Below are 461,373 nucleotides of genomic sequence, written 5' to 3'. Positions count from 1 at the left end.
AATGCAATGATTTTATTTAACCCCGTTTTAGATACTACAGGTAAAGGTTATGGATTAAATAAAGTAGGAGTAGACAAACAAACAGAAATTTCGCCCAACCATCATATACAAAAAGGAATTGTACCTACCCTAATATTTCATGGCACAGGAGATACAACCGTCCCATTTGAAAATGCACAACGATTTACCAATCTTATGCTTGAAGCTGGTAATGCCTGCGAATTAATTGCTTTTGAAGGCAGAAAACATGGCTTCTTTAACGGGTCTTTTTTTCGACCGAAAATTAAAAACACAACAGACTATGAGAAAACTATTGAAAAGAGTACAGCATTTCTCACCAAATTAGGTTACTTAAAAAAGGATGATTTTCAAAATCCTAATATCATCATAATCTACACTGATGACCAAGGCTATGGCGATGTTAGCGCACTAAACAAATCTTCAAAATTTAAAACACCCAACATAGACAGAATTGCTAATGAAGGTGTCACATTTACTGACGGGCACAGCAGCGACGCCGTTTGCACCCCATCTCGATATTCATTATTAACTGGACGTTATAGCTGGCGAACTTCACTAAAAAAGGGAGTACTAAATGCTGATGGCCCTTGTTTAATTGAAAAGGATAGAATGACAATAGCATCCTTACTTCAAAAAAATGGTTACAATACAGCAATGATTGGAAAATGGCACCTACAGATGGAATTTGAAGGATCCTTCAATAAAAATAGAGATTGGACTAAACCATTTAAAGATGGACCAATAGATAAAGGATTTGATTATTTCTTTGGGATTCCTGCATCAATGAATTACGGCGTTTTAACTTATCTTGAAAATGATCGCGTTCTAGACCCTCCCGTACTTTACACCAAAAAGAAAATGGATACAAATTTGAGGTCTTTCGGGGATAAAGTTAGACCTCATAGCTATCGAATGACACCTCCTTATGAAAATATGCCTAGAGGTAAAGGTGATTGGGTAGAGGCCGCTCCATCTTTTAACGATGAACTTGTTCTACAAACTCTTGCAGACAAAGCAGTAAGTTATATTAATCAAGCTGCTACTGATTCTAAAAAAGACAAACCGTTCTTTTTATATCTTCCATTAACTAGTCCACATTTACCGCATGCTACTCACCCAGATTTTCAAGGAAAAAGTAATTGTGGAAATTATGGGGATTTTATGGAGGAAACAGATTTTCGTGTCGGACAAATACTTGAAGCACTTGAAGCTAATGAGATTGAAAAAAACACTTTAGTTATATTTTCTTCCGATAATGGTGCAGAAACCAATTACACCTATCAAAAAGAAAAATACAATCACGATAGCAGCTTAAATTTTAAAGGTGGCAAACGTGATATTTATGAAGGTGGCCATAGAGTTCCTTTTTTGATGCGTTGGCCCGACGAAATAAAAGCTGGAAAAAAAATAAACAACCCTGTTTGTCAAACGGACTATCTGGCAACCATAGCAGATATTGTCAATGCAGACATTCCTGAGAATGCTGGCGAAGATAGTTTTAGTTTATACCCCTTGCTAAAAAATGACTCCCATAATAAATTTACAAGAGGTGCATTAATTCATCATTCAGTTACTGGTCACTTTGCAATTCGTAATGGAAAATGGAAGTTAAATATGTTCCGGGGTTCTGGTGGGTCATTAAAACCAACTTTTATAGAACCAGGTCCTAAAGAAGCCATTTATGAACTCTATAATATGGAAGATGACCCTTCAGAAACGAATAACCTCTATTTTGAGCATCCCGATATAGTAAAGGAACTTACCCAAGAATTAACTTCATTAATTACCAATGGTAGGTCGACACCAGGAAACCCTCAAAACTACATCAAAGACAATTGGCCACAACTTACTTGGATGGAATTGTCTGAATAATGAAACCAATATTTTATATTATGATGAACTCTATCTTCAAAAAAACTTTTTCAACACATATTCCCTTCCTTTTACTTATTCCCTTTTTCAGTTGTGTTGAAAAACAAAAAGATACTTCTGAGGTTAAGGAGATAGCAATTGAACCTCCGAACATCATCCTTTTAATGGCTGATGATCAAGGGTGGGGAGATATTGGTTACAATGACCACCCTTATTTAAAAACCCCCAATTTAGATGCCATGGCCGCAAACGGAGCTGTGTTTGAACGTTTTTATGCAGCATCTGCCGTTTGCTCACCAACACGCGGTAGCGTAATGACTGGTAGGCACCCTATGCGATACGGAATCTGCTATGCCAATTGTGGTCATATCAAAAAAGAAGAAGTGACTTTAGCGGAAATGGTTAAAGAAAAAGGATATACCACAGGACATTTTGGCAAATGGCATTTAGGAACTTTAACACGAGATACTTTAGATGCGAACAGAGGTGGTAACCCTAAATATGATAACGACTACGCACCACCCTGGGAACATGGTTTTGATGTAAGTTTCGTTACCGAATCTAAAGTACCCACTTACAATCCTATGATTACACCACCGTCTACATCTGGTGATGTGAATGGAAAACTTAAGGAAGGCAAACCTTTTAATACTTTTTATTGGACTGGTCCAAATAAAATCGAAACAGAAAATCTAGAAGGTGATGATTCAAGAGTAATAATGAATCGGGTAATTCCGTTTATTGAAGATGCCACAAAATCAAAAAAACCTTTTCTTTCCGTAGTTTGGTTTCACACCCCTCACCTACCCGTAATTGCTGGTGAAGATCATAAAAAAATTTACAGCGAATTTTCGGAAGATCAACAACACTATTACGGTGTTTTAACTGCTTTAGACGAACAAATAGGAAGATTAAGAACCGAACTTAGAAAATTGAGTATTGAAGACAATACTATTCTATTTTACACGAGTGATAATGGTCCTGAAGGTAAAGTTGTAACCGGCAGAACTCAAGGTATTACTAATGGATTGAAAGGAAGAAAACGAAGTTTATATGAAGGTGGAATTAGAGTTCCAGGAATTATCGAATGGCCAAATACTATAAAACCAAATACCAAAGTAAATACGCCTTGTTTTACCTCAGATTATTTTCCAACGATTGCAAATCTCTTAGAAATTGACATAGAAAAATACAACCGACCTTACGATGGATTAGATATTTTACCTTTTGCACTCCAAACAAAGAAAACAAGAACTAAACCCCTCGCATTTAGCATTGAAAATTATGCAGTTTTAATTGAAGATCGATATAAGATTCACCGTGATGACCCAAAAAGCCCATTTGAATTATACGATATTATTAATGACGCAGCAGAACAAAATAATCTGGCCATTCAAAATCCAGAAAAATTAAGTGAAATGATATCTGTTTGGAATATTTGGGAGCAATCGAGAGCAGCTAGTGCACAAGGAGATGATTATTAATTTGTCGTCAATATCCATACAAAAACAGCTCTTAATAACAGCTTAATATGAAATAGAAACAGCAGTAAATTAATACTATTGTTACTTGAAAGATTATCAACTTCACCTTTTTAAGCCTTTAAAATTAACATATTGATAAAATTGTCCATGTTTTTGAAGCAAATGTCCATTCCTGCAATTAAGAGTAAGATTATGTTTGATGAAACTTTTAATCAACATAACAAAAATGAAAAAACTCAAACTATTAATGGCACTTCTAGCTTTAGGAGTTACATCAGTTTCATTTGCACAAACACAAATTACAGGTGTTGTACTTGATGATGCTAATGTTCCCTTGCCAGGTGCTAGTGTAATTGAAAAAGGAACGACAAATGGTGTTGTATCCGATTTCGACGGAAACTTTACCATCTCAGTAACTGATGGCACAGCATTAGAAATATCATATATAGGGTATGAAACCAAAGAAATTCTTTTAGACGGATCTATAAATTATAGTATTCAACTCGGGGAATCTTCAACTAGTTTAGAAGAAGTTGTCGTTATCGGATATGGCGCTGTCAAGAAAAGCGACCTAACTGGTGCTGTTTCATCACTAAGCACAGAAACCCTAACTGAACAAAGAAAAACAGATCTTGGACAAGCACTACAAGGTAGAGTGGCAGGTGTAGATATTCGAGCACTCAGTTCAAAACCAGGAGCTCCGCTTTCAATTAAAATTAGAGGTAATACGGTAATCACTAACACCAATGCAGGGCGTGACGGTATTAGTAACGACCTTGTTGATGATTTATCAAAACCTTTATACGTAGTAGATGGTATTTTCTTTGAGGATATTAACGTATTAAATCCAGCAGATATTCAACAGATGGACATTCTTAAAGATGCTTCCGCCACTGCTATATATGGTTCAAGGGGTGCAAACGGAGTTGTGATTATTACAACTAAAAACGGAATAGAAGGAAAAACAGTTTTTAATTATGATTCTTCTTTTGGGTTACGTACCGCCACTAATATACCAGATTTATATAATGGCCCTGAATATGTAAATTTCGTGGACGATGTTTTACGAGCTAGAGCTTGGGCCGGCGTGGGATCTGTAGCAGATTACAATAATGTAGCGATTGACCGTTCAACTGAATTTCAAATTTCGAATGAAGAAGCGAGTAATGTAGCCGCAGGAAGATATACCGATTGGATGGACCTTTATAGAAAAACAGGAATTCAGACCAGTCACAATCTGGGCATGTCAGGAGGTCAAAATGGATTAGTTTATAATGCTTCTTTAGGATATCTTCATGATGAAGGTGTTATGGGTATTGAGGAATATGAGCGCTACAATATAAGCGCCTCGGTTTCAAAAAAGATTTCAGACCAAATGACCGTTGGCGTGAAAGCTTATTTAGCACTCTCTGAACGAGAAGAAGGCAGTAGAGAATTATTTAGAAGTACCTTACGATTGGCGCCAACTGTAAACCCTTTTGATGCTAATGGAGAAGCTATTTTGTTTCCAGATGATCAAGATCTTCGCTTTGTTCACCCTATTTATGATGCAAATGGTGCCTGGCAAAATAATAGTAGATCCTTAGATGTAATAGCCAATGTATTTTTAAACTACAAACCTGCCAAATGGATTAACTTTAAAACCCAATTTGCTCCTAACATTAATTCACAACGTTTTGGAGAATACAGAGGCCTTTTAACCAAGTCCTCACGTAATGACCCCAGTCGTATTCAATCTCACTATCAGACGGATTTAAACACTTCGTACACTTGGGATAATATATTAGATTTTGATTTTGATCTTAATGCGAATCATAATTTAAAAACTACTTTAATTACCTCACTTTATTACAACAATAAAGAAGGTAGTAATATTCAAGTAAGAAATTTTGACACAGATGCTTACTTATATTTTAATACTCAGGGTGGAGCTGATGTTCCTAGAGATTATGGAAGCTTTTACTCTAAACAATCACTAGCCTCTTTTGCTGGTCGCTTAAATTATTCTTTTAAAGACAAATACTTATTTACTTTTACTGGTAGATATGATGGCTCATCTAAATTATCTGAAGGCAATAAATGGAATTTCTTTCCATCGGCTGCTTTCGCATGGCGTGCTAGTGAAGAACAATTTTTACAGAATGCTGATTGGTTAAGCAACTTAAAATTACGACTAAGCTACGGTGAAGCTGGTAATGATAGCACTATAGATGCCTACAGTTCTCTTGCCTTTTTAGACCCGGCAAATTATATTTATGGCGATGCAACAAGTGTTGGCAAAGTTGTAGGTGGTTTGCCAAATGCAGACTTAACATGGGAGGTGTCTAAGGAGTATAATTTTGGATTAGATTTCTCTATACTCAATAATAGAATTGGTGTTGGCTTTGAGTATTATGACAAAACTACTGAAGGCAGTATTCTTGCCAGAACTTTATCCAGTATTACGGGGTATGACTCCGCTTTAGGTAATTTTGGATCCGTTAGAAACAGTGGTGTCGAATTAACTTTAAACACCGTAAATGTGAAAACCGATAATTTCACTTGGAAAAGCAACATAAACTTTACAAAAAACAATAATGAAATTTTAGAACTTGATGGAGATTTAACCGAAATACCATACGGAAATCATGGAGTGCTAAAGGTTGGAGAACCAGTTGATGCAATATGGAATTATGCTGTTTCCGGAATTTGGCAAATAGATGAGGCGGCAGAAGCTACTATCTATGGCTCTAGACCTGGCCAATACAAATTTACAGATCAAAATAATGATGGCATATTAGATCAAGATGACAAAGTAATACTCGGTCAGAACTCACCTGATTGGATTGCTGGTATGACAAATACATTCAATTATAAAAACTTAGAATTAAATGTACAAGTAAATACAAGACAAGGCTCTTATGGTCATTCCGAATTTCTACAGAATTTTGCTCCAGCTGGGGATCGTGCTACTTTCAACAGTTTAGATATAGATTATTGGACCCCTAACAATCCCACTGGAACTTATACTATTCCAGATTATGGTGGTACAGGATGGACATATGAAGATATGTCTTTTGTAAGAATCAGCAATATTGGTATGGCATATCAATTTCCCGACAATCTATTAGACAAATTGCGCCTAACAAATTTAAGAATGTCATTAGATGTTCAAAACCCATTTACTTTCACAGATTACTTAGGACCGGATCCAGAAACTGGGCTTCAGAATTCTTACAACATGGCATATGCTGTAAAAACAATCTTATTTGGTTTAAAATTAACCTATTAACTTAATAAAAATTAAAATGAAACTATTTAGAATTATTAAACACATTGGTTTCATACTAATAGGTATGACAACTTTTAATGCTTGCGATAGCTATATTGAGGAAGATATTTTTTCAGATATTACTAGTGAGAACTTCATTGATGAAAATACCGCAGATCAATTGATTGTTGGAATTTATTCCAAATTGCGTCCAGTGTATAAAGACTATAATTTAAAGTTTTTAGGTACTGATATGTTTACATCAAAATCCGAGCTTAATTCTTTTTCAACCACTAATGATTATTTCGGATTTGATTCTGGTGTAGGTGGTTCTGCTTGGACTAGAAATTATGATGTAGTTGCAAAAGCAAATACTGCGATTAATCGATTTGAAAATCAAATTGTTTGGAACGAATCCAAGCTTGGCGAAAAGGCCTATGGCATTGCACAGGCAAGAGCTTTACGCGGACTTGCATTTTTTAATATGGTTCAACAATATGGTGGAATGGTATTAGACCTAGAAGAACCGACATCCATTCGTTCCGACTACGCTAGAAGTTCTGAAGAAGAAACCTATTCACAAATTATAAGTGATTTAGAATCTGCTATCCCAGACTTGATAGATACACCAGAAACAGGTCGATTTTCCAAAAGAGCAGCACAACATGTGTTAGCAGAGGTTTATCTAACACGAGCTTACTCAACATTTGGGAGCCCCACTGATTTTGATACCGCTGCTACACTTGCAGAAAGTGCTATTGGATCTTATGATATTAGAAGCCAAACATTTGCAGATGTTTTTAGATATGATAACCAAGTTAATGATGAAATATTATTTTCGATCCAATGGGGATCTGGTGGTCTTTCAACAGACCAAGTTAATACGAAACATTCTCTTTTTATGAATCAAGTAGCCAACTATCCTGGTGTCAATAGAACAACGACACCATACGGTTTTAGTGATTTTAGCGCAATGCCAACCCCCTATTTTTATTCACTTTTTTCTGAAGATGACTCAAGAGAAGATGCAACAATACATAGAGCCATTCTTGCTGATGGTGATGAACCAACCGCTCCAGACCCAATAGTTGCAGGTGATACTGTTGTATATTATCCTAAAACAGCCCTGGACCCTACAGAATTAGCGGAAAGATTAAATCGTTATTGGGTATATCAACCAGACCAATACTTATTTGGACAACCGGATGACATTCCAGGAGTTAATTACCTGTATTCATTAAACCCTGAACGTACAAATTTTCCAATTTTTAAAAAATTTGATGATGAGATATTTAATGAAACTACCGATGGTGCAAGGGATACATTTGTATTTCGTGTAGCAGGTACGCATTTGCTTGCAGCAGAGGCCTACTTTGGCGCGGGGAACACCGCAGCAGCATTAACGCATCTTAATATTGTGAGGGAACGCGCTACTGGAATTGCCAATGAATACACAACAATTACTATTGACGATATACTGGATGAGCGTGCTATAGAACTAGCTGGTGAAGCTAATCGTTGGGCCGTATTAAAGCGCACAGGCAAACTAGAAGAGCGCATTAACTTATACAATCCTCATGTTATAAACCATGGAGCCTTTGACTCAGGTGTTCATCTTTTAAGACCAATTCCATTAAGTGAATTAGAGTTATCTGATGGATCACTTACTCAGAACCCAGGATATTAAAATATTAAAGCCATTACGTTGAGGAGTTAGTATGTTTCTAAAATGGGCAGATTTAACAGGTCTGTCCATTTTAATTTAACTAAATCGCAATTTTTTTTAGATATTATTGCTCAAATCAGCATAATGGACTCACATACACTTGAAGGGTTCAGAAATATATTAAATGATAACATCCAATAAGTCGTATAATATGGAATAAAACAATCTATAAATAGAATTTTATATAAACATTCTTACTTTGATTTTAACAACATAAATGATAAAAACGTTATAAAAATGTTGCCATAAGTTTTAGTTCAATCTTCCCTTTTACAAGAACAATCTAATACAGTATATTTATGGATACAAACTAAGAAATAAGGCCATTAGCTTAACTTCAAAATATAAAAAACTTAACAATGGAAATTAACTAATAAAACAGTTAGTCCATATTAAAATAGCTTAATAATTGTAATAATCAAATGAAATCAACCGCATCACTTTCTATTATACAAATAGCTTTGACTGTTCTGACGATAACCATTTTTAGCTCTTGCAAAAAAGACTTACAAAAAACACAAAAAGAAATTGCTGTGGTCAATGCTGTTGACAAGGTATACCCACATTTAGATTCTGAAAATTCTAGATGGTTCTTTTTTTCATCAGCTAGCCGACCCTTTGGAATGGTAAACCTTAGTCCTGATACTGAAGTAAATGGTGCTTGGGGAAGTGGATATCGCTACAAAGTTGATACTATTCAAGGTTTTAGTCATATTCATGCTTGGCAGTTATCAGGGCTTTCAGTACTACCTGTAACCATATCAGAAAAAAACAAAACTTCTATTTTCAAAGATTACAAATCTAAATTTAGTCATGAAACTGAAATTGCTGCTCCTGGTTATCACTATGTAGAATTAGATCGCTACAACATATCAGCAGAACTTACTAGCACCAAAAGAGTGGGATTACACAAATACAATTTTCCCAAAAATGAATCGGCCGCTATACTTTTCAATCTAAATGGAATGCTAGGTCCAAATGCAAATCTAGAAGGAGTCCTGAACAAAACAGGTAATAAAAATTTGACAGGTGAATTAACGATTGCAAAAACTCACCGAAGACCAAAACCTATAAAATTATTTTTTAGCATTGATTTAAACACTGAAATAACCGCAGTTGACAAAGATTTAGAAACAGGAAATTACTTAGTTTCTCTTGCCGATAAAAACGAATCAGTATTAATGAAAGTAAGCATTTCATATACCTCAATTGAAAATGCTACTAACAATAAGCAAACTGAACTACCCGATTGGGATTTTAACCAAATAGTTTCTGACTCAAAAAAGGAGTGGAATGCAATGTTAGGTAGAATTACAATTGAAGGTGGTGATGAAAAAGCACAAAGAAGATTCTACACCGATTTATGGCATGCTTTGCAAGGGCGAAGAGTAATCAGCGACGTAAATGGTGCATACCCAGATAATACAGCTGACAACTTCAGAATTGGCCAGTTACCACTTGACGCTGCAGGAAAACCAAAGTTTAATCATTACAATTCTGATTCATTTTGGGGCGCTCAATGGACTATAAACACACTATGGGGTTTAGTTTACCCTGAAATAATGGAAGAATTTGTGCATTCCCTTATGCAATATTATAAGGATGGGGGCTTAATTCCTCGTGGCCCTTCTGGCGGTAATTACACCTACGTGATGACAGGGTCTTCGTCTACTCCATTTATTGTAAGCGCCATACAAAAAGGAATTATTAAAGATAATTTAGAAGAAATATTCCAAGCATTGAAAAAGAACCATATGCCTGGAGGCATCATGGAAAAAGCTGGTTATGAACATAAAACTGCATTAGGTGGTGGATTAAAATATTATATAAAAGATGGTTATGTACCACACCCAATACCTGAAGGTAAATTCGGTGGCCACCAAGATGGTGCTAGTTTAACTATGGAATACGCCTATCAAGATTGGACATTAGCTCAATTAGCAAAAAAATTAGGGCATACTGAAGACAACAACTATTTCATTAATCGATCTAAAAATTATAAAAATGTATTTAACACCGATATCGGATGGATGCAACCCAAAGATGTAACAGGTAAATGGTCGTCAAACTTTAGCCCATATCAACACGAACATGGGTTTATAGAATCTAACGGCGCACAGTCTACATGGTTTGTTCCGCATGACATAGTAGGCTTGGCAAAATTAATGGGCGGTAAAGAAAAAGCAGTTGAAAAGTTAAATCATCAATTTGAAACTGCAGAAAAATTAGGATTTACGGCAGGCAACTCTCATTCACAAGAATTGCATCCAGAATACCGAGAAATTCCAATAAATTATGGAAATCAACCTTCAATGCAAACCGCATATATATTCAATCTACTAGACAGACCTGATTTAACTCAATATTGGTCTCGTAAGGTAATAAACAAAGCATACAGTGGCCTTGGGACTTCTACAGGTTATAATGGTGACGAAGATCAAGGTCTTATGGGAAGCTTGTCAGTTTTATTAAAAACCGGACTTTTTCAAATGAATGGTGGCACTGGAGAAAATCCAGCTTACGAAATAGGAAGTCCTATTTTTGATCAAATTACAATTCATTTAAACAAAGATTATTACCCAGGTAAGACAATACAAATAAATACCATCGATAACAGCGCTGAAAATGTATTTATTAGCGAAATCCAATGGAATAAAAATCCTTTACTAAACCCAAGTATTAGTCATAATCAACTCATTAATGGCGGAGTTCTAGAACTAAAAATGTCTCCTAAAAATTAAATAACAAAAGGGTGAAGACTTAATCTAACTTTAGAGGATTACCTTAATTTATATTTGGTGATAATCGTTTAAATTATTAATCTGTACATTGTGAAATGCTTACTATCTGCACTTATAAAAATTTTTTTCTAGGCATATTCCTGCTATTTATTAGCAATCAAATATATGCACAACAAATAAAATTTGAGCATTATAATGATAATGATGGACTTTCACACAATTCTGTACGTCACATAATACAAGATGAAAATGGCTTTTTATGGCTTGGCACCTTTTCTGGTCTTAACCGTTTTGATGGATTTGAATTTAAAAACTACACTACTCAATCTACCGACACCAACAATATACAAAATGATGATATAACTGCAATAGAGTTAGACACTATTGCAAATCTAATGTGGATTGGTACTCGTTATGGCCTTATTAGGCTAAATATGGAAACCAATAAGCAAAAGATCTTTTTACCAAACCCAAACAACCCAAATAGTTTACAAGATCACGAAATACGTTCAGTACATGTAGATCGCTTTAAACGCGTATGGGTAGGAACTAAAGACAAAGGTTTATTTCTTTATTACCCAGAATTAGACACATTTGAAAAAATCGCATTACCAAAATTCAGTTATGTTAAAGAAATTTTTGAGGATTCTAAAGGTCAAATATGGGTTGGTAGTTATAAAAAAGCTGGAATAGCTAGAATAACTTTAGATGAACAAGGCAATGTAAAGACTGTTAAAGAATTTGACTTAGAAATACCTAATTCAACTGAAATAAATCCTTACATAAATTTTATTTATGAGAACGATAGACATGCTTTATTTGTGGGTACAAGAGAAGGCTTGTATAAACTAAATACTGCAAATAAATCATTCGAAAACTTATACATTGAAGACGCACTAATGAGAGATAATATTGGCCCTCATATGACGTCAATTGCACAAGCTCCAGATGGTCAATATTGGCTTGGAACTTTAGGAGGCATACTAGTTACCGACGAATTGGAAAACATTGGTAAGCAAAAATTCAATCGATTCTATGCTGTTCTCTCCGATGATAATTCATTAATTGACAATCTAGTGTCTTCGCTGTATTTTGATACATCTGGAGTTTTATGGGTGGGTACCGAAGATGGGTTAGATAAGTATGATCCTTTTGAAAACCAGTTCAAAACCAATAACGAAATTTCAAAATTTATTCAAAATCAAATTCCTCGTGTTCTTGGTTTTTCTAAAACCAATGACAATAAAATAATAGTTGCAACAAGACACAATGGTCTTTTTATTTATGAAAATGAGCATTACACTCCTTTATATCAGAATCAACAAATAATTTCAAGTATTTACTCTTTTGATGGAAACACTTTTTATTGTGGCCTTTGGAATGGTACAATCATGGTTTATGATTATCTCAAAAACAATTCTATAATTTACGATGTAGGTTTTCAAAAATCACCAGTTTTAACTTTTGCAAAAATTGGAACAGATAAATTAATAATAGGTTCACATGGTGAAGGAGCTATTGTTGTAGACGCGAATAATTTTAAAACTATTGAGTTTGATGGCGCATCGGATATAGATAATGAAATAAACAAAATAGTTGTTGATTCAATAGGTAAGGTATGGTTTGCCACACAATCTGGTGTATTTCTGTATGACCCATTTTCTGAACAGACTAAATCTTATACGACAAATACTAAAAAACTTTCAGAGAGTAATATTGGATTATTGCATAACAATGTAAGCGACCTCTCTATAGATCAATCTGGAAAAGTATGGGCGGCAACAAGAAAAGGCTTAAGTTCCTATGATGGAAATATTGACGATTTTAAAATTACAGTGGTTCCTGATGAGTTAAAGGGTAAGTGGATAACTGATTTATTTGCCGACACTAAAGGAAATTTATGGTTAAACTTCAACAATAATAGAATTGCACGATATCATATATTATCAGAAAAATTAAAAACATACCATGCAAATAGTGGCAATAGATTAGACGTATTTAGCTTGAGTGGTTTTTATTATGCTGATGACGACAATATTTTCCTCGGTGGTAAAAACGGTATAATTTCATTTTCACCACAGACATTATTAGACAATAAATATTCCCCTTCACCAATTATAACAAGCGTAAGAATACAGAATAAAGAAATTGAAATTGGTAGTAATTTAAATGGCCAAGTTATTCTTGAAAGAGATATAAATACCAAACGACAAATTTCACTCAAAAATGCAAATAAAAATTTTGCTTTTACTTTTTCCAGTCCATCATATATCAACGAGCGCTCCAATAAGTATAGCTATATATTAGAAGGATTCGATGAATCTTGGAATACTGTTGATGCTAAACAACGTAATGTACAATACACTAATCTCTTTTTTGGGGATTACACCTTTAAATTAAAGGCAATGAATAGTAATGGAGTATGGAGCGACGTTTCAACTTACGAGATTAAAATACTACCACCTTTCTGGCTTACATATAAAGCATTGGCCCTATTCTTACTTGCTTTGGGAGTTTCTTTCTATTTTATTAGAAAACAATTAAAGATAAGATTTAAATTAAAGCAACAACTACTCACTGAGAAAGTTAAACGAGAACGTGATGAGAAGTTAAACAATGAGAAACTTCGTTTTTTTACTAATATTTCACATGAACTAAGAACTCCTTTAACATTAATCTTAGGCCCTACGAAACAACTTATCGAAGAAGGACTTGAGACCAACAACCTCCATCAAAATGCAAAATTTCAACTTATTGACAAGAATGCTAAACGCCTTTTAAACCTTGTAAATCAGGTTTTAGATTTCAGAAAAGCGCAGTCTGGAGAATTAAATTTAAAAGTCTCTAAAACCAATATTTTGGCGCGCACAAAGGTGACCTATGATTCATTTCAAGAATTAGCAGAAAATAATAAAATACAATTCAATTTTATTACCGAAAATGATGATTTAGAAGGCTATTTAGATCGAGATAAATTTGATAAAATATTATATAATTTAATTTCTAATGCATTTAAGTTTACACAAAAATATGGCAACGTAGACATCTTTCTTTCCAAAAAAACTTTAAAAAATAATGAGTTTTTAGTTATTGAGGTTAGTGATAATGGCATTGGTATACCATTAGCTAGTCAAGACAAAATATTTGCTCGATTTTATCAGACAACCGATAGCAAAGAAAATAATACTGGATCAGGCATAGGGTTATCCTTAGTTAAAGCTTTGATAGAATTACATAAAGGATCCATTAAAGTGCAAAGCGCAAAAAATGAGGGTAGTGTATTTACCGTAAAAATTCCAATAAGCAGAAGTGCTTATTCGGATAATGAGATTTTTGATATTGAGAAAAAACCACTAAAAAAAGAATCTCCACAACTTATTACAGCTAAAAAAATCATACAAAACACCCACTTAAAAGAGCGTATTTTAATTATAGAAGACAATCTGGAACTGCGTAACTATTTGGTTGATTACCTATCAGATTATTACAAGGTTTTTGAAGCAGAGAATGGCAAAAAAGCACTTCAAATTTGTAGTCAAATAAAACCTATTGTTTGCGTTGCGGATGTTATGATGCCCATTATGGATGGGTATGAATTTTGCAATTCACTAAAAAATGACGCATCAATAAGTCATATTCCCGTTATTTTATTAACTGCTCTTGCCGAAAGTGACGACAAGATTAAAGGATACAATTCAGGCGCAGACGCTTATCTTGTAAAACCTTTTGACCCGTCGCTATTAAAAACTAGAATAGATAATATTATTAAATCTAGATCAATACTTAAAAAAATGTTTTCTGCTGATATTGAAAGCAACATCAAAGTTTTAACACATTCTCCTATTGACGAGGAATTTATGGAGAGAATTAATCAGGTAATTGAACAAAACTTAAGTAATCATGAACTTAATTCTGGATTTTTATGTGAAAGACTCGGAATGAGTTCATCAAAATTATATAGAAAAATAAAAGAGCTAACCGACCTCTCTCCCAATGAATTTATTCGAACGATTCGACTTAAAAAATCAGCACAATTATTAAAAACCAAAAAGTATAACGTTTCTGAGGTGACCGATCAAGTTGGCTTTAATGATCCGCTCTATTTTAGTCGCTGTTTTAAAAAACAATTCGGATATCCACCTAGTCAATTAATAAAATAGCTCCCTATTTTTTCACTATCACTTCTAAAAAGAAAAAACCTTAACTTTCATCAAGGTTTTATAATTTAAATATTTAATATTTCGCTATTCTTTATAAATTAAATGACGTTCGGAGGTAGTTCCTACTTTTACAGATGCGATATAATAGCCTGACGGCAATGCACTTAAATCAATCTGACTATCTGCACTATTAACCTTCTTATAACCTACAATATTTCCATCCATTCCAAAAACATAGATAACCCCATTATTAATTCCGGAGAATGCAGCGACATCTAAATTTAAGAAATCAATCACTGGATTTGGATATAGTTTGAAAATGGTATTCTCAGTTGCTGTGTCTGCCAAATCAGTTTCTTCCGCTTCCTCTTCTTCTTCAACCGCTTCAATATCACCATCATGTGCCGCCCATATAATAGCTTCCTTCATCATAGCCCTAAAATCAACATCACTTTCATAATCTTTGGCATTATGACCTAAAGCAGTATAAAAAGATCGTCCTCCGTCATATTCTTTATACCATGTTACTGGTCGAGCGGCATCGTAACTATTTGCTCCTGTAGCTCGTACTTGTAATAAATCTATATTACCATTATACAAATAACCTCCATTAAGCTCCCAGTAATAATATTCATCATTTTTAACCCATTCAGTGCCTAAATGAGTAATAGCATCATGTTCGCCAACTACATCTAGTACACCATTAAAATTATTAGCAGTATGATAAGGTGAAACTTGAACAATAGCTCCAACTAAGTCATTATACCAAGACCAACTACCACTTCTATACGTATCGGTTGCAGAATGCACACCAACATAACCTCCTCCATTTTGAATGAAAGCTTCAAAAGAATTTTGCTCGTCTATAGTAAGAATATTATCACCCGTCGTATTCAACCAAATAACAACATCATAGTCTACCAAGTTTTCAGTTGTAAAAACATCACTTGTTTGTGAATCTGCAACTATCCAATCTTGTTCTTCTCCAAATTCATTAATCATATTAATACCAGCCTGTATTGACGAATGTCTAAACTCCCCCGTTTCGTGGTATATTAAAACTCTAACTTGTTGCTCATCCTCAACAACTTCTTCGGGCTCAATCGCTATATTAATTGTCTCTGTATCAAAGGCAATCAACAATTTATCCCCAAACACTTCTGCTGCTGACGATTTAGTATCTGATGGTAATATACAGCGTTGTGACCAAGTATCCGTAGCAACATCATATTCCGAGATTTGATCTACATTAAACTCTCCATTAATACCGCCTACGATAATGATTTTATTATTGTGAACTATAGTTCCGGATTGAAAATGCGAACGTGAAACCGGTAGATTATTTTTACGCAACCAACTATTCGTTTCAGGATTATATTCATCCAAATAACTGACGGTTATTGTATCATTTATTTGTCCTCCTAAGGCATAAATCTTACCTTCCTGACTAGTTATACTTAAATTACTTCTTGGGTCGGGTAGAGCTGCTGCAACTCGCCATCCAGATATGGTATCATTTAAATTAAAAACTAAATGTTCTCCTAATTTAGTAATATCATCTTCCATTAATCCTCCTACATAATGTATTTGACCATTACTAAATGTCGCTGCACCTGCAGAACGACCGCTAGGTAAAGATGGCCCAACAGACCACGTATCATCTATAGTATTGTATACCTGAACTTGATTCGTAATTGAAACTATAGAATCATTTTTCTTTCCCCCAATAAGCCAAATTTCATCATTTATAGTGACAGCACTAGTATTCAAAAGAACTGTTGGCATTGGTGCACCAATAGACCAAGTATCCAAAGCTGGATCATATATTTCAGTTGCAGCTTTACTTATAGTATCTGATAAAACGTTTGATAAGACATAAAGTTTATCATTTACTTTAACGCTTTGCGAATTTTTCTTTTCATAAATCGAATTTGCCAATTCATTCCATGCACATTCTTCTGTTTCAATATAACCAGCACCGAATATCTCTATTGCTGAAATTTTAGGTTGATTTACAGTTGCTCCAAAGTCAATATTTAATTCTCCATCAACAACAGATACATCAAAAGATTTAATTATTGCTGTCATCGAAGCAGTTTGAACATTCATATCAAAAGCTGTAATCACTTCTTGACCTTCGATAGATGCATTAAAAACACGTTTTCCAATTCCGCCAGCACCACCTGCTGTTGCTCCCCAATAAATCTCGGCAAAATGTAGTTTTATTTCATAATCTCCATTATTTACTGGTATCTTATAACCAAACGACTTTAGACTACTACTTGAAGTACGCTCCGTTTTATAAATTGAATCTTGCGTTGATTCAAGAATATCTAAAATATTAGTATTGGTATACGCTTTACCGTCTCCAACAAATAATGTATCGGCCAGAAATTGAATAGAATCATTCACCACCAACGCTTCTCCGCCACTGTTTATTCTTAATACAAAAGAAGGTGAAGGAGCAGGTGATTTTTGAATAACCTCAAAGTTTACTGTATGAGAAATCCCAGAAACACCCTCTCCATTATCTAGATTAAAAGCTGTTGCAGTTAATGTATTCGCTCCTAAGTCAGGTGTCCATGGACGATAATCTTCATCATCATTTGCGCCAATTGCATACAAGGGAAGATTTTCGGTATGATAATTTTCAATTTGCTGATAATCAAAAACTACACTTTCAGTCAAAGAATCTACCTCTGCTCTAATATTTAAATTACTTGTACCTATTTCATCTAAATAAAAAACAGAACCTTCAGTGATTTTGATGATATCTTCATCAGAATCAGCATTTACTAATACAAAAGAAAATACATCTGGCCCAATGGGTTGAATAACAGAATCATTTTGGATAGGAATTTGCGGCAATAATGGAGTTTCTTGTGCCGAAACACTCTGACACATACAAATTATGGCTAGGACCATTGCATACTTTAAAAGTACGTTTTTCATACTAAAATAATTAAGTTCAATTCTTTGGGTACCCCAAAATTAGAACGAAATATTTTAATATGGAAATAAAAATTTCATAAGACCCTTTAAATTAATAATTTAAATACTCCCACCTATAGTGTTTATAGTATCACAAGGCGTATTTAAAGTTGAAAAATAAATTTTTTAAATATTTTTCAAAAAAAAAGAAGATATGGGATGGAAGTCCTAAAAAAAAGATTGTTCAACCAAATTTCTGACGTTCCACCATAAAGGTGTTAAGTACTTTTGAAAAACCACTTGCCACGTCTACACTAACATATTTAATACGATATTGCGCACATTTTAATTTCAAAGCATCAAAATATGATTTAACTTCTTGCTCATAAGACTCTTTTACAGAATCAGCATACAAATCTATTTGCTCACCTGTTTCAACATCAACGAATCGCTTTGGTGTATTTTCAAAATTGAAATGCATTTCCTTTTCACTATCCAATAAATGAAATAATACCACTTCGTGTTTATTATACTTTAAATGCTGAAGCGCATTAAACATCTTTTCATTATCTACACTAGTTTGAAACATATCTGTAAATAAAAACACAAGGCTTCTTCGCTTTATATTTTCAGCTATCAAATGAAGGTTTTCATAAGTTTCTGTCTGTTTTGGAGGAGCTTTTTCTTTGCTGATATCGCTTAACTTAGCTAACAACATTTGATGGTGACGCTCGCTACCTTTCTCGGGAGCATAGAAATTGTACCTATCAGCATATACGCTTAAACCTACAGCATCTCGCTGTCTTTTAAGCACATTCATTAAAGATGCAATTGCCAATACACCAAAACCAATCTTATTTAAACTTTCTACGCCTAAATTTGCAACTTCAGGATAATACATGGATGCCGAATTATCTAAAATCATATGGCATCTTAGATTGGTTTCTTCTTCATAACGTTTTGTAAAAAGCTTATCTGTTTTAGCAAACAACTTCCAATCTATATGCTTAGTACTTTCACCTGGATTATAAATTTTATGCTCAGCAAATTCCGCCGAAAAGCCATGAAACGGACTCTTATGTATTCCACTAATAAAACCCTCAACTACTTGATTAGCTAAAAGCTCAAGGTTTTGAAATAATACTGCTTTATTTAATTCAGATTGCAGATTCATAACTCGAAGATACTAAAGACCTTTTAATTAAATAAAAAAGGTTCAACCATGACAAATCACGATTGAACCTTCTTGAATTAAATTCTGATTTAATTCTTACAATGCAGCATCTATTGCATCTGCATAAACTTGTTTAGGAGAAACACCAACTTGTCTAGTTACAATTTCACCATTTTTAAATACCAATACCGTAGGTATATTACGTACTCCGTATTTACCAGCAAATTCTTGATTTGCATCAACATCTACTTTACCAACAACAGCTTTTCCGTCGTATTCTGTACTTAATTCCTCTATTACCGGACCTACCATTCTACATGGTCCACACCATGCTGCCCAAAAGTCTACTACTACTGGTTTATCACTTTTCAACACTACTTCCTCAAAAGTAGCATCTGTTATTTCTAATGCCATTTGATTTAATTTTTTAATTACACAAAGTTAGTCAAATATTACGCTCAAAACTTACTAACGCTTTATTCCTTCTATCTATTGCTATATTGAGCAAATCTATTATTATAATATTCAATAATACCTTAACAAATTGCCAAACTTAGTTTAATTTATAATGAACATCAGCTTCCTCTAACGCGGTAAGCAACTCTGTACTAATATGAACCTTCTGCTTTCTACTTATTAAATTCACCTTAATCTCTTCGCTCATTTCATAAACAACAAAATTCAAAGCGTGATCTCCTTTATGCGTTGTCATCGTGTCTTTCAGGACTCGGATACGATCTTCTTGCAAATTATCAATATTGAGTTTTATCGTCAACTTCCTTGCATACGCATCCATAACATCCTGTAACAACATAAAACTATTAAACTGTATTCTCGGATCACCTTTTTTTCCGGTTTCCCTGTTAACCCACCCATCTTTCACATATACTTTTATATATGCGAATGAATTTATCATTAGAAAATGCCTAAACTTTAAATACTCCTCACCAAAAATTCGGAATTCAAAAGAATCAGTATAATCTTCTAATGTGAAAGCTGCCCATCCTTTTCCATTTTTCGAAATTCGATGTTGCACATCTGATATTACACCGGCAAACGATAGCTCTCTACTTACATAATCTGGTAAGTTGTGCACGCAAGAAACATTGGCATTACAAAAAGATTTAATTTCCTTCTTAAAGTCATCTAAAGGATGGCCAGATATATAAATACCTACTACTTCCTTTTCTCTACGGAGTTTTTCCATAGTAGCCCATTCTTCACAATGTGGAACTTCTGGCTCTGGAATTTGCACCTCACTAGCTTCACCAAATAAACTTACTTGTGATGAATTTGCATTCTCTTGAAATTTTGCACCATACTTAACAACTTTTTCTAAAAAAGTAATACCGTCGTTTTCAGTAAGAAAATATTGCGCTCTATTTACTCCAAAAGAATCAAAACCACCAGCAACAGCAAGATTTTCGAAAGCCTTTTTATTCGCAGCTCTCAGGTCTAATCGTTTGGTCATATCAAAAACAGACCTATACGGACCATCTTTTCTATTTTCAACGATTGTCTCCACTGCTGAACGGCCAACTCCTTTTATTGCACCCATACCAAAACGTACAGCACCTTCTTGGTTAACTGCAAATTTGTAATATGATTCATTCACATCTGGACCTAAAACAGTTAATCCCATGCGCTTACATTCTTCCATAAAGAAAGTAACCTGCTTAATGTCGTTCATATTATTCGACAGCACAGCAGCCATATATTCTGCAGGATAATGCGCTTTTAAATATGCAGTTTGATATGCAATATATGCATAGCAGGTTGAGTGACTTTTATTAAATGCGTAAGCGGCAAAAGCTTCCCAATCTTTCCAAATCTTCTCCAGTATGTCTCTAGGATGTCCGTTATTTTCACCACCATCTAAAAACTGAGGTTTTAATTTCTGTAGCAAGGCAAAAATCTTTTTACCCATCGCTTTTCGCAAAACATCAGCATCACCTTTCGAGAAGCCAGCTAATTTTTGCGAAAGCAACATCACTTGCTCTTGATAAACGGTAATACCATAGGTCTCTTTTAAGTATTCTTCCATATCTGGTAAGTCATACTTAATTTCGGCTATTCCGTTTTTACGCTGAATAAAGGTTGGAATATATTCCATTGGCCCTGGCCGGTACAAGGCATTCATGGCAATTAAATCATCAAAAACAGAAGGTTTTAAATCCTTCATATGTTTTTGCATCCCAGGCGATTCGTATTGAAATATACCTACTGTATCTCCTTTTTGGAAAAGTTCATAGGTTTTCTCATCATCTAAAGGAAAATCATCTGGCACCAAATCAATACCATGTTTTGCCTTTACAATCTTTACTGTATCCTTAATTAAAGTCAGGGTTTTTAATCCAAGGAAATCCATCTTCAACAATCCAGCACTTTCAACTACCGAGTTGTCAAACTGGGTCACATATAAATCTGAATCTTTCGCAGTCGCTACCGGAACAAAATTTGTAATATCATCAGGGGTAATAATTACACCACAAGCATGAATACCTGTATTTCGCACAGACCCCTCAAGCATTCGGGCCATGTTTACAGTTTGTGCTTCTAGGTCACTTCCTTCTGAAATATTTAATAATTCATTGACTTTTTCTAAATCATCGGAACGAAATTTCTTTTTTAAATCTGCTTCTGAAACACCAAATATTTTACCCAGTTTTGACATAGTGGGTATTAATTTGGCAATTCTATCAGCATCACCTAAAGGCAAATCAAGCACCCTAGCCGTATCTCTAATTGATGACTTTGCAGCCATCGTACCATACGTAATTATCTGAGCCACTTGATTGGCGCCGTATTTATTAATTACATAGTCCATTACACGACCCCTACCCTCATCATCAAAATCAATATCAATATCAGGCATGGATACACGATCCGGATTTAAAAATCGCTCAAAAAGTAAATCGTATTTTAATGGATCAATATTGGTAATTGTCAAACAATAGGCAACAACAGACCCAGCTGCCGACCCCCTACCAGGACCTACAGAAACATCCATCTTACGAGCTTCTCGAATAAAATCTTCTGTAATCAAGAAATAACCCGGATATCCTGAATTTCTTATCGTATCTAATTCAAAATCGATACGCTCCCTAATTTCAGGAGTTATTTCGGTGTATCGCTTTTTAGCACCTTCATAGGTTATATGACGCAGATAAGCATTTTCACCTCGGTTACCACCATCTGCATCTTCTGCAACTTTGAAATCATCTGGAATATCAAATTTGGGAAGTAACACATCACGTGCCAACTCAAAAGGCTCCACTTTATCAACTACTTCTTGAACATTTGAAATAGCTTCCGGCAAGTCTTTAAAAAGTGCCTTCATTTCATCAGAAGACTTGAAATAATATTCTTGATTTGGTAGACCATATCGATAACCTCTACCCCTACCTATTGGTGTGGCTTGCTTCTCTCCATCCTTTACACACAAAAGAATATCGTGTGCTTCTGCATCATCCTTGGCACAGTAATAAGTGTTATTAGTGGCCACCAATTTTACTTCATGTTTTTTCGCTAATGGAATCAAAACCTGATTTACACGATCTTCATCTTCTTGACCATGGCGCATTAACTCTACATAAAGGTCATCTCCAAATTCTTGTTTCCACCAAAGCAACGCTTCTTCAGCTTGGTTCTCACCAACATTTAAAATCTTCCCAGGAACCTCACCATACAAGTTTCCAGTAAGCACAATGATGTCATCTTTGTATTGTTGAACTATTTTGCGATCAATACGAGGAACGTAATAAAAACCATCTGTATAGGCAATAGATGACATTTTACATAGGTTTTGATAGCCATTTTTATTCTTTGCCATCAATACTATTTGATAGCCATAGTCTTTTACATTTTTATTCAAATGGTCATCACAGACAAAGAACTCGCAACCAATTATAGGCTTTAATGTTTTCCCATCTGCTGGTTCGCCATGTTCCGCTGCAATTTTATTCTTTTCTGCTACCGTTTTATTATGCGCTTTCACCTCTTTTACAAAATGAAAAGCCCCCATCATATTTGCATGATCCGTTAAAGCTACAGCAGGCATATCATTCTCAGCCGCTACTTTTACTAGACTCTTTATATTGATGGTACTTTGTAAAACAGAAAACTGTGAATGGTTATGTAAATGAGAAAAAGGCATCTCTGCCAAACTCTCAAGATTTTCTTCTATTTCTTCGGTTGAAACACTTACGGTAGCCTGTTCCCATAATGCATCTGCAATTTTCTTAGATGCCTTTTTTAAATTGATATGTTTTAAACCAATTAACTCAATTTCCTGAGGATTAGCCTCAGAGAAATTCTTAAAATAGTCTGGTTGAACATCTAACTGTTCTAATGAATATTGTTTTTTACGAATAAGCTCTAAAAAACAACGTGTAGTCGCCTCTACATCAGCAGTTGCATTATGCGCTTCTGAAAACGGTTCTCCAAAAAGAAATTCATGTAATTCGGTAAGCGTTGGTAACTTAAATTTACCTCCTCTACCACCAGGTATTTGACAAAGTTGTGCCGTATGTTCTGTACAGGTATCTAGTACTGGAAGTTCTTGTAAGGGATTCTCAACTCCTAATCGGTGATATTCAGCACCCATTATATTTAAATCAAAACCCACATTTTGTCCCACAACAAATTTAGTTTGAGCCATGGCTTCATTAAATTTTTCCAAAACCTCAGCTAAAGAGATACCCTCTTTTTGGGCTAGCGCAGTAGATATTCCATGAATTTGTTCCGCATCATATGGTATATTAAAACCTACTGGTTTTATCAAATAATCTTGACTATCAACCAAATTACCCATTTCATCATGTAACTGCCAAGCTATCTGAATACAGCGCGGCCAATTATCAGAGTCGGTAATTGGAGCATTCCAACGCTTTGGAAGTCCAGTTGTTTCAGTATCAAAAATTAGGTACATAAAGTATATTCTATCGATTAAGAAGCCACCGTATTTTCGAAAAAACACTGCGAAAAAAAGTGCCTATAAAAATAGGTAAAAGAGACAATTTTAAAAAAGGTATTTGTCAGGAGTTATTAACGTATAAAAAAGATTCGTTTTTCACTCTTTACAAATATTTGGTATCTTCAATTTTTAATAAAATCAAATTGATGAAAAACCTTTTCACCCTACTTTTAATTACCTGTTTTTATTCTAGTTTAAAAAGTCAAGAAACAACCCAAAAACAACCTAATTTCATAATTATCTTTACAGATGACATGGGATACGGAGATTTAGGTGTTTATGGCCACCCAACGATAAAAACCCCTAATCTCGACAGAATGGCTTTTGAGGGTCAAAAATGGACTAATTTTTACGTTGGCGCTAGTGTTTGCACTCCAAGTAGAGCAGCCATTCTAACTGGCAGGCTGCCTATCAGAAGTGGAATGACTAGCAAAAAACAACGTGTACTTTTCCCTGATTCAAAAAATGGATTACCAGCCAACGAAATCACTTTAGCTGAGCAATTGAAAAAAGTCGGCTATAATACAGCTGCAATTGGAAAATGGCATCTTGGCCATAAAGAACAATATCTACCCACCAATAACGGTTTTGACTATTATTTTGGAATTCCATATTCCAACGACATGGATTTATTGCCTGGAGATGAATTTAAAAATTACTGGAACCGATCTTATGACTCCATCGAACCTGCACATTTTAATGTTCCACTAATGCGAAACACAGAAGTAATAGAGCGCCCTGCAAATCAAAACACTATAATAAAACGCTATTCAGAAGAAACTATTAGCTACATAAAAGAAAACAAAAACAAGCCATTTTTTGTTTATTTAGCACACAACCTCCCCCATGTTCCTTTATTTGTTTCTAAAGAGTTTGAAGGCAAGAGCAAAAGAGGATTATATGGCGACGTGATAGAAGAAATTGATTATGGAGTTGGCGAAATACTAAAAACATTAAAAGAAGAAGGACTAGCGGAAAATACATATGTTGTTTTTACATCGGATAATGGTCCATGGCTACCATTTAAACTACATGGAGGTAGTGCAGGCTTATTAAGAGCAGGCAAAGGCTCTACTTGGGAAGGCGGTATGCGCGAACCAGCAATATTCTGGGCTCCTGGCAGAATTAGGCCTGCGGTCATTTCAGACATAGGATCTACAATGGACCTCTTTGCAACTTTTAGCAATCTAGCTGGCGCCAAATTACCTAAAGACCGTATTCTAGACAGTCATAATTTAGGTCCAGTTTTATTACAACAAAAAGATAGTCCTAGAAAAAGCATCATTTATTATCGTGGCAACGAGATTTATGCGGTACGCTTGGGCGACTATAAAGCTCATTATATAACACAAGGAGTTTATGGACAATTTGGCGAACGTGAAGAACACAACCCTCCTATATTGTATAATCTAAGTCATGACCCAGGCGAACAATTTGATGTTGCAAAAAATCACCCTGAAGTTTTAAAAGAGATTCAAAATTTAGCTGAAGCTCACATAGCCAATTTAGTAGCCGGAAAAGACCAATTAGCAGAACGAGAGTAGTTGTAACCTTATACTATTTTAAGAGAAATTGTCATTTACAAAAATCAATATTCCAATTAATTACTCGTATTTGCCATTCTTTATACTTAATAGTTGTCATTTTAAAGAAATGAATTATATTTGCAGCCCTTTAACGAGGAGAAAATATAAAACGAATTAATAATCAGGGTCGGGCACCCTACAATTTAATGTGATATGCCAGTAAAAATTAGACTTCAAAGACACGGTAAAAAAGGAAAACCATTTTATTGGATCGTAGCAGCAGATGCACGTTCTAAAAGAGATGGCAAATACCTTGAAAAATTAGGAACATACAATCCTAATACTAACCCTGCAACAATTGATCTTAGTATTGACGATTCTGTAAAGTGGTTGCAAAATGGTGCACAGCCAACAGATACTGCCAGAGCAATTTTATCATACAAAGGTGTTATGATGAAAAAACACCTATTAGGCGGTGTGTCAAAAGGAGCTTTTTCAGCTGAGCAAGCAGAAGAGAAATTCAATGCATGGTTAGAAGAAAAAGGGAAATTAGTTGGCGCTAAAGTTGATGGCTTAGAAAAAGCTAAAGATCAAGCGAAAGCAGAAGCTTTAAAGGCTGAAAAAGAGGTAAACGAAAAACGTGCCGCTGCTGCAGCTGAAGCAGAATTACCTGAAACTCCGGAAGGCGAAAGTGCTGAGGCAGAAGTTGAAGCAATCGCTGAAGTTACTGAAGAGCCAGCTGCAGAAGCTCCTGTATCTGAAGAAGCAGCTAAAGAAGAAGAATAAATTGCAAAACGATGCGCAAAGAAGATTGTTTCTATCTCGGCAAAATCGTTTCAAAATATAGTTTTAAGGGTGAGGTTCTTGTAAAACTGGATACCGACGAACCCGAAATTTACGAAAACATGGAATCAGTTTTTATTCGTCTTAAGACGGATAATCTGGTTCCATTTTTTATTAAAAGTTGTCGTCTTCATAAATCAGCATTACTTCGCATCGATTTTGAAGATATAAACGACGAACCTAGTGCAGACCGCATAATGGGATCAGAGCTATTTCTTCCATTAGCATTCTTACCCAAGCTTACTGGTGATAAATTCTACTTTCATGAAGTCGTTGATTTCACACTTATAGATTCCGTTCATGGAGACATTGGTACCATCACAGGAGTAAACGACAATACTTCGCAGGCATTATTTGTAGCAATGAAAGGTGACAAAGAATTGCTGATTCCAATAAGCGATGATATCGTCAATAAAGTTGATCGTACCAACAAAACAATTCACATTACAACTCCCGAAGGTTTAGTAGAATTATATCTTGGAGACACCATATAACTTCATCTCCTTCATCGACCAAGGATATTCTTCTTGTGTCTCGTCTTTCAATTCTGAAGTTTGAATTATTTTTAAATATTTAACCTTTACCGCGTTAAATGGAATAGCTATACTTGACTGATTACAAATACCTTTATCTACCGTGCTCCAATTATTACCATCTATAGAAACTTGCAACTCATACCCTCTTGGATAAGTTGGCAAAGGTGGTGGTGAACCTTCCCGCCAGCCTTGAGATATTCCTGGAGAAACAAATCTTAATTCCGAAACCACAACTGGCTCTGGTAATTCTATCTGAAACCACATGCCCTTTTCTTGATTTACACCAGTTGTCCATCCTTCAAAATTAAACGCACCGGCAGCTGAAGCAGATCCTCCAACTCGAGTTTGCTCTGCATGACTAGCAGAAATTTTCCAATTTTCACTAGGCACCATTAGCTGAGGTACAGAATTAATCAATTCTTCATAATGATAAAAACCGTCTTGATTATTTGTCTTCAATCGTATTTTAGCTACTTCCGCCTCGCTTACCACGGTAGCTTCATTTGAAAGATTCGTTCGAATATAAGAAGCTATTGAAGCAATCCAATCATCGGTTTGCTCTTTATTACCCACCATTATTCCAGCAGGATAGGTTTTCCCATTTAATGGACCTTCTAACCCATATAGCAGGGTTTTAACTACATATTCAGGATGCCCTTGCACACGTTTTGACCCAGCTAGTGGTGGTGCCATTATTAAGCCTTCACCAATTGGAGCGCCAAAACCATCTATACCATGACATTGCACACAAAGCTCATTGAATATGACCTGACCTTTGTTCAATTGATTCTTCTGTATATCAGTTACACTTGCTCTCGAATCGTCCCACCAATTTTTAACTTCTTCTGGATTCAAAATTTGACTTCCGATTGTCTGTACTCCCTTCGCTTTATTTAATTTAAGCACTGGTTTTATTGCAGCCTTTAGCCCTGAAACCTCTAATACATTACTTGTTAACATGGCCTGAATAGCAACGTCAACATTTTCATCGGCTATCAACTTCAAATAAATATCACCGAAAGACTTGTCGCCAGCCTTATATAAAGTTTCGCTAGCACGCATCGCCTGTATGCGCATCCGAGAATTAGAATCTTTCAGCAACCCAACTAACAATTCAGATTTTAATGAACCCAGACCTTCCAAACACCAAAGTGCATGAAAACGAGCTAAAAGATTATCACTCTCTTTAACTATTTTTTCCAATTCAAGCGCTACACTTTTATCTTTTGACAAAACAATAAGCTGTTGTGCTTTATCGCGCCACCAACCATTCTTATGTGCTAAATACTGAATAAGTTCAGCCGGTTTCTTATCTAACATATTTGGCTTCGTTTTATTACGACTAAAATCATCATGTGTAATTCTCCAAATACGACCAAGACCAATTACCTTATCCAATTGATATTGCTTAATTTTTGCTCTTAAATATGTGCCTTCTTGTGCCCAATTACCTTCTTGAATTATTCCGTGATACATGTCAGTGACATATAATGTTCCATCAGGTGCAGTTGTTAAATCCACAGGTCTAAAAAGTGGATCTGTAGATTTCAAAAATTCCGATTGCACATCTTGATATGCATTATGTAAAGTCGTAAGCCCTTCCTTTACCACTGGATCTACTTGACGTACAATACGAGCAACTGGCTCACCATAAAAAAGCTGCCCATACATTTCTTTTGGCAAGCGATCCCCGCGATAGATATCATTACCTGCAGCACCCGTCACCCTCATAGGACCTCCGGTTCTTTCACTAACGCGATCCATACCTTCTTGCAAATCGGCAACCTTTACCTGTGCTCCCCATGGCTCTTCAAAACCCACAGCATAGTTTTCTTCATATTTAAAATTTCCATAATGCACAGGGAATTGAAACTGAGAAGGCAAACCACTTGCTCCTCCTAAAAATGAAAGTTTCCCATCATCATCATGTGTAACCCCCCATTGAGCTCTATTGAAACCTGTATTTTCACGGACCATTCCGTTGTCTGTTTCTCTAATTCTAAAGGCGTTATAAGTACTATACAACCAATTGTCCATGTTATAATACATAAAGGCTTGTTGATGTTCAACATTACCCGATCGCCCATAATTATCAGTGAAAAATTCCTTTTTATCAGCCTTTCCATCACCTGAAGTATCGGTGTATTTGTATACAATATCAGCGTCAGATTCCATGGTTAAGACACAGTCTTTTCCGTAAGGCAATACGAAGCGCGGAAAGATAAGCCCATCAACAAATACGGTTCCAGTTTCATATACTCCATCATCATTCGTATCCTCCCAACGCGATATTCTACTAGTAGGTTCTAAGGTTTTATCCGAGTCAACTGTTAGCATGTAAGTTCGTAATTCCAAAACAAACATTTTACCATCACCGTCAAAGGCAATTGCCCCAGGTTGTTCAATCTGCGGCTCAGTTAGGATTGGTTCAATATGATATCCTTCTGGTAAAATAAATTTTTTAGCTTCTTCTTCCGCTCGCAAAGGAAGAATTGGTGCTTTTGGCTCTAAATCGATACCAGCCCAATCATCAGAAGTAACATCTACTTCCTCTGGTATTATTATTTTAGGGAACGAATCAGACATAGCGCCAATTACTTGATCAACAGGATGTGGTTGCTTTTCTTTTGAAACACAACTGCTAATCAATACAATAGCAATAAATAGATAGAAAATTTTGGAAGCGAATAAATTCTTTGACATTTTAGGATACATGTAAATGGAAGAAATAGTATTTAATCTTGTTTTATCAACGAATGAAAATAAGTATATTCAATGCAACTAACAAGCTTATACAATTGAAATGACAACCTTAAGTTTTATAAATAAATACACCTTTCTCCAATATAGTTTGGTAGTCCTACTCTTCTTTAATTCTTCATGTAAAGAGGCACAAAAAACAACTCCAGCAACATCGGAACCTCCAAATATTGTTATCATATTTACCGATGATCAAGGGTATCAAGATATCGGAGCTTTTGGCTCTCCAAATATTCTCACACCTAATGTGGACCAGATGGCTAAAGATGGTGTAAGGCTAACAAGTTATTATTCCGCACAACCCATTTGCTCTGCTTCTAGAGCTGGCATTTTAACTGGATGTTACCCAAACCGAATTGGAATTCACAATGCTCTTGGTCCTGGTAGCCCAGTTGGTATTAATTCAAATGAAACTACCATTGCAGAAATGCTAAAAGCGATAGGATATAAAACTGGAATTTTTGGAAAGTGGCATTTAGGTGATGATAAAAAATTCTTACCTACCAGACATGGGTTTGATGAATGGGTAGGAATTCCGTACTCAAATGATATGTGGCCACACCATCCTTGGCAAGGCACAGTTTTTAATTTCCCAGCACTTCCTTTATATCAAAATGAAACCGTAATCGATACTCTTGAAGACCAATCTCATCTTACTACATTACTTACTGAAAAAAGTATTGATTTTATTAATCGCAATAAAGACAATCCTTTCTTTTTATACGTGCCGCATCCACAGCCTCATGTACCTCTTTTTGTTTCTGACAAGTTTAAAGGAAAATCTGAACGCGGATTATATGGCGATGTAATAATGGAAATAGACTGGTCTGTAGGTCAAATTATTGAAACTTTGAAAAAGAATGGTCTTGAAGAAAACACCATGATTATTTTCACATCTGATAATGGCCCATGGCTAGCTTATGGCAATCATGCGGGAAGTGCATTGCCGTTTAGAGAAGGAAAAGGTACTGCATGGGAAGGGGCGCAAAGAGTACCATTTGCAATAAAATACCCTAACAAACTTTCCGCTAACAGCACTTTAAATACGCCTATCATGGCTATTGATATTTTACCGACCATTGCAGAAGTGACAGGAGCAAATCTACCCGATAAAACAATAGACGGTATGAGTGTTTGGAAAGTATTATCGGGTGAAAGTATTGACAGCCCACAAAAAGCCTATTTCTTTTATTACCGCGTGAATGAGTTAATGGGCGTGCGCTACGACAAATGGAAACTATATTTTCCACATAGATATAGAACAATGAACGGGCAAGAACCCGGCAAAGATGGACTACCTGGGGATTACAGAATGATTGATATGGAAGAAATTGAATTGTATGATGTCGTAAATGACGTTAGTGAAACGAAAAATATAGCGGCGGAAAACCCAGAAATAGTTGAAAAAATAAAACTTTTAGCAAACGGCATGCGTGCTAGATTAGGTGATTCTTTGTTAGAGTTAGAAGGCAGTGAAACAAGAGAACCAGGTAAATTAGACTCTGAATAACCAGAACGAAATAGGAAAATGATTAAAAGAAGAAAATTCATAAGCACTGCGTTGGGTGCGTCTGCCGCCCTAACTATTCCTCACACTACTTTTGGTGCCGCAAAAAAAACAGAACATAGAAACCTTTTACCCAAACAGCTTAAAAAGGGGGATACAATAGGCTTAATTGCACCCGGATATGCCATTTCTACAGAAATATTAGAAAATACCATAAAAACACTAAAACGCATGGGGTTCAAAACCTACCATACAAACCGTATTCTTGGTAATCATGGTTATTTTAGCAATTCTGACACAGCACGTGCTACCGATGTAAATGAAATGTTTAGCAACCCAAATATTGATGGAATTCTTTGCGCCAGAGGCGGCTATGGTTGCACTAGAATAATGCACCTACTAGATTATGAATCTATAAAACTGCATCCTAAAGTACTTATCGGATTCAGCGACATTACTGCCCTTATAAATGGCATTCACAAAGAAACAGGCTTAGTTTGTTTCCACGGACCTGTCGGCAGTACTCTAGATGACGCTTATAGTATTAATAAATTAGAAGATGTATTAGTAAAACCGAAAGACAGTTTTACAATAAAAAATGTAATTCTATTGGACAATAAATTGAAGAACAATAGCGTATATGAACGCTACACTATTACAGAAGGAATAGCTACAGGAAGATTATCAGGAGGAAGTTTAACATTAATAAATGCCCTTATTGGCACACCTCATGAAATTGACTTTACCGATTCTATCGTTTGCATTGAAGATGTAGAAGAAGCACCTTACCGAATTGACCGAATGCTTACGCAACTGATTCATGGTAAAACGTTTAAAAATGCTGCAGGAATTGTTCTAGGTGTTTTTGCAGGATGCGACAAACCGAAAACATCAAAATCTTTCACATTAAAAGAGGTATTAATGGATTGTATAAAACCATTAGGAATCCCAGCTGTATACGGAATGAGTTTTGGTCATATTGAAAACAATTTCACTTTCCCGATAGGTATTCAAGCAAAACTGAACACGCACAAAATGAGCCTTGAGCTTTTAGAAAAAGCAGTTCAATAAAACTATCGATTATTCTATTTTTACATTTAAACTCAAAAAACAGCATTTGAAACAGCCATTTAAATTCAAACAGTTTTCTGTAAATCAGGACCAATGCGCAATGAAAATTGGCACAGATGGGGTTTTATTAGGAGCATGGGCAACTCTAAGAAATGATTTAAACTCTATTTTAGATATTGGTTCTGGCACTGGGATACTAGCCCTAATGTTAGCACAGCGATGTGACGCAGAAACTATTGATGCCATTGAAATTGACGAAGGCGCTTATGAGCAATGTGTTGATAATTTTGAAGCTTCTGATTGGTCAGATCGTATGTTTTGTTACCATGCGGGTTTTGACGAACTACTTGAAGAAATAGAAGATAAATATGAATTAATAATATGCAACCCTCCTTTTTACGAACCTCCAACTTCAAATACTAAAGGAGATGTTACTCATGATTCATCAAGAAAAAAAGCGAGATTTTATGATGCTCTCCCCTTCGACGAACTTATAAATGGAGTATCCCTTTTATTAGAACCTCACGGTACCTTTGCAACTATTATTCCTTTCGATGAAGAAGAGAATTTTATTGCATTGGCAGCACTGCACAACTTATTTCCTAAGAGAGTTACTAGAGTAAGAGGAAATGAAAAATCTAAAATTAAAAGAAGCCTTTTAGAATTTACCTTTATAGCGCAAGAAAGTGAAAAAAGTGAATTAATTATAGAAATAGAAAGACATAAATACACATCAGCATATATTGATCTGACTAAAGATTTTTATTTAAAAATGTAACAATTTGTACAGCTAAAGTTGCGTTTCATAACTATATTTGATAAAAACACGCCGACATGAAACCGGATCTTTTTGAAGCACCAGACTATTATAATCTCGATGATTTACTCTCAGAAGAACATAAACTTGTTCGCGATGCTGCGCGACAATGGGTAAAGCGAGATGTCTCACCAATCATTGAAGAATATGCTCAAAAGGCAGAATTTCCTAAACAAATAATTAAAGGTTTAGCTGAAATTGGTGCTTTCGGACCATACATACCAACGGAATATGGCGGTGCTGGATTAGACCAAATTAGTTACGGAATTATCATGCAAGAAATAGAACGTGGCGATAGCGGTGTTCGTTCAACAGCATCAGTACAGTCTTCCTTAGTAATGTATCCGATTTTCAAATATGGCACTGAAGCTCAGCGAAAAAAGTATTTACCAAAATTAGCTTCAGGTGAATTTATGGGGTGTTTTGGGTTAACAGAACCTAATCACGGTTCGAACCCAAATGGAATGGAAACCAAATTCAAAGATATGGGTGACCATTATCTTTTGAACGGTGCTAAACTATGGATTTCAAATTCTCCTTTTGCAGACATTGCTGTAGTATGGGCAAAAAATGAAGATGGTAGAATTCACGGACTTATTGTTGAAAGAGGCATGGAAGGGTTTTCAACTCCTGAAACACATAACAAATGGTCGTTAAGAGCATCTGCAACAGGTGAATTAATTTTTGACAATGTAAAATTACCTAAAGAGAATCTTTTACCAGGCAAAAATGGCTTAGGTGCACCACTTGGATGTTTAGACTCGGCACGATATGGTATTTCATGGGGTGCAATAGGTGCTGCTATGGATTGCTATGATACAGCATTACGGTATGCTAAAGAACGTGTACAATTTGGAAAACCTATAGCTGCATTTCAATTGCAACAAAAGAAGTTAGCCGAGATGATTACCGAAATCACCAAAGCACAACTGTTAGCTTTTAGACTTGGACAACTAAAAAATGAAGGTAAAGCAACCACTGCTCAAATTTCAATGGCCAAAAGAAACAATGTGGACATGGCTATAAAGATTGCTAGAGAAGCAAGACAAATATTAGGCGGTATGGGAATTACTGGAGAATATTCGATAATGCGCCATATGATGAATCTAGAAAGCGTCATCACTTATGAAGGAACGCATGATATTCATTTATTAATAACAGGAGCTGATATTACTGGCTACCCTGCTTTTCAATAAGAGACATATAACTAATACTTTTCGTAAGTTAATAACAATTCATCATCAGCAATTTGCGGATCATCAACTGCAGTAAGTTCAAGTTTATCGCCATTTACAACGTAAGAAAATTGTTGGCCAGATTCAAGAATAATTACATTTCCTTCAACAGAATAATCACCAGAGCCATTGCTTAAAAATTTAGGTTCTGCAGAGTTTTCAATATTCAAGCTACTACCGACAAAAGTAATTTTATGCGAATTAAAGTCAACATCTTCCTCAAAATAACAGAAACATACAGCATCAGTTAAAATCCATTTTCCTTCCAATTCTGTATTAATTACACCAACATTTTCTTTTGTACAAGAAGACAATGTTAGGATTAATACTAAAATGGCGGTAATTCTCTTCATTCTGTCAAAGTGGATGGTTATAATAACAACGTAAAAAAGCATTTAGAAATTATGCGTGACACCAACTTTTTATCAATAATATGAGCTTAGAAATCAATTTTGCAGCTTTTCACAACAGAATAGTAGTGTTTCACATCATTTTTTTTATGCAATTAGATGCTGTTCGTATGTTTGACATGTAATTAAAAACGAATAAAATTTTTTCATTTTCATATAGTGTTCTCGTAAAAGAGCTCCGATCGTAAGACGGGGCTCTTTTTAGTTTACAGCCATTTTAATCTTGTATTGCAAGACTCTTTAACGATTTAAGCAAAAAGATCTAAAATCGGCTTTCCATGTCCATCTGGGGTCGTATAAAAAGGTCGACCCTCAATAGTATAATTTGTTTGCGAATCTATACCAAGCGCATGATAAACCGATTGATGTATTTGATCTATCACTACAGGGTTTTCAATTGAAGAACAAGGTCGCTCATCAGCTGTTTTACCATATACTAATCCTTTTTTTATTCCTCCACCCCACATTAAAACAGAACTACCATCTGTAAAATGACGGTGCATTCCATAGAATTTTTCATCTTCAATAACATCTGGTTGATTTACTTGATCTTTCACCTTTAATCCAGGTCGTCCCTCCATAATAGCATCACGACTAAATTCACTTGCCAGAATAATTAGTGTACGATCTAAATACCCTGACTCGTCTAAATCTTTAATTAATTGAGAAATTGGTCGGTCAATTAATTCTTTCATTTTAGCTGCTCTCAAATGTCCATTTTCATGTGTGTCCCAGCCTAAAAAAGGTTCATATTCTGTTGACACACTAATAAAACGACCCCCATTCATAGCTAATCGTTTTGCCAAAAGGCAACCCAAACCAAATCTACCAGTATTATAGGTATCATATGTTTCTTTTGATTCTTCTGAAAGATCAAAGACTTTTGCTTCAGGCGAATTCAATAGTCGATAAGACTGCTCCATGGAACGCATTAAAGATTCGCGCTGGTAATCACTACCATTTTCCATTACTTGACTATTATTAGCTAGTTCTTTATACAATTTATATCTCGCTTCAAACCTTTTCATTGACATCCCTTGAGGAGGACGTACACTGTCAAGTCCGGTTGATGGATCAGGAATTAAAAACGGGCCAAATTCAGTACCTAAGAATCCTGCTGAGTGAAAAGCTTTTAACTCCTCCGCCTCCCCAACAGTAAAACGTTGCCCCATTGCTATAAAAGGAGGAATTACATCATTCATTGGACCTAATTCTTTTGCTATCCATGCACCCAAATGTGGCGCCTGAACCGATTGTGGTGGCTCATAGCAAGTATGCCAATGGTACTGATGTCTCGTATGTAAAATATGACCTAAATCAGCAGATTTATATGATCGAATAATTGCCCCTTTATCCATAACACTTCCGATTCCTTCAAGACCCTCGGAAAAATCTAAGCCATCTACAATAGTAGGTGATTTTGGAAAAGTACTTAACACCCTTTTACTTTCTACTCCTTTTTCGTACGGAACATAAGCCTTAGGGTCAAAAGTTTCTGTGTGCGCCATGCCACCAGCCATCCATAATAAAATTACAGTATCGGCCTTCGAAGCTATAGCTTCAACGTTGCTACATGAGCTTAGAAAGCTGGCCGCAGGAATCGTTGTTGTTGCCGCACTAAGACTGGCAGCCGTCATTTTCTTAATAAACGCTCTTCGAGACTCGTTACTTTTAGAATTCATCTTAATAAATAAATTGAAATTCAGGTAAAATCAATACGGACCAAAATAAATCTTGCACCGTTTCTTTATCTACAGTATTGCCAAATGCATCAACTATTATTTTTTTCTCTTTTGATGTCGGCTTTCTGCCTAATAATTTTTGATATAGATTTTCCGTGATTTTCTCACTTTCATTACCCACTGTATTTAGCCAAGTAGCAGCCCCTTCATTCAAAACAGCATTAAAATATGCTCCATTAGTAAGCTCTAATGCTTGTAGTAGTGTCGCTTGCTCATCTCGTGTGGTGGCAACATTCTCTCTAGATGGTCTGCCCAGAGCCTTCATAAATGGATGTTGTTTCACCAAACTTGCTCTAGCCATTTGCTGCTCGTTTTCATCAAAACTAAATTCAACTAGTTTACCCCAGTTTGCTGAACCATAATTTTGAGTTTCTTTCCATTCTGAATCATCAAAATCTGTTTGTGTCCAATCACCTTCCGGAAGTACATCTGAGCTTTTCCAGTTTTTATCAGAATCGATATCTATTTCTTCTCCATTTGCTAAATAAAGCCTCAAACTAAACAAAACACCAGCAGGATTGGCTATTGTTCCTTCGTTATTCCCAATAATAGCAATTGTATTATTTCCACTAGTTAAATATTTTGAAACCTCAATTTTATCTACATCGCGCCAATTAGAACCATTCGCAACTTCATTACCATTAATTAGTAAGGTATACGAATGATCAACTGAGATTAAAACTTGTGCTTTTTCAATAGCGCTATTTGGCACTTTTATTTGTTGACGAAAATAGCGTTTACCAGGCTCTGGCAATACAGTTCTATCAAACTTCACCTCACGATGCCAAAATCTTTTGTACTTCATTATTTTTCCAGAAGGATCGTATTCTACTGTAGGATACATCGGTGCAATCGTTTGACTTACAGCATCTGAAAACTGCTCGGCGCTCAATCGCCGAACCACCGGACCATGAAAAACATAATCAGACTTTATCTCCTCTTGCTTAGAATAGGTTGCAGTGGATAATTGATACGTTTTAGAACTTAAAATTTGCCTCATCAAATGTTTTAAATCATGACCGGAATCTATAAAATCCGATGCCAACCAATCTAAGACATTTGTATCCCAAGGTTCATTATCCATTTCATCAACCGGCTCTACTATTCCTCTACCCATAAATTTTTGCCAAATACGATTGACAAGTGTTCGATACATTCGGCCATTTTCAGGCTTTACAATTACTTCTGAAAGCAGAGCCAAACGCTCCATTACAGTTTCAGCAGATACATCACCAAGTTCAGGGTATAAAAAACTCACCTTTGCCATTTTCCCAATAGGCTTGTCGCATCGATTGAGTTCTAAAACTGAATCTGCAAAAATTGCCGCGAAACCATACGATTGATCTAAAGTTAAGTTACTTACAAAACTATTATGACAAGAGGCACACTTAACGTTTACCCCAAGCAGTGACTGACCTATATTCTGTGCAGCTTGCATTTCGGTACGTTGACTAGCATTTACAACACCACGCCATTCGATGCCTTTTATAAAACCTTCAGACTCGGAGGTTGGATTAATTAGTTCTCGTACCATTTGATCATATGACTTATTCTGTTCTAAACTCTCGTACAACCAGTTTGTAATTTGCTTTCTTCCCCCTGTAATAAATCCTGGTCCACTATAATCATTTCGCAGCAAATCATTCCAGAAGGTCAACCAATGTTGCGTATAGTTTGTTGAATCATTTAGCAACTTATTAATAAGTATATCTCTTTTATTCGGGTTTTTATCTTCAATAAATTGGGATATATCGTTAGGATTCGGCAATAAACCCACCACATCTAAATAAGTACGACGAACAAATGCATGATCATTAACTGTTTCTGGCCATGAAACATCATTCTTTTTGAAATACACATCAATTAATTTATCCACCGGATGTTCTTCAGAACTACCTTTTGGCAAATCAGGCTTCGTAAGCGCCAAATCGGCTTCAGGAAAAACTTTAAGCGCTTGATCCGACCAATGTGCCCCATTTTTAATCCAAAGTTTAATTAAGGCAATCTCTTCAGACTTTAAAACCTTCCCTTTTTTAGGCATTACTTCATCATGGTCTGGTGAAAGAGAAATTCTTCTAAAAAGTTCACTTTCCTCTGGCTTGCCCTCCACAATTACCTCCCCAGATTCACCACCTTTATAAACCCCTTTTTTATTATCGAGTTCTAAATCTCCTTTGCGTTTATTTTCACTATGACATTGATAACAATTATGAGCGAAAATTGCTCTGACTCCTAGATTTATTTCGTCTTGTTGCGTGATGGAAAGTGAATCAACATCTTTAAACTTAGTCAACAATAAAGCTATTTTTTCATTATCATAGTCCAATTCTTTATCAGTAAAAACACTTGTTAAATAATCCTCACCATGGGTAAGGCTAGACCCCAAATGACTAGCTATAGTTAGCAATACCACTGCTATTACAAGACTTAATCGATATACCAAAAAGTTAGCTAATGTTCCCTTTATACTTTTATCTAATAAAAATGAAGAAAGTAATCCAAAAGCAGCTGTAGCAATTCCTAAATTCCGATGATTTACAACCAGTGAACCGCTATAATCATCTTGCGTACTTAGAAGCCATCCGAAAATTGCTGAAAGAATGGCAAAAGCAGCTCCCAAATAAACCATCCATTTAATACCTTCTCGCAATGAATGGCGCTTGCCTCCAATAGTGAGTAATTCTAAAAATAACGCAACAACCAAAAGACCTATCGGAAAATGGACAACCATTGGATGTAGTCGACCTAAAAATTGTAAAATCCAATGACCTTCTTCCATTCTTCTAAGTTAAGAATATTCTTGAAGTCATTGTGGTCCTGTTTCATTCAGAACAATATTATCTCAATTTGAAGAAAAGCTGCGTAATACTGTATTGTATTACACTTTTACACCTTTGCAATAGTCACTTTTATCGACTTACTAATGGGCGTCTTACTTCTATCAGCAAAATGATTATGAGGCACTAATATATTGGTTTCAGGAAAATAGGCTGCCAAATTACCCTTCGGAATGTTATAGGGAATGATTAGAAATTTATTTGCAGTTCTTAAAACCCCATCATAATTACTACTTATATCAACCACGTCGAACTTCTTCAAATTCAAAGCTGAAACATCTTCAGCATTCATAAAAAGCACTCTTCGTTCGTTATACACTCCTCGATATCTATCATTTAAGCCATAAATAGTAGTATTAAACTGGTCGTGAGAACGAATAGTCATTAACATAAATTGACCTTCTTTTAAACGATGCTCCGGCAATCTGTTAATTGTTATTTTGGCCTTTCCGTTCGGCAACTTGCTAAAATCTAAATCGCGCACATTATTTGGCAAATAATATCCAACACCCTTGGAGCGAGTCTCTGTACTTTCGAATCCCTTCACTACCTTATCAATGAAAGAACGCGTCAATTCATAATTCTCACCAAGCTCTTCCCAGTTAACTGAATGATTCCCTTGAAAATAAGCTTCTCCTAATTGTCCAATTATTTCTGGCTCACTCATTAAGTTATCTGAAGCGGGTTTCAATACGCCTTTCGATTGTGTTACACGACCCATACTATTTTCAACAGTAAAATGACGTTGCTTACCATTTTTTATATCTTTTTCAGAACGGCCGATAGTTGGTAGTATTAGAGCCGTTTTGCCCGTAACTAAATGAGAGCGATTTAACTTTGTACTTACCTGAACCGTTAATTCACAACTTTTTAATGCTTTCGCGGTATATGCGGTATCTGAGGCAGCCATTAAAAAATTGCCACCTAGACACATAAAAACTTTACCATAACCATCATGCATTGCTTTAATAGCGTCTACGGTGTCGTAGCCTTCTTCAGTTGGCGCTTTAAAACCGAGATGCTCTTCTATTCTTTTATTTAAACTTTCATCAACAAAATGCATAATTCCTACACTTCGATCACCTTGAACATTACTATGACCACGTACTGGACAAGTACCTGCGTTCGGCTTACCGATTGCTCCTTTAAGCAATAACAGGTTTATATATTCTCGTATGGTTTCTACTCCATTTTTATGCTGAGTTAAACCCATGGCCCAACAGACAACTATTTTAGTTTTGTTTGCTAATAATCGCACCAGCGCATCAACTTCATCAAGTTTTATTCCGCTTAATTCCACTAATTCATCATCCTTATACGACGAAATATCCTCAATTAAAATGTCATACCCTTCAGTATATTTATTAATGAAATCATGATCAAAAACAGATTGATTTTCAATATCTAATGCAGCCAACTTCTTTAAGACTAACTTAATTAATGGAATATCTTGATTGATATTAACTGCCAAATGTAAATCTGCAATTGATTCTGCTGAACCCAACCAACCTTTTACCTGCTGTGGATTTTTAAACTCCACTAAACCAGATTCTTCCAATGGATTAATACTTACAACTTTACCGCCATTCTTTTTACATTCTGCAAGAGCCGATAACATTCTAGGATGATTTGTTCCTGGATTTTGCCCTGCTACAATCACTACTTCAGCTTCGTATAAATCTTCCAGTTTTATTGAACCTTTACCAATACCCAAAGTTTCGCCTAATGCTACCCCACTAGACTCATGACACATATTTGAACAATCGGGCATATTATTGGTACCTATCGCCCGAGCGAACATTCCGTATAAAAAAGCAGCTTCATTACTCGATCTTCCTGAGGTATAAAAAATGGCTTCATTAGGCGAATTAAGTTTATGTAATTCACTAGAAATTAAACCGAACGCATCTTGCCAAGAAATGGACTCATAATTTATACTTCCGGGACGTAAAACTAAGGGCTCAACTAACCTTCCAAATTTATTCAGCTGATAATCTGTTAGTTGAGAGAGATCTTCTACTGAATATTTTTTAAAAAATTCTGCATCTATTTTTTTAGTGGTAGCTTCATCTGCCAAAGCTTTAGCTCCGTTTTCGCAATACTCTGCTACTTTAGAAGGCTCTTCAGGATCTGGCCATGCACAACTCGGACAATCGAAACCATCTTTCTGGTTCATTTCAAGCAACGCATTCATTGACCTTAAAACGCCCATTTCTTTGAAACCATGACGTAGCGCCTCTTTCACTCCAAGTACTCCAGCTGCCGTACGAACAGGATCTTCTAATTTAATTCCTGTGAATTCTTTTGACCCACTAATTGATACATTTCGCTTAAATTCTCGCATCCCATAAAGGTAATTATTTTGAAAAACCTTTGCCGCGTAAATCTAGTTTTTAACCTCAGCATTTTGTTTGCTAATTTTAGTACTTTTAGAACGAAACAAAATTTTAAAACCAACCCATGAATTTTAATACCAAACAACTCAATTCCTTTTCTACTTTACTAATTATTACGCTTTGCTCCGTTTTCACTATACAATCTTGTAAAGAAAAACCCAAAGAAAACAAAGAGCTAACAAATCCTGAACAAATAAAAGAGGTAGCATCTTTTAAAGCTATTTTCGACGGTGAAACTTTAAATGGCTGGAATGGAGACCCTACCTACTGGAGTGTTGTTGATGGTACCATTGTCGGCGAAATAACCCCAGAAACCTTATTGAAAACAAATACTTTTATTATTTATGAGAATGACCAGTTGGCTGATTTTGAACTAAAATTAGAGTTTAAAATATCCGAAGAAGGTAATAGCGGCATCAATTATCGCAGTGACCAATTAGACACTATACCCTTTGCTTTACGCGGGTATCAAGCAGATATCGATGGAAAGATTCGGTATACAGGTCAGAATTACGAAGAACGAAAACGTGCCACTTTAGCGTATAGAGGTGAAAAAGCAGAAATCATAGCGCAAGACAATCCTAATGAAAAAGGTTCCTTACGTGCAAATGTTAAAAATAATTGCTGGCAAAGTCGTACTGTTTTAGACCAATTAGGGGATTCGGACACTCTAAAAACTAAAATTAAAAGTGACGATTGGAATGAAGCTCATTTAGTAATTAAAGGCAACAAATTACAGCATTACATAAACGGTGTTTTAATGAGTGAGGTAATCGATAAGGATAGCATTAATAGTATGACTGTTGGCAAACTAGGCATGCAAGTACATGTTGGTCCACCAATGAAAGTTGAATACCGAAATATTATGTTGAAGGAATTGTAGAGCATTAAACGCACAGCACATTTAAATGAAAAATCTATTATTGCTAATAGTAGCAATATCAGTATATAGCTGCAAACACAAAACTGTCTCGATAAAGAAAGAAGTCCCTCAAGAACAAATGGAAAAAATCTTTAACGAGGTTAAAACCCCATTCAAATACGGGGTGATTATTGAACAGCCTGATGATAAAAAGATGGTTGACAGTCCGACTATCTTTCGAAAGAACGACATCTGGTATATGACTTATATTGTTTTTGATGGACAAGGATATGAAACCTGGTTATCAGAAAGTGATGACCTACTCCATTGGAAATCAAAAGGAAAAATATTATCGTTTACTGAGAATACTTGGGATGCCAACCAAAAAGCAGGCTACGTTTCACTTGTAAATATCGAATGGGGTGGTGACTATTCTGTAGAAAATTATAACGATAATTATTGGATGACCTATTTGGGCGGAAATACCGTTGGTTATGAAGCTGGAACATTAAAAATAGGCTTGGCGAATTCAACCTCACTAACAAAACCTAATGAATGGAATACAAATCACTCTCCGCTTTTAACTCCTGAAGATGAAGATGCGCGATGGTTTGAAAACAAAACCATTTACAAAAGCTTAGTTATTCGAGATAATGCCAAACATACTGGACACCCATTTGTTATGTATTATAATGCAAAAGGGATTAAAGACAACTTTGAAAGCATTGCTATGGCAGTTTCAGACGATATGCTTTCATGGAAACGATATGGCGAAAATCCTGTTATTACTAGGAGAAAAGGCATTTGTGGAGATGCCCAGATTGCGAAGATCGATGATATTTACGTTATGTTTTATTTTGGGGCCTTCTGGAAACCTGGAGCTTTCGAACGTTTTGCTTGTTCATACGATTTAATACATTGGACAGACTGGGAAGGTGAAGACCTAATAGCTCCTTCTGAAACATTTGATAAAAAATACGCGCATAAACCCTGGGTTATAAAATGGAATGGTGTTGTTTATCATTTTTACAATGCTGTTGGGGATAATGGTAGAGTAATAGCACTGGCAACTTCTGAGGATTTGAAGAAATAAAACTGCAACAATCAAACAATAACCCCACACTCTTAATTTAACTCAACCCTTCTCCTGAAAAACGCGAACACTCGTTTTCATTTCTGCGTAGCGTGGATCTTGTATATAATCTTGTTTTAGCATTTTAATCACCTCTATGCTTAGAAAACCAAATTCACTAACCACTTTACCATAAAAACGATAAATACCCCTACCGCTAAAATAATACTGCGCAGCAACTGGAGGAAAATGCACCGAATCGAACACTTTACCTTCTTGATCAATCATTGTGGCAAAATACATGCGTTTTCCATTATGGGTTTTTGTATTCTTAACGGTAACCAAATAACCATAAATATCGATATGATGCCCTAAAAATCGCTCTAAATCGGCAACACTTCTATTGTTTTTGGGCGGCTCTGCCAGCAGCTCAAACGGGCTACACAAACAAAACCCCAAAAGTTCTAATTGCGTAAATGCCATTTCTAAATCAGTGCTATGCAATTGTGGAATCTCAAAATTCTGATGCTTCGGTGGAAACAATTTTGGATGATCAATTTTCACATTTTTATTAAGAAACAGATGCGCTTTCCAAAGTAATTTATGCTTGTTTACCCCAGTAAACCGAAAAGCATCTATACGAATGAGAATACTTGCTTGATCAATGCTAATAAAAACACGGTCTAAAAAATCTTCTAAAGAACTAAAACTTCCGTTGGCTGTTCTATCTTTTATAATTCGCTCCGCAACTCGATTTTCCAGTTCATGTAAATAGCCAAAACCAAGATAAATAGCCTTTCCATAAATGGCATTCTTATTAAAACTCTTATTAACACAAGGTGGATGTACTGTTGCACCCATCATTCGAGCTTCATGCACATAGAATTCAGAACGATAAAAACCACCACCATTATTAAGCACTGCCACCATATATTCTAAGGGGTAATAGGCCCGCAAAAACAAGGTTTGATAACTTTCTACTGCATAAGAGGCTGAATGGCCCTTAGCAAAAGCATAACCAGCAAAACTAGCAATCTGTTCCCAAACCTCTGAAATAAGCTTTTCTTGGTACGCTTTCTTTCTACAGTTCTCAAAAAATTTCTCTTTTACCTTTTGAAATTCTTCACGCGAACGAAATTTACCACTCATACCCCGCCGCAAAACATCAGCTTCGCCTAAATCTAGATTAGCAAAATGATGGGCTACTTTAATAACATCTTCTTGGTAGACCATTACCCCATACGTATCTGGCATAATTTCTAACATAACGGGGTGGGCTCTTTCTTTATCTCGCCCCGGATTTCTATGACGAAGAATATACTCTCTCATCATGCCACTTTTTGCGACTCCAGGTCTAATTATTGAACTTGCTGCCACCAAACCGAGGTAGTTATCGACCTCTAATTTCTTTAAAAGCATGCGCATAGCAGGTGATTCTACATAAAAACAACCCATACACTGCGCACTCTTAATTAATGCGTTAACCGACCGATCAGTCTTAAACCTACGCACATCATGAATATCAAAAGTGTTAATTTTTTCAGGTTGATTATACCCAATAATATCAACGGCCTCGCGTATTTTCGAGAGTCCGCGTTGCCCAAGAATATCAAATTTATACAGCCCTACATCTTCAGAAATAACCATATCAAACTGAACAGTCGGAAAACCTTTAGGTGGCAAGTGAGTAGCAGCAAACCAATGCAAGGGTTTTTCACTAATTAAAATACCGCCTGCGTGAATACTGAGGTAATTTGGCATACCTATAATTAAACCACCATATTTTATAACCAAACGCGATACCTCATCGAGCTGTGAAGGATTATATTTTCCACCAGAAAGTATATCAATCTCACTTTTTGGCAGTCCGAATACCTTACCCAATTCACGAACAACCCCTCGTTCTTTAAACGTTACATAAGTACCCAAAAGGGCTACATTTTTAAAGCGATTAAAAATATATTGAGTAACCGTTGGCCGATCACGATGCGAAAAATCAATATCAAAATCTGGTGGATTGGCTCGATACAAATTCATAAAACGCTCAAAATACAGATCTAATTCCATTGGGTCTACATCGGTAATACGTAAGAGATATGCAACAATACTATTTGCACCACTACCCCTACCTACATAAAAAAAACCTTGTCTTCGAGCATAGCTGATAATATCCCAATTAATAAGAAAATAAGAAACAAAGCCCATGCTTTTAATAAGCTCTAGCTCTTTCGCTACACGCTTAAAAACATCTTCTCCCCCATCAGGATATCGATACGGCAAGCCTTCTTGACACAACCGCTCAATCATTTCTTCATCTTCTTGCCTAGTAGCCGTATACGTTTTAAGGTTCTGCGGCTTTCTCTTGCTAGAAAAATCGAAATGTATTGTACAAGAATTTAATAGTCGCTCTGTATTTTCTAGGATAAAGGGGAATTCCGAAAAAGCTGCTGCTAAGTTCGCTATCGGAAACATCTTCTCATTCTGATCAGCTTCCTCTCCTTGTTCTAGCTTGCTCAGCAATATATTATTATCAACAGAACGCAGTAATCTATGTGCGTTAAAATCAGCTTTATTACGAAATGTAACAGGCTGCTGTACCACCAATTTGTCTTTCAATTTTGCTAAGCGCGAAAAAGGAAGCTTTCGTAAATCGGCTATTGAAATACCGATATATTCATAGTCTGCAAATGTAATTTGCTCATTCTGTAGTACTTTCTCAAAAGGATATATGATATAAACATCTTCAAATTCCGGTGCAATTAACGGCAACTCTTTTGCTTCATGCAAATGTTTTGATAGAAAATTATTTAGATTTAAATACCCATTGTTATTTTTTGCTATCCCCACAAAACACTGATCCACTCCGTTTCTAAAATCGATGCCAAGTATAGGATTCACACTATACTCAGGCGCTTTGCGTACAAAATTTAAGGCAGCCGATGTGTTATTAATATCAGTCAATACCAATTGCGTTACATGATTCTCTTGTGCTAACCGCAAGAGTTCTATTTCGGAAAAGGTTCCGAAGCGAAGACTATAATATGTATGACAGTTTAGATACAAAGTGTTAAGTGTTAAGTGTTAAGTGTTAAAGAAAAAACACAAATTCGAATACAAACATCAAATTCAAACTCAAAAGACATCAACTGAATCGAGTTACAGTTGAGTAAAAGACCCCTTTGTGGGTTAGGGGCCTTACTGTTTTCGGTGTGCTAAAACGATTGGCGGTTGCCCATTAAACGGATTATTCATTCGCCCAATAGTACGCGCACCCATAGCTGCTGCTCGAATCACACTTTTATCACCATATTTTTTTCGAATATGATCCATAGCCTGATAAAGGTTTAGGGCTTCTTCAGTATCTTCAAATAGGTTTATTTGATAATTACCGCTTACCAAATGGGTAAACCGAACACCAATTAAGCGTACTAACAACCTTCTGTTATAAAGTGTTTTAAAGAGCTCTAGAATCTTCGGAATTAAAATATGATCAGCACTGGTATAAGGTATTCGTACTTGTTTTGAATAGGTATTAAAATCTGAATACCGGATTCTTACCGCAATGCAGGCCGTCAATTTTTCACCTCGCCGTAATTGATAGGCCAAATTTTCGGTCATTGCTATTAAAATACCTCTCAACTTCACCATATCAATAGTGTCTTTATCAAAAGTGCGCTCTGTCGAAATAGATTTTCGTTCCCAAAACGGAATTACTGGTGTGTGATCAATACCGTTGGCACGCTTCCAAATTACAGCACCATTTTTACCCAATACCCGCCGCATAACATCTATAGGCATTTCTTGTATTGTTCCTACTTTTCGTAAACCTAAGTTTCTGAGTGTTTGATAGGTTTTATCACCCACCATGGGTATTTTTTTGATAGATAAGGGCGCTAAAAATGTTTTTTCTAAGCCATAATCAATTTTCAGTTGGTTATTGGGTTTCGCTTCGCCTGTTGCTACCTTAGAAACTACCTTATTACCCGACAAACCAAAGGAAATCGGCAAACCTGTCTCTTTAATAATTTTCTTTCGCAACTCCGATGCATATTTATATGAACCGAAAAAACGATCCATTCCGGTGAGGTCTGCATAAAACTCATCGATACTTGATTTTTCAAAAATCGGCACATGTTCCTTAACAATTTCGGTAACAAGATTAGAATGTTTGCTATATGTACCTGCATTACCTTTAATCCGTATGGCCTCAGGACAGAGTTCTTTTGCCATTTTCATGGGCATGCCTGAGTGAATACCATACCCACGGGTTTCATAACTACAGGCAGCTACTACTCCACGGTCGCTAAGACCACCTACAAGAATAGGCTTATTCTTTAAACGACTATCTAAAAGTCGTTCAACAGACACAAAAAAAGTATCTAAATCGAGATGTAAAATAGTTTTATTCATGCGTTATAAAAGAGAACGCTAATATATGGATTATTTCCAATTTTTTGGATTATTTCCAATTTAATAACTAAAAAAACACCCTGCATAAAGCAAGGTGTTTTACAAATTCATTTTCAAAATCTACTTCTCGTAAAAGAGCACGCTAGTCAAAGGCAAAACCTGTTGATATTCTAAATATTAAGGCATACATGCCCACTATTATCAAAAAGAAGGTAAACCATGTTAAAACCTTCAAATAGTTCTTAATAACATAATTGCTAAAATTTCTGAAAGCCTGTAAATAAATTTCTTTAATAAGTAATGTTGTCTTCATAATCACTTCATTTAATCGTTAAACATTAGTTAGCGATACAAAGGTCATGCTACATTAAGGATTTAATTAGAATACTAGTTCAAATGGAGGTGATACTAGGCAAAATACATTCAATAGGGTGTTCAGCAAGATTACTTGCGCTTTAAAGAAGTATGTTGTTTTTAGTTGATATGACACAAGAATTTGAAAAAGAGCGTATTAAGATTTTTTCAACGAAAAACCCTACACCTATAGTAAGATGCAGGGTTCCGACCTAACCAACTCAAACATGAAACATTATTTTCTTACTGAACTTTAAAATCGAAAAACTCTGATTGCGAAGTATTACCCACATTATCTTTGGTTATTACCTGCCAATAATACGTTTGCCCCGAAACTATATTAACCGACATCGAACTCTGAGAGGTAGCTCCCATATTTGTTGAAGGCGTAGCTACCGTACCAAAAATAATTTCAAATTCAGCTATATCATTATCAACATCACTGCCTTGCCATTCAAGAGTTACAGCTGTTGCAGCAGCAATAGACTCTCCTCTTTTTGGATTGACGGCTGATGCCGGAAATGGCGTATAATTCGTTACCCCTTCACCTGCATTATAAAATTTCCAAATAGCACTTACCGGGGCAGCTTCTGAATCATTACTTTTAGTAACCACATACCATTCATATGGTGTATTACTTTTTAAAGTAATCTCGGCATCGTTTGTATTTGATTCCGTTTTTTGAGTATCTCCGTTTTCAAGGTTCTTTAGATTCACTTCATAACTGTCTGCGTTTTGCGAAGCTTCCCATTGAAAGGTTATCGCACTTTGTAAATCACTAACAACAGTACCTTCGGTACATTCAGAATTATTTTCCGGAAAAACTAAAGCTACACTACCTGGATCCCCTACTGGATCTACATCAGGCACATCATTCTTACTTCCAGGACACGCCGTTAAAACTACTAGTAACAGTAATGACATTATCAGTTTTACTACTCTCATTGTTTTATTATTTTAAATGTTTTTGTTTCTCCATTTATCAAAACCGACAAAACATAAACTCCTGTAGTTAAGTTATCAGCATTAAGTTTAATCTCACTTGTATTTGGTTCAATGTTCTTTTTGAGTACTGTTCTGCCATCGAAAGTGTTTAATTGTATTGGTAACGAATAGTCAAAAGTATTGCCAAGTGCCACCGAAATTTCTCCACTTTGCACAGGGTTAGGATACACGATAATCATATCATTTAAATCAAAATTCTCTTCATAAAAACCTTGGCAAATCTTATCTGTTTTAACAGTTAGCTTTGTTAAAGATGTTCTTAAAGGAATAGTTACTTCCGACTCACTGGTTACTATTACCTCATCATTCAATGAAATAGTATATTCAACGGCACCGGACAAATTCAAACGAACCGATTTTGCACTTAAATTCACCTTTGAACTTACCGACAGTGCTTCGGGCTGTGCTACAACAACATCAAAACAACTCAAATAACCTGTTTGACCATCTACAGTAATACACACATTATAGGTGCCTCCTTGTAAATCAGAAAAAGAAATAGCACTAGTAAATCCATTTGTTTTATTTACCCCATTTCCGGTTAATGTTGCCGTATAATTATGATTAACCGCTGTTTGAATATTAATAGTTCCATTATTGCTATTAACACAAGACTCTCCTTTGGCAGACACACTAAAATTAGTATTAGGTAATGAGAAAATTTCGCACCCGGTTACATCAACTGCTGTACCAAATGGTGTATTTGGGCATTGGTCATCTGCATTAAGCACGCCATCATTATCATCATCATTAGGATTGTCGGGAATACCACCACCAATACTTACGGTAAAGTTTTTTGTGGAACCATCTTCCGCAGTTACTATATAAGTAACGGGGTTCGTAAAATTGTTCGCAGATACACCACTTTGTTGATTAACACCCGAAACAGCAATTGAAGCGCTCGCGGAAATGGCAAAAGTAGCCACCAAGTTTTCTGGGTTAATGTTATTTGGAAGATTCACCGAAATTACATTCCCATTAATTGAAGCCACCGTTGGCGGTGCCGTGATATTAAATCGGAAATCAGTAATTTCTTTTTCACTACTTAAGGTACTTCTAGAACCCACGGTATACCAAATACCCCATTTGCCATCTGGAATTAATTCGGAAGCATTGCCAGACGGACTAATTCTATCTGCAGCCATATTGATGGCCAAAATATTTTCATCACTACCACTAAAGGTGTCAAATATGATTTTATCATCTGTTTTCGAATAATTAGGAAACCCTAATTTGTTATTTTCATAGACAGTTTTCACATCACCAGTCTCAATATTTGCCGAAATTACTTCGTAAACACCATTTAAAGTATCAAAATAATCGAAGGCTATAATATTACCTGAAGTTTTTGAAAATGATGGATTACCTATACTTACACCTTCGGGTAAATTGGTAAATATTTTTTGAATGCTACCATCGCCATATGTATTGGTCTGATTATCCCAAACTTTCATAGCACCAACATCCCAATATTCAATATCCTCACCCTCTCCGTTCCGTAAACTATTTAAAGCATCATATATAAGATACTGCCCCGAATAATCCCATTCTAATGCATCTGGATATAATACATCACCTGTTGTTACACCATCAGCGGAAGTTGGATTATACAATTCGAAAGACCTAGAATCACCACTTACTAAATCAGAAATAAATACAACATTTGACTCATCATTTATAACTGCAGCTAGTTTGGTTCCATCTTTAGAAAGTGAAACAGCAGCCCAAATTGGCTCACTTGAAATCACCGTTTCTTCTATGTTATTTAAGTCGAGGTTTATAGCATTTACGGTGTTGTCTTCTGTAACATAAATGGCTAAACTACCATCATCGGCCACACTGGGTTTTCTATAAATTCCGGTTGTAGTTAATGGAAAATATTCCGTCGCGGCGGTATCAGACACATATAAAGTATTTGGATTATCAGTATCGATATCTAGGCTAAGAATATATTCATCTCCATTAGCAACAGGTATATCTTTATCGGTATCACTGCCTTCTCCATCTGTTATACCCACCGTATCATAGGCATTTCTTACAGCAGTTACTTCAGGTGTATTGTCTCCATATAAATCAATTGCTGATTGAATTACTGCAAGTCGAAGATCTATAAATTGTGAGGACACCGTTAAATAATTATCTAAGACACGATAATAAATTTGTTCTGCCTTGTTCTTACTAATATCTGTTGCGACTAAATAGTAGGCTCTATTTACAATTCCACTATTTATATGTACTCCACCATTATCTTGGCTTCCCGAATAATATTCGGTCATATCCTTTGGTTGCCATCCTTCTTCATTAGAATTTACCCCGTTGTTTGGATTCTCCATATCGCGCATAGCCCCCGAAGTAAAATAATTAGTATTCACAATATCTTCACCCAATTTCCAATCGTCCCGATCAATCATTGCTCCAAAAATATCAGCAAAGGATTCATTAATAGCACCTGACTGATTTAAGTACTCTAAATTCGCAGTTGCTCTAATTACACCGTGTGTCATTTCATGCCCACCTACATCCAAAGCACCAGCTAATGGTTTAAAAGCATCTCTTCCATTACCGTAGTAAATAGATTTTCCATTCCAAAAAGCATTATCTAATCCTCCACCATCTTCGTCCCCTACGTTAATAAAAGATATAATTGTACCTCCTTCGCCATTTATTGAATTTCTATTGAATGTATTTTTATAATAGTTATAAGAAACCTCAGCATTATAATGCGCAGAAACTGCAGTTGGGTTATCCCAATTATTAGTAGCGGATGTTACATGATAAATATCATTTTCTTCATAAGGCGACTCGTTTCTATAATCTAAAGTTATTATTGCACCTACAGGGTTATCTGGCAATTCAGATTGTGCTTCATTAAACATAGACACCGAAGTATTAATCAAATAATTTTGACCATTTAAGCTATAGGATTCTATTTGTCTATTTACCCCATTCAAATCATTGCCTGTACCAATAGTTGGAGGCACTAAAGCGGCCGAATGTGAATGACCATCTTCCTTTAAACTATGATACAAAGTACAGGTATGATAATATTTATTAATTATTTGACCTGATTGAGCATCAATAAAGTATTCCCAGCGATCTTTTGGATTTGGGAACACAGTTAAGTGTCTTACCAAAATATTTTTTTCTTCAAAAGGATAAATCAGGAGCTCTTCTTCAAGATCAGAATTTGTTAATTGAGAAAGACCCATAACCAAATTCTTATTATTCATTTTAGTCCCCAAATCAATTTCAACTACTTGTAAAGCATCAGAAACAGATAATTTAGGCACCGTACTTTCTATAATAGGTGTTGGCTTATTTCTTCCGTTTAAAGCACTTACTTTTTTGCTTTCGTCAAAATGCAAAACCACTTCACTACCATAAACTTTCACCCCCTGAAATACTTGCTGCATTTTAATGTGGGTCTGGCCTAATTTATCGACTTTATTGGAAATTTCTTTAAACTCAGAAGTTGGGTCGTTAATTTGAAGCAAATGTTTAACATCTACTAAATAATCATTAGCACTATTTTCTATCGATTGTTTTGCGGTTAAAGTCGCAGTTTCTTTGGTTGCTGTACTTTTAATAAACAATGGCAATCCATTTTCAGATTTATTAAGCACGCGATGTTTATACTTATTACTTACTGAACCTACATTAAAAACTGAAGGCATTTGAAAATTTGTTCGACCAGTTTTTAAATTTTTTCCACTTTTGTTTTTTACTATATCAAGCGTTTTAAATTTTTTCACTGTACCAGCCTTAGCCGATACGCCGCTTTTATGCTTTTTAGCATCAAAGGTATCTTGCCCCAAGATTGAATTTGTGGCTAAAAAACAAATTATAAAAGTTAATATCTGTAGTGCTCTTATCATAACTTATAATTCAATTAGTTTCTTTAGTTGCCTATAAAAATTCGAATAATCATCGGAGATTTTGTGATCTTCAGATCCCCAAACAACCCTATACTTATTACCTAAGTTTACTTCTTCCAAAAAATAATAGCGATTACCTGGATGGTTAAAATCTAATTCAGAAATTGACAACTCTTTTAATTCTAAAAAAATAGCTTTAGCCTCCTTTTTAGTTATAGCATCTAATTCAACAACTTCTTTTGTTAGTGAATTTGTACGAAATAGCTGGCCATTTTCAATAAGCACATATGTATTTATTGCACCGGTCATTCCACCACCATTACCAAAAATCAGTTGTTTTTCTGGCAGTTCATCAAAAGTATATTGTTGCGATTTACACCCTAAAAAAGTGAACGAAAAAATACCGAATAATAAGAGTCTCAATTTCATCTTTATGTTTTATATGAATAGATTACCCACCAAATTGATAAGTCACTGTAAGTCTAACCACATTCAATTTACTAACCAAACCATTGGTTTGATCGCTAGATAGATTTGCGATTCCAATTGCACCAGAAAGATCTATGTTCAATGATTCAAATAGTTTTACACCAGCACCAATATTTAAGCCACCATCTAGAGTCTTATAAACATCCGAATCTTTATTACCAATATTTAACTTATTACCATTAGACTTTGCCGAAAGCATATAAGCAACATATCCGCCCCCGAGAGCATAAAGACGTGCTTCGCCTCCAAGGTCTACTACATAAATTTTTGCATTGAAAGGCATTTCAACAAATGACGTTTTTACTTTAGCATAGTTTGTAACATTAGTAGATTCTATGCTAAAAGTCTTTTGCGTAAACATTAATGCAGGTTCCAATGAAGCATTATCACCTAACTCAATTTCGTAACCAAAACCAGAATGAAAAGAGAAGCCTGCGTTGAATAATTGTTGCCCCGCATTTGTATCTCTATCCTTAAGAGTCCAGCTAGAAACTCCTAATCCTGCTTTTACACCAAATTGAGCATTTGCATTTAAACTTAATAATGTAATTACCATTACTAATAGTACTTTTACTTTCTTTTTCATAATTAAATGTTGTTTGTTATTTATTGATTAGAATTTGTCCTAATTTGATGTTAGCAAGGTATTTTGAAAAGCTTGTTTCTGAAATACCATCTTGATTGTATTTTTTTCTACTGGTTTTCCAGTATATTGATTACAGGGTGTTTATAGTAACCTATAGTTATAGTATATTGGCGCTAGATAAGTCAAAAACCAGAACCTTAATGCGCATAATTGTTTACACTTTTATTCTATTTATATCATTTGTTGGTTCGGCTCAAACCGGACGTGAACAGCGAATTGATAGTCTAGAAAATGCTCTTAAAGCTGTGTTACATGACACCACTCGAGTAAATATTCTGAGTGAATTAGCCAGAACTTATGGCGGTGTAGATTCTCTAAAGTGTTTTGAAAATGGTTTTAAGGCAATTGCTCTAAGTAAAAAGATTAATTATCTAAAAGGGATGGCTGATGCGAATATTAATGTAGCCGGCGGTTATCTTGATTATTTTGATGCTGAAAACGCCAAAAAATATTTTGCTATTGGCAATAATTTTGCAGACAAACTTATAGCTAAAGACTCATCGGCTAGTAATATGAAGATTTGGCTGCGAGGTATTTACAATTTAGGCGTGGCTTATGGTTATGAAGGCAATGTAGAAAAAGAAATCGAAACTATTGCCATGACTATTCCTATTGCTCAGAAAATGGGCGATAAAATGTTTGTAGCCAATGGCAATACCAGCCTAGCCATTAAGTATGGCAACATTTCACTTCTTAATAGAGCTTATGAAATGTTTACCATAAGCCAAAAACAATACGAAGAAGTAGGCACCCCTGAAGATATGTTATATCACAGCCTATCTTTCACTTCCTGTTTGGTAGAATTGGATTCTTTAGAACGCATGAAATCTGTGTTAGATATCGCTAAAGAGAATTTAGATAAGTTTCCAAATTCATTTTATCAAGGTCCTTATTACGGAGAACTTGGCTTGTATTATGGAAAAACAGGAAAATACAAGCAAGCATTAGCTGCCCTGGACAAGTCTTATGATTATTGTAAGGCTAATAAAACAAATTATTATATAAAATTACTCTATCAACGATATGCTGATATTTATCAAAAAATGGGTGACTTTAATAAAGCAAAAGAATACACCTTAAAGTATGTCAATTTTAGTGACACCGAACACACAAGTGAGGAGATAGTAGGTTCATATTATAGATTGGCCAATTTCGAAGCTGGACTAAACAATTACCAACCTGCTTACAATTACCTAAAAGAGTATGTACGCGCTAGAGACACAATTCGAGTAGAGAATTTAGATAATGCTATGCAGCAACTTGAAATTCAGTACAAAACTACTACAAAAGAAAAAGAAATTCTCGCACTAAAAAATGAAAAGAATGAAGCAGCACTAGCATTAGAAAAGCGTAAATCTCAAAGTTACCTATTAGGCGCAATTGCCAGCATACTTGCTCTACTATTGTTTATAGGATTTTACGGTTACAATTCTAAACTTAGAAAGGCTAGAAAAAAAGAAATACAACAAAAAGTAGAAGTTTCTAAACTGAAGCAAGAACAACAAAACAAAGTGTTCTCCGCAATGATTGAAGGGCAAGAAAAGGAAAGGAAGCGCCTCGCTATAGATTTACATGATGGTTTGGGTGGAAGATTATCTGGCATAAGCCTTAATCTATCCAAACTAAATAAAGATGAACCTAAAGAATATCCTAAGGTGCAACTACAAAAAGTAATGAAAGATTTAGATGATTCTTTAACCGAGTTACGTTCTATTGCCCGAAACATGATGCCAGAAACCTTAGTTAAATTTGGTCTTAAAGCAGCTCTAAAAGATTATTGTAGTAGCATGACGGGAAGTGACACTAAAGTAACATTGCAATTTTACGGTACTGAAAACAACATAAACCTAAACCAACAAGTTACTATGTATCGCGTAATACAAGAACTTATAAATAATGCAATAAAACACGCAAATGCTTCAGAGGTTTTGGTGCAATATATGCGCGATGGAAATAAAGTTGACATTACTGTAGAAGATAATGGTATGGGCTTCAATAAAGATAAACTTCTGGATAAAGAAGGTGGTATGGGAATAGATAATTTAAGAACCAGAGTAGCATATTTAAAAGGAGATTTAGAATTTCATTCTGAAGAAAATGAAGGAACCACAGTTAATGTTCAAATTACAGTAGATGCAGCATAACCCAATAAACATTGTTATAGTAGATGACCATCCAATGGTTATTGAGGGACTAAAAACCTTGTTAGGTGATGATGTTCGTGTAATTGTCAAAACTCACTTTATAAATGGAAACGATACCCTTGCATTTTTAAAGAACAATACTGTAGATGTCATTCTTTTAGATGTAAACCTACCAGACATTAACGGTGTAGAAATGGTAACTAAAATCCTAAATCTAAGAGCAAATATTGGAATTATTGGACTTAGTACTTACAGCGAGCCAAGTATTATTAATCAAATGATTAAAAACGGGGTGAAAGGATACTTACTTAAAAATGCTACAGCCGACGAGTTAGTAAATGCTATCGCTCAAGTTCACCAAGGCAATTTCTATTTTGGTAGCGAAGTACAAAAAATACTTGCGGATTCGGTAACACAAGAAAGTCGTGATTTACCAAAACTCACAAGAAGAGAAAAACATATCTTAAAACTTATTGCCGAAGGAAAAACAACGAATACAATCGCAGAAGAATTATTTATCAGTCCTCTTACTGTGGAAACTCATCGGCGTAATCTTATGCAAAAACTAGAAGTTTCAAATGCCGCATCGTTAATAAAGATTGCTGTTGAAAAAAAGTTGATTTAAAAATCAAACCGACTATTCTATATTTCTTTTTGTAAACATCCCTTGTTATCGGTATTTTTTTCTACTGGTTTTCCGGTATTTTTCAATCCTTTTTTCTCTTTTACAAAAATTAGCTTCAACTTACTTTAAGAATTGTTGTTTCATTCTTAACCTTAAATTCTTACTGACTACGCAAACATGCATTTAATCGACAATAGTGTTTTTTAATCGAACAAATCCTATCTAAAAAACAGTGCTAACAGCATTTAGCTTATTTTCAAATAAGGAAAAGCAAAAGCATTTTTTAAAGTAAAGATTAAGTACGATTTACAGCACTACTAAACCATTGCAAATTATTTTTTAAGATTACTTTTTATAATTGGGGAACATATGATAGCTATTACAGAAAGACCATTGGTTATAAAAATTATTTGTGCTCTTGGTTTTATTCAAATATTACTTGTTTTATTTTCAATATACACAATGCCAGACTATCTTATAAATAGCTGGTATCCCCCCTATAAATTAATCTCAGCAATAATAATATTATCTTGTATGTTAGCTTTTTGGCACATGATAAAATTGGCAATTTATTGTTATACTGCTTTTGCTATTTTAAACCAATTAATACTCCATCAATTTGGAAATGATTCAATTTATTTCATGATTATTCCTGCTATTATCTTACTTATAGGATGGATGCCTTTAAAAAAGGCACTTATTAGCAATTAACCTGATAATATAAATTTCTTTAAACACTAGTGTTCACAAAGCATAATACTATTATTATCAACATTAAAAACTTCAAGTTGCTACTTCTTCTTAGTTATATTGTTATTTTTAATAGGAAAACAACTATTAAAAATAACCATGACGATATCTGGAACCAAAATCTTTAATATCTTATTTCTCTCTATTGCCCTACTATTAACTTCATGTAAAGAAAAACAGGCAAAAAATCCTGAATTAGTTCATGAAAAAACAAATAATGAGTGGAAAGCTATTTTCAATGGTAAAGATTTAGCTGGGTGGACCATGAAAATAAATGGCTACCCGTTAGCTGAAAATTTTGGAAATACTTTTAGAGTAGTAGATGGTATCTTAAGTATTCGATATGATCAATATGGCCCTGAACTAAACGACCGATTTGGAGCATTATTTTATGATAAAAAACTTTCCAATTACCGATTGAAGGTGGAATATAGATTTGTTGGCGAAACTGCTTCTGGAGCTCCCGAATGGGGATATCGCGACAGCGGAATTCAAATACATACACAACCACCTAATACTGTAAAACTGGACCAACGTTTCCCTATATGCTTAGAATACAATCTTCATGGAGGCAACGGGAAAGATGACAGACCATTAGGTGCAATTTGCGGTATTGGTACTTTTGTAGAAATTGATGGCGTTAAAAAGACTTCCAATTGTACTGCTGCCAAAATAGCGCGTACGTTTCATGGTGACCAATGGGTGACCGCGGAAATCGACGTTAAAGATGGAAAAATGAAACATTTCGTCAATGGAGAAGAAATCATGAATTATTCTAATCCCACTTATAATGAAGAAAATGAATATGCTAAAGCTTTCATTATTGATGGTGACAATTCAGTAAATAGCGGGTACATTTCTTTTCAATCCAATAGCCATCCTATTGACTTCAGAAAAATAGAATTACTTGAGTATTAAAACTGATTTCCAAAATAAAATACACATCACAAACTACACAAAGACTATGAGTACAACTAAAATAGCAATCATAACAGGTGCAGGTTCCGGAATTGGCAGAGCCGTTTCGAAAGCACTCTATGATAATGGATGGACAGTAGTACTTACTGGAAGAAAAGAAAACAATTTAAACGAGACTGCTGCTTATTGCGGAATCGCGAGAACTTTTGTCGTTACCACTGATGTTACAAAAAAAGAAAGTGTTCAAAATCTTTTTAACCTAACAAAAGAAAAATTCGGTCGATTGGATTTACTTTTTAATAATGCAGGAATCAATATTGATTCGAATTCTCTTGAAGAAATACCAATAGAAGATTGGAATAAAATTTTAAACACCAATTTAACTGGATCATTTCTTTGTACCCAAGAAGCTTTTAAGTTGATGAAAAACCAAAACCCTAAAGGTGGACGAATCATAAATAACGGATCCATTTCAGCACATTTGCCTAGACCCAACTCAGCACCTTATACCGCAAGTAAACATGCAATAACTGGTTTGACTAAATCAACTTCTTTAGATGGGCGCAAATACAATATTGCTTGTGGTCAAATAGATATTGGCAATGCGGCAAGCGCATTGACTCAAACCATTGAAAAAGGAATAATTCAAGCTGATGGATCTAAGAAAATAGAACCAACAATTAGCATAGAAGACGTTGCACGAACTGTTGTTTATATGGCTAGCTTCCCCTTGAATGTGAATGTGCCATTTATAACTATAATGGCAAATCAAATGCCATACATGGGTAGGGGCTAAATATTAATTTCTACTTTTTTACCTGTTTTGGCTGCTTCAAAAATTGCATCAATTATTTTCATATCCTTTACACCCTCTTCGCCATCTACCGGTACAATTGGTTGTTTCCCATTAAATATGAGCTCTGCCATCCCGTCCATTTGCAAAGTTTGATGCGTAACATGTGGTTGTTCTAATTCACCCTTATTTGTGCGGCCTTTTATTGGTCCATAGCCCGTAGAAGGTTTCATCTCTAGCCAACCTTCTGAACCAGACATAAAGAAGCGATCTAAATTACCAATGTTATAAGAAGACAGACAGTTAGCAACTGCTCCACTAGCAAAACCCATCTGAAATTGAATGGTTTCATCTACACCCTCTTTAAATTTTACGGGGTCTGTCTTCGTTTCTTGAGCTGTTATCCAAACAGGATCTTCACCAAGAATGTATCTAGCGCCGTTAATTGAATAAATACCAATATCCATCATGGCACCACCGCCAGCTAGTTTTTTATTTAATCTCCATTGCGTAGGGTCACCTATAACAAAACCTGATTGTCCTTGAAAAAATTTAGGCTTACCAAATTCACCATTCATTCGCATTAGAATTAAAGCCATTGTTTTTGGCTCATAATGCATACGATATCCAATTAACAACTTAACGTTAGCTGCTTTACAAGCATCTACCATTTTCTGACCTTCCTCTGCATTAATTGCCATTGGTTTTTCGCAGATAACGTGTTTACCAGCCTTCGCCACTCGTATTGTTTGACCACAATGCAATCCGTTTGGTGTAATTATATAAACCGCATCAATGTCATCGTTATCTTTTATAGCATCAAAATTATCGTAGTTATAACAGTTCTTTTCCGGAATTGAATATTTCGATTGCCAGTCTTTAATTTTTGATGGCGTTCCACTTATAACACCTACCAATTTTGCCTTTTTGCAATCTACCATTGCTTTTGCAACTCTAGAACCATAACTACCTAAACCCATAATGGCGACCCTTAAAACAGGACCGTCATAAGGTTCTTCAGTAGCCGCTAAAAGACTAGACGAATTAAACAATAATGGAACTCCAATTGCAGAGACTGTTACCTTTTCAATAAAATTTCTTCTTGTACTCATGAGTTAAAAGATTTACTCTAAAAATAGTGTTTTAACTTTTAAGAAGCAATCATCTAAATTTAGGGTGTGCGTACGTTTTTATTATAAACAATTATCCCTAAGTACAAACAAAAAGCCTTTCTATTTCTAGAAAGGCTTTTAAGACTTTGAGATTCCCCTAAACCTCATACACAATACTCAACAGTAATTTTTTAATGATTAACTCATTTATTTGGAAAAAATATTTTAAAGATTGAACCTTCTCCCAATTTACTTTCAACCTCAATCTTACCTTTCATTAAGTCTACCTGATATTTTGTTAGATATAAGCCCATTCCTCTGGCCTCACCATTATTTCCTAAGGTTTTATAAAGTCCAAATAGTTTATTTTCATTTTTGCTTAGATCAATTCCCACACCATTATCCTCAATTGATAATATGGAATGTGTTTTATTCTTTTCTGCACTAATTACTACAACTGGAGTCTTTTCTGATTTTCGAAATTTAATAGCATTAGACAAACAGTTTAATATTATATTTTCTAAATAAGCTGACAAACCATTAACTTCAAAATCATCGCTAATTTCATTAATCACTTTTGCTTTTTCGTTTTTAATTAAACCAGTTAATCGTTGCTCCGCACGATAAATAAAATCGTTAACTACTAATGATTCTTTTTTAAGTTTCTTATTATTACTAATTGAAACAATCTCCCGTAAGCCTTTAATAGTTTCGGTGACGTTCTCATTTCCATCCTTTAGAATAGATAACAATTTTTTACGTTCAACTTCGCTATCTTCTTTCTCTAAAAAGTTTAATAATAATTTGTTATTTGTAGCATGCCCTTTTAAATTATGAGATATCATGTGGGTAAAATTCACCAACTTATCTATATTTTCATTCGCATCATTAACCTGCTTTACCAAATTTGCACTCCGCAAATTTGGAGCAGAAACATTAACAATTGAAGTAACTATCTTTTTGGTCTCATTAGGTCTTGAAATTAATTTGCCATTCAAATTAATACTGCGCTTTTCTCCATTTTTAGCTGTATAATTCAATCTTGTTAATTCAAACATATTGGTTACAGATAATTGTTTCAACATGTTACATTTGTCTGAAGAATTACTTAATAATTGAAAACTCTTATAAGACTTGCCTTTTAATTCATCTTTATTAAAACCAGTAACATTACAGAACTCATTGTTAACCTCAAGAAATTTTCCTGTAGCATAATCTGTAATCGCCATACCTATTGGGGATTCCTTAAAAAATTGTCGATATTCTAAGTTCGATTTAGCCACCTCATTCTCTTCACTTTTAATTACTGTGAACTTTGATGTAACATCTTGTACAGTACCTATAATACGGGCGCATTTTCCATCTTTAAATTTAGGACGACCTATAGTATTTACCCAAAGTGGTCGGCCATCCGAAGAAATCATTTCCAAATTCTCATCCCATGGAGCACCACTATTTATGGCCTCATGAATAGCAAGTTCCATTTTTTTCTTAGCTGAATCTTTTTTATAAAAATTGATTACATTATTTAAAGTTAGCTGCGCATTTTGTGGAATATCGAATATATCTACTACTATTGGTGATAAAATAACCTCCTCCTTTTCAACATTGTACTCCCAACTTCCTACTTTAGCTATACTCCCATTTTGTCTTAAAAGCTTATTGGTGTGATTTAGCTCTAATTGCAACTTCTTTGTCTCCGTTACATCTTTAATACTAACGACTACGCCTATATTATTTCCATAACCATCTTTCCATGGATTTAAATACCATATAAAACTACTTTCATTACTTGTTCCAATTTCTCCTTTATCTATAATCTGAATATCCTTTAAACCATCAAGGGCATATTCTAATTTTGTTTTCCAATTATCTGATAATCTAGGAAAAAGCTCAAAGATATTCTTACCTTTCACATCCTCATTTAAAAAAGAAAACTTTTCAAACCACTGTTTTGAAGCATCAATTAAACAGAAATTTGTATCAAGTAGAGCTATCGAAGAAGGTACTTGCTCTAACCAAGCTAAGTTTAAATTAGAAATGGGATTATTTTCAATCATTATGTAGGATTTATTAATTTTTATAGTAATTTTCCTACAATATATGATTATCAAGCCAAAATTGTACTCTTATGTTGGGAAAACAAGAATACTTGTTGTGAACTATTTTTATTTTGTTGTATGTATCTGATTTTTAATCGCTTATTTCAAAATATTTTTCAACAATAGCACTTATCTTTTCTTCTGACAATGGCTTTAGCCAAATACCATTTATTTGACTAATATTGGCCGCTTTTTCCTCATCTTTAGGACTTAATGAAGTTGTTAATAGTATAATAACGGTATTGCTTTTATCAGCTCTTTCTAATTCATTAAATTTATCTAGAAACTCCCAAGCACTCATTATCGGCATATTGATATCTATAAAAATCAATTCTGGAATTTTGTTTTCCGTTGAGTTTAAATATTCTAGAGTATCTATACCACTTTGAAAATCAACTACGTTCTTAGCACACTTTGCACCAGCAATGAACTTTTTATGAATAAAGTTTGTTGAATAATTATCATCTAATAACAAGATAGATTCAAGTTGTTTTGGCATGGAATTTTTCTATTATAAGTGAATCAGAAATTAATATTAAAATTGTTTAGCTATAAATCATTTCATCAGGGGAAGACTATACATATTTTGGACTACAAAATTACATTATATTTCTAATAAATGTAAGAATTTAATTATAAAAACCATTAATTGGTAAGAATAACACTTGTATAAGAAGTTGAAATATCATTCATCAAGAAGAATTTCGAGAATTTGAATTGCCGTTTCACTAATCTTTGTTCCTGGGCCAAAAATAGCTACTGCACCAGCATCGAATAAAAACTGGTAATCTTGCTTAGGAACCACTCCGCCTACAATTACCATAATATCGTCTCGCTTATATTTTTTAAGCTCCGCTATTACCCGAGGTACTAATGTTTTATGGCCAGCAGCTAATGATGAAACACCAAGAATATGAATATCATTTTCAACAGCTTGTTTAGCAGCTTCTTCTGGAGTTTGAAAAAGTGGACCAATATCTACATCAAATCCTAAATCTGCATAACCTGTTGCGACCACTTTTGCCCCGCGATCATGGCCATCTTGTCCCATTTTTGCAATCATTATTCTAGGTCGTCGACCGTCTTGCGCTGCGAAACGATCTGCCATTTCTTGCGCCTTTTTAAAACTACTATCGTCTTTTATTTCTTTTGAATACACCCCAGAAAATGAATTAATTACCGCTTTATGCCGACCAAAAACTGTCTCCAGTGCCATACTTATCTCCCCTAAGGTCGCTCTAGCTCTAGCAGCATTTACCGCTAAAGCTAACAAATTGTTTGCTTCTTTTTGTGACGAAACTACAGTTTTCTGCCCCTCATCCATTTTAAATTTAGCAGCCGAAGTTAGCTTTTCAAGAGCAGTTTGCACCACTGTTTCATTACGATTCTCTCGTGTTTTGGCTAATCGCTCTAATTGTTGTCTTCGCACTTCTTTATTATCAACTTCTAAAATCTGCAGTTCATCTTCTTCGTCAAGTTTATATTTATTAACCCCAACTATTATATCTTGACCACTATCTATTCGAGCTTGTTTCTTAGCAGCAGCTTCTTCAATTCGCATTTTTGGTATACCGGCCTCAATTGCCTTCGTCATTCCCCCTAAATCTTCAACCTCTTGTATTAAGTCCCATGCTTTTTCAACGAGTTGATTCGTTAAATATTCAACATAATAACTCCCTGCCCATGGGTCTACAGTTTTTGTTATTTGTGTTTCTTCTTGCAAATATAACTGCGTTTCTCTAGCAATTCGTGCCGAAAAATCTGTTGGTAAAGCAATAGCCTCATCTAAAGCATTGGTATGTAAACTCTGAGTTCCACCAAAAACAGCAGCTGCTGCTTCTATAGTTGTCCTGGCAACATTATTAAAAGGATCTTGCTCCGTTAAACTCCAACCACTTGTTTGGCAATGTGTTCTTAAGGCTAAAGATTTTTGATTCTTTGGGTTAAACTGCTTTACTATTTTAGCCCAGAGCATTCGGGCTGCTCTTAGTTTAGCAATTTCCATAAAATGATTCATTCCAATTCCCCAGAAAAATGATAAACGAGGCGCAAAATCATCAATATCTAATCCGGTTTTTAGTCCCGTTTTAACATACTCCAATCCATCAGCTAAAGTGTAAGCCAACTCAATATCTGCAGTAGCTCCAGCCTCATGCATATGGTATCCGGAAATACTTATGCTATTAAATTTCGGCATAAACTTACTGGTATATTCAAAAATATCGGCCACCAATTGCATAGAGGGTTTTGGCGGATAGATATACGTATTTCGCACCATAAACTCTTTAAGAATATCATTCTGAATGGTACCTTTTAGTTCATTTAAAGACACGCCTTGCTCTTCTGCAGCTACAATATAGAAAGCCATTATTGGCAAAACAGCACCATTCATGGTCATAGAAACAGACATTTCATTCAAAGGAATTTCATTGAAGAGCACCTTCATATCTTCAACAGAATCAATTGCCACTCCTGCTTTTCCGACATCACCAATTACGCGCTCATGATCACTATCATACCCACGATGTGTAGGTAAATCGAAAGCAACCGAAAGTCCTTTTTGACCACCTTTTAAATTTCTTCTGTAAAACGCATTACTTTCTTCTGCTGTAGAAAAACCCGCATATTGTCGTATCGTCCAAGGTCTTCTAACGTACATTGTAGAATAAGGTCCACGTAAATATGGAGGAATTCCAGCAACAAAATTTAAATGTTTGATAGCTGAAAGATCATTATTTGAATATTGTCCCTTTACACTAATACTCTCAGCTGTTTCAAAAACATTTTTACTACTATCTACTATAGTTTCAACTGCTTTTGATTTTATTGTTGATTTTTTAAGGACGATATGTTGCAACTTCTTTCTACTCATCGTCTAATCTTTTTTTCTCTAGTGCTTTCGCCAAACGACTCTCAACTATAGGTTGAATCTGCGTTTTACCAAAATCTTTAACTATAAAAGGATTAACATCAATTGCGTCCTTCATTTTATCTTTTGCAAATTGATATTTATTGACACCTATTAAAACTGCTTCATTATTATCAAAAACCTTCTGTTCTTTCAATGCGCTTTTTTCAATCTCAGTTTGTATAACACCTGATTTCAATTGAGTTAAAAAGCCCCCTGATTCTTCAATATTCTTAAATAACACTACTGCCTTTTCAGCAATTTCTTGAGTTAAAGATTCAATATAATAAGCACCCTCAGCAGCATTATCAACCTTATCGAAATAACTTTCATTTTTCAATATCAATAATTGATTTAATGCTATTCTATCTCCAAAATCATTGGGTTCGTGATACAGAACATCATATGGTAGATTGCATACTAAATCGGCTCCGCCTAAAACAGCCGACATACATTCGGTACTAGTGCGCAACATATTTACATTATAGTCATATAATGTTTTGTTTCGTTTTGATGGGATTGCCATTACGAAGCATTCTTCAGACAACTCGTATTCAGAAGCTAGGGTAGCCCATAACAATCGAAGTGCGCGAATTTTAGCTATCTCAAAAAAGTAGTTTGACCCAATGGATACTTTAAACAACACTTTTAAAGCATTACTATTATTTTGATTTAAATATTCATTGGCATGTGCCATAGCATAGGCCAACTGCTGAACTATTGTTGCGCCTGCATTTTGATATAAACTAGTATCTACCGTTATGGTATTTTTTTGGGAGTCTTCTAATAAACTTTTTAAAAACTTAAAATCAGCATTTTCATTTAAAAACCAATTCCCTGTTTTGGCAAGATTTCCAAGACTATCGAAATGAAATTGCACATTATTGGTATTCTGAATAAAATGCAATATCGATTGCCTATTTTTAGCAGTTACCTTTTGAAAATGAATGTGAATCTTAGTCGACTTTAAATCGATAGCGTTCAATAGAACTTTAAAATCAATATTTTCTGAAACTATATCGAACCAAATACTTTCCGCGCCATTTTTTATCGCATCTAGTGCTCTTAAATTAGCCTTGTTTGTAGTATCAACTTCAATAAATTGACCTACTTTCCAGCCATTTTTACTTTTTTGAATACTGTTAGCAACACTATTCTCTTTATGATAATAAGGTTGAACAGAAATACCTTCTTGAGAATGCCAAACAAGAGTTTTCTCATAATCTAACCCTTTCAGGTCGGACACAATTTTTTGTTTCCATTCTTCCGCGGAAATCTCTGAAAAATCATCAAACAAGGACAAATTCGACATCTTCGTTATTTTTATAAAAAACTATTTATAAAGGTATATTTCCATGTTTTTTCTTAGGCAAAGTGCTTACTTTATTTTCTAATAAAGTATACGCTTTAATCAATTTTCTACGCGTATTTTTTGGCAGAATTACCTCATCTATAAAGCCACGTTCAGCGGCACTATAAGGGTTTGCAAATTTATCAGCATATTCGGCTTCCTTTTCTGCAAGCTTAGCATCAGGATTATCTGCAGAACTAATTTCCTTTCGGAAGATTATCTCACTAGCTCCTTTTGCACCCATTACTGCAATCTCTGCACCCGGCCATGCATAATTTAAATCGGCACCTATATGTTTAGAATTCATAACGTCGTAAGCACCACCATAAGCTTTTCTAGTAATTACTGTCACTTTAGGCACAGTAGCTTCACTTAACGCATAAAGTAATTTAGCTCCGTTGGTAATTATGCCATTCCACTCTTGGTCAGTACCTGGCAAAAATCCTGGCACATCTACCAATACCAAAAGAGGAATATTAAAACAATCGCAAAATCTTGTAAATCGAGCTGCCTTTTTAGAACTATTAACATCTAAAACCCCCGCTAAACTCATAGGCTGATTAGCAACAACACCAATACTTTTACCACCGAGCCTTGCAAAACCTACAACAATATTATCGGCATAATCTTTATGAATTTCAAAGAAAGTATTTTCATCAATAATACCATTAATTACATGCCGCATATCATATGGTTGATTAGCATTTTCGGGTACTATATTTTCTAATTCTTCTCGAATCTCATTACCTAATTCATATGGAATATCTACAGGAATATCCTCGCAATTTTGAGGCATGTAGCTAACCATTTGCTTAATCTGATTAATACACGCAATATCATTTGCAGCGGTCATATGGGTTACCCCCGATTTTGTTGCATGCGTTTTAGCGCCACCTAATTCTTCAGAGGTTACTTCTTCATTAGTTACAGTTTTCACCACATTTGGTCCTGTTACAAACATGTAACTAGAATTTTCAACCATTAGCGTAAAATCTGTCATCGCAGGAGAATAAACTGCACCGCCAGCACAGGGCCCCATAATAGCAGAAATTTGAGGAATTACCCCCGATGCCATTACATTTCTATGAAAAATATCTGCATATCCGCCTAGCGAGCGAACACCTTCTTGAATTCGTGCTCCACCACTATCATTTAGTCCAATTACTGGAACGCCAATCTTCATTGCTAAATCCATAATCTTGCAAATCTTTTCTGCATGTGTTTCCGATAAGGCCCCACCGAAAACCGTAAAATCTTGGGCGTAAACACAAATTTTTCTACCATCAATAGTACCATAACCAGTTACTACACCATCGCCATAAAAAATTTGTTTTTCCATACCGAAATCTTTAGTACGGTGGGTTACTAATGCGCCCATTTCTTCAAAAGAATCTTCATCAACCAAAAAATGAATACGTTCTCTAGCAGTCAATTTTCTTTTAGCATGTTGCTTATCGATTCTTTCTTTTCCTCCTCCTATATGAGATTTTGCTATTTTATCTTTAAGTACCTGTTGTTTATCGCTCATTATAAAAATTCACACTTATTTGAATAACTATACCCTGTTTTTATGCCAATTAGAATCTTCAGAAACAGGTAATTTTAGATTTTTTTTATTTTCTAAATATAGCTTAAGACCAACCATTGCCGCAACTTTTTGCTCATCAGCTCTTTGTTCCTGCACTTTTTCCTTAGAATAATAATGCTTCACGAAGTGCGTATCAAAATTGCCTGATTTAAATGCATCGTGTTCACATACAAACTTTCCGAACGACAATGTAGTAGAAACCCCTTCTACTTTATACGCATCTATCGCATCAATCATTAACTGAATGGCTTCTTCTCTATTTTTGCCATAACTAATCAATTTAGAAAGCATAGGGTCGTAATAAATAGGAACTTCCATACCTTCTTCAAATCCATCATCTACACGAATTCCTTTCCCTTTTGGTTTTTTATAAGTCGATAAAACTCCAATACTTGGCATAAAATTTTCTAGTGGGTCTTCGGCATATACCCTTACTTCTAATGCATGACCAGAAATCTCTAAATCTTCTTGGGAAAATTCTATTTTTTCACCTCTGGCAACTTTAATTTGTTGTTCTACTAAATCGATACCAGTAATCATTTCTGTTACCGGATGTTCAACTTGTAGTCGAGTATTCATTTCAAGAAAATAAAAATTCTTGTTTTCATCAAGTAAAAACTCAACCGTCCCAACACCTAAATAATCACAAGCTTTAGCCACCTTAATAGCTGCATCGCCCATCGCTTTTCTAATTTCTGGTGTCAGCACAGCAGAAGGCGCCTCTTCTACTACTTTTTGATGTCTTCTTTGTACACTACATTCTCTTTCAAAAAGATACACAATGTTGCCATGCGAATCTGCTAGAATTTGGATTTCTATATGCCTTGGCGAACCAACATACTTCTCTATAAAGACTGACCCATCACCGAAAGCAGACTCAGCTTCACTAATAGCACGATTCATTTGTTCTGGCAATTCGGCTAGCGATTCTACCACCCGCATTCCTTTACCACCACCACCTGCAGCTGCTTTTATTAAAATCGGAAAGCCAATTTTTTGAGCAATACTATTCGCCAATGTCACATCGGTTACAGCTTCATCAATGCCAGGCACCATTGGTATATTATATGATTTAACTGCTTCCTTTGCTGCTAATTTATTACCCATCACCTCAATTGCATGTGCTTTGGGTCCGATAAAAATCATATCATTTTCAGCAACTTTTTTGGCAAATTCAGCATTCTCACTTAAAAATCCATAACCAGGATGAATACCATCTGCTGCTGTTTTCTTAGCTGCCTCAATTACTTTTTCTATAACTAAATATGATTCATTAGAAGCGGAATTACCTAAAAAGACAGCCTCATCTGCAAACTTCACATGCGGAGAATTGCGGTCAGCTTCTGAATATACTGCTACACTTTTTATACCCATTTTTCGAATAGTCTTCATAACTCGAAGCGCTATTTCACCCCTATTGGCAACTAATATTTTCTTCATTAAAAATTTATTTTGGAATAAAGTTCTCTAATCAGTTATTCCATCTCAATTATCATCTGACCTTTTTCTACAGCATCATCCCTTTTTACTTTCACAGACTTCACAATTCCTTCACCCTCAGAAAGTAGTACATTTTCCATTTTCATGGCCGAAAGTATAGCAAGTGGTGTTCCCTTCTCAACTGTTTGTCCTTCTGACACTAAAATATCAATCATTAAACCCGGCATAGGAGCGGTTATCTCATTAACCTTCTGTACGACTGCAGTTAACAAACCCATTTCCTTCACCATTTGATCCAGTGAATCAGCAATATCAATTTCATACTTATTGCCATTAAGGAATAATGTTAACTTTTTTTTCGAAAAATTAGCATGCTCTACACTTATTGAATACGATTGATTTCCGCTAATTACATGGAAAGCATTGGTGCCATTTTCAATTAAATCTAGATTTTCTATTTCGTCTGGAGATAATTTTATTTTGACATTATTTACTGAAACAGCATAAGCCATAGGCGATTTTGAATTGTGAGAATTAGTACAGACTAAAGGTATCAAAAATCTTAGTTTTCTTTGATATCAATAATTTTAGTCCTAAAATATATGAAGAGTAACGTCAAAAATCTTTCTTTTTAGATATAGCTACAAGTCTCCAAACAGGTAAAACCGTCCATAATACTAGCATCAACAATGAAACAATCAGTCCTTGATTAGTTCCAAAAAATTGCTTGAAAACAGCCCCTGTGTAACCTAACAAAGCAGATATATCTAACTTTAAAAGAATTAAGGTTCGAGATAAATCAATAGGATTAAACATTGTAGCTACCAAAGAAAAAGTATCTAAGGGGTATTCTTTAAAAATAATTAAAGACATTAAAAAGAGGCCATCATAAATTACAGCCATAAAAAGCCAAAGTAAAACCGCATAACCAAAACCCTTAATTTTATTTTCATTGGAAAGTGCAATATTAAAAGACAAGGCAGTAAAAATTAATGTTAAGAATGCCCCATTTACCAATAGCAAAGAAAAATCAAAAATAGCATCACTTTTAAAGATTCCATAGGCAACAAACGGAATACCTAAACCTAACACTAAGCTTAATGCCAATGAACCCGCTACACCCAAATATTGACCTAAAAAAATAGAAGAACGTTTAATAGGTTGTGCCAATAAAAGCTCTGTAAATTCTTTTGAGTTATAGAAATACATGACTCCAAAAATTGTTCCTATTAATGGCACCAAAACAATTATGATATTCATTAATGTAATCACTGCTTTCGACACATCATTGTTCAAAAACAGCAATACAAAACCTAAAATTAGGTAGAATAGAAAATATACGTAACTCCATCGACTACGAATAAGGTCGTAAAAACTATATTTTAATATTTTAAACATTGGTGGTGGTTGCTATGGCCGCAATGGCATGTTCTAAATCAGATTGGTGTGTCTTGGTTTTTAATTCTTCAATACTGCCCTTAAAGTATATTTTGCCTTCTAATAAGTAAACAATCTCGTCTGCTATCTCTGCTACAAACTGCATTATATGAGACGTAATTAAAATAGTTTTTCCTTTTGCTTTTTCTTGCTTTATCAAAGCTTTTAAATGAATTAATGAAGCAGGATCCAATCCTGTTGTTGGTTCATCTAGAACAAGCAATGGACTTTCGAACATAAAAGCTAAAACAATATTTACTTTTTGCTTGGTACCACCCGAAAGTGTCGACAGTTTTTTATCTAAAAATGATTCCAATCCAAAGCGTGAAATTAAAACCTCCTCATCACTGGGCATTTGACGTAAGTCTTTAATCATACGAATGAGTTCCTTCACTTTTAAGTTACCAGGAAAATTAGCAATCTGTGGAAGGTAATTGATTTCTTTACGGTATTTCCAGTTTTTCTTAATTGTAGTACCGCCTACATAAATAGTGCCTGAATTTGGCACAACCATACCTAAAACACTCTTAATTAGTGTTGTTTTACCTGAACCATTTGGACCTAACACTGCGAAAATACCACCTTTATCTATTTTTAGATTAAGGCCGGATAGCACTTCATTTTTGCCAAATTTTTTATATAAATTTTCTACTTGTATCATAATGCTTTCTTCATTAAAGGGTTAGCATCTAACAAATTGTCCGGGGTGAATACGGGAGATACTTTCTCTGAAAAATCTATAATATCCATGAATAAACTTCTTAATAACACAATTGTTTCTGGAGTTTTATTTACGATATAAGAGAATAATTTTACAGGGCGGTATGGTACATCTCCAATTCCATTTTTATCTAAATCATACCCTGTATACTCACTCCAATAGTTTTGATCAAAGACATTATCGTTAAGTTTACTATTATAGGAGATGTCAAAAGAATTATGTAAAAAATTATTTCTGCTAAAAGTATTGGCATAACAGGCTCCAAGAACTTTTATAGCCCATCCGTTTTTAATGAAATTATTTTTCTCATAAACAATTCTATTAGACCCTTCTATATTTACACCAATAGTATTTTCTTCAAAAGTGTTACCTGTAATTTCCGCATCATTAATTTCTTTTAAAAGCATGCCAAAAGCAGCTGTACCCCAATTCTTTCTGAACGTATTATTAACCATTTTTATCCGTTTAGAAAACATAACTGCAACTCCAGCACCATTATTTTCAAATAGATTATTGGTATAAATATCATCATTAGAAAACATGAAATGGAGGCCGTAGCGTAAATTATCAGTACTAGTATTATCTTTTATGGTGATATTATCAGAGAATTCTAAATAAATACCATCACGTACATGTTGTACAATATTTTTTTCAACAACTATATTTTTTGAATACCAAAGTTGAATACCGTTACCTGAGTTATACTCATCTATTGCATCACCGATTATTTTGTTATGATAGACTTTTCCATTGTTCGATTTTTCTAAATAAATTCCAAAAAACAACTTTTCTAAAACTATATTTTGAATAACAAAATTTTCACTTTTTACAACACGAATAGCCGCATAATCTGATGTGTAACTTGTGCCTACATTAATGATAAAAAGTCCGTCTATGGTAACATTATCAGAAACGATGCGAATAATTTCTCCTTTCTCTTCTCCATCTATAATTGGATAGTTCTCACCTATTATCGTTAATGGTTTATCAATAAGAATATTGTATTCTTTATAAGTTCCTTTTTTAACTAATAGTGTATCGAATTCAGCTGCTACCTTTACACCTTTAGAAATGGTTTTAACCTCACAATTTGCACATATTGTAATAGTATTTCCCCATAGCAAATTGCTAAAAAAGAGTAATACCAAAACATAGAACATTTGCGAGAATCTCATTATCTAACTATCAAAAATTTTGAATCAGTGGTTGCTTTTACCCAATGCTCTGTTCGTTTTGGAAAACTAAAACTTTGTTGTTTTGTTAAGTGATATGGCTCTCCATCAATATGAAAAACTATATCTCCTTCTAAAACAATCAACACTGCATCTGTTGGTGAACTGTGTTCTGGAAATACTGCATCTTTCTCCAAACTAATAGTCAAAATATCGTATTTAGAGGTTTCCACTAGAATTTCTACATGTAACTTCTCAAATTTTTGATCCGCTATTTTATTACTTACTTCATACATTTTAGATTGTTTTAGGCGTTCTTATTCTTCCTGTAATCCCTTTAATTTTAATTCGAAAAACAATGGGCATTTTGCGCTCTTGTAACCGACTCGAAAAATCACCAATAAACTTCGGTTTTTCTATTTCTAGACGTTCAATTGTATCTTGTACGCCCTGTGAAAAATTTCTTAGATATTTTTTAGCGCTACTCCCTTCTATCTCCTCAAAATCTCCATGAACCAAAACAGAATTCCATTCTTGAATTGAGGTAATATTTTCTACATGTAGCGATACTCGATCATGTTTTCGCATGGCATCAATTTTATGACCATTAGCCGTATAACTTAGTATACTATTTTCAGCCGCATCATATAAATAAGTTACAGTGGTTACAAAAGGTTCTCTACCAGAAATATACGCAAGATGTCCTAGATAATTATTGCTCAAAAAAAACTTACACTCTTCTATTTCTAAATCTTTAGTCATAACATTTTAAATACTTTCCGTTAGCACCTCAAATTCTAGTGCAATAAACTATTGGTTTTGACATCAAAAAATTAATTCGATTTACTTAAATTTTGATTGCAATTTTTCCCAATTAAATAACTCTCCACCATTTTCTGTTTGCGCTTTTTTTGCAACCTCTAAGTTGCCGAATGCTGTTAGATATTCGCCCATAGGACTTGGGATATTTTTACTTATTAAATAGGTGGCAGTGGTAGCATCTATTGTTTCTCCAGGCATATTATAATCGTTAACTAAAAACTGAGCAACTGTTGCTTTATCTATCTCTTTTAAATGATTAAGCATACACTCAGAAGCATCAAACGAATATGTTCTACCTTTTTTTGTCATAAACTGTGCTGCATGCTGTTTGTCCACAATAGTCATACTACAATAATGACATCCATCAGACCCATATGCAATTGTTTTAGGACTAGAAGTACATCCTAATAGTATAAAACAAACTAAAGTTCCAATGATTGAATAATTTTTCATTCTAGATTTATTTTAGATTATTCTTGAATCGGTCTAAAATTGCGATTTTTCCAACCTATGAAGAATGCCAAAACAGTTAGCATCATTCCAACAAACATGAGCCATGCTCCCATTGATGGCAATGAAGTAACTTGAAAATTTAGCATATCAGCTTTACCAAGAAGTGGTGGACTATAAGTCATGGGCGTTCCATCAGCGTTACTGAGTTTCATAATTGCATGTGGATCAAGATTGGTGCCGTAATCTACCATCCATGCATTAAAGTCGTACATGCCCAAAACACCAAGAATGCTCATTAAAACAAACCATCCTAAAAACCATTTATAGCTCACTTTTTTGAAGTAACCTAATAGGCCAATTAAAACTCCTAACGCAACCATACTACCGATAACAAGCGGAAAGGCACTAAACTCCCACATGTCCTCAGGTTTTGGTAAGGTACGCATACCAATATAGTGATTTAACCCATCAATATTTTTCAAATCGAACTCGTTAACATCGCGTATACCGTCTATATGAATGTTCATTCCTAATGGATCAGGATATTGCGGTGCTCCCAACATAATATTCCATAAAGGAAAAGAAAATAACCCCAATAAAAACAATGGGCCAATCATCATGATAATACTTGCCTTTTTCATTTTCTTATACTTTTATTGATTTTCAAATTTTAATTTGATTGGTTGCTTATTCAAAAATATTGATTAAAAAAAGCGGGCGGTTTTTTCAGACGCCACCCGCTTTTCTCCAACGAAATAATTGTTTTAAAATCTTATTATTCGCCTAATGTGAAGGTTAATGGCACATCTGAATTTGCTGGTGATACCCGAACATAACCCTGCATCTCTTGGTGCAGCGCTGAACAGAAATCTGTACAATAGAATGGCCACACTCCAGGTTGTTTTGGCTCCCAAATAGATGTTTTGGTCTGCCCTGGCATAATCAATAATTCTGAAGAATTCTGACCTATCATGGCAAAACCATGTGGCACATCAAAATCTTGTTCGTGATTAGTAATATGGAAGTATACCTTATCGCCGACTTTAACACCTTCAATATTATCTGGAGTAAAGTGACTACGAATCATAGACATATAAACATGTACCTCGTTACCTTCTCGAACAACTTTTGTACCATCTGGAGATGTCACTGCATATGGGTGTTTGTTTTCATCTAAGCGATAGATTTTTTTAGATTTAGGCGCTAGGATTGATGCCGGAATACCTGCAGCATAATGTGGCTCGCCATGTGTTGGAAAATCATAAATGAGTTCCATTTTTTCTCCTGAGATATCATACAACTGCGCAGAGTGTTCTAATTCTGGTCCGGTTGGCAAATAACGATCTTTCGTAATCTTGTTCATTGCAACTACATACTTACCAAAAGGCTTTCTAGAATTTCCTCCAGGTATCATTAAGTGACCAACAGAATAGAAAGTTGGTTTACGGTCTATTACCTCCCAAGTACCCAACTTCCACTTTACAACCTCAGAAGAAATAAAGAATGTTGTATACGCATTTCCTTTTCCATCAAATTCGGTATGTAATGGTCCTAAACCTCCACTTTTAACGGTACCAGCTAAAACATCTTCGAATTTTAAAATAGGAATACCATAAGCTTCACCGTCAAACTTTTCACCTTCAATGGCAGCAATCATTTTATCAAAAGAATGCACCGTTAAATCTGCAGATAATTTACCATTACCGATTATATATTGTCCAGTTGGATCTACATCACAACCATGAGGAGATTTTGGTGTTGGCAAGAAATAAACTGCCCCGGGAACTTTTAATGGATCTACAGTAAGCACTTCTTTTTTCATAGTAGATGTCGCTGTATGGGTAGATTCATCATAAACATTATGTGCATAATTAGCAGGCATCATTGTACCGCCTCCATTATTTACATATTCTTCTATTTTTTTCCAATTTACCGCAGCAATAAAATCTTTATCATTCTGCGAAGCGTTTACTTCTAAAAGCGAATTAGCCTCTTCAGTATTATAGGTAGTAAAAAAGAACCATCCGTGCGACTTATCGCGACCAGGATGTGAAAGGTCATAATTAAAACCAGGCATCATTAACTGGAATTTAATATCCATATGACCATGCTCTGGATCTACACTTATAAAAGAAAGTGCTCCTTTAAAATTACTTTTATACTCATTTATAGGCATATCGCGCTGTGGTACAGGCACCGAAAATCGGGTCCCTGCAACTACATACTCTGTATTCTCAGTTATAAAAGAAGAACTATGATTACCTGCACTGTTTGGTATCTCGATTATCTCTTCGGTTTCAAAAGTACTCAAGCTAATACGTGCAATTCTAGGCGTATTATTCCCATTAATAAAAATCCAACGTCCATCTAATTCTCCTTTCGATTGAGAAATATCTGGGTGGTGAGAATCATCCCATGGAACGAAACCAAAAGAAGTTTCTAACATCGGTTTGGTTTCTTCTGAATAGCCATAACCAGATGTTGGGAATTGAGAAAAAACAGGGATCTCCTTAAACATACGCCCAGAAGGCAAGCCATAAACTGTTAGGTTACCACTATATCCGCCAGACATAAAAGCGTAAAACTCATCTTGTTCGCCAGGCGCTACATAAACTTTTTCTGCATTACTAGAGCTTAAGGCTCCACTCGAGGAGCCATTACCGTTCTGGTTTCCACAACCTGAGAACAACAATACAGACCCAAAAAGGGCGATTAATTGATATTGATACTTTTTCATTCTTAATGTTTTAATTGATTATTTTATATTATTCTGACGGCGGTAAAATCACCTTGTCTACTACATGTACAATACCGTTACCGGCTGGAATACTTGCCAATATTTTAGCGCCTCCAACATATACATCTTCACCTTTAACTTCTACTATTGCATTCTGATCATTAGCCTGTCCTAACTTCTTAAATTTTTTCAAAAAATCTTTCGAGTAGTTACCTGCTGTCACATGGTGTTTTAGAATATTTGCCAACGCAGCTTTATTCTCTGGTTTTAATAAACCTTCTACGGTACCTGCTGGTAAAGCATCAAAAGCTTCATTTGTAGGAGCGAACACCATTAAAGGTCCTGCATTTACTAAAGCATTTTCAAGACTAGCAGCTTGCACGGCTGCAACCAGAGTGGTATGATCTGGCGATCCTATAGCTATTTGCAAAACATTAGGTGTTGATCCATCATCTTCTATAAAAGCTTGACCCTTCTTTTGCGCACCAGCTGTCTCGCTTGTTGCAGCGGGTGCATTTGTCGTTTCGTTTGTCTTAGTTTCATTCTTACAGCTATAAATCAATAATAGCATTAACAACGAACCAAATACTAATTTTAAATTGGTTGATTTCATATTAAGTTATTTATAAGGTTCTAAAATATTCTAGAATTGATCTAGTCTGTTCTACAGTTAAATTTTGGTTCGACATGGCAGCACCATTAAACTCAACTAACAAATCTTTTGCACAACGATCTTGCTCTGTCATCAATTTTGGATCAAGAATCATATTCATAATCCATTCAGGACTTCTTCTTTCCATGATTCCTTGAGGTGATGGGCCAATGAATCGTTTATCAATTTTGTGACAAGCTGTACAATTAGTTTTGTATAGTGCCTCACCTGCTGCTGCCATTTCTGTATTTATTTCGGCATCAAGTGTAATTTCTTTAATTTGCCCTACGCCCTTCTCGTCTAAAGTAACTCGCTGTGAGGCAGGTACTTGATTAGCTTCTGGCTCTGCTTCGGTCGATTTTTCTGTGGTTTTTGCTCGATCTACACTAAATCCATCTTTTTTCTTTTCTTCTTTACCGCCACAACTCATTAAAATTAGCGTAAGAATCAATAATGCACTTTTTATTACTGTTTTCATTGTATGGTTATTTACTAATTAATGCGACAAATTTACAGGTCAAATTCTGTACTAAATATGACAAAAGTCATAATTAAAGATAAAAATGTCTTCTTATCTTTAAATACAGTTTCTGAAACATTTGTATTTTTACAAAAATTGCTTTTTTTATGATTTCCACTTCTTCTAAATATGCCCTAACTGGCTTACTTTATCTCGCAGCAAATTCTTCTGAAAAACAAAAGGTACTAGCGAAAGAATTAAGTAAAAATACAGGTATACCACAGGCATATCTTTCTAAATTGATGCAAGAATTAGTACGTCATAATTTAATTTCTTCGGCACGAGGACCTAATGGTGGTTTTTACTCAACAAATGAAAATTGTGAAGCGCATCTTATAGAGGTTGTTAATGTAATTGATGGTGAATCACGTATGAATACTTGTATGTTAGGCTTACATGAATGCGATGCATCCCATCCTTGTCCGCTTCATAATTTAATGGATAGTGCAAAAAGCGAATTATTTAGAAAACTTGAAAAAACTAAGATTCAGGATTTGGTGGATGACATAAAGAAAGGTGATACTTTCTTATCCATTTAACAACTTTAAAACCGGCATGATATTTATCATTTAAAAAAGGTTTTGTTGCTCTTAGCTTTGATATAAAATAATATATGCTAAGCAGATATTTAGGTATTTTAACAATCTTGTTGTTACTAACAGAAAATCTTGGTACCAAAGCCAGATTTGGCTAATCGCTATTCTTTTATACTAATGGCGAGTTACTTTAAGGATTTTAAATGAACATTTACTGATAATTGAATAGATTGATTATGGATTTTATTGACTATTATAAAACATTAGGTCTCACAAAGACAGCCTCACAGAAAGATATAAAATCGGCCTATCGTAAAATGGCGCGTAAACACCACCCCGATTTAAATCCAAACAATACGGAAGCTGAAAAAAAATTCAAACAAATTAACGAAGCTAATGAAGTATTGAGCGACCCAGAAAAAAGGAAAAAATATGACCAATACGGCAAAGATTGGCAGCACGCGGAAGAATTTGAAAAAGCAAAAGCGCAACAGCAATCGAGACGTAGTTCTAACCAGCAATCTTATGCTGGTGGACAAGGAGGTGACTATTCAGACTTTTTTGAATCGATGTTCGGTGGATCTGGTTTTGGACAACAGGGTAGAGAGGTGAAATTTAGAGGTCAAGATTTTAACGCAGAACTTCGTTTAAATCTTACCGATGTTACGGCCCCACATAAACAAACCTTAACCGTAAATGGTAAAAATATTCGTATTACAATCCCTGCAGGCATTGAAGATGGCCAAACAATTAAGATAAAAGGACACGGTGGAAAAGGGTCGCAAGGCGCACCTAAGGGAGATTTATATATTACATTTTCAATACAGAATAACACCGCTTTTAAAAGAGAGGGCGCCAACTTATACAAAACAGTAAATATTCCGCTTACAAAAGCAGTTTTGGGTGGAGAAATTACTGTTGAAACGCTTACGGGAAAAGTAAAACTAAAGGTAAAGCCAGAAACCCAAAATGGAACGCAAGTAAAATTAAAAGGCAAAGGTTTTCCCGCATATAAAAAGGAAGGTCAGTTTGGAGATTTGTTTATCACCTATAGCATAAAAATTCCAACAAATTTAACAGATAATCAAAAAGAACTTTTTAAACAATTGGAGAAAACCAATTTAAATTAAAAGACATGGAAACAAGAGAATTTATACGAATTACTGAGTTTTGTAATAATTACGGAATAGAAGAATCTTTCGTTCTAGTCTTACAGGACTATGAGATTGTTTCAATAGAACTTATAGATAGTGAGCCATATATTCATGAACAAGATTTACCTCTTTTAGAAAAAATGTTACGTCTACATCAAGAACTAGAAATAAACCCAGAAGGATTACAAGCAATTCATCATTTACTAAATAGAATTAATGGACTTCAGGAAGAAGTTTATAGTCTTAAAAGAAAGTTGAATCGATTTGAACTTTAGTAAGGCTTTTATGAGTTTAACTAGCAATTAAATTATTATAATCTCTTCTGAGACAACCCATATATATCTTCTAATTCCTTTCCATTAATATCCTCCAATTGATATTTTATTTCAAGAGGTGTACCTATAGGAGCATTATAATAGATTATCCATGCATCCGCTTCTTTTGTTCCTATACATCCGTTAGAATAGGGCTTACCTAAAGTAACAGGATTGGTTGTTGGGTGAATCATCTGTCCGTTTCTAATTCCATTTACTTCAGTCTCTATCCAAGGAATTTGAGGCATGATCGTCGTTTTACCGTCATCTCGTTTCGTGTAGAAAAATTGCTTTCCATTTACAGGGTTATAAAAATCTGGGTTTCTAACATGCTTTACAATAATTCCTTTACCTAGCTTTGTTCTTAAATCAGTCTCACGATCACCCATTGCTAAATAACGTTTTCGGTCTTGTCCCACCCGAACAAGAAACGAATTTAATAAAACAGTATCTCTATATATTCGAAGTCTATACTCAGGAATATTTACTTCAATTCTCGTTCGTTCAAAGTCTCTTAAAATAGCACAAGTAGTTAAGGAATCTGGAACCTTTAAAACAGCTCCTTTATGCAAGACAACAAGTTTTTTTTGATCAAGAACAAAAGAATCTTTAGCCATCATTCGATAATAATCTGTGTTTGCTAAAGTATCTACTATCCAAGGATTATTGCGTACTAATATATGTTCTGAAATGGGATAATTTAAAACGGAATCACCTATTTTAACTAAAGCGTCCATAAAATTAAAGTAGTCTGAAACCTTTATATCATGCTCTATTTCAATTTGATTTGAAAAATTTTTTAGCAATGTAGAATCATATCTAATTTGCTGTCCGGTTAAAATCGAACTAAAAATTAAAGCTATTATAGTAAATTGAATTCGCATAATCTGCCTCTTGAACCTTATTGTACGCTAAACTTTTAAAATGGGTCGGTAAATATTGATTTATGATTCAAGAATATGAGGTAGTTTTTCACTGTCAATAATATACTCAGTAATTTTAAAGACTTCTTTTCGGTTTTTACGAAATGCCTTAACAAAATCTGCAATTTCACTCTCACAAAGTACATGTTCGTTTTGGAGCCTATCTAGAGTATTATCTGTTGACTTATCAATAAAACGACCGATTTCAATTTGATGGTTACTAACACTTTTTAGAAGAACTTCACATTTTTCTGCAAGCTCCTTTAGATTGGTTTCCATAATACGTACCATATCCATGTTTACTTCCGTTGTAATCCACATCAAATATTTCTGAATTAGATGATGTAAAAAACGTAAATCATCTCTGTAAAATTCTAAGTCCGTTTTCCAATGTCCACTTAAAACATATAGTTCATCCCATTTAATATTAGAATTTTGATCTAGCTCTGAATGAATTTTATTTTTCATGATGTGTTATTTAAATTTCAATCGAAATTAAATCACACACCCATCATAAACAATGACGATTATCATTAATAAGTACTTAGAGAAGTCTCAAAACTATTGTAAAATCTTGCCATCTTCCATTGTTATTAATCTATCCGTTCTTTGCGCAAAATCTTCGTCATGGGTTACAACTAATAGTGACAAACCTTCTTCCTCTTTAAGTCGCTTAAAAATACTAAATACATTTTCAGAATTATGACTATCTAAGTTACCAGTAGGCTCATCCCCCATTAAGATTGACGGATTATTTATAAGTGCTCGGGCAATGGCTACACGCTGTTTTTCTCCACCAGAAATACGAGATGCTTTTTGTTTCGCTAAATGCCCAATATTTAGCATTTTTAATTTTTCATTGGCATCATGTTCTATCTCTTCATGCGTTTTTTCCGCTAACTTTTTAGCAGGTAACATAACATTTTCAATCACAGAAAACTCGGAAAGTAAATAATGAAACTGAAATACAAAACCGATATTTTTATTCCGTATTGTAGACAGTTCTTGTTGTGTCTTACCTGTTATTAATGTATCATTCAAATACAATTCACCCGTATAGTCGGTGTCCATAGTTGAAAGAATATATAACAAGGTGGATTTACCTGAACCCGATTTACCCATAATTGAAACAAATTCACCTTTAGACACTTCTATTGAAATATCTTTTAGCACATGAAAATCTTTTGGCTTATGAAAATGTTTATCGATATGTTTTGTAGCTAAAATAGAATTCATAGCATATTTTAAGTTCCTCTAATTATTTTAACGGGATCAATATTTTTAGCCTTTTTCGAAGGTAGATACCCAGCAATAAACGTCGAAATTAATGCAAAAGTAATTCCAACAATATAGTAGCCAATTTCAAAACTCACAGGATAGGTGGTAATCGTTGGCATAGCATCCGTTTCAAATGGTGCATGATCAATTAAAACTGACAATCCAAAACCTAACAATAAACCTAGCACACCACCAACCATACCAATAATCATTGCCTGACTCATAAATATTAATTGAACATCGCGCCCAGAAAAGCCCGTAGCTTTTAGTATGGCAATATCTTTCATTTTCTCGTAAATAAGCATATTTAAAATATTATAGATTCCAAAACCAGCAACAATTAATAGCGTAATAGAAACCGCATAAGTAATTAGATTTCTTATACTGGTGCCCGTCTCAAATTGCGCATTCGCTTCATTAATATCGGTAGCCTGGAAAGCATATTGCTGTTCTAACATTTTAGTCATAGAAACAGCTTTATCTATATCGAAAAGCTTAACATTTATATCGGTGATATAACTGTTGGTCTCGCCAAGAATACGTTGTACTGTTTTGAGATTCGCAAAACTTTGAACATTGTCTATTTCTGCTATTCCGCTTTGATAAATACCAACTATTTTTAATGGAAACATGCTACCAGCAACTGTGCTTATCTGTACTCGATCACCAATTGATAACGACATTTTATTTGCCAAACCTGAGCCTAATAAAACTCCATTATCATTATTTCTTAAGGCCTCTGCAGAACCAGAAACAATATTATCACGAAAATTAGAAAGCCTTACTTCTTCCATAACATCGATTCCTATTAAGCTACCACCTATTTCAATAGAACCAGAAAGGTAAAATATTTGTGCACGAATTTGAGGGGTTGCACCTTTTACATTTTTATCTTTTTTAAGTTTAGCTAATATTGGCAAGGCGTTATGTATCTTGAGTTGACTCTGTTTCGGCCGCACAGAACGGACAACATTTAATGCATCTTCAAACTCATTAAACATAGTTATTGGCTGCTTTGCAGAAGGTTCTATCTCGTTATAGATATGAATATGCGGCGTTTGATTTAACATTAAATCATCTAACATTGTATTTAAGCCAGTCATAAAACTAACCATAGTTATATACGCTCCAATGCCAAATGTAACCCCTAAAGTTGCCGTTGCAGTAGATTTCAACTTCGTTAAAAGGTGTGTTTTTGCTATATTCAGAATTACTTTCCAGTTTATCATTCCTCTGGTTTTAGAATATAAGTATTGGCATCTAGACCTTCAGTAATTTCAATTTTTTCTAAATTTTGTAAACCTAATTTAACAGTTATAAGTCCGTCTTCTGTTCGCACCTTATTTCCATCAACCAAATACCCTTTGGAAATAACAATCGCCTCTTCTTTTTGGGCAATTATAATATTTCCTTCACCCGAAAGCCCTGGATAAAGTACTTCTGGTTGTTTATCAAATAATGCTTCCACTTTAAATGTTTGTGAACGACTGTCTTTTCTAGGATATATTTTACTTACTTCTGCCTCAAAAATCTGATCCTGATATGCATCTAAAGTAAGTACAACCTTTTGTCCTAGTTTTACTTTTACAATATCGACCTCATCTACCAACATTTCAATTAGAAAAACATCGGCACTACCAATTGAAGCTAGAGGCTCCATAGTATTCACCAACTCACCAGGATTTTTATTTAAGGCATATACCTTACCATTGATCTTACTGTTTACCGTAAAATCTGTTGTGGCTATCTCCGCAGTTCTATAATTATTATTAGCCTGACGCACTTTTGTTCTTAGCTCATTTTCTGTTCGCTGATATTCGCTTTTTAAAAGACTTAGGTTATTTTGCGAAAGCTCAAATGCCAATTGCTTATTATCCAATTCAACTTTTGAACCTATTTTTTGCTCCCAAAGTCGTAGCTGTCGATGATAGTTTATAGAGTCGTTTTTATATTTAAGTAGTGCCGATGCTATTTGATCTTTTAGTCCTTTTAATACTCCCGAGGTTTTATCATAATTTTCTATCGCTAATTGATACGCAAGTTTCGCATTTTCGGTATTTAAAGCAGGTGCCGTATTTATCACTTGTAAAATTGGATCACCTTTATCAACCTTTTCTCCTTCATCAACCAAATTCTCTTCTAAAATACCCGCAACTATTGCATATGCTTGATACAAGCTATCTGGCTGAATAGTAACCGAAGAATATACCGATTCTGTAATTTTTGTCTTCTGCGGCAATACTTTATCCGGTTTTGTACCACAAGAAAAAAGTAACATGAACAGCACTACGTACAAAAAAATTGAAGGGCTTTCTTTAACAACCATAATTAGATTATTTACAAGTATTAAAAATAATCAAGAGAAGCTTTATCAGCTATGACAATTATCATAAGTATTGATAAAAGTCAATCCTATCTTTACGGTATTAATGACTAAAACAGTAGTATTATGACAATAAATATTCAATATGTACATATGCCAACTAGCGAATCGTTGAGCAAAATAATCACTGAAAAGTTAGAAAAATTACACCATAAATTTAACTGGGTGATAAGAGCTGAAGTATTTTTAAAACTTGAAAGTGACTCTTCTACTAAAAATCAAATTTGTGAAATTGAACTTAGTGCTCCTGGTCCCCGATTATTTGCCACATCAAAAGAAAGTAATTTTGAAAAGGCTGTCGCCAAAACTGTAAAGGAATTAGAGCATCAATTAAAACGAAGAAAAGATTCATTTGTTAAACATTAATTGAGGTATTTAGCATTTTTGAAAATCAACTTGAAATTCTCTGAATTTCAAGTTGATTTTTTTTAGTTATCATCATCAAAAAGCAACTGTAACTTAGCTAAGAGTATAAGTTCAGATTTATTTTTTCCTGAAAAAGAATAAGCAATAGCATTGGCAGTCTCACAAATAAGTGATTTAATCTGTTCTGAAAAAATAGCTTTGTGCTGTTTGTAAAAGACTATAAAATTGGTGAAACATTCATTACTTGTTCTTTCATTTTCAGTAAACCAATCGAAAACAATCTCAATTTGAAATGCCGCATCAGTACCAAATTCATCTTCTAGATCATCTAACAACAACCATTTTTCGCGAATAAGAATCTTTAACTTCTCTTTTTCTTTGCTGTGTATGGTACCATCTGCCATTGCAATAGCATAAAATAGAGCACCTACTTTTTGATAAAATTCATTTCCAATACTATTGGTTTCCGATTTTTGCATGACTATTATTTTGACTTTACTAAAAATACATTCTGATTATTACTTATAAAATGATAAAAGTCAGTTATTAGGTTATCTTTATAGTCATGGAAGTATTTGAGAAAAACAGCAATATCTTTAAACTACTTTCAGAGTCTGTCTCTGAAGGTATTTTGGTTGTAAATGACAAGCAAATAATAGTTGCTGCAAATGGTTCTGCACATTTAATGTTTGGTTATGATGAAGATGAACTGGTTGGCAAACCTTTAGACATCTTAATTCCCAATAATTACCGCAAAGCACATTCAGGCCATTTTAAATCTTTTAAAAACGGTGCTGAAAAAAGACAGATGGGCCAAGGTCGTAATTTGTATGGATGCAAGAAGAACGGAGAAGAGTTTCCGGTAGAAGCTGGTCTTAATCCATTAAAGCTTTATGAAAACTCTTATATAATGGCTTTGGTAACAGATATTACCGAACGAAAAAAAGCCGAGGAAGAACTAAGACTTTGGTATCAAATTTTTAATGAATCACTTAATGAAATTTATGTGTTTGACGCCGCTACATTTAAGTTCATTAATGTTAATTATGGCGCACAAATAAATATTGGTTATACTTTAGATGAATTAAAAAAAATATCACCTGCGGATATTAAACCTGATTATGATGAAGCATCTTTTAAAACATTAATCACTACTCATTTTAATGGTGATAATATTAAGATGGAATTTGAAACAAGACACCAACGAAAAAACGGCACCATATACCCTGTAGAAGTACATCTACAGCAAGCCAATATTGGCAAACAAAATGTTTATGTAGCTATTATTCTTGATATTACTGAACGAAAATCATACACCGAAAATTTAGAAAAAACTGTTTCAGAACGCACAAAACAACTCGAAACAGCTCTTTCTGCAGAAAAAGAACTTAGCGAATTAAAAACTAAATTTTTGTCTTTGGTATCTCATGAATTTAAAACGCCTTTAAGTAGCATTCTAACATCTACAACACTTTTAACCAAATACACTAAAACAGAACAACAAACAAATAGAGACAAACATCTAAATACAATTAAAAACAAGGTTAAGTATTTAGACAATATCTTAAATGATTTTTTATCGGTAGAACGGCTTGAATCTGGTAAAGTAAAATATAATTTTAGCACTTTTCCATTAAGCAAGGTGGTTAATGAAGTTGTGTACGATTCGAATATGTTATTAAAAGAAGGGCAAAGAATTTTGTACCCTCAAGATATTGATGATATTATTTTAGAATTTGACGAAAAAATTTTAGAACTCGCCCTTTCTAACCTAGTGCACAATGCCATAAAATACTCCCCTGAGAATAAAACTATTGACATTCGCGTAAATAAGGAGAAAAAATATTGCTACATACTTATAATTGACGAAGGCATAGGTATTCCAGAAGCTGAACAGAAATTTATATTCGAGCGTTATTTTAGAGCTGGTAACGCCCTATTAAACCAAGGAACAGGTATCGGACTAAACATAGCAAAACGCCATTTAGAAGATTTAGGTGGAGATATTACCTTTACAAGCAATGAAAATGAGGGAACAGAATTCAAGATTAAAGTTCCTATGCAACCTTTAAAATCTGAATCATGAAAAAAGTACTTATAATAGAAGACGATCTTTCATTACGTGAAAATACTGCTGAAATTTTAGAGCTTTCTGGATATGAAGTTTGTATGGCACCTAATGGAAAAATTGGAGTCGATTTTGCAAGGAAAGATAGACCAGATATTATTGTCTGTGATATAATGATGCCAGAGTTAGATGGCTATGGTGTTCTTAAAGAACTTTCTTTGGATGAAACCACAAAACAAATTCCGTTTATATTCCTATCTGCGAAAACGGAACGTTCAGAGATTCGCAAAGGAATGGATTTAGGTGCTGATGATTACCTTACTAAACCATTTGAAGAAGTAGAACTGCTCAGTGCTTTAGAAAGCAGATTAGCCAAAGCAGAATTACTTTCAAGAATTACTTCAACTGAAAATTCAAGTCATTCGGATGAAAAAATGGGAAATTTAAATGAATTGAAAAATTTCTTTGACGATAATGGTAGTATTCAAAAATTCGAAAAAGGAGAGCATATTTTTAACGAAGGAGTACGATCAACAAATATTTATTTAATTATAAAAGGTGTAGTCAAATGCCATAAAATGGATGAAGATGGCAAAGAACTAATTACTGATTTATATAGAGCCGACGACTTTGTTGGTCTCACTTCATTAATAGATAATATACCTTATCAAGAAACAGCAACCGCTGTCGAAAAAACGGAAGTTGCCGGAATATCAAAACAGGAACTAAGAGATATTCTGCGAAAAAATCAAAATATTTCCATAGAATTAATGGATCTCTTATCGGAAAATATTACCGATATGAAAGAGCAATTGCTTCAAATGGCTTATAGTTCGGTCCGAAAGAAAACCGCACAGACTTTATTGCAATTTTCAGAAGTAATGAATAAAAAGCCGGAAGATCCTATTCGCATTTCAAGAAGCGACTTGGCAAGTGTTGCCGGAATTGCTACTGAAAGCTTAATTCGTACCCTATCTGGTTTTAAGAAGGAAGGATTGGTAGAAATTGAAGGTAGAAACATCTGCATTCTAGAACTTGATGCTTTGCGGCAGATAATTTAAGCTAATTATCGCTATACTGATATTTATCATTTTTTGTACTGTATGTGCAACATAAATTTGTTCATATAGTGATATAAACAATGAAGAATATATTAATTCCGACTGATTTTTCGGAGAACGCCTGGAATGCGTTAAAATATGCTCAGCAGCTCTTCGAACATACAGCATGTAATTTCTACCTATTACATGTTAGTGATTTCATAGATTCGCCGATGGGTGAAACCTCCTATGAGACAGATGAAAGTGTGCAAACCAAAGAGTTGGTACGAAATTCTAAACAAGAATTAAATCTTCTACATCGAAAAATAGAACAAAACGTTAGCAATAAAAATCACAAATACTTTAGTATTCACGAACATGGATTTTTCCTAGAGATTATAAAAAAACATATTACTGAAAGCAAAATAGACCTAATTATTATGGGTACTAAAGGTGCAACCGGAATGCGTAAACGTATTATTGGTAGCAATTCTGGTGATGTAATAACCAAAGTTAAATGTAACACCTTAATTATTCCAAAAGGTGTCGCATTTTCAGTACCACAAGAAGTAGCATTTCCTACAGACTACAACATTTTTTACTCCCACAACATATTAGAGGCAATGTCTGAAATGTTAGGCTTATGCCAAGGAAGTATTCGGGTAATGAACGTATCAAAAACAGATAGAGAACTTACTCAAGCACAAGAAAAAAACAAAGAATATCTTTCTGATTACCTAAATGAAACTTTTAAAAAAGATAACAGTTTTCATACCGTAACCAATAAAAGTGTTAATGCCGCCATACAATGCTTTGTAGAAAGTAGAGACATTGACATGATAATTATGGTAGCCAAAAATTTGAATTTTATTCAACAAATACTTTTCGATTCTTTAGCAGAAAAAATTAGCTTCCATACTTCGGTTCCATTCTTTGTTATTCACGAGTAGTAATCTATAGTTGTACTGCAGGTAACTGACCAATATCATTTTTTGCAATAACAATCACCGCTATATTTGAGTAAAATAGCAGCGATGAGAACGATATTGATTCCTACCGACTTTTCAGATAATGCATTACATGCAATTCAATATGCATTGAGCCTTTTTAAATGCGAACGCACGCGCTTTTACTTTCTTCATGCTTTTGCCGATGAATTATACGGTCAATTTAAATCTAATAATGATGAAGACATAGAAATTGAAAAAAAGAAAGTAAAAGAAGAAACTGAGAAGAAGCTTGATACATTAATACAGCAGATTACTGCGGTTCCACCAAATCCACGTCATAGTTTTGAGAGCATTTCTGTATGCGATTCTTTAGTTGATGCAGTTAACGACCAGGTTAATGAAATAAATATTGACATGGTTGTCATGGGCACGAAAGGAAAATCGAACGACAAGAAAATAATTTTTGGCAGTCATACGGTTCAACTATTTAAATATGTAAAATGCCCAGTTTTAGCGGTTCCAAATAATGCTGAATTCCATCAGCCAAAAAAAATATTATTCCCCACCAATTATATGTTACCCTATAAAAGAAGAGAACTTAAATTATTGAACTGCCTTAGTGGAGAGTTTAAATCTGAAATTCACTGCTTATATATTTCAGACTTTGATAATTTGAGTGCACGGCAAATAGACAACCAGCGCTTTTTAAGTGAAGGATTGCCAAATTCATATCTCTTTTTTGATCAAACATCAGTAAAAAATAAAACCGAAGCAATACAAGAATACATCAATCAAAAACAAATCGACTTTCTGGTAATGGTAAATTCTAGACATTCGTTTTTAGAAGATTTACTCTATCGCTCAACAGTAGATGAAATTGGGCTAACAACCAACATTCCATTTTTAGTGTTACAAAATTTACCTCGGTAATTAAAAAAGACACGATGAAAGAGATTCTCTTACCCACAGATTTTTCAGGCAATGCGCTAAATGCAATATTTACGGCTATAAAATTACAAAAAGATACTTCATGTAATTTTACCATACTGCATACTTACCAACCAGATAAGAGAAACATTTCAAGCCTACAAGATGATAATAGAACAGGAATGATTTATAGTGCATTACATAAAGATGCAATGAACAAATTAGAACAAATCCTTACAACTATTTCAAAAGTCACTCATAGTAAAGAACATTCTTTTGAAATAAAAGCTGCTTCTGGTGATTTAGCTAGTATTATAAATGAACTGGTGCCAAAAAAAGATATAGATATGATTGTTATGGGCACAAAGGGAGCTACAGGTGCCAAGCAAATATTCTTAGGAAGCAATACAGTAAGAGTGTTGAAAAAAATTCGAAATTGTCCAATCCTAGTAATCCCAGAATCTTTTAATTTTCAATCATTGTATAAGATTGTTTTTCCAACAGAATTCGCTCACTTTTTTTCTAAAAATCAGCTCAATCAATTATTAGAATTAGCCAAATTCTGGTCATCAGAATTATTGGTATTTCAAGTTGCGCAAGAATTTAGTCTTTCAGACGAGCAAAAGGCAAATAAAATTTTATTACAAAAACGATTTGAATCCTTAAAATACTCGTTTCATAAGATTGTAATTCATACCACTGTAGCAGAAGCTATAAATGAATTTGCCAATGAACAATTAGCAGATATGATTTGTTTAATACACTACAATCATACCTTCATGGAAAAATTAACACAAGAACCCGTAGTGTCCAAAGTAGGTTTTCAAACAGAAATTCCACTTTTGGTATTACCCGAATAAAATAATCTTAATATGACTAACATTTTAGTACCTACAGATTTCTCCGCCAATGCCTTTCATGCATTACGCTATGCGAACTTCTTGTTTAAAAATGAAGAATGCACTTTTTATATTTTAAACGCATATCAAACTGGCGCTTCGAACCTTGAAAGCTTAAGAAATAAGCAACGAAATACTAGATTGTTTAGAATTACTAAAGAAGCTACAGAAAGAGATTTGAATGAAGCTTTAAATGCTATAGAATCAGAAAACAAAAATCCCAAACACATTTTTAAAACTTTGGCAGTTGCTGATTCATTATTGAATGCAATTGGCAAGTCTGTTATAGAACTTCGTATTTCTTGCATATTTATGGGTACGCAAGGCGCTAGTGGATTAAAAAGTGTATTTATGGGCAGTAATACTGTTTCTATAATCAGTAAAATTGATTTTTGTCCAATAGTAGCAATTCCGTCTGGTTATGAATTTACAATTCCTAAAACTATTCTTTTTACAACCGGTTTCGAACATGTTTATGACAAGTATGAACTTAAGCCAATGTTAATGCTTGCAGAATTATGGAACTCTAAAATACAAGTATTACATTTAATTGATGAAACAAGAAAAATAGCACATCAAGAGACCGCTAAAAAAGTTTTAGGAAAGCGGCTTAAAGATGTAAATTATGAAATTTTAGAGATAGAAAAAACAGAAAATATATCCAGTGAAATAGCATCCCTAGTAGAACAAAATAATACTATCGGAATGGTTGCAATTATAGATTACTGGCATAGTTTTTTAGAAAAATTAACTCATGAGCCCGTAGTTAAAAACATTGCGTTTAAAACTAAAGTTCCGCTGCTTGTAATGCATTTACCAGAGTAATGCTAAAACTCATTACTTTTTAATTGAAGTTGGCATTAGGTTTTGCAAATTACTAATCGGAAAACCAAGACATTTTAATTCAGATTTAACCCTTTCTAATGCCGTCTTACTGGCATGTAAAAAAGTGATTGTACCGTTTTCTACATTCATATCTAAAATGACAATGTCTTTAATTCGTGGCAGGTTACGAGAAATAATATTCTTTCCTTCCGCAGATTTAAAATTTTTTAATGTTGCTAATGTTTTCATGAGTATAATTTTCATGAAAAATAATAACTCATCTACAGATATGAAATGATATTTATCAGTTCTGTATAGAAAAAACTTTCTGAATTTTGAAAAATAACAAATTGTTATTCCATGGACAAAAAATCTAAAAAACTGGTTTGTGCTATTGATATTGGCGGAACCTATACAAAAATAGGCTTAGTAGACACACAGGGCAATGTACTTGATAGTCGCAGATTTAATACCGATGCAAAGCAGTCCTACCCTAAATTCATTAAGAAACTTACTTCAGAGATACAATTACTTGTCACTCCTTATTCAACTAATAACACCATGCTTGCCGTCGGAATTGGCGCTCCTAACGCAAGCTACATAACTGGTGAAATGATAAATCCTCCAAATTTTAAATGGGGAGAAAGTATACCCATAAGCCAAGATGTGCAACTATTACTGCAACTACCTACTTACATAACTAATGACGCCAATGCTGCTGCTTTAGGAGAGCTCTATTATGGAGCGGGTAAATCCATGAAAAATTTTATCGTTCTAACATTAGGTACTGGTCTCGGAAGCGGTATAATTAACGAAGGAAAATTAATATATGGACAAAACGGAATGGCAGGCGAATTAGGACATGTAAATGTTTTTCCGGATGGAAGACAATGTAATTGTGGTTTGAAAGGTTGCCTCGAAACTTATGCCTCTGTGACAGGAATTAAACGTACCGTCTTTGAATTGTTATCGAACAATAATGCAGAATCTTTATTACGTAGCTATAGTTACGACCAACTTGATGGTAAAACAATTTCTGAAGCAGCACACCAAGGAGATATAATTGCCTTAAAAGCTTTTGAAGAGACTGCGAAAATCCTTGGACGTAAAATGGCAGATACCGTAGCTCATTTAGAACCGGAAGCCTTTATACTTTCTGGAGGACTTAGCCATGCAGGCCACTTGTTTCTACAACCATTGAAAAACTATATGGAAGCTGCTCTTTTCAAAACCTATAAAAATAAAGTGAAGATTATTTTATCAAAAGCTACAAGTTCTGACTCTATACTTGGACCAGCGGCTCTTGCATGGCAGCAGTTGAATCCAAATTGATATCACTCATAACACATCTCTTAAGAATTCTGTTTTATAGCTCCGATAATCTCCTGTTTTGGTAGTGCCCCAGACTTTCGCCATAATTGTTTTCCATTTTTAAACAATAGCATTGTTGGCACACCTCTTACTTGATATTTATTAGCTAAGGGTTGATTTTTATCGACGTCTATTTTAACAATGCGTACACCGTCACCCAATTCTTTTTTTACATCTTTTAGAATAGGCGCTAAAGTTTTACAAGGACCACACCAATCTGCAAAAAAGTCTACTAAAACAGGTGTTTCAGAAGCTATTACTTTTTCAAAATTTCCTTTCATGATATTTAAATTTAATACTGCAAATTACAAAATACTGGCATTGACAAACTGACGAATGTCATGGTTTACCACTATTCTTCATGTTAGATTTGAACATTGCAATTATAAAAATTGATATTATGTTACGTATACTCCTTCCAACAGATTTTTCAGACAATTCATACGGTGCTATAAAATATGCTTTGCAATTATTTGAAGATGTACCCTGTGTTTTTTCATTGCTGCATATTTATATGCCACCTATTTATCAAGCTCAATATTTAGCAGGCAGTTCAGGGCAACTTGGATTAGGAGATGTTATTCGAGAAACAGCAAACAATAATTTAGAAAAATTAGAGCAGCGCATAGCTAAAGAGTTTGACAATAGCAACCATACTTTTGAATCTTATGCTTGCCTAAACACACTTCCTAACCAGGTAGATGAAATGGTGGAAGAAAAAAATATAGACTTGATTGTAATGGGCACAAAAGGAGCAACTGGTGCTGAAGAAATACTTTTCGGTACGCACACTGTTCATATTATTAAAAAAGCAAAATGTCCTGTAATTGCAATACCTCCCAATTTTGAATATGAAACACCTAAAGAAATTTTGTTTCCAACCGATTACGAAATAGAATTTAAACCAGAACCACTAAAAATGCTATTAGAATTAGCTAAACAACACATGTCTAGTATTGAAGTAATACATGTCGCTAATGAAGATAATCTATCTAAAAAACAAGAGGAGAACAAAGAAAAATTAAATACAATTTTAAAACATACGGCTCATCTTTTTCATGAGCAACCACACCAAGAGGTTATTCATGCTATCAACAACTTTCAATTAAAGCACAAGATGAATTTATTGGTAATGGTTAAAAACAAACACACTTTTGTTGAACGACTTTTCATTGAACCTGTAATTAAAAAAATTGGGTTACATATCACTATTCCATTTATGGTAATTCCACATTTTAAATAATAATTATTATGCGCAATATTCTAGTTACAACAGATTTTTCGAACGATGCATATAATGCCCTCTTTTATGCTACCCAGCTCTATAAAAACCAAAAATGTACTTTTCATATTTTGCATGCTTATGACAAGCAATCACATTTTAAAGCGGAATATAAAGGGGTAAATACAACAAAAGAGCTAGACACTTTTTTAAAAAATAGAGTTGATGAATGTTTATTAGAAACTTATCATAGAATTATTACAGATACTCAAACAAACAACAACCACAAATTTTTAAAGACACCTATTAATGATTCGTTAGAAAGCGCTGTTAAATCTTATGTAAATAAAAACAGCATTGATTTAATTGTTATGGGTACCAAGGGAAGAACTAGTGCTATAAATATATTTATAGGGGGCAACACTATTCAAATGGTAAAAGCCAATATTAATTGCCCAATACTTAGCATACCTAAGCAAAAAGAATTTAAACCAATTTCAAATTTAGGCTACATTACTAGCTATAAGCATACTGTAGAGAATAATACATTATCTCCCTTAAAAGATTTAGCAATAGAAAATAATGCTACTCTAAATGTAATTCACGTTTGTGATGATGATAACATAAATACCGAACAAGAAAAAAATAAAACTTTTATAAATAACTTTTTTATAGATATCCCTACCTGTTATCATACTATTTCATGTGAAAAATCGAAAGCAAAAAGTGTAGCTGATTTTTCCAAAAAAAATGACATAGACCTAATAGCAATGTGTTATTACCAACATTATTTTTTAGACAAACTTTTTAGAGAACCCGTGGTTCTTGACCTTAGTATCTATAGCGAGATTCCTTTATTAATCTTACCGAACAATGCATGATAATTATCATTTCATGAATTAAGATTCTAGGCTACTTTTAGTACATAACCTAAATAATTATGTTATGGACAAAAGAATATTATTACCGACTGATTATTCTAAAAATGCGCTCAATGCCATACGATACGCTTTGGACTTATACAAAGATGTACGATGCGATTTTTATTTTCTAAATGCTTTTCATGCTAAAGGATATTCATTAGATGGATTATTAGTACCAGAACCAGGTGAACATTATTATGAAGCGGCAAAAGAAAATTCTGAGCAGGAAATGGCTCGCTTATTAGAGGTACTCCGATTTCACCCTGAAAATGACAAACATACATATCATACTGTTTGCACTTTCAACTCATTGCTTTTGGCTATAGAAAGTATTATAAAGGCAAAAGATATAGACATAGTTGTTATGGGCACTAAGGGCATTACAGATAACACTAATGCTATACTTGGAACTAATGCAATTGGAGTAATGGAAAAAATTACCCAATGTCCAGTTTTGGCCATCCCTACAGATTTTAGTTTTTCCCCTCCCAAAGAAATTGTATTCCCTACTGATTTTAAAACCCCTTTTAAAAGAAAAGAACTAGATTATATGTTCGAGATTGCTAAAATTCACAAATCTAGTGTTTGCGTTTTGCACATTGAGAAAACTGACTTTTTAAACAAAGACCAAGAAAGTAACAAAGAGCTAATTGATGACATGTTGCAAAACATAGACCATAGCTTTCATACGCTATCTAAAGTTGGCGTAAATCAAGGAGTCGAAGCATTTATTAAAAGCCGAAATAGCGATATGATAGCATTTTTGAATAGAAAACATAGATTCTTCAGTAGCATACTTTCAAACCCATTAATTAAAGAACTTGGATATTATAGCGAGATTCCTATCTTGGTTTTAAAAGACAACTCTTAATTGAGTTGGAACTTCTTTTAAATATTATTCAGGTTAATAATAACATTATTAAAACTCATTTATTATGAAAAATATAGGCATATGGATCGATAAAGAAAAAGCACATTTAGTAACTATTAATAAAGACAAAGAAAGTTTTAAAACAATACAATCTGAGCTCGACTTCTTCAACCCAAAAGGAGGTTCAGGTACTGCTCAAAAAGGAGGCCCACAAGATGTAGTTCAAGACAGTAAATATCTGGAGCGCGAAAAACAACAATTAAAAAAGTACTTTCACCGCATAGCCGAAAACATTTTAGACGCTGATAGTTTAGCCTTATTCGGTCCAGCAGGCACCAATGAAAAACTTAGAGAAGAACTGGAAATTTCTTTCCCTAGGGTTGCTGCTAAAATTAAAACAATTAAAAAAGTTGATAGCATGACGGACAATCAGGTTACAGCTTTGGTACGTGATTTTTATACTAGCTAAAACCAAATGCAAGAATTCTTTGATTTTTTTAAGCAGCCTATGGCAATGAAAATTGCAACACTTGTCATTTGGATTGCAATAATCTTAATCTTGATTGGTCTTGTTCGAAAATTCTTTAAACGCAGAATAGACGACACAACCATTCGCTACAAAGCCCAAAAAGCTGTTGAAATAATTGGCTATATTTTGATATTCTTAGTGGTAATATTCTCTTTTACCATTGATGACGTTACTGATTACACTATAATCATAGGTCTCTTTACGGCAGGTCTTACCTTTACCCTCCAAGAGTTAATTTTAAGTATAGCTGGTTCGTTTTACATTTTCCTTGTAAGAGTTTACAAACCTGGAGACCGTATAGAAATAAACGGAATTAAAGGTGATGTCATAGATATTGATAGCATTTATACAACCATTATGGAAATGGGCGAATGGGTAAATAGCGATAACTACTCTGGTAGAATTGTAAAAATAAGTAACGCCTTCGTTTTTAAAGGACCCATAAAAAATTACTCTATGGATTTTCCTTTTGTATGGGATGAACTTAACGTAGTAATTACCTATGATTCTAATATTGAACTTGCTAAAAAAATTGTCTACGACATCGCCAATGAACAACTATCTGAATACACAAAAGATTCTACCACAAAATGGAAAGAAATGGTAGAACGATATTATATCGAAAATGCAGCAATAGAACCTACCATTGCTCTTCGCTTAACCGACAATTGGATAGAACTAAATTTAAGATATATTACCGATTACAAAAAGAGACGAGCAACTAAGCACCAGCTTTTCGAAAGCATAGCTCAAGCTATAACCGATACAAATAAAGATGTGCATTTTGCCTCTACTACGCTACAATTACTTAAAATTCCTGAAGTTGAAATAAGCCTAAAAAATCAATCATCTTGAAAAAAGAAACAATTGACATATTAAAATCTTCTGGTGAAAAGGCTAAATTTTCTATAGAGAAACTTCGAGGTTCATTAAAACATAGTGGGGCAGATAATGTTTTAATTGATCAGATAGTTAATACCGTTAGAGATGAATTATATAAAGGTATTTCAACAAAAGAAATCTATAATCGTGCATTTGCACTTTTAAAAAAAAAGAAAAGTGTATTTGCCTCTAAATACAAATTAAAAAGAGCGATTTATGAATTAGGCCCAACAGGATTTCCTTTTGAAAAATTCATTGCAGCTATATTCAATTACTCGGGTTATACCACCGAAGTTGGTAAAATTATGTCTGGTATTTGTGTAACTCATGAAATTGATGTTTTCATAGAAAAAAATAATATAGTAAATATTATTGAATGCAAATTTCATGGGGAAGAAGGACTTAATTGCAATGTTAAAATACCCCTTTACATACATTCTCGCTATAGAGATGTAAAAGCACAATGGGATCGGGAAAATCATCATCAACAACTAGAAAGTGGCTGGGTAGCAACCAATACAAGGTTCACATCAGATGCCATTAAGTATGGTAAATGTGCAGGGTTATATTTATTAAGTTGGGATTACCCCGAAAACGATGGACTAAAAGAAAGAATTGATAGATTAGGGCTATATCCCGTTACGGTCTCCACATTAATGAGTGCTAAAGAAAAACATTATTTATTAGGTAAAGGTATTGTGCTTTGCAGACAATTATTAGAAGATAATTTTTATCTAAATCAAATGCATATTTCTGATGACCGAAAGAATAGAATACTAGAAGAAATAACCCAATTATGTAATCAATAATAGATGCAAAAAGTTAAAATAAATTTTTTAGGAGCTGCTGGTACTGTTACCGGATCCAAATTTTATTTGGAGACAGCAGAACTCAATATTATGGTTGATTGTGGCATGTTTCAAGGTATTAAAGAACTTCGAGAGAAGAATTGGCAACCCTTGCCTATAGACACATCTAAAATAGACCTAGTACTACTTACTCATGGTCATCTAGACCATACAGGTTATTTACCCAGATTAAAAAAAGAAGGGTTTCAAGGAAAAATAATTGGAACCTCTCCTACATTAGCAATTACCGAAATTATATTAAGAGACAGTGCAAAAATTCATGAAGAAGAAGCTGAAAAAGCAAATAAAGATGGTTTTTCTAAACACAGTCCAGCACAACCCTTCTATACGCTTAAAGATGTAGAAAAAACACTTGTTCATTTTGAATCACAAGAAGAAGAACAATGGGAACAAATTTCTGAAAATATTAAATTTAGATTCGTAGCCAATGGCCATATTATTGGGTCTTGTTTTATTGAGCTTGATATTTTTGGAAAACTTTTTGTTTTCTCAGGAGATATCGGCAGACAAAAAGATTACTTACTACCATCTCCAAAAAGTCCGAAATGGGCAGATTATCTATTTATAGAAAGCACTTACGGACATAAACTTCATCCTGAAGAAAATGTTGAGGGCATCCTAGTTAAATTAATTACAGATACTATCAACCAAAGAGGCAACCTAATTATACCTTCATTTGCGGTAGAGCGTCTTCAATCATTAATGTTCGTTTTATGGAAATTGTTCAAAAAAAATCAAATTCCAAATATTCCTATTTTTATTGATAGTCCCATGGGAAATAATGTACTATCTGTTTTTGAGAATTTTCCTAAATGGCACAAACTACCTATTGCAGAATACGAAGCTATGTGTAACCACATGACTATTATTAGTTCATATAGAGACACATGGAAAACTATTGACGACCCACGTCCTAAAATAGTTATCGCAGGAAGTGGAATGGTAACTGGCGGAAGAGTATTAACTTATTTGCAGCAGCTATTAGATGTTGCTACAACGAATGTATTACTCGTTGGCTATCAGGCGGAAGGAACACGAGGGCGATTACTTTTAGAAGGAACACATGAACTAAAAATCTATGGAAAATATTATCCTGTAAAATGCAAAATTCATCACTTTGAAAGCCTATCCGCACATGCAGATCAAAAAGAGCTAATAGATTGGATGAGTGGTATACAGAATGTACCTGAACAGGTTTTCTTAATACATGGAGAACCTACTTCCTTAAATGGTTTTCGTGTAAAAATTAAAGACACCTTTGGATGGAAAACTCATATTCCCAGTTTATCCGAAGAAATAGAAATAATGATTCCCTAAGTAAAATCTGATTTATATCATTTTATACACGCTAATAAATAGTTAATTTCATCTTGCTTATAAGATAAATCTTACTCGAATTTATATAAGCTTTTAAACCTTAAAATTTATGCGCTATGAAAGATGTTAATAAAATCGAGGATCGTGAAAAAAAAGCAGAACAGCTATACTTTAAATTACAAGATTGGAAATCTACTCTGAATTTTATTAATGATGAAATCATATTTATTGACCACCTACTAAATTCTTATGTTTTTGAACCTGACACTCCTAACCTTTTTCAAAGTTTAGCAGATTTTCAAAAACGTTTGAAAAAATCTAATGAAAACAAAATTCTACTACTTAAATCGATTCATAAACATGAGAATGCTTTAGGTGGAATGTTGGAATGTCTTGACACATCACGCGACCTTTTACTTTATCAAAATCAGGATAAATTAAAGGCTGAAATGGTTGACTATACAACCAAATACAGAAATCTAAAAGCTGAAATATTCAAATATGCTGGTGGTATTTTAAAAAAACGTAAACCTACTAATCATGAATAAAAAAATAGTTATCCTTATTCTAATATCGTCCTTATTTTACAATTGTAGTTCTACTCAATTGGTAAGTAATTGGAAAGACCCAGATACAGTTTTATTCCATGCGTACAAAGTTCTAATTGTGGGGATGACGGAAAACGAAGATGTTCGTGTAGATTTCGAGACCAAATTAAAGAAAGAGTTTGATAAACGTGATATTGAAGCTATGCGAAGCATAGATCTTTTCGATGTAAAGTTCACTTCTTCAAAACAGTCTGAAGAACAACTTACTGAGGTTGAAGAACAATTATTAGACAAAGACTTTGATGCCATACTTTTCACCAAGGTTATAGGTTCTGAGGACAAAAAAACTCTTCGTACAAAAATATCAAGGGCAGAAAATTATTTAAACAATTTTCATGATGATTATATGAGTCATCAAGACATTTACTACAAAGACGACTATTACGAAACCTTTTCAATATTTCATATAGAAACAGCTCTGTATTGTATTTGTGTAGGTAAGGAACGCCAAACTATTTGGAGAGCTGGAATTGATATTACAGACCCAAAAAACTTCAATAAATCGATTGGTGAATACATTAAACTTGTTGTGCTCGCTATGGAAGAGCAAAATTTAATTTTTCATGAAAATGATAATGAAGAAACTTCCAACAATCAAACAAACCTTAAATTCAAATCCTACTAATTTTGAGCTTTTAGAAATTAGATAGCTACTATTATTATAAAATTATTTAAGATGAAAATACTTGTCTATAGTGCTAAAAAATTTGAGATACCTTTTTTGGACAATGCAAATAATAATCGTCATAATATTACGTATACTGATGTTGCTTTAGATTCAGAAACAGCAATAAGTGCAGTAGGTTTTAAGGCTATTTCTATATTTTCAGGAGATGATGCAAACAACGTGGTTCTAGAAAAACTATGGGATGTAGGAGTTCGCTATATCGCTATTCGTTCTACGGGATTTAATAATATTCATATAAAACCTGCCTATCAAATTGGCTTTAAAGTTGCTAATACTCCTAACTATTCACCACATGCAATTGCTGAACATGCAACTGGACTTCTTTTAGCACTAAATCGAAAACTAATCTTAGCAAACCAACAAGTGCATCAGTACAATTTCTTACTTGAGAAATTAATGGGATTTAATTTACATGGCAAAACTGTAGGTATTATTGGCACTGGTAATATAGGTTCTATTATGGCCAAAATTATGAATGGTTTTGGTTGTAATATTTTAGCACATGATTTAATTCCGGATACCGACTTAATAGAATTGTGTAACGTAAAATACACTAGTCTAGAAACTCTTTGTAAAAAAGCAGATATAATTAGTTTACACATACCACTAACATTTGAAAACCATCAACTAATAAATAAAGAACGTTTATCATGGATGAAAAAAGAGGTTATTCTAATTAATACCTCAAGAGGGGCTATTGTGGAGCACAAGGCCTTGATTAATGCTTTGGATGAAGGAAAATTAGGCAGCTATGGGGCTGATGTATACGAAAAAGAAAAGGGCATATTTTTTAGAGATAATTCAAATAAAGGCATAAAAGATGAACAACTTATAAAACTATTATCTTTTCCGAATGTTCTTATTACACCTCACCAAGCATTTGTAACAAAAGAAGCTCTAAAATATATCGCTACAATAACAATACAAAACCTAAACGATTTTGAGGATGAAAAACCATGTATAAATGAAATTGGGTACGAAACTTTAATTTTATAACAACGGACTAAATACTCTTCCGAAACCTTCTTTTAGTTTATCTCCCAAAGGTCTATTTAAATGTTCTTCGTAAGAAAGCAGTTTACTTATATTACTTTCTTTTAGAAAATCGTCTTTCAATAATTTTGCGAATGTGTCATCATAAATAATAGCATTAACCTCATAATTCTGTTCAAAACTACGATCATCCAGGTTCGCCGTTCCTATTGTAGCAATTAAATCATCGCTAACTATTATCTTACTATGCAAAAATCCATCTGGAAAAAGATAAATTTTAATTCCAGATTTTAAAAGCGCTTCGAAATAAGAATGCACACACCAACCCACAATTTTATTATCCACTTTTTCTGAAATCATGAGTCTAACATCTACACCGCTTAAAGCGGCAGTTTGCAAAGCTTGAATTATTGCTGGACCAGGAATTATATACGGATTGGTTATAAACAGATATTCTTTTGATTGATTAATCATTGTAAAATAAGCTTGTTCTAAAACAGGAAAATCATCATCAGGACCACCCGATACAATCTGGACAATTTTATTTGAAATTTTAGGATTAGAAACTATTTCTACTTGAGGTAGGATTGCGATTGATTTTTGACATACCAAGTACCAATCGGATGCAAATACATCATCTAAATTTCTTGCTGCCGGACCCTCAATTCTTAAATGCATATCATGCCATTTACCCAAATCAGGGTCACCTTTTAAATATTTATCAGAAATATTGATGCCACCTGTAAAAGCAACTTTACCATCAACCACAATTATTTTTCGATGATTACGGTAATTTATAGACCTTATAAAACGGCCGAATTTAAAAGGAAGAAAAGGGTATACTTCAACTCCAATGGCCAATAGTTTTTTCACATATGCTTTAGTCAGTGAAAAACTACCTACACCATCATAAATCATTCTAACTTCAACTCCCTCTTTAATTTTATTTTGGAATAATTTTAATATCCTATCTGCAAGTTCACCATCTTCAAAAATATAATATTGCAAATGAATTTGATTTTCGGCACTGTTTAAAGCTTCAAAAATTGCATCAAAGGTTTTCATTCCGTTTTTCAGAAATTCAACTTGATTATCGTCTGTAACAGGAAAATTACAATTTTTGTAGATTAACTTCATCAACTTGCCATATTCACTATTTAGCACTTCTGAATGTACTAACGGAGTGTTGGAAGAGTTTAAAGAAAATCTCTTTCTTCGCTTAAGCAATTTATTTTTACGCCTATTTCGGCCTAATAAAATATAAAGCAATATACCACCTACGGGTATTGTAAATATGGTTAATAACCATGCTAAAGTCTTAGATGGTCTAACACCATGCAAGAGAATACTAAATACAATGATTAGGGCAACAAAAACATATAATGAAAGAAAAATTGTTGACCACACAGGAATATATTGAAAATTACTAAGTGTTTTAATATAGTAACTGTACCATAATAAAACTATTTTATGAGTTAAAAGTAATGGAAGAAGTACGCTTATTACATGATATTGGTCAGCTTCTAAAGTCTAATACTTGTTGAGTTAATAACCTTTTTAACAAAAAAATAGCTGTAAACCTAAGCCTTGTGGTATTATACTCGAGTTGGCCCCGAAGCTTCGGGGGAAACCACACTCAAATTATATCCCACAAAAAAACCTTCCTTAAAAAAGGAAGGTCTTGCTGTACTCGAGGTGGCCCCGAAGCTTCGGGGAAACCACACTCAAATTATATCCTACAAAAAAACCTTCCTTAAAAAAGGAAGGTCTTGCTGTACTCGAGTTGGCCCCGAAGCTTCGGGGGAAACCACACCCAAATTATATCCCACAAAAAAACCTTCCTTAAAAAAGGAAGGTCTTGCTGTACTCGAGGTGGGAATCGAACCCACACTCCAAAGGAACTGGATTTTGAATCCAGCGCGTCTACCAATTCCGCCACTCGAGCATGCTTGTCTTTAATAAGACATTTTAAAATCGGATTGCAAAACTATAAAATATTTTCATTAGCTCCCTAAAATAAGCAACAAATATCCTTTTGCAACACAAATAATTGTCTAAATTTGCAGCTCCTTAGAAAACAGGGACTTCCGAGTCTATTGTTTAACCCTTTGGAGTTTTAGATTTTAGTTATGTCATATCAAGTTCCGGAACCTAAAATATTCGCCTGTTCTAACAGTCGCGCATTAGCTGAAAAAATTGCCGAATCATACGGTATGAGCCTTGGCAATGTTGATATCTCAAGATATAGTGATGGTGAATTTCAACCTTCTTTTGAAGAGTCGGTTCGTGGAGCACGAATTTTCTTAATTGGCTCAACACATCCAAGTTCAGAAAACTTAATGGAAATGTTATTGATGTTAGATGCAGCAAAGCGTGCATCCGCAAGACATATAACTGCCGTTATGCCATATTTTGGATGGGCAAGACAAGACAGAAAAGACAAACCAAGAGTACCTATTGCGGCTAAGTTAATTGCAAAAATGCTTGAGACTGCTGGCGCTACTCGTATAATTACCATGGACCTTCATGCTGATCAAATTCAAGGTTTTTTCGAAAAACCTGTTGATCACCTATTTGGATCTACAATGTTTCTTCCTTATTTGAAAAAGTTAAATCTAGATAATTTAACTATTGCCTCACCAGATATGGGCGGTTCTAAAAGAGCATATGCCTATTCTAAAGCACTCGTAAGTGATGTAGTAATTTGCTACAAACAGCGCGCTAAGGCTAATGTAATTTCTCACATGGAGTTAATTGGCAATGTTGAAGGAAAAAATGTAGTTCTTGTTGATGACATGGTAGACACAGCTGGTACACTAACAAAAGCTGCCGATTTAATGATGGAGCGTGGTGCTATTAGCGTAAGAGCTATTACAACACACGGTCTATTATCAGGTAATGCAATAGAACGTATAGAAAATTCTCAATTAAAAGAATTAATAGTTACCGATTCAATTCCAGTAAAAAGAGATAGTGATAAAATAAAAGTGTTGAGTTGTGCCGATTTATTTGCAGATGTTATGCATAGAGTCCACAACAACACTTCTATTTCTTCAAAATTTTTAATGTAGTAAGTAAGTTTAATTTAATATATATAATGAAATCAATTACAATTAAAGGATCAGAAAGAGAAAGCGTGGGCAAAAAGGCAACGAAGGCCCTACGTAATGCTGGAAAGGTTCCTTGCGTAGTATACGGAGGGGAAAAACCATTACACTTTTCAGCGGATGAATTAGCATTCAGAGATTTAGTGTACACTCCTAACGCGCATACTGTAAAGGTTGACTTAGGTGAAGGCAAATTAAGAGCAATTATGCAAGATATTCAGTTTCACCCAGTTACTGATAAAATTATACATATTGACTTTTATCAATTATTTGATGACAAAGAAGTAACAATGAACATACCAGTTCAACTAGAAGGTAACTCTCCTGGTGTTCGCAACGGTGGTCGTTTACTTTTTAGAAAGAGAAAATTAGCTATAAAGGCTTTACCAGACAAATTACCAGATTTCTTTAATGTTGACCTTTCCAAATTAAAAATTGGAGACAACATTACTGTAGAATCATTATTAAATGATGATTTCACTATTCTACACCCAGACAACACAGTTGTTGTACAAGTTAAAACTGCTCGTGCGGCTGTCGCTGTTGACGAGGATGAAGAAGAAGGTGAAGGTGAAGAAGGAGCAACTGCTGAAGGAGCTGAAGCACCAGCTGCAGAAGGCGGAGAAAACTAGAAACTTCGTTTCTTAGTATTATAAACAAAAGCATCTGCCATTTGGTAGATGCTTTTGTATTTTTATCGCATTACAAAACGCTATGTTTTCTTTTATAAAATCATTATTTAGTACAAGAAATATCGCTTTAGAAGAAGACCCTATGAAAAAATATTTAATCGTGGGACTAGGAAATATTGGTGACGAATACACCGAAACACGCCATAATATTGGCTTTAAAATCTTAGACCAGCTTGCCAATTCTCAAGAATTCACCTTCGAAACTCAAAAACTTGGTACCATCGGCAAATTTAAAATTAAAGGCCGCACTGTTATTTGCTTGAAACCTTCAACTTACATGAATCTAAGTGGAAAAGCACTTAAATATTGGGCAGACAAAGAAAACATCCCCCAAGAAAACCTATTAGTAATTACCGATGACCTCAACCTTTCTTTTGGCACCTTAAGATTAAAAACAAAGGGAAGCGATGGCGGCCATAATGGACTAAAGGACATTCAGAATGTTTTACAATCAGCAAATTATAATAGATTACGTTTTGGTGTTGGTGCAAAATTTTCGAAAGGAAGACAAGTTGACTATGTTCTTGGCGAATGGAATGAAGAAGAAAGAAACAAACTAAAAGAACGTATAGAGCGTGCAAATGAAGCTATTAAATCATTTGTACTTGCAGGTGTGAAGAACACTATGAATGAATTTAATGGCACCTAGGACTAATATATTCTAAAATCAGATATACCTGAATCAGATGAATGTCCATCACTATCTTTGGTAACGATTTTCCAATAATAAACAGTATTCGCAGTTACACTTACCTTTTGTTCCGTAGTATTAGGATCCACAGTTGCTAAAATAGAAATAGGAGGTGTAACTGTATCAAAATAAATATCATACTCAACGATATCATTATCTAAATCAGACCCAGCCCAACTGAGTGTTACTTCATTATTAATATCTTTAAAAATTGACACACCTATCTCTGGAGTAATAATTTCAGCAGCAAAAGGTGGTCTTGAGGTTTCTGTACCCGCATTATAAAATTGCCAAGTGGCACTCGAAACTTTCTGAGTTACCTGTCCGTTTGATGAAAGTACTACCCAAGAATAAGACGAACCTTTTAACAACGGTAACCTAGCAGACAATGCAGGCGTACTTATTGTCTGTGTAGAGCTAACATCAATATTAGTAACACGTAATTCATAGGAATCAGTATTATTTGCTTTTTGCCATTTAAAATCTACCTCTCTAGTTGTTGCACTAATATCATTACCTACAGTACACTCCGAATTCTTATTTGGAAATACCAAGAGAGCTGCCTCTGGAGGATTAACAGGATCCTTCTTCTTACAACTAACAACAACAATAAGGGCCAATAGAATTAGCTTTAATATTCTCATAGCTTAATCAGTTTAGAAGTTCCACTGACATTTTCTCCTTCAAATCGCAAATAATATATCCCAGATGTTAAACCAATTAAGTCTACTTCAATTTCATCAGTTTCAAGCGTATAAATTGCTCTTTTAACAAACCTACCATCTGCTGTAAATATAGCAACATTCATATTTTTACTTGTCGCACCTAAATGAATCTTAGTATAATCAGCAGCTGGATTTGGATAGATTATAACTTCTGTAGAATTGAAGAAAATCTCTTCATGAATTCCTTGGCATACTAGCAAAGTGGACACTTTTAAAGTATTAACGCCTTTTTTAAGTTGTAATGACACTTCGGTTTGCTCTGTAGTTAATTGCGTGCCATTAAAGTCAATTATATAAGACGATGATCCCTGTAAATTTAGCACAATACTTTCGCCATCGACAGCTGCCTTAGATGAAACGCTCAATGCATCTGGTTCAGTTACTACCACCTCAAAGCATTGCTCAACATAAGCGGTTGCATCCTCTATAGCATTAACACATACAGTATATATACCCGCAGCCAAACCAGTAATTGTATAATTATCTGAAAAATTTTCCGTAGTATTTACACCTTTACCAATGGTTGTAACTTCATAATTTAATGTAGAATTTGCGGTGATACTAATTTGGCCATCATCATTTGATATACACGATTCACTTTGCGATATAACAGAAAAATTATCTTTTGGAAAAAGCAAAACAGCACAGCCTTTAGCGTCAACTGTAGCTCCTATTTCAGTGCCCAAACAAACATCATCACCATCATCAAATACCCCATCTTTATCAGCATCAGGTCTAAACTCACCTTCTATACAAATATCCAAAGAAAATGATTTTAAATCACCTCCATCAGAAGCAGCAGCATCACTTACCTGCAGTATCCATTCGCCGTAAATAGACTCCCCATTAAACGTACTCAAACTGCCTATTGGACGCACAATACCAGATATCGCAGGATTTGTACCGCAATTAAAATCGGCGCCGTCGTCATCAAAAGTAGCAGTGATATTATCTGATGCTCCACAAGTATTTGAAACAAGAAAAACTGTAGTACCAGCAGGAGATGTTAAACTCACCGATAAATCTGAAACAAAAGAATGATCAATATCTAAATTCACATTAATATCTGACAACGGTAAATCTTCGAAAAATGCAATTTTTGAAGTTATTGTTGGCGTTCCAACAGCCGATATCTCTAATGGTAAATCTATTGCCGATTTTGAATCACAATTAAATTCAATTGTTGTAAAACTAAAAGGCGCACTAAAATTTCCTTCACCACAAACGTTAATTGGTTTAACACGCCAATAATACGTTTCTTCATGCTCTATATTTAAAGGCAAATAGGTGCTTTCTTCTTGAATAACTGTTTCTACAATATTTGCAAAAAGTTCGTCCGTAGCTATCTCTACTTCATATAAACTGTATGTTGGATCAGCTACCCATTGCAATTCTGTATTTACAGAAGCGTCTTCCAAAGCATCTAAAGGAGCACTCAAAACTACATCGGTAAAAACATTATCATTTATATTTAAATCCAATGTTACTTTTTTAGAAATAGTAGCAGAAGTAGCTATTAAAACCAATTCATAATTATCTTCTATAACATTCTCAGTATTTGCAATAACCACATCAATAGTTGAATTTATTGTTGCTGTTGGCGGTGTAAAAGTCACAACTAAATTCTCTGGTGCAGCAAAAACACTAAAAGTAACTTCTTCACTAAACCCTAAATATGTTTCGTAATCAAATGAAGTTGTTACCGTATTCGGCTGACATACTTCATATTCCACTTCAGAAAAATGTAATACCATTTCTGAAGCCAAAATTTCAAAATTAGCCGCATTTACAGCTAAGAAAATATTATCATTAGCCTTAACCATTATTCTTGCAGTGGTTGTAGGGGTGCCTGGCACAACAAACTTATGCGATCCATTATTGGGAATATTTGTAGCCAAAGTAGTCGGATACGTCAATCCACCATCTAAAGACAACAAAACATCTACAGCTTGCGCATTTACAGGAGCTTTATCTGTATTAGCAACATCCCAAGTTACTTGCATTACAGAACCTGCAACATTTGACTCTGCCACAGCCTGAGAAGTAACTACAAATGGCCCAGCATTATTTACAACAGAAACATGCACTAGGTCAGCTTCAACTTGCCCACCTCCTATTGCATTATCTCGAACAGTTAGTGCAAAATTCATATCGCGCTCAATATCCGACACCGTTTCCCATGCAGAATTAATAGCAGGCATTGTTTGTGTTAAATTACCTGAAAGAATACGTGTAAGCTTTGGAAAATATCGAACAGAATCTACACTAGGTCGTTGCGACCTAAAATTTGCACCAGTCGGATTATTTGGCCCAAAAGAGGACTGGGTAATTATTCCATCATCAATTTGCTCCCATGTGTATGTCAAAATATCTCCCGTATCCACATCCGAAGCTGATCCAGAAAGCACAAATGCGGTAGATTTAGGTATTACAAAATTACCTGTAGGAACTATCGTTGGTGGATTATTTACCAAAGGCGTTTCTACCGCACAACTTATACCATCAATATAATCTGATATCTGTACAATACTATTGTAATGAAAATAATCATCACCACTAGAAGCAACATTATCAACTCCTGATATACCAGCATAGCCCATAATTGTAGTTCCACTACCGGGTTCGGTTTGCACTGGCGTATCTTCATCGTCAAAAGACCAAGTATGATTTGCACCTAATTGATGCCCCATCTCATGAGCCACATAATCTAAATCATACGAATCGCCAACTGGATTTGGATGCGAAGCAAAAGCACTTCCCTTTTGATTATCAATACATACTGTACCTACAAAACCAGCATTTCCATTTGCCGCATCTTTATGAAACAAATGGCCAATATCATAGTTTGCAGCACCGATTTCTGTATTAAATGTTGATTGTGCTTGTGCTGTTAAATTTGCCCCGTATGGGTCACTTGCAGCATCGGTATATATAACAGTATCTGTATCCGCTATTAACTCCAGTGTTATTGCCAAATCCGATTCAAAAATTTCATTTATTCGTGTAACCGTAGCATTAATAGCTGCCAAGGCGCTTGCTACCGTACCTCCATGATACTCTGTATATTCCCCAGTAGCCGAAACCGCTAATCTAAACTTTCTTAAAACTTGCCCATCAACAGGTTTGGCTGAACTAGCAATTCCACTTTTTAGAGCTGTAGTCTTAGTCGAACAAATGAAGTCCGAATCCTTTTTAGCATTCAAATCTCTAGCATAAACTACATAGTTATCGTCCGCAACCTTTTGCATATAGGAATTACTTGTACCATCTGCATGTACAATCATAGCTTGAATACCATCTTGGGAGACACTAAACCGAATTTTATCACCTTTTTTATTTATACTATAACCACTATACGATTTTATCGTTGGATATTTTGCAGATAGCTTAGCAGACATTACAGGTGTTTCAGCCACTTTAAAGCCCACCAAATCACCATCAACATCGGGAAAATAAATAATACTAGATTTCTTTTGAGCTACAGAAATTTCACTCAAGGCCTTAGAAAAGTCACTCACACCTAATGAAAAGCGCAATCCGTTTTCAATAGCAAGAAGCTCCATACGTTTTTCTGCTTTTGCCTTTTGCTTAGACGAGGCTGACCAATAGTTACTTTGGGCAGATCCGTAAAAGGACAGAAATAATATGGTAATTGAAAAAACTAAACGTAATTTTACAACCATAATGGGGGCTTAGCCAACTTCAAAGATAAAACTTTTATCCTTTTCCTATTGTGAACATAGTTCAAAACATCTTAAAGTACGATAAACAGGAGGACACAGCCATAACTATAGGCACTTTTGACGGAGTACATATAGGTCATAGGATGATTTTAGAACGCCTAATTTCACATACCAAAAACACTCCATTAAAATCAACTTTAATAACTTTTTTCCCGCATCCGAGAATTGTACTACAGAAAGATTCTGATATCAAACTTCTTACCACAATTGAAGAAAAGACAAAAATTCTTGAAAATTTAGGTCTAGACCAACTTATTATACATCCTTTTACAAAAGAGTTCTCTAGACTATCAGCAACAGAATTCGTACGAGATTTACTCGTAAATAAGCTAAGAGCAAAAAAAATAGTTATCGGTTATGATCATCGTTTTGGCAGAAATCGAAATGCAAATATTAACGACCTTATCACCTTTGGGAGTACTTTTGGATTTGCAGTAGACGAAATTCCAGCTCAAGAAATAGATGAAATTTCGGTAAGTTCAACAAAAATTAGACATGCTTTAGAAGAAGGCGACATTGAAACCGCGAATTCGTATTTAGGCTATCCGTACATGCTAACTGGGGTTGTTACAAAAGGAAAGGGTTTAGGTAGACAATTAAACTTCCCCACTGCCAATATTTTCATTGAAGAGTCTTACAAACTAATTCCCAAAAATGGAGTTTATGTTGTAAATGCTGAAATTAATGGCAGGCTTATTTCAGGCATGATGAATATAGGCCACAATCCAACTGTTAATGGTGCACAAAACACCACTGGTGGTATACGTGGAAATATCGAAGTGCACTTTTTCGATTATAACCAAGACCTTTATGACAAAACCATACAGGTAAATATTTTACATCGTATTAGAGATGAACGTAAATTCGACTCTGTAGAATCACTTAAAATTCAATTAGGGAAAGACCAGGAAACTTCTCTTTTATTTTTATCAAGCTAAGAGACTATTTAATATGGTCAACAAATTACTTTTTACTAAAATTGATAATAGTCCACTAATTATATTTAGAATTTTCTTTGGACTTTTGATTTCCTTAGAATCTTATGGTGCCATTATTACTGGCTGGGTAAGAAACACCTTAGTAGAACCAAAATTTACTTTCAACTTTATTGGGTTAGATTGGCTACAACCACTTCCAGGTTACGGAATGTATATTTATTTCTTTGCGATGGGCACCCTTGGCCTTTTCGTGATGATTGGTTACAAATATAGATTTAGCATTATTAGCTATACAATGCTGTGGGCCGGTGTATATTTTATGCAAAAAACATCATACAATAACCATTATTATCTATTGCTATTAATTTCGCTGATAATGTGTTTCTTCCCAGCGAACAGAAGCCATGCTATAGACGTTAAAAACAACGCAAGTTTAAAACGTGATTCGATGTATGGATATATAAAGTGGATTATCATTCTACAGCTTTTTATAGTTTATACATATGCAGCAGTCGCTAAATTATATGGTGATTGGATAGACTTTAGTTTTATTAAACTTTTAATGTCGGGCAAAGCTCACTATTATATTATTGGTGATTTACTGCAACAACCAATAATTCATAAAATAATAGGATTTATAGGCATCTTTTTCGACCTTTTAATTATTCCCGCTTTATTATTTAAACCTACTCGAAAGGTAGCTTTTGCAATTTCAATCTTCTTTCACCTTTTTAATTCTATAGTTTTCCAAATAGGCATATTCCCTTACTTATCACTAGCATTTACCGTATTCTTTTTCGAGCCTGAGACTATCAGGAAAATATTTTTTAAGAAAAAAACTCCGGTTTCATCAACGGAAATAGTAATTCCACCCTACAAAAACATCCTACTTATTTTAGGGGGTGTTTATTTTTGTATACAGTTAGTTCTTCCGATTCGACATCATTTTATAAAAGATGATGTTTTATGGACTGAAGAAGGACACCGCTTAAGCTGGCGTATGATGTTGCGTAGCAAGAGCGGACGCGTATCATTTAAGGTTGTGGAAAACAAGACCAACAAAGCTACTTTCATTAATTTAGATGAATACTTATCTAAAAAACAACAGCGAAGAATAGGAAGTAATCCCGATTTTATTTGGCAATTTGCACAGCGAATTAAGAAAGAATACGCCGAAAAAGGTGAAGATATTTCAATCTACGCAACATCTAAAGTAAGCGTAAACGGTAAGCCATTTCGAACATTTATAGATCCAAAAGTAGACTTAGCAAAGGCAGAATGGAATTATTTTTGGCATAATGAATGGATTCTTCCTTCCAATACAGAATAAATATTCTGATTAACTTAAATTTGCCCTTTAAAATATTACATACCAATGTTACAGTTACAAGTCATTCGCGATATTAAAGAGGAAATCATCAAAGCTTTAAATAAGCGTAAAATTGATGCAGATTCATTGTTGAACAGCGTATTGGAATTGGATGAAAAAAGACGTACCACTCAAACCAAATTAGACACTGTACTTGCAGAAAGCAATAAGCTTTCAAAAGAAATAGGCGGTTTATTTAAAAGTGGAAAAGCTGCTGAAGCCAATGTTTTAAAAGAAAAATCTGGAGCCTTAAAAGAAGAATCAAAACAATTGGGTGATGATTTAAACGCTACTGCTGAACAATTACAAAATTTACTATATCAAATTCCGAATGTACCACACGATTCAGTCCCTACTGGCACAACGGAAGATGACAATGAAGAGATATTCAAAGAAGGTGATATTCCCGTATTAGATACCAATGCTTTACCACATTGGGAACTCGCAAAAAAATACGATATCATCGATTTTGAACTGGGTGTTAAAATATCAGGCGCTGGTTTCCCTGTTTACAAAGGAAAAGGTGCACGATTACAACGTGCTTTAATATCTTATTTTTTAGACAAAAATACGGCCGCCGGTTACACCGAAATTCAGGTGCCACATTTGGTAAACGAAGCTTCGGGTTTTGGCACAGGGCAATTGCCAGATAAAGAAGGCCAAATGTACCATGTAACTGCAGACGATTTATACTTAATACCAACTGCAGAAGTTCCAGTAACTAACATATTTAGAGACGTAATTGTAAATAAAGATGAATTTCCTATTCGTTACACCGGCTACACACCTTGTTTTAGACGTGAAGCTGGTAGTTATGGCGCGCATGTTAGAGGATTAAATAGGTTACATCAATTTGACAAAGTGGAGATTGTACGCGTTGAACATCCTGAGAATTCATATGCCGCTTTAGACGGAATGGTTGAACATGTAAAAGATATTCTACGCGAATTAAACTTACCCTATCGTGTTTTAAGATTATGCAGTGGTGATTTAGGCTTTACAGCTGCTCTTACTTATGACTTTGAAGTTTTTTCTACAGCGCAAGACCGCTGGCTAGAAATTAGTTCTGTTTCTAATTTTGAAACATACCAGGCAAATAGACTAAAATTGCGTTTCAAAGACGAAAATGGAAAAAGTCAATTAGCACATACCCTTAACGGAAGCTCATTAGCATTACCACGTGTTTTGGCTGGTATTTTAGAAAACTGCCAAACAGCAGCGGGAATTAAAATTCCTAAAGTATTGGTGCCTTATTGTGGTTTTGACACTATTGATTAGTAAGTCTTTAACACCCACATAACCCATTCTACGTATCTTTACAAAAAACTTGCGCTTGAGATTTTTCATCTTTTTTTTCGTTTTTTGTTCACTTCAGAGCATTGTGGCCCAAGAAGATTTTCTTGCAAAACAATATTTTAATGATGGTGAATTTGAAAAAGCTGTTGTTTTTTACGAAAAACTTGTTAAGAAAAGTCCTCGAAGAACCGACTACGCTGATGGTCTAGTAAAATGCTATCAACAACTCGAACGTTACGAAGAAGCTGAGAATTTATTAGTCGAGCAACTGAAAGATAAAAACACCTACCCCACTTTTATCATTGAACTCGGTTACAATTACGCACTACAAAACAATAATTCCAAGGCAAACCAATACTATCAAAAAGCAATTGACAAAATCAATGAAAATCCCAATTTTGGGTACGGAATCGGACTTCGTTTTCAGAAATATGCACTATTAGACTACGCTGCCAAAGCTTTTATAAAAGCAATGGAATTGAATCCACAATTGGATTATAATTTTCAATTAGCTCGAATTTATGGCGAAGAAGGCGAAATTGAAAAAATGTACACTTCTTACCTAAAATTGATAAGTGAAGGCAAAGTTTCACAATCACGCGTACTAAGAAATATTGATGATTTTGTTAATGAAGATGCTGAAAACGAAAATAACATCTTACTTAAAAAGACATTATTAACCAATGCTCAGAAAAATCCTGATCCGCTTTGGAACGAATTATTAAGCTGGTTATTCGTTCGACAAAATCAATTTGGCAGTGCTTTCCGTCAAGAAAAAGCCATTTTCAAACGCACCGATGGCGCTACTATTGAACGCCTAAATATGTTAGCCTCCACATCTTTAGAAAGCCAAGACCAGGAAACCACTAAAGAAATTTATCAATTTATAATAGACAATGCATTTGATGAAGTCATTAAATTACATGCACAATTAGATTTAATCGCATTAGAATCTAATGATGCAGACGAAAAAGAATATGAACAAATTCAAAAAAAGTATGACCAGTTAATTACCCAATATGGTTATGAAAATCAGACTTTACAATTGCAAGTGGACTACGCCAACTTTTTGACTTTTAAAAAAAACACACCCGAACCGGCTATAGCTATTCTTAAAAAGAGCTTAGAGCTACCACTAAACACTCGTGGTTCTGCTTTTGTAAAAATGTCTTTAGCTGACATATTGGTGTATGATAAAAAATTCAATCAGGCCTTAATCTATTATTCGCAAATTCAAAAGCGTTTAAAAAATGATGTACTGGGGCAGAACGCTCGCTTTAAAGTTGCACAAACCAGCTTTTATAAGGGCGACTTTGACTGGGCCTTAACACAACTGAAAGTCTTACGAAGTTCAACTTCTCAATTAATTGCTAATGATGCTATGCAGTTAAGTTTGTTAATCTCAGATAATTCATTGGAAGATTCAACTCAAACTGCACTTAAAAAATACGCACGAGCAGACTTACTAGCCTACCAAAATAAGGACAAGGAAGCCATTTTAGTCTTAGATGATATTCTACAAAACCACAAGGGCGAAAAAATAGAAGATGAGGCTTTATTAAAACAAGGTAAACTCTTAGAAAAACAAAAAGATTACCAAGCAGCGATATTTAATTATACTAAAATAATAGAGTTTTATGCAAGTGGTATTTTAGCTGATGATGCCCATTTTAACCTAGGTGAACTATATCGCAACGAATTAAACGAACCCGCAAAGGCCATGGATGCCTATGAAAAAATAATTTTCAGCTATCAAGACAGTTACTTTTTTCCGCAAGCAAGAAGACACTTTAGAGAACTTAGAGGTGATAGTATAAATTAAATGCCTATTCCGGCGAAGTCTAAATCAATTTTTCAATTACTAGCTAACACAAAAACAACAATGTACATCTACAACGTAACAACTAACATAGACGAATCAGCGCATTCATCATGGTTAAAATGGATGCAAGAAACCCATATCCCTGCCGTGCTGGCAACGGGTAAATTTACTAGTGCAAAAATGAGTCGTGTTTTGATTGAAGAAGAAATGGGCGGCTTTACTTATTCTGTACAATATAGTGTAGATAATAAAGAGACTTTAGAAAAGTATTATGCTGAAGACGCTGCTTTATTAAGAAATGAAGTTGCAAAACTTTTTCCAAATAAATTTGTATCATTCAGAACTGAAATGCAAATAGTAAGCGAACATTAACAGACTGTTTCTAATGGCCAAACATCGAAAATCATTTAAAAAACCAAAACACGAAGGTCCTGTTCAGGCTAAAAAACATCTTGGACAACATTTCTTAAAAGATGAGGAAATTGCAGCTAAAATAGCTAACACGCTTACCTATAATAACTATAAGAATGTTATTGAAATTGGACCTGGAACTGGCGTATTAACAAAGTACATTTTACAAAACGAAGTAAATTTAGTTGCGATGGATCTTGACCGAGAATCGATAGCCTACCTAAATTCGAATTTTGAATTAGAAAATCCTTTGGATAAAAAAGGAAAGATTACAGTTCTAGAGGCTGACTTTTTAAAATACGACCTACTATCATTATTTAATGATGAACAATTTGCCATTACTGGCAACTTCCCATACAATATTTCTACGCAAATAGTTTTTAAAATGCTAGAAATAAAAGAATATGTTCCAGAGTTTACAGGAATGTTTCAAAAAGAAGTTGCTGCCCGTATTTGCTCAGCAAATGGCAGTAAAGCATTTGGCATTCTTTCGGTATATGCTCAAGCTTTTTATGATGCTGAATACCTATTTACAGTTCCACCAGATGTTTTCGACCCTCCCCCAAAAGTCGATTCTGGCGTTTTACGCTTAACGCGTAAAAAAGATTACAATCTTGCTGTTGATGAAAAATTGTTTCTGCGTGTGATAAAAACAGCTTTTAACCAACGTAGAAAAACATTACGAAATAGTTTAAAATCGTTCGCACTTTCAGATAATCTAAAAGAAGATATTATCTTTACGCTTCGACCAGAGCAATTAACAGTTGCCGATTTTGTTGGGCTAACAGAGAAAATCGCAAATGACACCGTTTAAACTCACAGAAGACCTTTTAGAAGAAATTCAGCAACTAATCAGGGACCAACAAGACTCTAGGTTAGAAACGCTGATGATAGACGTGCATTATGCCGATGTTGCGGAAATAGTCGACGAACTCAATACTGAGCAAGCTACTTACTTAATTAAACTTTTAGAAAGCGATAAAACTTCTGATGTTTTAACCGAACTTGATGAAGATGTACGTGAAGCTATATTAAACAACCTTTCTTCAAAAGAGATTGCTGAAGAACTTGATGAATTAGACACCGATGATGCTGCCGATATTATTGCGGAATTACCCGATGATATTGTTCAAGAAGTTATCTCTGAAATAGAAGATAGAGAACACGCTAAAGACATTGTCGACCTCTTGCGCTATGATGAAAATTCTGCTGGTGGACTTATGGCCAAAGAGCTTGTTAAAGTATATGAGCATTGGAATGTTACTACTTGCGTTACCGAAATGCGAGCGCAAGCGGAAAATGTAACCAGAGTACATTCAATATATGTCGTTGATAGTGAAGAAAAGCTAATGGGTCGACTTTCGCTAAAAGACCTTTTAACCACCTCTACAAGCTCGCACATTCGAGATGTCTATATTTCTAATGTTGACTATGTAAAAGTTAATGAAAAGCCCGAGGAAGTGGCAAAAATAATGTCAAAGTATGACCTTGAAGCTATTCCTGTTGTTGATGAAATAGGAAGACTAGTGGGCCGTATCACTATTGATGATATCGTAGATGTAATTAAAGAAGAAGCCGAAAAAGATTATCAAATGGCTGCTGGTATTTCTCAAGATGTAGAAGCAGATGATACTATTTGGGAACTAACTAGAGCAAGATTACCTTGGTTATTCCTAGGACTTGTTGGTGGTGTTGGTGCTGCCGTTATTATGGGTGGTTTTGAAGAAATGATAAGCAAACATGCAGTCCTATTTTTCTTTACGCCATTGATTGCGGCGATGGCCGGTAATGTTGGTGTACAATCAAGCGCTATTATTGTTCAAGGGCTTGCCAATGACGACTTAAAGGGTAGTATTAGCAATAGACTTATAAAAGAAATGCTACTCGCTCTTTTAAATGGCACAATACTAGCCGCTATATTATTACTATTTACTTGGGCTTATAAAGGTCATTTTTTAACAGCATTAGCGATTTCCATTTCACTTATAGTCGTAATTGTAGTAGCAGGATTTATTGGCACCTTTACGCCATTATTTTTACACAAACGCGGAATTGACCCTGCAATTGCTACTGGTCCGTTTATTACCACTAGCAATGATATCTTTGGAATTTTAATATACTTTAGCATCGCAAAGATATTATTGGGTATATAATTTATTGCCCGGTAATTCAACTCTTACTTTAAGACAATTCGATTGCCCGATATTGGCAATTCTTAATTACTACTTATGAAAGTATTACACGTAGATGTTAATCATCCCCTTATAATTGATCAATTCAACTCATTCGGATTTGAAAATGATGAAGACTATTCTTCTACAAAAGCAGAAATAGAAGCAAAAATTCACGAATATGACGGACTCATAATTCGAAGTAGATTTTCTATAGACAAATCTTTTCTCGATAAAGCCGTTAAACTAAAGTTTATAGGTAGACTAGGGGCTGGACTCGAAAATATCGACACTAATTACGCATCAACTTTAGGAATATATTTAGCCGCGGCACCTGAAGGTAACCGAAATGCAGTTAGTGAACATACCTTAGGAATGTTACTTTCATTATTCAATAATCTAAACAAAGCAGACAAAGAAGTACGTTCTGGTAGATGGGACCGCGAAGGCAATAGAGGAATAGAACTTGATGGCAAAACAGTTGGAATTATTGGATACGGAAACATGGGAAAAGCCTTTGCAAAAAAGCTTAGAGGTTTTGACATTGAAGTAATTTGCTACGACATTCTCGGTGGTGTTGAAGACGAAAACGCAAGACAAGTAGGTATTATGGAATTGCAACAAAAAACAGATGTGTTAAGTTTACATATTCCGCAAACAAAACTTACAATTGGTATGATCAATGCTGAGTTTATTGAAAAATTTCACAAACCAATTTGGTTACTAAACACCGCACGGGGTAAAAGTGTAATTTCTAATGATTTAGTAGACGGTTTAAAATCTGGTAAAATATTAGGTGCTGGGCTAGATGTACTGGAATATGAAAAGGCTTCTTTTGAAAACATGTTTACGGATCAAAAGCTTCCTGAAGCATTTGAATATTTAATTAAAGCCGATAATGTAATTCTCTCGCCACATGTAGCTGGCTGGACTAAAGAAAGCCTTGAGAAATTAGCGCAAACCATCGTGGATAAAATCAAAGAAGAATTTTGCTAAATTTGGTTTACCATGAAATATGCCGCTAATTCGCCCGAAGAATACATTAATTTGCTACCAGCAACCAGACAACCTGTAATTTCAAGAATTAGAGACATTATAAACAATACCATACCTAACGGATTTCAAGAACAAATGAGTTATGGCATGTTGGGTTGGATTGTACCACATTCAATTTATCCAGACGGCTACCATTGCGACCCCAAACTCCCGCTACCCTTTATAAATTTAGCCTCTCAGAAAAATTTTATTGCACTCTACCATTCTGGAATATATGCCAACGAAAAGTTATACGATTGGGTAGTATCCGAATACCCAAAACACTGTAAAAGAAAATTGGATATGGGAAAAAGTTGTATTCGATTTAAATCAATGGATGACGTACCATACAATCTTATTGAAGAACTATGTTCTAAAATAACTGTCGAAGAATGGATTTCTTTATACGACAAAAACATTAAAAAGAGATAAATTCTCTAAGATTACTAGCAAAATTTGATAGCATAAAACTTAAAACTATGACAAAAAGAGTTACGGGTTTAGGCGGTTTCTTTTTTAAAACAAAAGACCCAGATTCAATTAAACAATGGTATAAAGACCGATTGGGATTAAACACAGACCAATATGGTTGTACTTTTTGGTGGAAAGACAAAGAGGGTAACGATTGCTCAACACAATGGAGCCCTATGAAAGAAGACACAACTTATTTCGAACCTAGTAAGAAGCAATTCATGATGAATTTTAGGGTTGAAAACCTTGTAGAACTTCTAGCTATTCTAAAAGAAGAAGGTGTAACCATAGTCGGAGAAATTGAGGAATACGAATATGGAAAATTCGGCTGGATTTTAGACCCCGAAGGGAATAAATTAGAGCTTTGGGAGCCAAAAGATAAGGTCTTTCAATAATATACAAATAAATAGTACTTTTAGCATATACAGTAATTATACAACCAAAAACCAAATAGAATGTCAGAAGAGAACAAAGATTTAGGCGATATGGCCGATGATGCCATGGATAGTGCCAAAGAAGGTGCTGAAAACATTGGCAACAAAGCAGAAGATGCTTTAGATAGCGCAAAAGAAAAGGCAAGTGATATGGGCGAAAAAGCAAGTGAAAAGTTTGATGACGCTAAAGAAAAAGCAAGTGAATTTGCGGATGATGCAAAAGAAGCTGCAAGTGATTTTGCAGATGAAGCAAAGAAAACAGCTAATGAATTTACTGAGAATGCTAAAGAAGCATTCAATGAAATTGGTGGAGAAAACAAAAAACTATTAGCTGGAATTATAGCAATTGTATTGGGTTCTCTAGGTATACATAAGTTCATACTTGGTTACCAAAAAGAAGGTATAATAATGCTAGTTGTCACTTTACTAGTAGGTGGTATTACTTGTGGCATTGGCGCTTCTTTAATGGGTATTATTGGTTTGATAGAAGGTATTATCTATTTAACCAAGTCAGATGAAGAATTCTATCAGACGTATCAAGTCGGTAAAAAAACATGGTTTTAATTAACTAAAAAAAAGCCATGTCTGTTTGATTTGGCTTTTTTATTCTTTATTATTATCGTAATATAGCAATATTTAAATACTAAATGGGAATAACTAAATCACAAATGTTTTCTAGCAAACAAAATCAGCTTGCTACAATTTTTAAAGTTCTCGCCCACCCAGGAAGAATAGCAATATTACAATACATAAGCCGTCAAGAAGCATGTATCTGTAATGATATTGTAAATGAAATAGGATTAGCTCAACCTACAATTTCACAGCACTTAAAAGAGCTAAAAAGCATTGACCTAATTCATGGAGAAATTGAAGGAAAAAGAGTTTGTTATTGTATCAACTTAGCTAAATGGAAAGAAGTGCAAGAAGCAATGAATTCATTCTTTAATACCACTAAATTTAATTGCTGTTAAGATGACAAATAAGCAAAATATAATTGTAAGACCCATGACCGAGAATGATTGGGCCTCAGTTTCTAAAATATACGCTGATGGCATTGCAACTGGTATGGCAACTTTCGAAAAAATTGTTCCAACATATGACGCATGGAACTCAGCTCACCTAAGTAACTGTAGACTAATTGTTGAACAAGACAATTTGGTATTGGGTTGGGCTGCACTCTCCCCTGTTTCTAGCCGCTGTGTTTATGACGGAGTAGCCGAAGTAAGCGTATATATAGATAGTAATTCTCGAGGAAAGGGTGTAGGCAAACTATTAATGCACGCATTGATAACTGCGAGTGAGGCAGCAGGACTTTGGACAATACAATCCGGAATATTTCCTGAAAATATCGCCAGCTGCAAACTTCATGAAAAAACCGGATTCAGACATATCGGCAAACGTGAACGTGTAGGTAAGATTGATGGAAAATGGAAAGACAATCTTCTTTACGAAAGAAGAAGCAGTGTAATTGGTATAGACTGAGATAATTCAGTTATAAAATCTTTTTTAACCCTCATTCTGATAAGCCTCCATAAACTTACGCTCCAACTCAGCTTGAAATTCTTCCATTACCGGTTTAACAGTGCTTTCTGGTAAATCTGATATTTTAATATACATTAATCCATCTACGGCATTATTAAAAAGTGGGTCAACATTAAATGCAATTACTTTAGCATTTTGTTTGATATACTTTTTAATTAAAACTGGTAAGCGCAAACTACCTGGCTCAACCTCATCTATTAATCTATCAAACTTATTTAAGTCGGCCGCTGTTTCATCAAAGACGAAGTCTTTATCCGCATCAGTTAATTTAACCTTGAATTCCTTTTTAGGTCTAATGTATTGTGCTACATAAGGGTCCCAATAGTTAGATTTCATAAATTCAATCATCAAAGATTTTGAAAAATTTGAAAACTGATTACTAATACTTACTCCACCTATTAAATACTTATGCTCAGGATGCCTTAAAGTGGTATGAACAATACCTTTCCATAACAAAAACAAAGGCATTGGTTTTTGTTGATATTCTTTTACAATGTACGCTCTGCCCATTTCAATAGACTGCTCCATCATACCAAATAATTCGGGCTCGAAACGAAATAAAGCTTGCAAATAAAAACCATCAATCCCATATTTTTTGAAAATTTGAGAACCCAAACCCATTCGGTATGCTCCTACTAGTGCCTTTTCATTACCATCCCATAGAAAAAGATGGTGATAATACGCATCAAAATCATCTAAATCACTTGAATTATTTGTTCCCTCCCCAATTGCGCGAAAAGTAACTTCACGTTGTCGCCCAATCTCTTTTAAGGTAAAAGGCATTTCGTTTGCAGGCGCTAAAAAGACTTCATAATTCTTACTTTGCAACAAGCGCCTATCCTTCTCCCGAAGATTTTCAATCTCTTCTTCTATCACCTCTATTGGCACTGCTGTTGCTATCTTTTTTGGCAATTTAGGCAACTTTAACGAAGTGGGTATCTGATCAATTAAGCGCTCCTTTTCATAAGCATTTGAAAGTATATATGTTTTCTTGCGCAGTAACTCTGTAAAACCTTCTAGAGTTTCTTGTTCATTCTGACTTTTTACTGAAATAGGCTGGCCAATTCTAACCTTTATTGGTCTATTACGTTGTGAATATACCTCCGATGGAATTTTAGCAGTCCTAAAAATATCGTTCCATTTTGCCATTCGGTAAAAGAGCTTACTGTTTTTTGCATGAAAATATATTGGAACAACAGGCACTTCTGCTTTTCTAATTAATTTTAAGGCCGCCGCCTCCCAAGGCCTATCAACAATTAATTTTCCTTCTTTTTTCGTAGAAACTTCACCTGCAGGAAATATACCCAAAGGATGACCATCTTTTAGATGCTGTAAAGCTTTTTTAAAACCAGCCAAACTACTTCTTACATCTTTTCTATTCTCAAATGGGTTTACAGGAATAATATATGGTTCGATAGGTGCCATACGTTGCAGCAAAAAATTTGCCATAATTTTATAATCAGCACGCTGACCAAGAAGTAATCGGAATAATAAAATACCATCTATAGCACCTAACGGATGGTTGGATATAGTTATGTAAGCGCCTTTTTTCGGTAATCGACGAAAATCTTCATCGGGTATTTCAAAATCAATTTCGTAGTGTTTGAGAATAGCATCCGCATATTCCGCAGCCTCTAAATGCTTTATGGAATCATAAAACGAATTAATGCTTGAAATTCTTGTAACCTTCATAAGCAACCAGCTTATAAAAGTGCCAAAAAACCCGTATTTATCGAGATTAACAGCCTTGGCAACTTCTTTTGCGGTCACTAAACCCATATTTCTTGCAAGTTTTAGGTAATGGTAAATATAGGTAAATCAAAAGATTAGTACCTCACTTTAACAAGAACATAGTAGTAAAGAAATTCTATTTTACAACTAATTGAACAGTTTCCGTACCGCGCTGCTCTAACAATACTTGATGCCCGTTTTGAAGTGAATCTATGGCCTTATCAGTAAAATGACGAATTGTAAAGAGCGAAACACCCTCATAATGAACAACTTTAAACCTACCTTTTAACAATGGCAATAATTCATTCAAACGACCAAAGCGATTATCTACACAAACTGAAAAACTAATAGCAGAGTTCTGAATTAAATCTACTTTCATTTTATATTCATGAAACAATTTAAAAAGCTCACTAATACTATCTTCCACTATAAAGGAAAAATCTAATGAAGAAAGTTTCATTAACACCTGATCTTTTTTAACGATAAAACAAGGAACTTTTGGTTCAATTCCTATTCCTTTCCCAACTGTTGTTCCAGGGTTTTTAGGATTCATAAACGACTTTACATGTAATGGAATTTCTTTTTGCTGTAAAGGCTGTAATGTTTTAGGGTGAATTACAGAGGCACCGTAAAAAGCTAATTCGATTGCTTCTCGATATGATATCTTGTTTAACAACTGTGTTTCCTCAAAATAACGCGGATCAGCATTCAATACACCAGGAACATCTTTCCAAATAGTCACAGAATTTGCATTTAAACAATAGGCCAATATAGCAGCTGAGTAATCCGAACCTTCTCGTCCTAAGGTAGTTGTGAAATTATTATCATCACTACCCAAAAAGCCTTGAGTTATATTAAGTTTTTTCTGATCAATACCCTCAGAAACCAACTGTTGAGTTTTTTCCCAATTAACAGAAACGTCTCGGTAACTGCTATCTGTCTTAATAAAATCTCGTACATCAAGCCAATTATTCGCAATTCCTATTTCTTGTAAATAAGCACTAATAATAGTAGTAGAAATTAACTCTCCATAGCCTACAATTTGATCGTAAACAAAATTATATTTAGGAGATTTATTCCATGCTACGAATCCTAAAACCTCATCAAACAATCCTTTCACTTTATCAAAAATCAGATGTTTATCATTTTCAAAAAGTTCTATCAATATAGAATTGTGATAGTCAATAGAATCTTGAATTTTAGTTTTTATATGCTCTTTATCATTAAAATAAGCATTCACAATTGCCTCCATAGCATTTGTAGTCTTACCCATGGCTGATACTACCAGTAATGTATTTTCATGGCCTGTTTCTTTTAAGACACTAACCAAATTTCTTACTGCCTCAGCATTTTTAACTGATGCACCACCAAATTTAAAAACCCTCATTTATGATTTCTTTATTGTATTCGTTTATATTTTTTCTAAATAGCTCTCTATACCAGCCTCGTCTAGCTGAACAACATCCCAGTCGCGAAGAACTCTTGCTCCTTTTTTCTCGTAGAATTTAACCGCAGGTTCATTCCAATCAATTACCTCCCAATTAATACGCTTTACTCCTAATTGCTTTCCATATTTCACTACTTCGTTTAGTAATGCCGTACCTAAACCACTACCGCGCATTCTTTCGGCAACAATTAAATCTTCTAAATGTATTATGGGACCTTTCCATGTAGAATATCGCGGAAATGTTAATGCAATACCAACCACATCACCATCTTTTTCACCGACGAAACAATGAAATAGTTTTTCCTTTCCAAAACCATCTCTTACTAAATCATTAACAGTTACCTCTACTGCATCTTCTTCTTTTTCAAAAGTTGCTAATTCTTGTATTAACGACAAAATTTGCGAACAATCTTCTTGTCGTGCTGGTCGTATTTCGAAATCCTCCATTGTTATAAATAAAACACAAAGTTATAAATCTAAATATTCAAAATAAAATCATTATTAATGAGTTTAACAAAATAGGCGATATTTGTAAAAAACGAACAAATTGTAAGATATTATGGTCAAAAGAAACCAAACATTAGGTGAATTTATTATTGAAAACCAAGATTCTTTTCAATACTCTTCTGGTGAACTCTCAAAACTTATTAATGCAATACGGTTAGCTGCAAAAGTTGTGAATCATGAAGTTAATAAAGCCGGATTAGTAGACATCTTAGGAAAAGCTGGGGACACCAACATACAAGGTGAAGACCAACAAAAGCTAGATGTTTTTGCTAACGAGAAATTCATTAACACACTTACTAATCGTGAAATAGTTTGTGGTATTGCTTCTGAAGAAGAAGATGATTTTATTACAATAAATAGTAATGATGATAATCATCAAAATAAATACATTGTACTCATAGACCCCTTAGACGGTTCTTCGAATGTTGATGTAAATGTTTCTGTAGGTACGATATTCTCTATCTATAGAAGAATAACACCAGTGGGAACACCTGTAACTTTAGAAGACTTTTTGCAACCAGGTAGAGAACAAGTGGCAGCTGGATATATTGTTTACGGAACCTCAACTATGCTAGTATACACAACCGGAGATGGAGTAAATGGCTTCACATTAAATCCGGCAATTGGCACCTTCTATTTATCACATCCAAATATGCAATTTCCAGAAACAGGAAAGATATATTCCGTAAATGAAGGAAACTATACACACTTTCACCAAGGTGTTAAAGACTATATTAAATACTGCCAACAGGAAGAAGGCGATCGCCCATATACCTCAAGATATATTGGCTCTTTGGTATCAGATTTTCACAGAAACATGATTAAAGGTGGTATTTACATGTACCCAAAAAGCAGCATTACAGAAAGTGGAAAATTGCGACTATTATACGAATGTAACCCTATGGCCTTTCTTGCCGAACAAGCAAATGGCTTAGCAATTGGTGGTAAAAGTAGAATTATGGATATTGAACCAACGGAATTACACCAAAGAGTGCCTTTTTTCTGTGGAAGTAAAAAAATGGTTGAAAAACTACAAGAATTTTTAGATAAGTATCATTGATACACTTAACATCATTGTACAAAAAAAGGAGGCATATGCCTCCTTTTTGTATATATAATTCTCCGATATATTATCGGTTCATATTTTTTATTTCATCAATAAAATTATCCTCATCTACTCCAGCATTGACTAATTTCAATGCTTTATCTACTACATAAGAAACATTTATTGGATTAAAACCTAAACCAACACCCATACGCTCTAACATTGAAACTTGTTTTTCGCCTAGCTCGTGGTCTGCATAAACCATGCGGGTTAAGTCAAAAAGTCGTTCTAATCTGCGATCATAACTTGTAGGTGGATTAATTGGATGCGTTGCATAATCCTTCAAGATCTCAGAATAATCATCCTCTGAAATATCTAGTTTACGCGCTAATCGATTTAAGAACGCACGCTCATCTTCTGTAATAACGCCATCACTCATGGCTACTCGTACTATCGCTGCAAAATGATCTTGATTTCTTTTTCTAAAACCACTATCAAATAAATCTGAAATTGACATGTATTCTATTTTTATAGGAAGCAAATATAATTTTTTTGAAGGTCTTATTTTCTGTATCAGTAATTTATTTTTAGGGGGTATTTCGTAACTTACGATAGCTATGAACAAACCACTTTTAGAATTTACTGCTAAAGGGATTTACTGTAACGCTGCCAAAGTTTATCTCGACCCATGGAAACCAGTAGACAAAGCAATCATTTCTCATGGTCATGCAGACCATAGTCGGTGGGGTCATAAAGAATATATCACGCATCATCGTAACGTTCCTATAATTTCACATCGGCTTGGCGAAATCAATGTTTCAGGCCGGGAATGGGGAGAAACATTTCGCATTAATAACGTTAAATTCAGCCTGCATCCAGCAGGACATATTATTGGTTCTTCACAAATTCGAGTAGAACATAAAGGAGAGGTATGGGTTTTCACTGGAGATTACAAAGATGAAAATGATGGCATCTCTACTCCCTTTGAACCCATCAAATGCCATACTTTTATCACGGAATGCACCTTTGGATTACCCGCATTTAAATGGACACCACAAAAAAAAGTAATTGAAGATATTAACTTATGGTGGAATGAAAACAAAAGAGAAGGAAAGACCTCTGTTCTCTTTGGCTATTCTTTAGGAAAAGCACAACGACTTTTGAAATATTTAGATACTGATATTGGAAAAATATATACCCATGGTGCAATAGAAAATATGACGGAAGTATTGCGCCCATTAGTAGATTTCCCGAAAACAACTTTAATCACAAAAGAAACAAAGAAGGTGGAATTATTAGGCAATATTGTTTTAGCCCCACCTAGCGCTCACGGTAGCACTTGGATTCGTAAAATGGTGCCCTTTGTTACAGCATCTGCTAGTGGTTGGATGACTTTTCGCGGAGCCAGAAGAAGACGCGCTATAGACAAGGGGTTTGTACTTAGTGACCATTGTGATTGGCAAGGCCTATTAAATAGTATTAAAGCAACGGGAGCAGAAAAGATTATTTGCACACATGGTTATACAGATATTTTCTCACGCTATTTACGAGAACAAGGCTATGACGCTCGTACAGAGAATACGCAATACGAAGGAGAACCCTTGGAAGTAAATACAGCAAACAAAGAGGAAAGTGAAGTATGAAGAAATTCGCACAGCTTATAAGAACTCTGGACAGCACAAACAAAACTAACTTAAAAGTGCAGGCCTTAGCAGATTATTTTATTGCTGCGAGCAGTACAGATAAAGTTTGGACGATTGCAATTCTATCACATAGGCGACCACCGAGGCCTGTGAATACAACATTAATTCGTCAATGGGCATCCGAACTTGCCAATATTCCGCTCTGGCTATTTGAAGAAAGCTACCATATTGTAGGTGATCTTGCTGAAACAATTGCTTTGATAGTACCGTCGGCTAAATCATCTACAAAAAAAACTCTAACACAGTTTCTTGAAGAAATGATTTTGCTTAAGTCGAAAACAGATATAGAAAAACAAGGTTATCTTTTTGAAAACTGGAAAACCCTAAATTATTATGAGCGTTTTGTTTTTACAAAATTAATGACCGGTGGATTTCGAATTGGTGTCAGTCAGAAATTAATGACGAGGGCATTATCTAAAGCAACAAAAATTGATGAAGATATACTCGCTTATAAACTTATGGGCAATTGGGATCCAAATAAAATCTCATTTCAAGAACTAATTTTAGAGGAAAACGAAAGCGACTATTTATCTAAGCCCTACCCATTCTATTTGGCTTATGCCATAGAAAGCAATGTAACCGATTTAGGAACTATAAGCGAATGGTCAGCAGAACATAAATGGGATGGTATTCGCTCTCAAACCATAATTCGTAATAATGAACTTTTTGTATGGAGCCGTGGCGAAGAACTAGTGACAGACAAATATCCGGAGTTTAAAAATTTCATAGACAAAATTCCGAATGGGACAGTAATTGACGGAGAAATTCTTCCTTATCCAAATAATAAAATTGGAACATTCAACGACCTACAAACCCGAATCGGGAGAAAAAAAGTATCCAAAACATTACTAGAAAAAGTACCGGTAATTTTGAAAGCATATGACTTACTAGAATGGAAGGGCGAAGATATTCGCAGCAAATCCTTTATTGAACGTAGAAGTATTTTAGAAAAATTATTTACACAGGTAAGCAAACATAAGCTAACAAAGGATGACGACAGCACCATACCCCTGCAACTTTCAAAAACCATGCACTTTAATTCCTGGGAAGAAGCTGTGCTAGAACGAGAAAACGCAAGAAATGTTCAAAGTGAAGGATTAATGTTGAAACGGAAAGATTCACCCTATTTAGTTGGGCGAAAAAAAGGGGACTGGTGGAAATGGAAAGTAGACCCTTTAACTATTGATGCCGTATTAACCTATGCCATGCGCGGCCACGGACGTAGAAGCAATCTTTTTACGGATTACACTTTTGCCCTTTGGCGAGAAAATGAAAACGAAGAAAAAGAACTGGTAACTTTTGCCAAAGCATATTCTGGTTTAACAGATGCCGAATTTCGAAAAGTAGATTCTTGGATTAAAAAAAATACCCTAGAACGATTTGGACCAGTACGGTCGGTTATACCTCAACTTGTTTTTGAAATAGCTTTTGAGGGAATTGCACTTTCTAAACGTCATAAAAGTGGTGTAGCAACACGTTTTCCTAGAATTTTAAGATGGCGAAAAGACAAAAAAATTCATGAAGCCAATCACCTAAGCGACCTAAAAAAAATGATACCTTAACATGTAATTAATGAATAGGGATGAACTTTATCATATCGCCGAATTATGGTTTCAAAAACAGCATTGGAAGCCATTCAAATTCCAAAAGGATACTTGGAAAGCTTTTCTACAAGGTAAAAATGGTTTGCTAAATGCACCAACGGGTAGTGGAAAAACCTATGCCCTTTGGTTTCCTATAGTTTTAAATTATATCAAAAAAAACCCGCAGTACAAGACCGAACATCAAAAAGGATTAAAAGCAGTTTGGATTACTCCGCTTCGTGCACTTTCAGAAGAAATTAGGCAATCCGCGGAAAGAGTAACTGCAGATTTAGAAACGCAAATGACCGTAGGAATACGTACGGGTGACACTTCTACAAAGGCAAGAGCAGCTATGAAAAAGCAAATGCCTGATTTATTAATTACCACACCAGAAAGTTTACAGTTGCTTTTAGCATCCAAAGAATATTCCAAAATCTTTAAAGATTGTACCGCTATAGTTGTAGATGAGTGGCACGAATTGTTAGGAACAAAACGTGGGGTACAGATGGAACTTGCTCTTTCACGTTTAAAATCTGTTTCGAAGGAATTACGCATTTGGGGAATTTCTGCCACAATCGGAAATTTAGAACAAGCAAGAGAAGTACTACTAGGACCACAATCAGAAGCCTTGCAAAATTCAATTATGATAAAGGCTAATATCAAAAAGAAAATTACGGTTAAAAGCATTATCCCAAAAAAAATGGAAACTTTTCCATGGCGTGGTCATCTCGGTATTCGATTATTAGAAGACATAATTCCAATAATTGAAAATAGTAAGACCACATTACTATTTACCAACACAAGAAGTCAGTGTGAAATTTGGTTTCAAAAAATTTTAGAAAAACATCCGGAGTATGCAGGTGAAATTGCAATGCACCATGGCAGCATCAACAAAGAAACCCGTAATTGGGTTGAACAGGCCATTCGAAATGAGAGTTTAAAGGCTGTAGTTTGTACTTCAAGTTTAGACTTGGGTGTAGACTTCGCTCCGGTAGAAACTGTCGTTCAAATTGGAGGTCCCAAAGGTGTTGCTCGTTTTTTGCAACGTGCTGGTCGTAGTGGTCACCGACCAGGTAAAGAAAGTGTAATCTATTTTATGCCCACACACGCTATAGAATTAATTGAAGCTTCAGCACTTCAACAAGCGGTAAAACAAAATACAGTTGAAGACCGCATACCATATTTAAACAGTTATGACGTACTATTACAATACTTAACAACATTAGCAATTTCTGAAGGATTTTATCCTGATGAAATCTATGAAGAAATCCGACAAACTTTTTGTTATCAAGCCTTAAGTAAAGACAATTGGCAGTGGCTTTTAAATTTTCTGGTGATGGGAAGTCAAAGCCTGCAAGCTTATGATGAGTATAAAAAGATTAACGTTGAAGAAGATGGTAAGTTTACCGTAAATGACCGTGGAGTAGCTATGCGTCATCGATTTCAAATTGGCACTATCGTTGGCGATGTTAATTTAACTGTGCGGTATCAAAAAGGAGGTTATATAGGTTCTATTGAAGAATACTTTATCTCCAAACTTAACAGAGGTGATGTCTTTACATTTGCTGGAAGAAATTTAGAATTTATTCGAATAAATGGAATGCAAGTTCAGGTTCGTAATTCTAAGAAAAAAACGAATAGAATCTCTAGTTGGATGGGTAGTCGTATGACACTTTCTGCCCAGATGTCCGAATTACTAAGGCAAGAACTTTATTCGTCTTACAAAAAACCAAAAGACCAATCTCCTGAGATTAAATCATTAGCACATATTTTTGAACGACAACGCAGAGAAAGTATCGTACCCAAACCGAATGAATTTCTCATTGAAACTTTTAAAACAAGAGATGGATTTCACCACATCTTCTATCCTTTTGAAGGACGTTTTGTTCATGAAGCATTGGGTAGTCTATTAGGTTATAGGATTAGTTTACTCTCCCCTATAACTTTTTCCTTAGCTTTTAATGATTATGGTTTCGAACTTCTTTCAGATCAGGCTATAGACATACAACAAGTAATAGATAACAATTTATTTACTACCGATTTTCTCATGGATGATTTACAAAAGAGCCTAAATGCAACTGAAATGGCGCGAAGAAAATTTAGAGACATCGCAATTATTAGTGGAATGGTTTTTACTGGATACCCCAACAAAGCCATTAAAATGAAGCACTTGCAAAGTAATTCGCAATTATTGTTTGAAGTATTCCGCGATTATGAACCAGAAAACTTATTATTTCAACAAGCCTTTACTGAGACTTTCCAACATCAGTTGGAAGAGGGTCGTTTGCGATTTTCGATGGAACGAATAGCAACACAAGAAATCGTTTGGAAAGAATGTAAAAAAGCCACACCCTTCTCCTTTCCATTAATAACAGACCGCATGAGTCGCGAAAAATTATCAAGTGAAAAATGGGAAGATCGTATAAAACGAATGACCGCTATTTTGATGAAAAAGTAGATACCTTTGATTTTCATGAATACCGAATCCATAAAAATTAATGAACAGCTGTTTACCATGCACCCTCATGGGGGTTTATTTTGGCATGAAAAATCAATGCTATTAATTAGCGATGTGCATTTGGGTAAAATTTCACACTTTCGAAAATACGGTGCTGCCGTACCTCAAAAAGCAATTCAAAAAAACTTTGTTTTATTGAATGAGGTCATCTCTTTTTTCGAACCAAAAAACGTGATATTCATGGGTGATCTTTTTCATTCTTCACTGAATAAGGAATGGTTGCTTTTTAAAAATTGGATTAAAGGAATTAAATCTAAAGTTGTTTTGGTTATCGGAAATCACGATATAATCTCTCCTCTTAAATATGAAGAATTAGGAATTGAAGTCGTACCAGAATTACATTTAGACGGCTTTCTTTTAACACATCATCCTGAAGAAAGAGAAGGTTTATTTAATTTTTGTGGTCATATACATCCTGCTATTCGCCTTAGAGGTTTGGGTCGGCAATCGGTACGATTACGCTGCTTTTACAAAACAAAAGCACAATTATTACTTCCTGCATTTGGTGAATTTACTGGATCCCACACAAAGGCTCCAGAGTCTAATTGTCAAGTTTTTGCATTATTAGGAAACACAGTAATTCCCGTTCCAATTGAAACCTATGAAAAGAAAAAACGCAATTTGAAATAATTTGTCAGTCAAAAAAAGTACTGACCTTACTTTACTAATCCCTATTTTTAATAAAAATCCAATTATGCAAAAACGTCTATCACTTTTAAATCTCGTTTCTGTAATTCTAGTGATTGGCGTAAACTATGTTTCACAAGCCATTCGATTTAATGAGACTACCATTGGGGAAGTAAGCAATAAATATTTCAACCTTTTCACTCCAGAAGGTTATGCTTTTGCCATTTGGGGGTTAATATTTGCTGCCTTGATTGCCTATGGAATCTATCAAGTAAAATTATCCTACTTTAATAAGTCGAAGGCGAATTACATTTTGGAAACTGGATATTGGCTCATAATTGCTAATCTTTTGAATTGTGCTTGGGTGTTTGTTTTCGCCTATGAATATACCGGACTCTCAGTTTTAATAATGCTGGGAATATTATTTTCACTTATAAGAATAATTTTAAATACTAACATGGAAAAAGAGTCAGTTTCCCGCTCGATATATCTATTTGGCTGGCTCCCTATCGGAATATATAGTGGTTGGATAGCCGTAGCAACCATTGCTAATATTTCAGCCTTCCTAGCCAAACTAAATTGGGACGGTGCAGTTCTTTCTGAAACCGGATGGACAATTACAATGATTATTATTGCAACTCTTTTAAACCTCATAGTCTTGTACACTCGTAACTTGTATGAATTTGCAGCCGTTGGTATTTGGGCGTTATTTGCTATTTACATTCGTCATCAAAATGAATTTGAAAACATCGCAAATACAGCCTTAATAGGTTGTGTAATTATTTTTACAGCTATGCTTCTGTTTGCTTTTAACCGAAGAAAGAAGGTGTAATACAAATATTATAAGTGCACTCCTAAATTCAACATACACATTTTTATTTCATTTGATTGGATTAAACTTACATAACGAGTTATCTTTGCATTTCAAACATTGAAGGTTGACCCAAATTAGCATTCAACAACTGTTTTCAGAGTCTCCGAAATCTCGGAAACTCAAAGATTCTATTGCCCAATCTGAAACCAATACTCCCACAAGAATTCACACAAAAGGTCTTTCAGGTTCTGCATTATCTTTTGTTTTGGCTGATGCTTTTAAAAATACCGATAAGCCCTTTCTCTTATTATTTGATGATAAGGAAGAAGCAGCATATTTTCTTAACGACCTTGAACAGCTTATTGGCGCCAAAGATGTGCTTTTTTATCCGGGCAGCTACCGAAGACCTTATCAAATAGAAGAAACCGATAATGCCAATGTTTTGCTTAGAGCGGAAGTTCTTAATCGCATAAACTCTCGTAAAAAGCCAGCGATAATAGTAACCTACCCAGATGCACTTTTTGAAAAAGTAGTTACTCGTAGAGAATTAGAAAAAAATACGCTAAAAATAAAGCTCGACGATACACTTTCGCTAGATTTTCTGAATGAAGTGCTTTTCGAATATCAATTTAAAAGAGTTGATTTTGTTACTGAACCCGGCGAATCTTCCGTTCGTGGGGGAATTGTGGATGTTTTTTCATTTTCACATGACCAACCGTATCGAATTGAATTTTTTGGTGACGAAGTTGATAGCATACGAACTTTTGATGTTGAAACACAATTGTCAACTGAAAAAGTAAAGAAAATTAGCATTATTCCGAATGTGGCGAATAAATTAATGGAGGAAAAACGAGAAAGCTTCCTAAAATATATAGCATCAGACACAGTTATTTTCTTAAAGAATACGGAACTTCTTTACGCTCGCTTAGATGATTTTTTTAAAAAGGCTAAAGTTGCTTTCACTAAACTATCAGAAAATATTAAACATGCTGAGCCAGAAGAATTATTCCTAAATGCAGCTAGTTTTAAAGAACAAATAGCAAAATTCTTTTTACTAGAAGCAAAAACACAACAAGCATATTCTCAACAGCACACTATAGAATTCAGTACACAACCGCAGCCTTCGTTCAATAAAAAATTCGACTTACTTATTGAAAACTTAAACGAATACAAATCGCAGGGCTATACTAATTATATTTTCTGCTCCAGCGAACAACAAGCAAATCGTTTTCATGCCATATTTGAAGACAACAAAAAAAATGTACATTACGAAACTATAGTTCTACCATTATATCAGGGGTTTATTAATGATGATTTAAAAATAGTCTGTTATACTGATCATCAAATTTTTGAGCGCTACCACAAATTTCAACTTAAAAATGGCTACGCTAAAAAACAAGCAATCACTTTAAACGAGCTGAATAAATTAGAAGTTGGTGATTTTGTTACTCATATAGATCACGGTATAGGCAAATTTGGCGGCCTTCAAAAAATAGATGTTGAAGGCAAAAAACAGGAAGCTATTAAATTAATGTATGGCGATCGAGATACATTATATGTAAGTATTCATTCGCTACATAAAATTTCTAAATTTAACGGTAAAGATGGTGCGGTTCCTAAAATTTATAAATTAGGTTCTGCAGCTTGGAAAAAACTGAAGCAAAAAACAAAATCTCGCGTAAAGAAGATAGCTTTTGACTTAATAAAAGTATATGCTAAGCGTAGATTAGAAAAAGGTTTTCAATACGCACCGGACAGTTATCTTCAGAATGAATTAGAAGCATCATTTATATATGAAGACACTCCTGATCAGAGCACATCTACAGAAGATGTGAAAAGAGACATGGAAAGCGAACGGCCAATGGATCGCTTAATCTGTGGAGATGTGGGTTTTGGTAAAACTGAAATAGCAATTCGTGCCGCTTTTAAAGCCGTCGACAATGGCAAACAGGTAGCTGTTTTAGTACCTACAACAATATTAGCCTTTCAACATCATAAAACTTTTTCTGAACGTTTAATTGAAATGCCTGTTAAGGTAGATTATTTAAATCGTTTTAGGAGCACTAAAGAAAGACGCGAAACATTAGAGCAATTAGAAGCTGGAAAAGTAGATATTATCGTTGGCACCCACCAGTTGGTAAATAAAAACGTGAAGTTCAAAGACCTTGGACTATTAATAGTTGATGAGGAACAAAAATTTGGTGTTTCGGTTAAAGACAAACTAAAATCAATTAAAGAAAATGTTGATGTTTTAACCTTGACAGCCACTCCTATACCGCGAACGCTTCAATTTAGCCTAATGGCAGCGCGAGATTTGTCTGTAATAAATACTCCACCCGCTAACAGATACCCAATTGAAAGTAGAGTTGTACGTTTTCATGAAGAAGTGATTCGCGATGCTATTAGCTACGAAATTCAAAGAGGAGGCCAAGTGTTTTTCATTCATAATAGAATAGAAAATATTAAAGAAGTTGCAGGTATGATTCAGCGTCTAGTACCAGATGCTAAAGTGGGTATTGGCCATGGTCAAATGGATGGCAAAAAACTAGAAGCATTGATGCTCGGTTTTATGAATGGCGAATTTGATGTGCTAGTCTCTACAACTATCGTAGAAAGTGGATTAGATGTAACTAATGCGAATACTATTTTCATTAATAATGCTAATAATTTTGGCCTTAGTGATTTACACCAGATGCGCGGTCGTGTTGGTCGTAGCAACAAAAAGGCTTTTTGCTATTTTATTACACCGCCTTATGAAGTAATGACACCTCATGCTCGGAAAAGAATAGAAGCACTTGAACAATTTACTGCTTTAGGTAGTGGATTTAATATTGCCATGAAAGATTTAGAAATAAGAGGTGCTGGTGATCTTCTAGGCGGCGAGCAAAGTGGATTTATTAATGAAATTGGCTTTGAAACCTATCAAAAAATATTGGCAGAAGCCATTGACGAACTTAAAGAAAATGAATTCAAAGATTTGTATGAAGATGTCGAAGGACATAAAGATAAAGTCTTTGTAAAAGAAACTCAAATAGATTCTGATTTTCAATTACAGTTTCCTGATGACTATATAAACAACATAACCGAGCGTCTTAATTTATATACAGAACTTAATAAAATTAGTGACGAAAAAGGTCTTCGAAAATACGAAGCACAATTAATTGACCGATTTGGCGAACTACCTTCTGAAGCGGAAGATTTATTAAACTCGGTTCGAATAAAATGGATTGCAAATAGTATAGGTTTAGAAAAAGTTGTGCTCAAAAAAAACAAGTTAATAGGGTATTTTATTAGTGATCAACAATCTGACTTTTACCAGAGTACCACCTTTACAAAAGTGCTTCAATTTGTACAGTCAAATCCTAATAAATGTAAGATGAAAGAAAAGCAAACACGCAACGGACTTCGATTACTGTTGGTTTTCGAACGAATTAATACTATCGAAAAAGGTTTATCAGCTTTAGCTCCTTTCGATCAATCTCTTAACGATGATTTAATATCATAAAACGGATATATTTGCGTTATTCAATCATATTTATGTAACTTCGTGGCTTTCTAACCCCACAATTAGAAATATGAAAATCCCTAATCTAGGTTTTAGCCTAGTAGAAAAATTTGCAATAGTACAGGCCGTAGATGCAGTAATTGTAGCCGATGGCGAAATTCACAAAGGAGAAATCAGCGCCCTAAGTCAATTGATGAGGCGCATTGATTTTGAAACCAATTTCATTTTACAAGCTAGAAATATGAGTCTCGACCAAGGTCGTGCCATATTAAGCGAAATGTCTTTTCAGAAGAAAAAAGCAATCGCTAATATTTTAGAAGAAATTGCCATTTCTGATGGATTTATTCATGAAAAGGAATCAACGCTTATAGCTTCAATTATTGAGCACATTGGTCTTCGTAATGAGACGCGTGCTGCCAAATAAAAGGCATTTTCAACACAATTTACAACAGTAAAATTCACACTTTTTTATTGATGGCATAGTTTTGCTTACGAACGCAAAACCCTTTTTTTCCTTATATTAGTTTCAAAATCTTTTTTAAGACCAAACTAATTAAGAATACTAATGCCTAATCAAAAAATGAAACAAAAAAATTACATCTTATTAATAGCTGCTCTGCTATTTACCTTCTTACTAAAAGCCCAACCAAGTAAACAATTAGTAAATGTTATAGTAAGTCCCAATCATTCCGATTGGACTTATAATATTGGAGAACAAGCTGAATTTTCTATTAGCGTAACACGAAACAAAGTACCATTAAAAGGTATTAAAGTAAACTATAAAATTGAGCCAGATTCGGGCTATCGCGAAATTAAAACTTTAGAGGAAGGAAGTTTTACATTAGCTACCAACTCCAAGGTAAAGGCGCCTAAAATTAAACAACCAGGATTTCTTCGTTGCACAGCTAATGTTACGATTGATGGTAAAGAATATTCATCGTATACTACTATTGGCATAGCTCCAGATAAAATTAAACCTACAACCTCGCTTCCTACCGATTTTGAGAAATTTTGGAACAAAGGAAAAGAAGAATTAGCGGAGGTAGCTATGGAACCAGTACTTACACTAATGCCTGAACGTTGTACGGATAAGGTGGATGTATACCATGTAAAACTTAATAATGTTAAAGGAAAAATTTATGGCATACTAACTACACCGAAAAAAGCAGGAAAATATCCTGCTATTTTACATGTTCCGGGAGCTGGTATTCGACCGTATTACGGTGAAATAAATGAAGCCGCAGAAGGATTTGTTTCATTTACAATTGGTATTCACGGCATACCAGTAAACTTAGACAAAAGTGTATATGACGACCTACGAGCAGGTCCACTAAATAACTATCAGGTTTTTAATTTAGATGATAAGGACAACATGTACTATCGTCGTGTATATTTGGGCTGTATTCGTGCAGTTGACTTTATTGAAAGCTTAGAACAATTTAACGGGGAAGACATTGCTGTAACAGGTGGAAGTCAGGGTGGCGCCCTATCTATTGTTGTTGCCGGATTAGACCAACGAATTGACTATTTAGCAGCATTTTATCCCGCCCTTTCAGATATGACCGGATTTTTAGAAGGAAGAGCTGGCGGATGGCCTCAGATATTTGTTGACGACTTCACCAACAAAAAAGAAAAAATAGAAGTTTCCAAATATTATGATGTGGTAAATTTTGCGCGATTTGTAAAAGCAGACGGATGGTATAGCTGGGGTTATAATGACAACGTATGCTCACCAGCATCAACTTTTTCAGCATATAATGTTATTTCAGCTAAAAAGGAATTACACGTTTTTCAAGAAACACAACATTGGACATTTCCCGAACAACGAGAACAACGCAACAATTGGCTTTACAAAAAGCTTAAAGAATAAATACCTGAACTCAATAAACTAATTTTGGTTCAATTATTGCCTTATTTTAAATATGAAAAATACAATATTAGTACTATGCTTATTTATAAGCTTTTTAGTACAGTCGCAACACAGTATTTCTGGTACGTTTTCTCCTGCCGATGACTACTCTTGGATTATTGCTTATAGATTAACACCAGGCTCTCAAGCTTATGTTGCTGACACTAAAATTAAAAAAGGCGAATTCGCATTAGAAATGCCCAAAAGCGCACCCCCAGGCACATACCGATTGGTTTATGCAGTGCCGCAAAACGAGTTTTATATTGATGTTTTATATAGCGGAAAAGAAGACATTATTTTCAACTACAAAACCGATGAAGAAGTATCTTTTATTGCATCTAAAGAAAATATACTTTTCAGTACATATTTTAAAGAAATTGCGGACATAGAAAACAAAATAATTCAATATTTTTCCACTGATTTAAAAAATACTAGTGAGTATATTAAATTAAATAAATCTTTATTAGATACCCAAAAATCATATGAATCTAAGGCAGCTGGTTTATTGGTCAATAATTTTATAAAGGCTAATCATCCATATATCGCATCGGATTACCAAAACCCCGAGCAGTATGTAAAAGCAAAAAAGGATAACTATTTTAATCATCTAGATTTAACTAATAACACCCTTAAAAGTTCCGATTTCTTAAAGGACAAAATAGTGAACTACGTTTTTACAGCCCTTCCATTAAAATCTTTGTCTGATTCTGAAACAGAAATTGAAATTCAGTCAAATATCAATACGGTTGCCAATAAGATTAAAGAATTATCTGTAGATTATCAGTTTACCTTATTTAATTCTATTTGGGAATATGCTACTTTATTACAGCTCAACGACACTCCAAATTTCATTTTGAACAAATATTTAAAGTCAAAAGCTATATCTCAAGAAAATAAAAAAGTGTTATCTCAAATAGAAGCGGAAAACAGATTACGAATTGGAGCTATTGCTCCCGAAATTGAATGGAAAACCAAGGAAAAGGAAAAACAACTAAGCACATTAACAGGAGCTAGTAATTATATTCTAATTTTTTGGAGTAGCACCTGCTCTCATTGCTTACACGAGCTTCCAGCACTTCACAAAGAATTAAAAAATTTCCCCGAAGTACAAGTGATTGCAATAGGCCTTGAAGATGACGAAATAAGTTGGAAGTTAGAATCTGCAAAATTAGATGATTTTGAACATGCCATTGCACTAGGAAAATGGGATAGTACGTATGCTGAGTTATTTGATATTCATCAAACACCAACGTACTTCATTCTAGATCAAGAAAAGAAGATAGTTTTAAAACCAGAAAGTGATAAAGATGTAGTTGCCTTTTTAAAGCGCTAAAGTGTCTTTAGGTCTTTGATAGTTTTAAAAGCCACATCTACTTGATCATCATCAACTAAAATAGTAAACTCATTAGTTGTAGATATCACCTCATATAACACGATACCTTCCCATGCCAAACGTTGAAATATGAAGTAATAAATGCCCGGTACCGAAACATTTTCAGCAGGTAATTTTACGGTAATTGAAGAGAGATTTTCAGCTTTCTGTGTACATTTTTCAGCTCTAAACAACTCTTCTACTACATCATCTAAAATATTACTTACCACTATGTTTATTTCATTTACTCCCCTTGAAGAAGTGTAAAAAACATCATGATTAACATTTACTGCCTCCAATAATTTTGCCTGTTGATGCAAAACAGTATCAGATGCTAAAAATGTATAATCAGTTAATGAAGATCGAACCGTGATTTCTCCAATATTCTTTAAAACTTTGACAATCTTGTGTGTTGCTCTAAATTCAAGATCATCTGAGAGTCTTTTTAATGCCATTACAATAGCACCATTTCTAATATCCTTAGATAACTCCTCTTGAATTTCAGGCTTAATAATACGTGAAAGCGAAGTAAGGTTAATAATTCCTTGAGCTAACGCACTTTGAAGAAAAGGCTTTTTCTTGATGTATTCTTCAACTACTGATGAGATAGTTTTCATGGTATAAATTGGTTTGTGTGTAAAAATAACAAATTGTTACAAATAAAACAAAAGAAGATTATCTAAAAATGGTAAAAAGCACTTTCCAAATGCTCAATTTTGAATATTTGTTTATTCTTCAATATTGTTATCACATCAAATCGAGCATCCAAATCCAGATTATTATCAACAATATATTGATGTGCTCCTGCAACCAGAAGTTTTATTTTTTTTGGCGTTATCGTTTCAGCAATTGAAATTATCTGATCATTACTTCTAGCACGCACTTCTACAATAGCAAGAACTTCTTTTTTCTGCGCGATTATATCTATTTCAGATTTTAAATATCGATAGTTTTTACAATGAATTTTATAACCACTTTTCAGTAAATAATCTACTGCTATTTGCTCACCTTCTTTTCCGAATTCGTTATGCTTTCCCACTTTAATATTGAATTATTACATCAAAATAATGCATTTCATCGAAAATACATGCAGTTAAACGTCTTAAAAGACGAGAAGTGCGTAAATCTTTATGCACGTTATCGAAATTAAGAGAAATCGGGTACTATACCCACCTTAACTTCGTTATTTAGTTGCCCCCAAGCACATGAACGTCACCTATTAACGCCCTACTTAACTATGGAATATTTCATTAATTGTAATACTTCAGGCCTTAGCGCTTATGCCATTCCTTTGGATAAAAATAAAGCGGAACATCTTTATAGAAGGCTTGGATTTAGTGCATCTGTAGACACTATAAATGCCGCAATTGGCCAAACAGCAACAGCTTTAGTTGATAATTTAGTAAATCAAGCATCTAATGCTAACACCATTCCAGAACCGGCTTGGGCAAATTGGAATAACAGTAATTATCCGGAAGATGATCAAGCCAGAAACGCACTTAAAAACTCTCAAATAGACGAAATTAGTCTAGCGTACACCAAATCTCTTATCGACAATAATCTAGCCGATAGAATGAGTTTTTTCTGGAGCAATCATTTTGTTACTCAATTAAGCGTATACAACTGTAATGGCTTTTTATATCATTATGTAAATTGTCTACAGCGCAATGCTCTAGGCAATTTTAAAACTTTTGTTAGCGAGATTGGACTAACTAGTGCAATGCTTTATTATTTAGATGGAGTTTATAATAATGGCAATAATCCGAATGAGAATTATGGTCGTGAGTTATACGAACTTTTTACTTTAGGAGAAGGCAATAATTATACTGAGCAAGACATCATTGAAACTGCTAGGGCATTAACCGGTTATGTCGAACGAGGAGAACTAGGTTGCGAAACTGTAACTTTTGATCCTGAAAGATTTGATGCAGGTTCCAAAACTATTTTTGGTCAATCTGGTAATTGGGATTATGATGACGTAATAAACATTCTTTTTGAGCAAAGAGCTGATGAAATAGGTTGGTTTATTTGCAAAAAATTATATGAGTTTTTTGTACACCCCGATTCGCAAGATGAAGCAGGTAATGCAGAAACTATTATCCAAGGCATGTCAGCCACATTTATAGCGAACGATTTTGAAATTGCACCAGTATTAGCACAACTTTTTAAAAGCGAACACTTTTTTGATGACGATGCTGTTGGTGTAATAATCAAGAGTCCGTATGACATGTACTTAAACTTCATAAATGAAACTAACTTCACTTATGATGATGCTACCTTATCAAGCTTAAATAGTGCTTCTACACTACTTAGCCAAGAACTCTTCGATCCTTTTGATGTAGCAGGTTGGCAAAGAAACCGTTCTTGGATTAATACCAATTTCATGATAGGACGCTGGCTAACTTTTGAGATGTTTATTCAAAATTTTTGGCAGAATAATCAAGAACAATTTAGAACTTTTGGAATTGCAGCCACAGGTCCAAATGGCGCTACAACTAACGACCCCGATGAAGTAGCAAGAGCAATTATAGACAAAATCACTCCAAAAGGATTACTTACTGAAATCCCAGATTATAGTGCGGCTTTTGATGTGTTTAGAGAACCTTACGAAAGCGATATGGTCTACCAAAATGGATCATGGAGTATGATGTTGACCAATGCAGATTCTCAAGTATACCTCTTATTACTTCACTTAATTAGACAACCTGAATTCCAATTAAAATAAACCTACAATTATGTGCGATACCCACGATAAAACACCATATAAAGGTCTTCAACATGAAGGTCATGATTTAGAACATAAAACTTGGAGCAGACGTTCATTCTTACAAGCTTTAGGAATTGCTGGTTCTGGATCTATGATGCTAGGCAGCAATATGCTAACAGCCTCAGCTCCATCACCTCTTACGCAAGCAATTGCGCAAGCAGAAACTGATAAAATATTAATTCTTATTCGTCTTTCTGGTGGTAATGATGGTCTAAGCACTGTGCTACCCATAGAACAATACGATGCCTATGCAAATGCACGACCGAATATTTATATTCCAGAAAGTAAAATTTTGAAATTGACCGATGAATTTGGTGTGCCAACATACATGAAATCTTTAGAACCAATGTGGGGTGAAGGTTCATTTAAAGCAGTACATGGTGTTGGTTATGAAAGTCAAAGTCTTTCTCACTTTACTGGTTCCGATATTTTTGCAAATACAGATTTAACTTCTACCGGTTTTTCAGGTTTAAATACTGGTTGGATGGGACGACATTTTGAAAACATCTATCCAGATTATTTAATGAACCCTCCCGTTGCTCCAGCAGCAGTACAGATTGGAAATTTTGGAAGTTTAGTTTTTCAAGGTGAAGAAACAAATTACGCATTTGTTGCTTCTAACATAGATCAGTTAGAAGAAATTGCCGAAACAGGCTTACAGTACAATCTAGACCCAAGTCTTTTCGATGATTGTATGTACGGTGACCAACTTGAGTTTTTAAGAGGAGTTGCTAATGTAACTTATGAATACTCAGGTGCTATTCATGAAGCCTATGAAAGAGGTCAGAACCAAGTTGAATATCAAGATAATTATTTTGCACGTCAATTAGCTTTATTAGCGCGATTGATAAAAGGCAATTTAGGAACAAAAGTTTATATGATTACTCTAGGAGGATTTGACACGCACGGAAATCAACCTTTAGCTCATGAAAGATTAATGTCTTACTTATCAATAGCTATTGATAATTTTTATGACGATTTAGGTTTCACACAACAAGATGACAAAGTATTAAGTATGACTTTCTCAGAATTTGGAAGACGTATTTTCGAAAATGGTTCTAACGGTACTGATCATGGAAAAGCAGCACCTACCCTATTTTTTGGGTCAGGACTTAACGGAAGTGCATTTGTTGGAGAACATCCAACTTTAGACGATCCCGATGGCCGTGGCAACTTAGAATACACAATGGACTTTAGAGACCTCTATGCCACAGTAATGGCAGAATGGTTATGTATTCCCGTCCCATTAGTAGAAGAACATTTATTAGACCACCCTTATGCTCCTGTTAATTTAGGCTTTAATTGTAGTGGTGTTGATTTTCCTGAAATTGCATACAGCGATGGTGAACCAACCATTCCCATGGCTGAGGGCGAGAACGGTGAACCAGAAAATCCTACTCCTTATGATCCAAGTTTATTAGAAACCATTGTTCATAAACCATTTTACCCTACTAATAATGCACCGCATATTTATCTAGAAATGCCTTTTAGTGCACATGTAGATATTCAGCTGTACAATATTTTAGGTCAAAATATGGGAACAGTATTTAATGAGATGATGTTTGAAGGATCTAGAGAAATTAACATTAGAGAAAATATGGCTAAGCAATTAGCTACTGGAAAATACATATACAGAATTCAAGTACAAAACCATAAGATGAGTAAATCTGTTATGGTAGCCTAGCTTTTCGTCCCCACAACGTGCAAAGGCCTTCAATTTCTTTCTAAAAGTTACTTGGAGGCTTTGCTTATTTAAGCAACCATATATTTTCTTCAAATCATGAACAATAATTAATTTTTATTTTATTTCAGTTAAATCCAACAAATTGACTGAAGGCTCTCAACATTAAAAATCTTATTTTTGCAGGCTAATTCAATTATGATGTCTGAATTTTCTAGGTATACTATTACTGCTGCATTACCGTACACTAATGGCCCCATTCATATCGGTCATTTAGCTGGTGTTTATGTGCCAGCTGATATTTATGCGCGCTACTTAAGATTAACTGGTAAAGACGTGCTTTTTGTATGTGGTAGTGATGAACATGGCGCGGCAATACCCATGAAGGCAAAAAAAGAAGGTGTATCTCCACAAGAAATTATAGATAAGTATCATGGTATAATTAAGAATTCTTTTAATGAATTTGGAATTACATTCGATAACTACTCTAGAACTTCATTGCCCGTTCACCATAAAACGGCATCAGATTTTTTTCAGAAACTCTATGATCAAGGTGATTTTATAGAAGAAATTACCGCACAACTTTTCGATGAAGAAGCGCAACAATTTTTAGCAGATCGCTTTGTAGTAGGCACCTGTCCAAAATGTGGCCATGAGGAAGCTTATGGAGATCAATGTGAAAATTGTGGATCATCATTAAACGCAACAGATTTAATAAATCCGAAATCTACTATTTCGGGAACAGTACCCACTACTAAAGAAACAAAACACTGGTTTCTTCCTTTAAACCGATATGAAGATTTTCTTAGAAAATGGATTCTTGAAGGACACAAAAACGATTGGAAGCCAAATGTATATGGGCAATGTAAAAGTTGGATTGATGGTGGTTTAGAACCCAGAGCAGTAACCAGAGATTTAGATTGGGGAATACCAGTACCGGTTGAAGGTGGTGAGGGCAAAGTATTATATGTTTGGTTTGATGCTCCTATAGGTTACATTTCTTCTTCCAAAGAATGGGCCGAACGTGAAGGGAAAGATTGGGAGCCTTACTGGAAAGCAGACGACACCAAACTTGTTCATTTCATAGGAAAAGATAATATTGTTTTTCACTGCATAATATTCCCAGCCATTCTTAAAGCTCATGGCGATTTTATTCTACCTGAAAATGTACCTGCAAATGAATTTTTGAATCTTGAAGGCAATAAACTTTCTACTTCAAAAAATTGGGCGGTTTGGCTTCATGAATATTTGGTAGATTTCCCTGACATGCAAGATGTATTGCGATACACCTTAACAGCAAATGCTCCGGAGTCTAAGGATAACGATTTTACATGGAAAGATTTTCAAACTAGAAACAACAGCGAGCTAGTTGCGATTTTTGGCAACTTTATCAACCGAGTGGTAGTTTTAACTAATAAATACTATGATGGGCAAGTGCCTCTTGCAGGAGATTTTTCAGAAGTTGATTCTGAAACATTAGAGCAACTTCGTAAATATCCTGACATTATATCCAATTCTTTAGAACGCTATCGTTTTAGAGAAGCCAGTCAAGAATTAATGAATCTTGCACGTTTAGGCAATAAATATCTTGCTGATGAAGAACCTTGGAAGGTTATCAAGGTAGATGAAGAACGAACAAAAACCATCATGTTTGTTGCGCTTCAAATCGCAACCGCACTTTCAGTATTGAGTGAACCATTTTTACCGTTTACCTCAGAAAAACTTAAAAATATGTTGGCCGTCAGGTCGAGCGTACTCGAGACTTCTTGGACTGATGTTTCAACAAAAGAAACACTACTTCCGTCAGGTCATCAAATAAACAAAGGGGAATTGCTCTTTAGAAAAATTGAAGACAAAGAAATTCAAGCCCAATTAGATAAATTAGAAGCTACGAAAAAAGCTAACGAAAACGCAAACAAAGAACTCATGCCACAAAAAGACACCATTACTTTTGACGATTTTACAAAGCTAGACATGCGTGTTGGAACTATTGTGGAAGCTGAAAAAATGGCAAAAGCCAAAAAATTACTTGTACTAAAAGTTGACACAGGACTAGACACACGTACTATTGTTTCTGGTATTGCAGAAAGTTTTACTCCAGAAGAAATTGTTGGCAAAAAAGTAACGGTTTTAATCAACCTAGCTCCACGAGCATTACGCGGCGTAGAAAGTGAGGGTATGATTTTAATGACTGAAAATGCAGAGGGCAAATTAATTTTCGTTAACCCAGATGAAGATGGCGTTGGTAATGGGGAAGGAATTAATTAAGAAATTTCGTTAGAATTCCTATGAACCTCATCCCTTTTATCAGCAAACACACCCAACTCCCTGAAAAGGGTATAAAAAATACAGTCGAACTATTAGATCAAGACTGTACTTTACCATTTATTTCGCGTTATAGAAAAGAGGCTACTGGTGGTTTAGATGAAGTGCAGGTTGGTTCCATTATTCAATTTAAAGCGCAGTTTGAGGCACTTGAAAAACGAAAATCTGCGGTCTTAAAGGCTATTGAAGAACAAGAAGCGTTAACTGATGAACTTCGCCAAAAAATTAATAACTCAGACGATTTAGTCGATCTAGAAGACCTCTACCTTCCATTTAAAAAGAAACGAAAGACCAAAGCCGAGACTGCTCGAAAGAACGGATTAGAACCTTTGGCAAAAATTATCATGGCTCAGAATCATAATGAGATTGATTATGTTGCTTCTCAGTATTTAAATGATCAAGTTAAAAATGAAAACGAAGCATTCGAAGGGGCTCGCCATATAATTGCTGAATGGCTAAACGAACGTATTTCTATTCGGAATCAAATTCGGAATCAACTTGAACGGACTTCCATGCTTACCACTAAAGTAATCGGCACAAAAAAAGACGATGAGAAAGCCCAAAAATTTAGAGATTATTTTGATTGGAGCGAAGCTTTAAAACGTTGTCCTTCACATCGATTGTTAGCAATTTTACGAGCAGAAAACGAAGGTTTTATCCGAGTTAAAATTGAAATTGATGACAAATACATCCTTTCAAAAATTGCAGACCGTATTATTAAATCTAATAATTCTTGTACTGCACATGTTCAATTAGCACTGGAAGATTCATATAAAAGATTACTCTTTCCTTCCTTATCGAATGAAATATTAAAATTAGCGAAAGAGAAAGCAGATGATGAGGCTATTAGTGTTTTTTCAAAAAATTTAAAGCAACTTCTATTGGGCGCTCCGTTGGGAGAAAAGCGAATCTTAGCTATCGACCCTGGTTTTAGAACAGGCTGTAAAATTGTTTGTCTAAGCGCCCAAGGTGAATTAAAACACAACGAAACTATTTATCCGCATGCGCCACAAAACAAAGGCTCTGAAGCCATGAAGAAAATTAGTTCTTTGTGTGATGCCTATAAAATTGAAGCCATAGCTATAGGTAATGGTACCGCTTCAAGAGAAACAGAGCAATTGGTGAAGCGAATTCATTTTAAGAATTCACCTGAAGTTTTTGTAGTTAGCGAGGCAGGAGCTTCGATATATTCAGCTTCTAAAATTGCGCGTGACGAATTCCCTAATTATGATGTTACGGTAAGAGGTTCAGTTTCTATTGGAAGAAGACTTGCTGACCCGTTGGCTGAGCTCGTAAAAATAGATGCAAAATCAATTGGTGTAGGGCAATACCAACACGATGTAGATCAAAGTAAGTTGCAAACTTCTTTAGATGGCGTTGTTGAAAGTTGTGTTAATTCAGTCGGAGTAAATATCAACACCGCTAGTGTTCCTTTGTTAAGTTATGTATCAGGCATTGGCTCAAAACTAGCAGAAAATATAGTTGCGTATCGCAATGAAAATGGCGCATTCACGGATAGATCTACTATCAAAAAAGTCGCTCGATTAGGTGGTAAAGCTTTTGAACAAGGCGCAGGTTTTCTTCGGATAAAAGATGGAAAAAATCCGTTGGACGATTCTTCTGTACATCCAGAAAGTTACGGTGTTGTAAAACAAATGGCCAAAGACAAAGGAGTAGTAATTTCTGATTTAATCGGAAATAAAAGTCAGCTTGAAAAAATCGATATTAAAAAATACTGCACGGAAACCATTGGCCTACCTACCCTCAAAGACATCATTGATGAACTTGAAAAACCCGGACTCGACCGACGTGAAAAAGCTAAAGTTTTCACTTTTGACCAAAATGTACGCAGCATCTCAGATTTAAGAGACGGACAATTATTACCTGGTATTGTAAACAACATTACCAATTTTGGATGTTTTGTAGATATCGGCATAAAAGAAAGTGGGCTGATACATGTCTCAAATCTCTCTGATTCTTTTGTGAAAGATGTAAATGAACATGTACATCTCAATCAGCAAATAATTGTAAAAGTATTGTCGATTGATATTCCTAGAAAACGAATTCAACTGGCTTTGCATAAATCCTAAAAAAATATAATAGCTTAGCCTCTAGTTGAATTTTTCGTATTTTTCATACAATTGCAACATTATCATCATAATTTATGAAACATAAATTTCCACTACTATTAACAATTATAATGCTCTTTATTCTTAATTCTTGCAAGGAAATTAAGAAGGATAAACAAGAAATAATTGTAGAAAAAGATATCGAAGAAATAGATTCGAGAATCAAATTAATTTTTGATACTGATGCCAATAACGAATTAGACGACCAATTTGCAATTGCCTATATGCTATTGAACGGTGATACTTTTGATGTTAAGGGAATAACTGTTAATGCCACAAGAAACGACACTGATATTCAGGGTCATTATGACGAAGCAGAGCGCGTAATGCAACTGTGTAACTTAAAAGATTCGCTTCCGTTATTAAAAGGTGCCGAAGGTAATTTCAAAGATATTACAGCTAATTTTAACCCCGATAATTATGATGGTAAAGTTGGCGTGGATTTTATTTTAGAAGAAACAAAAAAAGAAGATGTAATTATTGTCGCTGTTGGAAAACTTACAAATATTGCATTGGCCATAAAGAAAGATTCAACTTTTGTTGACCGTACAAAAATTGTTTGGTTGGGCAGTAATTATCCGGAGCCTGGAGAATATAATCAGGACAATGACACCATTGCGATGAACTATGTTTTAAATAGTAAAATACCTTTTGAAATGGTAACAGTACGCTATGGAAAACCTTCCGGAACCGATGCAGTAGCCGTTAGCAAAAGTGAAGTTGATAAAAAAATGGCCGGTCTAGGACCAAAAGCGATTGCACCCATCACTGGAAGACATGGTGGCACCTTTGATAATTTTGGCGATTATGCCGCAAATCTCTTTGAACATATTTTTGAACATTTTGGAACAGACAAGGTCACCCCATCACGACCACTGTTTGATATGGTGGCGCTTTCGGTTTTAAAAAATGCTTCCTGGGGAGAAACTAAAAGCATTCCATGTCCAATTTTAATAGATAACCAATGGATTGAACGACCTAATAACAACCGAAAAATTACCATATGGGAAAATTTCGATCGCGATGCCGTTATTGCTGATTTTTACGAAACAATGAACAATCCGAAGTACGTTTCTGTAAAATAAATCTTTTACTATATTACTCTCATGAAATTTTATCATAGCATTTCTTATGAATAAACTGATAACTTTATTAATGGTGTTAGCATTTACAAACATCATTGCCCAAGATTCAATTACTAATAACGAAGAAAAACGTTGGCAACTTTTTAAATACGATGTTGGCAATATGTTTACGAGTGTAGGCCATTCTTATATTCAACCACTTAAATGGAAGGGAAAACAATGGGCTCAATTTGGAGGTGTATTAGCTGGCACCGGCGCACTTTATTTAGTGGATGATGAAACTTCAGAATTTATAAAATCTAACAGAGCAAGCGTACCGCCAATTATTAGGGAATATGGGGAATTTTATGGGAGTCCTGAAAACAATTACATGGTTACATCAGGCGTATACTTAGTAGGGTTAATTACTAAAAATGAGAAACTGAGAAGAACAGGGGTTCTACTTATTGCATCCGCAACTTCAACTGGATTATTACAACAAGTAATGAAATCTCTTGTGGGTAGAGCAAGGCCAGTAGCTGGCTTAGGCAAAGACACCTTTGCCCCATTCGAAAGGGACAGAAATTATCATTCATTTCCTTCTGGGCATGCACTTTTGGCTTTTACTAACGCCTATGCCATAGGCAAACAATTTAAAAGTCCATGGGCAAAAGCTGGCATTTACACTTTAGGTGCTATTCCTGGAATATCTCGACTTTGGGATAATCAGCACTGGGTAAGCGATGTGGTTTTTGCTTTTGCAATAAGTATTGCCACTGTAGAATGTATCGATCGTTATCTCGATAGAAAGTATGATCAAAAATATAATTCGCTATCTAAAAAGACGAGTTGGAATCTCAATTTTGGACCTGGAACGCTCGGTGTTTCAATGCAATTTTAAAAACTTCTCACATTTTTGAATTATCAATTTTCTTAAGAAACTTACAAGGATTTCCAACTGCAACTACATTTTCTGGTATATCATTTACCACAACACTTCCTGATCCAATTACCGAATTATCGCCAATAGTAACTCCAGGATTTATTATAACACCTCCACCAATCCAAACATTATCCCCAATATGAATTGGTTCCGCCGTCTCTATTCCAGAATTTCTTGCTGCGAATTCCAAAGGATGTGTAGAAGTTAATAATTTTACGCCTGGCGCCATCATTACATTTTTTCCAATATGTACAGGAGCCGCATCTAATATGACGCAACCAAAATTAGCATAAGCATTTTCTCCCCAATGAATATTATATCCGTAATCACAGAGAAATGGATTTTCTATATAAAATCGTCCACCAGTACTTCCTAAAAGTTCCTTAAAAACATGTCTTCGTTGTTTTTCCTTATCCATTGGAATTTCAGCAATTTTTCTGGTCAATTTACGAGCACGTAATCTTCCAGAAATCAACTCTTTATCTAATGGGTCATAAGGTAAACTCTGAATCATTTTTTCCTTTTCAGTCATAAATATTCCATTTTAACAAACCTATATTTGAAGAATTAACAATTTATGAATGCACCACTTTTTGTACAGCACTGTTAATATTACAAAAATTATAGTTCTCTGTTTTAACCAAGGTGAAAGTGAAAATCATCATTAATAAAAAATATTAAAACATGTTTCATCCAAAATATCTTCAAATTAGTTAATTTAAACCTCTTAAAACCAAGCTAATTATGAAAAAAATCCTCTTTTTATTTCTATTATTTTCTACAGCCAATTTTTATGCCCAACAAAAAACCACGCTTGAAGTTACTACACCTGCAGAAGCGAATATATCTCAGGAGCGTATTGATCGAATAGATGCAATGCTTAAAAGTGCTGTTATCCAAAATCAAGTACCTGGCGTTGTCGCATTAATAGCTAGAAATGGAAAAATAGTTTATCATAAAGCTTATGGCACTTCGAATGAAAAAGGAGACAAACTTGAAAAGAATACAATTTTTAGAATAGCTTCACAATCAAAAGCAATTACCTCCACAGCTGTGATGATGCTTTGGGAAGAAGGTAAATTTAAATTAGACGATCCCATTTCAAAATATATTCCTGAATTTGGTGAAGCTCAAATTCTAGACTCATTTAATGACGCAGACGGCAGCTATACTACCAAACCAGCGGAGAACCAAATAACAATCAGACATCTTCTAACGCACACTTCAGGATTGGGTTATGGTGTAATCGATGGTGACAAACGCTTTCAAGCTATCTACAAAAAAGCTGGAATTACAGACCTTTTTACAACTGAAAACATAACAATTGAAGAAAGCGTTAAAAAACTTGCAAAACTACCTTTACATCATGACCCAGGTACGGCTTATGTTTATAGCGAAGGATTAGATGTTTTAGGATATTTTATAGAAGTTATTTCAGGAATGCCTTTTGAAGAATTTCTGCGAACAAAAATCTTCGATCCTTTAGGAATGGATGACACATGGTTCTATTTACCAAAAGACAAACATGATAGATTGGTTAATATTCAATTTAAAAAAGATGGAAAGTGGAAAAATTTTCCAACAACTTTTTACAATCCTGATTACCCTAAAAAAGGAGCCAAAAGCTTTTTCTCTGGCGGCGCCGGACTCTCAAGTACCGCTAAAGATTATGCCACTTTTTTACAGATGTATTTAAATAAGGGAGAATTAAATGGGACTAGAATTTTAAGTAGAACTACCGTACAAAGTATTATGAGTAATCAATCTGGCGATTTATTTGGCGGCGATGCCAAAGATTATGGCTTGGCTTTTGGCCTAATTACAAAACGCGGACAAGATTTAGGCGGCTTGGGTAGCGAAGGCACTTTTGACTGGGGCGGCTATTTTAACACTCAATATTTTGCAGACCCCAAAGAAAATATAATTGGAATTTTAATGAAACAAATACGTGACACGCCAGGTGATGAAACAGGTTGGAAATTTCGTCAAATGATATTTACAACAATTGATGATTAAAAAATGTTGACCTTGTTCATGCGGTTTCATTAACTTTGAACAACACTTAATCATTAAAAAATTCATTATGAAAAATTTTGCAATAATAGCCTTTCTGGCGATATTCTCAACTTCTGCTATCGGCCAAAAATTAAAGGTCGAAGATGGTAATCTTAAAAATTTAAAAGACATTAAAGTCTACTCCATGGAATTCGATTATACGGATGTACAAATTCCGAAATTCGATAATGAAGAAGATTTTTTGAAAGACAAAATGGATAAGCGCGAAAAAAAGAAAGCTGGTGATGGTGAACGTTTTAAAAAATCATGGTTCGATGATCGCCCAAATAGATACCATCCTAAATTTATTGAATCTTTTAATAAACGTTTCGATGATTCTGTGGTAAAGGTCCAAGAAGAGGGAGCTGATTACACAATGCTAGTGCATACCACAAAATTATATCCTGGTTACAACGTGGGCATTGTTAGACACAATGCCGAGATTGATGCTACCATTACAATCTATGAAACAGGTAACCCTTCGAATGTATTATTTTCTGGTAGTTACAAAGACGCACAGGGTGCAGGTGCTATGGGTAATGACTATGATTCTGGATATCGCATCTCTGAATGTTATGCAAAATTAGCCAAGACTTTTGCTAAAGACATAAAGAAAAAAGCGTTGTAATATTGTTCAATTCTTTTTTAATAAATTTCTTTAAATCCCAATTTCCGAAATACTGGATTTTGGGGTTTTTCTATTTGGGTGTTTTTCAAAAATGAATTAGATTGCAACCCCACTAATTCTAAGTACCATGACCAAGCACATCTACTTTTTATTAGCGCTTATCATATCGTATTCAAGTTTCTCTCAAAAATTTGAAACGGATAAAGGAGCTCTAGAAAATCTTGCCGAAATCAATCAATACAAAATTGTTTTTGAATACCCCGAAAACTTAGAAATACATAAATACGGTTCTGAAGAAGATTATCTTAAAGCCCAAGTAGCAAAAAGAGAAAAAAAAGAATCTGGCTCAGGTGAAGAATTTCGAACTTTATGGTTCCAAAATAGAGCAAACAGATACGAACCTACTTTTATAACAGAGTTCAACAACTTTATGTTAGCCGATCGTCATGTAACTGTTTCAAAACATTACCGTGAGGCACAACATCTTATGATTGTTAAGGTTCATTTTATTCATCCTGGCAAAAACATAGTACTTTGGCATCAAAAAGCCGAATTAGAAGTAACCTTTGAAATCTACAATACTAGCGATTTAGACAACCCTATCTATGCTACTAAACCATTACAAATTCATGGCATAGCCGATGGTGACGAATTTGAAAAAGTAACTACAGCTTATGGTGAACTTGGAAGATGGTCAGCAAAATTCTTCTGTAGAAAAACTTAATATTAACTTCTACTATTCTCTTTTTCTAAATCCGTAATGTGTGCCACAGTTTTAACCAAACGCGCATGATTTTTTACAAACGGATTGCTTTTATCCCAAACATAGCCTGCTAAAACAGCGCAAATTTGACTTTTAATAACAGGGTTTTCAGACTCACTAAAGAATATTTTCTGAAGATTTCCAGTATACCATTCCTTTACATAAGTACCAAAAACATTAACGCCTTCTAAAATGTACTGAGTATAATCTACCTCCCAATCTACCGACTTACCTCTTAATTCCTTTGCGATTAATTGCGCACCTAAATGAGCAGATTCTGTTGCAAAAGTTACGCCCGACGAAAAAACAGGGTCTAAAAATTCAGCACTATTACCGGTTAACACATACCCTTTACCATAAAGTTGCTTTACCGACTTAGCTACATTTTTAATCATTCTAGGTTCAAATTCATAAGGCAAACCATCAAATCGATTTACATAATAATCAGAAAGCTTCATCATCTCACGAAGCCTTTCTTCCGTTGTACCCTCAAAAGATTCTAAATATTCAGTTGGCCCAACATAACCAATACTTGTAATTCCGTTAGAAAATGGAATTACCCATAACCAAGTAGACTGACTAACAATATCAAAAGTGATACGATTACCGTCCCAACCCTCAGGCCTGTTAACATCTTTTACATGGGTGAAAATTGATGAATGTTTACCTATATCCGAAGGTTTATCCAAATCGAGCAGCCTTGGCAAAACCCTGCCAAAACCACTTGAATCTATAATATATTTTGCGGTAACAATGGTTTCGTTGCCATCTAAATCTTTAATTGTTGTATGTGAAACATCATCAACAAACTCAACACCTATAACTTCTTTTTCAAAATCAATATCAACTCCTCTACTTTGCAGCTCGTCTGTTAATGCTTTATCAAATTCGGCTCTAGGCACCTGATATGTCCAATCCCAACCTTTCGTATGCTTCTTACTAAAATCAAATTCGCACACAATAGGTCCTTGCATAAAACGAGCTCCTTTTTTAATTTCAAAATTCTTTTTCTTAATACAATCAAGTAAACCTACTGCGTCAAAATGATCCATACAGCGCGGAATTAAACTTTCACCAATAACAAATCTTGGAAACCTATTTTTTTCTACTACTTTTATTGAAAATCCCTCATTATGCAGGTACGCTGCTGCAACAGCACCAGAAGGTCCTGCACCAATTATTAAAACGTCGATATTTTTAGACATGTTTATATTTAAAAGATAAGCTTCGTCAATCCGTCAATTATCTTAAATTTGTCGATTGATTTACTTTATTTTTCATGACTAAGGTATTGCATATACCTGATAGAATCAACCAATAGATGCCACAAATTAAAGGAAAGTTAGAAATAGCAGATTTTTACAGTATTATTTTTGATGAGGAAGAAATTTCCGTTGACGACCAAGTAATACAAACAGTACAAGAAAGTTTTGACTTCTTAAAGGAATTTTCAAAAAACAAAATCATCTACGGTGTCAATACAGGTTTCGGGCCAATGGCACAATACAAGATAAAAGATTCGCAGACCATTCAACTGCAATATAATCTTATTAGAAGTCATGCTTCTGGTTCTGGAAACCCCATTGCTCCAAAATATGTGAAAGCAGCAATGCTGGCAAGACTAAATACACTCAGCCTTGGAAACTCTGGTGTTCACCCATCCGTTATTGAAGTAATGACCTTGCTCATTAATAAAAACATTACACCACTTATTTACGAACATGGCGGAGTTGGCGCTAGTGGTGATTTAGTACAATTAGCGCATTTAGCATTAGTTTTAATTGGTGAAGGTGAAGTTTTCTACAAAGGCCTAAGAAGACCTACGAAAGAAGTTTTCGAAATAGAAGCAATTACACCTATAGAAGTGAAATTACGTGAAGGCCTTGGCTTAATAAACGGAACTTCTGTAATGACTGGAGTAGGTATTGTAAATGCAATCTACACTCGTCGATTACTTGAATGGGTAATAAGCTGTTCTTCTGCAATTAACGAAATTGTACAGGCGTATGACGACCACCTTTCTTCTGACTTGAACGAAACAAAAAGACATCATGGTCAGCGAGAAATAGCTCGTTCTATGCGTAGTCACTTAAAAGACAGTTCACTTACCAGAAAACGTGAACATCACTTATACACCGATACAAATGGTAACGTTTCTGTTTTTGAAGAAAAGGTTCAAGAATACTATTCGTTACGTTGTGTTCCACAGATTTTAGGCCCTGTTCTAGATACTTTAAACGCAGTAGAACATGTTTTAATTGAAGAAGTGAATTCTGCAAATGACAACCCTATTGTTAATGTTGCCAAAAAGAATGTATATCACGGAGGCAATTTTCATGGTGACTACATTTCTTTGGAAATGGACAAGCTAAAAATAGTTGTTGCTAAAATGAGTATGCTAGCCGAAAGACAACTTAACTACCTACTAAACTCAAAATTAAATGACATACTCCCTCCATTTGTAAACCTGGGAACTTTAGGTTTAAACTTTGGCATGCAAGGAGTCCAATTTACAGCAACTTCTACTACTGCTGAAAACCAAATGCTATCCAACCCAATGTATGTACATAGTATCCCTAATAATAATGACAATCAAGATATTGTTAGCATGGGTACAAATGCTGCGCTTATAACAAAAAAAGTTATTGAGAATGCATTTGAAGTTGTTGCTATTGAAATGATTACAGTCGTACAAGCAATTGAATATTTACAAGTACAAGATGTAGTGTCTACCAAGACAAAAAACATGTACGATGCTGTTCGAAAAATTGTACCTGCCTTTAAAGAAGACACAATTATGTACCCTTATGTTAACCAAGTGAAGGATTACATCACTAATCATAAGAACAACTAAAATAAAATATTATGAAAACGAAATTTATTTCCATTCTGTGTTTACTAATAAGTATTAGCATTTCTCGTGCACAAGAAATCTCTTTAGTCTTTGAGGACGGAAAGGTTGCTTACATAGACACTTCCGGTAAAACTGTTTTACAAACTGAATTCAAAAAAGCTGGCAGTTTTTCTAACGGACTAGCTGAAGCCTTAGAAGGCAAAAAATGGGGTTTTATAGATTTAACTGGTAAATGGGCTATTCAACCTGAATACGACAGAGTTAATGCTTTTAATTCAGGCCTAGCATTGGTTTTGAAAGATGACTCTTGGCAATACATTAATACTTCTGGTGAAGCACTTGAAGTTGAAGAAACAGAAAAATATTACGATTTTAAAGATGGTGTTGCGCTATTTAAAAAAGGTGAACAAGTAGGTTTATTAGGCACTGATGGAAAGTTTGTCTTAGAACCAAAATTTGAAACAATCAAAAAGTTTTGGGATGGTCATGCGAAATACAAAAAAGGAGAACTCTGGGGACTAATAAACACCAAAGGTGAAATTGTTGTACCTGCAGAATATGATGCTGTAGGAGCGTTTAGCGAAAATGGTATTTGGGCAAAAAAAGGTACAGAAATTGGCGTCTTGGCTGATGGCAATTATACTGCAATACCAGGAGCAACAAAAATTTGGGATTTTACTTCAGACTCAAAACTAACCTACGCTAAAAAAGGTGAACACATAGGGTTTGTAAACAACAAAGGCGAATGGGTTATCGAACCTAGTTTCGAAAAGGTAAGAGGTTTTTCAAACGGATTAGCACCTGTAATGCAAAACAAAAAATGGGGTTACATAAATGAGAAGGGTGAAATTGTAATTGACTGCCAATATAAAGATGCAGAGACTTTCTCTGCCGATGGTCTTGCACCTGTAAAGGAAAAATTATGGGGATTTGTCGACAAATCTGGAAAATTAGTTATTCCAATGGAATATGATATTTCAGCAGGTTTTTCTTTTCTACAAAAGAATGCCCTTAAAGGATTCAACAATGGTCTAGCTAGAGTGAAAACGAAAAAAGGTTGGGGTTTTATAAACACTAAGGGTGAACTACTAGGTGATAAGTGGTATAAAAATGCTGAAAATTTCGCACCGGCTAAATAGCCTTTTTAAGTATGAAAGAAAAGAAAGCAGAAAAAGATAAATACGCCTTAGTTACTGGTGGTTCACGTGGCATAGGTCGTGCCGTTTGTATTCAATTAGCAAAAGATTTAGACTACAAACTAATAATCAACTACAATAGCAACAAGGATGCAGCAGAAGAAACTTTAAAACTTGTTGAAGAAGCCGGTGGTACTGGAGTACTAATGCAATTTAATGTAGTAGATACTAATGCTGTAAAGACAACTCTTGAATCTTGGTTAGAAAACAACGAGAACGCCATTATTGAAGTACTTGTAAATAATGCAGGTATCACAAAAGATGGTCTTTTTATGTGGATGCCTAAAGAAGATTGGTCTAAAGTAATAGACACCAGTCTCAACGGTTTTTACAACGTTACCAATGCCCTAATACAAAAATTACTCGTCAACAAATATGGCCGTATTATTAATATGGTTTCTGTTTCAGGTCTTAAAGGAACTCCAGGTCAGACCAATTATTCCGCTGCTAAGGGTGCAGTAATAGGCGCTACAAAAGCTCTTGCACAAGAAGTTGCCAAAAGAAACGTTACTGTAAATGCGGTTGCACCAGGTTTTATTAAAAGTGATATGACCGCAGAACTTGACGAAAAAGAATTAAAAAAAATGATTCCTGCAAATAGATTTGGAACTGCCGAAGAAGTCGCTCATTTAGTATCTTTTCTAGCATCAAATAAATCTAGTTATATTACTGGTGAAGTAATAAATATAAATGGAGGTATTTATTCTTAATTACTTTTCTTTAATTTAGTTTCAGTTCCTCAATCCTTAAAAATAATGAAGAGAGTTGTTATAACAGGCATGGGCATTTATTCTTGCATCGGTCAAAATCTAGATGAAGTAAAAGATTCTTTATATGCCGGAAAATCGGGTATTGTTTTCGACCAAGAAAGAGCTGACTTCGGTTATAGATCACCACTTACTGGTATGGTTCCAGAACCAAATTTAAAGTCTCTTCTTTCTAGAAGACAAAGAATAAGCATGGGCCAAGAAGCGCAGTATGCGTTTATGGCTACTCATGAAGCTTTGGGAAATGCAAAAATTGACCAAGACTTTTTAGATTCAAACGAAGTCGGTATTCTATATGGTAATGATAGCACTGCTAAATCTACAGTAGAAGCGATTGACATTATTAAAGAAAAAGGCGATACTACGTTAGTTGGGTCAGGCTCGATTTTTAAGGGCATGAATTCTACAGTGACTATGAATCTCGCTACTATTTTTAAATTAAAAGGTGTGAATTTTACAATTAGTGCAGCTTGCGCCAGTGGGTCACATGCTATTGGCATGGCCTATCATTTAATTAAGAGTGGAATGCAAGATTGTATAATAGCTGGTGGTGCCCAAGAAATAAATCATTTTGCCATGGCTAGTTTTGATGGCTTAGGAGTTTTTGCTGTTAATACTGATAACCCTGAGAAAGCTTCAAGACCTTTTGATAGAGATAGAAACGGATTAATACCTAGTGGCGGTGGCGCTACTGTTATTTTAGAAAGCTACGAATCAGCAATTAAAAGAGGTGCTCCTATATTAGGAGAAGTTGTTGGATATGGTTTTTCTTCAAATGGCGAACATATTTCAACACCTAATGTGGAAGGCCCGTCTAGAGCAATGAAAAAAGCACTATTTGATGCGAATTTAGACGCTTCAAAAATTGACTATGTTAATGCCCACGCTACGTCTACTCCGGTAGGTGATGCAAATGAAGCCAAAGCTATCTTTGAAGTTTTTGGTAAAAGCAACCCTCCAGTGAGTTCAACAAAATCGATGACTGGCCATGAGTGCTGGATGGCAGGAGCTAGTGAAGTTATTTATTCTATGTTAATGATGCAGCATTCATTTGTTGCGCCAAATATCAATCTAGAAAATGTAGATGAAGATTCGGCCAAATTAAACCTCGTTCGTAAAACGGTAGAAAAAAAAATTGATGTATTTTTGTCCAATTCGTTTGGGTTTGGAGGGACAAACTCAGCGCTTATCATAAAAAAATGCTAGCCTAAAATGACCAAAGAAGTTATTGTTGAAAAGATTAACGACTTTCTTGTAGACGAATTTGAAGTTGATGAAGAAGAAATGGCACCTGAGGCAGATCTTAAAGACACCTTAGAATTAGACAGTTTAGACTTTGTTGACTTAGTAGTTGCAGTTGAAAGCAATTTTGGTGTGAAATTAGTAGGCGAAGATTTCGTCACTGTTAAAACACTACAAGACTTTTATGACTTGATTGAGCGAAAACTTGCTTAATTACCAATACCTCGTGTAAATGGCTAATGAATGGGAAGGAAAATCTAGAGGAAATCTTTTAGGGTATAAAATTTATATTTTCGTTCTTAAAACCTTTGGAGTTAATGGCGCATACGCCCTACTTCATTTCATTGTTTTATATTATTTTTTATTTTCATGGAGAGGCTCTAAAGCTATTTATCAATACTTTAGAAAAAGACTCGGGTATTCGTGGCTAAAGAGTATTGCAAGTATTTACAAAAATTACTACAAACTTGGACAAACACTTTCCGACCGTGTTACAGTTTCTACAGGCTTTAGAGATGTATTTAAATACACCCACGATGGTATCGAAAAAATAGACAACCTCTTGCAAAAAAAGCAAGGTGGTATTTTAATTAGTGGTCATGTTGGAAATTTTGAAATATCGCATTACTTTCTAGAAAACAGATACACCATAAACAAAATCAGCATGGTTACCACCGAAGCTGAACAAAAGAATATTCAAGAATATTTGGCTCAAATGAGCATGGACACTGCTTTAGAACTCATCTTAGTTAAAGACGATATGTCTCATATATTTGAAATACATGCAGCTTTAGATAAAGGTGGTTTAGTGGTGATAACTGGTGACCGTTTCTTACCAGGTACAAAATATCTAACTGAAAATTTTATGGGTGCCCCTGCAAAATTTCCTTTAGGACCTTTTCGTTTGGCCTCACGCTTAAATGTACCTGTTCTCTTCGTTTATGTAATGAAAGGAGAAAAAAGAAACTATCAACTTTATGCAAGACAGGCTGAAGCTAGAGGTAGAGATGCACAAGCACTTTTAAAAGAATATACCGAAAGCATGGAATGGGTACTTGAAAAATATCCAATTCAATGGTTTAATTATTACGATTTCTGGGAAGATTATAGCTAATTATGAAAAAAGAAGTACTAGTAATTTACTACACCCAATCGGGGCAATTGTTCGATATTTTAGAAAACATTACAGGATCTCTAAAAAACGATGACACCAATGTAACTTTCTACAAAATAGAGACTAATCCTGAATTTGAGTTCCCATGGAAACAACGAAATTTTTATGATGTATTTCCCGAATCCTTTTTACAAATTCCATGTGAAATACAACCACCTAAAGCAGAAATTTTAAATAAGAAATACGACTTAGTTATCTTTGGTTATCAGGTTTGGTTTTTAACGCCATCAATTCCAATAAATTCATTTTTAAAATCAGAATACGCCAAAACCCTATTGAAAAACACTCCTGTTATAACTGTTGTAGCCTGCAGAAATATGTGGTTACAAGCACAGGAAAAGGTAAAGCGACTATTAAAATCTGCCGAAGCCAATTTAGTTGGCCACATAGCTTTAGTAGACAGAAATATTAATCATATTAGCGTTATTACAATAGCCCATTGGATGTTCTCTGGTAAAAAAGATCGCTATTTAGGTATTTTTCCAAAGCCAGGAGTATCAGCCAAAGATATTGCCGCAGCGACAAGGTTTGGCCCACCAATAAAAGAAGCCTTAGATACCGGAAATTTATCTACTCTACAAGAAAAATTGGTTGCCTTAAAAGGTGCTTACATTAATCCTTTTTTAATTCAAACTGACGCACGCGGAAATGCAATTTTTTCAAAATGGGCGAATTATCTTATTAAAAAAGGAGATGTTAATCAGCCCGAACGCATTAAATGGACACGTATTTTTGAATTTTATTTGCAATTTGCTGTATGGGTAATTACACCTATAGTTTTTATTGTATTTTTGCTCACTTATTTACCCATGAGTGCCAAGAGAAATAGGGACAAAGCCTACTTTTCTTCGGTAGAATTAAAGGAAAATTAATGAAGGAAGTATACATAACGAGAATAGCCAAATTTCTACCCAACGAACCTGTTGGAAATGATGAAATGGAAGAAAAACTCGGAGCTATTGACGGTAAAACATCAAAAGCTAGACGTATTGTATTACGAAACAACCAAATTGCGACACGTTATTACGCTATTGATAAAAATGGCGATGTTACACACAATAATGCACAATTAACTAAAGAAGCGGTTGAGCTGTTATGTGATGATGATTTCAAAACTAAGGATATTGAATTACTGTCTTGTGGAACTTCTAGTCCAGATCAAATTCTACCATCACATGCTGCTATGGTTCATGGTTTTTTGAAAAATGGCAACATGGAAATAAATTCACCCTCTGGTGCTTGTTGTTCTGGTATGAATGCATTAAAATTCGGTTATCTTTCAGTAGCTACAGGGCAGAAAAATAACGCTGTTTGTACGGGCTCTGAACGTACTTCTTCTTGGATGCGTTCTGATGTTTTTGAAGATGAAGTAGACCATTTAAAAGAATTAGAAGAGAATCCGATTTTAGCATTTGAGAAGGAATTCTTAAGATGGATGCTTTCTGATGGATCAGGTGCCGTTCTTTTAGAAAGCGAACCTAAAGGTAACACACCATTAAAAATTGAATGGATGGAAGGCTATTCATACGCCTTTGAAATGGAAACTTGTATGTATGCTGGTGGTGATAAATTGGAAAATGGACATTTAAAGCCTTGGAGCGAATACCCTTCGAATCAATGGGGCAAAAAATCGCTATTTGCAATGAAGCAAGATGTAAAATTACTCTCTGGCAATATTCTTGTTAAAGGTGTTCATAGTCTTATTGACGCCATGAAAAAGAATAACATTACCACTAATGACATAGACTATTACTTACCACATATTTCTTCTAATTATTTTAAGGAGAAATTATATATAGAACTAAAAGAGCAAGGTGTTGAAATCCCTTGGGACAAATGGTTTTTAAATCTAGAAAGAGTTGGTAACATTGGCGCAGCATCAATTTATGTTATGATTGAAGATTTAATTGCATCAGGAAAACTAAAAAAAGGTCAAAAGATTTTATGTCACGTTCCAGAAAGCGCCCGTTTTTCATATACTTATGCATATTTAACCGTATGCTAAATGAATTTGATTAATACGCCATTAATAGACAAGGATTTTATAGGGAATTTAATCCCTCAAAAGAAACCTTTTGTCATGGTAGATTCATTACACTACTTTTCAGAAGAAAGAATTATTTCAGGTTTTACTATAGACTCTGAAAACTTATTTGCTAAAAACAATTACTTTCATGCGGCCGGCTTAATCGAAAATATGGCACAAACGATTGCATTACATAAGGGCTATACGTATTACCTAAATAAACGCCCTGCCCCTGTTGGTTATATTGGTGCTATTAAAAAAGTAGAAATCTTTAAACTCCCCGAGGTAAACAAAGAACTAACTACCACTGTAACTATCATGCATGAAATAATGGATGTTACATTAGTATCTGCAACCGTTGAATGTGAAGGAAAATTAATCGCACAAGCAGAAATAAAAACAGCATTAGCCAAATAAAATGGAACGACCACAAGGCAAAATAGATATCAAAAAATTTCTGCCCCATCGGCCGCCAATCCTTTTGGTTACTAACATGCCCTTTATTGATAAAGACTCTGTTACAACAGAATTCATTATTTCTGATGATTGCCTTTTTGTTAAGGATGGTTATTTTTCAGAAACAGGAATTATTGAAAATGCCGCTCAAACATCTTCTGCAATTGTTGGTCAGAGTTATTATGACACAGACGACTACGAAGGTGTTAGCAATAATTTAATAGGATATATTAGTGCGATAAAAAAGGCAACAATACATCAATTACCAAAAGTAGGCGAAATACTAACTAGTAAAGCGAAACTCGTTTCACGATATGATAGTGAAGACCTAAGTATATGCACCATTAGCTGCTCTTCTTTTAGAAATGATGATTTAATTGTAGATTGTACTTTGAATTTTTTGATTCATGAAGTCAAATGAAAAAAGACGAAGTACCACAAGACGAAAGCAATTTAGCATCTGCTAATATAAAAGACATGGTGTATGCTGTTGATGAAAACGGCGAATACACCACTGAACTCAGTACCGGCTGGACTCCAAAGACTATTGCGCTTGACAATGCTATTCAAATAATTGAAGAGCGAATTTCTGATGCAAAAAAGCGTGTTCTAGAAAACAAAACAAGTCCGATTGAATATTATATGGAAGTTCATAAAATGGATTTACAAATATTAGCTAGTTATGTTGGTTTTTGGAAATGGCGCGTAAAAAGACACTTTAAACCATCAGTTTTTAACAAACTGAATAAGAAAAAACTTCAGAAATACGCTGATGTTTTTGAAATTACTATAGACCAACTAAAAAATATAGATGCCTGACAATCTGAAAATCGAATTTTCACATAAACAAGCTGCTCATTGTGAAAACGGAGTGGTTTCCAACCTCATGCGACATAATGGTTTTGAAATTAGCGAACCAATGGTTTTTGGTATCGGATCCGGATTGTTATTTAGCTACTTACCCTTTATAAAGGTGAATTTCGCTCCGGTATTCACCTATCGGGTAATGCCAGGTCTCATTTTTAACCGTTTTGCAAAACGTGTTGGAATGAAAATTAAAAGAGAAAAATTTTCAAATCCTAAGACAGCTAAAGAACGTTTAGATATTAATCTAAAAAATAACAATCCTGTAGGTGTACAAGTTGGTGTTTATCAGCTCTCTTATTTTCCTGAGGAATATCGATTCCATTTTAATGCTCACAATATGGTTGTCTACGGAAAAGAAAATGGCAACTACCTCATTAGCGATCCTGTTATGGCTGATGTAACCACTTTAACAGAAAAAGAACTTGAAAAAGTGCGCTTTGCCAAAGGTGCTTTTGCCCCTAAGGGTCATATCTACTACCCAACAGAATTTCCTGAAAAATTAGAACTCGAATCTGCAATTATCAAAGGCATTAAGCAGACTTGTAAAGACATGACTGCGCCAGTACCCTTGGTTGGTGTTAAGGCCATTAGGTGGGTTGCGAAAAATATTCGAAAGTGGCCTAAGAAAATTGGACCTAAAAAAGCAAACCATTACTTAGGTCAAATTGTTCGTATGCAAGAAGAAATAGGAACTGGCGGAGGTGGATTTCGATATATCTACGGTGCTTTTCTACAAGAAGCTTCTAAAGTTTTAGACAATCCGGCACTTTTTGAACTGTCAAAAGAAATGACTCTAATTGGAGACCAATGGCGCGACTTTGCAGTTGATGCATCGCGTATTTACAAGAATAGAAGTGGGCAAGCTGATGGTTACAATAAAATAGCGAACCAACTAGAAGCCATTGCTAATAAAGAAGAAGCATTCTATAAAAAATTGAAGAAAGCGGTTTAAAAGATTTTCGAAAATTAAAAGCACTTAAGGCTATGATTCAAATCAACAACCTTTCTAAAAAATATAAAGGCTCCGATTTTTATTCGGTAAAAGATTTGAATCTCACTATTAACGAAGGTGAAATTTTTGGATTATTAGGGCCAAACGGGGCAGGTAAGACTACACTAATATCTATGTTGAGTTCTCTATTAAAACCAACCTCAGGTTCCTTTTTAATTGATAACCTAAACTATTCAGAAAATCAAAAAGAATTAAAGCAATGTATTGGTACAGTGCCACAAGAATACGCCCTTTACCCTTCATTAACAGCACAAGAAAATTTAATGTACTTCGGTAGTATGTACGGCATTAAAAAGGTTGTATTAAAAGAAGAAATTAAAATACATCTTGAAATTTTAGGCCTTTCTAAATTTTCGCATCAGAAAATAAAAACTTTCTCTGGCGGAATGAAAAGACGTATCAATCTAATTGCGGGCATTTTACACAAACCTAAAATATTATTTTTGGATGAACCCACGGTTGGCGTAGATGTTCAATCTAGAAACGCAATTATCAATCACCTTAAAGACTTAAACAAAAACGGAACCACAATAATCTACACTTCGCATCATATGAATGAAGCAGAAGAATTTTGTTCACGAGTCGCAATTATTGATCATGGGAGTATCGTAAGTAAAGGTGAACCAAAAAAATTGATAAGTGAACGAGAAGGTGCAGAGCATTTAGAAGATGTATTTCTATCAATAACCGGAAAAGCACTTAGAGATTATGCATAAACTTTTGGCCAGTGCTTATAAAGAATTATTGTTGCTTACTCGCGATCTTGGCGGTTTGGCTGTACTGTTCTTTATGCCGCTACTTTTAGTTATTGTTATTACTACCGTGCAAGACGGTACCTTTAAAACTATTAAACAGAATAAAATAGACATTATCTTGGTCGATAAAGATCTAGGTGAAGTTTCGCAAATTATTCTCGAAAACTTAGAAGCATCAGAACAATTTAATATTGCGCAACTGTCCAATGAAAATGAGGCTCAAAAACTAATTCAAAATGGCAAATATCAATTAGCGATAATCATCCCTGAAAACCTATCTTCAGATCTAAACTTAAAAATTGCTGAAAATGTAGCAGGTATTTTATCAAAATTCGGCATTGATCAGGGTGAACTTCCCAATGAAAAATCAAAATTAGCATCGAAAGAGGTTAAGCTATACTTCGACCCAGCAACACAATTTTCTTTTCGAAACTCTATTAAAAGTGGCATAAATCAAATGGTTTCAAAAATAGAGACTAAAACTATTTATAAGGCCTTTCAAGAAGAAATTTCAGACGATCCTTACGAAGAAATCTTTGACACTGAAAGCTTCATAAGCTTTAAAGAAATAATACCAAATTCTGGCAAAGAGGCTATGATCCCGAATTCTACACAACACAATATTCCTGCCTGGTCGCTTTTTGCTATATTTTTTATCATTCTTCCACTTTCGATAAATATGGTTAAAGAAAAAAACCAAGGTACTTTTGTTCGCTTACGTACCCATCCTTTATCTTACGCAACGGTCTTAGGTGGTAAAACAATAGTATTTCTGGCAGTCTCTCTAGTTCAATTTGCTTTAATGCTGTTGGTTGGTATTTTCCTATTCCCATTGATTGACTTACCACAACTTGATGTTTCTGGACGACTACCTTTACTTTTCGTTGTTGCTTTTTTTGCTGGATTGGCAGCTATTGGCCTAGGATTACTTTTAGGTACTATTGCAAAAAGCCAAGAACAAACAGCACCGTTTGGAGCAACATTCGTTGTAATATTAGCGGCTATTGGTGGTGTTTGGGTACCCGTATTTGCAATGCCTAAATTAATGCAAACACTATCGAATCTATCACCAATGAATTGGGGTCTAAATGCCTTTTATGACGTATTTTTGAGGAATGTAGGTTTCATAGAAATTTTGCCTGAAATAGGATTGTTAACGTTATTTTTTATCATAACTACCTTAATTGCTATAATTTATTACAAAAGAAAAAATGCCGTCTAAATTTAAGAAAGAGATTAGTTTTACAAGTGATGTTCGAGTTCGATTTACAGAATGTGACCCACTAGGCATTGTTTGGCATGGAAACTACATACAATACTTCGAAGATGGTAGGGAAGCTTTCGGTCGCCACCATGGTATTTCATATCTAGACCAGAAAACTCATAATTTTAGCACCCCAATAGTAAAATCTTCATGTGAACACAAACTCCCTTTGCGATATGGTGATGTGGCAAAAATTAAAACTACATACATTGATTCTGCTGCGGCCAAAATGATTTTTAAATATGAAATTATGAATCCGGAGGGCCAAGTAGTATGTATAGGGGAAACGATTCAAGTATTTGTTGAATTAGATGGAGATTTATCATTAATTATTCCTGATTTTTTTATGGAATGGAAACAAAAAGTCGGTCTATTAGATGAGTGAAGTATATCTTTCATATAACACCATTGTTTCTTCATATGGCTTTAACAGCCTATCTGCGGTATCCAATATAAGCCAAGAGATTTCGAGTCTAAAATTGATTGATGATAAAAACATATTGCCTAATCCCTTTTATTCTTCACAAATAAACAAAACAACATTAGAGGAAAAATTTCAAAAATTAAATCCGAAAGAAGAATACACCACTCTTGAAAAAATACTAATTACGTCTCTTGCAAATACTATTAAGGACTCAAAAGTTAAGTTAAACAGTCGTGTAGGGATAATTATATCTACCACTAAAGGGAATATTGATATTTTAGAAGCGCATAGCGAATTCACAGAAGAAAGAGCATACTTATCTGCATTAGGAAAAAAAATAGTAGACTTCTTCAATTTTAAAAACGAAGCTATTATACTATCCAATGCATGTGTCTCAGGAGTACTAGCAACAGCAATGGCTAAAAGATTTATTAAACAAGGCACATTCGACCATGTTTTTATTGCAGCTGGTGATTTATTAACGAAATTTATACTCACTGGTTTTCAGTCATTTCAAGCTTTAAGCACCGAACCTTGTAGACCCTATTGCAAAACAAGATCTGGAATAAATATTGGTGAAATTGGAGCCAGTATTTTGGTTACCAACGACAAAAACTATCTGAATGAAGAAGCTGTTAAAATAGTTGCAGAAGCATCATGTAATGACGCAAATCATATTTCAGGACCATCACGAACAGGAGAAGGATTATACCGAAGTGTAGTCTCCGCATTAGAACAAGCTAATTTATCAGTAGATAAAATCGATTATATCTCAGCACATGGCACAGCTACTAATTTCAATGATGAAATGGAAGCTATTGCATTTAATCGTGCTGGATTACAAGATACACCACTTAATAGCCTTAAAGGTTACTTTGGTCATACTTTAGGAGCATCCGGATTATTAGAAACCATAATAGGTATGCATTCGTTACAACAAAACATATTGTTTAGCTCTATAGGCTTCCAAGAATTGGGTGTATCAAAACCATTAAATATTATAAAGAAAACAAGGTCGCAAGAACTAAATACCTTTTTAAAGACAGCATCTGGTTTTGGTGGTTGCAATACGGCCGTTGTTTTTGAAAAAGTTAGCCAATAAGGCATTTTAATAATTGTAGTTATTAAATTTGCGCACTTAGATTGGAATAACCAAACAAGTATATGTCAAAAAAAACCATCAGGGCAGTAGATGCCTTGCAAGAAGCACAGAAAATTGCTTTCGCCCCTTTTATATTTCAAACTTCGGTTACACTAAGAAATTTAGGAGTTTTCGACTATATCTTTGATGCTAAACGCGCTGTGTCGCAAAGTGAAATTTGCGAAGCACTTTCTATTAGTGAATACGGATTAAGTGTACTACTAGAAATCGCCGAGAGTTCTGATATTGTAATTAAAGATGAAAATGATAAGTACGAATTATCTAAAATCGGTTACTTTTTAAATTATCATAAAATGACCGAAGTAAACATGAACTTTACTCAAGATGTTTGCTACCAAGGTCTTTTTCACTTAGAAGACACTATAAAAACAGGCAAGCCACAGGGATTAAAAGAATTAGGCAATTGGAGCACCATTTACGAAGGGCTTTCACAATTACCACCGAATGTACAAAAATCTTGGTTTGACTTTGATCATTTCTATTCCGATGAAATCTTCGTTGATGCCTTAAAAATTATTTTTAAAAGTTCTCCTAAGACAATTTTTGATATTGGGGGTAACACTGGAAAATTTGCCATACAATGTTGCGAATTTAACAATGATGTTCAAGTAAAAATATATGACCTGCCAGGACAACTGAAAAAAGCTTTAGCTAATGCCAAAGCAAAAGGCCACGGCAATAGAGTTTCTGGACAAGAAATTGATTGGCTTTCAGAAAACCCAACGGTTAAAGAAGGTGCAGACATCATATGGATGAGTCAATTCTTAGATTGTTTTTCTAAAGAAGAAATTCTAAAAATATTAAGTGCTAGTGTAGAAGCTATGAATGCTGATACTGAGCTAATAATTATTGAGACCTATACCGATCGTCAGAAATTTGATAATGCCAAATTTATCTTAGAGGCCACCTCCTTATATTTTACAGCCCTGGCTAACGGAAATAGCAAAATGTACAAAGCCACTGAACTAATCGACATAGCTAATAAAGCTGGCCTTACTATTAAAGAAGATATTAGTTTAGGAGAATTCCATACTATGTTTATTTGTAAAAAGAAATAATAACTGAATCAGAATCTTAACATACAAGCTTATTGCCACATCAGAAATGGTGAAGTGCTGTTAAATGGTGAATCCGTTTTCAAGCAAGAATCAGCCAATTTCAAAGAATTTATTAAAGCTGCCTACAAGAATTTTGAAATTGACCATTCTAAATTCTTTAAAATGGATAATCTAAGCAAATTAGCCTTTATTGCTTCTGAAATATTATTGAAAGACGAGACTGAAAAAAATATTGCCCTAGTTTTATCAAATCGATCATCAAGCATAGATACTGATCGCAAGCATCAAAACGCCATTGAAAATGGGTTTGCAAGTCCTGCTGTATTTGTGTATACATTGCCAAACATTTGTATGGGTGAGATAAGCATCCGCCATCAACTGTTTTCTGAAAATGCGTTTTTTGTTTTTAACAAATTCACGCCAAATTTACTTTTTGACTATAGCGAAAACCTCATTAAAGAAGAAAAAGCTAAAAAAGCACTATGTGGCTGGGTTGACTTTGATAATGGAAAATATGATGCATTCTTGTACATTGTTGCCAATAGCGGTACTTTTGTGCATTCGATTAGCGAAATAACCAGATTATATTAGACCCAATGAGCGCATTGAAATTAGAATTGAAAGAAAAAATAATAGAGCAATTAAACCTTGAAGACCTTTCTGTTGCAGAAATTTCAGACAGCGAACCACTTTTTGGCGAAGGTTTAGGTCTCGACTCTATTGATGCATTAGAGCTTATCGTTATGCTTGACAAAGATTACGGAATTAAATTAGCTGACCCAAAAGAAGGTCGCCAAATTTTTGAATCAATAGACACCATGGCTGCCTATATCGAAGCTAACAAAAGCTAAGCATATTCCCAATATTACAAATAAATCGTATTCAAAGTATCTCAACTTTTAAATTGGGATATTTGTATTTTTACATAGAACTCGTTTCATTTACCACAAGCAGACAATGAGTCAAGGAGTTGCCATCACGGGAATTGGTATTATTTCAGCTATTGGAAACAATGTAGCTGAAAATTATGCATCCCTGATTTCAGGCAAAATAGGTATTTCAAAAATTTCCCAGATTAACACCGTTCATAAGAACGATATTATGGTGGGTGAAATATCTACTCAAAATGACGAGCTCGAAAAATTATTAAACCTTGATTCTGATGCGTATTCGCGCACTCCGATGATAGGAATAATTGCAGCAAAAGAAGCAATTATAAATGCAGGGATTTTAGATATAAATGACTGTGCTACCGGATTAATTTCTGGGACTACTGTAGGTGGCATGGACAAAACAGAACAATATTTCTACGATTACTTTGAAAGAAATAATCATTGGAACCATATCACTGGACTTAGTGCTGGTGACTCAACCAAAAAGATTGCCGATTACTTAGGGCTAAAAGAGAGCTTTGTTACAACTATTAGCACCGCTTGTTCTTCTGCCGCCAATGCTATAATGTTGGGAGCAAAAATGATTAAATCTGGTCAATTAGACAGGGTTATCGTAGGCGGCACTGATGCAATGTCTAAGTTTACCATCAACGGTTTTAAAACCTTAATGATTCAATCGGACACTTACAATGCGCCCTTTGATAATAACAGAAAAGGTTTAAACTTAGGTGAAGCAGCAGGTTATTTGGTTTTAGAGTCTGATAAAATTATAGCCAGAGATAACAAAAAAATACTTGCTTATGTAAAAGGTTATGGTAATGCAAACGATGCCTACCACCAAACTGCATCCTCTGAACAAGGTGATGGCGCTGTTCTGGCAATGAAAAAGGCTTTGAAAGTTGCTGGACTTCAGCCCGAGGCAATAGACTATGTGAATGCGCATGGAACTGCTACACCCAATAACGACTTATCTGAAGGCAGGGCCTTACTTCGTATTTTTGGAGATGACGTACCCGAATTCAGTTCTACCAAAGCATTTACCGGGCACACCTTAGCTGCTGCTGGAGGAATTGAAGCTGTATTCTCGGTCTTAGCGCTTCAAAACAATATTATCTACCCTAACCTGAATTTTAAGACCCCAATGAATGAATTCGATTTGCAACCTGAATTAAGACTTAAACAAAAGGAATTGAAAACAGTACTTTCTAATTCTTTTGGATTTGGTGGCAATTGTTCGACCTTAATATTTTCAAAAGAAGCATGAAAAAATCGGTCTACATCAATAGTGTTGGTTCTGTTTCGGCTCAAAAAACATTAGACAATTCAATCTTTCTTGAAGATATTGTCAATTATGAATCTTCAATTTTAACTGTAATCGCACCGAATTACAAAGAATATATTCCACCAGCCGCCGCAAGAAGAATGGCAAAAGGAATAAAAATGAGTACTGCTAGTGCAAAAACCGCATTAAATGAAGCACAAATTGAAGAAAGTGCTGTAGATGCAATTATAGTTGGCACCGGATTGGGCTGTATTGGTGACTCAGAAAAATTTATAAAAGATATTATTGATAATGACGAGCAGTACTTAACCCCTACTCGTTTCATACAATCCTCGCACAATACCGTTGCAGGCCAGATTGCTTTAGGCATGGGCTGCAAAGGACACAATTTTACCTATGTGCATTCTACAATTTCATTTGAATCTTCACTATTAGATGCAAAAATGCAACTTGAAGCAGATGAAGCGCAACACATTTTAGTAGGCGGTGTAGATGAGTTAGTAGACCACCATGAAAACACGCACCGATTAATTGGCCATATAAAGAGTGCGCCTACAAACTCGAATGAATTATTAAAATCGAATACCTCAGGTGCCGTTTTTGCAGAGGGCGCTAACTTTTTTCTTCTTTCCAATGAAAAAAGAAATTCGGCTTATTCTGAACTTTTAGCACTTAAAACTTTCAATTCTATTGCTAAAGATCGAGTGGCACCTTTAGCTATTACATTTCTCACCGAAAACAATGTAGCAATTGAAAACGTTGACTTAATTATTATGGGCAACAATGGTGATATCGATTTTGATGATTTTTACAGTGAATTATCCGAGAATACTTTTAAGAGCACTCCGCAAGTTTATTACAAACATTTATGTGGTGAATTCGACACGGCGTCGGCATTTGGGTTTTGGTTGGGAAATAAAATTTTAAAAAATCAGACCGTCCCTAATGCTGTTCAATTGAATTCAATTGAACCTAAGAAATTAGAAATCGTTTTACTCTACAATCAATATAGAGGAGAAAATCAAAGCTTTGTATTATTAAAAAGATGCTAAAAAGAAAATACATCAATCCGTTTGTTATTTCGCTTTTAGTCGCTTTAATCTTATTAAATTTTGTGACAGCCATACCATGGTTTATTTACCCAGTTATTTTATTTCTATGGTTATTAATCACTCTTTTTGGTTCGTTTTTTATACGATGGAATTATCATTTAACATCATTAAGCGTTAATAAAAGCATTAAAGAAAATAAAGTATCATTAACCTTTGATGATGGACCCCATCCTGAATTCACACCTAAAGTCTTAGAATTATTAGAACAATATAATGCCAAGGCTACTTTCTTCTTAATTGGAAAATATGCTGAAAAACAACCAGAAATTGTTCGAGAAATTATAAAACGAGGCCATAGTATTGGTAACCACACCTATTCTCACACCAATGATTTTGGTTTTTTTCGTACCAATAAGGTAATGTCTGAACTAAATAAGACTTGTACTATCATTGAAAAAATTATAGGAAATAAAATGCTTTTATACCGACCGGCGTTTGGTGTCACCAACCCTAGCATACAAGAAGCGGTAGCAAACCTCAAAGTAAGTTCAATAGGCTGGTCTGTACGCTCATTAGACACCACTAATAGAAACGAAGAAGCAATCTTAAAGCGCATTACTGCAAAAGTATCTAAGGGCGACATTATTCTCTTACATGACACCTCTAACAAGACCATAGACGTGTTGGAACGGTTATTGTTATTTTTGCAGGTAAATAATCTTAAGTCGGTTCCTGTTGAGGAACTTTTGAATATCAAAGCTTATGAATAAATGGCTTTTACATACTAGCAAACCTTTTAGCGCGGTATTCTTATTTAGTTTTCTACTATTATTATTAACTGCTATAAACATTCATGCTCAAACTAAAATGAGCACAGCTGATGCATCTGCATTGCAAACTAATGTCAAATCTTTAGCTAAATCTACGAGAACCATAACTGCAGATTTTGTCCAACACAAACATCTCGACTTTTTATCCAATGATATTGAATCGAATGGAAAACTATCTTTTAAAAGTCCTGACATGGTTAAATGGGCTTATGTAAAACCGTTTCAATATTCAGTTTTATTTAAGGAAGACATGCTTTATATAAATAATGAAGGTGAAAAGAACAACATAAATATTGGCTCAAACAAATTATTTAAACAACTGAATAAGCTAATAAGCGCTAGTATTACAGGTGATATGTTCACCACTGAAGAATTTACAATTACATACTACGAAAACGAAAAAGGAAGTCTTGTTTATTTTTCTCCTAAGGATGAAAAATTTGCTAAGTACATTAAAGAATTTCACATCAGTTTTAATAACAAAGCAGAAGTTAGCGCGGTTAAAATGATAGAGCCATCAAACGACTATACCCTTATACAATTCTCGAACAGAATTACTAATGAAAATTTACCTGATGCGGTTTTTGCTCAGTAGTCTTGTTTTCCTCCTTATAAGCTGTGGATCTTATCCAAAACAGCAAAATTATATGGATTCAAACGAAGAGAATATTAAATTAAACAATCCATATTTCTCCGACCCAAACCAAGACTATATTTACAAGGCTGATATTAAAGTTTTTAAAAAATCATTTAGTGGAATCTTTATTGTAAAAAAAATAGCCAACCAACACCACCGAATTGTATTTACGACCGAAATGGGTAATAAATTATTTGATTTTGAATTTTTGAACAAAAATTTCAAAATCAATCATATTTTGCCCGAAATGGACAAAAAAGTACTAATAAACATACTAAAACACGATTTTTTTGCCTTAATTGAGCAAAATCCATATTCAGAAAAACAATATTTGGAAGGAGATTCAAGAATGATTCAATCTGAACTTTTAAAGAAAAAATATTATTATCTTTTTGAAAATGAACAATTAAACAAAATAGTTCGAACAAGTAGCGGAAAAGAAAAAGTTACATTCTTATATTCCGAAATAAATGATAACATTGCAGGCCGTATTAATATTCAACATTTGAATATTAAACTGAATATATTTTTGAAAAAATTATGAGCGTTCTAATTGAAAATTTATACGAAGTAAAATCATTTGAAAACGACAACAGCATTGTAATTGCAACGGTTTCATTGAATAAAAATCATGAAATTTTTGAAGGTCATTTTCCAGATAAATCAGTAATGCCTGGAGTTTGCATGATTCAAATGATAAAAGAACTTACAGAAAGAGCAACTGACAAAAAACTGTTTTTATCGAGTTGTTCAAATATTAAGTTTATGGCCATAATAAACCCTGAAGAAGACAAATTACTGAACTTAAACATTAGTTATTTTGAAGATAATGGAAATATTAAAATAAAAAACACTGCTTCATTCGAAGATACTCTGGCATTAAAATTGAGTGCTACATTTAAAATAATGTAGAACTAATGAAACTATTAGCCTATTTAATCTGTATTTTATCATTGTCGCTATTTTCCCTCAGTTTGGGTGATTTACGCAAAAACTATACTTTAGCTAATGACAGTAGTGAAATAACTCAGAAAATGTTCAATGCACTTTCTACTATTTCATCAGAAGACAAGCCAGTTCTAATAGCCTACAAAGGCGCATTTTCAACACTATTATCAAAACACAGTAAACTCGTTAAAGACAAAAAAATATATTTTAAAGAAGGAATCACTTCGCTTGAATTAGCTATAGAAAAAGAACCAAACAATATTGAAATTCGATGTCTACGTTTAGGGGTCCAAGAAAACTCTCCTAAATTTTTAAAATACAAATCTGCAATTCCTACTGACAAACAGTACATACTTGACCATTATGCTCTAGAAACTTCAAAAGAAATAAAAGATTTTGTAAAGGGCTACGTACAACAATCGAAGACTTTTAACGAAGCTGAAAAGCAATTGTTTTAGGCATGTGAATATGTATCTTTGCCTAATATTTCGGGGAAAGATTGAATATAACAACTACTACAAATATTGAAAATACACATGAGTACATGGTCCAGCTAAAATGCTGTGTTATTGTGCCTACCTATAATAATGCTAAAACACTAAAAAGAGTTTTAGACGGTGTGTTATTACAAACTTCAAATATTATCGTCATTAATGATGGTGCCACAGACAGTACCCTAGAATTATTAAAAGATTATTCTCAATTATCTAAAATCAACTTAAGTAAGAACAAAGGCAAAGGAAACGCACTAAGACTAGGTTTTAAAAAAGCACTTGAATTGGGATACGAATTCGCCATTACTATCGATTCTGACGGCCAGCATTATCCGGAAGATATCCCTATATTTTTGAACGAATTAACGGCTACTAAAGACAAAAAAATATTATTGATAGGTAGCAGAAATATGGAACACGCAAGTGTGCCTAAAAAAAGTAGCTTCGGCAATAAATTCTCAAACTTTTGGCTATGGGTAACTACAGGTACTACATTAACCGACACACAATCTGGGTTTCGTCTTTACCCAATTAAAGCCATGGAAAATATCAAACTTAGAACTAACAAGTTCGAGTTTGAAATTGAGGCTATGGTTAAATCTTCATGGCACGGCATTACATTAAAAAATGTACCTATTCGTGTACTTTACGATGAAAAAGAACGAGTTTCTCATTATCGCCCAACAGAAGATTTTTTACGCATTTTCGCACTAAATACGATTCTTGTACTCATAGCTTTAATCTATATAAAACCTCGAGATTTATATCATAAGTTTCGCAAAAAAGGCTTTAAACGCTTCTTTAATGAAGACTTTTTACACAGCAACGACACTCCTTTAAAAAAAGCTTTATCTATTGCATTGGGCACCTTCATAGGACTATCACCTTTATGGGGATTTCAAACTGTTTTAGTAATTACCCTTGCTGTTATTTTAAAATTAAATAAAGTGATTGCATTTGCATTTTCAAATGTTAGCATAGCTCCTTTAATTCCATTTGTAGTATTTCTAGGACTACAAACAGGCTCTTTAGTAACTGGACAAGAAGTAAATTTTGCATTGAGTGATTTTACAGAAAATTTTGGAGCTCTAAAACAAATTAAAACGTACATCATTGGCAGTATTGTTTTAGCAACTTTAGCTGCAGCACTTTTTGGATTTATAGGCTATTTTACATTACTTTTTTTTAAGCGAAAAAAAACTGCTGTAAGTAATGGGTAAATTCTTTTGTTTTGTTTATGAATTGATTCGCTCCAACAAATGGGCAAGCCTATTGTTGCTATTTACAATGGTTAGCACACTAACCTTCGTAGCTTCAAAAATTGAATTTGAAGAAGATATATCGAAACTAATTCCTGTAAATGAAGATTCTAGACAACTTCAAAAAGTATTAAAGTCAGTCAATTTCGCTGATAAAGTTATTGTGAACATACAACTTGAAAACAGCGGTAATGTAAATGACTTAACCGAATTTGCATCTCAATTTTTAGATAGTTTAAATAACACATCATCAGAGTATATAAAAGATATACAAGGTAAAGTTGATGATGAAGCTGTTCTAGATGCAATTGATTTCGTTTATGAAAATCTGCCTATATTTTTAGGCGAAAACGATTATTCAAATATTGCTAAAAAACTTTCACAAGACAGCATTGCTGCAATTACTAAGGAAAATTACAAAACCCTGATTTCACCTTCAGGCATTATCGCTAGAGAAACTATTTTAAAAGACCCGCTAGGATTATCTTTTATTGCACTAAAAAAATTACAACAGTTAAGTTTTGGAGATGATTTCAAAATAAAAAATGGATTCCTTCTAAGCAAAGACGAAAAAAACGTCTTACTTTTTATTAGTCCCACTTTTGAATCAAGCGACACTGCAAACAACGAACCATTTGTAGACGCACTGTACGACATTCAAAACCAGCTTAACGCTTCTTTTCAAGGAAAATCCAAATTAGAATATTTTGGAGGCGCATTAATAGCTGTTGCCAATGCGCGTCAAATAAAAAAAGACATTCAATTTACTGTAGGCATAGCACTTTCACTCCTGCTTTTGATATTAATCCTTTTTTACAAAAAGCTCACGCTGCCATTAATTTTATTCACTCCTACAATTGTCGGTGGACTATTAGCCATTGCTATTTTGTATTTAATACGTACTAAAGTTTCAGCCATTTCATTGGGTATAGGCTCTATTTTACTCGGGGTTACATTAGATTATGCGCTTCATATATTAACACATATTCGTAACGGAAATTCTAACAAACGTTTGTATGAAGAAGTTGCACCGGCTATTTTAATGAGTAGTCTAACAACTGCATCAGCTTTTATGTGTTTGCTTTTTTTAAAATCACAAGCCCTACAAGATCTAGGAATATTTGCTGCTATTAGTGTTTTAGGATCTTCATTTTTTGCCCTACTTTTTATACCTCAGGTTTATAAAACATCAAAAGGGAATAGTAGTGGAAAAACATTTTTAGACCGAATTGCTGCTATCAATTTCCACAAAAGCAAATGGGCGATTGCTATTGTTTTCTTGGCCATGACAATTAGTGCATTCACTTATTCTAAAGTACTTTTCAACAAAGATATTAGCCAACTGAATTACGAGCCTCAGGAAATAATTGATGCTCGCAAACGCCTAGATGCGCTCACTAATTTAGAATCCAAATCGATTTACATTGCTGCCTATGGTAATTCTCTTGAAGATGCGTTACATACAAACGATGGTATAAACAAAAAACTGGTCCAACTAAAAAAGACAAAACAAGTTATTGATTATAGCGGAATTGGCGAACTCGTATCATCAAAAGTAACGCAACAGAAAAAAATTGCACTTTGGAAAAACTTTTGGAGCACTGAAAAAAGAACTGCACTGCAACAAAACCTAATGAATATTGGAAACTCATTAGGTTTTAAACCGGAAACCTTCAATACATTTTATAGTTTATTACAAACTGATTTTAAAACATTGAATGTTGACGATTTTAAAGCTTTAAACACTATTCCAATACAAGATTATATAAGTACCGATGCAGACTTTACAACTGTAAATTCTTTGGTAAAATTAGATTCAGCTCAAATAAAATCGGTTTACAAAACATTTGAAAATTCTGCAAATACTGTCGTAATAGACAGACAGGGTATTAACGAAACCTTTTTAGGTAATTTAAAAAATGATTTCAATCGCCTTATCGGCTATTCCATTTTAGTGGTATTAATAATTCTAACTTTCTACTACCGTAGTTTCTCACTTACCCTAGTAACAGCATTACCAATATTCTTAACTTGGTTTGTTACTGTTGGTGTTATGGGGCTCTTTTCTATTCAGTTTAATATATTCAATATCATAATCTCCACCTTTATTTTTGGACTTGGTGTTGATTATAGCATTTTTATCACCAATGGATTATTGGCAGAGTTAAAAACTGGAGAACGCGTTTTACCAACACATCGCACTTCTATTATTCTTTCTGTAATTACAACCATATTGGGTGTAGGCGTATTAATTTTCGCGAAACACCCAGCGTTATATTCAATTTCAGCTGTTTCATTAATTGGTATATTTTCAGCTGTTGCAATTGCTTTTACCTTGCAACCTCTACTCTTTAAACTATTTATTGGTGGTCCTAAAAAAAGAGCCATTTCTTTACGAGTGCTTTTACATTCTATTTTATCTACCACCTACTATGCTTTAGGTGGAATGTTATTTTCATTCTTAAGTACCATTCTAGTAAAAATAGTGCCGATTAGTAAAAAATTAAAAATGAATTGGTACCACAAAGCCATGTCCAATCTTTTAAAGTCGGTGTTATACAGTAATCCTTTTGTAATGAAAAAAGTTATTAATGTAGCAGGTGAAACTTTTGAAAAACCAGCGATGATTATTGCTAACCATGCTTCTGCACTTGATTCGTTAACCATTGGAATGCTGCATCCAAAAATAATATTCTTGGTAAATGATTGGGTGTATAACTCCCCCGTATTCCGATTTGCAGCACGCTTGGCAGAATTTTACCCTGTTTCTGAAGGCATTGAAAAAAGTGTATCACATTTACAAAAGAAGATTGACCAAGGGTATTCGTTAATGGCTTTCCCTGAAGGCACTCGGTCTGAAACTAACAAGATTAGACGCTGGCACAAAGGTGCATTCTATCTCGCAGATCAATTAAAACTAGATATTGTACCTGTTCTTATTCATGGTAATTCTGAAGTTCAACCCAAAGGAAGTATAGTAATACGAGATGGTAGTATAAGTGTAAAAATCTTAAATAGAATACTTTATAAGGACAACTCCTTTGGCGAAAATGACCGCCAACGAACCAAACAAATAGGAAGTCATTTTAGAAATGAATTTCAAAAGTTTAGAGATGAAATTGAGGATGAATCGTACTTTCAAAAGGACCTATTGTCGGAATATCGCTATAAAGGAAATGACATCTATAAAGCAGTAAAAGAAGATTTTATAGCACATAAGATTAACTACAAAAAGATAATTGATTTCATTCCTAAAAAGACAACTATAGTGAATATTGCTGATGATTTCGGGCAATTGTCAATTTTACTTTCTATGGATTCTGCTGATCGCATATTAAACTGTTACCATTCATCAATGGCAATTCAAAAACTAGTTGAAAATTCTTTTACTAGTCAATCTAGAAATAGAATTACAATCTTTGACACCATAGAAAGTGTACTTTCTCAAAAATCTGAGACACTTATTTTAAACTCTGAGAAATGTGATTTAGATTTTATTCTATCTAAAATAAGTAATGAAATCGCTAACTTCATTTTATTAAATGAAACCAACGATTTTCAAGAAAAAACTATTTCAGAATTAGGGTTTAAACGCATCCATCAAGAAAAAGCACTAGCAATTTGGCAAAGATAAAATCACATTACGATATTGTAATCATCGGCAGTGGAATGGGTGGACTTGTAGCTGCTAATATAATGGCGCGCGAAGGTAAAACTGTTTGTGTCTTAGAAAAGAACAACCAATTTGGCGGCAACCTTCAAACATTTGTTAGAGACCGAACCATTTTTGATACCGGTGTGCATTATGTTGGTGGTTTGTCAAAAGGACAAAATCTTTATCGTTATTTTGATTACTTAGACATTCTTGATGGACTAGAACTAAAAAAACTTGATGAAGACGCCTATGACATTGTCACGTTCGATAATGACGAGAATGAATATCCCCATGGGCAAGGCTACGATAATTTTAAAAGACAGTTGGTAGAATATTTTCCTGAAGAAGAAAAATCTATTGAGGCATACTGTGATAAATTACAAGAGATTTGTCAAAAATTTCCACTCTACAATTTAGAAGCCGGCAAACCTTATGGCAATGACCCTGAACTTTTTGAGCAACCAGCTAAGGATTATATCGATTCAATAACTCAAAATGAAAAACTTAGAGCTGTTTTAGCTGGATCCAATTTACTTTATGCTGGTATAGCAGAAAAAACTCCAATATACGTTCATGCCCTCTCTATAAATTCATACATACAAAGCTCGTACCGGTGTGCTGATGGGGGTAGCCAGATTACAAAATTACTAGTTAAGCGATTTAAAGAAAATGGCGGTGAAGTATATAATCATCAAGAAGTAGTTGATATACATTGTACTGACAAGAAGATTACCTCAGTAGTCACAGCTAATGGTCAAATAATTACAGGCGATAAATACATTTCGAATATAGAGCCCAAGGTTACTCTTAAAATGATTGGAGCAGAACATTTTAGAAAATCATACAACTCACGAATTCAGAATTTAGAAAGTACAGTTTCAGCCTTTAGTATTCACATCGTACTTAAACCAAAATCTTTTAAATACATCAATAAAAATTATTACCATTTTAATGATTTTAGTAAAGTTTGGAAAGGTCATGAATACAATCAAGAAACCTGGCCAGAAACTTATATGGTCTCCATGGGGGTACGTAAAAATCAAGATGAGTGGGGTGATCAACTAACTGCTATCACATACATGCGGTATGATGAAGTAGAGCAATGGGAAAATACATTCAATACTGTAGCTCAAAAAAGTAATCGCGGGCAAGACTACGAAAATTTCAAAGACGGAAAAGCCGAAGCATTTTTAAAAACACTTGAAAAGAAGTTTCCAAATATTCGTGAGTGTATTCAATCTATTCACACTTCCACCCCACTCTCATATCGCGACTATATTGGAAGTACGCGAGGATCCATGTATGGATATGTAAAAGACGTCAAAGACCCTCTACTCTCATTTATTTCACCCAGAACAAAAATTGACAATCTTTATTTTACAGGTCAAAGTTTAAATATGCATGGAATTTTAGGAGTTACTATAAGTGGAGTAGTTACCTGTTCCGAAATTTTAGGAGGCGAATATCTAATTGACAAAATTATACAGCGCACTAAAAAATGAAAATAATAGCACACATAAATTTAATTTCTAAAAGTGCATTTCTTTGCGTTGGAATTATGCTGTTTTTTAATTCTTGTGGTGTGAAAAAATCATTACTCGAATCACCAGATGTATCATCTTACGTAACGGCAATTGCAAAACGCAAAAAACTTAACGATTCCACTTTTGTCATAGGAACTGATTTTTTAACTAAAAACAAGCAAAGCCAGTGGGAACTCTTAGTAAATGGAAATCCTTACGAGCTTGGTTTAAAAACAGGAATTCTCACTAAAGAACTCTTTAATTACCAAGAAGAAATATTTGTAAATAAAATTGATGAGTTAGTACCTTCGGAGGGAAAACAAAATTTTCTTCGCAAATTCTTAGCCTGGTTTAATCGAAAGATGTATCTAAATATAGATGAGAAATTCAAAGCGGAAATCTATGGTATTTCAAAAAGTGCAAAGCAAGATTTAGACTATATAGCAAAACCGTATCAACGTGTAATGTACTTTCATGGAGCACACGATATCGGTCATGCCTTACAAGATTTAGCGCTCGTTGGCTGCTCTTCTTTTGCCGCATGGGGAGAACACACAGATGATGGAAAAATGATTATTGGTCGTAATTTTGATTTTTATGTTGGCGATGAATTTTCAAAAAATAAAATTATCGCTTTTGTAAAACCCGATGATGGATATAATTTTATGTCGGTTACTTGGGGTGGATTTATTGGAGTGCTTTCTGGCATGAACGACCAAGGTTTAACAGTAACAATTAATGCTGGAAAATCAGATTTTCCATTAATTGCAAAAACACCAATATCTTTGGTAACGCGTGAAATATTGCAATACGCCTCTACAATAGAAGAGGCTATTGCTATTGCAAAAACTCGAGAAGTATTTGTTTCTGAGTCAATTTTTATTGGTAGTGCTAAAGACAAAAAAGCTGCTATTATTGAAGTATCACCGAAGAATTTTGGCGTATATGAAGTTGAAAACACAAATCAATTAATTTGTTCAAACCACTTTCAAAGTGCAGCTTACGCTAATGACAAAAATAATAAAGCGCATATTTTAGAAAGCCATTCACAGTATCGTTTCGAACGAATGGAAGAGCTATTGGATGAGCAACCAAAAATAACGCCTGAAATTGCTGTCGGCATATTACGAGATAAAAAAGGCTTGAGTGAAAAAGAGATTGGCTATGGCAACGAAAAAGCACTAAACCAATTATTAGCACATCATGGCATTGTTTTTAAACCAGAAGACCTAATGGTTTGGGTTTCTTCAAATCCCTATCAATTAGGTGAATTTGTTGCTTATGATTTAAAAGAAATATTTTCTAACAATCGTAAAAATGAAACAAATCCTTCCTTATCGAAATCAGAATTAAATATTGATCCAGATCCATTCTTATATTCTGAAGCTTACGCTAGTTATAAAAAATATCGTGAATTGTATTCTAAAGTAAAAAAAGCGATATCTACTGAATCACATTTAGACAAATCAATTTTACAAGAATTTGAAGCTAGTAATTATGAGTTTTGGGAAGTACATTATCTGATTGGTTTATACAATTACAACCAAGGATACGACACGCTTGCTTTAGAAGCATTTATAAAAGCTGCTACAAAAGAAATTACCACTGTACCCGATAAAGAAGAAGTGGAAGGCTATATTCGCAAACTAACGAGAAGATTGAATTGATGATGGAAATTCCAGAAATTGAAAAAGCATCAACAGCAGAAATAAAACGCTTTCAAGAAGAAAAGCTTAGAACGTTATTATTGTATTTAGATAAAAATTCTAAATACTATCAAAACCTATTCAGCACCCATAATATCAATATTTCTGATATTCAAACTTTAGATGATTTAGCTAAAATTCCAATTAGCACCAAAGAACATTTACAGGAATTTAATGATGATTTCTTTTGCGTACCCAAAAACGAAATTGTCGATTTCGTTACCACTTCAGGAACATTAGGAGAACCGGTAACAGTTGGTTTAACCGATAAAGATTTAGACCGGTTAGCATACAATGAAGCTATTTCTTTTGCATGTGCAGGTGTTGGTAGTGATGATATTTTGCAACTTACAACAACCATAGATCGCAGATTTATGGCAGGCTTAGCTTATTTTTTAGGTGCTAGAAAACTCAAAGCCGGTATTATTCGGGTTGGTGCAGGGATACCTGAATTACAGTGGGACACCATTAAAAAATTTAAACCTACCTATTTAATAGTTGTGCCCTCCTTTCTATTAAAATTGGTAGAATATGCCAAGAAAAACAACATCAATATAAATGCATCTGGCATTAAAGGTGCCATTTGTATTGGTGAAGCCTTACGAGAACAAGACTTTACTTTAAATACATTAGGTAAGAAAATTAAAGAAGCTTGGAATATTGAATTGTATTCAACATATGCCTCTACAGAAATGAGTACAGCCTTTACGGAATGCCATGAACAACAAGGCGGGCATCAACACCCAGAATTGATTATTTCAGAAATTCTAGATGATGCTGGCAACAAAGTACCAGATGGACAAGAAGGCGAATTGGTAATTACTACATTAGGCGTAGAAGCTATGCCCCTACTGCGCTTTAGAACTGGCGATATTGTAATTGCACATACGTCAAAATGTAATTGTGGTAGAAATACCACCCGATTAGGTCCATTAGTTGGCCGTAAAAAACAAATGATCAAGTATAAGGGTACTACCATTTATCCGCCAGCAATGGATAATCTTCTGAATGATTTTTCAGAAGTGGCTAGTCATGTTATAGAAATTTACAAGAACACTATTGGCACGGACGAAATCTTAATTAAGATTGCTGTTAAAACTCCTTCAGAGGAATTACTTGTGAAAATAAAAGATCGTTTTCGTTCCAAACTTCGTGTTTCGCCTAAAATAGAAGTTTGTGATTTTAAAGAAATTCAAAAATTAAGCATGGGGAAACTGGGTAGAAAGCCAGTTGGAGTTATTGACAAAAGAAATTAGTAAAACATCCTTTTGATGAACAAACCATTTATCACTGACAAAACTTTTAAGAATCTAGATTATTCTCAAATCGCTTTAGTAAAGGGTGAATACGAAAATTGCGTCTTCGAAGGGTGTAATTTTGAAGGTAGCTATTTGGACAATCAAAATTTTATGGAATGCGCGTTTATCGATTGCAATCTCAGTAATACCAACATAACCAACACAACTTTTAACGAAATAAGTTTTTCACATTGTAAAATGATGGGGCTCAAATTTGAACAATGCAATGATTTTTTAATGGCGTTTTCATTTTTAGATTGCAACTTAGATTTTTCATCTTTTTATGCACTCAGTTTAAACAGACAGCAATTTATTGATTGTAAAATGTGTCAAGTCGATTTTACAGAAGCTAAACTAATAGAAGCAAATTTTGATAATAGTAATTTAGAAGGTGCCATTTTTCAACAAACAAATATTGAAAAAGCGAATTTTAAATCAGCTTTAAATTTTAATATTGACCCAGAAATTAATCGCATTAAAAAAGCAGTTTTTCCTAAAGATGAATTAATAGGTCTACTACGCAAATATGATATTGTAGTTAAGTGAAAGGATTTACAATAACTATTTAAAAATAACGCAACCACCACTTATCTCTATTGTTGGTTTTATACGTGTTATACCAAGAACAGATAGGATAAAGACCGATAATTAAGGAAATCCAGATGATATATACTATACCTAAATTAAAACCGTACCCTCGTAAACCAGGCTGCATAGTAACCCATAAATCAATGTACATGTTAGATCCGTCAAACCCAGTTAAAACTGCAGCAATGAGCGCCAAAAAATGAATAACGTAAATATGAATAATGTAAAAGAACATAGGAACTTGACCGATAGTTACTAATTTATCAAAAAGCCAACCCCTCCATTTTTCTGCAAAAGCTAGCAGTATAATTGATGGACCAAGAGTTATTAATAAAAATAATAATGAAGGTGGATATTTGGTGAGATTAAAAAAAGACATTAAAGTATAACTCCATGTATCTTGTGTTTCCCATTCAAATGGATCTCCATAAAGGTTCATAATTCGAAGAATAAAAAAAGCAACAATAACACCTACACCAATTTGCAATAATATTTTAGATCTAACTTTACTATCAAAAGTTGTTTTATAAAATTCTCCAAAATAATAACCTAAAGGCATTACAAATACCCAAGGAATCACGGGATACGCTATAAAAATTCGAATATCTCCATAGGCTAATAATTTAAACTCGTGTATAAAAGCCCATACTCCAGAACTAAAATCACCAGTTGGCACAAAAGAATCGAAGGCATTATGCCCTATTATAACTAATGCAGAAACTATAAGTACAGTTCTTTTAGGAAGGTGAATTAACCCTGCAAGAACTATCATAGACAAACCAAGAATCCAAATAACTTGCAGTAGGATATAGGTTATATCAAATGTAAAAAGCCACCCAAATTTTATTAAGGTTAATTCCAATAGTATCAACCAAAAACCTCTCTTTAATAACCAACTAGATAATGATTTTAAACCCTTTCGCTGACCTACAAAAAAAGCTGAAGTACCTGCTATAAACACGAATACAGGTGCACAATAATGTGTTATAAATCGAGTAATGAATAATGCCGCATTTGTTTGCGTTAAATCGGTTGGGTCAAAAAGAAAAGCATCGAAATGAAAATAATCGCGAACATGATCCAAGGCCATGATTACCATTACCAAACCTCGTAACATATCGATTGATTGTATTCTGTTATTAGCGGTTTTAACCATCATACAAAAACAATAAAAAATTAAAAAAGGCTAAGTGCTAATACTTAAAAGCCTATAAAGATTAATTAAGGTAAGCGAAAAACCAAGGGAAATAATTATTTTCTTACGTACCGTTAGTTATTCTGTATAGGATGTAATTTTATAGCTATAAACGGTAGTTCTTATAAATTACTATGCGTTACATTTACTAGCCAAAAGGCCATTTACACTCTATAGTCAAGCATATTTTCTAGCGAACCCCTAAAGTTAAACAATCGAAAAAAATGAATAAATAATACTATTCAGAACTCTATGCAACTAAAATGGAATGTTTAATAATAGCATAAATTTACAAGTCATCGTATTTTTAATGCCGTTTATCGATTATTTTACAACTTTTCCACCTAAGCCTACAACATAAATAAGAATAATACTACAATTTTTTTAATCTTCGCTCCTACTTTATTATTCAATCTAATTTTTAATGGGGCATATGAATACCAACTCCAGATTTCCGAAAAACAGTTATTTCTTAAAAAAAATCTTTTTTATATTACTTTTCGGCTGTCTACAGTCGCTTTTGGCACAAGAATCACCGGGTGGTGTTTCTACCAATCTTGAGCTTTGGTTAAAAGCAGGCACCGGTTTCAACTATAACAGTTCAACCAATGCGGAATGGCTTGACCAATCAAATAACAACCTTGCCTTAAATGCCAATTTAGTACAAGGACCAGACCCCGATTCAGCTCCAAATTTAGCTGTAAATGCTCTTAACTTTAACCCAGGAATAGTATTTGACGGGATAGATAACGGTCTTGCAACTGTAGTAAACGCTGCCGATTTCGACTTTTCCGAAGTCACTATATTCTCTATACAACAAGTTATAGCAGATAATACTTCTACCACTAATACAGTATGGCACTATGGTGCAGATGGTGCTAATGATATGGCACACTTTGCCTTTCCACAAGGATACGGTATACATCTCTCTCTAGATGGACCGAATGAAATATCGGTTACCAATTCCGTATTGGATGATGATTTGCCTTATTTGTTTAGCGTTACATCCGATGCAAGTTCAACCGAACTCTATGTAAATGACAAAGTGGTTATAACGGATATTGGCATGACAACCCTGCCAGGGAATGGAGCTTTACTAATAGGACTAGATGCGGACAATGCCGAGGCTCAAGACGGTGACAACCACCTAGAAGGTATTATTGGCGAAGTATTAATGTACAATCGTAAATTATCTAACACTGAACAACAACAAGTACAATCTTATCTTGCTCTTAAGTACGGCCTAACATTAGATCAAACATTAGCAACCGACTATATAGCGTCCGATGGAATAACCAAAATTTGGACATCCGCTGACAACAATGGCTATGATAACGCCATTATTGGTATTGGTCGTGACGACGATTCCGGCTTAAACCAAAAAATTTCCAAATCTGTGAATTTAGGTTCAATATTAAATGTAGCCTTGGATGCTAATTTCACTGCAACTAATGATGATGCAGGGCGTACCACAACACACACCAACGATAAACAATTTTTAGTTGTCGCTCATAACGGCGGTGCTAAAACAAATCAGTTTACAGAATTAGAGGTCTCTAGCGGATTCAACACTCGTATCGCCCGCGAATGGAAAGTCGATAAGACAGCCAATTTCTCACAAAATATAAGTCTCAAATTTGATGGTTATGATGAAAGCTGGTCGATTATCGCCACTGCAGATGGAGATTTTTCAACAGGGGTAACCACTATTGGAGCATTAAATTCAAATGGTGAGTTTACGACTAACACTCCAATAGTTGATGCTACTACATTTACTTTGGCTAAATTTCAAAAAGCACCCGGAGGTGTTCTAAACAATTTGACTGTTTGGTTAAAAACAGATTCCGGACTCTCTAATACTACTGATGGATCCTCAGTTACTTCTTGGACCGATGCTTTTGGAAACCAATTTACCGATGATGGTGAGGGCGGCCCAAGTTACAGCTTGTCGCGGAGCATAAATTTTAATCCTTCCTTAGAATTTTCAACCGCTGCAACGGACGAGATGAACTCTGTTGCACAAATTATTCCCAGAGGCGCAGTAACGGCTTTTTCAGTGGGGGTAAAAGATAACTCGAATGTACTTACTCAACCTTTTATGGATTTTTCGGCAATACTTACCGTAGGTCAGCAACCGTCTTTTGGTATTGACGAAAACAATGTTGCACTATGGGATAGGAATGATGGTGGAGGGGCTACATATAGTGAAGCGGTTGAGTACGGAAGACCAATTATATTAGGTACAGCGTTCACACACAATGTTCCGAACTTGCAACTTTCGGTCAATAACAAAGAAGAAACTTTTGGTTCAACTATAACCATGAACGGGGCAAATTCCTATTTAGGCATTGGCAGTCCATTTGCTGATGATACAAGGGTTTTAGATGGATTGATAACTGAATCCATCGTGTATTCCAGTACTTTGAGCACGGTAGAAAAACAACGTGTAAACTCATATTTAGCACTTAAATATGGGATCTCTTTAGACCAAACATTAGCAACCGATTATGTAGCTTCGGATGCAAGCATTATTTGGGACGCCTCTGAGAATACAGGTTATGATAATGATATTTTTGGTATTGGTAGGGATGATGTTTCTGGTCTGGATCAAAAAGTTTCGAAATCTGTAGACGATGATACTATTCTTACTTTGGCCCTGGATGCTAATTTTACAGCGGCAAATACTGACGCGGCAAGAACAACAATACATACAACTGATAAACAATTTTTAATGGTGGCCAATGATGCTGGAGCCACAACAACGCAAACTACAGAAATTGATAATAACCAATTCAATACTCGAGTTATCAGAGAATGGAAAGTAGAGAAAACAGCAAATTTCAGTCAAAATATCAATTTAAAGTTTGCCGGGTTTGATGAGACCTGGTCCATAATAAAAGATAGTGATGGCGATTTCTCTTCAGGGGTAACATCTTTGGGGTCATTGAATGCCAATGGTGAAATAACAGGGATTTCTCTAGCTGATGGGGAATATTTAACTCTGGCAAAATTACAGACGGCACCCGGGGGTCAATTGGCCGACCTTACTATTTGGTTAAAAGCGGATGCAGGTGTTACAAATTCATCCGGGGTGAGTAGCTGGATTGACCAATCACCAAATGCTTTAACTGGAATTCAGTCCAGCGCGAATAATCGCCCAGCTTACATCGCTAATGATATTAATTTTCATCCCAGTATTGACTTCCAAGGAAATCCCTATGGGGCGTCAGACCCAGACTTTGACTATTTAAATTTTGGTTCACAAAACCTAAATCTAACCAATAAGATTTCAATCTACTATGTGGGGAATGTCGATCAGACGTCTCCTGATAATTATGTAATAGGGGAAGAAGACGGTTTTGGAAGTTGGCGATATGCCAATGGCTGGTTTCAATCCAATAAAAACAATGATATTATTAGCGGTTTTACCGATAACTTGAATCAAAACTATATTCATGGTTACATCCTTGACGACACTAGTGGAAATCATGTGAAAAATGGAGTTTCTTCTGGCAATACAGTTTATAATACTGGTAATATTAACACTGGTAACGACTTGTGGGTAGGGGCAACTGAAAACATGGGTCAATATTCATACGACGGTCAAATAGCAGAGATAATTGTTTTCAATGAGGCTCTTAATACCACAGAGCAAAAACTTGTTGAGTCCTATCTTGCTCTTAAACACGGAATAACCCTTGACCAAGCAGCACCCACCGATTATATAGCATCTGACGGCACCACCACTTTGTGGGAAGCATCTGAGAACATTGGGTACACAAGTGATATTTTTGGTATTGGCAGGGATGATGCTTCTGGTCTGGATCAAAAAGTTTCCAATTCCGTGAATTCAGGTGCTATATTGACCATAGCCTTGAATGCAAATTTCACTTCAGCTAACAATGATGCTGGGCGTACCACCACCCATACCAATGACAAACAATTTTTAATGGTGGCCAATAATGCTGGAGCCTCCACAACCCAAACAACAGAAATTGATAATAACGAATTCAATACTCGAGTTATCAGAGAATGGAAAGTGGATAAGACTACCAATTTCACCCAAAATGTAAACCTAAAATTTACAGGCTTTGATGATACTTGGAGTTTGGTAAGTGATGTAGATGGGGATTTTTCAGCGGATATAACAACTGTGGGAACATTAAATGCTGATGGAGAAATCGCTAATATAACCCTTGCAGATGGCGAATATTTTACCTTGGCGAAAACAGCTATTATTGCACCAACCATCACTAGTTTCACCCCCAATTTTGCTGGCAACGGTGCGGAGGTGACTATTACAGGCACAGGTTTTACAGGTACCACTTCGGTAGCTATTGGTGCAACTAATGCATCGAGTTTTACTGTAGTCTCGGATATCGAGATTACCGCAACTATTGGTATAGGTGCTTCTGGATCGATTACGGTAACCAACCCTGCGGGAAATGATAGTGAAGTAGGTTTTATTTATAAGGTAGCGCAATATGATTTTGAAAATGATGCTCTTGATTCGACCGATAATAATCACGATGGTACGGAAATAAATACGATAACCTATCAAACTGGGGCACAGGGCCAAGCTATTTGTTTTGATAACGGACCTGGCTATGTAAAACTACCGGATAATTTAATTAGAAGTCTTTCTGAATTCACCATTTCATTACGTTTTAAAACGACAAGTACCGGGGCTATTTTAGGCTATCAGAATCAACCAATCGGTTCCAACCCTACGAATTACATACCCATTATTTTAATAAAATCCGATGGTAAGTTACGTGGTACACTGTGGACTTCAGCCAGTAATTCGTTATCGGCAGAATCAACAAACCCTGTCAATGATAGTAACTGGCACCAAGTGGTTTTAACAGCCAGCAGTAACACTGTTTCCATATATTTGGATGGAGCCCTAGAGGCTAGCACTACGGGGCCAACAGTAAACCATTTAGATATGGCTTACAATCAGTTGGGCTATTCCCAGACAAACGGATATAATATTGGTACAACGGATTGGGAATTCTTTAATGGATGTATAGACAACTTTGTTATTATGGACAAAGCTTTGACCGCTCTTGAGATAGCAGCTGTTACAGCTATACCAGAACCTACCATAGATTCCTTTACCCCTACTGAAGGGGGTGAAGAAGATACTATTGTTATTACCGGGACTAATTTTGAAGGAGCAACACAAGTTACTTTTGGTGGTGAAGATGCAGCTTCCTATACAGTAGATTCCGCTACCCAAATAACCGCTATACTCGCATACGGAGCAACTGGGGCTATTGCTGTAACAACGGCAGGTGGCACCGCAACGGACACTGGATTTACGTTTACCTCAAAAACTAGTATTATAACTTCAGTTACTGAGTTGGATGAAATTATTTACTGTGGCGGAGAAGCATCTGCTTCTGTCAATTTTAATGTATCGGCAAGTAATGCGTACCAAGATTTGGTCATTACCGCACCTACTGGTTTTGAAATTTCTTCAACTAGTTCTAGCGCAGGGTTTGCTACAAGTGTTACGTTAGCACCTTCTACAAATACCATCGCAAATACAAAAATTTATATGCGTGTTGCCAGTGCGCAAAATGGCAGATTCTCAGGAAACATATCAGTAAACTCTGGTACTGTTGCGGAGTCTATTGCAGTAACAGCCAGCACCAATAATTCACTTCATTTTGATGGGGTAGATGATTATGTAAATCTTTCTGGGTTAAATATTCAAGATGGAACAACCGAATTTACTATAGAAGCATGGATACTACCCGATAATTCTAATTATGACGGTAACTGGCATGCTATATTTGGAAGGCAAGATGGCGCCGCCATCACACGAAATCCATCCTTCTATATTAAAGATGGTAAAATTCATATAGATGCTTATGCCGATTCTGATTTAACACGGTTCGCTGCTTTTGACGCTGAGGCTAGGGTATTACAGAATGTCTGGACCCATATTGCATTAGTAAAAGATGGTCTGACGTTTACGGTATTCATTAATGGTGAAGAGGCTTTTAATTATCCTGCACCAGCAGCAATAAATATAACCGGCCCCTATCAAATAGGATTTATCGACAATTATTTTGCAGGTAAAATAGATGAACTCCGTTTTTGGAATTTGGCTAGAACTACCACTGAGATTAATAATAATATTGATACTGCATTGATAGGTACAGAGGCGGGTTTAACGGGATACTATAATTTTAACGAAGGCATAGCAAATGGAACTAATACAGGGTTAACAACTTTAGCAGACAATAGTCCATTAGCAAATAATGGTACACTTCTTAATATGGCCTTAACAGCAAGTAATAGCAACTGGGTGCAAGGGTATTTTCCGCAAATTTCAGGAAACAATTCAGTCTCCATAGGAGCTCAGATTCAGCTCGCCCATCTTGAAAGTGGAGGTGTCTGGTCCAGTAATAATACGAGTATTGCAACCGTAAATCAATCTGGTCTTGTATTGGGTGTAGCAGAAGGATCGGTAGACATAAGTTACGCACTTTGTGGTCAGACAACCACTAGGTCAGTTACTGTTGAAAATATAGCCGCCTTTACGGTGAGCGAAACCATCTTGACAATGGCTGAGGATGGAGGAACAAGTACTTTTACCGTAATACTTGGCAGTCAGCCAACAACTGATGTCGTTTTTGATATTTCATCTGATGATGTGAATGAAGCAATCATAAGCTCAGCACAACTTACTTTCACAAACACTGATTGGAATACCGCTCAAACGATTACTGTGACCGGTGTAGATGACGCTGTTGTTGCTGATCACACTGCAACGGTAACCGTTAGTATCAACGATGCATCAAGTGATAATAATTTTGATTTGCTAGCCAATCAAACGCTTGCAATTACCTTAATAAATGATGATGCGAATTTTACAATAGATGAGATAACAAATACCAACTTAAATGAAAATGTAGCCTATACTGGTGTAACACCTAGCCTATCTGGAGATACACCAATAGGGGACATTACCTATACTTTAGGTGGAGCTGATGCTTCTGAATTCACAATAGACAGTACAACGGGTATAGTCTCAATGGTTGCAAGGAATTTTGAAGTTCCCGAGAATGTAAATTCCAATAATGTATACGAAGTGACTATTATCGCATCGGATGATGAAAGCAATACCGACAGCGAAGCATGGACTGTTACCGTGGCTGATGTTACGGAAATTGCCAATTTCACCATCGATGCGATAGCAGATGTGAATGTAAGTGAGAATTTAGCCTATACTGGCGTAGTACCAAACATATCTGGTGATACTCCTGTAGGGGACATTGTTTATTCCTTCACAGGCATCGATTCAGACGATTTTTCTATAGATACATCTACGGGTGTAGTATCCATGGTAGCAAAAGATTTTGAGAATCCAACTGACTCGAACACCAACAGTATTTATTTGGCAAGTATTGTTGCAACAGATTCCGACGGAAATACCGCAGCATTTTCTTGGGATGTAAGTGTGACCGATGTAACTGAAGCGGCAAGCTTCACTATTGATGTTATAGCCGATTTAGAAGTTAACGAAAATACCAATTATACGAGCGTGATTCCGAGTTTGTCCGGTGATGCACCTGTAGGAGAAATTACATATACTCTAGCAGGTATCGATTCAGACGATTTCTCCATTGATTCATCTACGGGAGTCGTATCTATGGTAGCAAAAGATTTTGAGATTCCAACGGACTCAAACACCAATAGTATTTATTTAGCAAGCATTGTTGCAACGGATGCTGATGGAAATACAGCTTTACTTTCTTGGGATGTTAGCATAATAGATGTTACAGAACAAGCAAGCTTTACTATTGAAACTATTGCAAATTCAACAATTGATGAAGAAACCCCATATACTGGGCCTATACCCGTAATAAATGGGGCTCCGATTGGTGAAGTTACTTACGATATTGGTGGAGCTGATGCTGCTATTTTTTCATTAGATACTACAACCGGACAAGTGTTTATGCCTTTACGCAGTTTCGAAAATCCAGATGATGTATATGAAGACAACATATATGAAGTGAACATTACAGCTTCGGATGAAGACGGCAACAGTGCTTCAGAAAATTGGACTATTACCTTACTGGATGTAATAGAAATAACTATTTTTTCTATTGATGAAATCGCCGATTCCAACGTCAATGAGAATTTAATCTATAACAGCGCAACGCCAAACATCACAGGAGACCCTATCGGCAACGTGACCTATTCATTGGGTGGTTTAGATGAAATGAACTTTACAATAAACACGTCGACTGGAGTTGTAACCATGGCAGCACGAGATTTTGAAATTCCTGAGGATAATAATAACGATAACACTTACGAAATTACTATCACAGCGACTGATGATGATGGCAATACGGACAGTGTTTCATGGACAGTTAGCATACAAGATTTTGATGAAAGTAATGCAGACACTGATGGAGATGGTATTCCAGATGGTGTGGATGATTTTCCTAATAACCCAAATGAAGATACAGATTCCGATGGTGACGGTGCGGGTAATAATGCTGATAATGATGACGATAACGATGGTACTCCAGATTCGGAAGATGACTTCCCATTAGACGTAAATGAAACTACAGATATTGATGGTGATGGAATAGGTAATAATGAGGACGAAGATGATGATGGTGATGGAACCCCCGATATCGAAGATGCGTTCCCCAACGATTCGAACGAAAGTGTCGATACTGATGGTGACGGTATAGGCGATAATGCAGATATGGATGATGACAATAATGGAATCGATGACGACGATGAAAGCAACACGGAAAAAACGGAACCATTGTTGATACCCGCAGAGGCCTACACTCCAAATGGCGATGGAGTTAATGACACCTGGGTTATACCAGGAATAGAAAATTATCCTAATTCAAAAGTAACTGTATTTAATCGATGGGGACACGAAGTTTTTGCGGCTATTGGATATCGCAATGACTGGCGAGGTAACTACGCCGCTAATTCCAAAATATTGCCAGCGGGGTCTTATCTCTACGTTATTAATCTCGGTAATGGTATAGCCCCTATCCGCGGATGGTTGTTCATCAATTATTAATACTTATACAATATAAATGAAAATCAATAACATAAAAACCATACTGTTCTTATTACTGATTATTTCAGTAAATAGCCTCTCTGCTCAACAAGACCCAAACTTTACGTTCTACCGATTTAATATGAACTTAATTAATCCTGCATTCGCGGGTGCAGAAGAAAATATAGAAATTGGTCTTAATGTTCGAAGCCAGTGGGCTGGAGTACAAGGTGCCCCAGAAACGCAAAGTGCTATATTTTCTACTCCAATTCGCAATAACGTAGGACTCGGTCTTTCCGTAATAAATGACAAAACTTTTATTGAAAATCAAACATCGGTTTCAATAGACTTCTCTTACAAGTTGAAGCTAAATGATGATTACAATCTATATTTTGGCCTAAAAGGAGGATTTACTTCTTATGATATAAACACAGATGGTCTTACAACTTATGGTATTCAACAAGATTTTTCTTTAATGAATATTGATGGTCGTTTTAATCCCAATTTCGGAGCTGGAATATATCTAAAGAATGAAAAATATTTTGTATCCCTTTCGATTCCAAAAATTTTAAATCCAGAGCGTTTGCAACAAAACGATGGACAGGCCAGATTAGGTATCGATAAAACTCATGTCTATTTAGCTGGTGGATATGATGTCTTTTTAAATAAAAATGTAGTATTAAAACCAACTGCAATGCTTAGATATGTTGAAGCATCTCCTATCTCATTAGACCTTACCACAGTAGTAGAGTTTCATGAAAGATTTGGTCTTGGAGCTGCCTACAGACTAAATGAGAGTATTAGTGGTATATTTTTATTTAAAACAGGTTGGATGGATATAGGTTATGCATATGAAATGGCGATTGAAAGTTCAGTAAGCAATATTGACAATGGCACTCATGAAATTTTCATGAAATTAATTTTATAGCTATATCTTTTAATTATTGTAAACCATATTTCATTACAACAATCACATTTAATTCTAAATTATATTTAGTAAAAAAAGGGAATAGACTTGTAAAAAGTCTATTCCCCTTTTTTTAATACAATATGGCTGAAATCTTAATTGAGATACTGTCTCGATTCTGCCCATCGAATTTTTTTGTTGTTTTTTAATTGGTTGTAGAAAGTAAACTTTCTAGATTCAATTGGTGATTGATTGATGAAAATTTTCATGATGTTATATTTAATGATTGATGTAAAATTAAATACCGTGATTAGCGGTTAAAGTTTCTATAAGAAGCCCATTGAGCTCTTCTACTATTACTAAAAGTTGAGAAATACTGTCCGCTTTTAGATTCTGTTGCTGTTTTTGTGATTGATGCTTTCATAATTTTTGTTTTTATATTGTTACTAGTTGTTTAATAATCGTGATTAGCGATTGAAATTTCTGTACTGTGCCCATTGTGCTCTTTTGCTATTTCCAAAAGATGAAAAGTACTGTCCTGTCTTTGATTCTGTTGCTGTTCTGATACTTGTTGCTTTCATAATTTCTAGTCTTTAATATTATTATAATTCGTTGTTTATAATTTGTTTATACTAGATAGACGAGGAATGTTTAGTTTTGTTACAGTACTATGCATAAAAAGGTACTATTTTATGTAATATTTAACATTACACGTACTGAAAAAATCAACAACACTAATTAAAGTTATTGATTATCAGATACTTATGCGCTTAAGGTCAAAAATTATGAAATAAAGAGTTTTATAAATACTCTTGTTGAATAATAATTATATTGTAGTAATAATGATGTAAAAAAAAGTTTAAGACAGCTATTAAGGCAATAATTCTACTGAACTATTCAATAATATTACTTTTTTGTAAAGTAAGCTAAACGACTCAAAGGAACATCAATCTTAATGCTGCACCCTCCTCTAAAAACTTTACCGTTCTCAGATAGCCATTTACCCTTTGGCAATATCACATTTCGTTTTCGCTGCCCTTTTTCAATTACTGGGGTAACTAAAATATTATCGCCAAGCATAAATTGGTCTTTAATAGTTTCGTACCCACTATTTGGATATACTAAACTCATAGGCTTTACTATTGGCTCACCCGTCTTTGAAGCTTCTTTGGCCAAATCTAAAAATAGATTACCCATTTTAGCATGTAATTCCGCTGCTTCTAAACATAGTTTATTATTTTCTTCGGACAATACCCTCCATGGTGCTACGGAAAATTGCATCATGGGCATTAATGCATGAACCTGAGCAGAACGCACTACCAACTCCTCATCTATAGTAGTAGAATTTTCAAATGATTGATATTCTCCTCCTCCAATCATATCAGGACATGTATAAGCATACCCCATAATACTTTGAGACATTAAATCTGGAATAAGTTTTCCTAGGTCATTCCAATTATGGTTTTTATCTCTTAATCGTTGAGCCAATGGCAAACCAGCCATTTTCCATGATGCGCGATATTCATTTAAAGGAAATTGTAATCCCAATTTTGCGAAATACGTAGTATGATCATTAGGGTTCGTCTCAGGCACAAAAGAAACTATATCACCCGTATAGAAATCAGCATCTCCAGCATCAAATTTAAAACCATCTACACCATATTCATCCATTAAATATTTTAGCCTTTTTTCAAACCAATCTTGAGATTTTGGATTACTTAAGTCTAAACAAGCACTTGCTCCATTCCACCAACGAATAATTGCTGCCTTATTTTTTGTGTTAGCCCAAAGTACTTCTTGCGTTTTATCCCCATCAAGTAATAACATACCTTCTTTAGCCAAATGTCTAAAATTCTCGGTATCAGCACTTACAAAAGGACACACCCATAACATCACCTTAAAGCCCATATCATGTAACTTATTCATCATCCCTTTCGGATCTTTAAATCTTCGTGAAGAAAACTCCCAAGTGCCATAACTTTCCTGCCAGTTATCATCAATCATTAATACCCCAGGAGGATATCCTTGATCGATTATTGATTGTGCGTAATTTAAAATATCAACTTCATTTTGGTTATAGGTAAGCTCTATCCAAGTATTGTACTGTGGTTTAGTAAATAATAACTCATCCGGGATTTTTCCATTAGGTGGAAAAAAATTCGTGACTGAATAATTATAAGCATCACGTAAATTTTTGCCAGCTGAACCAAATTCTATTTCGCCATCTTTTGTAGTTACTATTATTTGTCCACTTTTAAAAGAATACGTTATCGGAGACTCACTCCAAATGTATCTGCCTTTACTAGATAATAATAAGGGTTGTGCTTGATTTCCCCTATTATCGCCCCAAAGATTATGACTTACTACAGTACTTGCGTTATAAGGAGTATTATGACCAATAGCACTGAGCCCTCCCCACCAATATTCATCAGAAAGAATCTCCAACACTACTTTATCTTGCACTTGTGCATATGTATTAAACATTGCAGTTATGATAATGGTAATTAAATATACTTTTCGCATTATTTTTATTGAATTTTTAAAAATCAGAAGAGTCAATAATAGATTTAAAATTAAAAGTAAGCATAGAAAAAACGGCTTACAACCTAAAATTTTTTAATACACAATTGTCCTGAAAAAAGTGATGAAATAATCCTTTAATCCGTTTGCAAACGGATATTTTGTACCTTGTTCTTCACATTGAACAATACAATGAAATATATTTTTTCACTTTTATTCCTATTTAGCATCACTACAAATGCCCAAAACACACTTTCATTTAATGATGGGGATCAATCACCTGATGCCAATATTTCAGAAATTTCATGGATGGAAGGTCATTGGAAAGGTGAAGCTTTTGGGGGCAAAACAGAGGAAATATGGAGCCCTCCCATGGGGGGAACTATGATGTTTTCATTTAAATTAGTTGCTGATGGCGTAGTTCAATTTTATGAATTAGGGCATATTCGCCAAATTGAAGAGACATTAGTTTTTGAATTGAAACATTTTCATGGCGATTTAAAAGGATGGGAAGAAAAAGACGAAGTACAACAATTTAAATTAATTAAAGTAGCCAAAAATCGCCTTTACTTTGATGGTTTTACATTTGAAAAAATAAGCTCAAATGAAATTAATATCTATGGCCTTATTCATCAAGATAGTGGAGAAGTTGAAGAAATCGTCTTTAATTATAAAAAAGCTGAGTTTTGAAGAAAAAATGCCTAGAATGTGGCACAGAAATAACTGGCCGAGTAGACAAAAAGTATTGTTCTGATGGATGCCGAAATGCATACCATAACAAATTTAATTCGGATAGTAAAAACCTTATTCGCAACATAAACAATCGTTTAAGACGTAATTACAAGATACTTGACAGCTACGCTTTAAAAGACGGGAAAACTAGAACTTCAAAAAATAGTTTATTAGATAAGAATTTTGATTTTGATTTCTTCACAAATCTTTATACTACAAAAAAGGGAACAACGTATTATTTTGTATACAACCTAGGTTATCTACCGCTAGACAATGATTATTATATGATTGTAAAAAGAGAATAAAAAAATGCCCTCAAAAATGAGAGCATTTATAATTTAAAAATACTTTTTCCTTATTTATAATTATGACCTGTAAGTTTTAAAGCAGCAACTACTATATCTTTCCTAGAAATTTGCCCAACCAACAATCCGTCTTTCATAACAGGCAACCTTCTTCTATTGTGTTTTACAAAAACACCTGCAGCATCAAATATGCTCATCTCATGTGGAATAGTTTCCACATTTTTAGACATATATGTTTCAACACTCTTGTCTAAAATAGGCATATTAAAATACCTACTTTCAGAGATTTGCTTCATACAATCGGCTTCAGAAATGATACCTACTAAAAAACCATTATCATCAAGTACTGGTCCACCAGAAATATTATATTTGGTAAACAACTCCATTACTTCAAGAATCGATTGCTTAGGACTAAAAGTTACTAACTTCTTCGTCATATAATCTGTAACCAAAATAGGAGCATCAAACTCCTTTTTCGTTTCTTTTCGGGCTCCTCTAAAACTTTTTATTCCCATAGTTTTAATCTTTTTAGTAAATATAGGTCGGTTAGGGTTAATCTTAAATATACTCTTTACTGATGATTTTGCCAAAAAAATCGGTTGAAACAATTAAAACTTTAAGAATTTCATACTTTTATCGAATATCTCACAAATTAATGAAACCTTTTCAAAGCTTTTTATCATTATTATTAATATCGCTAGCAATTTACTGGTGTTTCAATGCTGAAATGCCTAAATACACCGAAGGAGCTCAAATAAATTTATCAGAATTTTCTACGGATAGAGCCTTAAAACATGTCGAATTTATTTCTAAAAAACCGCACAGTGTTGGTTCAGAAGCTCATAAAGAGGTACGAGAATATATTATTGATGAATTAGAAGACTTAGGACTAAAAACGCAAGTACAAGTTGGCTATACTGCTGGGGATTGGGCAAATTACAGTAAAGCTATTAACATTTTGGCTCGAATTAAAGGTTCAGAAAACGGCAAAGCATTGCTTCTTATGTCTCACTATGATAGTAATCCACATTCTTCTTTAGGGGCAAGTGATGCAGGAAGTGGAGTTGCTACAATATTGGAAGGTGTACGTGCTTTTTTAGCAAAAGGACAAACTCCAAAAAATGATATTATTATTCTAATTACCGATGCAGAAGAACTTGGTCTAAATGGTGCCGATTTATATGTGAATAATCACGAATGGGCTAAAGAAACTGGTTTAGTCTTAAATTTCGAAGCACGAGGAAGTGGCGGTGCTAGTTATATGCTTTTAGAGACTAACGAAGGTAATTCTAACCTAATTAATGAGTTTAGAAGGGCAAATCCTGATTTTCCCGTGGCTAATTCATTGATGTACAGCATCTATAAAATGCTTCCTAATGACACAGACCTTACAGTTTTTAGAGAAGATGGTGATATAGACGGATTTAATTTTGCTTTTATAGACGACCATTATGACTACCATACACTTCGTGATAATTACGAACGTTTAGATCGCAATACCTTAGCGCACCAAGGCTCCTATTTAATGCCACTACTCCAACACTTTTCTATGGCAGATTTAAATAGCTTGAAAAACTCAGACGATTTAGTGTATTTTAATGTTCCGATTTTTAAAATGGTAACCTATCCTTTTTCTTGGATATGGCCTATGTTTGCTTTAGCGGTGATTACTTTTATAGTATTACTTATATATGGTTTTAAAAATAAAAATCTAAAGTTAAAAGAGATAGCAATTGGTTTTATTCCAATACTTATAGTGTTAGCAATAACAGGTGTAATTGGCTTTTTCTCATGGTCTTTTCTTAAATGGCTATATCCCCAATACGAAGACATTTTGCATGGATTCACATATAATGGACAGCAATACATCTATGCTTTTATATTTTTATCCATTGCTATTTGCTTTTATGTATACCATCAATTTAAATCCATTGCCACTAAAAACCTTCTAGTTGCACCTTTGTTTATATGGTTAAGTATTTGTTGCGCATTGTCAATGTATCTTAAAGGTGGAGTATATTTCATTATACCTGTTTATGCAGCATTAGCGTCATTTATGGTTCTTATCAATCAAAAAAAACCAAACTCCTTTTTGTTGGTATTTCTCACCATTCCAGCTCTTTGGATTTTTACACCTTTTATCGCATTACTTCCTATTGGTCTCGGCCTTAAAATGATGGTTGGTACAACAATACTTACTGGCCTTACATTTACGCTGCTTTTACCGCTATTTGGTTTTTACAAAAAGAAAAACAGATTAGCTTTTTTCTGTGCTATCTTATTCATAATTTTTATGGTGAAAGCGCATTTAAATTCAGGTTTTTCAGCAGAGAATGCCAAACCAACCAGTTTGGCTTATGTACTTGACATAGAAACTAACAAAGCAAACTGGGTTACCTATGAAAAGGTTATAAGTGATTGGACAAGTAATTACATCAATAAAATTAATACCGCAGAAGATTTCTATTATGTGCCCAGTAGTAAATACAGTACAGGTTTTAGTTATATCTCTGAGGCTCCATTAAAAAACATAAAACCCCCATTAATAGAAACATCATTAGATACCATTATTGGCAAAGAGCGCATTCTCAACTTGTGTATTACGCATCAACGCAAAGTAAGCAGGTTAGAGGTATTCACAAACGAAACAATTTTAAACGATGTTAAAATTAATGGTATAACACTTAATGAGTCGCTACTTGGCAATAAAAAAACTGGTAGATTATTAACTCATTATATCAGCAATAATGAATATACCGAGTTACAAATAGCAATTCCTGCAAACGAAAAATTAACTTTGACTTTATATGAAGCTTCAAATGACTTATTAAAACATCCTGATTTTACAGTGCCACCTCGCCCAATTGACAACATTCCTATGCCATTCGTATTAAATGATGCCATTCTAACAATTAAAAAAATAACTTTTGAATAATAAAATTGCTATTATAGGCTGTGGTTGGCTCGGACTTCCATTAGCAGAAAAATTAATAAAAAACGGCTATAAGATAAATGGCAGTACTACCTCAGCTGAAAAACTAGAAAATTTAAAAAAAGTTGGTATTAATGCTTTCTTAATGACATTAACAGAAGAGAAGCTAGAAGGTAATTCCCAAGAGTTTTTAAAAGACGTATCAATAATCGTAGTAAATGTTCCTCCAAAATTAAGAGGTGAAAAGAAAGAAAACTACGTAAAAAAAATGCAATTACTACATAATGCTATTATTCAATCTTCTGTTCAAAAGGTGCTCTTTATAAGTAGTACATCCGTTTATGGCGATGCAGAAGGTGTCGTAACCGAAGAAACAAAACCACAACCGACCACAGAATCTGGAAGGCAAATGCTAAGTGCTGAAAACATTTTTAAAAATGACAATCAGATTCTAACTACAATATTACGTTTTGGAGGCCTAATTGGTGGTGACAGACACCCTGTAAACATGCTTTCAGGAAGGTCAGATTTATCGAATGGAAATCATGCTATCAACCTAATTCATAGAAATGACTGTATAAATATAATTGAAGCTATCATAGCGAAAAATTGGTGGAACGAACTCTTTAATGCCGTGCATCCTAATCATCCAACAAAAAGAGATTACTACCATGCTGAAGCCATTAAGAAAAATTTACAACCTCCTGATTATAAATCATATAATTCCAAAAAAGGCAAAATTGTGAGCTCAAATCGGCTAATTTCTGTTAAAAACTACAACTTTACCACCACTATATAGTATGTTTTCACAACACTGCGCTCATATTTCACAACAAAAGTGGGATTAAGACTGTTAATGTATTATGTATTACATCGATTAACCCCTAACTTTATTGGATAATCATAATACATATTGCCATGAGAAAATTAAGTTTAAGGACAAAGATTCTCAAAGAAATTGAAAATCTTGTCACAGGAAGCACCAAGGCTAGAGTTAGACGTAAGTACGAAAGTCTCCATGTTGCAATTTTAAAAAACCATTATAATGCGGCATCGGTTTCAATTGATTATCATCGAAACAGAGTAGAGATGGATATTGTTGTTGATGATAACGCTTATGATCCAAAAAAGATTAATACACAAATACCAATTTTGTACGCTAATCTATTGTTTGGTAACCTAAATGATTTTTTAACGTCTTGTATCGATAATGATTCTAAAAGTTTAGCAATCTACACTCGACTATTAAAGTCATTTAAAAATAAAGAAGCTAAATATACAATTGCTTAAAATTCAATAAATAACCAACTTAATTTGTAAAAAGGGATGTCAAAAAACGACATCCCTTTTTGATTGCTAATTTTAAAGGTTTTATAACAGATTTACCCAGATAATTTTAATAGTTTAGCGCACCAAAAATTAACAAAATGAAAAAATTATTAATTGCGCTTGTATTTCTAGTTGGTTTTGCAAGTTCAGCACAAACGAATTCTGAATTACAAAAGCACTACGAATCGTTTTATAAAGAAATGAGATTACAAGGTGATATGAATGGAGTAATAAATGCGCTTACGCATTTAAACATTTTATCTCCTTCACAAGCACGTAAAGACACTTTGGCCTATATCTATGCCAATGACAACCAACACTTACAGGCATTAAATACAATAGGTATAGACAAACAAGATGCTGACTCCGACCTTGCGGTACAAGTTAAGGCCATTTCTTTAAAAGCACTTGGCCAACCCAAAAGAGCATTAGAGCAATTTGAAGTTCTTTTTAAAAGAGTACCTAATGCGTATTTAGCATATGAAATGGCCGATTTAAAAATACAAACTGGTGATGGTGCTGGGGCATCCAAAAATATTGAATACGGCCTGTTAAACGTTAATGATGAACAGAAATACGCTTTTTATGAAAGACAACAACCGTATGAAGTTTCGTTAAAGGCAGCTTTTACCCATTTAAAGGCACTGGCTCAATTCAACCAAGATAAAAATATTGATACAGCTATTGCTACTATTGACGAAGCTTTAAAAATTGATCCTAATTTTAATCTGGCTAGTTTAAGTAAGCAAGCTCTGGAATCTAGAAAAAACGAATCTGAAGAGGCTCCAACAGAAGAGTAATTCTTCTTATTTAGAATTAACTAAAAAGCGTCAACCATGGTTGACGCTTTTTTATTTATAAAGAATAGACGTTTCAATTACTCTTTCCTTCAATTAGATCCATATCAATTTTACTGTTTAATATAACATTAAACTGATTTCTTAAAGCATTGAAGGCATCAATCATTTCAATCACAGCAGGATCAAAATCTAAACGATATTCTAAGCTACTCTTTGTTTTTAATATATAAGTTTTAAAGGCCACTTGTCTACTTTTAATATGAGGCTTATCAAATTCTAAAGGATAGGTAGATTCTGCCATTACTTTTTGCTTCTCAATTAAATCTTCAATAATAAGTGATAAATCTTCTGCATTATCAATGGTATAAATACTCTCAAAACTACTTTCAAGCGACTGATATTCCGACCATTTATTCAATATTTTAGCAGCATCTGGACTTACAACCAATTTTTTAGGCCAATCTTCAACATTAAATTGTACCATTTTCGTCTCATTCGGCAATTGCCCCTTCTTATCCTTTTTACAAGAAAGTAAAGAGATAAAAATTAATGAAAATACAAGTATTCTTCGCATAAAGCTAAGTTACAAATTTTAGAATGTGCAGAATATAGAATTCCTATTCGCGCTTTATAATTAAAATAGAAAGTAAATTAAAGGTTTACGCTATATCGTAAATTTCAATTTCCTTTCAATTGCCATAATCATTGCGTTGGCGATATCTTTTCCGGTTGCATTTTCAATTCCTTCTAAACCAGGCGATGAATTTACTTCTAACAAAAGCGGCCCTTTATGCGAACGAATAATATCTACTCCTGCAACGGCTAAATTTAAAACCTTAGCTGCTTTTAATGCTAATTTTTTCTCTTCAGATGTAATTTTAATGATTGAGGCCTTACCCCCCTGATGAATATTTGCTCTAAATTCACCTTTTTCAGCTTGTCGCTGCATAGAAGCTACCACTTTATTGTTAACCACAAAACATCGAATATCTTGACCATTTGCTTCTTTAATAAACTCTTGAACTAAGATGTTTGTATTAACACTCTTAAAAGCGTTAATAACACTCTCAGCAGCTTTATTAGTTTCTGCAAGCACTACTCCTTTACCTTGTGTACTCTCTAATAGCTTAATAATTAATGGAGCACCATTAACCATTTTTATAAGGTCTTTCGTATCCATTGGAGATTTTGCAAAACCAGTAATAGGAATATGGATATCATTCTTGGAAAACAATTGTGAAGCAAACAATTTGTCTCTTGATTGCGTAATAGCCTCCGCTGAATTCTGGCAATATGCTCCAAGATTATCAAATTGACGTATTAAAGCACAGCCATAGAAAGTTACCGAAGGTTTAATTCTTGGTATAACTGCATCAAACTCTGTTAGTATATTACCGCCGCGATAACGAATTTCTGGTGCTTGTGCATCTAATTTCATGTATGCCAATTCTACATTCAAGAATACAATTTCATGACCTCGAGCTTCGGCAGCCTCTATTATTCTTTTGTTACTGTACAAATTAGGATTACTTGCTAATAATGCAATTTTAAGTCCTGTTTTTTCTTTAAAATATGACTTATATTTTTTGTTTACCTCTTCGTCTGTAAAAGATTGAATTTGATAATTTAAAGCCGGATTTACAACAAATCGCTCATTAATAGCTTCTCTACCTAAAAGCATTCGAAACTCCATTGTATCGCGGTTAGCCAAGGTTAATTCAACATCAAATGTTTCACCTCCCATTGTTAATGGCGTTTGCACCACCAGTCTCTCTTCAGAAATCCCTGAAGAACTTTTCACCATTCTACGATCAACTAATCGCGCTTCACATTCAATAGCTATACTTCTATTTTCTTGTAACGGGCTTATCTCAAACTTCACCCACTCTTGTGCTTCTTTATTAAATACTTTTATGTTTGCTGCTTGAATTGACGAAGTTTTTGCACCAGAATCTACCCGAGCCTTAATTGCAGGTACGCCTAGGTTTTCAAAAACACACCACTCTTCTCCGCCAATTATCTTTAAATCTTTCACTATTTTTTGTTTTACTGTCTTCTTTTTTAGAGAATTCTATTTCTTTCTTAATTCGAAAATATCTTTTCTTCTATCTTTTAAATTCCTTACTGCTCCAAATTGATTTAATTCACGCAGCAAATCTATATCAACATCTGCAATTAATATCATCTCCGTATTTGGTGTTGCTTCTGCTTTAATACCATTAGTTGGAAACGAAAAGTCACATGGTGTAAACACCATACTTTGTGCAAATTGAATATCCATATTTTGCACATTCGGTAAATTCCCTACACTTCCTGCAATAGCGACATAACACTCATTTTCAATAGCTCGAGCTTGTGCACAATGTCGAACTCGAGAATAACCGTTTTGCGTATCGGTTAAAAAAGGTATAAAAAGTATATCCATACCTTCATCGGCCAATAAACGACTTAATTCTGGAAATTCAGAATCGTAACAAATTAAGATGCCTATTTTACCACAATCTGTATCAAAAGCCTTTAATTGAGTACCACCTTGCATTCCCCAAACCTTAGCTTCATCTGGTGTAACATGCAACTTTTCATAGCGCTCCATGCTTCCATCTCTACGACAAAGATAACCGACATTATACAATCTACCATCAATCATCTCTGGCATGCTTCCCGTAATAATATTGATGTTATATGAAATAGAGAATTCTGAAAATTTTTGAACGATATCTTGTGTATGTTTTGCCAATTCTCTTATTGCATCTGGCGTAGACAAATGGTTATCTTTTGCCATTAAGGGCGCATTAAAAAACTCGGGGAACAATGCAAAATCTGAACGATAACCCGATACGGCATCAATAAAATACTCTGCCTGCTGCAACAATTCTTCCAAATCTTTATACGGTCGCATTTGCCATTGTATAAGTCCTAATCGAATAATCGTTTTTTTTGTGGCCGCTTTTTTTGATGGTTTTTGATAATAAATATTATCCCACTCCATTAAAATAGCAAAATCATTAGAGGCAGCATCGCCCTCTAAATATCCTTTCATCACCTTCGCAGGATGAAAATCGTTGCTTATCTGAAAGTTGAGAACAGGATCCTGAATTTCTTTTCTTCGCACCTGTGCAATGTATTCTTTCGGTGTAAGTTCCTTTGCATATTTATGAAAATTTGGCATTCTTCCACCAAATACAATACTCTTAAGATTTCTTTTTTCACACAATTCTTTTCTATAATCGTACAACCTACGCCCTAAGCGCAAACCTCTAAATTGAGGTTTAATAAACACCTCTATACCGTATAATACATCACCACTATTATTATGTGTATTGAATGAATAATTACCCGTAATTTGTTCATATGTATGATTATCGTCGAAGTCGTCATAATCAACAATAATAGAAAGTGCAACTCCAGCCAATTGGCCATTTATCTTTATAACTACCTGACCATCGGGAAACTTTTTTATTAACGACTCTATGTGCTCCTCTTTCCAATATGCGCCAGGCATATTCGTATAGGCCGAAATCATAGCTGTTTTCAATTCTTGATAATCATCAAGATCTAAAAACTTTAATTCAATATTTTCTATTTCTTCTATTTTCATGACTAATGACATAAAAAATGGGATTTTCAATTAGAAAATCCCGTTTGTTTTAATAATATTATTTTTTGATTATTAATCGTTATCATCATTATCGACCATATCTTCAGGATCTGGCTCTACCACTGCCTCCGGATCATCATCTTCAAAATCATCGTAATCGCTTTCTTTATAATTTTCCATAGTATACTCGAGCTTCTCACTAATTTTTACTAAGTATTTAGTGTCTTCAGTTAGAACCTCAACCGCCTCTATTCGCTCACCATGTGCATTTCTAAATGAAATTATATCTCTATCGTCGTATCCATCAGGATATCTTTCAACGGTTAACCTCAATACTTCTGGCGTCAATTTTTTAAAATCGACAATTACTTTTCTAAGGTGTGCATGTTTGTCCATTATTCTAATAAATTACATTTTTAAAAGGTAAGCAAAAATCAAAGGTGCAACAATAGTAGCATCACTCTCAATTATAAATTTAGGGGTATTTATATCTAATTTTCCCCAAGTAATTTTCTCATTAGGTACAGCACCGGAATACGAACCGTAACTTGTTGTACTATCACTAATTTGACAAAAATAACTCCAGAAAGGAGTATCAGTTCGCTCCATATCTTGGTATAACATTGGCACCACACAAATTGGAAAATCACCAGCTATACCACCACCTATTTGAAAAAATCCAATACCATTCTTAGAATTATCGGTATACCAATCTGCTAAATAAGTCATGTATTCTATCCCAGATTTCATGGTACTTGCTTTCAACACCCCTTTTAACACATACGAAGCAAAAATATTACCCATTGTACTGTCTTCCCATCCTGGGCAAACAATTGGAAGGTTTTTCTTTGCTGCTGCATACATCCAAGAATCTTTTAAATCGATTTCATAGTGCTCTTCTAAAACTCCAGAAAGCAATAATTTATACATGTATTCATGTGGCAAATAACGTTCTCCTTTTGCTTCTGAATCCATCCATATTTTTACAATATGCTCTTGAATTCTTCGGAAAGCTTCTTCTTCAGGGATACAAGTATCAGTAACTCTGTTAAGTCCTTTCTCTAATAAATCCCATTCATCTTTTGGCGTTAAATCACGATAATTAGGAACTCGCTTGTAGTGCGAATGCGCCACCAAATTCATAATATCTTCTTCCAAATTCGCACCTGTACAAGACACAATTTGCACCTTATCTTGGCGTATCATCTCAGCAAAAATCTTACCCAATTCAGCTGTGGACATTGCACCTGCCAAAGAAACCAGCATTTTAGAACCTTGGTTCAATTGGTCTTCATAGCCTTTTGCAGCATCAACTAAAGCAGCCGAATTAAAATGCAAATAATATTTTTCTATAAAATTAGAAATTGGCCCTCTAGATGTCATCATCGTCAAATTTTGAATGGTTCGTATTTTGTTTGTATTCAATATCATAAGTATTGTCGTAACTATCATCTACAGCTTCTTCCGCAAACTTATAACTCAACATTTTGTAGTATAATTTAGCTGCTAAAAAATCTGACGCCTTACTCGTTTCATTAGGACACAATTCTACAATATCAAAACCAACAACATTTTTCTCTTTAAAAACTTCCTTCAAAAATTCTAATGTTTCGTACCACAATAACCCGCCCGGTTCAGGAGTACCTGTAGCAGGTAAAATCGATGGGTCTAATGCATCTAAATCGAATGTAATAAATACATTTTCCGTGCACATCTCTACAACCTTATCTAGCCAAAACTCATCGTTAACCATATCATGAGCGAAAAAAGTCTTTTCCTCATCCAACACAGTTTTTTCAATAGCATCCATAGACCGAATACCAACTTGTATTAGATTTGTGGTTTGACTAGCCTCAAATACCGCACATGCATGATTGTATTTTGTGCCTTCATATGTTTCTCTAAGATCTGCATGAGCATCTATATGCAATACAGTTAAATTATCGAAACACTCATTAAAAGCTCTAATTGAGCCAATAGAAACGGAATGTTCTCCCCCAAATAATGTTACAAATTTATTCCGTTTTATATAATCTTTTGTTGCGTTATGCACCGCATTAACCATAGCTTCTGGCGAAACATTTACCACAATAGGACTGGTTAAATGTACACCTTGCTTATAAACTTCAGTGTTCGTTTCAATATCATAAAGCTCCATGTTTTCTGAAGCTTCTAAAAATGCATTTGGACCTTTATCAGCTCCTTTACCCCAAGTACTCGTACCATCATAAGGCACTGGGATTAAAATTATTTTTGCAGTTTCTAACTGCGCGAATTCGTCAGCGATACCTGCGTAATTCTTTGTTGTTTTCATTTTTGTGAATTGTTATTTAAAATATTTGATTTGTAATTCGATACTGCATTTATCAAACAATATCGAGCAATGTATCTGTTATAGATTAGCTTTCTATTAAAACTGCTTTATCAAGCCCTTTTTCAACTGCTCCTAGATTTGTATCGTAGCCCAATATCTTCATTAAATCCTCAGATTTTTGCTGCGGACTAAACAATGTAGTTACTACGTTTCCAGTTGCATCTCTATCTATTAATATATGTTTTGGTTGCGGAATTAAACAATGCTGTAAACCACCAAATCCACCAATTGTTTCTTGATACGCTCCAGTATTGAAAAATCCAATATAAAGTGGTTTCTCACGTCTATACTTCGGCAAATAAATGGCGTTCATGTTTTGCTCGCTGTTATAATAATCATCACTATCACAAGTAAGACCTCCAAGAAGTACGCGCTCATATTCATCATTCCATCTATTAATAGGAAGCATGATAAAACGTTTATTAATTGCCCAAGTATCAGGTAATGTAGTAATGAAAGATGAATCAATCATATTCCACTTTTCACGATCATTCTGCTGCTTCTGATATAAAATCTCATAAATAGCTCCGCCACTTTCACCAACAGTAAAACTTCCGAACTCTGTAAAAATGTTTGGCACTGGCACATCTGCCTCGGCACATGTGATATTGATTTGATTTATGATTTCATCAATCATATATTGATAATCATACTCGAAAGCCAAGGAGTTTTTAATAGGAAATCCACCACCAATATTTAAACTATCTAATGATGGACATACCTTTTTCAATTTCACATATACCTTAAGACATTTCGCCAATTCATTCCAATAGTAAGCGTTATCTCTAATGCCAGTATTAATGAAAAAATGCAACATTTTAAGCGTTACTTTATCATTCCCCTGAATTTGATTTTCATAAAACGGCACAATGTTCTTATAGCCAATACCCAACCTAGAAGTATAAAACTCGAATTTTGGTTCCTCTTCAGAAGCAATTCTAATTCCAACTTGAAAATCATCATTTATAACATCTGAAAGCAAATCGATTTCTTCGTAATTATCGATTATGGGAATACAATTACGGTGGCCTCCATTAATTAGGCGACCTATATTTTCCACGTATTGTGCACGCTTAAAACCGTTGCATATTACAAAAGTGTTGTTCTTTATTTTTCCAGCTTCTTTAAGTTGCTCGATAATATTGATATCGAACGCAGAAGAAGTTTCAATATGAATATCATTTTTTAAAGCCTCGTGTAATACATGTTGAAAATGAGAACTCTTGGTACAATAGCAATATTTATAATCACCTTTATATTGGTGCTTTTCAATAGCATTTGAAAACCAATTTTTAGCTTTATTAATGTTTTCCGAAATTTTTGGTAAATAGGTAAATTTTAATGGGCTACCATACTGTGCAACCAATTCGTTTAATTCAATTCCGTGAAAACGTAAGTGCTCTCCCTCTAGTGTAAACTCTTCTTGAGGAAACTCATAGGTTTGATCGATTAGATCAATATATTTTGTGTTCATTACTGATACTTAATTAAAATAGAAAATTCGACAATTGTTATAGCAAGTATGTTTGCTAAGTATTAAAAAATTGCAATGAAATTCTATCTCAGATTAGTATCTGCTTTTGAGTAGTAGGAAGGAAAAAATAATCGTGCTGACTGCCGACTATTTCAAATACTACAGAAGTTAGCTTTAAAATTCGGCCACCCATCTTATGGGCTGTCATGAGGTTTGACTTCTTAATTCCCCATAACCCGAACATAGAAACATGGTTCATAATGTTCAGCTATCGCTAAAAAAGCAAATCGTTGTTGTTTCGATTTGACATGGCAAAACAAATCAAATTTTTCGAATAAGCAACACTTTTCAAAAAAAATACAATTTAAAAGTGTAAAAATCTTATCAAAATTCAGAATCAACTACTTAATAGTTTGTTTTTCAACACATTAAATACTTGTGATTACTTAAAAATAAATTCAATAAAACCTTTATTCCCTTATAAAAAGGCTCAATTTAAACCAATTTTGTATAAAAAAGCATTCCCTTTTACAACGTAAAACATCAAATTCTTCTAGAACAATTAACCCGAACAACAAAACTTACTAAACTAGTGCTCAACTATTAAATAGTAATACATATTTATAACCTATACTATGTTTAGTATTATAGCTATAATCAAATCTCTATATTTGAGTCTATCTATTAAAATAACAAGGACTATGTATTCTAAAGAATTTTTTAAATTGTTGCTTTTTACATGCTGCCTAGTATTTAGCATAAATGCTTTTGCTCAGATAAATTCGGGTGTATATATTTCGGACTTAGATAATGTTATACATGAAGTTAAAATTACTGATGAATATATGATTCATAGTATTTACGAAAAATCTCCAGCCCGATTTATTAAAACTGAAGGTGGTTTTTATATTATTGAAGGTTCTGAGTTAAAAGTTAAGCTCGAATTCAATTCAAATTTCGCAGGCGATAATATAAAAACTTTGAGAATTCCTTTTTCATCACAGAACAACCAATTGATATTGGGCACTAATCCTAGATTAATTTTGAATAAATCTAATACCCAGGCTCAAGAACTTGATGGGCAATGGTTATTTGCTACACGTGGCCCCGATACTGGACAAGAGCGTAGAGGTGCTAAAAGTGCCAGAAAAACATTGAAATTTCTTAAAGATGGTAGATTTCAATGGATTGCTTACAACACCGATACTTTTGAATTTCATGGTACAGGTGGTGGAACTTTCACCTCGAATAATGGCACCTATACAGAAAAAATCCAATATTTCTCAAAAGATAATTCTAGAGTTGGCGCCACTTTGAATTTTCAGTATGAATTGAAGAATAATGATTGGCATCATACTGGGAACAACAGTAAGGGAGAGCCAATGTATGAAATTTGGTCCAAGCGTTAATAAATCGTTACTTTTTGACCAAATAGTATAATATTTTGAGATTTGGGATGCACTTTTTATTCTTATATTTAAAGAGAAGATTAAACTCATTCTGACAAGTGCATTATAGTCCAATTAAATTCTTAGGAATACTTCTTATATCATTTCTCACCCTCTGCTCTTGTGGAGATAGCAAGGAATTTTCTGAGCCCTTACCCGATGTTGTCGACTTTAATTTTCATGTTCGTCCAATTTTAGTCCAAAATTGTTATTTATGTCATGGTCCAGATGTTACTAGTAGAAAAGCTGGTCTAAGACTAGATACTTATGAAGGAGCAATCGCTGCCTTAAAAGAAGGTGGACATGCAATTATACCTGGAAATGCATCAAACAGTGAATTAATAAAACGCATTTATAATGAGGAACAAGACATAGTAATGCCTCCTCCTGAATCAAATTATAAACTTACTGAACGAGAAAAAGCGTTATTAGAAAAGTGGATAAACCAAGGTGCTAAATGGAAAGACCATTGGGCGTTTATTAAACCTGAAATAAACAACAATAATTCTGAGACTAAAACAATAGACAATTTAATTGACCAGCAATTGCTACAAAAAGGGTTGCAAAAAATGCGGGAAGCCAATAGAAACTCGCTTATTAGAAGAGTCTCTTATCTTATTACAGGGCTACCTCCTTTACCAGATGATGTAGAAAAATATATTGCTGATAATTCATCAAATGCCTATGAAAAAATGGTTGATAGATATCTTGCATCATCTGCATACGGTGAGCGCTGGGCTAGACATTGGATGGATCTTGTTCGCTATGCCGAAACCAAAGGGCACGAGTTTGATTTTCAAATAACAGGTGCTTATAAATATCGGGATTACCTTATTCGGGCATTTAATGCTGATATTCCATACAATCAACTGTTAAAAGAACATTTGGCTGGTGATTTAATTGAGCAACGTATAGATACAGCAACTGGAATCTTAGAATCGCAATTGGGCACTTCGTTTTTTGCCATGGGCGAAGGCAAACACAGCCCTGTAGATATAAAACTAGAAGAAGCTACATATATAGACAACTTAATTGATGTAACAAGTAAGACGTTTCAAGGACTAACAGTTTCGTGTGCAAAATGTCATGATCACAAATTCGACCCTATTTCTGCTGCCGATTATTATGCTTTTTACGGTATTATGGAAAGTTCTCGATTAGGACCTATCGCAGATATTTCTAATGAAACAAAACAGACTGCTAAAGAAGTTGATGACCTCAAACGTTACATCAAAAACACAATCGGAGTCAAATGGTCTGAACTGCCTATTAAAGAATTAATTCCAAATAGCGCTTCAGAAATAACAACATCCATAAATCCTACAAACTACAAAAGTGTTGGAGACTTTAGAAACTCAAATTTTGATGGCTGGATGACAAAAGGACTCGCTTTTGGCAAACAAACCACACTTGGTGACCTATTACTAGATAAGACTTCAACTAGAGTAATAGCGCTTGACAATGGAAGAGCATCAAGCAAGTCTTTAGGTAAAGGAATTTTTGGAATTTTACAATCCCCAAATTTCGTACTAGATAAAAATTTTATTGGTGTTAAGGCACGAGGGAAAAACAGTAGTGTTCGTATTATTATTGACAATTTTCAAATGATACAAAATCCTATTTATGGGGAATTAGAACATAAGATTGATGATCAAAATTGGAAAGATTATGTTTTTGATATAAGTCCATGGAAGGGTCACAAGGCTTATATCGAAATTCTACCTGGTGGATATAATCGACATAGTTACAACCTGCCTGAAGATGCCTATATTGAAGCTGAATATACAGTTGTTTTCGATTCTATTTGGCCGTCAGAAATGGAACGTATTCATACTATCTCATCTGAACCAAATTTAGATTTCGCAAACCTTGATGTATCACCAGTCACTGTGAAAAAACTTAACACTGCAATAAATAATGGACGATTACCCACAAACTTTCCTGAAATAAAAGAAGTACAAGACAGCAGTCAAAATTTAATTAAAAAATTAAAGGGTAACGGTTTCTTTTATGGCATCACCGAAGGCAAAGCAATAAATAGTTCTATCTTCAATAGAGGTAATCACAATGATTTAATAGAAGGTGAAATACCACGTAGATTCTTGTCAGCCCTACCTTTAGGCGATACTCCTTTTCTTTCAAAAGGCAGCGGACGTTTGGAATTAGCCGAAGCTATGCTAAATACAGACAATCCTTTGACTTCGCGGGTGATAACCAATCGAATTTGGCACCATCTTTTTGGCAAAGGTATTGTTGAAACAGTAGATAATTTTGGTTTGCAGGGCAAGCTTCCAACTAACCCAGAGCTATTAGATTATCTAGCGGTTAATTTCCAGAAGAATGGTTGGTCGATTAAAAAATTAATTAGAGAAATTATTACTACCGATACTTTTAAAAGAAGCACAATTCGAAGTGAAGAACTGTCTAAAAAAGACCCGACCAACAACTATTTAGCTTCTTTTCCTGTTCGACGAATTGAGGCTGAAGCTATACGCGATGGCATTCTAGTAGCCACTGAAAATCTTGATTCAACTATGTATGGGCCGCCTGTGAAAACCTATTTAACCGAATTTATGCAAGGCCGAGGTAGACCCAACGAATCTGGGCCTTTAGACGGTGCCAGACGAAGAAGTATTTACCAAGAGGTTCGGCGTAACTTTCTAGACCCAATGATGGTAACATTTGACCGTCCTATTGCATTTAGCACATTTGGCAAACGAAACATAACAAACGTTCCTGCACAGTCTTTAACTTTAATGAACGACCCTTTTATTGCTGAACAAGCCGAACTAATGGCCAAAAAATTACTAGCTCAAAAAGAATTGAATTTTAACAAGAAAATTGAATGGATTTATAAACGAACATTTTCAAGAAAACCCAATGCAGAAGAGTTACAAAATGCACAGCAGTTTATAACTCAACTTGAAAAAATGAGACCGAATACAGAAAATGAAAAATCCAAAGAAATCGAAATTTGGAAAGATTTCTGTCATAGCATATTTAATCTAAAAGAATTTATATTTCTAATCTAATGGGCAAGTATAATAATTTTATGAAACGCCCCCTATCACGTCGTGAAATGCTCGGCATCTGCAAAGGTGGTTTTGGTGCACTTGCCTTCACGAGTCTATTTGGCGCCTTACCTTTTGGTTGTGACCGACCTAAGAACATAATAAATACACCAGACTTATATCTTGGACCGCACTATTTACCAAAAGCGAAAAATGTTATCTTTTTATATATGGATGGCGGTGTTTCACAAGTAGACTCATTTGACCCTAAACCACGATTAGCTAAGGAAAATGGCGAAGACCCAAGAAAAAAATTCAAAGTAGATGCCACCCAATTTGATAATGTCGGAAAGATATTAAAGAGTCCATGGGAGTTTAAACAACACGGTGAAAGCGGAATTCCAGTGAGTGAACTTTTTCCACATATAGCTACCTGTGTAGACGACCTTGCTCTTATACGCTCGATGACTTCCAATTTTCCAGAACACACGAATGCAAATTATTTTTTACATACTGGAAGTGGGATTCAAGGAAGGCCAAGTATGGGATCATGGATGACCTACGGCCTAGGAAGTGAAAATAAAAACATTCCTGGTTATGTTGTATTAGATGGTGGTTTAATTCCACCTGGCGGATTAGATAATTTTAAAAATGGATTTTTACCAGCCTCGTATCAAGCATCTGTACTACGAGCCGGTGCAGAACCAGTAGCGAATATTTCGCCTCAAGAAGCAGTTAAAAATCTTCAAGAGGAAAAATTAAGTTATATCAAAGAATTGGACAATAGTTTAATTGGCAAAATGGGCGAAGTTGACGCCGTTGAATCTGCTATTAAGAACTATGAGCTTGCTTATAAAATGCAATCTTCTATTCCTGAACTCACACAATTTTCATCGGAATCTGCAGCAACAAAAAAATTGTATGGTATGGATTCCGACGACCCTCATACTAGAGGCTATGCCGCACAATGTTTATTAGCTCGAAGATTAGTTGAACGTGGCGTTCGTTTTATTGAATTGACTTGCCCAAAAGTAGCTGCAGATCGATGGGATCAACATAATAATTTAAAAGATGGCCATGAACGAAATGCGCATGCTGTTGATCAACCTATTGCTGGATTGCTTAAAGATTTAAAATCGCTAGGGCTACTGGAAGAAACACTCGTCGTATGGACGGGAGAATTTGGACGCACTCCATTTGCACAAGGTTCAAATGGACGAGACCATAATCCTTCGGCATTTAGTATGTGGATGGCCGGTGCTGGAATAAAAGGTGGTACAATTTTCGGCAAAACTGATGATTATGGATATCGCGTTATTGAAAATGAAGTTACAATACACGACTTACATGCTACAATTATGCATTTGCTAGGTATCAATCATGAACAATTGACCTTTCGTTTTGGCGGACGCGATATGAGACTTACTGATGTTCACGGCCATGTTATGAAAGATATTTTAGCGTAGCAGCACTTTATTGAGAGTAAAAGTATTAGGATAAATAATTTAACCACTTAAAATGAAATTAGCAATTGTAATAATCCTAATAACTCCTTTGTTTTTAATTGGGCAAGGTACTTCAGAAGTAAAACATTCCTTCTTTATGGCGGGCCCGCAATTCACCGGAATTATTGGTGAATCTGGTGAAGTTTTATGGGATGCTGAAAAGCCTAAAGCTAGAGATGGCTATGTACTTAAAAATGGTAATATATTAATTTGTTGGGCAGATGTTGTTAAGGAGTTTGATAAAAATAAGAAAGTAGTTTTTAGTTACACGCGAATAAAAAAATCAATGGAATTGGGCACAGCAGTTCGCCTTCGCAACGGCAACACCATGATTACTGAATCGGGTGACAATCCTAGAATTATCGAAGTCAATAAAAAAGGAATGATCGTTAAAAGCACACCATTACAACCAGAAACTAACAATGTTCACATGCAAACACGTATGGCACGCAAATTAGATAATGGCAACTATCTTGTTCCTCATCTGCTGGCTTTTGCAGTAAAAGAATATAAACCTGATGGCACTATTGTTAATACTTTTAAAACAGATAAAATTGAGTTAGGTGGTAGAGCAGATGAAAATTGGCCTTTTACAGCAATTCGACTAAAAAATGGAAACACCGTAGTTACACTAACCCACGGAAATAAAATTGTAGAGCTGGATGAAAAAGGCAACGTAATATGGAAAGTCTCAAACGAAGATTTTGAAGAAAATCCGTTTGCTGACCCTTGTGGAGCTCAAAGATTATTAAACGGTAATACTGTAATCGCGAGTTATGGTGCTAAAGATGGAATTAAACTATTTGAAATAGATAACGACAAAAATCTAATATGGTCATACACTGATTACAAAGTACATCATTTTCAAATCTTAACTACTAATGGGAAGAAACTGAAAAACGACCCGTTAAAATAATAGTAATGGAATTGGAAATATTGATGATTAATGGCCTTCTTGAAAATCCACCGGATTTTCTAAAATTTTTAGGAAGGTTTCATCCTTTGGTAGTGCACCTTCCAATAGGGTTTTTACTACTAGCTATTACTGCACAATTCGCAACTCGATGGCCAAAATTTAACCCCATTAAACCGTTTATTATTTATATCTGGGGATTAGGTGCTATCGGTGCATTTGTCACAGTACTTTTTGGTTATTTTCTTTCACTTTCTGGAGATTATAATGCTGATACTTTATTCTGGCACAAATGGAGTGGAATTGGAGTTTTAATCTTGTCCCTTGCCATATTTTATCTTTTAAAATCCTCCATAAAAATTAATAATTTCACACAGTGGACTTTCTCGTTTCTTGTACTAATGTTGATTACATTCACTGGTCATAAAGGAGGAAATCTAACCCATGGTCAAACCTATCTTTTAGAATATGCCCCAAATACTGTTCGCAGTATTGCGGGACTTCAACCAAAAGCTATCCCAAGAAAAAAAGTTACTGTACTTGACTCTGCCGACATTTATTTGGACCTTATTCAACCGATGATGAACAGCAAATGCACTAGCTGCCATAACAGTGGAAAAAAGAAAGGTGACCTGCTATTAACTTCTTATCAGGATATGATGTTAGGAAGTGAAAACGGTGAAGTCATTATTCTTGGAGATTCTGAAGCAAGTGAATTATTTAGAAGAATTACTTTACCCGAAAATCATGATGATTTTATGCCCTCTGAAGGTAAAAGACCACTTACTGATGAGGAAGTTGAAATCATTGATTTTTGGATTACAACAGGAGCTCCAAAAAACGGATATCTAACTGAAATCGATACCGACAAAAAAATAGTTTCGTTAGCAACTAATTACTTCGGTTTGGACAAAAACAATGTGCTAAATAAAACTGTAAGCGCACCAAATGAAGCTATCGTGGATTCCTTACGAAATCGAGGGTTTATTATCAATCGCTTAATGAATAACAATAACTTTATAGATGCTAATTTCAGCCTAAGTGAACGAAACCTGGAGTCTGAAGATTTAGAATTACTTATTGAATTGAAAGAACAACTCATCTGGTTAAACCTTGCAAACACCAACGCTAATGATAACCATCTCGAAAAAATAAGCCATTTAGAAAATTTGGTGAAATTAAATCTTCGTGATAATGCTATTACTGATAAAGGACTAGAACAACTTTTTGCCCTTAAAAATTTAGAATCTATTAATTTATCCAAAACGCATGTGGCCGATGGAATACTAGAAATAAACTCAAAATTTCCGCACCTTAAAACAATATACCTTTGGCAATCTAATGTAAACGACTCTCTTGTAAAACGTCTTCAGAACGAAAATAAAAACCTTAACATTAATTACAAGAGAGCGCCAGGCCTCTAAAAAAGTTAATCAAACCAAACAGTTTCGAAATTGGCACGTAAGCTAGTGAGTATATCTGCATGCTCTAAACTTTCTGTAAAATGTTTTGTCTCATACGGATCAATATTTAAATCCAATAATTGTTCCTCAGTCTCCTCACCGAAATAACGAATAAATTTATATCCATCCTCATGTACAATCATTCTGCCTACTTCAGTTTCCACTCCTAGTGTTTTTCTCCAATTGATTTTATTTTCAATTAACGACTTTATACTCAAACCTCTCGGGTCTGATGTGCCTTTTAAGCCTGCATAATCAGTTATAGTTGGAAGCAAATCGAGTCCATTTGAAATCAAATGTTTATCATCAACCACTCCTGCAGGTATCTTTCCTTTCCACATCATTAAAAAAGGAACATTGGTAGACTCTTCATAAGGCGTAGATTTATGTTCCATTCGATGTGAACTATCCATATCGCCATGATCAGACGAAAAAATAATTAAGGTATTTTCTTCTTCTCCTGATTCTCTTACAGCTTCAAGAACTGTTTGAATTTGTTGATCCACAGTTTCGGTTAGTCGACAATATGCCCATCGGTGCATTCGCCAATTTTCATCCGTATACTCTTCTCTTGCTTTTTTTCTGAAATTACGTTGATTTAAAAGTGCTTGAATTGCTTTAGGCTCACCTTCTTGTGGCTCATAATTCGGTGGTAAAGGTGGCGCGTACGATTTATAAAATTCCGCATCTGATACTCCTTTTGGTTTTATTAGTGCTTTATCTAAAGTTGATACTTCTTGTACCCCAGTTGTAATGAGCCTTTTCTCATGGTCTGTTTCTGCAAAATCGCGAATTGCCATATAACAAATATCATGTGGGTTTATTAACGAAACTACCATAAAATAAGGGTTCTTTGGTTTGCTATTGATGAAGTTTGCCGCGTCTTTGGCAAGCTCTGATCTTTCATCTTCACTTATAATTGTAAAGCCATGGGCTTCTGGTAAAAGCGGTTTAGGAAGGTGTTGTTTTCCTCCAAATACTAAATCATAACCTGCTTTTTTTAACCATGAAGCAATCGTAGTATTTTTTACTTCGTCAGATATTTCAGAAACTCGAATAGCACCCCAATTTTCATAAACCCTATTTCCTTTATCATCTTTGAATGCTGCAGGAAAACGACCAGTCATCAAACTCATTCGCGAAGGTGTACAAACCGGATTAGTAACATATGCACGTGTAAAACGCACTCCATTTTTCGCAATGTAATCCATTGCAGGTGTCTGTAACCATTTATTTCCTGCACAACTCATCATCGAAGCATTTTGTTGATCTGTGAATATGTAAATAATATTTGGCTTTTTAGAGGTCTGTGCATGCGCAAAACCTCCTAATAGAATTCCAAAAAATAAGATTACTGCTTTTAATTTAATCATACCTCCTAATTTTAGTTCTATTAAATAATTAATGTGCTTGATACCATTAAACGAAAAGTAAAACAAAGTAGCCTCGGCAAGAATCGAACTTGCATCTAAAGTTTAGGAAACTTCTATTCTATCCATTGAACTACGGGGCCAAATAGTGCCTACTAAAATAAAATAATTCAAACAGTATTAAAGCCCAATAACACCATTTTAGCACTAGTTTATCAAATTTTAATTTACTTGTGATATTCTAGTTTCGACCCCTCAAGATACAAATACCTTTTAGTATCTTGTACTACTATAGTACAGAGATTTATTCAAACCATATATCATGCAAAAAAAAGAAAAAAAGCTATCGTCAAGTCCAGCGGATTCCAGAAGAAAATTTATCAAAAAAAGCTCAATGGCTTTTTTGGCAGGCAGTATCATGCCACAATTTAGCGCTAAAAGTTATAGTCAAATTATTGGTGCGAACGAACGGATTAATGCTTCAGTAATGGGAGTCAACAGTCGTGGAAATGCGCTAGCTCAAAACTTTGCTAGTCAAAACAATTGCGATGTTATTCATGTTTCGGATGTTGACAGTAGGGCCATTACAAATTGCCTAACTGGCCTTAAAGAACGACAAAACAATAAAGTAAAAACATTTACTGATTTTCGTAAATCGCTAGAAAGTAAAGATGTTGATGTATTGGTAATTGCTGCACCTGATCATTGGCACGCACCTGCATCGCTTTTAGCCATGCAAGCGGACAAACATGTATATGTTGAAAAACCATGTAGTCACAACCCAAAGGAAGGCGAAATTCTTGTTGAAGCAGCTATTAAATATAACAAAATAGTGCAGATGGGTAACCAACGAAGATCTTGGCCAAACGTAATTGGTGGAATAAACGCTATTAAAAACGGTGATATCGGGAACGTTTATTTCGGCAAAGGATGGTATACAAATAATAGAGCATCTATTGGTGTAGGCAAGGAAACAGCAGTGCCAGATTGGCTTAATTGGGAACTTTGGCAAGGTCCGGCTCCACGTAAGAATTTTAAAGACAATTTAGTTCATTATAATTGGCATTGGCATTGGCATTGGGGTACTGGTGAAGCATTAAACAATGGCACACATATGGTTGACCTACTACGATGGGGAATGGATGCTGAATATCCTACAAAGGTAAGTTCAAATGGAGGAAGATATCGCTATAATGATGATTGGGAAACACCAGACACGCAAGTAATTAATCTCGATTTCGATAAGGGCAAAACCATGTCTTGGGAAGGTAGAAGTTGCAATGGCAAACCAATAGAAGGCAGCTCTGTAGGTGTTGTGTTCTATGGAGAAAATGGCAGTATACTAATTCCTGGTGGCAATAGTTATACCCAATTCGACCTCAAAGGAAATATAGTAAAAGAAGTTAAACCAACGGAAATTATTGACCCTCGCAATAAAAGTAATCCAGCAGAAAAGCTAGATGCCTTACACATACAGAATATGTTTGAAGGTATTCGTAATGGCGGAAGTTTAAATGCAGATGTAGATTCTGGACATAAGAGTACGCTGTTAGTACAGCTAGGCAATATTGCACAACGTGTGGGACAAACATTAGACATTGACAATTCCAACGGCCACATAAAAAATAACGCTGATGCCCAAAAACTATGGAGTCGCCAGTATGAGAACGGATGGGAAATGAAATTATAAAATTAAACTATGCAGAACAGAAGATCATTTATAAATAAATTAAGCAAAGGCACAGCGCTTTCGGCCATCGCTTTATCCAGCCCCGTTTCACTTTTTTCTCAATTTAGTTCTAAGACCAAACCTTTTAGAATTGGTATTATAGGCGCAGAAAATTCACATACTGCTGGATTTGGAAAACTCTTCAACATTGACAAGGCTTTCCCTGGCATGGAAGTTAAATATGTTTGGGGCGAAACTGAAGAATTTGCCAAAATTGCCATGGAAAAAGGAAATATTCCTAAAATGGTAAAAGACCCAAACGACATGTTGGGAAAAATCGACGGACTAATTGTTGACCATAGGCATGGAAAATTCCATTTAGAACCTGCTATTCCTTTCATAAAAGCTGGTATCCCAACTTTTATTGACAAACCATTTTGCTATCGTGCAAAGGAAGGAAAAGCCTTTTTGGCACTGGCTAAAAAACATGGAACTCCTGTTACTTCTTTTAGCTCCATTGCACATAGCTACGAGACTTTTGACATAAAAGAACAACTAAAAGATTACAAAGAAATCAATCAGGTAGTGCGTTATGGCCCTGTAAAATTAGATTCAGAATATGGTGGTATCTTCTTTTATGGTGCTCATATTGTGCAACCTGTTTTATATCTTTTCGGTGACAGTGTGAAAAAAGTTCAAGTGCAGGTAAATGGACAAAATAGCAGTGCTAGTTTAGTCTTTGAAAATGGCATGTTGGTTACACTTGTATCTACAACTAAAAAATATGGTTGGTCAACCCACATTGAAACTGAGGAAGGAATTATTCAGTTACAAGCGAAGTCTCAAGACAAATCACCTGGCAAAAGCTATGTTGATATGGTAGAGATGTTCAAAACTGGAAAAGAACCTCGAAGTCATGAAAGTATTTTGTATTGTGTCACGGTCCTTGAAGCACTAGAAAGATCAGTCAATAGCGGACAATGGGAAAATGTAACTCCCCTCGACCAAATCTAAAAGCATTTAATAAAAGTATATTTATGTAGACGCTCGCCTTATTACCAGTTGTACAACCTCAAGATAATATTATCTAAATAGTTTGTATATCGATGATAGGGCGAATGTTCTTTCACTGGTGAATGTAGAAATTAGTATTGCTTAATACTAACAACTACACGTATTAAGATATAATATAAATGTAGTATTAGTTAAATAGACCCGGAAGCCATAGCGAAATTTCAGGAATTAACGTTACTAGTATTAATACAACAAAACTGACGATTAGAAATGGAAATCCTGATTTGGCGACTTCCCCAATAGATATTTTTCCAATGCTAGAAGCAACAAAAAGACAAACACCTACAGGTGGGGTTGTTAATCCTATAATTAGATTTAAAACAGCAATCACTGCAAAGTGAATAGGATCAACATCAACAGCCACTGCAACTTTCAATAAAATAGGAAACAGTATTAAAAGTGCTGCTATGGTCTCCATAAAAGTACCTACAACTATCAATAAGAGATTAATAAGCAAAAGCACAACATATTTATTGGTAGTAAAGCCTAAAATTTCACTGGATATGGTTTGCGGAATTTGCTCTGTAATTAGAATATACCCAAACAAATTAGCAAAACCCACCAACACCATTAAAGATGCTGATGTTTTCATGCTATCTAATATTACGACTTGAATATTTTTGAAGTTTAATTTTTTATAAACGAAAACACCAATAATTAATGCATATAAAACAGCAATAATAGAGGCTTCTGTTGGGGTGAAAATTCCTCCAATAATTCCATAAAGAATAATGAAAGTCATAAGTAACGACCAAAAAGTATCTACAAACCCACGAGCCACTTGACCTAAACTACTACGTTCGTGTTTTGGGTAATTCTTCTTTTTAGAAATAAAGTATGCTGTAAAAAGTAATCCTACACCTAAAAGCAATCCAGGTAAAGCACCTGCCAAAAATAATTTTCCTACTGATAAACCACTTAGCGTAGCCGCTATAATCATAGGCACACTTGGAGGTATAATTGGCCCAACAGTTGAAGATGCTGCCGTAACAGCGCAAGAAAAACCAGTATCATAACCTTCTTTCTTCATTGCGGGAATCATAATAGAACCCATACTTGCAGTATCAGAAATTGCAGTACCCGAAATGCCGGCAAAAAGCATAGACGCTCCAATATTCACTAAAGAAAGTCCACCCCTAATATGACCTAACAAATGATTACAAAATGAAATTATTTTTTCAGTTAGACCACCATGGTTCATTAAATTACCGGCCATAATAAATCCAGGGACACTTAACAATACAAAAACATCAATGCCTGAATACATTTTCATAGGCACAATGATTAAGGGTATTCCCTTTATTAATAAATAACTTAAACAGGCTAATCCCAAAGAAAAAGCAATTGGAAAACGAAGTACTAAACAGATGGCAAAAACAAGTACTAGTATCCAAATCATTTCTTCTATTTTGTAAAATTCTTGATAATCTTAACAACCAAATAATAACAAATTGAAACGGACATAATAAACATACTAAAAAATGCCACTCCCATATTAAAGCCCATGCTGGGTGATTTTTCGGCCAAACCTTGTAACACAAATTGCATTGAATATACTGCCATAATAAAGAATAGCACTAATGAAACTAAAGGTATTGCCGCCGACAAAAAACGCTGAAACTTTTTTGATAAACGACTATAAAACATATCTAAATGAACATAATAATCGCTCTTCATAGCCAAACCCGCAGCAAATGCCATTGCATAAATGAAAAATATTCGCGATGCTTCTTCGGTCCATGAAGGCGTGGCAATAGGTGTAAACCGACATACAATCTGTATAATCACCGTTATAATAAGACCCCAAGTGCTGATTAATGCCCCGTATTTTAAAACACGACCAACGTTTTTACGCAGCATCTTTTTCTGCTTTTAGTTGATGATAAATCTCTTGCATTTCTGGAGACAAGCTATCATATATTGCTTTTTCGCTTTTTTGTTGAAAAGCATCTTTATCTACCTCAATAAATTCCATCCCCTTAGCTTTCAATTCTTCTTGAACACTTTTTTCATTTTCTAAAAATAGTTTATGCTCATAAGCTTGCATATCTTTTCCAGCTTGCAAAAATATTTCTTGAAGATCAGGCGGTAATTTTTGAAATTGTTTTTCTCCAACTACTGGATACACCCAACTTAAAACATGCCCTGTTAGGTTAAGATATTTCTGAACCTCAGCAAACCCCGCATTATTTATCATTGCAAAAGGATTTTCTTGTGCCTCAATGGTTCCTTGTTGCAAAGAAGTGAAAACTTCAGAAAATGCCATTGGCGTGGGTTTAGCTCCCAGTGCTTTCCAAGTATCTACAAAAGAAGGCACATTAGGAACACGTATTATTAAGCCTTTCAAATCATCAGGATGCCTTATAGGCCTGTTAGAAGTTAAATGCCTTTCACCTCTTTGAAAATGTCCTAGTGCTCGCAGTCCAGATTTTTCAATCATTTCCCTCTCCATCAATTTCCCAATAGGACCTTTGATATAGCGTTCCATATCAATAGAATCTTGCATTAAAAAAGGCAGTTCACAAAAAGTAGCAACTTCAAACCAATTGGTAAGGGTAGATCCGGTAGTAGTCATATCAATTACCTCCGCTTGAATTAATCGAATGGCTTCAATTTCTTTTGCAAGTTGTTCCGATGGATAAACCTGTACTTTTATTCTACCTTTTGAACGTTCTTCAATAATTTCACTGAAATAATCGAAAGCTTTAAACCAAGTGTGATTTTCATTTACTAAAAGAGCTGTTCTTAATAGAAATTCAGGCTCAGCTTCTTTAGATTTACAACTCAACAATAAAAGCATAGTGAATATAAGCAGCAATGCTTTTGAGGTCCACTTCACTATTTGCTCTTTACTTTCCATTGAATTAATCTTGCACTTCTACTATCATGTCTATTTCTACAGGAATATTTCCAGGTAACGAACCCATTCCAACTGCCGCTCGAGCATGCTTACCTCTTTCCCCGAAAACTTCTACCATTAAATCAGAATATCCATTTATAACCTTAGGATGATCACCAAAATCTGGTGAAGCATTAACCATTCCTTTTACTTTAATTATTCTTTTTACTTTATTAAGATTTCCCAATTCACCTTTTAAAACCGAAAGTTGATTAATCCCAGTAATTCGTGCAGCCTCATACCCTTCTTCAATAGTTAAATCTACACCTACTTTACCCGTAATATCCTCACCGTTTGCTTTTTTTGGACCTTTCCCCGCTAAGAAAATAAGATTACCTGAACGTACGGCATTCACATAATTTGCCACTGGAGCAGAAGGTTCAGATAAAGAAATTCCTAACTCTTCTATTTTAGCTTCGGGATTATAATTTGAATCTACTATCTCCTTTTCTTCCGAAACAACATCTTCAATTTGTTTTTGCTCAACCACTTGATTACATGAAACGGACAATATCAAAATGAATACATGGCATATAGTTCTCATCATATGAATCTTTTTAAGATTAGGCGTTTTCAAGTATTTCTTTCACTCTGTTCGCAACAATTCTTTCCTGACCAGGCTTCATCATCCAAGTAGTAATTCCCACTTCGTTTTTGCTTCCTACTGTTTCTATTGACGGATGACCATCTCGTAATTTTTTGCGCATATCATCTTTTGAAATCTTTACGACATTTTCATCCCAACGAATTTTTAAACTTGGCACATGATTAGCATATGGCGGTACATGAATTTCTGTTTCTACCCCTTTTACAGATTTAGCACTATCACTTATCAGCTTTATTTGACTTTCCCAAAGCTCCCATTCCTTATCGTGATCTCTTCCTAAATATAACTCTAAAGCAACCAACATTCCTAATACCTCTTCTTTATTTACTTTCATTCCTCGGGCAATTGTAGTGCCTCTGGGTGGTGTATGCAATCTAGCGGCTTCTATATATTTTCTTTTACCTAATAATAACCCTGCACTTTGAGGTCCACGAATACCTTTTCCGCCAGAAAAAGCGACCAAATCAAAACCCATTTTAGTATACTTAAATAAATTTTCTACTGGTGGCACATCCGCAGCACAATCTATAAATGTTGGAATATTATGCTTCTTACCTAAAGCCACAAATTCTTCCCATTTAATATCACCTGCATCAGTATTGGCATTCAAATACCAGAGCATAGCGGTGTTTTTAGTAATCGCTTTCTCTAAATCTTTTGCAGTTTTTACTGAGACTATTTTAGCACCAGTATTAATAAGTGCATGAGTATAACCAATCGCATGTGCTTCTTGCACTATAACTTCATCTTTTATACCTGTGGTGTCCGGTAATTGGGCCACCTTTTTTGTGTCTGTACCGCACATAACACCTGCAAGACCAATGGTCATCGCACCAAAACATCCTGAAGAAACAGTAGCGTATTCACATTCCAAAAGCTCCGCAATTCTATCACCAACTTTATCATGCAATTCATCTAAATTAACATATTCTGTAGCTCCGTAATTAATTGCTTCTGTTACTTCTTTATGCATCAAAGAACCAGTCATGGATGTGTAAGTTCCAGCAGCATTTATGAATGTGCGTACACCTAATTCTTTAAAAAAATCTCGAGCCAGTGGTTCGGTAATCGGGCAAGCTAATTTTGATGATACTTTTCCACCTGCTGCTCCTAATATACTTGGACCTAACAAACCTCCAACTAATGGAAGTGCCGATAATGTTTTTAATGCTTTTCTTCTACTGCTCATAATTTCTACATTTATTTTATCATTAATCTACCGCTGCTATACAATCCATTTCTACCAAAGATTTTCCGGGTACACCACCATATGTTGCTACTGTAGTTCTTACCGGTGGGTTTTTTCCAAAACGACCACGAAAGACTTCATTCATACCCTTATAATCTCCAAGATCGGCGAGATATACATTAACCTTTAAAACTTTATCCATTGATGAGCCATTGCGCTCGAGTTCCTTTTGAAGTTCTTGCAATACGATTTCGGTATGTGCTTTTATTTCAAAAGGCTCAACATGTGCACCTTTACCTGCAATATATAAAGTATTGCCATGCTTAACCGCACCAGAAAAAAGCGGTATATCTTGATCAGTTACAATCTCACCAACAACCTCTTTCTTTGCTTGTTTATCTTTTTTAGTCATAGCACTTACCGAGCCGATTCCGAAAATTGTTGCTAGGCCCATTCCTATTTTTCTAAATGATGCTCTTCTTGTCGTCTTTTGTTCCATTTTTTATTTTATTTAGTTTTTATTTTCATTCAAAGCGTTACTACTACGACCTTGTCTTAATTTTTTTTATCTACTTGATTTTTATTTTTATCTGGGTCTTTATCCCTCCAATACAGCGCTAGAGATGATCCTGATATATTCATCCAAGGACCGAAAACTGCTGGTGCCAAACCTACTGTTGCCACTTTGCCCATTTCTAAGGCAATACCCGATGCCAAACCTCCATTTTGCATACCAACCTCCAAAGCAATTGTACGACAATCTCTTTCATCCATCTTAAAAAGACGACAACCCCAATAACCAAGGAAATAACCCGCTGCATTATGTACTATTGCTGCCACAATTAAGAACAATCCTATTGACAACAAACTATCTCTACCTGCTGCCGTAATTACCATTATTATTAATGCAATGCCCGCCATAGAAAGAATAGGCATGGCTTTATCAAGCCATGGTGTTTTTCCATGAAAAAAGTGATTGAATATTAGTCCACCTATAATTGGTAAAATGACCATTTTAACAATACTCCACATCATACCCCAAAAATCTATAGGCACAAATTCACCAGCAAAAAATTCCATGAGTGTAGGTGTCATTAGAGGCGCTAACATTGTAGCTACTGCAGTTAAGGTAACTGAAAGTGCAACGTTAGCCTTGGCCAAATATGCCATAACATTAGAAGCCAACCCACTAGGAGAGGACCCTATTAATACAACACCGGCCGCTATTTCTGCTGGAAAACCAAAAATACTAGCAATTGTAAATCCAAGAATAGGCATTATAGTAAATTGACAAACAAGCCCTACCAAAACGCCTTTTGGCATTTTTATAACTCCAACAAAATCATTAAAACTCATTGCTGTACCCATACCGAACATAATTATCTGCAGTAAAGGAACTATTAGTTTTTTCATTTGAAAATCACCAATCTGCACAAATGGTTGTGGGTAAAACATTGATAATGACACTGCACCAAATATTAAAATTGCAAAAGAAAAACCCTTGAATGACTCGTGCTGTTTTGCGGCTAAGGCTAGAAATAAAAAAAATAATATTAAAAATGGACCAGAAGATTCAACCATACCAAGAGATAGCATCACAATAAAAATAATGATGAATATAACTGATGCTCCTAAAAGAAATTTGCTGTTTTTCATTTCCAATTCTAAATTATCCCGACGAATTAATTTATCACTACATTCTTACTTATTTATCCCAAGGTACTGCTGCAAGACCATTTAAATCATATACTACTTTACCTTCTCTAATAGTCAGCTCACATTCCAACTTTTTGTCCCCATCCATTCGCTTTCCTTTGGTATCTATAAAACCAAAATCACCTTCTCTTACATTTAAAAGAGTAACATCTGCCACGGCTCCTTTTGAAAGATGCCCTAAATCTTCGCGCTTAATTGCCTTCGCAGAATTCCATGTAGTTGCGGCTATAATATCAGCAACAGGCATCTCCATATTTAAGAACTTCGACATAATATTTACAATGTCTTTCATACCACCATTCATACTACCGGTATGCAAATCGGTACTTATTGTATTAGGAATAAAACCTTGTTTCATTGCTGGCACAGCCTGCTCAAAAAGAAAACTACCTCCACCATGACCTACATCGAAAATGATTCCTCTTTTTTGTGCTGCCCATGCGAAATCTTCGACTTTTCCACTTTCATCAACAATAGGTATGCGACCTGCAACATGGGCATATACATGTGTGAAAATATCTCCAGGGCGAAGTTTTTCCATAAATAAAGTCTCGAGCGAAAGTTCTGGTTGACTTCCTCCAAAATCAATCATTACAGGTATATCTGCAAGTCTACCAGCTTCTGTTGCCCGTTCCGTAGGTGTCCAATCAAAACCAGAATAATGTGCTAGTTTCACTCCAACAATTTCATTAGGAAACTGTTTCGCCACTATTGCAGTTAGCTTAGCATCCATATCGGCTATATTCTGTTCTATAGCTCCACCTTTCATTCCAGAACCTATGATATTTAAAAAGGACAATACCCTTGTTTTGGATTGGTCGATAACGTTTTCTTTAAATTGTCTAAAATTACGCCAACCTGCTCCACCAACATCCACTAGTGTTGTTACTCCACTTCTAAAAGAAAAACCATCTGGTGGTAAGGCTGTAAAGCTATTGCTGAGATAGGCATTATGCTCTGTTCCATGAAAATTATGACTGTGAATATCAATAAGACCAGGAGCTACTATTAGTCCTTTTGCATCTATTACTTTACTCGCTTTCGATGTAGTTATTTTATTAGCTACCTGCGCTATTTTCCCATCTTTTATAGCAAGGTCCGACACTTTATCAATTCCGTTTTTTGCATCAACTAATCGACCGTTTTTAATTAAAATATCATATTCTTGTGCATTAAAAACCAAACTACTAAATAGAAACAGAAGTGTGGTTAATCTTGTAAGGCTTTGCATATTTTTCATAATCATTAAATTCAAATTTATTTTGTGGAAACTAATATCGGTTCTTTGTTATCACTTTCTTCAATCATTTTTCTTGTTTCAGAAACCTGTTCCTTAGTGATTTCTGAGGCTGTATTACCAAAATTTGACCTTATATAGGTTAAAATTTGAGCTATCTCTTGATCTTTTAAAAATGAATGTTGTGGCATTACTCCATTAAAAACTTCCCCATTGATTTCTAGACTTCCTTCCATACCTTTTAGCAAAACCTCAATTAGACGATTATTATCTCCGGTGACCCAATCTGTATTTACTAATGGCGGAAATCTTCCTGAAGCTCCCTTCCCGTTTGTTTGATGACATGCACTACAATATTGATAATATAATTTTTCTCCTCCAACAGCATCACTTTTCATTAAATTATCTTCAACTACATCGGGTGTACGAACATTAGAAGCAGCCTTTCGTTCTTCCATACCAATGAGCTGATTCTCATTAAATTCTTCTTTTTTATCATAGCTCACTTTCCAAATCTTACCCTTTACAGAATCAGAAATGTACAATGCACCATCTGGTCCAACTGCTAACCCCATTGGCCGATGTGCGGCATCCTTTGTATTAATAATGGGGTCAACCTCTGCAAAACCATCTGCAAAAACTTCGTATTCAGTACTGAGTTTCCCATCTTTAAAAGGCACAAAACCTACTATATAACCAGACTGCGGATATGGGGCTCTATTTGTTGATCCATGAAAAGCAATAAAAGCCCCATTTTTATATCGCTCTGGAAATTGGTCACCCTGATAAAATAATAAATCGTTTGGAGCCCAATGCCCAGGAAAACCAATTATTGGATCTTCAAAATCAGCACAACGCCCAACAATTTCTCCATCGCCCCCATATTCAGGAGCAAGAACCTTTTTACCTTTTACTTGATCATAATAACAATATGGCCAACCAAAATTAGAACCTTCTGTCACCTTCATAAACTCTTCAGATGGTAACAAAGCACTTTCTTGTGGCGTATAAACATTTGGCCACAATCGCAACAAATCATCACGACCATGCATTACTGCATACAACTCTTCATCTACGGGGTTCCAATTCATTGCCACTAAACTACGGACGCCTGAAGCATACTTGTAACCATCCTTTTGAGTTTGTCCTAATTTATTGGCATCAAATCTCCAAATACCCCCATGATCTTCTAATTGTGGGCATGGATCCATTCCTGGAGCGCCCGGGGTTCTCTTGGGACTTTGACATGCATTTGAAGGAGCTCCAAAAGGCACATATATATGGCCTTTATTATCAAATGCAATTGGCTTTCCAATATGTTCGTGCTTGCCATGCTCATGATCATCGGTTACAATTACTTCAACTTTTTCCTCTGGAAGTAAAGAACCGGGTATTAACTTTTGACGATATACAACAAGATCTGAACTATAGTATATGTAGCCATTATATATGCGCATAGCCGTCGCATAACTCCATCTAGATTTCTGACTAACACCAAACCTTTCTACTTTATCTGCTTTAATATCACCATCAGTATCTTTCAGAGCAATCGCAACTCCTTTCTCAGTAGAATTTCTAAGTTTAGCGTAGATAATTTGGTCATCAGTCACAGCCATATGACGCACCGTTTCTTCAATACTATCAATCACAACTGCTGAGCTAAAACCACCTGGCAATAGTAAATTGCCATCTATAGGTTCGTTTTTACATGCAGAAAAAATTAAAATCAGCAATGATAGTAAGACAAAGCCCTTTATTCTAAAAAGTAACTTCATAATGATATTGGTTTGGATGTTACTGAAATAACCCTATCAAGATAGAATACTTTAGCATTAAAACCAAAATCAATTCAAAAAAATGTGCACGTACACACTTTTATCCAAAAAAAATGAAGTCTTACGATATATTCAGGCGGAGCATCAAAGAAATATTACTCGAAAATAATCGAACCAAAAAATTCTGGTCGATGAAAATCAGGACGTTCTGTTGTAATAGAACTCCAACTCAAATAGTGCTCTTCTGCACTTTTGTCTCCACATTTATAAAAATTAGCATTGCTTTTTAAGCCTTTTAACTGAACACCTTTATTGTGCGTTAAACTTGTTGCAGGTATAACTATAGTCATTTCCCACGAATAATCACCAGAACGCTCTTCAAAAGGGGTTTCACCTAAAGTAGAACTAATCTGAATTTCCTTATTAATAATTTCAGGTTCAATAAAATCTCTCTTGCCTCTACCAGGACCATATGCTAAGTGAGTAACACCTACACAATTAAATTCGAAATTATAATAACTTCCATCGCCCAGAGGATCAAAGAAAAATTCTACACAACTATCTGTATGTACAGATCCATTTGTTTCTGTTATTACCGCACGAATACTCTTCTCTTTTACATAATATTTAAGCCAAATTTGGTTATTGCTATGAGCAATTCTAAATTTAACTTCAGGACTGTACTGGAATGCACCCCAATTAAGCACGTCTATTTCTTGTAATTCTGTATTCATCTCTAATAACTCAGACACTTTATTCAAATCTGTTACTTCCGAATACTCTATTTCTTTAACCTTTAACACCTTCTTTGATTTTGAATTTTGCGCCAGTACTGAACTAAATAAAGATACACACAGGACAACTAATATTTTTCTTTCCAATTTCATAAAAACAAGATACATATTTAAAATGAACCTAAAAACCTGCCCTAATAAATTCCATTTATTTCTTAAAATTTAAAAATGTAATATCTAGTAACGTTAACAAAACAATAAATTAAATATATTATAACAAATTATTAACATTACATTTGCAAATGCATGAAAACCAGCACCTTTCGCGGCTATGAAAAATTTGATGAAATCGGTTTATGAAAATAAAAAATACTTATTAATAAGTGTTTTAATTAGCGCCTTAACAATGCTTCCTCAATACGTATATTTTATATCATTTAATAGAACAATTTTCATTACCGCAGTATTTGTTCTTCTATTCTTATTTTCTGTTTTAAGTAAAGTTCTTTTTACAATATTTACCGTTTACCTCAATATTATTAACATGTTGGTTATTCATATGAACTCTACCTGGGGCCGGGTAACTATTTTAGAACCCGTAATTGAGTTAATATATTTTTCATCAAAAAGAGAATCTTTAGAATACCTACAGAAGTACATTTCATTTATAGATATATTCATCATTTTACATACAGCCGTTGTAGGCTTTATTTTATACAAATTCGTTAAATTTCATTCTCTTAAATTTAAACCACTCCGATTAACTTCTTTCATTCTTATCGTTTTAGTACTTGGAGGATTACATCAGGCAAAAGGGAATATTTTAAAATTAATGCCGCTTTCCTTTATCCATGATTATAACATGGTTGTTCGTAGGGGCACTGCTTTTAAGGATCGAAATGAATTTCTAAAGAAAAGAAAGTTTGAAAAAGCAAAAAACGAAATGATTTATGATAAGGTTGTTCTGATAATGGGAGAATCTGTAAACAAAAATTTCATGGGGCTTTATAACGACAAGTACAATACAACTCCATTTTTTTCAAATATTAAAAACGATATTTATAAATTTAATGCTATAGCTCCAGCAACGCAAACTCACCTTGCCATTCCCCTTACTTTAACAGAAACAACACACAAAGACTTTGATGCTTTTTTTAAATCAAAATCAATAATTAGTGATTTTAATGAAAATGATTATAAAACTTACTGGATTTCTAATCAAGAAGGCGCAGGAGGTAAGCACGAGTCTTCAACAACCACAATTGCTAGAGAATCTGATTTTGTAAGTTTTCAAAATTATGATGTAGCTCTTACAAACCCTGACGAAGTTTTGTTTGATGTTTTAGATGAAATTGAAATAAATAACAGCTCTAAGCAAATGTTTGTTTTTCATTTAATGGGATCACATGCCGATTATGATCAAAGATCTACCGATGAAATAAGCCTCCATAAAAATCCAAAAAATTTACTTGAAGAATATGAAAACACGATTTATTATTCCGATTATTTTATAGAAGAGCTTTTTAAAAAATTTAATAACACTAATAAGAATGTACTTATTATTTACACATCTGATCATGGTGAAACACTTGACGAAAATGACGGAGGTCATGGATTTTATGATTCACATAAAGAAAGTGTAGAAATTCCTTTAGTGTTTTACTCAAATGTAAAAAACGAGAGATTAGAAGATTTACAAAAGGAAAACAACAACAGCTTCTTTAACAATGAAAGTCTTTATAGTATAATTAAATATATAAGTTTAATTTCTGACGAAAAATCTATTTCAAAATCTCCATATTTTATATCTCAAAGTCTTGAAAATATAATTGACTATACAGAATTAGACTACTACTATGACCATGAATAAAAACTATTCTCCCTATTCTATGTCTACATCTTTATAAAAATTAGCACGCCAACTTTTCATTGATTCACAACATTCCAATTCTTTTAAAATGCTGAATCCTCAGGATTCTATGAATCATATTTTAACATCCTTTTTTAAATCATGTATTTGTTGCAAAATTCATATACATAAAAATGTTTTGTACATTTAAAGGAACATCAACGAAACTATTTTACATATACTATTCACTTCATAAATAGAAGTCGAAACCTACCGATTTAAAAATGAGCTTAATAAAAAAACTAGCAGTTCTTTTTAGTTTAATTATTTTATGGAAATGTGGAGTCGACAAGCCTGAAGAAGTACTTCTTGCTTATGATAAACTTCCTGAGGAAATCGATTTCAACTTTCACGTTCGTCCAATTCTTTCAGATCGCTGCTTTAATTGTCATGGTCCTGATGAAAATGCAAGAAAAGCAAATTTGAGGTTGGATACCGAGGATGCTATTTTCGAAAATATCCCTGGTAAAGAAACGTATCCAGTAGTTGCTGGGAAACCAGAAAAGAGTGAACTGATTACTAGAATTTTAAGTCAGGATTCTTATTTAATCATGCCTACTCCAGAATCCAATTTAAGTCTGACTGCAGAAGAAAAAGCAATATTAATAAAGTGGGTTGAACAGGGAGCAAAGTGGAAAACACATTGGGCCTATTCACCTCCAAAAAAATCTGAATTACCCGAAATAAAGAATAACACATGGCCCAAAAACGAAATCGACTATTTTGTTTTAAATAAGTTAGAATCAATTGGACTAAATCCATCAGAAGAAGCAAATAAAGAAACTTTAATACGTAGATTATCTTTTGATTTAAATGGATTACCACCTACTCCTGAAGAAATTAGCACTTTTCTAAATGACAATTCTAATAATGCTTATGAGAAACTTGTAGACCGTTTATTGGAATCTCCAAGGTATGGCGAGCGGTGGGCTTGGGAATGGCTAGACGTTGCTCGTTATGCTGACACTAATGGTTTTCAAGGTGATTTTACGCGGGATATGTGGCCCTGGCGCGATTGGGTGATTAAGGCCTTTAACTCGAATTTGTCTTACGACCAATTTACCATTAAACAAATAGCTGGCGATCTTTTACCCGATGCATCAAGAGAAGATATCATGGCAACCGCTTTTAACAGAAACCATCCTTATAATACAGAAGGTGGAACCATACCTGAAGAAACCAGAGTTGTTAATGTATTTGATCGGGTTGAAACTACTGGTACAACCTGGTTAGGATTGACAATGAATTGTGCTCGCTGCCATGATCATAAATATGACGCCATAACTCAGAAAGAATATTATCAACTGTATGATTATTTTAATCAGACCTCAGAAGAGGGTGGTAATTGGGGCGGACAAATTAGACCTGTACTAAATTTGAGTCCAAAGGAACGAAGAGACAAAATGGATGCAATAAAAGAATACGCAGATAAATTGGTAGAAAATGTTGACCATTATGAGGATGAAAAATTTCCAAGAGATGCGGGCTTACCAGTATCGGAATCGAAAGTTGCAAAAAGTTTAAATGGACTGGATCCAAGAATCTTATTAAAACCACCTAATAGAAGAGGTGCAGGGAATTTAAAAACCTTAGCAAACTACTTTGCTGATAAAGACAAAACATACGCGAGTCTTTTAAAAGATGCATACATAGAACAAGAAAAACACAACAAATTAGCAGCTGCCTCTACCATGGTAATGGTTATGGATGAGCGTGAAGAACCTCGAACTACATTCATTCTTAATAGAGGTGGTTATAATAATCCGCAATTAGAAGATACTATCGTCAGAAACGTACCTGCAGTACTGCCGCCTTTGCCAAATGAGATTGAAAACAATCGTTTAGCATTGGCCAAGTGGTTAGTTTCTAAAGAACAACCCTTAACCGCGCGTGTAACTGTGAATCGATATTGGCAACAGTTTTTTGGTAATGGAATTGTAAAAACAATAGAAGACTTTGGAGTACAAGGTGCTTTACCCAGTCACCCTAAACTACTAGATTGGCTCGCTGTTGATTTTCAAGAAAACAATTGGAATCTAAAACGGCTTTTGAAATATATTGTAATGAGTGCTACTTATAGACAATCTTCAAAGGTGTCTGAAGAGCTTTTGCAAAAAGACTCCGAAAATAAATATTTAGCGAGAGCAGCACGTATGCGGTTACCCTCTTGGATGCTACGTGACCAAGCTTTATACATCAGTGGTTTAATGGCAGATTCACTTGGCGGAAAGCCAGTAAAACCGTATCAACCTGAAGGAATATGGGCTGAAGCAACTTTCGGACTACGATCTTACGAGCAAGATAAGGGCAATGCACTTTATAGACGTTCATTATATACTTTTTGGCGAAGAATAGTTGGACCGACTTTTTTGTTTGATAATGCTTCAAGACAGCTTTGCTCCGTAAAATCATTTAATACAAATACTCCTTTGCATGCTTTAACAACATTAAATGATATCACCTATTCGGAAGCTGCACGAGTGTTTGCCGAGAACATACTCACTTATGATAATAATGATTCGGAGAGACTAAAATATGCCTTCAAAAAAACCACTGGACGTTCGATAAAACAAGAAGAATTTAAAATCTTAAACGATAGATTATCATCTCTAAAATATGACTACGCTAATAATAAAAACGAAGCATTAGCCCTAACCACAATAGGCGAATACAAAATCAATAAAAAAATAGATTTAGTAGACCATGCAGCATATACCGCAATTTGTTCTTTGCTCTTAAATCTAGATGAAACCATAAACCGACAGTGATGAAGAAAAAAATCTTGCATCCATTTGAAGAGTATCAAGCACAAATGACCCGTAGAAATTTCTTTGGAAAAATGGCTATGGGAGTTGGCGGAATGGCTTTGGGTTCAATGGTAAATCCGCTATCATTATCCGCAGCTACATTAAACACAGCATCGTTAGGTTCAAATATTGGAAGCCTACCCCATTTTACACCAAAGGCAAAAAGGGTTATTTATCTTTTTCAAAATGGAGCACCATCGCATGTTGATTTATTCGATTACAAACCCATGCTTAAAAAATGGCATGGAAAACAAATTCCAGATTCATTAACTGCTGGCAAACGCTTTTCTACTATGACAGGTGAACAAGCAGCAAGACCCATAATTGGAGAAATAAGCAATTTTGCACAACACGGAAATAGTGGTGCATGGGTTTCCGATTTTATGCCAGAAACTGCAAAGGTGGTCGATGACTTGTGTTTTATAAAATCGATGTATACTGAATCTGTTAATCACGCTCCAGCAATCACTTTTTTTCTTACCGGCTCTGAACAACCCGGGCGACCTAGCATGGGCTCATGGCTAACATATGGATTAGGAAGCACGGCAAAAGATCTTCCCGATTTTGTTGCAATGACCTCTAGAGATAAAGAAGCTAGTTGTGGTCAAATATTTTATGACTATTACTGGGGAAGTGGATTTTTGCCGACAAAATTTCAAGGTGTAAAATTTAGAGGCGGTGGTGATCCTGTTCTTTATTTAAAAAATCCCGAAGGTATGAGTCGTGAAATGCGCCGCAAAATATTGGACGACATGCAGGCCTTAAACGAGATAAATCATGCTGAATATGGCGATCCTGAAATACAGACCAGAATTGCACAATACGAAATGGCTTATAAAATGCAAATGAGTGTGCCAGAGCTAACTGATTTTTCTGATGAGCCACAACATATTTTAGACATGTACGGTCCAGATGTGCATCGAAAGGGCAGTTACGCCTATAATTGTTTAATGGCTCGCAGATTAGCAGAACGTGATGTACGTTTTATACAATGTATGCATGCTGGATGGGACCAACACACTAATTTAAACTATCAATTAATTACACAGTGCAATGACACCGACAGAGCTAGCGCTGCCTTAATTAAAGATTTAAAACAACGAGGAATGCTCGAAGACACCCTTGTAATTTGGGGTGGAGAGTTTGGTCGAACACCTTTTCTTCAAGGCAATATTAAGGATGTTCGAAATTGGGGAAGAGACCATCACCCATATGTATTTACACTTTGGATGGCCGGTGCAGGAGTAAAACCAGGATTCACTTATGGCGCCTCTGATGATTTTGGATTCAATCCGATTGAAACACCTGTTCATGTGCACGATTTTCAAGCTACTATAATGCACTTAATGGGTATAAACCATGAACATTTTACTTTTAAACATCAAGGCAGACGCTATCGACTGACTGATGTTCATGGCCATGTTGTTAAAGATATACTTAGTTAAACCACACTCTATAAAAATTAAGAATGTATATCTAATGATTTCGATTTAATCAAAATTAAAACTAAGCTAATAGGAATACATAAACTTATTATCCAAAGTATGGTTAGATAATTCTCGAACAGCGGTAAATTTTGCCATGCTACTATGCCTTTGTAAAATATTAATATTTCTGTAAACATAAAGGCAACAAGATATAAATTGAAGGCACGCTTTGAAATTATAATCAACTTATAATAATCGATTAAAAGAAAAATAGCAATAGTAACTACACCCAAAAAAGTAAGATGTAAATAGCCAATTGTAAAATCAAGTATTGCTGAAGCTAAACTTGCAAAATATGGTATTGATGATATTAATTGCAACAGCATTTTAAAAGCCAATAAGACCACAATTATTTGCAGTAATCTGAAATGAAAAGTGGAATTAAATATTTTTGAAGAACCATTACTTCCATTGAATATTTTAATCAACAAAACTAATCCTACCAATTGTAATACTGCAGCAATACCTCCTATTACGTATAAAGCCACAAAGGGTTTTGTAAATAAAGTAGACAAAAAAAAGGAAAACAAAATACCCAGATTAAAAACCAAAAAGAAGCGTTTAAAACCTCTGTTCGAAATATAAAACTGTTGCCGTTCTGCTATAAAAATAAATAAGCCCAAGAGTGCTAAAATCATCCATCCATTATATTGAAAATGGAGGTAAAAATATATGGCCAAACGATACCAAATAGACCCTGTACCTAAAGTATTCATTATAACTCCCAAAACCCATGGACCTAAGCTAGAAATCACCATATATAACAAGGCATTTTTTACACATATGTACGATTTGGTTTTCTTAATCAACGGAGAAGTATGTTTTAAGAAGAATCCATAAAACCAGTAGGAAGCGAATAAAAATAAGGTTGAAAAAATTATAGAAAACAATGCATAACCTGTAAAAGGAAATGTAAACAACATCCCAATTAAAGTAACCTGTGTAAACCAAAATATTCTTTTATACTTTTTATCCAACTCAGAACTTTGAATAAATAATAGATATATTATGGAAGTTAATGCCGTATAAACCCAACCTAATAAAGCAATATGTGAATGAGTATGCACAATGAATTTATAGGTTATTGGAATATCAAAAACGAGAAAAGACCGTAAGACTACACCTAATATTGCTGCTATTAAAAAATAGGAGAAGGCTGTTTTAATATGTGGTTTTAAACTCATCATAATATCATGGCAATTTAGCTAAATACTTGAATCTTTTGCGACAACTACAAAATGACAATTTTATCATTAAGCTGATAAAAATCATATTTTAACCATTATGGAAATTGCAATTTTGATAGCTTAAACTTTAGACAATTCAGCAAATTAAGATTTAAGTCTTTACAAAATTAGCTTCTTATGGCATACGCACATTCCTTTCACATTCCTGTAATGGGCATTGGTTTTACAATTGACTCTCCTTTAAAAGTCTCGCAATACGGAATTGACTCCGTTATTTCATTGGTTGATGATATCCTACTCGAGAAGCTTCGAAAAATGTACTGTAATAAATACAATCTTCCTTACAATGAGATTACCGATAAACTAGAGGACTTTAGAGCAAAACGAATAACTTCATATCTTGACACAATACAGAATCTAGCTCAAGAGAAATTTGAAGAATTTAAAAATACGACTACCGAAACTGTTTCAGATATTAAGGAATATTTTAATGCTTTGCCAGACTCATCTAATTTCAAACAAGAGTTTTATCAGCTTTCTAAGAGTCGCAATACCATAGATGAAATTAAAGACTGGGTTAAAGATCGCATGCCAATGGGAAGCATAGACGTTAATATAATGACGAAGGTTGATAAGGATAATTATGTTAAAAAAGAGAAACTCGCTACTGAATTTAACGATGCACATGCCGCTCTTAGAGGCTACGCAAATAGCAATTTACATTCTTCAGTAATTCTTTCTGCAGGAATGAACCCAAGACTCTATAGCTATTTAGAAAAATTCGATGATTTCTACCCCGATGCTAATGGATACATTAAAAAGAAAATAGTTTTAAAAGTAAGCGACTATCGTTCAGCAATTATTCAAGGCAAGTTTTTAGCAAAGAAAGGAATTTGGGTATCTGAATACAGAATAGAATCTGGCCTTAATTGCGGAGGACATGCTTTCGCCACAGACGGCTATTTAATGGGACCCATTTTACAGCAATTTAAGGATAATAAGCAAGAATTGATAGATACGGTATACGAGTTATATATTGGAGCACTTGAACAAAAAGAACGTGTTATTCCTGAAGATATAATGACATTAAAAATTTCTGCACAAGGTGGTGTAGGCACTAATGAAGAGCACGAATTTTTACTTAATGAATACGAAGTAGACTCTGTGGGTTGGGGCTCTGCCTTTCTTTTAGTTCCCGAAGCTACAACTGTAGATACAGAAACATTAAACAAACTTGCTACCGCGAAAGAAGATGACCTTTATTTAAGTAATATTTCTCCCCTTGGCATACCATTTCACAGCTTAAAAGGAAATACTAAAGATGAAGAAAAAACAGCCCGAATTCTAGATGGGAAACCTGGAAGTCCCTGTCCGAAAAAATTTGTTGCATTAAATAAAGATTTTAATGAAAAGGGACTTTGCACCGCTTCGCGACAATATCAAAATCAGAAATTAAAAGAGTTAGATAGTCAAGGTTTATCAAAATCGGAATACGATTATCATTATCATAAAATCACCGAAAAATCATGTACTTGTGTAGGCCTTGGCACTTCTGCCCTATTGGCTTATAATTTAGACACAAAAATAGAAGGTGAAGGCGTATCTATATGCCCTGGTCCGAATATGGCATATTTCTCAAAGATTACTCCACTATCAGATATGATAGACCATATCTATGGAAGAACAAATATAATTTCACGTGAAGATCGCCCAAACATGTTTATTAAAGAATTATATATCTATCTGGAATTTTATAAAGAACAAATTGCTGAAAACAAAATTTCACCTACCGAAAAGCGCAGAAAACAATTATTGACTTTTGGCAGCAATCTCAACAATGGCATTCTATATTACCAGAAATTGTTTAATAAACAAGAAGCTATGAAGAACACTTCTTACAATACAATTTTTGCGCAATTAGAAGAATGCGAATTTATTTTAAATGAATTAACCAATGATATTGAGATTATGGCCTACTAGGATAGTATTACTACTTTATAGCAACTATATAGCCAGTGATACTACTGGCTATTTTTTATGACAAAATAATTATCATAAAATCCAATCTCTTTTAGTAAGCTCAAAACAATCTTCTTATTCCAAAATTGTAAATTGACATAGTTTAAAATCGACACCGCATTTTATTTTAATTAAAGGTTTATGGCTAACAAACTATTTCTCATTCTGGCGATTATGTCAATTTCTTTTGGGTCCTCTCAAAAAATAGGTCCTAAACTAATTGTTAGAGGGGATGATATGGGTTATTCACATTCTGGCAATCTTGCTTTAATTCAAAGTTATAAAGAAGGAATAGAAACTGCCATTGAAGTTATAGTTCCATCGCCGTGGTTTCCTGAGGCCGTAGAAATGCTTCAAGAAAATCCAAATATAGATATTGGTATTCATTTAACTTTAACAAGTGAATGGGACAATATTAAATGGAGGCCAATTTCAGATTGTTCAAGTCTAAAAAATGAAGACGGATATTTTTACCCTATGGTTTTTACCAACCCAAATTATCCCAACGAATCTATTCATGAAAACGAATGGAGAATTGAAGATGTAGAAAAAGAATTTAGAGCACAAATTGAACTTGGACTAAAATATATTCCACGAATTAGTCATATTTCGGCACACATGGGTTGTTCACATTTGAGTGAAGCTGTTAATGCAATGACCAAAAAAATAGCTAAAGAATATGGTCTGTTGTATGACACGAGTGAATATAATATACAAAGACCAAAATACGATGCAACACCAAAAAATTATGAGGGTAGATTACAAAGTTTTCTAAACATGTTAGATACTTTAGAACCAAATAAAACGTATCTGTTTGTTGAGCACCCAGGAATAGACAATCAAGAATTGCAAGCAATATCACATATCGGTTATGAAGATGTAGCGCAACACAGACAAGATGTAACTTCAATTTTTACTAATCAAAAAGTAAAAGACAAGATATTAGAAAAAGGAATACAACTTATTAGTTATAAGGATATTATTAAATAGCGTAGTACTGATAAACAAAAAAGCTAGTCATATGACTACCTTTTTTGTTTATCATTTAAGTTTATTTCTATATCTAAATCTCTTTGAATAAATCCGTATAATGCTTTGATGGCAAAAATATACCTGCGCTTTCTTCGTAAAAAGATTTACCAGTTTCGTATACTCCATTTTTAGTTTGTGTCCATTCTGCTCCTGCTCTTGGGTGATAAGATTCCATTTTATCCCAATTATTATAGAATTGATGTCCGTTAGTTTCTAAAAGTCCGATATCCATATTAGGAAGTGGCGCTAAACGGGCAGCGATTGATTTATTCCAATCTACTAAAATTGGGTTCACAGTCAAATCTGCACTAAAGCAAGGTACTTTTCTTTCATGACAAGCCTGCACAATTTTCATCGTCATACTTAAGGTCTTAGCAATCGCTTTTACGACTATTGTACCATAACCTTGCTCCATTCGAATGATAGCATCCTCAACAGCATGTGCACTTTCATCTGCTGCAATAGTAACACCTAAATCTCCAACAAAAGATTCATCACTTATCGCCAACGGTTCTTCAATAACTGCAATCTGGTCGAAGGCACCAATCTTTTTAGCATGATCTAAAAAGCGCAGTAGCGTTTCCTTAGATTCATACCTTCCATTTGGATCAACATAATAAGGAATTTTACCATCTCTGGTATGCGGTGTTTCGTAATGTCCAATCGATTTATGTACGTTAGACAAGAATTCCATATCCTTGGCCAACATTTCTTTTTGAGTACCCTTGGCACCCATTTTCAATTTCATTATAAAATAACCTTCGTCAGCAGCAGTTTTTATTTTTTCAATATCCGTTCCTACTGGAAACGAAGGTATACTTGCCACTTTTTCATGCCTATGTGATAGTCCCGGGCGGTATTGCTCTGGTATCATCTCATCAAAAGTCTTCATATTATTTTCATGAGCGTATAACAGCCAAGCAGCATTATCTACAGCAACTAAGGAGTTAAGCGCAAAGGTTTTTCTGAGGTCGGACTCACCAGTTATTTTTTTACCATACGCATGTACTTCAGGTAAAATATCGTCGAGCAATTGTATAGGATCCGTAAATGAATTTCCTTTTATCAATTGTAACGCCCTTCCACTCATAGCAAACATTAAAGCATTCGCACCATTTTCCGAATTGGCACGAGCAACTCGACCATCAGACCAAAGCGGACTTTGAGTTCCTAGACCTACTTTTGAGACGCCAGTATCACTTTGCAAATAGGCAGCAGACTGCCAAAGCTGAGTTACCGCACCCCCACCAAAACGGTACGGAGTAAGTGAATTTCTATCGAAATTTGAACTCGTATTCTTGATATTTATTTTTGTTGCTATAGCGCGCTCTTTTGCTGATAATTCTAATGATAATGGCAAGCCCATAGCACCTAAAGCCGTAGCTGCTGATGTTTTATTTATAAAGTCTCTACGCTTCATGAATTTTTGTTTACTTATAATTATTGATACTTATTGTTTTCTTTATTCTGGAATGGCATTCAAAGTATACCAAGTTTCCGTTGTCCAAAGTTTGTGATTTTTGGCACTTTGAAGATCTTCGGGAATTCTTAAATATACAACATGTTCCTTTTTAAGTCCTGGAAGCTCCAAGTATAGTTTCGTTCGATTCTGAGACAGGCTGGTTTTTGCTATCGATAAACGCTCTAAATCTTTTTTAGGTCCACCGTATGCAGAAGTCGGTTTATACCACCATTGGGTTATAAAAAAAGCGGAAGGGTCTATTGTAACATCATTATGCAAAGGCTCAGTAAACTCAATCTCAAATCCGTTAGGTTTCGCACGGACAGCCAACATTTCAAATGTCGATTCCCCATTATACTTAATACTTTGTAAACCATATTTAGTTTCTTTCCAGGTCCATCCTCCTACCATTCCAACTTCCCCTATATAAAGAGCACCATCAGGCCCCCAACATAATCGGTTTACTCCTGCTGCCAAACCTTGAGTAAAACGAAATACCGCTCCTTGATACTCATTATTAACTTTTTCAAGAAAATCACGTTTTATACCACCATGGCAAACATCACCATGTAGCATTTGTCCTTTATAAGGACCATCTCGCATTAAAATTGGTTCTGATGGAGAATTAGCAATTTCGGTACCTGGCAACCAAAGCGTGGGAGGATTCATTTTTGGAACACCTTGTAATGTATCTAAAAGCCCCCATGCCATACCATTGTATTGCCCTTTTTTAACATGAATGAGTTTATTTCCAGGCAACCATTGCCCCTGATTGTCTGTCACGAAAAGTTCCCCATCGACACCTAAGCCAATGCCATTTGGTGTTCTTAAGCCATAATTAAGATGCTCATAGCTACCATCCATGCCTATTTTTATGGTTCTGCCACGATCGAGCTTTTGTTTTTCACTTTTTAATAGACGCATCGCCATTGAAAGTGAAACATAAAAATATCCTTCATCATACACTAAGCCGAAAGCGAATTCATGAAAATCTTCTGTAACTTGCCATGTATTACAAATAGCTTTGTACTCATCAATAATCTCATCCCCGTTATTATCAATTAACTGCGTAAGCTCGTGTTTTTGCAAAACGAAAATACTGCCATCTACAACTTCTATTCCAAGAGGTTCGTGTAAACCCGCAGCTATTCTTTTGTTTGTAATCTTTGTACTATCACCATTTTGAAATCCATCAAGAATGTACACCCCACCTTCGGTATCCCAAGTCGTATATAACAACCTACCATCTGGCAGAAAAGCCAAGCCACCTACTTTCGGCTTAATAGAATCATTATGTAAGGTGGTTAAATCATAACTTGGATGTATTGATTCAAGAGGCGCTCCATTACCCGGAGCAACTTTAGAAATTTTAGCATCTATTGTAAAATCTCTTACGAAAGGTTTAGAAGGCTCAGTTTCTTCATTCTTTAACTGAAGGATATATTCCAACATTTCTCCTATTTCTGCATCCTCAAACTGCGGATGTGGATTCATAACATTATCACCCCAAGCACCCGAACCACCCAATTGCACTTTTTTAGTTAGTTGCTGAAAAGTTTTCTTATTATTTGGATAGCGTTGTGCTATTTGGGAGAATGAAGGACCTACATCTGGCTCATCAATTTGATGACATGTGAAACAGTCGCTTTCATCGATCCATAGTCTACCAAGATGGTCGTATGATGATTTTAAATCTGGAGCAAACTGTTCTGGAAGAATATCGAAATAATCCGTTTTAATACTAATATCATTAGATGCTAAAGCAAACGATTCCTTTCCTTGTTCTAAAAAAATTGAAGTCCCTTCCGGTACATCTTGCGTTTTAAACCATCTTTCAAGTCCAGGTTTACCTTCAGGACCTTCTATATACTCAGGACGCTCCTTTATCAAAATAGTATCTCCCCCCGATAAGATTAGGGTATATTCAAGATAAATCTGATTGTCTTTAAACGAATATCCCCTATTACTAATTTTTGAATATTCCTTTGTATCATCTTGCAAAACAACCCACTTTTGTTGTAGTAAACTATCTGAAATATAAGTAGTACCCCACGAAGTAGGCTGAATATTTTTCTTGTCAGTATAGGGGGCACCTTCAATAGCAACACCGCCTTTCCACGCTTTATAGAGAATCGATTGTGCTAGGTCGTAGGCAACATATAATTGAGAATCTAATGCAATGGTCAACATTCTAGGATTCTTATCTAAAACAGAACGAAAAGCCCAAACATCTGTAGGCCTATGTTCATCTACCACCTCTGGGTTTTTGCAAGCAGATAACATACACAAGATAGTGACGGTTATGCAGAGAATTGTAACTCTTAATTTCATATGCACTCAAATAGATAGTATAAGATATTCAATAATATTTAAACTAATCCATTGCAAATACTTTTATCACTTAGTTTAGAGAATTCTTGAAATTTCACACAAGGCATTAACTTTCAAAAACATTATAATAAGGGCTTTTTAAAGAAATTAGATAGGAGATAAAACGCCGCTAATACCCTTAACAAACTAGTAGAAAACAAAAAAACCAGTCGTACGACTGGCTTTTTTTGCTCCTCCTCTAGGGCTCGAACCTAGGACCCTCTGATTAACAGTCAGATGCTCTAACCAACTGAGCTAAGGAGGAATTTAATCCACTAAATAATTATTTAGCGGCTGCAAATATATATGTTTTTTTTATTGTCCCCAATAAAAAAACATCCTATTTAAATAGATATTTATAAAGGTCGTTTCCATTCGCGTATAATAACAAAGCAATTAAGATGAAAAAGCCCGTCATTTGGGCATATTCAAGAAATTTATCACTTGGTTTTCTACCAGAGACCATCTCATATAATAAAAACATAACATGCCCACCATCTAATGCAGGAATGGGTAAAATGTTCATAAATGCCAAAATAATCGATATAAAAGCGGTTGTTCCCCAAAAAACTGGCCAATCCCATGTCTTTGGAAACATACCACCAATAGCAGCAAAACCACCTACTTCTTTATAAGCTCCAGTATCAGGATTAAAGATTTTCTTCATCCCTTTAATATAATCCGTCAAGGTTTTAACTCCTTTATTCCAACCCGCAGGTATAGACTCTAAAAGTGTATAGCGTTTTGTTTCAACTTCAAATGAACCAAGCGCAGCTAATTCTGCTATGCTGTTCCCAGCTAAAGCCACACCTAATTTTGCTTCAGTAGTTACATCAGCTAGCAATGTATCTACAGCACCATTTTCTCTTTGTACCGCAATATTTACTTGTTGCCCTTTATAATCTTCTAAAATAGTAGCCGCTTGGTCTAAATACGTTGCTGTTTTACCATTAATCGAAAGTACTTTATCATTCTTCTTAAAATCTACACCAATATTTGGCGAGTCTTCAGAAACTTCAGCTACTACAAAAGGTCTTCTAAAACTAATTAGATTCTTAGCATTATCTCTATTATCAGATAATGTTTCAATAAAATCTACCGGAATTGGTTGGTCGAAAGTTTTTCCATCACGTTTAATAGTCATTGTTTCGCCATATACAATCTCAGGCAATGTATATTGAAGCGATTCAATAGGAGTACCATCAACAGCTAAAATATTATCTCCTGTTTGAATTCCCAATTTATCTCCTAAGGTTTTATCGTTTACTAGTATTCCGTCTTTAAGGCTATCCGCAGGAATAAATTCTTCGCCATAAGCAAAAACAAGGCCTATGAAAATAACAACTGCCAACACAAAGTTCACCGTTACTCCGCCTAACATAATAATTAATCGTTGCCATGCTGGTTTAGAACGAAACTCCCATTCTTTGGGTTCTTCTTTCATTGCTTCGGTATCCATGCTTTCGTCAATCATTCCTGAAATCTTAACATACCCACCTAAAGGCAACCAACCAATACCATATTCGGTCTCTCCTATTTTCTTTTTAAATAGTGAAAATTTCACATCAAAGAACAAGTAGAATTTCTCAACTCTTGTTTTAAACAATTTAGCCGGAATGAAATGCCCCAATTCATGAAGAACTATTAAAATTGAAAGGCTAAGAAAAAACTGTAAAGTTTTGACAAGTATCGGACTCATCTCCATATATCAAATTTTGAAGGCACAAAAGTACTCTTTTAACATGGCTTAAAAAAAGAAACTGCTCTGGCACAGTCTTTTTTAGCAAAGATTTAGCAGCTACCATCATATTTTCACTTGAAAGCCTTAATCGTCTGGCGTATCTTTGTGAAAAAAATTATGCGCGATTTTTTTGCAAAATTTAAGCTTTTCGGTATTGTCTTTTTTTTTATTTCAGTGGTGATAATCTATCTGTTTTATAATGCTTTAAAACCTAAAGAAACCTTAACTATTTACCAACCCTCTATGGTAAATACTGAATTAGTTGACAGTACCATTCAAAATGTTCGAAAATATCATACCATTGCAGATTTCGAATTAACCAACCAGAACGGGAAAGTAATTACTCAAAATGATTACAACGATAAAATCTATATTGCTGATTTTTTCTTTACGACATGCCCTACAATTTGCCCTATAATGACTAACAATATGGTGCTTATACAGCAAAGAATTAAAAATGATTCAACCGTAAAACTACTCTCTCATACGGTTACGCCAGAAATAGACTCAGTTGCACAGCTTAAAAAATATGCCCTCGAAAAAGGAGTTGATGATAGTAAATGGAATTTAGTTACCGGTGATAAAAAACAAATTTATGATCTTGCTCGTAAATCTTATCTCGCGGTACAATCGGTTGGTGATGGCGGTCCTTTTGATATGATTCACACAGAAAATTTTATTCTGGTTGATAAAGAAAAAAGAATTCGAGGTTTTTATGATGGTACAAAATCTGAAGAAATCGACAAATTAATGGCCGATTTATCAGTTTTAAAAGCTTCATATTCAAAACAGAACGATTGATTGGCTTTGCAATAATAAATTGTATCTAATTATTAATCGCTTCGAAAAACGCCCTCTTATATTGCGAAATTAGATACTCCTATATTCCAATTTTTAGAATATTTTACGCTACTTTTGCTCTTACTTATAATCAATCTAAATAAAAATTGGTAACTACAATCGCAAACCTTAAAAAAGGACAAAAAGGAATCATTAAAGATTTCGATGTATCTGCATTACCAATTAAACTTCTAGAAATGGGTTGTTTACCTGGAAATGTTGTTGAACTTTTACACATTGCTCCTTTTAAAGATCCTATATATATTAATGTTAGCGGCTCTCATATTGCAATACGTAAATCTGTTGCAGCACAAATAGAGTTAACCATTGTAGATCCCAACACTAATGAGTAAGCAAATTAATGTAGCTCTTATAGGTAACCCTAATACGGGGAAGACTTCTGTCTTTAATGCGCTAACCGGATTAAAACAAAAAGTTGGTAATTACCCTGGTATTACGGTTGAGAAAAAAGAGGGTATTTGCAAGTTGCCAAGGGGCGTAAAAGCGCATATTCTAGATTTACCCGGCACTTACAGCTTAAACACCACATCATTAGATGAGAGCGTTGTTGTAGAGTTATTGTTAAACAAGAATGACAAAGATTATCCAGATGTTGCTATTGTTGTTAGTGATATTGAAAACTTAAAAAGAAATCTTCTACTTTTTACTCAAATACAAGATTTAAAAGTACCTACCATATTAGTTATTAATATGGCAGACCGCATGATTAAAAAGGGAATAACCCTTGACATACCGGCTCTTGAAGCAAAATTAAATACTAAAATCGCCTTAGTAAGTACACGAAAAGGAACGGGAATAGACAATATAAAAACCCTTATTGCAGATTATAAAAATCTACCAGTTACCTCAAATATTGACACCGTTCAAATTGCTCCAGAATATTTTGAACGATTAAAAAAAGTATTTCCAAATGAAGATATTTATAAACTTTGGTTGGTTATTACTCAAGATGTCAACTTTATGCCGATTACTAAAAAAAGGATAAACGAGGATGCCCTTTTTAGTACAAAATCTAAAGCTGAACTAAAAAAAATGCAGCATCGAGAAACGGTTCTGCGATATAAATTCATTAATGATTCACTTAAAGAAACCCTTAAAATAGACATTTCGGCTGCAAAAGGGCTTCGTGCTAGTCTCGATAAAATTTTAACGCATAAGATTTTTGGTTACCTTATTTTCTTTGTCATATTGCTCACTATTTTTCAGGCAATTTATGATTGGAGTAGCTACCCAATGGACTTTATTGATGAAAATTTTGCAAGCGCTAGCGAGTGGGTTAAGAATACATTGCCAGCGGGTGCTCTTACAGACCTATTGGCTGAAGGTGTTTTAGCTGGTATCGGTGGCGTTGTTATTTTTATACCTCAAATTGCTTTTTTATTCTTCTTTATAGCGATTTTAGAAGAGTCGGGGTATATGAGTCGTGTTGTATTCTTAATGGATCGTTTAATGCGTCCATTTGGCCTCAGTGGCAAAAGCGTTGTTCCCTTAATTTCAGGTACAGCTTGTGCTATTCCGGCGGTAATGGCTACCCGCAATATTGATAATTGGAAAGAACGATTAATTACAATACTGGTCGTACCTTTTACTACTTGTTCTGCGCGACTTCCTGTGTATTTAATAATTATTGCATTAGTTATTCCAGAAGGCAACCTACTTGGGCTTAGCTATCAAGCTTTAACTTTAATGCTTTTGTACCTTTTAGGATTCGGTATGGCCATTTTTTCTGCTATGGTACTCAATAAAATTCTTAAGATTAAAAGCGGTTCATTTTTTGTAATGGAAATGCCTAATTACAAACTACCATTACCTAAAAATGTGTTTTATACCGTTTGGGAAAAAACAAAAAGCTTCGTACTAGGAGCTGGTAAAATAATATTAGCAATCTCTATAGTTTTATGGTTTTTAGGATCAAATGGAAGTTCAGATAAATATACAAATGCTGAGACCATTGTTCAAGAACGTATCAATAAAGAAGGACTACCTCAGTTACACCAATCTAATATTGAAGCGCATTTATTAAGCTATAAAAGTGAAATTGAAACAAACATTACTCCACAAGCTTTGTCTGACTCACTTGAGCATCAGAAAAAAGTACTTTATAATAAAGCGATTGAACAAGAAATTTCAAGTTATAAATTGGAACACTCTTATATAGGTTACATGGGTAAAGCTATAGAGCCCATTGTAAAACCACTAGGGTATGATTGGAAAATAGGCATCGCCGTTATCACTTCTTTTGCAGCTAGAGAGGTTTTTGTTGGAACTTTAGCAACTATCTATAGTGTTGGTAGTGACGAAGAAGAAACTATTAAAAATCGTATGGCAGCAGAAATTAATCAAGACAATAACAAACCATTATTTAATTTAGCCTCGGGTATTTCACTCCTATTATTTTATGCTTTTGCAATGCAATGCATGAGTACTTTAGCTATTGTAAAACGAGAAACAAATACTTGGAAATGGCCAATAGCACAACTGGTATTCATGACCATTTTTGCTTATATTGTTGCTCTTATCGCATATCAAACGCTTAAATAAAAAAACAATGCAGATTATACAAACCGTTCTAGTCTATATCATTCTTGCGCTAGCAGTTGGCTATTTGTTTAAGAAATATTTTTTACCCAAAAGACTTTTCGCTTCTAAAAAGAACAGCTCTAAAAATTGTGGTGACGACGGTGATTGTGGCTGCCATTAGCACATTATTTATATTAGCCGAAAAGTTTGTTATTTTATTAACTTATCCCACAAATAAAAACTAATTTATCTTTTTCCAGTAACATTTCATAAGCTTAATCGTCTGGCTTAAAAACTAATCGACCTTATTCTTAGATAGTTAAATAAACAATAAAGTCATCCTAAGAAAATCTAAAATAGCAGGCTAGTTCAAAATGCTATTCTTTGTTTTGTTCTGAACCAATCTCTCATTTATGCGTATTATTACTTTCTTGTTATTAATTTTCTCCATCACTTTTCCAATTTCGAAAACTAAGGCGCAGACAATTAGTTCTAAAATAATTGATTCTGTTACTCAGAAACCTCTTCCTTATGTTACCGTGCAATGGAGCAATAAGAAAGGTGCAATAACTAACGAGGAAGGTAGATTTAGTATTTTATTAGAAGAGAACTCAAAAGAGTCCGATACTTTATTTATATCGTGCATGGGTTATGAGTCTATTGCTCGCCCATTAAACACTTTTGATAAGGCACTTATTTATATGTCACCAAGTGCAATTGAACTTAAAGAAGTTTTAGTTAGTAATAAAAATTATGCTGCAGATGAAATTATAGACCTCGTAAATGATAACATTGAAAAAAACTACAATTTTGATCTTACTAAAAAAAGATTATTCTACAGAAGGTCTTCTTTTCAGCGGATGCTAAAATCTGATTTCACACTGAAAAAATCTACAATAAAAGAACTCAATAGAAAATTTCTGGATAGCATTATTAATGGTATTCCTGAAAACAACAGCTATTACACCGAAATTTTAGGAGACCTCTATGGCGATTATGACGAAGAAAAACAAAAGCTTAATTTAATTAAAGCTTCCGAATTATACGACAAAAACATGGAACTCGATTTTGCTAAAGTTGAGGAAAAGTTTAATGAAATTCTTAAAAAGAATATTAAAACAGATTCCTATTTTAAGATAAAATCTGGACTTTTTGGTACTAAATTAGATAGTGATGAAATCTTTGAAGAAGAAGTAGATTCTACTGATGTGGCAGCTGTAAATGAGCAATTGGCTGAAACTAAAAAGTTTGAAGAAGAACGCAAAAAAAATTTTACTAATTATAGACGAAAAACTTTGGGTAAAATCTTTAACAACCTACCTATAACAGATGACACGGACCTTAACTTTTTACGAAAATCTGGGCGTTATGAATTTACGCTCCAGGAATTTACTTACCTAGGAGATGATGCTGTTTATGTTATTGATTTTATTCCGAAACGCTCTGAAGACTACAAAGGACGTTTGTATGTTAATGCTGATGACTTTGCCCTTATACGGGTAGACTATGATAATGTAAAATCTATAAAGACCTTTAAACTGTTAGGTTTATCTTCTGATGAGTATTTATCAAAAGGAAAAATCATCTTTTCGAAAGGGAATGACGGCAAGTACAGCTTGCGTTATTTAGAATCTGAAAACGGAATGAGAATGGCTGTTGATCGCCCACTAAAGATTATAGAATTAAATAAAGTTGTAAAAGGGAGAAATAAACAAAATGAACTTTCTGGAAATATTGATTTTGCTTTTAGAAATATCGATAAGAACGAAGTTGTAATTTTTGATACTGAAAATATTAGCGAATCTAGTTTTGAATCATTCAAAGAAAAGAAAGATATTCTGCCTACTTATTTACCATCGTATAATGCGGAATTCTGGAGTGGATATAATATTATTGAACCCAATCAAGCCATAAAAGAATTTACAGCTACGGCTGACAACTAAAGCACTTAACTCCCTTCACTAAGCATATTTAACCAAGGCTCTACTTAATTCTTTTATATCTACGGGCTTAGTTAGAACGTCTTTTAAACTGTATTCTTTACATTCTTTAAGCACAATATCTTTACTTAATGAAGCAATTGCAATTATTGACAGTGCATTATTAAAATTACATATCTCACGTGCTCCTTTAAAACAATCTGCTTCATTTTCATCTACATCAATTAAAACAAGATCGTAACTTTTTTCTGCAACCTTTTTTAATGCACTTTCTGAACTTACGGCGTCGCACGTATAATCTAAAGAGCCTATTATTTTATTAAAAGCAAATAAATTAACCTGATTATCATCAACATACAGAATACTCCGTCTTTTAGATTTAGCTAATTTGGAAACTAATTTTGCTTTATTGGAAGCAGCTAATTTTAAATCAAAAGACACCAAATTATGTTGTTTATCACCAGAGAATTTCAATTTAGAATTATATAATGCTAGTAATTGATTACTTAAGATTAGCCCTAATTTTATACCCTTTGTAATATTATCTTCATCAATTACAAAATCACCTTTTTCTATATAATTTAATTTCTCACTAGCAATTAATTCAGCGTTGTCCCAAACACAAAAAGTGAGTAAAGATTCTACCTGTCCGATTGGACTCTCAATAACTTTTAATGCCACCCTAGAAACATGATCTTTCTCAATAGCATTTTTAAGCAGATTATTCAGAACTAGAGCCAATTTAGAGCGTTCAACATTATAAATAGAATTTTCCCCGCTGTAAATAATTGTAAGTTCTACACGGTTTGCAATTAATAATGAACGATAATTCATTTTTAATTCATCCAAAAGGTCCTTCAAGTTTACAGGACGATTATTTAAATCATTAGTATTATTAAAATAATTCAATTGAGAGTACTGTAAAGAATTATCTATTGAATGCCTTAAGTTTAACAAGGAATAATTAGCCAACACTAGTTCATCTTCTATTTCAAAATCGTTAAGTGGCACCGTTTCTATAAGCTGCTCTAGCATGTACAAAGGTGTACGTATTTCATTGCTTACTACAGCTAAGAACTGGTCGCGATTTAAATACAGATTTTTTAAATTTAAATTAGCTTCATCTAATGAAGCATTAACTTTTTTAACCGCTGAATTTGCACGTTTATAATACCCAACAAAAGCTAAGGCCAATAAGACTAAAAAACTTAATAAATATATAAGCCTCCCGTTGAATTCATCCTCCTTAATTCTATTTTCTGCTATTAATTGTAATTGTTCTGCCTTATTCTCACTCTCAAGGGCTTGTGTTAAGTAATTATTAGTATAATTCGAAGATTTACTTAAATAATCGATAGTTGCATAATAATACTCTTCTTCTTTTTTCTCGTAGTATGCTATTGAATCGTTTTGGCGCACCGGTAGATTTAAAAAATACTGCGCCTTATATTGATTAATTCTATAATAGTTTTCATAAACCCTGACACTTTTATAAAGAATATCTTCTAACTTTTTATCCTTATGCTTATTTAAAATACTGTTTGCTTCCTCTATTTCTTTATTGGTCTCAAACGAACCATAAGAGAGATAGAGCTCGAAAGTCATTAACAATCTTTCATCCATCATCCTTGTCCAATCATTTGGCACGAAATTAGAATCTAATAACCTGCTACTTTTTCTGGTTTCCAAGTATTTAAGTGCCGATTTCGATTCTTTCACTAGTGAATCGAACATTCCTTGTTTATAAAACGACATTACTTTTGTCTCGTAGGTATACAAGAGTGTATTGTACTTGTTTTCAACATTTATTGCTTCGGCTATTTTGATACTCTCGTTGCTCTTTCCAAAATTATTTGCCAGCATATATGCATGAGCGAGGTTTGAATAGCCTATCGCAAGGAGATTTGAATCTTTCAATTCCTTACTATGCTCAATAGATTTTAACTGATAAAACTCTGCTTTCTTATAATCATATAAATCTGTGTAGGCACCTGCTATTAAATCTTCTGCTAAGGCTAGATAATAGGTTTCATTATTCTGAATAGCTAATTTCTTAACCTGCTCTGCTAACTTTAAAGATTGGAAGTAATTTTGTGTATTAACTCTTTCCATAGCAATTGCCAATATAGAGTCTAATTCTTTGTTCAAAATAACGCTATTTTGAGCATGGACTGTTATTAAGCCTATAAACAGAAAGAAGAAGTATAATTTTCGGTATTTGTAGCGTTGCATCATAAATTAAAGATTAATAACCCAACTTGAATTTCAAATTCACTAAATATTTCAGAAATAAAATATATTTAGCGCCTTAAAAAGAAAAATGTGAAAACATTTTACCTACATAAAACAGGGGCACTTTTCTAATAAGAAGTAAGATACGTAAAAAAATACTTAAACAAAACAGAACAATACTACATATTTACCATGTTTTACAAGGTTTTATGTAGGATTTTACAACTATTATATAAAATTCTTAATAATACGATAAAGTAAAATCCCCCAGCCTATAACTAATAACAAGCCTCCGAGTGGCGTTATTGGACCAAGAAAACTCAATTTTTTTCCTTTGGCGGCACTAAGGCAAAGACCATAAATACTGAATGAAAACAAAAAAGTACCTATTATAAAACAGTAAATCATATTTCTTTCAAGTGCCGTTTCTAAATTTAAATTGAAACTTAGAATTAATAATAAAAGCGCATGATACATTTGATATTTCACACCGGTCTCGAAACTATTTAATTGTTCTTCAGTAAATGTTTTTTTTAACATATGTGCGCCGAAGGCACCAAATATTACTGCTAAAAATCCAAACAGTGCGCCAATAAATTGTGCCAATAAAACCATAAAATATAATTATATGAATAGTAAAAAGTACTAAAATACCTAAAATGTATTTTGAACTACATCATAGTTTGATTTTATAAAATTGAAAAACTACTTCGTCTATTCCAACCAATTAGTTGGTATTCAAAAACATTTATAATCTAACTTATTGATTTTGAGTTCTAAAAAGTAAAAAACCGACGAAATGGTCGGTTTAAATAAATATCAAAAGAAATTAGCTTAGCCCTTTTCATCATAAAAGAATTGTTCTTTTACAATCTTACCATCCTTTACTTCGTATACTGCTATTTCTGAAGAAGTAGAACGAATACCTGAAGGCTTGTGTGTAGTATCCATTTCGAATTTTACTGAAAACCAATTATCAGCTACTATTGGTTCGGAAACTGTTGTATTGTGAACTTCAAAATTCTCTTTCCACCATTCGCCTTTTTGTTGTATTCCTTCAAAACCTTCAACATGGCCTCCTTCACTTTTTCCATCATTTTCTATACTGACAATATTTTGACTGTAAAGCTCTTGATAAGGCTTTTCAAAATCACCTGCTTTACACCATGAAACTAATTTGTTTGCAATTTCTTTTGTTTCCATCTCTGTAATTTTTAATTGATTATTTCTATGAATAAAGTACAATTAATTAAACAACTGAACAAGCTAAGCATCTTATAGTCACGTTCATTGCTAAAACACAAATACTTGTTTCTGAAATACTTATATTACTCTAGCGAAATTCTGTCTTCTATTTTTGACTGAAACATTAAAAAAAGTTGATCTGTTTCAACAGAATCCTTGAGGTTGATAAAAAGTTGTGAAGAATCCTTTTTTACCAGACGAATCTTTCTGCTTTCAAAATTATCTATAAACACATGTGCTTTTCTATCCGTAAGAGAATCTTTAAATTCTTGATAAACCCCCTTTCCTTTATCAAAAGCGGAAAAACCATTTAAGCGTTCCATTGGCGGAATTCTAGGCACAAACTCAACACTATCCAGCTCAGCATAATTAAGTTTTTCGTAATAAATACCCGACAACACGCTAAAACTATTAGATTTAATAGTTGTCCAATTTTTATAATGTGCCATAAAAGCTAGAATACTAATGACGATTGTAATTACAATCAAAATATTCCAAAGCCAATTGTTTTTCTTCGTTCCCATCAATCTATAAAGTTATCGAACTCAATTTTTAAACGCTCAAATTTTTAATTTGTTCTAAACAAAGTACAATTTAATACTAATTGAAAAATATTCTTTTTAACCAGATCCACTTCTTATAATATTTGTTACCTAAAAATTAATTTTTAGACAATTCTTGTAAGTTATGAGTATTACTTATGACTAGACTACAAAGTTCTGTAAACTAAAGAATTCATGATTTTTACTGCTCACATCACCGTTCACCATTATGCATGTTGTAATTTTACATAATACGAATAGGTTTTGACTTTAGTAGCGGTTGCACTCGTCATTAGTACTAAATTACTAGAATAGATTATTTAAAAATAAAATTATTCGAAAAGTTGAAATATTTTATGCTTATTTATTTCATGATTTTTGCGCTTAGCAGCTTTGCTCAGCAGCCTTATAATCGCACGCTTAAACTAATGGGAAGTCGATTCGATATTACCCTAATTGCAAAAGATTCTAGCACTGCAAGTGATCATATAGATTTGGCTACTACCGAGATAATTCGAATTGAAAAACTAATTTCTTCTTGGGATAATAATTCGCAAACATCAGAAATTAATAGAAATGCAGGTATTAAACCCGTCAGTGTAGATATTGAGCTATATCAATTAATCGAAAGGTCTATTGGAATATCTAAACTAACTGATGGCGCCTTTGACATTACATACGCGTCAATGGACAACATTTGGAAATTTGATGGTACCATGACAGAAATGCCAAATGCAGCAAAAATAAAGGCTTCAGTTTCAAAAGTAGGTTATGAAAATATTCTTTTAAACAATAAAAACCATTCGGTATTTTTAAAAAATACTGGCATGAAAATAGGCTTCGGAGCAATAGGTAAAGGCTATGCGGCAGACAAGGCTAAAAGCTTACTCATTAATAAAGGAGTGGCATCAGGTATTATTAACGCATCTGGAGATATGAATACCTGGGGTACGCAACCTAATGGTGAACCATGGAAAGTTGCCATTACAAACCCACTTAATAAAGAAAAAGCTTTTGGTTTACTTCCAATAACAAATGGTGCAGTAGTTACTTCAGGTAATTATGAGAAATATGTTACGTTTAATAATATAAGACACTCACATATTATAGATCCCCGAACCGGATACCCCTCGAGTGGCATCTTAAGTGTGACCGTTTTTGCACCCAAAGCAGAACTAGCAGATGCGCTTGCGACTTCAGTTTTTGTAATGGGAAAAGAAACAGGAATAAATAGAATCAATCAATTACCACAAGTAGAATGCATCATTATAGATGATGAAGGAAATATTTCGAAATCTGAACATATTACAATAGATAAATTATGATTAAAAGATTCCTTTTACTAATCATTGCAATGGGCTTTATTAGCAGTTGTGTAGTAGTTAAAGAATATGAAAAGGTTGCTATTAACGACCCTGATATGATCCTAGCTGATAAACCTTGTGACAGAAATGTAACTACCATGCATTCGTATCGCGAGGCGGCAGTTGGGGCAAATGGAGGCAAAACTGGAGGAGGCTGCGGCTGCAACTAAAATGACTTTTTTATTAATGAACAGATATAAGAACTTTTTAGCGGTCACAATTTTTTTAATCACGCTATCTGCTATTGCGCAGCAATCACAAAATGAAACCAAAGTTTATAAAAAACGTGTATTAGAATCTACAGAAGTAGATTTTCTAACTAGTTATTATGCTCAAGATGGGAAAAATGCTGCAGTAAGTGGTGGTATTGGCTCAGAAGAATTAACCGATGTTACAGGAACTTTTGTAGTGTCAATTCCTTTAAATGATGACGATATATTAACTATTGATGCTGGTATTTCTGCATACACTTCTGCATCTTCTAGTAATGTGAATCCTTTTGATGGCGGACAACCAGCAGACCCTTTTGTTGCTAACTCTGGAGCATCGCAAGGAGATAAGTGGCTAAATCTAAATGGATCTTACAGTCATAATTCAGATGACAGAAATAACATTTGGTCTGCAAAAATATCTTTGGCTTCAGAATATGATTATTTCTCCTTAGGCTTTGGAGGAACCTATACCAAACTTTTCAATGAAAAGAACACTGAATTAAGTATTAATGCTAATGTATATCTTGACACATGGAATGCAATTTACCCCAGCGAACTAAGACCATTCGGTATAAATGGTATCGGTTCTTTTAGAGCAAGTGAAATTACAGGTAATACCAATTACAATCCCAATTTTTCCGAATTAGATAGCGAAGGTCGTAACTCCTATTCCTTAGGCCTAGGCTTTTCACAGATTTTACATGAAAAACTACAGGGTTCATTGGCTATAGATTTTGTGCAACAACAGGGTTTACTTTCCACACCTTTTCAAAGAGTCTATTTTAGTGATGTTGCAGATTCTTTTATTGAAAACTTTCAACTTGCAGATGATATAGAAAGATTGCCTGATTCCCGTTTTAAAGTAGCACTTGGTGGTCGATTAAATTGGTATCTTAATGAGATAATTACCATTCGAACTTTTTATCGTTATTATTTTGATGATTGGGGAATTAAATCACATACAGCGAGTATAGAACTGCCTATAAAAATTACAGATAAGTTTACTTTATATCCCTCCTACAGATTCTATAACCAAAGCGATGCTGATTATTTTTATGCCTTTAATACTGCATTATCAACCCATGAATTCTATACTTCAGATTATGACCTTTCGAAGTATTCAGCAAACCAGTTTGGATTCGGTGTTTCTTACACCGATATTTTCACAAAAATGCACCTCTGGAAATACGGACTAAAAAGTATTGATTTGAAATTTTATAAATATGATAGAGATAGTACATTTAACTCAAGTATTATCACCGCAGGATTTAAATTTGTAATGGATTAATTGTTAATTCTAAATAAAACTACCTAAAGATTAATGCCCTATATAAGGATTTGACTGCTTTTTGTTTTTCTCCAAAATTTATTCAAACAACTTCTTGTATTATCACTGCTATCCTAGACCTACATCTAAGGTCATCATTACAATAAAACCACCTATAAAGCCCATTACTGCAATATCTGAATGTTTGTCTTGCTGCGTTTCTGGTATCACCTCCTCTACCACTACAAAAATCATAGCGCCTGCTGCAAAAGCTAATGCATAGGGTAATATTGGTTGAAAAGTTAAGACTGCCCATGCGCCAATGACGGCCGCAATCGGTTCTACTAAAGCTGAAGCTTGACCATATTGAAAACTTTTCCATCTACTTAAACCTTGTCTTCTTAAAGGCATGGCCACAGCAAAACCTTCTGGGAAATTTTGAAGTCCAATTCCAATTGCCAATGCCACAGCACCACCAATTGAAGCTCCTTCAAAACCAGCTGCTACACCGCCGAATAAAACACCTACCGCTAAACCCTCAGGAATATTATGCAATGTTATTGCTAAAGTTAATAAGGTTGTTTTATGCCATGGAGTTTTCATGCCTTCCGCATCAGATTCTTTAAAATTCAAATGCAAATGAGGTAATACTTTATCTAATCCGAATAGGAAAAGTGCCCCTAGAAAAAAGCCCACTGCAGCCGGAACTACTTTTACAAAACCCTCCCCCGGACTCATCTCAATACCAGGAGCTAACAGACTCCAAAAACTTGCAGCTACCATTACACCACCAGTGAAACCAAGCATGCCATCCATAACTGCTCGATTCGGATTTTTAAATAAAAATACGAGTGCAGCACCCGAAGCTGTTAACCCCCAAGTGAAAAGGGTAGCATAAAATGCCGCCAATATCGGATTTATTGATTCGAAATATTCTATTATCTCTTGCATAACTATTCTGTTATTTTTAAATATAAGTTACCAGCTATCTGGTTTGAAATATGTACTACTCTATCACCAATCTTAATATTATATGAGCCATCGAACTCCTCCCTATCCAACACAATAATAGTATCTCCCAATGCTATTTTATTTTTATCTAAGAATTTAAGAAAAGGTGGCGAAGAGTCTTTTACTCCTACACAAACGCCAATTGAACCTATTGGCAAATCGTTTAACAACTTTTTTATTGCCTTTTTAAACTCCCCATTTTTTGAAGGGATTGGATCACCATGTGGATCAACCTGAGGAAATCCTAAGTGCTTATCTAATTGATCAATAAGTTTTTCACTTTTAATGTGTTCTAACTGTTCTGCCACTTCATGAACCTCATCCCAAGAAAAATCTAGTCTTTCTACTAAAAAAACTTCCCAAAGCCGATGCTTACGAATCAACGAAAGTGCTATTCTTTGACCATATTCACTAAGACTAACCCCTTTATATGGTTTATAATTTGCGACTCCTTTCTCAGAAAGTTTCTTGACCATATCTGTTACGGAAGAAGGTTTAGTATCCACCATTTCTGCTAAGGCATTTGTAGATACCATAGTATTCTCCCCTTTTCCTAAATGATAAATAGCCTTTATATAATCTTCCTCTGAAAGTGTCATTTATTTAATCTTTGTATTTCGCGCTAAATAATAACTTGACTGACTATGTTTTAGCAATTAATTTTTAATAATGCAAAAATACATTTTTATATGTAAAAACATATTTTTAGTTTTGTCTAAATTTATTTTTATACAATTCGAAATACAATACACCTTATGAAGCAAAAAATTACATTTACTATTACATGTATATTTTGTTTACTAACATTGGTCACTTATTCTCAAAATGCTGATATAAAAGGAGTTATATCTGATGAGGATTCAACAATTCCATTTGCAAATATTTACTTAGAAAACACCGAGTATGGAACTTCTTCTGACGAAGAAGGAAAATTTGAGTTGAAAAATATTCCTATTGGTGAATACACTATTAAAGCCAAATATTTAGGATACCTGAATTATTCAAAGAAAATCAGCTTAAAAGACAATAAAAACCTATCAGTAAACATAAAACTAACTCCTTCTTCTGAGCAATTAGGAGAAACTGTTGTTACTGGAACTCTAAAAGCTGTTAGACGCTCTGAGAGTCCAGTACCTGTTGAAGTTTATAGTCCAACATTTTTGAAAAAAAACCCTACCGCTAGTATTTTCGAAGCGCTTCAAAATGTAAACGGTGTACGACCCCAAATTAATTGTAATGTTTGTAATACCGGCGATATTCACATAAATGGCTTAGAAGGGCCGTATACTTTAGTTCTCATTGATGGAATGCCAATTGTAAGTGGATTAAGTACTGTTTACGGACTTTCTGGCATCCCTAATTCATTAATCGAACAAATAGAAATTGTTAAAGGACCAGCATCAAGCTTGTACGGGAGCGAAGCAGTTGGCGGCCTAATAAACATTATCACTAAAAATGCGTTAAGCGCACCTAGGTTTGCTGCAGATGCTTTTATGACCGATTGGGGCGAATATAATTTGGATATTGGCGCAAAAATTGACGTCAGCAAAAAAACCAGCTTGCTATTAGGTGTTAACTACTTCAATTTTGATGAGACCATTGATAATAATGGTGATAATTTTACAGATTTAACTTTACAAGACCGAATCTCAATTTTTCAAAAATGGAATTTTCAAAGAGACAATAATCGCATATTTTCTCTGGCTGGAAGATTTTTTTATGAAGATAGATGGGGCGGAGAATTACAATGGACACCCTATTTTAGAGGTGGTAATGAAATTTATGGTGAAAGCATTTATACCAGAAGATGGGAGATTTTAGGTAAATATCAGTTACCAACTAAAGAGAAACTCATGTTGTCTTTCTCTTATAATGACCATGCTCAAAATTCAGTTTACGGTGATGTTGCATACCTGGCAGACCAGCGAATCGGGTTTACTCAGTTAACATGGGACAAGAAAATTGGCGACCACGATTTATTGACAGGTACCGCTTTGCGATACAATTACTATAATGATAATACCACTGCAACAGCGGTAGCAGATGAAATAGTACTGCCCAGTCTTTTTATTCAAGACGAAATTGATTTTTCTAAGCAGCATTCACTTTTACTCGGAATGCGATATGATTATGACAAGAGACATGGCAATATCTGGACACCAAGAGCGGCCTATCGATTTAAAATAAATGACAACGATATTCTAAGAATTAATGCTGGAACTGGTTTTCGTGTCGTTAATTTGTTCACAGAAGAGCATGCTGCACTTACAGGCGCTCGTGATGTAATTGTCACAGAAGCTTTGGAACCTGAGCAATCTTTTAATATCAATTTAAATTACCTTAAAAAAATCTATTCAAGCAATGGTATTTATGCTAATATCGATGCCTCTTTATTTTATACAAATTTTAGCAACGCCATATTACCAGATTACGATACGAACCCCAATCAAATAATATACGACAACTTAGATGGCACTTCTGTTTCACAAGGATTTAGCTTAAATGTTGATGTAAATTTCCCATCCGGTCTAAAACTTTTACTTGGTGGAACTTTACAAGATGTAAGTCAAACTGAAAATGGAATTACTAGTCGCCAAATACTAACCGAATCTTACACAGGTACTTGGAATATTGGATACGATTTTAGAAAAATCGACTTAAGTATTGATTATACCGGAAATATATATGGGCCTATGCGATTGCCCACACTAGGTGAAAACGACCCAAGAAAAGATTATTCTCCAACGTGGAGCATACAAAACATTCAATTTACATATAAAGGCATTAAAAATTTTGAACTATATGGCGGCGTAAAAAATCTCTTAGATTGGACTCCTAACAAAGGCAATCCATTTATCATTGCGCGGGCTCATGATCCTTTTGATAAAGATGTAACTTTCGACACTAATGGAGATGTGGTAGCTACTGCAAATAACCCAAATTCCTTAACTTTTGACCCCTCATATGTTTATGGACCAAATCAAGGAATCCGAACTTTTTTCGGGCTACGCTATAGCCTAAATTAAACTTTACGCCGCATTAAATTTTCACCAAATTCTTTGAGAAGTTCTTTCTTCTCTTCTGATATAGGTAAGTTAGCAAGAACATCAAAAGCCTTTTGAGTATAACTTTCTATTTCTTTCTGAATTGCTGGTACCGCACCTGTTTCAATAAAGATATTCTTCGTTAATTCAATTTTGTCCTTTGAACTTTCTGCTTGTAATGAAAACAAATCATGAAGTTCTTTTTGTTCTTTGGAAGTACCCAACTCTAAGGACTTTAAATACAAAAAGGTTTTTTTATTCTCTATAATATCACCGCCAACTTGTTTGCCAAAAGTTTTCGGATCACCAAAAGCGTCTAAATAATCATCCTGTAACTGAAAAGCAATACCAAGATTTCGCCCAAATTCATAAATACTTTCTTGCGATTTTTGAGAAGCATGTGCTATTATTCCTCCCATTTTTAAAGCCGCAGCAACCAGAACTGCGGTTTTATATTCAATCATTCTTAGATATTCTGGAATAGTAACATCATCTCGCGTCTCAAAATCAATATCATATTGCTGTCCTTCACATACTTCTAATGCAGTTTTACTAAACAACTGAGCTAATTGTCTAAAGATCTCGCCTTCGTAATTCTCAAATAATTGATATGCATTAATAAGCATGGCGTCTCCAGAAAGGATTCCTGTATTAATATCCCACTTTTCATGAACCGTAGTTTTACCACGACGGAGTGGAGCGTCATCCATAATATCATCATGAACTAATGAAAAATTATGAAATACCTCTATCGCCAAAGCCGCATCTAATGCTTTACTATAATCTGTATCGAAAATCTCTGCAGACATAAGTGTTAATACTGGTCGCAGTCGTTTTCCTCCTAAACTTAAAATATAAGTTATTGGTTCATACAGGTTAACAGGCTCCTTAGTCTTTACCTTCTTCTCTAAATAATTTACGAATACCGTACGATAAGAATCAATGGATTGCATGCAGAAATTTTGGTTAAAAATACATTCATTTTAATAAAGAACAGTCCTAAAGACGTAACCATAACAGATTTTTAAAAAAAATACCATTAAAAATGCAATAGCTTTGGAAAGTTTCGTCTTTACTATTGAAGCCACAGCAAACTGCTTTTGAATGCCAACTAATTCAGAAAATCAAAAAAACCTAAAATCATTCTTCGATGATGAATATCATGCGCTCAAATTGTATGCTAAATCTCGAATTGATGATACGGCCGACCGTGATGCTGGGGATATAGTACAAGATGTGGCTCTAAAGCTTTTTTCACGCGCAGATAGTTTATCTCCTATTGATAATATAGCTGGGTTTGTTTACAACTCTATTCGCAATAAGGTTATTGATATAATGCGAAAGAAAAAAAATGTAATAAGTCTTGAACAAGATATGGAAAATCGTCTTTTAGAATTTTCAGTGTTACTCTATAAAAATTCCGCAAACGATTATTCAGAAGCAATGTTTATTGAGTTAAAAAGAGCAATAGGAAATCTAAAACCAGTTTATAGAAATATAATCATAGCGATAGATTTTGAAGGATATACGTATAACGAATTATCAAGCAAAATGAATATTCCGCTAGGTACTCTAATGTCGCGACGACATAGGGCATTATCAATATTATTAAAAGAATTAGGGCCTAAAAAACAAAATATAAATTAAAACGTACAATTATGGAAGAGTATATAGAACATCGAGTTAAAGGAAAAGCAGAGAAATTTTTTCGTGGATTTTTCAAAGTGATATTTATGATTATCGCCGCAATCGCCTTCTTATTATTGTTTGGCTATGGTTTTATGCTATTATGGAACTGGCTAATGCCTGATGTATTCGGATTACCGATTTTATCATATTGGAAGGCAGTTGGAATTTTAGTAATGGCAAAACTATTATTCGGAAACTTTGAAGGCAAAGGCCATAATAAGAGTAAATCAAAATCACATAAATTATCTAAACGCACAAAATGGGACAATTGTAAAAGTGATTTCTCTAAATGGGAGTTTTACGATGCCTTCTGGAAAGAAGAGGGAGAAAATTCATTTAACAACTATGTCAAGCGAAATCAAGAAGAAAAACAATGATAATTGTCATAAGACGATGTTAAAAAAACGTAAAACTTTGGAAACTTTTATTGTTTTTAAAGTTTCCTAACGTATTTTTGCAAACTCTTATGAAGGAAAAAATTTTAAATAAAGCTACTGACATGTTTTTGAACCTCGGGTTCAAAAGTGTTACCATGGATGACCTTGCCAATGAAATGGGTATCTCTAAAAAGACTATCTATTCTCATTTTGCAAATAAAACCAATTTAATTACTGAAAGTACTTCTTGTCTTTTTTGTAACATTTCTCAGGGTATTGACGACATATGTTCGACAAATAAAAATCCTATAGAAGAACTTTACGAAATAAAGAAATTCGTAATGATGCATTTAAAAAATGAGAAATCATCCCCGCAATATCAATTACAAAAATATTATCCAAAAATACACGAATCATTAAAACTTAGACAATATGATGTAATGAAAGAATGTGTTGTTCTGAATATCAAAAAAGGTATTGAACAGCATATCTATCGTGAAAATTTAAATATTGAATTTGTAGCAAAAATATATTTTACTGGTGTTATTGGCATTAAAGATCAAAAGATGTTTCCAACGGATAAGTTTCCAATAACAGAATTAATGGACGACTATTTAGAATATCATTTAAGAGGTATTGTCACTCCCAAAGGCAGAAAAATTTTAAACACAATCATCAATTCAAATCAAGAATAATGAGAAATCATTTAATACTTTTAGCAACCTTTTTAGCTGTAACTATTGGTTATTCCCAAGATGTAACAGAAACATCAAATTTCACTTTAGAAGAAGCCATAGCTTTTGCCTTAGAGAATAATTATAGTGCCATAAATGCCAATAGAGATATTGAAGACGCACAAAAACAAAAATGGGAAACTATTGCTTCTGGTTTACCACAAATTAACGCAGGAGTAAGTTATCAAAATCAGCTAAAGCAACCTGTAACTGTTATACCTGCTGAATTTTTTGGAGGCGAAACAGGTACATACGCCGAAGTAATTTTTTCGCAACCACAAAGCGCTACTGCAACAGCCACTTTAACACAACAAATTTTTGACGGTTCTTACATCGTTGGTGTGCAAGCAACAAAAGCATTTTTAAGCTATAGTCAAAACAATAAAGAAAAAACGGATCAAGATGTACGCAAAGCAGTAACTGAAGCCTACGGCAATGTTCTTCTTGCGACAGAAAGCGTTACTATTTTTGAAAAAAATAAAGAAGCCTTAGAGAAAAACCTTTACGAAACCGAAAAGCTTTATGAAAATGGATTGGGTGAAGAAGAAAGTGTTGAACAATTACAGATAACATTATCATCTGTTGACAATCAGCTAAAAAATGCCATACGTTTAAAAAGTATAACCTTACAAATGCTCAATGTTGTAATGGGAATTGCCATTGATGCTCCAACTAAATTATCTGAAAATTTAGACGATTTAGCTCAAAAACAAATCGTGCCAGAGCTAACAGAGGAAGATTTTAATATTGAGAACAATGTGGATTATAAAATGGCACTCAATCTAAATGAACAACGTTTTTACGAGCTTAAACTTGCTAAAAGTAGAGCGCTACCTACACTTAATGCTTTCGTAAATTATGGAACTGCTGCCTATGCCGATAATTTTGACTTTTTTAAAAGTGAACAACAATGGTTCAATTCTTCAATATTAGGGCTCGATTTAAACATTCCTATATTTAGTTCTTTTAAAAGATCAGCTAGCACCGCCAGAGCTAAAATAGCATTAGAGAAAGCAAAAACTCAACTTTCAGAGGCGGAAGAACAAATTAGATTGCAATTAGAAAACTCTAAAAGCGAATATATTTTAGCTATTGAAGAATACGATACAGCTAAAAACAATCTTGATTTGGCAGAGCGTATTGAAAACAAAAATCAAATAAAATACACCGAAGGTTTAGCTAGTAGTTTTGAATTACGCCAGGCTCAAATTCAATTATATGATGCTCAACAAGGTTATCTGCAATCAATGGTAGAAGTCATCAACAAGAAAACAAACCTAGAAACTATTATCAACAACTAATGCTTTTTTCAAAAAAACATCAATCTATAAACAACCATAAAATGAGAAACATAATATTTTTTCTTATCATCACAACCCTGTTGGCCGCCTGCGGAGGCAATCAAACAACATCTATTGATGATGTTCTTGCAAACGGAAACTTAGAAGCCTTAAGAGCTAAGAAATCCGAATTTTCAGCGGAACATCAACAACTGGAAGACCAAATAAAATTGTTGGATTCTGTTATTGCAACAAAATCTGGACAAGAGAAATTACCACTTGTAACCACAATTAAAATTACAGCACAAGATTTCAAGCACTTTCTTGAACTACAAGGAAATGTAAAAACAAAACAAAACGTCTTAATATACCCAGAGATGTCCGGTACATTACAACGCGTTTATGTTAAGGATGGTCAACGAGTTCGCAAAGGACAAGTACTAGCAACGATAGACGATGGCGGTATGAGCAGTCAATTATCACAATTAAAGACACAAACAGAATTAGCTAAAACAACCTTTGAAAGACAAAAGAGTTTGTGGGATCAAAAAATCGGATCCGAAATACAATACTTACAGGCTAAAGCACAATATGAAGCTAATGAAAGCGCCGTTAAACAAGCCGAAAGTCAATTAGGCAAATCAACGATTCGCGCCCCATTTTCAGGAATTATTGACGATGTAATTAAAGACCAAGGAACAGTTGTTGCTCCTGGCCCTGGATCGGAAGTCTTTAGAATAGTAAATTTATCTGACATGTTTATTGAAGCTGATGTACCCGAAACCTACTTAGGTGGAATTACTACGGGTAAAGAGGCCTTGGTATATTTTCCAGTATTAGGTGATACCATTCAAACAAAAGTGCGACAAACCGGAAATTTCATTAACCCAAGTAATCGTGCTTTTACAGTAGAAATTCCAGTGCCAAATAAAAAAGGAAATATTAAACCCAATCTAACTGCTAAAGTTAGCATAAACGATTACTCTAAGGATAATGCGATTATAATACCACAAAGTATTATTTCTGAAAACGCAGAAGGCGAGCAATACGTTTACGTAGCTACGCAACCAGATGCGGATAACAAAAGCAATGTTACGAGAAAGATTATCGTTACCGGCAAAACCCAAGGAAGTTTGGTTGAAGTGCTGTCTGGAGTTATAGATGGAGATCAACTGGTAAAAGAAGGTGCGCGAAGTGTTAAAGATGGTCAGAATGTTGAAATATTAAAAACCGGCACGAATGGACAGTAAACAGCAAAAAAATGCCGATAAGGAATTTGGCTTATCGTCTTGGGCGATAGACAACCCTTCGGTTGTATATGTAATGATTGCTATATTTCTTTGGTTGGGCTTTCAATCGTATCAAGCAATGCCACGTGAAGATTTTCCTGAAATAATTGAAACCAAGGTTTATGTAAGTACTCCTTACCCAGGAAACACGGCCGAAGATGTAGAAAGACTTATTACCGACCCTTTAGAAGACAAACTAAAGAACATTAGTAATGTTGTGAAAATAACTTCTACCTCACAAGAAGATTATTCAATTATTACCATCGAGTTTGATGAAAAACTAACTATTGATCAAGCCAAACAAAAGGTAAAGGATGAAGTAGATAGTGAAAAGGCAAGTGAGGATTGGCCTACTTTTAACAATGCCAAATTAGAACCTAAAGTTTTTGATTTAAACCTTTCTGAATCGTTCCCAATAATGAACGTGAATTTTACAGGAGATTATCCTGTAGAGAAACTGAAAGAGTTTGCAGAGTATATGCAAGATGAAATTGAAGACCTTCAAGAAATTAAGGAAGTTGGTATTCGCGGAGCTCAAGACAAGGAGGTAGAAATTGCTGTAGATGTATATAAAATGATGGCTGCGAAAGTAAGTTTTCAAGATATTATTGGTGCAGTTTCTAATGGCAATACCACAATGTCGGCCGGTAATCTTAAATCGGGTGATCAACGTAGAACTATTCGAATATTAGGGGAAATTGAAGACCCTAAAGAACTGGACAATTTTGTTGTTAAATCTGAAAATGGTGCGGTATACTTAAAAGATCTGGCCACGGTAACATTTACTGAAAAAGAAAAAACAACATTTGCTCGTGAATACGGGGAAAGTGTTGTTATGCTTGACATAAAAAAGCGTTCTGGTAGTAATATGATTGAAGCCACTACAAAAATTAGAGAACTTGTAAAACAGGCGCAAGAAAATTACTTTCCAAAAGATTTAAATATTACAATTGCTAATGATTCTTCGGGCAGAACCTTGAATCAAGTTGATGACCTAGTAAACAATATCATTTTTGGTATTATTCTAGTGGTAACTGTTTTAATGTTCTTCTTAGGATTTAGAAATGCGCTCTTCGTTGGCTTTGCCATTCCCATGTCTATGTTTATGTCATTTATGGTGCTTTCCTTATTAGGATATACGCTTAACACAATGATTCTTTTTGGAATGATAATGGGGCTTGGTATGCTTGTAGATAACGGCATTGTTGTTGTTGAAAATGTATACCGATTAATGAGTGAAGGCATGTCACGTACCGAAGCTGCTAAAAAAGGTATTGGAGAAATTGCTTTCCCAATTATTATTTCAACTTTAACAACTGTTGCTGCTTTTGTACCCCTAGGTTTATGGCCTGGTATTTTTGGCCAGTTCATGAAATATTTCCCAATTACATTATCGGTAGTATTAGGGTCATCACTTTTTGTTGCCATTTTTATGAACTCGATGTTAGTATCCCAGTTTATGGATATCAACGAAAAAGATTTAACTAAAAAACAACTTATACGCATCAGCATAATCTTAGGTGGTTTTGGTTTGTTTATATTCTTAGTTGGTGGTACCATGAGAGGTTTAGGCACGGTTATGCTAGTTACCGCTTCTCAATTTTGGGTATACAAATATGCCATTAAAAAATGGGCTACCAGATTCCAAAACAGAACTATGGTTCGTTTTGAAAATTGGTACGAAAGAAGAATTAAACACGCTTTAAGAGGCGGAAACGTCTATTGGTATTTCGGAATTACATTTATGATGCTAATTGCCGTATTTATGCTTTTTGGAATGTCTCTTGGAAGTGGCAGAACAAAAGTGGAGTTCTTTCCCGACAATAAGCCAAATGAAATATATGCCTATATAGAATATCCACAAGGTACTTCTATTGAAAAAACCAATGAACTTACGAAAGCTATAGAAAAAAGAGTATATGGTGTAGCTAACAATTCGAAATACACTGATGGTGACCACAATTATTTAGTAGAATCTGCTGTATCTCAAGTTGGTGAAGGCGCTGGAAACCCACAGACTGATGGAGGTTCTACGGCAGAAATGCCACACCGGGGAAAAGTAACCGTGTCTATGCGAGAATATAAATATCGTAATGGCAGAGATACAGAACAATTGCGAGGTGAAATACAAGAAGCACTTACAGGAATATACCCTGGAGTAGGTATTTCTGTTGAAAAAGAAGCTAATGGTCCCCCAGCTGGGTACCCAATTAATATTGAATTGCAAGGTAAAGATTATACCGAACTTATTAGTGCTGCTGAAGATATTCGAAACTTTATCAATACTAAAAACATTGCTGGTATTGAAGAATTGAAGATTGATGTAAATAAAGGCAAACCTTCAATGCAAGTTGTTGTAGACCGAGAAAAAGCAGGTGAACTTGGAGTTTCTGTTGGTCAAGTAGGACAACAATTAAGACGTTCTTTATTTGGAGAAAAGGCTGGCATATACAAAGTAGATGGCGAAGATTATGACATTAATGTTCGTTTTGATGAGAATATTAGATATGATAAAAGTGCGCTCTTTAATCAAAATATAATTTTTAGAGATCCAGCATCTGGCCAGATTAAAGAGGTGCCTGTTTCCGCGGTTGCATCACAGAAAAACTCATCTGGTTTTAGTGCTATCAAACATAAAAATAAAAAGAGGGTCGTGACCGTTTATTCCCAATTGAAACCTGGATTTAGCGATGCCGGTGCCATAGTTGCCGAAATACAGAAAGAAATGGAAGATTATAAGAACCTTCCTTCCGATGTTAAACTTGATTTTACAGGCCAAATTGAAGAGCAAAACAAACAGATGGTTTTCTTGGTAGGTGCCTTTTTTGGTGGCTTGGCATTAATCATGCTCATATTAATCTTTCAATTTGGAGGTATTTCCAAACCATTAATTATAATGATTGCTATTTTCTTGAGCTTTATTGGTGTTTTTGGCGGTCTAATGATTACCGGTTGGTCTTTCGTAATTATGATGACCATGATGGGTATTATATCTCTTGCTGGTATTGTGGTGAACAACGGTGTTGTGCTCCTAGATTATACCCAAATTCTAATTGACCGTAAAAAGATGAATTTAAATTTAACCGATGACGATTTACTATCTAAAAGTCAGGTTACGGAGATTATTATTAAAAGTGGAAAGGCAAGATTGCGACCAGTTATTTTAACTGCTATTACTACAGTTTTAGGATTGATTCCGCTAGCTATTGGATTGAATATTGATTTCTTTTCATTGTTCTCAGAATTTGACCCGAAAATATATATGGGTGGAGACAACGTAATTTTCTGGGGACCACTTGCATGGACAGTGATTTTCGGATTAATCGTGGCTACATTCTTAACATTAATCATTGTACCAGTATTATTCAATATTATATATCGAATAAAGATTTGGTTAAAAAGTAAAAGAAAAGTGTCTGCAGAAAAATCAGAAGTTATTGAGCAAGTAGCTTAATTAAAAATAAATACTAGAGTATTAAGCCTTGAATTAATTTTCAGGGCTTTTTTTGATTTGCTAATTATTTGTTGTCGCAATAATCTTTTTAGGTGCTATTAAATTAAAGACAATGGAACTTAAAATAAGACCTATTAAAAATCCGGCACAAAGTATAACAATACGTTCACCAAAATCTCTGTAGTCTTCGAAATAATCTCGCACAAAATAGACAAGTACAGTAATTACAAATACCATAAGCCAATAACCCAAAATATTCTTAACAGCTGTTTTATTTACTATTTTAACCATTGGCATTTGCAACACAAAGCGCCAGATAGCAAATGCACCTAGTAAACTAAAACCATATTGTAAGATACTATAAACAGGTATTTGATAGATCTCTTCATTAAAAAATGCCATTCTAGTAACAAAAAAACCATCAAAATGCGTGAATGAATCCCAGAATAAATGACTAATATTTCCAACTAATATTGAAAGAGCAACTTTAAAAAAGTTAGCTTTTAAATAAGAAATCCAATCAAAGTCAATAAAACTTTCAAACCTTTTTCTAAAAAACAAAGGCAGGTTCAATATCATTTGATTGCGAACAACTAGATGATATATTGTAATAAACAGTAGTGCAATCGGAATATTTAACCAAAACATACCCCAAACCGAATGCCCATGAGGTCCGTTCGCCTCAAATCTTAGAAAAAATTCAAAATCTGGCACCATACTTCCCATAATTAACCCTGAAACAGAAAAAATATGTTTCTTTAAAAGAGGAAGTATTATGGCGGGATGCGAAGCTGTAAAAGGCATAAATAAATTCTAGTATTAGCTACAAAGATGTACTTAAAACTATTTTTAATTGCTAATATTCGTTGAAAATCTTACTAGCTCAACGATTAATCTCAAATTATATTTTAAGAATTCTCTTACTTCTAACAATAGTAATAAATTAAATACTTTCGATTTTACCTTTTCTACCCAATAATAATTGAAATACCTTTTAACAGTAGCGTATATCGGCAATTATTAAGTCAAATCAATAGTACAGTAATAAATACTTCTTAAATTTGCGTCTTTAAATTTATCTAATGTACAGAAGTCATACTTGCGGCGAATTACGAGATTCACATATAAACAATGAAGTAACTTTATCTGGTTGGGTTCACAAAACCAGAGATAAAGGTTTTGTAACATGGGTAGATTTACGAGATCGCTATGGTATTACACAATTGGTTTTTGATGAAGACCGAACTTCAAGTACCCTTATAGCACAAGCTCGTGAATTAGGTCGTGAATTTGTAGTACAAGTAAAAGGAAAAGTAATTGAAAGAGCTTCAAAAAATCCAAATTTACCTACTGGAAATATAGAAGTTCTCGTTGAAGAACTTATTGTTTTAAACGAATCTAAAACACCTCCATTTACAATAGAAAACGAAACTGATGGCGGAGAAGACCTTCGCATGAAATATCGTTATTTAGATATTCGAAGAAATCCTGTAAAGAACAACCTCATCTTTCGTAGTAAGGTTTCAATGGCTGTTAGAAAATATCTTTCAGACGAAGGGTTTATAGAAGTTGAAACTCCGTATTTAATAAAATCTACTCCTGAAGGAGCACGTGACTTTGTAGTACCAAGTCGCATGAATGAAGGTCAGTTTTACGCCTTACCACAATCGCCACAGACTTTTAAACAATTATTAATGGTTGGTGGCTTAGATAAGTATTTTCAGATAGTTAAATGCTTTAGAGATGAAGATTTACGTGCCGACAGACAACCTGAGTTTACGCAAATAGATTGTGAAATGGCTTATGTTGAGCAGGAAGATATTTTGAATGCTTTTGAAGGTTTGACAAAATATTTACTGAAAGATGTTAAAGGTGCTGAGATAGATTCTTTCCCAAGAATGACCTTTGATCATGCTATGAAAAAATATGGCAACGATAAACCGGATATTCGTTTCGGAATGGAATTTGGCGAGTTAAATAAAGTTGCACAACACAAAGATTTTAACGTATTCAATTCTGCAGAATTAGTAGTAGGTATAGCCGTACCTGGCGGAAATAGTTATACAAGAAAAGAAATTGATAAATTAACTGACTGGGTTAAACGACCACAAGTTGGCGCTTTGGGCATGGTCTACTGTCGTTGTAATGAGGATGGAACTTTTAAATCTTCAGTAGATAAATTTTATGACCAGGAAGATTTGGCAAAATGGGCTAAAGTAACTGGTGCTAATGCAGGAGACTTGATCTGCGTACTTTCTGGAGATACAACTAAAGTAAGAGCACAATTAAGTGCCTTACGAATGGAACTAGCTGAAAGACTTGGTTTACGAAACCCTGAAGTTTTTGCACCTTTATGGGTTATTGATTTTCCATTATTAGAACTTGATGAAGAAACGGGACATTATCACGCAATGCACCACCCTTTTACTTCTCCAAAACCAGGACAATTAGAATTACTAGATACCGACCCTGCTGCTGTGCGCGCAAATGCCTATGATTTAGTTCTCAACGGAAACGAAATTGGCGGTGGATCTATCCGAATTCACGATAAAGAGACACAAGCCACGATGTTTAAGCATCTTGGTTTCACTCCTGAAGAAGCAAAAGCACAATTCGGATTTCTTATGGATGCCTTTCAATATGGTGCACCACCACATGGTGGAATCGCTTTTGGCTTAGATAGATTAGTTGCTATTTTAGGAGGTCAAGAAACTATTCGTGATTTCATCGCCTTCCCTAAAAACAATAGCGGTCGCGATGTAATGATAGATGCCCCGGCAACTATTGATGATGCGCAATTGAAAGAATTGAATTTAAAAGTGGAGTTATAGACATTTGGCATAAGGCATTCCATTTCAGCTACAATTGAAAAAGCTAAAATCTTGGCAATATTTTATTTAGTAATAATTCTTCATGAGAATTAGATACCTTTGGCACGTATAAATGGCCTACACCAATGCCTACCAAAATAAATTCACTGATTAAACGTGCCCTAAAATGGCGGTACAAAAACATATCACATAAGTCTTTTGTGTATATTATGAGTGTTGTTGTAGGCTTGTTTGCTGGTTTAGCTTCTGTAACACTAAAAAACGTCACTTATTTTATAGAATCCTTTCTTTCTAAGGGGATTCTAATTTCCAATAGCCTCTATTTTATTCTACCCATTATCGGACTATTTTTGGTTTTCTTATACGTCAAATTTGTACATAAAGAAAAACTACAGAGTGCCATATCATCAATACTATTTTCGCTGTCCAAAAAGAAGGGTGTTATAGCACCCAAACAAATTTACACACAGCTTTTAGCGGCACCTTTAACTGTTGGTTTTGGAGGATCTGTAGGTCTACTAGGCCCTGCTGTCGCTTCCGGGGCAGCCATAAGTTCTAATTTAGGAAGAGCATTTAGAATCAATGCAAAAACAAGATCCTTATTAATAGCCTGTGCCTCAACTGGTGCAATTTCATCAATTTTTCAATCTCCTATCGCGGCTATTATTTTTGCCGTTGAAGTCTTTAGTTTAGATCTCACCATGCTTTCTGTATTACCCCTTTTATTGGCTTCTATATCAGGAGTACTTACATCATACTTCTTTATGGGTAATGAAGTACTCTTCAAATTTTCATTAATTCAAAGTTTTGAAATAAAAGACACTCTTTTTTACATTCTTTTAGGTGCTGGTACTGCTGTTGCTTCAATATATTTTACGCGAATGTATTTTGGGATTATTAAACTGTTCGAACCATTAAAAAGTCCGAAATACAAATTATTGGTAGGAGGCCTTGCTATAGGAATCATGCTTTATTTCATTCCACCACTGTATGGGGAAGGCTTTGGTTTTATAAATGAATTATTAGATGGAAATCACTCCGCCGCTCTAGGCAAAACTCCCTTTGACAAGTATATTGATAATATTTGGGTAGTAATTGCGCTTTTAATCGGTATTACAATATTTAAGGCCGTCGCAATGACAACTACGTTAGCCGCCGGAGGTGTTGGAGGTATTTTTATTCCGACATTGGTAATGGGAAGTGCACTAGGAAACGTAATGGCCAAGGTTATAAATAATTCTGGACTTGGCTTCGCGGTTTCTGAAAGTAATTTTACCCTTATCGGAATGGCTGGCCTAATAGCTGGAGTACTACACGCTCCGCTAACTTCAATTTTCTTAATTGCCGAAATTACTGGGGGATACGAGCTTTTTGTACCCTTAATGATTACCGCATCAATTTCGTACTTAGGTAAAAAGCAAGTATTAGAACACACTATCTACACACGTGAATTAGCTGAACAAGGGGCATTACTAACACATGACAAAGATGAAAATGTGCTTAATGTTATGCAACTCGACGATGTAATCGAACAAAATTTTAAAGTAGTCACGCCCAACATGTTGCTGGAGGAAATGTTACACAAGTCTGTTTCGAAATCAACCAGAAACATTTTTCCTGTAGTCGACGAATATAAAAGACTTGTTGGTATCGTCTTACTTGATGATATTCGGGAATTTATGTTCGACCTTACATTATACAAAACCACAATAGTTGCTGCTTTTATGCATGATCCACCAGCTGTAATTATTTATGAAAAGCACTCTATGCACACTGTAATGCAATTATTTCAGGATAGTGGTGCTTGGAATCTTCCTGTAATAAAGGAAGGAGCTTATTATGGATTTATTTCAAAATCAAAATTGCTTACAGCTTATAGAAAAGAACTTCTTAATTTTACGAGCTAAATTTGATAGCGCGTAAATAATTAAAATTGTAATAATCTTAATACAATGAGGTATTTTATTCTCTTGCTTGTAGTTGTTTCCTTTGGGTTAATCGGATATGGATTTTCGTTAGATTCCTCTCTACAAGACCTAGCTAATAAATATATCGGGTCAGGAACGCTTCTTATCTTCTTGGTTGCTATGCCTCTATTTTTATACAAAGAAAGCAAAAACAAAAACTTTAAAGATTACATGCTAACTGATGAAAGCGTTAGACGCATGCAAGGCAAAGAACCTAAAAAACCAAAAGACTCTTAGTTTCTATTTCTTTTTTTAATAAAAAACTCTTTCAGCAAAGCTGATGCTTCTTGTTCTAGAATTCCACCTTTAATTTCTGTTTTAGGATGCAATTTAGCTCCAATAGCTTCACAACCACGTTCTACATCTTTAGCTCCGAAAACAATTTTAGAAATCTGACTCCAATACAATGCGCCAGCACACATTTGACATGGCTCTAAGGTTACATATAGCGTGCAATCATTAAGATATTTTCCACCTAAAAAATTAGCTGCAGCTGTAATTGCTTGCATTTCTGCATGCGCTGTAACATCATTTAATTGTTCAGTTAAATTATGTGCTCTAGCAATTATTCTATCTTTTACTACAATCACTGCTCCAACAGGCACTTCGCCTTTTTCAAAAGCAGCTTCTGCCTCTTGCAAGGCCTTTTTCATAAAATACGTGTCGTCGTAAGGTAAAATCATAGGTGCTAAAATACAATTCTACTTCATATCTATTAGTGTATGATAAAAAAGAATAAATGTAAAAACCCCACTTTTTATGCAGGGTTTTTTATATAAAATTATTTAAAATGAAGAATTGACTTTGGTTTTCTAATTAAATACAATTTTTTTATACAACGGAATTTTTAATCCCACATATACATCTGCATTTTTACTATTATCAGAGATTAAATTAGTGAAGACAGAGCCTGATCCCAATGTTAATGGACCCATTCTTAAACCAAGACCCCATGCTAAATCTCCATATTGACGCAATCCTATTGGTGAATAAACACTCAACCATTTAGACTCCCATCTTGGTGCCAAGGTTACGGTATTAATAATATTATTAGAAATACCATTACCAGTCTTTCGCATAGAAAGAGAAGTATGCATTCCAACATACCACTTATGACCAACATAGTAATCTGCCATAATTTGCATTGCCGTAGGCAGTTGTATTTTTTGATCACCAGTTGTAGTAGTACCAGTATAATTGTCTTCTAAAACTTCATCTAAATCTTTAGTTTCAAATTCTAGTGCATTTACATTTCCATTAGCATCATATTCTGTGCGTTCCGTATTTTTATAATTTATACTGCCAACATCAGTAATGGCAAGTGCTACTTTAAATTTGTATTGTTGCGGAATTGTACCTTGTACACTTTCATCAATCATTCTTTTTCTATATTCATAGACCAAGCCTAAATCTAATCCAAAACCACTCTGAAGGTCGCTAAATTCTGGAGAATCACTTTCGAAGCCAGGAGTGTTACCATATGCAATAGAGCCCTGAGTTGATAAGAAATTGGTAGTACCATTAAAATTTCCATTTAACTCTGGAGAATCGACAAAAAGACCACCAGCACCCATTAAATATTTAAGAGTTACACCGCCCTTTATAAATTGATCTTTTGTTTTTAAAATCTCGCGACCATAAGTCAAACCTATTTCTGAATACACATGAATTGTTGAACTTAGATTATTTGAGTCGAAATTAAAATCATTGCCTATTTCAAAACCATCTGATATTCGTTCATACAAGTTACCGTCTATATTGTTTAAGTTAAAAAGACCTCTTACTCTAGTAGTTAAAGCAAGACTTTGCTTATCTCCTACATTAAGCATAAAGGATGGACCTAACACATCTACATTACCGAAAAAATGATTATTTGCTAACGGATATCGTTCAGCATCGGAATCGAAATCGAATTCACCATAAGAAATTAAATCAGATATAGACATTCCTATAAAATCACTTCCAACAAAACCGCTGGCAGATGCTATATTTATATCACTACTAAAAGGCGAATCAAAAACATTAGCTGGATTAACAATTACCCCATGAACACCGGCATAATTATCCATAACATTACCTATATAACTTTGAGCACTTAATCCTGAATGATAAAATGAACTCACTAGGGTTAAACCAAACAGGTAAAAAGCATTTTTAAATTTTACTCGAATCATAGTCACAAATTAATTAGCACTAAACTTTATTTTGTTAGGCTATTTAACGTGTAAATAGTATTAAAATTATATTTTCAAAGTAAGAATTTACCTACTTTATAAGTGTGGTTTAAATAAAAAACCTCTGTTTAAAAAAGAGTCTTTCTTAAATACGATAATTGAAATTAGAATATTTGATTTTGATTACAATAGTTGATTATTTCGGAAGAAGAATTAAATTGTAATTTCGAAAGTATGTTCTTTCGATGGGTTGCTGTGGTATGAATACTAATATTTAATCTAGAAGATATTTCTTTGGTGGAAAGTCCTTTTGCCAATAAACGCACTACATCGAATTCACGATTAGTTAAACAATCTATTAAAAGTGTCTCAGAATAATTTTTATAATACAGTGTTTCATACTCATTATTGACGTTTAATTTTTTACATACCCCAACCATAGGTTGCTTCTTATAGTTTCCAGTTAAAGTATTCTGTGAATAACCTAATATTGGTTTACCTTGCTCGTCAAAGAATAAGGGCGTCTGATGTACTTGAATATTCTCATATTTACCGTCGGCACTTTTAAGTCTATAATTCCAGTAATACACACAATTAATTCGATCCGCACGCTCAACATGATTCATAGTATGTTGCATGAGATCATTTAATATATTCATCCAACTGGGAATATCTTCAGGATGAATCTTAGAAAAATGAAATGCCATCCCTTGCTCCATAGCATCCTGTTTATTGTACCCCAAAAGCTTTTCATAATTCTCACAAACAAATTCAAAAGACTGATTTACAGTATCCTGAACCATAATAAAAGACTGCAGTCTAGGAAGATATTGATCTAATTCTTCCAACTTCTCAATGTGCTTTTTTAAAACTGCTTTTTCTACTTTATGTTCCGTACTAAAAATATCTGAATAAAAATCTAAATTCATAACTCTTACAAATAAAGTCGACTAAGCTATGCCCAGCCGCGAGGTATTAATATATCTACAGGTTGCAATTACATAAGTATTCTCTATACTACTAAGGCAGGAAGTTAGATTTGAGGGATAAATCATTGATGCAAAATAAATATTTATACATTGCTATTATATACCCTCTACAGGGTATATTTAAAGTATCCCATTTTTCTTACAAAATAAAATCAGCTCCTTAACATGACTTATTCCTGCTTTTTTAAAAATTTTCTTACGGTGTGTTGCTACCGTGTGTTTACTTATAAATAATTTTTCAGCAATTTGCTTAGTTGTATTTTCATCATTTATAAGTGCTATTATCTCTTTTTCGCGATTGGTAAAATAATCTTGATACACAGAATAAACTATATCCTTAAAAGCCAGAAGATCTAATTTGTTCGCTTCAAAACTCCACTCAACACAATCATTACTATCCATAAATGAAATATCAGTTAATAATGAAAAATTACTGACCATTTTACCTTCGCTATTCAATTCAAAAGAGGAAGATTCTCGCAATACTTTTATATAAGTTCCATCCTTCTTTCGCAACCTAAAAGTGAGGAACAAATGAGCCGGACCATCGCTTAAATCTACAGCAACAGCGTGCCTAATTACCTCTTGTACGATATTCATAACTAAATCACGATCGTCTGGATGTATATATTGAATTAAATCTTCAGTTTTAAATTCATCTAAACCATATCCCGTTAGATTTTTAAGCCCCTTTTCAAAAACATTTCCACCATCATACCAGCATGCCACATATAAACACTGTTTACTGTTAAGTGGAAAATTATTTAAATGCTCGTATGACTTCCTATCGCATTCATTTTTAGAAACAATACTTTTGATTTCTTTTCTAAAAATTCGCATTTCTGCTCTATAATCTTGTTTCATTACAAATTTTTATAATGCTTTATAGGATTTGAATATTTTATGTGTTCGGATTGGGGTATAATTAATGAGGTAAACCTTATAATTTATTTAAAATTGACTTTATATAAATCAACTCCAATTAAGGCATTATTCTTGATAAGAAATTGTAGTAAATATCAAATTTTGTGAAAGGAATTCACCGTTTATATTTCGGCAAAGATGATTGTGTCGAGGGAATATCATAATAATAGTATTGGTTTGGTCTTTCAATTTAACAAAAAGTGCTCAAAATCAAAAACATATGCAGACTTATGAGTTGAAATACATAATTAACAAGTTATTTAACAGTGCAATTGATAATACCCATTAAATTTGTACTTCTTAAATGGCTTTACTCACACAAATAAACTCCCCTAAAGACCTTCGTAAATTAGAAATTAACGAGCTAGCTGAACTTGCCCAAGAACTTCGTGAGTTTATTATCGATATTGTTGCGACTAAAGAAGGACATTTAGGTGCAAGTTTAGGCGTAGTAGAATTAACAATAGCCCTACACTATGTTTATAATACCCCAATTGATAATCTTATATGGGATGTTGGACATCAAGCATATGGGCACAAATTATTAACAGGCAGAAAAGAAATTTTTGACACCAATCGCCAATTAAACGGCATTAGTGGATTTCCAAAACGTAGCGAAAGTGAATATGACAGCTTCGGAACAGGTCATAGCTCAACTTCAATTTCCGCCATACTAGGTATGGCTATTGCCTCAAAACTACAAGGTGACACGAATCGAAATCATATTGCTGTTATTGGTGACGCCTCTATTGCCAGTGGAATGGCATTCGAAGGTTTAAACCATGCAGGCGTTACAAAGGCCAATATTCTTGTTATTTTAAATGATAACGCAATCGGTATCGACCCAAGTGTTGGAGCTTTAAAAAAATATCTCACCAATGTAAAAAAGGGCATTGCCAAAGATGAAAACATTTTTGAATGTTTAAATTTTAATTATTCTGGACCTATTGATGGTCATGACTTGAATGCCCTACTAAAAGAATTTGATCGACTTAAATCTATTCCTGGCCCTAAACTTTTACACGTTATTACCACTAAAGGAAAAGGTTTAAAAAAGGCTGAAGAAAATCAGGTTACATACCACGCCCCAGGAAAATTCAATAAAAAGACTGGTGAATTAGCACCTAAATCCACTGAAAATCTCCCTCCAAAATATCAAGATGTGTTCGGACATACTTTAGTCGAACTTGCCGAAAAAAATAAAAAAATTATTGGTATAACTCCTGCTATGCCTACCGGAAGCTCTATGAAGTACATGATGCAAGCGATACCCAATCGAGCATTTGATGTTGGCATTGCGGAACAGCATGCAGTTACTTTAGCGGCTGGAATGGCCACAGAAGGACTTATTCCTTTTTGTAATATTTATTCAACATTCTTACAACGTGCTTATGATCAAGTTATACACGATGTTGCCATACAAAACCTTCCGGTTATATTTTGTTTAGATAGAGCAGGATTTGTTGGTGAAGATGGTGCCACCCACCACGGAATTTATGACATTGCATACTTGCGCTGTATACCCAACCTTATTATTTTTACGCCAATTAATGAAGAAGAGCTACGAAATATGATGTATACAGCTCAAAGAGGTTTAAAAAATCCAATTGCTATTCGGTATCCTAGAGGTAGCGGAACAATGCAAGAATGGAAAACTCCTTTTAAATCAATAACCATTGGCGAATCTATAGAATTAAAAAAAGGTTCAGACATTGCTATCCTAACATTTGGCCCTATTGGCAATAACATAACTAAAATAATTTCTGAATTAGCAAATAACCAAACCATTGGCCACTACGATATGCGTTTTGCTAAACCCTTAGACACATCTTTGCTTAAAAAGGTATTTAATGATTACAGGTATATAATAACAGTTGAAGATGGCTGCAAAATTGGTGGTTTTGGCACGGCAATTCTTGAATTTGCAAATAGTAATGATTATAAAAATACATTGAAAATCTTCGGAATAGAAGATATATTCTTTGAACATGGCACTACCAAAGAGTTGTATAATCTTGCCAAAATAGACAATACAACGATTAAAATATATCTACAAAATTTAATAGAGACACTATAATATGATTAACAAAATTGCACTCCTTTTAGTATTATTATTTGGAATTTCAAACCTTTTCGCACAAGACGAAATACCAACTGAGGAACTACCCAAAGAAGAAAAAACAGATTCATTACAAACTGCTCCATATGTAATGGACACTACACTAATTGACACTATAGTTATTAGAAGAATGCAATCTAGGATTAAACAAAGAACGGAAAGCGTAAACCTTCAGAACACTACTATTTCATTCAAAAAAACAAAACCCCTAAAAGAAGGCTATAAAAAGTTTGAAGTGCCCACATTTTGGCAAAGCGTTAATCTTTTAGGTCTTAACTTTAGTCAGGCTGCATTTGTAAATTGGAATGCTGGTGGTAACAATTCTATTTCAGCGCAAACAAATGCCCGTTTTGAACGCAATTACAAATTCAGGTATTTGCAATGGGAAAATATTTTAGAAACTAGATATGGTATAAACCTACAAGAAGGTCAGAAAATAAGAAAAACTGATGATGCAATTCGAGTTAGTTCTACTGTTGGTTATCGTCGCGACACTATTAGCAATTGGTACTATTCAATGAAGGCAAATTTCAACACTCAATATACCGATGGTTATAAATATCCAGACCGAGAAACCCCTATCTCTAGAGTCATGAGTCCTGGTTATTTTTTCTTAGGTGCCGGAACTTCCTATATTTCTGAAGATAGAAAATTTAACTTTTATGGTTCGCCACTTACTGTGAAGTCAACTTTTGTGTTTGATCAAGATTTGGCGGATAAAGGTTCTTTTGGTGTAGAAAAGGCAGTACTCGATACCGATGGAAATATCATAGAAAAAGGAAAAAACATATTTCTAGAGGTTGGTTTGCTAATTACAAATAATTGGGAAACCCAACTTATGGATAACATTGGCGTCAAACACAGGTTGAATTTATATACCGACTACTTACAAAGCTTTGGCAATGTAGATGTTGATTGGGAGTTAAACTTTACCTTAAAAGTTAATAAATATATTGTAACCAATTTAGGCACACATGTTATTTATGATGATGATATTCTGTTTGACCCTATTAAGAATGATGCTGGTATTGTTATAGATGAAGGAAGACCTAAACTACAGTTTAAACAATTGCTAGGCGTTGGAGTTGCTTATAATTTTTAAATTATAATAAAATGTAATTCACGTTAGATTTCTAAACCAGATATTTTTCTGTGAATGTGCACAGCGGCACTATCCGACAAACTAGCCACGTAACAGCAACAATTTAAAAGAATATTATATTTAGAAGCTTCTTTATCATGATACAATTTTGGGAACGTTTGTAACATTAACTTATCATAATTAGAAGCCTTATTTTCTTGCTCTCGAATAAGTGCGCCTGTATATACATCTAGTATGTCAGAGATTATTTTATACCCTGCAATCTCTTTTTCCAATACTTCTAAAGATTGATAAACCTTTTCAACACTTAAAGAAATTATATCACTTATTTGTGCTTCATATTTGCTCTTATCTAATAATGACACATCAAAATCACCTTTTAAAATAGACTGTTCATTGTTAATGAAAATATTCACAGCATCGTTTATCAAAGTACTTATTGCCAATGCTCTTAAATAACTTAAACGATCAGCTTTAAATTTAAGCGAGTGATATTTTTTAGTATTTATATTGTCTTTTACTAATTTAATTAAATACTCCAAGGCATATTCCTCTGAAATTAAACCCAAATTAATTCCATCTTCAAAATCAATTATGGTATAACAAATATCATCTGCCGCTTCAACTAAATAAGTTAATGGATGTCTTGCAAATGAAATATCTGCACCATTTCTAGTTTGCAACAAACCAAGCTCATTAGCAACGTTTTCAAAACCTTCCTTTTCTGACTGAAAAAAACCAAACTTCTTATCAGAAATATGTTTTGTAGGTTTCTTTGGTAACGACTCTTTTGGGTATTTCATAAATGCCCCTAATGTTGCATAACTTAAACGTAATCCACCAGCGACACCTTCTCGTGATTCGGTTAGTAGTTTAAATCCATTGGCGTTCCCTTCAAAATCAATTAAATCTTGATATTCTTTTTCAGAAATATCTGATTGATATTTTTGGCCATTCCAATTTTTAAAATATTCGCCAATTGCTTGTTCCCCACTGTGTCCAAAAGGAGGATTACCAATATCATGAGCCAACGCCGCAGCTGCTACTATAGCTCCAAAATCGTTAAACTGATAACCATGCGCTTCGCGTAAATGCGGATGTTTTTCTAGTATCTTTTTCCCAGCTATTCTTCCTAAACTCCTACCTACAACCGAAACTTCAAGACTATGTGTTAGTCGGGTATGAACAAAATCTGTCTTTGAAAGTGGAATAACTTGTGTCTTATCTTGAAGACTGCGAAAGGCCGAAGAAAAAATAATTCGATCATAATCTACCTCAAAACCCAACCGAGTTTCATCTTGTTCTTTACGTAATCTTTTATGGCTGTCACCATAACGCTTTAATGAGAGTAGTTCTTCCCAATTCATATTACATCGAAATTTAAAATCTTCTTTTTCAACATTAACAGCGAAATATCAGCCGAATTTTTCCCTATTTCGTCATTAAAGATTGCAAGATACAGATTTTAGTAATCGCCCGTCATTACTGCGCATGCCATAATACTATTAATATTAAATTAACATAGTAACGTTTAGTTAACACTTTTACAATACATGTTTAACATGGCAGTAACGTCACTTTTACAACTCTCTAGTTTATTTGCAACGTAAAATAAAAAAGAGCGGTTGCTCAAAACAAACACTAGGTAACAAAAACACGAGAAAAAAATGAAAAAGTTATTTCTATCATTATTAGCCACTACCGCATTAATTGTATCATCATGTAGTGATGATGATGAGCCTGCTATTTTGGAAGCTCAGGCGACATGTAACGATGGTATTCAAAATCAGGGTGAAACTGGTATCGATTGTGGCGGCCCTAACTGCCAAGCTTGTGAAACTGATCCAGGAACAACAGCTACTTGTAGTGATGGTATTCAGAATCAAGATGAAACTGGTATCGATATTGGAGGCACATGTGCAGAGATAATAACTATTTCAGGAGAAATTGCTGCAGACACAACTTGGGAAGCTACTAACATATATTTATTAGCAGGTAAGGTTGTTATAGGTAAAGGTGTTACTTTAACTATTGAACCAGGTACTATCATAAAAGGAAAGCCAGGTTCTGGATCTTTAGCTTCTGCTTTAATTGTACAAAGAGAAGCAAAATTAATGGCCGAAGGAACTGCTGACAAACCTATCATCTTTACTGCTGAAGAAGACAACATTGCTGTTGGATCAACTGCTGGTACTAACTTGGACGAAAACCAAAGAGGAAAATGGGGTGGTCTTGTAGTATTGGGTAGAGCTGCTGGTTCATTTAAAAATGACGTAACAGAAGTTCAAATCGAAGGAATACCTGCAGACGATACTTTCGGACTATACGGCCCAGGTGACGCACCAAATGATGCCGACAATTCAGGTGTACTACAATACATATCTATTCGACATGGTGGTGCCTTAATAGGTGAAGGCAACGAAATAAACGGTCTTACCTTAGGCTCTGTTGGTTCAGGAACTGTTATTGAAAACATTGAAATAGTTGGTAATGTTGATGATGGAATTGAATTTTTCGGAGGAACTGTAAATGCTAGTAACCTTTTTGTATGGGCGCAAGGTGATGATGCCATCGATGTTGATCAAGGTTATTCAGGAATTATCGACAACGCCGTTGTAGTTGCTGGTGATGTTTCTGATCATGCATTTGAAATTGACGGTCCAGAAGGCTCAGCTAATGGTTCATTCACTTTAAAAAATGTAACTATTATAGGTAGCGCAACTGCTCCTAATGGAGAGTATGCGGATTATAGAAGTAACGCAATGGGCGCTACAGAAAACATCTACGCATATGGTTTTCAAGATGGTAAGGATATAGAATTAGATGCGAATGATGTAGCACAAAACTACTTGGACGGTCTACTTACTTTCAGCGCTTGGGAAGTTACAGGTTTTGATAATGCAATTTTTGTAGAGAAAGTTGCTAAAGATGATAATGATGTTGAAATCGAATCAACAATAATTTTAGACCCAACATTTACTGAAAGAGCAGCGGATTGGACTACAGAAGTAGCACAAGATGCAAATACTGTTGGAGCAACTCTTTCTGATTTCAGTTGGACATATTCAAACACAAAAGCAGGATTAGGATTCTAATTCACAATATTAAATTTCGCCAATATGCTCGCCTTATCCAAGGCGGGCATTTGGTATATAAAGAGCTAACTCATATTTAGATGAAAATTAATTTAAAATTACTAGTACTCGCCTTCTTAATTATTCAATCGACATTCTCACAAGAAGGAGAGGTCACCGGAAAAATAATTGATGCAGACTTTCTGGATCCAGTGGCATTCGCAAACGTTTTGGTTAAAGGTACCACTACAGGAACAACTACAGATTTCGATGGAATTTACACACTGTCTTTAGAGCCTGGCACCTACACTCTCGAATTTTCTTTTTTAGGATATAAAAGCGTAGAAATAACAGAAGTAGTAATTAAAGAAGGAGAAGTTGCTACTGTAAATCTAACTATGGAAGTTCTTGCAGAAGGTCTCGATGAGGTTGTAGTAACGGTAAGCGTAAAAAAGAATACAGAAACTGCGGTTTTAGCTATTCAAAAAAAAGCGGTTAATGTGTTGGATGGCTTGTCTGCCGAGACATTTAAAAAATCAGGTTCGAGTAACGTAGCTAGTGCAATTAAAGCAGTACCTGGAGTTTCTGTACAAGGTGGCAAATATGTTTACGTTCGTGGCCTTGGAGACCGTTATACTAAATCAATTTTGAATGGTGTAGATATTCCTGGGCTAGATCCCGACAGAAACACTATTCAATTAGATATATTCCCAACCAATATAATCGACAATGTATTAGTTCTAAAATCAGCATCTGCTGATTTACCTGCAGATTTTACTGGAGGGATGGTCAATATTGTAACAAAAGACTACCCCACTAAAAAAGAACATAGTTTTTCTGTTAGCGGAACATATAACCCTGACATGCACTTTAATAGTAATTATTTGGATTACGATGGCAGTAAAACAGATTTTCTCGGTTTCGATAGTGGTCGTAGAGATGTCCCTATTAATAGAAATCAAGATATACCAAGTACATCTACTTATGATTCTAGACTCACAACGATTACAAATAGTTTTAGTCCAACATTAGCTGCTATGAAAAGTAGTAATGGCATGGACTATAGTATTGGGTTAACCACAGGAAATCAATATATAGTCGGAAAAGAAGAAATTAATCGCATCGGATTTTTAGCTTCTGTATCTTATAAAAATACCACTTCATATTACGAAGGGGCTCAAAATAATTTTTATAGAAGAAATTCTGATTCCTCTGTAAATGAATTAGAAACATTTAGAACGCAAAGTGGAAATATTGGATCTAATAATGTATTGGTAAGTGGTCTCTTAGGCACTTCGTATAAGACTGAACGTTCTAAGTACAAATTAAATCTCTTGCATTTACAAAACGGAGAATCTACAGCTGGGATATTTAGCCAAACATTAAATTTCACTGACTTTATCAACTTTTCTAAAGACAACTTAGAGTATACACAACGCTCTATTACAAATGCACTCTTATCTGGTACACATACTAATGAAGATGCTTCATGGACTACTGAATGGACACTTTCTCCTACGCTTTCAAGAATAGAAGATAAAGATATTCGTACGACATCTTTCCAAGTTGAAGATGGTATTTCATCTATTCCTCAGAACAATCAACCAAAAAGAATTTGGAGAGATTTAGAAGAAGTAAACGGTGTTGCTAAAATAGATTTGACTAAAAAATATGAGATAAATGAGAAAGATGCTAAACTAAAATTTGGCGCTTATGGATCCTATAAGGCAAGAGATTTCAACATTCTTAACTTCGAAATTGAGAGCAATGCCTCTACCTTGCTATATGATGGCAACCCTGATAACATTCTAAAGGATGAAAATCTTTGGACTACAGCAAATCCTAGTGGCTCTTTTATTGATCCAGACATTTCTATTAGCGAACCAGCAAATACATACGAAGCTGTACAGCAAAATATAGCTGCTTATGCTTCTAATGAATTTAAATTAGGGACTAAGTTAAGAACTGTACTTGGACTAAGAATGGAAAAGTTTGAATCGAGATATACAGGACAGGATAACCGTGATATTAACGACCCACAGAAAGTTATTTTTGATGACGAAACAATAATCGACGAATTTGATTTCTTTCCTACTGCCAACTTAATTTATGAATTAACAGAGCAAGTGAACCTTAGAGGCTCTTACGCTAGAACTACAGCAAGACCTTCATTTAAAGAGGCTTCAATTGCCAAGATTTTCGACCCACTATCAAACAATACTTTTATTGGTAATATTGACCTGTTACCTACCTATGTAAATAATTTTGATGTGCGTGCTGAATGGTTTGGACAAAATGCAGAAATGATAGCACTAAGCGGATTTTTCAAAAAATTTAAAGATCCAATTGAACTTACGTATTTCGAATCTTCAACAGATAATTTCCAACCACAGAATTTAGGCGATGCCGATGTTATTGGTGTTGAAATTGAAATACGCAAAAATTTAGGATTTGTATCTTCTATTCTTGATAACTTTAGCATGAATTTAAACACCTCGTTTATTAAGTCAACACAAGTATATAGTGAACAAGAACGCAACCTTAGAACTTTAGGCCTAAGAGATGGTGAAACATTAGATAATGATCGTCAACTACAAGGACAATCACCATTTTTAATTAATGCAGGAATTAATTATGAAGGCGAAGAAAACAATTTACAGATGGGATTATCTTATAATGTTCAAGGTAAAACGCTGCAAGTTGTAGGTAATGGTTTTGTACCAGATGTTTACACAATGCCTTATAACAATTTAAACTTCAATCTCTCTAAAAGCTTTGGAGAAAACAACAACCAAAGCGTAAGCCTGAAAGCAACTAACCTATTAGGAGATGATGTTTTAAGCGAATATGAGTCTTTTGGAGCATCAAATAAAATATTCTCTTTGAGAAGTCCGGGTACAGCTTTCTCTATAGGGTATAATATAAAATTCTAATATAGAAACTCTACATGGTTTATAGCGTCTTTACTTCTAAAGTAAGGACGCTATTTTTTTTTATAAATGGAAACCACATCTTAACAATTTTACAACTTACTATTAACCTACTCCTAACTTTAACTTTACAATCAAGAACTTTCTTTGTAGTGGATAATTTTTATCATATGAAAAACATACTAGCACTTGTAGTTCTTCTTTTTTCTACAAGTTTATTTGCACAACAAGGTTCTATTAGAGGGACTATTTTAGATCAAGAAATGAATAATGAACCGTTGCTATTTGCAAACATCTCCTTAAAAGGTGACAAAACAAACAAGCAAACAAATCTCTTCGGGAATTTTGAATTAAATGATGTAAATCCTGGTGAATATATTGTTCAAATTAGTTTTGCGGGTTACACTACTAAAGAAGTTACCGTAAGTGTTAAAGCGAATGAAACTATTGAACTACAAGAAACATTATCTGCGATAACATTTGATTTTGACGAAACTTCGTTAAACTCAAAAGCAAGTAATGAAGAAAAAATTGCAGTGAATACAACTAACACTGCCGGAAAATAAGTTGCCATAAAAATAATGGCATAAAAAAACCGTCAGCCTTGGGCTGACGGTTTTTTTATGCTTGCAATCTATAATCAATTCTTAGTTACACGCACAGAACTTTCTTTATTTACAACACTCGCAATTGCGTTATTACTAAATTCAACTTCTTTCAACGAACCGTCATTCCAAAAATTCCATTTCCCTGTTTTTATACCATTAACGTATGCTCCCTCTGAAACTTTCTCTCCTTCTTCATTATAACTAATCCAATCACCGTGTAATTTTTTATCCAAATTGAAGGTGCCTTGTTGACTTATTTTACCATTATCATGATAATACGTTGCTTCAATTAAATTAGTTTCTTCATTCAATTTCATCTCTTTCTCTTCTTGAGCAAAAGCTGAACTTGATACTAATAATATCGCTAGCGTTAAAAATATATTTTTCATTACAATCTGTTTTATATTCACATGTAGGTTTAAAGATACGTGTTAGATAACATTTAAACAACTTTTTCGTAACATTAAATTTACATTAGAAACGTTTTTATTTGATTTTTAGTGTGTTACAATTATCAAGATGAAATAGCATATTACATTTCATCGACACTATATGAAATTCTCAAATCTAAAAATTATCCCATACAAGGCTTACTATCATATATTTACAAAAACCACAACCTACTTCAAAATAGATTTCAAACTATAAACTTCTTTATTAGAATTGGAATAAATAATTCATTATTCAACTTAATCCATTATTCCATAATATTTAAATAACATTAAATTAACTTTGAGAAAAACTCAATTGAGTCAATTCGAATAAATACCTCCAATGAAACTCAAGTATATTTTTTTAGGACTACTATTGTCTTGTCTACTTAATTCCTATTCTCAAGAATCCAATTCCCCTGCTTTTGGCAACGGATTATTTAACCTTGTGGGAAAGGACAGTACTTGGACCATGAAAATTGGAACACGAATGCAATTTTTAACTGTAGGTACCTGGGATAAAAATGCAAATGGGGAGATTACGAATCCTGAACAAAATTTTTCAATTCGTAGGGCTCGACTAAAATTTGACGGATTCGCCTATTCACCTAAATTAAAATACAAAATAGAGTTAGGGCTTTCAAATAGAGATATTTCTGGAGCTTCAGAATTTACCAGCAATTCTCCAAGATATATTCTAGACGGCGTACTAATGTGGAATTTCTATGGGAATTTCGAATTTTGGATGGGACAAACAAAACTCCCAGGCAACATTGAAAGAGTAATTTCTTCAGGTAATTTACAACAAGTTGATCGTTCTTTATTAAATAGCACATTTACATTAGACAGAGATCAAGGTATTCAAATAAGACATCATTTTAATCTATCAGAAAAATTCTTAATTAGAGAAAAATTAGCTATTTCTCAAGGAGAAGGCAGAAACATTACAAGTGGCAATCTTGGCGGTTTACAACATACAGCGCGCATCGAGCTATTCCCTTTTGGGGACTTTAAAGCCTATGTTTCTAGTGATTTAAAGCGAAACAAGAGTCCCAAACTAATGCTTGCAGCAACTTTTGACCACAATAAAGACGCGGTAAAAACACGTAGCAATCAAGGTAATTATATGAATAATGATATCGGCTTTTTTGAAACAGATATCAATACAATTTTCATAGATGCTATGTTTAAATACCAAGGATACTCTTTTATGGGGGAATTTGCCCATCGAAGCGCTGCCGACCCCATCGCAAAAAATTCAGATGGCACATTAACTGGAGATGTTGTACAAGTTGGAAATGGACTAAACTTGCAAACTGGTTATCTGTTTTCTAATAATTGGGAAGTTTCAGGTAGATTTACAAATATTGATTTAGATGAAACTATTACTGGAATAAGTGAACAAAATCAGTATACATTAGGACTTTCTAAGTATATTGTTGGTCATAAATTAAAAGTACAGACCGATTTCAGCTATTTATCAGATGCTATAAGCAACGATGAATTGATGTGGAGATTACAAGTTGATATTCACTTTTAAAATATAACCTTTAGATAACATTGTAACAAGATCAGTTATAGATATTTGCCAACTATTTTTTGAGTTCACTTATGGATAATTTTTACTTATTAATGATCGTTGCTCTTGTAGCACTTGCAATTGCAGATTTGGTAGTTGGTGTTAGTAACGATGCAGTAAACTTCTTAAATTCTGCAATCGGCTCAAAAGCTATATCCTTTAAGACAATTATGATTGTTGCAAGTTTGGGTATTGGTTTCGGCGCCATATTCTCTAGCGGTATGATGGAAGTTGCACGTAAGGGTATTTTTAACCCGGGTGAATTCTATTTTGATGAAATCATGTTCATTTTTATGGCAGTAATGATAACAGATATCTTACTACTAGATTTCTTCAACACATTGGGAATGCCCACTTCTACTACGGTTTCAATCGTTTTTGAACTTTTAGGTGCTGCCGTAGCAATGGCACTTATAAAAATTGGTGCTGATAGCGGTAATTTTTCAGATGTTGTAAACTATATTAATACCAATAAGGCCACCGAAATAATAATCGGAATACTCCTGTCAGTGGTAGTCGCGTTTTCCATAGGCGCGCTAGTGCAATGGCTTTCGAGGCTATTATTATCATTTAACTATGGAAAAAAACCAAAATGGGTTGGCGCTCTTTTTGGTGGTGCTGCTCTAGCTGCGATTACCTACTTCATTTTAATGAAAGGAATTAAAGGAACTGCATTTGCTAATGAAAACCTTGATTTACTAGATGGTCGTACAATAAAAGACTTTTTAGAATCGCGCTGGTTTACTATTTCAGCCGCGAGTTTTGTATTTTGGTCAGTGCTCTCTTATGTATTAGTTGAATTTTTTAAAACCAATATTTACAAACTTATTATTGGAGTTGGCACCTTCGCACTTGCATTAGCATTTGCTGGAAACGATTTGGTAAACTTTATCGGAGTACCAATTGCTGCATGGCAATCGTACGAAGCATGGTTAATTTCAGGTGTAGACCCGTCCGAATTTAGCATGGAAATACTTGCTTCAAAAGTTCCTACTCCTACTTTAATGCTGCTCTTTGCTGGAATTATAATGGTGGCAACTTTATGGTTTTCAAATAAAGCTAAAGGTGTAGTAAAAACATCTATTGATTTATCAAGCCAAAGTGAAACCAAAGAGCGTTTTCAACCTAATTTTCTTTCAAGAGGATTGGTACGTGCTGCAATCGCAATCTCAAAATATACCGCCACTGTTGTTCCAAATACATGGAGAGCTTCGATAGATAAACAATTTGAAAAGCCAGTAATTACATTATCTAAAGATAGAGTTCACGAATTACCGGCTTTCGACTTGGTACGTGCCGCTGTAAACTTAATGGTAGCTGGAATTTTAATATCAATTGCCACCTCTTACAAATTACCGCTTTCAACAACTTATGTAACGTTTATGGTAGCTATGGGTTCTTCACTTGCCGATAGAGCGTGGGGAGCTGAGAGTGCTGTATATCGTGTTGCTGGAGTACTAAATGTTATTGGCGGTTGGTTTATGACCGCAATAATTGCCTTTATAGCATCAGGTGCAATTCTTTCTCTTATTAGTTTTGGCAAAGGTGCTGCTATCGCTATTTTATTGTTTGTAGCTATACTTCTATTGGCCAGAAACTATATTAATTACAATAAGAAATCAAAAGAAATAAAAGAAGAAGATCAATTACAACGTGCAGAAAGTAGTTCTATTCAAGGCGTAATTGAAGAAAGTGCCACTAATATTTCAACCGTTATTAAACGTACAAATAAAATATATACCAATTCTATTAATGGGCTTGCAACACAAGATTTAAACTTACTTAAAAAGAATAAAAAGCAAGGCGCTAAACTCTCTGATGAAATAGATGGCCTTCGCGATCATATTTTCTACTTTATTAAAAATTTAGATGAAGCTAGTGTTGGAGCAAGTAACTTCTATATTAACGCTTTAGCGCATTTAACAGATATTTCTCAATCTTTAGAATATATAGGTAAAGTTAGCCACAAACACGTTTACAATAATCATAAGAAATTAAAATACAATCAAATTAAAGAGTTAAAAGAAATTGATCAAAAACTAGATGAGATTTTTACAAAAACTCAGAAAGCATTTGATGCACATTCTTTTGAGCAAATTGGCGTTATTTTAGGAGGCAAACAAGAATTGTTTGACCTTGTTTCTCAAAAAATAGCTAAACAAATTGCACGTACAAGAACTGAAGAATCTAGCCCGAAAAACACTACGCTATATTTTTCTATTCTTTTAGAAACTAAAGATCTTTTAACGGCTACTACGAATCTTCTTGAACAGTATTTTCAGGAACACGATAGCTCTATACCCCCTGCAAAACCAGTAATTCCAGAAGAATAGCATCTCTGTTAATTCAAAGAACTAATTAAAAGCCAAAAGGATAACAGTTTCAAATGTCTGTTTCCGAGATTGTCGTTTCATCGAAAAAATATCACCTTTTACAGAATTATGCGTTAACATAGCAAATCCAAATCGCTATGTTTCGCATCTTGCAACGTTCTTTTCTTATTACATCATTAGGTTTATTAGTCATTTTTAATTCTTGTAGTAAAGATGACGAAACAGCTATTCCTCCAGAAATTGAAACTGACAATGTTGCAAGAGCAGCAGCTAAAAAATTATATGAAGACCATTATGTAGCATCAAAAACTACGAGTGCCGACGCACAATGGAACGGAGATTCTTCCGAATGCAATGCAGGTTCAATATCAGAAAATATAATGTCGAAAATATTCCAACGCGTACATTATTTTAGATTAGCCGTAGGTTTAAACAACACCTTAACAGAGAATTCTGCTCAGAGCACTAAAGCACAAGAAGCGGCATTAATGATGAGGAGTAACCAAGAGTTAGACCATTTTCCACCTTCTAGTTGGTCGTGTTTCACTGAAGATGGAAGTGAAGCTGCAGGAAAATCCAATCTAGCAATGTCTAAAAATGCCGAAGCAGTAGACCTATACATAAGTGAACCAGGAAACTCTAATGGCCCTGTAGGGCATAGAAGATGGTTGCTATGGCCTAGACTCAAATCAATGGGAGTAGGGAATACTGATAATTCAAATGTTATTTGGGTTGTAGGCAATTCTGGATCAGCACCTGCTGACCAACCTGATTATATTGCTTGGCCACCTGCAGAATATGTGCCAAACAACTTGGTTTACCCAAGATGGTCATTTTCAATTAAAGGTGCCGATTTTAGTCAGACTACCGTTTCTATGGTTGATGAAACAGGGAACTCAGTAACTATAAATATGGAAGATTTAAACACCGTATATGGAGACCCAACAATCGTTTGGGTGCCACAAGGAATTAAAACCAATAGTACAGAAGACACAGCCTACGTGGTTACTCTTACCAATGTAGAAATTAACGGTGAATTTGAAGATTTCGAATATTCCGTAATTCTATTCGACCCTAATAGTTAGTGCGCTGCTAATAACTTCGAACGATTTAATAATATTAAACAACTAATTCTTAAGTACTATTCTTTGGATTATTGTATATTTCAACGGGCATTTATTCGACGATGGAAATTATACCAAGTACAAAACAACAGTTTATTGCAGAGCACAAACTTGAAATAGGTAAATTCTTATTTTATACGAATATTGTTGTTGGTGAATTTAATGATGGCGTACATGTAACCAAAGAAAATGCCATTGAACCTATATATCTTTCCCAACAGATATACGGCGAATACAAACCTATTATATACATTTCTCACCGTCGGAACTCGTATTCTTCTGACACTATGGGCTACAAAGATGTTATTGAAATGTTCCCCAATTTTAAAGGCTTCGCTATTGTTTCGCAAAACAAATATCGTCGCATGCTTGTTAAGCTAGAAAAACTATTCATTTCAAAACCGATAGGAGTATTTGATAATATTGATAATGCCTTTTCATGGGCTGAAAATATTTTACAAAAAAGCTCTTAACATTTCCCTATAGCTACTTATTTCTATACCTTCAATTAGTCTTTTGAAAATTTACCAGCTATGAAGAATTTAAGCGTACACTCCAGTTTCTTTTTGTTGAGTTTAATCTACCTATTTTTTTCCCTCCCTTGTTTTGCACAGCAGTATGATATTTCTGATGATAAAAATATTTCTAACAATACTACACTAACAACGATTCCTTTTTATTCAGGGTTGAATGGATATCATGCTTTTAGAATACCAACTATAATCAAAACCAAAAACACATTAATAGCATTTGCAGAAGGACGTAAAAATTCAACTAGTGATTTCGGTGATATTGATATCGTATACAGAAGGTCAACTAATCAGGGCGAAACTTGGCAGCCAATAGAGGTGCTATACGATTTAGATACTATGGCTGTACAAAATCCTGTGCCCTTGTATGTTAGTCATGAAAATAAAGTGGTATTTCTTTTTAATTCTACTTCAATGAGCGAGCATGATATTTTAAATAAAGATTACGACCAAAAAGATGAACGCATGGCCCTAATAACAGCTACCATTGATGAAGGTAAAACATGGGCTCCAGTAAAGAATATTACTCGAAGTATAAAACGCAAAAATTGGCGCTGGCATGCTATTGGCCCCGTACACGGAATAGAATTAAAACATGGCAAGAATAAGGGAAGACTCATAACCCCAGTGGCAATTAGCATAGCCAAAGGAAACAAAGCCTTTTGCATGGCCCTGGTATATTCCGATGATACTGGAAACACATGGCAAATTGGTGCTGTAGATGAAAATATAAGTGATGCTGTACAAGCAAATGAAACTACAATTACTGAACTATCAGACGGAAGAATTTATGTAAATACTAGAGACCAAAACGGAGGCTCAAATGAAAAAAATCGTGGAGAAACTTTTAGTCTCGATGGTGGACTGACCTTTCAAAAGCCTATTGTTGAATCTAACAAATTTCCTAGTCCGATTGTACAGTCGGCATTATTGAGTTGGCAAGGGGATAAAGAACTTGTGCTCTTCTCAACCCCATCTTCTAAAAATAAACGCGAGAACCTTATCATTATGGCCAGTGATGATGAAACTAAGACTTGGTATACACTTTTTAAGGTGCATCAAGGTTTTTCTGCCTACTCAGATTTAGTGCAATTAGATAAAAATAATTTGGGCGTTATTTACGAAACCGATGATTATAAGAAAATACGGTTCAGTAGAATCCCTATGAAATAAATATTGGCTTAAATTTTTTTAAGACCTATAGAAATTCATCTCATCTAAATATTTCCATACTGCGTCTGGCAATAACGGTCTAATGTTTTTCCCTGCTTTATGATTTTTGCGAATAAAAGTCGATGAAATCTCCATTATTGGAGCATTCACTTTATGTATTTTGGTATGACCTTCAAAACGATGTTCTACTTTACCTTCCGAAATTCTTGGATAAACAAATAGCTCATGATTTTCCAAGATAACCTCATAATTTTTCCATTTATGCAGCCCCTTAAGATTGTCTTCCCCCATAATGAGGCAAAAATCATACGTATCACCAAATTTTTCAGTTAAATGTGCTAGCGTATGCACTGTATAATTTGGCTGTGGCAAACCAAATTCGATTTTTGAAGGCTTTAATCTAGGATAATCCTTTACCGCTTCTGAAACCATTTGATAACGATGGTTATCCTCTAAAAGTGATTGCTTAGTTTTAAAGGGGCTTTGAGGTGTTATTACAAACCAAACTTCATCAAGCTCAGAAAACTCCACCATATGATTGGCAATTACCAAATGACCAATATGTATAGGGTTGAAGGTTCCAAAATAAAGTCCAACCTTTTTCACCATTAGTCCTTTTTATCAGTAGTAGGTTCTTGAATAAAGTCTAACACTAATTGTTTGGCTTCTTCTAAAGCTACATCTAAATCGTAGTTCTTAATAATTTTATCAAATTGAGGGGCTGTCGCTAGCTCTACCGAAGCTTTGGCAATACGCATGTTAATTTTATCTTCGCTTTCAGTACTGCGTTTCTTTAAACGTATTTTAAGCTCATCAACACTTGGTGGCTTAACAAAAACAGCTAATGTTTGATCCGGAAACTTCTTTTTAATTCGCAACCCTCCAACAACATCTATATCAAAAATCACATTTTTACCCTCAGCCCAAAGTCGTTCTACTTCGGTTTTTAGAGTGCCATAAAAATTATCTCGATATACTTCTTCCCATTCTAAAAAATCATCATTTTTAATATGGTTTTTAAATTCTGAAATGGATATAAAATAATAATGTTCGCCGTTCTTTTCCTTTACCCTGCGAGCCCTAGATGTTGCAGAAACTGAAAACGCTAAATTAAGTTCTGGTTGACTTAATAAATGCCGCACAATAGTTGTTTTACCACTACCAGAAGGCGCCGAAAACACCAAAAGCTTTCCTCCTTTCATTAAAGTACGTTTAACATTTGTTCTTTAATTTTCTCTAACTCATCTTTCATTTGCACAACTACTTGTTGCAAAGGAGCGTAGTTTGCTTTTGAACCAATAGTATTGATTTCTCTTCCTATTTCCTGACTAATAAAACCGAGCTTTTTACCATTTGAATCAGCCGAATTTAAAGTAGTAGAAAAATATTCTAAGTGATTAGCCAATCGTACCTTTTCTTCCGTTATATCGTACTTTTCTAGATAATAAATCAATTCTTGCTCGAAACGATTAGCATCTACATCAGTTTTTAAATCCGCCATTGCTTTTTCTAATCGCTCTCGAATAGTATCAATACGATCAACATCAATCTTTATAACTTCTTGTAAAAGACTTTCAATAGTATTGATGCGATTTTCAAAATCAGTCTCTAGTACTTTTCCCTCTTCCGATCTAAATTTATTTATTTCTAAAAGAGCTTCTTTTAAAACTGTTTGAATTACCGCAAATTCATCTTCATCAAGATCTTCACGTTCGGTCTTCATCGAATCTGGTAATCGCAAAGCCATTTCTAATAAATGAATATCGTCACCATCTGCAATCGACTTCAACTGTTGCATATATTGCTTAACAACCTCTTCGTTTACGACTGCAGAAGTTTCTGTACCTGTCAACTCAACATATAAGCTAAAATCAATCTTTCCACGAACTAATGAACTTGCAATTACTTTACGCAACTCCAATTCTTTAGCGCGGTATGCTTGCGGCATCCGCGCATTTAAATCAAGATTTTTACTATTCAACGATTTAAGTTCAACGGTAATCTTTTTAGAAGGAAGTTGGGCAACATGTTTCCCAAAACCGGTCATTGATTGGATCATAGACAGTTATTAATTTTAAACAAAGATAGCCAAAATTAGCAGCTTGTTATTGATATTCATTGGCTTATCAAACAACAGTACTTTCTTAAATAAATACTAAAGTTCCTTTATTTTGATATTTTTAAAAGCCACAACATTACCATGATCTTGTAATCCAATCTTACCCGTTTTAGCTTTTGCAAAACCTTCCCAACCATCAAATTTTGACCCTTTAAGCAAAGCATCCAACTCTGCACCATGTACCGGAAATGTGGCAACTTCTACTCCATTTAAAACTGAAGTTCCTTTGTTAGTATCGTGATTTACAGTGATAACTGCTGTATTCCACTCACCAACTGGTTTTGCCGCTTTTTCTGATGGCGACACTAAATCATATAAGGCACCTGCTTGATGCGATGTGCCATTTTTTCCATCTGGATGTTTATCATCATCTAGGATTTGAATTTCTAAAGCTGAATGGTAAGGCTGACTAAACTTAGCATCTTCAACAATTCCCCAGAATATTCCTCCGTTACCTGCCTCAGAAATTTTCCAATCTATCGTCAACTCAAAACTTGTGAAGGCTTGTTTCGAAACTAGATTAAAACTTTGTTTTTTGCCATTTTCATCCAAACGCTCTTCATCCGTTGGTGGTATAAAAACCATTGCTCCATCCTCAATTTTCCAACTTGAAGGTACATCTCCACCCATATACGCTTGCCAAGCATCTAGAGAAGATCCATCAAACAATGTAATCCATTCAGACTCGAGTGCTTCGGTATTAACTGCTTCATGTGCTTCTTCAACTGCTTTCTCAGCTTTATCCTTACAAGCAATACTGGCAAAAACTGCGAATGCTACTACTACTAATTTTTTCATCAATTGTATTATTTATATTCCTAAAATCTTCTTTAACATCTCTTTGTCTACTGCTGAACCTGCAAAATCGTCGAAGGTTTTTTCAGTAGCCTCAATAATATGATCTTGAATAAATACAGCACCTTCTCGGGCACCTTGTTCAGGACTTTTTATACAACACTCCCATTCCATAACAGCCCAAACATCACAACCATATTGTGTTAGTTTAGAAAAAATAGTTTTAAAATCAATTTGTCCATCACCTAAAGAACGATACCTACCAGCACGATCGCCCCAATCATTATAACCGCCAAAAGCACCCTTCTTACCTGTTGGGTTAAACTCAGAATCTTTTACATGAAACGATTTAATAAACTCATGATAATGGTCTATATATTCAATATAATCTAACTGTTGCAATACGAAGTGACTAGGGTCATATAAAATGTTCACTCGTTTATGATTACCGGTTGCTTCTAAAAATCGCTCAAAAGTATCACCATCATGTAAATCTTCTCCAGGATGAATTTCATAACATACATCTACTCCCTCTTCATCAAAATGATTTAATATAGGCATCCATCTTTTTGCCAACTCCTCAAAACCCATTTCTACTAAGCCTGCAGGCCTTTGTGGCCAAGGGTGCCATGTATGCCAAAGCAAAGCACCGGAAAATGTAGCATGTGCATTAAGTCCAAGCCTTCTGCTTGCGGTTGCAGCCTTCTTTACTACGTCTACAGCCCATTCAGTTCTTGCCTTTGGATTATTTTTTACACTGTCTGGTGCAAAATTATCAAACATTAAATCATAGGCAGGATGTACTGCTACTAATTGTCCTTGCAAGTGCGTTGAAAGTTCAGTAATTTCTAAACCATAAGAATTAACCTTTCCTTTTAATTCATCACAATAAACCTGACTTTCTGCAGCTTTATCTAAATCTATTAAAAAATCAACCCATGTTGGAATTTGAATTCCTTTATAACCCAAATCTGATGCCCATTTACACATTCCATCCAAAGAATTGAACGGAGCTTTATCATCTACAAATTGCGCCAAAAATACGCCAGGACCTTTAATTGTCTTCATATTTAATTACTTCTATTATGTTAGTTGAATTTGGTTTTATTGTGTTCTTTTTAGGAATAAACCCTATATTTAGATTTGAAAAACCCCTAATCTTCTTTTTCTTTGAGAAGATATAAATATAGGAAAACCATCAGAATTAATATAATAAATTTATGAATCTAGAAGAGCAGTATGATGCCATAGTGGTTGGAACTGGAATTAGTGGCGGTTGGGCGGCCAAAGAACTTTGTGAAAAAGGACTTAAAACTCTAGTTTTAGAACGTGGTAGAATGGTAGAACACATTAAGGACTACCCAACTATGAATGACGACCCTTGGGATGATCCTCTAAAGACGCGGCTTTCTAAAGAAGATAAAAAAAATTATCACATTCAACATCGCTTAAACTGGGCACCCGACAATACGGATAAACACTTTTTCGTAAATGACCTTGAACACCCTTATGTACAAACCAAACGTTTTGATTGGATACGTGGTTATCATGTAGGAGGGCGCTCCATAACCTGGGGAAGACAAAGCTATAGATGGAGTGACATTGATTTTGAAGCAAATAAAAAAGAAGGTGTTAGCATCGACTGGCCAGTACGTTACAAAGACATTTCACCTTGGTATGATAAGGTAGAAGAATATATTGGTGTAAGTGGTCAAAAATTAGGATTGAAACAATTACCAGATGGTAAATTTCAACCACCGATGAAACTAAATTGCGTGGAAGAAGATTTTAAAGAATCTGTTTCAGAAAAATTCGAAGATGGTCGTTTAGTAACTATTGGTAGAACTGCTCATATTACTGATCCAGATGCCGAAATTGAAGGTAGAACACAATGTCAAAACAGAGATCGTTGTAGACGTGGATGCCCATTTGGAGGTTATTTCAGTAGTAACTCTTCAACTTTACCTGCTGCGGAAAGAACTGGAAACATGACATTGAGACCAAATTCAATTGTTCATGAAGTTATTTATGACGACAAAACTAAAATGGCCACTGGTGTCTGCGTAATTGACACTGAAACGCATGAAAAATTAGAGTTTAAAGCAAAAATTATTTTCTTATGCGCTTCTTCTATGGCATCCGTTGGCATTTTATTACAGTCAAAATCTGAACGCTTCCCTAATGGATTAGGCAACGATTCAGACGCCTTAGGCCGTGGTCTTATGGATCACCATTATAAATTAGGAGCTTATGCGAAAGTTGACGGCTATTTAGATAAATATTATAAAGGAAGACGCGCAAATGGCTTTTATATTCCGCGTTTCGCCAACTTAGACGAGAAAACTAAAAGAAAAGGTTATTTAAGAGGCTTTGGCTATCAAGGATCTGCGAGTAGAAATTCTTGGTCTGAATCTGTTGCTGAAATGGGTTATGGTAAGGATTTAAAAGAAGAGATATTAAAACCAGGCAAGTGGACTATTGGTGTAACAGGATTTGGAGAATTTTTACCACATGACGACAACAGAGTTACGCTAAGTAAAACTGAAAAAGATAAGTGGGGATTACCACAACTTGATTTCGATGTAGAATTTAAAGAAAATGAACATAACATGCGCAAAGACATGGTTACAGATATTGTAGAAATGTTTAAAGCAGCTGGTTTTAAAGACGTACAACCGTACGAAGAATCTTCATATCCTGGCTTAGGCATTCATGAAATGGGTGGTGCACGAATGGGTCATAGTCCTAAAACATCTATTGTTAACAAACACAATCAGGTTCATTTAGTTCCTAATGTTTACGTCACGGATGGAGCATTTATGACTTCCTCTAGTTGTGTAAATCCTTCATTAACTTATATGGCATTTACGGCTAGAGCAGCAGAACATGCAGCGCAACAATTAAAGGCTGGTAAATTCGCATAATTTGTAGAAAAAGGGCGTTTTGAAAAGCAAAATTGACAATATTAAACAAATACAATACGTTTAGATTTCATGGAAAACACATCAGCCAATAACATGTGGGGAGATTATCTAAAAAATCACCTTGAGGATGTCTTTCACGAAGCTCCTAAAACCATACACTTTTGCGATAACGAACACGATGCTAATCAATGTGCTCAATTAGTAAAAGATGGTATAAAAAAGGCTACTACAGACTCATTATTAGGGTTGCAAAATAGAAATGAAAGACTACCTAAAATAGGTGATTTTGCCGTAGTTACAAATTGGGCTGGTGAGGCACAGTGTATTATTGAAACCACTAAAGTGGTACTAAAACCTTTTTTTAGTATCGATGAAGAATATGCTCAAATTGAAGGTGAGGGTGATAAATCATTAGCCTATTGGAAAAAAACTCATTGGGATTATTACACTCGTGAGTTAGCACAATTTGAACGTGTACCTCGTGAAAGTATGATTGTTGTTTGTCAATATTTTACAAAAGTTTTTGAACGAAAAAAATAAACAATTGCTTAAAGAAGTAAAAAAGCCTGCTAATTAAATTAGCAGGCTTTTTTACTTACAAGAGTGATATAGTTATTTTATCAATTTCACCCAAGTATTATTATTCTTGTTAGATTCAACAGTAGCCTCAATAAAGTTCATACCACGAACACCGTCTTCCATTGTTGGAAATTCACCATCGTTATATTTTTTACCTCTAATTGCCTTTGCAGCCCCTAAATAGATATTGGCCATAGAATCGAAAATTCCTTCTGGGTGACCAGCAGGTAATTTCGTTCCATCTAATGACAATTTAGAGTTATACGCATGTCCTGGCTTATACACTTGCATAGGCTGTGTATCACTCTTAACATATAAGAAATTTGGATCTTCTTGTTCCCAATGCAATGAAGCTTTTTCACCGTATATTGAAATAGCCAATCCGTTTTCATCACCAGTAGCTACTTGACTACTTCGTATCACACCTTTTACATGATCATCCATACGAATTAATACGGTGCCATCTATGTCCATTTTATTATCCTTATATAAATAATTAAAATCACATAATATGGACTTTACTTTTAAGCCTGTCGTATATTCAACTAGATTAAAAGCATGAACACCTATATCACCCATACATGAACTAATGCCTGCTTTTTTAGGATCTAATCTCCAAACAGAAGAACGCTTTTTCTTGTCGTGAATTATTGTATTTATCCATCCTTGGTAATACTTAGCATCTACTTTATGTATTTTACCCAAAGCACCAGATTTTATCATTTCGCGCATTTGACGAACCATAGGGTACCCCGTATACGTATGTGTTAATGCAAAAACTTTTCCTGATTTAGCATGAGCCTTCTGAAGAATTTTAGCCTCTGCAAGCGAAGTTGTCATTGGCTTTTCACAGATTACACTAAATCCATTATCAAGCAATTTCTTGGCCATAGGAAAGTGCAAAAAATTTGGAGTTAGAATAGAACAAACTTGTATTCTCTCATCTTCCGGTAGTTTTAGCTCTTCTTCTACCAAGGTATCAAAATCTTCGTAAATTCTATTTAATGGAACATCAATTTCACGAGCAAATGCCTTATTAGCTTTAAAATCTGGATTAAAGCAAGCTCCAACTATTTCATAATTATCATTTATTTGAGAAGCCACTCTATGTAAAACTCCTATTAGAGAATCTCCGCCTCCTCCTAAAACTCCTAACCTTATTTTCTTTGGCATAGTACTAAAATATTAATGTTATATATTATATCTCTTAATCAATCGTAATTCAAAGCTACGTATTGTATTCAATTTCTTCGTTTTTAAAGAAAAACAAAAATATCACAAAAACCGCTCCTGCAAAAATCGCGGGGAAAATCCATATTTCTTTCCAGCTATGTACATTATCTGAGATTAAAAATTCATCAGAAATTATTCCTGCAACCCAATACCCAATAAGCATTCCGACCCCGTAAGTTGCTAACGTAATTAAACCTTGGGCTGCACTTTTAACTTTTTCTCCTGCTTTAGAATCTGTATAAATTTGACCAGACACAAAGAAAAAATCATAGCAAATACCATGTAAAGCAATCCCTATTATCAACATAAAAAACAAATCTCCAGCATTCCCAAAAGCAAATAAAAGATAACGTATACCCCAGGCAAACATTCCAAAAAGTATTGTTTTCTTAAACCCATATTGTTTAAAGAAAAAAGGCAGTAACAACATAAACATTACTTCTGAAACTTGCCCTAAAGTTGCCCATGTGGTAGAATTTTCAACTTTATATTCTGTTAAAAATAAACTTAGATTTTGATAATAAAATGCTAAAGGAATACATATTAATATAGAAGAAAGAAAGAAAATTAAAAAATTTCTATCGCGTAGTAATTTTAAAGCATCGAGACCTAGAATATCAGAAATACTTACTTTTCCATCACGTTTTGCGGTAGGGGGTGTTTTTGGCAAAGTAAAACTAAATAAGCCAAGTAAAGCTGATGCAATTGCTACCATTAGAAAAGTATTAGACAAGGCCCCTTGCCCAATATTCTCTATAGAATCCCACTGAAAACCAAAACTTATTACCCAACCCGCAATTATCCATCCTGCGGTACCAAATACACGAACAAATGGAAATTCTTTACTCGGATTATTTAGTTGCCTAAAAGAAATTGAATTAACCAAGGCCAAGGTTGGCATATACAAAATCATATACCCAAGCACATAGGGATAGAAATAATTAAACTCAACCGTTTGAGACATTTGATACATTAATACAGCGCCAGCAATATGGAGTATTCCAAGTATTTTTTCCGCATTAAAATAACGATCAGCTATTAATCCTACTATGAACGGTGCAATTATTGCGCCCCAAGATTGTGTTGAAAAAGCCATTCCGGTTTCAACTCCCGTTGCGTTCAGATTATTACTTAAATAAGATCCCAGGGTAACAAACCAACCTCCCCAAATAAAAAATTCTAGGAACATCATTACTGAAAGTTGTACCCTAATTCTGGGGTTCATATTTACTATTTATCGTTTATAAAAAACATAATCTAAAGGAACAGGCTCTTTATCATCTTGTCTTAACTTCATCATAATCTGCGCTCTATGATGAGTCGAATGATTAATTACATGGAATAAAACATCCTTTAGATTATTTGTAAAAAGACGCCCTTGAGAGTTTTCATAATCTATTCTTTTTTCGAAATTATCTGCATTCGATGTTATGTCAAATGAACATCTCTGATTTTCATAATGAATATCATCCCAATTAGATATAGCATGAATTTGCCATACATCAAACTCGGTTTGCTGTCCAATAATTCTCGAATTCCAGATGTGGTGTGCATTTAAAATATGCGAAAACAACTCAACAGTTTTTTCAGACACATTTGATTCATCTGTGCACAATTCAATAATTTTTTTATTACAATAAAAATTATAATCAAAAAGCTGATTAAAAAAGACTTTCATCTACTTATAAAATTTTAACTTCTGTAGTTCCGTATCAGGGGGAAATAAGCGATTTACACTTATATGAATTCTTCTACTTAAGTAAATTTAACAAAGTCAAAACTTCGTTACGTTATACAATTATTTCATTTAGTTCAATTCTTTTGCCACTTTCAACATTAAATCTCTTGTAGCTATAATACCAGCTTCTTCACCCAATTCTTTACCTTCATATTCAACACCTATATAACCCGTATAACCTGCATCTTTTACGATTTGAAGCATTTTCTTATAATCAATGTTCACCTCATTACCATTCGCATCAAAAACATTAGACTTTGCACTTACTGCCATTGCATGAGGCATTAATTCAGTTACTCCTTTATATATATCATACATCTCTGCACAATCCCAACTATCTTCTTTTCTAGTAATGCAAAAGTTGCCGAAATCTGGTAAACTTCCACAATTATCCATATTCACTTCTTCCATAACTGCCGCATGCATTGCTCCGTTTGAAGAAAGACCGCCATGGTTTTCTACTAAAATTTCAATATTCTTAGTTTTAGCATAGGTCGCAAGTTTAGTTAATCCATCAACCGAATTGGCATGCCATTTAATAGGGTCTGATTCTCCATTTAAATTTACGCGAATTGCATGGCAACCCATATCCGCCGCAGCATCTACCCATTTATAATGCCGTTCAACAGCTGCATCGCGTTCAGTTTTATCACTAACAGCAAGATCACCTTGTCTATCAATCATAATTAACACATTCTGCATACCATGCTTTTTGGCCTCTGCGTTAGATTTTTCAACAAATGCAGCCATAGCTTCAGGTGAATATTCATTATTTTCTAAATCTGCAGGATATAACTGACTTACATATTCCAATCCAGTAAAACCCCATTTTTTTGCTTTTTCTGCAAAAGTGTATGGATCCACCTTATCTTCTTTTATCATATTATGAATTGACCATTGTGCCAATGAAAGTTTAAAAAAAGGCGCTGTTGACTCTTTACTCACTTCTTCTAATGCGGGCGTATCTGCATCCTTCTTTTTCTCTTTGCATGCGAATGTAATTGTAGCTAAAAGCACAATAGCAACAACTGAATAAAATCTAAAAACGTTCTTTACTTTCATAATAATTATTAGTGTGAATTAAAATTTGTTGAAACATTAACTATATAAAAAAACCTTAAAAATATTCATTTAAACTTTTAGTATATTGACGAATATTCAAAAGACTTAAGGTTTAAATGTAGAAATTTAATTTAATATTTAATAAATTTAGACGATAAACAATTTATACATGAATAAATTCTATTATAACGAGGAACAAGATTCTTATGATGCTATAGTTGTAGGCTCAGGAATTAGTGGAGGATGGGCCGCCAAAGAACTCTGTGAAAACGGTTTAAAAACCCTAGTATTAGAGCGTGGTAGAATGGTAAAACATATCGACGACTACGAAACAGCAAATATGGACCCTTGGGATTTTCCAAACGCAGGTAAACCTACCCAGGAAGATATTGCGAAACAAGAGAAGCAAAATAGGACTGGCTACACTACCAATGGTGCTAGCAAAATGTGGTTCGTAAATGATTTAGAACACCCTTATAACGAAATAAGACGATTTGATTGGATGCGTGGCTATCATGTTGGTGGACGTTCATTACAATGGGGCCGTCAAAGTTATCGTTGGAGTGATTTGGATTTTGGCGCAAATAAAAATGATGGTGTAGCTGTAGATTGGCCAGTACGTTATAAAGATATTGCACCTTGGTATGCCAAAGTAGAAGATTACATTGGTGTTAGTGGTGAGGCATTAAACCTTCCGCAACTACCTGACAGTAATTTTTTACCACAAATGGAATTAAATTGTGTAGAAGAGCATTTTAAAGAGCAAGTAAAAGCAGGTTTTGAAGATAGACCTGTAACCATCGGTCGTGTTGCACACATTACGGGCACAAAGAATTTTGATGGAAGAACTAAATGTCAATATAGAAATCGATGTATTCGTGGTTGTCCTTTTGGAGGTTATTTTAGCAGCCTTTCATCTACTTTACCTGCCGCTGAAGCTACGGGCAATTTAACACTAAGACCCGATTCTATTGTTCATGAAATTATTTATGATGCCGACACCAAAAAAGCTGTTGGTGTTAAGGTAATTGATAGAATTACTAAAGAAACACATGAATTTAAGGCAAAAGTAATTTTCCTTTGCGCATCTGCAATTGCTTCCGCTTCTATTTTAATGCAATCTAAATCTGATCGTTTTCCTAATGGTATGGGTAATGACTCTGACCAATTAGGACGCAACATAATGGACCACCATTTAGGTGTAGGGGCTTCAGGAAAATTCGACGGTTTTGATGATAAATATTATAAAGGCAGAAGACCTAATGGTGTTTACATTCCACGTTTTAGAAATATTGGTGGTAAAACTAATAGAACCGACTACAAAAGAGGCTTCGGCTACCAAGGTGGTGCCAGCAGAGGCAACTGGGAAGATTTAGTTGCTGAATTAGCTTATGGAAAAGATTTAAAAAATGCTGTTGAAAAACCAGGAGGATGGAGAATGGGTATTGGCGGTTTTGGTGAAGTACTTCCGTACGAAGACAATAGAATGACATTGGATTACGACAAGAAAGATGCATGGGGATTACCTACTGTTACTTTTGATGCCGATTTACAAGAAAACGAATTTAACATGCGTAAAGACATGCAAAATTCTGCTGTTGAAATGTTAGAAAAAGCAGGGTTTAAAGATGTTGAAGGTCATGACGGACCTACCGGATTAGGGCTAGGAATTCATGAAATGGGTACCGCTCGAATGGGTCGCGACAAAAAGACTTCAGTATTAAACGGAAATAATCAATTACATGATGTTGCTAATGTTTATGTAACAGATGGAGCTTTTATGACGTCCGCTGCTTGTGTAAACCCATCATTAACTTATATGGCATTTACTGCCCGTGCTGCTAACCATGCGGTTGCGCAACTTAAAAAAGGAAATATATAATGGATAGAAGAAAAGCACTCAAGAATATGGGCGCGGCATTGGGTTACACCATTGCCACCCCTATATTATTAAGTATAGTACAAAGTTGTAAAGGCGAAAATGCTGTTACTTGGACTCCCGATTTTTTAACCGCTGATCAAGGTGCAGCTATAACAAAATTGGTAGACATCATATTACCTGCAACAGATACGCCATCTGCTTCAGAACTTCAAGTCCATATATTTATTGACAAGTTTGCAAATGAGGTAATGGACAAAGAAAAGCAAGACTTTTTAAAAATGTCTATGGATAAATTTCTAAGCAAAGCACTAAAAACTGCTAGCAAAGAAAAGGCTGGTGATTTAAGCACTGAAGAATTAGAGGTTACATTAGCAAGTACATTAAAAGTTTCTAAAGAACAACAAGATCAAAATTCTGAGGCTATAGCTGATTACAACAAAGCAATTGTCGCTTATGCAAAAGCAGAATTAAGTGATGATGCAGCAGCATATGCCTTTGCCAGTGAATTGCGAGGTATGACAATTTGGGGTTATAAGAGTTCGGAATATGTTGGAGAAAAAGTCCTAGCCTATTTACCAATACCAGGTGAATTTATAGGTTGTGGTGATCTAACAGAATTAACCGGCGGTAAAGCGTGGTCATTGTAAACAAAGATGAAAATGAAAAGAAGAAGTTTTATTCAAAAAACTGCGCTAACAACTGGTGCGCTTTCTATGACTGGCGTTCTATCACATGCTAACTTAGCAGAAACATCTGCAGCGCATAAATTCAATCTAAAATATGCACCTCATTTGGGCATGTTTAAAGGATTGGCTGGTGATGATCCAATTGATCAAATTAATTTCATGGCTGATCAAGGTTTTACGGCTTTTGAAGATAATGGAATGATGAAACGCGATATAGCTCTGCAAACCAAAATGGGTGAGACTTTAGCGAAACGCGGAATGACAATGGGTGTTTTTGTAATTGACAAAGGCGGTAATATGACAAATACACTGGCAGCCGGAAAACAAGAATATATTGATATCTTTTTAGATGGATGCAGAAAAGCTGTGGAAACTGCAAAACGTGTGAATGCAAAATGGATGACCGTTGTGCCTGGTGGTTTCGAAAGAAAACTACCAATTGGCGTACAAGATGGCAATGTAATTGAAGCACTAAAAAGAGGTGCTGAAATATTAGAGCCACATGGATTGGTGATGGTATTAGAACCACTTTCTGATTCTCCTGATTTATACTTACAAAATTCAGATCAGACGTACATGATTTGTAAAGGAGTAGATAGCCCTTCATGCAAAATTCTTTTTGACATTTATCATATGCAAAAGACCGAAGGTCATTTAATACATAACATGGGTCTAACTTGGGATGAAGTTGCCTACATTCAAATAGGAGACAATCCCGGAAGAAAGGAACCCACAACTGGTGAAATAAATTATAAAAATGTATTCAAATGGATTCATGAAAAAGGATTCGATGGAGTTTTAGGCATGGAACACGGCAACTCTAAAGAAGGTAAAACTGGAGAACAAGCTGTAATAGATGCTTATAAAAGTGAAGATGCTTTTATGTGACATTTAAAAGAGTAGTAAACAAAAAAGGGTTTCCGCATTGGAAACCCTTTTTTCATTTAAATACTACAAATACATTTAATTCGGTATTTCCGGAGTATTTAATCTAGCTATTGAGGCATTGATTTCTTCTTGTGACAATTCGTGTTTTACAATTTTACCATCGAAATAATCATCATAAGCTTTCATATCAAAATTACCATGCCCACATAAATTGAAAAGTATTGTTTTAGAAACACCTTCTTCTTTGCATTTTTTTGCTTCTGCAATTACGGTCGCGATACCATGTGTAGCTTCTGGCGCTGGTATAATTCCTTCTGTTTTTGCGAAAAGTACCCCAGCTTCAAAAACTTCTACATTATCATGAGCTACTGCTTCTATTAGATTATCCTTTAAAAGCTGACTAACAATAACCCCAGCTCCATGATAACGCAAACCACCTGCATGAATTGGCGCAGGTACAAAGTCATGACCTAAAGTATACATCGGTAGCAAAGGTGTCATTCCACCCGTGTCTCCAAAATCATATCGAAATACACCTCTTGTTAATTTAGGACAGGAAGTGGGCTCACTGGCAATACATCTTATGTTTTTTCCTTCTTCTAAGTTCAATCTTAAAAATGGAAATGCTAATCCTGCAAAATTTGAACCACCTCCAAAGGGCGCAACTACAATATCAGGCATATCGCCTGCTTTCTCCATTTGCTTAATTGCTTCTTGACCAATAATAGTCTGATGTAATTTTACATGGTTTAAAACACTTCCTAAAGCGTATTTGGTGTCTTCCCGTTGAGCGGCCATTTCCACAGCTTCTGAAATTGCAATCCCTAATGAACCTGGGCTGTCTGGATCTTCAGCTAATATCTTTCTACCTGCCTCAGTTAAATTTGTTGGTGATGCAAAAACATTTGCACCCCAAGCATTCATCATAGACTTTCTATACGGCTTATGATGGTAGGAAAGTTTAACCATATATACATCACATTCTATTCCGAAATGTTGACAAGCAAAACTTAATGCGCTACCCCACTGACCAGCACCCGTTTCAGTTGTAATTCGTTTAACGCCCTCCTGCTTACTATAGTAAGCTTGAGGAACAGCTGTATTTGGTTTATGAGATCCCGATGGACTCACGCCTTCATACTTGTAATATATCTTCGCTGGAGTATCTAAAGCCTTCTCTAACTCATAAGCTCTATATAGTGGAGTAGGTCTCCATAACGAATATAGATTTCGAACTTCATCAGGTATTGTTATCCACTTTTCTGTGCTAACTTCTTGTTCAATAAGAGCCATTGGAAATAGAGGAGCTAATGCTTCCGGGCCTATAGGCTCTAAAGTACCAGGATTTAATGGAGGCAAAGGCTTATTGGGCATGTCCGCAACAATATTGTACCAACTCTCAGGAATCTCACTTTCATCAAGGATAATCTTTCTTTTCTTCATTATTCTCTTTTTAATTTTAAATTAAAACAAAGGCTAACTCTGCTTTTTAGGTAGTTTACAGCAATAATTGTGCATTTTATCGACTACTAATTGTTCAAAAATACCTTTCATCGAATTTTTTAACCGTTTTCGACATACAACATACTATAAAAATAAGATAATTCTCAAATCGTCCGTTATCCTATCATAACCTATTTAAAACTTATGCTATGGTCCCTTATCTTTTAATTGCTGCTTACGTTTTATTACTTTTTGTTGGAAGACTATATTACCGCAAATTTTCAAATTCAAATTTGAAGAATAATGGTAATCTAAGCGAGGCATAATCCTACTAACATTCGTTAAAAAGTACCTTTTTTCCGATTTAGTGTAATTTTGATAAACTATTTGCGTTACTTATACGTATATAGTTTATCAAAATTTATCTAAACATGGACAATTATCTAATTATTTTAATGATTTACATCGCTGCATATATGTTTTCAGTAGCGTTGCGCCCGTATATTAAAAAATAATACACAAGCTTAATAATCATTTTACTTTTCCTCTTTTATTACACAATTTCTTTGTGTATTTTTTTATTTCTCCTTTTTTTAAGATATAATTCCTTCAAGCTGTAAAGAAAAGCAACTATTTCTCAAGCTTAGCATTCAAAATTCATCTTTTCTAAAACTAATAAATTTTTACAAGAAAAAACCCCTGTAAAAACAGAGGTTTTGTTATGTACATAAATTTTTACTTTCGTTTACCAAAGTAATCTCATTTAGATCTAGGACCCACACATTAAACAATCATCATCTGCCTGACCTGCTTTAGATTGTGCTATTAATGCTTTCATTTCTTCAGCACTCATTGGCTCTACATTTGGTTCTTCTTGTGATACTGGTGTTGTTTTAACGGCGAGTTCTTTTGCATTCTCGGCTACTGGAGTTGCAGCTTCAACTTCTGCTTCCGCTGCAACACTAACAGGTACTTCTTTTTTCTTGGTATTATCTAATGTAAACTTAATAGCATCTACGGCAGCTTTCGTTCTTAAGTAGTACATACCCGTTTTTAGTCCGCTTTTCCAAGCATAAAAATGCATTGAGGTTAACTTACCATAATTGGCATTTTCCATGAATAAGTTCAATGACTGACTCTGATCTATGAAATATCCTCGTTGGCGACTCATATCAATAATGTCCTTCATACTTAGCTCCCAAACCGTTTTATACAATTCTTTAATTTCTGTCGGAATTACATCAATATGCTGTACCGAACCATTGGCTCGCATTAATTCTTGTTTTAAACTTTCGTTCCAAAGACCAAGATTCACTAAGTCTTCTAATAAATGCTTGTTTACTACTATAAACTCGCCCGATAGTACTCTTCGCGTATAAATATTAGAAGTATACGGCTCAAAACATTCATTGTTACCTAATATCTGAGAGGTAGATGCTGTTGGCATTGGAGCTACTAAAAGTGAATTACGAACGCCATGTTTTTTAACTTGAGAACGTAACTTACCCCAATCCCATCTGCCGGATAAATCTTCATCTTTTATATTCCACAAATTATGTTGAAATAGACCTTGTGAAATTGGCGAACCCTTATATGTTGAATACGGACCTTCTTCTTTTGCCGCTTCCATGGAAGCTGTTACTGCAGCGTAATACAAAGTTTCAAAGATTTCTTGATTTAGTTCCTTAGCCTTATCACTAGTAAAAGGTAAACGCAACAATATAAATACATCTGCTAAGCCCTGCACCCCCAAACCAACAGGACGATGGCGCATATTCGAATTTTCTGCTTCTTTAACCGGATAGTAATTTCTATCGATTACACTATTCAAGTTTTTAGTTACTCGTTTGGTAACACGATGCAATTCTTTATGGTCGAATTCGCCATTTTTAACAAACATCGGCAGAGCTATGGATGCCAAATTACATACAGCAACTTCATCTGGTGAAGTATATTCTAATATTTCGGTACATAGATTTGAAGAACGAATTGTTCCTAAATTTTTCTGGTTACTCTTACGATTGGCAGCATCTTTATACAACATGTATGGCGTACCTGTTTCAATCTGAGATTCTAAAATCTTCTCCCAAAGCTCTCTTGCCTTTATTGTTTTTCTACCTTTATTTTCTGTTTCGTATCCGAGATATAACTTTTCAAACTCTTCGCTGTGATGAGTGAAAAGACCAGGACATTCATTGGGACACATAAGTGTCCATTCCGCATCAGCTTCTACCCTTTTCATAAAAAGATCTGGAATCCACATCGCATAAAATAAATCACGTGCCCGCATCTCTTCTTTACCATGATTCTTTTTTAAATCAAGGAAATCGAAGATATCTGCATGCCATGGTTCCACATAAATCGCGAAACTACCTTTACGTTTTCCACCTCCCTGATCAACATACCGAGCCGTATCATTAAATACACGTAACATGGGTACAACTCCGTTAGAAGTACCGTTGGTGCCTGCAATATAAGACCCAGTGGCACGCACATTATGAATAGAAAGACCTATGCCACCAGCACTTTGCGATATTTTTGCTGTTTGCTTAAGCGTATCATAAATACCTTCGATACTATCATCTTGCATTGCCAAAAGAAAACAAGAAGACATTTGTGGTTTTGGCGTACCCGAGTTAAATAAAGTTGGTGTGGCGTGTGTAAAATACTTTTTAGACATTAATTCGTAGGTCTCAATAGCAGCATCTAAATCATTTAAATGAATACCAACTGAAACACGCATAAGCATGTGTTGTGGTCGTTCTGCAATTTTACCGTTCAACTTTAAAAGGTACGATCGTTCTAAAGTTTTAAATCCGAAATAGTCATATCCAAAATCACGATTATAAATAATTGTTGAATCTAGCCGTTCTGCATTTTCAGATATTACCTTAAAAACCTCATCTGAAAGCAAAGGCGCCTTTTTACCTGTTCTTGGATTTACATATTTATACAAATCCTCCATGGTTTCAGAAAAGGATTTTTTTGTATTCTTATGTAAATTGGATACCGAAATACGAGCAGCCAATTTCGCAAAATCGGGATGTGTTGTAGTCATCGTTGCAGCAATTTCAGCAGCAAGATTATCCAACTCTGAAGTTGTAACCCCATCGTACAAACCTTCAATCACCCGCATTGAAACCTTAATAGGATCAACACGCTCATTAAGACCATAACACAGTTTTCGTACCCGTGCGGTAATCTTATCAAACATCATCGGCTCTCTTTTACCGTCTCTTTTTAGTACGAACATAGGGTCTCTTTTTTTTAGGTTACTAATTGGTTTTAAACTCGATTAAAAATCAGCATCGAAACTAATTTTCTGAGAATCAACATCTTTATCTGTATTCAACACGCCTGCCTTTTGATATTCAGAAACTCGTTTTTCAAAGAAATTTGTTTTTCCTTGTAAGGATATCATATCCATAAAATCAAAAGGGTTTGTGGCATTATATACCTTATCACATTCTAATTCAACCAATAATCTATCTGTCACAAATTCTAGATATTGCGTCATCAATTTAGAATTCATGCCAATTAGACTAGCAGGCAACGATTCTGTAATAAATTCTCTTTCAATATCTAAGGCATTGGTTAAAATTTGGGTGATACGTTCTTTAGGCACTTTATTAATCAAATGCTTGTTATGCAAGTGCACCGCATAATCGCAATGCATACCTTCGTCTCTAGAAATTAACTCATTTGAAAAAGTGAGCCCTGGCATAAGCCCTCTTTTTTTCAACCAAAATATAGAACAAAAAGCACCCGAAAAGAAAATACCTTCAACTGCCGCAAAAGCTATTAATCGTTCAGCAAAACTTGGTGAATCTATCCATTTTAAAGCCCAATCTGCCTTTTTCTTGATTGCCGGAAAATTTTCAATTGCTTTAAATAGAATATTTTTTTCCTTTTCATCTTTTACATACGTATCTATTAAAAGTGAATAGGTTTCTGAGTGTATGTTCTCCATCATGATTTGAAAACCATAGAAAAACTTAGCTTCTGAATACTGGACTTCACTCACAAAATTTTCAGCCAAATTTTCATTTACAATTCCGTCAGAAGCCGCAAAAAACGCCAATATATGTTTGATGAAATATTTTTCATCATCACTTAGTTTATTATTCCAATCATTTACATCTTCACTTAAATCTATTTCTTCAGCCGTCCAGAAACAAGCTTCACATTTTTTATACCATTCCCATAAATCGTGATGTTGAATTGGGAAGATTACAAATCGATCTTCATTTTTATCTAAAATAGGTTCTACTGCTGTTGACATATTTCTTTATTGTTTTTAACTACTATATTTTACACTACAACCATCTACTAAGCATATTAAAACACTCGCACATACTACTTGTTAGCCTTGTAATTTTTTCTCAAAATAATGAGAAAAAAGGCTGATTAAAGTAAAATCAAATTCAAACTTTAGTTAAGAAAGGGTGCTTGTTGAGCCGTTGTGTACACAAATATGGAGAATAAAGCAGCTGGATGAAAGACAGTTAACACAAAACAGTTACAAAGTTTTTAACACTGCTTGTTGAAATGTACGATGGTTTGTGATGTTTATTGACCTGATCAAAAGTTTAGCTTTAAAGTAAAAATCAGTCTAAAAAAACAAACCAAAAAGTATGTTTTAAATATACTTTTTGGTTTGAAGATTTGATGAATATTTATTACATTTTTAATGAGGCCCACTAGTTTTTATAAACAACAAACATAAACATGGCGTCAGTATTAACTCCTGTTATATCTTTTGTATTAACAAGTAAATCTGTTCCGAGAGCATTTATTCCTATAAATCCTACAGTACCCGTATTACGTGTTGCGATTGTAGTATAACCTATATTATAATTGTATATTTCCCCTGCAATTTTAATTCGATATCTCCCTGCTCCATTTTTAATTACTGTGAAATTTCCAGTACCAGAATAAATACTTCCATCATCATCTATATTTCCATAAGCAATGGGTACCATATTGGCATTGCCCGTAGAAGTTCTATTTAACTCACCCGAAATTTTGACATCTCCAACAACATCTAATTTAGTACTAGGATTTACGGTACCCACACCAACGTTTCCATTTGGGATTACTGTTACTTTAGGATTTGCATTGGTAACCAAATGTACCTTACCCGTGTTGTTACCTCCACCTGTTCCAAAATCCATATCCTTATTCCCATAGAAAACACCTGAATACCCAACATAGCCAGCAGGAGTATGATAACTCACCCAATTATCAACACCTGAAGTCTCTAATTTAAGCAGGTTAAAACTGGTACTATTAATGTGTAAATCTACATCGGGATTATCTATACCGATACCCACTTTCCCACTATCGAAATAAATATCACTACCATTTTCCGACCACAAAGAACTTCCGCCACCACCAGTTTCATCTGTACCTGCAACCCAATTACCTAACGCAGCATCCCACTTTGCAACTTGACCATCAACTGTACCCATTAAACCATCAACAATGCCGTCATCACCAACTAACAAACCATGTCGAGTAGTTCTATTAAAATAATCGCTTAGATCAACACTTCCGTCACCATCTTCAATAGAAAGTACATCCCCAGTCAATACCAAACCTTGATCATCCGTATCTACCAAACCGCCAGAAGCTAATTCCTCTATAGCTGCTTGTGTATTCAAAGCCGCTAGACCAGTACCTGTATTATCAAAAGGAACTTCGGATGCTTCTTGATTATCCGTTCCTCCCGGCGGGATAATTGTAGAAAGGTCGACACTAGCGCCATCTGTAATTTGTAGGGTCGTACCTAAAAGTGATAAATCTTGATCATCCGTATCCACCAACCCACCAGAAGCCAATTCTTCTATTGCTGCTTGCGTATCACTAGCAACTAGACCAGTACCTGTATTATCAAAAGGAACTTCGGATGCTTCTTGATTATCCGTTCCTCCCGGCGGGATAATTGTAGAAAGGTCGACACTAGCGCCATCTGTAATTTGTAAGGTAGTACCTGAAAGTGATAAATCTTGATCATCTGTATCTACTAACCCACCTGAAGCCAATTCTTCAATCGCAGCTTGCGTATCGCTTGCGGCAAGACCAGTACCTGTATTATCAAACGAAACTTCAGACGCATTCTGATCGTCCGTTCCTCCTGGTGGAACTATAGGAGCTAAATCAATTGTCGACCCATTACTTATTGTTAATTCTGTTCCTAAAAGTGAAATATCTTGAATCTCATTATTTGGGTCTGCATCTGCATCGGTACCTCCACTAGGTATTGTTACCGTTCCACCATCTGAAAGACTTAAAACGTTTGTCACAGCATCAAAACTTAAGGTTTGTATTTCATTAGTTGGGTCCGAATCTGCATCAACAGTTCCCCCTGTAAGTTTTCCATCGATATATGTTTTTATTGCTTTCTGAGTGGGCACCTTTTCATCGCTGTTACCAGCCAATGTAACATCTGTTGAAAATTCATTGATCGCTGCACCCTCTGACAATGAAAGATCTTTAGAAGCGTAAAGCGATCCGGTTACAAAAACATTGCCTCCATTTTTATTTTCGATATCATCTCCAATGGTATGCCATTTATTGTCGGCAGAACTTAACGCATATGGCACTGCCATCATCTCTGTTGTCCCAACCTCACTACCATTCATTGTTATTGTTGCTAAGGCTGCTCCTGCACCCCACGGCAAACTTTTAAAATCGCCATTTATTACTGCACCATTACCAATCTTAAGACTAAAAACACCATTTGCATCTGTGGTAATATCATGACTTTCTTCATACTCGATACTCGCATCTGAAGGTCCAACTTTTAACGTAACACCTATTGTCATAGTTTCACTAATCAATAATTGCTGATCTGCATTTCGCGCTACACCTTGGTAATTTATAAAATTCTTTTGCCCATCTTGAGCAAGCGCCATCGCACTTAAAAACAGTGTGATTACTAAAATGATTGGAGTGTAAATTTCTTTCATAATTTCTAAGTTTTGCCCCATAAAAAAACCACAGCAATGCAGCTTTTACAGGTGATGTTATCTTTTAATGACTTTAAATAGTTTTTCTTCTTTATCGTTCTCTATTGCCAAACGAAGCACATAAACCCCACTCGCCAAATGACTAACATCTATTTGATGCCCTAGATTCTCCGCCTCAACTTTTTCTTTGAGAGCCATAATGCCATTTACAGTAAATAGTGTTACACCATAAATTGGATTATTGTTTGTTTGGATATTTAATTCGCTATCCATAGGACTCGGATAAACAACAATACCTCCTAGTTCTTTGTCTTCTGTTATAGTTTCTACAAAAAGTGATCCAGCCCAAAAACCTTGATCTACAGATTCATCAGCAGCTATTAACCCTACTATGGGTTCACCTATCGTAAAACTGATACTATTAGAATCATTGGATAATATTAAACCTGCTGTACTTACAGTATTCTTGGCCATCGTTTGACCAACTGTGGAAAGTGTGATAAGTAGAAAAATAAAAGTGAGTAGAATTTTCATCATATTGCGCTTTAGTTTTCTTTTGATGTTTTAAAAAACTAAAGGTTAACAGTACTATTGAAAATAGTTTTTAACGCAGACCAACAAGGGCAAATTCGGCCTAAATAAAAAAACTGAAAAGTGGAAAGGTTCCACTTTTCAGTTTTGATAAGATAGCTATTAAGAAGTCTATTATATTTTGATATGTAAAAATAAACACACATTTAATGCTTCGCGATCTATTCGAATTTGACTATTTAAAAAACCAGCCTTTTTCGCTAAATGCAAAAGTTGTTTTCCAGTTCTATGGATGAGATGCCAGTCTCCCATTATCTCTAAATAGTTTCTACTAGGATTATTTTCTTTATTAAAATTACCTAGGACTATTTCTCCACTTGGTAGTAATTTGTTTTTAAGACACTCCAATAACAAAATCAAAGCATTATCATTAATATAATTACACAGCCCTGCAGACCAAATAACATTGTGTTTTTTGTCTGTATCATAATTAAATATATTACTATGAATATATTCAATATGATGATTATATTCTGTATTTAACCCTTTTGAATAGGCAATAGCATAATCATCTAGCTCTACACAGGTCGTATTTATATTACAAGTATTTGTCTGATCAGAATACAATTCAAATAATTCTCTACCGGAGCCACTTGCGACATTAAGTATTTGCAAGTCTTTATTGACTTTACTTTTGTCTCCAATAAATTTTTTGAAATATTCTTTACGATTACGTATGGCTTTGGGCACTGTTTGTTTTTGAAAATACTCGTCCCATATTCTAAAGGCTGTATTCCGTGTTTTAGATTCTGTGTAAATTTTATCTATCAACATAAAATCACCGGGATATCCGTAGGGCCTTCTTAGCACATGGCCTTGTAGCGTCTCCGCTAAAAATTCTTTCTTAAAACTCGTGCTAATCTCTAATATGTCTGATTTTAAAATTGCAGCATTTTCCATATCACAACTAACTTCGTACAATAAATCGTTTAGTTTTTCAAAACGGTCATTACTCCAATTTTCCTTTCTTACAAAATGTTTTAACTTATCTAAAAGTACGGTGTGACTATCTTTTTTATGAAGAATTGCGAACATAGCTTAGAATTTAATTATTCTTAAAAAATTAAAAATCTCTAATATATCTATATCAAAAGCCTTCTTTAAATCGCGCAACATACTGTATGTTACAAAGCCAATTATTAATACCAGTTCAAAACTCGCAATGTACCATAGATTTACACCTTGTGTAATTTCAGCTAAAGGTTCAATAAATAATAACATCATATTAAAAATAAGTATGACTATAATTATTGAAGTCTTCATAGCTAATAATTGTTGGTTAATAATTGAAGCTTTACATTAATATAGAATTAACATTAAGCAGGTTAAAAAACTTAAAAATGCAATAGTTGATAATGTGGCATAAACAAAAAACGCTTTCATAGTCATATCGATTTATTAATTAATGTTCTAAATAATTAAAGGTTAACATTTTTAAAACTTGAGAATACTATTCCTGTAAAATTCGGGGAAGAATTAACCTATTTTAACTGTTACAATATAAAAACAAGTCCATATTCGAAGACTTATAATTGTATAATCGGTAAGAATCTGTGTAGGATTGGTACTAATTTTAAAAATGAAAATACGACCCGATTTTATTTTCTAAGATTCAATGCTGAATTTTAATAATTAGACAATACTATTCTTCTAATCACCTAAAAGGTCAACATATCATAATAGCTATAAAAAACACTATTTACGAATTGGTAGTTTTGATACAGCAAGAGCCGAATCAGTTACCATCTCAACATTTTCAGGATCCAAATTAAAACAAGCATCAGGATTCATGGCACATCCTAATATGCACGTTTCGGGAGTATCTTCACATCCTTCGGTATTTTTAGTGCAGGCCATAAAAATTGTAAATAGTCCGACTACCAAAACTGCAAATAAAATTTTTGTTTTCATGATGTTTATATTCAAGATTATTACAAAATATTCTATGTAAAAACAAAAGGAGAACTAGGGAACAAAATCCCTATCAAATAGGAGGAAAGAATTTACTTTTATTAACTGAGTACAATATAAAAACAAGATTATCAGTGTAATATAAAATTGTATAAATGGTAAGCGAAGTTGTATTATTGGTAAGCTATATATTCACGCTTTTCATTCAAGTATAATTTCAAAGTTCCAATTCTTAGCATCCTTGTAACCTTTAGATATATTTGGTGCTTTTACGGCCCCATAAACCCCAGTAGCTAATATGGCTGCTCCAGCCAAAAGAACTGGTAATTGACCAGACACCATTGTAATAAAAAAAGCAAGACCTCCAATATGCAAAAAATTAACCTTTACCATAATGGTATTCAGCAAAGGGTGTTTTCTAATAATGCCTATTTCCTTTAAATCAAGAATAACACCACCTACTACAATACTGTTTTGATTTAGAATACTAAATCTGCCAGCAAACTTTTCGCCATTTTTTGTAACTACCTTTATTCTTCGTTTTTCCTTAAATACCACTTCCTGGCCAGAATCAAGGTTGACAATACGTAATTTTTCTTCCTGACTAAAGCTGTTCAGACAGCATATAAATAAGAGTAATGCTAGAATAATTATTTTCATTTGATATTCTTTTCACTATTCATAGCACTGCAAATACAATGCAAAGGAGTATTACAATACTCCTTTAAACCACTCCTCATATTTTTTACCTAAAATTGGCGCCGGCTTTTCTTTTTCGTTGATAGCATTCATTAAAGCCATAACCCACATATATAACAAAACAAAAATGCCAACTATGTTAATAATCCAACCCAAAATAGGTATGACACCTACTACTCCTAATGCTATGCCTGTAATACAAAGCCCTAGTGACTGGCGCACATGGTAACTTGCAAAACTTAGTTTCTTTTCATTATTCATTACAAAAGCAATTACGAGCCCAATAATGGTGACATAGCTTATAATTGCTATCTTTTTTGCTTCTTCATTTATCGTAATTACTTTTCTTGTATTTAATTCTGTTTCTGTCGTTTCCATTTTTATATGTTTTTAAATTCTATTCATCTAAATCACTTAAGTCATCTAAGTGCAATTTTTCGACCATTTCCCAGGTATCATCTGGATTAATGTTTACACTTTTTACTAGTACGCCAAACCTTTTGTCAACTACAAACTGCAAACTAGTTTCATTTCTCTTTTTATAAAATGTCTGTTGCGCTTGTATTCCGTTTACATTTACAGCCTTTAGATGTTTGTTTTCATCCTCTTGTTCCATATCCATTTGGGCAGCCATTCCCATACCCGCTATCACCATACTCCCTGCCGGACCAGCACCATCAATAATATTGACAGTAAATTTCTGCTTTGCATCATCAAGTTTAAATGTGCCTTCGATTGATGCTACATTAGCGTAACCGGCCGCTCCCACCTTGAACCCTGTTCGTTCATAACCCTCAATTGTATTGGGAAGCCAATCTTTCAATTCTTCATTTGTTAGCGGCACGACATCTTTTAAATTTTCAATATCCTCTTGTGCTTCTTCCGCTTTATCTATAAGTGTTGTCGTATTTGAAACCGTTTGCTTGGCTTTAGATAACTTCTCTTTTACTTCGCGAACACATGAACAGAAAACCAACAACAAAATCACAAGAGCAATAAACTTTCCCTTATTTTTCATCTTTGAAATGTTCATTATTCACAACTTTCACTATCAATATTTGCTTTGGCTTCTTTTATCTCTTGATCAATTTCTGCCCTACTAACCGTTGGTATGCAATCATAAATATCATCTAAAGCATCTAGATACGCCTTGGCTGCACTTTTATAGTTTGCACAATTTTCCGCAGTCGGATTTTCGGAATACGCATTGGCAGCATTTGACCAAGCCTGTAACTCATTGGTATAGCCTTGCGCCCAATTTCCTCCAAAGCAGTTCCCGGCTGGATTTAATGGGTTGTCCTTACTACAACTGAATGTTAACATAATTGCTAGTCCACAACCTGCTAAAAGAATTTGTCTTTTTAAATTTTTCATCATCTTAATTTTTATTGGTTAATCAATTCAATTTATTAGCGTTCTAATTATTAGAACTATCTACATTTATTAGTGTACTAAACTTTAAAAGGTAAACATCAAAATGAAAAAAACCGATAACAATATTGTTATCGGTTCTTTCATCAACCTAACTCAAACTCTATTAATCTAATATCAAAAAAGTATTTCAATTACAAACATCACCTTCAGTTCCATTGTCGTTAAATTCATTTTCCAATTCTATAAAATTTGCGTTGGAATTAACGTTAATTCCACACCCACCACTTTGCGCAATAAGTGAATATTCAACGGTCAATTGTCCGGATTTTATATAAATAGCTGCCTTATCATTACAACAGTAGACATAATTAGAACCAGCATTTTTAACCTCAGCATATCGAATTATATTTGATGAACTATTTGTTTCGGTATGGATGCCTCGCCAAAAGCCGCTTATATCCTCTGATCCACGAAATATAATATGCTCGTTTTCTGTACCGATAGCATTAATAATTCCATTGTCGTAAACTCCTAAACCAGCATTTTCTTCAAATACTATCTCGACACCAGCTTCAATATCCAATCTTTCTTGAATATCTATAACTTGATTAATTTCTATACGATAAGGAACATCGGTAGCTTTCATGGTGATTTTTTCATTTATTCCTGAATCATCAATTATTATATAATTCTTATCGTTCCCCTGATATGATGAAGAAACACCATCTATCTCACCTATTCTCTCCATGGTCAGTTTAAGGGGGGCTAGTTCATGGGTGGTAATGATATTTTCCGAATAACCGTTAAATTCAAAATTATCAGTAGCAATTATCCCATAGGATTTGCCATTGCTTATTTCAGTATTGGTAATGGCAGCCATTCCGTCTTTTAAGTATATTGATGAAGCGTCATTACAACAATAAACATAATTACCTCCAGCATCAGATATTTGTAAATAGTTAAGGGAATTACTTAGTTTATTAGACTCAATATGAATTCCTCTCCAGTAACCTTTAGTAGCTTCTTCTCCTTGCATTACTACTGGCTCGGTATCACTACCATTCACAGTCAAGGACCCATCATCATAAACCCCGATACCAGCATTTTCATTAAATTGTATTACCACGCCAGCTTCAACTATTAAAGGTGCGGTAACATCTATTACACAGTCTACAACATAATCTATTTCCGACGGACCATTAGTTAAAGTTGTTTCTACCGTTATATCACAATCTATTTTTTGTGTTTCCGTACTGACTTGCTCCGATACTGGAGTATATTCCCCCTCATGAACCCATTTTTGGATATTTCCAGCACCGCTTGAACCCACTGAAATTCTTAAAGTATCGTCGCCTTTAAGCTCCATAAATGCATTGTAATAACTATAATCACTACCTAATTCTTCGTATGTATAATTATCGGTATCTACAGCTTCAATATCTTTCCATTTTATATCACCATCATTAAATGAAGACCCTGCCTTATCAGTAATTTTACCTTCGGTGTCTATCATTTCAATAATCATCCCGTCATTAGGAATGTTATTACTCGCAATTCTAATCCAAGAACCTGTTAATTTATCAAGAGTTAACTCTTCTTGTTGCTCTTCTTCTGGAGATTCTGGCACTACAGGTATTTCATTAGAGTCGTTTAATTCCTCTACAGTACAAGACACTAACATTAAAATAAAAAGTGAGATGTATACTACAAATTTTGTTTTCATAATCTTATATTTTTATTGATTTTACAGCTATTTGTACCCTAAACTTTAAAAGGTCAACATCTCCATTAAAAAAAATTTATATTTAAGGGATGTTTACTTCTTAATCAATTGAGCACCAATGAAAGACCAGCAGATTATTTCCCAAATGAAACAGCGGGATAGAAATGCACTTAAAGAAGTTTATAAAGAATATAAAATAGAATTTTTCAAATTCGCTTCTCGATATACTTCTGATAATGAAGTGTTAGAAGATATTTTTCAGGATGCTTTAATTGTACTTTATGAAAACGCCCAAGTAGGAAAATTAGATCAATTAAAAAGTACCTTGAAAACTTATTTATTTGGCACTGGTAAGTTTATGTTATTTAAGCATTTTCGAGATTCAAAAAAAGAGGTGCCTACAGAGGAAACTTATATTTTTGACCGCTATGAAAAACAGGTAATAAATGATGTTTATGAAGATGATGGTATGAATGATTACCAAGTAAAACTTATTGCCAACTTTAAAAAGTTAGGTAATAAGTGCCGTGAAATATTAGAACTTTTTTATCTAAAAGGAATAAAATTAGACGAGATTATGGCTATTCAAGGTTATGAAAATAAAAATGTAGTCAAAAGTCAGAAGTCGAGATGTCTTAAAACATTAAAAGAATTAATACTGAAGAAAGATGGATAAAGAAGAATTGATTAACGGATATATCGAAGGTTCCCTCTCCGAAAGTCAATTGGAAGAGGTTACATATTTACTGAACACCGATTCAGAATTTGCATCTGATTTAAAGTTTGAAGAAGATTTAAAAATATCTCTTAAAAAAGAAGAGCGACAAGAGCTAAAAGATATGTTCGCTAATTTAAACACAAAAAAAGAATTTAAAAAAGGGAAGCTAATTTTAATGCGTCCTTGGTTAGCAGCTGCCTCGATTGCACTCGTAGTTGGACTAACATCATGGTTTTTCTTCTTTAATAACAGTTCAGCCAATTTAAACGAATTATACATTAGCAACTTCTCACCTTATGAAAATGTTATACACCCTATTGAACGTGGCAATGAAATTGAAGATTTAATGAGTCGGGCTTTCACTGCTTATGAAGATGAAGATTACATCCAAGCACTAGAGCTCTTTAACGAGTTAAACGTAAAAAACAACGATACTTATATTGACTTCTACGAAGCAATTATTTTAATGCAACTAAATAGGCATGAAGAATCTATACCATTGCTTAAAAATTATATTCAGCAGAATGGTGAATTAAAAGATCGAGCACATTGGTATCTAGCATTATCTTATTTAAGGCTAGATGATGTTAATAAAAGTAAAGTTGAACTAGAAAAATTAATAGCGTTGGGCACATTCAGATTAAGTGCGGCCAAAGAACTACTGGAAGACTTGGAATAATATTTTGAAGAAAATCTACGAATTTAAAGTAGCTTTTCTTTTTCGATTAAAATAAATATAGGCACCGAATAATATTACAACTAATGAACATGCAACAATATGCCACCAAAGGTAATTCTTAGTTAATGGTGCAATATCTCCAGAAACAACAAAGGCTGACCAATAATAAGGGTGTCTTAATAAATTGTCATCTGTAACTGATAGGTATTTTAATTTAGCATCGCGTAGGGCTTTAGATTTCGATTTCCCTTTACTCAAACCTTCGTAGAAATACTCCATTAATTTTACGCTACTCTTATCATTAATCTTCCACAATGTATTAACTAACGATTTTGCTCCGGCATAATAAAAGCCTTTTGAGAGACTTAACATGCCCTGTCCTTTTTGTAATTTGCCAATACCTGTTTGGCAAGCACTTAAGGTTACCATATCTGCATTTAATGAAGTATTGTAGAGGTCTTTTATATAAAGGATATTACTAACTGAACTATCTTTTTGTTGACTAAAAGCGAGATAGGAATAATCGGGATAAGCATCATTTGCAGAAGCATGAGTGGCTAAATGAATTATATTAAAACTCTCCGAATTTGATTTAAAAGCTGCTAACGAAGCCTTATCATCTATAACCGCCTTAGTTTCATAAAATGCACTTATTTTTGAAACCTCATCATCATTATAAAGCAATTTTCCGAATTGTCGACTACTTTGAAACGCGATAGCATCATCAAAACTTGGTGCAAAAGCTAAAACACGATTTTTGTTAGATTTAGGCTTTTTGCGAAGTTCCAAAAGTGACGTAACTGAATTACCATAACCAATATTTTTAGTTTCTAACAAATATGAATCTTTCCATTGTAAGAGATCAAAAGGTAAATAGTGAAGTTCTCCATCCGGAATTATAGTTAGGTTTTCACTCTCGTAATTTTCAAGTGGCTTTCGAAGTAGTTTATTGAATAACGTTTCTCCTAAATCAGAAACTTCAGCAGCATCTTGGTCCATTGAAGGCTTAGAAATTAGTTGATAAAAATCGCTTACCAATTCTCTATCACCTTCATTAAAAGGCAACTTATAAAAATCTGATTTCGAATTATTTAAAACAATAACGTATAAATTATCCTTTGATAATATATATGAAATTAAGGTACTATTCTTTTCTAAAACAAGATTTCGAATTGTTCTTAAATTTAAAGTTGTTTCTCGATACTTTAAATCGTGATATTTAGGGTACTTATGCTTTACAGTGTCTAAAAAACTATAATATTCTTGTTTCAACTTAAAAAGCTCATCAGAAAAATTACTGATAGTATCATTCGCATCGAAAATCTCTTTTTCTAATTTGGTTATTTGTGCTCTTATTTGCGTTTCCCTATCTAGTACACCCTTTGGTATATCACTGTATTTTGTAGCTTGAGAACTACGCAAGGCCTCCAAAAGGAGAAAATCTTTACCTTTCTCACTAATATTTATAGCTAATTCCAGAAGCACTTCTGAGTGGTTCTTTTCATATGCCAAATAGACTACATCTAGCATTCTTTCAAATACAGGATAAACTTTTTCCGCTAAATACTGCTTATCTAATTTGCTGTCAAATTCCTTTTTTAGCAAGTCAAAAGTATAAAGCATATCTCGCTCCAATGAAAGTGCTATTTTTAAATATTCTTCATCTTTTGAAGATTTATACATGCCTATTAAAAGCTGAAGTTTAATATCTAAAAGATATAATAATTGGTTTTTTGAAAATACACTTTCTGCATCTGGATTCTCATTATTGCTATCTATCAGGATGTTTCTTCCTGAAAAATTAAACCCCTTTTTAATCGATTCTAAACCTTCGCCATACTTCTTTTGTTTTAATTGTAGTTCCGCAATTTTTCCGTAGACCTTTGCGACATCTTCATGCGGCTTATTTTGGCGATAAATTAAAAACTCATCAAGTGCTTTTTGATAACTCAACAAAGCCTTTTTATCCTCATTTTGCTTAGCATATAAATCCCCATAGAGCAGAAAATTTTGCTTTTGAAAAGAATCGTTTGAAAGCAAATAACTTTCACTTTCCTTTAAATAGTCAATCGCTTTTTGATATTTATTTTGCTTACTAGCATTCACTACTAGTTTTTGATAAATAGCAATAATATTGTTCTTATACTCTTTGTCATCTACATAAAGAATTTTATAATCCCCCAATATGTTTTGTAAGTGCAGATCTGCTTCTTCATACCTATTTGTAATAGTGTACAATTTGGATAACAGATGTATTGTGGCCCGTTCTAGACTTTTTGACTGAGTGGTTTTATATGTATGAACAAAACTTATCGATTGTTTAAAATAATTCTCGGCCAAATCAAATTTATCAGTGTTGGTATAAATTAAACCCAAATAATTTAAAGTATGCACAATCATTCCATATTCAATACCACTTAGTTTTAATGGGTCTTTTTCTGAATAAGCTGTATAAAGCCTTTGGAAATATTTACTTGCGTTTTCATAATCTTTTTTATCATAAAAATAACTTGCTTTATCGAAAGCAAATCTATTATCATAGTACTCTAAATCATCCAAATTATCCCTAACAGCGTCTTTGCTTAAAAGATTTTCAAAATTATTTAGATAACTTTCGTATGCTCCTAAATCATAATAATAGGTACTAGTTAAAATTGCAGATATCAAAACCTCCATCCCATCTGAATATTTCGATAGTTCTAATGAATATTTGTAGGCTGAATCAAAATAGTAATAAGAACTGTCTTTATTTATTGTACGAAGTGAAATACCTTTACTATAATATTCTTCGATTAACTGCTCTTTCGACAAACTATCTTGACATACCATATTTGGTTGCGCAAAAAATATGACCAATAATAAAACCAAATATTTCATTTGTAAACTATTATGGTATTTTACAAAAATTTTAACTTATAGAAAAACAAAAGTCCCTGTCGTTGATTGTCAGAGACTTTCATTCTATTATTTTAAGCTACTACTATCTAATTTCAACTCTAGCTGAATAATTCAATTTACCCTTTACAATTATTAAATTTCCATTTTCGAGTTCAGGTGCTTTCAAACTAAACTGACTCACCCCATTTATAATTTTATGTGCCCCTATTTGTTTTCCTTGACTAATTACTTTGCCCTCTTCTGATTGTAATACCACTTGGCGTACGGCTTCTTGATCATCAATAACATTTACCAATAATTCACCTGTATTAAACACATGTTTACATTCTAAGTCTGGCTTGCCTTGATTACAACCACCACCAGTACCTTCACCTTCTCTTATTAATCTAAATGCGACAGCTCCAATATAAATCGGTGATTTTCCACTTTCGCATTCCTCTACTTTTTTATTTAATTCGTTCAATTCACTCTTTAAACTAGTGTCTCCAGAAAGCACTTGCATTAATATGGTTCGTTGTCTTAACTTTAAATAACTACAAGAATTTTCAAGAATTGAACTTAACAATTCATTATTTAAATCAATTTCTTTTACTACACTTTCCCATGTTGGTATTAGTTTTCTACTGCCTTTTTCAATCTTAGACTCTAAGACACTCTTTTCGGTTTCTAATTTATTGATTTGTGCTAAAAGGTAATATTGATGTAAATCGAGCTCAAATATTTCTTGCGTTTCAATACTTTTATCAATAATTCGCCCTTTAATCTCTGTAGATTCTAAAAAGACTTCGTCGGTTGGATTTTCGTTAGTGCATGAGCTCATGATGAGCACGAATGCAATTGTAAATAAATAGTTCATTGCTTTCATAATTATATAGTTTATATTGGTTAATGTCTATTTTTCCAATAAGTAAACATGGTTAGGAGTGTTTTTCTAAAATTAATTGACAAATTTTCACACAAATAGAAAAATGTATAAACAGTACTTTTTACTGTACTAATTACAACCTATCAACTAATTATTACTCTTATTAAAATGAGGATGAGAAATTCATGAAAGCAGCTATCTATGAATGGCATTTTGGGGAGAATGCCTTAGTCTTACTTCTACTATTACTGCAATACTCATTTGAAATTTCAGACAGGAAAACATGAAAGAGTAGAAAAATCTTATTAGAAGCTTTTACTATAAATATGAAGCATTTTTGGAACCTAAATGAATCGATATTAATTATGATACCGCCAAGCCGTACGGTCAAACTGATGTATCTTATTCGATATACTACAAATGATGCTGATCTAGGTAGTTCCCCCGAAACCTATAATCGAGCATGCACAAAACCAACAAGTTGGTTTGGGCTCATCATGCGGCAATCATCAGTTAATCAAATTCATGTTCTTATTCATAACATAATTCTAGACCGTACCTAGTTGGATTGGCAGTTCCATAATAATGAAGCACAATTCCCCAGAATGTTACGAATGGGGAACTAAGCTTTAATTTTTTAAAAATACAAAGGGGGAATACCAAAAATACACAAATTTCAATGTATTACCCCACTAATAAACAAACTTAATCGATTGGTTTTTTATTATTTATTTTTCCCTATAAAGCGTATTTAAAAGTCGAAACTATTATATAACTAATCTTCAAAATAAAACGTTTCATTGCCATCATTAACAGCCATAACATCTTCAGAAATCAACAACGTATTATTTTCAGAAATTATTGAAATAATTAAAACTACCAAAAACACAACGAACATTAAAAAACACTTTTTCATAACTACATTATTTAGTTCCTTTAACTTGCCGCAAAAGCCTTAATTGAGGGACCTAAATCATCTTTTTAACAATACCTAAGGTAATTGAACCTTTTTCCGACATGCAATTAATATGTATAAATGGGAGGTTTTACTGTATAATTGGTAGAAACCAAATTGTTAGTATTTACAATAGTTTATATCCAATTCTTTTGGAAAATGTATTTGTAAGTTAAAAGCTACAAAATTTCCAGTTTAGAGTTATTTTCGACCAACTATACTACTATTTCTTCAATTGGTACATATTTTAAAAAAATGACAAATAGTACCTTTATTTTTGATTATCTTTCTATAAAGTAATTGTAAATGATAAATGCTGTAATCGTAGACGATGAAATTAAGGCGCTACAAAGTCTTTCTTGGGAGCTAACTAACTTTAGTGATGAAATTGATGTTAACGCATCTTTTACCGACCCTTATGAGGCGCTTGATTACTTAGATAATAATCCACCCGATTGTCTTTTTTTAGATATAGAGATGCCAAAAATGGATGGATTTCAATTTATACAAAAACTAAAAAACAAAACTTTTCCTGTTGTAATAACAACGGCCTATAATCAATATGCCATTAAAGCATTGAAAAATGAAGCCATAGATTATCTTTTAAAACCCATTGACACCGATGATTTAAAAGACACTATTACAAAAATTAAAAAATTCAATAAAAGGAATTATACAGCCGAAAAATTAGAAGATATTTTGGTTAATTTCAACGCGAATACAAACCATAAAAAAATCACTTTTAATACTGATGGAAAATTACTTTTTCTAGATAGTGAAGAAATTCTTTATGCAGAATCTGATGGAAATTATAGTACAATCTATTTAACAGACGGTCAAAAACTTGTATTAACCAAGAAACTAAAAGAAGTAAATGACCTTTTACCTAAAGATTCTTTTTTTAGAATTCATAATTCATACATCATTAATTTACAAAAGATTAAGGAGTTTCTTAAAACTGACGGATATGTCGTTTTAACCTCTAATCATAAAATCCCCGTTTCAAGACAAAAAAAATCAGATTTTCTTGATATGATTTAACCGCTATTGGCTAACAGACTACACCATATGGCTGTAAAATCAAAATTTTATCTAATGTTCCCATTTAAAAAATTTCTTTTGCTCTTTGTACTGCTCATTTTTGCACGTGCTAAATCCCAAGATATTCCTACTAGCTTTCAAAAAACAGTTGATAGTGTAATATCAATTCAGCCAACTACATATTTAGGCTTAGAGGAGATTATTGGGGCATACCAGAAAGACACCGTACTCATGCGCTATTTAGCAGAAACATCTGCTAACGAAAATTACCTAATTGGTGAAGCATATGCATTAAATCATATTGGAAGAAGATATCGTAATTTATCCAAATACTCCAAAGCTTTGGTGCTACACCGAAAAGCCCTAGAAGCTGCTATAGAAGCCAACAGTCTAGAATTTAAAGTATTTAGCCTAAATATGCAGAGCGTTGTTTTCCGTAGAACAGATTCTATAAAATCTGCATTAGATTATAGTCAGGAAGCTCTTGAATTAGCAGAATCGGTAAAAGACCCCTCTATAGGTATTAAAAGAAGTATCAATGTCTCTCTTAATAATATTGGTAACATATATAGAAAATTAGACCAGTATGATATTGCTATTAAAAATTTCCAGAAATCTTTAATATTAGATAAAGAGTTAGGTAATAAGCTTGGACTAGCAATAAACCATCAAAATATAGGTGAATGCTATGAAGCACAAGGTGAACTAGAAAAAGCTCTTGAAAATCATCTAACTTCCCTAGCCTATAATGAAGAAATAGATTCAGAAAGAGGTAGAATTATATGTAAGTATAGTATCGCTCATATCTATGTACATCAAGGCAAAGCTCAAAAAGGACTAAACCTCTTAAATTCTTTAGTAAGCAGTGCTGAGAAACTAGGAGATATGGAAATTTTTACCGCTCTACAAATAAATATTGGCTGGACATTAGTAGAATTAAATCGATTTGATGAAGCACGTACCATTCTTTTACAAAGTATTGAGTTAGCACAAAAACATAACATTCCAGCTGCGGAGTCTGAAGCATACGCTTATTTGACAAATTTATGGGTGCACAAGGGTGATTTTGAAAAAGCACTAGAATACTTTAGAAAATATAAACAGTATGATGAAGAAATTTCCAATGATCGAAATTTACGTTATGTTACTGATGTAATTACAAGCTATAATTCCGAAAAACAGAGTAATCAAATTAAAATCTTAGCACAAGAAAACGAGCTTGTTAAACTTGAGCTAAAAAAGAATAAAACGGTTCAACTAATCAGTGGAATTGCCCTGGCCCTACTAGCTGGTATTTTTTATATACTATACCGTCAATATCAATTAAATAATGAAAAGAAAGTATTGACATTAGAACAAAGCATGCTTAGAAGTCAAATGAATCCCCACTTTTTGTTCAATTCATTAAACTCTATCAAACTATATATTATTAATAATGAGCAAAAGAATGCTGTATATTATTTGAACAAGTTTTCTAAATTGGTGCGTAAGATTCTAGAATCTTCTTCGGTTAAAGAAATACCATTAGCAGAGGAGTTAGAAACTGTTGAATTATATATGAACATCGAGAATATTAGATTCTCTAATGAAATAAATTTTGTTGTTACTATTGATGATGATGTAGATCCACATATTATTAAAATACCCTCATTAATACTACAACCCTTTTTAGAAAATGCCCTTTGGCACGGACTCTCACCAAAAGAAGGTGAAAAAAATATTTCGCTCGATATTAGTAGAGAAAATATGTATATCAATATTGTAATTACCGATAATGGTATTGGCCGAGAAGCAGCAGAGAAAATAAAACAAAATAAAGTCCTAAAACGTAAATCTGTTGGTATTGATATTACAAAAGAAAGACTGGCAAATTTCTCTAGGGACTACCAAAATTCTTTTAGTATTGAAATTATCGACCTTTATGATGACGATGGATTGCCTGCGGGTACAAGAGTGATTTTGCATATTCCGACAACGTAAATAGCTTTGTATTCTGCGCAATTACAAATTTAATTCTTTGGCAACTGTTTCAAGTTCTTCATACCAAGCTTTGCCAAATTTTCGAATTAAAGCTTCTTTTACAAATTTATAAATTGGCACTTTTAATTCTGCTCCCAAAGCACATGCTGGATCACAGATTTCCCATTTATGATAATTTACAGCTGTTAGCTCAGTATATTCCCGAACTCGAACTGGATACATATGACAAGAAACAGGTTTTTTCCAAGAAATAGCTCCATTATTATATGCTTGTTCTATACCACATTTGGTAATATTAGATTCATCGAAAATCACATATGCACATTCACTTTCATTTACTAATGGAGTTTCCCATTCCCCATCTTCACCTCTTATAAAAGCTCCTTGATCCTCTATTGCAGCAATTCCTTCTGGTCTTAAAAATGGTTTTACTTTAGCATAAATATCCACAAGAATTTCAGTTTCTTTATCATCTAAGGGTGCTCCGGCATTGCCATCAATACAGCAAGCACCTTTGCATGCACTTAGATTACAAACAAAATCTTGTTCTAATATTTCTTCAGAAACTATGGTTTTTCCTATTTGGAACATACTGTAGATTTAAAAAATCAAAGATACTTTTTATAGTGTATTTTGCTGTCAAATTAATTACTTATCTATGCTTTCCATAGGTTTAATTAAATGTATTTTTGCAAAAAATTTACGATATGGATGTTCAATTCAATTTTAGAGAAATTGCTACGGCTACTATGGTACTATTTGCAGTCATTGATATATTAGGAAGTATTCCAATTATCATTGGCCTACGTAAAAAGGTAGGACACATTCAATCAGAAAAAGCATCTATAGTCTCCTTACTTATTATGATAGCCTTTCTTTTTGTAGGCGAGAAAATATTAAAACTAATAGGAATTGATGTGTATTCATTTGCTGTTGCAGGTTCTTTTATTCTGTTTTTCCTAGCCTTAGAAATGATTTTAGGTATTACGCTATACAAAGAAGATGAGCCAGAAAGCGCATCAATTGTTCCCATTGCTTTCCCTTTAATAGCTGGAGCTGGCACGTTAACTGCATTACTTTCATTAAGAGCAGAATATAGAGTGGAGAATATTATTGTAGCAATCACTGTAAATACTATTTTTGTATATATAGTTCTAAAATCTTCAAAAACGATAGAACGTGTATTAGGCAAGAATGGTCTAAATGTTATTCGAAAAGTATTTGGTGTTATCTTGTTGGCCATAGCTGTAAAGCTCTTTGCCACAAATATTAACCAGTTATTTTAAACTCAAAATCTATTGAAATGAATAAATTATTATCAATTATATTAATTGTTTCGGCTCTTGCATTAATTATCTATAATGTGACCTTGGTTAATTTTGAAAACCCATTAGAAGGTAATAGCATTATAGCTATCATTGGTATTGTAGCATCTCTTTGTGCCATTGTTTTGATATTGATTTACAATACATCAAAAAAGATAGAGAAAAAAATTCACGAAGATTAATTAGTTGCTTCAATAGCTTCTGCCTCACCTTGTTTTACAGCAGGGTTATCAAGCTCTAACACTCTTCGCAACATAGGATCCTCAGCACTTTTTATTTTTGCATGAAGATTCTCGTCAAACAATTGCTCGGCGAGTCCTGCTTTTAAATATAATTTAATGCTTTCTTCAAAATCATAGAAATTCATATTTAGATTTCTCGAAATTGAATATTGAACAAACTCACTAAATAAAGTATCATCTACTTTGAAATCTCTGGCAAACTCAGATTTTGAGAAACCACTATAATCCAATCGGTGACTATCTAAATGTTCAAATATAAAGAAGGATAAAAAACCTAAACTATCCATACTCTCTACGGCTTCCTCTTCGTTCGTGCCAATAGATACGAATACATCTGGAATAATACCACCACCACCGTAAACCACTTTACCCTTTGGTGTTTTAAACATTAACGAGTCGGCTACCTTAATACTATCAGCAGAAACCATCTCTCCGTTATGGTACCGATTATTAAATGTCTGATAATAATCTTTATTTCCTTTAGCATAATCTCGTTGAATACTTCTACCGGTTGGAGTGTAATACCTAGAAACGGTAAGTCTTACCGCGGATCCATCTCCTAAATCCATTTCACGTTGTACAAGGCCTTTACCAAATGAACGTCTTCCTACAATTGTACCAATATCATTATCTTGTAATGCACCAGCAATAATTTCACTTGCTGAAGCAGACCTTTCATTTATTAAAACATAAACAGGTTTATCTTCAAAACTGCCCTCATCAGTGGCGAATATTTTATTGATTTTGCCTTTTTTGTTCTTAGTAAATAATATCAATTTACCATCATCAAGAAACTCATCTGCCATTTGTTCAGCAATACCCAAATAACCCCCAGGATTATCTCTTAAGTCTAATGTTAATTTCTTTGCTCCTAATTTCCTTAGTTTTATTAATGCTGATTTAAACTCCTTAAAAGTGGATTCTGCAAATCTGTTAATTTTCATGTAGCCCATATCATCAGTGAGCATAAAATATGAGTCTACACTTTTTATAGGAACAATATCTCTTTTTACTTTTACATTAAAAATCTTGTCTTCATCTTTTCGATATACTTTTAAATTTACGGCGGTACCACGCTTTCCTTTTAAACGCTGAATTATCATTTCATTTGGCAATTTCTTACCATACAACGTATCGTCATCTGCCATTAAAATTCTATCGCCCGCTTTTATTCCTTGCCTAGAACTTGGCCCTTCAGGAATGGTTCTAATCACTGAAATTGTGTCTTTATAAGTGTAAAAATTAACGCCAATACCAACAAAATCACCCTTCATATTCTCAGAAACTTTAGTCATATCTTTTTCTGAAATATAAACTGAATGCGGGTCCAATTTTTCGAGTATCTGATTAACAGCTACATCAACAATACTATCTGTATTAATCTCATCAACATACTCATAATCGATATAATCAATTAATCTATTTAGCTTGTCTTTTTTTGAATTTGTAGTAAAGAGCTTCTCAGGTGTGTCTGTGTAGTGCAATTTTCCACCTACAAAAATACCAACGGCAAGTGCTGCAGCGATAATCGTAGGCCAAATAAAATTGTTCTTATTATTCATTATTTCTCCAAACTTTCTATTTCTGGAATAAAATCTAATTTAACCCCAGCTTTCTCCAAAAATTTTATTCCTGAATCGTCTTTGTATGCCTTTTGATACACTACACGTTTAATGCCAGACTGATGAATTAATTTACTACATTCTCTACATGGCGATAATGTAATATATAAAGTGGCTCCTTCACAACTTTGTGTTGAGGCTGCTACCTTGCTAATAGCATTGGCCTCTGCATGCAATACATACCACTTGGTATATCCTTCGTCATCTTCACAATGATTTTCAAAACCTGTAGGCGTTCCGTTATAACCATCTGAGATTATCATTCGGTCGCGCACTATTATTGCACCTACTTGTTTTCTTTTACAAAAGGATAGCTTACCCCATTCTTTTGCCATTCGCAAATAGGCTCTATCATATTTAATTTGCTTGTCAACTCTCATGGGTAATCGCTAAAATGCATATGACTAAGATACCGGCTTTGAATAAGCCGTACAACCAAATTAGGTTAATATTAAACTAACACTACCATGGAAACGTTTCAAACAGCATTGGTATTGTAACCAGAAACAATAAAATAGAAGTTCCAATGATATAATAATTTCGTTCTACATGTAACACATTCTGAAACAGATGAGCAACCCACAAAACGGCTAGTATAATAACAATTTGTGAAAACTCGATTCCCGCAGCGAAACCCAACAAAGAGGTTAATTTATCGGTTTCTTCTGCCATTAACATTCTAAAGTAATTAGAAAAGCCAAAGCCGTGTATTAAACCAAAGAAACTAGCAGCTAAATAATGAAGAATAAATGAACCTTCTCCAGCTTTAACTCTAGAATAAATAATATTGAATATGGTGGTTAAACAAATGGTCACCGGAATTAAAAATTCTATTAAAGAAGTATCCATGGCTACAACCCCATAAACCGAAAGTGCCAACGATGTACAATGAGCCACTGTAAAAAGAGTAGCCAATAGTAGAACAGCTTTCCAATTCTTAAATACAAAAGGCACTGTTAACGCAGCTAAAAACAAAATATGATCATATGCCGAAAAATCGAGCACATGCCAAAACCCTAATTCTATGTAAAACCAAAAATTTTCCATCTTTCATTTCTTATTCAAACAAAAACGACTAAACTAATACCGTTATATTTAGCACTAAAATAATTACTTTGTAATACACATTCACTACTATAAACTACCTATAATCCGCGCTCAGCTTGAATAGTTTCGTAGGCCTTTTGAACTTCTTTAAACTTTTCTTCGGCCCCTTTTTTAATAGCTTCATCTTGTGTATTTACTCTGTCTGGATGGTATTTTTTCGCCATTGTGCGGTATGCTTTTTTAACATCTGCATCGGTGGCCGATTTTTGAATATCTAATATTTTGTAGGCATTATTAGCCGATTTAATAAACATGGCTTTTATACTCTCAAAATCGCGAAGTGTTACCCGCAAATAACCTGCAATTTCTCGTATTTTATTTACCTCGGCATTACTAACATTACCATCGGCTTGCGCTATACCAAATAAAAAATGCAATAACTGCAGGCGAACTTCATAACGTGTTCGTTGCGTCATAAAAGCGCAAATTCGCTGTGCTGAAATCTCTCGCTTTTTATTTACTTCATTAAAAGTTCTAAAAATAGCATTGGCCTTTTCTTTACCATAGGTGCTCACAAAATATTGACGCACATAGTCCATTTCACTCTGACTCACTTTTCCGTCCGCCTTTATAACAAGTGAACATAAGGAAAGTAAATTCAATTCAAAATCGGCTGGTGAAACACTTTGGCGCGTCATATCCTTGAAAAGAGATTGCGCCCCACTTCCACTAGAGGTCATATTATCTAAAAAACTGCCTAATAAAAACCCAATTATCGCTCCTGGAAAACGAAATAATGAATATCCTACAACAGCTGCAAACCACTTTATCATTTACTATAGAAATTTAATCAAAGATAAGCTCCCATTTGCTGCCTTACAAGGTTCAAACATATTATGACAATGATTTGTTAAGGTTCACTAATGAAATACGACAAATTAAGTATCTTTGAAATTGCTTATATAAAATATAAAAATATGTATCCTGCAGAATTAGTAAAACCAATGAGAGAAGATCTGGCTTCAGCCGGTTTTCAAGAATTATATACGGCCGATGCGGTCAAAAGTGCAATCAACAATGATGGTACTATTTTAGTTGTTGTAAACTCTGTTTGTGGCTGTGCAGCCGCAAATGCAAGACCTGGCGCTAAAATAAGTCTTCAAAATGACAAGAAACCTGACAATTTAGTTACTGTTTTCGCTGGTGTAGATACCGAAGCTGTTGATATGGCTAGAAGTATGATGTTGCCTTTTCCTCCATCATCACCAAGCATGGCTTTATTTAAAGACGGTGAATTGGTTCATATGATTGAACGTCATCATATCGAAGGTAGACCAGCTGAATTGATTGCTGAAAATTTAATGGAAGCTTATAACGAATTCTGTTAAATATAGTTCGCTCTTAAAAAGAGTGTAGAAAGATTATATAAAAACCGTTTCTCTCGAAGCGGTTTTTTATTTTTGGGTATGCAAAAAGTACTGGCTTACATTTTAACGCCTATTTTCTTTTTTTTCTTCGGATTAACGCTGTTGGTTTTTCATCCAATACAGGTGTTTTGCCATAAACTTATCGGATATAGTGCCCATGGCTTTTCCGTAGCTTTAATGAACCGTACGCTTATGTTGTGCACGAATCTATTAGGAACACGATACACCTTCATCAATAAAAATAAACTACCTACAGATTGCCCTATAATTTTGGTTGCAAACCACCAAAGCATGTTCGATATACCACCCATTATCTGGCACATGCGAAAATATCACCCAAAATTTGTTAGTAAAAAAGAACTTGGCAATGGCATTCCCAGCGTCTCATATAACTTACGTCATGCAGGTTCTGTTCTCATCGATAGAAACAACAACAAACAAGCCTTAACAGAAATTGCTAAGCTTGGTCGTTATATTGAAAAATATAATAGGACTGCTGTAATATTCCCAGAGGGTACTCGAAGCCGAAATGGCCAACCACAACATTTTAGACCAACGGGACTTAAAATTCTTATGAAAACTGCGCCATCAGCTATTATTGTTCCTGTAAGCATTAACAATTCATGGAAATTATTACGCTATGGTAAATTTCCCATGGGTGTTGGTAGCCACTTAAAATTCTTCGTTCATCCACCACTTGAAAGAACTGAAAACCTAGATGATTTTATAACTGAAATTGAGGATAAAGTGATTTCTTATGTCGAATAAAACAAACAACCATGAGTGATTCTGAAATTATTGATCAGACGATTCTATTTGTAAAAAAAACGCTAAAAGATGCCGAGGGTGGTCACGATTGGTTTCATATTCAACGGGTTTATAATAATTCTTTGCTTATTGCTAAAGATGAATCGGCAAATATTCTCGTGGTAGGTTTAGGTGCCTTATTACATGATATTGCCGATGCCAAATTCAATAATGGAGATGAATCTATAGCACCAAAAATGGCTAAAGAATTTTTAAATTCTTTAAATGTTCCACAAACAACTATAAATCACGTAGTGCAAATTATCGCAAACTGCTCTTTTAAAAATAGTTTAGACAAAACTAGCAAACCGTTTCAATCAATAGAGCTTGCAATAATTAAAGATGCTGATCGTCTAGATGCTATTGGAGCTATAGGTATTGCCAGAGCATTTAATTACGGAGGATTCAAAAACAGAAAACTCTATGATCCAGACATCGCTCCAAATCTAAATTTGACTAAAGAAGAGTATAAAAAATCTACTGCTCCAACCATTAACCATTTCTACGAGAAATTACTTCTACTTAAAAACACCTTACAAACCAAAACCGGAAAAAAATTAGCCGAGAAGCGACATCAATTTATGATGGATTATCTCGAACAATTCTATGGAGAATGGAATGGGAAACCTGGTTTTTAGGTAGAAATATTTATCTAAAATGCATAACCGGCAAAAATTTGGAATACATTATTCTTGCTGGTTCCATTTACACTTGAATCACTATTTATATCCATAACACCTTTGTTATATCGTAAACCTGCAAATAAGTTATCGCCAATTTTATAAGAAGCGCCAATTCCAAAGGCTATATCTAAACTTTTAAAATTCTCTTTCTCTGCATTTGTTGATAATAAAAACCCAACTAGTGGTCCTGCCTCTGCACTTAGACCTTTAAGAATATAATATTTAGCCATAACTGGTAAATTGATGTAATCTAATTTTAAATTATCGCCAGACCCATAAAAGGACCAACTACTACCTTGTGAAGAATATAATAACTCTGGTTGTACAGCTATTTTTTCTGATATAGGAATTTCGACCACACCACCTAAATGAAAGCTCACTTTAGACGATAATCCACCAAGACCGGCATATGCATTACCCCCAACAGAAGCAATGTTAACACCCCCTTTTACCCCAAAAGCGAACTCTTGTGCTTTTGTAGCAGTAAAACTTAAAAAGGCAATGAAAAGCAAAAATGATAGTTTTCTCATAATTCTAGATTTTATAAATATTTTGTTTATTAGTGATAGAACCATAAAAAGGTTAACATCCACTATAAACAAAACCTAGAATTGCTTTGAACTACTCTATTTATTATAGAAAATTATTTAGACACCTTAGTAGATGCATCCACGAATTCAACCTTTACCAATTGCTTCTTTGTACCGCGTTTTGCATAAAAAAGCATTTGGTCTTTATCTTTATTAATTAATGGCATACTTACCATCAAGGGCAATCTTGCCTCTTTGTCGTCAATAAATTTTTCGAAACTTATTTTTCCATTTGTATCAAGTTGGATACTAAATACATTTCGATTTCTACTCAATCCTTGTTTAAACAATAATCGGTCGCCAGTCATTAATTGAGGATTCTCAGCTGATGTAGCGATAAAAAAGTATGTTTTACCGTCTTTTACATAAGCGCTATACGATGCGTACGCACCATCACCTTGTGTTACCTCCGCTTTATTGATATTACGAACCCAAACAATATCACCTGAACGATTTAATTTTGCCGAAACAATGTCATTATAATGAAAGCGCTCCACTTTTACGCGACCGCCACTGGTGTTCGACTGAACACTATTGGATACAAAATACTCTTCAGCATTAAAAAGTATTGAACCATCAGGCGCTATATGTAAACTTTTAAATACCAAATTCTTGATTTCAGCATCAACATTTCGTCCGAATTTGTCAGTCATAAACTGATCAGAAAACGGATTGTACTTTTTTGATTTTAACTCTAGTGTTAAAGGATCAATATCGAAATACGACAGTCCGTTATATCTGTTGTCTTTTCTATCTGCGTAAAAACCAACACACAATAATTTTCCATTTTTCATTATTGGCTTAATACCTTCCGAAAACTTACTAAAATCATCAAATGATTGTGTTTTAGCACCTAGTTTAGAGATTTGAATCATCTCATATTCAAATTTTCGCTCTTTGGCACTAAAACGTCTCTTTTTAAAATAAGCCTTACCAACGATATAAACATTCTCAAGGTCTTCTGAGAAAGCTACATTTTCGAAAGAATAGTTCTTTTCTTCTGCGGTATCTGAGAAATCATAGGTCATTAACTTACTTAATCCAGCATTATACAAATGAATAAGATGTTGGTCTATTTTACCTTTCTTAAAATGTGTACTTATTACAAAAGCAGATTTTTCATCATCAAATAAAACAGATGATGTAAAACCTGAAGTAAATTTACGGTTGTAGAAATTTCTACCAAGCGGTTCTCTTACTGGATCAGATTTAATAGAAAGAATAGTTTCTTCAGTAAAATTATACTCGTCCATCGGGCTTCTGTGTACCACATAATCATAAGATCCTGTATCGTAATTATAGTCTAAAAAGAGCAAATATATCTGTCCATTACGTACGTAACCTTCTACAAAATTGGCATTCTTAAGCTTATAATTGTATTCAGAAATAAGGTTTAAATCTTTATCATAATTTTCAATGAAGTAGCCTTTAGGTCGCAACACCATGCCTGTATAATAAGCTCGTACTAAAAGCGATCCGCCATTCTCGTCTTCGCCTATAGTTAATAAGTTTGAATACTTATACCTATCGTTATATTTTTCTCCAAATGAATATTTTAATGGAATTTCTTGCGCATTTGACACAGAATAAATAGCAAGAAAAAGTACTAAAGCAATGCTTTTTCGAAGTCTCATAAGTAGGTGATTTGGTTGATGCTATTCTCCTGGGAAATCGGCCTTTCGTTTTTCTAAAAATGCTGTTGTACCTTCTTCAAAATCTGCTGTACCAAAGCAATCTCCAAAAGCCTCTATCTCAGAATTATAACCATTCACATTAGTTTTAAAACCAGCATTTACCACTTTTATTGCATGTGCGATAGCAACAGGGGAGTTATTTGCTATTTTTTCGGCAATCTCTAAACAATAATCTAGTAATTCTTCTTGTGAAACCACATGATTTACTAAGCCATAAGCTAATGCTTTGTCTGCATTTATCATGCTTGCTGTCATAATCATTTCCATAGCACGCCCCTTACCTACTAATTGAGGCAAACGTTGTGTACCACCATAACCAGGAATAAGCCCTAACGATACTTCTGGAAGTCCCATTCTAGCATTTTCACTTGCTATTCGAAAGTGACAAGCCATTGCTAATTCGAGTCCGCCACCTAATGCAAATCCGTTTACAGCTGCGATTACCGGAGTTGATAGGTTTTCAATAAAATCGAACACTATTTCATGTCCTTTTGCTGCTAAATCAGCTCCTTCTTCAACCGAATAGTTTGAGAATTCCGAGATATCCGCACCAGCTACAAATGCTTTCTCACCACTACCTGTTAAAACGATAACCAAAGTTTCCTTTTCAGCATCAAGTTCTTTAAATGCTTCGTGTAATTCTTGAATAGTTTCGCTATTTAATGCATTTAATTTCTTAGGTCGATTGATGGTTATAATTGCGAAATTATCATCATAATCAATAATTAAGTTTTTATAGCTCATAAGATTTTTTATTTAAATGTTTTTGGGAAAACGAACTGTAAAAATAGTTTCAATTCCTTTTTTAGACATTACTGTAATATCGCCTTTGTAAGTTTCAACAATGTTTTTTACCATACCTAAACCAAGACCCATTCCGCTTGACTTTGTAGTAAACTTGGGTTCAAATATTTTATCCTTAAATTCTTCTGCAATTCCAACACCATTATCGGCAACTGTAATTTTTACCATTTCATTATCCGAAGAAACTGAAACCGTAATGTTAGGATTTTCTACTTCTGGCATGGCCTGTATCGCATTTTTTACCAAATTAGTAACCACTCTTATTAATTGTGTACGGTCTAATTTCGCGATAATTTCTTCCTCTTCTGAATGGAAATCAATATAGTTTTCATTAAAAATATCCAAGGCTAATCTCACTATTTCAACGACATTTAAAGTCTCGTTTTGCTGGGCAGGCATCTCAGCAAAATTTGAAAATGCTGATGCAATATTGCTCATGGTATCAATTTGCTGAATAAGTGTTTTTGAATACTCCGCTACTTTAGAATCTATATCGGGGTCATTTGGGTTAAATTTACGTTCAAAACTCTGTACACTTAAACGCATAGGTGTTAAAGGGTTCTTTATTTCGTGTGCAACTTGCTTTGCCATTTCCCGCCATGCCTGTTCCCGCTCACTTCGTGCTAATTTCGCTGCACTATTCTCAAGTTCATCAATCATGGCATTATAGGAAGTAATTAAATTACCGATTTCTTCACTTGGATCTTCAACAAATATTTTCTGATTTTTACCCGATAATTCTGTTCTAGACAGCATATCTGAAACCGTTTTTAAAGATCGGGTAATGTATTTTGATATAAAATATGCCGAACCAATGGCTATTATCATCATTAAAAGATACACCCATGCTAATCGAACCAAAAATTCTCTTAGTTCGTTATCATTGAAAGAATTATCCTCATAATAAGGCAAATTTAAAATACCAATGGGCTTGAATTTTAAATCATTGATATACATATATGAGGCCTGATATCTATCACCAGCAGCAGAATTATGTTCCACATATCTTTTGGCAACACTAGCTGCAAGATTATTTAGGACATCTGGAGTCAAACAAGTGGAAATAGAATCATTCTCAAACTGCGTTTTTGAACTTTTAATTAACTGCCCTTCTAAATCGTAAATATTAAAATTAACATTTTGCACATCGGCAATACGATATATTTCATCTCTAAAAATATGTACAAGATTTTCCGTTGTTACAGGGTAAGTGGTCTGTTGTAATGTATTTTTAATACTCTGGTTTATTTGCTCTTCCTTCTTTGCTAAACGAACTTTATGATAATCACTATTAATCTCACGAAACTGATAAATAGTAATACCCAAAATTAATACCGATGCAATTACTACCAATAAAATCATGGTAACGAAAATGCGGGATCTAAGAGAAAGTTCTTTTAACAAGCTTGGATTTATTTGTACTCAAAGGTAGCAAATATCGAGCCATTATACCCTTGACTGAATAATTCTAAATTAAGATAACTATACAACTTTAATGTTTTTAGGCGTCCGGATTTTTTGCTCTAATCTGCTTATAAAGTTTGATTCCTAACATTAAAATAATTCCAAAAACGATAATGCCAATAACACCATAAATCCAATTCAATGCATTTCTAAGCATCACTAAAAAAATAATGGCAAAAAGTAAAAGGGTTGCACCTTCATTCCAAATACGCATATAATTAGATGTGTATTTAATCACATTATTCTGTAATTGTTTAAAAATTTGGTGTGTTTTTAAATGGTAAATAATTAATAGCAAAACAAAAGCCAATTTAACGTGCATCCATGGCTGCTGTAGTAATGAGGGTATTAAAACAAGTAATAGAACAGCAAATAGAACAGCTAATATAGCTGATGGCCACGTAATAATAAACCACAACCTTTTAGACATTAATTGCAATTGCTTAGTAAGTATTTCTCGTTCTGGGGATGCTTTTTCTGATGCCTCAATGTGATAAATAAACAACCTTGGAATGTAGAATAAACCCGCAAACCAAGTAATTACAAAAATTAAATGCAGTGCCTTTATGTAGTTATAGTATTCCATTGATATGCTTAATCTTAACAGTCTATCTAAACTGAAAGACAAAGGTAAGAAATGATTCGAGTTGAATTCCGCACATTATTAACGCATGATTCTAGTATTTTATTAAAATCATAACCTTACTATTTTTGATAATTTGTAATTTGAAGTGTCCAATAAAACTTAATTACTAACATGGCACAGCAAGAAATTTGGCTTAGTGGTCCTATTCCTGAAATTCCAGCATTACTACAACCATCTGCTCATGCTCTATTACAATCTGTTCGTGAGGTTAAAGAATCTCTTAAAGATTTTCCGGAAGAAAAATTATGGGTAATGCCTTTCGGTAGGGCTGCTGTTGGATTTCATCTACAACATTTAACTGGTGTCTTAGATCGCATGCTGACTTATGCGCAGGACAAACCGTTGACAGCAGAGCAATTTCAATTTCTGAAAAATGAAGGGAATTCAGCAATCGATAAAAAATCTATCGAAATGGTTTCGGAATTTGACTCAAAAGTAAATGAAGCTTTAAATTACTTTAAAACTGTGCCAGAATCAGCATTATCAGAAGTAAGAACTGTTGGCCGCAAAAAACTACCATCATCCGTAATCGGGTTACTTTTTCATGCTGCAGAACATAGTCAAAGACACGTTGGCCAATTATTAGTAACCTTAAGCGCTATAAAAGAATAATTACCGAAGGGCATTGTCTAAAATTTTTCGAATCTTCTTGCTATTCCAATCGACGGCTCCAACTTCCTTTATGATAATTTTACCTGTTTTATCAATAACATAATTTGTAGGAATACTACTTGACTGTAAATGTTTTGGACTATTCATCATCGGTAGATAGACTGGTAAATCATAGCCTTTCTTACTTAAAAATGCTGTAACTTTTTCTGGCTTTTCATTAGTTAATAAAAGAAAATTAACTCTTGTTCCATAATCTTCATGCAATTGCACAATACTAGGCATTTCGGCGATACATGGTGGACACCAAGTTGCCCAATAGCTAATAAAAGTAACCTCATCATCTCCTACGTTAATGTTTATTGAATTGCCATCTAAAGTGGTTAGATTATATTGAAATGGTTGCAATTGAGTTTGGTCTTCTTCACTTAATTCAGATGGCGACATTAAAAAAACCTTAGCTTTATTTACAGTTACTTGCAAAGCTATTCGCGTTTGTGGAATTATTAAAGCCACAATGAAAAGTGCAAAAATAATATTACTAAAAGACAAATGTTTCTTCTTCATTATGACAAGTCACTTTCATTATTTGGTCGTACTCATACTGATTCCTTTACTAAAAAACCTCAAAACAGTATTCTAAGTCCATTAATGTAACAAAACTAGTTATTTCACTACATATCATCGGAACTATTAATACAAGACTATGAAAGGAGGAGGAATAGCAGCGGCTATTGTAACATTGAAAAACAATCGATCATTGCTTAAGAAGCGTAAGCTAAAAAGTAAAGGAGATGTTTATGGTATTGAAAGCAAAACTAAGTTGAATCTAAAAGTTTCAACAGAACAAGACATGAAGCGTATTCGCAAAAAAATTAAAATCTATAAACGCCAAGAGCGGATGAATTGGGTAATTACAATCTGTATTACTTTTGTTTTTATTTATGGAGTTATCTGGTGGCTTGCATCTTAAGCATCCAAATTTTTACATTCATTATGTTACTACAAATTTATTTGTACCTTAATCCGTAACTCAAAAACACTACCATGAAACGCTCCATAAGTAATGCCTCATTACTACTATTTATTTTTTCCATTCTATTAATTAGCAACAATCTTCAAGCCCAACAAGATTTTTTATACGGTGATCAACTACCCGATGCCCCTGAACTTTCTAAACGAGGAGAGCACACAATTGGGGTACGTACCATGCAATTGACAAATAAAAATCAAATTGATATTATAAATTCTAAAGAAGGTAAAGACCCAACGTATGATCGCCCATTAACGGTTGAAATTTGGTATCCAGCGAATGCCTCAGACAAAACTGCTACAGTAACCTATAACGAAGTTATGGGCACACGTGGCGATTCACTACGCCCTTTAGTTCCATTTACATTTAATGGACGAGCAATTAGAGATGCAAAACCTAAAACCTCAGCAGGTAAATTTCCACTAGTTATTGTGGCTCACGGATATGTGGGGTCGCGCTATTTAATGACGTATTTAACCGAAAACCTAGCCTCAAAAGGTTACATTGTAGTTTCAATTGACCATACTGATTCTACTTTTAAAGACGCAAATGTTTTCCAGAGCACTTTATTAAACAGAGCAAAAGATATTCGTTTTGTTGTTAACGAAATAGCCAATTTAGGCGCAGCAGATAGTAAAGATTCTTTGGCTGGACTTATAGATTCCGAAAACATTGGAATAGTCGGTTATTCTATGGGCGGTTATGGCGTTCTAAATGTCGGTGGCGCTGGTTATAGTGATGGCCTTGGACAATTCTTCGGAGGAATGACAAAAGGAAGTTCGGCAATTTCCACATTACTAGCGAGTAATACGGAATATCAAAAACAAAAAGACCCACGTATTAAGGCCGTTGTAGCTTTTGCTCCATGGGGAATGGAACGTGGCGTTTGGGATGCAGAAGGCCTAAAAGGACTTACCAAACCAACTTTGTTTATTGCAGGAAGTCAAGATGATATTTCTGGTTATGAAAAAGGTATTAAAGCCATTTACGAAGGAACTATAAATGCAGATAGGTATTTACTTACTTATGAGAATGCGAGACACAATGTTGCTCCTAATCCCCCACCAGCAGAGTCTTTAGCACCTGGATTACATATTGATGAATACTATCGTTATGCAGATAGTAGTTGGGACCAACGCAAAATAAATAATGTTAATCAGCATTTTGTATCTGCTTTTTTAGGGTCGCTTCTAAAAAATGAAGACCATTCAAAGTTTTTAGATATCCCTGAAAATTCTAATGAGCAAAACTGGCCTGGATTTAAACCTAGATCATCAACAGGTATGGAATTGTTGCAGCAAAAAGCAGCTAATTAACTAAATCCTTGAACTAAACGTGCTTAAACTTTTATTAAAAAGGGTACACTAATTTTCTAATCCTTAGCATGAATCTAGATTCGGTAATTCTTGTTTTAAGTTGCATTGGCCTGGTTCAAGCTGTTTTTTTATGTGCCTATCTTTTCACTTTTAGAAACGGCAATAACAAAACCAATATTTTTTTAGCATTTTTCCTTTTGGGACTCACCATTCGAATTGGAAAATCGGTGCTAAATGTATACCTCACCCTAGAACCTTGGCAAAGAAATCTTGGTATTTCAGGGCTATTACTATCTGGGCCTGTGTTATGGTTTTATGGACGATTGTTACTAAAAAGAGAACGTAAAATTCATCCCAAAGACTATGCACATCTAATCCCATTTATAAGCTTCGTGGTATTTTGTTATTTCATTCCAAATGATGGTACCACCTTGTCTTATTGGATTTATATTTCCGTTTTCATTCACCTTTTACTCTATCTTATTTTATCGATTTTACTTTATTTCAAATACAGGCTTAAAACAGAGTTAACTATTACCACTGTTTACAGAAACTTATTAATAGGAACTGCACTAATTTGGACTTTCTATATGGGTAATTTGGCGGGTATTTTCCCCTATTATATTGGAGGTGCTATTTTCTTTTCTCTTTTAGTCTATGTTTTTTCATTTCTACTTTTAAAAAAACCGCTTTTTGCTATTGAAAAATATGCTAATTCTTCTATGGATCAAGCGACCTCTAAAAAACATCTAAATCAATTAAAAACACTTTTTCAAAACGAACAATTATATTTAGACAACATGATTAATTTAGATCAGATTGCCGAAAAGATGAATATTTCTTCACGTAATCTTTCGCAAGTGATTAATGAAAATGAACAGAAAAATTTCTCTGAATTTGTTAATGAATATCGCATAGAAAAAGCTAAAACATTATTAATAGATGCCAAATATATACAAGAAAAAATTGCTACAATCGCCTATGACTGTGGCTTTGGCAATGTAACTTCATTCAATCTAGCCTTTAAATCGGCAACAAAACTCACCCCGTCACAATACCGAAATCAACACAAATCTTAAATTAAAAATTTTAATTTTTCGTTTTAAGAATCATGATTTTTAAAGGATTTTGTTCTGATTGTTCTGATTTTTGAATCATCTAACAATCAATAATGAAAACGATAATCTTATTATTCTCACTTACGTTATTTACCTGCTCTGAGACAAAAAAAGGTAACGCAACTCTTTCTGAAACTATTCCTAAAAAGAAAGTAATTATTGATAGTTTATCTCGCCCTTGGAGCATGGCATTTCTGTCTGAAGATGAAGTACTACTTTCAGAAAAAGATGGTGATCTATTACGGATAAACTTAACAACTAAAAAAAGAATTCAAATCAAGGGTTTTCCAAAAGATCGAATAGATAGTTTATTATATCAAAAAAGCGATTACGAACCTGGCGTATTTCCAAGTCGGATGCCCGATGGTATTAAGGAAACTTTTAATGCGGGCATTTTAGACGTTAAACTTGATCCTGATTATGCCGAGAATAACAACATATTCATTTCTTATGTTAGCAAAAGCAGTGATGGCTCGACAACTAAGGTAATCAAGGCTCAGCTAGAAAATGACTCCTTAAAAAATATAAAATCGATATTCTTAGCATTACCCTATTCTCACGGAATGTACCATTACGGAGGAGGAATGACATTTGGAAAAGACAACAAATTATACATTACAATTGGTGAACGCCTGTTCAATGAAGATAATCAGCCAGCAATACCTATCGCACAAAACACAACCGACCGTAGAGGTAAAATATATCGCCTTAATTCTGATGGAACAATACCTTCTGATAATCCTGATTTTGGAGTGGATGCTATTCCAGGATTGTATGCGACAGGTATTAGAGCAGCCCAAGGCATAACGGTTGAACCAGAAACAGGAAATATTTGGTTTAGCGAGCACGGCACTACACAAGGTGATGAAATTAATTTACTAACCAAAGGAGCTAATTACGGCTGGCCTATTATTACTTCAGGAAAATATAGAGGTGACAAATTCATTCCAAAAAAAATAGAGGGCACTACCTACACAGAACCAAAATGGTTTTGGCTACAGACTGTTGCTCCTACCGGACTTACTTTTTACACAGGAAATGAATTCCCACTATGGAAAAATAATTTAATAATCCCAGGCTTATCAAGAGGTAGTCTCTGGCGAGTTCGTATTGAGGATGAAACAGTAAAAAGTATGGAAGAGCTATTTATTGACAATCGCGAACGTTCACGAAAAGCAGTTCAAAGTCCTGAAGGCAAACTATACATTTTAACTGAAGACTTATCAAATCGAACAAATGGAAAAATAATTCGAATTAAACCAGAATAACAATTTAACAAATAAATTATGCACAAATTTATATTTAGTATCGTTTTAATATTAGCAATTGGATCATTACAAGCACAATCAGAAGAAACAGAGATTCGCCAAGCATTACAGAAATACTTAGATGGTAGCTCTTATAATGATCCTAAAAAAATAGCGGAACCCTTCTATGAAGATGTTCAAATGTTCTTATCAAAAAAAGATCAACCCATTTACATTCTTTCTATTGCAGAATATGCAGCATTGTTTGAAAAAAGAGAAAAAGGTAAATTCAATGGAAGAGTTGGAAAAATTTTATCTGTAGATCAAGAAAATGATATTGCATTAGCAAAAGCTGAAATCCTTATCGCAAAAGAAAGTCTTCGTTTTATTGATATGTTCATTCTTAAAAAACTTGAAGGTGGTTGGAAAATAATAAGTAAAGCAGCAACTCTAATGCCTGAAGAATAATCAACCCAACGTCCTAGAAATCTCCCGTTTTAAATAAGCACCGGTTACAATAGTTGACAAGACATCCGCAATAGGAAATGACAACCAAACGCCTATTTCTCCATATAAATCTGGCAATGTTAGAATCAATGGAATAAAAAATATTCCTTGCCGTGTTAATGTTAAAAACAGTGCTGGTTTTGCTTTTCCGATTGCTTGAAAATAAGCTGAACCAATTAATTGTATGGCAATAATAGGTGTCGCGGCAAAAACCAATCGCATTGCACTTGGCATGTGTTTAAATACATAGTTGTTAATTTCAACCTCAGCTACTGGCAACCCCTCTTTTGAACTTAGAAATAATGCAGCAATTTCTGTTGGAAATATAAAAAGACCTAAAAAAACAATTGTTCCTAAGATAGATGCATACTTTATTGCTGTATAAATACTTTCTTTTACACGATCATATTTTTCTGCCCCATAATTAAATCCGGCTATAGGCAAGAATCCTTGTGTTATACCAAATACTGGAAACAGCGCAAACATTAACATACGACCAATTATAGCATACACTGTAACCATAGCTTCACCACCCAATCCGAACAGTATATTATTTAAAATCAAATAAATAACACTTACAGCTGCTTGCCGAGCTAGGGTAACAAAACCTAATGAACTAATTTCCCTAAGAATAGTTTTATTAAAACCAAAATGAGTCGCATTTATCTTAAGTTCCGAATTCTTAGAAAGAAAGAAGTATAAAATATAACTGAAAGAACATAAATATGCTCCTGTAGTTGCCCATGCTGCTCCTTCCATTCCCCAATCAAAAATATTGATAAATAGAAAATCCATAAATAGATTCCCTACTGATGGGATTATCATGGCAATCATTGCAAATTTCGGTTTTCCTTCCGCTCGTATAACATTATTCCCGAGCATCGTTAATGCTAGAAATGGAACACCATATAATACAATAATATAGTAGATTTTAGCATAATCAAAAATCTCTCCCTTACCACCAAATGCCGGAATTAATGTGTCTACATAAAAAAGACCTAACCCAGCCATAACTATTGTAACTACTACAGTTAAGGTGATTTGATTGCCAAAAGTTTTTAATGCTTTTTCTTTATTATTAGCACCCATGGCACGGGAAATCATACTTGAGCCTCCAACGCCAATAGCCATTCCTAAAGCAGCAATAAAAAAGGAAACTGGTAATACTACATTTATTGCAGCTATCGCGATTGGACCAATCCAATTGCCCACAAAAATGGAATCCACTAAAATATTTAATGACATCACCAGAATACCAATAGCAGCTGGTATTGCTTGCCTTATGAGTAGTTTACTTATTGGCTGTGTGCCTAATTGTTCTGAAGTGGTATTCGACATTTAATGTCAGTTTTAAGTCTATATCGAACTCCATCGGAAGCTTTTCAAATACTAAGTAAAAATATATACAGTACTTAGTGTAAATTGTTCATTTTAGAAGTACATCAAAAAAGTTTAAGGCAAAACATCACTTTTTTCCCAATCATTAACCCAATCAGCCATTACTGATACCCAGGCATCACCATCATTTAAACAAGCAATATGGCGATAATCTCCGCCACCCGCTTCTTGAAATTGGTGCTTCCCTTCCATTGCAATCTCTTCTAGGGTCTCTAAGCAATCCGATACAAAAGCTGGTGTAATAACCGCTAAATTCTTTTTACCCTCTTCAGCTAGTCGTACAAATTCAAAATCTGTATACGGCTTTAACCAAGGGTCGTTTGGTAGCCTCGATTGAAAAGAATTACTGATTTTGTCGTCTGGCAAATTTAAGTAGGCCTGAACTTTTTTGGTAGTTTCAAAACACTGATGACGATAGCACGTATTGTGTGCTACAGAATTTGTATTACAACAACTACCATCTATTTTACAATGAAAGCGCGTTGGGTCACTTTTTCTTATATGTCGTTCCGGAATACCATGATATGAGAATAAAACATGATCATAATTAAAACCTTCTAAACCTTCTCTTATGCGTTCCGATAGCACTCTAATAAAATCATCATTCTTATAAAATGCCGGTAATGTTGTAATTTTTACATTCGAAAAATGTTCTTCTTGTACTTCCATAGTTTTCACCACTACGGTTTCGAAACTCGACATTGCATAATGCGGATACAAAGGGACTAACAAAACTTCATCAACGCCTTTATTTACAAGTTCTTGCAAAGCATTTTTTATGGTCATTGAACCATATCGCATACCTAATGCAACAGGCAAAGTAGTTTGTTTTTGTACTTTTTCTGCAAATCGTTCAGAAATTACAACTAAGGGCGAACCTTCTTCCCACCAAATTTTTGCATATGCCTCTGCAGATTTTTTAGGACGTGTTCTTAAAATAATACCACGAACAATAATATTTCGAAGCCAATTAGGCACATCAATAACCCTTTCGTCCATTAGAAATTCATCTAAATATGGTTTTACATCTTTCGCCGTTGGACTTTCGGGTGATCCTAAATTTACTAGTAGTACTCCTTTCATCTGTAATTTCTAATGTTTTTCGAAGGTCAGTAGTAATTAACCAATAAACATCTAGGATGGCATTGGTGTTGTTGCGGCACATTTCACAACTATATCACTTCTTTTTCGACCGTAAAAATACTACTTGTAACCAAATTCCGTTAAAATAATTCGTGGCATTATTGATAGCATAATAAGAAATGGTTATAATAGATATGTTTAACCTCCGTTTTATTGACTAAAACGCTTATTATTTAATTGTTTTTTAGGAAACTAAATTATCTCAGAATTCCCGGAAGAGTATATATGCAAAAGAAAATCACGCTAGTTCTATTGTTATTTGTTGCCGGGCTCTTTGCCCAGTCAGACGATTCTACTCTTGACATAAATATAAATAGTCTTCTTTGGGAGATTTCCGGTAATGGCTTACCGCAATCTTCATATCTCTATGGCACCATGCATGTTAGTAAGCGAATTGCATTTCGTTTAGACGATGTTTTTTACGAAGCTTTAGACAAAAGTGAAGTTGTAGCTCTTGAATCGGATCCCGATACTTGGCTCGAAAAATCTGATAATTTCGGTGGTATGGGTACTGGTTTAAACCCAAGTGGATTCTATTCAACCCCTTTCGCATTAAAAAACCCAAAGAAAGAAGAAATTGGTGCTTACCTCTCTTTTGAAGACCGACGTGTAAATAATATTCTCTACCGCACTAATGAATACTCCCAAAACTTTGAAGAGGAAACCTATCTAGATATGTTTATCTATCAGGCAGGTAAGAAATTCGAAAAACCAGTAGTCGCGTTAGAAGATCTTGAAGAATCGGCTGCCTTAGTAGGTCGTGCTAGTCTTAATGCCATGAAGCAAAAGCCAGACGAATGGTTACAGAAAAAAATGCAAGAACAAGATCCAATGAGTATTTTACAAGATGCTTATAGAAATCGAAATATTAATTTGCTCGATTCTATTGATAACGCAATGTATACTAAGCACTATTTAAAAAACATGCTATATACACGTAATAGAAATATGGCCGACCGTCTCGATTCGGTAATGCAAACCTCAAAAGTATTTACAGGTATTGGCGCAGCGCATCTTCCTGGAAAAAATGGAGTGATTACTATGCTTAAAAATAAAGGCTATACAGTAAAACCTTTAACTTCTAAAGCAACACAAAAAGGAAAGCGTTTAAAAGAAATGTTCGAAACAAAAATTAGGCAAAACGGATACAAAACCGCTTTTCCTGATGATAAATTCTTCACTATTGATTTGCCTAATAAATTATATCCCGTAGCTGAATATGCAAGTACCACCTATATCTCCCCAGATCTAGCGAACGGTAGTTATGTTATGGTGAACAGGATACCAACTTTTAAATATATAAAGCAAGATGATATTTTCTCTCTTAAAGCCATAGACAAATTATTATTTGAGAACATTCCAGGAAAAATAGAAGAAAAAACAAGAATTAAAAGAAACGGTTTCGAAGGGCTCGATATTAAAAATAAATTAAAAAATGGTGACCACCAACGTTATCAAATCTATTTGACTCCCCTTGAGATTGTTATTTTTAAAATGGGCGGTGATGGTGATTTTGTCTCGCAACATTCGGATACTATTTTCAATAGTATACACTTTAGAAAACCTATTAAAAAGCAAGTAACCGTTGCTTCAGCTTTTAAAGATTTTGAAGTAACATTACCTTCATTATATAATTTTAAGAACCAATTACGCAATGGCGATCGTTTTGCTGAAGCCTATGATTCAATCTCCGACTCCTATTATTTTTTAAGAAAAACTACTTTAAATGATTTTAATTTTATTGAGGTGGATTCATTTGAACTTAAGCAAATTCAGAAACGATTCTATCAAGATTTAAAACTCAAGCCTGCATATGATAACGTTCAAGCGAACACTCTCACTTCAAAAGCAACAATTGATGCAGCACTACAAAAAAACATCTATTTAAAAACAGCTTTTAAACGAGGCGACTATTACCTTTTAGGCATAGTAACCAAGAATGAAGAAAAGGTTGCTCCTTTTTTCGATTCCTTTAAAATTAAAGAAGCTATTTACCTTAACAAATTTGAAAGCATACGAGATACCGCCATGCTTTTTAGCACTGTTACAAACGTAAAACCGCCGAAATTCGTTGAGAATTCTAATAATTACTACACAGGTACAGAAAAACCAAAAGCATATAGTTCTTTCAATAAGAAATCCATTTATCAAAATAAGAATAACGAAGCGATAACAGTAGAATTAAATAAGGCTCATGATTTTATGATGCTTCCTTCAATCGATTCATTATGGTCTATTCGCAAAAAAAATCATGCCTACAAAGAATTCATTATATACAAAGAAAAAGACACCACCTATGCCGACGGCACATATGAACTACAATTAACATTAACCGACACCGCTAGTACTAGAGGCATCTTAATAAAAAATGTTGTTAAAAACGGACTTGCATATGAATTAAAGACACAGGTAGACACCCTTGAAAAACCAAGCAAATTTGTTGGTGAGTTTTTCGAAAATTTCAAACCTATCGATACCATAATTGGCAAATCTATTTTTGAAGATAAAACTTCGATTTTCTTTAAAGCCCTTCGAGAAAATGACAGTATTCTAATAGATGGTTACAACTTAATATCGTTTAAGAATACAGCTGTAGACTCGTTAAAGTATTATATTGAAAACTTCGATTTTAAGGACGACCAAAAATATATACAGTCTTTTCTTATTCAAAAACTCGGTAAACTCAATGACCCCAAAAGCGTTGATTTCTTTAAAAGGTTTTATGCTAAATCGTACGATAATTCAGATGCCCAGACTAAAATTTTAAAGTCGGTAACTAAAAATGCAGATGCAAACTCGGTAAAACTATTATTAGAATTATTAGCTCAAGACTTACCCCTTACATCAAATAGACATGAAATAACTCAGATCTTTAGACCATATATGGATAGCCTGTCGATGGCTAAAAAGTTGTATCCTGAATTATTAGATTACAGTGGTATTGAAGAATATAAATCACCTATCTTTTCTTTACTCGCTCGATTAGTAGAAAAGGAAATTATTAAACCTAAGAGTTATAAGAAATATCGGAAGCAAATATTGAATGATGCCAAAATTCAACTAAAACGGCAATTGAGCAGGACTAGTAGTTACAGAAATACAGCAGCAGCACTTACTGAACCTAACAACTCCACCAATGGTATATTAGAAGATTATGCTGTTCTACTATATCCATTTATAAATGAAAAAGACATAACCCAATTTTACAACCGATTGCTTTTAGTTAAGAATAATCGCATAAAGACCACCTACTTAACATTATTAGCCAAAGACGAAGCAACAATACCTACCGGAATGTTGCAAGAAATTGCTGAAGATATCAACGGCCGTTTATTCTTATTTAATAAGTTGAAAAAAATAAAGAAACTGAATCTTTTTCCATCGGACTATAAAAATGAACAGGCACTGGCAGAAGCTAGCGTTTATGAGTTTTCATATTTTAAGAAAAAACAAGACTCTATTCAATTCCTAGATAAAAAACCATTGAGCTATGAAGGCAAATCGTATACAGGTTATTTCTTTAAAACAAGAGACAACAAAGAATACGATAAAAACTTTACAATGAATCTGATCGTCTTTGAAAAGGGAAAACCACTTACTACCAACCCTTATTATAAAAATGCAGGAATGCGCATAGAAGATACAGAAACTGACCAAGATGTTATTGGTTTTGTTATTGAAGAGTTTCAATTAAAAGACCGTAATAGAGCAGAAGTCTACAAGCCAAACGGATATGGTATGTACGGCCATTATGGGTATTAATTGTTATTTTTGAATATGATTTTTCCATTATGAAGAATATAATATCATTGTTCTTATTATGCATTTTTTCCGCGTTAACATACGCGCAACAAATCACGTGTTCCCCTGCCGACAAACAAGCCTTTGAAAACAAGACTATAGAAATCGATGGACTTTTAGAAAGTGATTTCGGTAAAACTTTGGTTGCGATTGGAAAAACTTTTAAAGGTATACCGTATGTGGCCAAAACCTTGGAAATTGGTGAAACCGAATCGCTGGTTGTAAACTTACACGGACTCGATTGCACCACCTTTGTGGAAAATGTACTTGCCTTCGGTTTGCTTTTAAAAGAAGGAAATTCGGACTTTAATTCATTTACCAAACATCTTGAAACCATACGGTATAAAGATGGAAACCTCAATGGATACGGGTCTCGTTTGCATTATTTTTCTGAATGGATAGCGAATAATGAAGAAAAAGGTTTGGTTAAAAATATTACCAATGAATTAGGGGGAGTTGCCATAGAAAAGGAAATCAATTTTATGGGTACGCATCGCGAGCTCTACCCGTTTTTAAAAGATAATACCAATTTTGAGAAGATTTTAGTAACCGAAAAAGAATTGGCAAAAGAAACATTTTGTTATCTACCTCAAGACCAAATCACAGCCAATGAGCACTTAATTAAAACAGGAGATATTATAGCATTGGCAACCTCCATTAACGGATTAGACGTTACGCACACAGGTATTGCCACTCTAGAAAAAGACGGCCGAATTCATTTATTACATGCCGCTACTGGCTCTATGAAAGTTGAAATTTCAAAGCTTCCATTAGCCGAATATTTAAAAGGAATTAAAAAGAATATTGGTATTCTGGTTGCACGGCCCAATTAATATTAACGCCCCAAACAGTATTCTATCCCGCCCAATAAATGCTCTTTAAAATCTGACAAGTCGTAAACTTCTTCATTATGACCAATGCCAGTATAAAACGAGCGACCACCATCATATTCTTGATACCAAGCTATAGGATGATTTTCGCCATTAGCACCACCAACATAAGTAGCTTCGTCTAAATTCAACAAGACATTTATATTCGGACTAATTTCTTTAAAGTCGTACCACTCTTCAGACAATTTCCATGAAGTGCCTAAATGATTTGTAGCTTCATGTGTTTTGTTTACCACATCAATTGTAGCTTGTTGAACCTCCGGGTGACTTAAAAAGTATGCACCTACCAATTCTCCATACCAAGGCCAATCGTATTCGGTATCACATGCCGAATGAACACCCATAAAGTTTCCGCCCGTTTGAATATAGTTTTCAAAAACTTCCTGTTGCGTATCATTTAAGATATCGCCGGTGGTGTTTAAAAAAATAACCAAGTCATAATTTTGAAGATTTTCAGCAGTAAACAACGCACTATCATCAGTGCTTTCCAATAAAAAACTATTCGCTAAAGCTAATGTTTCAAACGTTTCAATGCCTTTCTCTATTGAAGTATGTTTAAAACCAGCCGTTTTATAAAAAACTAATACGGATTCTTCAGCTACCTCCTCTGAGTTCATCTTCTCGAGAATAGCCTTCTCTTCAGTAGCTTCAATATCTTGTATTAATTCATTGTCTTTTTGGCAACCTACTGTACAAAGTAGCACAGCAAAAAGTATAAATAGTAGTTTACGGGGGAACATAATTTCATTTTTGCAGTTGCAAAAATATACCTTACAGTTTAATAAAGCCTACTAATGAGCGTCAAGTTTATGTTAATTTGAAGACATAACATACTTCTTGGGCGTTGTCCCATACTTCTTTTTAAATGCAGAAATAAAGTGACTCGCAGTGCTATACCCAACACGCAAGCCTACTTCGTTTACATTGTGCTGCCCTGTTTCTAGCATTTTACGAGCAAATTCCATTTTATAATCAAAAAGGAAACTATAAACCGAATCACCATAAATTTGTTTAAACCCCTCTTTCAATTTTTTAAGACTTAGCCCTATTTCTTCTGAAAGTTCTGCCAATGTGGGTGGTTCAGCCATTCTAGAAATCATTATTTCCTTTGCCTGACGAATTCGACGTACATTATCCTCATCCACCAAAAATGGACATTGTTCAATATCAGCATCATCGCTTTTATTAAAATACAAAGCAATTAACTCATACACCTTACCCTTTATATATAAAGTCTTTATGGAAGGATGTAAATTATAATTTATTAACTGGCTTAAAATAACTGCAATTGCAGGAGAAACTTTTTCCTGTGAATAATACTTTTTCTCCTTATTATCGGCACTTAAAAATGGGATATAATCTGCCTCAGAAGAAAACAAAGAGTGAAACTTTCGAATGGTCATAACTACTGAAACCAACCAAGATTTTTCACTTAATTCCAAATTTAATGGCAAATCTACCTGTGTATTATACAGTAAAAGTGAATTCTCTTCGGAAACCTCTAGCGCATAGCGACCATCATTAAATATAAACTTGGCACTCCCTTTTAAACAAAAATGAAATTGAATAAATGAACTATCTATTTCACGTGTAACTTTCTGAATATTAGACTCATCGTTTTGTAATTTTAAAACAAAAAAGCCATCGTCAATCAATACTTCCTGAAAAGAACCTTGAGCGATGTTTTTTACTTCGAGTAGACCTTTATTTTTCATTATATTTATTTAGAAACGTTCTAAATAAGAATATTGTAAAACGCAGTATTTACTACGAAAATACTGGATTTCAACGTATTTACATTCAATTATATCTAAAAATACTCATATCGATACTTATTGTTCCTCTAGCGTTACTTTTAGAAGATGAATGCCATTATTTTTGCTTCCGTTTCACACTCACATGAAAGGTTACCACTTATCAAAACATAGCTCGTTCTATACCATTGGCCTAAACTACAAAAAGGCTGATGCGGTAATTCGTGGTAAATTTAGCCTGAACGACGCTTCAACTAATAACTTATTGGTACAAGCCAAGGAAATTGGTTTAGATGGCATCTTAGCCACCTCAACCTGTAACCGTACCGAACTTCATGGTTTCGCGCAACATCCTTTTCAGTTAATAAAATTACTTTGCGACAACACTAAAGGTTCGGTTGAAGAATTTCAAGAAGTTGCTTATGTATATAAAAACAACGAAGCTATAAGTCATCTATTTAAAGTTGGCACTGGTCTTGACAGTCAAATATTAGGTGATTTTGAGATAATTAGTCAATTGCGATCTAGTTTTAATCGCTCAAAAAAACACGGACTTGCAAATCCTTTTATAGAAAGATTGTGTAATTCAGTTATACAAGCAAGTAAACGCATTAAAAACGAGACCGAAATATCTTCAGGTGCTACTTCTGTTGCTTTTGCTTCTGTTCAATATATTCTTAGAAACATTCCTGATATTTCGCAGAAAAACATCTTGTTATTTGGTACCGGCAAAATAGGAAGAAATACCTGTGAAAACTTAATAAAACATACGAAGAACAACCATATCACTTTAATTAATAGAACCAAAGACAAGGCAGAAAAAATTGCTGGTAAATTTAATTTGGTGGTTAAAGATTATGGAGACCTTCAAACCGAAATACGTAATTCTGATGTTTTGATTGTTGCAACTGGCGCACAATCACCAACGATTTCTAAAGAATTAATCTACAATAAGAAACCGCTATTAATATTGGATCTTTCTATTCCTAAAAACGTCTCAGATGATGTTTCTGAATTAGAAAATATTACGCTTATTCATTTGGATCATCTTTCGCAAATGACAGATGAAACGCTAGAGCGTAGAAAACTTTTTGTACCTCATGCAGAGACCATAATCAAGGAAGTGAAAGGTGAATTTAGCCAGTGGCTAGAAACCCGAAAATTTGCTCCTGTAATCAAAGCTTTAAAACAAAAGCTTAATACGATGAAAGATGAAGAGCTCGATTATCAGTCGAAAAAAAGAACTGATTTTGATGCACAACAAGCTGATGTTATTTCTGGTCGTATCATTCAAAAAATTACCAAACAATTCGCCAACCATCTTAAAGGCGATAACGTTGATTCCGATACAAGCTTAGAACTTATTCAAAAAGTATTTCAACTAGAACTTGATCCTGTTACCACAGCAAATGAGTAAAACCATACGCATTGGCACTCGCGATAGCGAACTAGCCTTATGGCAAGCAAACACCGTTAAGAATAAATTAAATGAACTTGGCTATGTCACCGAAATAATCGCGGTGAAATCTACTGGCGATTTAATTCTAGACAAACCACTTCATGAACTAGGCATTACAGGCGTGTTTACAAAAACACTCGATGTTGCTATGCTCAAAGGTGAAATTGATATCGCCGTTCATTCTATGAAAGATGTTCCAACGGTTTTACCTCAAGGTATTGTGCAAGCCGCTGTACTAGAAAGGGGTAACCATTTCGATATCTTAGTCTATAAAAATAACGAAGAATTCCTCGGACACCGCGATGCTACAATTGCAACAGGTAGCCTTAGAAGAAGAGCACAATGGCTAAACAGGTACCCTACGCATTCACTAGTAGATTTGCGCGGAAATGTTAATTCACGAATGCAAAAATTAAACGATAGCGAATGGAACGGCGCTATTTTCGCTGCTGCCGGATTAGAACGTATCGGTATTGAACCCGAAAATACTATTGGTCTCAGTTGGATGATTTCAGCACCTGCACAAGGCACTGTGATGGTTGTGGCAATGCATGATGATGAATTTGTGCTTGAAGCTTGTGCTTCGCTAAATCACGAACCCACTGAAATCTGTACAAAACTTGAGCGTGACTTTTTAAATAAATTAGAAGGGGGTTGCACTGCTCCAATTGGGGCACTTGCAAAAATTTCTGAAGAAAATGAAATTACGTTAAAAGGTGTTTTGTTAAGTGTTGACGGTGGTAAAAAGCTTGAAGCTGAATTAAGTGCTCCTGTTGGTAAACACGAAAACCTTGGTATCGATTGCGCAAATAGTATATTAAGTAGAGGTGGAAAACGCGTAATGAGCGAAATGCAAAAAGCCACATTAAAAGATAATGGTGCAGAAGCCACTATCTTCTCAACAAAAAAACTGACGCACGACCAACAAAGTCGCGTGAATGATAAATTAAATATTGACTCTGAAGACTTTATAAAGATTAGTCCGAATCGTCTTTCTGCAGCAACCTTGAAGCAAGAATACCAAAATGTTGTAATTACAAGTCAGAATGCTGTAGACGCTCTGTTAAAAAACATTTCAGCCGAAGAATTACAATTTAAAAATATCTATTGTGTAGGCAGAAAAACAAAGCGTTTAATAGAAAAACGTATTGGGCCTGTTAAACACAGTGAGCGAAATGCAAAAAAATTGGCTGCATATTTAGTGGATTTTATTGAAGGTATAGAAGTAACTTATTTCTGTAGTAATATTAGAAGAGACGAGTTGTCAGAAGTATTGGAGGCAAATAACATTCAAGTAAATGAGCTCATTATTTATGAAACGAAATACGCTGCACGGGTTCTCAATGACAGCATAAAAGCTGTTATATTCTGCAGTCCGTCTGCAGTTGAAAGTTATTTAACTTTGAACAAGGCTGACAAAATAGCCTATTGCATTGGTGAAACTACCGCAACAGAAGCTAGAAAAAACTTTAAAAATGTACGAGTAGCTAAAATACCTACAGTCGAAAGTTTAATAGATTTTATTAATGAGGATGCTAATAGCTAGCAGCTAAAAGCTATTTACACGATATGATTAAAAACGATTTATTTCTTAGAGCACTAAAAGGTGAAACAGTTGAAAGGCCTCCTGTTTGGATGATGCGCCAAGCTGGACGTTACCTCCCTGAGTTTATGGAAATCAAAGCGAAATACGATTTCTTCACAAGATGCCAAACGCCAGAATTAGCATCAGAAATTACAGTTCAACCCATCCGAAGATACGGTATGGATGCTGCCATTTTATTTTCTGATATTTTAGTAATTCCACAAGCAATGGATATTGAGGTTGAAATGAAACCTAATTTCGGACCGTACTTACCCAACCCTATTCGCACTCAAAAAGACGTAGAAAATGCAATTGTTCCCGATGTTAATGATTCGTTAGACTATGTTATGCAGGCTATTAAAGCCACCAAAGAAAAATTGAACGATGAAGTACCGCTTATAGGTTTTGCTGGCTCTCCATGGACTATTCTTTGTTATTGCGTACAAGGACAAGGCAGTAAAACTTTTGACAAGGCTAAGGAATTTTGTTTTACACAACCGGATGCAGCTCATCAATTATTACAGAAAATTACAGATACTACTATTGCTTACTTAAAAGCGAAAGTAAAAGCAGGGGTAAATGCTGTTCAAGTATTTGATTCATGGGGTGGCATGCTTTCTCCAATTGATTATCAAGAGTTTTCTTGGAAATATATTCAACAAATTATTGATGCTCTTAAAGATGAAGCTCCAGTAATCGTTTTTGGAAAAGGTTGTTGGTTTGCTTTAGGTGATATGGCAAAATCAGGTGCAGCTGCACTGGGTGTAGATTGGACATGCTCAGCAAGAAATGCCAGATACCTTACAGGAGGCAACATAACACTACAAGGGAATTTTGACCCAGCTAGATTACTTTCTCCGCCAGCGGAAATAAAAAAAATGGTTACCCAAATGATTCATGAATTTGGCAAAGACAAGTATGTTGTAAATTTAGGTCATGGTATACTTCCAAATATTCCTGTTGAAAATGCCAAAGCATTTATAGATGCGGTAAAAGAATACAAACCCCTATAAATATTGATAAAATACTTTTGGGTATAAAATAATTACAAAGTGATTGTTTCGTTCGAAAATTACAGTATCGATAGCATTAATGAAAAATATGCTTGGCGTATTTGTGATTTAATGACTGTAAATTCTGAACGTTTTAAACGCTATTTCCCTAAAACATTAGAACAAAATCTAACCCCTGATTTATCGAAATATTTCGTTGAGAAAAAAGTAAAGCAGTTCCACAAAAAAGAAGAATTTCTTTTCGTTTTAAAATCAAAAAATGATCGTAAAGTTATCGGCCTTATTTATATCAAGGAACTAGATTGGATTAAAAAACAGGCAGAACTTGCCTACTGTATCGACTATCAATACGCTGGAAAAGGAATTACAACAGAAGCAGTAAAACACCTTTCCGACTATGCTTTTAATCACTTATCGCTCTTATCATTACAAATAATTGTTCATGAATCTAATAGTGCAAGTATAAAAGTGGCTGAAAAATGTGGTTATATTTGGAAGCAAACATTAAAAAACGAACATACCCCACCTAACGAGGCACCGTTAGATATGGAACTTTATGAATTATATAAATGAAAGATAAATTCTACGCTTACATCCAAACATTACAAAATCAAATCACCTCAAAACTTGAAGAGATTGATGGACAAGCTAAATTCAAAGAAGATAAATGGACACGCGCAGAAGGTGGCGGTGGTCTTTCCAGAGTTATAGAAAACGGTGCCGTATTTGAAAAAGGTGGTGTAAATATTTCTGCTGTTCATGGTTCTTTACCAGAAAGTATGCAGAACTATTTTGGTGTTAAAGATGCAGATTTTTTTGCTTGCGGACTGAGCTTAGTAATTCATCCCAAAAATCCAATGGTGCCGACTGTTCATGCTAATTGGCGCTATTTTGAAATGTATGACAAAAAAGGAAACATCGTAGATCAATGGTTTGGTGGCGGACAAGATTTAACTCCTTATTACCTTTTTGATGAAGACGCTACGCATTTTCATTCGGTTTGCAAAAAAGCCTGCGATGCACATAATCCCGATTTCTACCCCACTTATAAAAAGAAATGCGATGACTATTTTTATAATTCACATAGAAATGAGGGCAGAGGTATTGGCGGACTATTTTTCGATTATTGCAAAGCAACTGATGCAATGTCGATGCAAAATTGGTTCGATTTTGTTTCTGAAGTAGGTGACAGTTTCTTAGAGGCTTATTCCCCAATTGTTGAAAAAAGAAAGGAATTAGATTATACTCCTGTTCAACGCGATTGGCAAGAAATTAGACGAGGTCGTTATGTTGAGTTTAATCTTGTTCACGATAAAGGAACCTTATTCGGACTCAAGACAAATGGACGTATCGAAAGTATTTTAATGAGTCTGCCGTCTCATGTGCAATGGCGCTATAACTATCATCCGGAAAAAGATAGTGAAGAGTCGCGATTAATTGAAGTTCTTCAAAATCCGAGAGATTGGATTTTATAAATTGATAGGAGACGGATAATAGAAGGTAATATGGCTAAAAAAGGAAAAGCAAAAAACACCGTCAATAAAGCGAAGCATACAAAGCTGCTAAATAGAAAAAAAGCTAAGCTAAAAAAGGAGCAAAATACTCGTAAAGAACGGCTCAAAGAGATTGCTAAAATGAAGCAGTCTAAAAACGAAGAACTTTAAACATGAATAAATGTTACTGTGGCTTACCGGATGAGTATTCTAAATGCTGTGGAAAGGTTCATTCAAACATTAATAATGCAACGACAGCAGAACAATTAATGCGGTCAAGATATTCAGCTTTTGTATTGGCGGATGGCAACTATTTAATGAAAAGTCATCATTCATCAACAAGACCACTAAAAGATAAAAAAGCAATCATAAAATGGGCAAAATCCGTAACCTGGGTTAAACTTGAGGTTACAGCCAAAACAAAAGGTAAAGAACATGATGATCAAGGCACTGTAACTTTCGATGCTTATTATTACGCGAACGGCAAATTAGAAATCATTCATGAAAAATCAGCCTTTAAAAAAGAAAATAAACATTGGACATACTTAGGTTTGGCAACATGATATCATTTAAAAATGTCTTAGTTTTTACATTCTTTGGCCTACTCCTAATTGGATGTCAATCGAAAAAAGGTAAAAGTGAATTGGAAATCATCTTCACTCCAGACACTCTAAATGTTGGCTATACCTATTGGTGGCCAGAATCCGGACCTTTTATTGGCAATTGTGGCGAAGAGCTTTCACTGGTTTTTACTGGTATAGTTAAGCAAATAGATAATACCACTGAAGATGCCGGACCATTATATACCTCTCAAAATGGAATTGTAGCAATTGACAAAGTCTATAAAATCAAAGAAATTGGCACCAATACATATACCACACAAAAGTTTTTTAAATCGGATTGTTTTAATGAATCTGGATTACAAAAAGGTGATCGCGTTTTAGTCTTTTGTTACGATTATGAAGATGATTATAGTATTCCTGGAGGCCAATCAATATTAAAAATTGAATCGCTTGAAGACCCGCTTATTACTTCTATTCGAAAATATATTGATAGCGACCAAAACGCCAATAAATTAAAAAAGGATACAGGACTCTGGGCTACCCAAAATCTTGGGCGAGCATTAGAAGAGATTATTGAATGCCAGAATGAGATGAAAAATAATTCAGATACCGCTAAAACTAACGGGAATGAGTAAATTTATACTATAAAAATAACTATGTATCCTTTAAGAAGAAACCGCAGACTAAGAAGTAACGAAGCTATTCGAAATCTAGTACGTGAAACTGTAATAACTCCCAATGATTTTTTAGTGCCCCTTTTTGTAGTAGAAGGTAAAGGCGTTCGCGAAGAAATCGCCTCCATGCCGGACTATTATCGTTTGAGTCTTGATAACTTAGAAAAAGAAGTCAAAGAATTATGGAATATGGGACTTTGTGCTGTTTTACTTTTTGTAAAAGTACCCGATAACCTAAAGGACAATTATGGCAAAGAAGCTTTAAATGCAAACGGCTTAATGCAATTAGCTATTAAGACCGTTAAAAATGCATGCCCAGATATGTTGGTAATGACAGATGTGGCTTTAGATCCATATTCTATTTATGGACATGACGGAATTATTGAAAATGGCAAAGTATTGAATGATGCATCTGCTGAATTTTTAGCAAAAATGAGTGTTTCTCATGCTCTTGCTGGCGCCGATATCGTTGCTCCAAGTGATATGATGGATGGTCGAATTCAAATTATTCGAGAATCTTTAGAAACTGAAGGCTTATTGGACACCGGCATAATGAGCTATAGCGCAAAATATGCAAGTGCTTTTTATGGCCCCTTTCGAGATGCTTTAGATTCTGCTCCCGTAGATTTAGTTGATATTCCAAAGGATAAAAAAACCTATCAGATGGATTTTGCCAATCGCGAAGAAGCTATACGTGAAACCAGAATGGATATTGAAGAAGGTGCCGATATTGTAATGGTAAAGCCCGGACTTTGCTATTTAGATATTGTTCGAGATATAAAGAACACTTTTGATGTTCCAGTTGCGGTATATCAAGTTTCTGGAGAGTACGCCATGCTGAAGGCGGCGGCTGAAAAAGGATGGTTAAATCATGATGCTGTTATGATGGAACAATTGCACGCGATTAAAAGAGCAGGTGCTAACATTATAGCTAGTTATTTTGCTAAAGATGTAGTAAAGTTGCTTGGGTAGGTTTATTTAAACTCACTTACAATTTTTACTAAAATGTTATACAAATGAATAAAATAATTTTTATACTAATTGGTTTATTGTCATTTAGCCTTGTTGCCCAAGAAGGAGCAAACACCTCATTAAACATAGGATTATCCGATGAACTCACACAAGGATTTCCATCTGAAGTAGGCCTTGATTCGGCCTACATTTATCAAAAGGTTGATTCAATAATGACCCTTGGCATAGAAAAAGAAGCTTTCCCAGGGGCCCAATTATTAGTTGCTAAAAAAGGTAAAATTATTTTTCACGAAGCTTACGGTTTTCACACCTACGACAGTATTCAACCTGTTGCCTTAAATGACATTTATGATTTAGCATCTGTTACCAAAGTTACAGCAGCTTTACCTGCTTTAATGAAATTATATGATGAAGGTGAAATCGAATTAGACAAACCCTTTAGTACCTATTGGAAGCCATGGCAGAAGAAAACTGATAAAAAAGATTTGACCGTTCGCGAGGTTTTAGCGCATCAGGCTGGGTTAACACCATATATTATCTTCTTAAACGAAATAATTAAAAAGAATGGCAAGCTTAAAAAACGTTGGGTAAACAATCATCCAAGTACAAAATATAACAGCCATGCTTATGAAAACTTGTACATCAGCAATCGTTTTAAAAAGAAGATTTATCGCGAAATAAACAAATCTACTGTCTCAGATGAAAAAAAATATAAATATTCGGGACTTACATTTTTACTGTACCCACAGATAGTCGAGAATATAACGGGGATAGAATACTCGGCCTATTTGAGAGCAAATTTCTATGACCCTTTAGGTAATACTACAATGGGGTTTAATCCGAAAGAAAGAGGGTTTCCAAATAAAATCGTTCCAACAGAATCGGATACTATATTTAGACATACCCTTACAAGGGACTGGGTACATGATGAAAACGCTGCTTTAATGGGTGGCATTTCTGGTAATGCCGGGTTATTTGCTACTGCTGAAGACCTAGCACGTTTAATGCAAATGTATATGAATAACGGAGTTTACGGCGGCAAAAGATATCTTAAGGAGGCAACCCTAAAAGAGTTTACTCGTGTACAATACCCCGAAAACGAAAATAGAAGAGGACTAGGTTTCGACAAACCATTATTGGATAATTCGGAACAAGAACTTAAAGATGCCTACCCAGCTCCACAAGCTAGTGCCAATAGTTTTGGGCATTCTGGCTTTACAGGAACTTTTATTTGGGCCGACCCAAAAAATGAAATGGTTTTCATATTTCTTTCTAATCGAGTAAACCCATCAAGAGACCATCGAAACCTTTATAGCTTAAACATTAGAACTGCTTTGAATTCTGTATTTTACAAGGCTGAAGATAGTAATTTGAATTAGCATTTTTCTTAGTAAATTTGTGCCTTAAAACCACCATATGGGTCTGCTGATCTTTTTCGCAATTGTTTCTATATTTTTCTCATTTCTCTGTTCCATTTTAGAAGCAGTCCTACTTACCATCAACCCAACTTTCGTCAATATCAAGAAAAAAGAAGGCAAAGCCTATGCGGAAACCCTCGAAGAACTTAAAAAGGACGTCGACAAACCACTAATTGCTATTTTAACATTGAATACCATCGCACATACAGTGGGTGCAATTCTAGTGGGCGTACAAGCTAAAGTTGCATATGTTGAACTTTATGGAAATTCTACGAGATCCTTTTTTGGAATTGAATTTACCGAAGACCTTATGGTAGGGGTGGTTTCAACAATCATGACCATCTTAATTTTGGTAGCTTCAGAAATTATACCAAAAACCATTGGGGCAACATATTGGAGGCAATTAGCCAATTTTACGGCTAAAACTTTAAAAATAATGGTCTTAATCTTAAAATGGACCGGATTACTTTGGATATTACAATTGTTCACTAAACTGGTTGGTGGCAAAGGGCACCACGGTAGCGTTCTTAGCAGAGATGATTTTAGTGCCATGGCCGATATCGCTCATGAAGAAGGTGTTTTCGAACAATCTGAATCTACTATAATAAAAAATCTCTTGCGTTTTGATGAGGTAAAAGTCAAAGATGTGATGACACCTCGTACAGTTATGAAAATAGCATCAGAAAGTCAAAGTATTCGTGAGTATTTTGATGAAAACCCAAAAATGCGTTTTTCGAGAATTCCGGTATTTAATGAAAAGGTAGACCATATTACGGGCTATGTTCTTAAGGATAATATTCTAGAGGAATTAGTTCATGAAAATGGAGATACTCCTTTAGGCGAAATTCGACGTGATTTACTTATAACAGATAGAAACACGCCAATACCTGAATTGTTTGATACACTAATTGCGAAAAGAGAAAACATTGCTCTAGTAGTTGACGAATATGGTTCTGTAAGTGGAATTGTAACCACAGAAGATGTTATAGAAACCTTATTAGGTCTTGAAATAATGGACGAGAGCGATAATGTAGCAGATTTACAGCAATTAGCACGTAAGAATTGGGAGCTTAGAGAGCGTTCTGTTAATATTGAAAAGGATAATAAAAAAGAATAATGGAAACCGCCTTTATTCATACTCCACTGGGTATTGCAAAAATTCTTGGTGATGCCGATGGACTTCAATCGATTACTATCTTAAATAATAAGGAAACTATTACAGATGTAATTCCCGAAGTTTTAGAAGATGCTGTTTACCAAATAAATGAATATTTTGAAGGTAACAGACAAAACTTCGATTTAGAATTAAACCCGCAAGGAACAGATTTTCAACAAAGGGTATGGAAAGCACTTTCAGATATCCCATTCGGTAAAACAACTTCATATTTAGATTTATCTAAAACTTTAGGTGACGTAAAAGCTATTCGAGCTGTGGCGGCAGCAAATGGTAAAAACCCGCTTTGGGTTATTGTTCCCTGCCATAGAATTATTGGTAGTGATGGTTCTTTAACTGGGTATGCTGGTGGCTTACACCGCAAAAAATGGCTTCTAGAGCACGAAAGTCCCGTAAAACAACAATCACTTTTTTAATTATAACCAACCGCTCAGTTTGCAACTAATTTTCGGACTTAAATAATTTTCAAATAGTTGCCGTTCATCGAAAAAATGCTGTTTTACATAGCATTCGCATTGTTTATTATAAAAAACGTTTGACCTATTACAGACCACATAGTCGGTACTGGCAGTTTACCCATAATTCGAAATTTTGACTAAAACTAACTTTGTTTCATCGACAGAAAAATGTAACTAAGCGAACCAACTTAACATTTCACAGTACAAATTTTGTATCTTGTTTTGCAAGATTTTCTAAAAAAAATTACAAAAACAACTGATGTTGCAAAAACTCAATTTAGAGCATATTCTATTTCTAGACATTGAAACCGTCCCGCAAAAAGAAGGTTTTGATGAGCTTGATGATGAATACAAATCGCTCTGGCAACACAAAACACAATACCAACGTAAAGATGAATTCACTGCTGAAGAGTTTTATGATAGGGCTGGGATTTGGGCTGAATTTGGTAAAATAGTTTGCATTTCTGTCGGATACTTTAAATACGAAGGAAGTGACAGAAACTTTAGAGTAACTACTTTTCATGGAACCGAAATAAAACTCCTTAAGGAATTTAAAAATTTAATTATCACTCATTTTAGCGGAACACGACATCTACTCTGTGCGCATAATGGCAAAGAATTCGACTTTCCATATATTGCGCGACGAATGATAATAAACAGTATTGAATTACCGTACAAACTAGATTTATTTGGAAAAAAACCTTGGGAAGTAGCCCATTTAGACACTATGGATTTATGGAAGTTTGGCGACTATAAAAACTACACCTCCCTAAAATTAATGACAAAGGTACTCGGTATTCCCTCTCCGAAAGACGATATAGATGGAAGTCAAGTGCGCGATGTGTTTTATGAAGAAGACGGTATTGATCGCATTATAAACTACTGCGAAAAAGACACTATTGCCGTTGCACAGGTACTGCTGCGTTTACGAAACGAACCTATATTAGCAGCAGATGAAATAAGACACGTCTAATTTATTATAGCATTTAAAAAAAAACGCTATTCCTTTATAAAAGGTATTGCTTTTCTATATTTGTCATCAAAAAAATAATTTCCTACTATGAAATACGCTGTTTCCCTCTTAATTATACTTATTTGCTTCTCATGCGCTAATGATAAGAAAACTGAGCAAATCGACTATACAGTCCAAAATGAACAAGATATTATTGCCTATATCGCCGAAAACAATTTAACCGCTCAAAAGAGTGCCACCGGACTACATTATGTAATAAACAACCCTGGCGCAGGTGAACAACCTACATCTAGTTCAAATGTAACTGTTGCTTACAAAGGCTATTATCTTAATGGATCTGTATTTGACCAAAGTGATTCAGAAGGAATCTCGTTTGGCTTACAAAATGTTATTAAGGGTTGGACAGAAGGCATAACGTATTTTAAAGAAGGTGGAAACGGTATTCTATTAGTTCCCTCTCATTTAGGTTATGGTAGTGCAGATTCTAGAGGAATTCCTGGTGGTTCAGTACTTATTTTTGATGTTAGCCTACTTTCGGTTAACTAAAAATACCCCGGTTACTTATTATATTTTAACTGAATATACACTGGAAAGTGGTCGCTATAACCCCCAATATATTTACGACCTACATAGGTTCGATAAGGAGTTCCTGAGTATTTGCCTTTTAACTCCTTTAAGTATTTTTCATCAAAAATATTAGCATGTGCAAAACTATGCGTGCCTTTTTCATAATTAAAGAAATTATGAGAGAATAGAATTTGATCAAATAAAGACCATGACCGTTTGTAATTTGCACTACCTCTTTCATCAGTTAATAGCTTCTCCATGGGATTATACAATGTGGTATCCTCCTTTAAAGTAGTAATACTTTTCTCGAATGGACCATCATTAAAATCACCCATCACAATATAATTTGGCTCAAGAGTTTTCATTTCTATTCGAGACATAAATTCTTTAAGGGTCTCGGCAGCCTTGACTCTTTTAAAATCCGTTTCTTCACCTCCATCACGTCTAGATGGCCAATGATTAACAAAAACATGCAGCTCCTCACCATTAAGCTCCCCTTTTACATAAAGTATATCACGGGTAGTGTCACGTACTCCATTTTTTTCAATTAACAACAAAGTGATAGGTTCTGAATGTAAAACCTTAAAACTAGCTTTATGATAAATTAATGCCGTATCAATACCGCGTTCATCAGGTGATTCATAATGCACAAAACCATAATCAATTTCACGTAAAGGCTCGGTATCAATTAAATCTTGTACCACTGTTTCGTTCTCAACCTCAGCAACACCTACTAATACTGGTGGACTATCAGAAGAATTTTTTCCTATTTCTGAAATCGTTTTAGCTAACTTGTATAATTTACGCTTATACCGCTTCTCAGACCATTTTTTAAAACCTCTTGGCGTAAAATCATCATCTAAAGTACCTGTATCACTTTTAGTATCGAATAGATTCTCGAGGTTATAAAAGGCAATAGTACTAAGCGAATTAGGCTTCTTTCGCTTTAGAAATGATAAAAACATCTATTCATTAGTATTTGATAGTCTGTAAAAGTACGAAATCCGAGGTATTGATTAGATTTGCAGCAGATAATTAGGTATGCTAGAGAAGAAAACAATAGAATATGAAAAAGCCATATTGATAGGTGTTATCAATAAGGAGCAAAGTGAAGAAAAAGTAAGTGAGTATTTAGACGAACTTGAATTCTTGACTTACACTGCCGGTGGGGAAGTCTCAAAGCGTTTTGTACAACGTATGGATGTGCCCAACCCAAAGACATTAATAGGTAGTGGTAAAATGCTAGAAGTTGAATCTTATGTGAAAGAACATGACATAGGCTCAGTAATTTTTGATGATGAGCTTACCCCAGCTCAGCAAAAAAATATAGAAAAAATATTAAAGTGTAAGATTCTTGACAGAACAACTTTAATTTTGGACATTTTCGCACAACGCGCACAAACAAGCTATGCACGAACTCAAGTAGAGCTAGCGCAATACGAATATCTTTTACCAAGACTAACAGGACTCTGGACACACTTAGAGCGACAAAAAGGGGGAATTGGAATGCGTGGTCCTGGTGAAACTGAAATTGAAACAGATAGGCGTATTGTTCGTGATCGTATTTCGTTACTCAAGAAAAAATTACAAAAGATTGACCGGCAAATGGAAACACAACGTGGCAATCGTGGCGCATTGGTTAGAGTTGCTTTAGTTGGATATACCAATGTTGGCAAATCAACACTAATGAATGTAATTAGCAAAAGTGATGTGTTCGCTGAAAATAAACTTTTTGCTACACTAGATACAACTGTGAGAAAAGTAGTGATTGGCAACCTTCCATTCTTACTTAGTGACACTGTAGGATTTATTCGCAAACTACCAACTCAATTAGTAGAAAGCTTCAAAAGCACCTTAGACGAAGTTCGCGAAGCAGATTTATTATTGCATGTTGTAGATATTTCACACCCTCAATTTGAAGAACATATTGCATCCGTAAATAAGATTTTGGCCGAAATAAAAAGTGCTGACAAGAAAACGATCATGGTCTTTAACAAAATAGACCAATATGAACATGAAGTTATTGACGAAGATGATTTAATAACAGAAAGAGGTAACATCCATTTTACTATTGATGAATGGAAAAAGACCTGGATGGAGAAAATTGGTGATCGTGCCTTATTTATTTCTGCGCTCAACAAAGAAAATTTAGATGAATTTAGAACTCGAGTATATCGTGAGGTAAGGGACATTCATGTAACTCGTTTTCCTTATAATAATTTTCTTTATCCTGAAAACTTAGACGAATATCAATAATCATATGAAGTAAGTTAGTGTGTTTCATCGAAGAAATTTACCGTTCATATTTTTCACAACATTTGGCGTATAGTTCACAACAATTATTTAACGAAATTCAAATTCCACCATATATTTACAATGTAATTAAGTGATAGTGTTGACCCCAAATCGAACTCTGAACTTGACCAAAAAAAATGACGGTTTCCCTAAAGCCCGACTTTTAACCTACTTAAAGTAAGACCCAATCTTACGAAACCCTACTTATCAAATAAAAAACGCCCCTTTTAGGGGCTTTTTTTATATTAATACTTATGAAATAATAATTTTAACTAATACATTATCAGACTTTTATATGCATTTTATCGAAGAAAATGACCGTTCATATATTACACAACAATATAAGCTTGGTTCACAACAATAATTTAGTCATAACCTAATACTACCATACATTTACAGTGTAATTAAGTATTAGGCTTTACCCCAAATAAAGCAAATACATTAAACAAAACCAAAAGCGCCTTTTTCCCCAAATCGGAACTTTAAAATATAAAAACTACTTATTCAAAATCTACTTAACCTCAAAAAAAAAGTCCCTTACTTAAAGGGACTTTTTTTTTCTGTCTAAGTTCAATTCTTAAAAAATGTTATTCAGTAACTACTCATTAATTATAAAAAAATACCTGATCTATGTAATTCATCGAAGAAACTTGGACGTTCGTATTTTTCACAACATTTTAGCCTGTCTACACAACAATAATTTAGTCCATTTTAAAAAGCACCATACATTTACATTGTAATTAAATGATAGCTTATCTAGATTATAATTAAAACGATATACAAGCGCCTTTTTCCCCAACTAGGAACTTAACCAACAAACCAATTTAGACCAAACCTACTTTAAAACACCCCGACAAAAATGTCGGGGTGTTTTTATTATAAATATTTCTAATTTATGGATTTAATCGATTAAAATGAGCTTTTTAACGGAGTTTGCAACAGGTTTTTAAATGTTGACAACAAAAATTACTTTAAGAAGCACTCGAAATCTAATTTTGAATTGTATTTGAGATTTAGTGTTTGTTCCAATTCATATTAATTAACCATTTTGCGATTAAAACCACGCCTAGGTTTGGCAAAAATTAAGAATAGGCAACTGTGCAACCAAATTTAATGTATCCTACTTAACAAAAACGTCCCGCATATTGCGGGACGTTTTATTATATAAAATATTATATTCTTTTCTTAGAAAGCATAATTCAATCCAAATAACCAATAAGATTGAATATCGTTATCAATGCTGTCAAATGTAGCATTAGGATCCAGCTCTGCAGCAGGTGCCTTATTTATAGCATAATCAAGCGCTTCTTGTTTGTTATTTCTTAAACCAAACTCAAAACCAAGACCGATACCATTCCATATTGTATAGCCGAAAGAATTAATCCATGTCCAGTTAGAAAGGTCACTACTCTTATAACTTTGAAAGGTTGAAAAGTTAGTCTTAAAATTAACCGCTCCAATTTGTCTTGTATAATCTGCTACTATTTTAGCACCTAATGAAGACTCATAAACTGCATCATTTTTAGCAAAAACAAAATTGTAGTTTAAAGGATGTATAACAACTACTAAATCAGTAATTGGTGTCCACGTAGCACCAAAACCAATATCTAAATATCCAGGATCATTAAAGTTGTCTAAAATGGTAGTTCTATACTCACCAAGACCTGAAATAGCAAATTTGTCACTTAATTTTCTACCGTATAATGAAGTTATTGTGAATACATCTGTAGTTCCACTAAAACTATCATCATCAGTATCAATATCTTTATTATCTAACTTAACCCATTGTAGGTTAATGTTACCAGAATTTCTCCAGAAGAATTTATCACGGTCTAAATTCGCGAAACCATTTATAGTAACACCAATGTTACCAGAAGAATTATTTGGTTTTCCTTGTGAGTACCAGTTACTAAAACCAGATAAATTTGCACCAATAGTACCAAAAGCACCTTTTTTCCATCCAGGGAAGGCATCTATTTGACCTTGTAGGGCATCAACTCTACCTTGAATATCTGCAACTGAATCTTTTTTAGCTGCTTGCTCCGTTTTCAACTCTTCTACTGTTTGACCTGAAACTGCCATAAAAGTTAAAGTGGCAACGAGGGTAAATACTACTTTTTTCATTTTAAAATGTTTAGTTTTCTTTGTTTATAGTTATGACACACAAAAATACAAATAGTCACTTATTCTGAAACAAAAAACATCTATTTTCTCTTGAATAGCGGCACTGCTGAGCACGCTTCTCCATACATTATTGATTTAGCAACTGGCCTTAGCAACATTGTGGCTTGTATATAAGCATTTGCAGGAACAGGCTTATTACTGCATCCTTTAATAATAACTAGTTTGTCTTTATATTTTGAAAAATCAAGATTTTGTAGTTCTTCTTGATATATTGAATCTTCTAATGATTCTAAATCACCCTGCACAACTTTATTAGCAAAAGGCTGAATATATGCAGTTACTAACATGAAAGCCCAACCAGGCACTATGGCATCACTAGAACAATATAAAGCAACAAAAGCTTCTTCATATTGTTCCCAATTATGTTCCAAAATATAGTTACGAAACTCCTTTTCTTTGACAATAACACCCTCATACAACCAGTCTTTAATATCTAGCTGCATCCTCTTACCCTCAACATAATAATCTTCAAGATTAAAAGTGATAAGCTTACTTTGCGCAACGCGATTAATTATTTCTTCAGCCATTCTAAAGAGAGAATTTTAATTTATTTAAAGAAAACCTAGCTCAAGCTTTGCTTCTTCGCTCATTAATTCCTGAGTCCAAGGTGGATCAAAAGTTATCTCAACATGAGCATCATTAACCAAATCTAAGGACTTCACTTTCTCTTCAACTTCTGCAGGCAGCGATTCCGCAACCGGACAGTTTGGCGAAGTTAGGGTCATTAAAATTTTAACCTCATTATCTTCATTAACCAATACATCATAAATTAACCCTAATTCATAAACATCTACAGGTATCTCTGGGTCGTAAATGGTTTTGAGCACCCGCACTATCTTCTCTCCTAATTCTTCTGTATCAACGGTTGTAGTTTCTTCGCTCATCTTTCTTTATTATTTTACTATTAAGTTAGTGCATACATCTAAATAGACGCTAAAAAAGACAATAACTTAAATGCCATATTAATTTAACTGTGTTTGGTAAGCAATAGCATACAATTTAATCTGCTTAATCATACTTACCAATCCATTTGCTCTAGTTGGTGATAAATGTTCTTTAAGACCAATTTCATCGATAAATGCTGTATCTGCATCAATAATGTCTTGAGGAGTTTGATTGCTATAAGTACGAATTAAAATTGCGATTATACCTTTAGTAATTATTGCATCACTATCTGCTGTAAAAATCAATTTATCACCATCAAGTTTAGCATGTACCCAAACTTTACTTTGACAGCCTTTAATTATATAATCATCTGTTTTATATTGCTCGTCAATAAGAGGTAATGATTTACCCAATTCTATCATATATTCATAGCGCTGCATCCAATCTTCGAACATAGCAAACTCATCAATAATTTCTTCCTGAATTTCTTTAATCTTCATGCATTAATTTTCAACAAAAATACAATAAGAATAAGTGGCAATCAATTCTTTAAGGTAATCATAACAATTGGCTACTGTAACATGTTTTTGGCTCTTTTGACACCTTCAACCAAGATATCTACCTCTTCCTTAGTGTTATAAAAACTAAAACTAGCTCTAACTGTACCTGGAATTTTATAGAAATCCATGATTGGCTGCGCACAATGGTGACCTGTACGTACAGCAATTCCGAGTTTATCTAAAATGGAACCAATATCGTAAGGGTGCAAACCTTCTATATTAAAAGAAATTACTCCCGTTTTATTCTTAGCTGTTCCGTAAATTTTCAACCCATCTATTGTTAAAAGTTTCTCTGTAGCGTATTGTAATAATTCATGCTCATACGCTGCAATGGCATCGAAGCCTATAGCGTTCATATAATCCAAAGCTGCACCAAAAGCAATTCCACCACAAATATTAGGCGTACCTGCTTCAAATTTATGTGGAAGTTCTGCATATGTAGTTTTCTCAAAAGTTACTTCCGTAATCATTTCACCTCCTCCTTGATAGGGAGGTAATCTTTTCAACCAATCTTCTTTACCATATAGAATTCCCACACCAGTAGGCCCACAAACCTTATGCGCTGAAACCGTATAAAAATCAACATTTAAACCCTGAACATCTGCTACTAAATGTGGAGCTGCTTGCGCTCCATCTATTAATACTGCTGCTCCTACTTTATGGGCCTTTTCGATAATTTCTTCAATAGGGTTTACTGTACCTAGCGCATTTGACACATGGTTACAAAACACCAATTTTGTTTTTTCTGAAAGTAAATTTTGATATACATCTAGCAACAATTCACCTTCTTGATTCATCGGAATAACCTTGAGAATAGCTCCCGTTCTTTCACATAACATTTGCCAAGGCACTATATTTGAATGATGCTCCATCGCCGAGACAATTATTTCATCTCCCATTTTCAAGAGCGATGAAAAACCATTCGCCACCAAATTTATTGCATGTGTGGTACCTGATGTAAAAATGATTTCACTAGCCTTAGCTGCGTTAAAATGCTTCTGAATTTTTTGTCTTGCATGTTCGTATTTGTCAGTTGCCTCTTGTGACAATGAATGTACCCCTCTATGTATGTTTGCATTGTAGTTAGAGTAATAATCTACAATACAATTAATTACCTGTATGGGCGTCTGAGATGTAGCTGCATTATCAAAATAAACCAGTGGCTTATTATTCACCTCTCTTGATAGAATAGGGAAATCTTTTCGAATTTTTTGCACATTAAACATAGCCAAATTTTTGAAATGTAAAGATACTTACTAAGCAGTGAAAATTATGTGAAATACTACTATTATCGCTTTCAATACTGCTAGTGAATTAAGACTTCATCGAAATAAATAATTTACTGAAAGCTGTATGGAGGCGTTATAATTCTGAATATTATCACCTAAACCATTAAGACGATTACGAAGACCCATATAAAACCGCGGTGTTATAGAAAGTTGGTCGCTTAAAACAAAACCGACTCCGACAGCTGCTCCATAATCTAATTGAAAATCACCAGAAATTTTACTTTTAGATGTGGCATTCGCACCATCCAATTCATCTAGATTTTTATTTTTAGTTATTTGATTTAATAGAAATCCAAATTGGGGTCCAAATTCGATCCAATACTTATCATTCATTTCAAATTTCCCCAAAATGGGTACCGTTAAAAAATTCAATTGTACGTTAGTTCGGTAATCATTTTGATCTCCACCACCACCCTGATTTTCAATGGCATTTAAATCGGTACTAAATTGAAATCCCTGTGAAGAATACAGTAATTCTGGTCTTAATGCGAACTTGTTAGAAAAGTCTACTTCCAGATAAACGCCACCATGACCGGAGAGTCTAAACTTCATTCCATTGGTTAAATCACCAACTATTGAAGAATAATTTAAACCACCTTTTACACCAAATCGAGTCTCTTGAGCACCAATTTCTTTCGGAATAATATTCAATAAAATAAACACCAAAAAAGCGTTTAAAAACATGCCTTTATAGTTGCTATTTTTAAATATCAAATCCAAGATTTACACCTAATTTTTTGGCAATCAACTTATTAATTCTAGCTTTTAATTCAGGAATACGTACACTTTCAAGTACGTTATTGGCAAAAGCATACATTAATAGTGCTCTAGCTTCTTTCACTGGAATACCTCTAGACTGCAAATAGAATAGCGCATCTTCATCTAATTGACCAATTGTACACCCATGTGAACACTTTACGTCATCTGCAAAAATTTCTAACTGAGGCTTGGAATTGATGGTTGCTTTATCACTTATTAGAATATTGTTGTTCTTTTGAAAAGCATTAGTTTTCTGTGCAATCTTATCCACAATAATCTTTCCGTTGAACACCCCAGTTGATTGCTCTCCATAAATTCCTTTATAATCTTGATGACTTTCACAATTAGGTTCAATATGATGTACCAAAGTATGGTGATCTACATGCTGCTTTTCACCTAAAATCGTAACACCTTTCATCGTTGAGTCTATATACTCACCATTTTGATAAAAGTTTAGATTGTTACGTGTTAATTTTCCTCCAAACGAAAACGTATGCACTTTTACTACGCTTTTATCTTTTTGATCTATATATGTATTATCAATCATTGAGGCAGTACTAACATTGTTCTGCACTTTATAGTAATCAATAATTGCATTTTTCGCTGCAAATATCTCGGTAACTGAATTGGTTAAAACCTCGTTAGAAGTAAGGCTTTGATGTCTTTCTATTACCTGTAATTCTGCATTTTCTTCAACTATAATTAAGTTTCGAGGTTGCAACATTAAAGTTGCTTCATTACCCGTAGCAAAATGTACAATTTCAACAGGTTTCTTTGGCATTTTATTTTTTGGGATGTAAATAAAAGCTCCCTCTTTACTAAATGCCGTATTCAATGATGTTAATGAATCATCTTTAGCTGCCACCTGATTAAAATATACATCAATAACTGGCTTGTACATCGGCTTTGTTAATGCCGAACTCATTAAGCAAATATCTACGCCGTCATGAGTGGTTTCAGACAAATAAGAGCTATAAATACCATCGATAAACACAATTTTATAGGTGTCTATCTCATGAATAAAATATTTCTTGACATCGTTATATTCAATTTTGTTTTCTTCCTTCGGAAAAATACTAAAATCTACTTTTTGCAAACTATTTAGTGAAGTATACTTCCAAGCTTCATTCTTTTTAGATGGAAACCCTTTTTCCTCAAAATTCTTTATTGCATTAGAACGTATGTCATGTACTGGATGCTCTACATCAACATTATTCTCGAACGCCATAAAGGACGATATCAACTTCTCTTTTAAATCCATTTTTTTTAAGTATTAAGTAATTAGTTTTAGGTAATAAGCAATCTTCACTCATTACTTTTTCACTTCATACTTTTTAAACCGCAGCTTCTTGTTTCAACCAATCGTAGCCTTTTTCTTCAAGTTCGTGTGCCAGTTCTTTACCACCAGACTTCACAATTTTTCCGTTGTGTAATACATGTACAAAGTCTGGAACGATATATTCAAGTAAACGTTGGTAATGCGTAATCACAATTACTGCGTTGTCTTTACTTTTCAACTTGTTTACACCATTTGCAACAATACGAAGTGCATCAATATCTAAACCAGAATCCGTTTCATCTAAAATAGCTAGTTTAGGTTCTAACATCGCCATTTGAAAAATCTCATTTCGTTTTTTCTCACCTCCAGAAAAACCTTCATTCAACGAACGTGATAAGAATTTACGGTCAATTTCTAGTAATTCTGATTTCTCACGGATAAGTTTCAACATTTCATTTGCAGGCATGTCTGCTAATCCTCTAGCTTTTCTAGATTCATTTATTGCCGTTTTCATGAAATTAGTAACGGATACACCTGGAATTTCAACAGGATATTGAAACGAAAGGAAAATACCTTTATGAGCTCTTTCTTCAGGAGCATCATCTTCAAGATCTTCGCCATCTAAGAGTACTGAACCTTGAGTGACCTCAAATTCTTCTTTTCCTGCAATTACAGAAGCTAACGTACTTTTACCTGAACCATTTGGCCCCATTATAGCATGTACTTCACCTGCATTAACAGTAAGGTTTATACCTCTTAATATTTCTTTATCCTCAATACTTGCATGCAAGTCATTAATTTTCAACATCTTACTTTAATTTAAATATTTTGGCGCTACTGGCATTTTTTCAAAATCTTCTTTTTGGTGCTGTAAATAGACCTCAGCATTTTTTTCTTTTGCTAAGGCTTCAAAAGCATCCATACTTTTCAGCGTCTGATCCACATCTGAGTTAAAAACAGGAACACGTTTATTTTCCCTACTTTCATACATATGATACAAATCTCCACTTAACAATGTCGGTCCATTTTTTGCCAAATCAAGAAATAAAACTTGATGGCCTGGGGTGTGTCCTGGCATTGACTTTATAACTACAGAACCATCACCAAACACATCAAAATCGCCCTTCAGCTTTTGGACATTGTTTAATTCTTTTATTGCATTATAATTATCTGCATTATTCTTTTGACTCTCGTCACTAGTTATAAAATCATATTCTGATTCTTGTACTAACCATGTTGAATTCTTTAGCACATTTGCATGCCCACTATGATCGAAGTGCGTATGCGATAGTGCAATAAAATCTATATCATCAACAGACATATTTATTGAACTTAACTGATTTAGTAATGAATCTTTTCTAGAGACCGTAAAAGTGCCACTTGGATCTGTAAAATCTGGCTGCCCTACTAACATCTCTGGTAATCCGGCATCCCACATTAATTTGCCTTTCGGATGTTCTATTACATAAAAAGCATCTGAAAACTCCTTCGTTTGCCCCTCATAAGCTTTGTCTTGCGAGAAAACTTCAAGATTATTTACAAATACAGTACCCCCACTAAAAGTGTATAATTTTACCTCAGGCTTAACAGCAGCTTCTGAAGTTGTAGCATCGGTATTTTCCTTTTTAGCTTCCTTGCAGGAAAATGTTAACACAGCTACTAATACTATTAAAAAGTACTTTTTCATTATTCTCAATTTCCTAACCTACAGAACCCTCTAAACTAATTTCTAACAGTTTTTGCGCTTCAACTGCAAATTCCATTGGTAATTTATTCAACACTTCTTTACTAAAACCATTTACGATTAAAGCAATTGCTTTTTCAGTATTTATCCCTCTTTGATTGCAATAGAAAATTTGGTCTTCACCAATCTTACTCGTCGTAGCTTCGTGCTCAACTTGCGCCGTTTTATTCTTTACTTCGATGTACGGGAAAGTATGTGCACCACATTCATTACCCATCAATAAAGAATCGCATTGCGAAAAATTTCTAGCATTATCAGCCCTACTATTAACTTGCACTAATCCGCGATAGCTATTTTGTGATTTTCCTGCGGATATTCCTTTTGAAATAATGGTACTTCTGGTATTCTTACCAAGGTGTATCATTTTAGTACCTGTATCTGCTTGCTGATAATTATTAGTTACGGCAATTGAGTAAAATTCGCCAATTGAATTGTCACCTTTTAAAATACATGAAGGATATTTCCATGTAACAGCAGATCCAGTTTCAACTTGCGTCCATGATATTTTTGCATTTTTCTCGCAAATTCCACGTTTAGTAACGAAGTTATAAACGCCACCTTTTCCAGTTTTATCTCCAGGAAACCAGTTTTGTACCGTTGAGTATTTAATCTCTGCATCATCAAGCGCAATAAGCTCAACTACAGCCGCGTGCAACTGATTTTCATCTCTAGAAGGCGCTGTACAGCCTTCTAAATAACTTACATAACTATTTTCATCTGCAATAACCAATGTGCGCTCAAACTGACCTGTTCCACCTTCGTTAATTCGGAAATAAGTAGATAATTCCATCGGACATTTAACGCCCTTTGGAATATAACAAAATGACCCGTCAGTGAAAACAGCTGAATTTAAGGCCGCATAAAAATTATCAGTTTTTGGCACTACCGTCCCCATATATTTTTTAACCAATTCAGGATGCTCCTTAATTGCTTCCGAAATTGGCATAAAGATTATTCCTTTTTCTGCTAAAGTCTTTTTAAATGTGGTGGCAACAGAAACTGAATCTACTACAATATCAACGGCTACATTTTGTAACCTTTTTTGCTCATCAACAGAAATTCCTAATTTTCGATACATTTCCAACAAATCTGGATCTACATCATCTAAAGATTTATTAGGGTCTGCCGACTTAGGAGCTGAATAATAGCTGATAGCTTGAAAATCTGGTTTCTCATATTTGACATTAGCCCATTCTGGCTCTTCCATTTTTTCCCAAATCCTAAAAGCTTCCAAACGCCATTCAGTCATCCATTCTGGCTCTTCTTTCTTTTTAGAAATAGCAATAACTATATCTTCATTGAGTCCCTTTGGCAAGGTATCTGACTCAATATCAGTATAGAAACCATACTCATATTCTTTGGTTTCTAATTCTTTTTTTAATTCCTCTTCTGTATATGCCATAAATTTTCAATACGCTGATTAACAACAGATAATCAACAATTTATAATGAAAAACTCTCTCCACATCCACAAGTTCGTTGTGCATTCGGATTATTAAATACAAAGCCCTTACCGTTAAGACCACCAGAATATTCTAGCGTAGTTCCTACCAAATAAAGAAAGCTTTTTTTATCTACTACAATGCGCACGTCGTTGTCTTCAAAAACTTTGTCGGTTTCATTCATCTCTCTGTCAAAATCCAATTCGTATGACAAACCACTGCAACCTCCACTTTTTACACCTACACGCACATAGTCTTTTGCAGCATCATAACCACCTTCGGTCATGAGACTTACCACTCTGTTTTTCGCTGTTTCTGAAACTTGTATCATTATCTGTTATGATTCTAAATAGCTTACAAATATAGTTTATTAGTAGGGTTTTACCGCATATACTTACATTATTATATTGTATGTTATTATAGGTTTTCTCTATATTAAAATTAAATAATAAAACAGTCCGAACAACCCTATTAAACAGGCAAACAATAAAGGCATAGTTCTACTACTGCATAATAGCCTAAACTTAAGTACTTTTGACATTCTAAATATTATTCTATTTCGATGAAAATAGCGGGATTTTCTTTTGTTAAAAATGCAGTTTTATATCAATATCCAATTGTTGAGGCAATTCGATCAATTTTACCAATTTGCGATGAATTTGTAATTGCAATTGGAGATTGTGAAGACGGAACATTAGAATTAATACAGGGAATGAATGAGCCTAAGATTAGAATTATTCAAACTGTATGGGATGAGAATCCGAAAAATGAAGTTCATGTTTTAGCCGCTGAAACTAATAAAGCTTTTGAACATATCTCAAAAGACATCGATTGGGCATTTTACATTCAAGGCGATGAAGTTGTTCATGAAAAATATTTGGACAACATTAAAGCTGGCATGCTTAAATACAAAAACAACAAAGGCGTCGACGGACTCTTATTCAACTACCTACATTTTTATGGATCTTATGATTACGTGGCTACTTCATCGAATTGGTATTCGCATGAAATACGTGTCGTAAAAAACAATTCTAACTTCTATTCTCATGGCGATGCACAAGGGTTTAGAAAAAACGACAATGAGAAATTAAGGGTAAAGCCAATTGACGCTTACATATATCATTATGGATGGACACGTGAACCCGAAGCCTTAAAAAGAAAACAAACTAATTTTTACTCGCTTTACGAAGGTGAATTTGGCAAACCCAAAGATTTTGAGGAAACGTCAATTAAATTTGAATATGAACATTTTGTAAATGCTATTGATCGCTTTAAAGGAACCCACCCCGAGGTAATTGCTAAATTGATAGAAAATAAAAATTGGGAGTTTGATTATGATATATCTATGAGTAGAAAAAGTTTGAAGGATAAAACCAAGGAATTTTTGAAAAAGTTGGGTATTAATACCTATTACACTAATTACATTATCTCTAAAGATTAAGACACCTAATTTATTTTAATTAGTACAGCATCTGTCCCACCTTTATTTACAACTTCAGAGAAATTTTGACTCAAGATTTCTCCAACAACCATTATGCTATCATCATCATTTTCGATAATGTCGTAACCATAATCTAAGTCCGATCCGCCCATTGTTTTTTGCCATTCTAACTGACCATTAGCATCTGTTCTTATAACCCAAATATCATTCTCTCCTTTATTTTCCAAAAGATCTCCATTCGTACTTTTAGAATTTCCAACAATCATTAATCCACCATCATTGGTTTCACATAGCTCTTCTGCTAGTTCAAAACCAGAGCCCCCAAAAGAATTTTCCCAAAGAAGCGCACCATTATCATCAATTTTAATAAGCCAAATATCGGATTCTCCGTTATTCTTACTTACATCTAAATCATCACTTAAGGTATGCCCAGTAATTGCATAACCACCATCTGAAGTATTTACAATGTCATAAGCTCGATCAATACCACTTCCTCCATATGCCTTCTCCCATACAAACTCGCCCTCTTGATCCACTTTAACAATCCAAAAATCGTAACTCCCTCTATTTATAGAAACATCGTAATCGGTGCTTTCTGTAAATCCGGCCAAAACAAACCCACCATCATTTGAATTTACCACACCGTATGCTCTATCATTATTCGTTCCTCCAAAGTATTTACGCCATTCTACATTCCCGTCTACGTCTAGTTTGGTTCCCCAAAATTCGCCTACCCCATGTCTTGTTAAGAGCTCGCCCTTCTCGGCAAAACCATCTTCACGAGCCGCCGTAATATCTAAAAATCCCGCAAAAAATAAACCGCCATCGGTTGTTTCAATAATATCATAAGAATGATCGTGACCAGAAAAACCAAAACTTTTTTCCCAAAGAATAACACCCTGACTATTAACACGAATTATCCAATTGTCATGATAACCTTCATTATTGCTTCCATCACCATCGGCACTTTGTGCATAACCTGTTAAAGCATAACCGCCATCACTGGTTTGCAGCATACTTTGTCCAATATCTTCTCCACTTCCGCCATAGGTTTTACTCCATTCTAACCCACCTTCAGCATTTAATTTTAACAACCAATAATCTACAACTGGATTTGTCTTATCTGAAATATCACCGTCTATACTATTTGTAAAACCTAAAATAGCATAACCTCCATCATTTGTTTTTATGATTGATCTAGGGGTATCTGACCCAGATCCTCCATAACTCTTAATCCAATCTATTTCACCATAAAAATATGGGATATTATCAGCATCAAGTCTATCGATTTTCGAATCTTCTGAGCAGGACAGCGACAGTAGCAATAAGAAGAAAATAAGTTTTTTCATCAAATAGATTTCTTAACAACGAATAAACCTCGATTTATATCACTTATTAAAATCTTACCACTCGAAAAATAAGGATAAACACTCCAAACCCCATTAAAATCTGCCTTATCGGTCTTTGGATGGGTGTCAAAAAATCCAATCTCCGATATATTTTTACTTTCAATATTTGAAATATCTAGCACGCGCATACCGGCAGTGTAATTGGCTAGAAAGAATTGATTTCCTACTACATATCCATTGTGGTCTATAGCCGCTGTGGGGCCTAAATAAGTATCATGCAAAAAAGGATTATCTAAATCGGAAAAGTCAAAAATTAAAGTTCTTGAGTTAAAACCAAAATTTGTTTCATCTGTTTCATCTCCAAGAATAAAATAACGTTGATCTTCTGTAAACCAACCCTGATGTGTATAACTGAAATTATCATACGTAATTGTACTAATTTCTTGAGGATTTGATTTATCAGTAACATCAATTATTGCCACTTGATCTTCATTAGCGCCTAAGTAAATCTCTTTTCCAGTATAGTCGGAATCCGGTCCATTATAACTAATTACCTGAGCATCGTGTGTATATCCATTTGCAGCATGACCCCCAGAAGCAATTGGAACTTTAGGATTTTGAATATTTACAAAATGACCACCCCCACTAAAGGTTGTTGTACCAACAGCATAAGCATAACCCGTTTCCTCATTAATCACAATATTATGAGCATTGCCAAATTCGGTATAGCGCACATCTGCACTAAATGTTTGAGGAGGACTTGTAACATTTCTTAATTGTGTTAAATCAAAAACCTGCATTCCATGATCTCTAGCCTCTGAAACAATAAAAGCATGATTTTGATACACTTTAATATCGTGCCAAGAACTTGAAACCGTAGCTGTTGGAAGTTTCCCTAAATAAATTAAATTTTCATCATCCGAAATATCTACAAAACCGGTTCCATTATCTAGCCCCATTAAAGCATATTCTTTACCAGTTTCTGGGTCTGTCCATCCCCAACAATCATTACCAGAATTAGCACTAAAATTGGCAAGAGTAATATTTCCAATTTGATTATATCCATCGCACGGGTATACACCTGCAAGTCCACTTTCACAAGGCACATTACCCGTTTGCTCTATTGGAAGAACATCTATATCATTCTCTGAATCTAAGTTGAGATCATCACTATTCGAACAGGCTACAATCAAACCAACGAATAATATAAACAGCAGAAATTTTTTCATAGCAAGAATATTTCTTTTGATATATAAAGATAGGCTTTTCCATAATTGCAGTTATGTTGTTTCTATTGTTAAGATATCATCACAATAATAGTAAATAGTACAAATAAGTTTAAGATGTATATGTTATTTTAGCAATTGGGAGAATTCGAAATATTAATTTACCTTGATCTTTATTGATTTAATCAACTAATTATATCGTAAAATGAGTAAAAAACTTAACAAATTGAAAAGTGATTCGCGCCGAAAATTTCTTAAAAATACCGGTTTGGCGTCTGCCGGATTTATGATTGTGCCGAGACATGTTCTAGGTGGTCCTGGATTTGTTGCACCTAGCGACACTTTAAATATTGCTAGTATTGGTGCAGGAGGAAAAGGACGAAGTGATATGACTTCTTTTACCGAAAGTCCAAATGCTCGAATAATAGCCATGTGTGATGTTGATGATAGACAAGCCGTAGAGTCGAGAAAAAATTTCCCTAAAGCTAGTTACTACAAAGACTTTAGAACAATGCTTGACAAGGAAAAAGACAATATTGATGCTGTTTCCGTTTCAACTCCGGATCATAATCATGCCGTTGCAACATATAAAGCAATGGAAATGGGCAAACATGTTTATGTCCAAAAACCTTTAACACATGATATTTGGGAGGCTAGAATGCTAACCGAAGCTGCCGTAAAATTTAAAGTAGTAACCCAAATGGGTAACCAAGGTGGATCTGGTGATGGTGTTCGTAAAATGCAAGAAATTTATGAAACTGGAATTATCGGAGAGGTACATACTGTAAAATGTTGGACGAACCGTGCAATATGGCCACAAGCCTTAGAAACACCAACAAAAAAGAATAAAATACCGAAAGGTCTTGACTGGGATTTATGGTTAGGATCTGCGGAATACCGTGATTATAATGATGCTTACTTACCATTTGATTGGAGAGGTTGGTCAGATTTTGGCACTGGAGCATTAGGTGATATGGCTTGCCATATTATGGACCCTGCTTTTAGAATACTACCAATTTTATATCCAGATTCTGTAGAATGCAGCGTATCAGATGCATTTAAAGGTAAATTTGAAACAGCTAATTACCCTAAGAGTTTCCCTAACTCAAGTAAAATACACATTAACTACCCAAGAACAGATGGCATGGGTAATGTAAAAGTTACTTGGATGGATGGTGGACTTATCGCTGAACGACCAGAAGAAATGGGAGATGATGAGCCAATGGGTAACTGGGATGGTGGCACACTATTTATTGGTGACAAAGGAAAATTATTAGCCGATTGTTATGGTGCAAACCCAAGATTACTTCCTTTAACTTTAAATGAGCAATTCGAAGTTGAACAAACTATTAAGCGTGTTCCTGAAGGGCATTATGTTCAATGGGTTAATGCTTGTATGGCCGGATATGGCAATGCAGAAACAAGTTCTTCTTTCGATTTTGCTGGACCTTTTACCGAAAGTGTACTTATAGGCAACATTGCTTTAAAATCATATTTCGAGATTGATCCGAAAGCTGAAAATAAAAATTTCTGGAGTGGCGGATCAATGTATCACGGTAGAAAACGTTTGCAATGGGATGCACAGAATATGAGAGTTACAAACTTCGACCCAGCGAATAAATATGTTAAACGTGAGTATAGAAAAGGTTATTCTGTAGGATAGTCTTATTACATATATTCGGTACCATAAAAACCAGAGTCTTTAAGCTCTGGTTTTTTTATGCCTATATTTTTACATATACTCCTTACTTTTGCCTTATGCTAGAAGATAAAAATCAAGAACGTACCTCATTGGAGCAATTAGGTGAATTTGGACTTATAGATCACCTTACTCAACATTTTAAAATCGAACATAAATCAACCATAAAAGGTATTGGCGATGATGCTGCTGTGCTAGACTTTGGTAAAAAGAAAGCTATAATCTCTACAGATTTTTTGGTTGAAGGGGTTCATTTTGACCTAAGCTATATGCCATTAAAACATCTTGGCTATAAATCTGTAATGGTAAACCTTTCAGATGTGTATGCAATGAATGCTGATGCGACTCAAATTACGGTATCAATTGCTGCTTCAAATCGATTTCCAGTAGAAGCATTAGAAGAATTATATGCAGGAATTCACCAGGCATGTAAAACATTTGGTGTCGATTTAATCGGTGGCGACACAACCTCATCATTAACAGGTTTACTAATTAGTATAACTGCAATTGGTGAAGCTGATGAAGATAAAATTACCTATAGAGACAAAGCAAAACCGAATGATTTATTAGTAGTTAGCGGCGATTTAGGTGGAGCATATATGGGACTTCAAGTTCTAGAACGAGAAAAGGAAGTCTTTAAAGTGAACCCAAACAATCAACCCGATTTAGAACCCTATACATATATTGTTGAAAGACAGTTAAAACCTGAAGCTAGAAAAGATATAGTTAAGCTCCTTAATGATCTAAATGTTTTACCAACAGCAATGATAGATATTAGTGACGGACTATCTTCAGAAATACTTCACCTATGCAAGAACAGCGCTGTAGGATGTAATTTATTCGAAGATAAAATTCCACTTGACCCAACAGTAATTGCCGCTTGCGAAGAGTTTAATGTGGATAGCACAATGATTTCACTTAGCGGTGGTGAAGATTATGAATTGCTTTTTACATTAGACCAGAATGATTTCGACAAGATAAAAGGCAATCCTAATTTTACCGTAATCGGGCATATGACCGAACCTTCCGAGGGGTCACATTTAATAACTAGAGCTAATACTAAAATTCCTTTATCTGCTCAAGGGTGGAATTCCTTTGATAAGTCTTAAACGCTAATTTCTTATGAAACCATGCACAAATTATAGAACCATCATTTTGCTATTGGCAATCACTTTTATTGTAGCAAGCTGTGCATCGATTCCGAAATTATCTAAAAATGACAAAGTCTTAATTAAAAAAGTATTAAAGGCCCCAACTTCTAATATTGTAACTGGTGAAACAGGTTTTGCTACAAACGGCGGACATTCTATTTGGTACGAAAAAATTAGTCCGAAAACTGAAACAAAAGGAACCGTTCTACTTATTATGGGCAATGGTCAAGATGCCTTAAGCTGGCCTCCAAATTTTGTTTCTAATTTTACGGATACTGGTTATCAAGTTATACGTTTTGACCATAGAGGAACTGGTCTTTCAACAACTACTGAAAAATGGAAAAAGAAAAATGCCTACTCTCTTACAGATATGGCGGAAGATGCTATTGCAATACTGGACACTCTGTCTATTCAAAAATCTAATATTTTAGGTGTTTCAATGGGCGGAATGATTGCCCAAATAATTGCAATAGAACATCCTGAAAGGACAGCCACCCTAACTTCAATAATGTCTTCCGGAAATGTTTTGGATTCAGATTTGGACCCTATGTCTAATGAGGTTATACCAAAAATGATTAGTACCGTACTTAAACATGGTTTTTTTGGGAGTAAAAAAGGTCAGATAAAACGGCAAATAATTCAAAAAAGAATATTAATGGGTGAAGCCAGTGGAGACATAGATATCAAAACTATGGCAACGGTTTCTGCTTATAACCTAAAGGAAAGAGCTGGTTATAATTTATTGGCAGCAAAGCATCATTTTGAAGCTATATTAATTTCTAAATCAAGGCTAGAAAAATTAGCAAATCTGAAAACACCCACACTTATAATACACGGCAAAAAAGACCCCGTAATGCCCTTTAGCCATGGAAAAAAAATGGAAAGCATCATTCCAAATGCAAATAGTTTATGGATTTATAATATGGGTCACGATCTGCCAGATGAAAAAATAAATAAAATGACTGACTGTATTATATCTCTTTTTCAAAATACTCAAAATAAAAAACCTCGACTTTCATGGTCGAGGTTTTACTGCTTTTGAGCAGTTGTGAATAACTAGATAAAATTAACTTGAGTGACTATAATAAATTACAGATTTCTTTAAAAAATATTCCCGAAAATTAAGGGCATTTCCCATATATGACGGTTGTGGGGCGAACGACGGTCAAGAAGAAGGGCGCTTTCTTATATTTCCAGGAATATAACTTGAATCTTTTCCGATTAGGTTAAGATTATAATTGCCATAACACAATTAGGCTACTTGCTGTGAAGCCTGATGTCTTTTTCTGTAAATACTTTCTAAAGTATGGTTGATATCTTGAAGCTCCGGTGTCAGGGTAGATAAATTACCGCTAACATCTGTAGTAACTTCTCTACCACAATGAACGCATTTGTACTCTTTGATGTGCAGTGTAACTTTTTTGGAGACTGAGTAATGGTGTCCAAAAATGCTGCAAAATAACTTTTTCATGCTAAGTAGGTTTTGGTACTAAATCAGCATTTAGGGATACTGAATTAGCTGCTTAAAATGTATTTAGATATTCGATTTCAAAATACCTTCTTAGAACGCATATATCATTTATTTTATTGGCTTACTCCACTGAATATTGCCGCTTTTTCGATAAACTACATTTTATTCGACAAACTGTTCAATTAATAGGATGTAATGAAACGGTAAATTGAATTGTGTTACTTTAACTGGAATAGTATTCAGTTAAACTGTGTTTTTGGACGGTTAAAATTTAGACTTTCGTTCAATTAACGATTCAAAATTTTAAATACGATACTATTTAACATGAATAGCGCATAGAGCAAACCCCATATTATTAATGCATGAAATAGAAGAAATACTACTATTAGTATTTAAGTTTATAAATAGATATCTTTTTTTACTCTAAAATATCTTACCATTTTTTATGCCTACATAAAAACCTGACAATTTTATGCCTGCATTAAGGTCTCAATCTCATCAACTTCAATAGGAATATTTTCCATTAAATTAAAAGGAATTCCATTTTCTTGAATCACTACATCATCCTCCAATCGCACACCCATTTTTTCATCAGGAATATATATACCGGGTTCAACAGTAAAAACCATATTAGCTTTCATAGGTGTTTTTAATTCTCCGTAGTCATGTGTATTTAATCCTATGTGATGACTGGTGCCGTGCATGAAGTATTTTTTATATGCTGGCCAATCCACATTTTCATTTTGAACATCCGCTTTATCCAATAATCCCAGACCCATTAATTCTGATGTCATTATTTTACCACATTCTTTATGGTACTCTGCCCAAATAGTACCTGGTATTAACATTTTTGTCGCCTCATCTTTTACACGTAATACAGCATTGTAAACAGCTGCTTGGCGTTCAGTGAATTTTCCATTAACAGGTACTGTTCTAGTTAAATCACTTGAATAATTTGCATATTCTGCCGCTACGTCCATTAAAATAAGGTCGCCGTCTTTGCATTGCTGATTGTTTTCGAGGTAGTGTAATACATTAGCATTGTTACCCGAAGCAATTATTGGAGAATACGCAAAGCCCTTAGATCGATTACGAATGAACTCATGTAACAATTCAGCCTCTATTTCATATTCCCAAACTCCAGGTTCTATAAAACCAAGCAATCGACGAAAACCTTTTTCAGTAATATTACACGCCGTCTGCATTAGCGCCAATTCTTCAGGCTCTTTTACTCCACGTATATTTTGAAGAATAGTATTGCTCTTAGCATACTGATGTGCTGGAAATTGTAACTTACACTTTTGAATAAAACGATCCTCACGTGTTTGAGTTTCTACTGCCTGGCGATAATGCTCATTTGTATTAAAATAGACAGTATCCGCTTCAGTCATTAAATCAAAGAAGACTTTATCGAAATCTGTAAGCCAATAAATAGTTTCAATACCCGAAACCTCAGTAGCTTTTTCTTTTGTTAGCTTTGCTCCCTCCCATATTGCAATATGTTCATTAGTTTCTCTAACAAATAACACTTCTCTATGCTTTTTATTTATTGCATCAGGAAATAAAACTAGAATAGTCTCTTCTTGATCCGCACCACTTAAATAAAAAATATCTCGGTGTTGTTCAAAGGGCAAAGTGCTGTCTGCACTTATAGGATATATGTCGTTGGAATTAAAAACTGCAATGCTTTTTGGCTTCATTTGAGCCATAAATTTTTTACGGTTTTTTACAAAGAGCGTATTTTGGATTAATTCGTATTTCATAATGTATCGGTTCGAATCGATAAAATTAAGAAAACAAAACAGAATACTTATTTCTTATAGCCAGGATATATCTTATTTAACTCCTTTCTTTTTATTGATATAATATTTACATCTAATGAAATAGGTATTAAGGGTTCGTCTAGTGAATCTCGCTTAACATTTACAATAGTGTCAATTACATCCATTCCTTTTATAACTTTTCCGAAGACTGTATAATCACCATCTAAGCGATGTTCTCCTTTTTTATTTTGTACGACATAGAATTGACAGCGCGCCGAAAGTTTCTCGGCATTATTATCTCTTCCAGCACCTAAGGCTCCGTAATTATGCTTTAACTTTTTATTGAACTCTGGAGCCAACAAATATTCTGGATTATTGAACCCCTCTGGAGTATCTGGACAACCAGCTTGCGCCACAAAATTTGGAATTACTCGATTAAAAGTTAGAGAATCCCAATAACCATCATTTGCTAATTGAATAAAACTAGCCTTGTGTTTTGGAGTCTCATCATGCAACCATACTAAAATTTCACCTTCAGGAGTTATTATTTGCCCAATTTCAAATGTTTTTTGGGCATTACATAAGATACTAGAAGGATTGAAAACAAATATTTCATAATTGCTTTAATTGATAACATTCAAATATAAGCGTTTCGCAAAAGGGAATAAAAAAACCCCAACATTGCTGTTGGGGTGAGGTATTTAATGAATGTGCTATTTGGCCATAGCATTTTTTATGGCTCCAACAATGGCCATTATAACGCCGCCACCAACGCCACCACCGGCAACGCTTCCAAGCAAGCCTGCAATATCTAATCCGCCATCTGCACCCGCAGCTGCAGCTCCGCCGATTCCAAGCATTCCCAATAACGAACCTCCAAGTCCGCCTCCAAGAATACCAGCAATCGAATTACCTACAGTACCCAGTGACAAATTCTTTAATAATTTTCCTGCTACGTTGCCACCTAATGCACCGGAAACTAGTTGAATTATTAACGGCAAATACTCTTCCATTTTTAAAAATTTTAATTGGTTAATATTCAGTAAATTAACTGAATTTTAACAAATACGCTAATTTATCGCGTATTTAATTATCATTTTGAAACTTTGAAGACTGTTATTATCAGTTCTATTTTGCACTAGCTAGGCTATTGCTTACCTTAAAGAATTATTTAAATTAGGTTTCACATCTTTCGACATTACAACATGAATCTTAAAGTAGCAATGCTTCTTTTCTTAATCTATAACTCTGGTTTTTCGCAAATTGTGTCAACTAGCGAACATGACATATCTAATGCTCTAGCTACTAAAAAACAAATGCATGAGAATTCAATAGTAAAGAACATTCCGATTAAAAACATAGGACCAACGGTTATGAGTGGCCGTGTTGTTGATATAGATGTAAATCCTGAAAAACCAACGGAATTCTATGTTGGCTATGCCTCTGGTGGGTTATGGTATACAAATAATAATGGCACTTCTTTTGTACCCGTGCTTGACAATTCACAAACCCAGAATGTAGGTGACATTGCAGTTGATTGGCAAAATGGCACAATTTGGGTAGGTACTGGCGAAAACAATGCTTCCCGTTCTTCATACGCGGGTATTGGCATTTTAAAATCAACTGACAAAGGACATACATGGAACAATATGGGTTTGAAAGATTCGCATCATATCGGGCGTATTCTAATTGACCCAAAAGACCCTAATACTGTAATAGTTGGTGTAACGGGTCATCTGTATTCCACAAATGAAGAACGTGGAATTTACAAAACAGTAGATGGTGGAAAAACATGGAAGAAAACCCTTTATATAGACGAAAAGACCGGAATTATTGATCTTGCGCAAGCTCCTAATAATTTTAATATCATGTTTGCTGCAGCTTGGGAAAAAGACCGAAAAGCTTGGAATTTTAAAGGTAATGGTAAAGGTTCGTCAATTTATAAAAGCACAGATGCTGGAAATACTTGGACTTTGATTTCTACCCCTACAAGTGGTTTTCCGACCGGTAATGGAGTGGGGAGAATTGGTTTAGCCATTTATGATGAAAACACAGTATATGCATATCTAGACAATCAATTTAGACGAGAAAAACCTACTGAAACTAAGAATAAAACAAAAAAGCTTAATAAAGCATCTTTTAAGACAATGTCTAAAGAGCGATTTTTAGAGCTTGATGATAAATACCTGAATGACTATTTAAAAACCAATGGTTTTCAAGAAAAATACCGCGCTCAAAATGTAAAACAGTTGGTAAAAAATAATGAAGTTACACCTGCAGATTTGGCGAAGTACTTAGAAAACGCTAATGCTATGCTTTTTGATACTCCCGTTATAGGCGCCGAAGTATACCGAAGTGATGATGGTGGATCTACTTGGAAAAAACAAAATAACAAGTACATAGATAATATGTATTACAGTTATGGGTACTATTTTGGTGAAATACGTGTTTCAGCACTCGATAAAAACAAAATTTATATTATGGGTGTTCCGATTGTAACATCAACAGATGGTGGAAAAACATTTAGTAGTATTTCTGGTGATAATGTTCATGCAGATCACCAGGCACTTTGGGTAAATCCTAAAATGGCTGGACATTTAATAGATGGCAATGATGGCGGCTTAAATATGACCTACGATGACGGTGAAAATTGGTCTAAATTAAACTCTGTTTCCGTAGGACAATTTTACGCCGTAAATGTTGATAATCAAGAACCCTATCATGTTTATGGAGGCCTTCAAGATAATGGGGTTTGGGAAGGTGCGCACAATTCAGAAACAAATACCAAATGGCATGCCACTGGTAAAAACCCTTGGCAATCAATTTTAGGCGGAGATGGCATGCACATACAAATAGACAGTCGCAATCATAATGTTGTTTATACAGGATATCAATTTGGAAATTACTTTAGAATAAACAAAGAAGCCAAAAAGAAATTTTATATTCAACCGAAGCATGAGTTGGGAGATGAGCCTTATCGATTCAATTGGCAAACTCCCATTTTACTATCGCCTCACAATCAAGATATTTTATATCTAGGAGGAAATAAGTTACATCGATCCTTAAACCAAGGTGACGATTGGGAAGTTATTTCATCTGATCTTACTAATGGAGGTAAGACAGGTAATGTAGCATATGGAACGCTTACTTCAATTTCAGAATCTCAATTTAAGTTTGGCTTACTATATACTGGAAGCGATGATGGTTTAATTCATATTACAAAAGACGGAGGTGGTAATTGGGATGAAATTGGTAAAAATATAATAAATTCAACAGCTTCGGCGAACTTATGGGTAAGTCGTATTGTGGCTTCAAAACATAAAGTAGATCGTGTTTATTTAAGCCTAAATGGATATCGGTTTGACGATTTTAAACCCTATGTATATGTCAGTGATGATTATGGCATTACATGGAAGAGCATAGCCGCCAACATTCCTGCATCACCAATAAACGTTATTTTGGAAGATCCTGAAAATGAAAACCTATTATTTATTGGGACTGATAATGGACTGTATGTTTCCTTTAACCGTGGTGAATCTTGGGAAGTCTTTCAAAGCGGAATGCCAAATGTTGCAGTACACGATCTTGTTATTCAGCCAGAAGCTAAACATTTAATAATTGGCACACATGGTAGAAGTATATACAAGGTAGATATCGCAATTTTGCAAAAGTTAACTCTTGATAAACTCAATGAAAAATTAATTGTTTTTAAAGTAGATAATATTGCTCATAGTAAAGAATGGGGTAGTGCGTCCAATAATTGGCAAGAACCCAATACACCAGGACTCGATATTTCTTTTTACACTTCTAATGCAACTTTATGTAATATCTTGGTTAAAACCAAAGATAATATTGTGGTTAGTGAAACTGAATTGAATGCCCAAAAAGGTTTAAATATCTTGTCTTTTGATGTCGCTTTTTCTAAAATTGGTCTCAAGGATTTTAAATCTAAAAACAAGATGGAACTTACAGCTGCCAAAAACGGAAAAACTTATTTGCCAATAGGAAATTATATTGCAGAAATAAAAGGCAATGGTAAAACCAAACAAATAACATTTGAAATCGAATAAATTTGAAAGTACGAATTGAAAAACTTCAAGAGAAATTACTGATTGGAAAATCAAATAAAATGTCATTAATTGATAATAAAACTTTTGATTTATGGAATAGTTTTATGAAAGAGAAAAATCTAATCTCAAATTCCATAGGAACAGATTTATATTCAATTCAAGTATATAATAACCTCGAATACTTTAAAGATTTCAATCCGCATACGGAATTTATAAAATGGGCAGCGATAGAAGTTAATTCGATAGACAATATACCTAATGGTTTTAATCAATTTAATATTGAATCAGGTCTTTACGCCGTTTTTATTCATAAAGGATTGGCTATTGAATTTCCCAAAACCGCCCAGTATATTTTTGGAGAATGGCTTCCGAAATCAAATTTTAATTTAGACCACAGGCCTCATTTCGAGGTGTTAGGAAAAAAGTATAAAAACAACGATTCAAGTTCAGAAGAAGAAGTCTGGATACCCATAAAGAACAAACCTTAGTTGGTAAACCTTTTTAAAAATTCTACATTTAAAAACCAAAATTTTGAAAATGAAAAAGACAGTACTAATTTTAATGCTGATTTTGTTTGTTATTTCTTCAACAAATTTGATTGCTCAAGAAGCTAATGCAATCATTAAAACTTTAATTGTAGATGGTCAAAACAATCATGACCAATGGCCTAAAATCACCTTTTTACTTAAAGAACAAATGGAAGCCACCGGTTTATTTACTGTTGATGTTGCTCGCTCTGCTTATACCTGGAAAGGTGAAGCGTATATTTCAGAATTTCCGATTGATGGAGTATCAACTACTATTGCTTTAGAAAAACCCAAAGCAGATCAAGATTTTAATCCTGATTTCTCAAAATACGACTTGGTAATTTCGAATTTCGGGTGGAATGCTGCTCCATGGCCTGAAGCAACACAGAAAAATTTTGAAAAATTTATATCAGATGGAGGTGGATTAGTAGTATTTCATGCCGCTGATAATTCATACCCAAAATGGGAAGCTTATAATAAAATGATTGGCTTAGGAGGCTGGGGAGATCGCACAGAAAAAGATGGTCCTTATGTTTATTATAATAACGCTGATGAATTAATAAGAGATACTTCGGCGGGAAAAGGAGGAGCACACGGCCCACAAAGTGAATATCAAATTAAGTTGCGAAATTCAGAGCATCCGATCACCAAAGGCATGCCTGAAGTTTGGATGCACACCAAAGATGAGTTGTATAATAGTTTAAGAGGTCCAGCAGAGAACATGGAAATATTGGCTACTGCCTATTCCGATCCAAAAAATAAAGGTACTGGCCGACATGAACCCGCATTAATGGTTTTAAACTATGGCAAGGGCCGAATTTTTCATAACATTATGGGGCATGTAGATTATTCAGTAGCTTGTGTTGGGTTTTTAACTTCAATGCTTCGCGGTGCGGAATGGGCAGCCACGGGTGTAGTAACCCAAGAAATTCCTGAAGATTTTCCAACGGCTAAAAAATCTAGCTCTATAGAACTTTAAATCTAAAAATGGAATTAACCCTAAGCATACCCGCTTTACTATTTCCGGCTATTTCGTTGACTATGTTAGCTTACAATGCTCGCTACTTAGCAATAGCAGCGCTAATACGTCAATTACACCAAAAATATCAAGAAACTGAATCGGAGTCTATAAGATTACAGGTTAAAAAATTGAATAAACGATTAACCATCATTAAGAATATGCAGGCTACCGCCATAGCAAGTTTTTTACTCGCCGTAATAACCATGGCCTTAATTTACCTTCAGTATTCGCATTGGGCAAATTTAGTATTTGGAATTAGCCTTTTAGCCTTAATGATTTCATTAGTCTTAAGCTTGATAGAAGTGCAACTTTCAACAAAAGCACTTGCCATTCAATTAAAGGATATGGAATAGACACTGATAAATATATATTAATCTGAAGGTGTTGTACCTAAGTGAAAAAGTGCATCACCTTGATTTACGACTGCTTGGTTATTAATACAAAACACATATCCATCTAGTGGCGCTTTAAGTTCTTTATACTTATGCGCAAATGCATCAGCAATTACGCCAATCACTTGACCTTTTGTAACTTCCGTACCGTTTAGTATTTTCGGAACAAACATACCTGCTGTAGGCGCTCGCAGCCACTTTCTACTTTCTAAATAAATTGTATCACGCTCATCTACTGATTCTGGTTGGAACATACCAAAATGCTCCAAAATATTTAAAACACCTCGCACACCTTTTTGAATCGAGAAATCGTCAAATCGCATACTTTCTCCAGATTCATATACAATAGTAGGAATACCTCTTTTATAAGCTTCTTTACGAAAAGATTTATTTATTAAATCTGAACTAAAACTAAAAGGAGCATTAAATATAGCCGCTAAATCTTCACTTTTATTGTCATCTTTAGTAAATCGTATTTGCGGATAATTATGTCTTCGCCCACCACCTGTATGCAGGTCGACACCAAAATTTATTTGCGGCAATACCGCATTGGCATAATTGTATGCTATTCTACTTGCCATTGAACCTAACTTAGACCCAGGAAAGCTGCGATTTACATCTTTCCCATCTGGCATATCTCTTGAAAAATGTATAAAACCAAATACATTTAAGATAGGTACAGCAATTACGGCACCTCTTTTTATTTTAAAATACTTCTTATGAATCATCCGGCGGACGATTTCTATGCCGTTAATTTCGTCTCCATGTAAGCCAGCTTGAATTAAGATTACTGGACCAGGTTTTTTTGAATTAAACACATAAATTGGAATATCAATTAACATTCCGGTAGGCAAACGATCAATACCTATATGAACTAATTTATCTTGACCTGGTGCAATTTTTTCACCACCAATTTCAATCGTTTTATTTTCTTCTTTTACGGCCATTTCTTTCAACAAAATGAATTATTTCCTCTGCAATATTTACGCCTGTTGCTGCCTCAATACCCTGTAAACCAGGTGAAGCATTTACTTCTATAAGTAATGGTCCATTCTCTGATCGAATTAAATCGACTCCAGCAACTCCAAGACCTAAATGTTTAACAGCATTTATTGCAATTAATTGCTCTTCGCGCGTTGGCTTAATTTTTTCTGTGGCTCCACCCCTATGAACGTTTGACCTAAATTCACCGTCGGCACTCAACCGTTTCATGCTAGCCACAATTTTATCACCAACTACAAAAATTCGAATATCTTCCCCGTTACTTTCTGGTATAAATCTCTGTATTAAAATACTAGTATCCATTTTATAAAATGTGTCAATAATGGATTTTGCTGATTTTTCGGTTTCGGCTAAAATAACACCTAAACCATGAGTGCCTTCTTGTAATTTTATAATTACTGGAGCTCCACCTAAAAATCGTAATTGCGAAACAATATTTTCTGGGTTTATTGAAAATAATGTATCCGGAATAGGAATACCATTTCGAGCCATAATCTGCAGCGTTCTCACTTTATTTCTAGCCCGATTTATTCCTAAGGCACTTGCTGAACTAAATACACCATTCATTTCAAACTGCTCTACAATTGCTGCTCCATGCTTCGTTACTTTGGCTCCAATTCTGGGAATTATAACATCAAACTCATCTGAAATATTGGTATCATGCAAATATATCTGAGGAGTTCCTTTCCCTAATTTTACAGCGCATTTCGTGTGATCCACTTGCTCAACATAATGACCTCGATTCTCAGCTTCTTCTGCTATTCTCATAGTTGAATATACATTCATGCTGATAGAAAGTAGTCCTATATCCATTGTAAATAATAGTTGTTTATTTAAAATATGAAGATCGCTTAAAATTACAACAAAGCCAATATCCTAATACTTATTCTTTAAATTGCTTCTAAATAACACTCTTAAACCCTTAAAACTTGGTAATGATTCGCTTGTGCAGTAAATTTGTTATTCAAATAACCAAGTAATGAGTGGATTTTTAAAGTCTTCAATAGGAAGAAAAGTAGCGATGGCACTTTCTGCTTTTTTTCTAATGTTTTTTCTTCTTCAACATTTTGCTATCAACATACTGTCTGTTTTTAGTCCGGAAAATTTTAATGAGGTTTCTCATTTTATGGGCACCAATTGGCTGATTCAGTACATTATGCAACCTGTTTTAATTTTCGGAGTTGTTTTTCACTTTGTAATGGGTTTTGCTCTAGAATTAAAAAATAGGAGTGCAAGAAATGTAAAATATGCGCAAAACAAAGGTGCAGCGAACTCAACTTGGATGAGTAGAAACATGATTTGGAGTGGAATTGCAATTTTAGCATTTATAGTATTGCACTTTATTGATTTCTGGTTTCCTGAGATTAATACTAAATATATTGTTGGAGATACATCTGGTCTTTTACCTAACGGCGAAGGTTTCAGATATTTTGAAGAACTGCAACATAAATTTGTAAATCCGTTGCGTGTTGGCGCATATGTTTTGGCATTTGTATTCTTAGCCTTGCATTTAATGCATGGGTTTACCTCAGCTTTTCAGTCTATGGGTGCAACCGCAGGCAGAAAGAAACTTATGAAAAATATAGGAACAGCTTATTCGATAATAATTCCTTTAGGATTTATATTTATCGCACTTTACCATCATTTTAATCATTAATAATACCGCTACTTATGTCTGTATTGGACTCAAAAGTACCTAAAGGACCATTAAAGGATAAATGGACTAGCTATAAGGATCATATAGACCTTGTAAACCCAGCTAATAAACGAAACATAGATATTATCGTTGTCGGTACTGGTCTTGCAGGAGGTTCTGCAGCTGCTACTTTAGCTGAATTAGGTTATAATGTTAAAGCATTTTGTTATCAAGATTCACCCCGTCGTGCGCATTCAATTGCTGCACAAGGAGGTATTAATGCTGCCAAAAACTATCAAGGAGATGGTGATTCTATTTATCGCCTTTTTTACGATACCGTTAAAGGAGGAGATTATCGTTCTCGTGAAGCGAACGTTCATCGTTTAGCAGAGGTATCAGCCAATATTATTGACCAATGTGTTGCACAAGGCGTGCCTTTTGCAAGAGACTATGGTGGACTTTTGGACAATCGTTCATTCGGTGGTGTTTTAGTTTCAAGAACATTTTATGCTAAAGGACAAACTGGTCAGCAACTTTTACTTGGTGCCTATTCTGCGATGAATCGCCAAATAGCAAGAGGTAAAATTGAAATGTTCAACAGACATGAAATGTTGGACGTTGTTAAAGTAGGAGGCAAAGCGCGTGGTATAATTGCACGTGATTTGGTTACAGGAAAATTAGAAAGACATTCAGCACATGCTGTAGTCATTGCTTCTGGCGGATATGGAAATGTTTATTTCTTATCTACAAACGCAATGGGTTCAAACACCACAGCTGCATGGAAAATACATAAAAAAGGGGCTTATTTCGCTAACCCTTGTTACACTCAAATACACCCAACTTGTATTCCACGTTCTGGTGATTATCAATCGAAATTGACTTTAATGTCAGAATCACTTCGTAATGATGGTAGAATTTGGGTGCCAAAACGCATGGAAGACGTATTAGCCATTCGTGAAGGAAAATTAAAACCAACACAATTAGGTGAAGAAGAACGCGATTATTATTTAGAAAGACGTTATCCTGCCTTTGGTAATTTAGTACCTAGAGATGTTGCTTCTAGAGCCGCTAAAGAACGTTGTGATGCCGGCTATGGTGTTAACAAAACTGGAGAAGCTGTTTATCTAGATTTTAAATCTGCTATTGAACGTTACGGAAACGAACAGGCTAAGATTCATGGTATAAATAACCCTTCTAAAGAAAAAATTCTTGAATTAGGCGAAGCTGTTGTAGAAGCAAAATACGGTAACCTTTTTCAGATGTACGAGAAGATTGTAGACGAGAATCCGTACAAAACACCTATGATGATTTACCCTGCAACCCATTATACTATGGGTGGTGTTTGGGTTGATTATAATTTAATGACAACCGTACCAGGACTCTATTGTATCGGAGAAGCTAATTTCTCTGATCACGGTGCAAATAGGTTAGGTGCTTCAGCTCTTATGCAAGGATTAGCAGATGGATATTTTGTTTTACCATATACCATTGGCGATTATTTATCTGATGATATTAGAACTGGTGCTATTGCTACAGACACCTCTGAATTTGAGGAGGCAGAAAAAGAAGTAAAAGAACGCATCGATTTCTTTTTAAATAATAATGGTGAACATTCTGTCGATTACTACCACAAACGTTTAGGAAAAATTATGTGGGATAAAGTTGGAATGTCAAGAAATGCTACTGGTTTAAAGGAAGCTATTAGCGAAATCAAAGCACTTCGAGAAGAATTCTGGAAAAATGTAAAAGTTACAGGAAAATCTGATGAGCTAAATCCTGAACTAGAAAAAGCAGGTCGTGTTGCAGATTTCTTAGAGTTAGGTGAGCTTTTCGCAAAAGACGCTTTGAATAGAGAAGAATCTTGTGGTGGGCATTTCCGAGAAGAATCTGTTGAATTAGACGGAGAACAAAAAGGAGAAGCAAAAAGAAATGACAAAGATTATGCATACGTTGCTGCTTGGGAATATAAAGGTGAACCAGCAGATGCAGTATTGCATAAAGAAGAATTAGAATTCAACGATATTGAGTTGAAGCAAAGAAGTTATAAATAAAATAGAGTTAATTTATTGTAAGTAATTTGCTTACAACAAAACGCTCACGCAAACCAAAAAGCATGAATTTAACGCTTAAAATTTGGAGACAAAGTGGATTTAACGACAAGGGTCGTATGGTCGATTATAAAGTAACTGAGATTTCAGAGCACATGTCATTCTTAGAGATGATGGATGTACTTAATGAACAATTAGTTGCTAAAGGAGAAGACCCTGTAGCTTTTGATCACGATTGTCGTGAAGGCATATGCGGTATGTGTTCAATGTATATCAATGGGGAAGCTCATGGTCCTGATCGCGGTGTTACTACTTGTCAGTTACATATGCGTATGTTTAAAGATGGTGATACTATTACAATTGAACCATTTAGAGCACAAGCATTTCCTGTAATTAAAGATTTAGTCGTAGACCGTAGTTCATTTGATCGAATTCAGCAAGCTGGAGGGTATATTTCAGTTAATACTTCAGGAAATACACAAGATGCGAACTCGTTACCTATATCAAAACACAATGCCGATGAAGCTATGGATGCAGCTACGTGTATTGGCTGTGGAGCATGTGTAGCAAGTTGTAAGAACTCATCTGCTATGCTATTTGTAGGAGCTAAGGTATCTCAGTATGCCTTACTACCACAAGGACAAGTTGAAGCTGCTGACCGAGTTCAAAATATGGTAGCTCAGATGGATTTAGAAGGATTTGGAAACTGTACAAACACGGGTGCTTGTGAAGTTGAATGTCCTAAAGGAATTTCATTAGACAATATTGCTCGTATGAATCGTGAATTAATGAAAGCCAGTTTAAAAAGCTAAAGTCATTCTCAGAGCTAAAAGCACAAATCCCAAATGCCATATAGCGTTTGGGATTTTTTCATTTTTCAAACTCCCCAATACACATACCGTGTAATTAATTGGACTTCATTTCGACTTAAAAATAAGGTCTTATCTTAGGTTAGGTCAAAGGACTATTTAAGCTTACCAAACCCTTGATTTTGAAGAATATAAATAAAAGAAATTTAAATTGAAGCTAAACATACAAGATAGATTTACGAAAGAGCTTCCAGCCGATTCCATTCTTGAAAATAATAGGAGGCAAGTTGTTGGGGCTTGTTTTTCTTATGTTACACCTAAGAAAACAGAGCAACCATCATTAATTCACTATTCTCCTGAAATGCTGAAAGAATTAGGTATAACAGTAAAAGATGCTCAGAGTGACCTATTTTTAAGTGTTTTTACTGGTAATGAAATTTTACCAAACACAACCCCTTATGCAATGTGCTATGGCGGACATCAATTTGGTAATTGGGCCGGACAATTAGGTGATGGTCGTGCCATCAATTTAGCAGAAATAGAATACAACAACAAACATTGGGCATTACAATTAAAAGGTGCAGGTCCTACACCATACTCAAGAACTGCTGATGGTTTAGCCGTTTTACGCTCATCAATACGCGAGTATTTATGTAGTGAAGCTATGCATCACTTAGGAGTTCCAACCACTAGAGCACTATCGCTTGCATTATCTGGAGACCAAGTGTTGCGCGATGTTCTGTACAATGGAAATCCTGAATATGAAAAAGGGGCTATCGTCAGTAGAATAGCTCCATCATTTATCCGTTTTGGAAATTTTGAAATCTTAGCTGCCCAGCAGGATACAAAAACATTAAAATCACTTGTAGATTACACAATTGAACATCATTTTCCAGAATTAGGAAAACCCTCAAAAGCGATTTACCTAAAATTCTTTAAAGCTGTTGCCGTAAAAAGCATGGAAATGGTTATTCATTGGCAGCGGGTCGGTTTTGTACATGGCGTTATGAATACAGATAACATGTCCATCTTAGGGCTTACAATAGATTACGGACCCTATGGGTGGCTAGAAGACTACGACCAAGGTTGGACACCCAATACTACCGACAGCGCTAATAAACGTTATCGCTACGGCACTCAACCGCAAATTGTTCTTTGGAATTTACTACAGTTGGCTAATGCACTATATCCGTTAATTGAAGAGGCCGAACCTCTTCAGCAAATTCTAAACGAATATCAAGAAGAAGTTGCGCCGGCATATGTTAACATGATGAAATCCAAAATTGGTTTACTTGAAAAAAATTCAAATGACAATACACTTATTAAAGAGTTAGTGGAGGTATTGCAACTAACTGAAACCGATATGACGATTTTCTTTAGAAGTCTTGTAAATTTTAACAAAGATAACGCTACAGGAGGTTTAGCAGTTGTTGCGGATGCCTTTTACAAACCAGAAGAGATAAAAGAAGAAATAAAAAACAAATGGGAAGTTTGGTTTGCAAAATATGCAGAGCGCTTAAAATTGGAATTCAAATCTGATAGTGAACGAACGACTTTTATGAACTCGGTAAATCCTAAATATGTGTTACGGAATTACATGGCACAATTAGCAATTGAAGATGCAGAAAAAGGAAATTATAAGTTAATAGATGAGCTTTTTCAATTGTTAAAAAAACCATATCACGAACAGCCAGAAAATGAAAAATGGTACGCCAAACGACCCGATTGGGCTAGAAATAAAGTAGGGTCTTCTATGTTATCCTGTAGCTCTTAATTATAAAAAACTCTAATGATTGATGACATCTTTAAGCGAATTGAAAATATTCCAATCGGTTATTCTATTGGTGAATATATGAAGGGAAAATATGGAATTACAAAAACAATCTACAACAAAGGTAAATCGCTTAAAGTTTATGCTGAAGAACTTGGGGGCGTCAATTTTATAAGCCTAAATTACTACGTTACAAAAGAGAAGAATTTAATGAAGTCGGGCGAAATGCCAGAGCAGAAAGCAAATCATTTTTTAGAAAATGTTGTATTTTAAAACCACTTAGAACACGTATATAATTCACAATACAATTAACATGGAAAATTATAAAAAAGCATATATAGCAGGAGGTTGCTTCTGGGGAATGGAAGATTTATTTCGTAATCGTCCTGGTATTATCAATACTGAAGTAGGATATCAAGGAGGTGAGAATGAAAAACCAACCTATAGAAATCATCCAGGTCATGCAGAAGGAATAGAATTAACATTTGATCCGAACGAAACTTCATTTAAAGAAATTCTTGATTACTTCTTTAGAATACATAATCCAACAACTGTAGATCAACAAGGAAATGATAGAGGCTCTAGTTATCGTTCCGCAATATTTTATCAAAATGAAGAAGAAAAGACTACCGCCGAAGAAGTTATTAATATCGTCGATGCTTCCAATAAATGGGAAGGTAAAATTGTCACAACATTAGAGCCTTTTACCCCTTTCTGGCCTGCAGAACCAGAACACCAAGATTATTTAGTTCGAAACCCTAATGGATACACCTGCCATTTTGAGCGATTTACAGAATCTTTTTTATAGAAAACAGTCAATATGAAAGCAATTTGGAACAATAAAATCATTGCAGAAAGTGATACTACTGTCATAATAGAAAACAATCACTATTTTCCATCTGATAGTATTAAAAAAGAGTATTTTAAATCCAGCGACTTGCATAGTACCTGCCCATGGAAAGGTCAAGCATCGTATTTCTCCATTGAAGTAGATGGCGAAGTAAATAAAGATGCTGCATGGTTCTATGAAAATCCATCAGATCTGGCTAGAGCAATAAAAGGCCACATAGCCTTTTGGCGCGGAGTGCAAATAATCGAATAAGAAAATGGATTCTATAAAAAATACTTCCCCATCAAAATTACCTAATGTAAAAACTACCATTTTCACTACCGTAGGTAATCTTGCTCGAAAGCACAATGCCATTGATTTATCTCAAGGCTTTCCTAACTTTCCTGCAGACCCAGCGTTATTACAATTGGCTTCGAATGCAATGAAAGAAGGTCACAATCAGTATGCTCCTATGGAAGGATATTACCCCCTTCGTGAAATAATAGCATCTAAAATTGAAAAATTACACAATAGAAGTTATGACCCAATCGGCGAAGTAACTGTTACCGTTGGTGCCACACAAGCAATATATACGGCCATTACGGCCTTTGTTCATAAAGGAGATGAGGTTATTGTTATAAAACCCGCTTACGATTGTTACGAGCCTGCTATTGAAGTTAATGGTGGCATCCCCGTATTTGTACAATTAGAAGGTCCTGATTACAAAATTGACTGGAACATTTTTAAGAGCCATATAAGCTCTAAAACAAGAATGGTTGTTATCAACACACCACATAATCCTACTGGAAGAATTTTCACCAAGGATGATATGCTTCAGCTACAGGAAATTCTTAAAAACACCAACATCATTTTAGTTAGCGATGAAGTTTACGAGCATATTATTTTTGACGGAAAAGAACATCAAAGTGCATCGCGATTTAACGACTTAGCATCAAGAAGCTTTGTCTGTGCTTCATTTGGTAAAACCTTTCATGTTACAGGGTGGAAACTAGGTTATTGTGTCGCTCCTGCGGAATTAATGCACGAGTTTCGAAAAACACATCAATTTGCTGTTTTTTGTGTTGACCATCCCGCTCAAAGAGCAATCGCCGAATATTTAAAAAACGAACGGAATTATCTTGACCTAAACGATTTCTACCAAGAAAAACGCGACTATTTTTTATCTCGATTAAGAAATTCAAGGTTCCAATTCAACCCTTCACAAGGTACCTATTTTCAATTATTGGATTATACAGCAATTACTAATGAAATAGATGAAGATTTAGCCAAAAGACTAATTATTGAAAAGAAACTGGCTAGTATTGCCATATCTTCTTTTAATGTTGCTTCTCGACAAGATGGTGTGCTTCGTTTTTGTTTTGCAAAGAAAAAAGATACGCTAGAAAAAGCATGCGATATTTTGTGTAAACTATAAAGAAGTAGCACTAAAAGTAAAAACATTCAAAAACAAAAAAACCACCCGATTGGGACGGATGGTTTTTCTAAATTTATTACTACAATTTATAGCATAAATAATTTTCTAGTTAGTGTTATCAGTCCACTGTAAAAATCATTTTTGTAAACTTGAATCTCTTTGCTTGTGTTAACACTGCTCGATTTTAATTTCATAATTATAAGTAGGGTTTAAAAGTCTCTCAATGGGGATTGAGTTGGGTTAGGACTTCGAATTAATTACAATGTAAATCTAACACGATTAAATCGTTCAGCTAAATTTATGTTGTAAAACAACCTTATAATGTTGTGAAAAAAATGAACGGTAAATTTCTTCGATAAAATGCATCGACAAACGGTTAAACGTCCATTTCAGACACCTCAGCAGCAATTGTAAGATTCCCTTGTGTAGCCTTTTTAATCTCTTCTATAGAAACTCCTGGTGCTCTTTCTAACAAAAGAAAACCATCTTTGGTTACCTCTAAGACTGCCAAATTAGTTACAATCTTAGTGACACAACCTACACCAGTTAATGGCAAAGTGCAACTTTTAAGTAGCTTAGAATCTCCTGCTTTATTTGTATGCATCATTGCCACAATAATATTTTCAGCGGATGCAACAAGATCCATTGCGCCGCCCATACCTTTTACCATTTTACCAGGAATTTTCCAATTGGCAATATCCCCATTTTCAGCAACTTCCATTGCCCCAAGAATAGTAAGATCCACATGCTTACCTCTTATCATTCCAAAACTAGTAGCCGAATCGAAAAATGAAGCCCCTGGCAAAGTTGTAATCGTTTGTTTACCCGCGTTAATAACATCAGCATCTTCATCACCTTCAAAAGGGAATGGACCCATACCCAAAACACCGTTTTCACTCTGAAACTCTACTTCTATATCATCTTGTACAAAATTTGCCACAAGTGTAGGTATGCCAATCCCTAAATTGACGTAGTAACCATCTTTTACCTCTTTAGCAATTCGCCTAGCTATTCCGTTTTTATCTAACATAGTAATTAATCAATTTGAAATTGTACCAATAGTAATTATGTTGATTCCTTTTGCGCGTACTCACAATTTTGTGCGTCAAAAAAACATTAATCAATTGCGCACACGCACCGTTCGTTGTTCAATTCTTTTTTCATAAGCTGTGCCCTGAAAAATACGTTGAACAAAAATACCAGGAACATGAACCTGATTCGGGTCTAATGCACCAACAGGAACTAATTCTTCAACTTCAGCTACTGTTATGGTGGCAGCACCACACATGCATGGATTAAAATTACGTGCTGTTCCCTTAAAAACTAGGTTGCCTGCAGCATCACCTTTCCAAGCTTTCACAAATGAAAAATCAGCCGTAAACGCTTCTTCTAAGATGTGCATTTTTCCATTAAATTCTCTTGATTCTTTTCCTTCTGCCACTTCTGTACCGTAGCCAGCAGGCGTATAAAATGCAGGAAAACCTGCTTGTGCTGCACGACATTTTTCTGCTAATGTACCTTGCGGAGTTAATTCTACCTCAAGTTCACCACTAAGCATTTGACGTTCAAATTCATCATTCTCACCTACGTATGACGAAATCATTTTTTTAATCTGATGTTTTTGTAAGAGTAGTCCTAGGCCAAAATCATCTACACCTGCGTTATTAGAAATACATGTAATATTCTTAATACCCAAACGCACCAATTCTGCTATTGCATTCTCAGGAATTCCACATAAACCGAAACCGCCTAACATAAATGTCATGCCGTCTTCTACTCCAGTTAGGGCCTCATGAACACTATTAACTTTTTTAGATATCATACCTCAATTGTATTGAAATTGAAGTATCAAGTTACGTGTTATTTAATAAAAAGGGAAATTGATTTACTTAGAAATCTAGGCCCTCTAAATCTTCGTCCGGTTGATTATCTTCTTCTGATTGTTCATTAACTATCTTGGAGCAATCTATCTCTATAGAAAGATTATCAGGTTTAAGAAAATCTCCATCAGAAATACCTAAATCCTTATTTTTATAATTTTCTTTCATATATAAACCCCATATAGGTAAGGCCATTGAAGCTCCTTGTCCATAGCTAATACTTTTAAAATGTATTGCTCGATTATCACCACCTACCCAAACACCAGTTACTAAGTTTGGCACCATACCCATAAACCAACCATCACTATTGTTCTGTGTAGTACCAGTTTTACCCGCAATCGGATTGGTAAACCCATAAGGATAGCCCGTAATTATTTCTTTATAGACCGTACTATTCTTTAGAGAGGTGTGTCTTAAGCGCATACCTGACCCACTTTGGGTAACTCCTTTCATTAAATCAACCATGGCATAGGCTACATCTTTATTAAGAACATCTTTTGTCTCTGGTACATACTCATACAAAACAGTACCGTTTTTATCTTCTATACGGGTTACCATCACAGGCTTTACATAAACACCCTGATTTGCAAACGCCCCGTATGCACCTACCATTTCATATACATTAATATCTTCAGTTCCTAAGGCTATTGCAGGCACCGGGAGAATATCTCTAGTTATACCTAAATTCTTCACAATCGAAACCACAGATCTCGGTCCAACTCTATCCATTAACTGCGCGGTAATTGAATTTTTAGAATTTGCTAACCCTTCTTTAAGTGTATACATTTTACCTGAATACTTATCGCTAGAATTATCAGGACACCAAGCCTCCATATTACCATGTTTACCTGCTTCGATGCAATATCTCACATCCGGTAATTGATAACATGGCGAATAGCGCAATTGGTCAATTGCAGCAGCATATACAAATGGCTTAAATGTAGAACCTGCTTGTCTTGTTCCTTGTATAACATTATCGTATTGAAAATGCTTATACCCTATTCCGCCAACCCATGCCTTAACATGACCAGTTTGAGGCTCCATAGACATCATTGCAGTTCGTAAAAACGTTTTATAATATCGGATAGAATCCATTGGCGTTAATATAGTATCCTTTTCACGTGTTTCACTTTCCCAGTCAAAAACGGTCATTTCTCTCTTTATATTAAAAGACGCTCTAATCTCTTCTTCAGACTTTCCATCGGCTTTCATGAAACGCCACCGATCCGATGTTTTAACAGCCTGTTCAAGAATAGCGTCAATTTCAGATTTATCTACATCCAAAAATGGTGCTGTTTTATTTCTGTCTGGCGTATTCTGATTAAAAAATTCTGCTTGCAAATTACTCATGTGCGCAGAAACTGCATCTTCTGCATTTTTTTGCATTCTAGAATCTATGGTTGTATAAATTTTTAATCCATCTAAATATAGGTTCCATTTATCACGCTCCCCTTCCAATGCCGGTTTTGGATTTTTCTTTATCCAACCATTCATAAAGCGTTGCAAGTACATTCTAAAATATGTTGCAATACCTGCACTGTGGGACTCAGGATTATAATTGATATCCATTTTTAAGGCCTGAAGCGAATCTTTCTGTTGCTCTGTTATAAAATCATATCTGGCCAACTGTGAAATTACTATGTCTCTTTTCTTCTTAGTGAGTTCTTCTCTTCTTAAAGGATTATATAGCGAAGAATTCTGCAACATTCCAATTAACATTGCCGATTCTTCTATCTTTAAATTTATAGGTTCTTTACCAAAATAAATACGCGAAGCAGATCGGATTCCATCAGCATTATTTCCAAAATCATAGTTATTCAAATACATTTTTATGATTTCTTCCTTGGTATAACTCGTCTCTAGTCGAGTTGCCAAGACCCATTCTTTAGCCTTTTGCTTAAAGGTTTCAATTTTATTTCTCGAACGAACACCAACGAATAGTTGACGCGCTAATTGCTGTGATATTGTACTCGCACCACCTCTTTTTCCTAAGTAAAATGCCGCTCTTAACGTACCATACCAATCAATACCTGAATGTTCCTTAAAACGAATATCTTCACTTGCTAACAATGTATTAACCAAGTTTTCTGGCAAATCTTCATAGTCTACTGGGGTTCTATTATCATCTAAATAGAACTTGCCTAACAACTCACCATCAGAAGAAATAATTTGTGATGCTAAGTTGGTTTGTGGATTTTCTAAATATTGGTAATCTGGCATTTCACCAAAAAAGCCCCAAGAAGCTGATAGAAAAACAAGTGCGCCTAATGCTACACCTGATATAAATAGAATCCAAAACCACTTAATAAATTTGAAGAAATTATTAGGTTGCTTCTTTTTAGCTGCTTTTGCCATGTTATTTCAATATGCTTTTTTCTATTTCAAAACCTACGTCAGTAATACCTTTAAGACTAACAACCCCATCAACGGCACCATTTGTTCTCATTGCGTGTGATAACTGTAAAGTATATACGCCCGAAGTCGGGAAAACGATGTTTTCTTTATACCACAGTTTATTCTCTTTAATACTGCCATACCCCTTGCCTAGCCAAGTACCATCTGGCATTGCCATTTCGTATTCCAAAGTATCTCTAACACTTTCGCCACTAGGAAAATTCATCTCTGCAATTAAAAATAGATTATTATAGGCAAACGTTTGATCATTTCTAATATTAATAAACATATTATAACGTTCAGTAGAATCTAATTCAGAAAAAGTAAACTGAACTATACTATCTTTTAGCCATGCACCATTTTCTGTACTTTTATATTCGGTTTTTACCGTTGCGGTATTACAAGAAAATACCAGCAATAAAAGTATACTAACAACAAGTAACCTAAGCGTTTCTTGGCTTCCTGTTTTTATTATTTCTTCTTTTTTTGTTCGCATTGGGGTTTGAACTCTTATTTGTGTTATTGCCTTGTTGGCTATTGTTATTTTGTTGTTTCTTCTTTGGCCGTTGCCCTTTATTTGCTTGACTATTCTTATTCGCCTGTGATTTATTATTCCCTTGTTTCCGATTATTATTTCGGTTTCTATTTTTATTATTAGACCTTTTCGGGCGATCGAAACGAGTAAGGCTATCTTGCCCAACAACGTTCTCAAATATCACTTTATCTTCAACGATATTTTCGACAGCATATTCTTCTAAACTTGCTACTTTTTCTTTTTTCTTATTCTTTTCTAAAACCTCAATAACCTGATCTTTAGAAAGGGTGTGCCAATTTGCTGGATCGTCTTTGTATGAAAACCATAATGTCTCTTTAAAAATATCTGTTTTTTGGCAAAAAGCGATTCCCTTTTCTGTAAACAATTTAGTGTCTTGAGATGGAAAATCTTTTAGCGCCTCTAAATACAAATCAAGTTCATAATTTAAACAACATTTCAATTTTCCACATTGGCCAGCCAATTTTTGCGGATTAAGCGAAAGCTGTTGATAACGTGCTGCCGATGTACTTACAGACCTAAAATCTGTTAACCAAGTTGAGCAACAAAGTTCGCGACCACATGACCCAATACCTCCCAATCGCTGTGCTTCTTGTCGGTAACCGATTTGGCGCATTTCTATTCGGATGCCAAATGCCTTTGCCATGTCTTTAATCAGCTGACGAAAGTCAACGCGATCTTCTGCCGTATAGTAAAACGTAGCTTTAGAACCATCACCTTGAAATTCTACATCCGAAATTTTCATCTGTAATTTTAAGATAATAGCCATCTCACGGGCTCTTTTCTTAATTTCTTCTTCGCGGTCTCGGCACTTTTGCCATTTATCTATATCACCTTGAGAAGCTTTTCGATATACTTTTGGAAGATCTTTGTCTTTATGGTCAACCTTCTTTCGCTTCATTTGAACCTTAACCAACTCACCCACTAAGGTAACCATGCCAACATCATGACCTGATTCTGCCTGTGTAGCAACTATGTCGCCAATAGAAAGTGAAAGATTTTCGGTATTCCGGAAGAATTCTTTTCTGCTGTTTTTAAATCGAACTTCAACACAGTCAAATAAACTTGTGCCGCCCGCGGGAGCCATATTCGAAAGCCAATCAAAAACTGTTAATTTATTGCAACCATCAGTGCCGCAAGTACCGTTGTTCTTGCATCCACGAGGTTGCCCGTCGTCACCGGTAGCACAACTACTACAACCCATATTTTATATATTGAAAGCGAAAAACCGATAGGTTTTTTCGCGTAAAGGTTCATACTTTATCTCAAACGTAAAGATACTAATTTTTTAGCGTGATGTGAAGTAAGTTAGCTCCACTAGACCTTTCGACAATAATCATTACGTCTATTATTTCGTGTAAGCCTGCTTTTCGCTGGTTTAAAATTCAACTATTATTTCTTGAATTTTAAAACTTCCGACCTTCCTTTTTTAAATATTTTATTGCTTGCACCCTTTCCTTTTCTCAGTTTTTTCTGTTCCTCAAAAGGCAACGCATGCACTTCTTTGCAATGGTCTGAACAGCATTCATTCATACTCTCTGCACATTTTTCGCATTGAATAAATAATAAATGACACGCTTCATTAGCACAATTAACGTGGGTATCACAAGAAGCACCACATTGATGACATTTAGATATCACATCATCAGAAATACGCTCACCACGTCGGTGATCAAAAACAAAGTTCTTTCCCAGGAATTTATTTTCTAAACCTTTATCATTCACCTGTCTGGTATAATCAATTATACCACCTTCTAATTGATAAACTTGTTTAAAGCCTTTATGCTTGTAATAGGCACTTGCTTTTTCACATCGAATTCCACCAGTGCAATACATTACTAATTTTTTATCTTCTTTATGTGCCGCTAAATCATTTTCTATTTCATCTAAAGAATCGCGAAATGTATCAACATCTGGAGTAATGGCGTTCTTAAAATGCCCTATCTCACTTTCGTAATGATTACGCATATCTACCAAAACAGTATCTGGATCTTCAATTAGTTCATTAAACTGTTCAGCACCAACATGAATGCCTTTATTGGTGACATCAAACGTGTCATCATTTAATCCGTCGGCAACAATTTTATTACGAACCTTTACCTTCAATTTTAAAAAAGACTTATTGTCTTGCTCAATAGCAATATTCAAACGAACATTTTCTAAAAAAGAAATACTATCTAAATGCTTTTTAAAAGCTTCGAAATTTACTGCAGGCACAGAAAGCTGGGCATTTACCCCCTCGTTAGCTACATAGATTCGACCTAAAACATCGAGTTCATTCCATTGAATAAATAGGTGATTTCTGAAAACCGACGTATTGTCGATATGTGCATATTTGTAGAAAGAGATGGTCAAGCGTTCTAAGCCTGCCTCTTCAATAAGTGTTGCTCTTTCTTTTGCACTTAAAGTATTGTACAGTTGCATGCTATACTAATTTATTAAGTTAAAGAATATATTTTGCCACTTAGGCGCAGCAAAGATAAAATAACCTGAATAAATCGTAGTATTTTACTAACCAAATTCAATTGTAACAACTAGAGTTTAAATTAAAAAAAAGAGTCTTGATTATATCAAGACTCTTTTTGGCCACCCCATTTTGTTTTCTTTTTCATAGAATTAAATGTAAAAAAGGTAAATGACCACCAATGCCCATTATCAGTTAAAATTAATCGCTTCATTGTCAAATTCGACCTCTATTAACACATAGACAAAACGACATACAAACTTTAACCAATCAATGGAAGTATGAGTTAGTTTAATTATTAGATACAAAACTTTTAAAAAGGTTGCGTGGAACATTTAATATTGATTACGATTCAATTAAGATATAATTAATAAACAGGTGGATAACTTTTTAGATTATGCTTTCTACGAGGTAGTATTGTGCCAAAAGATGTAGTATTTTAGCCTTCCACAAAAAACACAACTTATGAGCAACGAGAAAGAAGCAAAATTAAAAGCCCTAAAACTAACATTAGACAAACTTGACAAAACCTACGGAAAAGGTGCTGTTATGAAAATGGGCGACAAAGTCGTTGAAGATGTAGAGGTAATTTCTTCGGGCTCATTAGGTTTAGACGTAGCTCTTGGAGTTGGCGGATATCCACGTGGTAGAGTTGTTGAAATATACGGACCTGAATCTTCAGGTAAAACAACACTAACATTACACGCCATTGCCGAAGCACAAAAAAACGGAGGTATCGCTGCATTTATAGATGCAGAACACGCTTTTGACCGTTTTTATGCACAAAATTTAGGTGTTGATATTGACAACCTTATCATATCACAACCCGATAATGGAGAACAAGCATTAGAAATTGCTGACAACTTAATTAGATCAGGAGCAATCGATATTGTAATTATTGATTCTGTTGCAGCCTTGACCCCTAAAAGTGAAATTGAAGGCGAAATGGGCGATTCAAAAATGGGTTTACATGCTCGTTTAATGTCTCAAGCCTTACGGAAACTTACAGGTTCTATTAGCAAAACAAATTGTACTGTTGTCTTCATTAATCAATTGCGTGAAAAAATTGGTGTAATGTTCGGCAACCCTGAAACAACAACAGGTGGTAATGCACTTAAATTTTACGCATCAGTTCGTTTAGACATTAGACGATCTACACAAATTAAAAACACTGATGGTGGCGTTTTAGGCAACAAGACTCGAGTAAAAGTTGTTAAGAATAAAGTTGCTCCTCCATTTAAAACAACTGAGTTCGACATTATGTATGGTAAAGGAATCTCTAAAGTTGGCGAAATTATTGACCTTGGTGTTGAATTCGAAATAGTTAAGAAAAGTGGTTCTTGGTTTAGTTATGGTGACACTAAATTAGGTCAAGGGCGTGATGCAGTTAAGGCTTTACTAATGGACAATCCAGAACTTATGGATGAGCTAGAAGGTAAAATTAAAGAAGCAATTAGCGCACTAGCTTAAACCAAAAACTTATTTTAAAATAAAACGAAGCACTCTTTTGCAAAAAAGAGTGCTTTAATTGTTGCAATAAACGCAACCAAACACCTATGTTTTCATCTTATATGATAAAAAGTCATATTATGAAGAAGATGTACACAGTCATCTTGTTAGCTGCATTAGCTATTTCTACTGTATCTTGTTCCAAAGATGATGGAGACACTATAGAATTTAAGGCACTACAAATTTCAGAAGCAGATCTGCCAGAGTCTTTTTCATTAGGTAATACCTATGAAATTAAAGTAAGGTATGCTGCGCCTGATGGCTGCACCTATTTTGAAACTTTCGATGTAGTACAAAAAGACACTACTATTAGAGAAGTTGTAGCGATTGGATCAAGAAATATAGACTTACAATGCAATCAAGCAATTGTAGACCGTGAGGAAAGTTTTTTGTTTAAAGTAGTGCATAACCAAGATTATCTTTTTAAATTTTGGCAAGGCCAAGACGCAAATGGAGAAGCACAGTTTTTAGAAATTGAAGTTCCTATTGATTAGTCGAATTTAAATCGATTACTATAACCCTACCAATACCAATAATTTGAGTCTGAAAGAACTCATAGACAATTGTAAAAAAGGCAACAGGCAAGCACAAGAGCAATTATACCGCAAGTATTCCGGTGTACTGTTCGGTATTTGCCTCAAATACTCGCGCAATAAAACGGAAGCTGAAGATAATCTTCACGATAGTTTTATGACTATCTATGATAAAATAGGACAGTACAAAGCGAAAGGCTCTTTTGAAGGGTGGTTAAAAAGAATAACAGTAAATACAGTTTTACAGAAATACAGAAAAGAAGAGCATTTAAATATTGTAACCGATAATGCAGAAGAAATTATTGAAATAGATTCTGAATATTCACATATTTCGCTAGAAACACTGTTGCAATACATACAAGAATTACCGAATAAATATAGACTCACATTTAACCTCTATGTTTTAGATGGATATTCTCATAAAGAAATAAGTTCCATCGTAGGGACTTCAACAGGCACATCAAAATCGAACCTTGCGAGAGCAAGAAGCATATTAAAAGAGAAAATAGAAACAGAAACCGCTAGGTCGATAATCGGAATTGTGATTATCGGCATATTATAATTGATTGAAATGTTCTCAACCGGCATCTCAATTATTCAAAACACGAACTAAAGCATTGCATAATGAGCAAAAAAAACATAGATAAACTATTTCAAGAAAAGTTGAAAGACTTTAATGAAATACCCGAAGAACATGTCTGGAATTCCATTTCAGCTTCCTTAGACAAGAAAAAATCGCGAAAAATAGTTCCCTTTTGGTGGCAATTGGGTGGCGTTGCAGCTGTCCTTGCCGTGTTTTTTACGTTGTATAATCCTTCTGAAGCAGAAAACACTATTTCTCCAAAAATAACCGATATTGAAAATGTAGCACCTCAAAATGCCACAAACAAATCAGATTCTAAAACAATCCTATTCGACGGTTCAGTGGACGACCAAATTAAAGTTGCCAATACAGCAACTGAAGAATCTAGCGCTATTGAAAAAACTGGTGTTACACAAGTGGCAACAAAAATCGCAGTACAAAATTCTGTAAAACAATCAGATATTAATGCGAGCCAAAAAACAACTTCGACAACACAATTGGCTATAACAACTTCAGAAAAAATAGATAATTCTGAGCGAGTACAGGCGGAACAAAATACTAGCACAACCCAGGAAAATACTTCCAATTCCAACAACGGTATTGCTGTAAATGACAATGGAAGTTTTGACAAAAGTAATTCAGCTTCTAATCTAACTTCAACTCAACTGCCTAATAAAAATAGCATCGAAGAAAGTTTATCCAGTGTAACCGAAAAGGAGGAAATCATTGAAGGTTTAGAAGAAGGGAAGAAATCTATTTTCGATGAAATAGAAAAACAAAATGAAGAAGAGGAAGTGCTTGCTGAAGCTTCTAATAGTAAATGGTCTATTGGTGCTAATCTGGCTCCTGTTTACTTTAATTCTTTCGGTGAAGGCTCTTCTATTGACCCCTCTTTTAATAACAACTCTAAATCTGGAATAGTTAATATGAGCTATGGTTTATCAGTAGCCTATGATGTTTCGAAAAAATTGAGTCTACGTTCAGGTGTAAACAAAGTAAATTATGGTTACAATACCAACGAAGTTGAATTTTCTCCCTCTTTACAAGGTTCATTATCTAGTAGATTAAACAATGTAAATTATACAGAGTCCTCTGAAAATGTAGCCGTTGGCAACAAATCTGAAAACGTTGCTAGCCTTGCCAATAGATCGTCTGATGTAATATCAAACAACAGCTCTAGAAATGGAGTAATGGCGCAAGAATTTGGTTATATTGAAGTGCCTGTAGAACTAGATTATGCGCTTATAGAAAATCGTTTTGGTATAAACTTAGTAGGTGGTGTTAGTACCTTATTTTTAACCAACAACTCGGTAGCATTAAACGGTGCCGATGAAACTATTGAACTCGGAGAAGCCAACAATTTAAATGATGTAAATTTTAGCACCAATGTCGGATTCGGACTTAATTACAAGTTTTCCACAAAAATCAGGTTTAATGTAGAACCAGTATTCAAATACCAATTGGGTACATTTTCAGACACCTCCGGCAGCTTTAATCCATTTTCAGTTGGAGTTTACAGTGGAATTAATTTTAAATTCTAATTAAATAAAAGATTAGACCTGTTGTGGTTATCAGGTCTTTTAAGCGCCTCAATCTTTGTATTGAGGCGTTTTTTGTTTTACAAAACTCTGGATTCTAACTCCTTTAATATTACTGCTCTTACTTGTTCGCGAAGCATTTCTTTATCCGATTCATCTAAGAGTCCTGTTTTAAAAAATGGATGCACCTTTGATCTTATTCTACCGGGGCCTCCACTTAAAAAAGTGAATGAAAATCGCTTCTTATTATCTAAAAAAGTAATTGGCACTATCGGAATCTTATGAGATAATGCCATCTTAAAAGCACCATCTTTAAAAGTGTCCAAAATTACTGATTCATCTTCAGGCACCCCTCCTTCTGGAAAAATACAAATGCTTAATCCTTGTGATAATCGTCTTTGCGCTCTTCGATACACACCTGTTCTACTACCACTATTAGAACGATCGACCATGATACAAACGCGTTTGAAAAAGAAACCGAAAAGTGGAATTTTCGCCAGTTCTTTCTTACCCACAAAAACAAATGGATTTCTACTAACGTGCAACATCAACATAATATCGAGCATACTTGTGTGATTGGCCACCAACATATAACTTTTACCTTTTTCCAACTTTTCCTCATAAACAACTTTCGGTGGACAGCCCATTCCATACAAAATTGGCCTTGCCCAAAGATTACGAGCCATCCAAAAAAACTGGGGATATGTTTTCTCACTCAAGGTAAAAAACAACAGAAAGGGAAAGAATACAACTATTGGCACAGCCACTAAAAAATAAAACCAAATTCGGTAAAACGTATACCCTAAATTTTTAATCAACTGAAGCATGAAATCAAAAGTAGCAAATTCATAGGGTTATTTGCTATTTGTTTTACCTTTGTCCCTTTCACAAAATTAACACATGGCACGTATTTTAACAGGAATTCAAAGCACAGGAACACCACATTTAGGAAACATATTAGGCGCTATAATGCCTGCCATTGAAATGGCAGCGCAACCAAATAATGAATCCTTTTTATTTATTGCAGATATGCATTCGATGACCCAAATTAAAGATGGGGATAAATTGCGAAATAATACCTATGCCACGGCAGCAACCTGGTTGGCTTTTGATCTCGATATTGAAAAAACCATTTTCTACCGCCAAAGTGATGTGCCTCAGACTTCAGAACTTGCTTGGTATTTAAGCTGTTTTTTTCCGTTTCAAAGATTGACGTTAGCACACTCATTTAAAGACAAAGCAGGCCGATTAGAAGATGTTAATGCTGGTCTATTCATGTACCCGATGTTAATGGCTGCCGATATACTTATTTACGATGCTGAAATAGTACCTGTTGGAAAAGACCAATTGCAACATATCGAAATTACTAGAGATGTTGCTTCTCGTTTTCATGCCCAAATGGGAGAAACTTTTGTTTTGCCTAAAGGTGAAATACATAAAGACACCAAATATGTGCCCGGTACGGATGGTGATAAAATGAGCAAAAGTAAAGGAAACCTCATCAGTCTTTTTCAGCCAGACAAGAAACTTCGAAAACAGATTATGGGAATTAAGACGGATAGTACTCCGATGGAAGACCCAAAAGACCCCGATACCGACAATATATTTGCCTTGTATAAATTATTAGCAAATGAAGACCAAATTGCAGAAATGCGTCAAAACTATCGTAATGGCAACTACGGCTATGGTCATGCAAAGCAAGAACTCTACGAAGTGATTCTTGAAAAATTCGGACCTGCTCGTGAAAAGTTTGATTACTACATGAACAACAAAAATGAGATAGATGAGGCGCTTGCTCAGGGAGCTGCCAAAGCCAAAATAGTAGCTGATGGTGTTTTAAACCGTGTTCGCGCTAAAATAGGCTACTAACTAGAAGAAAAGACCATTCAGTTTGTTTTAATAATTGTCAGCAGACTTCCTTTATTAAAACCATAGATTTACAACGTATTTTATCGATGAACCGTTGTAATTAAGCAGTCTCTAGCTAAATCCGAATGCACTAGCGACTCACTAGTTTGTAAAATCTAAATTAGTTCAAACACTCTCCGGGTATTAAACGAATAAGAACCTTTATTTCGAAACTTAATAACTGGAAAAGAGGTTTTTATAATACGCAAATTTATCTAAATTCAATTTATTCGTATTTTTATTACGAACTTCATGTCTATCTTCTATGCGAGTCTCTAAAAACCATCTAGTCCTTCTTTGTATTGTCTGGATGTTTTTTATCTCAAGTACTTCGGCTCAAGAAAATACTACATTTAAAAATATCTTGGGTAAACTCGCGACTTATGCAAATATTAATGAACCGGAAAAAGTCTACATACAGACCGACAAGGATTTTTATACTAATGGAGAGGTTATTTGGTTCAAAACTTACTTATTGAACGGGTTAAACCACATGCACAGTACTAAGAGTAAAGTTGTATATGTTGATCTCATAGATTGGAACAAAAATATAGTTTCGCAACGAAAGTTATTTGTCAGACAATTAGGGGTTTCGGGAGACATTAGAATACCTGATGAGATTGAAGAAGGACACTACACTTTAAGAGTCTACACAAAATATATTCTAAACGATGAAGATCCCATTTTTTATAAAAAGGAAATTAATATTTGGGCACAGCCGTTAAATTCGAACAGCAGCACGTCAACAAACAAAACAATATCGGAAAATTCTCCAAATGAGATTACAAAACTAGATACTAATGAATCAATTGTTCAATTTTTTCCTGAAGGAGGTGATTTAACTACTGATCTTGATTGTGTTTTGGGCATAAAGATAACCGACCAAGCAGGTAACGGTATTGCTTCAATAGGAGAAATTTATAATCAAGAAAATAACCCAGTAGCTTTTTTCAAAACATACCAATACGGTCTAGGTAAAGCTCACTTTACGATTGAATCTGGTTCGAAGTATTACGCCAAATTTGAAATCGATGGCTACACTAAAAAATATACCATTCCTGAACCCAAAACTAGAGGATACGGTCTACAAATTTTCAATTTAGAGGAGCAATTACGTATTCGGGTTTCTACTAATATTAATAATGGCTTAAAAGGTTTGATTTTATTAGGCCATATACGTGGCAAAGTAATCTTAAAGCAGGCACTTAACTCAAAAGACAAGAATATCCATACCGTTAAATTATTGACTTCAAAACTTCAAGATGGTATTGTACATTTTACACTTTTCACCCCTAACGGGGAACCAGTCTGTGAGCGTCTAATATTTGTCGAAAATCCAAAAAACGAATTAAAGTTCTCATTAGTCACTGACCAATCAAAGTACAATTTACGTGATAAAGTCAATTTAAAACTTGCAGTAATCGATGATAATGGAAGACATGTAGATGGCGATTTTTCTTTAAGTGTAGTTGCCAAAAATGGACTAAATAATGCTTCGGAAAACATTAAAAGTTGGATATTGTTAAACTCTGATATGGGCGGTACAATAGCAAATCCAGATTATTTTTTTGACAAAAAAGTTAAGGGTCGCAAAAACCTTTTAGACCTATTGATGCTTACACATGATTGGCGAAGGTTTACCTGGAAATCGTTCAAAAACCAAAAGACAGATAAATTGCCTTTTCATCCGGAAAAAGGTATTGTAATAAGTGGGAAAATAGCTGCTTCAAACAATCCCCATCAACCAAAAGAGGCAATAACTACCCTTGGCATCTTGGCGCAAGATATATACCAAAGCAAAGAAACGACTAATGCTAAGGGACAATTTACATTCGGACCCTTCTTTTTTCAAGACTCTGTTGAAACCATTATTAATGCGAAAAGTTTGTCACAAAACAATAACAATGAGCTGGCCATTCATCTAGACCCACCATTTCCTAATGTACCATTTAAGGATAATGTAGTCCGTTCGATATCACCAATAGCAACGAACAATGCACAACCCTATCTCGAAAAAGCCAGAATTAAACAAATGACCGATTTTAAATATGACAAAAAAGTTACAAAGTTAAAAGAAGTGATAGTGCGAACTAAAGCCAAAACAAGAGAAGAACTTATTAACGAAAAAATGAATGCCAGAACTTTATACGGCCAGGCTCAAAACAGACATATTCCTGATGAAAATCGGTGGATGCAAACTGGTAGTGTTCTTGATATTGTAAGGCATACTCCTGGCGTGAAGGTTACTGGAAATTATCCACAGCAATCTGTGCAAATTGGGGGCCGGACAAGTTTTAAAGAGGCTACTCCGCTTTATTTGTTAGATGGCATGCCTGTTCCAGAAAGCGTAGTCAGCAGTATGCGTCCTTTTAATGTTTTATTTATTGATGTGCTTAAAGGTGCAGATGCCGCTATATACGGTATGAATTCTGCCAACGGAGTAATTGCGATATATACTAAAAGAGGTGAAGATTTTGATGATAAACCGAAAAGACAACCAAATATCGCCAACTTTACGATTGCTGGATTTTATAAAACTAGAGAGTTCTACTCTCCGAATTATGCTGTTTTAGCACCAAACCACAAGAAGCCCGATTACCGCACTACGCTCTATTGGGAACCGAACATTTCGGTTAACGAGAATGATAATGCTGAAATTGAGTTCTACACGAGTGACACAATTGGAGAATATTTGATACGTGCAGAAGGCATGACTCATGATGGAAAACCGGTAACTGGTTATCAAAAAATAATTGTAAGCGATGAAGACACCTCAAAAATGTAAATAACTCAAACCAACCCAGTGGTTGGTAATGTTCACTTTCTCGGCTTCACTAGTTTATAAAAGAAAAGACGAAGGAAGGAATTTCATCGATAAAACCCTTTTATCATGAACATTTAGTAATACTTTGTATAAAACTAAAACCGTTCAGTTGGTTCTTATGTGTAATATTAAAGTCTATTTCTCAATGCTCAATAGCTCCATTTCAAAAATTAAAGCAGAATAAGGCGCTATTAATGGACTTCTACCATTTGGCCCATAAGCTATCTCTTGCGGAATAAAAACTTTCCATTTTGAGCCAACTGGCATTAATTGCAAGGCTTCTTGCCAACCCTTAATTACCTGAGTCACTCCAAAAATCGAAGGTTCACCACGTTCAATTGAGCTATCGAATACTGCACCATCAATTAACATACCGGAATAATGAACTTTTACTTGGTCTGATGCTACTGGAATTGCGCCTTCTCCATTCGTTAAAACTTCATATTGTAATCCACTTTCGGTAGTTACAACTTCAGGTCTTTTCCCATTTTCCTTCAAAAATTTAATACCCGCCGCACTTTTCTCTTTTGCTTCAGCCTCTTGCACTTTCTGAATCGTAGTTTGTATAATATTTTGTGCCTCCGCCTGTGTGATTTTTTCTTTACCTTTTATTGCGTCTTCCACAGCTACCGAAAACGTATTATATGAAATAGAATCAAAACCTATCGTTTTTAAATTACCCCCGATACTTACACCAAAGGCGTAACTGAATTCCTGAATACTATCTTTTAGGTTTACTTCTTTTGATTTTTCAATGGCAGCTAACTTCTCTTGCAATTCGGTCTTATTTGCCTTAAGTTGAGCTATCTCATTTATAAGATCTTTCTTTTTTTGAGCTATGCCATTAAAACCTAGAAAAAGCACAATAGTTATTAGGATGTATTTATTCATTTTTGATATATAATTTGCGCAAAAATAGTTAAAATCTAAAAAGGCAAACGCTATTTATCGCTGCATTTGGATACTTCTACAACAAACTTGTGAATTAGAGAATTTGCTATTACTGATTTCAGTATTTAAAGAATATAAATAATTTCCTAAATAGCTTCAAACAATTTTCCGGGTAGCGGGCGTATTACGCCCTTCATTTCCATATTTAATAAAGTTGATGAAACCTTAAATACTGGCATCTTACAATCTAAAGAAATAACATCTAGCAACTGCTTTCCTTCCTTTTGTAAATAAGAATAAATGTGTTTCTCATTGTCATCCAACTCAACAAATAGTTGTTTTTGTACTACAGCAGACTTCTTATTCTCAAGCTCCCATCCCAGATTATAAACCAAATCTGCAGCAGAAGTTAGCATCTGCGCTTTTTGTTGTTTTATTAAGTTATTGCACCCAACACTAAACTTATCGTGAGATCGCCCAGGTACTGCAAACACATCTCTATTATAACTATTAGCAATATCAGCAGTTACTAAACTACCGCCTTTTTCAGCAGACTCTATAACAATAGTAGCCTCACTCATTCCCGCAATTATTCTATTCCGCTTTAAGAAATTCTCTCGTTCCGGACTACTATTACTCCAAAACTCGGTAAAAAAGCCTCCGTTTTTTTCAATATCGGCCATGTATCTTTTGTGTACTTTCGGATAAATTTGATTTAATCCGTGTGCTAAACAACCAATAGTTTGTAAACCATGTTTTACTGCTGCTCGTTGTGCACAAATATCAACACCATAAGCAAAACCACTCACAATTATAGGGTCTAAAGGCGTAATAGCTTCAATAAATTCTTCACAGAATGCTGTGCCGTAACTGGTAATCTTTCGTGTACCTACGATACTGATGATTTTTTTCTGGGTTAGGTCTATATTACCAGACTTAAATAACAAAATGGGACCATCGATACAATGCTTTAAATACGCCGGAAAATCAGGCTCCATAAAGTAAGTAAAGCTAATGTCATTCTTTTGTAGATATGAATGTTCGGTCACTGCCGCTTCTAGGTGTTCTGTATCGAAAAGTCCTTTTAACTTAAAACTACCAACCCCATCTACTTTTTGAAGGTGGTGGAGTTTATCTTCAAAAATTGCCGCCGCACTTCCACAAAATGAAATAAGCTTTTTTGCAGTCACATCACCAATATTTGGCACGTGTTGCAAACGAAGTAATGCTATAATTTCATTTTCAGACATTCAATACATTCTAAGTTATTGGTTGTTAGTTATCCACAAAATACACCTTTTTTAATGTTAATAAAAAGCAAATTTACGTGACGAGAGGCGCAAAAAAATTTCGATATTTGCAATGCATGGTATTAGAACACTATATTTCTGAACTTTTATATCGTTACAATTGTGTAGTGGTACCAGAGTTTGGCGCTTTTCTTACTCAAAGAAAATCTGCCGGATTACACAAAACTTCGAATACTTTTTATCCACCTTCTAAAACGCTTTCATTTAACAATCAATTGACCACAAATGATGGTTTATTGGTTTCTTACATGGCAAATGCCGAAAATGTAAGCTATGAAACCATGTTGAAAAAGGTAACTGAAGCTGCCAATGAGTGGAAGCATAGTTTAAAAATGGGCAACCGAATTAAACTAGAAAACATTGGGGACATTTGGTTGAATGATGAGCAAAAAACTCAGTTTCAACCTTCGGAACGTGTAAACTACCTTACTTCTTCCTTCGGATTATCAACTTTTGTTGCTGCGCCAATTATAAGAGAAGATTTAAAAGAGGAAGTACAAGAATTAGAAGAAAAAATACCTTTTATAATTACCCCAGAGCAGCGCGAAACGTCTTCTTACAGGCCGTATTTAAAATACGCTGCTATTTTCTTGTTGGCTGTATCAGCAGGATTTACAGGCTACCGCACTTTAAATGAAATGAAGCACAACAAGCAAGTTGCATTTGAAGAAGCACAAGAACAAGTTTCTAAAACGATACAACAAGCTACTTTTTTTGATACGACTCCATTAGAATTACCCGTTTTAGAATTGGAAGCAGAATCTGTTATAAATCCGAGTTTTGATCCCAATTCACCAGAAAAAACACATCATGTTATTGCTGGTGCTTTTCGATTTGAAAGAAATGCACAACGCAAAATTCGCCAACTAAAGCAAAGCGGCTATAATGCAACGTATTTGGGTACCAACGATTTTGGTTTGCACATTGTTACATACGATAGCTACAAAAATCCTCAAGAGGCATTAAGCGCACTTCAGAAGATTAGACAAACGCAATCTAGAGATGCGTGGTTAAAGTCGGTTAAGTAGTTGCTTACAATATAATTTTATTCCTTTTATTATTGACTTATTTACTAAACTCCGGTTTAGTTTCTAAATAAGTAATATTCCGATATTTTTCTACATAAGCACCTATCTTTGCCGGAAAAAGAAATCGAATGCAAGCTAAAAAGCCTAGCGAATCACGAACTATCATGACAGACATGGTTTTACCAAGTGAAACAAACCCTTTAAACAATCTATTTGGAGGTGAATTATTAGCACGTATGGATCGTGCTGCTAGTATTGCGGCAAGGCGACACAGTAGACGAATTACAGTTACTGCTTCTGTGAACCATGTTGCCTTTAATCATCCCGTGCCAGTAGGTAGTGTTCTTACTGTTGATGCTGCCGTTTCAAGAGCATTTAGAACTTCTATGGAAGTTTATATTGATGTTTGGATGGAAGACCGGTTTACTGGTGAGCGTTCAAAAGCCAATGAGGCAATTTATACTTTTGTAGCTGTTGATGATGCCGGGCGACCAACAGAAGTTCCTGCTTTGGCACCAGAAACTGCACTTGAAATAGAACGTTTTGATGCTGCTTTACGAAGAAAACAGTTGAGCCTTGTACTTGCCAACAAAATGAAGCCTAGTGAAGCTACCGAATTGAAAGCGCTTTTTACCGCCTCTTAGAAACTAAAATTATCGGGGTCTGGACCAATGCGTTCTCCTCTATCAAGGCTATCTAATTGTGCGATTTCTCCGGCACTCAATTCAAAATCAAAAACATCGGCATTTGAAATAATACGTTGGCTTTTAGAAGACTTCGGAATAGTTACGATGCCCTTCTGTAAATTCCAACGTAAAATTATCTGCGCTGGCGATTTTCCGTACTTTTCAGATAATTCATTACAGATATCTAAGCTAAATAATTTGCCCTGCATAAAGGGTGACCAAGCTTCATATTGAATTCCTTTTGAAACACAAAAATCAACTAAATCTTGATTTACTAAATACGGGTGAAATTCCATCTGGTTTACCATCGGAATTACCTCCGAACCCTCCATCAAATCTTCTAAATGGTGTTTCATAAAATTACTGACACCAATCGCTCGGATGCGCTTTTCGCGGTATAATTTTTCCAGTGCTCGCCAAGTATCTTTGTACTTTTCTTTTACTGGCCAATGAATTAAATATAAATCGAGATATTCTAAATCTAATCGTTCTAAAGTAGCTTCAAAAGCACTTAAAGTACTTTCATATCCTTGATCGCTATTCCAAACTTTACTTACAACAAATATGTCTTCCCGCGCCACATTACTTGCCTTAATCCCTTTTCCCACACCTTCTTCATTACCATAAACAGCGGCCGTATCGATATGGCGATATCCGAAATCTATTGCAGACTGAACTGCATTAATAACTTCTTGATCATTTGCCGATTGATAAGTGCCTAAGCCCAGATACGGCATTTTAATGCCATTATGCAATTCAAAAGTCCCTTGTAAACCTGTAATTTTCTTCATCAAATTCTTTTTAAAGTCGAAACACCCACTCTTCTGGGTTTAGTTTTTCAGTGTCTTCATAAAGATAAAATTTTAATCTTGTTTGGCCATTTAATCGGTTGGTAGCAACTTTACCTAATTCGTCTTTGGCAGCAACAACATCACCTTTCTTCACAAACACTGCAGAAAGATTGTAATAGGTGCTTATATAATTACCGTGTTTTAGTGTTACACCATTATTTCCGCCCGGAACACTCATAATCGCAATAACTTCACCTTGAAAAATTGCACGAGCTCTTGTACCCTCTTCTGTGGTAATTATAACTCCGTTACTCTCGTGTTTGATTCCCGGATAAACTGCATCTGGGTATATTCCAAAACCTTGGCTTTTAATACCTCTATCAACAGGCCAAATCAACTTTCCTTTGTTCGCAGCAAAATTATTGGCAATTAATGAAGCTTCGGGCGTTAGCACAAACTTATCTGAGCTTACTGCTTTTTTACCTTGTTTTTCATTCTTTGTATTGGAAGCTACAATGGCAGCACGAATTAAAGCGTCTATTTGTTGATCTATTTTACGTGCTTCCTTTTTCTTCTTTTGAACCTCAGCGGTATACTGACTTTCATTTTTGCGAATAGTAGCCAAAAGTTCTTTTTGAACTTTAATCTCCTTAAATATCTCGCCTTTAGCTCGCTTATTTGCAGCTATTAAACGGTCTGCCTTTTTTCGTTGTTCGGTAAGCTGGAGATTACGCGCAGAAAGCTCATCAGTTTTAGTTAAAATAGCCAAACCTTGCGACTTACGATAATCTGTATATTGTTTTATGTATTGAAGCCGTTTCATCGCCTGCACAAAATTTTCAGAAGACAATAAAAACATTAACCGACTTTGCTGTACTTTACTTTGATAAGACTTTTGAATAAGCGCAGCATATTCATCTTTTCGTTCTTGCAATTCTTTTTTTAATCTTGATATATTTTCAACATTCTCATTAATACTTTTATTCAAAGCATTGCTTTGCTCATTGGTAACATCAATAAGTTTTTGCCGTACTTTTATTTTATTATCAAGCGCTTCCATTTGCTCTAAAACATTACCGCGTTCTTTTTTTTCGGCAAAAAGTAAACGATTTATATCTTCTATTTCTTTTTGAAGTGCCTCACGCTTGGCTTCTAAATTTTCTTGATCAGTATTTTGCGCATGTGTACCAACCGTTATAAACAGTAATAGAACAACAAAAAATATGTGGCGCCTTTTAGAAGTCATTCTTAGTTAAAACGATTTCTTTAAATCCATCTGGTATTTTATAAGGAAATCGCAAGTCTTGATCAAACTCAATATTGCGATATTCTATATCAATTATATTGCGCTTCTCTTTTTCAATAGCCACAATTTTGATTTCGCTAGGCAAAATCCATTTATGGATTTTCTGATAGTTCTTATAGTTGATATCGAGAAGCCGTTTGCGCAGAGGTTGGGATATTTGTTGCGAAGCCATTTTAAAATTATCCGGTTCTATTTGAAATAGAATTTTAAATAAAGTCCCTGCACTTTTGGGTTTTAATTCGTAGTTATCTGTAGCTGCTGTTAATGAATAAGGCTCTTCCCTTAAATTAAAAAGTGCCTGACCTAAGAGTAAATTCTGTACTTTTTCAAAATCAAGTTCGGTGCCCAAAATATTACTTAAATAAGAAAAATCGCCATCGAAATATTCATTCTCTAATTTGTTGTAAAAACTAACACGATTGGGCGTAATGTATGCCTTTACAATACCTAACGGTGCGCTAATCCAAATAGCCTTATCCTTTTCCATTCTAAGACTTACCGATAGCCCCTGAGAACCATCTCCATCGGAATAGTCAATTTTTAATTTACCAACTATGGTCTTAAAATCAAGCTGATTTAAATAGTGTTGGCGAATTACATTTTTAGCCGACATTTTACTATTTACAGAACCATCTGTAGCCAACTTTTTAGTTCCGCAAGAGCTTACGATTACCAGCAAAACAAAAAGTACAATTCTATTTTTCAATTCACTCATCATACGCCACTTTCGCATTAAAATCCGGGTTTTACTCTACTAAGATACATATTCGCCTTTACCGAATTGCCCATAGTAGTATATGCATTAGCCAATTCGCTGTAAAATTTATTTTCTAGTGCAACATCTTCCAACAAATAATCCATTCCTGATTCTAAAACTTCAATAGCCTCTTTATTTTTGCCCATTTTATTTAAGGCATATCCATTCGCATAATAGAAATAAGGTTGTAATGGGTAGGTATCTAAAGCCTCTTGACTTAAACTAAATAACTGCTCGTTATTATCACTTATAATTAGATTTTTTATCTCCGTTTTATACGCTTCCAAAGGGTTTTTATCAATTGTTGTCGTGTTACTATCTAAGGTCTTTGCCTTAGTAGCTACTCTTTTTATTGCCGTGTTTATTTTCGACTCCAGCTCTTCTGAAAAAATTGAGGCATCTAAAGGACTTAGTATTTTTAAGGCTTGCTCATATTTTTTCTGGCGATAATAAATAAGTGCCAAGTTTTCTTTTAATTGTTGATCTGAAAATGACAACTGCGATTTTATTCCTTCAATAGTATTGCCTTGTTTTTGAACGAGTTCTACTAAAACATTTAGATACCATAAATTACCAGGCTCATTATTTACGGCTTTAATGGCATATTCTTGTCCCGTGATATATTGCTTATCTGCTAAGTAGGACTTTGCCAATTCATAATCCACGACAATATTATTGGGTTGCAATTGCTTGCATTCTAAAAGCAGATTTATTGCCTTATCGTAATTCTCAATTCCTTTTTGCTTTAAAGCTTCAAAAAAGTTCTCTTGAAAAGCATCGGAATACTCCTCTAAAAAGACTTCTGCACTTTCTTCAACGTTAATATCTGGAGTTTCTTCTTGGGCGTACATAAGCTTCGGAATTGCAATGACTCCGCAGATAAACAACAACATATACAACTTGACTCTCACTTATATCTCCTTTTCTAATTTCCTAAGCACCATTTTATTTCTTCTCAAATGTACAACCCGAAACTCTTTAGTTGATTTTAATTTGAGACGCCTACCACTAATTGCCTCAAAATAATTAAGCTTTAAAATCAATTCATCATTAATCATATTTATTCTCCATTTACCTTGAATTCTCTGCGAAGGCACAAACACATATTTACCTCCTCTATTGCAAATACCATCACGTCTTGGTTTATTTGGAACAAAAACCTTTCTTGCTTTTATATAATCATTTAGAAAAACATCATCATATTGTGTAAACGTCCACTCAGTGCTTTTATCATTTTCTTCGGTTAGATAATATGCTTCATTACTATAAACTTCAACTTCAGAATTACTTTCTTCTTCTGAAAAAACCCATGTATTAAAGATATAGTCTGAATTAACATTAAATCTTTCCAATTCTTGTGCACTTAAAAAAGTGTTAGAACCTATTAAAATAAAGAGTACAACAATCTCAAAAGGCCTTCTCATCTTCATCAAAATTAATATTGATGAAAAAACAATACAAGAACTATTCCAATTGAATTACTTAACCCCTGTACTTCCAAAACCTCCTTCGCCTCTTGCTGTTTCAGAAAGTTCTTCAACCTCAATCCATTCCGCTCGTTCATGCTTAGCAATTACCAATTGGGCAACACGTTCGCCGTTTTCTATCGTGAAGGACTCATTTGATAAATTGACTAAAATTACGCCTATTTCACCTCTGTAATCCGCATCTACTGTTCCGGGAGCATTAAGTACTGTAATACCCTTTTTCGCTGCTAAACCACTTCTCGGTCGCACTTGCGCCTCAAAGCCCACAGGAAGCTCTATAAATAGTCCTGTTTTGATGATTGTACGCTCTAAAGGTTGTAACGTTTGTGAAGTAGAAATATTGGCTCTTAAATCCATTCCCGCTGATGCACCTGTTTCGTAATGCGGCAGTGCATGTGCCGATTTATTTATTATTCTGATATTCATTTTTCTTTTTGAATTTATGATGGAAGACCGCTGACCATTGTCAAAGCATTCCTGTTTCCACTATTCTTTTACTTTATACTCTTTTCAACCTTTCCTAAGAAATATCTTTCGCAACATTTCATTTTCCATTTTATATACTAGGCCTAAAAACAATAGTAAGAGCACAGTACCAATAATCATATTTCTATTAAAAACATAAAACGCTAATCCAGAAAACAAGATTGAAACACTTAAATAGAATAGAATTTTTCTAAAATTATATGGTATGGGATAGTGCGACTTCCCAAAATAATATGAAAGCACCATCATACTACCATAGGCTAAGACCGTAGCTATTGCTGATGCCATATAGCCTAAAACTGGAATTAAAGCAAAGTTTATACCAATTGTTATACAAGCGCCAATTACTGATATGAAAGCACCATAAAGTGTTTTATCGGTTACCTTATACCAAACAGAAAGGTTGTGATATATTCCTAGGAAGAACCCTGCTAATAGAATAAGTGGCACAATTTTCATAGCCTCCCAATATTCTGAATTCTGTATAAATAAGACTTTAAACAAATCGGCATATACTACAACACCAAGTAAAATAATACTGCCTAGCACTACAAAATAATTGGTAATCTGAGCATATGCTTTTTGTGGATTCTCAGACTCTGCATGACTAAAAAAGAATGGTTCGATTCCCATTCTAAAAGCTGTAGCAAACAAAGTCATAAACATGCCCAATTTATAGCAAGCAGCATACATTCCAGTTTCACTGTCGGCTACATCTTCAGGTAGTAAACGTTCGAGTAATATTTTATCGAATACTTCATTGATTGTAAAAGCTATACCAGCCACCAAAACAGGCCATGCATATTTAAACATTTGTTTCCATAATGAAACATCGAAATCATATTTACTTTTTAAATATAAGGGCAGCATCAATAAAAAGGTAACAGCACTTGCTATTAGATTAGAAATAAATATATAGGATATTTCAAAGTCAGCAACGTACAAGGAACTTAAAAATCCATCCGGATTTTCCTGAACCATTTTTGGTAATAGAATTAGGAAAAAGAGGTTTAATCCTAAATTAATAACCACATTAACTATCTTAATAATGGCATATTTCATGGGGCGTTCATTCGCCCTTAACCACGCAAATGGAATGATAACAAAGGCATCTAAAACGATAATGGCAATAGCGTAACGAATAAACTGCACATCGATATTAGAAGCACTTGACATCGAATTCTGAAAAATTAAAGCAAATACAGCAAACAATAGTGTTGAGCCTAGAATTGAAATAAGGGAAGTCGACACCACTTTTTCTTTGTCCTCCGCCTTATTGTAAAACCTAAAAAAAGCCGTTTCCATCCCATAAGCCAAGAAAACGTTGAATATTGCTATCCAGGAAAAGATTACTGTAACCCTGCCATATCCGGCGGTTTCTAAAACACCTGTATATAATGGCAGTAGCAAAACGTTAAGCACACGCGGCAGCACAGTTGCCAGGCCATAAATGGCGGTTTGCTTAAAGAGTTTTTTAAGTGGATTCAAAAGTGCTTTTGTTTACGTTATCAAAAGTACCTAATTAGTGCCTGTTTTTAAACACTTGCTTAAAAGATTCTATGTAGAATTATAATTGTTGGGTTTCCAATTGGATGTCAGAATCCAAGTCCATTTTCTTCATGGCTATAACTGCAAATACAAATGCAACTAATAGAAATATAGACGCTAGCGCATAAGGCGCTCCTGGGAAATAAACAGCTCCTTCAGGTCGAATAAAGTAATAAAATACCGATGAGAACACCAATTGGCCTATAATTGCAGTTACACTTACTAAACCTGTAATGGCACCTTGAAGGTTTCCTTGTTCTTTTTCTGATACTTGATTTGAAATAACTCCTTGAATAGTCGGCCCAGCAACACCACCAAAAGCATACGGAATTAAATACGCATATAACATCCATGGCTCTTCAGCTTGTGAGAACAAGAACATACCTATTGTCCAAAGCATAAACCCCGCAATTATAGTTTTTTTCTTGCCAAATTTTTTCACCACGACACCTACTAAAAACCCTTGAGCAATAGCGACTAGCAATCCAACTACCATAAGTGATACTCCTATTTCTCTAGGACTCCAATCATAACGCTCAATACCATAGTACGACCATGTTGATGGCAAGGCTTGCCCCGCCAAATTCGCCAAGAAAAAAGCAAATATTAATAACAAAACTCCTCTATAGTTTCGTAAGCTCACCAACGAAACACCTGGAATCATTTTTAAAACATTAATAGGCCGCCTATTTTCTTCAGTTAAAGATTCAGGCACAAAGAAATAACCAAAAACGAAATTTGTAAAAGTGAGTCCGGCTGCAATGTAAAATGGTAAACGAATATCTATATCACCGAAAAACCCTCCGATACCCGGCCCAATAATAAACCCTAAGCCGAAAGCTGCGCCAATAAGTCCAAAGTTTTTTGCCTTATTTTCTTTTGTACTAATATCAGCAATATATGCTGAGGCCACCGTAAAGCTAGCTCCTGTAATTCCCGCTAAAAACCGACCTACAAATAACCACATGATTGTCGGAGCCCAAGCATGAATTAAATAATCTATGCTCAATCCTAAAAGTGCCAATAATAGAATAGGGCGTCTTCCATATCGGTCGGAGATTTCACCCAAAACTGGTGAAAACAAAAATTGCATTCCGGAATAAGCAGTCATCAACCACATGCCGTAAATTACGGCTTGCGCTGTGCCTTCCCCTGTCAATTCCATAATTAAATCGGGAATAATAGGTATAATTATTCCGATACCAATTACATCAACTAGTATGGTAATAAAGATAAATAGTAAAGCCTTTTTGTTTGATTGCATGATGAGGGCAAAAGTCGGGTAAAAAAACTGAATTAAAATGTTAGTACAAAAATAAACCCCACATTGCTGTGAGGTTATATTATTTTTGAATCCCTATAAGGATTTAAGCTTAATTGTTCAATGCTTCAGCACCACCAACAATTTCTAATATCTCATTGGTAATAGCAGCTTGTCTTGCTTTGTTATATGTCAATTTCAATTGATCTCTAAGCTCCGTAGCGTTATCTGTAGCCTTGTGCATCGCTGTCATACGCGCACCATGCTCACTTGCAAAAGAATCACGAATACCTTTGTACAATTGTGTTTTTAAAGACTTAGGAATTAGTTGCTCAACAATTTCTGGCTTTGATGGCTCAAAAATATAATCCTTACTAGAAACCTCACCACCTACTGTTGGTACAATTGGCAAGAATTGCTCCGTCATAATTATTTGAGTAGCGGCATTCTTAAACTTATTGTAGATGATATCAATCTTATCATAAGAACCATTGGTAAATTGCTCCATTAACCCTTCAGCAATTGCAGCAACATTATCAAAAGTTAAATCATCATAAACCTCACTATGATTGGCAATAATATTAAATTTCTTTCCAAGAATATCATTCGCCTTTTTACCAATAGCAACAATATCAACTTGCTTTCCTGCATACGTATCTTCAACTAATAAAGTACTCTGCTTAATGATATTTGTATTAAAAGCTCCACACAAACCTCTATTAGAAGTAATAGCAACTACTAACACCTTTTTCACCTCACGTTGATCAGAAAATTTATTGCCCGCCTCAAGACTACTGCTTAAATTCTGTAACAGCTCTGTCAATTTATTGGCATAAGGACGCATTGCCGTAATAGCATCTTGAGCCTTTTTTAATTTGGCCGCAGATACCATTTTCATAGCACTGGTAATCTGCATGGTTGATGAAACCGATGCAATCCTATTCCTTATTTCCTTTAAGTTTGCCATACTTTATAGTATTAAGTAAATAACAAAAAGTATTAAGTTATCTCACTCAATACTTTTTACTTTTTACTATCCTTTATACTTCGCTGAAAGATCCTTTGATACTGCTGTTAATACATCAATAACTTCATCAGTCAATTTACCTGACTTTAAAGTATCTAATACATCTCTATGCTTAGCATTCAAGAATTCAATATAATCACGTTCAAATTCTTTTACTTTTTCAACGGGTACATCACGTAATAAGTTCTTAGAACCTGCATATATTATAGCAACCTGATCTTCAACAGTAAATGGATCGTTCTGTGCTTGCTTTAAAATCTCAACGTTTCTACGTCCTTTCTCAATAACGTTTAAGGTAGCTGCATCTAAATCTGAACCAAACTTAGCAAAAGCTTCCAATTCACGGAACTGTGCTTGATCCAGTTTTAATGTACCTGCAACTTTCTTCATTGATTTAATCTGAGCGTTACCACCAACACGAGATACAGAAATACCTACGTTAATCGCTGGTCTTACACCTTGGTTGAATAAATCTTGCTCTAAGAAAATTTGACCATCCGTAATCGAAATTACGTTGGTAGGAATATAAGCAGATACATCACCTGCTTGTGTTTCAATAATAGGAAGTGCTGTTAACGAACCGCCACCTTTTACCATTGGTTTTAAAACTTCTGGTAAATCGTTCATGTTCTTTGCAATTTCATCATCATTGATAACTTTTGCAGCACGCTCTAATAATCTAGAGTGAAGGTAGAATACATCACCAGGATACGCCTCACGACCCGGTGGTCTTCTTAATAAAAGTGACACCTCACGATAAGCAACTGCTTGCTTTGACAAATCATCATAGATAATTAATGCTGGACGACCAGTATCACGGAAATACTCACCAATAGAAGCACCTGCCATAGGAGCATATACCTGCATTGGAGCAGGATCAGATGCATTGGCAGCAACTATAGTTGTATAAGCTAATGCGCCCTTATCTTCTAATACTTTTGCAATACCAGCAACAGTAGAAGCTTTTTGACCAATAGCTACATATATACAATAAACAGGCTCACCTGCATCGTAAAATTCTTTTTGATTTAAAATGGTATCAATACAAACTGTTGTTTTACCAGTCTGACGGTCACCAATAACAAGTTCACGTTGACCTCTACCTACAGGTATCATGGCATCGATTGCCTTAATACCAGTCTGTAATGGCTCAGTTACCGGCTCACGGAAAATTACACCTGGTGCTTTACGCTCTAGTGGCATTTCATATGTTTCACCTACTATCGGACCTTTACCATCGATTGGAATACCTAATGTATCAACAACTCGACCAACAATACCTTCACCAACTTTTAGTGAAGCAATACGTTGTGTACGTTTTACCACTGCACCTTCGCTAACTCCACGAGAAGGACCTAATAGTACAACACCAACGTTATCTTCTTCCAAGTTAAGTACGATACCTTCAAGGCCACCTTCGAATTCAACTAATTCTCCATATTGCACATTTGATAGTCCGTATACACGGGCAATACCATCACCAACTTGCAATACTGTACCTACCTCGTCTAAAGAGGCTTCAGCCTTGAAACCTGATAATTGTTTTTTTAAGATTGCTGATACCTCAGCGGCTTTTACTCCTGCCATTTTTCTAGATATAAGTCTTAGGCGTCTTTGCCTTAATTATTATAAACTCGTTGCGAATTCTCGCTTTAAATTACTCAATTTGTTTGCTATACTAGCATCGTATTGTAAATCGCCTACTCTAAGAATAAAACCACCAACAATACTCTCGTCTATTTTGTTCTTAAGCACCACTTTGTTATCAGTCATGCTTTCAACCTTATTCAATATCTTCTTTTCCATTTCGGGCGTTAATGGTACTGCGGTAGTAACATACGCTACACCTTCACCTTTTAACTGCTCGTTTAATATGATATACTTCTCAGCAATTTCACTTAATAAAGACACTCTTTTGTTGTCTACTAGCATGCCTATTAAACCTTCTGAAATAGCATGACTTCCTTTAAACACTTCTAAAAGAACACTCTTCTTATCAGAACCTTTAATTACAGGACTCGCTAACATCTCACGCAATTCAGCACTATCAGCAATAGTTGCAACAATTGAACGCATATCATTTTCAATAGCGCTTGTTGCTTTATTATCAACAGCTAAATCTAAAATTGCTTTTGCGTAACGTATGGCTGCTCTTGAATTGCTCATGCTTAGTTCAATTTGATATCGCCCAACATTTCATCAACCAATTTCAATTGCTTGTCCTTGTTGGAAAGTTGTTCTTTAATAACTTTTTCAGCAATCTCCACAGAAAGGTTAGCTACCTGACTTTTAATATCAGCGACTGCAGCTTTCTTTTCACTTTGGATAGTAGCTTGAGCTTGTTTAATCATTTTATCAGCCTCAACATTTGCAGCGTCTTTAGCATCTTCCACGATTTTATTTTTCATCTCACGAGCATCCTTCATCATAGCTTCACGTTCCGCTCTAGCTTCTTTCAATAGCTTCTCACTATCAGCAGTAACATTTTGCATTTCTTTTTTAGCTTCCTCTGCAGCAGCCAATGCATCTTTGATACCATCTTCACGCTCGTTAACAGCGCTTAAAATAGGCTTCCATGCAAATTTCCACAATAAGAAAAGTAGAAGGCCGAACAATAATGTTTGCCAAAAAAACAGTCCAAAAGAAAATTCTTCTATTAATTTTTCCATTTCTAATTACTTTATAAAACTCTTAATTTTTAAATAAAGTAACAGCTACAACCAACCGTTGCAACTGTTACTTAAAAACACAGAATTATACTGCAAATAATGCAGCAAATCCAATACCTTCAATAAGTGCAGCAGCAATTAACATCGCTGTCTGAATCTTTCCGTAAGCTTCAGGCTGACGTGCAATAGCGTCCATTGCTGAACCACCAATTTTACCGATACCGATACCAACACCGATCACAACTAAACCTGCACCTACCATTACTGGAATTTCCATAATATATATAGTTTAAAAATTAAAAATTCAATCTTACTATTAGCACTTTAAGGCTAATAAAATTAATATTACAAATGCTGAATTTCACCTTCATGCTCTTCAGCATGTGCATGCGATTCACTCGCAAATCCGAAATACAACGCTGATAACATTGTGAAAATATATGCCTGTAATAAGGCTACTAAAATCTCAATTAAAGATATAGCGAATGCTAAGCCGAATGACAACGAACTGCCCAACCAGCTTTTAAATATAAACATCAATCCGATTAAGCTCATTAAAACAATATGGCCCGCTTGCATGTTCGCATACAATCGAATTAACAATGAAAAAGGTTTAATAAATATTCCCAATACTTCAATTGGAATTAAAATAGGATATAATAGAAGTTTACCATACCATGGAAGCGTATCTCCTAATGGATCAAAAATATGTTTCCAGTAATCCTTTGTTCCTGTAAAGTTGGTAAAAAGAAAAGTTAGCAGCGCTAATGCAAAGGTTATGGCAATGTTTCCAGTAACATTTACACCCAACGGCGTTAAACCAAAAATATTTAGAAACCAAATAAAGAAAAATATGGATAATAGATAAGGCATATATTTCTTATACTTCTCTTCACCAATATTTGGTCTTGCAATATCATCACGAATATAGAGAATTATAGGCTCAAAAAAGCGACCAGCTCCTGTTGGTATCCCGCTATTTTTAACATAAGACTTAGCCAAACCGCTAAACAAAAAGAACATCAATAAACATGTGATAAAAATCATTACCACACTTTTCGTAATTGAAAAATCAATTGGCTTTTCATTTACTGGGTGATGCGCTTCATCATAATTGATGGTTCCTTCTGCGTCCGTCTTGTAAATTTTACTATGATATAATTTATAGTAACTACCATCTATCTCAGCAAGTTCTTCACCATGATGAAATTTGGAAGAAGAAAATACTTTTAAACCGCCATCCCACAAAATAACTGGAAGGGGAAAACCAACATAAACATGCTCGTGTTGTTCGTTTGTATATGAGTACAAGGAAAAATCATGTGAGTCTTTAAGGTGGTGTTGAACGTACTCCTTAATTTCGGTTTTGAGGTCTTTTTTAGGCTCATCAGAAGTACTTACTTCTTTAGCAAATGAACTAGCACTTAGGAGTAGTGCTGCCACCAAAAGGAATTTCGTAAAGTATATGCGCATATTGCTCAAAAATATCGGTCTCTAAAAATCGCTGCAAATGTACGGCATTCTTCCAAAAAGAAAAAAGCATTTTAAATCTTTATTTTTAAGCTATTAGAAGCGGCAACAATACAGGGAATTATTTTAGATTACGTAACATTTTTGCCATGTATACAGTTTCAAAAAACAGGCAGATTACATAAGGAATAAAAAAAGCTGCAAATTCTAATCTGCTCATTTCTCCATCCATTTTATATGAAGGATAAAAAAGAATGAAAAAGAAAATAAATTTAATAAAACTACCTCCCATAAAAAGAAATCCGATGTAGTCCTTTAGCTTAAACCTTAATTGATAAAGTGAAATGTAAATTATAAGAGCTAGTGAAGCATTAACAACATAAGACAATCGTAGTTTGTTTCCAAAAACAGGAAGTCCCATGGCATCTAAATAGTACGTATGAATAACAAAAACTACTATTAAGGTAAGTACTACAAGAAGAACAAATTGAATAACAGGACTTAGTTTTTGCATCAATACTTAATTCGTTTTAACTGACGCAAAACTACCCAAATAGCAATTGCCACACCAATTAGTGTGGCAATTGCTGTAAAAATTCTTTTTTCCGTTTGATAATGCGAGTCTAACCAAAGCCCACCTTTAGCTGCCAAAAAAATTATAGCACCCATCTCAATGCCAATACCAGAAAGCATTGCCACATTTTTCAGATTGTTTTTTTTCTTAAGAGGCTTTTGCTTTTTCACTTCCTGAGTTTGAACTACCAAAAGAAGACTTAAAGCCACTTGAAGAAGCTGTAGCGCTAGTAGATGCAGAAGATCCACCTCTACCTTTCATTGAACAAGACGCATTAAATGCAGCTCCTGGCTCAACAGCCAATTTAGTTACAGTAACCGTACCTTCAATTACAGCTGATGATTTTAAAGATAATAAATCAGACACAATTAATTCGCCATTAAAGCTACCATCAATATCTGCATTTACACACTCTACTTTTCCTTTAATTAAACCGTCTTTACCTATTACTACTTTACCAGTAGTTTTTAGATTACCGTCTAATTTTCCATCTATTCTGAAATCTGCTTCAGAAACGATATCTCCTTTAATTCTTGTGTTTTTTTCTATTCTGTTGGGTTGTCCGCCTATTTCGCTCATATTTCTAGGTTTTTGTTTATCTGAAAACATTATTTATGGTTTTGGGGTTAACATGTAGTCCTTGTATTCCTGTAAGTTTTTATGTACTTGTATAATTTTATAGTGCGGTGATAAAATAACAAAATTCTTCTCATTAATCTTGTATTTCTTGTTAATTTTTAACAACTCATCAAAGCCTAATGCGTAATCTTTTGACTTAAAACCATGCACCACAATAAACTGATTTTCTAAATCATAAATATCTTTTGAAACTAAGTTCTTATAATTTAAATCTTCTATAGCCAATTCTAGCTTTTCTTTCAACGCCAAGGCACTTTCATTATCCGCTCTTTTGTATGGATATACAACTTTCCAATTGCCCGCTCCTTTTACCACCGCGCTTGACGGAAAGTCTTTTTCTGCAAGTTTCGGTAGTTGTTCTGAAATCATTTTTTCGGCCTTCTTTCCTTCTGGATTATTAGGATAGGTTAATGCCACATAATTCAAGGCTTCCTTAAAAGCTTCAAATCCTTTTAATCTCCCTAATGCATTTGCCTTCAGCATTTCAAATTTAGGCACAATAGGGTCTCCTGTATACTTATTTATATTCTCTTCTGCACCTTGGATAGTAGCCGAAAACTGCTGGTCTTTATATTTTTTATACAAAGCCTCATAACGAGTATCTGGACTATCACCGTTATTTGCTAACACTGCTTGCGGATTTAAAAGTATTTCCGCATAGCGAGAATCTGCATGGTTTGTAATAATATTGTTTTTCATTTCAGCTGCCAAAGGACTGCCTTGCTCTTCATATATTTTATAAAGATTATATTTTGATGGTAGAATTAATCGCTCTTCTGGTTTAGAATTTAACACATCTTCTAGCTTACCAGCCGCAAGTACATTCTCTTTAAATTTCTCCTTATATATTAAACCCAACTGATAATTAGCGAAATTTCTACCTGTATTTAAACTATCTATCACCTTACCGTCCACTGGTATTTGATTTAAATAGTATTCTACAGAATATATTTCTTCGTTTGTAGGTCCACTACTTATACTGTCATTTATAACAACAGCCTCACCTTCCGTAGCTTGTGGAGCAATTTTAGTTTTGTTTGACCATCGCCAATCGTCTTCTAAATCACGATCTCCCCATCTCGTTCTAAAATCGGTTTGACCATAACCAAGACTTGTAATGTTGTAGAAATAAAACTTGCCTTTATTTTCTTTACCGCCCTTTGTTTCACCAAAAGCGGCATAACCTGCATTTCTAATCTTTTCTTCTTTTTTAGCAGCCTCTTCTTCAATTCGCTTTAATTCTTCGATATGCTTTTCGAAATAAGCTACCTGATCACCATCAGACATATGGTACAAGCCTACAACACTGTCTGCGTATTGAACAATATCTTCGTACTTAATTACGTCTTCTAAATTGTCGAACTTCTTTTTGGTAGCCCTAAACTTTTTAGTGTTCTCCACTAAATTGGTGAGTACACTATCGTAGTATGCCCCTGCAGTTTTATATTCGTTTTCATCAAAATTATATTCTGCTAAATTCTCGTAATTAAGCGCATTTAATTTTGGTTCATTTTGTGTTGCTCGAAGCGACTTGTTAAAATAAACAAGTGCCATACTATCATTTTCCTTTTCTAAATGATATTCGGCTATTTGGCGGAAGATTTTATCTAAGAACGGTCTATTCTCTCTATTTTCTTCAAGATCTGTGAGATACTCTAATAACTCCAATTCATTTTCCGAAGTTAATTCAGTGTTCATTATTTTTTGAAGATGGGCATTAATCATATAAACCCTAGGCGACTTTCGGTTTAAATCAATAACCTTATCAAAAGCATAGTTGGCACTATCTTTATGCCCCATTTGATTATACAACTGCCCAATGATATAATAATATCTGCCTTTTTCCGGATTCTTTTTAGTGTAGTACGAAGCAATTTTTAAATTCTGTACCGCAGTATCAATAACTTTTAAATTAATATATGCCTGAGCCATCATTGCTCTTGCATCTGCATATTCTTGATCTTTTAAGGTTTCGAACTTAAAAAGCCTTTTAAAATTTTTTATGGCAAGTTCTTCATTTTCTAGGCGGATATTTACTTTTTCACGCCAAATATGAGCCTCATTAAGTTTATCGCTATAATTATATTTGTTAAGGATATAATTAAAAGATTCTAATGCTGGAATATATCTTTGGTCGAAATAACGTGCTTTACCAAGTAAAAGGAAAGCTTCGTCGGTTTGAGGATTTCGCTCTTCATCTCGAATATCCATACTATGTTTTTGTATGGCTTTCGTTGCTTTTTCTTCCGCAATTATAAAATTAGGATTGTTGTCTTCCGAATCTAATTTAATTTCTTCAGTAACTTCAAGTCGCTCTACAGGTAGCACTTCCCAGTAGTCATCCTTATATTCCGTATGCAATTGTTCACGACCTTCATCAAATGCAATATTACCATTGTACAATACATTGTACTTGGTATTAAGCGCATGCCAATTTCGATTTATAAATGCATCTTTTTTAGTAGAACAAGCATTAAACGCTAGTCCCGCCAAAATGCATAGTAACACTAATTTATTTCGAAGGTTCAATATCTTATTATTTCGTATAATAGGTAAACTAAAAAACAACGGGAATATTATGTATTTGGTCGATTAAATGTTGATCTGTTGGGCACTGGACGCATTCAACCTCAAAGAAGTAACCGGCTTTTTACCGACCTAGCGGTTTGTTGCTTGTTATAATGAAGAAAGAAATTCAAGCAAATGAACGGTTTGCTCTTAGGTTGTTGCCTTTAAACGAAGAAACTAAAAACAAAAGCACAAAAGTAAATTCGAAACAGACTACCGAGTCGGAAACAGTAATTTCCTTGTATTCGCAAAACTATTCTTCTTCAGCACTATTAATTGTCTCTTTTGGAGTAATTGAACTACCAAAGAAGACTTCGAGCTCTTGCAAAGTTTCTGCTGAAGTCTGAATATCCTTAACAATTTCGCCTTTATTTAAAACTACAATCCGCTCGCATACTTCGGTAACATGAATTAAATCGTGACTAGAAACCAAAACAGTAACACCTTTTTTGTTTGCCAAATCTTTAATGATAGCCTTTAATCGAATTTGCGTAGTTGGATCAAGATTAGCAAAAGGCTCATCTAATATTACAACTTCAGGATTGCCAATAAATGATGCCACAATACCCGCTTTTTTCTGATTTCCTTTAGATAAGTCGCGCAAATATTTCTTCTGATTTAGAATTTCGCCATGAAAAAAGTCTTCAAAATTTGCCAATAAGGTGTCAACATCTGCTTTATTTTGACCTCGAAGTTCTCCGATAAAATAAAAATACTCTTCTGGAGTGAGGTAACTGATTAAAAAAGACTCATCAATAAAAGAAGACGTAAAAGCCTTCCAATCTTCACTTTCGCTTACTAAAATAGTGTTGTTTTCTATGCTACCCGAGGTCGGCTGAATTAAATCTAATAGTAAACTAAAAAAAGTGGTTTTACCTGCACCATTATTACCAACAAGACCAAAACTTTGCCCTTTAGGAATTTCTAATCGCTCTAGGTTTAATACTATAGCACTACCGTATTTTTTTGTTAAATTCTGTACTGTTATCATAAAAGTGTAAGTGTCAAATTCAAAATTTCTACTGAATAAATGCTTTTAATTTTTTTCGCTAAAACCGGCAATCATTCCATACTTTTTGATTCTATAAATAGTGGTGATTTTATCCATTAACTTATTTCTTAAAGCAAAGCCTACTATGCCTAATAGTGCCAAAACAGCAATGGCCACTTCAAAAGAAACAAAGTACTTAATCACAAAATAAATAACGCATGGCACAACCATTAATGGAATAATTATTAAAAACTGCGTCGCACTTGCGCCTTGCATATTTCCTAAAGCACTTTTTTGTAAATCGATTCGTTTTTTATTCTTCGACCCAAAAAACAAGACAACCGGCACATTTACGCCTAGATTATATATGGCACAGGCAAAATTGATAACCAATATTTCCCAACCAAAATAAACATAGGGTATTGAGAGTAAGAACATACAAACAATACTTACATAGATAAGGCCAGCCTTAGAATCTAAATATTTACGCATAGGAATATTCTGAGCCATCAACATATTGTAATATGCGCTATCCCAAGCGGGAATAAATTGCCCAAAATTCACCATAAATATGCCGGTAATGAAAATGCCAGCAAAGGCAAACATAGTTGAAGTACTACCATAGTTGTCTTGCGTGTAAAAGAATAAACCATACAAAATCATTAACAACGACATAAAAACCTGAGTCTTGGTTCGTTTGTTGCGCCATATCAATTTTAAATCGAGTTGTAAAAAAGGTGCTATACTTCCAAATCGCTTTGTCCAACTTAATTCTGCAGCGTTCGCTTCTTTAACAACTTCTTTAACTGCAGCATCTAAATAAATCTTATTACGTAGATATCGGTAATTAATATAGTAGGTTAAAATTGCAATTGCCAAAGGCACTATTACCCAAATTGGATTTTCATATAATTGATAGAAAAGCTTTCCAAATTGTTCTTTAATAGGATACAGTTGAAAATAATCGACCCCGTAAAACAATGCTAACACTAGCACTAAACCAATTAAGACTTTATCACTTTTATTAATGATGAAGTTTAAGAAGTTAATAGACTGCGAAATACATATAACGGCTACCAACCAAACCAAAACATTTAACGGTGGATACCCCTGCACCATTAAGACTATACCAAATGGTACAAACAAAAATAAGGCTAGAAAATTAAAGAATGAAAAAGCCGAACGCCCCAGGATATAATGTACAATAGCATCTTTTTTTATAGGTAATATTAAAAATGGTTTGATGTCTATTACCGGAAGCTTTTGCATAAAATATCGAAAAACAAGCTCGCCGACTATCCAATATAAAAAATAGGAGCTTACTTTAAGCATAGGGTCTTCATCTGGAAAGGCTTCTTTTAAAATAAAGAATAATCCAACACCCATTAACACCAAACAGGCCAGCATATAAATGCCAAAGAATATCATTAGAATTTTAATGGCGAGACTTTTACCTAGCGAAGATGATCTAAAAAAAGCTTTCCATTGCAGACTGGCAAAACGTTTAAACATAATGGTTAGTTGTTTCTGTTAGGTTAGTATCAAACGCATTAAATATGTTACACGCTTACACAAATTTATATTCAGGATTGTTGATAATCACTATGAATATAATAAATCTATTTTCTTACTCAAATAAGCTTTTTCTAAAGCATTCGAGGTTGTAGCAATTGCTTTTTCATAAAAAGAAATCGCCTTTGGTTTGTCACCCATTTTAGAATAATATTCTGCCCAACAACCAAAATACAAGTATTGTCGCTGTCCAAGTTTATCATTCTTTAATGCCGCTAATAATAACTTAGTTTCTTGTAAATGATTCATTTGCAGATTAACTATCGCCTTATTTAATAGAATGAAATCACTAGGTTGAATTTCATACAGTTTCGTGTACCACAACAGAATTTTCTGCCAGTTGGTTTCTTCGAAACTCTTTGCTTTTACATGTTCAAAAGCAATTGCCGCCTCATAATGATAAATAGAAAGATCATTATATTCTGCAGACTTGGTTAATGCATTTTTTGCCAACTCTATTAAGGGAACATGCCATTTACTTCGGTCTTGTTCTCGAATATCTACTATTTCGTTTACACTATTGGTTTTGCTTGCTAATCGTGATGCATGAAAACACATTAGTGCAAAAAGGGCATACATACTACCCGACCTAAACTTTTCTGTTTTAAGAATTAATTTGTTCAACCGAATTGCCTCGCCACAGAGATCCTCACGAATTAAATTCGTTGTATTTGTGGAATGAAAGCCTTCATTAAATGTCAAATAAATAACCTCCATCACCCTATCAAGTCGACTTTGTATTTCGTGCGGCTCTGGAAAATCAAATTGAATGGAATTAGAAATAATAGTACTTCTTGCCCTTTGAAGTCTTTTAATTATAGCATCTTCACTTTTTAACAAGGCAGCTGCTATTTCTTTGGTGCTAAATCCGGATATTGTTTTTAGCGCAAATGCTATTTGCTCTTGTGGTTTTAAACTTGGGTGGCATGCGACAAAAATCATGCGTAATTGGCTGTCTTCTATTTCATGGTCTAAGAATAAATCGCTTATTGGAATAGATACGGTACCAGTATTTACTTGTTGAAGTCGGTTTTTTTCTGATTTTAGACTTCGCAATAAATCGATTGTTCGATTCTTAGCTACCTTAGTTAACCATGCTTCA

At 34.5% G+C, this 461,373-nt stretch carries 398 protein-coding genes and 3 tRNA genes (2 of these 401 only partly in view); 216 read left to right on the top strand and 185 right to left on the bottom strand.

What is annotated here, in order from left to right; translation table 11 throughout:
• From UH7x_RS09775 to UH7x_RS09750, 6 genes are all read left to right on the top strand, one after another.
• On the top strand, positions 1–1,893 hold the 3' portion of the coding sequence (locus tag UH7x_RS09775; protein WP_482363542.1) for a sulfatase-like hydrolase/transferase. Its footprint begins 519 nt before the window's first position; only the last 1,893 of its 2,412 coding nucleotides appear in the window; the start codon falls outside the window, past its left edge; it ends in the stop codon at positions 1,891–1,893.
• A gap of 20 nt (positions 1,894–1,913) precedes the next feature.
• Positions 1,914–3,377, top strand: coding sequence for a sulfatase family protein (locus UH7x_RS09770; RefSeq protein WP_482363541.1), 1,464 nt, complete (start codon positions 1,914–1,916; stop codon positions 3,375–3,377).
• A gap of 226 nt (positions 3,378–3,603) precedes the next feature.
• On the top strand, positions 3,604–6,648 hold the full coding sequence (locus UH7x_RS09765; protein ID WP_482363540.1) for a SusC/RagA family TonB-linked outer membrane protein: 3,045 nt from the start codon (positions 3,604–3,606) through the stop codon (positions 6,646–6,648).
• A 16-nt stretch (positions 6,649–6,664) separates the two neighbouring features.
• Positions 6,665–8,314 (top strand): RagB/SusD family nutrient uptake outer membrane protein, encoded by a 1,650-nt coding sequence (locus UH7x_RS09760; RefSeq protein ID WP_482363539.1) that lies wholly within the window; start codon positions 6,665–6,667, stop codon positions 8,312–8,314.
• Between the two features lie 461 nt (positions 8,315–8,775).
• A complete protein-coding gene (locus UH7x_RS09755) occupies positions 8,776–11,094 on the top strand; it encodes a GH92 family glycosyl hydrolase (RefSeq protein ID WP_482363538.1) in 2,319 nt (772 codons plus the stop codon).
• A 95-nt stretch (positions 11,095–11,189) separates the two neighbouring features.
• Entirely contained in the window at positions 11,190–15,254 is a 4,065-nt protein-coding gene (locus UH7x_RS09750; protein ID WP_482363537.1) for a hybrid sensor histidine kinase/response regulator, read from the top strand.
• Between the two features lie 84 nt (positions 15,255–15,338).
• On the opposite strand, the gene UH7x_RS09745 is transcribed toward UH7x_RS09750, so the two are convergent.
• From UH7x_RS09745 to dnaE, 4 genes are all read right to left on the bottom strand, one after another.
• Entirely contained in the window at positions 15,339–18,206 is a 2,868-nt protein-coding gene (locus tag UH7x_RS09745; RefSeq protein WP_482363536.1) for a ThuA domain-containing protein, read from the bottom strand.
• Between the two features lie 223 nt (positions 18,207–18,429).
• On the bottom strand, positions 18,430–19,359 hold the full coding sequence (locus tag UH7x_RS09740; RefSeq protein ID WP_482363535.1) for a DUF58 domain-containing protein: 930 nt from the start codon (positions 19,357–19,359) through the stop codon (positions 18,430–18,432).
• 96 nt (positions 19,360–19,455) lie between these two features.
• The gene (trxA, locus tag UH7x_RS09735) at positions 19,456–19,773 is read right to left on the bottom strand and encodes a thioredoxin (protein WP_153755805.1); all 318 of its coding nucleotides are present in this window, start codon (positions 19,771–19,773) and stop codon (positions 19,456–19,458) included.
• Between the two features lie 139 nt (positions 19,774–19,912).
• Positions 19,913–24,289 (bottom strand): DNA polymerase III subunit alpha, encoded by a 4,377-nt coding sequence (gene dnaE / locus UH7x_RS09730; protein ID WP_482363534.1) that lies wholly within the window; start codon positions 24,287–24,289, stop codon positions 19,913–19,915.
• A 191-nt stretch (positions 24,290–24,480) separates the two neighbouring features.
• Between dnaE and UH7x_RS09725 the strand changes: the two genes are divergently transcribed.
• The 3 genes from UH7x_RS09725 to rimM all read left to right on the top strand — a co-directional run bounded on the left by UH7x_RS09725 (position 24,481) and on the right by rimM (position 27,197).
• The gene (locus UH7x_RS09725; protein WP_482363533.1) at positions 24,481–25,878 is read left to right on the top strand and encodes a sulfatase family protein; all 1,398 of its coding nucleotides are present in this window, start codon (positions 24,481–24,483) and stop codon (positions 25,876–25,878) included.
• Between the two features lie 195 nt (positions 25,879–26,073).
• Entirely contained in the window at positions 26,074–26,646 is a 573-nt protein-coding gene (locus tag UH7x_RS09720; RefSeq protein WP_482363532.1) for a 30S ribosomal protein S16, read from the top strand.
• A gap of 11 nt (positions 26,647–26,657) precedes the next feature.
• A complete protein-coding gene (gene rimM / locus UH7x_RS09715; protein ID WP_482363531.1) occupies positions 26,658–27,197 on the top strand; it encodes a ribosome maturation factor RimM in 540 nt (179 codons plus the stop codon).
• Here the strand turns inward: rimM and UH7x_RS09710 are convergent.
• The gene (locus UH7x_RS09710; protein ID WP_482363530.1) at positions 27,174–29,942 is read right to left on the bottom strand and encodes a DUF7133 domain-containing protein; all 2,769 of its coding nucleotides are present in this window, start codon (positions 29,940–29,942) and stop codon (positions 27,174–27,176) included. The two genes, rimM and UH7x_RS09710, sit on opposite strands and share 24 nt — an antisense overlap.
• Positions 29,943–30,042: 100 nt before the next feature.
• On the opposite strand from UH7x_RS09710, the gene UH7x_RS09705 reads away from it, so the two are divergent.
• From UH7x_RS09705 to UH7x_RS09690, 4 genes are read left to right on the top strand one after another with little or no spacing between them, the layout of a single operon-like run.
• Positions 30,043–31,509, top strand: coding sequence for a sulfatase family protein (locus UH7x_RS09705; RefSeq protein WP_482363529.1), 1,467 nt, complete (start codon positions 30,043–30,045; stop codon positions 31,507–31,509).
• A gap of 18 nt (positions 31,510–31,527) precedes the next feature.
• Positions 31,528–32,577, top strand: coding sequence for a S66 peptidase family protein (locus tag UH7x_RS09700; RefSeq protein WP_482363528.1), 1,050 nt, complete (start codon positions 31,528–31,530; stop codon positions 32,575–32,577).
• Positions 32,578–32,623: 46 nt separating this feature from the next.
• The gene (locus tag UH7x_RS09695) at positions 32,624–33,355 is read left to right on the top strand and encodes a tRNA1(Val) (adenine(37)-N6)-methyltransferase (protein WP_482363527.1); all 732 of its coding nucleotides are present in this window, start codon (positions 32,624–32,626) and stop codon (positions 33,353–33,355) included.
• Positions 33,356–33,411: 56 nt separating this feature from the next.
• Entirely contained in the window at positions 33,412–34,590 is a 1,179-nt protein-coding gene (locus tag UH7x_RS09690; RefSeq protein ID WP_482363526.1) for an acyl-CoA dehydrogenase family protein, read from the top strand.
• A gap of 11 nt (positions 34,591–34,601) precedes the next feature.
• Here the strand turns inward: UH7x_RS09690 and UH7x_RS09685 are convergent, their stop codons facing one another.
• From UH7x_RS09685 to UH7x_RS09670, 4 genes are all read right to left on the bottom strand, one after another.
• The gene (locus UH7x_RS09685; protein ID WP_482363525.1) at positions 34,602–34,982 is read right to left on the bottom strand and encodes a hypothetical protein; all 381 of its coding nucleotides are present in this window, start codon (positions 34,980–34,982) and stop codon (positions 34,602–34,604) included.
• A gap of 305 nt (positions 34,983–35,287) precedes the next feature.
• Positions 35,288–36,721 (bottom strand): DUF1501 domain-containing protein, encoded by a 1,434-nt coding sequence (locus UH7x_RS09680; protein WP_482363524.1) that lies wholly within the window; start codon positions 36,719–36,721, stop codon positions 35,288–35,290.
• A gap of 1 nt (position 36,722) precedes the next feature.
• Positions 36,723–39,560 carry a DUF1553 domain-containing protein gene (locus tag UH7x_RS09675; protein WP_482363523.1) on the bottom strand — a complete coding sequence of 946 codons (2,838 nt, stop codon included), beginning with the start codon at positions 39,558–39,560 and terminating at the stop codon, positions 36,723–36,725.
• Between the two features lie 107 nt (positions 39,561–39,667).
• Positions 39,668–41,962 (bottom strand): FdhF/YdeP family oxidoreductase, encoded by a 2,295-nt coding sequence (locus UH7x_RS09670; RefSeq protein ID WP_482363522.1) that lies wholly within the window; start codon positions 41,960–41,962, stop codon positions 39,668–39,670.
• A 116-nt stretch (positions 41,963–42,078) separates the two neighbouring features.
• Between UH7x_RS09670 and UH7x_RS09665 the strand changes: the two genes are divergently transcribed.
• A complete protein-coding gene (locus UH7x_RS09665; RefSeq protein ID WP_482363521.1) occupies positions 42,079–42,897 on the top strand; it encodes a 3-keto-disaccharide hydrolase in 819 nt (272 codons plus the stop codon).
• Positions 42,898–42,922: 25 nt separating this feature from the next.
• Positions 42,923–43,969 (top strand): glycoside hydrolase family protein, encoded by a 1,047-nt coding sequence (locus UH7x_RS09660; protein ID WP_482363520.1) that lies wholly within the window; start codon positions 42,923–42,925, stop codon positions 43,967–43,969.
• Positions 43,970–44,011: 42 nt separating this feature from the next.
• Here UH7x_RS09660 and UH7x_RS09655 read toward each other — a convergent pair whose 3' ends face one another.
• From UH7x_RS09655 to UH7x_RS09625, 7 genes are all read right to left on the bottom strand, one after another.
• Entirely contained in the window at positions 44,012–47,011 is a 3,000-nt protein-coding gene (locus UH7x_RS09655) for a DNA polymerase III subunit alpha (protein WP_482363519.1), read from the bottom strand.
• A 132-nt stretch (positions 47,012–47,143) separates the two neighbouring features.
• Complete coding sequence (dinB, locus tag UH7x_RS09650; protein ID WP_482363518.1) at positions 47,144–48,358, bottom strand: DNA polymerase IV; 1,215 nt, start codon at positions 48,356–48,358, stop codon at positions 47,144–47,146.
• Positions 48,359–48,500: 142 nt separating this feature from the next.
• Positions 48,501–48,671 carry a DUF6747 family protein gene (locus UH7x_RS09645; protein ID WP_348150769.1) on the bottom strand — a complete coding sequence of 57 codons (171 nt, stop codon included), beginning with the start codon at positions 48,669–48,671 and terminating at the stop codon, positions 48,501–48,503.
• 284 nt (positions 48,672–48,955) lie between these two features.
• The gene (locus UH7x_RS09640; protein WP_482363517.1) at positions 48,956–49,657 is read right to left on the bottom strand and encodes a hypothetical protein; all 702 of its coding nucleotides are present in this window, start codon (positions 49,655–49,657) and stop codon (positions 48,956–48,958) included.
• Complete coding sequence (locus tag UH7x_RS09635) at positions 49,654–53,592, bottom strand: M4 family metallopeptidase (protein WP_482363516.1); 3,939 nt, start codon at positions 53,590–53,592, stop codon at positions 49,654–49,656. Before UH7x_RS09635 ends, UH7x_RS09640 begins: the two co-directional genes overlap by 4 nt.
• Before the next feature lie 3 nt (positions 53,593–53,595).
• Entirely contained in the window at positions 53,596–54,021 is a 426-nt protein-coding gene (locus tag UH7x_RS09630; protein WP_482363515.1) for a hypothetical protein, read from the bottom strand.
• 22 nt (positions 54,022–54,043) lie between these two features.
• Complete coding sequence (locus UH7x_RS09625) at positions 54,044–54,667, bottom strand: porin family protein (RefSeq protein ID WP_482363514.1); 624 nt, start codon at positions 54,665–54,667, stop codon at positions 54,044–54,046.
• Positions 54,668–54,867: 200 nt separating this feature from the next.
• On the opposite strand from UH7x_RS09625, the gene UH7x_RS09620 reads away from it, so the two are divergent.
• The 5 genes from UH7x_RS09620 (at position 54,868) to UH7x_RS09600 (ending at position 59,960) form a co-directional block, all read left to right on the top strand.
• Entirely contained in the window at positions 54,868–56,871 is a 2,004-nt protein-coding gene (locus tag UH7x_RS09620) for a tetratricopeptide repeat-containing sensor histidine kinase (protein WP_482363513.1), read from the top strand.
• Complete coding sequence (locus UH7x_RS09615) at positions 56,861–57,496, top strand: response regulator (protein WP_482363512.1); 636 nt, start codon at positions 56,861–56,863, stop codon at positions 57,494–57,496. Before UH7x_RS09620 ends, UH7x_RS09615 begins: the two co-directional genes overlap by 11 nt.
• 369 nt (positions 57,497–57,865) lie before the next feature.
• Positions 57,866–58,207, top strand: coding sequence for a hypothetical protein (locus tag UH7x_RS09610; protein WP_482363511.1), 342 nt, complete (start codon positions 57,866–57,868; stop codon positions 58,205–58,207).
• 138 nt (positions 58,208–58,345) lie between these two features.
• Positions 58,346–59,164 (top strand): 3-keto-disaccharide hydrolase, encoded by an 819-nt coding sequence (locus UH7x_RS09605; protein WP_482363510.1) that lies wholly within the window; start codon positions 58,346–58,348, stop codon positions 59,162–59,164.
• A gap of 46 nt (positions 59,165–59,210) precedes the next feature.
• Positions 59,211–59,960, top strand: coding sequence for an SDR family oxidoreductase (locus UH7x_RS09600; RefSeq protein WP_482363509.1), 750 nt, complete (start codon positions 59,211–59,213; stop codon positions 59,958–59,960).
• Here UH7x_RS09600 and UH7x_RS09595 read toward each other — a convergent pair.
• From UH7x_RS09595 to UH7x_RS09510, 18 genes are all read right to left on the bottom strand, one after another.
• Complete coding sequence (locus UH7x_RS09595; protein WP_482363508.1) at positions 59,957–61,069, bottom strand: Gfo/Idh/MocA family protein; 1,113 nt, start codon at positions 61,067–61,069, stop codon at positions 59,957–59,959. The genes UH7x_RS09600 and UH7x_RS09595 overlap by 4 nt on opposite strands.
• A gap of 203 nt (positions 61,070–61,272) precedes the next feature.
• Entirely contained in the window at positions 61,273–63,129 is a 1,857-nt protein-coding gene (locus UH7x_RS09590; protein WP_482363507.1) for a PAS domain-containing sensor histidine kinase, read from the bottom strand.
• Between the two features lie 133 nt (positions 63,130–63,262).
• Entirely contained in the window at positions 63,263–63,670 is a 408-nt protein-coding gene (locus UH7x_RS09585) for a response regulator (RefSeq protein ID WP_482363506.1), read from the bottom strand.
• A gap of 186 nt (positions 63,671–63,856) precedes the next feature.
• The gene (scpA, locus tag UH7x_RS09580; protein WP_482363505.1) at positions 63,857–66,043 is read right to left on the bottom strand and encodes a methylmalonyl-CoA mutase; all 2,187 of its coding nucleotides are present in this window, start codon (positions 66,041–66,043) and stop codon (positions 63,857–63,859) included.
• Positions 66,036–67,391 carry a methylmalonyl-CoA mutase subunit beta gene (locus UH7x_RS09575; RefSeq protein ID WP_482363504.1) on the bottom strand — a complete coding sequence of 452 codons (1,356 nt, stop codon included), beginning with the start codon at positions 67,389–67,391 and terminating at the stop codon, positions 66,036–66,038. Before UH7x_RS09575 ends, scpA begins: the two co-directional genes overlap by 8 nt.
• Positions 67,392–67,416: 25 nt before the next feature.
• Positions 67,417–68,958 (bottom strand): acyl-CoA carboxylase subunit beta, encoded by a 1,542-nt coding sequence (locus tag UH7x_RS09570; protein WP_482363503.1) that lies wholly within the window; start codon positions 68,956–68,958, stop codon positions 67,417–67,419.
• Between the two features lie 27 nt (positions 68,959–68,985).
• Positions 68,986–70,458, bottom strand: a complete 1,473-nt coding sequence (locus UH7x_RS09565; RefSeq protein WP_482363502.1) for an acetyl-CoA carboxylase biotin carboxylase subunit — start codon at positions 70,456–70,458, stop codon at positions 68,986–68,988.
• Between the two features lie 35 nt (positions 70,459–70,493).
• Positions 70,494–71,015, bottom strand: coding sequence for an acyl-CoA carboxylase biotin carboxyl carrier protein subunit (locus tag UH7x_RS09560; RefSeq protein WP_482363501.1), 522 nt, complete (start codon positions 71,013–71,015; stop codon positions 70,494–70,496).
• A 58-nt stretch (positions 71,016–71,073) separates the two neighbouring features.
• The gene (locus UH7x_RS09555) at positions 71,074–71,856 is read right to left on the bottom strand and encodes an ABC transporter permease (protein ID WP_482363500.1); all 783 of its coding nucleotides are present in this window, start codon (positions 71,854–71,856) and stop codon (positions 71,074–71,076) included.
• Complete coding sequence (locus UH7x_RS09550) at positions 71,849–72,556, bottom strand: ABC transporter ATP-binding protein (RefSeq protein ID WP_482363499.1); 708 nt, start codon at positions 72,554–72,556, stop codon at positions 71,849–71,851. Before UH7x_RS09550 ends, UH7x_RS09555 begins: the two co-directional genes overlap by 8 nt.
• Complete coding sequence (locus tag UH7x_RS09545; protein WP_482363498.1) at positions 72,553–73,791, bottom strand: nitrous oxide reductase family maturation protein NosD; 1,239 nt, start codon at positions 73,789–73,791, stop codon at positions 72,553–72,555. Before UH7x_RS09545 ends, UH7x_RS09550 begins: the two co-directional genes overlap by 4 nt.
• Positions 73,791–74,084, bottom strand: a complete 294-nt coding sequence (locus tag UH7x_RS09540) for a cupin domain-containing protein (RefSeq protein ID WP_482363497.1) — start codon at positions 74,082–74,084, stop codon at positions 73,791–73,793. The genes UH7x_RS09545 and UH7x_RS09540 overlap by 1 nt, the downstream gene beginning before the upstream one ends.
• 1 nt (position 74,085) lies before the next feature.
• Complete coding sequence (locus UH7x_RS09535) at positions 74,086–74,550, bottom strand: pyridoxamine 5'-phosphate oxidase family protein (RefSeq protein WP_482363496.1); 465 nt, start codon at positions 74,548–74,550, stop codon at positions 74,086–74,088.
• A gap of 81 nt (positions 74,551–74,631) precedes the next feature.
• The gene (locus UH7x_RS09530; protein ID WP_482363495.1) at positions 74,632–75,063 is read right to left on the bottom strand and encodes a nitrous oxide reductase accessory protein NosL; all 432 of its coding nucleotides are present in this window, start codon (positions 75,061–75,063) and stop codon (positions 74,632–74,634) included.
• Positions 75,064–75,080: 17 nt separating this feature from the next.
• Positions 75,081–75,704: a hypothetical protein gene (locus UH7x_RS09525; protein ID WP_482363494.1), complete on the bottom strand. Its 624-nt coding sequence runs from the start codon at positions 75,702–75,704 to the stop codon at positions 75,081–75,083.
• Positions 75,705–75,838: 134 nt separating this feature from the next.
• The gene (gene nosZ, locus UH7x_RS09520) at positions 75,839–77,800 is read right to left on the bottom strand and encodes a Sec-dependent nitrous-oxide reductase (protein WP_482363493.1); all 1,962 of its coding nucleotides are present in this window, start codon (positions 77,798–77,800) and stop codon (positions 75,839–75,841) included.
• A gap of 28 nt (positions 77,801–77,828) precedes the next feature.
• The gene (locus UH7x_RS09515) at positions 77,829–78,413 is read right to left on the bottom strand and encodes a fasciclin domain-containing protein (RefSeq protein WP_482363492.1); all 585 of its coding nucleotides are present in this window, start codon (positions 78,411–78,413) and stop codon (positions 77,829–77,831) included.
• A gap of 10 nt (positions 78,414–78,423) precedes the next feature.
• Positions 78,424–78,930 carry a c-type cytochrome gene (locus UH7x_RS09510; RefSeq protein ID WP_482363491.1) on the bottom strand — a complete coding sequence of 169 codons (507 nt, stop codon included), beginning with the start codon at positions 78,928–78,930 and terminating at the stop codon, positions 78,424–78,426.
• A gap of 149 nt (positions 78,931–79,079) precedes the next feature.
• On the opposite strand from UH7x_RS09510, the gene UH7x_RS09505 reads away from it, so the two are divergent.
• From UH7x_RS09505 to UH7x_RS09495, 3 genes are all read left to right on the top strand, one after another.
• Positions 79,080–79,511, top strand: a complete 432-nt coding sequence (locus UH7x_RS09505; protein WP_482363490.1) for an RrF2 family transcriptional regulator — start codon at positions 79,080–79,082, stop codon at positions 79,509–79,511.
• Positions 79,512–79,744: 233 nt separating this feature from the next.
• Positions 79,745–80,638, top strand: coding sequence for a DnaJ C-terminal domain-containing protein (locus UH7x_RS09500; RefSeq protein ID WP_482363489.1), 894 nt, complete (start codon positions 79,745–79,747; stop codon positions 80,636–80,638).
• A gap of 5 nt (positions 80,639–80,643) precedes the next feature.
• On the top strand, positions 80,644–80,937 hold the full coding sequence (locus UH7x_RS09495; protein ID WP_482363488.1) for a chaperone modulator CbpM: 294 nt from the start codon (positions 80,644–80,646) through the stop codon (positions 80,935–80,937).
• 35 nt (positions 80,938–80,972) lie between these two features.
• On the opposite strand, the gene UH7x_RS09490 is transcribed toward UH7x_RS09495, so the two are convergent.
• From UH7x_RS09490 to UH7x_RS09470, 5 genes are all read right to left on the bottom strand, one after another.
• Positions 80,973–81,860 (bottom strand): L,D-transpeptidase, encoded by an 888-nt coding sequence (locus UH7x_RS09490; protein ID WP_482363487.1) that lies wholly within the window; start codon positions 81,858–81,860, stop codon positions 80,973–80,975.
• 60 nt (positions 81,861–81,920) lie between these two features.
• Positions 81,921–82,367, bottom strand: a complete 447-nt coding sequence (locus UH7x_RS09485) for a hypothetical protein (RefSeq protein WP_482363486.1) — start codon at positions 82,365–82,367, stop codon at positions 81,921–81,923.
• A 93-nt stretch (positions 82,368–82,460) separates the two neighbouring features.
• Entirely contained in the window at positions 82,461–83,135 is a 675-nt protein-coding gene (locus UH7x_RS09480; RefSeq protein ID WP_482363485.1) for an ABC transporter ATP-binding protein, read from the bottom strand.
• An 8-nt stretch (positions 83,136–83,143) separates the two neighbouring features.
• A complete protein-coding gene (locus UH7x_RS09475) occupies positions 83,144–84,406 on the bottom strand; it encodes an ABC transporter permease (RefSeq protein WP_482363484.1) in 1,263 nt (420 codons plus the stop codon).
• Positions 84,403–85,416: an efflux RND transporter periplasmic adaptor subunit gene (locus tag UH7x_RS09470; RefSeq protein WP_482363483.1), complete on the bottom strand. Its 1,014-nt coding sequence runs from the start codon at positions 85,414–85,416 to the stop codon at positions 84,403–84,405. Before UH7x_RS09470 ends, UH7x_RS09475 begins: the two co-directional genes overlap by 4 nt.
• A gap of 210 nt (positions 85,417–85,626) precedes the next feature.
• Between UH7x_RS09470 and hpf the strand changes: the two genes are divergently transcribed.
• Positions 85,627–85,926: a ribosome hibernation-promoting factor, HPF/YfiA family gene (gene hpf, locus UH7x_RS09465; RefSeq protein ID WP_482363482.1), complete on the top strand. Its 300-nt coding sequence runs from the start codon at positions 85,627–85,629 to the stop codon at positions 85,924–85,926.
• A 62-nt stretch (positions 85,927–85,988) separates the two neighbouring features.
• Here hpf and UH7x_RS09460 read toward each other — a convergent pair whose 3' ends face one another.
• On the bottom strand, positions 85,989–86,405 hold the full coding sequence (locus UH7x_RS09460; protein ID WP_482363481.1) for a hypothetical protein: 417 nt from the start codon (positions 86,403–86,405) through the stop codon (positions 85,989–85,991).
• Between the two features lie 86 nt (positions 86,406–86,491).
• On the opposite strand from UH7x_RS09460, the gene UH7x_RS09455 reads away from it, so the two are divergent.
• The 6 genes from UH7x_RS09455 (at position 86,492) to UH7x_RS09430 (ending at position 92,635) form a co-directional block, all read left to right on the top strand.
• A complete protein-coding gene (locus tag UH7x_RS09455; RefSeq protein ID WP_482363480.1) occupies positions 86,492–88,012 on the top strand; it encodes a sensor histidine kinase in 1,521 nt (506 codons plus the stop codon).
• Positions 88,009–89,055 (top strand): response regulator, encoded by a 1,047-nt coding sequence (locus UH7x_RS09450; protein ID WP_482363479.1) that lies wholly within the window; start codon positions 88,009–88,011, stop codon positions 89,053–89,055. The genes UH7x_RS09455 and UH7x_RS09450 overlap by 4 nt, the downstream gene beginning before the upstream one ends.
• A gap of 80 nt (positions 89,056–89,135) precedes the next feature.
• Positions 89,136–89,984 (top strand): universal stress protein, encoded by an 849-nt coding sequence (locus tag UH7x_RS09445; RefSeq protein WP_482363478.1) that lies wholly within the window; start codon positions 89,136–89,138, stop codon positions 89,982–89,984.
• 84 nt (positions 89,985–90,068) lie between these two features.
• Positions 90,069–90,914: a universal stress protein gene (locus UH7x_RS09440; RefSeq protein WP_482363477.1), complete on the top strand. Its 846-nt coding sequence runs from the start codon at positions 90,069–90,071 to the stop codon at positions 90,912–90,914.
• A gap of 14 nt (positions 90,915–90,928) precedes the next feature.
• On the top strand, positions 90,929–91,771 hold the full coding sequence (locus UH7x_RS09435) for a universal stress protein (protein ID WP_482363476.1): 843 nt from the start codon (positions 90,929–90,931) through the stop codon (positions 91,769–91,771).
• A gap of 12 nt (positions 91,772–91,783) precedes the next feature.
• Complete coding sequence (locus tag UH7x_RS09430; protein ID WP_482363475.1) at positions 91,784–92,635, top strand: universal stress protein; 852 nt, start codon at positions 91,784–91,786, stop codon at positions 92,633–92,635.
• A gap of 12 nt (positions 92,636–92,647) precedes the next feature.
• Here UH7x_RS09430 and UH7x_RS09425 read toward each other — a convergent pair whose 3' ends face one another.
• Positions 92,648–92,884 (bottom strand): hypothetical protein, encoded by a 237-nt coding sequence (locus UH7x_RS09425; RefSeq protein ID WP_482363474.1) that lies wholly within the window; start codon positions 92,882–92,884, stop codon positions 92,648–92,650.
• A 111-nt stretch (positions 92,885–92,995) separates the two neighbouring features.
• Here UH7x_RS09425 and UH7x_RS09420 point away from each other — a divergent pair, with 111 nt between their 5' ends.
• A complete protein-coding gene (locus tag UH7x_RS09420; protein ID WP_482363473.1) occupies positions 92,996–93,967 on the top strand; it encodes an ROK family protein in 972 nt (323 codons plus the stop codon).
• A gap of 20 nt (positions 93,968–93,987) precedes the next feature.
• Here the strand turns inward: UH7x_RS09420 and trxA (UH7x_RS09415) are convergent, their stop codons facing one another.
• Positions 93,988–94,287: a thioredoxin gene (gene trxA, locus UH7x_RS09415; protein WP_482363472.1), complete on the bottom strand. Its 300-nt coding sequence runs from the start codon at positions 94,285–94,287 to the stop codon at positions 93,988–93,990.
• Positions 94,288–94,406: 119 nt separating this feature from the next.
• Here trxA (UH7x_RS09415) and UH7x_RS09410 point away from each other — a divergent pair, with 119 nt between their 5' ends.
• The 10 genes from UH7x_RS09410 to UH7x_RS09365 all read left to right on the top strand — a co-directional run bounded on the left by UH7x_RS09410 (position 94,407) and on the right by UH7x_RS09365 (position 102,911).
• Positions 94,407–95,249: a universal stress protein gene (locus tag UH7x_RS09410; RefSeq protein ID WP_482363471.1), complete on the top strand. Its 843-nt coding sequence runs from the start codon at positions 94,407–94,409 to the stop codon at positions 95,247–95,249.
• An 8-nt stretch (positions 95,250–95,257) separates the two neighbouring features.
• A complete protein-coding gene (locus UH7x_RS09405; RefSeq protein WP_482363470.1) occupies positions 95,258–96,109 on the top strand; it encodes a universal stress protein in 852 nt (283 codons plus the stop codon).
• A 64-nt stretch (positions 96,110–96,173) separates the two neighbouring features.
• Positions 96,174–97,022, top strand: a complete 849-nt coding sequence (locus tag UH7x_RS09400) for a universal stress protein (protein WP_482363469.1) — start codon at positions 96,174–96,176, stop codon at positions 97,020–97,022.
• A gap of 64 nt (positions 97,023–97,086) precedes the next feature.
• Positions 97,087–97,491, top strand: a complete 405-nt coding sequence (locus UH7x_RS09395) for a hypothetical protein (protein ID WP_482363468.1) — start codon at positions 97,087–97,089, stop codon at positions 97,489–97,491.
• 6 nt (positions 97,492–97,497) lie between these two features.
• Positions 97,498–98,406, top strand: coding sequence for a mechanosensitive ion channel family protein (locus UH7x_RS09390; protein WP_482363467.1), 909 nt, complete (start codon positions 97,498–97,500; stop codon positions 98,404–98,406).
• Positions 98,403–99,242 (top strand): ATPase, encoded by an 840-nt coding sequence (locus tag UH7x_RS09385; protein WP_482363466.1) that lies wholly within the window; start codon positions 98,403–98,405, stop codon positions 99,240–99,242. The genes UH7x_RS09390 and UH7x_RS09385 overlap by 4 nt, the downstream gene beginning before the upstream one ends.
• Before the next feature lie 3 nt (positions 99,243–99,245).
• The gene (locus UH7x_RS09380) at positions 99,246–100,619 is read left to right on the top strand and encodes an MBL fold metallo-hydrolase RNA specificity domain-containing protein (RefSeq protein ID WP_482363465.1); all 1,374 of its coding nucleotides are present in this window, start codon (positions 99,246–99,248) and stop codon (positions 100,617–100,619) included.
• Positions 100,620–100,735: 116 nt separating this feature from the next.
• The gene (locus UH7x_RS09375) at positions 100,736–101,167 is read left to right on the top strand and encodes a hypothetical protein (RefSeq protein ID WP_482363464.1); all 432 of its coding nucleotides are present in this window, start codon (positions 100,736–100,738) and stop codon (positions 101,165–101,167) included.
• The gene (locus tag UH7x_RS09370) at positions 101,160–101,852 is read left to right on the top strand and encodes a hypothetical protein (protein WP_482363463.1); all 693 of its coding nucleotides are present in this window, start codon (positions 101,160–101,162) and stop codon (positions 101,850–101,852) included. The genes UH7x_RS09375 and UH7x_RS09370 overlap by 8 nt, the downstream gene beginning before the upstream one ends.
• Positions 101,853–101,903: 51 nt before the next feature.
• Entirely contained in the window at positions 101,904–102,911 is a 1,008-nt protein-coding gene (locus tag UH7x_RS09365) for a 2-hydroxyacid dehydrogenase (RefSeq protein ID WP_482363462.1), read from the top strand.
• Here UH7x_RS09365 and cls read toward each other — a convergent pair.
• Together cls and UH7x_RS09355 are read right to left on the bottom strand one after the other, a co-directional pair.
• Positions 102,906–104,315, bottom strand: a complete 1,410-nt coding sequence (gene cls / locus UH7x_RS09360) for a cardiolipin synthase (RefSeq protein WP_482363461.1) — start codon at positions 104,313–104,315, stop codon at positions 102,906–102,908. The two genes, UH7x_RS09365 and cls, sit on opposite strands and share 6 nt — an antisense overlap.
• A 457-nt stretch (positions 104,316–104,772) precedes the next feature.
• A tRNA-Leu gene (locus UH7x_RS09355) sits at positions 104,773–104,853 on the bottom strand.
• Positions 104,854–105,037: 184 nt separating this feature from the next.
• Between UH7x_RS09355 and UH7x_RS09350 the strand changes: the two genes are divergently transcribed.
• The 3 genes from UH7x_RS09350 to pth all read left to right on the top strand — a co-directional run bounded on the left by UH7x_RS09350 (position 105,038) and on the right by pth (position 107,356).
• Complete coding sequence (locus UH7x_RS09350; RefSeq protein ID WP_482363460.1) at positions 105,038–105,979, top strand: ribose-phosphate pyrophosphokinase; 942 nt, start codon at positions 105,038–105,040, stop codon at positions 105,977–105,979.
• Between the two features lie 26 nt (positions 105,980–106,005).
• Positions 106,006–106,647 (top strand): 50S ribosomal protein L25/general stress protein Ctc, encoded by a 642-nt coding sequence (locus tag UH7x_RS09345; protein WP_482363459.1) that lies wholly within the window; start codon positions 106,006–106,008, stop codon positions 106,645–106,647.
• Positions 106,648–106,729: 82 nt separating this feature from the next.
• Complete coding sequence (gene pth / locus UH7x_RS09340) at positions 106,730–107,356, top strand: aminoacyl-tRNA hydrolase (RefSeq protein ID WP_482363458.1); 627 nt, start codon at positions 106,730–106,732, stop codon at positions 107,354–107,356.
• 2 nt (positions 107,357–107,358) lie between these two features.
• Here the strand turns inward: pth and UH7x_RS09335 are convergent, their stop codons facing one another.
• Together UH7x_RS09335 and UH7x_RS09330 are read right to left on the bottom strand one after the other, a co-directional pair.
• Positions 107,359–108,042 carry a hypothetical protein gene (locus UH7x_RS09335; RefSeq protein ID WP_482363457.1) on the bottom strand — a complete coding sequence of 228 codons (684 nt, stop codon included), beginning with the start codon at positions 108,040–108,042 and terminating at the stop codon, positions 107,359–107,361.
• Positions 108,039–111,806, bottom strand: a complete 3,768-nt coding sequence (locus UH7x_RS09330; protein WP_482363456.1) for a reprolysin-like metallopeptidase — start codon at positions 111,804–111,806, stop codon at positions 108,039–108,041. The genes UH7x_RS09335 and UH7x_RS09330 overlap by 4 nt, the downstream gene beginning before the upstream one ends.
• 50 nt (positions 111,807–111,856) lie before the next feature.
• Here UH7x_RS09330 and UH7x_RS09325 point away from each other — a divergent pair, with 50 nt between their 5' ends.
• From UH7x_RS09325 to UH7x_RS09265, 13 genes are all read left to right on the top strand, one after another.
• The gene (locus UH7x_RS09325) at positions 111,857–112,804 is read left to right on the top strand and encodes a bifunctional riboflavin kinase/FAD synthetase (protein ID WP_482363455.1); all 948 of its coding nucleotides are present in this window, start codon (positions 111,857–111,859) and stop codon (positions 112,802–112,804) included.
• 13 nt (positions 112,805–112,817) lie between these two features.
• Complete coding sequence (locus UH7x_RS09320) at positions 112,818–114,134, top strand: HTTM domain-containing protein (RefSeq protein ID WP_482363454.1); 1,317 nt, start codon at positions 112,818–112,820, stop codon at positions 114,132–114,134.
• 45 nt (positions 114,135–114,179) lie between these two features.
• Positions 114,180–115,451 (top strand): serine--tRNA ligase, encoded by a 1,272-nt coding sequence (gene serS / locus UH7x_RS09315; protein WP_482363453.1) that lies wholly within the window; start codon positions 114,180–114,182, stop codon positions 115,449–115,451.
• A 55-nt stretch (positions 115,452–115,506) separates the two neighbouring features.
• Positions 115,507–117,291 (top strand): tetratricopeptide repeat protein, encoded by a 1,785-nt coding sequence (locus tag UH7x_RS09310; protein ID WP_482363452.1) that lies wholly within the window; start codon positions 115,507–115,509, stop codon positions 117,289–117,291.
• Positions 117,292–117,351: 60 nt separating this feature from the next.
• Complete coding sequence (locus tag UH7x_RS09305; RefSeq protein ID WP_482363451.1) at positions 117,352–117,663, top strand: DUF4286 family protein; 312 nt, start codon at positions 117,352–117,354, stop codon at positions 117,661–117,663.
• A gap of 13 nt (positions 117,664–117,676) precedes the next feature.
• The gene (rsmA, locus tag UH7x_RS09300) at positions 117,677–118,516 is read left to right on the top strand and encodes a 16S rRNA (adenine(1518)-N(6)/adenine(1519)-N(6))-dimethyltransferase RsmA (protein WP_482363450.1); all 840 of its coding nucleotides are present in this window, start codon (positions 117,677–117,679) and stop codon (positions 118,514–118,516) included.
• Positions 118,503–119,855, top strand: coding sequence for a magnesium transporter (gene mgtE / locus UH7x_RS09295; RefSeq protein WP_482363449.1), 1,353 nt, complete (start codon positions 118,503–118,505; stop codon positions 119,853–119,855). The genes rsmA and mgtE overlap by 14 nt, the downstream gene beginning before the upstream one ends.
• A 75-nt stretch (positions 119,856–119,930) precedes the next feature.
• Positions 119,931–120,869, top strand: coding sequence for a 2-hydroxyacid dehydrogenase (locus UH7x_RS09290; RefSeq protein WP_482363448.1), 939 nt, complete (start codon positions 119,931–119,933; stop codon positions 120,867–120,869).
• A gap of 12 nt (positions 120,870–120,881) precedes the next feature.
• A complete protein-coding gene (locus UH7x_RS09285) occupies positions 120,882–121,340 on the top strand; it encodes a DUF1801 domain-containing protein (protein ID WP_482363447.1) in 459 nt (152 codons plus the stop codon).
• A 47-nt stretch (positions 121,341–121,387) separates the two neighbouring features.
• Positions 121,388–121,774 carry a VOC family protein gene (locus UH7x_RS09280; RefSeq protein ID WP_482363446.1) on the top strand — a complete coding sequence of 129 codons (387 nt, stop codon included), beginning with the start codon at positions 121,388–121,390 and terminating at the stop codon, positions 121,772–121,774.
• Between the two features lie 60 nt (positions 121,775–121,834).
• A complete protein-coding gene (locus UH7x_RS09275; RefSeq protein ID WP_482363445.1) occupies positions 121,835–122,377 on the top strand; it encodes an NINE protein in 543 nt (180 codons plus the stop codon).
• An 83-nt stretch (positions 122,378–122,460) separates the two neighbouring features.
• Positions 122,461–122,784 (top strand): ArsR/SmtB family transcription factor, encoded by a 324-nt coding sequence (locus UH7x_RS09270; protein WP_482363444.1) that lies wholly within the window; start codon positions 122,461–122,463, stop codon positions 122,782–122,784.
• A gap of 1 nt (position 122,785) precedes the next feature.
• Positions 122,786–123,295 carry a GNAT family N-acetyltransferase gene (locus UH7x_RS09265; RefSeq protein WP_482363443.1) on the top strand — a complete coding sequence of 170 codons (510 nt, stop codon included), beginning with the start codon at positions 122,786–122,788 and terminating at the stop codon, positions 123,293–123,295.
• A 24-nt stretch (positions 123,296–123,319) separates the two neighbouring features.
• On the opposite strand, the gene UH7x_RS09260 is transcribed toward UH7x_RS09265, so the two are convergent.
• The 3 genes from UH7x_RS09260 to UH7x_RS09250 all read right to left on the bottom strand — a co-directional run bounded on the left by UH7x_RS09260 (position 123,320) and on the right by UH7x_RS09250 (position 126,980).
• The gene (locus UH7x_RS09260) at positions 123,320–125,134 is read right to left on the bottom strand and encodes a GNAT family N-acyltransferase (RefSeq protein ID WP_482363442.1); all 1,815 of its coding nucleotides are present in this window, start codon (positions 125,132–125,134) and stop codon (positions 123,320–123,322) included.
• A gap of 88 nt (positions 125,135–125,222) precedes the next feature.
• Positions 125,223–126,473, bottom strand: a complete 1,251-nt coding sequence (locus UH7x_RS09255) for an aspartate kinase (protein ID WP_482363441.1) — start codon at positions 126,471–126,473, stop codon at positions 125,223–125,225.
• Between the two features lie 24 nt (positions 126,474–126,497).
• Positions 126,498–126,980 carry a GNAT family N-acetyltransferase gene (locus UH7x_RS09250; protein WP_482363440.1) on the bottom strand — a complete coding sequence of 161 codons (483 nt, stop codon included), beginning with the start codon at positions 126,978–126,980 and terminating at the stop codon, positions 126,498–126,500.
• A gap of 112 nt (positions 126,981–127,092) precedes the next feature.
• Between UH7x_RS09250 and fbp the strand changes: the two genes are divergently transcribed.
• Complete coding sequence (fbp, locus tag UH7x_RS09245) at positions 127,093–128,100, top strand: class 1 fructose-bisphosphatase (RefSeq protein ID WP_482363439.1); 1,008 nt, start codon at positions 127,093–127,095, stop codon at positions 128,098–128,100.
• 70 nt (positions 128,101–128,170) lie between these two features.
• Here fbp and UH7x_RS09240 read toward each other — a convergent pair whose 3' ends face one another.
• Positions 128,171–128,602, bottom strand: coding sequence for a tellurite resistance TerB family protein (locus tag UH7x_RS09240; RefSeq protein ID WP_482363438.1), 432 nt, complete (start codon positions 128,600–128,602; stop codon positions 128,171–128,173).
• 100 nt (positions 128,603–128,702) lie between these two features.
• Here UH7x_RS09240 and UH7x_RS09235 point away from each other — a divergent pair, with 100 nt between their 5' ends.
• The 9 genes from UH7x_RS09235 (at position 128,703) to UH7x_RS09195 (ending at position 142,077) form a co-directional block, all read left to right on the top strand.
• Entirely contained in the window at positions 128,703–129,728 is a 1,026-nt protein-coding gene (locus UH7x_RS09235) for a ligase-associated DNA damage response exonuclease (protein ID WP_482363437.1), read from the top strand.
• Positions 129,725–131,350, top strand: coding sequence for an ATP-dependent DNA ligase (locus UH7x_RS09230; protein WP_482363436.1), 1,626 nt, complete (start codon positions 129,725–129,727; stop codon positions 131,348–131,350). The genes UH7x_RS09235 and UH7x_RS09230 overlap by 4 nt, the downstream gene beginning before the upstream one ends.
• A gap of 10 nt (positions 131,351–131,360) precedes the next feature.
• Positions 131,361–133,829 (top strand): ligase-associated DNA damage response DEXH box helicase, encoded by a 2,469-nt coding sequence (locus UH7x_RS09225; RefSeq protein ID WP_482363435.1) that lies wholly within the window; start codon positions 131,361–131,363, stop codon positions 133,827–133,829.
• A 15-nt stretch (positions 133,830–133,844) separates the two neighbouring features.
• Positions 133,845–134,519: a ligase-associated DNA damage response endonuclease PdeM gene (gene pdeM, locus UH7x_RS09220; protein WP_482363434.1), complete on the top strand. Its 675-nt coding sequence runs from the start codon at positions 133,845–133,847 to the stop codon at positions 134,517–134,519.
• A gap of 64 nt (positions 134,520–134,583) precedes the next feature.
• On the top strand, positions 134,584–135,348 hold the full coding sequence (locus UH7x_RS09215; protein WP_482363433.1) for a tryptophan-rich sensory protein: 765 nt from the start codon (positions 134,584–134,586) through the stop codon (positions 135,346–135,348).
• A 106-nt stretch (positions 135,349–135,454) separates the two neighbouring features.
• On the top strand, positions 135,455–138,835 hold the full coding sequence (mfd, locus tag UH7x_RS09210; RefSeq protein ID WP_482363432.1) for a transcription-repair coupling factor: 3,381 nt from the start codon (positions 135,455–135,457) through the stop codon (positions 138,833–138,835).
• 70 nt (positions 138,836–138,905) lie between these two features.
• Positions 138,906–139,259 (top strand): tellurite resistance TerB family protein, encoded by a 354-nt coding sequence (locus UH7x_RS09205; protein ID WP_482363431.1) that lies wholly within the window; start codon positions 138,906–138,908, stop codon positions 139,257–139,259.
• 156 nt (positions 139,260–139,415) lie between these two features.
• On the top strand, positions 139,416–140,705 hold the full coding sequence (locus UH7x_RS09200) for an acetylxylan esterase (RefSeq protein WP_482363430.1): 1,290 nt from the start codon (positions 139,416–139,418) through the stop codon (positions 140,703–140,705).
• Positions 140,706–140,757: 52 nt separating this feature from the next.
• The gene (locus UH7x_RS09195) at positions 140,758–142,077 is read left to right on the top strand and encodes a TlpA family protein disulfide reductase (RefSeq protein WP_482363429.1); all 1,320 of its coding nucleotides are present in this window, start codon (positions 140,758–140,760) and stop codon (positions 142,075–142,077) included.
• Here UH7x_RS09195 and UH7x_RS09190 read toward each other — a convergent pair.
• Both UH7x_RS09190 and UH7x_RS09185 read right to left on the bottom strand, forming a co-directional pair.
• A complete protein-coding gene (locus UH7x_RS09190) occupies positions 142,074–142,733 on the bottom strand; it encodes an aspartate kinase (RefSeq protein WP_348148631.1) in 660 nt (219 codons plus the stop codon). The two genes, UH7x_RS09195 and UH7x_RS09190, sit on opposite strands and share 4 nt — an antisense overlap.
• A gap of 62 nt (positions 142,734–142,795) precedes the next feature.
• A complete protein-coding gene (locus tag UH7x_RS09185) occupies positions 142,796–143,155 on the bottom strand; it encodes a YraN family protein (RefSeq protein ID WP_482363428.1) in 360 nt (119 codons plus the stop codon).
• 198 nt (positions 143,156–143,353) lie between these two features.
• On the opposite strand from UH7x_RS09185, the gene UH7x_RS09180 reads away from it, so the two are divergent.
• The 6 genes from UH7x_RS09180 to UH7x_RS09155 all read left to right on the top strand — a co-directional run bounded on the left by UH7x_RS09180 (position 143,354) and on the right by UH7x_RS09155 (position 152,983).
• Positions 143,354–144,841, top strand: a complete 1,488-nt coding sequence (locus tag UH7x_RS09180) for a DUF1800 domain-containing protein (protein ID WP_482363427.1) — start codon at positions 143,354–143,356, stop codon at positions 144,839–144,841.
• A 10-nt stretch (positions 144,842–144,851) separates the two neighbouring features.
• Complete coding sequence (locus tag UH7x_RS09175) at positions 144,852–146,567, top strand: DUF1501 domain-containing protein (RefSeq protein ID WP_482363426.1); 1,716 nt, start codon at positions 144,852–144,854, stop codon at positions 146,565–146,567.
• Between the two features lie 198 nt (positions 146,568–146,765).
• A complete protein-coding gene (gene metG / locus UH7x_RS09170) occupies positions 146,766–148,832 on the top strand; it encodes a methionine--tRNA ligase (protein ID WP_482363596.1) in 2,067 nt (688 codons plus the stop codon).
• A 20-nt stretch (positions 148,833–148,852) separates the two neighbouring features.
• A complete protein-coding gene (locus UH7x_RS09165; RefSeq protein ID WP_482363425.1) occupies positions 148,853–150,979 on the top strand; it encodes a Tex family protein in 2,127 nt (708 codons plus the stop codon).
• Between the two features lie 74 nt (positions 150,980–151,053).
• Positions 151,054–152,103, top strand: a complete 1,050-nt coding sequence (locus UH7x_RS09160) for a nucleoside hydrolase (protein WP_482363424.1) — start codon at positions 151,054–151,056, stop codon at positions 152,101–152,103.
• 46 nt (positions 152,104–152,149) lie between these two features.
• The gene (locus tag UH7x_RS09155; protein WP_482363423.1) at positions 152,150–152,983 is read left to right on the top strand and encodes a phosphatase PAP2 family protein; all 834 of its coding nucleotides are present in this window, start codon (positions 152,150–152,152) and stop codon (positions 152,981–152,983) included.
• Positions 152,984–152,990: 7 nt separating this feature from the next.
• Here the strand turns inward: UH7x_RS09155 and UH7x_RS09150 are convergent, their stop codons facing one another.
• Positions 152,991–153,557: a sugar O-acetyltransferase gene (locus UH7x_RS09150; RefSeq protein WP_482363422.1), complete on the bottom strand. Its 567-nt coding sequence runs from the start codon at positions 153,555–153,557 to the stop codon at positions 152,991–152,993.
• A gap of 212 nt (positions 153,558–153,769) precedes the next feature.
• Between UH7x_RS09150 and UH7x_RS09145 the strand changes: the two genes are divergently transcribed.
• From UH7x_RS09145 to UH7x_RS09135, 3 genes are all read left to right on the top strand, one after another.
• A complete protein-coding gene (locus UH7x_RS09145) occupies positions 153,770–155,041 on the top strand; it encodes a serine hydrolase domain-containing protein (RefSeq protein ID WP_482363421.1) in 1,272 nt (423 codons plus the stop codon).
• A gap of 67 nt (positions 155,042–155,108) precedes the next feature.
• Positions 155,109–155,708 carry a hypothetical protein gene (locus tag UH7x_RS09140; RefSeq protein WP_482363420.1) on the top strand — a complete coding sequence of 200 codons (600 nt, stop codon included), beginning with the start codon at positions 155,109–155,111 and terminating at the stop codon, positions 155,706–155,708.
• Between the two features lie 127 nt (positions 155,709–155,835).
• Positions 155,836–156,432 (top strand): hypothetical protein, encoded by a 597-nt coding sequence (locus UH7x_RS09135; RefSeq protein WP_482363419.1) that lies wholly within the window; start codon positions 155,836–155,838, stop codon positions 156,430–156,432.
• Positions 156,433–156,434: 2 nt separating this feature from the next.
• Here UH7x_RS09135 and UH7x_RS09130 read toward each other — a convergent pair whose 3' ends face one another.
• On the bottom strand, positions 156,435–157,676 hold the full coding sequence (locus UH7x_RS09130) for an NAD(P)/FAD-dependent oxidoreductase (protein WP_482363418.1): 1,242 nt from the start codon (positions 157,674–157,676) through the stop codon (positions 156,435–156,437).
• A gap of 116 nt (positions 157,677–157,792) precedes the next feature.
• Here UH7x_RS09130 and flxA point away from each other — a divergent pair, with 116 nt between their 5' ends.
• The 32 genes from flxA to UH7x_RS08970 all read left to right on the top strand — a co-directional run bounded on the left by flxA (position 157,793) and on the right by UH7x_RS08970 (position 188,851).
• Entirely contained in the window at positions 157,793–159,325 is a 1,533-nt protein-coding gene (gene flxA, locus UH7x_RS09125) for a flexirubin biosynthesis tyrosine ammonia-lyase FlxA (protein ID WP_482363417.1), read from the top strand.
• An 11-nt stretch (positions 159,326–159,336) separates the two neighbouring features.
• Positions 159,337–160,464: a WG repeat-containing protein gene (locus UH7x_RS09120; RefSeq protein WP_482363416.1), complete on the top strand. Its 1,128-nt coding sequence runs from the start codon at positions 159,337–159,339 to the stop codon at positions 160,462–160,464.
• Positions 160,465–160,475: 11 nt separating this feature from the next.
• Positions 160,476–161,231: a flexirubin biosynthesis SDR family reductase FlxB gene (flxB, locus tag UH7x_RS09115; RefSeq protein ID WP_482363415.1), complete on the top strand. Its 756-nt coding sequence runs from the start codon at positions 160,476–160,478 to the stop codon at positions 161,229–161,231.
• A 45-nt stretch (positions 161,232–161,276) separates the two neighbouring features.
• Positions 161,277–162,494: a beta-ketoacyl-[acyl-carrier-protein] synthase family protein gene (locus UH7x_RS09110; protein ID WP_482363414.1), complete on the top strand. Its 1,218-nt coding sequence runs from the start codon at positions 161,277–161,279 to the stop codon at positions 162,492–162,494.
• Between the two features lie 6 nt (positions 162,495–162,500).
• A complete protein-coding gene (locus UH7x_RS09105) occupies positions 162,501–162,743 on the top strand; it encodes an acyl carrier protein (protein ID WP_482363413.1) in 243 nt (80 codons plus the stop codon).
• A gap of 19 nt (positions 162,744–162,762) precedes the next feature.
• The gene (locus UH7x_RS09100; RefSeq protein ID WP_482363412.1) at positions 162,763–163,644 is read left to right on the top strand and encodes an LpxL/LpxP family acyltransferase; all 882 of its coding nucleotides are present in this window, start codon (positions 162,763–162,765) and stop codon (positions 163,642–163,644) included.
• 2 nt (positions 163,645–163,646) lie between these two features.
• Complete coding sequence (locus tag UH7x_RS09095; protein WP_482363411.1) at positions 163,647–164,576, top strand: dialkylresorcinol condensing enzyme DarA; 930 nt, start codon at positions 163,647–163,649, stop codon at positions 164,574–164,576.
• Positions 164,576–165,709 carry a dialkylresorcinol biosynthesis protein DarB gene (darB, locus tag UH7x_RS09090; protein ID WP_482363410.1) on the top strand — a complete coding sequence of 378 codons (1,134 nt, stop codon included), beginning with the start codon at positions 164,576–164,578 and terminating at the stop codon, positions 165,707–165,709. Before UH7x_RS09095 ends, darB begins: the two co-directional genes overlap by 1 nt.
• Positions 165,710–166,147 carry a hotdog family protein gene (locus tag UH7x_RS09085; protein ID WP_482363409.1) on the top strand — a complete coding sequence of 146 codons (438 nt, stop codon included), beginning with the start codon at positions 165,710–165,712 and terminating at the stop codon, positions 166,145–166,147. It begins immediately after the preceding gene.
• A 1-nt stretch (position 166,148) separates the two neighbouring features.
• Positions 166,149–166,607: a hotdog family protein gene (locus tag UH7x_RS09080; RefSeq protein WP_482363408.1), complete on the top strand. Its 459-nt coding sequence runs from the start codon at positions 166,149–166,151 to the stop codon at positions 166,605–166,607.
• Positions 166,604–167,005: a flexirubin biosynthesis protein DarG gene (gene DarG / locus UH7x_RS09075; RefSeq protein WP_482363407.1), complete on the top strand. Its 402-nt coding sequence runs from the start codon at positions 166,604–166,606 to the stop codon at positions 167,003–167,005. Before UH7x_RS09080 ends, DarG begins: the two co-directional genes overlap by 4 nt.
• On the top strand, positions 166,998–168,005 hold the full coding sequence (gene darH, locus UH7x_RS09070) for a BtrH-related acyltransferase DarH (protein ID WP_482363406.1): 1,008 nt from the start codon (positions 166,998–167,000) through the stop codon (positions 168,003–168,005). Before DarG ends, darH begins: the two co-directional genes overlap by 8 nt.
• A 32-nt stretch (positions 168,006–168,037) precedes the next feature.
• Positions 168,038–168,781, top strand: a complete 744-nt coding sequence (locus UH7x_RS09065) for an ABC transporter ATP-binding protein (RefSeq protein ID WP_482363405.1) — start codon at positions 168,038–168,040, stop codon at positions 168,779–168,781.
• Entirely contained in the window at positions 168,774–170,042 is a 1,269-nt protein-coding gene (locus UH7x_RS09060; RefSeq protein ID WP_482363404.1) for an ABC transporter permease, read from the top strand. Before UH7x_RS09065 ends, UH7x_RS09060 begins: the two co-directional genes overlap by 8 nt.
• On the top strand, positions 170,032–170,469 hold the full coding sequence (locus UH7x_RS09055) for an acyl-CoA thioesterase (protein ID WP_482363403.1): 438 nt from the start codon (positions 170,032–170,034) through the stop codon (positions 170,467–170,469). Before UH7x_RS09060 ends, UH7x_RS09055 begins: the two co-directional genes overlap by 11 nt.
• Entirely contained in the window at positions 170,462–171,610 is a 1,149-nt protein-coding gene (locus tag UH7x_RS09050) for a beta-ketoacyl-[acyl-carrier-protein] synthase family protein (protein ID WP_482363402.1), read from the top strand. The genes UH7x_RS09055 and UH7x_RS09050 overlap by 8 nt, the downstream gene beginning before the upstream one ends.
• Before the next feature lie 62 nt (positions 171,611–171,672).
• A complete protein-coding gene (locus UH7x_RS09045; protein WP_482363401.1) occupies positions 171,673–172,728 on the top strand; it encodes a methyltransferase in 1,056 nt (351 codons plus the stop codon).
• A 162-nt stretch (positions 172,729–172,890) separates the two neighbouring features.
• Entirely contained in the window at positions 172,891–173,319 is a 429-nt protein-coding gene (locus tag UH7x_RS09040) for a hypothetical protein (RefSeq protein WP_482363400.1), read from the top strand.
• Between the two features lie 5 nt (positions 173,320–173,324).
• The gene (locus tag UH7x_RS09035; RefSeq protein WP_482363399.1) at positions 173,325–173,579 is read left to right on the top strand and encodes a phosphopantetheine-binding protein; all 255 of its coding nucleotides are present in this window, start codon (positions 173,325–173,327) and stop codon (positions 173,577–173,579) included.
• Between the two features lie 106 nt (positions 173,580–173,685).
• A complete protein-coding gene (locus UH7x_RS09030; protein WP_482363398.1) occupies positions 173,686–174,885 on the top strand; it encodes a beta-ketoacyl-[acyl-carrier-protein] synthase family protein in 1,200 nt (399 codons plus the stop codon).
• Positions 174,882–175,955 carry a beta-ketoacyl synthase N-terminal-like domain-containing protein gene (locus UH7x_RS09025; protein WP_482363397.1) on the top strand — a complete coding sequence of 358 codons (1,074 nt, stop codon included), beginning with the start codon at positions 174,882–174,884 and terminating at the stop codon, positions 175,953–175,955. Before UH7x_RS09030 ends, UH7x_RS09025 begins: the two co-directional genes overlap by 4 nt.
• The gene (locus UH7x_RS09020; protein WP_482363396.1) at positions 175,949–176,725 is read left to right on the top strand and encodes a polysaccharide deacetylase family protein; all 777 of its coding nucleotides are present in this window, start codon (positions 175,949–175,951) and stop codon (positions 176,723–176,725) included. The genes UH7x_RS09025 and UH7x_RS09020 overlap by 7 nt, the downstream gene beginning before the upstream one ends.
• Positions 176,718–177,380, top strand: a complete 663-nt coding sequence (lolA2, locus tag UH7x_RS09015) for a flexirubin biosynthesis/transport protein LolA2 (RefSeq protein WP_482363395.1) — start codon at positions 176,718–176,720, stop codon at positions 177,378–177,380. Before UH7x_RS09020 ends, lolA2 begins: the two co-directional genes overlap by 8 nt.
• Positions 177,361–177,966 (top strand): flexirubin biosynthesis protein LolB2, encoded by a 606-nt coding sequence (gene lolB2 / locus UH7x_RS09010; protein ID WP_482363394.1) that lies wholly within the window; start codon positions 177,361–177,363, stop codon positions 177,964–177,966. The genes lolA2 and lolB2 overlap by 20 nt, the downstream gene beginning before the upstream one ends.
• A complete protein-coding gene (locus UH7x_RS09005) occupies positions 177,963–178,334 on the top strand; it encodes an ApeI family dehydratase (RefSeq protein WP_482363393.1) in 372 nt (123 codons plus the stop codon). Before lolB2 ends, UH7x_RS09005 begins: the two co-directional genes overlap by 4 nt.
• A gap of 5 nt (positions 178,335–178,339) precedes the next feature.
• The gene (locus UH7x_RS09000; protein ID WP_482363392.1) at positions 178,340–178,828 is read left to right on the top strand and encodes a hypothetical protein; all 489 of its coding nucleotides are present in this window, start codon (positions 178,340–178,342) and stop codon (positions 178,826–178,828) included.
• Positions 178,829–178,914: 86 nt separating this feature from the next.
• Positions 178,915–180,084 carry a DUF2062 domain-containing protein gene (locus tag UH7x_RS08995; RefSeq protein WP_482363391.1) on the top strand — a complete coding sequence of 390 codons (1,170 nt, stop codon included), beginning with the start codon at positions 178,915–178,917 and terminating at the stop codon, positions 180,082–180,084.
• Positions 180,077–183,757, top strand: a complete 3,681-nt coding sequence (locus UH7x_RS08990) for an MMPL family transporter (RefSeq protein WP_482363390.1) — start codon at positions 180,077–180,079, stop codon at positions 183,755–183,757. The genes UH7x_RS08995 and UH7x_RS08990 overlap by 8 nt, the downstream gene beginning before the upstream one ends.
• A complete protein-coding gene (locus UH7x_RS08985; RefSeq protein ID WP_482363595.1) occupies positions 183,754–185,280 on the top strand; it encodes a phytoene desaturase family protein in 1,527 nt (508 codons plus the stop codon). The genes UH7x_RS08990 and UH7x_RS08985 overlap by 4 nt, the downstream gene beginning before the upstream one ends.
• On the top strand, positions 185,277–186,968 hold the full coding sequence (locus UH7x_RS08980; protein ID WP_482363389.1) for a C45 family autoproteolytic acyltransferase/hydrolase: 1,692 nt from the start codon (positions 185,277–185,279) through the stop codon (positions 186,966–186,968). Before UH7x_RS08985 ends, UH7x_RS08980 begins: the two co-directional genes overlap by 4 nt.
• On the top strand, positions 186,968–188,263 hold the full coding sequence (gene flxY / locus UH7x_RS08975) for a flexirubin biosynthesis putative acyl-CoA ligase FlxY (RefSeq protein ID WP_482363388.1): 1,296 nt from the start codon (positions 186,968–186,970) through the stop codon (positions 188,261–188,263). Before UH7x_RS08980 ends, flxY begins: the two co-directional genes overlap by 1 nt.
• A 15-nt stretch (positions 188,264–188,278) precedes the next feature.
• Positions 188,279–188,851: a pentapeptide repeat-containing protein gene (locus tag UH7x_RS08970; protein ID WP_482363387.1), complete on the top strand. Its 573-nt coding sequence runs from the start codon at positions 188,279–188,281 to the stop codon at positions 188,849–188,851.
• 19 nt (positions 188,852–188,870) lie between these two features.
• Here UH7x_RS08970 and UH7x_RS08965 read toward each other — a convergent pair whose 3' ends face one another.
• Positions 188,871–190,052, bottom strand: coding sequence for an acetyltransferase domain-containing protein (locus UH7x_RS08965; RefSeq protein ID WP_482363386.1), 1,182 nt, complete (start codon positions 190,050–190,052; stop codon positions 188,871–188,873).
• Between the two features lie 556 nt (positions 190,053–190,608).
• Here UH7x_RS08965 and UH7x_RS08960 point away from each other — a divergent pair.
• Positions 190,609–199,155 carry a DUF8202 domain-containing protein gene (locus tag UH7x_RS08960; RefSeq protein WP_482363385.1) on the top strand — a complete coding sequence of 2,849 codons (8,547 nt, stop codon included), beginning with the start codon at positions 190,609–190,611 and terminating at the stop codon, positions 199,153–199,155.
• A 16-nt stretch (positions 199,156–199,171) separates the two neighbouring features.
• Positions 199,172–200,062 carry a PorP/SprF family type IX secretion system membrane protein gene (locus UH7x_RS08955; RefSeq protein WP_482363384.1) on the top strand — a complete coding sequence of 297 codons (891 nt, stop codon included), beginning with the start codon at positions 199,172–199,174 and terminating at the stop codon, positions 200,060–200,062.
• A gap of 885 nt (positions 200,063–200,947) precedes the next feature.
• On the opposite strand, the gene UH7x_RS08950 is transcribed toward UH7x_RS08955, so the two are convergent.
• Positions 200,948–202,564: a glycoside hydrolase family 31 protein gene (locus UH7x_RS08950; RefSeq protein ID WP_482363383.1), complete on the bottom strand. Its 1,617-nt coding sequence runs from the start codon at positions 202,562–202,564 to the stop codon at positions 200,948–200,950.
• Positions 202,565–202,753: 189 nt separating this feature from the next.
• On the opposite strand from UH7x_RS08950, the gene UH7x_RS08945 reads away from it, so the two are divergent.
• Together UH7x_RS08945 and UH7x_RS08940 are read left to right on the top strand one after the other, a co-directional pair.
• Positions 202,754–203,251, top strand: coding sequence for a DUF6265 family protein (locus UH7x_RS08945; protein WP_482363382.1), 498 nt, complete (start codon positions 202,754–202,756; stop codon positions 203,249–203,251).
• Entirely contained in the window at positions 203,248–203,598 is a 351-nt protein-coding gene (locus UH7x_RS08940) for a hypothetical protein (protein ID WP_482363381.1), read from the top strand. The genes UH7x_RS08945 and UH7x_RS08940 overlap by 4 nt, the downstream gene beginning before the upstream one ends.
• Positions 203,599–203,648: 50 nt before the next feature.
• On the opposite strand, the gene UH7x_RS08935 is transcribed toward UH7x_RS08940, so the two are convergent.
• On the bottom strand, positions 203,649–204,113 hold the full coding sequence (locus tag UH7x_RS08935; protein WP_482363380.1) for a CBS domain-containing protein: 465 nt from the start codon (positions 204,111–204,113) through the stop codon (positions 203,649–203,651).
• A gap of 140 nt (positions 204,114–204,253) precedes the next feature.
• Here UH7x_RS08935 and UH7x_RS08930 point away from each other — a divergent pair, with 140 nt between their 5' ends.
• The 4 genes from UH7x_RS08930 (at position 204,254) to UH7x_RS08915 (ending at position 208,659) form a co-directional block, all read left to right on the top strand.
• The gene (locus tag UH7x_RS08930) at positions 204,254–206,533 is read left to right on the top strand and encodes a M28 family peptidase (protein ID WP_482363379.1); all 2,280 of its coding nucleotides are present in this window, start codon (positions 204,254–204,256) and stop codon (positions 206,531–206,533) included.
• The gene (locus UH7x_RS08925) at positions 206,526–207,329 is read left to right on the top strand and encodes an SDR family oxidoreductase (protein WP_482363378.1); all 804 of its coding nucleotides are present in this window, start codon (positions 206,526–206,528) and stop codon (positions 207,327–207,329) included. The genes UH7x_RS08930 and UH7x_RS08925 overlap by 8 nt, the downstream gene beginning before the upstream one ends.
• A 119-nt stretch (positions 207,330–207,448) precedes the next feature.
• Positions 207,449–207,820, top strand: coding sequence for a hypothetical protein (locus UH7x_RS08920; RefSeq protein ID WP_482363377.1), 372 nt, complete (start codon positions 207,449–207,451; stop codon positions 207,818–207,820).
• A gap of 137 nt (positions 207,821–207,957) precedes the next feature.
• Positions 207,958–208,659, top strand: coding sequence for a tetratricopeptide repeat protein (locus UH7x_RS08915; RefSeq protein ID WP_482363376.1), 702 nt, complete (start codon positions 207,958–207,960; stop codon positions 208,657–208,659).
• A gap of 73 nt (positions 208,660–208,732) precedes the next feature.
• On the opposite strand, the gene UH7x_RS08910 is transcribed toward UH7x_RS08915, so the two are convergent.
• From UH7x_RS08910 to UH7x_RS08880, 7 genes are all read right to left on the bottom strand, one after another.
• A complete protein-coding gene (locus UH7x_RS08910; protein ID WP_482363375.1) occupies positions 208,733–209,233 on the bottom strand; it encodes a hypothetical protein in 501 nt (166 codons plus the stop codon).
• Positions 209,234–209,323: 90 nt separating this feature from the next.
• The gene (gene rimK / locus UH7x_RS08905) at positions 209,324–210,694 is read right to left on the bottom strand and encodes a 30S ribosomal protein S6--L-glutamate ligase (protein WP_482363374.1); all 1,371 of its coding nucleotides are present in this window, start codon (positions 210,692–210,694) and stop codon (positions 209,324–209,326) included.
• A 36-nt stretch (positions 210,695–210,730) separates the two neighbouring features.
• Positions 210,731–212,257, bottom strand: a complete 1,527-nt coding sequence (locus tag UH7x_RS08900) for a GNAT family N-acetyltransferase (protein WP_482363373.1) — start codon at positions 212,255–212,257, stop codon at positions 210,731–210,733.
• A 72-nt stretch (positions 212,258–212,329) separates the two neighbouring features.
• Positions 212,330–212,653 carry a hypothetical protein gene (locus UH7x_RS08895; protein WP_482363372.1) on the bottom strand — a complete coding sequence of 108 codons (324 nt, stop codon included), beginning with the start codon at positions 212,651–212,653 and terminating at the stop codon, positions 212,330–212,332.
• Positions 212,654–212,665: 12 nt separating this feature from the next.
• Positions 212,666–213,640, bottom strand: a complete 975-nt coding sequence (locus tag UH7x_RS08890; protein ID WP_482363594.1) for a deoxyhypusine synthase family protein — start codon at positions 213,638–213,640, stop codon at positions 212,666–212,668.
• Complete coding sequence (speB, locus tag UH7x_RS08885; protein WP_482363371.1) at positions 213,630–214,571, bottom strand: agmatinase; 942 nt, start codon at positions 214,569–214,571, stop codon at positions 213,630–213,632. The genes UH7x_RS08890 and speB overlap by 11 nt, the downstream gene beginning before the upstream one ends.
• 85 nt (positions 214,572–214,656) lie before the next feature.
• On the bottom strand, positions 214,657–216,105 hold the full coding sequence (locus UH7x_RS08880; protein ID WP_482363370.1) for an arginine decarboxylase: 1,449 nt from the start codon (positions 216,103–216,105) through the stop codon (positions 214,657–214,659).
• Positions 216,106–216,806: 701 nt separating this feature from the next.
• Between UH7x_RS08880 and UH7x_RS08875 the strand changes: the two genes are divergently transcribed.
• The 5 genes from UH7x_RS08875 (at position 216,807) to UH7x_RS08855 (ending at position 224,406) form a co-directional block, all read left to right on the top strand.
• Positions 216,807–217,514, top strand: a complete 708-nt coding sequence (locus UH7x_RS08875) for a hypothetical protein (protein ID WP_482363369.1) — start codon at positions 216,807–216,809, stop codon at positions 217,512–217,514.
• 98 nt (positions 217,515–217,612) lie between these two features.
• Positions 217,613–220,585: a PSD1 and planctomycete cytochrome C domain-containing protein gene (locus UH7x_RS08870; protein WP_482363368.1), complete on the top strand. Its 2,973-nt coding sequence runs from the start codon at positions 217,613–217,615 to the stop codon at positions 220,583–220,585.
• A 20-nt stretch (positions 220,586–220,605) separates the two neighbouring features.
• Entirely contained in the window at positions 220,606–222,030 is a 1,425-nt protein-coding gene (locus tag UH7x_RS08865; protein WP_482363367.1) for a DUF1501 domain-containing protein, read from the top strand.
• A 52-nt stretch (positions 222,031–222,082) separates the two neighbouring features.
• On the top strand, positions 222,083–222,985 hold the full coding sequence (locus UH7x_RS08860) for a beta-propeller domain-containing protein (protein WP_482363366.1): 903 nt from the start codon (positions 222,083–222,085) through the stop codon (positions 222,983–222,985).
• A 5-nt stretch (positions 222,986–222,990) separates the two neighbouring features.
• Entirely contained in the window at positions 222,991–224,406 is a 1,416-nt protein-coding gene (locus UH7x_RS08855; protein ID WP_482363365.1) for a c-type cytochrome domain-containing protein, read from the top strand.
• A 5-nt stretch (positions 224,407–224,411) separates the two neighbouring features.
• Here the strand turns inward: UH7x_RS08855 and UH7x_RS08850 are convergent, their stop codons facing one another.
• Both UH7x_RS08850 and UH7x_RS08845 read right to left on the bottom strand, forming a co-directional pair.
• Positions 224,412–225,818: a sulfatase family protein gene (locus tag UH7x_RS08850; protein WP_482363364.1), complete on the bottom strand. Its 1,407-nt coding sequence runs from the start codon at positions 225,816–225,818 to the stop codon at positions 224,412–224,414.
• A 68-nt stretch (positions 225,819–225,886) separates the two neighbouring features.
• Positions 225,887–225,958 (bottom strand) — tRNA-Arg (locus tag UH7x_RS08845).
• 179 nt (positions 225,959–226,137) lie between these two features.
• Here UH7x_RS08845 and UH7x_RS08840 point away from each other — a divergent pair.
• Both UH7x_RS08840 and UH7x_RS08835 read left to right on the top strand, forming a co-directional pair.
• Positions 226,138–227,505, top strand: coding sequence for a Gfo/Idh/MocA family protein (locus UH7x_RS08840; protein ID WP_482363363.1), 1,368 nt, complete (start codon positions 226,138–226,140; stop codon positions 227,503–227,505).
• A gap of 9 nt (positions 227,506–227,514) precedes the next feature.
• The gene (locus tag UH7x_RS08835) at positions 227,515–228,498 is read left to right on the top strand and encodes a Gfo/Idh/MocA family protein (protein ID WP_482363362.1); all 984 of its coding nucleotides are present in this window, start codon (positions 227,515–227,517) and stop codon (positions 228,496–228,498) included.
• A gap of 187 nt (positions 228,499–228,685) precedes the next feature.
• On the opposite strand, the gene UH7x_RS08830 is transcribed toward UH7x_RS08835, so the two are convergent.
• The 10 genes from UH7x_RS08830 to UH7x_RS08785 all read right to left on the bottom strand — a co-directional run bounded on the left by UH7x_RS08830 (position 228,686) and on the right by UH7x_RS08785 (position 238,784).
• Positions 228,686–229,957: a TRAP transporter large permease gene (locus tag UH7x_RS08830; protein ID WP_482363361.1), complete on the bottom strand. Its 1,272-nt coding sequence runs from the start codon at positions 229,955–229,957 to the stop codon at positions 228,686–228,688.
• Positions 229,958–229,962: 5 nt separating this feature from the next.
• Positions 229,963–230,418, bottom strand: a complete 456-nt coding sequence (locus UH7x_RS08825; protein WP_482363360.1) for a TRAP transporter small permease — start codon at positions 230,416–230,418, stop codon at positions 229,963–229,965.
• Entirely contained in the window at positions 230,408–231,418 is a 1,011-nt protein-coding gene (locus UH7x_RS08820; RefSeq protein WP_482363359.1) for a TRAP transporter substrate-binding protein, read from the bottom strand. Before UH7x_RS08820 ends, UH7x_RS08825 begins: the two co-directional genes overlap by 11 nt.
• Positions 231,419–231,422: 4 nt before the next feature.
• Positions 231,423–232,004, bottom strand: a complete 582-nt coding sequence (locus UH7x_RS08815) for a RidA family protein (protein WP_482363358.1) — start codon at positions 232,002–232,004, stop codon at positions 231,423–231,425.
• Positions 232,005–232,020: 16 nt separating this feature from the next.
• Positions 232,021–233,253, bottom strand: a complete 1,233-nt coding sequence (locus tag UH7x_RS08810) for a selenocysteine synthase (RefSeq protein ID WP_482363357.1) — start codon at positions 233,251–233,253, stop codon at positions 232,021–232,023.
• A gap of 22 nt (positions 233,254–233,275) precedes the next feature.
• Positions 233,276–233,752 carry a RidA family protein gene (locus tag UH7x_RS08805; RefSeq protein WP_482363356.1) on the bottom strand — a complete coding sequence of 159 codons (477 nt, stop codon included), beginning with the start codon at positions 233,750–233,752 and terminating at the stop codon, positions 233,276–233,278.
• A gap of 56 nt (positions 233,753–233,808) precedes the next feature.
• Complete coding sequence (locus UH7x_RS08800) at positions 233,809–234,909, bottom strand: bile acid:sodium symporter family protein (protein WP_482363355.1); 1,101 nt, start codon at positions 234,907–234,909, stop codon at positions 233,809–233,811.
• A gap of 49 nt (positions 234,910–234,958) precedes the next feature.
• A complete protein-coding gene (locus UH7x_RS08795) occupies positions 234,959–236,209 on the bottom strand; it encodes an amidohydrolase/deacetylase family metallohydrolase (RefSeq protein WP_482363354.1) in 1,251 nt (416 codons plus the stop codon).
• A gap of 17 nt (positions 236,210–236,226) precedes the next feature.
• Complete coding sequence (locus UH7x_RS08790; protein WP_482363353.1) at positions 236,227–237,981, bottom strand: PQQ-dependent sugar dehydrogenase; 1,755 nt, start codon at positions 237,979–237,981, stop codon at positions 236,227–236,229.
• A 155-nt stretch (positions 237,982–238,136) separates the two neighbouring features.
• Complete coding sequence (locus tag UH7x_RS08785) at positions 238,137–238,784, bottom strand: carbohydrate-binding family 9-like protein (protein WP_482363352.1); 648 nt, start codon at positions 238,782–238,784, stop codon at positions 238,137–238,139.
• Positions 238,785–239,259: 475 nt separating this feature from the next.
• Between UH7x_RS08785 and UH7x_RS08780 the strand changes: the two genes are divergently transcribed.
• From UH7x_RS08780 to UH7x_RS08770, 3 genes are all read left to right on the top strand, one after another.
• Positions 239,260–240,585 carry a phosphoethanolamine transferase gene (locus UH7x_RS08780; protein WP_482363351.1) on the top strand — a complete coding sequence of 442 codons (1,326 nt, stop codon included), beginning with the start codon at positions 239,260–239,262 and terminating at the stop codon, positions 240,583–240,585.
• 263 nt (positions 240,586–240,848) lie between these two features.
• On the top strand, positions 240,849–243,392 hold the full coding sequence (locus UH7x_RS08775) for a PSD1 and planctomycete cytochrome C domain-containing protein (protein ID WP_482363350.1): 2,544 nt from the start codon (positions 240,849–240,851) through the stop codon (positions 243,390–243,392).
• Entirely contained in the window at positions 243,392–244,876 is a 1,485-nt protein-coding gene (locus tag UH7x_RS08770; protein ID WP_482363349.1) for a DUF1501 domain-containing protein, read from the top strand. The genes UH7x_RS08775 and UH7x_RS08770 overlap by 1 nt, the downstream gene beginning before the upstream one ends.
• Positions 244,877–244,893: 17 nt before the next feature.
• Here the strand turns inward: UH7x_RS08770 and UH7x_RS08765 are convergent, their stop codons facing one another.
• Entirely contained in the window at positions 244,894–246,105 is a 1,212-nt protein-coding gene (locus UH7x_RS08765) for a hypothetical protein (protein WP_482363348.1), read from the bottom strand.
• 177 nt (positions 246,106–246,282) lie between these two features.
• Here UH7x_RS08765 and UH7x_RS08760 point away from each other — a divergent pair, with 177 nt between their 5' ends.
• Both UH7x_RS08760 and UH7x_RS08755 read left to right on the top strand, forming a co-directional pair.
• Entirely contained in the window at positions 246,283–248,085 is a 1,803-nt protein-coding gene (locus tag UH7x_RS08760; protein WP_482363347.1) for a hypothetical protein, read from the top strand.
• Between the two features lie 180 nt (positions 248,086–248,265).
• Entirely contained in the window at positions 248,266–249,114 is an 849-nt protein-coding gene (locus tag UH7x_RS08755) for a polysaccharide deacetylase family protein (protein WP_482363346.1), read from the top strand.
• A 73-nt stretch (positions 249,115–249,187) separates the two neighbouring features.
• Here UH7x_RS08755 and UH7x_RS08750 read toward each other — a convergent pair whose 3' ends face one another.
• The 4 genes from UH7x_RS08750 to rseP all read right to left on the bottom strand — a co-directional run bounded on the left by UH7x_RS08750 (position 249,188) and on the right by rseP (position 254,687).
• Positions 249,188–250,576: an enolase C-terminal domain-like protein gene (locus UH7x_RS08750; protein ID WP_482363345.1), complete on the bottom strand. Its 1,389-nt coding sequence runs from the start codon at positions 250,574–250,576 to the stop codon at positions 249,188–249,190.
• 42 nt (positions 250,577–250,618) lie between these two features.
• Complete coding sequence (locus tag UH7x_RS08745) at positions 250,619–252,901, bottom strand: c-type cytochrome (RefSeq protein WP_482363344.1); 2,283 nt, start codon at positions 252,899–252,901, stop codon at positions 250,619–250,621.
• Between the two features lie 278 nt (positions 252,902–253,179).
• Positions 253,180–253,253 (bottom strand) — tRNA-Asn (locus UH7x_RS08740).
• A gap of 75 nt (positions 253,254–253,328) precedes the next feature.
• Positions 253,329–254,687: an RIP metalloprotease RseP gene (rseP, locus tag UH7x_RS08735; protein ID WP_482363343.1), complete on the bottom strand. Its 1,359-nt coding sequence runs from the start codon at positions 254,685–254,687 to the stop codon at positions 253,329–253,331.
• A 159-nt stretch (positions 254,688–254,846) separates the two neighbouring features.
• Here rseP and UH7x_RS08730 point away from each other — a divergent pair, with 159 nt between their 5' ends.
• The 5 genes from UH7x_RS08730 (at position 254,847) to UH7x_RS08710 (ending at position 260,053) form a co-directional block, all read left to right on the top strand.
• Positions 254,847–255,530 (top strand): SCO family protein, encoded by a 684-nt coding sequence (locus tag UH7x_RS08730; protein WP_482363342.1) that lies wholly within the window; start codon positions 254,847–254,849, stop codon positions 255,528–255,530.
• 146 nt (positions 255,531–255,676) lie between these two features.
• Positions 255,677–255,922: a FeoA family protein gene (locus UH7x_RS08725; protein ID WP_482363341.1), complete on the top strand. Its 246-nt coding sequence runs from the start codon at positions 255,677–255,679 to the stop codon at positions 255,920–255,922.
• The gene (gene feoB / locus UH7x_RS08720) at positions 255,915–258,131 is read left to right on the top strand and encodes a ferrous iron transport protein B (protein ID WP_482363340.1); all 2,217 of its coding nucleotides are present in this window, start codon (positions 255,915–255,917) and stop codon (positions 258,129–258,131) included. The genes UH7x_RS08725 and feoB overlap by 8 nt, the downstream gene beginning before the upstream one ends.
• A 7-nt stretch (positions 258,132–258,138) precedes the next feature.
• Positions 258,139–258,291 carry a hypothetical protein gene (locus UH7x_RS08715; RefSeq protein WP_482363339.1) on the top strand — a complete coding sequence of 51 codons (153 nt, stop codon included), beginning with the start codon at positions 258,139–258,141 and terminating at the stop codon, positions 258,289–258,291.
• A 232-nt stretch (positions 258,292–258,523) separates the two neighbouring features.
• Positions 258,524–260,053, top strand: coding sequence for a carboxypeptidase-like regulatory domain-containing protein (locus UH7x_RS08710; RefSeq protein ID WP_482363338.1), 1,530 nt, complete (start codon positions 258,524–258,526; stop codon positions 260,051–260,053).
• An 18-nt stretch (positions 260,054–260,071) separates the two neighbouring features.
• On the opposite strand, the gene UH7x_RS08705 is transcribed toward UH7x_RS08710, so the two are convergent.
• The 4 genes from UH7x_RS08705 to UH7x_RS08690 all read right to left on the bottom strand — a co-directional run bounded on the left by UH7x_RS08705 (position 260,072) and on the right by UH7x_RS08690 (position 264,051).
• A complete protein-coding gene (locus UH7x_RS08705; RefSeq protein WP_482363337.1) occupies positions 260,072–262,198 on the bottom strand; it encodes a hybrid sensor histidine kinase/response regulator in 2,127 nt (708 codons plus the stop codon).
• A gap of 312 nt (positions 262,199–262,510) precedes the next feature.
• Complete coding sequence (locus UH7x_RS08700; protein WP_482363336.1) at positions 262,511–262,897, bottom strand: DUF423 domain-containing protein; 387 nt, start codon at positions 262,895–262,897, stop codon at positions 262,511–262,513.
• Positions 262,898–263,116: 219 nt separating this feature from the next.
• On the bottom strand, positions 263,117–263,485 hold the full coding sequence (locus UH7x_RS08695; RefSeq protein WP_482363335.1) for a SnoaL-like domain-containing protein: 369 nt from the start codon (positions 263,483–263,485) through the stop codon (positions 263,117–263,119).
• A gap of 125 nt (positions 263,486–263,610) precedes the next feature.
• Positions 263,611–264,051, bottom strand: a complete 441-nt coding sequence (locus UH7x_RS08690) for a hypothetical protein (RefSeq protein ID WP_482363334.1) — start codon at positions 264,049–264,051, stop codon at positions 263,611–263,613.
• A gap of 374 nt (positions 264,052–264,425) precedes the next feature.
• Here UH7x_RS08690 and UH7x_RS08685 point away from each other — a divergent pair, with 374 nt between their 5' ends.
• From UH7x_RS08685 to UH7x_RS08675, 3 genes are read left to right on the top strand one after another with little or no spacing between them, the layout of a single operon-like run.
• The gene (locus UH7x_RS08685) at positions 264,426–265,394 is read left to right on the top strand and encodes an FAD:protein FMN transferase (RefSeq protein WP_482363333.1); all 969 of its coding nucleotides are present in this window, start codon (positions 264,426–264,428) and stop codon (positions 265,392–265,394) included.
• A complete protein-coding gene (locus UH7x_RS08680; protein WP_482363332.1) occupies positions 265,391–265,603 on the top strand; it encodes a DUF4266 domain-containing protein in 213 nt (70 codons plus the stop codon). The genes UH7x_RS08685 and UH7x_RS08680 overlap by 4 nt, the downstream gene beginning before the upstream one ends.
• Before the next feature lie 16 nt (positions 265,604–265,619).
• The gene (locus UH7x_RS08675) at positions 265,620–266,933 is read left to right on the top strand and encodes a DUF3570 domain-containing protein (protein ID WP_482363593.1); all 1,314 of its coding nucleotides are present in this window, start codon (positions 265,620–265,622) and stop codon (positions 266,931–266,933) included.
• Between the two features lie 108 nt (positions 266,934–267,041).
• Here the strand turns inward: UH7x_RS08675 and UH7x_RS08670 are convergent, their stop codons facing one another.
• Positions 267,042–267,863: a ZIP family metal transporter gene (locus tag UH7x_RS08670; RefSeq protein ID WP_482363331.1), complete on the bottom strand. Its 822-nt coding sequence runs from the start codon at positions 267,861–267,863 to the stop codon at positions 267,042–267,044.
• A gap of 2 nt (positions 267,864–267,865) precedes the next feature.
• Positions 267,866–268,522 (bottom strand): metal-dependent transcriptional regulator, encoded by a 657-nt coding sequence (locus UH7x_RS08665; RefSeq protein ID WP_482363330.1) that lies wholly within the window; start codon positions 268,520–268,522, stop codon positions 267,866–267,868.
• A gap of 156 nt (positions 268,523–268,678) precedes the next feature.
• Between UH7x_RS08665 and UH7x_RS08660 the strand changes: the two genes are divergently transcribed.
• Positions 268,679–270,949: a TonB-dependent receptor gene (locus UH7x_RS08660; RefSeq protein ID WP_482363329.1), complete on the top strand. Its 2,271-nt coding sequence runs from the start codon at positions 268,679–268,681 to the stop codon at positions 270,947–270,949.
• Here the strand turns inward: UH7x_RS08660 and UH7x_RS08655 are convergent.
• Positions 270,946–271,920 (bottom strand): polyprenyl synthetase family protein, encoded by a 975-nt coding sequence (locus UH7x_RS08655; RefSeq protein WP_482363328.1) that lies wholly within the window; start codon positions 271,918–271,920, stop codon positions 270,946–270,948. The two genes, UH7x_RS08660 and UH7x_RS08655, sit on opposite strands and share 4 nt — an antisense overlap.
• A gap of 151 nt (positions 271,921–272,071) precedes the next feature.
• On the opposite strand from UH7x_RS08655, the gene UH7x_RS08650 reads away from it, so the two are divergent.
• The 6 genes from UH7x_RS08650 (at position 272,072) to UH7x_RS08625 (ending at position 279,790) form a co-directional block, all read left to right on the top strand.
• The gene (locus UH7x_RS08650) at positions 272,072–272,614 is read left to right on the top strand and encodes an RNA polymerase sigma factor (protein WP_482363327.1); all 543 of its coding nucleotides are present in this window, start codon (positions 272,072–272,074) and stop codon (positions 272,612–272,614) included.
• Positions 272,615–272,625: 11 nt separating this feature from the next.
• Entirely contained in the window at positions 272,626–273,033 is a 408-nt protein-coding gene (locus tag UH7x_RS08645) for a hypothetical protein (protein WP_482363326.1), read from the top strand.
• Between the two features lie 89 nt (positions 273,034–273,122).
• Entirely contained in the window at positions 273,123–273,728 is a 606-nt protein-coding gene (locus UH7x_RS08640; protein ID WP_482363325.1) for a TetR/AcrR family transcriptional regulator, read from the top strand.
• On the top strand, positions 273,728–275,068 hold the full coding sequence (locus UH7x_RS08635; RefSeq protein WP_482363324.1) for a TolC family protein: 1,341 nt from the start codon (positions 273,728–273,730) through the stop codon (positions 275,066–275,068). The genes UH7x_RS08640 and UH7x_RS08635 overlap by 1 nt, the downstream gene beginning before the upstream one ends.
• A 41-nt stretch (positions 275,069–275,109) precedes the next feature.
• On the top strand, positions 275,110–276,297 hold the full coding sequence (locus UH7x_RS08630) for an efflux RND transporter periplasmic adaptor subunit (RefSeq protein ID WP_482363323.1): 1,188 nt from the start codon (positions 275,110–275,112) through the stop codon (positions 276,295–276,297).
• Complete coding sequence (locus UH7x_RS08625) at positions 276,287–279,790, top strand: efflux RND transporter permease subunit (RefSeq protein ID WP_482363322.1); 3,504 nt, start codon at positions 276,287–276,289, stop codon at positions 279,788–279,790. Before UH7x_RS08630 ends, UH7x_RS08625 begins: the two co-directional genes overlap by 11 nt.
• A 60-nt stretch (positions 279,791–279,850) precedes the next feature.
• On the opposite strand, the gene UH7x_RS08620 is transcribed toward UH7x_RS08625, so the two are convergent.
• Entirely contained in the window at positions 279,851–280,594 is a 744-nt protein-coding gene (locus UH7x_RS08620; RefSeq protein WP_482363321.1) for a DUF4184 family protein, read from the bottom strand.
• Positions 280,595–280,872: 278 nt separating this feature from the next.
• Here UH7x_RS08620 and aspS point away from each other — a divergent pair, with 278 nt between their 5' ends.
• Both aspS and UH7x_RS08610 read left to right on the top strand, forming a co-directional pair.
• Positions 280,873–282,621, top strand: coding sequence for an aspartate--tRNA ligase (gene aspS, locus UH7x_RS08615; protein ID WP_482363320.1), 1,749 nt, complete (start codon positions 280,873–280,875; stop codon positions 282,619–282,621).
• A gap of 125 nt (positions 282,622–282,746) precedes the next feature.
• Complete coding sequence (locus UH7x_RS08610; RefSeq protein ID WP_482363319.1) at positions 282,747–284,528, top strand: chloride channel protein; 1,782 nt, start codon at positions 282,747–282,749, stop codon at positions 284,526–284,528.
• Between the two features lie 293 nt (positions 284,529–284,821).
• Here UH7x_RS08610 and UH7x_RS08605 read toward each other — a convergent pair whose 3' ends face one another.
• From UH7x_RS08605 to UH7x_RS08590, 4 genes are all read right to left on the bottom strand, one after another.
• Positions 284,822–285,271: a nucleoside deaminase gene (locus UH7x_RS08605; protein ID WP_482363318.1), complete on the bottom strand. Its 450-nt coding sequence runs from the start codon at positions 285,269–285,271 to the stop codon at positions 284,822–284,824.
• A gap of 129 nt (positions 285,272–285,400) precedes the next feature.
• Complete coding sequence (locus UH7x_RS08600) at positions 285,401–286,762, bottom strand: DUF5723 family protein (RefSeq protein ID WP_482363317.1); 1,362 nt, start codon at positions 286,760–286,762, stop codon at positions 285,401–285,403.
• A 164-nt stretch (positions 286,763–286,926) separates the two neighbouring features.
• Complete coding sequence (locus UH7x_RS08595) at positions 286,927–287,691, bottom strand: LuxR C-terminal-related transcriptional regulator (protein WP_482363316.1); 765 nt, start codon at positions 287,689–287,691, stop codon at positions 286,927–286,929.
• A 180-nt stretch (positions 287,692–287,871) separates the two neighbouring features.
• On the bottom strand, positions 287,872–288,615 hold the full coding sequence (locus UH7x_RS08590) for a helix-turn-helix transcriptional regulator (RefSeq protein ID WP_482363315.1): 744 nt from the start codon (positions 288,613–288,615) through the stop codon (positions 287,872–287,874).
• A gap of 364 nt (positions 288,616–288,979) precedes the next feature.
• Between UH7x_RS08590 and dxs the strand changes: the two genes are divergently transcribed.
• Both dxs and UH7x_RS08580 read left to right on the top strand, forming a co-directional pair.
• Complete coding sequence (gene dxs / locus UH7x_RS08585) at positions 288,980–290,752, top strand: 1-deoxy-D-xylulose-5-phosphate synthase (protein ID WP_482363314.1); 1,773 nt, start codon at positions 288,980–288,982, stop codon at positions 290,750–290,752.
• 1 nt (position 290,753) lies between these two features.
• A complete protein-coding gene (locus UH7x_RS08580) occupies positions 290,754–291,896 on the top strand; it encodes a DUF3078 domain-containing protein (RefSeq protein WP_482363313.1) in 1,143 nt (380 codons plus the stop codon).
• 23 nt (positions 291,897–291,919) lie between these two features.
• Here UH7x_RS08580 and UH7x_RS08575 read toward each other — a convergent pair whose 3' ends face one another.
• On the bottom strand, positions 291,920–293,263 hold the full coding sequence (locus UH7x_RS08575) for a deoxyguanosinetriphosphate triphosphohydrolase (protein WP_482363312.1): 1,344 nt from the start codon (positions 293,261–293,263) through the stop codon (positions 291,920–291,922).
• Between the two features lie 300 nt (positions 293,264–293,563).
• Here UH7x_RS08575 and UH7x_RS08570 point away from each other — a divergent pair, with 300 nt between their 5' ends.
• From UH7x_RS08570 to UH7x_RS08560, 3 genes are all read left to right on the top strand, one after another.
• Positions 293,564–294,991 carry a hypothetical protein gene (locus UH7x_RS08570; RefSeq protein ID WP_482363311.1) on the top strand — a complete coding sequence of 476 codons (1,428 nt, stop codon included), beginning with the start codon at positions 293,564–293,566 and terminating at the stop codon, positions 294,989–294,991.
• A gap of 80 nt (positions 294,992–295,071) precedes the next feature.
• Entirely contained in the window at positions 295,072–297,903 is a 2,832-nt protein-coding gene (locus UH7x_RS08565; protein ID WP_482363310.1) for a TonB-dependent receptor, read from the top strand.
• Between the two features lie 167 nt (positions 297,904–298,070).
• Positions 298,071–298,466 carry a carboxypeptidase-like regulatory domain-containing protein gene (locus UH7x_RS08560; RefSeq protein ID WP_482363309.1) on the top strand — a complete coding sequence of 132 codons (396 nt, stop codon included), beginning with the start codon at positions 298,071–298,073 and terminating at the stop codon, positions 298,464–298,466.
• A 74-nt stretch (positions 298,467–298,540) separates the two neighbouring features.
• Here the strand turns inward: UH7x_RS08560 and UH7x_RS08555 are convergent, their stop codons facing one another.
• Positions 298,541–298,897, bottom strand: coding sequence for a toxin-antitoxin system YwqK family antitoxin (locus UH7x_RS08555; RefSeq protein WP_482363308.1), 357 nt, complete (start codon positions 298,895–298,897; stop codon positions 298,541–298,543).
• A 385-nt stretch (positions 298,898–299,282) separates the two neighbouring features.
• Between UH7x_RS08555 and UH7x_RS08550 the strand changes: the two genes are divergently transcribed.
• The 5 genes from UH7x_RS08550 to UH7x_RS08530 all read left to right on the top strand — a co-directional run bounded on the left by UH7x_RS08550 (position 299,283) and on the right by UH7x_RS08530 (position 305,678).
• Positions 299,283–300,479, top strand: coding sequence for a porin (locus tag UH7x_RS08550; RefSeq protein ID WP_482363307.1), 1,197 nt, complete (start codon positions 299,283–299,285; stop codon positions 300,477–300,479).
• A 71-nt stretch (positions 300,480–300,550) separates the two neighbouring features.
• Positions 300,551–302,851 carry an inorganic phosphate transporter gene (locus tag UH7x_RS08545; RefSeq protein WP_482363306.1) on the top strand — a complete coding sequence of 767 codons (2,301 nt, stop codon included), beginning with the start codon at positions 300,551–300,553 and terminating at the stop codon, positions 302,849–302,851.
• 137 nt (positions 302,852–302,988) lie between these two features.
• Positions 302,989–303,936 (top strand): CAP domain-containing protein, encoded by a 948-nt coding sequence (locus UH7x_RS08540; protein ID WP_482363305.1) that lies wholly within the window; start codon positions 302,989–302,991, stop codon positions 303,934–303,936.
• 101 nt (positions 303,937–304,037) lie between these two features.
• Positions 304,038–304,448 (top strand): hypothetical protein, encoded by a 411-nt coding sequence (locus UH7x_RS08535; RefSeq protein WP_482363304.1) that lies wholly within the window; start codon positions 304,038–304,040, stop codon positions 304,446–304,448.
• Positions 304,449–304,508: 60 nt separating this feature from the next.
• Complete coding sequence (locus UH7x_RS08530) at positions 304,509–305,678, top strand: sialidase family protein (RefSeq protein ID WP_482363303.1); 1,170 nt, start codon at positions 304,509–304,511, stop codon at positions 305,676–305,678.
• An 18-nt stretch (positions 305,679–305,696) separates the two neighbouring features.
• On the opposite strand, the gene nadD is transcribed toward UH7x_RS08530, so the two are convergent.
• The 5 genes from nadD to UH7x_RS08505 form a co-directional block, all read right to left on the bottom strand.
• Entirely contained in the window at positions 305,697–306,284 is a 588-nt protein-coding gene (nadD, locus tag UH7x_RS08525; protein ID WP_482363592.1) for a nicotinate (nicotinamide) nucleotide adenylyltransferase, read from the bottom strand.
• A 2-nt stretch (positions 306,285–306,286) separates the two neighbouring features.
• A complete protein-coding gene (gene gmk, locus UH7x_RS08520) occupies positions 306,287–306,880 on the bottom strand; it encodes a guanylate kinase (protein ID WP_482363302.1) in 594 nt (197 codons plus the stop codon).
• The gene (locus UH7x_RS08515; RefSeq protein WP_482363301.1) at positions 306,880–307,737 is read right to left on the bottom strand and encodes a YicC/YloC family endoribonuclease; all 858 of its coding nucleotides are present in this window, start codon (positions 307,735–307,737) and stop codon (positions 306,880–306,882) included. The genes gmk and UH7x_RS08515 overlap by 1 nt, the downstream gene beginning before the upstream one ends.
• A gap of 96 nt (positions 307,738–307,833) precedes the next feature.
• Positions 307,834–308,595 (bottom strand): 3-keto-disaccharide hydrolase, encoded by a 762-nt coding sequence (locus tag UH7x_RS08510; protein ID WP_482363300.1) that lies wholly within the window; start codon positions 308,593–308,595, stop codon positions 307,834–307,836.
• Between the two features lie 12 nt (positions 308,596–308,607).
• Entirely contained in the window at positions 308,608–309,660 is a 1,053-nt protein-coding gene (locus UH7x_RS08505) for a sugar phosphate isomerase/epimerase family protein (protein WP_482363299.1), read from the bottom strand.
• Positions 309,661–309,812: 152 nt separating this feature from the next.
• On the opposite strand from UH7x_RS08505, the gene UH7x_RS08500 reads away from it, so the two are divergent.
• Both UH7x_RS08500 and UH7x_RS08495 read left to right on the top strand, forming a co-directional pair.
• A complete protein-coding gene (locus UH7x_RS08500; RefSeq protein ID WP_482363298.1) occupies positions 309,813–311,516 on the top strand; it encodes a GMC oxidoreductase in 1,704 nt (567 codons plus the stop codon).
• Between the two features lie 69 nt (positions 311,517–311,585).
• A complete protein-coding gene (locus tag UH7x_RS08495) occupies positions 311,586–312,056 on the top strand; it encodes an ASCH domain-containing protein (RefSeq protein WP_482363297.1) in 471 nt (156 codons plus the stop codon).
• Positions 312,057–312,128: 72 nt separating this feature from the next.
• On the opposite strand, the gene UH7x_RS08490 is transcribed toward UH7x_RS08495, so the two are convergent.
• The 4 genes from UH7x_RS08490 to UH7x_RS08475 form a co-directional block, all read right to left on the bottom strand.
• Positions 312,129–313,268, bottom strand: a complete 1,140-nt coding sequence (locus UH7x_RS08490; RefSeq protein WP_482363296.1) for a Gfo/Idh/MocA family protein — start codon at positions 313,266–313,268, stop codon at positions 312,129–312,131.
• 55 nt (positions 313,269–313,323) lie between these two features.
• Positions 313,324–314,553: a nucleoside permease gene (locus tag UH7x_RS08485; RefSeq protein WP_482363295.1), complete on the bottom strand. Its 1,230-nt coding sequence runs from the start codon at positions 314,551–314,553 to the stop codon at positions 313,324–313,326.
• A gap of 9 nt (positions 314,554–314,562) precedes the next feature.
• Complete coding sequence (locus UH7x_RS08480) at positions 314,563–315,006, bottom strand: DinB family protein (RefSeq protein WP_482363294.1); 444 nt, start codon at positions 315,004–315,006, stop codon at positions 314,563–314,565.
• A gap of 129 nt (positions 315,007–315,135) precedes the next feature.
• Positions 315,136–316,128, bottom strand: coding sequence for a sugar phosphate isomerase/epimerase family protein (locus UH7x_RS08475; protein WP_482363293.1), 993 nt, complete (start codon positions 316,126–316,128; stop codon positions 315,136–315,138).
• Positions 316,129–316,297: 169 nt separating this feature from the next.
• On the opposite strand from UH7x_RS08475, the gene UH7x_RS08470 reads away from it, so the two are divergent.
• From UH7x_RS08470 to UH7x_RS08460, 3 genes are read left to right on the top strand one after another with little or no spacing between them, the layout of a single operon-like run.
• Positions 316,298–318,010, top strand: a complete 1,713-nt coding sequence (locus UH7x_RS08470) for a GMC oxidoreductase (protein ID WP_482363292.1) — start codon at positions 316,298–316,300, stop codon at positions 318,008–318,010.
• Entirely contained in the window at positions 318,010–318,657 is a 648-nt protein-coding gene (locus UH7x_RS08465; RefSeq protein WP_482363291.1) for a gluconate 2-dehydrogenase subunit 3 family protein, read from the top strand. Before UH7x_RS08470 ends, UH7x_RS08465 begins: the two co-directional genes overlap by 1 nt.
• Positions 318,658–318,669: 12 nt before the next feature.
• On the top strand, positions 318,670–319,584 hold the full coding sequence (locus UH7x_RS08460; RefSeq protein ID WP_482363290.1) for a hydroxypyruvate isomerase family protein: 915 nt from the start codon (positions 318,670–318,672) through the stop codon (positions 319,582–319,584).
• 75 nt (positions 319,585–319,659) lie between these two features.
• Here the strand turns inward: UH7x_RS08460 and UH7x_RS08455 are convergent, their stop codons facing one another.
• The 13 genes from UH7x_RS08455 to UH7x_RS08395 form a co-directional block, all read right to left on the bottom strand.
• Entirely contained in the window at positions 319,660–321,027 is a 1,368-nt protein-coding gene (locus tag UH7x_RS08455; RefSeq protein WP_482363289.1) for a TrpB-like pyridoxal phosphate-dependent enzyme, read from the bottom strand.
• Positions 321,028–321,796: 769 nt separating this feature from the next.
• The gene (locus UH7x_RS08450) at positions 321,797–324,280 is read right to left on the bottom strand and encodes a ribonucleoside-diphosphate reductase subunit alpha (RefSeq protein WP_482363288.1); all 2,484 of its coding nucleotides are present in this window, start codon (positions 324,278–324,280) and stop codon (positions 321,797–321,799) included.
• A gap of 42 nt (positions 324,281–324,322) precedes the next feature.
• Entirely contained in the window at positions 324,323–325,309 is a 987-nt protein-coding gene (locus UH7x_RS08445; protein ID WP_482363287.1) for a ribonucleotide-diphosphate reductase subunit beta, read from the bottom strand.
• Between the two features lie 418 nt (positions 325,310–325,727).
• Positions 325,728–327,998: a hypothetical protein gene (locus tag UH7x_RS08440; protein ID WP_482363286.1), complete on the bottom strand. Its 2,271-nt coding sequence runs from the start codon at positions 327,996–327,998 to the stop codon at positions 325,728–325,730.
• 57 nt (positions 327,999–328,055) lie between these two features.
• Positions 328,056–328,532: a T9SS type A sorting domain-containing protein gene (locus UH7x_RS08435; protein ID WP_482363285.1), complete on the bottom strand. Its 477-nt coding sequence runs from the start codon at positions 328,530–328,532 to the stop codon at positions 328,056–328,058.
• Between the two features lie 171 nt (positions 328,533–328,703).
• Entirely contained in the window at positions 328,704–329,624 is a 921-nt protein-coding gene (locus UH7x_RS08430; RefSeq protein WP_482363284.1) for a hypothetical protein, read from the bottom strand.
• Positions 329,625–329,627: 3 nt separating this feature from the next.
• A complete protein-coding gene (locus UH7x_RS08425; protein ID WP_482363283.1) occupies positions 329,628–329,852 on the bottom strand; it encodes a hypothetical protein in 225 nt (74 codons plus the stop codon).
• A gap of 432 nt (positions 329,853–330,284) precedes the next feature.
• A complete protein-coding gene (locus UH7x_RS08420; protein ID WP_482363282.1) occupies positions 330,285–330,500 on the bottom strand; it encodes a hypothetical protein in 216 nt (71 codons plus the stop codon).
• A gap of 201 nt (positions 330,501–330,701) precedes the next feature.
• A complete protein-coding gene (locus tag UH7x_RS08415; RefSeq protein ID WP_482363281.1) occupies positions 330,702–331,160 on the bottom strand; it encodes a hypothetical protein in 459 nt (152 codons plus the stop codon).
• Positions 331,161–331,211: 51 nt separating this feature from the next.
• Positions 331,212–331,577 (bottom strand): DUF4870 domain-containing protein, encoded by a 366-nt coding sequence (locus tag UH7x_RS08410; RefSeq protein WP_482363280.1) that lies wholly within the window; start codon positions 331,575–331,577, stop codon positions 331,212–331,214.
• A 19-nt stretch (positions 331,578–331,596) separates the two neighbouring features.
• Positions 331,597–332,217 (bottom strand): hypothetical protein, encoded by a 621-nt coding sequence (locus tag UH7x_RS08405; protein ID WP_482363279.1) that lies wholly within the window; start codon positions 332,215–332,217, stop codon positions 331,597–331,599.
• Between the two features lie 14 nt (positions 332,218–332,231).
• Positions 332,232–332,573, bottom strand: a complete 342-nt coding sequence (locus UH7x_RS08400) for a hypothetical protein (RefSeq protein WP_482363278.1) — start codon at positions 332,571–332,573, stop codon at positions 332,232–332,234.
• 187 nt (positions 332,574–332,760) lie between these two features.
• Positions 332,761–334,296 carry a hypothetical protein gene (locus tag UH7x_RS08395; RefSeq protein ID WP_482363277.1) on the bottom strand — a complete coding sequence of 512 codons (1,536 nt, stop codon included), beginning with the start codon at positions 334,294–334,296 and terminating at the stop codon, positions 332,761–332,763.
• A gap of 118 nt (positions 334,297–334,414) precedes the next feature.
• Between UH7x_RS08395 and UH7x_RS08390 the strand changes: the two genes are divergently transcribed.
• Both UH7x_RS08390 and UH7x_RS08385 read left to right on the top strand, forming a co-directional pair.
• The gene (locus tag UH7x_RS08390; RefSeq protein WP_482363276.1) at positions 334,415–334,972 is read left to right on the top strand and encodes an RNA polymerase sigma factor; all 558 of its coding nucleotides are present in this window, start codon (positions 334,415–334,417) and stop codon (positions 334,970–334,972) included.
• Positions 334,965–335,693 (top strand): tetratricopeptide repeat protein, encoded by a 729-nt coding sequence (locus tag UH7x_RS08385; RefSeq protein ID WP_482363275.1) that lies wholly within the window; start codon positions 334,965–334,967, stop codon positions 335,691–335,693. The genes UH7x_RS08390 and UH7x_RS08385 overlap by 8 nt, the downstream gene beginning before the upstream one ends.
• A 15-nt stretch (positions 335,694–335,708) precedes the next feature.
• On the opposite strand, the gene UH7x_RS08380 is transcribed toward UH7x_RS08385, so the two are convergent.
• The 3 genes from UH7x_RS08380 to UH7x_RS08370 all read right to left on the bottom strand — a co-directional run bounded on the left by UH7x_RS08380 (position 335,709) and on the right by UH7x_RS08370 (position 340,372).
• A complete protein-coding gene (locus UH7x_RS08380) occupies positions 335,709–338,570 on the bottom strand; it encodes a CHAT domain-containing protein (protein WP_482363274.1) in 2,862 nt (953 codons plus the stop codon).
• Between the two features lie 103 nt (positions 338,571–338,673).
• Complete coding sequence (locus UH7x_RS08375) at positions 338,674–339,456, bottom strand: hypothetical protein (protein ID WP_482363273.1); 783 nt, start codon at positions 339,454–339,456, stop codon at positions 338,674–338,676.
• Between the two features lie 775 nt (positions 339,457–340,231).
• Positions 340,232–340,372 carry a hypothetical protein gene (locus tag UH7x_RS08370; protein ID WP_482363272.1) on the bottom strand — a complete coding sequence of 47 codons (141 nt, stop codon included), beginning with the start codon at positions 340,370–340,372 and terminating at the stop codon, positions 340,232–340,234.
• A 345-nt stretch (positions 340,373–340,717) separates the two neighbouring features.
• On the opposite strand from UH7x_RS08370, the gene UH7x_RS08365 reads away from it, so the two are divergent.
• Together UH7x_RS08365 and UH7x_RS08360 are read left to right on the top strand one after the other, a co-directional pair.
• Positions 340,718–341,452 (top strand): LytR/AlgR family response regulator transcription factor, encoded by a 735-nt coding sequence (locus UH7x_RS08365; protein ID WP_482363271.1) that lies wholly within the window; start codon positions 340,718–340,720, stop codon positions 341,450–341,452.
• A gap of 54 nt (positions 341,453–341,506) precedes the next feature.
• Positions 341,507–343,432, top strand: a complete 1,926-nt coding sequence (locus tag UH7x_RS08360) for a tetratricopeptide repeat-containing sensor histidine kinase (protein ID WP_482363270.1) — start codon at positions 341,507–341,509, stop codon at positions 343,430–343,432.
• A 21-nt stretch (positions 343,433–343,453) separates the two neighbouring features.
• Here UH7x_RS08360 and UH7x_RS08355 read toward each other — a convergent pair whose 3' ends face one another.
• Complete coding sequence (locus UH7x_RS08355; RefSeq protein WP_482363269.1) at positions 343,454–344,023, bottom strand: DUF3109 family protein; 570 nt, start codon at positions 344,021–344,023, stop codon at positions 343,454–343,456.
• A gap of 116 nt (positions 344,024–344,139) precedes the next feature.
• Here UH7x_RS08355 and UH7x_RS08350 point away from each other — a divergent pair, with 116 nt between their 5' ends.
• Both UH7x_RS08350 and UH7x_RS08345 read left to right on the top strand, forming a co-directional pair.
• Positions 344,140–344,718, top strand: a complete 579-nt coding sequence (locus UH7x_RS08350; RefSeq protein ID WP_482363268.1) for a MarC family protein — start codon at positions 344,140–344,142, stop codon at positions 344,716–344,718.
• 17 nt (positions 344,719–344,735) lie between these two features.
• On the top strand, positions 344,736–344,939 hold the full coding sequence (locus UH7x_RS08345) for a hypothetical protein (RefSeq protein ID WP_482363267.1): 204 nt from the start codon (positions 344,736–344,738) through the stop codon (positions 344,937–344,939).
• Here the strand turns inward: UH7x_RS08345 and UH7x_RS08340 are convergent.
• The 4 genes from UH7x_RS08340 to UH7x_RS08325 all read right to left on the bottom strand — a co-directional run bounded on the left by UH7x_RS08340 (position 344,936) and on the right by UH7x_RS08325 (position 348,501).
• Positions 344,936–346,561 carry a S41 family peptidase gene (locus tag UH7x_RS08340; protein WP_482363266.1) on the bottom strand — a complete coding sequence of 542 codons (1,626 nt, stop codon included), beginning with the start codon at positions 346,559–346,561 and terminating at the stop codon, positions 344,936–344,938. The two genes, UH7x_RS08345 and UH7x_RS08340, sit on opposite strands and share 4 nt — an antisense overlap.
• On the bottom strand, positions 346,561–347,001 hold the full coding sequence (locus UH7x_RS08335) for a deoxycytidylate deaminase (protein ID WP_482363265.1): 441 nt from the start codon (positions 346,999–347,001) through the stop codon (positions 346,561–346,563). Before UH7x_RS08335 ends, UH7x_RS08340 begins: the two co-directional genes overlap by 1 nt.
• 82 nt (positions 347,002–347,083) lie before the next feature.
• Entirely contained in the window at positions 347,084–347,668 is a 585-nt protein-coding gene (locus tag UH7x_RS08330) for a HupE/UreJ family protein (RefSeq protein ID WP_482363264.1), read from the bottom strand.
• Positions 347,669–347,766: 98 nt separating this feature from the next.
• Complete coding sequence (locus UH7x_RS08325; RefSeq protein WP_482363263.1) at positions 347,767–348,501, bottom strand: TerB family tellurite resistance protein; 735 nt, start codon at positions 348,499–348,501, stop codon at positions 347,767–347,769.
• Positions 348,502–348,645: 144 nt separating this feature from the next.
• On the opposite strand from UH7x_RS08325, the gene UH7x_RS08320 reads away from it, so the two are divergent.
• From UH7x_RS08320 to UH7x_RS08310, 3 genes are all read left to right on the top strand, one after another.
• Positions 348,646–349,056, top strand: a complete 411-nt coding sequence (locus UH7x_RS08320; RefSeq protein WP_482363591.1) for a BrxA/BrxB family bacilliredoxin — start codon at positions 348,646–348,648, stop codon at positions 349,054–349,056.
• Between the two features lie 78 nt (positions 349,057–349,134).
• Positions 349,135–349,863: a lysophospholipid acyltransferase family protein gene (locus UH7x_RS08315; RefSeq protein WP_482363262.1), complete on the top strand. Its 729-nt coding sequence runs from the start codon at positions 349,135–349,137 to the stop codon at positions 349,861–349,863.
• Between the two features lie 11 nt (positions 349,864–349,874).
• Positions 349,875–350,540, top strand: a complete 666-nt coding sequence (locus UH7x_RS08310) for an HD domain-containing protein (protein ID WP_482363261.1) — start codon at positions 349,875–349,877, stop codon at positions 350,538–350,540.
• A gap of 14 nt (positions 350,541–350,554) precedes the next feature.
• Here UH7x_RS08310 and UH7x_RS08305 read toward each other — a convergent pair whose 3' ends face one another.
• The 5 genes from UH7x_RS08305 to UH7x_RS08285 form a co-directional block, all read right to left on the bottom strand.
• Positions 350,555–351,115 (bottom strand): porin family protein, encoded by a 561-nt coding sequence (locus tag UH7x_RS08305; RefSeq protein ID WP_482363260.1) that lies wholly within the window; start codon positions 351,113–351,115, stop codon positions 350,555–350,557.
• A gap of 113 nt (positions 351,116–351,228) precedes the next feature.
• Positions 351,229–352,809, bottom strand: a complete 1,581-nt coding sequence (locus tag UH7x_RS08300; RefSeq protein WP_482363259.1) for a hypothetical protein — start codon at positions 352,807–352,809, stop codon at positions 351,229–351,231.
• Positions 352,810–352,830: 21 nt separating this feature from the next.
• Entirely contained in the window at positions 352,831–353,613 is a 783-nt protein-coding gene (locus tag UH7x_RS08295; protein ID WP_482363258.1) for an enoyl-CoA hydratase/isomerase family protein, read from the bottom strand.
• A gap of 12 nt (positions 353,614–353,625) precedes the next feature.
• Positions 353,626–355,035 carry a sensor histidine kinase gene (locus tag UH7x_RS08290; RefSeq protein ID WP_482363257.1) on the bottom strand — a complete coding sequence of 470 codons (1,410 nt, stop codon included), beginning with the start codon at positions 355,033–355,035 and terminating at the stop codon, positions 353,626–353,628.
• A gap of 139 nt (positions 355,036–355,174) precedes the next feature.
• Positions 355,175–355,723 (bottom strand): CopD family protein, encoded by a 549-nt coding sequence (locus UH7x_RS08285; RefSeq protein ID WP_482363256.1) that lies wholly within the window; start codon positions 355,721–355,723, stop codon positions 355,175–355,177.
• Positions 355,724–355,894: 171 nt separating this feature from the next.
• On the opposite strand from UH7x_RS08285, the gene UH7x_RS08280 reads away from it, so the two are divergent.
• Positions 355,895–356,395 (top strand): DinB family protein, encoded by a 501-nt coding sequence (locus UH7x_RS08280; RefSeq protein ID WP_482363255.1) that lies wholly within the window; start codon positions 355,895–355,897, stop codon positions 356,393–356,395.
• On the opposite strand, the gene UH7x_RS08275 is transcribed toward UH7x_RS08280, so the two are convergent.
• Positions 356,396–356,959: a TlpA family protein disulfide reductase gene (locus tag UH7x_RS08275; protein WP_482363254.1), complete on the bottom strand. Its 564-nt coding sequence runs from the start codon at positions 356,957–356,959 to the stop codon at positions 356,396–356,398.
• Between the two features lie 139 nt (positions 356,960–357,098).
• Here UH7x_RS08275 and UH7x_RS08270 point away from each other — a divergent pair, with 139 nt between their 5' ends.
• From UH7x_RS08270 to UH7x_RS08250, 5 genes are all read left to right on the top strand, one after another.
• On the top strand, positions 357,099–357,365 hold the full coding sequence (locus UH7x_RS08270) for a hypothetical protein (protein WP_482363253.1): 267 nt from the start codon (positions 357,099–357,101) through the stop codon (positions 357,363–357,365).
• 74 nt (positions 357,366–357,439) lie between these two features.
• Complete coding sequence (locus tag UH7x_RS08265) at positions 357,440–358,741, top strand: alpha/beta hydrolase family protein (protein ID WP_482363252.1); 1,302 nt, start codon at positions 357,440–357,442, stop codon at positions 358,739–358,741.
• Positions 358,742–358,809: 68 nt separating this feature from the next.
• On the top strand, positions 358,810–359,820 hold the full coding sequence (locus tag UH7x_RS08260; protein WP_482363251.1) for a helix-turn-helix domain-containing protein: 1,011 nt from the start codon (positions 358,810–358,812) through the stop codon (positions 359,818–359,820).
• A 92-nt stretch (positions 359,821–359,912) separates the two neighbouring features.
• Positions 359,913–361,127, top strand: a complete 1,215-nt coding sequence (locus tag UH7x_RS08255; protein WP_482363250.1) for a PQQ-dependent sugar dehydrogenase — start codon at positions 359,913–359,915, stop codon at positions 361,125–361,127.
• An 18-nt stretch (positions 361,128–361,145) separates the two neighbouring features.
• Positions 361,146–361,574 carry a nuclear transport factor 2 family protein gene (locus tag UH7x_RS08250; RefSeq protein WP_482363249.1) on the top strand — a complete coding sequence of 143 codons (429 nt, stop codon included), beginning with the start codon at positions 361,146–361,148 and terminating at the stop codon, positions 361,572–361,574.
• Here the strand turns inward: UH7x_RS08250 and UH7x_RS08245 are convergent, their stop codons facing one another.
• Complete coding sequence (locus UH7x_RS08245; RefSeq protein WP_482363248.1) at positions 361,575–362,951, bottom strand: MATE family efflux transporter; 1,377 nt, start codon at positions 362,949–362,951, stop codon at positions 361,575–361,577. It lies immediately after the preceding gene.
• 114 nt (positions 362,952–363,065) lie between these two features.
• Complete coding sequence (hemH, locus tag UH7x_RS08240) at positions 363,066–364,094, bottom strand: ferrochelatase (RefSeq protein ID WP_482363247.1); 1,029 nt, start codon at positions 364,092–364,094, stop codon at positions 363,066–363,068.
• A gap of 285 nt (positions 364,095–364,379) precedes the next feature.
• Between hemH and UH7x_RS08235 the strand changes: the two genes are divergently transcribed.
• Positions 364,380–367,916, top strand: coding sequence for a TraB/GumN family protein (locus UH7x_RS08235; protein WP_482363246.1), 3,537 nt, complete (start codon positions 364,380–364,382; stop codon positions 367,914–367,916).
• A 29-nt stretch (positions 367,917–367,945) separates the two neighbouring features.
• A complete protein-coding gene (locus tag UH7x_RS08230; RefSeq protein ID WP_482363245.1) occupies positions 367,946–368,788 on the top strand; it encodes an N-acetylmuramoyl-L-alanine amidase-like domain-containing protein in 843 nt (280 codons plus the stop codon).
• A 2-nt stretch (positions 368,789–368,790) separates the two neighbouring features.
• Here UH7x_RS08230 and UH7x_RS08225 read toward each other — a convergent pair whose 3' ends face one another.
• Entirely contained in the window at positions 368,791–369,585 is a 795-nt protein-coding gene (locus tag UH7x_RS08225) for a ThuA domain-containing protein (RefSeq protein ID WP_482363244.1), read from the bottom strand.
• A 72-nt stretch (positions 369,586–369,657) separates the two neighbouring features.
• Positions 369,658–370,560 (bottom strand): helix-turn-helix domain-containing protein, encoded by a 903-nt coding sequence (locus UH7x_RS08220; protein WP_482363243.1) that lies wholly within the window; start codon positions 370,558–370,560, stop codon positions 369,658–369,660.
• A 184-nt stretch (positions 370,561–370,744) separates the two neighbouring features.
• On the opposite strand from UH7x_RS08220, the gene hemA reads away from it, so the two are divergent.
• The 14 genes from hemA to UH7x_RS08150 all read left to right on the top strand — a co-directional run bounded on the left by hemA (position 370,745) and on the right by UH7x_RS08150 (position 382,927).
• Positions 370,745–372,016, top strand: coding sequence for a glutamyl-tRNA reductase (hemA, locus tag UH7x_RS08215; RefSeq protein ID WP_482363590.1), 1,272 nt, complete (start codon positions 370,745–370,747; stop codon positions 372,014–372,016).
• Entirely contained in the window at positions 372,009–373,604 is a 1,596-nt protein-coding gene (gene hemC / locus UH7x_RS08210; protein ID WP_482363242.1) for a hydroxymethylbilane synthase, read from the top strand. Before hemA ends, hemC begins: the two co-directional genes overlap by 8 nt.
• 23 nt (positions 373,605–373,627) lie before the next feature.
• On the top strand, positions 373,628–374,656 hold the full coding sequence (hemE, locus tag UH7x_RS08205; RefSeq protein ID WP_482363241.1) for a uroporphyrinogen decarboxylase: 1,029 nt from the start codon (positions 373,628–373,630) through the stop codon (positions 374,654–374,656).
• A gap of 39 nt (positions 374,657–374,695) precedes the next feature.
• Positions 374,696–375,229: a GNAT family N-acetyltransferase gene (locus UH7x_RS08200; protein WP_482363240.1), complete on the top strand. Its 534-nt coding sequence runs from the start codon at positions 374,696–374,698 to the stop codon at positions 375,227–375,229.
• Positions 375,226–376,131: an oxygen-dependent coproporphyrinogen oxidase gene (gene hemF / locus UH7x_RS08195; RefSeq protein ID WP_482363239.1), complete on the top strand. Its 906-nt coding sequence runs from the start codon at positions 375,226–375,228 to the stop codon at positions 376,129–376,131. The genes UH7x_RS08200 and hemF overlap by 4 nt, the downstream gene beginning before the upstream one ends.
• 30 nt (positions 376,132–376,161) lie before the next feature.
• A complete protein-coding gene (locus UH7x_RS08190) occupies positions 376,162–376,320 on the top strand; it encodes a hypothetical protein (RefSeq protein ID WP_482363238.1) in 159 nt (52 codons plus the stop codon).
• A 2-nt stretch (positions 376,321–376,322) separates the two neighbouring features.
• The gene (locus tag UH7x_RS08185; protein WP_482363237.1) at positions 376,323–376,712 is read left to right on the top strand and encodes a YchJ family protein; all 390 of its coding nucleotides are present in this window, start codon (positions 376,323–376,325) and stop codon (positions 376,710–376,712) included.
• On the top strand, positions 376,709–377,347 hold the full coding sequence (locus UH7x_RS08180; protein ID WP_482363236.1) for a hypothetical protein: 639 nt from the start codon (positions 376,709–376,711) through the stop codon (positions 377,345–377,347). The genes UH7x_RS08185 and UH7x_RS08180 overlap by 4 nt, the downstream gene beginning before the upstream one ends.
• Positions 377,348–377,368: 21 nt before the next feature.
• Positions 377,369–378,358 carry a porphobilinogen synthase gene (gene hemB / locus UH7x_RS08175; protein WP_482363235.1) on the top strand — a complete coding sequence of 330 codons (990 nt, stop codon included), beginning with the start codon at positions 377,369–377,371 and terminating at the stop codon, positions 378,356–378,358.
• 44 nt (positions 378,359–378,402) lie between these two features.
• On the top strand, positions 378,403–379,737 hold the full coding sequence (locus tag UH7x_RS08170; RefSeq protein WP_482363234.1) for a serine hydrolase domain-containing protein: 1,335 nt from the start codon (positions 378,403–378,405) through the stop codon (positions 379,735–379,737).
• Positions 379,738–379,774: 37 nt separating this feature from the next.
• A complete protein-coding gene (locus UH7x_RS08165) occupies positions 379,775–380,893 on the top strand; it encodes a CNNM domain-containing protein (protein WP_482363233.1) in 1,119 nt (372 codons plus the stop codon).
• Positions 380,893–381,366 (top strand): methylated-DNA--[protein]-cysteine S-methyltransferase, encoded by a 474-nt coding sequence (locus tag UH7x_RS08160; RefSeq protein WP_482363232.1) that lies wholly within the window; start codon positions 380,893–380,895, stop codon positions 381,364–381,366. The genes UH7x_RS08165 and UH7x_RS08160 overlap by 1 nt, the downstream gene beginning before the upstream one ends.
• 301 nt (positions 381,367–381,667) lie before the next feature.
• Positions 381,668–382,381 (top strand): 3'-5' exonuclease, encoded by a 714-nt coding sequence (locus UH7x_RS08155; protein ID WP_482363231.1) that lies wholly within the window; start codon positions 381,668–381,670, stop codon positions 382,379–382,381.
• A gap of 87 nt (positions 382,382–382,468) precedes the next feature.
• On the top strand, positions 382,469–382,927 hold the full coding sequence (locus UH7x_RS08150; protein WP_482363230.1) for an FKBP-type peptidyl-prolyl cis-trans isomerase: 459 nt from the start codon (positions 382,469–382,471) through the stop codon (positions 382,925–382,927).
• 11 nt (positions 382,928–382,938) lie between these two features.
• Here UH7x_RS08150 and UH7x_RS08145 read toward each other — a convergent pair whose 3' ends face one another.
• Positions 382,939–383,913, bottom strand: coding sequence for an endonuclease/exonuclease/phosphatase family protein (locus UH7x_RS08145; protein WP_482363229.1), 975 nt, complete (start codon positions 383,911–383,913; stop codon positions 382,939–382,941).
• 76 nt (positions 383,914–383,989) lie between these two features.
• Between UH7x_RS08145 and hflX the strand changes: the two genes are divergently transcribed.
• Entirely contained in the window at positions 383,990–385,204 is a 1,215-nt protein-coding gene (gene hflX, locus UH7x_RS08140) for a GTPase HflX (RefSeq protein WP_482363228.1), read from the top strand.
• Between the two features lie 1,224 nt (positions 385,205–386,428).
• On the opposite strand, the gene UH7x_RS08135 is transcribed toward hflX, so the two are convergent.
• From UH7x_RS08135 to UH7x_RS08085, 11 genes are all read right to left on the bottom strand, one after another.
• Positions 386,429–387,367, bottom strand: coding sequence for a DUF3078 domain-containing protein (locus UH7x_RS08135; protein WP_482363227.1), 939 nt, complete (start codon positions 387,365–387,367; stop codon positions 386,429–386,431).
• An 80-nt stretch (positions 387,368–387,447) separates the two neighbouring features.
• Entirely contained in the window at positions 387,448–387,954 is a 507-nt protein-coding gene (locus UH7x_RS08130) for a DUF2480 family protein (RefSeq protein ID WP_482363226.1), read from the bottom strand.
• Positions 387,955–387,978: 24 nt separating this feature from the next.
• A complete protein-coding gene (locus tag UH7x_RS08125; RefSeq protein ID WP_348151482.1) occupies positions 387,979–388,311 on the bottom strand; it encodes a DUF59 domain-containing protein in 333 nt (110 codons plus the stop codon).
• 78 nt (positions 388,312–388,389) lie between these two features.
• The gene (locus tag UH7x_RS08120; RefSeq protein ID WP_482363225.1) at positions 388,390–388,812 is read right to left on the bottom strand and encodes a SufE family protein; all 423 of its coding nucleotides are present in this window, start codon (positions 388,810–388,812) and stop codon (positions 388,390–388,392) included.
• 71 nt (positions 388,813–388,883) lie between these two features.
• The gene (locus tag UH7x_RS08115; RefSeq protein WP_482363224.1) at positions 388,884–390,098 is read right to left on the bottom strand and encodes an aminotransferase class V-fold PLP-dependent enzyme; all 1,215 of its coding nucleotides are present in this window, start codon (positions 390,096–390,098) and stop codon (positions 388,884–388,886) included.
• Positions 390,099–390,194: 96 nt separating this feature from the next.
• Positions 390,195–390,845 (bottom strand): porin family protein, encoded by a 651-nt coding sequence (locus UH7x_RS08110; RefSeq protein WP_482363223.1) that lies wholly within the window; start codon positions 390,843–390,845, stop codon positions 390,195–390,197.
• 19 nt (positions 390,846–390,864) lie between these two features.
• A complete protein-coding gene (gene sufD, locus UH7x_RS08105) occupies positions 390,865–392,181 on the bottom strand; it encodes a Fe-S cluster assembly protein SufD (RefSeq protein ID WP_482363222.1) in 1,317 nt (438 codons plus the stop codon).
• A gap of 73 nt (positions 392,182–392,254) precedes the next feature.
• Positions 392,255–393,007 carry a Fe-S cluster assembly ATPase SufC gene (gene sufC / locus UH7x_RS08100; RefSeq protein WP_482363221.1) on the bottom strand — a complete coding sequence of 251 codons (753 nt, stop codon included), beginning with the start codon at positions 393,005–393,007 and terminating at the stop codon, positions 392,255–392,257.
• Between the two features lie 6 nt (positions 393,008–393,013).
• Positions 393,014–393,886, bottom strand: coding sequence for an N-acyl homoserine lactonase family protein (locus tag UH7x_RS08095; RefSeq protein WP_482363220.1), 873 nt, complete (start codon positions 393,884–393,886; stop codon positions 393,014–393,016).
• Positions 393,887–393,899: 13 nt separating this feature from the next.
• Positions 393,900–395,345, bottom strand: a complete 1,446-nt coding sequence (gene sufB, locus UH7x_RS08090; RefSeq protein WP_482363219.1) for a Fe-S cluster assembly protein SufB — start codon at positions 395,343–395,345, stop codon at positions 393,900–393,902.
• 40 nt (positions 395,346–395,385) lie between these two features.
• Positions 395,386–395,715 (bottom strand): HesB/IscA family protein, encoded by a 330-nt coding sequence (locus UH7x_RS08085; RefSeq protein ID WP_482363218.1) that lies wholly within the window; start codon positions 395,713–395,715, stop codon positions 395,386–395,388.
• A 231-nt stretch (positions 395,716–395,946) separates the two neighbouring features.
• Between UH7x_RS08085 and UH7x_RS08080 the strand changes: the two genes are divergently transcribed.
• Positions 395,947–396,825 (top strand): glycosyltransferase family protein, encoded by an 879-nt coding sequence (locus UH7x_RS08080; protein ID WP_482363217.1) that lies wholly within the window; start codon positions 395,947–395,949, stop codon positions 396,823–396,825.
• Positions 396,826–396,830: 5 nt separating this feature from the next.
• On the opposite strand, the gene UH7x_RS08075 is transcribed toward UH7x_RS08080, so the two are convergent.
• Positions 396,831–398,174, bottom strand: a complete 1,344-nt coding sequence (locus tag UH7x_RS08075) for a hypothetical protein (protein WP_482363216.1) — start codon at positions 398,172–398,174, stop codon at positions 396,831–396,833.
• On the bottom strand, positions 398,174–399,403 hold the full coding sequence (locus UH7x_RS08070) for a choice-of-anchor B family protein (protein ID WP_482363215.1): 1,230 nt from the start codon (positions 399,401–399,403) through the stop codon (positions 398,174–398,176). The genes UH7x_RS08075 and UH7x_RS08070 overlap by 1 nt, the downstream gene beginning before the upstream one ends.
• 202 nt (positions 399,404–399,605) lie before the next feature.
• Between UH7x_RS08070 and UH7x_RS08065 the strand changes: the two genes are divergently transcribed.
• From UH7x_RS08065 to UH7x_RS08055, 3 genes are all read left to right on the top strand, one after another.
• Positions 399,606–401,063 carry a Gfo/Idh/MocA family protein gene (locus UH7x_RS08065; protein ID WP_482363214.1) on the top strand — a complete coding sequence of 486 codons (1,458 nt, stop codon included), beginning with the start codon at positions 399,606–399,608 and terminating at the stop codon, positions 401,061–401,063.
• A gap of 95 nt (positions 401,064–401,158) precedes the next feature.
• Positions 401,159–402,208: a thiamine-phosphate kinase gene (gene thiL, locus UH7x_RS08060; RefSeq protein ID WP_482363213.1), complete on the top strand. Its 1,050-nt coding sequence runs from the start codon at positions 401,159–401,161 to the stop codon at positions 402,206–402,208.
• Positions 402,209–402,221: 13 nt separating this feature from the next.
• Entirely contained in the window at positions 402,222–403,292 is a 1,071-nt protein-coding gene (locus UH7x_RS08055; RefSeq protein ID WP_482363212.1) for an alpha/beta fold hydrolase, read from the top strand.
• Positions 403,293–403,502: 210 nt separating this feature from the next.
• Here the strand turns inward: UH7x_RS08055 and UH7x_RS08050 are convergent, their stop codons facing one another.
• The 4 genes from UH7x_RS08050 to UH7x_RS08035 form a co-directional block, all read right to left on the bottom strand.
• Positions 403,503–403,721 carry a hypothetical protein gene (locus UH7x_RS08050; RefSeq protein ID WP_153756119.1) on the bottom strand — a complete coding sequence of 73 codons (219 nt, stop codon included), beginning with the start codon at positions 403,719–403,721 and terminating at the stop codon, positions 403,503–403,505.
• 470 nt (positions 403,722–404,191) lie between these two features.
• Positions 404,192–405,484: an aminopeptidase P family protein gene (locus tag UH7x_RS08045; RefSeq protein WP_482363211.1), complete on the bottom strand. Its 1,293-nt coding sequence runs from the start codon at positions 405,482–405,484 to the stop codon at positions 404,192–404,194.
• A gap of 47 nt (positions 405,485–405,531) precedes the next feature.
• Positions 405,532–406,029: a peptidylprolyl isomerase gene (locus UH7x_RS08040; RefSeq protein WP_482363589.1), complete on the bottom strand. Its 498-nt coding sequence runs from the start codon at positions 406,027–406,029 to the stop codon at positions 405,532–405,534.
• Positions 406,030–406,197: 168 nt separating this feature from the next.
• Entirely contained in the window at positions 406,198–406,497 is a 300-nt protein-coding gene (locus UH7x_RS08035; protein ID WP_482363210.1) for a hypothetical protein, read from the bottom strand.
• 192 nt (positions 406,498–406,689) lie between these two features.
• Here UH7x_RS08035 and UH7x_RS08030 point away from each other — a divergent pair, with 192 nt between their 5' ends.
• From UH7x_RS08030 to UH7x_RS08015, 4 genes are read left to right on the top strand one after another with little or no spacing between them, the layout of a single operon-like run.
• On the top strand, positions 406,690–409,554 hold the full coding sequence (locus UH7x_RS08030; RefSeq protein ID WP_482363209.1) for a VPS10 domain-containing protein: 2,865 nt from the start codon (positions 406,690–406,692) through the stop codon (positions 409,552–409,554).
• Positions 409,555–409,556: 2 nt separating this feature from the next.
• A complete protein-coding gene (locus UH7x_RS08025; RefSeq protein WP_482363208.1) occupies positions 409,557–410,042 on the top strand; it encodes a GyrI-like domain-containing protein in 486 nt (161 codons plus the stop codon).
• 49 nt (positions 410,043–410,091) lie between these two features.
• The gene (locus UH7x_RS08020) at positions 410,092–411,060 is read left to right on the top strand and encodes a ThuA domain-containing protein (protein WP_482363207.1); all 969 of its coding nucleotides are present in this window, start codon (positions 410,092–410,094) and stop codon (positions 411,058–411,060) included.
• Between the two features lie 8 nt (positions 411,061–411,068).
• Positions 411,069–411,455: a DUF2721 domain-containing protein gene (locus UH7x_RS08015; RefSeq protein ID WP_482363206.1), complete on the top strand. Its 387-nt coding sequence runs from the start codon at positions 411,069–411,071 to the stop codon at positions 411,453–411,455.
• A gap of 17 nt (positions 411,456–411,472) precedes the next feature.
• On the opposite strand, the gene UH7x_RS08010 is transcribed toward UH7x_RS08015, so the two are convergent.
• Both UH7x_RS08010 and UH7x_RS08005 read right to left on the bottom strand, forming a co-directional pair.
• Positions 411,473–412,453 (bottom strand): succinylglutamate desuccinylase/aspartoacylase family protein, encoded by a 981-nt coding sequence (locus tag UH7x_RS08010; protein WP_482363205.1) that lies wholly within the window; start codon positions 412,451–412,453, stop codon positions 411,473–411,475.
• A complete protein-coding gene (locus UH7x_RS08005; protein ID WP_482363204.1) occupies positions 412,419–413,309 on the bottom strand; it encodes an ATP-grasp domain-containing protein in 891 nt (296 codons plus the stop codon). The genes UH7x_RS08010 and UH7x_RS08005 overlap by 35 nt, the downstream gene beginning before the upstream one ends.
• Positions 413,310–413,475: 166 nt before the next feature.
• Between UH7x_RS08005 and UH7x_RS08000 the strand changes: the two genes are divergently transcribed.
• The 8 genes from UH7x_RS08000 to UH7x_RS07965 all read left to right on the top strand — a co-directional run bounded on the left by UH7x_RS08000 (position 413,476) and on the right by UH7x_RS07965 (position 421,024).
• Complete coding sequence (locus tag UH7x_RS08000) at positions 413,476–414,153, top strand: succinate dehydrogenase cytochrome b subunit (RefSeq protein WP_482363203.1); 678 nt, start codon at positions 413,476–413,478, stop codon at positions 414,151–414,153.
• 14 nt (positions 414,154–414,167) lie between these two features.
• Entirely contained in the window at positions 414,168–416,183 is a 2,016-nt protein-coding gene (locus UH7x_RS07995; protein WP_482363202.1) for a fumarate reductase/succinate dehydrogenase flavoprotein subunit, read from the top strand.
• 62 nt (positions 416,184–416,245) lie between these two features.
• On the top strand, positions 416,246–416,992 hold the full coding sequence (locus UH7x_RS07990; RefSeq protein ID WP_482363201.1) for a succinate dehydrogenase/fumarate reductase iron-sulfur subunit: 747 nt from the start codon (positions 416,246–416,248) through the stop codon (positions 416,990–416,992).
• A 208-nt stretch (positions 416,993–417,200) separates the two neighbouring features.
• Positions 417,201–418,763 carry a protein adenylyltransferase SelO gene (locus UH7x_RS07985; RefSeq protein ID WP_482363200.1) on the top strand — a complete coding sequence of 521 codons (1,563 nt, stop codon included), beginning with the start codon at positions 417,201–417,203 and terminating at the stop codon, positions 418,761–418,763.
• Positions 418,764–418,778: 15 nt separating this feature from the next.
• Positions 418,779–419,033 (top strand): peptide methionine sulfoxide reductase, encoded by a 255-nt coding sequence (locus tag UH7x_RS07980; RefSeq protein ID WP_482363199.1) that lies wholly within the window; start codon positions 418,779–418,781, stop codon positions 419,031–419,033.
• 40 nt (positions 419,034–419,073) lie between these two features.
• The gene (msrA, locus tag UH7x_RS07975) at positions 419,074–419,568 is read left to right on the top strand and encodes a peptide-methionine (S)-S-oxide reductase MsrA (RefSeq protein ID WP_482363198.1); all 495 of its coding nucleotides are present in this window, start codon (positions 419,074–419,076) and stop codon (positions 419,566–419,568) included.
• A 12-nt stretch (positions 419,569–419,580) separates the two neighbouring features.
• On the top strand, positions 419,581–419,862 hold the full coding sequence (locus UH7x_RS07970) for a DUF427 domain-containing protein (RefSeq protein WP_482363197.1): 282 nt from the start codon (positions 419,581–419,583) through the stop codon (positions 419,860–419,862).
• Between the two features lie 4 nt (positions 419,863–419,866).
• Positions 419,867–421,024, top strand: coding sequence for a methionine aminotransferase (locus UH7x_RS07965; protein ID WP_482363196.1), 1,158 nt, complete (start codon positions 419,867–419,869; stop codon positions 421,022–421,024).
• A 376-nt stretch (positions 421,025–421,400) separates the two neighbouring features.
• On the opposite strand, the gene UH7x_RS07960 is transcribed toward UH7x_RS07965, so the two are convergent.
• The 6 genes from UH7x_RS07960 to trhO all read right to left on the bottom strand — a co-directional run bounded on the left by UH7x_RS07960 (position 421,401) and on the right by trhO (position 428,275).
• Positions 421,401–422,054 carry a 3-oxoacid CoA-transferase subunit B gene (locus UH7x_RS07960; RefSeq protein WP_482363195.1) on the bottom strand — a complete coding sequence of 218 codons (654 nt, stop codon included), beginning with the start codon at positions 422,052–422,054 and terminating at the stop codon, positions 421,401–421,403.
• 90 nt (positions 422,055–422,144) lie between these two features.
• On the bottom strand, positions 422,145–422,846 hold the full coding sequence (locus tag UH7x_RS07955) for a CoA transferase subunit A (protein ID WP_482363194.1): 702 nt from the start codon (positions 422,844–422,846) through the stop codon (positions 422,145–422,147).
• Between the two features lie 67 nt (positions 422,847–422,913).
• Entirely contained in the window at positions 422,914–425,259 is a 2,346-nt protein-coding gene (locus tag UH7x_RS07950; protein WP_482363193.1) for a penicillin-binding protein 1A, read from the bottom strand.
• Position 425,260: 1 nt separating this feature from the next.
• On the bottom strand, positions 425,261–425,794 hold the full coding sequence (locus UH7x_RS07945) for a gliding motility lipoprotein GldH (protein WP_482363192.1): 534 nt from the start codon (positions 425,792–425,794) through the stop codon (positions 425,261–425,263).
• Positions 425,742–427,055 (bottom strand): PSP1 domain-containing protein, encoded by a 1,314-nt coding sequence (locus UH7x_RS07940; RefSeq protein WP_482363191.1) that lies wholly within the window; start codon positions 427,053–427,055, stop codon positions 425,742–425,744. The genes UH7x_RS07945 and UH7x_RS07940 overlap by 53 nt, the downstream gene beginning before the upstream one ends.
• Positions 427,056–427,243: 188 nt before the next feature.
• Positions 427,244–428,275: an oxygen-dependent tRNA uridine(34) hydroxylase TrhO gene (gene trhO / locus UH7x_RS07935; protein WP_482363190.1), complete on the bottom strand. Its 1,032-nt coding sequence runs from the start codon at positions 428,273–428,275 to the stop codon at positions 427,244–427,246.
• 505 nt (positions 428,276–428,780) lie between these two features.
• Here trhO and recA point away from each other — a divergent pair.
• From recA to UH7x_RS07915, 4 genes are all read left to right on the top strand, one after another.
• The gene (gene recA / locus UH7x_RS07930; RefSeq protein WP_482363189.1) at positions 428,781–429,785 is read left to right on the top strand and encodes a recombinase RecA; all 1,005 of its coding nucleotides are present in this window, start codon (positions 428,781–428,783) and stop codon (positions 429,783–429,785) included.
• Between the two features lie 119 nt (positions 429,786–429,904).
• The gene (locus UH7x_RS07925; protein WP_482363188.1) at positions 429,905–430,318 is read left to right on the top strand and encodes a hypothetical protein; all 414 of its coding nucleotides are present in this window, start codon (positions 429,905–429,907) and stop codon (positions 430,316–430,318) included.
• A 43-nt stretch (positions 430,319–430,361) separates the two neighbouring features.
• The gene (locus UH7x_RS07920; RefSeq protein ID WP_482363187.1) at positions 430,362–430,919 is read left to right on the top strand and encodes an RNA polymerase sigma factor; all 558 of its coding nucleotides are present in this window, start codon (positions 430,362–430,364) and stop codon (positions 430,917–430,919) included.
• Positions 430,920–430,981: 62 nt separating this feature from the next.
• Positions 430,982–432,481, top strand: a complete 1,500-nt coding sequence (locus UH7x_RS07915) for a hypothetical protein (RefSeq protein WP_482363186.1) — start codon at positions 430,982–430,984, stop codon at positions 432,479–432,481.
• A 77-nt stretch (positions 432,482–432,558) separates the two neighbouring features.
• Here UH7x_RS07915 and UH7x_RS07910 read toward each other — a convergent pair whose 3' ends face one another.
• Entirely contained in the window at positions 432,559–433,305 is a 747-nt protein-coding gene (locus tag UH7x_RS07910; protein ID WP_482363185.1) for a lysophospholipid acyltransferase family protein, read from the bottom strand.
• 73 nt (positions 433,306–433,378) lie between these two features.
• Here UH7x_RS07910 and trpS point away from each other — a divergent pair, with 73 nt between their 5' ends.
• Positions 433,379–434,347 (top strand): tryptophan--tRNA ligase, encoded by a 969-nt coding sequence (trpS, locus tag UH7x_RS07905; protein ID WP_482363184.1) that lies wholly within the window; start codon positions 433,379–433,381, stop codon positions 434,345–434,347.
• Positions 434,348–434,696: 349 nt separating this feature from the next.
• Positions 434,697–437,171 (top strand): TonB-dependent receptor plug domain-containing protein, encoded by a 2,475-nt coding sequence (locus UH7x_RS07900; RefSeq protein ID WP_482363183.1) that lies wholly within the window; start codon positions 434,697–434,699, stop codon positions 437,169–437,171.
• Positions 437,172–437,345: 174 nt separating this feature from the next.
• Here the strand turns inward: UH7x_RS07900 and bamJ are convergent, their stop codons facing one another.
• On the bottom strand, positions 437,346–438,101 hold the full coding sequence (bamJ, locus tag UH7x_RS07895) for a BamJ family beta-barrel-assembly machinery protein (protein ID WP_482363182.1): 756 nt from the start codon (positions 438,099–438,101) through the stop codon (positions 437,346–437,348).
• Positions 438,102–438,247: 146 nt separating this feature from the next.
• Positions 438,248–439,351: a DNA-processing protein DprA gene (gene dprA / locus UH7x_RS07890; protein ID WP_482363181.1), complete on the bottom strand. Its 1,104-nt coding sequence runs from the start codon at positions 439,349–439,351 to the stop codon at positions 438,248–438,250.
• A 116-nt stretch (positions 439,352–439,467) separates the two neighbouring features.
• On the opposite strand from dprA, the gene UH7x_RS07885 reads away from it, so the two are divergent.
• Together UH7x_RS07885 and UH7x_RS07880 are read left to right on the top strand one after the other, a co-directional pair.
• Positions 439,468–440,439 (top strand): HU domain-containing protein, encoded by a 972-nt coding sequence (locus tag UH7x_RS07885; protein ID WP_482363180.1) that lies wholly within the window; start codon positions 439,468–439,470, stop codon positions 440,437–440,439.
• A gap of 128 nt (positions 440,440–440,567) precedes the next feature.
• Positions 440,568–441,083 carry an acyl-CoA thioesterase gene (locus tag UH7x_RS07880; protein ID WP_482363179.1) on the top strand — a complete coding sequence of 172 codons (516 nt, stop codon included), beginning with the start codon at positions 440,568–440,570 and terminating at the stop codon, positions 441,081–441,083.
• On the opposite strand, the gene UH7x_RS07875 is transcribed toward UH7x_RS07880, so the two are convergent.
• From UH7x_RS07875 to UH7x_RS07775, 21 genes are all read right to left on the bottom strand, one after another.
• Complete coding sequence (locus UH7x_RS07875) at positions 441,080–441,916, bottom strand: aldo/keto reductase (RefSeq protein WP_482363178.1); 837 nt, start codon at positions 441,914–441,916, stop codon at positions 441,080–441,082. The genes UH7x_RS07880 and UH7x_RS07875 overlap by 4 nt on opposite strands.
• 10 nt (positions 441,917–441,926) lie before the next feature.
• Positions 441,927–443,162 carry a murein hydrolase activator EnvC family protein gene (locus tag UH7x_RS07870; protein ID WP_482363177.1) on the bottom strand — a complete coding sequence of 412 codons (1,236 nt, stop codon included), beginning with the start codon at positions 443,160–443,162 and terminating at the stop codon, positions 441,927–441,929.
• Positions 443,152–443,955 (bottom strand): lipoprotein insertase outer membrane protein LolB1, encoded by an 804-nt coding sequence (gene lolB1, locus UH7x_RS07865; RefSeq protein WP_482363176.1) that lies wholly within the window; start codon positions 443,953–443,955, stop codon positions 443,152–443,154. The genes UH7x_RS07870 and lolB1 overlap by 11 nt, the downstream gene beginning before the upstream one ends.
• Entirely contained in the window at positions 443,955–444,830 is an 876-nt protein-coding gene (locus tag UH7x_RS07860) for a tetratricopeptide repeat protein (RefSeq protein WP_482363175.1), read from the bottom strand. The genes lolB1 and UH7x_RS07860 overlap by 1 nt, the downstream gene beginning before the upstream one ends.
• A 60-nt stretch (positions 444,831–444,890) precedes the next feature.
• The gene (locus UH7x_RS07855) at positions 444,891–445,409 is read right to left on the bottom strand and encodes a hypothetical protein (protein ID WP_482363174.1); all 519 of its coding nucleotides are present in this window, start codon (positions 445,407–445,409) and stop codon (positions 444,891–444,893) included.
• A gap of 48 nt (positions 445,410–445,457) precedes the next feature.
• Complete coding sequence (gene dut, locus UH7x_RS07850; protein ID WP_482363173.1) at positions 445,458–445,892, bottom strand: dUTP diphosphatase; 435 nt, start codon at positions 445,890–445,892, stop codon at positions 445,458–445,460.
• 84 nt (positions 445,893–445,976) lie between these two features.
• The gene (locus tag UH7x_RS07845; RefSeq protein WP_482363172.1) at positions 445,977–447,440 is read right to left on the bottom strand and encodes a lipopolysaccharide biosynthesis protein; all 1,464 of its coding nucleotides are present in this window, start codon (positions 447,438–447,440) and stop codon (positions 445,977–445,979) included.
• Positions 447,441–447,519: 79 nt separating this feature from the next.
• Positions 447,520–448,764 (bottom strand): TCR/Tet family MFS transporter, encoded by a 1,245-nt coding sequence (locus UH7x_RS07840; protein ID WP_482363171.1) that lies wholly within the window; start codon positions 448,762–448,764, stop codon positions 447,520–447,522.
• A 109-nt stretch (positions 448,765–448,873) separates the two neighbouring features.
• Complete coding sequence (atpG, locus tag UH7x_RS07835) at positions 448,874–449,728, bottom strand: ATP synthase F1 subunit gamma (protein ID WP_482363170.1); 855 nt, start codon at positions 449,726–449,728, stop codon at positions 448,874–448,876.
• A 66-nt stretch (positions 449,729–449,794) separates the two neighbouring features.
• Positions 449,795–451,375 (bottom strand): F0F1 ATP synthase subunit alpha, encoded by a 1,581-nt coding sequence (atpA, locus tag UH7x_RS07830; RefSeq protein WP_482363169.1) that lies wholly within the window; start codon positions 451,373–451,375, stop codon positions 449,795–449,797.
• Positions 451,376–451,414: 39 nt separating this feature from the next.
• On the bottom strand, positions 451,415–451,954 hold the full coding sequence (gene atpH, locus UH7x_RS07825) for an ATP synthase F1 subunit delta (RefSeq protein ID WP_482363168.1): 540 nt from the start codon (positions 451,952–451,954) through the stop codon (positions 451,415–451,417).
• 2 nt (positions 451,955–451,956) lie between these two features.
• Positions 451,957–452,457, bottom strand: a complete 501-nt coding sequence (locus UH7x_RS07820) for a F0F1 ATP synthase subunit B (RefSeq protein ID WP_482363167.1) — start codon at positions 452,455–452,457, stop codon at positions 451,957–451,959.
• 85 nt (positions 452,458–452,542) lie between these two features.
• Positions 452,543–452,734, bottom strand: coding sequence for an ATP synthase F0 subunit C (gene atpE, locus UH7x_RS07815; RefSeq protein ID WP_091865249.1), 192 nt, complete (start codon positions 452,732–452,734; stop codon positions 452,543–452,545).
• Between the two features lie 68 nt (positions 452,735–452,802).
• On the bottom strand, positions 452,803–453,930 hold the full coding sequence (gene atpB, locus UH7x_RS07810; RefSeq protein WP_482363166.1) for a F0F1 ATP synthase subunit A: 1,128 nt from the start codon (positions 453,928–453,930) through the stop codon (positions 452,803–452,805).
• 118 nt (positions 453,931–454,048) lie between these two features.
• Positions 454,049–454,441: a DUF6168 family protein gene (locus UH7x_RS07805; protein ID WP_482363165.1), complete on the bottom strand. Its 393-nt coding sequence runs from the start codon at positions 454,439–454,441 to the stop codon at positions 454,049–454,051.
• Positions 454,441–454,671 carry an AtpZ/AtpI family protein gene (locus UH7x_RS07800; protein ID WP_482363164.1) on the bottom strand — a complete coding sequence of 77 codons (231 nt, stop codon included), beginning with the start codon at positions 454,669–454,671 and terminating at the stop codon, positions 454,441–454,443. The genes UH7x_RS07805 and UH7x_RS07800 overlap by 1 nt, the downstream gene beginning before the upstream one ends.
• Positions 454,649–455,110, bottom strand: coding sequence for a bactofilin family protein (locus tag UH7x_RS07795; protein WP_482363163.1), 462 nt, complete (start codon positions 455,108–455,110; stop codon positions 454,649–454,651). The genes UH7x_RS07800 and UH7x_RS07795 overlap by 23 nt, the downstream gene beginning before the upstream one ends.
• Positions 455,111–455,113: 3 nt before the next feature.
• Positions 455,114–457,669 carry a type IX secretion system periplasmic lipoprotein PorW/SprE gene (gene porW, locus UH7x_RS07790; RefSeq protein WP_482363162.1) on the bottom strand — a complete coding sequence of 852 codons (2,556 nt, stop codon included), beginning with the start codon at positions 457,667–457,669 and terminating at the stop codon, positions 455,114–455,116.
• Positions 457,670–457,961: 292 nt separating this feature from the next.
• Positions 457,962–458,699: an ABC transporter ATP-binding protein gene (locus UH7x_RS07785; RefSeq protein WP_482363161.1), complete on the bottom strand. Its 738-nt coding sequence runs from the start codon at positions 458,697–458,699 to the stop codon at positions 457,962–457,964.
• A 45-nt stretch (positions 458,700–458,744) separates the two neighbouring features.
• Complete coding sequence (locus tag UH7x_RS07780; protein ID WP_482363160.1) at positions 458,745–460,211, bottom strand: DUF5687 family protein; 1,467 nt, start codon at positions 460,209–460,211, stop codon at positions 458,745–458,747.
• Between the two features lie 90 nt (positions 460,212–460,301).
• Positions 460,302–461,373 carry the 3' portion of an RNA polymerase sigma factor gene (locus UH7x_RS07775; RefSeq protein ID WP_482363159.1) on the bottom strand. 167 nt of this gene lie beyond the right edge of the window, so the window shows 1,072 of its 1,239 coding nt (coding positions 168–1,239); the start codon falls outside the window, past its right edge — the gene reads right to left on this strand; it ends in the stop codon at positions 460,302–460,304.

This window comes from Aurantibacter sp. UH7 (genome assembly GCF_056839165.1).
Note: the sequence above shows the minus strand (reverse complement) of the source record. Positions and strands in the feature narration are given on the sequence as shown.

Coding starts and splice junctions, on each gene's coding strand:
- UH7x_RS09255 (WP_482363441.1), bottom strand. CDS start 126,473: ATGAGGGTTTTTAAATTTGGTGGTGCATCAGTTAAAAATGCTGAGGCA.
- UH7x_RS08480 (WP_482363294.1), bottom strand. CDS start 315,006: ATGAAAGTCTTTTTTAATCAGCTTTTTGATTATAATTTTTATTGTAAT.
- UH7x_RS09430 (WP_482363475.1), top strand. CDS start 91,784: ATGACTAACATTTTAGTACCTACAGATTTCTCCGCCAATGCCTTTCAT.
- speB (WP_482363371.1), bottom strand. CDS start 214,571: ATGAAAACAACAAAGAATTACGCAGGTATCGCTGACGAATTCGCGCAG.
- UH7x_RS08850 (WP_482363364.1), bottom strand. CDS start 225,818: ATGATTAAATTAAAAGCAGTAATCTTATTTTTTGGAATTCTATTAGGA.
- UH7x_RS09545 (WP_482363498.1), bottom strand. CDS start 73,791: ATGAGATTCTCGCAAATGTTCTATGTTTTGGTATTACTCTTTTTTAGC.
- UH7x_RS08780 (WP_482363351.1), top strand. CDS start 239,260: ATGTTGGTTATTCATATGAACTCTACCTGGGGCCGGGTAACTATTTTA.
- dinB (WP_482363518.1), bottom strand. CDS start 48,358: ATGAATAAAACTATTTTACATCTCGATTTAGATACTTTTTTTGTGTCT.
- lolA2 (WP_482363395.1), top strand. CDS start 176,718: ATGAATAAATGGCTTTTACATACTAGCAAACCTTTTAGCGCGGTATTC.
- dnaE (WP_482363534.1), bottom strand. CDS start 24,289: ATGTACCTAATTTTTGATACTGAAACAACTGGACTTCCAAAGCGTTGG.
- UH7x_RS09640 (WP_482363517.1), bottom strand. CDS start 49,657: ATGAGAGTAGTAAAACTGATAATGTCATTACTGTTACTAGTAGTTTTA.
- UH7x_RS09645 (WP_348150769.1), bottom strand. CDS start 48,671: ATGAAGACAACATTACTTATTAAAGAAATTTATTTACAGGCTTTCAGA.
- UH7x_RS09515 (WP_482363492.1), bottom strand. CDS start 78,413: ATGAAATCAACCAATTTAAAATTAGTATTTGGTTCGTTGTTAATGCTA.
- UH7x_RS08970 (WP_482363387.1), top strand. CDS start 188,279: ATGAACAAACCATTTATCACTGACAAAACTTTTAAGAATCTAGATTAT.
- UH7x_RS09535 (WP_482363496.1), bottom strand. CDS start 74,550: ATGACTAAAGATTTAGAAATAGAAGAGTGTAAGTTTTTTTTGAGCAAT.
- UH7x_RS07880 (WP_482363179.1), top strand. CDS start 440,568: ATGCAAGCTAAAAAGCCTAGCGAATCACGAACTATCATGACAGACATG.
- UH7x_RS08825 (WP_482363360.1), bottom strand. CDS start 230,418: ATGCTGCGTAAAAACGTTGGTCGTGTTTTAAAATACGGGGCATTAATC.
- UH7x_RS08810 (WP_482363357.1), bottom strand. CDS start 233,253: ATGAGCAGTAGAAGAAAAGCATTAAAAACATTATCGGCACTTCCATTA.
- UH7x_RS09055 (WP_482363403.1), top strand. CDS start 170,032: ATGCCGTCTAAATTTAAGAAAGAGATTAGTTTTACAAGTGATGTTCGA.
- UH7x_RS09060 (WP_482363404.1), top strand. CDS start 168,774: ATGCATAAACTTTTGGCCAGTGCTTATAAAGAATTATTGTTGCTTACT.
- UH7x_RS09175 (WP_482363426.1), top strand. CDS start 144,852: ATGTGCGATACCCACGATAAAACACCATATAAAGGTCTTCAACATGAA.
- gmk (WP_482363302.1), bottom strand. CDS start 306,880: ATGAAAGGAGGAAAGCTTTTGGTGTTTTCGGCGCCTTCTGGTAGTGGT.
- UH7x_RS09740 (WP_482363535.1), bottom strand. CDS start 19,359: ATGAATCTGCAATCTGAATTAAATAAAGCAGTATTATTTCAAAACCTT.
- UH7x_RS08775 (WP_482363350.1), top strand. CDS start 240,849: ATGAGCTTAATAAAAAAACTAGCAGTTCTTTTTAGTTTAATTATTTTA.
- pdeM (WP_482363434.1), top strand. CDS start 133,845: ATGAATACCGAATCCATAAAAATTAATGAACAGCTGTTTACCATGCAC.
- UH7x_RS09685 (WP_482363525.1), bottom strand. CDS start 34,982: ATGAAGAGAATTACCGCCATTTTAGTATTAATCCTAACATTGTCTTCT.
- UH7x_RS08070 (WP_482363215.1), bottom strand. CDS start 399,403: ATGAAAAAATTTCTGCTGTTTATATTATTCGTTGGTTTGATTGTAGCC.
- UH7x_RS08095 (WP_482363220.1), bottom strand. CDS start 393,886: ATGAAAAAGTACTTTTTAATAGTATTAGTAGCTGTGTTAACATTTTCC.
- UH7x_RS09755 (WP_482363538.1), top strand. CDS start 8,776: ATGAAATCAACCGCATCACTTTCTATTATACAAATAGCTTTGACTGTT.
- UH7x_RS08325 (WP_482363263.1), bottom strand. CDS start 348,501: ATGATAAAGTGGTTTGCAGCTGTTGTAGGATATTCATTATTTCGTTTT.
- UH7x_RS08150 (WP_482363230.1), top strand. CDS start 382,469: ATGAAATACGCTGTTTCCCTCTTAATTATACTTATTTGCTTCTCATGC.
- UH7x_RS09575 (WP_482363504.1), bottom strand. CDS start 67,391: ATGTCGAATTTGTCCTTGTTTGATGATTTTTCAGAGATTTCCGCGGAA.
- UH7x_RS08295 (WP_482363258.1), bottom strand. CDS start 353,613: ATGAGCTATAAAAACTTAATTATTGATTATGATGATAATTTCGCAATT.
- UH7x_RS09705 (WP_482363529.1), top strand. CDS start 30,043: ATGACAACCTTAAGTTTTATAAATAAATACACCTTTCTCCAATATAGT.
- UH7x_RS09485 (WP_482363486.1), bottom strand. CDS start 82,367: ATGAAAAATAAAATTCATTCAGAGCTAGATCAAAATTCTAATATTAAA.
- UH7x_RS09690 (WP_482363526.1), top strand. CDS start 33,412: ATGAAACCGGATCTTTTTGAAGCACCAGACTATTATAATCTCGATGAT.
- UH7x_RS09270 (WP_482363444.1), top strand. CDS start 122,461: ATGGGAATAACTAAATCACAAATGTTTTCTAGCAAACAAAATCAGCTT.
- UH7x_RS08980 (WP_482363389.1), top strand. CDS start 185,277: ATGAAAATAATAGCACACATAAATTTAATTTCTAAAAGTGCATTTCTT.
- UH7x_RS09720 (WP_482363532.1), top strand. CDS start 26,074: ATGCCAGTAAAAATTAGACTTCAAAGACACGGTAAAAAAGGAAAACCA.
- UH7x_RS08085 (WP_482363218.1), bottom strand. CDS start 395,715: ATGATACAAGTTTCAGAAACAGCGAAAAACAGAGTGGTAAGTCTCATG.
- UH7x_RS09215 (WP_482363433.1), top strand. CDS start 134,584: ATGCAAAAACGTCTATCACTTTTAAATCTCGTTTCTGTAATTCTAGTG.
- UH7x_RS07950 (WP_482363193.1), bottom strand. CDS start 425,259: ATGGCAAAAGCAGCTAAAAAGAAGCAACCTAATAATTTCTTCAAATTT.
- UH7x_RS09765 (WP_482363540.1), top strand. CDS start 3,604: ATGAAAAAACTCAAACTATTAATGGCACTTCTAGCTTTAGGAGTTACA.
- rsmA (WP_482363450.1), top strand. CDS start 117,677: ATGGCCAAACATCGAAAATCATTTAAAAAACCAAAACACGAAGGTCCT.
- UH7x_RS07785 (WP_482363161.1), bottom strand. CDS start 458,699: ATGATAACAGTACAGAATTTAACAAAAAAATACGGTAGTGCTATAGTA.
- UH7x_RS09225 (WP_482363435.1), top strand. CDS start 131,361: ATGAATAGGGATGAACTTTATCATATCGCCGAATTATGGTTTCAAAAA.
- trpS (WP_482363184.1), top strand. CDS start 433,379: ATGGCACGTATTTTAACAGGAATTCAAAGCACAGGAACACCACATTTA.
- UH7x_RS08345 (WP_482363267.1), top strand. CDS start 344,736: ATGAATAAATTATTATCAATTATATTAATTGTTTCGGCTCTTGCATTA.
- UH7x_RS09590 (WP_482363507.1), bottom strand. CDS start 63,129: ATGATTGAAAATAATCCCATTTCTAATTTAAACTTAGCTTGGTTAGAG.
- UH7x_RS09670 (WP_482363522.1), bottom strand. CDS start 41,962: ATGCGAGAATTTAAGCGAAATGTATCAATTAGTGGGTCAAAAGAATTC.
- UH7x_RS08185 (WP_482363237.1), top strand. CDS start 376,323: ATGAATAAATGTTACTGTGGCTTACCGGATGAGTATTCTAAATGCTGT.
- UH7x_RS08020 (WP_482363207.1), top strand. CDS start 410,092: ATGAAAAAGACAGTACTAATTTTAATGCTGATTTTGTTTGTTATTTCT.
- nosZ (WP_482363493.1), bottom strand. CDS start 77,800: ATGAAAAAGTATCAATATCAATTAATCGCCCTTTTTGGGTCTGTATTG.
- UH7x_RS08835 (WP_482363362.1), top strand. CDS start 227,515: ATGCAGAACAGAAGATCATTTATAAATAAATTAAGCAAAGGCACAGCG.
- UH7x_RS08225 (WP_482363244.1), bottom strand. CDS start 369,585: ATGTTCCCCCGTAAACTACTATTTATACTTTTTGCTGTGCTACTTTGT.
- bamJ (WP_482363182.1), bottom strand. CDS start 438,101: ATGAATAAATACATCCTAATAACTATTGTGCTTTTTCTAGGTTTTAAT.
- UH7x_RS07870 (WP_482363177.1), bottom strand. CDS start 443,162: ATGACTTCTAAAAGGCGCCACATATTTTTTGTTGTTCTATTACTGTTT.
- UH7x_RS08055 (WP_482363212.1), top strand. CDS start 402,222: ATGAAACCATGCACAAATTATAGAACCATCATTTTGCTATTGGCAATC.
- UH7x_RS08340 (WP_482363266.1), bottom strand. CDS start 346,561: ATGAATAATAAGAACAATTTTATTTGGCCTACGATTATCGCTGCAGCA.
- UH7x_RS09240 (WP_482363438.1), bottom strand. CDS start 128,602: ATGTCAATTTCAGATTTATTTGATAGTGGTTTTAGAAAAAGAAATCAA.
- hemB (WP_482363235.1), top strand. CDS start 377,369: ATGTATCCTTTAAGAAGAAACCGCAGACTAAGAAGTAACGAAGCTATT.
- UH7x_RS08575 (WP_482363312.1), bottom strand. CDS start 293,263: ATGAATTGGGAAGAACTACTCTCATTAAAGCGTTATGGTGACAGCCAT.
- UH7x_RS09495 (WP_482363488.1), top strand. CDS start 80,644: ATGGAAACAAGAGAATTTATACGAATTACTGAGTTTTGTAATAATTAC.
- UH7x_RS09595 (WP_482363508.1), bottom strand. CDS start 61,069: ATGAGTACAAGAAGAAATTTTATTGAAAAGGTAACAGTCTCTGCAATT.
- UH7x_RS09165 (WP_482363425.1), top strand. CDS start 148,853: ATGAACCTCATCCCTTTTATCAGCAAACACACCCAACTCCCTGAAAAG.
- UH7x_RS08540 (WP_482363305.1), top strand. CDS start 302,989: ATGTTTCGCATCTTGCAACGTTCTTTTCTTATTACATCATTAGGTTTA.
- UH7x_RS09095 (WP_482363411.1), top strand. CDS start 163,647: ATGAAAAAAGAAGTACTAGTAATTTACTACACCCAATCGGGGCAATTG.
- UH7x_RS08555 (WP_482363308.1), bottom strand. CDS start 298,897: ATGAAAAATATATTTTTAACGCTAGCGATATTATTAGTATCAAGTTCA.
- UH7x_RS09365 (WP_482363462.1), top strand. CDS start 101,904: ATGAAAATACTTGTCTATAGTGCTAAAAAATTTGAGATACCTTTTTTG.
- UH7x_RS09745 (WP_482363536.1), bottom strand. CDS start 18,206: ATGAAAAACGTACTTTTAAAGTATGCAATGGTCCTAGCCATAATTTGT.
- UH7x_RS08695 (WP_482363335.1), bottom strand. CDS start 263,485: ATGGAAACAAAAGAAATTGCAAACAAATTAGTTTCATGGTGTAAAGCA.
- UH7x_RS08190 (WP_482363238.1), top strand. CDS start 376,162: ATGGCTAAAAAAGGAAAAGCAAAAAACACCGTCAATAAAGCGAAGCAT.
- UH7x_RS07875 (WP_482363178.1), bottom strand. CDS start 441,916: ATGAAGAAAATTACAGGTTTACAAGGGACTTTTGAATTGCATAATGGC.
- sufC (WP_482363221.1), bottom strand. CDS start 393,007: ATGTTGAAAATTAATGACTTGCATGCAAGTATTGAGGATAAAGAAATA.
- UH7x_RS07960 (WP_482363195.1), bottom strand. CDS start 422,054: ATGTTAGATAAAAACGGAATAGCTAGGCGAATTGCTAAAGAGGTAAAA.
- atpB (WP_482363166.1), bottom strand. CDS start 453,930: ATGCGCATATACTTTACGAAATTCCTTTTGGTGGCAGCACTACTCCTA.
- UH7x_RS09680 (WP_482363524.1), bottom strand. CDS start 36,721: ATGAATTCTAAAAGTAACGAGTCTCGAAGAGCGTTTATTAAGAAAATG.
- UH7x_RS09620 (WP_482363513.1), top strand. CDS start 54,868: ATGCGCATAATTGTTTACACTTTTATTCTATTTATATCATTTGTTGGT.
- UH7x_RS09440 (WP_482363477.1), top strand. CDS start 90,069: ATGAGAACGATATTGATTCCTACCGACTTTTCAGATAATGCATTACAT.
- UH7x_RS08580 (WP_482363313.1), top strand. CDS start 290,754: ATGATTAACAAAATTGCACTCCTTTTAGTATTATTATTTGGAATTTCA.
- UH7x_RS07980 (WP_482363199.1), top strand. CDS start 418,779: ATGATTGATGACATCTTTAAGCGAATTGAAAATATTCCAATCGGTTAT.
- UH7x_RS09405 (WP_482363470.1), top strand. CDS start 95,258: ATGCGCAATATTCTAGTTACAACAGATTTTTCGAACGATGCATATAAT.
- UH7x_RS08895 (WP_482363372.1), bottom strand. CDS start 212,653: ATGGACAAACATGCACACCTTAGAAAAGTAATTGTCGATTTTAAAAAA.
- UH7x_RS08665 (WP_482363330.1), bottom strand. CDS start 268,522: ATGACACTTTCAGAGGAAGATTATATAAAGGCTATTTATCATTTAGGA.
- UH7x_RS08310 (WP_482363261.1), top strand. CDS start 349,875: ATGAGTGATTCTGAAATTATTGATCAGACGATTCTATTTGTAAAAAAA.
- UH7x_RS09020 (WP_482363396.1), top strand. CDS start 175,949: ATGCTAAAAAGAAAATACATCAATCCGTTTGTTATTTCGCTTTTAGTC.
- UH7x_RS09505 (WP_482363490.1), top strand. CDS start 79,080: ATGATTTCCACTTCTTCTAAATATGCCCTAACTGGCTTACTTTATCTC.
- UH7x_RS09130 (WP_482363418.1), bottom strand. CDS start 157,676: ATGTCTAAAAATATCGACGTTTTAATAATTGGTGCAGGACCTTCTGGT.
- UH7x_RS07805 (WP_482363165.1), bottom strand. CDS start 454,441: ATGCAAAAACTAAGTCCTGTTATTCAATTTGTTCTTCTTGTAGTACTT.
- UH7x_RS08805 (WP_482363356.1), bottom strand. CDS start 233,752: ATGGAACAAAAGACGACAAGAAGAGCATCATTTAGAAAAATAGGAATG.
- UH7x_RS08755 (WP_482363346.1), top strand. CDS start 248,266: ATGGCTAACAAACTATTTCTCATTCTGGCGATTATGTCAATTTCTTTT.
- UH7x_RS08690 (WP_482363334.1), bottom strand. CDS start 264,051: ATGGGAACGAAGAAAAACAATTGGCTTTGGAATATTTTGATTGTAATT.
- UH7x_RS08955 (WP_482363384.1), top strand. CDS start 199,172: ATGAAAATCAATAACATAAAAACCATACTGTTCTTATTACTGATTATT.
- UH7x_RS08435 (WP_482363285.1), bottom strand. CDS start 328,532: ATGAAAATTCTACTCACTTTTATTTTTCTACTTATCACACTTTCCACA.
- UH7x_RS08640 (WP_482363325.1), top strand. CDS start 273,123: ATGAAGGAAAAAATTTTAAATAAAGCTACTGACATGTTTTTGAACCTC.
- UH7x_RS08510 (WP_482363300.1), bottom strand. CDS start 308,595: ATGAAAAAATTAGTAGTAGTAGCATTCGCAGTTTTTGCCAGTATTGCT.
- UH7x_RS08515 (WP_482363301.1), bottom strand. CDS start 307,737: ATGATCCAATCAATGACCGGTTTTGGGAAACATGTTGCCCAACTTCCT.
- UH7x_RS09570 (WP_482363503.1), bottom strand. CDS start 68,958: ATGAGCGATAAACAACAGGTACTTAAAGATAAAATAGCAAAATCTCAT.
- UH7x_RS09305 (WP_482363451.1), top strand. CDS start 117,352: ATGTACATCTACAACGTAACAACTAACATAGACGAATCAGCGCATTCA.
- UH7x_RS08320 (WP_482363591.1), top strand. CDS start 348,646: ATGTATCCTGCAGAATTAGTAAAACCAATGAGAGAAGATCTGGCTTCA.
- UH7x_RS07780 (WP_482363160.1), bottom strand. CDS start 460,211: ATGTTTAAACGTTTTGCCAGTCTGCAATGGAAAGCTTTTTTTAGATCA.
- UH7x_RS09750 (WP_482363537.1), top strand. CDS start 11,190: ATGCTTACTATCTGCACTTATAAAAATTTTTTTCTAGGCATATTCCTG.
- UH7x_RS08300 (WP_482363259.1), bottom strand. CDS start 352,809: ATGAGACTTCGAAAAAGCATTGCTTTAGTACTTTTTCTTGCTATTTAT.
- UH7x_RS08400 (WP_482363278.1), bottom strand. CDS start 332,573: ATGAAAAATTTAAAAAGACAAATTCTTTTAGCAGGTTGTGGACTAGCA.
- UH7x_RS07885 (WP_482363180.1), top strand. CDS start 439,468: ATGGTATTAGAACACTATATTTCTGAACTTTTATATCGTTACAATTGT.
- UH7x_RS09155 (WP_482363423.1), top strand. CDS start 152,150: ATGAATAAACTGATAACTTTATTAATGGTGTTAGCATTTACAAACATC.
- UH7x_RS09160 (WP_482363424.1), top strand. CDS start 151,054: ATGAAACATAAATTTCCACTACTATTAACAATTATAATGCTCTTTATT.
- UH7x_RS09150 (WP_482363422.1), bottom strand. CDS start 153,557: ATGACTGAAAAGGAAAAAATGATTCAGAGTTTACCTTATGACCCATTA.
- UH7x_RS08495 (WP_482363297.1), top strand. CDS start 311,586: ATGGAAAACACATCAGCCAATAACATGTGGGGAGATTATCTAAAAAAT.
- thiL (WP_482363213.1), top strand. CDS start 401,159: ATGCTAGAAGATAAAAATCAAGAACGTACCTCATTGGAGCAATTAGGT.
- feoB (WP_482363340.1), top strand. CDS start 255,915: ATGAGTAAGCAAATTAATGTAGCTCTTATAGGTAACCCTAATACGGGG.
- UH7x_RS07990 (WP_482363201.1), top strand. CDS start 416,246: ATGAATTTAACGCTTAAAATTTGGAGACAAAGTGGATTTAACGACAAG.
- UH7x_RS09555 (WP_482363500.1), bottom strand. CDS start 71,856: ATGTTTAAAATATTAAAATATAGTTTTTACGACCTTATTCGTAGTCGA.
- UH7x_RS09330 (WP_482363456.1), bottom strand. CDS start 111,806: ATGGTTGTAAAATTACGTTTAGTTTTTTCAATTACCATATTATTTCTG.
- UH7x_RS08490 (WP_482363296.1), bottom strand. CDS start 313,268: ATGCCAAAGAAAATAAGGTTAGGAGTTTTAGGAGGAGGCGGAGATTCT.
- UH7x_RS09610 (WP_482363511.1), top strand. CDS start 57,866: ATGATAGCTATTACAGAAAGACCATTGGTTATAAAAATTATTTGTGCT.
- UH7x_RS08160 (WP_482363232.1), top strand. CDS start 380,893: ATGGAAACCGCCTTTATTCATACTCCACTGGGTATTGCAAAAATTCTT.
- UH7x_RS09290 (WP_482363448.1), top strand. CDS start 119,931: ATGAAAGTATTACACGTAGATGTTAATCATCCCCTTATAATTGATCAA.
- UH7x_RS08685 (WP_482363333.1), top strand. CDS start 264,426: ATGCTTATTTATTTCATGATTTTTGCGCTTAGCAGCTTTGCTCAGCAG.
- UH7x_RS09635 (WP_482363516.1), bottom strand. CDS start 53,592: ATGATAAGAGCACTACAGATATTAACTTTTATAATTTGTTTTTTAGCC.
- UH7x_RS08470 (WP_482363292.1), top strand. CDS start 316,298: ATGAATAAATTCTATTATAACGAGGAACAAGATTCTTATGATGCTATA.
- UH7x_RS08035 (WP_482363210.1), bottom strand. CDS start 406,497: ATGGAAGAGTATTTGCCGTTAATAATTCAACTAGTTTCCGGTGCATTA.
- hemE (WP_482363241.1), top strand. CDS start 373,628: ATGATTAAAAACGATTTATTTCTTAGAGCACTAAAAGGTGAAACAGTT.
- dxs (WP_482363314.1), top strand. CDS start 288,980: ATGGCTTTACTCACACAAATAAACTCCCCTAAAGACCTTCGTAAATTA.
- UH7x_RS08050 (WP_153756119.1), bottom strand. CDS start 403,721: ATGAAAAAGTTATTTTGCAGCATTTTTGGACACCATTACTCAGTCTCC.
- UH7x_RS08485 (WP_482363295.1), bottom strand. CDS start 314,553: ATGAACCCCAGAATTAGGGTACAACTTTCAGTAATGATGTTCCTAGAA.
- UH7x_RS09105 (WP_482363413.1), top strand. CDS start 162,501: ATGACCAAAGAAGTTATTGTTGAAAAGATTAACGACTTTCTTGTAGAC.
- UH7x_RS07955 (WP_482363194.1), bottom strand. CDS start 422,846: ATGATATCTAAAAAAGTTAATAGTGTTCATGAGGCCCTAACTGGAGTA.
- darB (WP_482363410.1), top strand. CDS start 164,576: ATGAAGGAAGTATACATAACGAGAATAGCCAAATTTCTACCCAACGAA.
- UH7x_RS09725 (WP_482363533.1), top strand. CDS start 24,481: ATGAAAAACCTTTTCACCCTACTTTTAATTACCTGTTTTTATTCTAGT.
- UH7x_RS08350 (WP_482363268.1), top strand. CDS start 344,140: ATGGATGTTCAATTCAATTTTAGAGAAATTGCTACGGCTACTATGGTA.
- UH7x_RS08830 (WP_482363361.1), bottom strand. CDS start 229,957: ATGATTTGGATACTAGTACTTGTTTTTGCCATCTGTTTAGTACTTCGT.
- UH7x_RS09665 (WP_482363521.1), top strand. CDS start 42,079: ATGAATTTTAATACCAAACAACTCAATTCCTTTTCTACTTTACTAATT.
- UH7x_RS08875 (WP_482363369.1), top strand. CDS start 216,807: ATGTATTCTAAAGAATTTTTTAAATTGTTGCTTTTTACATGCTGCCTA.
- UH7x_RS09180 (WP_482363427.1), top strand. CDS start 143,354: ATGGAATATTTCATTAATTGTAATACTTCAGGCCTTAGCGCTTATGCC.
- UH7x_RS08355 (WP_482363269.1), bottom strand. CDS start 344,023: ATGTTCCAAATAGGAAAAACCATAGTTTCTGAAGAAATATTAGAACAA.
- UH7x_RS08655 (WP_482363328.1), bottom strand. CDS start 271,920: ATGCAATCCATTGATTCTTATCGTACGGTATTCGTAAATTATTTAGAG.
- UH7x_RS08710 (WP_482363338.1), top strand. CDS start 258,524: ATGCGTATTATTACTTTCTTGTTATTAATTTTCTCCATCACTTTTCCA.
- UH7x_RS09480 (WP_482363485.1), bottom strand. CDS start 83,135: ATGAATTCTATTTTAGCTACAAAACATATCGATAAACATTTTCATAAG.
- UH7x_RS07860 (WP_482363175.1), bottom strand. CDS start 444,830: ATGTACGCCCAAGAAGAAACTCCAGATATTAACGTTGAAGAAAGTGCA.
- UH7x_RS09605 (WP_482363510.1), top strand. CDS start 58,346: ATGACGATATCTGGAACCAAAATCTTTAATATCTTATTTCTCTCTATT.
- hflX (WP_482363228.1), top strand. CDS start 383,990: ATGCTAGAGAAGAAAACAATAGAATATGAAAAAGCCATATTGATAGGT.
- UH7x_RS09585 (WP_482363506.1), bottom strand. CDS start 63,670: ATGCCAAAACAACTTGAATCTATCTTGTTATTAGATGATAATTATTCA.
- metG (WP_482363596.1), top strand. CDS start 146,766: ATGTCTGAATTTTCTAGGTATACTATTACTGCTGCATTACCGTACACT.
- atpA (WP_482363169.1), bottom strand. CDS start 451,375: ATGGCAGGAGTAAAAGCCGCTGAGGTATCAGCAATCTTAAAAAAACAA.
- UH7x_RS08610 (WP_482363319.1), top strand. CDS start 282,747: ATGCCTACCAAAATAAATTCACTGATTAAACGTGCCCTAAAATGGCGG.
- UH7x_RS08605 (WP_482363318.1), bottom strand. CDS start 285,271: ATGATTTTACCTTACGACGACACGTATTTTATGAAAAAGGCCTTGCAA.
- UH7x_RS08910 (WP_482363375.1), bottom strand. CDS start 209,233: ATGCGAAGAATACTTGTATTTTCATTAATTTTTATCTCTTTACTTTCT.
- UH7x_RS09110 (WP_482363414.1), top strand. CDS start 161,277: ATGAAGAGAGTTGTTATAACAGGCATGGGCATTTATTCTTGCATCGGT.
- DarG (WP_482363407.1), top strand. CDS start 166,604: ATGAAAAAAGACGAAGTACCACAAGACGAAAGCAATTTAGCATCTGCT.
- UH7x_RS09710 (WP_482363530.1), bottom strand. CDS start 29,942: ATGTCAAAGAATTTATTCGCTTCCAAAATTTTCTATCTATTTATTGCT.
- UH7x_RS09450 (WP_482363479.1), top strand. CDS start 88,009: ATGAAAAAAGTACTTATAATAGAAGACGATCTTTCATTACGTGAAAAT.
- UH7x_RS08675 (WP_482363593.1), top strand. CDS start 265,620: ATGAACAGATATAAGAACTTTTTAGCGGTCACAATTTTTTTAATCACG.
- UH7x_RS08935 (WP_482363380.1), bottom strand. CDS start 204,113: ATGGGAATAAAAAGTTTTAGAGGAGCCCGAAAAGAAACGAAAAAGGAG.
- UH7x_RS08120 (WP_482363225.1), bottom strand. CDS start 388,812: ATGAAGATTAAAGAAATTCAGGAAGAAATTATTGATGAGTTTGCTATG.
- UH7x_RS08635 (WP_482363324.1), top strand. CDS start 273,728: ATGAGAAATCATTTAATACTTTTAGCAACCTTTTTAGCTGTAACTATT.
- UH7x_RS08815 (WP_482363358.1), bottom strand. CDS start 232,004: ATGATGAGAACTATATGCCATGTATTCATTTTGATATTGTCCGTTTCA.
- lolB1 (WP_482363176.1), bottom strand. CDS start 443,955: ATGCGAAAGTGGCGTATGATGAGTGAATTGAAAAATAGAATTGTACTT.
- atpH (WP_482363168.1), bottom strand. CDS start 451,954: ATGAGCAATTCAAGAGCAGCCATACGTTACGCAAAAGCAATTTTAGAT.
- UH7x_RS08275 (WP_482363254.1), bottom strand. CDS start 356,959: ATGAAGAAGAAACATTTGTCTTTTAGTAATATTATTTTTGCACTTTTC.
- UH7x_RS08425 (WP_482363283.1), bottom strand. CDS start 329,852: ATGAAGACTTCAATAATTATAGTCATACTTATTTTTAATATGATGTTA.
- UH7x_RS08360 (WP_482363270.1), top strand. CDS start 341,507: ATGTTCCCATTTAAAAAATTTCTTTTGCTCTTTGTACTGCTCATTTTT.
- UH7x_RS09625 (WP_482363514.1), bottom strand. CDS start 54,667: ATGAAAAAGAAAGTAAAAGTACTATTAGTAATGGTAATTACATTATTA.
- scpA (WP_482363505.1), bottom strand. CDS start 66,043: ATGAGTAGAAAGAAGTTGCAACATATCGTCCTTAAAAAATCAACAATA.
- UH7x_RS09265 (WP_482363443.1), top strand. CDS start 122,786: ATGACAAATAAGCAAAATATAATTGTAAGACCCATGACCGAGAATGAT.
- sufB (WP_482363219.1), bottom strand. CDS start 395,345: ATGGCATATACAGAAGAGGAATTAAAAAAAGAATTAGAAACCAAAGAA.
- UH7x_RS07915 (WP_482363186.1), top strand. CDS start 430,982: ATGAGCAAAAAAAACATAGATAAACTATTTCAAGAAAAGTTGAAAGAC.
- UH7x_RS09100 (WP_482363412.1), top strand. CDS start 162,763: ATGGCTAATGAATGGGAAGGAAAATCTAGAGGAAATCTTTTAGGGTAT.
- UH7x_RS07795 (WP_482363163.1), bottom strand. CDS start 455,110: ATGTTTTCAGATAAACAAAAACCTAGAAATATGAGCGAAATAGGCGGA.
- UH7x_RS08560 (WP_482363309.1), top strand. CDS start 298,071: ATGAAAAACATACTAGCACTTGTAGTTCTTCTTTTTTCTACAAGTTTA.
- UH7x_RS08280 (WP_482363255.1), top strand. CDS start 355,895: ATGGCACAGCAAGAAATTTGGCTTAGTGGTCCTATTCCTGAAATTCCA.
- UH7x_RS08795 (WP_482363354.1), bottom strand. CDS start 236,209: ATGAAAAATATGCAAAGCCTTACAAGATTAACCACACTTCTGTTTCTA.
- UH7x_RS07900 (WP_482363183.1), top strand. CDS start 434,697: ATGTTTTTTATCTCAAGTACTTCGGCTCAAGAAAATACTACATTTAAA.
- UH7x_RS09335 (WP_482363457.1), bottom strand. CDS start 108,042: ATGAGAATATTAAAGCTAATTCTATTGGCCCTTATTGTTGTTGTTAGT.
- UH7x_RS08600 (WP_482363317.1), bottom strand. CDS start 286,762: ATGATTCGAGTAAAATTTAAAAATGCTTTTTACCTGTTTGGTTTAACC.
- UH7x_RS08855 (WP_482363365.1), top strand. CDS start 222,991: ATGGAATTGGAAATATTGATGATTAATGGCCTTCTTGAAAATCCACCG.
- atpG (WP_482363170.1), bottom strand. CDS start 449,728: ATGGCAAACTTAAAGGAAATAAGGAATAGGATTGCATCGGTTTCATCA.
- UH7x_RS09375 (WP_482363464.1), top strand. CDS start 100,736: ATGAAAGATGTTAATAAAATCGAGGATCGTGAAAAAAAAGCAGAACAG.
- UH7x_RS07965 (WP_482363196.1), top strand. CDS start 419,867: ATGGATTCTATAAAAAATACTTCCCCATCAAAATTACCTAATGTAAAA.
- aspS (WP_482363320.1), top strand. CDS start 280,873: ATGTACAGAAGTCATACTTGCGGCGAATTACGAGATTCACATATAAAC.
- UH7x_RS08455 (WP_482363289.1), bottom strand. CDS start 321,027: ATGAAGAAAAGAAAGATTATCCTTGATGAAAGTGAGATTCCTGAGAGT.
- UH7x_RS07945 (WP_482363192.1), bottom strand. CDS start 425,794: ATGCGAACAAAAAAAGAAGAAATAATAAAAACAGGAAGCCAAGAAACG.
- UH7x_RS08030 (WP_482363209.1), top strand. CDS start 406,690: ATGAATCTTAAAGTAGCAATGCTTCTTTTCTTAATCTATAACTCTGGT.
- UH7x_RS08230 (WP_482363245.1), top strand. CDS start 367,946: ATGAAGAATATAATATCATTGTTCTTATTATGCATTTTTTCCGCGTTA.
- UH7x_RS08545 (WP_482363306.1), top strand. CDS start 300,551: ATGGATAATTTTTACTTATTAATGATCGTTGCTCTTGTAGCACTTGCA.
- UH7x_RS09030 (WP_482363398.1), top strand. CDS start 173,686: ATGAGTCAAGGAGTTGCCATCACGGGAATTGGTATTATTTCAGCTATT.
- UH7x_RS08415 (WP_482363281.1), bottom strand. CDS start 331,160: ATGAAAATAATTATTCTAGCATTACTCTTATTTATATGCTGTCTGAAC.
- lolB2 (WP_482363394.1), top strand. CDS start 177,361: ATGCGGTTTTTGCTCAGTAGTCTTGTTTTCCTCCTTATAAGCTGTGGA.
- UH7x_RS08730 (WP_482363342.1), top strand. CDS start 254,847: ATGCGCGATTTTTTTGCAAAATTTAAGCTTTTCGGTATTGTCTTTTTT.
- UH7x_RS08550 (WP_482363307.1), top strand. CDS start 299,283: ATGAAACTCAAGTATATTTTTTTAGGACTACTATTGTCTTGTCTACTT.
- UH7x_RS09285 (WP_482363447.1), top strand. CDS start 120,882: ATGAAATATGCCGCTAATTCGCCCGAAGAATACATTAATTTGCTACCA.
- rimM (WP_482363531.1), top strand. CDS start 26,658: ATGCGCAAAGAAGATTGTTTCTATCTCGGCAAAATCGTTTCAAAATAT.
- UH7x_RS08270 (WP_482363253.1), top strand. CDS start 357,099: ATGAAAGGAGGAGGAATAGCAGCGGCTATTGTAACATTGAAAAACAAT.
- UH7x_RS08125 (WP_348151482.1), bottom strand. CDS start 388,311: ATGAGCGAAGAAACTACAACCGTTGATACAGAAGAATTAGGAGAGAAG.
- UH7x_RS09345 (WP_482363459.1), top strand. CDS start 106,006: ATGAAATCAATTACAATTAAAGGATCAGAAAGAGAAAGCGTGGGCAAA.
- UH7x_RS09200 (WP_482363430.1), top strand. CDS start 139,416: ATGAAACAAAAAAATTACATCTTATTAATAGCTGCTCTGCTATTTACC.
- atpE (WP_091865249.1), bottom strand. CDS start 452,734: ATGGAAATTCCAGTAATGGTAGGTGCAGGTTTAGTTGTGATCGGTGTT.
- UH7x_RS09135 (WP_482363419.1), top strand. CDS start 155,836: ATGACCAAGCACATCTACTTTTTATTAGCGCTTATCATATCGTATTCA.
- UH7x_RS09205 (WP_482363431.1), top strand. CDS start 138,906: ATGAAAATCCCTAATCTAGGTTTTAGCCTAGTAGAAAAATTTGCAATA.
- UH7x_RS09475 (WP_482363484.1), bottom strand. CDS start 84,406: ATGATAAACTGGAAAGTAATTCTGAATATAGCAAAAACACACCTTTTA.
- UH7x_RS09080 (WP_482363408.1), top strand. CDS start 166,149: ATGGAACGACCACAAGGCAAAATAGATATCAAAAAATTTCTGCCCCAT.
- UH7x_RS08625 (WP_482363322.1), top strand. CDS start 276,287: ATGGACAGTAAACAGCAAAAAAATGCCGATAAGGAATTTGGCTTATCG.
- UH7x_RS08990 (WP_482363390.1), top strand. CDS start 180,077: ATGGGTAAATTCTTTTGTTTTGTTTATGAATTGATTCGCTCCAACAAA.
- UH7x_RS08460 (WP_482363290.1), top strand. CDS start 318,670: ATGAAAAGAAGAAGTTTTATTCAAAAAACTGCGCTAACAACTGGTGCG.
- UH7x_RS09530 (WP_482363495.1), bottom strand. CDS start 75,063: ATGAAAAATTATTCAATCATTGGAACTTTAGTTTGTTTTATACTATTA.
- UH7x_RS08840 (WP_482363363.1), top strand. CDS start 226,138: ATGCAAAAAAAAGAAAAAAAGCTATCGTCAAGTCCAGCGGATTCCAGA.
- flxY (WP_482363388.1), top strand. CDS start 186,968: ATGATGGAAATTCCAGAAATTGAAAAAGCATCAACAGCAGAAATAAAA.
- UH7x_RS08285 (WP_482363256.1), bottom strand. CDS start 355,723: ATGGAATACTATAACTACATAAAGGCACTGCATTTAATTTTTGTAATT.
- UH7x_RS07940 (WP_482363191.1), bottom strand. CDS start 427,055: ATGGGTTGTAGTAGTTGTGCTACCGGTGACGACGGGCAACCTCGTGGA.
- UH7x_RS08290 (WP_482363257.1), bottom strand. CDS start 355,035: ATGATTTTATTGGTAGTAATTGCATCGGTATTAATTTTGGGTATTACT.
- hemF (WP_482363239.1), top strand. CDS start 375,226: ATGAAAGATAAATTCTACGCTTACATCCAAACATTACAAAATCAAATC.
- UH7x_RS08715 (WP_482363339.1), top strand. CDS start 258,139: ATGCAGATTATACAAACCGTTCTAGTCTATATCATTCTTGCGCTAGCA.
- UH7x_RS08670 (WP_482363331.1), bottom strand. CDS start 267,863: ATGCAAGAGATAATAGAATATTTCGAATCAATAAATCCGATATTGGCG.
- UH7x_RS08770 (WP_482363349.1), top strand. CDS start 243,392: ATGAAGAAAAAAATCTTGCATCCATTTGAAGAGTATCAAGCACAAATG.
- UH7x_RS09145 (WP_482363421.1), top strand. CDS start 153,770: ATGAAAAAAATCCTCTTTTTATTTCTATTATTTTCTACAGCCAATTTT.
- UH7x_RS08410 (WP_482363280.1), bottom strand. CDS start 331,577: ATGGAAACGACAGAAACAGAATTAAATACAAGAAAAGTAATTACGATA.
- UH7x_RS09350 (WP_482363460.1), top strand. CDS start 105,038: ATGTCATATCAAGTTCCGGAACCTAAAATATTCGCCTGTTCTAACAGT.
- hemA (WP_482363590.1), top strand. CDS start 370,745: ATGAAAGGTTACCACTTATCAAAACATAGCTCGTTCTATACCATTGGC.
- UH7x_RS08765 (WP_482363348.1), bottom strand. CDS start 246,105: ATGATGAGTTTAAAACCACATATTAAAACAGCCTTCTCCTATTTTTTA.
- UH7x_RS08660 (WP_482363329.1), top strand. CDS start 268,679: ATGAAGCAAAAAATTACATTTACTATTACATGTATATTTTGTTTACTA.
- UH7x_RS09630 (WP_482363515.1), bottom strand. CDS start 54,021: ATGAAATTGAGACTCTTATTATTCGGTATTTTTTCGTTCACTTTTTTA.
- UH7x_RS08505 (WP_482363299.1), bottom strand. CDS start 309,660: ATGAAGACAATTAAAGGTCCTGGCGTATTTTTGGCGCAATTTGTAGAT.
- UH7x_RS08385 (WP_482363275.1), top strand. CDS start 334,965: ATGGATAAAGAAGAATTGATTAACGGATATATCGAAGGTTCCCTCTCC.
- UH7x_RS08235 (WP_482363246.1), top strand. CDS start 364,380: ATGCAAAAGAAAATCACGCTAGTTCTATTGTTATTTGTTGCCGGGCTC.
- UH7x_RS08170 (WP_482363234.1), top strand. CDS start 378,403: ATGAATAAAATAATTTTTATACTAATTGGTTTATTGTCATTTAGCCTT.
- trxA (WP_482363472.1), bottom strand. CDS start 94,287: ATGAAAGGAAATTTTGAAAAAGTAATAGCTTCTGAAACACCTGTTTTA.
- UH7x_RS07855 (WP_482363174.1), bottom strand. CDS start 445,409: ATGAAGATGAGAAGGCCTTTTGAGATTGTTGTACTCTTTATTTTAATA.
- UH7x_RS08820 (WP_482363359.1), bottom strand. CDS start 231,418: ATGGAAAGTAAAGAGCAAATAGTGAAGTGGACCTCAAAAGCATTGCTG.
- UH7x_RS09025 (WP_482363397.1), top strand. CDS start 174,882: ATGAAAAAATCGGTCTACATCAATAGTGTTGGTTCTGTTTCGGCTCAA.
- UH7x_RS08395 (WP_482363277.1), bottom strand. CDS start 334,296: ATGAAAACAAAATTTGTAGTATACATCTCACTTTTTATTTTAATGTTA.
- UH7x_RS08255 (WP_482363250.1), top strand. CDS start 359,913: ATGAAAACGATAATCTTATTATTCTCACTTACGTTATTTACCTGCTCT.
- UH7x_RS08165 (WP_482363233.1), top strand. CDS start 379,775: ATGGGTCTGCTGATCTTTTTCGCAATTGTTTCTATATTTTTCTCATTT.
- UH7x_RS09370 (WP_482363463.1), top strand. CDS start 101,160: ATGAATAAAAAAATAGTTATCCTTATTCTAATATCGTCCTTATTTTAC.
- UH7x_RS08330 (WP_482363264.1), bottom strand. CDS start 347,668: ATGGAAAATTTTTGGTTTTACATAGAATTAGGGTTTTGGCATGTGCTC.
- UH7x_RS09250 (WP_482363440.1), bottom strand. CDS start 126,980: ATGGAGGATTTCGAAATACGACCAGCACGACAAGAAGATTGTTCGCAA.
- UH7x_RS08265 (WP_482363252.1), top strand. CDS start 357,440: ATGAAACGCTCCATAAGTAATGCCTCATTACTACTATTTATTTTTTCC.
- UH7x_RS09435 (WP_482363476.1), top strand. CDS start 90,929: ATGAAAGAGATTCTCTTACCCACAGATTTTTCAGGCAATGCGCTAAAT.
- UH7x_RS08595 (WP_482363316.1), bottom strand. CDS start 287,691: ATGAATTTAGATTTTTATTCAGATATTTTTAGTACGGAACATAAAGTA.
- UH7x_RS08535 (WP_482363304.1), top strand. CDS start 304,038: ATGGAAATTATACCAAGTACAAAACAACAGTTTATTGCAGAGCACAAA.
- UH7x_RS08380 (WP_482363274.1), bottom strand. CDS start 338,570: ATGAAATATTTGGTTTTATTATTGGTCATATTTTTTGCGCAACCAAAT.
- UH7x_RS08700 (WP_482363336.1), bottom strand. CDS start 262,897: ATGGTTTTATTGGCACAATTTATTGGCGCACTGTTTGGATTTTTAGCA.
- UH7x_RS07995 (WP_482363202.1), top strand. CDS start 414,168: ATGTCTGTATTGGACTCAAAAGTACCTAAAGGACCATTAAAGGATAAA.
- UH7x_RS08015 (WP_482363206.1), top strand. CDS start 411,069: ATGGAATTAACCCTAAGCATACCCGCTTTACTATTTCCGGCTATTTCG.
- sufD (WP_482363222.1), bottom strand. CDS start 392,181: ATGGATTTAAAAGAGAAGTTGATATCGTCCTTTATGGCGTTCGAGAAT.
- UH7x_RS08915 (WP_482363376.1), top strand. CDS start 207,958: ATGAAAAAATTATTAATTGCGCTTGTATTTCTAGTTGGTTTTGCAAGT.
- UH7x_RS08245 (WP_482363248.1), bottom strand. CDS start 362,951: ATGTCGAATACCACTTCAGAACAATTAGGCACACAGCCAATAAGTAAA.
- hemC (WP_482363242.1), top strand. CDS start 372,009: ATGAGTAAAACCATACGCATTGGCACTCGCGATAGCGAACTAGCCTTA.
- UH7x_RS08680 (WP_482363332.1), top strand. CDS start 265,391: ATGATTAAAAGATTCCTTTTACTAATCATTGCAATGGGCTTTATTAGC.
- UH7x_RS08405 (WP_482363279.1), bottom strand. CDS start 332,217: ATGAAAAATAAGGGAAAGTTTATTGCTCTTGTGATTTTGTTGTTGGTT.
- UH7x_RS09675 (WP_482363523.1), bottom strand. CDS start 39,560: ATGGAAGAAGGTCATTGGATTTTACAATTTTTAGGTCGACTACATCCA.
- UH7x_RS08375 (WP_482363273.1), bottom strand. CDS start 339,456: ATGAAAGCAATGAACTATTTATTTACAATTGCATTCGTGCTCATCATG.
- UH7x_RS09005 (WP_482363393.1), top strand. CDS start 177,963: ATGAGCGTTCTAATTGAAAATTTATACGAAGTAAAATCATTTGAAAAC.
- UH7x_RS08445 (WP_482363287.1), bottom strand. CDS start 325,309: ATGTCAACAGCAGTAGAACCTATTTTAGATAAAAATGAAGATCGATTT.
- UH7x_RS09230 (WP_482363436.1), top strand. CDS start 129,725: ATGAAGAAATTCGCACAGCTTATAAGAACTCTGGACAGCACAAACAAA.
- UH7x_RS09455 (WP_482363480.1), top strand. CDS start 86,492: ATGGAAGTATTTGAGAAAAACAGCAATATCTTTAAACTACTTTCAGAG.
- UH7x_RS08500 (WP_482363298.1), top strand. CDS start 309,813: ATGAATCTAGAAGAGCAGTATGATGCCATAGTGGTTGGAACTGGAATT.
- UH7x_RS08880 (WP_482363370.1), bottom strand. CDS start 216,105: ATGAACACAAAATATATTGATCTAATCGATCAAACCTATGAGTTTCCT.
- UH7x_RS08645 (WP_482363326.1), top strand. CDS start 272,626: ATGGAAGAGTATATAGAACATCGAGTTAAAGGAAAAGCAGAGAAATTT.
- UH7x_RS09065 (WP_482363405.1), top strand. CDS start 168,038: ATGATTCAAATCAACAACCTTTCTAAAAAATATAAAGGCTCCGATTTT.
- UH7x_RS08080 (WP_482363217.1), top strand. CDS start 395,947: ATGAAAATAGCGGGATTTTCTTTTGTTAAAAATGCAGTTTTATATCAA.
- UH7x_RS09615 (WP_482363512.1), top strand. CDS start 56,861: ATGCAGCATAACCCAATAAACATTGTTATAGTAGATGACCATCCAATG.
- UH7x_RS09190 (WP_348148631.1), bottom strand. CDS start 142,733: ATGAAAACTATCTCATCAGTAGTTGAAGAATACATCAAGAAAAAGCCT.
- mgtE (WP_482363449.1), top strand. CDS start 118,503: ATGACACCGTTTAAACTCACAGAAGACCTTTTAGAAGAAATTCAGCAA.
- msrA (WP_482363198.1), top strand. CDS start 419,074: ATGGAAAATTATAAAAAAGCATATATAGCAGGAGGTTGCTTCTGGGGA.
- rseP (WP_482363343.1), bottom strand. CDS start 254,687: ATGAGTCCGATACTTGTCAAAACTTTACAGTTTTTTCTTAGCCTTTCA.
- UH7x_RS09035 (WP_482363399.1), top strand. CDS start 173,325: ATGAGCGCATTGAAATTAGAATTGAAAGAAAAAATAATAGAGCAATTA.
- UH7x_RS09045 (WP_482363401.1), top strand. CDS start 171,673: ATGTCAAAAAAAACCATCAGGGCAGTAGATGCCTTGCAAGAAGCACAG.
- dut (WP_482363173.1), bottom strand. CDS start 445,892: ATGAATATCAGAATAATAAATAAATCGGCACATGCACTGCCGCATTAC.
- flxB (WP_482363415.1), top strand. CDS start 160,476: ATGAAAGAAAAGAAAGCAGAAAAAGATAAATACGCCTTAGTTACTGGT.
- UH7x_RS09000 (WP_482363392.1), top strand. CDS start 178,340: ATGAAACTATTAGCCTATTTAATCTGTATTTTATCATTGTCGCTATTT.
- trxA (WP_153755805.1), bottom strand. CDS start 19,773: ATGGCATTAGAAATAACAGATGCTACTTTTGAGGAAGTAGTGTTGAAA.
- UH7x_RS08370 (WP_482363272.1), bottom strand. CDS start 340,372: ATGAAAAAGTGTTTTTTAATGTTCGTTGTGTTTTTGGTAGTTTTAATT.
- UH7x_RS09280 (WP_482363446.1), top strand. CDS start 121,388: ATGACAAAAAGAGTTACGGGTTTAGGCGGTTTCTTTTTTAAAACAAAA.
- UH7x_RS08650 (WP_482363327.1), top strand. CDS start 272,072: ATGCCAACTAATTCAGAAAATCAAAAAAACCTAAAATCATTCTTCGAT.
- UH7x_RS08475 (WP_482363293.1), bottom strand. CDS start 316,128: ATGAAAGTAAAGAACGTTTTTAGATTTTATTCAGTTGTTGCTATTGTG.
- UH7x_RS08315 (WP_482363262.1), top strand. CDS start 349,135: ATGCAAAAAGTACTGGCTTACATTTTAACGCCTATTTTCTTTTTTTTC.
- UH7x_RS09490 (WP_482363487.1), bottom strand. CDS start 81,860: ATGCGAATTCAATTTACTATAATAGCTTTAATTTTTAGTTCGATTTTA.
- UH7x_RS08995 (WP_482363391.1), top strand. CDS start 178,915: ATGGTCCAGCTAAAATGCTGTGTTATTGTGCCTACCTATAATAATGCT.
- UH7x_RS07925 (WP_482363188.1), top strand. CDS start 429,905: ATGAAGAAGATGTACACAGTCATCTTGTTAGCTGCATTAGCTATTTCT.
- UH7x_RS08220 (WP_482363243.1), bottom strand. CDS start 370,560: ATGAAAAATAAAGGTCTACTCGAAGTAAAAAACATCGCTCAAGGTTCT.
- UH7x_RS09195 (WP_482363429.1), top strand. CDS start 140,758: ATGAAAAATACAATATTAGTACTATGCTTATTTATAAGCTTTTTAGTA.
- UH7x_RS07820 (WP_482363167.1), bottom strand. CDS start 452,457: ATGGAAAAATTAATAGAAGAATTTTCTTTTGGACTGTTTTTTTGGCAA.
- UH7x_RS09400 (WP_482363469.1), top strand. CDS start 96,174: ATGGACAAAAGAATATTATTACCGACTGATTATTCTAAAAATGCGCTC.
- UH7x_RS09550 (WP_482363499.1), bottom strand. CDS start 72,556: ATGATACAAGTAGAAAATTTATATAAAAAATTTGGCAAAAATGAAGTG.
- UH7x_RS09525 (WP_482363494.1), bottom strand. CDS start 75,704: ATGAAAAAGGCAAGTATTATCATGATGATTGGCCCATTGTTTTTATTG.
- UH7x_RS07910 (WP_482363185.1), bottom strand. CDS start 433,305: ATGCTTCAGTTGATTAAAAATTTAGGGTATACGTTTTACCGAATTTGG.
- UH7x_RS08390 (WP_482363276.1), top strand. CDS start 334,415: ATGAAAGACCAGCAGATTATTTCCCAAATGAAACAGCGGGATAGAAAT.
- UH7x_RS09235 (WP_482363437.1), top strand. CDS start 128,703: ATGAACAAACCACTTTTAGAATTTACTGCTAAAGGGATTTACTGTAAC.
- UH7x_RS08430 (WP_482363284.1), bottom strand. CDS start 329,624: ATGTTCGCAATTCTTCATAAAAAAGATAGTCACACCGTACTTTTAGAT.
- UH7x_RS09260 (WP_482363442.1), bottom strand. CDS start 125,134: ATGGGTTTAGTGACCGCAAAAGAAGTTGCCAAGGCTGTTAATCTCGAT.
- UH7x_RS08250 (WP_482363249.1), top strand. CDS start 361,146: ATGCACAAATTTATATTTAGTATCGTTTTAATATTAGCAATTGGATCA.
- UH7x_RS09120 (WP_482363416.1), top strand. CDS start 159,337: ATGAAAACGAAATTTATTTCCATTCTGTGTTTACTAATAAGTATTAGC.
- UH7x_RS08965 (WP_482363386.1), bottom strand. CDS start 190,052: ATGATGGTTAAAACCGCTAATAACAGAATACAATCAATCGATATGTTA.
- UH7x_RS09085 (WP_482363409.1), top strand. CDS start 165,710: ATGAATTTGATTAATACGCCATTAATAGACAAGGATTTTATAGGGAAT.
- UH7x_RS07840 (WP_482363171.1), bottom strand. CDS start 448,764: ATGCAATCAAACAAAAAGGCTTTACTATTTATCTTTATTACCATACTA.
- UH7x_RS08115 (WP_482363224.1), bottom strand. CDS start 390,098: ATGTTTAATGTGCAAAAAATTCGAAAAGATTTCCCTATTCTATCAAGA.
- UH7x_RS09380 (WP_482363465.1), top strand. CDS start 99,246: ATGCAAAAAGTTAAAATAAATTTTTTAGGAGCTGCTGGTACTGTTACC.
- UH7x_RS08305 (WP_482363260.1), bottom strand. CDS start 351,115: ATGAGAAAACTATCATTTTTGCTTTTCATTGCCTTTTTAAGTTTTACT.
- trhO (WP_482363190.1), bottom strand. CDS start 428,275: ATGCAACTGTACAATACTTTAAGTGCAAAAGAAAGAGCAACACTTATT.
- UH7x_RS08590 (WP_482363315.1), bottom strand. CDS start 288,615: ATGAAACAAGATTATAGAGCAGAAATGCGAATTTTTAGAAAAGAAATC.
- UH7x_RS08335 (WP_482363265.1), bottom strand. CDS start 347,001: ATGAGAGTTGACAAGCAAATTAAATATGATAGAGCCTATTTGCGAATG.
- UH7x_RS08045 (WP_482363211.1), bottom strand. CDS start 405,484: ATGAAATACGAATTAATCCAAAATACGCTCTTTGTAAAAAACCGTAAA.
- UH7x_RS08630 (WP_482363323.1), top strand. CDS start 275,110: ATGAGAAACATAATATTTTTTCTTATCATCACAACCCTGTTGGCCGCC.
- UH7x_RS08790 (WP_482363353.1), bottom strand. CDS start 237,981: ATGAAGTTACTTTTTAGAATAAAGGGCTTTGTCTTACTATCATTGCTG.
- UH7x_RS08950 (WP_482363383.1), bottom strand. CDS start 202,564: ATGCGAAAAGTATATTTAATTACCATTATCATAACTGCAATGTTTAAT.
- UH7x_RS09660 (WP_482363520.1), top strand. CDS start 42,923: ATGAAAAATCTATTATTGCTAATAGTAGCAATATCAGTATATAGCTGC.
- UH7x_RS08800 (WP_482363355.1), bottom strand. CDS start 234,909: ATGAAAAACAGCAAATTTCTTTTAGGAGCATCAGTTATATTCATCATT.
- flxA (WP_482363417.1), top strand. CDS start 157,793: ATGCCACAAATTAAAGGAAAGTTAGAAATAGCAGATTTTTACAGTATT.
- UH7x_RS08760 (WP_482363347.1), top strand. CDS start 246,283: ATGGCATACGCACATTCCTTTCACATTCCTGTAATGGGCATTGGTTTT.
- UH7x_RS09600 (WP_482363509.1), top strand. CDS start 59,211: ATGAGTACAACTAAAATAGCAATCATAACAGGTGCAGGTTCCGGAATT.
- UH7x_RS08465 (WP_482363291.1), top strand. CDS start 318,010: ATGGATAGAAGAAAAGCACTCAAGAATATGGGCGCGGCATTGGGTTAC.
- fbp (WP_482363439.1), top strand. CDS start 127,093: ATGGTCAAAAGAAACCAAACATTAGGTGAATTTATTATTGAAAACCAA.
- UH7x_RS08180 (WP_482363236.1), top strand. CDS start 376,709: ATGATATCATTTAAAAATGTCTTAGTTTTTACATTCTTTGGCCTACTC.
- pth (WP_482363458.1), top strand. CDS start 106,730: ATGTTTTCTTTTATAAAATCATTATTTAGTACAAGAAATATCGCTTTA.
- serS (WP_482363453.1), top strand. CDS start 114,180: ATGTTACAGTTACAAGTCATTCGCGATATTAAAGAGGAAATCATCAAA.
- UH7x_RS08440 (WP_482363286.1), bottom strand. CDS start 327,998: ATGAAAGAAATTTACACTCCAATCATTTTAGTAATCACACTGTTTTTA.
- UH7x_RS08450 (WP_482363288.1), bottom strand. CDS start 324,280: ATGTTCGTACTAAAAAGAGACGGTAAAAGAGAGCCGATGATGTTTGAT.
- UH7x_RS09700 (WP_482363528.1), top strand. CDS start 31,528: ATGATTAAAAGAAGAAAATTCATAAGCACTGCGTTGGGTGCGTCTGCC.
- UH7x_RS09050 (WP_482363402.1), top strand. CDS start 170,462: ATGAGTGAAGTATATCTTTCATATAACACCATTGTTTCTTCATATGGC.
- UH7x_RS08745 (WP_482363344.1), bottom strand. CDS start 252,901: ATGTTATCTGCTTGCAAAAACCCAGAGGTGGTAGATGAACATAGGCCT.
- UH7x_RS08570 (WP_482363311.1), top strand. CDS start 293,564: ATGAAAAAGTTATTTCTATCATTATTAGCCACTACCGCATTAATTGTA.
- UH7x_RS09390 (WP_482363467.1), top strand. CDS start 97,498: ATGCAAGAATTCTTTGATTTTTTTAAGCAGCCTATGGCAATGAAAATT.
- UH7x_RS08920 (WP_482363377.1), top strand. CDS start 207,449: ATGAGAAAATTAAGTTTAAGGACAAAGATTCTCAAAGAAATTGAAAAT.
- UH7x_RS08260 (WP_482363251.1), top strand. CDS start 358,810: ATGAATCTAGATTCGGTAATTCTTGTTTTAAGTTGCATTGGCCTGGTT.
- UH7x_RS09040 (WP_482363400.1), top strand. CDS start 172,891: ATGGATAATCTAAGCAAATTAGCCTTTATTGCTTCTGAAATATTATTG.
- recA (WP_482363189.1), top strand. CDS start 428,781: ATGAGCAACGAGAAAGAAGCAAAATTAAAAGCCCTAAAACTAACATTA.
- UH7x_RS07970 (WP_482363197.1), top strand. CDS start 419,581: ATGAAAGCAATTTGGAACAATAAAATCATTGCAGAAAGTGATACTACT.
- UH7x_RS09500 (WP_482363489.1), top strand. CDS start 79,745: ATGGATTTTATTGACTATTATAAAACATTAGGTCTCACAAAGACAGCC.
- UH7x_RS09140 (WP_482363420.1), top strand. CDS start 155,109: ATGAAAAATTTTGCAATAATAGCCTTTCTGGCGATATTCTCAACTTCT.
- UH7x_RS09770 (WP_482363541.1), top strand. CDS start 1,914: ATGATGAACTCTATCTTCAAAAAAACTTTTTCAACACATATTCCCTTC.
- UH7x_RS09425 (WP_482363474.1), bottom strand. CDS start 92,884: ATGAAAACATTAGCAACATTAAAAAATTTTAAATCTGCGGAAGGAAAG.
- UH7x_RS09395 (WP_482363468.1), top strand. CDS start 97,087: ATGAAAAATATAGGCATATGGATCGATAAAGAAAAAGCACATTTAGTA.
- UH7x_RS08135 (WP_482363227.1), bottom strand. CDS start 387,367: ATGAAAAAAGTAGTATTTACCCTCGTTGCCACTTTAACTTTTATGGCA.
- UH7x_RS08565 (WP_482363310.1), top strand. CDS start 295,072: ATGAAAATTAATTTAAAATTACTAGTACTCGCCTTCTTAATTATTCAA.
- UH7x_RS08130 (WP_482363226.1), bottom strand. CDS start 387,954: ATGGCTGAAGAAATAATTAATCGCGTTGCGCAAAGTAAGCTTATCACT.
- UH7x_RS08155 (WP_482363231.1), top strand. CDS start 381,668: ATGTTGCAAAAACTCAATTTAGAGCATATTCTATTTCTAGACATTGAA.
- UH7x_RS08005 (WP_482363204.1), bottom strand. CDS start 413,309: ATGGATATAGGACTACTTTCTATCAGCATGAATGTATATTCAACTATG.
- hemH (WP_482363247.1), bottom strand. CDS start 364,094: ATGAAAGGAGTACTACTAGTAAATTTAGGATCACCCGAAAGTCCAACG.
- UH7x_RS08930 (WP_482363379.1), top strand. CDS start 204,254: ATGAAACCTTTTCAAAGCTTTTTATCATTATTATTAATATCGCTAGCA.
- UH7x_RS08110 (WP_482363223.1), bottom strand. CDS start 390,845: ATGTTTTTAAACGCTTTTTTGGTGTTTATTTTATTGAATATTATTCCG.
- UH7x_RS09410 (WP_482363471.1), top strand. CDS start 94,407: ATGTTACGTATACTCCTTCCAACAGATTTTTCAGACAATTCATACGGT.
- UH7x_RS08420 (WP_482363282.1), bottom strand. CDS start 330,500: ATGAAAACAAAAATTTTATTTGCAGTTTTGGTAGTCGGACTATTTACA.
- dprA (WP_482363181.1), bottom strand. CDS start 439,351: ATGTCTGAAAATGAAATTATAGCATTACTTCGTTTGCAACACGTGCCA.
- UH7x_RS08365 (WP_482363271.1), top strand. CDS start 340,718: ATGATAAATGCTGTAATCGTAGACGATGAAATTAAGGCGCTACAAAGT.
- UH7x_RS08945 (WP_482363382.1), top strand. CDS start 202,754: ATGAAATATATTTTTTCACTTTTATTCCTATTTAGCATCACTACAAAT.
- UH7x_RS08890 (WP_482363594.1), bottom strand. CDS start 213,640: ATGACATCTAGAGGGCCAATTTCTAATTTTATAGAAAAATATTATTTG.
- UH7x_RS08900 (WP_482363373.1), bottom strand. CDS start 212,257: ATGAAAATAGAAGAAATAGAAAATATTGAATTAAAGTTTTTAGATCTT.
- UH7x_RS08530 (WP_482363303.1), top strand. CDS start 304,509: ATGAAGAATTTAAGCGTACACTCCAGTTTCTTTTTGTTGAGTTTAATC.
- UH7x_RS08145 (WP_482363229.1), bottom strand. CDS start 383,913: ATGTTTTTATCATTTCTAAAGCGAAAGAAGCCTAATTCGCTTAGTACT.
- darH (WP_482363406.1), top strand. CDS start 166,998: ATGCCTGACAATCTGAAAATCGAATTTTCACATAAACAAGCTGCTCAT.
- UH7x_RS08000 (WP_482363203.1), top strand. CDS start 413,476: ATGAGTGGATTTTTAAAGTCTTCAATAGGAAGAAAAGTAGCGATGGCA.
- UH7x_RS09510 (WP_482363491.1), bottom strand. CDS start 78,930: ATGAAAACAGTAATAAAAAGTGCATTATTGATTCTTACGCTAATTTTA.
- UH7x_RS09445 (WP_482363478.1), top strand. CDS start 89,136: ATGAAGAATATATTAATTCCGACTGATTTTTCGGAGAACGCCTGGAAT.
- UH7x_RS09420 (WP_482363473.1), top strand. CDS start 92,996: ATGGACAAAAAATCTAAAAAACTGGTTTGTGCTATTGATATTGGCGGA.
- UH7x_RS08075 (WP_482363216.1), bottom strand. CDS start 398,174: ATGAAAAAACTTATTTTCTTCTTATTGCTACTGTCGCTGTCCTGCTCA.
- UH7x_RS09275 (WP_482363445.1), top strand. CDS start 121,835: ATGTCAGAAGAGAACAAAGATTTAGGCGATATGGCCGATGATGCCATG.
- UH7x_RS08620 (WP_482363321.1), bottom strand. CDS start 280,594: ATGCCTTTTACAGCTTCGCATCCCGCCATAATACTTCCTCTTTTAAAG.
- UH7x_RS09565 (WP_482363502.1), bottom strand. CDS start 70,458: ATGAAGAAAATATTAGTTGCCAATAGGGGTGAAATAGCGCTTCGAGTT.
- hpf (WP_482363482.1), top strand. CDS start 85,627: ATGACAATAAATATTCAATATGTACATATGCCAACTAGCGAATCGTTG.
- UH7x_RS09760 (WP_482363539.1), top strand. CDS start 6,665: ATGAAACTATTTAGAATTATTAAACACATTGGTTTCATACTAATAGGT.
- UH7x_RS08865 (WP_482363367.1), top strand. CDS start 220,606: ATGAAACGCCCCCTATCACGTCGTGAAATGCTCGGCATCTGCAAAGGT.
- UH7x_RS08750 (WP_482363345.1), bottom strand. CDS start 250,576: ATGAAGCGTAGAGACTTTATAAATAAAACATCAGCAGCTACGGCTTTA.
- UH7x_RS09460 (WP_482363481.1), bottom strand. CDS start 86,405: ATGCAAAAATCGGAAACCAATAGTATTGGAAATGAATTTTATCAAAAA.
- UH7x_RS08860 (WP_482363366.1), top strand. CDS start 222,083: ATGAAATTAGCAATTGTAATAATCCTAATAACTCCTTTGTTTTTAATT.
- UH7x_RS08065 (WP_482363214.1), top strand. CDS start 399,606: ATGAGTAAAAAACTTAACAAATTGAAAAGTGATTCGCGCCGAAAATTT.
- UH7x_RS09540 (WP_482363497.1), bottom strand. CDS start 74,084: ATGTATGAAGTAAGTAATAAAATAGCGGATCAAAAATTTGAGAAGTTA.
- UH7x_RS09320 (WP_482363454.1), top strand. CDS start 112,818: ATGGTCAACAAATTACTTTTTACTAAAATTGATAATAGTCCACTAATT.